This window comes from Methylobacterium sp. 142-1Y (genome assembly GCF_057747795.1).
Genome location: NZ_CM173224.1, coordinates 4,856,648 through 5,304,736 on the forward strand (window position 1 = coordinate 4,856,648; position 448,089 = coordinate 5,304,736).

The 448,089-nt window shown below is 69.7% G+C and carries 416 protein-coding genes, 4 tRNA genes and 4 pseudogenes (2 of these 424 only partly in view); 219 read left to right on the forward strand and 205 right to left on the reverse strand.

Annotated features, from left to right (window positions below; translation table 11 throughout):
• The 5 genes from AC3AOF_RS22265 to AC3AOF_RS22285 all read right to left on the reverse strand — a co-directional run.
• Positions 1–481: the 5' portion of a peptide ABC transporter substrate-binding protein gene (locus AC3AOF_RS22265; RefSeq protein ID WP_488346519.1), read on the reverse strand. It extends 1,109 nt beyond the left edge of the window; 481 of the gene's 1,590 nt are visible here — the first part of the coding sequence; it begins with the start codon at positions 479–481; its stop codon lies beyond the left edge, outside the window.
• Between the two features lie 9 nt (positions 482–490).
• Positions 491–925 (reverse strand): GlcG/HbpS family heme-binding protein, encoded by a 435-nt coding sequence (locus AC3AOF_RS22270; RefSeq protein ID WP_236988822.1) that lies wholly within the window; start codon positions 923–925, stop codon positions 491–493.
• 108 nt (positions 926–1,033) lie between these two features.
• Positions 1,034–1,897, reverse strand: coding sequence for a formyltetrahydrofolate deformylase (gene purU / locus AC3AOF_RS22275; protein ID WP_236988821.1), 864 nt, complete (start codon positions 1,895–1,897; stop codon positions 1,034–1,036).
• 67 nt (positions 1,898–1,964) lie between these two features.
• Positions 1,965–2,585, reverse strand: coding sequence for a class I SAM-dependent methyltransferase (locus AC3AOF_RS22280; RefSeq protein ID WP_236988820.1), 621 nt, complete (start codon positions 2,583–2,585; stop codon positions 1,965–1,967).
• Positions 2,582–4,450 carry an ABC-F family ATP-binding cassette domain-containing protein gene (locus AC3AOF_RS22285; protein ID WP_488346520.1) on the reverse strand — a complete coding sequence of 623 codons (1,869 nt, stop codon included), beginning with the start codon at positions 4,448–4,450 and terminating at the stop codon, positions 2,582–2,584. Before AC3AOF_RS22285 ends, AC3AOF_RS22280 begins: the two co-directional genes overlap by 4 nt.
• A 215-nt stretch (positions 4,451–4,665) precedes the next feature.
• Between AC3AOF_RS22285 and AC3AOF_RS22290 the strand changes: the two genes are divergently transcribed.
• A complete protein-coding gene (locus AC3AOF_RS22290) occupies positions 4,666–5,988 on the forward strand; it encodes an N-6 DNA methylase (RefSeq protein ID WP_488346521.1) in 1,323 nt (440 codons plus the stop codon).
• On the opposite strand, the gene tnpC (AC3AOF_RS22295) is transcribed toward AC3AOF_RS22290, so the two are convergent.
• Together tnpC (AC3AOF_RS22295) and AC3AOF_RS22300 are read right to left on the reverse strand one after the other, a co-directional pair.
• Positions 5,871–7,154, reverse strand: coding sequence for an IS66 family transposase (tnpC, locus tag AC3AOF_RS22295; protein WP_236993540.1), 1,284 nt, complete (start codon positions 7,152–7,154; stop codon positions 5,871–5,873). The two genes, AC3AOF_RS22290 and tnpC (AC3AOF_RS22295), sit on opposite strands and share 118 nt — an antisense overlap.
• Before the next feature lie 24 nt (positions 7,155–7,178).
• The gene (locus tag AC3AOF_RS22300) at positions 7,179–7,433 is read right to left on the reverse strand and encodes a hypothetical protein (protein WP_488346522.1); all 255 of its coding nucleotides are present in this window, start codon (positions 7,431–7,433) and stop codon (positions 7,179–7,181) included.
• Positions 7,434–7,478: 45 nt separating this feature from the next.
• Between AC3AOF_RS22300 and AC3AOF_RS22305 the strand changes: the two genes are divergently transcribed.
• The 4 genes from AC3AOF_RS22305 to AC3AOF_RS22320 all read left to right on the forward strand — a co-directional run bounded on the left by AC3AOF_RS22305 (position 7,479) and on the right by AC3AOF_RS22320 (position 12,027).
• Positions 7,479–9,443, forward strand: coding sequence for a type ISP restriction/modification enzyme (locus AC3AOF_RS22305; protein ID WP_488346523.1), 1,965 nt, complete (start codon positions 7,479–7,481; stop codon positions 9,441–9,443).
• Positions 9,444–9,500: 57 nt separating this feature from the next.
• Entirely contained in the window at positions 9,501–9,809 is a 309-nt protein-coding gene (locus tag AC3AOF_RS22310; RefSeq protein ID WP_488346524.1) for a hypothetical protein, read from the forward strand.
• 70 nt (positions 9,810–9,879) lie between these two features.
• Complete coding sequence (locus AC3AOF_RS22315; RefSeq protein ID WP_488346525.1) at positions 9,880–11,211, forward strand: nucleotide sugar dehydrogenase; 1,332 nt, start codon at positions 9,880–9,882, stop codon at positions 11,209–11,211.
• Positions 11,212–11,340: 129 nt separating this feature from the next.
• Complete coding sequence (locus AC3AOF_RS22320) at positions 11,341–12,027, forward strand: Crp/Fnr family transcriptional regulator (RefSeq protein WP_048464215.1); 687 nt, start codon at positions 11,341–11,343, stop codon at positions 12,025–12,027.
• 43 nt (positions 12,028–12,070) lie between these two features.
• Here the strand turns inward: AC3AOF_RS22320 and AC3AOF_RS22325 are convergent, their stop codons facing one another.
• Genes AC3AOF_RS22325 through AC3AOF_RS22335 form a run of 3 tightly spaced genes read right to left on the reverse strand, consistent with a single transcriptional unit; the run spans position 12,071 to position 15,569 of the window.
• Positions 12,071–13,288, reverse strand: a complete 1,218-nt coding sequence (locus AC3AOF_RS22325) for a Zn-dependent hydrolase (protein WP_236988817.1) — start codon at positions 13,286–13,288, stop codon at positions 12,071–12,073.
• Positions 13,289–13,296: 8 nt separating this feature from the next.
• On the reverse strand, positions 13,297–14,457 hold the full coding sequence (locus tag AC3AOF_RS22330; protein ID WP_236988816.1) for an amidohydrolase: 1,161 nt from the start codon (positions 14,455–14,457) through the stop codon (positions 13,297–13,299).
• Positions 14,454–15,569, reverse strand: coding sequence for a pyridoxal-phosphate dependent enzyme (locus AC3AOF_RS22335; RefSeq protein ID WP_236988815.1), 1,116 nt, complete (start codon positions 15,567–15,569; stop codon positions 14,454–14,456). The genes AC3AOF_RS22330 and AC3AOF_RS22335 overlap by 4 nt, the downstream gene beginning before the upstream one ends.
• An 83-nt stretch (positions 15,570–15,652) precedes the next feature.
• On the opposite strand from AC3AOF_RS22335, the gene AC3AOF_RS22340 reads away from it, so the two are divergent.
• Entirely contained in the window at positions 15,653–16,108 is a 456-nt protein-coding gene (locus AC3AOF_RS22340; RefSeq protein WP_236988814.1) for an Lrp/AsnC family transcriptional regulator, read from the forward strand.
• A 74-nt stretch (positions 16,109–16,182) separates the two neighbouring features.
• Here AC3AOF_RS22340 and AC3AOF_RS22345 read toward each other — a convergent pair whose 3' ends face one another.
• Positions 16,183–17,445, reverse strand: a complete 1,263-nt coding sequence (locus AC3AOF_RS22345; protein WP_236988813.1) for an alpha/beta hydrolase — start codon at positions 17,443–17,445, stop codon at positions 16,183–16,185.
• A gap of 222 nt (positions 17,446–17,667) precedes the next feature.
• Between AC3AOF_RS22345 and AC3AOF_RS22350 the strand changes: the two genes are divergently transcribed.
• Positions 17,668–18,678, forward strand: coding sequence for an NAD-dependent epimerase/dehydratase family protein (locus tag AC3AOF_RS22350; protein WP_236988812.1), 1,011 nt, complete (start codon positions 17,668–17,670; stop codon positions 18,676–18,678).
• Here AC3AOF_RS22350 and AC3AOF_RS22355 read toward each other — a convergent pair.
• On the reverse strand, positions 18,618–19,250 hold the full coding sequence (locus AC3AOF_RS22355) for a TetR/AcrR family transcriptional regulator (RefSeq protein ID WP_236988811.1): 633 nt from the start codon (positions 19,248–19,250) through the stop codon (positions 18,618–18,620). The two genes, AC3AOF_RS22350 and AC3AOF_RS22355, sit on opposite strands and share 61 nt — an antisense overlap.
• Before the next feature lie 199 nt (positions 19,251–19,449).
• On the opposite strand from AC3AOF_RS22355, the gene AC3AOF_RS22360 reads away from it, so the two are divergent.
• The 10 genes from AC3AOF_RS22360 (at position 19,450) to AC3AOF_RS22405 (ending at position 29,183) form a co-directional block, all read left to right on the forward strand.
• Positions 19,450–20,697: an HlyD family secretion protein gene (locus tag AC3AOF_RS22360; RefSeq protein WP_488346526.1), complete on the forward strand. Its 1,248-nt coding sequence runs from the start codon at positions 19,450–19,452 to the stop codon at positions 20,695–20,697.
• Positions 20,698–20,947: 250 nt separating this feature from the next.
• Positions 20,948–22,510, forward strand: coding sequence for a DHA2 family efflux MFS transporter permease subunit (locus AC3AOF_RS22365; RefSeq protein WP_488346527.1), 1,563 nt, complete (start codon positions 20,948–20,950; stop codon positions 22,508–22,510).
• A gap of 541 nt (positions 22,511–23,051) precedes the next feature.
• Complete coding sequence (locus AC3AOF_RS22370; RefSeq protein WP_488346528.1) at positions 23,052–24,146, forward strand: ABC transporter ATP-binding protein; 1,095 nt, start codon at positions 23,052–23,054, stop codon at positions 24,144–24,146.
• The gene (locus AC3AOF_RS22375) at positions 24,143–25,054 is read left to right on the forward strand and encodes an ABC transporter permease (protein WP_488346529.1); all 912 of its coding nucleotides are present in this window, start codon (positions 24,143–24,145) and stop codon (positions 25,052–25,054) included. The genes AC3AOF_RS22370 and AC3AOF_RS22375 overlap by 4 nt, the downstream gene beginning before the upstream one ends.
• 1 nt (position 25,055) lies before the next feature.
• Complete coding sequence (locus tag AC3AOF_RS22380) at positions 25,056–25,835, forward strand: ABC transporter permease (protein WP_236988806.1); 780 nt, start codon at positions 25,056–25,058, stop codon at positions 25,833–25,835.
• 143 nt (positions 25,836–25,978) lie between these two features.
• Positions 25,979–26,236, forward strand: coding sequence for a type II toxin-antitoxin system Phd/YefM family antitoxin (locus AC3AOF_RS22385; protein WP_236992694.1), 258 nt, complete (start codon positions 25,979–25,981; stop codon positions 26,234–26,236).
• The gene (locus AC3AOF_RS22390) at positions 26,233–26,625 is read left to right on the forward strand and encodes a type II toxin-antitoxin system VapC family toxin (protein ID WP_488346530.1); all 393 of its coding nucleotides are present in this window, start codon (positions 26,233–26,235) and stop codon (positions 26,623–26,625) included. The genes AC3AOF_RS22385 and AC3AOF_RS22390 overlap by 4 nt, the downstream gene beginning before the upstream one ends.
• Positions 26,626–26,697: 72 nt before the next feature.
• Positions 26,698–27,780, forward strand: coding sequence for a pyrimidine utilization protein A (gene rutA / locus AC3AOF_RS22395; protein WP_488346531.1), 1,083 nt, complete (start codon positions 26,698–26,700; stop codon positions 27,778–27,780).
• Entirely contained in the window at positions 27,777–28,214 is a 438-nt protein-coding gene (locus tag AC3AOF_RS22400) for a hypothetical protein (protein WP_488346532.1), read from the forward strand. Before rutA ends, AC3AOF_RS22400 begins: the two co-directional genes overlap by 4 nt.
• Before the next feature lie 156 nt (positions 28,215–28,370).
• A complete protein-coding gene (locus AC3AOF_RS22405; protein WP_488346533.1) occupies positions 28,371–29,183 on the forward strand; it encodes a DUF3102 domain-containing protein in 813 nt (270 codons plus the stop codon).
• A gap of 352 nt (positions 29,184–29,535) precedes the next feature.
• Here the strand turns inward: AC3AOF_RS22405 and AC3AOF_RS22410 are convergent, their stop codons facing one another.
• Both AC3AOF_RS22410 and AC3AOF_RS22415 read right to left on the reverse strand, forming a co-directional pair.
• Positions 29,536–29,757 carry a hypothetical protein gene (locus tag AC3AOF_RS22410; RefSeq protein WP_488346534.1) on the reverse strand — a complete coding sequence of 74 codons (222 nt, stop codon included), beginning with the start codon at positions 29,755–29,757 and terminating at the stop codon, positions 29,536–29,538.
• A 30-nt stretch (positions 29,758–29,787) separates the two neighbouring features.
• A complete protein-coding gene (locus AC3AOF_RS22415) occupies positions 29,788–30,045 on the reverse strand; it encodes a hypothetical protein (RefSeq protein ID WP_488346535.1) in 258 nt (85 codons plus the stop codon).
• 153 nt (positions 30,046–30,198) lie between these two features.
• Here AC3AOF_RS22415 and AC3AOF_RS22420 point away from each other — a divergent pair, with 153 nt between their 5' ends.
• The 4 genes from AC3AOF_RS22420 (at position 30,199) to AC3AOF_RS22435 (ending at position 32,308) form a co-directional block, all read left to right on the forward strand.
• Positions 30,199–30,432 (forward strand): helix-turn-helix transcriptional regulator, encoded by a 234-nt coding sequence (locus AC3AOF_RS22420; protein ID WP_488346536.1) that lies wholly within the window; start codon positions 30,199–30,201, stop codon positions 30,430–30,432.
• 136 nt (positions 30,433–30,568) lie between these two features.
• Positions 30,569–30,856 carry a hypothetical protein gene (locus tag AC3AOF_RS22425; RefSeq protein WP_488346537.1) on the forward strand — a complete coding sequence of 96 codons (288 nt, stop codon included), beginning with the start codon at positions 30,569–30,571 and terminating at the stop codon, positions 30,854–30,856.
• Positions 30,857–30,931: 75 nt separating this feature from the next.
• Positions 30,932–31,528, forward strand: coding sequence for a hypothetical protein (locus AC3AOF_RS22430; RefSeq protein ID WP_488346538.1), 597 nt, complete (start codon positions 30,932–30,934; stop codon positions 31,526–31,528).
• An 84-nt stretch (positions 31,529–31,612) separates the two neighbouring features.
• Positions 31,613–32,308 (forward strand): hypothetical protein, encoded by a 696-nt coding sequence (locus AC3AOF_RS22435; RefSeq protein WP_488346539.1) that lies wholly within the window; start codon positions 31,613–31,615, stop codon positions 32,306–32,308.
• A 102-nt stretch (positions 32,309–32,410) separates the two neighbouring features.
• Here AC3AOF_RS22435 and AC3AOF_RS22440 read toward each other — a convergent pair whose 3' ends face one another.
• Both AC3AOF_RS22440 and AC3AOF_RS22445 read right to left on the reverse strand, forming a co-directional pair.
• On the reverse strand, positions 32,411–33,046 hold the full coding sequence (locus AC3AOF_RS22440; protein WP_488346540.1) for a recombinase family protein: 636 nt from the start codon (positions 33,044–33,046) through the stop codon (positions 32,411–32,413).
• Between the two features lie 188 nt (positions 33,047–33,234).
• Positions 33,235–33,477 (reverse strand): hypothetical protein, encoded by a 243-nt coding sequence (locus AC3AOF_RS22445; protein ID WP_488346541.1) that lies wholly within the window; start codon positions 33,475–33,477, stop codon positions 33,235–33,237.
• Positions 33,478–33,653: 176 nt separating this feature from the next.
• Here AC3AOF_RS22445 and AC3AOF_RS22450 point away from each other — a divergent pair, with 176 nt between their 5' ends.
• From AC3AOF_RS22450 to AC3AOF_RS22470, 5 genes are all read left to right on the forward strand, one after another.
• Positions 33,654–33,962 carry a hypothetical protein gene (locus AC3AOF_RS22450; protein WP_488346542.1) on the forward strand — a complete coding sequence of 103 codons (309 nt, stop codon included), beginning with the start codon at positions 33,654–33,656 and terminating at the stop codon, positions 33,960–33,962.
• A 317-nt stretch (positions 33,963–34,279) separates the two neighbouring features.
• The gene (locus AC3AOF_RS22455) at positions 34,280–34,690 is read left to right on the forward strand and encodes a hypothetical protein (protein ID WP_488346543.1); all 411 of its coding nucleotides are present in this window, start codon (positions 34,280–34,282) and stop codon (positions 34,688–34,690) included.
• A complete protein-coding gene (locus tag AC3AOF_RS22460) occupies positions 34,687–35,397 on the forward strand; it encodes a hypothetical protein (RefSeq protein WP_488346544.1) in 711 nt (236 codons plus the stop codon). Before AC3AOF_RS22455 ends, AC3AOF_RS22460 begins: the two co-directional genes overlap by 4 nt.
• Positions 35,398–35,824: 427 nt before the next feature.
• Entirely contained in the window at positions 35,825–39,706 is a 3,882-nt protein-coding gene (locus AC3AOF_RS22465; protein ID WP_488346545.1) for a phage tail tape measure protein, read from the forward strand.
• Positions 39,707–39,939: 233 nt separating this feature from the next.
• The gene (locus AC3AOF_RS22470; protein ID WP_488346546.1) at positions 39,940–41,043 is read left to right on the forward strand and encodes a hypothetical protein; all 1,104 of its coding nucleotides are present in this window, start codon (positions 39,940–39,942) and stop codon (positions 41,041–41,043) included.
• Positions 41,044–43,054: 2,011 nt separating this feature from the next.
• Here AC3AOF_RS22470 and AC3AOF_RS22475 read toward each other — a convergent pair.
• Positions 43,055–44,488, reverse strand: coding sequence for a phage integrase (locus AC3AOF_RS22475; RefSeq protein WP_488346547.1), 1,434 nt, complete (start codon positions 44,486–44,488; stop codon positions 43,055–43,057).
• A gap of 418 nt (positions 44,489–44,906) precedes the next feature.
• Between AC3AOF_RS22475 and AC3AOF_RS22480 the strand changes: the two genes are divergently transcribed.
• On the forward strand, positions 44,907–46,034 hold the full coding sequence (locus tag AC3AOF_RS22480; RefSeq protein WP_488346548.1) for an amidase: 1,128 nt from the start codon (positions 44,907–44,909) through the stop codon (positions 46,032–46,034).
• Positions 46,035–46,038: 4 nt separating this feature from the next.
• On the opposite strand, the gene AC3AOF_RS22485 is transcribed toward AC3AOF_RS22480, so the two are convergent.
• The gene (locus tag AC3AOF_RS22485; protein ID WP_488346549.1) at positions 46,039–46,935 is read right to left on the reverse strand and encodes a LysR family transcriptional regulator; all 897 of its coding nucleotides are present in this window, start codon (positions 46,933–46,935) and stop codon (positions 46,039–46,041) included.
• Positions 46,936–47,151: 216 nt separating this feature from the next.
• On the opposite strand from AC3AOF_RS22485, the gene AC3AOF_RS22490 reads away from it, so the two are divergent.
• Complete coding sequence (locus AC3AOF_RS22490) at positions 47,152–48,561, forward strand: MFS transporter (protein ID WP_488346550.1); 1,410 nt, start codon at positions 47,152–47,154, stop codon at positions 48,559–48,561.
• A gap of 30 nt (positions 48,562–48,591) precedes the next feature.
• On the opposite strand, the gene AC3AOF_RS22495 is transcribed toward AC3AOF_RS22490, so the two are convergent.
• Positions 48,592–52,899, reverse strand: a complete 4,308-nt coding sequence (locus AC3AOF_RS22495) for a translocation/assembly module TamB domain-containing protein (RefSeq protein ID WP_488346551.1) — start codon at positions 52,897–52,899, stop codon at positions 48,592–48,594.
• An 8-nt stretch (positions 52,900–52,907) separates the two neighbouring features.
• Complete coding sequence (locus AC3AOF_RS22500) at positions 52,908–54,911, reverse strand: autotransporter assembly complex protein TamA (RefSeq protein WP_488346552.1); 2,004 nt, start codon at positions 54,909–54,911, stop codon at positions 52,908–52,910.
• Positions 54,912–55,341: 430 nt separating this feature from the next.
• Between AC3AOF_RS22500 and AC3AOF_RS22505 the strand changes: the two genes are divergently transcribed.
• Both AC3AOF_RS22505 and AC3AOF_RS22510 read left to right on the forward strand, forming a co-directional pair.
• Positions 55,342–56,238 (forward strand): histone deacetylase family protein, encoded by an 897-nt coding sequence (locus tag AC3AOF_RS22505; RefSeq protein ID WP_488346553.1) that lies wholly within the window; start codon positions 55,342–55,344, stop codon positions 56,236–56,238.
• A 77-nt stretch (positions 56,239–56,315) separates the two neighbouring features.
• Positions 56,316–56,462, forward strand: coding sequence for a TFIIS helical bundle-like domain containing protein (locus AC3AOF_RS22510; RefSeq protein ID WP_236988797.1), 147 nt, complete (start codon positions 56,316–56,318; stop codon positions 56,460–56,462).
• Positions 56,463–57,001: 539 nt separating this feature from the next.
• On the opposite strand, the gene AC3AOF_RS22515 is transcribed toward AC3AOF_RS22510, so the two are convergent.
• Positions 57,002–57,919 (reverse strand): DUF6925 family protein, encoded by a 918-nt coding sequence (locus AC3AOF_RS22515; protein WP_488346554.1) that lies wholly within the window; start codon positions 57,917–57,919, stop codon positions 57,002–57,004.
• Between the two features lie 152 nt (positions 57,920–58,071).
• Between AC3AOF_RS22515 and AC3AOF_RS22520 the strand changes: the two genes are divergently transcribed.
• From AC3AOF_RS22520 to AC3AOF_RS22530, 3 genes are all read left to right on the forward strand, one after another.
• A complete protein-coding gene (locus tag AC3AOF_RS22520; RefSeq protein ID WP_488346555.1) occupies positions 58,072–58,836 on the forward strand; it encodes a DUF502 domain-containing protein in 765 nt (254 codons plus the stop codon).
• 312 nt (positions 58,837–59,148) lie between these two features.
• Entirely contained in the window at positions 59,149–60,231 is a 1,083-nt protein-coding gene (locus AC3AOF_RS22525; protein ID WP_236988794.1) for a fatty acid desaturase, read from the forward strand.
• Between the two features lie 127 nt (positions 60,232–60,358).
• Entirely contained in the window at positions 60,359–60,856 is a 498-nt protein-coding gene (locus tag AC3AOF_RS22530; protein ID WP_488346556.1) for a DUF3617 domain-containing protein, read from the forward strand.
• A 221-nt stretch (positions 60,857–61,077) separates the two neighbouring features.
• Here the strand turns inward: AC3AOF_RS22530 and AC3AOF_RS22535 are convergent, their stop codons facing one another.
• The 3 genes from AC3AOF_RS22535 to AC3AOF_RS22545 form a co-directional block, all read right to left on the reverse strand.
• Positions 61,078–61,329, reverse strand: coding sequence for a hypothetical protein (locus tag AC3AOF_RS22535; RefSeq protein ID WP_488346557.1), 252 nt, complete (start codon positions 61,327–61,329; stop codon positions 61,078–61,080).
• A gap of 112 nt (positions 61,330–61,441) precedes the next feature.
• Positions 61,442–65,056 (reverse strand): transcription-repair coupling factor, encoded by a 3,615-nt coding sequence (gene mfd / locus AC3AOF_RS22540; RefSeq protein ID WP_488346558.1) that lies wholly within the window; start codon positions 65,054–65,056, stop codon positions 61,442–61,444.
• Positions 65,057–65,359: 303 nt separating this feature from the next.
• Complete coding sequence (locus AC3AOF_RS22545) at positions 65,360–65,656, reverse strand: FAD assembly factor SdhE (protein ID WP_048435331.1); 297 nt, start codon at positions 65,654–65,656, stop codon at positions 65,360–65,362.
• A gap of 166 nt (positions 65,657–65,822) precedes the next feature.
• Here AC3AOF_RS22545 and recG point away from each other — a divergent pair, with 166 nt between their 5' ends.
• From recG to AC3AOF_RS22560, 3 genes are all read left to right on the forward strand, one after another.
• Positions 65,823–67,937: an ATP-dependent DNA helicase RecG gene (gene recG, locus AC3AOF_RS22550; RefSeq protein ID WP_488346559.1), complete on the forward strand. Its 2,115-nt coding sequence runs from the start codon at positions 65,823–65,825 to the stop codon at positions 67,935–67,937.
• Positions 67,938–68,487: 550 nt separating this feature from the next.
• Positions 68,488–68,964 (forward strand): hypothetical protein, encoded by a 477-nt coding sequence (locus AC3AOF_RS22555; protein ID WP_236988789.1) that lies wholly within the window; start codon positions 68,488–68,490, stop codon positions 68,962–68,964.
• A 162-nt stretch (positions 68,965–69,126) separates the two neighbouring features.
• Positions 69,127–69,852 (forward strand): alpha/beta fold hydrolase, encoded by a 726-nt coding sequence (locus tag AC3AOF_RS22560; RefSeq protein WP_488346560.1) that lies wholly within the window; start codon positions 69,127–69,129, stop codon positions 69,850–69,852.
• Positions 69,853–69,855: 3 nt separating this feature from the next.
• On the opposite strand, the gene AC3AOF_RS22565 is transcribed toward AC3AOF_RS22560, so the two are convergent.
• Together AC3AOF_RS22565 and AC3AOF_RS22570 are read right to left on the reverse strand one after the other, a co-directional pair.
• Positions 69,856–70,140, reverse strand: a complete 285-nt coding sequence (locus AC3AOF_RS22565) for a hypothetical protein (RefSeq protein WP_488346561.1) — start codon at positions 70,138–70,140, stop codon at positions 69,856–69,858.
• A 97-nt stretch (positions 70,141–70,237) separates the two neighbouring features.
• Complete coding sequence (locus tag AC3AOF_RS22570; RefSeq protein ID WP_236988786.1) at positions 70,238–70,549, reverse strand: hypothetical protein; 312 nt, start codon at positions 70,547–70,549, stop codon at positions 70,238–70,240.
• Positions 70,550–70,816: 267 nt separating this feature from the next.
• Here AC3AOF_RS22570 and AC3AOF_RS22575 point away from each other — a divergent pair, with 267 nt between their 5' ends.
• On the forward strand, positions 70,817–71,566 hold the full coding sequence (locus AC3AOF_RS22575) for a gamma-glutamylcyclotransferase (RefSeq protein WP_236988785.1): 750 nt from the start codon (positions 70,817–70,819) through the stop codon (positions 71,564–71,566).
• Here AC3AOF_RS22575 and AC3AOF_RS22580 read toward each other — a convergent pair.
• Positions 71,521–71,835 (reverse strand): hypothetical protein, encoded by a 315-nt coding sequence (locus tag AC3AOF_RS22580; protein ID WP_488346562.1) that lies wholly within the window; start codon positions 71,833–71,835, stop codon positions 71,521–71,523. The genes AC3AOF_RS22575 and AC3AOF_RS22580 overlap by 46 nt on opposite strands.
• Before the next feature lie 168 nt (positions 71,836–72,003).
• Here AC3AOF_RS22580 and AC3AOF_RS22585 point away from each other — a divergent pair, with 168 nt between their 5' ends.
• Positions 72,004–72,597: a pyridoxamine 5'-phosphate oxidase family protein gene (locus tag AC3AOF_RS22585; RefSeq protein ID WP_236988783.1), complete on the forward strand. Its 594-nt coding sequence runs from the start codon at positions 72,004–72,006 to the stop codon at positions 72,595–72,597.
• 9 nt (positions 72,598–72,606) lie between these two features.
• Here AC3AOF_RS22585 and AC3AOF_RS22590 read toward each other — a convergent pair whose 3' ends face one another.
• Positions 72,607–74,004, reverse strand: coding sequence for a cytochrome P450 (locus tag AC3AOF_RS22590; RefSeq protein ID WP_236988782.1), 1,398 nt, complete (start codon positions 74,002–74,004; stop codon positions 72,607–72,609).
• Between the two features lie 132 nt (positions 74,005–74,136).
• Between AC3AOF_RS22590 and AC3AOF_RS22595 the strand changes: the two genes are divergently transcribed.
• Positions 74,137–74,565: an RNA polymerase sigma factor region1.1 domain-containing protein gene (locus AC3AOF_RS22595; protein ID WP_236988781.1), complete on the forward strand. Its 429-nt coding sequence runs from the start codon at positions 74,137–74,139 to the stop codon at positions 74,563–74,565.
• Positions 74,566–74,845: 280 nt separating this feature from the next.
• Positions 74,846–75,973, forward strand: a complete 1,128-nt coding sequence (locus AC3AOF_RS22600) for a carboxylate-amine ligase (protein WP_488346563.1) — start codon at positions 74,846–74,848, stop codon at positions 75,971–75,973.
• A 7-nt stretch (positions 75,974–75,980) separates the two neighbouring features.
• Here the strand turns inward: AC3AOF_RS22600 and AC3AOF_RS22605 are convergent, their stop codons facing one another.
• Positions 75,981–76,862: a hypothetical protein gene (locus tag AC3AOF_RS22605; protein WP_488346564.1), complete on the reverse strand. Its 882-nt coding sequence runs from the start codon at positions 76,860–76,862 to the stop codon at positions 75,981–75,983.
• Positions 76,863–77,086: 224 nt separating this feature from the next.
• Here AC3AOF_RS22605 and AC3AOF_RS22610 point away from each other — a divergent pair, with 224 nt between their 5' ends.
• Positions 77,087–77,671, forward strand: a complete 585-nt coding sequence (locus AC3AOF_RS22610; protein ID WP_236988778.1) for a helix-turn-helix domain-containing protein — start codon at positions 77,087–77,089, stop codon at positions 77,669–77,671.
• 55 nt (positions 77,672–77,726) lie between these two features.
• Here the strand turns inward: AC3AOF_RS22610 and AC3AOF_RS22615 are convergent, their stop codons facing one another.
• On the reverse strand, positions 77,727–78,023 hold the full coding sequence (locus AC3AOF_RS22615; RefSeq protein ID WP_488346565.1) for a hypothetical protein: 297 nt from the start codon (positions 78,021–78,023) through the stop codon (positions 77,727–77,729).
• Positions 78,024–78,404: 381 nt separating this feature from the next.
• Between AC3AOF_RS22615 and AC3AOF_RS22620 the strand changes: the two genes are divergently transcribed.
• Positions 78,405–78,689: a hypothetical protein gene (locus AC3AOF_RS22620; RefSeq protein ID WP_236988776.1), complete on the forward strand. Its 285-nt coding sequence runs from the start codon at positions 78,405–78,407 to the stop codon at positions 78,687–78,689.
• 228 nt (positions 78,690–78,917) lie between these two features.
• On the opposite strand, the gene AC3AOF_RS22625 is transcribed toward AC3AOF_RS22620, so the two are convergent.
• Positions 78,918–79,931: an IS110 family RNA-guided transposase gene (locus AC3AOF_RS22625; RefSeq protein WP_488346458.1), complete on the reverse strand. Its 1,014-nt coding sequence runs from the start codon at positions 79,929–79,931 to the stop codon at positions 78,918–78,920.
• Positions 79,932–80,500: 569 nt separating this feature from the next.
• Between AC3AOF_RS22625 and AC3AOF_RS22630 the strand changes: the two genes are divergently transcribed.
• Together AC3AOF_RS22630 and AC3AOF_RS22635 are read left to right on the forward strand one after the other, a co-directional pair.
• The gene (locus tag AC3AOF_RS22630; RefSeq protein ID WP_488346566.1) at positions 80,501–80,794 is read left to right on the forward strand and encodes a hypothetical protein; all 294 of its coding nucleotides are present in this window, start codon (positions 80,501–80,503) and stop codon (positions 80,792–80,794) included.
• Positions 80,795–80,988: 194 nt separating this feature from the next.
• A complete protein-coding gene (locus AC3AOF_RS22635; RefSeq protein WP_236988774.1) occupies positions 80,989–81,189 on the forward strand; it encodes a hypothetical protein in 201 nt (66 codons plus the stop codon).
• Here the strand turns inward: AC3AOF_RS22635 and AC3AOF_RS22640 are convergent.
• The 10 genes from AC3AOF_RS22640 to AC3AOF_RS22685 all read right to left on the reverse strand — a co-directional run bounded on the left by AC3AOF_RS22640 (position 81,165) and on the right by AC3AOF_RS22685 (position 90,749).
• Positions 81,165–81,860 carry a response regulator transcription factor gene (locus tag AC3AOF_RS22640; RefSeq protein ID WP_236988773.1) on the reverse strand — a complete coding sequence of 232 codons (696 nt, stop codon included), beginning with the start codon at positions 81,858–81,860 and terminating at the stop codon, positions 81,165–81,167. The genes AC3AOF_RS22635 and AC3AOF_RS22640 overlap by 25 nt on opposite strands.
• A 139-nt stretch (positions 81,861–81,999) precedes the next feature.
• Complete coding sequence (locus AC3AOF_RS22645) at positions 82,000–84,732, reverse strand: sensor histidine kinase (protein ID WP_236988772.1); 2,733 nt, start codon at positions 84,730–84,732, stop codon at positions 82,000–82,002.
• Positions 84,729–85,352, reverse strand: coding sequence for a K(+)-transporting ATPase subunit C (locus AC3AOF_RS22650; protein ID WP_236988771.1), 624 nt, complete (start codon positions 85,350–85,352; stop codon positions 84,729–84,731). The genes AC3AOF_RS22645 and AC3AOF_RS22650 overlap by 4 nt, the downstream gene beginning before the upstream one ends.
• Positions 85,353–85,366: 14 nt before the next feature.
• On the reverse strand, positions 85,367–87,481 hold the full coding sequence (gene kdpB, locus AC3AOF_RS22655; protein WP_488346567.1) for a potassium-transporting ATPase subunit KdpB: 2,115 nt from the start codon (positions 87,479–87,481) through the stop codon (positions 85,367–85,369).
• A 321-nt stretch (positions 87,482–87,802) separates the two neighbouring features.
• Positions 87,803–87,988, reverse strand: coding sequence for a hypothetical protein (locus tag AC3AOF_RS22660; protein ID WP_236988769.1), 186 nt, complete (start codon positions 87,986–87,988; stop codon positions 87,803–87,805).
• A 3-nt stretch (positions 87,989–87,991) separates the two neighbouring features.
• A complete protein-coding gene (gene kdpA / locus AC3AOF_RS22665) occupies positions 87,992–89,710 on the reverse strand; it encodes a potassium-transporting ATPase subunit KdpA (RefSeq protein ID WP_488346568.1) in 1,719 nt (572 codons plus the stop codon).
• A gap of 10 nt (positions 89,711–89,720) precedes the next feature.
• On the reverse strand, positions 89,721–89,810 hold the full coding sequence (locus tag AC3AOF_RS22670; protein ID WP_099905332.1) for a K(+)-transporting ATPase subunit F: 90 nt from the start codon (positions 89,808–89,810) through the stop codon (positions 89,721–89,723).
• 11 nt (positions 89,811–89,821) lie between these two features.
• Complete coding sequence (locus tag AC3AOF_RS22675) at positions 89,822–89,971, reverse strand: hypothetical protein (RefSeq protein ID WP_236988767.1); 150 nt, start codon at positions 89,969–89,971, stop codon at positions 89,822–89,824.
• 106 nt (positions 89,972–90,077) lie between these two features.
• Positions 90,078–90,332 (reverse strand): hypothetical protein, encoded by a 255-nt coding sequence (locus AC3AOF_RS22680; protein WP_236988766.1) that lies wholly within the window; start codon positions 90,330–90,332, stop codon positions 90,078–90,080.
• A 105-nt stretch (positions 90,333–90,437) separates the two neighbouring features.
• The gene (locus tag AC3AOF_RS22685; protein ID WP_236988765.1) at positions 90,438–90,749 is read right to left on the reverse strand and encodes a polyhydroxyalkanoic acid system family protein; all 312 of its coding nucleotides are present in this window, start codon (positions 90,747–90,749) and stop codon (positions 90,438–90,440) included.
• Between the two features lie 383 nt (positions 90,750–91,132).
• Between AC3AOF_RS22685 and AC3AOF_RS22690 the strand changes: the two genes are divergently transcribed.
• Positions 91,133–91,309 carry a hypothetical protein gene (locus AC3AOF_RS22690; RefSeq protein ID WP_236988764.1) on the forward strand — a complete coding sequence of 59 codons (177 nt, stop codon included), beginning with the start codon at positions 91,133–91,135 and terminating at the stop codon, positions 91,307–91,309.
• A gap of 105 nt (positions 91,310–91,414) precedes the next feature.
• On the opposite strand, the gene AC3AOF_RS22695 is transcribed toward AC3AOF_RS22690, so the two are convergent.
• The gene (locus AC3AOF_RS22695; RefSeq protein ID WP_488346569.1) at positions 91,415–92,683 is read right to left on the reverse strand and encodes an O-antigen ligase family protein; all 1,269 of its coding nucleotides are present in this window, start codon (positions 92,681–92,683) and stop codon (positions 91,415–91,417) included.
• A gap of 205 nt (positions 92,684–92,888) precedes the next feature.
• Between AC3AOF_RS22695 and AC3AOF_RS22700 the strand changes: the two genes are divergently transcribed.
• Positions 92,889–93,263 (forward strand): hypothetical protein, encoded by a 375-nt coding sequence (locus AC3AOF_RS22700; RefSeq protein WP_488346570.1) that lies wholly within the window; start codon positions 92,889–92,891, stop codon positions 93,261–93,263.
• A gap of 28 nt (positions 93,264–93,291) precedes the next feature.
• On the opposite strand, the gene AC3AOF_RS22705 is transcribed toward AC3AOF_RS22700, so the two are convergent.
• The 5 genes from AC3AOF_RS22705 to AC3AOF_RS22725 form a co-directional block, all read right to left on the reverse strand.
• Positions 93,292–94,503 carry an ABC transporter permease gene (locus AC3AOF_RS22705; RefSeq protein ID WP_488346571.1) on the reverse strand — a complete coding sequence of 404 codons (1,212 nt, stop codon included), beginning with the start codon at positions 94,501–94,503 and terminating at the stop codon, positions 93,292–93,294.
• The gene (locus AC3AOF_RS22710; protein WP_488346572.1) at positions 94,500–95,468 is read right to left on the reverse strand and encodes an ABC transporter ATP-binding protein; all 969 of its coding nucleotides are present in this window, start codon (positions 95,466–95,468) and stop codon (positions 94,500–94,502) included. Before AC3AOF_RS22710 ends, AC3AOF_RS22705 begins: the two co-directional genes overlap by 4 nt.
• Positions 95,469–95,530: 62 nt before the next feature.
• Entirely contained in the window at positions 95,531–95,971 is a 441-nt protein-coding gene (locus tag AC3AOF_RS22715; RefSeq protein WP_488346573.1) for a DUF2141 domain-containing protein, read from the reverse strand.
• The gene (locus AC3AOF_RS22720) at positions 95,968–97,536 is read right to left on the reverse strand and encodes a phytoene desaturase family protein (RefSeq protein WP_236988759.1); all 1,569 of its coding nucleotides are present in this window, start codon (positions 97,534–97,536) and stop codon (positions 95,968–95,970) included. The genes AC3AOF_RS22715 and AC3AOF_RS22720 overlap by 4 nt, the downstream gene beginning before the upstream one ends.
• Positions 97,537–97,749: 213 nt before the next feature.
• Complete coding sequence (locus tag AC3AOF_RS22725; protein WP_236988758.1) at positions 97,750–98,832, reverse strand: ABC transporter ATP-binding protein; 1,083 nt, start codon at positions 98,830–98,832, stop codon at positions 97,750–97,752.
• A gap of 217 nt (positions 98,833–99,049) precedes the next feature.
• On the opposite strand from AC3AOF_RS22725, the gene AC3AOF_RS22730 reads away from it, so the two are divergent.
• The 4 genes from AC3AOF_RS22730 to AC3AOF_RS22745 all read left to right on the forward strand — a co-directional run bounded on the left by AC3AOF_RS22730 (position 99,050) and on the right by AC3AOF_RS22745 (position 102,487).
• Positions 99,050–99,478, forward strand: coding sequence for a hypothetical protein (locus AC3AOF_RS22730; RefSeq protein ID WP_236988757.1), 429 nt, complete (start codon positions 99,050–99,052; stop codon positions 99,476–99,478).
• 138 nt (positions 99,479–99,616) lie between these two features.
• The gene (locus tag AC3AOF_RS22735) at positions 99,617–101,347 is read left to right on the forward strand and encodes an ArnT family glycosyltransferase (RefSeq protein ID WP_488346574.1); all 1,731 of its coding nucleotides are present in this window, start codon (positions 99,617–99,619) and stop codon (positions 101,345–101,347) included.
• Between the two features lie 29 nt (positions 101,348–101,376).
• Positions 101,377–102,156 (forward strand): glycosyltransferase family 2 protein, encoded by a 780-nt coding sequence (locus AC3AOF_RS22740; RefSeq protein WP_488346575.1) that lies wholly within the window; start codon positions 101,377–101,379, stop codon positions 102,154–102,156.
• 4 nt (positions 102,157–102,160) lie between these two features.
• Positions 102,161–102,487: a lipid-A-disaccharide synthase N-terminal domain-containing protein gene (locus AC3AOF_RS22745; RefSeq protein ID WP_488346576.1), complete on the forward strand. Its 327-nt coding sequence runs from the start codon at positions 102,161–102,163 to the stop codon at positions 102,485–102,487.
• Positions 102,488–102,521: 34 nt separating this feature from the next.
• Here the strand turns inward: AC3AOF_RS22745 and AC3AOF_RS22750 are convergent, their stop codons facing one another.
• A complete protein-coding gene (locus tag AC3AOF_RS22750) occupies positions 102,522–102,953 on the reverse strand; it encodes a PRC-barrel domain-containing protein (RefSeq protein ID WP_236988755.1) in 432 nt (143 codons plus the stop codon).
• A 192-nt stretch (positions 102,954–103,145) separates the two neighbouring features.
• Here AC3AOF_RS22750 and AC3AOF_RS22755 point away from each other — a divergent pair, with 192 nt between their 5' ends.
• The 10 genes from AC3AOF_RS22755 to AC3AOF_RS22800 all read left to right on the forward strand — a co-directional run bounded on the left by AC3AOF_RS22755 (position 103,146) and on the right by AC3AOF_RS22800 (position 110,359).
• Positions 103,146–103,433: a GlsB/YeaQ/YmgE family stress response membrane protein gene (locus AC3AOF_RS22755; RefSeq protein ID WP_236988754.1), complete on the forward strand. Its 288-nt coding sequence runs from the start codon at positions 103,146–103,148 to the stop codon at positions 103,431–103,433.
• A gap of 228 nt (positions 103,434–103,661) precedes the next feature.
• Positions 103,662–104,624, forward strand: coding sequence for a lipoyl synthase (lipA, locus tag AC3AOF_RS22760; protein WP_488346577.1), 963 nt, complete (start codon positions 103,662–103,664; stop codon positions 104,622–104,624).
• A gap of 4 nt (positions 104,625–104,628) precedes the next feature.
• Entirely contained in the window at positions 104,629–105,084 is a 456-nt protein-coding gene (locus AC3AOF_RS22765; RefSeq protein WP_048462018.1) for a type II toxin-antitoxin system RatA family toxin, read from the forward strand.
• 467 nt (positions 105,085–105,551) lie between these two features.
• Positions 105,552–106,817, forward strand: coding sequence for a tyrosine-type recombinase/integrase (locus AC3AOF_RS22770; protein WP_488346578.1), 1,266 nt, complete (start codon positions 105,552–105,554; stop codon positions 106,815–106,817).
• A 1-nt stretch (position 106,818) separates the two neighbouring features.
• Positions 106,819–107,520 (forward strand): hypothetical protein, encoded by a 702-nt coding sequence (locus AC3AOF_RS22775; RefSeq protein ID WP_488346579.1) that lies wholly within the window; start codon positions 106,819–106,821, stop codon positions 107,518–107,520.
• A gap of 90 nt (positions 107,521–107,610) precedes the next feature.
• The gene (locus AC3AOF_RS22780; RefSeq protein WP_488346580.1) at positions 107,611–107,817 is read left to right on the forward strand and encodes a helix-turn-helix transcriptional regulator; all 207 of its coding nucleotides are present in this window, start codon (positions 107,611–107,613) and stop codon (positions 107,815–107,817) included.
• Positions 107,818–107,827: 10 nt separating this feature from the next.
• The gene (locus AC3AOF_RS22785) at positions 107,828–108,142 is read left to right on the forward strand and encodes a hypothetical protein (protein WP_488346581.1); all 315 of its coding nucleotides are present in this window, start codon (positions 107,828–107,830) and stop codon (positions 108,140–108,142) included.
• Positions 108,142–108,609: a hypothetical protein gene (locus AC3AOF_RS22790; RefSeq protein ID WP_488346582.1), complete on the forward strand. Its 468-nt coding sequence runs from the start codon at positions 108,142–108,144 to the stop codon at positions 108,607–108,609. Before AC3AOF_RS22785 ends, AC3AOF_RS22790 begins: the two co-directional genes overlap by 1 nt.
• Positions 108,606–109,052, forward strand: a complete 447-nt coding sequence (locus AC3AOF_RS22795) for a DUF6074 family protein (protein ID WP_488346583.1) — start codon at positions 108,606–108,608, stop codon at positions 109,050–109,052. The genes AC3AOF_RS22790 and AC3AOF_RS22795 overlap by 4 nt, the downstream gene beginning before the upstream one ends.
• Complete coding sequence (locus AC3AOF_RS22800; RefSeq protein ID WP_488346584.1) at positions 109,049–110,359, forward strand: AAA family ATPase; 1,311 nt, start codon at positions 109,049–109,051, stop codon at positions 110,357–110,359. Before AC3AOF_RS22795 ends, AC3AOF_RS22800 begins: the two co-directional genes overlap by 4 nt.
• Before the next feature lie 416 nt (positions 110,360–110,775).
• On the opposite strand, the gene AC3AOF_RS22805 is transcribed toward AC3AOF_RS22800, so the two are convergent.
• A complete protein-coding gene (locus AC3AOF_RS22805) occupies positions 110,776–111,135 on the reverse strand; it encodes a hypothetical protein (protein WP_488346585.1) in 360 nt (119 codons plus the stop codon).
• Between the two features lie 318 nt (positions 111,136–111,453).
• On the opposite strand from AC3AOF_RS22805, the gene AC3AOF_RS22810 reads away from it, so the two are divergent.
• The 7 genes from AC3AOF_RS22810 to AC3AOF_RS22840 all read left to right on the forward strand — a co-directional run bounded on the left by AC3AOF_RS22810 (position 111,454) and on the right by AC3AOF_RS22840 (position 119,124).
• Positions 111,454–111,885, forward strand: coding sequence for a helix-turn-helix domain-containing protein (locus AC3AOF_RS22810; protein WP_488346586.1), 432 nt, complete (start codon positions 111,454–111,456; stop codon positions 111,883–111,885).
• A 79-nt stretch (positions 111,886–111,964) separates the two neighbouring features.
• Positions 111,965–112,384 carry a hypothetical protein gene (locus tag AC3AOF_RS22815; RefSeq protein ID WP_488346587.1) on the forward strand — a complete coding sequence of 140 codons (420 nt, stop codon included), beginning with the start codon at positions 111,965–111,967 and terminating at the stop codon, positions 112,382–112,384.
• Positions 112,381–113,805, forward strand: a complete 1,425-nt coding sequence (locus tag AC3AOF_RS22820; protein ID WP_488346588.1) for a S49 family peptidase — start codon at positions 112,381–112,383, stop codon at positions 113,803–113,805. Before AC3AOF_RS22815 ends, AC3AOF_RS22820 begins: the two co-directional genes overlap by 4 nt.
• Positions 113,805–114,797: a hypothetical protein gene (locus tag AC3AOF_RS22825; RefSeq protein WP_488346589.1), complete on the forward strand. Its 993-nt coding sequence runs from the start codon at positions 113,805–113,807 to the stop codon at positions 114,795–114,797. Before AC3AOF_RS22820 ends, AC3AOF_RS22825 begins: the two co-directional genes overlap by 1 nt.
• Positions 114,798–114,910: 113 nt before the next feature.
• Positions 114,911–115,285, forward strand: coding sequence for a hypothetical protein (locus tag AC3AOF_RS22830; protein WP_488346590.1), 375 nt, complete (start codon positions 114,911–114,913; stop codon positions 115,283–115,285).
• A gap of 2 nt (positions 115,286–115,287) precedes the next feature.
• Positions 115,288–118,698, forward strand: a complete 3,411-nt coding sequence (locus AC3AOF_RS22835) for a hypothetical protein (protein WP_488346591.1) — start codon at positions 115,288–115,290, stop codon at positions 118,696–118,698.
• A gap of 195 nt (positions 118,699–118,893) precedes the next feature.
• A complete protein-coding gene (locus AC3AOF_RS22840) occupies positions 118,894–119,124 on the forward strand; it encodes a hypothetical protein (RefSeq protein WP_488346592.1) in 231 nt (76 codons plus the stop codon).
• Positions 119,125–119,140: 16 nt separating this feature from the next.
• On the opposite strand, the gene AC3AOF_RS22845 is transcribed toward AC3AOF_RS22840, so the two are convergent.
• The 4 genes from AC3AOF_RS22845 to AC3AOF_RS22860 form a co-directional block, all read right to left on the reverse strand.
• Positions 119,141–119,668, reverse strand: coding sequence for a hypothetical protein (locus AC3AOF_RS22845; RefSeq protein WP_488346593.1), 528 nt, complete (start codon positions 119,666–119,668; stop codon positions 119,141–119,143).
• Positions 119,665–119,997, reverse strand: coding sequence for a hypothetical protein (locus tag AC3AOF_RS22850; protein ID WP_488346594.1), 333 nt, complete (start codon positions 119,995–119,997; stop codon positions 119,665–119,667). Before AC3AOF_RS22850 ends, AC3AOF_RS22845 begins: the two co-directional genes overlap by 4 nt.
• A 287-nt stretch (positions 119,998–120,284) precedes the next feature.
• A complete protein-coding gene (locus AC3AOF_RS22855) occupies positions 120,285–120,446 on the reverse strand; it encodes a hypothetical protein (RefSeq protein WP_488346595.1) in 162 nt (53 codons plus the stop codon).
• Between the two features lie 92 nt (positions 120,447–120,538).
• Positions 120,539–120,730: a hypothetical protein gene (locus AC3AOF_RS22860; protein WP_488346596.1), complete on the reverse strand. Its 192-nt coding sequence runs from the start codon at positions 120,728–120,730 to the stop codon at positions 120,539–120,541.
• Positions 120,731–121,514: 784 nt separating this feature from the next.
• Here AC3AOF_RS22860 and AC3AOF_RS22865 point away from each other — a divergent pair.
• The 8 genes from AC3AOF_RS22865 to AC3AOF_RS22900 all read left to right on the forward strand — a co-directional run bounded on the left by AC3AOF_RS22865 (position 121,515) and on the right by AC3AOF_RS22900 (position 125,441).
• The gene (locus tag AC3AOF_RS22865) at positions 121,515–122,009 is read left to right on the forward strand and encodes a hypothetical protein (protein WP_488346597.1); all 495 of its coding nucleotides are present in this window, start codon (positions 121,515–121,517) and stop codon (positions 122,007–122,009) included.
• The gene (locus AC3AOF_RS22870) at positions 122,006–122,284 is read left to right on the forward strand and encodes a hypothetical protein (protein ID WP_488346598.1); all 279 of its coding nucleotides are present in this window, start codon (positions 122,006–122,008) and stop codon (positions 122,282–122,284) included. Before AC3AOF_RS22865 ends, AC3AOF_RS22870 begins: the two co-directional genes overlap by 4 nt.
• Positions 122,284–122,547 (forward strand): hypothetical protein, encoded by a 264-nt coding sequence (locus AC3AOF_RS22875; protein ID WP_488346599.1) that lies wholly within the window; start codon positions 122,284–122,286, stop codon positions 122,545–122,547. Before AC3AOF_RS22870 ends, AC3AOF_RS22875 begins: the two co-directional genes overlap by 1 nt.
• Positions 122,544–122,678, forward strand: a complete 135-nt coding sequence (locus tag AC3AOF_RS22880; RefSeq protein WP_488346600.1) for a hypothetical protein — start codon at positions 122,544–122,546, stop codon at positions 122,676–122,678. Before AC3AOF_RS22875 ends, AC3AOF_RS22880 begins: the two co-directional genes overlap by 4 nt.
• 116 nt (positions 122,679–122,794) lie before the next feature.
• Positions 122,795–123,352, forward strand: a complete 558-nt coding sequence (locus AC3AOF_RS22885; protein WP_488346601.1) for an ATP-binding protein — start codon at positions 122,795–122,797, stop codon at positions 123,350–123,352.
• Positions 123,353–123,508: 156 nt separating this feature from the next.
• Entirely contained in the window at positions 123,509–124,564 is a 1,056-nt protein-coding gene (locus AC3AOF_RS22890; protein ID WP_488346602.1) for a GNAT family N-acetyltransferase, read from the forward strand.
• Positions 124,565–124,745: 181 nt separating this feature from the next.
• Complete coding sequence (locus tag AC3AOF_RS22895) at positions 124,746–125,192, forward strand: hypothetical protein (RefSeq protein WP_488346603.1); 447 nt, start codon at positions 124,746–124,748, stop codon at positions 125,190–125,192.
• A 66-nt stretch (positions 125,193–125,258) separates the two neighbouring features.
• A complete protein-coding gene (locus AC3AOF_RS22900; protein ID WP_488346604.1) occupies positions 125,259–125,441 on the forward strand; it encodes a hypothetical protein in 183 nt (60 codons plus the stop codon).
• Positions 125,442–125,490: 49 nt separating this feature from the next.
• On the opposite strand, the gene AC3AOF_RS22905 is transcribed toward AC3AOF_RS22900, so the two are convergent.
• The 9 genes from AC3AOF_RS22905 to AC3AOF_RS22945 form a co-directional block, all read right to left on the reverse strand.
• The gene (locus tag AC3AOF_RS22905; RefSeq protein WP_488346605.1) at positions 125,491–125,787 is read right to left on the reverse strand and encodes a hypothetical protein; all 297 of its coding nucleotides are present in this window, start codon (positions 125,785–125,787) and stop codon (positions 125,491–125,493) included.
• A 68-nt stretch (positions 125,788–125,855) separates the two neighbouring features.
• Positions 125,856–126,194 carry a hypothetical protein gene (locus tag AC3AOF_RS22910; RefSeq protein WP_488346606.1) on the reverse strand — a complete coding sequence of 113 codons (339 nt, stop codon included), beginning with the start codon at positions 126,192–126,194 and terminating at the stop codon, positions 125,856–125,858.
• Positions 126,195–126,604: 410 nt separating this feature from the next.
• Positions 126,605–126,682: transfer RNA gene (locus tag AC3AOF_RS22915), tRNA-Pro, on the reverse strand.
• A gap of 72 nt (positions 126,683–126,754) precedes the next feature.
• A complete protein-coding gene (locus AC3AOF_RS22920) occupies positions 126,755–127,084 on the reverse strand; it encodes a DUF1330 domain-containing protein (RefSeq protein ID WP_236988734.1) in 330 nt (109 codons plus the stop codon).
• Positions 127,081–127,908, reverse strand: coding sequence for a helix-turn-helix domain-containing protein (locus tag AC3AOF_RS22925; RefSeq protein WP_488349036.1), 828 nt, complete (start codon positions 127,906–127,908; stop codon positions 127,081–127,083). The genes AC3AOF_RS22920 and AC3AOF_RS22925 overlap by 4 nt, the downstream gene beginning before the upstream one ends.
• Before the next feature lie 21 nt (positions 127,909–127,929).
• A complete protein-coding gene (locus AC3AOF_RS22930; RefSeq protein WP_236988733.1) occupies positions 127,930–128,289 on the reverse strand; it encodes a nuclear transport factor 2 family protein in 360 nt (119 codons plus the stop codon).
• A gap of 91 nt (positions 128,290–128,380) precedes the next feature.
• On the reverse strand, positions 128,381–129,022 hold the full coding sequence (locus tag AC3AOF_RS22935) for a hypothetical protein (RefSeq protein WP_236988732.1): 642 nt from the start codon (positions 129,020–129,022) through the stop codon (positions 128,381–128,383).
• Positions 129,022–129,795 (reverse strand): TPM domain-containing protein, encoded by a 774-nt coding sequence (locus AC3AOF_RS22940; protein WP_236988731.1) that lies wholly within the window; start codon positions 129,793–129,795, stop codon positions 129,022–129,024. The genes AC3AOF_RS22935 and AC3AOF_RS22940 overlap by 1 nt, the downstream gene beginning before the upstream one ends.
• Positions 129,796–129,799: 4 nt before the next feature.
• Entirely contained in the window at positions 129,800–130,405 is a 606-nt protein-coding gene (locus AC3AOF_RS22945; protein WP_236988730.1) for a LemA family protein, read from the reverse strand.
• A gap of 204 nt (positions 130,406–130,609) precedes the next feature.
• Between AC3AOF_RS22945 and AC3AOF_RS22950 the strand changes: the two genes are divergently transcribed.
• Positions 130,610–131,590, forward strand: coding sequence for a hypothetical protein (locus tag AC3AOF_RS22950; protein ID WP_236988729.1), 981 nt, complete (start codon positions 130,610–130,612; stop codon positions 131,588–131,590).
• A 69-nt stretch (positions 131,591–131,659) separates the two neighbouring features.
• Positions 131,660–132,432 (forward strand): annotated as a pseudogene (locus AC3AOF_RS22955) (IS5 family transposase).
• 225 nt (positions 132,433–132,657) lie between these two features.
• Here AC3AOF_RS22955 and AC3AOF_RS22960 read toward each other — a convergent pair.
• The 3 genes from AC3AOF_RS22960 to AC3AOF_RS22970 all read right to left on the reverse strand — a co-directional run bounded on the left by AC3AOF_RS22960 (position 132,658) and on the right by AC3AOF_RS22970 (position 133,802).
• The gene (locus AC3AOF_RS22960) at positions 132,658–132,954 is read right to left on the reverse strand and encodes a hypothetical protein (protein ID WP_488346607.1); all 297 of its coding nucleotides are present in this window, start codon (positions 132,952–132,954) and stop codon (positions 132,658–132,660) included.
• A gap of 165 nt (positions 132,955–133,119) precedes the next feature.
• On the reverse strand, positions 133,120–133,617 hold the full coding sequence (locus AC3AOF_RS22965; RefSeq protein WP_236988727.1) for a peptide deformylase: 498 nt from the start codon (positions 133,615–133,617) through the stop codon (positions 133,120–133,122).
• A 14-nt stretch (positions 133,618–133,631) separates the two neighbouring features.
• Positions 133,632–133,802 carry a hypothetical protein gene (locus AC3AOF_RS22970; RefSeq protein ID WP_236988726.1) on the reverse strand — a complete coding sequence of 57 codons (171 nt, stop codon included), beginning with the start codon at positions 133,800–133,802 and terminating at the stop codon, positions 133,632–133,634.
• A 190-nt stretch (positions 133,803–133,992) separates the two neighbouring features.
• On the opposite strand from AC3AOF_RS22970, the gene AC3AOF_RS22975 reads away from it, so the two are divergent.
• The 6 genes from AC3AOF_RS22975 to AC3AOF_RS23000 all read left to right on the forward strand — a co-directional run bounded on the left by AC3AOF_RS22975 (position 133,993) and on the right by AC3AOF_RS23000 (position 138,095).
• Positions 133,993–135,543: a Do family serine endopeptidase gene (locus AC3AOF_RS22975; protein WP_236988725.1), complete on the forward strand. Its 1,551-nt coding sequence runs from the start codon at positions 133,993–133,995 to the stop codon at positions 135,541–135,543.
• A gap of 229 nt (positions 135,544–135,772) precedes the next feature.
• Entirely contained in the window at positions 135,773–136,021 is a 249-nt protein-coding gene (locus tag AC3AOF_RS22980; RefSeq protein ID WP_236988724.1) for a DUF433 domain-containing protein, read from the forward strand.
• Positions 136,018–136,422, forward strand: coding sequence for a hypothetical protein (locus AC3AOF_RS22985; RefSeq protein ID WP_488346608.1), 405 nt, complete (start codon positions 136,018–136,020; stop codon positions 136,420–136,422). The genes AC3AOF_RS22980 and AC3AOF_RS22985 overlap by 4 nt, the downstream gene beginning before the upstream one ends.
• Positions 136,423–136,714: 292 nt before the next feature.
• Positions 136,715–137,227: a hypothetical protein gene (locus AC3AOF_RS22990; protein WP_488346609.1), complete on the forward strand. Its 513-nt coding sequence runs from the start codon at positions 136,715–136,717 to the stop codon at positions 137,225–137,227.
• Between the two features lie 273 nt (positions 137,228–137,500).
• Positions 137,501–137,719, forward strand: coding sequence for a hypothetical protein (locus AC3AOF_RS22995; RefSeq protein ID WP_488346610.1), 219 nt, complete (start codon positions 137,501–137,503; stop codon positions 137,717–137,719).
• Entirely contained in the window at positions 137,709–138,095 is a 387-nt protein-coding gene (locus tag AC3AOF_RS23000; protein WP_236988720.1) for a cupin domain-containing protein, read from the forward strand. The genes AC3AOF_RS22995 and AC3AOF_RS23000 overlap by 11 nt, the downstream gene beginning before the upstream one ends.
• Here AC3AOF_RS23000 and AC3AOF_RS23005 read toward each other — a convergent pair.
• The 5 genes from AC3AOF_RS23005 to AC3AOF_RS23025 form a co-directional block, all read right to left on the reverse strand.
• Positions 138,062–138,871 (reverse strand): MBL fold metallo-hydrolase, encoded by an 810-nt coding sequence (locus tag AC3AOF_RS23005; protein WP_236988719.1) that lies wholly within the window; start codon positions 138,869–138,871, stop codon positions 138,062–138,064. The genes AC3AOF_RS23000 and AC3AOF_RS23005 overlap by 34 nt on opposite strands.
• Before the next feature lie 4 nt (positions 138,872–138,875).
• Positions 138,876–139,670 (reverse strand): TatD family hydrolase, encoded by a 795-nt coding sequence (locus AC3AOF_RS23010; RefSeq protein WP_488346611.1) that lies wholly within the window; start codon positions 139,668–139,670, stop codon positions 138,876–138,878.
• Entirely contained in the window at positions 139,667–141,214 is a 1,548-nt protein-coding gene (gene metG, locus AC3AOF_RS23015; protein ID WP_488346612.1) for a methionine--tRNA ligase, read from the reverse strand. Before metG ends, AC3AOF_RS23010 begins: the two co-directional genes overlap by 4 nt.
• Positions 141,215–141,350: 136 nt before the next feature.
• Positions 141,351–143,228: a glycoside hydrolase family 15 protein gene (locus AC3AOF_RS23020; protein ID WP_488346613.1), complete on the reverse strand. Its 1,878-nt coding sequence runs from the start codon at positions 143,226–143,228 to the stop codon at positions 141,351–141,353.
• A 147-nt stretch (positions 143,229–143,375) separates the two neighbouring features.
• Positions 143,376–143,612, reverse strand: coding sequence for a DUF6894 family protein (locus AC3AOF_RS23025; protein WP_236988715.1), 237 nt, complete (start codon positions 143,610–143,612; stop codon positions 143,376–143,378).
• A gap of 511 nt (positions 143,613–144,123) precedes the next feature.
• Here AC3AOF_RS23025 and AC3AOF_RS23030 point away from each other — a divergent pair.
• Positions 144,124–144,528: an RrF2 family transcriptional regulator gene (locus AC3AOF_RS23030; RefSeq protein ID WP_488346614.1), complete on the forward strand. Its 405-nt coding sequence runs from the start codon at positions 144,124–144,126 to the stop codon at positions 144,526–144,528.
• A 71-nt stretch (positions 144,529–144,599) separates the two neighbouring features.
• Here AC3AOF_RS23030 and AC3AOF_RS23035 read toward each other — a convergent pair whose 3' ends face one another.
• Both AC3AOF_RS23035 and AC3AOF_RS23040 read right to left on the reverse strand, forming a co-directional pair.
• Complete coding sequence (locus tag AC3AOF_RS23035) at positions 144,600–145,073, reverse strand: VOC family protein (protein ID WP_488346615.1); 474 nt, start codon at positions 145,071–145,073, stop codon at positions 144,600–144,602.
• A gap of 271 nt (positions 145,074–145,344) precedes the next feature.
• Positions 145,345–145,965: a cation efflux transmembrane domain-containing protein gene (locus tag AC3AOF_RS23040; protein ID WP_236988712.1), complete on the reverse strand. Its 621-nt coding sequence runs from the start codon at positions 145,963–145,965 to the stop codon at positions 145,345–145,347.
• A gap of 256 nt (positions 145,966–146,221) precedes the next feature.
• Here AC3AOF_RS23040 and AC3AOF_RS23045 point away from each other — a divergent pair, with 256 nt between their 5' ends.
• On the forward strand, positions 146,222–147,298 hold the full coding sequence (locus AC3AOF_RS23045) for an alpha/beta hydrolase (protein WP_488346616.1): 1,077 nt from the start codon (positions 146,222–146,224) through the stop codon (positions 147,296–147,298).
• 87 nt (positions 147,299–147,385) lie between these two features.
• Here the strand turns inward: AC3AOF_RS23045 and AC3AOF_RS23050 are convergent, their stop codons facing one another.
• The gene (locus AC3AOF_RS23050; RefSeq protein WP_488346617.1) at positions 147,386–149,056 is read right to left on the reverse strand and encodes a methyl-accepting chemotaxis protein; all 1,671 of its coding nucleotides are present in this window, start codon (positions 149,054–149,056) and stop codon (positions 147,386–147,388) included.
• Positions 149,057–149,505: 449 nt separating this feature from the next.
• Here AC3AOF_RS23050 and croR point away from each other — a divergent pair, with 449 nt between their 5' ends.
• The 4 genes from croR (at position 149,506) to AC3AOF_RS23070 (ending at position 154,304) form a co-directional block, all read left to right on the forward strand.
• Entirely contained in the window at positions 149,506–149,967 is a 462-nt protein-coding gene (gene croR, locus AC3AOF_RS23055) for a 3-hydroxybutyryl-CoA dehydratase (RefSeq protein WP_488346618.1), read from the forward strand.
• A 16-nt stretch (positions 149,968–149,983) separates the two neighbouring features.
• On the forward strand, positions 149,984–150,787 hold the full coding sequence (locus AC3AOF_RS23060) for a TrmH family RNA methyltransferase (RefSeq protein ID WP_488346619.1): 804 nt from the start codon (positions 149,984–149,986) through the stop codon (positions 150,785–150,787).
• A gap of 436 nt (positions 150,788–151,223) precedes the next feature.
• Positions 151,224–152,255, forward strand: a complete 1,032-nt coding sequence (locus tag AC3AOF_RS23065; protein ID WP_488349037.1) for an extracellular solute-binding protein — start codon at positions 151,224–151,226, stop codon at positions 152,253–152,255.
• A gap of 393 nt (positions 152,256–152,648) precedes the next feature.
• The gene (locus tag AC3AOF_RS23070; protein ID WP_488349038.1) at positions 152,649–154,304 is read left to right on the forward strand and encodes an ABC transporter permease; all 1,656 of its coding nucleotides are present in this window, start codon (positions 152,649–152,651) and stop codon (positions 154,302–154,304) included.
• A 4-nt stretch (positions 154,305–154,308) separates the two neighbouring features.
• Here the strand turns inward: AC3AOF_RS23070 and AC3AOF_RS23075 are convergent, their stop codons facing one another.
• Together AC3AOF_RS23075 and AC3AOF_RS23080 are read right to left on the reverse strand one after the other, a co-directional pair.
• Complete coding sequence (locus tag AC3AOF_RS23075; protein ID WP_488346620.1) at positions 154,309–155,685, reverse strand: extracellular catalytic domain type 1 short-chain-length polyhydroxyalkanoate depolymerase; 1,377 nt, start codon at positions 155,683–155,685, stop codon at positions 154,309–154,311.
• Between the two features lie 27 nt (positions 155,686–155,712).
• Complete coding sequence (locus AC3AOF_RS23080; RefSeq protein WP_236988705.1) at positions 155,713–156,147, reverse strand: CopG family transcriptional regulator; 435 nt, start codon at positions 156,145–156,147, stop codon at positions 155,713–155,715.
• A 214-nt stretch (positions 156,148–156,361) separates the two neighbouring features.
• Between AC3AOF_RS23080 and AC3AOF_RS23085 the strand changes: the two genes are divergently transcribed.
• The 11 genes and pseudogenes from AC3AOF_RS23085 to AC3AOF_RS23135 all read left to right on the forward strand — a co-directional run bounded on the left by AC3AOF_RS23085 (position 156,362) and on the right by AC3AOF_RS23135 (position 168,135).
• Entirely contained in the window at positions 156,362–157,684 is a 1,323-nt protein-coding gene (locus tag AC3AOF_RS23085; protein ID WP_488346621.1) for an adenylate/guanylate cyclase domain-containing protein, read from the forward strand.
• A 46-nt stretch (positions 157,685–157,730) separates the two neighbouring features.
• Positions 157,731–158,663, forward strand: coding sequence for an amidoligase family protein (locus AC3AOF_RS23090; RefSeq protein WP_488346622.1), 933 nt, complete (start codon positions 157,731–157,733; stop codon positions 158,661–158,663).
• Between the two features lie 198 nt (positions 158,664–158,861).
• Positions 158,862–159,866 carry a tryptophan--tRNA ligase gene (gene trpS / locus AC3AOF_RS23095; protein WP_236988702.1) on the forward strand — a complete coding sequence of 335 codons (1,005 nt, stop codon included), beginning with the start codon at positions 158,862–158,864 and terminating at the stop codon, positions 159,864–159,866.
• 80 nt (positions 159,867–159,946) lie between these two features.
• Positions 159,947–160,972 carry an LLM class flavin-dependent oxidoreductase gene (locus AC3AOF_RS23100; RefSeq protein WP_488346623.1) on the forward strand — a complete coding sequence of 342 codons (1,026 nt, stop codon included), beginning with the start codon at positions 159,947–159,949 and terminating at the stop codon, positions 160,970–160,972.
• 115 nt (positions 160,973–161,087) lie between these two features.
• Positions 161,088–162,224 carry a metallophosphoesterase gene (locus tag AC3AOF_RS23105; RefSeq protein ID WP_488349039.1) on the forward strand — a complete coding sequence of 379 codons (1,137 nt, stop codon included), beginning with the start codon at positions 161,088–161,090 and terminating at the stop codon, positions 162,222–162,224.
• 154 nt (positions 162,225–162,378) lie between these two features.
• A complete protein-coding gene (locus tag AC3AOF_RS23110; RefSeq protein WP_488346624.1) occupies positions 162,379–163,134 on the forward strand; it encodes an SDR family NAD(P)-dependent oxidoreductase in 756 nt (251 codons plus the stop codon).
• Positions 163,135–163,449: 315 nt separating this feature from the next.
• Positions 163,450–164,511: pseudogene (locus AC3AOF_RS23115) on the forward strand (matrixin family metalloprotease); the annotation flags it as partial.
• A 198-nt stretch (positions 164,512–164,709) separates the two neighbouring features.
• Positions 164,710–165,351, forward strand: a pseudogene (locus AC3AOF_RS23120) (Hint domain-containing protein); the annotation flags it as partial.
• A 25-nt stretch (positions 165,352–165,376) separates the two neighbouring features.
• Entirely contained in the window at positions 165,377–166,270 is an 894-nt protein-coding gene (locus tag AC3AOF_RS23125; protein ID WP_236988698.1) for a class I SAM-dependent methyltransferase, read from the forward strand.
• A 102-nt stretch (positions 166,271–166,372) separates the two neighbouring features.
• Positions 166,373–166,648, forward strand: a complete 276-nt coding sequence (locus tag AC3AOF_RS23130) for a hypothetical protein (RefSeq protein WP_236988697.1) — start codon at positions 166,373–166,375, stop codon at positions 166,646–166,648.
• Between the two features lie 140 nt (positions 166,649–166,788).
• Positions 166,789–168,135, forward strand: coding sequence for a leucine-rich repeat-containing protein kinase family protein (locus AC3AOF_RS23135; RefSeq protein ID WP_488346625.1), 1,347 nt, complete (start codon positions 166,789–166,791; stop codon positions 168,133–168,135).
• Positions 168,136–168,153: 18 nt separating this feature from the next.
• Here the strand turns inward: AC3AOF_RS23135 and AC3AOF_RS23140 are convergent, their stop codons facing one another.
• Entirely contained in the window at positions 168,154–169,068 is a 915-nt protein-coding gene (locus AC3AOF_RS23140; RefSeq protein ID WP_488346626.1) for a manganese catalase family protein, read from the reverse strand.
• Between the two features lie 297 nt (positions 169,069–169,365).
• On the opposite strand from AC3AOF_RS23140, the gene AC3AOF_RS23145 reads away from it, so the two are divergent.
• On the forward strand, positions 169,366–169,851 hold the full coding sequence (locus tag AC3AOF_RS23145; protein WP_488346627.1) for a hypothetical protein: 486 nt from the start codon (positions 169,366–169,368) through the stop codon (positions 169,849–169,851).
• 131 nt (positions 169,852–169,982) lie between these two features.
• Positions 169,983–173,867 carry a CHAT domain-containing protein gene (locus AC3AOF_RS23150; RefSeq protein WP_488346628.1) on the forward strand — a complete coding sequence of 1,295 codons (3,885 nt, stop codon included), beginning with the start codon at positions 169,983–169,985 and terminating at the stop codon, positions 173,865–173,867.
• A 6-nt stretch (positions 173,868–173,873) separates the two neighbouring features.
• Here AC3AOF_RS23150 and AC3AOF_RS23155 read toward each other — a convergent pair whose 3' ends face one another.
• The gene (locus AC3AOF_RS23155) at positions 173,874–175,298 is read right to left on the reverse strand and encodes an MFS transporter (protein ID WP_488349040.1); all 1,425 of its coding nucleotides are present in this window, start codon (positions 175,296–175,298) and stop codon (positions 173,874–173,876) included.
• A gap of 140 nt (positions 175,299–175,438) precedes the next feature.
• Between AC3AOF_RS23155 and AC3AOF_RS23160 the strand changes: the two genes are divergently transcribed.
• Positions 175,439–176,029, forward strand: a complete 591-nt coding sequence (locus AC3AOF_RS23160; RefSeq protein ID WP_488346629.1) for an ABC transporter ATP-binding protein — start codon at positions 175,439–175,441, stop codon at positions 176,027–176,029.
• Complete coding sequence (locus AC3AOF_RS23165; RefSeq protein ID WP_488346630.1) at positions 176,026–176,811, forward strand: ABC transporter permease; 786 nt, start codon at positions 176,026–176,028, stop codon at positions 176,809–176,811. Before AC3AOF_RS23160 ends, AC3AOF_RS23165 begins: the two co-directional genes overlap by 4 nt.
• A 6-nt stretch (positions 176,812–176,817) precedes the next feature.
• On the opposite strand, the gene AC3AOF_RS23170 is transcribed toward AC3AOF_RS23165, so the two are convergent.
• Together AC3AOF_RS23170 and AC3AOF_RS23175 are read right to left on the reverse strand one after the other, a co-directional pair.
• On the reverse strand, positions 176,818–177,534 hold the full coding sequence (locus tag AC3AOF_RS23170) for a cell wall hydrolase (protein WP_236988690.1): 717 nt from the start codon (positions 177,532–177,534) through the stop codon (positions 176,818–176,820).
• 222 nt (positions 177,535–177,756) lie between these two features.
• Entirely contained in the window at positions 177,757–178,002 is a 246-nt protein-coding gene (locus tag AC3AOF_RS23175) for a YjiS-like domain-containing protein (RefSeq protein ID WP_236988689.1), read from the reverse strand.
• 321 nt (positions 178,003–178,323) lie between these two features.
• On the opposite strand from AC3AOF_RS23175, the gene AC3AOF_RS23180 reads away from it, so the two are divergent.
• Both AC3AOF_RS23180 and AC3AOF_RS23185 read left to right on the forward strand, forming a co-directional pair.
• Positions 178,324–179,055 carry an ArsR/SmtB family transcription factor gene (locus AC3AOF_RS23180; RefSeq protein ID WP_488346631.1) on the forward strand — a complete coding sequence of 244 codons (732 nt, stop codon included), beginning with the start codon at positions 178,324–178,326 and terminating at the stop codon, positions 179,053–179,055.
• Between the two features lie 129 nt (positions 179,056–179,184).
• Positions 179,185–179,661, forward strand: coding sequence for a hypothetical protein (locus tag AC3AOF_RS23185; RefSeq protein WP_236988687.1), 477 nt, complete (start codon positions 179,185–179,187; stop codon positions 179,659–179,661).
• Positions 179,662–179,719: 58 nt separating this feature from the next.
• Here the strand turns inward: AC3AOF_RS23185 and AC3AOF_RS23190 are convergent, their stop codons facing one another.
• On the reverse strand, positions 179,720–180,448 hold the full coding sequence (locus AC3AOF_RS23190) for a substrate-binding domain-containing protein (RefSeq protein ID WP_488346632.1): 729 nt from the start codon (positions 180,446–180,448) through the stop codon (positions 179,720–179,722).
• 187 nt (positions 180,449–180,635) lie between these two features.
• Between AC3AOF_RS23190 and AC3AOF_RS23195 the strand changes: the two genes are divergently transcribed.
• The 3 genes from AC3AOF_RS23195 to AC3AOF_RS23205 all read left to right on the forward strand — a co-directional run bounded on the left by AC3AOF_RS23195 (position 180,636) and on the right by AC3AOF_RS23205 (position 184,126).
• The gene (locus AC3AOF_RS23195; RefSeq protein ID WP_488346633.1) at positions 180,636–181,934 is read left to right on the forward strand and encodes a solute carrier family 23 protein; all 1,299 of its coding nucleotides are present in this window, start codon (positions 180,636–180,638) and stop codon (positions 181,932–181,934) included.
• 318 nt (positions 181,935–182,252) lie between these two features.
• Positions 182,253–182,456, forward strand: a complete 204-nt coding sequence (locus AC3AOF_RS23200) for a hypothetical protein (protein WP_488346634.1) — start codon at positions 182,253–182,255, stop codon at positions 182,454–182,456.
• 287 nt (positions 182,457–182,743) lie between these two features.
• Positions 182,744–184,126, forward strand: a complete 1,383-nt coding sequence (locus AC3AOF_RS23205; RefSeq protein WP_488346635.1) for an adenylate/guanylate cyclase domain-containing protein — start codon at positions 182,744–182,746, stop codon at positions 184,124–184,126.
• A gap of 278 nt (positions 184,127–184,404) precedes the next feature.
• Here the strand turns inward: AC3AOF_RS23205 and AC3AOF_RS23210 are convergent, their stop codons facing one another.
• Positions 184,405–184,635 carry a hypothetical protein gene (locus AC3AOF_RS23210; protein ID WP_236988682.1) on the reverse strand — a complete coding sequence of 77 codons (231 nt, stop codon included), beginning with the start codon at positions 184,633–184,635 and terminating at the stop codon, positions 184,405–184,407.
• Positions 184,636–185,280: 645 nt separating this feature from the next.
• Here AC3AOF_RS23210 and AC3AOF_RS23215 point away from each other — a divergent pair.
• The gene (locus tag AC3AOF_RS23215) at positions 185,281–185,562 is read left to right on the forward strand and encodes a hypothetical protein (RefSeq protein ID WP_236988681.1); all 282 of its coding nucleotides are present in this window, start codon (positions 185,281–185,283) and stop codon (positions 185,560–185,562) included.
• 38 nt (positions 185,563–185,600) lie between these two features.
• On the opposite strand, the gene AC3AOF_RS23220 is transcribed toward AC3AOF_RS23215, so the two are convergent.
• From AC3AOF_RS23220 to AC3AOF_RS23245, 6 genes are all read right to left on the reverse strand, one after another.
• Positions 185,601–186,425, reverse strand: coding sequence for a hypothetical protein (locus tag AC3AOF_RS23220; RefSeq protein WP_488346636.1), 825 nt, complete (start codon positions 186,423–186,425; stop codon positions 185,601–185,603).
• Complete coding sequence (dapA, locus tag AC3AOF_RS23225; protein WP_488346637.1) at positions 186,422–187,333, reverse strand: 4-hydroxy-tetrahydrodipicolinate synthase; 912 nt, start codon at positions 187,331–187,333, stop codon at positions 186,422–186,424. The genes AC3AOF_RS23220 and dapA overlap by 4 nt, the downstream gene beginning before the upstream one ends.
• Positions 187,330–187,560 (reverse strand): hypothetical protein, encoded by a 231-nt coding sequence (locus AC3AOF_RS23230; protein ID WP_236988678.1) that lies wholly within the window; start codon positions 187,558–187,560, stop codon positions 187,330–187,332. Before AC3AOF_RS23230 ends, dapA begins: the two co-directional genes overlap by 4 nt.
• Before the next feature lie 227 nt (positions 187,561–187,787).
• Positions 187,788–189,113 (reverse strand): MFS transporter, encoded by a 1,326-nt coding sequence (locus tag AC3AOF_RS23235; RefSeq protein WP_236988677.1) that lies wholly within the window; start codon positions 189,111–189,113, stop codon positions 187,788–187,790.
• Positions 189,114–189,339: 226 nt separating this feature from the next.
• Positions 189,340–189,840: a winged helix-turn-helix domain-containing protein gene (locus tag AC3AOF_RS23240; RefSeq protein WP_236988676.1), complete on the reverse strand. Its 501-nt coding sequence runs from the start codon at positions 189,838–189,840 to the stop codon at positions 189,340–189,342.
• Between the two features lie 534 nt (positions 189,841–190,374).
• On the reverse strand, positions 190,375–191,472 hold the full coding sequence (locus AC3AOF_RS23245; RefSeq protein WP_488346638.1) for a replication protein RepA: 1,098 nt from the start codon (positions 191,470–191,472) through the stop codon (positions 190,375–190,377).
• A gap of 930 nt (positions 191,473–192,402) precedes the next feature.
• Here AC3AOF_RS23245 and mazG point away from each other — a divergent pair.
• The 5 genes from mazG (at position 192,403) to AC3AOF_RS23270 (ending at position 197,320) form a co-directional block, all read left to right on the forward strand.
• Positions 192,403–193,212, forward strand: a complete 810-nt coding sequence (gene mazG / locus AC3AOF_RS23250; RefSeq protein WP_488346639.1) for a nucleoside triphosphate pyrophosphohydrolase — start codon at positions 192,403–192,405, stop codon at positions 193,210–193,212.
• A gap of 302 nt (positions 193,213–193,514) precedes the next feature.
• Entirely contained in the window at positions 193,515–194,111 is a 597-nt protein-coding gene (locus tag AC3AOF_RS23255; RefSeq protein WP_488346640.1) for a helix-turn-helix domain-containing protein, read from the forward strand.
• A gap of 8 nt (positions 194,112–194,119) precedes the next feature.
• Positions 194,120–194,635: a GNAT family N-acetyltransferase gene (locus AC3AOF_RS23260; protein ID WP_488346641.1), complete on the forward strand. Its 516-nt coding sequence runs from the start codon at positions 194,120–194,122 to the stop codon at positions 194,633–194,635.
• A gap of 130 nt (positions 194,636–194,765) precedes the next feature.
• On the forward strand, positions 194,766–195,755 hold the full coding sequence (locus tag AC3AOF_RS23265) for a catalase family peroxidase (protein ID WP_236988671.1): 990 nt from the start codon (positions 194,766–194,768) through the stop codon (positions 195,753–195,755).
• Positions 195,756–196,102: 347 nt separating this feature from the next.
• Positions 196,103–197,320 (forward strand): MFS transporter, encoded by a 1,218-nt coding sequence (locus AC3AOF_RS23270; RefSeq protein WP_488346642.1) that lies wholly within the window; start codon positions 196,103–196,105, stop codon positions 197,318–197,320.
• 9 nt (positions 197,321–197,329) lie between these two features.
• On the opposite strand, the gene AC3AOF_RS23275 is transcribed toward AC3AOF_RS23270, so the two are convergent.
• The 9 genes from AC3AOF_RS23275 to dusB form a co-directional block, all read right to left on the reverse strand.
• A complete protein-coding gene (locus tag AC3AOF_RS23275; RefSeq protein ID WP_488346643.1) occupies positions 197,330–198,490 on the reverse strand; it encodes an AAA family ATPase in 1,161 nt (386 codons plus the stop codon).
• An 86-nt stretch (positions 198,491–198,576) separates the two neighbouring features.
• A complete protein-coding gene (gene hflX / locus AC3AOF_RS23280) occupies positions 198,577–199,956 on the reverse strand; it encodes a GTPase HflX (RefSeq protein ID WP_488346644.1) in 1,380 nt (459 codons plus the stop codon).
• Between the two features lie 276 nt (positions 199,957–200,232).
• A complete protein-coding gene (gene hfq / locus AC3AOF_RS23285; protein ID WP_048429571.1) occupies positions 200,233–200,487 on the reverse strand; it encodes an RNA chaperone Hfq in 255 nt (84 codons plus the stop codon).
• A 284-nt stretch (positions 200,488–200,771) separates the two neighbouring features.
• Entirely contained in the window at positions 200,772–202,142 is a 1,371-nt protein-coding gene (ntrX, locus tag AC3AOF_RS23290) for a nitrogen assimilation response regulator NtrX (protein WP_236988667.1), read from the reverse strand.
• 128 nt (positions 202,143–202,270) lie between these two features.
• Complete coding sequence (locus AC3AOF_RS23295; protein ID WP_488346645.1) at positions 202,271–204,580, reverse strand: sensor histidine kinase; 2,310 nt, start codon at positions 204,578–204,580, stop codon at positions 202,271–202,273.
• Positions 204,581–204,685: 105 nt separating this feature from the next.
• Positions 204,686–205,123 (reverse strand): Ros/MucR family transcriptional regulator, encoded by a 438-nt coding sequence (locus AC3AOF_RS23300; RefSeq protein ID WP_236988665.1) that lies wholly within the window; start codon positions 205,121–205,123, stop codon positions 204,686–204,688.
• A gap of 789 nt (positions 205,124–205,912) precedes the next feature.
• Positions 205,913–207,367: a nitrogen regulation protein NR(I) gene (gene ntrC / locus AC3AOF_RS23305; RefSeq protein ID WP_236988664.1), complete on the reverse strand. Its 1,455-nt coding sequence runs from the start codon at positions 207,365–207,367 to the stop codon at positions 205,913–205,915.
• 5 nt (positions 207,368–207,372) lie between these two features.
• Positions 207,373–208,533, reverse strand: a complete 1,161-nt coding sequence (locus AC3AOF_RS23310; RefSeq protein ID WP_442919236.1) for a two-component system sensor histidine kinase NtrB — start codon at positions 208,531–208,533, stop codon at positions 207,373–207,375.
• Positions 208,530–209,603, reverse strand: coding sequence for a tRNA dihydrouridine synthase DusB (gene dusB / locus AC3AOF_RS23315; protein WP_488346646.1), 1,074 nt, complete (start codon positions 209,601–209,603; stop codon positions 208,530–208,532). The genes AC3AOF_RS23310 and dusB overlap by 4 nt, the downstream gene beginning before the upstream one ends.
• Before the next feature lie 687 nt (positions 209,604–210,290).
• On the opposite strand from dusB, the gene AC3AOF_RS23320 reads away from it, so the two are divergent.
• Together AC3AOF_RS23320 and AC3AOF_RS23325 are read left to right on the forward strand one after the other, a co-directional pair.
• Complete coding sequence (locus AC3AOF_RS23320; protein ID WP_442919235.1) at positions 210,291–211,514, forward strand: bifunctional 2-C-methyl-D-erythritol 4-phosphate cytidylyltransferase/2-C-methyl-D-erythritol 2,4-cyclodiphosphate synthase; 1,224 nt, start codon at positions 210,291–210,293, stop codon at positions 211,512–211,514.
• Entirely contained in the window at positions 211,511–212,011 is a 501-nt protein-coding gene (locus tag AC3AOF_RS23325) for a CinA family protein (protein ID WP_236988661.1), read from the forward strand. Before AC3AOF_RS23320 ends, AC3AOF_RS23325 begins: the two co-directional genes overlap by 4 nt.
• Positions 212,012–212,265: 254 nt before the next feature.
• Here AC3AOF_RS23325 and AC3AOF_RS23330 read toward each other — a convergent pair whose 3' ends face one another.
• From AC3AOF_RS23330 to AC3AOF_RS23355, 6 genes are all read right to left on the reverse strand, one after another.
• Positions 212,266–213,216 (reverse strand): bifunctional helix-turn-helix transcriptional regulator/GNAT family N-acetyltransferase, encoded by a 951-nt coding sequence (locus AC3AOF_RS23330; RefSeq protein ID WP_488346647.1) that lies wholly within the window; start codon positions 213,214–213,216, stop codon positions 212,266–212,268.
• A 50-nt stretch (positions 213,217–213,266) separates the two neighbouring features.
• Entirely contained in the window at positions 213,267–213,641 is a 375-nt protein-coding gene (locus AC3AOF_RS23335; protein WP_488346648.1) for a response regulator, read from the reverse strand.
• 4 nt (positions 213,642–213,645) lie between these two features.
• The gene (locus tag AC3AOF_RS23340; protein ID WP_236988658.1) at positions 213,646–215,157 is read right to left on the reverse strand and encodes an RAD55 family ATPase; all 1,512 of its coding nucleotides are present in this window, start codon (positions 215,155–215,157) and stop codon (positions 213,646–213,648) included.
• A gap of 67 nt (positions 215,158–215,224) precedes the next feature.
• A complete protein-coding gene (locus tag AC3AOF_RS23345; RefSeq protein ID WP_488346649.1) occupies positions 215,225–216,013 on the reverse strand; it encodes a sensor histidine kinase in 789 nt (262 codons plus the stop codon).
• Positions 216,014–216,243: 230 nt separating this feature from the next.
• Complete coding sequence (locus AC3AOF_RS23350; protein ID WP_236988656.1) at positions 216,244–216,708, reverse strand: hypothetical protein; 465 nt, start codon at positions 216,706–216,708, stop codon at positions 216,244–216,246.
• A 166-nt stretch (positions 216,709–216,874) separates the two neighbouring features.
• The gene (locus AC3AOF_RS23355; RefSeq protein ID WP_236988655.1) at positions 216,875–217,414 is read right to left on the reverse strand and encodes a hypothetical protein; all 540 of its coding nucleotides are present in this window, start codon (positions 217,412–217,414) and stop codon (positions 216,875–216,877) included.
• A 699-nt stretch (positions 217,415–218,113) separates the two neighbouring features.
• On the opposite strand from AC3AOF_RS23355, the gene AC3AOF_RS23360 reads away from it, so the two are divergent.
• Entirely contained in the window at positions 218,114–219,766 is a 1,653-nt protein-coding gene (locus AC3AOF_RS23360; RefSeq protein WP_488349041.1) for an MFS transporter, read from the forward strand.
• Between the two features lie 266 nt (positions 219,767–220,032).
• Here the strand turns inward: AC3AOF_RS23360 and AC3AOF_RS23365 are convergent, their stop codons facing one another.
• The 7 genes from AC3AOF_RS23365 to AC3AOF_RS23395 all read right to left on the reverse strand — a co-directional run bounded on the left by AC3AOF_RS23365 (position 220,033) and on the right by AC3AOF_RS23395 (position 225,169).
• Positions 220,033–220,299 carry a hypothetical protein gene (locus AC3AOF_RS23365; RefSeq protein WP_488346650.1) on the reverse strand — a complete coding sequence of 89 codons (267 nt, stop codon included), beginning with the start codon at positions 220,297–220,299 and terminating at the stop codon, positions 220,033–220,035.
• 325 nt (positions 220,300–220,624) lie between these two features.
• Positions 220,625–221,839 (reverse strand): MFS transporter, encoded by a 1,215-nt coding sequence (locus AC3AOF_RS23370; RefSeq protein WP_488349042.1) that lies wholly within the window; start codon positions 221,837–221,839, stop codon positions 220,625–220,627.
• A 153-nt stretch (positions 221,840–221,992) separates the two neighbouring features.
• Positions 221,993–222,334 carry a DUF6883 domain-containing protein gene (locus AC3AOF_RS23375; protein ID WP_488346651.1) on the reverse strand — a complete coding sequence of 114 codons (342 nt, stop codon included), beginning with the start codon at positions 222,332–222,334 and terminating at the stop codon, positions 221,993–221,995.
• Positions 222,335–222,586, reverse strand: a complete 252-nt coding sequence (locus tag AC3AOF_RS23380; RefSeq protein ID WP_236988653.1) for a DUF4926 domain-containing protein — start codon at positions 222,584–222,586, stop codon at positions 222,335–222,337.
• Between the two features lie 74 nt (positions 222,587–222,660).
• Positions 222,661–223,419, reverse strand: a complete 759-nt coding sequence (locus AC3AOF_RS23385) for an ATP-binding cassette domain-containing protein (RefSeq protein WP_488346652.1) — start codon at positions 223,417–223,419, stop codon at positions 222,661–222,663.
• A gap of 1 nt (position 223,420) precedes the next feature.
• The gene (locus AC3AOF_RS23390) at positions 223,421–224,155 is read right to left on the reverse strand and encodes an ABC transporter permease (protein ID WP_236988651.1); all 735 of its coding nucleotides are present in this window, start codon (positions 224,153–224,155) and stop codon (positions 223,421–223,423) included.
• Between the two features lie 15 nt (positions 224,156–224,170).
• A complete protein-coding gene (locus AC3AOF_RS23395; RefSeq protein ID WP_488349043.1) occupies positions 224,171–225,169 on the reverse strand; it encodes an ABC transporter substrate-binding protein in 999 nt (332 codons plus the stop codon).
• 184 nt (positions 225,170–225,353) lie between these two features.
• Between AC3AOF_RS23395 and AC3AOF_RS23400 the strand changes: the two genes are divergently transcribed.
• Positions 225,354–225,722: a 4a-hydroxytetrahydrobiopterin dehydratase gene (locus AC3AOF_RS23400; RefSeq protein WP_236988650.1), complete on the forward strand. Its 369-nt coding sequence runs from the start codon at positions 225,354–225,356 to the stop codon at positions 225,720–225,722.
• 7 nt (positions 225,723–225,729) lie between these two features.
• Here the strand turns inward: AC3AOF_RS23400 and AC3AOF_RS23405 are convergent, their stop codons facing one another.
• The 7 genes from AC3AOF_RS23405 to AC3AOF_RS23435 form a co-directional block, all read right to left on the reverse strand.
• Complete coding sequence (locus AC3AOF_RS23405) at positions 225,730–227,187, reverse strand: GGDEF domain-containing protein (protein ID WP_236988649.1); 1,458 nt, start codon at positions 227,185–227,187, stop codon at positions 225,730–225,732.
• 244 nt (positions 227,188–227,431) lie between these two features.
• Positions 227,432–227,653: a hypothetical protein gene (locus AC3AOF_RS23410; RefSeq protein WP_236988648.1), complete on the reverse strand. Its 222-nt coding sequence runs from the start codon at positions 227,651–227,653 to the stop codon at positions 227,432–227,434.
• Between the two features lie 87 nt (positions 227,654–227,740).
• Complete coding sequence (locus tag AC3AOF_RS23415) at positions 227,741–228,592, reverse strand: metallophosphoesterase (RefSeq protein WP_488346653.1); 852 nt, start codon at positions 228,590–228,592, stop codon at positions 227,741–227,743.
• A gap of 6 nt (positions 228,593–228,598) precedes the next feature.
• Complete coding sequence (locus AC3AOF_RS23420) at positions 228,599–229,654, reverse strand: DNA polymerase III subunit delta' (protein WP_488346654.1); 1,056 nt, start codon at positions 229,652–229,654, stop codon at positions 228,599–228,601.
• A complete protein-coding gene (gene tmk, locus AC3AOF_RS23425) occupies positions 229,644–230,345 on the reverse strand; it encodes a dTMP kinase (RefSeq protein ID WP_236988645.1) in 702 nt (233 codons plus the stop codon). Before tmk ends, AC3AOF_RS23420 begins: the two co-directional genes overlap by 11 nt.
• On the reverse strand, positions 230,342–231,583 hold the full coding sequence (locus AC3AOF_RS23430; RefSeq protein WP_236988644.1) for a D-alanyl-D-alanine carboxypeptidase family protein: 1,242 nt from the start codon (positions 231,581–231,583) through the stop codon (positions 230,342–230,344). The genes tmk and AC3AOF_RS23430 overlap by 4 nt, the downstream gene beginning before the upstream one ends.
• Positions 231,584–232,010: 427 nt before the next feature.
• On the reverse strand, positions 232,011–233,303 hold the full coding sequence (locus tag AC3AOF_RS23435) for a septal ring lytic transglycosylase RlpA family protein (RefSeq protein WP_488346655.1): 1,293 nt from the start codon (positions 233,301–233,303) through the stop codon (positions 232,011–232,013).
• A 711-nt stretch (positions 233,304–234,014) separates the two neighbouring features.
• On the opposite strand from AC3AOF_RS23435, the gene AC3AOF_RS23440 reads away from it, so the two are divergent.
• Both AC3AOF_RS23440 and AC3AOF_RS23445 read left to right on the forward strand, forming a co-directional pair.
• Positions 234,015–234,827 carry a helix-turn-helix transcriptional regulator gene (locus tag AC3AOF_RS23440; RefSeq protein WP_236988642.1) on the forward strand — a complete coding sequence of 271 codons (813 nt, stop codon included), beginning with the start codon at positions 234,015–234,017 and terminating at the stop codon, positions 234,825–234,827.
• A gap of 174 nt (positions 234,828–235,001) precedes the next feature.
• Entirely contained in the window at positions 235,002–236,480 is a 1,479-nt protein-coding gene (locus AC3AOF_RS23445) for a methyl-accepting chemotaxis protein (RefSeq protein ID WP_488346656.1), read from the forward strand.
• 138 nt (positions 236,481–236,618) lie between these two features.
• Here the strand turns inward: AC3AOF_RS23445 and AC3AOF_RS23450 are convergent, their stop codons facing one another.
• The gene (locus AC3AOF_RS23450; RefSeq protein WP_488346657.1) at positions 236,619–239,780 is read right to left on the reverse strand and encodes an efflux RND transporter permease subunit; all 3,162 of its coding nucleotides are present in this window, start codon (positions 239,778–239,780) and stop codon (positions 236,619–236,621) included.
• Between the two features lie 242 nt (positions 239,781–240,022).
• Here AC3AOF_RS23450 and AC3AOF_RS23455 point away from each other — a divergent pair, with 242 nt between their 5' ends.
• A complete protein-coding gene (locus AC3AOF_RS23455; RefSeq protein WP_236988639.1) occupies positions 240,023–241,306 on the forward strand; it encodes an efflux RND transporter periplasmic adaptor subunit in 1,284 nt (427 codons plus the stop codon).
• An 89-nt stretch (positions 241,307–241,395) separates the two neighbouring features.
• Positions 241,396–241,920, forward strand: coding sequence for a hypothetical protein (locus AC3AOF_RS23460; protein WP_488346658.1), 525 nt, complete (start codon positions 241,396–241,398; stop codon positions 241,918–241,920).
• Positions 241,921–241,979: 59 nt separating this feature from the next.
• On the opposite strand, the gene AC3AOF_RS23465 is transcribed toward AC3AOF_RS23460, so the two are convergent.
• The 8 genes from AC3AOF_RS23465 to AC3AOF_RS23500 all read right to left on the reverse strand — a co-directional run bounded on the left by AC3AOF_RS23465 (position 241,980) and on the right by AC3AOF_RS23500 (position 252,268).
• Positions 241,980–244,226 carry a calcium-binding protein gene (locus AC3AOF_RS23465; protein WP_488346659.1) on the reverse strand — a complete coding sequence of 749 codons (2,247 nt, stop codon included), beginning with the start codon at positions 244,224–244,226 and terminating at the stop codon, positions 241,980–241,982.
• Positions 244,227–244,525: 299 nt separating this feature from the next.
• Positions 244,526–245,365 (reverse strand): DUF2459 domain-containing protein, encoded by an 840-nt coding sequence (locus AC3AOF_RS23470; protein ID WP_488346660.1) that lies wholly within the window; start codon positions 245,363–245,365, stop codon positions 244,526–244,528.
• A gap of 5 nt (positions 245,366–245,370) precedes the next feature.
• Positions 245,371–245,604 carry a DUF2283 domain-containing protein gene (locus AC3AOF_RS23475; RefSeq protein ID WP_236988636.1) on the reverse strand — a complete coding sequence of 78 codons (234 nt, stop codon included), beginning with the start codon at positions 245,602–245,604 and terminating at the stop codon, positions 245,371–245,373.
• Between the two features lie 188 nt (positions 245,605–245,792).
• Positions 245,793–248,504 (reverse strand): valine--tRNA ligase, encoded by a 2,712-nt coding sequence (locus AC3AOF_RS23480; protein ID WP_236988635.1) that lies wholly within the window; start codon positions 248,502–248,504, stop codon positions 245,793–245,795.
• A 170-nt stretch (positions 248,505–248,674) separates the two neighbouring features.
• Positions 248,675–249,310: a PopZ family protein gene (locus tag AC3AOF_RS23485; protein WP_488346661.1), complete on the reverse strand. Its 636-nt coding sequence runs from the start codon at positions 249,308–249,310 to the stop codon at positions 248,675–248,677.
• 131 nt (positions 249,311–249,441) lie between these two features.
• Positions 249,442–250,797: a TolC family outer membrane protein gene (locus tag AC3AOF_RS23490; RefSeq protein WP_236992681.1), complete on the reverse strand. Its 1,356-nt coding sequence runs from the start codon at positions 250,795–250,797 to the stop codon at positions 249,442–249,444.
• A 583-nt stretch (positions 250,798–251,380) separates the two neighbouring features.
• Positions 251,381–252,034 (reverse strand): protein-L-isoaspartate O-methyltransferase family protein, encoded by a 654-nt coding sequence (locus tag AC3AOF_RS23495; protein ID WP_236988634.1) that lies wholly within the window; start codon positions 252,032–252,034, stop codon positions 251,381–251,383.
• A gap of 160 nt (positions 252,035–252,194) precedes the next feature.
• Positions 252,195–252,268: transfer RNA gene (locus tag AC3AOF_RS23500), tRNA-Cys, on the reverse strand.
• Between the two features lie 265 nt (positions 252,269–252,533).
• On the opposite strand from AC3AOF_RS23500, the gene AC3AOF_RS23505 reads away from it, so the two are divergent.
• Both AC3AOF_RS23505 and AC3AOF_RS23510 read left to right on the forward strand, forming a co-directional pair.
• A tRNA-Asn gene (locus AC3AOF_RS23505) sits at positions 252,534–252,609 on the forward strand.
• 216 nt (positions 252,610–252,825) lie between these two features.
• Positions 252,826–253,002 carry a DUF1328 domain-containing protein gene (locus AC3AOF_RS23510; RefSeq protein WP_048431004.1) on the forward strand — a complete coding sequence of 59 codons (177 nt, stop codon included), beginning with the start codon at positions 252,826–252,828 and terminating at the stop codon, positions 253,000–253,002.
• A 137-nt stretch (positions 253,003–253,139) separates the two neighbouring features.
• On the opposite strand, the gene AC3AOF_RS23515 is transcribed toward AC3AOF_RS23510, so the two are convergent.
• Positions 253,140–253,376 carry a hypothetical protein gene (locus AC3AOF_RS23515; protein ID WP_236988633.1) on the reverse strand — a complete coding sequence of 79 codons (237 nt, stop codon included), beginning with the start codon at positions 253,374–253,376 and terminating at the stop codon, positions 253,140–253,142.
• A 711-nt stretch (positions 253,377–254,087) separates the two neighbouring features.
• On the opposite strand from AC3AOF_RS23515, the gene sseA reads away from it, so the two are divergent.
• Positions 254,088–254,930, forward strand: a complete 843-nt coding sequence (sseA, locus tag AC3AOF_RS23520; RefSeq protein ID WP_488346662.1) for a 3-mercaptopyruvate sulfurtransferase — start codon at positions 254,088–254,090, stop codon at positions 254,928–254,930.
• A gap of 49 nt (positions 254,931–254,979) precedes the next feature.
• On the opposite strand, the gene AC3AOF_RS23525 is transcribed toward sseA, so the two are convergent.
• The 4 genes from AC3AOF_RS23525 to AC3AOF_RS23540 all read right to left on the reverse strand — a co-directional run bounded on the left by AC3AOF_RS23525 (position 254,980) and on the right by AC3AOF_RS23540 (position 259,280).
• Positions 254,980–255,810, reverse strand: a complete 831-nt coding sequence (locus AC3AOF_RS23525) for an amino acid ABC transporter ATP-binding protein (protein WP_236988631.1) — start codon at positions 255,808–255,810, stop codon at positions 254,980–254,982.
• Positions 255,811–255,818: 8 nt separating this feature from the next.
• Complete coding sequence (locus AC3AOF_RS23530) at positions 255,819–256,970, reverse strand: amino acid ABC transporter permease (RefSeq protein WP_236988630.1); 1,152 nt, start codon at positions 256,968–256,970, stop codon at positions 255,819–255,821.
• Between the two features lie 7 nt (positions 256,971–256,977).
• On the reverse strand, positions 256,978–258,189 hold the full coding sequence (locus AC3AOF_RS23535) for an amino acid ABC transporter permease (RefSeq protein ID WP_488346663.1): 1,212 nt from the start codon (positions 258,187–258,189) through the stop codon (positions 256,978–256,980).
• Positions 258,190–258,257: 68 nt separating this feature from the next.
• The gene (locus tag AC3AOF_RS23540; RefSeq protein ID WP_236988628.1) at positions 258,258–259,280 is read right to left on the reverse strand and encodes an amino acid ABC transporter substrate-binding protein; all 1,023 of its coding nucleotides are present in this window, start codon (positions 259,278–259,280) and stop codon (positions 258,258–258,260) included.
• A 278-nt stretch (positions 259,281–259,558) separates the two neighbouring features.
• Here AC3AOF_RS23540 and metC point away from each other — a divergent pair, with 278 nt between their 5' ends.
• The 5 genes from metC to AC3AOF_RS23565 all read left to right on the forward strand — a co-directional run bounded on the left by metC (position 259,559) and on the right by AC3AOF_RS23565 (position 264,869).
• A complete protein-coding gene (gene metC / locus AC3AOF_RS23545) occupies positions 259,559–260,746 on the forward strand; it encodes a cystathionine beta-lyase (protein ID WP_488346664.1) in 1,188 nt (395 codons plus the stop codon).
• A gap of 468 nt (positions 260,747–261,214) precedes the next feature.
• Positions 261,215–262,387, forward strand: a complete 1,173-nt coding sequence (locus AC3AOF_RS23550; RefSeq protein ID WP_488346665.1) for a tyrosine-type recombinase/integrase — start codon at positions 261,215–261,217, stop codon at positions 262,385–262,387.
• A 41-nt stretch (positions 262,388–262,428) separates the two neighbouring features.
• On the forward strand, positions 262,429–263,550 hold the full coding sequence (locus AC3AOF_RS23555) for a hypothetical protein (RefSeq protein WP_488346666.1): 1,122 nt from the start codon (positions 262,429–262,431) through the stop codon (positions 263,548–263,550).
• 559 nt (positions 263,551–264,109) lie between these two features.
• Complete coding sequence (locus AC3AOF_RS23560; protein ID WP_236988568.1) at positions 264,110–264,343, forward strand: helix-turn-helix transcriptional regulator; 234 nt, start codon at positions 264,110–264,112, stop codon at positions 264,341–264,343.
• 100 nt (positions 264,344–264,443) lie between these two features.
• Positions 264,444–264,869, forward strand: a complete 426-nt coding sequence (locus AC3AOF_RS23565) for a hypothetical protein (RefSeq protein ID WP_488346667.1) — start codon at positions 264,444–264,446, stop codon at positions 264,867–264,869.
• On the opposite strand, the gene AC3AOF_RS23570 is transcribed toward AC3AOF_RS23565, so the two are convergent.
• A protein-coding gene (locus tag AC3AOF_RS23570) for an IS5 family transposase (protein ID WP_442919232.1) occupies positions 264,841–265,682 on the reverse strand; the annotation gives its coding sequence in 2 pieces (ribosomal slippage) (positions 264,841–265,292 and positions 265,292–265,682; 843 coding nt in all). The genes AC3AOF_RS23565 and AC3AOF_RS23570 overlap by 29 nt on opposite strands.
• A 147-nt stretch (positions 265,683–265,829) precedes the next feature.
• Between AC3AOF_RS23570 and AC3AOF_RS23575 the strand changes: the two genes are divergently transcribed.
• The 5 genes from AC3AOF_RS23575 to AC3AOF_RS23595 all read left to right on the forward strand — a co-directional run bounded on the left by AC3AOF_RS23575 (position 265,830) and on the right by AC3AOF_RS23595 (position 270,196).
• The gene (locus AC3AOF_RS23575) at positions 265,830–266,153 is read left to right on the forward strand and encodes a hypothetical protein (RefSeq protein ID WP_488346668.1); all 324 of its coding nucleotides are present in this window, start codon (positions 265,830–265,832) and stop codon (positions 266,151–266,153) included.
• Between the two features lie 182 nt (positions 266,154–266,335).
• Complete coding sequence (locus AC3AOF_RS23580) at positions 266,336–267,166, forward strand: hypothetical protein (protein WP_236988566.1); 831 nt, start codon at positions 266,336–266,338, stop codon at positions 267,164–267,166.
• Between the two features lie 89 nt (positions 267,167–267,255).
• A protein-coding gene (locus tag AC3AOF_RS23585; protein ID WP_442919232.1) for an IS5 family transposase occupies positions 267,256–268,097 on the forward strand; the annotation gives its coding sequence in 2 pieces (ribosomal slippage) (positions 267,256–267,646 and positions 267,646–268,097; 843 coding nt in all).
• A 903-nt stretch (positions 268,098–269,000) separates the two neighbouring features.
• Positions 269,001–269,711, forward strand: a complete 711-nt coding sequence (locus tag AC3AOF_RS23590; RefSeq protein ID WP_236988565.1) for a hypothetical protein — start codon at positions 269,001–269,003, stop codon at positions 269,709–269,711.
• 86 nt (positions 269,712–269,797) lie between these two features.
• A complete protein-coding gene (locus AC3AOF_RS23595; protein ID WP_236988564.1) occupies positions 269,798–270,196 on the forward strand; it encodes a hypothetical protein in 399 nt (132 codons plus the stop codon).
• Between the two features lie 542 nt (positions 270,197–270,738).
• On the opposite strand, the gene AC3AOF_RS23600 is transcribed toward AC3AOF_RS23595, so the two are convergent.
• Positions 270,739–271,014: a hypothetical protein gene (locus tag AC3AOF_RS23600; protein WP_167858511.1), complete on the reverse strand. Its 276-nt coding sequence runs from the start codon at positions 271,012–271,014 to the stop codon at positions 270,739–270,741.
• A gap of 283 nt (positions 271,015–271,297) precedes the next feature.
• Here AC3AOF_RS23600 and AC3AOF_RS23605 point away from each other — a divergent pair, with 283 nt between their 5' ends.
• Both AC3AOF_RS23605 and AC3AOF_RS23610 read left to right on the forward strand, forming a co-directional pair.
• Positions 271,298–273,532 (forward strand): CHASE3 domain-containing protein, encoded by a 2,235-nt coding sequence (locus AC3AOF_RS23605; RefSeq protein ID WP_135414713.1) that lies wholly within the window; start codon positions 271,298–271,300, stop codon positions 273,530–273,532.
• Between the two features lie 282 nt (positions 273,533–273,814).
• Positions 273,815–276,229 carry a hybrid sensor histidine kinase/response regulator gene (locus AC3AOF_RS23610; RefSeq protein WP_272913249.1) on the forward strand — a complete coding sequence of 805 codons (2,415 nt, stop codon included), beginning with the start codon at positions 273,815–273,817 and terminating at the stop codon, positions 276,227–276,229.
• 123 nt (positions 276,230–276,352) lie between these two features.
• Here the strand turns inward: AC3AOF_RS23610 and AC3AOF_RS23615 are convergent, their stop codons facing one another.
• Both AC3AOF_RS23615 and AC3AOF_RS23620 read right to left on the reverse strand, forming a co-directional pair.
• Positions 276,353–278,407 carry an ATP-binding protein gene (locus tag AC3AOF_RS23615; RefSeq protein ID WP_488346669.1) on the reverse strand — a complete coding sequence of 685 codons (2,055 nt, stop codon included), beginning with the start codon at positions 278,405–278,407 and terminating at the stop codon, positions 276,353–276,355.
• A 3-nt stretch (positions 278,408–278,410) separates the two neighbouring features.
• Positions 278,411–278,620, reverse strand: a complete 210-nt coding sequence (locus AC3AOF_RS23620; RefSeq protein ID WP_135414716.1) for a ribbon-helix-helix domain-containing protein — start codon at positions 278,618–278,620, stop codon at positions 278,411–278,413.
• Between the two features lie 393 nt (positions 278,621–279,013).
• Here AC3AOF_RS23620 and AC3AOF_RS23625 point away from each other — a divergent pair, with 393 nt between their 5' ends.
• A complete protein-coding gene (locus tag AC3AOF_RS23625) occupies positions 279,014–280,870 on the forward strand; it encodes a PAS domain-containing sensor histidine kinase (RefSeq protein ID WP_488346670.1) in 1,857 nt (618 codons plus the stop codon).
• A gap of 16 nt (positions 280,871–280,886) precedes the next feature.
• Entirely contained in the window at positions 280,887–281,276 is a 390-nt protein-coding gene (locus AC3AOF_RS23630; protein ID WP_488346671.1) for a response regulator, read from the forward strand.
• 325 nt (positions 281,277–281,601) lie between these two features.
• Here AC3AOF_RS23630 and AC3AOF_RS23635 read toward each other — a convergent pair whose 3' ends face one another.
• Positions 281,602–283,053 carry a sensor domain-containing diguanylate cyclase gene (locus AC3AOF_RS23635; protein WP_488346672.1) on the reverse strand — a complete coding sequence of 484 codons (1,452 nt, stop codon included), beginning with the start codon at positions 283,051–283,053 and terminating at the stop codon, positions 281,602–281,604.
• Positions 283,054–284,094: 1,041 nt separating this feature from the next.
• On the opposite strand from AC3AOF_RS23635, the gene AC3AOF_RS23640 reads away from it, so the two are divergent.
• Positions 284,095–284,346, forward strand: a complete 252-nt coding sequence (locus AC3AOF_RS23640) for a hypothetical protein (RefSeq protein ID WP_488346673.1) — start codon at positions 284,095–284,097, stop codon at positions 284,344–284,346.
• An 875-nt stretch (positions 284,347–285,221) separates the two neighbouring features.
• On the opposite strand, the gene AC3AOF_RS23645 is transcribed toward AC3AOF_RS23640, so the two are convergent.
• Positions 285,222–285,470, reverse strand: a complete 249-nt coding sequence (locus AC3AOF_RS23645; protein ID WP_236988557.1) for a hypothetical protein — start codon at positions 285,468–285,470, stop codon at positions 285,222–285,224.
• Positions 285,471–285,753: 283 nt separating this feature from the next.
• On the opposite strand from AC3AOF_RS23645, the gene AC3AOF_RS23650 reads away from it, so the two are divergent.
• The 4 genes from AC3AOF_RS23650 (at position 285,754) to AC3AOF_RS23665 (ending at position 287,748) form a co-directional block, all read left to right on the forward strand.
• On the forward strand, positions 285,754–285,996 hold the full coding sequence (locus AC3AOF_RS23650) for a DUF6894 family protein (RefSeq protein ID WP_135414723.1): 243 nt from the start codon (positions 285,754–285,756) through the stop codon (positions 285,994–285,996).
• Positions 285,997–286,510: 514 nt separating this feature from the next.
• Positions 286,511–286,969, forward strand: coding sequence for a hypothetical protein (locus AC3AOF_RS23655; RefSeq protein WP_488346674.1), 459 nt, complete (start codon positions 286,511–286,513; stop codon positions 286,967–286,969).
• Between the two features lie 2 nt (positions 286,970–286,971).
• Positions 286,972–287,238, forward strand: coding sequence for a hypothetical protein (locus AC3AOF_RS23660; protein WP_488346675.1), 267 nt, complete (start codon positions 286,972–286,974; stop codon positions 287,236–287,238).
• A gap of 177 nt (positions 287,239–287,415) precedes the next feature.
• Entirely contained in the window at positions 287,416–287,748 is a 333-nt protein-coding gene (locus AC3AOF_RS23665; protein ID WP_488346676.1) for a hypothetical protein, read from the forward strand.
• Positions 287,749–288,253: 505 nt separating this feature from the next.
• On the opposite strand, the gene AC3AOF_RS23670 is transcribed toward AC3AOF_RS23665, so the two are convergent.
• Both AC3AOF_RS23670 and AC3AOF_RS23675 read right to left on the reverse strand, forming a co-directional pair.
• The gene (locus tag AC3AOF_RS23670; RefSeq protein ID WP_135414727.1) at positions 288,254–288,598 is read right to left on the reverse strand and encodes a hypothetical protein; all 345 of its coding nucleotides are present in this window, start codon (positions 288,596–288,598) and stop codon (positions 288,254–288,256) included.
• 27 nt (positions 288,599–288,625) lie between these two features.
• A complete protein-coding gene (locus tag AC3AOF_RS23675; RefSeq protein WP_135414728.1) occupies positions 288,626–288,844 on the reverse strand; it encodes a hypothetical protein in 219 nt (72 codons plus the stop codon).
• Between the two features lie 100 nt (positions 288,845–288,944).
• On the opposite strand from AC3AOF_RS23675, the gene AC3AOF_RS23680 reads away from it, so the two are divergent.
• The 11 genes from AC3AOF_RS23680 (at position 288,945) to AC3AOF_RS23730 (ending at position 301,474) form a co-directional block, all read left to right on the forward strand.
• The gene (locus AC3AOF_RS23680) at positions 288,945–289,763 is read left to right on the forward strand and encodes a transglutaminase-like domain-containing protein (protein WP_488346677.1); all 819 of its coding nucleotides are present in this window, start codon (positions 288,945–288,947) and stop codon (positions 289,761–289,763) included.
• 154 nt (positions 289,764–289,917) lie between these two features.
• Entirely contained in the window at positions 289,918–290,166 is a 249-nt protein-coding gene (locus AC3AOF_RS23685; protein ID WP_488346678.1) for a hypothetical protein, read from the forward strand.
• 561 nt (positions 290,167–290,727) lie between these two features.
• Entirely contained in the window at positions 290,728–292,248 is a 1,521-nt protein-coding gene (locus AC3AOF_RS23690) for an ATPase domain-containing protein (protein WP_488346679.1), read from the forward strand.
• A gap of 2 nt (positions 292,249–292,250) precedes the next feature.
• The gene (locus AC3AOF_RS23695; RefSeq protein WP_488346680.1) at positions 292,251–294,293 is read left to right on the forward strand and encodes an ATP-binding protein; all 2,043 of its coding nucleotides are present in this window, start codon (positions 292,251–292,253) and stop codon (positions 294,291–294,293) included.
• 738 nt (positions 294,294–295,031) lie between these two features.
• Positions 295,032–295,241, forward strand: coding sequence for a cold-shock protein (locus AC3AOF_RS23700; RefSeq protein WP_135414733.1), 210 nt, complete (start codon positions 295,032–295,034; stop codon positions 295,239–295,241).
• Positions 295,242–295,550: 309 nt separating this feature from the next.
• Positions 295,551–295,748, forward strand: a complete 198-nt coding sequence (locus tag AC3AOF_RS23705; RefSeq protein ID WP_355291264.1) for a DUF6481 family protein — start codon at positions 295,551–295,553, stop codon at positions 295,746–295,748.
• Between the two features lie 45 nt (positions 295,749–295,793).
• Positions 295,794–295,970: a hypothetical protein gene (locus AC3AOF_RS23710; RefSeq protein ID WP_167858512.1), complete on the forward strand. Its 177-nt coding sequence runs from the start codon at positions 295,794–295,796 to the stop codon at positions 295,968–295,970.
• Positions 295,971–296,527: 557 nt separating this feature from the next.
• Complete coding sequence (locus AC3AOF_RS23715; protein ID WP_488346681.1) at positions 296,528–297,964, forward strand: ATPase domain-containing protein; 1,437 nt, start codon at positions 296,528–296,530, stop codon at positions 297,962–297,964.
• Positions 297,965–298,082: 118 nt separating this feature from the next.
• Positions 298,083–299,366: an IS66 family transposase gene (gene tnpC, locus AC3AOF_RS23720; protein ID WP_236993540.1), complete on the forward strand. Its 1,284-nt coding sequence runs from the start codon at positions 298,083–298,085 to the stop codon at positions 299,364–299,366.
• 517 nt (positions 299,367–299,883) lie between these two features.
• Positions 299,884–301,158, forward strand: a complete 1,275-nt coding sequence (locus AC3AOF_RS23725; protein WP_488349044.1) for a flavin monoamine oxidase family protein — start codon at positions 299,884–299,886, stop codon at positions 301,156–301,158.
• A 61-nt stretch (positions 301,159–301,219) separates the two neighbouring features.
• Positions 301,220–301,474, forward strand: coding sequence for a hypothetical protein (locus AC3AOF_RS23730; protein WP_236988548.1), 255 nt, complete (start codon positions 301,220–301,222; stop codon positions 301,472–301,474).
• On the opposite strand, the gene AC3AOF_RS23735 is transcribed toward AC3AOF_RS23730, so the two are convergent.
• From AC3AOF_RS23735 to AC3AOF_RS23745, 3 genes are all read right to left on the reverse strand, one after another.
• Entirely contained in the window at positions 301,471–301,974 is a 504-nt protein-coding gene (locus AC3AOF_RS23735) for a hypothetical protein (protein WP_236988547.1), read from the reverse strand. The genes AC3AOF_RS23730 and AC3AOF_RS23735 overlap by 4 nt on opposite strands.
• A 200-nt stretch (positions 301,975–302,174) precedes the next feature.
• Positions 302,175–302,633, reverse strand: a complete 459-nt coding sequence (locus AC3AOF_RS23740) for a hypothetical protein (RefSeq protein ID WP_488346682.1) — start codon at positions 302,631–302,633, stop codon at positions 302,175–302,177.
• Positions 302,634–302,675: 42 nt separating this feature from the next.
• On the reverse strand, positions 302,676–303,050 hold the full coding sequence (locus AC3AOF_RS23745; RefSeq protein WP_488346683.1) for a hypothetical protein: 375 nt from the start codon (positions 303,048–303,050) through the stop codon (positions 302,676–302,678).
• A 972-nt stretch (positions 303,051–304,022) separates the two neighbouring features.
• Between AC3AOF_RS23745 and AC3AOF_RS23750 the strand changes: the two genes are divergently transcribed.
• On the forward strand, positions 304,023–304,670 hold the full coding sequence (locus tag AC3AOF_RS23750) for a hypothetical protein (RefSeq protein ID WP_236988545.1): 648 nt from the start codon (positions 304,023–304,025) through the stop codon (positions 304,668–304,670).
• A gap of 210 nt (positions 304,671–304,880) precedes the next feature.
• On the opposite strand, the pseudogene AC3AOF_RS23755 reads toward AC3AOF_RS23750, so the two are convergent.
• From AC3AOF_RS23755 to AC3AOF_RS23775, 5 genes and pseudogenes are all read right to left on the reverse strand, one after another.
• Positions 304,881–304,997, reverse strand: a pseudogene (locus AC3AOF_RS23755) (DUF1236 domain-containing protein); the annotation flags it as partial.
• Positions 304,998–305,092: 95 nt separating this feature from the next.
• Complete coding sequence (locus tag AC3AOF_RS23760) at positions 305,093–306,268, reverse strand: hypothetical protein (protein WP_488346684.1); 1,176 nt, start codon at positions 306,266–306,268, stop codon at positions 305,093–305,095.
• Positions 306,269–306,283: 15 nt separating this feature from the next.
• A complete protein-coding gene (locus tag AC3AOF_RS23765; RefSeq protein ID WP_236993125.1) occupies positions 306,284–306,874 on the reverse strand; it encodes an IS630 family transposase in 591 nt (196 codons plus the stop codon).
• Positions 306,787–307,359: a helix-turn-helix domain-containing protein gene (locus AC3AOF_RS23770; protein WP_236990882.1), complete on the reverse strand. Its 573-nt coding sequence runs from the start codon at positions 307,357–307,359 to the stop codon at positions 306,787–306,789. The genes AC3AOF_RS23765 and AC3AOF_RS23770 overlap by 88 nt, the downstream gene beginning before the upstream one ends.
• Positions 307,360–307,410: 51 nt before the next feature.
• Positions 307,411–308,241 (reverse strand): hypothetical protein, encoded by an 831-nt coding sequence (locus tag AC3AOF_RS23775; protein WP_488346685.1) that lies wholly within the window; start codon positions 308,239–308,241, stop codon positions 307,411–307,413.
• A 111-nt stretch (positions 308,242–308,352) separates the two neighbouring features.
• Between AC3AOF_RS23775 and AC3AOF_RS23780 the strand changes: the two genes are divergently transcribed.
• Positions 308,353–308,619: a helix-turn-helix domain-containing protein gene (locus AC3AOF_RS23780; protein ID WP_091887011.1), complete on the forward strand. Its 267-nt coding sequence runs from the start codon at positions 308,353–308,355 to the stop codon at positions 308,617–308,619.
• 50 nt (positions 308,620–308,669) lie between these two features.
• Here the strand turns inward: AC3AOF_RS23780 and AC3AOF_RS23785 are convergent, their stop codons facing one another.
• The 5 genes from AC3AOF_RS23785 to AC3AOF_RS23805 all read right to left on the reverse strand — a co-directional run bounded on the left by AC3AOF_RS23785 (position 308,670) and on the right by AC3AOF_RS23805 (position 311,578).
• The gene (locus AC3AOF_RS23785; protein ID WP_236988543.1) at positions 308,670–309,059 is read right to left on the reverse strand and encodes a hypothetical protein; all 390 of its coding nucleotides are present in this window, start codon (positions 309,057–309,059) and stop codon (positions 308,670–308,672) included.
• A 1-nt stretch (position 309,060) separates the two neighbouring features.
• Positions 309,061–309,396, reverse strand: coding sequence for a DUF3768 domain-containing protein (locus tag AC3AOF_RS23790; protein WP_488349045.1), 336 nt, complete (start codon positions 309,394–309,396; stop codon positions 309,061–309,063).
• A 104-nt stretch (positions 309,397–309,500) separates the two neighbouring features.
• Complete coding sequence (locus tag AC3AOF_RS23795) at positions 309,501–310,154, reverse strand: hypothetical protein (RefSeq protein WP_236988542.1); 654 nt, start codon at positions 310,152–310,154, stop codon at positions 309,501–309,503.
• A gap of 458 nt (positions 310,155–310,612) precedes the next feature.
• Positions 310,613–310,984 (reverse strand): hypothetical protein, encoded by a 372-nt coding sequence (locus AC3AOF_RS23800; RefSeq protein WP_236988541.1) that lies wholly within the window; start codon positions 310,982–310,984, stop codon positions 310,613–310,615.
• Positions 310,985–311,338: 354 nt separating this feature from the next.
• Positions 311,339–311,578, reverse strand: a complete 240-nt coding sequence (locus tag AC3AOF_RS23805; RefSeq protein WP_236988540.1) for a hypothetical protein — start codon at positions 311,576–311,578, stop codon at positions 311,339–311,341.
• A gap of 155 nt (positions 311,579–311,733) precedes the next feature.
• Between AC3AOF_RS23805 and AC3AOF_RS23810 the strand changes: the two genes are divergently transcribed.
• Together AC3AOF_RS23810 and AC3AOF_RS23815 are read left to right on the forward strand one after the other, a co-directional pair.
• Positions 311,734–311,946 (forward strand): hypothetical protein, encoded by a 213-nt coding sequence (locus tag AC3AOF_RS23810; RefSeq protein ID WP_236988539.1) that lies wholly within the window; start codon positions 311,734–311,736, stop codon positions 311,944–311,946.
• 2 nt (positions 311,947–311,948) lie between these two features.
• A complete protein-coding gene (locus AC3AOF_RS23815; RefSeq protein WP_236988538.1) occupies positions 311,949–312,125 on the forward strand; it encodes a hypothetical protein in 177 nt (58 codons plus the stop codon).
• Between the two features lie 264 nt (positions 312,126–312,389).
• On the opposite strand, the gene AC3AOF_RS23820 is transcribed toward AC3AOF_RS23815, so the two are convergent.
• Positions 312,390–312,479 (reverse strand) — tRNA-Ser (locus tag AC3AOF_RS23820).
• Positions 312,480–312,656: 177 nt separating this feature from the next.
• Between AC3AOF_RS23820 and AC3AOF_RS23825 the strand changes: the two genes are divergently transcribed.
• Entirely contained in the window at positions 312,657–313,034 is a 378-nt protein-coding gene (locus AC3AOF_RS23825) for a VOC family protein (RefSeq protein WP_236988515.1), read from the forward strand.
• Positions 313,035–313,064: 30 nt separating this feature from the next.
• Here AC3AOF_RS23825 and AC3AOF_RS23830 read toward each other — a convergent pair whose 3' ends face one another.
• From AC3AOF_RS23830 to AC3AOF_RS23855, 6 genes are all read right to left on the reverse strand, one after another.
• On the reverse strand, positions 313,065–314,528 hold the full coding sequence (locus tag AC3AOF_RS23830; RefSeq protein ID WP_488346686.1) for an adenylate/guanylate cyclase domain-containing protein: 1,464 nt from the start codon (positions 314,526–314,528) through the stop codon (positions 313,065–313,067).
• Positions 314,529–314,628: 100 nt separating this feature from the next.
• A complete protein-coding gene (locus tag AC3AOF_RS23835) occupies positions 314,629–315,633 on the reverse strand; it encodes a peptide ABC transporter ATP-binding protein (protein WP_488346687.1) in 1,005 nt (334 codons plus the stop codon).
• Entirely contained in the window at positions 315,630–316,652 is a 1,023-nt protein-coding gene (locus AC3AOF_RS23840; protein WP_488346688.1) for an ABC transporter ATP-binding protein, read from the reverse strand. The genes AC3AOF_RS23835 and AC3AOF_RS23840 overlap by 4 nt, the downstream gene beginning before the upstream one ends.
• Positions 316,653–316,660: 8 nt before the next feature.
• Positions 316,661–317,572 (reverse strand): ABC transporter permease subunit, encoded by a 912-nt coding sequence (locus tag AC3AOF_RS23845; RefSeq protein ID WP_236988511.1) that lies wholly within the window; start codon positions 317,570–317,572, stop codon positions 316,661–316,663.
• Positions 317,569–318,579 (reverse strand): ABC transporter permease subunit, encoded by a 1,011-nt coding sequence (locus AC3AOF_RS23850; protein ID WP_236988510.1) that lies wholly within the window; start codon positions 318,577–318,579, stop codon positions 317,569–317,571. Before AC3AOF_RS23850 ends, AC3AOF_RS23845 begins: the two co-directional genes overlap by 4 nt.
• Before the next feature lie 10 nt (positions 318,580–318,589).
• On the reverse strand, positions 318,590–320,185 hold the full coding sequence (locus AC3AOF_RS23855; RefSeq protein WP_488346689.1) for an ABC transporter substrate-binding protein: 1,596 nt from the start codon (positions 320,183–320,185) through the stop codon (positions 318,590–318,592).
• 216 nt (positions 320,186–320,401) lie between these two features.
• Here AC3AOF_RS23855 and AC3AOF_RS23860 point away from each other — a divergent pair.
• Together AC3AOF_RS23860 and AC3AOF_RS23865 are read left to right on the forward strand one after the other, a co-directional pair.
• Positions 320,402–321,243 (forward strand): IS5 family transposase gene (locus AC3AOF_RS23860; RefSeq protein ID WP_442919232.1). Its coding sequence is split into 2 segments (ribosomal slippage): positions 320,402–320,792 and positions 320,792–321,243, totalling 843 coding nucleotides; the frame shifts between segments, so codons are not numbered across the junction.
• Between the two features lie 74 nt (positions 321,244–321,317).
• Entirely contained in the window at positions 321,318–321,545 is a 228-nt protein-coding gene (locus AC3AOF_RS23865) for a hypothetical protein (RefSeq protein WP_236988508.1), read from the forward strand.
• A 414-nt stretch (positions 321,546–321,959) separates the two neighbouring features.
• Here AC3AOF_RS23865 and AC3AOF_RS23870 read toward each other — a convergent pair whose 3' ends face one another.
• The 3 genes from AC3AOF_RS23870 to pabB are packed head-to-tail and all read right to left on the reverse strand — an operon-like array spanning position 321,960 to position 324,791.
• Entirely contained in the window at positions 321,960–322,805 is an 846-nt protein-coding gene (locus AC3AOF_RS23870; RefSeq protein WP_236988507.1) for an aminotransferase class IV, read from the reverse strand.
• Complete coding sequence (locus AC3AOF_RS23875; RefSeq protein ID WP_488346690.1) at positions 322,792–323,403, reverse strand: anthranilate synthase component II; 612 nt, start codon at positions 323,401–323,403, stop codon at positions 322,792–322,794. The genes AC3AOF_RS23870 and AC3AOF_RS23875 overlap by 14 nt, the downstream gene beginning before the upstream one ends.
• A complete protein-coding gene (pabB, locus tag AC3AOF_RS23880) occupies positions 323,400–324,791 on the reverse strand; it encodes an aminodeoxychorismate synthase component I (RefSeq protein WP_488346691.1) in 1,392 nt (463 codons plus the stop codon). The genes AC3AOF_RS23875 and pabB overlap by 4 nt, the downstream gene beginning before the upstream one ends.
• A gap of 231 nt (positions 324,792–325,022) precedes the next feature.
• Between pabB and rimO the strand changes: the two genes are divergently transcribed.
• Together rimO and AC3AOF_RS23890 are read left to right on the forward strand one after the other, a co-directional pair.
• Complete coding sequence (gene rimO, locus AC3AOF_RS23885; RefSeq protein ID WP_488346692.1) at positions 325,023–326,339, forward strand: 30S ribosomal protein S12 methylthiotransferase RimO; 1,317 nt, start codon at positions 325,023–325,025, stop codon at positions 326,337–326,339.
• Between the two features lie 259 nt (positions 326,340–326,598).
• Positions 326,599–328,668, forward strand: coding sequence for a calcium-binding protein (locus AC3AOF_RS23890; protein WP_488346693.1), 2,070 nt, complete (start codon positions 326,599–326,601; stop codon positions 328,666–328,668).
• A 127-nt stretch (positions 328,669–328,795) separates the two neighbouring features.
• Here AC3AOF_RS23890 and pncA read toward each other — a convergent pair whose 3' ends face one another.
• A complete protein-coding gene (pncA, locus tag AC3AOF_RS23895; RefSeq protein WP_236988502.1) occupies positions 328,796–329,440 on the reverse strand; it encodes a bifunctional nicotinamidase/pyrazinamidase in 645 nt (214 codons plus the stop codon).
• A 58-nt stretch (positions 329,441–329,498) separates the two neighbouring features.
• On the reverse strand, positions 329,499–330,473 hold the full coding sequence (locus AC3AOF_RS23900; RefSeq protein ID WP_236988501.1) for a quinone oxidoreductase family protein: 975 nt from the start codon (positions 330,471–330,473) through the stop codon (positions 329,499–329,501).
• Between the two features lie 161 nt (positions 330,474–330,634).
• On the opposite strand from AC3AOF_RS23900, the gene AC3AOF_RS23905 reads away from it, so the two are divergent.
• The gene (locus AC3AOF_RS23905) at positions 330,635–331,849 is read left to right on the forward strand and encodes a UbiH/UbiF family hydroxylase (protein ID WP_488346694.1); all 1,215 of its coding nucleotides are present in this window, start codon (positions 330,635–330,637) and stop codon (positions 331,847–331,849) included.
• Between the two features lie 119 nt (positions 331,850–331,968).
• Here AC3AOF_RS23905 and AC3AOF_RS23910 read toward each other — a convergent pair whose 3' ends face one another.
• Positions 331,969–333,192: a patatin-like phospholipase family protein gene (locus tag AC3AOF_RS23910; RefSeq protein ID WP_488346695.1), complete on the reverse strand. Its 1,224-nt coding sequence runs from the start codon at positions 333,190–333,192 to the stop codon at positions 331,969–331,971.
• A gap of 482 nt (positions 333,193–333,674) precedes the next feature.
• Between AC3AOF_RS23910 and AC3AOF_RS23915 the strand changes: the two genes are divergently transcribed.
• From AC3AOF_RS23915 to AC3AOF_RS23925, 3 genes are all read left to right on the forward strand, one after another.
• Positions 333,675–334,730, forward strand: coding sequence for an HpcH/HpaI aldolase/citrate lyase family protein (locus AC3AOF_RS23915; protein ID WP_236988498.1), 1,056 nt, complete (start codon positions 333,675–333,677; stop codon positions 334,728–334,730).
• A 209-nt stretch (positions 334,731–334,939) separates the two neighbouring features.
• Positions 334,940–335,308: a heat shock protein HspQ gene (gene hspQ / locus AC3AOF_RS23920; protein WP_236992676.1), complete on the forward strand. Its 369-nt coding sequence runs from the start codon at positions 334,940–334,942 to the stop codon at positions 335,306–335,308.
• A gap of 573 nt (positions 335,309–335,881) precedes the next feature.
• Complete coding sequence (locus AC3AOF_RS23925; RefSeq protein ID WP_236988497.1) at positions 335,882–336,691, forward strand: class I SAM-dependent methyltransferase; 810 nt, start codon at positions 335,882–335,884, stop codon at positions 336,689–336,691.
• Positions 336,692–336,799: 108 nt separating this feature from the next.
• Here AC3AOF_RS23925 and AC3AOF_RS23930 read toward each other — a convergent pair whose 3' ends face one another.
• Positions 336,800–337,546 (reverse strand): invasion associated locus B family protein, encoded by a 747-nt coding sequence (locus AC3AOF_RS23930; protein ID WP_236988496.1) that lies wholly within the window; start codon positions 337,544–337,546, stop codon positions 336,800–336,802.
• 301 nt (positions 337,547–337,847) lie between these two features.
• Between AC3AOF_RS23930 and AC3AOF_RS23935 the strand changes: the two genes are divergently transcribed.
• Together AC3AOF_RS23935 and AC3AOF_RS23940 are read left to right on the forward strand one after the other, a co-directional pair.
• Positions 337,848–339,236, forward strand: coding sequence for an AMP-binding protein (locus AC3AOF_RS23935; protein ID WP_488346696.1), 1,389 nt, complete (start codon positions 337,848–337,850; stop codon positions 339,234–339,236).
• Between the two features lie 194 nt (positions 339,237–339,430).
• A complete protein-coding gene (locus AC3AOF_RS23940; RefSeq protein ID WP_099954725.1) occupies positions 339,431–339,775 on the forward strand; it encodes a hypothetical protein in 345 nt (114 codons plus the stop codon).
• A 70-nt stretch (positions 339,776–339,845) separates the two neighbouring features.
• On the opposite strand, the gene AC3AOF_RS23945 is transcribed toward AC3AOF_RS23940, so the two are convergent.
• Entirely contained in the window at positions 339,846–340,244 is a 399-nt protein-coding gene (locus AC3AOF_RS23945) for a TfoX/Sxy family protein (protein ID WP_236988495.1), read from the reverse strand.
• A gap of 449 nt (positions 340,245–340,693) precedes the next feature.
• Between AC3AOF_RS23945 and AC3AOF_RS23950 the strand changes: the two genes are divergently transcribed.
• The 4 genes from AC3AOF_RS23950 (at position 340,694) to AC3AOF_RS23965 (ending at position 344,634) form a co-directional block, all read left to right on the forward strand.
• Complete coding sequence (locus AC3AOF_RS23950) at positions 340,694–341,539, forward strand: carbohydrate ABC transporter permease (RefSeq protein ID WP_236992675.1); 846 nt, start codon at positions 340,694–340,696, stop codon at positions 341,537–341,539.
• On the forward strand, positions 341,536–342,384 hold the full coding sequence (locus AC3AOF_RS23955) for a carbohydrate ABC transporter permease (RefSeq protein WP_488346697.1): 849 nt from the start codon (positions 341,536–341,538) through the stop codon (positions 342,382–342,384). The genes AC3AOF_RS23950 and AC3AOF_RS23955 overlap by 4 nt, the downstream gene beginning before the upstream one ends.
• A gap of 13 nt (positions 342,385–342,397) precedes the next feature.
• Positions 342,398–343,726: an ABC transporter substrate-binding protein gene (locus tag AC3AOF_RS23960; RefSeq protein WP_488346698.1), complete on the forward strand. Its 1,329-nt coding sequence runs from the start codon at positions 342,398–342,400 to the stop codon at positions 343,724–343,726.
• An 80-nt stretch (positions 343,727–343,806) separates the two neighbouring features.
• Complete coding sequence (locus tag AC3AOF_RS23965) at positions 343,807–344,634, forward strand: phosphodiesterase (protein WP_236988492.1); 828 nt, start codon at positions 343,807–343,809, stop codon at positions 344,632–344,634.
• Positions 344,635–344,736: 102 nt separating this feature from the next.
• Here AC3AOF_RS23965 and AC3AOF_RS23970 read toward each other — a convergent pair whose 3' ends face one another.
• Both AC3AOF_RS23970 and AC3AOF_RS23975 read right to left on the reverse strand, forming a co-directional pair.
• A complete protein-coding gene (locus AC3AOF_RS23970; RefSeq protein ID WP_236988491.1) occupies positions 344,737–345,402 on the reverse strand; it encodes a 3-oxoacid CoA-transferase subunit B in 666 nt (221 codons plus the stop codon).
• Positions 345,403–345,425: 23 nt separating this feature from the next.
• A complete protein-coding gene (locus AC3AOF_RS23975) occupies positions 345,426–346,181 on the reverse strand; it encodes a CoA transferase subunit A (protein ID WP_488346699.1) in 756 nt (251 codons plus the stop codon).
• Positions 346,182–346,486: 305 nt separating this feature from the next.
• On the opposite strand from AC3AOF_RS23975, the gene AC3AOF_RS23980 reads away from it, so the two are divergent.
• On the forward strand, positions 346,487–348,346 hold the full coding sequence (locus tag AC3AOF_RS23980) for an AsmA family protein (protein ID WP_488346700.1): 1,860 nt from the start codon (positions 346,487–346,489) through the stop codon (positions 348,344–348,346).
• Positions 348,347–348,359: 13 nt separating this feature from the next.
• On the opposite strand, the gene AC3AOF_RS23985 is transcribed toward AC3AOF_RS23980, so the two are convergent.
• Positions 348,360–348,845 (reverse strand): hypothetical protein, encoded by a 486-nt coding sequence (locus AC3AOF_RS23985; RefSeq protein WP_236988488.1) that lies wholly within the window; start codon positions 348,843–348,845, stop codon positions 348,360–348,362.
• 260 nt (positions 348,846–349,105) lie between these two features.
• Entirely contained in the window at positions 349,106–349,825 is a 720-nt protein-coding gene (locus AC3AOF_RS23990; protein WP_488346701.1) for an NAD-dependent deacylase, read from the reverse strand.
• 238 nt (positions 349,826–350,063) lie between these two features.
• Here AC3AOF_RS23990 and AC3AOF_RS23995 point away from each other — a divergent pair, with 238 nt between their 5' ends.
• Positions 350,064–350,906, forward strand: a complete 843-nt coding sequence (locus tag AC3AOF_RS23995; protein WP_236988486.1) for a hypothetical protein — start codon at positions 350,064–350,066, stop codon at positions 350,904–350,906.
• A complete protein-coding gene (locus tag AC3AOF_RS24000; protein ID WP_236988485.1) occupies positions 350,897–351,589 on the forward strand; it encodes an HAD hydrolase-like protein in 693 nt (230 codons plus the stop codon). The genes AC3AOF_RS23995 and AC3AOF_RS24000 overlap by 10 nt, the downstream gene beginning before the upstream one ends.
• A 250-nt stretch (positions 351,590–351,839) precedes the next feature.
• Here the strand turns inward: AC3AOF_RS24000 and AC3AOF_RS24005 are convergent, their stop codons facing one another.
• Complete coding sequence (locus tag AC3AOF_RS24005) at positions 351,840–352,880, reverse strand: sensor histidine kinase (protein ID WP_236988484.1); 1,041 nt, start codon at positions 352,878–352,880, stop codon at positions 351,840–351,842.
• A complete protein-coding gene (locus tag AC3AOF_RS24010; protein WP_236988483.1) occupies positions 352,877–354,418 on the reverse strand; it encodes an ATPase domain-containing protein in 1,542 nt (513 codons plus the stop codon). The genes AC3AOF_RS24005 and AC3AOF_RS24010 overlap by 4 nt, the downstream gene beginning before the upstream one ends.
• Before the next feature lie 411 nt (positions 354,419–354,829).
• On the opposite strand from AC3AOF_RS24010, the gene AC3AOF_RS24015 reads away from it, so the two are divergent.
• On the forward strand, positions 354,830–355,036 hold the full coding sequence (locus AC3AOF_RS24015; protein ID WP_236988482.1) for a hypothetical protein: 207 nt from the start codon (positions 354,830–354,832) through the stop codon (positions 355,034–355,036).
• A gap of 45 nt (positions 355,037–355,081) precedes the next feature.
• On the opposite strand, the gene AC3AOF_RS24020 is transcribed toward AC3AOF_RS24015, so the two are convergent.
• Positions 355,082–355,531, reverse strand: coding sequence for a DMT family transporter (locus AC3AOF_RS24020; protein ID WP_236988481.1), 450 nt, complete (start codon positions 355,529–355,531; stop codon positions 355,082–355,084).
• 572 nt (positions 355,532–356,103) lie between these two features.
• Between AC3AOF_RS24020 and kdsA the strand changes: the two genes are divergently transcribed.
• The 3 genes from kdsA to AC3AOF_RS24035 all read left to right on the forward strand — a co-directional run bounded on the left by kdsA (position 356,104) and on the right by AC3AOF_RS24035 (position 358,738).
• Positions 356,104–356,985 carry a 3-deoxy-8-phosphooctulonate synthase gene (kdsA, locus tag AC3AOF_RS24025; RefSeq protein ID WP_488346702.1) on the forward strand — a complete coding sequence of 294 codons (882 nt, stop codon included), beginning with the start codon at positions 356,104–356,106 and terminating at the stop codon, positions 356,983–356,985.
• Between the two features lie 13 nt (positions 356,986–356,998).
• Positions 356,999–358,201 (forward strand): MFS transporter, encoded by a 1,203-nt coding sequence (locus tag AC3AOF_RS24030; protein ID WP_488346703.1) that lies wholly within the window; start codon positions 356,999–357,001, stop codon positions 358,199–358,201.
• A gap of 204 nt (positions 358,202–358,405) precedes the next feature.
• Entirely contained in the window at positions 358,406–358,738 is a 333-nt protein-coding gene (locus AC3AOF_RS24035; protein ID WP_236988478.1) for a hypothetical protein, read from the forward strand.
• 64 nt (positions 358,739–358,802) lie between these two features.
• Here the strand turns inward: AC3AOF_RS24035 and queF are convergent, their stop codons facing one another.
• Positions 358,803–359,255, reverse strand: coding sequence for a preQ(1) synthase (gene queF / locus AC3AOF_RS24040; RefSeq protein WP_236988477.1), 453 nt, complete (start codon positions 359,253–359,255; stop codon positions 358,803–358,805).
• Positions 359,256–359,449: 194 nt separating this feature from the next.
• Here queF and eno point away from each other — a divergent pair, with 194 nt between their 5' ends.
• Positions 359,450–360,730 (forward strand): phosphopyruvate hydratase, encoded by a 1,281-nt coding sequence (eno, locus tag AC3AOF_RS24045; protein ID WP_236988476.1) that lies wholly within the window; start codon positions 359,450–359,452, stop codon positions 360,728–360,730.
• Positions 360,731–360,780: 50 nt separating this feature from the next.
• On the opposite strand, the gene AC3AOF_RS24050 is transcribed toward eno, so the two are convergent.
• Positions 360,781–361,698, reverse strand: a complete 918-nt coding sequence (locus AC3AOF_RS24050; protein ID WP_236988475.1) for a DMT family transporter — start codon at positions 361,696–361,698, stop codon at positions 360,781–360,783.
• 188 nt (positions 361,699–361,886) lie between these two features.
• On the opposite strand from AC3AOF_RS24050, the gene AC3AOF_RS24055 reads away from it, so the two are divergent.
• Entirely contained in the window at positions 361,887–362,747 is an 861-nt protein-coding gene (locus AC3AOF_RS24055) for a helix-turn-helix transcriptional regulator (protein WP_488346704.1), read from the forward strand.
• A gap of 23 nt (positions 362,748–362,770) precedes the next feature.
• Here AC3AOF_RS24055 and AC3AOF_RS24060 read toward each other — a convergent pair whose 3' ends face one another.
• Both AC3AOF_RS24060 and AC3AOF_RS24065 read right to left on the reverse strand, forming a co-directional pair.
• Entirely contained in the window at positions 362,771–363,070 is a 300-nt protein-coding gene (locus tag AC3AOF_RS24060; RefSeq protein ID WP_236988473.1) for an addiction module antidote protein, read from the reverse strand.
• 2 nt (positions 363,071–363,072) lie between these two features.
• A complete protein-coding gene (locus tag AC3AOF_RS24065) occupies positions 363,073–363,363 on the reverse strand; it encodes a type II toxin-antitoxin system RelE/ParE family toxin (RefSeq protein WP_236988472.1) in 291 nt (96 codons plus the stop codon).
• Positions 363,364–363,476: 113 nt separating this feature from the next.
• Here AC3AOF_RS24065 and AC3AOF_RS24070 point away from each other — a divergent pair, with 113 nt between their 5' ends.
• The 12 genes from AC3AOF_RS24070 (at position 363,477) to AC3AOF_RS24125 (ending at position 374,787) form a co-directional block, all read left to right on the forward strand.
• A complete protein-coding gene (locus tag AC3AOF_RS24070) occupies positions 363,477–363,788 on the forward strand; it encodes an FtsB family cell division protein (protein ID WP_236988471.1) in 312 nt (103 codons plus the stop codon).
• A gap of 122 nt (positions 363,789–363,910) precedes the next feature.
• A complete protein-coding gene (gene pdhA, locus AC3AOF_RS24075) occupies positions 363,911–364,954 on the forward strand; it encodes a pyruvate dehydrogenase (acetyl-transferring) E1 component subunit alpha (protein ID WP_488346705.1) in 1,044 nt (347 codons plus the stop codon).
• 98 nt (positions 364,955–365,052) lie between these two features.
• Positions 365,053–366,504 carry a pyruvate dehydrogenase complex E1 component subunit beta gene (locus tag AC3AOF_RS24080; RefSeq protein ID WP_236988470.1) on the forward strand — a complete coding sequence of 484 codons (1,452 nt, stop codon included), beginning with the start codon at positions 365,053–365,055 and terminating at the stop codon, positions 366,502–366,504.
• 5 nt (positions 366,505–366,509) lie between these two features.
• Complete coding sequence (locus AC3AOF_RS24085) at positions 366,510–366,794, forward strand: DUF5076 domain-containing protein (RefSeq protein WP_064504246.1); 285 nt, start codon at positions 366,510–366,512, stop codon at positions 366,792–366,794.
• Between the two features lie 8 nt (positions 366,795–366,802).
• Positions 366,803–367,411 (forward strand): Uma2 family endonuclease, encoded by a 609-nt coding sequence (locus AC3AOF_RS24090; RefSeq protein WP_236988469.1) that lies wholly within the window; start codon positions 366,803–366,805, stop codon positions 367,409–367,411.
• 4 nt (positions 367,412–367,415) lie between these two features.
• On the forward strand, positions 367,416–368,873 hold the full coding sequence (locus AC3AOF_RS24095) for a pyruvate dehydrogenase complex dihydrolipoamide acetyltransferase (protein ID WP_488346706.1): 1,458 nt from the start codon (positions 367,416–367,418) through the stop codon (positions 368,871–368,873).
• 156 nt (positions 368,874–369,029) lie between these two features.
• Complete coding sequence (locus AC3AOF_RS24100) at positions 369,030–369,425, forward strand: endonuclease domain-containing protein (protein ID WP_488346707.1); 396 nt, start codon at positions 369,030–369,032, stop codon at positions 369,423–369,425.
• The gene (lpdA, locus tag AC3AOF_RS24105; RefSeq protein WP_488346708.1) at positions 369,426–370,862 is read left to right on the forward strand and encodes a dihydrolipoyl dehydrogenase; all 1,437 of its coding nucleotides are present in this window, start codon (positions 369,426–369,428) and stop codon (positions 370,860–370,862) included.
• A gap of 1,329 nt (positions 370,863–372,191) precedes the next feature.
• Positions 372,192–372,470, forward strand: coding sequence for a hypothetical protein (locus AC3AOF_RS24110; RefSeq protein WP_488346709.1), 279 nt, complete (start codon positions 372,192–372,194; stop codon positions 372,468–372,470).
• A gap of 135 nt (positions 372,471–372,605) precedes the next feature.
• Positions 372,606–373,082 (forward strand): nuclear transport factor 2 family protein, encoded by a 477-nt coding sequence (locus AC3AOF_RS24115; protein ID WP_236988463.1) that lies wholly within the window; start codon positions 372,606–372,608, stop codon positions 373,080–373,082.
• A 105-nt stretch (positions 373,083–373,187) separates the two neighbouring features.
• Positions 373,188–373,496, forward strand: a complete 309-nt coding sequence (locus tag AC3AOF_RS24120) for a phage holin family protein (protein ID WP_236988462.1) — start codon at positions 373,188–373,190, stop codon at positions 373,494–373,496.
• 550 nt (positions 373,497–374,046) lie between these two features.
• Entirely contained in the window at positions 374,047–374,787 is a 741-nt protein-coding gene (locus AC3AOF_RS24125; RefSeq protein WP_236988461.1) for a phosphorylase, read from the forward strand.
• On the opposite strand, the gene hpnH is transcribed toward AC3AOF_RS24125, so the two are convergent.
• Positions 374,710–375,864 carry an adenosyl-hopene transferase HpnH gene (gene hpnH / locus AC3AOF_RS24130; protein ID WP_236988460.1) on the reverse strand — a complete coding sequence of 385 codons (1,155 nt, stop codon included), beginning with the start codon at positions 375,862–375,864 and terminating at the stop codon, positions 374,710–374,712. The genes AC3AOF_RS24125 and hpnH overlap by 78 nt on opposite strands.
• Positions 375,865–375,986: 122 nt before the next feature.
• Entirely contained in the window at positions 375,987–376,937 is a 951-nt protein-coding gene (ispH, locus tag AC3AOF_RS24135; RefSeq protein ID WP_236988459.1) for a 4-hydroxy-3-methylbut-2-enyl diphosphate reductase, read from the reverse strand.
• Positions 376,938–377,350: 413 nt separating this feature from the next.
• On the opposite strand from ispH, the gene AC3AOF_RS24140 reads away from it, so the two are divergent.
• Both AC3AOF_RS24140 and AC3AOF_RS24145 read left to right on the forward strand, forming a co-directional pair.
• Positions 377,351–380,014, forward strand: coding sequence for an MMPL family transporter (locus AC3AOF_RS24140; RefSeq protein WP_236988458.1), 2,664 nt, complete (start codon positions 377,351–377,353; stop codon positions 380,012–380,014).
• Between the two features lie 547 nt (positions 380,015–380,561).
• Positions 380,562–382,037, forward strand: coding sequence for a SulP family inorganic anion transporter (locus AC3AOF_RS24145; protein WP_236988457.1), 1,476 nt, complete (start codon positions 380,562–380,564; stop codon positions 382,035–382,037).
• A gap of 251 nt (positions 382,038–382,288) precedes the next feature.
• Here the strand turns inward: AC3AOF_RS24145 and AC3AOF_RS24150 are convergent, their stop codons facing one another.
• From AC3AOF_RS24150 to AC3AOF_RS24185, 8 genes are all read right to left on the reverse strand, one after another.
• Complete coding sequence (locus tag AC3AOF_RS24150) at positions 382,289–382,927, reverse strand: TetR/AcrR family transcriptional regulator (protein WP_236988456.1); 639 nt, start codon at positions 382,925–382,927, stop codon at positions 382,289–382,291.
• A gap of 79 nt (positions 382,928–383,006) precedes the next feature.
• A complete protein-coding gene (locus tag AC3AOF_RS24155) occupies positions 383,007–384,395 on the reverse strand; it encodes a cytochrome P450 (RefSeq protein ID WP_488346710.1) in 1,389 nt (462 codons plus the stop codon).
• Between the two features lie 35 nt (positions 384,396–384,430).
• Positions 384,431–385,669 carry a phosphopentomutase gene (locus AC3AOF_RS24160; protein ID WP_488346711.1) on the reverse strand — a complete coding sequence of 413 codons (1,239 nt, stop codon included), beginning with the start codon at positions 385,667–385,669 and terminating at the stop codon, positions 384,431–384,433.
• Entirely contained in the window at positions 385,666–387,285 is a 1,620-nt protein-coding gene (locus AC3AOF_RS24165; protein ID WP_236988453.1) for an ABC transporter ATP-binding protein, read from the reverse strand. The genes AC3AOF_RS24160 and AC3AOF_RS24165 overlap by 4 nt, the downstream gene beginning before the upstream one ends.
• 350 nt (positions 387,286–387,635) lie before the next feature.
• Complete coding sequence (locus AC3AOF_RS24170) at positions 387,636–389,072, reverse strand: efflux transporter outer membrane subunit (protein WP_488346712.1); 1,437 nt, start codon at positions 389,070–389,072, stop codon at positions 387,636–387,638.
• A 263-nt stretch (positions 389,073–389,335) separates the two neighbouring features.
• On the reverse strand, positions 389,336–392,620 hold the full coding sequence (locus AC3AOF_RS24175; RefSeq protein ID WP_488346713.1) for an efflux RND transporter permease subunit: 3,285 nt from the start codon (positions 392,618–392,620) through the stop codon (positions 389,336–389,338).
• Between the two features lie 271 nt (positions 392,621–392,891).
• Entirely contained in the window at positions 392,892–396,011 is a 3,120-nt protein-coding gene (locus AC3AOF_RS24180; RefSeq protein ID WP_488346714.1) for an MdtB/MuxB family multidrug efflux RND transporter permease subunit, read from the reverse strand.
• Between the two features lie 370 nt (positions 396,012–396,381).
• Complete coding sequence (locus tag AC3AOF_RS24185; protein ID WP_488346715.1) at positions 396,382–397,752, reverse strand: MdtA/MuxA family multidrug efflux RND transporter periplasmic adaptor subunit; 1,371 nt, start codon at positions 397,750–397,752, stop codon at positions 396,382–396,384.
• 305 nt (positions 397,753–398,057) lie between these two features.
• Between AC3AOF_RS24185 and AC3AOF_RS24190 the strand changes: the two genes are divergently transcribed.
• The 3 genes from AC3AOF_RS24190 (at position 398,058) to recD2 (ending at position 402,144) form a co-directional block, all read left to right on the forward strand.
• Positions 398,058–398,699: a DedA family protein gene (locus AC3AOF_RS24190; RefSeq protein ID WP_236988448.1), complete on the forward strand. Its 642-nt coding sequence runs from the start codon at positions 398,058–398,060 to the stop codon at positions 398,697–398,699.
• Positions 398,700–398,823: 124 nt separating this feature from the next.
• Positions 398,824–399,657, forward strand: a complete 834-nt coding sequence (locus AC3AOF_RS24195; RefSeq protein ID WP_488346716.1) for an FkbM family methyltransferase — start codon at positions 398,824–398,826, stop codon at positions 399,655–399,657.
• Positions 399,658–399,948: 291 nt separating this feature from the next.
• Positions 399,949–402,144: an SF1B family DNA helicase RecD2 gene (recD2, locus tag AC3AOF_RS24200; protein WP_488346717.1), complete on the forward strand. Its 2,196-nt coding sequence runs from the start codon at positions 399,949–399,951 to the stop codon at positions 402,142–402,144.
• Between the two features lie 145 nt (positions 402,145–402,289).
• Here the strand turns inward: recD2 and AC3AOF_RS24205 are convergent, their stop codons facing one another.
• A complete protein-coding gene (locus AC3AOF_RS24205) occupies positions 402,290–402,826 on the reverse strand; it encodes a DUF2244 domain-containing protein (protein ID WP_236992673.1) in 537 nt (178 codons plus the stop codon).
• A 20-nt stretch (positions 402,827–402,846) separates the two neighbouring features.
• Between AC3AOF_RS24205 and nth the strand changes: the two genes are divergently transcribed.
• Positions 402,847–403,587 carry an endonuclease III gene (nth, locus tag AC3AOF_RS24210; RefSeq protein WP_236988446.1) on the forward strand — a complete coding sequence of 247 codons (741 nt, stop codon included), beginning with the start codon at positions 402,847–402,849 and terminating at the stop codon, positions 403,585–403,587.
• A gap of 155 nt (positions 403,588–403,742) precedes the next feature.
• On the opposite strand, the gene AC3AOF_RS24215 is transcribed toward nth, so the two are convergent.
• Positions 403,743–404,984 (reverse strand): IS110 family RNA-guided transposase, encoded by a 1,242-nt coding sequence (locus tag AC3AOF_RS24215; protein ID WP_236987753.1) that lies wholly within the window; start codon positions 404,982–404,984, stop codon positions 403,743–403,745.
• Positions 404,985–405,435: 451 nt separating this feature from the next.
• On the opposite strand from AC3AOF_RS24215, the gene AC3AOF_RS24220 reads away from it, so the two are divergent.
• The 5 genes from AC3AOF_RS24220 to AC3AOF_RS24240 all read left to right on the forward strand — a co-directional run bounded on the left by AC3AOF_RS24220 (position 405,436) and on the right by AC3AOF_RS24240 (position 412,688).
• Positions 405,436–406,449 (forward strand): IS110 family RNA-guided transposase, encoded by a 1,014-nt coding sequence (locus tag AC3AOF_RS24220; protein WP_488346718.1) that lies wholly within the window; start codon positions 405,436–405,438, stop codon positions 406,447–406,449.
• A gap of 424 nt (positions 406,450–406,873) precedes the next feature.
• The gene (locus AC3AOF_RS24225; RefSeq protein WP_236988445.1) at positions 406,874–407,299 is read left to right on the forward strand and encodes a hypothetical protein; all 426 of its coding nucleotides are present in this window, start codon (positions 406,874–406,876) and stop codon (positions 407,297–407,299) included.
• Between the two features lie 90 nt (positions 407,300–407,389).
• Positions 407,390–409,129 (forward strand): efflux RND transporter periplasmic adaptor subunit, encoded by a 1,740-nt coding sequence (locus AC3AOF_RS24230; RefSeq protein ID WP_488346719.1) that lies wholly within the window; start codon positions 407,390–407,392, stop codon positions 409,127–409,129.
• A gap of 14 nt (positions 409,130–409,143) precedes the next feature.
• A complete protein-coding gene (locus AC3AOF_RS24235) occupies positions 409,144–412,281 on the forward strand; it encodes an efflux RND transporter permease subunit (protein ID WP_236988443.1) in 3,138 nt (1,045 codons plus the stop codon).
• A gap of 29 nt (positions 412,282–412,310) precedes the next feature.
• A complete protein-coding gene (locus AC3AOF_RS24240; RefSeq protein WP_488346720.1) occupies positions 412,311–412,688 on the forward strand; it encodes a hypothetical protein in 378 nt (125 codons plus the stop codon).
• A 401-nt stretch (positions 412,689–413,089) separates the two neighbouring features.
• Here AC3AOF_RS24240 and AC3AOF_RS24245 read toward each other — a convergent pair whose 3' ends face one another.
• Positions 413,090–413,344 (reverse strand): acyl carrier protein, encoded by a 255-nt coding sequence (locus tag AC3AOF_RS24245; protein ID WP_236988441.1) that lies wholly within the window; start codon positions 413,342–413,344, stop codon positions 413,090–413,092.
• Positions 413,345–413,619: 275 nt separating this feature from the next.
• Between AC3AOF_RS24245 and AC3AOF_RS24250 the strand changes: the two genes are divergently transcribed.
• The 10 genes from AC3AOF_RS24250 to bcsN all read left to right on the forward strand — a co-directional run bounded on the left by AC3AOF_RS24250 (position 413,620) and on the right by bcsN (position 431,721).
• Entirely contained in the window at positions 413,620–414,804 is a 1,185-nt protein-coding gene (locus tag AC3AOF_RS24250) for an acyltransferase family protein (protein WP_488346721.1), read from the forward strand.
• A 238-nt stretch (positions 414,805–415,042) separates the two neighbouring features.
• Positions 415,043–417,040 carry a GumC family protein gene (locus tag AC3AOF_RS24255; protein WP_236988439.1) on the forward strand — a complete coding sequence of 666 codons (1,998 nt, stop codon included), beginning with the start codon at positions 415,043–415,045 and terminating at the stop codon, positions 417,038–417,040.
• On the forward strand, positions 417,037–418,278 hold the full coding sequence (locus AC3AOF_RS24260; RefSeq protein WP_488346722.1) for a UDP-phosphate alpha N-acetylglucosaminyltransferase: 1,242 nt from the start codon (positions 417,037–417,039) through the stop codon (positions 418,276–418,278). The genes AC3AOF_RS24255 and AC3AOF_RS24260 overlap by 4 nt, the downstream gene beginning before the upstream one ends.
• 87 nt (positions 418,279–418,365) lie before the next feature.
• Positions 418,366–420,891, forward strand: a complete 2,526-nt coding sequence (locus AC3AOF_RS24265; RefSeq protein WP_488346723.1) for a response regulator — start codon at positions 418,366–418,368, stop codon at positions 420,889–420,891.
• 201 nt (positions 420,892–421,092) lie between these two features.
• Positions 421,093–421,830, forward strand: a complete 738-nt coding sequence (gene bcsS / locus AC3AOF_RS24270) for a cellulose biosynthesis protein BcsS (protein WP_236992672.1) — start codon at positions 421,093–421,095, stop codon at positions 421,828–421,830.
• Positions 421,831–422,300: 470 nt separating this feature from the next.
• Positions 422,301–424,736 carry a UDP-forming cellulose synthase catalytic subunit gene (gene bcsA / locus AC3AOF_RS24275; RefSeq protein ID WP_488349046.1) on the forward strand — a complete coding sequence of 812 codons (2,436 nt, stop codon included), beginning with the start codon at positions 422,301–422,303 and terminating at the stop codon, positions 424,734–424,736.
• A 226-nt stretch (positions 424,737–424,962) separates the two neighbouring features.
• Positions 424,963–427,530, forward strand: a complete 2,568-nt coding sequence (locus AC3AOF_RS24280) for a cellulose biosynthesis cyclic di-GMP-binding regulatory protein BcsB (protein WP_488346724.1) — start codon at positions 424,963–424,965, stop codon at positions 427,528–427,530.
• A complete protein-coding gene (locus AC3AOF_RS24285; protein ID WP_488346725.1) occupies positions 427,527–428,753 on the forward strand; it encodes a family 8 glycosyl hydrolase in 1,227 nt (408 codons plus the stop codon). The genes AC3AOF_RS24280 and AC3AOF_RS24285 overlap by 4 nt, the downstream gene beginning before the upstream one ends.
• Positions 428,750–430,675 carry a hypothetical protein gene (locus AC3AOF_RS24290; protein ID WP_236988433.1) on the forward strand — a complete coding sequence of 642 codons (1,926 nt, stop codon included), beginning with the start codon at positions 428,750–428,752 and terminating at the stop codon, positions 430,673–430,675. Before AC3AOF_RS24285 ends, AC3AOF_RS24290 begins: the two co-directional genes overlap by 4 nt.
• Positions 430,672–431,721 carry a cellulose biosynthesis protein BcsN gene (gene bcsN / locus AC3AOF_RS24295; protein ID WP_488346726.1) on the forward strand — a complete coding sequence of 350 codons (1,050 nt, stop codon included), beginning with the start codon at positions 430,672–430,674 and terminating at the stop codon, positions 431,719–431,721. The genes AC3AOF_RS24290 and bcsN overlap by 4 nt, the downstream gene beginning before the upstream one ends.
• 274 nt (positions 431,722–431,995) lie before the next feature.
• On the opposite strand, the gene mmsB is transcribed toward bcsN, so the two are convergent.
• The 3 genes from mmsB to AC3AOF_RS24310 form a co-directional block, all read right to left on the reverse strand.
• Positions 431,996–432,883 (reverse strand): 3-hydroxyisobutyrate dehydrogenase, encoded by an 888-nt coding sequence (gene mmsB / locus AC3AOF_RS24300; protein ID WP_236988431.1) that lies wholly within the window; start codon positions 432,881–432,883, stop codon positions 431,996–431,998.
• Between the two features lie 78 nt (positions 432,884–432,961).
• Positions 432,962–434,104: an acyl-CoA dehydrogenase family protein gene (locus tag AC3AOF_RS24305; RefSeq protein ID WP_488346727.1), complete on the reverse strand. Its 1,143-nt coding sequence runs from the start codon at positions 434,102–434,104 to the stop codon at positions 432,962–432,964.
• Between the two features lie 145 nt (positions 434,105–434,249).
• Entirely contained in the window at positions 434,250–435,749 is a 1,500-nt protein-coding gene (locus tag AC3AOF_RS24310) for a CoA-acylating methylmalonate-semialdehyde dehydrogenase (protein WP_488346728.1), read from the reverse strand.
• Positions 435,750–435,843: 94 nt separating this feature from the next.
• On the opposite strand from AC3AOF_RS24310, the gene AC3AOF_RS24315 reads away from it, so the two are divergent.
• A complete protein-coding gene (locus AC3AOF_RS24315; protein ID WP_488346729.1) occupies positions 435,844–436,779 on the forward strand; it encodes a LysR family transcriptional regulator in 936 nt (311 codons plus the stop codon).
• Between the two features lie 46 nt (positions 436,780–436,825).
• Here AC3AOF_RS24315 and AC3AOF_RS24320 read toward each other — a convergent pair whose 3' ends face one another.
• On the reverse strand, positions 436,826–437,158 hold the full coding sequence (locus tag AC3AOF_RS24320) for a BrnA antitoxin family protein (RefSeq protein WP_488346730.1): 333 nt from the start codon (positions 437,156–437,158) through the stop codon (positions 436,826–436,828).
• Complete coding sequence (locus AC3AOF_RS24325) at positions 437,148–437,363, reverse strand: BrnT family toxin (protein ID WP_236992671.1); 216 nt, start codon at positions 437,361–437,363, stop codon at positions 437,148–437,150. Before AC3AOF_RS24325 ends, AC3AOF_RS24320 begins: the two co-directional genes overlap by 11 nt.
• Positions 437,364–437,735: 372 nt before the next feature.
• Here AC3AOF_RS24325 and AC3AOF_RS24330 point away from each other — a divergent pair, with 372 nt between their 5' ends.
• Positions 437,736–438,158, forward strand: a complete 423-nt coding sequence (locus AC3AOF_RS24330) for a GNAT family acetyltransferase (RefSeq protein WP_488346731.1) — start codon at positions 437,736–437,738, stop codon at positions 438,156–438,158.
• Between the two features lie 19 nt (positions 438,159–438,177).
• On the opposite strand, the gene AC3AOF_RS24335 is transcribed toward AC3AOF_RS24330, so the two are convergent.
• From AC3AOF_RS24335 to tsaB, 10 genes are all read right to left on the reverse strand, one after another.
• Positions 438,178–439,395, reverse strand: a complete 1,218-nt coding sequence (locus AC3AOF_RS24335; RefSeq protein WP_236988425.1) for an MFS transporter — start codon at positions 439,393–439,395, stop codon at positions 438,178–438,180.
• Between the two features lie 167 nt (positions 439,396–439,562).
• Complete coding sequence (locus AC3AOF_RS24340) at positions 439,563–439,997, reverse strand: helix-turn-helix domain-containing protein (protein ID WP_236988424.1); 435 nt, start codon at positions 439,995–439,997, stop codon at positions 439,563–439,565.
• Positions 439,994–441,694: an apolipoprotein N-acyltransferase gene (gene lnt, locus AC3AOF_RS24345; protein ID WP_488346732.1), complete on the reverse strand. Its 1,701-nt coding sequence runs from the start codon at positions 441,692–441,694 to the stop codon at positions 439,994–439,996. Before lnt ends, AC3AOF_RS24340 begins: the two co-directional genes overlap by 4 nt.
• A 157-nt stretch (positions 441,695–441,851) precedes the next feature.
• Complete coding sequence (locus AC3AOF_RS24350; protein WP_236988422.1) at positions 441,852–442,892, reverse strand: hemolysin family protein; 1,041 nt, start codon at positions 442,890–442,892, stop codon at positions 441,852–441,854.
• Positions 442,893–442,925: 33 nt separating this feature from the next.
• Positions 442,926–443,426, reverse strand: coding sequence for an rRNA maturation RNase YbeY (gene ybeY / locus AC3AOF_RS24355; protein ID WP_236988421.1), 501 nt, complete (start codon positions 443,424–443,426; stop codon positions 442,926–442,928).
• Positions 443,423–444,550: a PhoH family protein gene (locus tag AC3AOF_RS24360; protein ID WP_236988420.1), complete on the reverse strand. Its 1,128-nt coding sequence runs from the start codon at positions 444,548–444,550 to the stop codon at positions 443,423–443,425. The genes ybeY and AC3AOF_RS24360 overlap by 4 nt, the downstream gene beginning before the upstream one ends.
• A 17-nt stretch (positions 444,551–444,567) precedes the next feature.
• The gene (gene miaB, locus AC3AOF_RS24365) at positions 444,568–445,938 is read right to left on the reverse strand and encodes a tRNA (N6-isopentenyl adenosine(37)-C2)-methylthiotransferase MiaB (RefSeq protein ID WP_488346733.1); all 1,371 of its coding nucleotides are present in this window, start codon (positions 445,936–445,938) and stop codon (positions 444,568–444,570) included.
• Between the two features lie 68 nt (positions 445,939–446,006).
• Positions 446,007–446,876, reverse strand: coding sequence for a lysophospholipid acyltransferase family protein (locus AC3AOF_RS24370; RefSeq protein ID WP_236988418.1), 870 nt, complete (start codon positions 446,874–446,876; stop codon positions 446,007–446,009).
• Positions 446,877–447,319: 443 nt separating this feature from the next.
• A complete protein-coding gene (locus AC3AOF_RS24375; RefSeq protein ID WP_236988417.1) occupies positions 447,320–447,802 on the reverse strand; it encodes a GNAT family N-acetyltransferase in 483 nt (160 codons plus the stop codon).
• Between the two features lie 11 nt (positions 447,803–447,813).
• Positions 447,814–448,089 carry the 3' end of a tRNA (adenosine(37)-N6)-threonylcarbamoyltransferase complex dimerization subunit type 1 TsaB gene (gene tsaB / locus AC3AOF_RS24380; protein ID WP_236988416.1) on the reverse strand. It continues 423 nt past the right edge of the window, so 276 of the gene's 699 nt are visible here — the last part of the coding sequence; its start codon lies beyond the right edge, outside the window — the gene reads right to left on this strand; its stop codon occupies positions 447,814–447,816.

Consider the following 448,089-nt stretch of genomic DNA (forward strand, 5'->3'; position numbering starts at 1 on the left):
GCCGGATCACCACCGTGCCGGGATTCGGGGCGGCGACCCCGACGGCGTCCACCGGCATCGCCCCGCGATTGACCGCTTCGGCATTGAGGATCGGCGCGAGCACGCTGGCGTATTTCGCCCCCGTGCCTGGGTCGAGCATGCGCCGGAAGCCGTGGACGAAGTCGTCGGCCACGACGGAATCGCCGTTCGACCAGCGCCCGTCGGGGCGTAACGAGAAGGCCCAGGTCAGGCCGTCGGCGGAGGTGGTCCAGCCGGATGCCGCCCCGGGCACCAGGGTGCCGTCGGGGCCGTAGGCGCTCAGGCCCTCGTAGAGGTCGAGGAGGATCGTCGCCTCGGCGACCGTCGAGGTCTTGTGCGGGTCGAGGGTCTCGGGATCGGCGCCGTTGCCGCGCCGGTAGGCGGAAGGGCCGGCGGCCCGGGCGGGGGCCGCCGGTCCCAGGGATGCGGCGCTCAAGCCTGCAAGAAAGTCCCGGCGCCGCATGGCGAAGGCTCAGGCGCCGGTCTCGGCCTGGAGCCCGGCGGCGGCGATGCCGGCGAGCGCGGCCTTCTCGTCGTTGTCGGAGGTGTCGCCCGAGATGCCGACGGCGCCGACGAGTTGGCCGTCGCGCTTGATCAGCACGCCGCCCGGGACCGGGATCAGGCCGGCCGGCCCCGCCACATGGGTCACTGCGGCAACGAAATAGGCCTGCTCCTCTGCGCGCTTCGCGATGGCCCGCGAGCCGATGCCGAGCGCCAGCGCCCCGTTGGCCTTGCCGGTGGCGATCTCGGCGCGCTTGAGGCTGGTGCCGTCCTCCACGCAAGCCGCCTTGAGGGCGCCGCGGGTATCCAGCACCACCACCGCCAGGGGCTTGAGCCCGAGCTCGCGGCCGGCCTTGAGGGCGGCGGTCACGATGGTCGAGGCGGCGTCGAGGGTGAGGTCGGACATGGTCGCGGAACTCCGGATCAGGGCACGAGCGGCTCCCCGCTCGGGTCGTGACCCGGGCTTACCCGCCGGCGCGGGCGGCGCCAAGCGCGGCGACCTCGCCCGATGCCCTCAATCGGTGAACACCACCGTCTTGCGGCCGTTGGCGATCACCCGGTCCTCCAGCACGTAGCGCACGGCGCGGGCGAGCACCCGGCGCTCGATGTCGCGGCCCTTGCGCACGAGATCCTCGGGGGTGTCGCGGTGCGAGATGCGTTCGACGTCCTGCTCGATGATCGGCCCCTCGTCGAGGTCGCCGGTGACGAGGTGCGAGGTGGCGCCGATCAGCTTCACGCCGCGCTCGTGGGCCTGGTGGTAGGGCTTGGCGCCCTTGAAGCCGGGCAGGAACGAGTGGTGGATGTTGATGCAGCGGCCCGACAGCTTGTGCGAGAGGTCATCCGACAGGATCTGCATGTAGCGGGCGAGGACGACGAGCTCGGCGCCGGTCTCCTCGACGAGGCGCCACAGGGCGGCCTCCTGCTGCGGCTTGGTGTCCGGCGTGATCGGCAGGTGGTGGAACGGGATTCCGGCGAGATCCGCCGCGCCGTAGATCTCCCGCGGGTAGTTCGAGACCACCGCGCAGACCTCCATCGGCAATTCGCCGATGCGCCAGCGGTAGAGGAGGTCGTTGAGGCAATGGTCGAAGCGGGAGACGAGCAGCATCACGCGCCGCCGCTCGGCCCGGTCGCGCAAGGTCCAGTCCATCCCGAACCGCGCCGCCACCGCCTCGAAGCCCGCGGCCAGCGCGTCCCGGCCCGGCCCGGCCCCGACCGGGTTGAACACGATCCGCATGAAGAAGCGGCCGGTCTCGACGTCGTCGAATTGCTGCGCGTCGAGGATGTTGCAGCCGGCCTCGAACAGGTAGGCCGAGACGCCGGCGACGATCCCCGGGACGTTGGTGCAGGAGAGGGAGAGGACGTAGGAGGGGGTGGTCATGGGGGTCCGGGCCGGAAACGAGAATCGGCCCACGCCCTAGGCGATCGCCTCGGGCGCGTGAAGCCCCCTACGCCTCGTCCCGGACGAAGGCGACCCGGTCCCAGGTCACGCCGGGGCGCCCGAGCTGGGCATCCTCGTCGGTCCGGCACAGGAGGCAGCGCAGGCCGTATCCCCGAGCGAGGTCGATCGTCTCGGCGGCCGACACGTCGAACATCCGGCGCCCCGGCGGCACCGGGCCGTGGCGCAGCGACAGCGCCATCACGCCGCCCACCCGCACCAGGGCGGCGAGGCGCGGCATGGCGCGGTGGCGCTCGGCCTCGTCGAGATGCATCCAGACGGCGGTGAGCATCACGACGTCGAAGGCCTCGCGACGACCGGAGAGGGCGGCGAGGTCCGGCAGGCCGTCATCCAGCCAGTCGATCGACGGGGAGGGGTGCAGGGCCACCGCCTGCCGGCGCAGCTCGGCCGTCGGTTCGACGGCGGTCACCCGGTAGCCGAGGGCGGCGAAGCCCGCGGCATCCCGCCCGGTCCCGGCGCCGATGTCGAGGATATGGGCCGGCGGCGCGGGGAGCAGCGGCAGGATCGCCGCGTGGATCTCCGAAAAGGCGATGCTCTCGTATTGCGAGACCAGCCGCTCGGCCTCGGCGGCGTAGCCGGCCGTACCCCGGGGAGCGCTGCCGTCCGTCACGCCTCCGCCTCCAGTTCGCCGCTCACCTCCAGCCACTCCTCCTCGGCGCTGCCCAAGGCCGCGGCGGCCTCGGCCCGCATGCGGGCGAGCTCGCCGGCCTTGGCGGCGTCGGTGCGGAAGGCGGTGCCGTCGGCGAGCGCCGCGTCGATCTTGGCGATGGCGGCGGAGAGCTTGGCCATCCGCGCCTCCACCGCCTCGAGCTTGCGGCGCAACGGGGCGAGCGCCGCCCGGCGCTCGGCGTTGGAGCGGCGCTCGACCGCCTTGGCGCCGCCGGTCGAGTCCGGCGTCTTCGCGGTCTCCGTCTCCGGGCCGGCGAGAACCAGGCGACGGTAATCGTCCATGTCGCCGTCGAAGGGCTTCACGGTGCCGTTGCGCACCAGCCACAGCCTGTCGGCGCAGGCCTCGACCAGGAAGCGATCGTGGCTCACCAGGATCACCGCGCCCTCGTAGTCGTTGATCGCCTCGACCAGCGCCTGGCGGCTCTCGATGTCGAGGTGGTTGGTCGGCTCGTCGAGGATCAGGAGATGCGGGCCGTTGAAGGCGGCCAAACCCATCAGCAGCCGCGCCTTCTCGCCGCCGGAGAGCTGCGAGACCGGGGTGTCGGCCTTGTGGCCGGGAAATCCCAGGCGCGCCGCCGCGGCGCGCGCACGCGCTTCCGGCACGTCCGGCATCAGGTCGCGGACATGGGCATAGGCGCTCTCGGCCGGGCGCAATTCGTCGAGCTGGTGCTGGGCGAAGTAGGCGACGTTCATCTTGCCCCAGCGCCGCACCTCGCCCGAGAGCGGGTCGAGCCGGCCGCCGATGAGCTTGCAGAAGGTCGACTTGCCGTTGCCGTTGGCCCCGAGCAAGGCCACCCGGTCGTCGGGGGCGAGCGTCAGGTTGAGGCCGGTCAGCACCGTGCGGTCGGGATAGCCGGCCTGGACCCGCTCCATCGCGACGAGCGGCGGCGACAGGGCGCGCTCCGGGCTCGGCAGGTGGATCACCGGCACGTCGTCCTCGATCAAGGCCGCGATCGGCTCCATCTTGGCGAGCCGCTTCATCCGCGACTGGGCCTGGCGCGCCTTGGTGGCCTTCGCCTTGAAGCGGTCGACGAAGCTCTGGAGATGGGCGCGCTCCGCCTCCTGCTTCACCCGGGCCTTGGCCTGGAGCATGCGCTTCTCGGCGAGCTGGCGGGCGAACGAGGTGTAGCCGCCGCGATAGAGCGTGAGCTTGCCGCGATCGAGGTGGAGGATGTGGTCGACGGAGGTATCGAGCAGGTCCCGGTCGTGGCTGATGATCAGCGCGGTGCGGGGATAGCGCTCGAGGTAGTCGTAGAGCCAGAGCGTGCCCTCGATGTCGAGGTAGTTGGTCGGCTCGTCGAGGAGCAGCAGGTCCGGCTCGGAGAACAGCACGGCGGCGAGCGCCACCCGCATCCGCCAGCCGCCAGAGAAGTCGGAGCAGGGCCGGGCCTGCGCCTCGGCGTCGAAGCCGAGGCCGTGGAGGATCGCGGCGGCCCGGGCCGGGGCCGAATGGGCGTCGATGTCGACGAGCCGCGTCTCGATCTCGGCCCGGCGCAAGCCGTCGGCGGTCTCGGCCTCCTGCATGAGGCGCGTGCGCTCGGTATCGGCGGCGAGCACCACCGCGTGCAGGGTCTCGGGGCCGGCCGGCGCCTCCTGCGCGACACCGCCGATCCGGGTGCCCTTCGGCAGGCCGATCGCGCCGCCTTCCGTGGGGATCTCGCCCTGGATGATCCGGAACAGGGTGGTCTTGCCGGCGCCGTTGCGCCCGACGATCCCGACCCGCGCCCGCTCGGGCAGGGCGAAGCTGGCATGGTCGAGGATCAGGCGGTCGCCGATCCGGTAGGTGAGGTCGTTCACGCGGAGCATGGCGGCGTTGTGGGGGCGGCGGGCGCGGGAGGCAAGGGGCGGGCGGCGTCGGCAGTGCCATGTCGCGAACGCGAGCCACGCTGCGGCGGCCATGAGTTTTCCACAGCACAACCACGAAGTGCCGCCGTGCGAGCGATCTGGAAGTCCTTTTCTGCTGACGCAAACGTCACTGGCCGCCTATCAAGGCTTGGCCAGAGAGCCGAGAGGGTTGCCGCTTGCCGACCGTCACACTTGAAGCTGCCGTTTCCACTTACGGGGCGAGCGTCAAGCCGAAACTCAACAATCCGGCCATCTCGGGAGCGCCGGAAAGCCAGTTGCGTGGTCCGCTCGAAATCCTGATCGCAGATCTTGCCGAGTGCGCAGGTCTGCCGCGCGACGCGGTCGGCTTCATCGGCGAGACCTTGCTCGACGAACTCCAGACGCGCCCCGACTACGCCGTCACGGTCCACGGCGCGCTGGTCGGCTTCATCGAGATCAAGGCACCTCGCAAAGGGGCCAATCCGAAGCGATTCACCCATCCGCACGACAAGAAGCAGTGGGCGAAGCTGCAAGCCCTGCCCAATCTCCTCTACACGGACGGCCAGTCCTTCAGCCTCTGGCACGACGGCGAGCCCGACGGATCGGTCGTCTCGCTCATCGGCGACATCGAGACGGCCGGCACCGCCCTGCAAGCGCCCCCGACGCTCCTGACGCTGGCCGGGGCCTTCCTGACCTGGAGCCCGACGCCGCCGCGCACGGCGCGTCGCCTCGCCGAGGTCGCGGCCCGCCTCTGCCGCCTGCTGCGGGACGAGGTGACCGAGCAGATGGCCCACAACAACCGCAGCCTGACCGACCTCGCGACCGACTGGCGCAAGCTGCTCTTCCCGGAGGCGACGGACGAGACGTTCGCCGACGGCTACGCCCAGGCCGTGACCTTCGGCCTCCTGGTCGCGCGGGCCCGCGGCATCTCGCTCGCCCACGGCATCGATCCGGCGGCGAACGAGTTGCGCAAGACCAGTTCGCTGATCGGCACCGCCCTGCGCCTGCTGACCGACGACGCGGAGAACCAGAAGGCGCTGTCGACCTCGTTGAGGACGCTGACCCGGGTGCTGGAGGCCGTCGATTGGGCGACGGTCACCAAGGAGAAGCCCGAGGCCTGGCTCTATTTCTACGAAGATTTTCTTGAAGCTTACGACAATACACGCAGAAAAAAGACGGGTTCCTATTACACGCCGCCGAAAGTCGTCGAGGCGATGGTAAAACTCGTCGACGAATGCCTGCGCGGGCCGCTGTTCGCGCAGCCGGCCGGTCTCGCAACTCCCGAGGTCACGGTCGCCGATCCGGCGGTCGGAACTGGCACCTTTCTCCGTAATTACCCAGGGGGTATTTTTCGGCACGCGCGTTTTCCGCCCCCCCCTCTTTCACTTGGAGGGGGGGTTGCTCAGGCGGTGATGGTCGCGAGCAGGGTGGTGAAGGGCGTGGCCTTGGTCCGGAGGGCGGCGGTGGCGACGACGGTGCGCACGTCTGCCTCGCCTTTGGCCGCCCACATCGCCCGATAGCCGTTTGTCACCTTGCGCTGGACCACGGCCGGCCGGAGGTCGCGCTCGCAGGCGTTGTTGGTCACGTCGACCTTCCCCGGGAAGGCCACGAAGGTCAGGAGCTGGTCGCGCGCCCGCTGCATCCGGGTCTGGAGCGCTCGGGTGAGGTCGCAGGTGGCGGGCACCTTCAGGAGGGCGTCGAGATCCCCCTCCAACTCGCGCCGTTTGCGCGCCAGGGTCGAGGCGGCCAACGCGGTCAGCCGGCGGGCGAGCCCGAAGGCGTTGTCGAGCCACCACTTGAACCGCAGGGCGAGCAGGTCGTCGCTGGCTTCGGCTGCATAGGCCACGTCGCGGGCGAGGTGCGCCAGGCAGGTCTGCTGGCGCTCGCCGTGTCCCTGCTGGGCCGAGTACCGGTCCGAGAGCCACACCAAAGGCCGGTGCCCGGCCATCACCTCGCCGACGACAGCAGCAGACCGGCTCGGGGCGGCGTGATGCACCACCGCCTCCTCGCAGCGGAACACCCAGTGCCAGCTGTTGGTGCCCTCGATCCGCACCCCGGTCTCGTCCGAGGCCACCACCGGCGCCTGCCGCAGACGCGCCAGCGCCGCGTCCCGGCCCCCGGCAAAGCAGCCTTGGGCGCGCCGCAGCACGTTCATCAGCCCGCCCTGGCTGAGCTTCAGCCCGAACAGGTCCGACAACGCCGCCTGCAACCGTTCGTAGGACAGCGCCTGGAAGGTCTTCAGGTAGGTCGCCACCGCGTGCAGCCGCGACCCGAAGGGTGTCGCGTCGGCTCCCGCCGGGCGTCGGGCGGCGACCCGGGTCCGGCAGGCCGGGCAGGTCACGCACAGGCGCCGGTGCTGCTCCACCACCGGGCGAACCAGCGGCAGGTCGATCCGCTCGTGCACGCTGACGACCTCGGCCGGAAGGTCGGCCGGCAGTGGTTCGCCGCACGACGAGCAGGCGCAGGGCCGATGCTCCACCACCTGATCCGGATCCGGGGTCAGCGCCCGCTTGTGGCCCTCATGCCCGGGCTTGGCCCCGCCGGGACGGGACTTCTCCCGCCTCTCCTTGCGATCCGTGGCCGGCGGCTTGGACGAGGTGCGCGAGGTCTTCTCCGGCCGGTGCAGCTTCAGCACCAGCTCGATCAGTTCCTCCTTGCTCAGGCGCTCCAAATCGCTGCGGCTCATCCCGACAGGGAATCAGCCAAACCATCAGACGGCAAGGGGGGGCGACATGACACCTAAGCCGCGACCGAGCCGCCCGTCACGGCACCCCCCTGGGTAATTACCTTTCTCCTCGGCGTCCTCCGACGCATTGCCGAGATCGTCGCGGACGATCAAGGTGCCGGCGCGGTCAAGGAAGCAATACGGGCCTCTGCCCAGAATCTTTACGGCTTCGAACTGCAATTCGGCCCGTTCGCGGTGGCGCAATTGCGCCTCATCGCAGAGATGCAGAGGTTGATGCATACGAAGCGGGATCCGAACCCAAAGGTCCCGGACCTGAATCTTTACGTGAGCGACACCCTCGGCAATCCTTATGTTGAGGAAGAGGGCCTGCTTCAGTCGGGCCCCATCGCTGCCTCGCGACGAGCGGCGAACGTCGTCAAACGCAGCAAGCGCATCACTGTCGTGATCGGCAATCCGCCCTACAAGATCAACGCAGGCGGGCAGGGCGGCTGGATCGAAACGGGAAGCAATAGCCGCCCTTCCGCCTTGAAGATGTGGATACCGCCCGACGCGAGCCGCAGCGCCAATCACCTCCGCAATTTGTACGTATATTTCTGGCGTTGGGCGACCTGGAAAGTCTTCGGCTCTGATCACTACGAGGTGACGGGCGTCCCTTCGGATGACCGCGCTGGGCTGGTCTGCTTCATCACGGCAGCCGGTTTCCTGAACGGACCGGGTTTTCAGAAGATGCGCGAGAGCCTGCGGCGTGACTGCTCCGACATCTGGGTCATCGACTGCTCACCGGAAGGCCATCAGCCAGACATATCAACGAGAATTTTTAGCGGTGTTCAGCAGCCCATCTGCATTACACTGGCGGCACGCGGGCACGGCAAGGCTCGTGATGAACCGGCGCGTGTTCACTTCCTGGCTCTTCCGAAAGGGTCGCGCGATCAAAAAATCGAATTTCTCTCGTCTTTACATCTCCATGCTGAATATTGGCTTGAAGCACCTTCGGGTTGGCGCGAGCCCTTCCTGCCGATCCATTCGAAAAACTGGCAATCTTTCCTGCCATTACCCGATCTTTTTGATTGGTCCGGACCAGGAGTCAAGACGCATCGGACTTGGGTGATCGCACCAGATGTGAAGAGCCTGGAACTTCGATGGTCGGCCTTACAGAATGAACCTCAGCCTGAGCGCAGGTCGGACCTCTTTCATCCAGACCGCGATAGGACACTTGAGCGGATTGTTAAGGTAGACCTTGGCGAGCATCAAACCCGCACCGTGACGGTCGGTCAGGACCAAGATTCGCTTACGCCCCCAGTCAGGTACGCTTTCCGCTCTTTTGATCGTCAATGGCTCCCTCCCGACCACCGACTACTCAGCCAAGGGCGCCCCAGGCTTTGGGGCATTCATTCCACAAAGCAGGTTCACCTGACCGCTCTCGATGCCCATTCCCCGACATCGGGCCCCGCAATCACGTTCTGCGCCGATATTCCGGACAACCACCATTATAAAGGATCGTTCGCCGGAATGGTCTATCCCCTCTGGCGCGACCGCACCGCCACGCTGCCGAACGTCCGACCCGAACTGCTCGGCCACCTCTCGGTCTTCTACGGCCGCGCGGTCTCTCCCGAGGACGTGATGGCCTACCTCGCCGCCGTGATGGCGCATCCGGCCTTCACGGCCCGGTTCCGATCCGACCTCGTCCGGCCCGGCCTGCGGGTGCCGCTCACGGCGAGCGCCGATCTGTTCGCGGAAGCCACCGCGCTCGGGCGCGAGGTGATCTGGCTGCATTGCTACGGCGAACGCTTCGCCGATCCGGCCGCCGGGCGCCCCTCCGCACCGCCGCGCCTGCCCGCCGAGCGGCGCCCGACGATCCCGGCCGACGGGGAGATCCCGGGCGCGCCCGAGCCGCTGCCCGACGTGATGCGCTACGATCCCGACCGGCAGCGGCTGCATGTCGGGGGCGGCTATGTCGAGAATGTCGGCCCGGCGGTCTGGGCCTACGAGATCTCGGGCAAGCAGGTCCTGCCGCAATGGTTCAGCTATCGTCGGCGCGACCGCAGCCGGCCGCTCATCGGCGACAAGCGTCCGCCGTCCGACCTGGAGAAGATCATCCCGGACCACTGGCCGGCGAGCTACACGAGCGACCTGCTCGACCTCCTCAACGTACTCGGCCGGCTGGTGGAACTGGAGCCGCGGCAGGCCGACCTGCTCGACCGCCTCCTGGTCGCGGAGCTGATCCACAGCGACGACCTGCGCGAGGCCGGCGCTCTGAGGATCCGGCAGGGGAGCGCGGCAACGCCGTAGTGGACAAGCCGCGCCCGGGCGCTCGCCGCGAGCGCGCGACTGGGTCATCATCCTCGCATGAGTCGCGTATCCGCCCCGTCGCAGTCCGACCTGTTCGGGCTCCCGCAACCAGACCTGTTCGCGGACGGGCCGGACCCGATCCGGCCCGCTCCCTGCTACGCCCCGGATCCGGACCAGGTCCGGGGCCACCTGGATCACATTCTAACGCAGGCGCGCACGGCCTCGGCCCTGCCCTGGGACGCTCGCAAGACCGGCTTCTACAAGCAGGTCGTGCCGCAGATGACCCGGTGGCTGCCGGAGGATGAGGCCGCCCGCTGGCGCGGCGACTTCGCCCGCGAGATCGAGCGCCTCGAAGCCCTGTCCTGACCCGATTTGACAGCCGCCCGCCGACACGCCCAAGAGCGTGGCCTTGAGCGTGGGCCCGGAAGAGGCGGACATGAACGCGAACGAAGCCCGGACCGGGGCGCTCCTCGCCGAGCGCCGCGCCCTGATCGGCATCGTCGGCCTCGGCTATGTCGGGCTGCCGCTGGCGCTCGCCGCGCTCCGGGCCGGCTTCTCCGTGCTCGGCTTCGACGTCGATCCGGGCCGCGTCGCGGCCCTCAACCGGGGCGAGGGGGCGTTCCACCACATCCCGGGCGACGCGCTCGGACCGGCGCTGGCCGCCGGCACCTTCGCGGCTACCGGCGACATGGCGCGGCTCGACGAGCCCGACGCGGTGCTGATCTGCGTGCCGACGCCGCTCACCCGCCACCGCGAGCCGGACCTCTCCTACGTCGAGGCCACCGCCCGGGCCATCGCCGCGCGCTTACGCCCGGGCCAGCTCGTGGTGCTCGAATCGACCACCTATCCGGGCACCACCGAGGAGGTGATGCGGCCGATCCTGGAGGCGGGGGGCCTGCGCTCGGGCACCGACTTCTTCCTCGCCTATTCGCCGGAGCGCGAGGATCCGGGCAACGGCGAGTTCGACACCGCCCGCATCCCCAAGGTGGTGGGGGCGGACGACGATGCCGCCCGGACCCTGGCGGAGGCGCTCTACGGCGCACTGGTGGTGCGCACCGTGCCGGTCTCCTCGGCCGCGGCGGCGGAAGCCGTGAAGCTCACGGAGAACATCTTCCGCTCGGTCAACATCGCCCTCGTGAACGAATTGAAGCTCGTCTACGACGCGATGGGGATCGATGTCTGGGAGGTGATCCAGGCCGCGGCCACCAAGCCCTTCGGCTTCATGCCGTTCCAGCCCGGACCGGGTCTCGGGGGCCACTGCATCCCGATCGACCCGTTCTACCTCGCCTGGAAGGCGCGGGAATTCGACGTGCCGGCCCGGTTCGTGGAACTGGCCGGGGAGGTCAACACGCGCATGCCCTACCATGTGGTCGAGCGCCTGGCGGCCGCCGTCGACCGCACGGGCCGAGCCTTCTCGGGCGCGACGGTGCTGGTCCTCGGGCTCGCCTACAAGCGCAACGTCGAGGATACCCGCGAGAGCCCGGCCCTGAAGCTGATCCGGCTGATCGAGGGGCGGGGGGCCACAGCGCTCTACCACGATCCCCTGGTGCCGGTGCTGCCGGCGACCCGCGAGCACCCGGAGCTCGCCGGGCGGGTCTCGCAGCCCCTCGACCCCGGGACCCTGCGGGCGGTCGACGCGGTGCTGATCGCCACCGACCATGACGGCGTCGATTACGGGCTGGTGGCGCGCGAAGCCCGCCTCGTCGTCGACACCCGCAACGTCATGGCGCGCCATGGTCTCACAGGCGCGACGATCGTGAAGGCGTAATGTTGGGAAAACCCCCGGGCGTCACCGGCACATGACCCCGGCGGGAGCCCTCCGGACCCTGGCGAGCGGGGCCGCGCCGGGCTAAGACCGTCGGGGCAACAGCCGCATGCGCGGGGTCGAGGGCAACAGATGGGTCGGCTCGCAGGGTTTCCCTTCTTCAAGGATGCGGGCGTCGACCTGACCTCCTACGAATCGCGCTGCATCTGGCGCCGGTTCGACGCCAACGAGATCCTGGTCGACTTCGACGACGCCTCGACCGACGTCTACCTCCTGGCCTCCGGCGAGGTGCGGATCCTCAACCGGACGCAATCCGGCAAGGAGGTGATCCTGGGCGAGATGCGGGCCGGCGAGTTCTTCGGCGAGCTCGCCGCCATCGACGGGGTCAGCCGCTCGGCCAACGTCACGGCGCTCACCCGCGGCGAGCTCTGCGTGGTGCCGGCCGCGGTGTTCCGCGAGATCGTCTTCGCCGCGCCCCCGATCGCCGACCGGCTGCTGCGGCTCCTCGCCAAGCGGGTGCGGATGCTCAACGCCCGGCTGATGGAGCACGCGGTCCTCGACCTGCGCCACCGCCTCTACGCGGAGTTGCTGCGCCTCTCGACACCCCGGCCCGGCACCGACGGCGAGCGTGCGGTGAGCCCGCCGCCGTACCACCACGTGCTCGCCGCCCGCATCGGCTGCCGCCGCGAGCAGGTGACGCGGGAATTCACCGTGATGGCCCAGGAAGGCCTCGTCGACCGCACCCGCGGCGCGCTGATCCTGCGCCGGCCGGACATCCTGGAGGCGCGGGTGGCGGAGGCGTTGCGGGAAGACTCGTAAGCGGCGTCCTGCGGACGGCACGACGCGCCGGATCAGGCGCCGCTCACAGGCCCCGCACCACGTCGAGCAGCACCTCGGCCCCGGCGACGAGATCGGCATCCGCGGTGCGCTCGGCCGGGTTGTGGCTGATGCCTCCGACGCTCGGCACGAAGATCATCGCGGCGGGGCAGAGCCGGGCCATCATCTGGGCGTCGTGGCCGGCCCCCGAGGTCATGCGGCGGACCGAGAGACCGCGGACCCGCGCCGCCGCCTCGATCGCCCGGACGATGCCGGCATCGAAGCTCACCGGGTCGAACCGGGCGAGGCGGCGGACCGTGACCGTCACGTCCTCCTCCCGCGCGAGAGCCTCGAGCCGCGCCGCCAGGTCGGCCTCGAAACCGGCAAGGCGCACCGCATCCGGATCGCGCAGGTCGATGGTGAGGATCGCGCGGGCTGGGATCACGTTGATCGCGTCCGGCTCCAGGCGCAGGCGCCCGACGGTGGCGACGCTGCGGCCGTTGCCGGCGCGCGCCCGCGCCCTCAGCCAGGCCACCAGCAGGGCCGCCGCGACGCCGGCATCCCGGCGTAAGCACATCGGGGTGGTGCCGGCGTGGTTGGCCGCGCCCTCGATCGTGACCTCCTGCCAGGAGATGCCCTGCAGGTCCTCGACCGCGCCGATCGCCAGCCCCTCCCGCTCCAGCACCGGCCCCTGCTCGACGTGCAGCTCGACGTAAGCATGGGGATGCAGAAAGCCCGGCGCCTCGGGCCCGGCATAGCCGATGCGGGCCAGCTCCTCGCCGAGCACCGTGCCATCGGTGCCGACCGTGGCGAGCGCCGCCTCGACGGGCAAGCCTCCGGCATAGACCAGCGAGCCCATCATGTCGGGGGCGTAGCGCACGCCCTCCTCGTTGGTGAAGGCCGCGAGCGCGAGCGGCCGCTTCGGGATCCGCCCGGCCTCGCGCAGGGCCTCGATGACTGAGAGGCCGGCCAGCACCCCGGTGCAGCCGTCATAGGCTCCGGCATCGATCACCGTGTCGATATGCGAGCCCATCATCACCGGCCGCGCGCCGGTGCCGGCCGGATCCCACAGCCCGATCAGGTTGCCGATCCCGTCGACCCGCACCGCCAATCCGGCCTCGCGCATCCAGCCGGCGACCAGGTCGCGCCCGGCCCGGTCGGCCTCCGAGGCCGCGAGCCGGGTCAGCCGGCCCTGCCCGTCACGACCGACCTGCGCGAGGGCGGAGAGGCGGCCGAGGAAGCGGGCGGCGTCGATCGCGGGCATCCGGGACCTCATGACGAGACGGGCAGGCGGCGGCGGACCAGGGCGACGTGATACGCGACGCCGAAGGGCAGGGCGGCATCGTTGAAATCGAAGGTCGGGTTGTGGAGCGGCGCCGACTCCTCGCCGTTGCCGAGGAAGACGAAGCAGCCCGGCACATGCGCGAGGAAGCGGGCGAAATCCTCCGATCCGGTCATCGGCGCCCGCGCGACGGCGGCGTTGTGCGGCCCGAGCGCGTCCGCGGCGGCGGCGAGCGCCTGCTGCGTCAGGGCGGGATCGTTGAGGAGCGGGATGAATTCGCGGGCGTACCCGACCTCGGCCGTAACGCCGTAGGCCCGGGCCGTTCCCTCGGCGATCAGGCGCATCTGCCGCTCGATCTCGGCGCTGATCTCGGGGCGGACGCTGCGCGCATCGCCGAGGATCCGCGCCCGGCCGGGCAGGGCGTTGCGGGTGCCGTCGGTGATCAGCTCCGTCACCGAGACGACCCCGATCTCGGCCGGATCGAGGCGGCGCGACACGATCGTCTGCAACGACATGACCGTGGCGCAAGCCGCGACCAGGACCTCGCTGCCGGTCTGCGGCCGGGCGGCGTGGCCGCCGACGCCCGCGAGCACGATCTCGAAATTGTCCTCCGCCGCCATGATCGGCCCGGGGCGGGTCTCGAGGCGGCCGATGCCCAGACCGGGCATATTGTGGAGACCGTGGATCTCGTCGAAGGGGAACCGCTCCATCAGGCCGTCGCCGAGCATGGCCAGGGCGCCGCGGCCCCATTCCTCGGCGGGCTGGAACACGAACCGCACCGCCCCGTCGAAGCCGCCCTCGGTGGCGAGGAGCCGGGCGGCGCCGAGCAGCATCGCCGTGTGGCCGTCATGGCCGCAGGCATGCATGGTGCCGTCGACCCGCGAGCGGTGGGGATGCGTGCCCTGCTCCTGGATGCGCAGGGCGTCCATGTCGGCGCGCAGAGCGATGACCCGGGTGCCGCTGCCGCGCCGGAGCGTGCCGACCACGCCGGTGCCGCCGATCCCCTCGGCGACGTCGAGGCCGAACTCCCGCAGGCGCGCCGCCACGAAGGCGGCGGTGCGCCGCTCCTCGAACCCGAATTCGGGATGGGCGTGGAGGTCGCGGCGCCAGGCGACCATGTCTTGCGCGAGGGCGGGGTCGATCACCGTCATGCCTCCTCCACGGACTCTCGCACGGCCTCTCGCACGGCCTCTTGCACGACCTCTTGCAGAGCCGCTTCGGTGACGAGGACGAGCACGCGGCTCTCCCGGTCGAGGCGGAACTCCGCCGCCCGGGCCGGATCGGCCAGCGCGGCCACGAGGCCGGCGAGGCCCGCCGCGCCGGACGGCGTCGTCGCGGGGCCGCCCGCCTCGGCGAGGATCTTTGGGGCCTGCATCAGTTCGGCCTCGGTGACGGTCGCGGCCTTGGTGCCGTGGCGCCGCAGGAGCGTGAGCGCCGGTGCGCTCGCCTCGCCGCAGGACAGCATCTCGGCCGTCGTGTGGAGATCGCCCGGCACCCGGACCGGATGGCCGGCGGCGAGCGCCGGGGCGAGGCAGGCCGCCTGCTCGGGCTCCACCGCCACGACGAGGCCCGGGGGGCCGAGCCAGCCGGCCAGGCCCTCGGCCATCGCGGCGGCCAGCCCCCCGACGCCGGCCTGGACGAAGAGGTGGGTCGGGCGGTCGCCCCCGGCCTGGTCGCGGATCTCCGCCGCCATCACGCCGTAGCCGGCCATGACGTCCCGGACGGTCGGGTCGGAGGGATCGTCGGTGGTGTCGGCGACGAGGAGGCCGGCCCCCATGCGGGACGCCATGGCCGCCGCCTCGACCGCATCGTCGTAGGTTCCGGCGACCCGGACGATCTCGGCGCCCTCGTCGCGGATGCGCCGCGCCCGCCACGGCGGCACGCCCGCATGCAGGAAGACCCGGGCCGGGGCCCCGGCGAACCGCGCCGCCGCGGCGACCGCGAGGCCGTGATTGCCGTCGCTGGCGCAGATCAGCGCCGGCTGCCCGGCGGGCCGCGCGGCCAGGAGATCGGCCGGGCTCGTCCCGGCGGCGCGGGCGAGCGCCATGAGGCCGGCATAGGTGCCCCCCAGCGACTTGAAGCTGCCGAGCGTCCGGACGCTCTCGTCCTTGGCGAGGACCTGTGCCACGCCGAGTGTGCGGGCGAGCGCCGGCAGGGTGCGCAGCGGCGTCGGCGCGTAGGCCGGATCGAGCCCGCGCAGGAAGGCGGCGATGGCATCGGGCGAGGAGGCCGGGCGAGGGCGGGAGGAAGCGGTGTCGGTCATGTCCCGATCATGCCGCGGACCGGTGCCGTTTGGCGCCGAAACGGTGCTAGCCTGCGGCGGTTTTCGCCGTTATCGGGCGCGTCATGCCGGAAACCGTCACCCTCGACCGCTTCGACCGCGCCTTGCTCGCCGAGGTCCAGGCCGACACCCTGACCCCGGCGCGGATCCTGGCCGAGCGGGTCGGCCTGTCCGAGAGCGCGGTGCTGCGCCGCCTGCGGCGGCTGCGCCAGGCGGGCGTCATCGTCGCCGACGTGGCGGTGGTGCATCCCGCGGTGCTCGGCACGCCGCTCTGCCTGCACGTGCTGGTCTCGCTGGAGCGCGAGACCTCCGACCGGCTCGACGCCTTCGTGCGCATCTTGCGCGCGCGGCCCGAGGTGCGGGCGGCGTGGTACGTGACCGGCGAGGCCGATTTCGTGCTCGAGCTGCGCCTGCCCGGCATGGCCGAGTACGAGGCCTTCACCCGCGCGGTGTTCCACGACGACCCGAACGTGCGGGCGTTCCGCACGCTGGTGGCGATGCGGCAGGTGATCGGGGTTTGACGATCGGGGTCCGACGATCTCGATGACGGTGGCCCGCGACCGTTCCCGGCCGGAATGGAGGACCACGCGAGACGTCAGCGGGGCGAGGGTGTCCCGAGGCCGTCGAGGTAGCGCCCGACGGGCTCCTGCCACAGGTCGCGATACCAGCCGACCGCGTGGCCGACCCGGCCCGGCACGTCGAAGGTCAGGAACTCGCCGGTGCCGCCGGCGGCGCGAAACGCATCGAAGCTTCGGCGGCTGTGGGCGATGGAAAAATAGGCGTCGTGACGGCCGTAGAGCCAGAGGGTCGGGCCCGGGAAGGCGGCGCCGCTGCGCAGCAGGGTCGCGTTGACCTCGGCGGCGCTGGCGCAGGCCTCGCCGAGCCAGCCGCCGACGAAGTTCAGGACGCCGCGGACGAGGTCCGGGTGCCGTCCCGCGAAGGCGATTGCCAGGGCGCCGCCCCGCGACTGGCCACCGATCAGGATCGGCCCCGGGGCGACGTCGTCCCGACGCCGCAGGGCCGCCGCAGCGGCCTCGACATCGGCCAGCGCCCGCTCCGCGCCTGCAAGCGCGATCGGCGCATCGCAGGTATAGCCCTTGCTCCGGTCGGGATCGAACCCCTCGTCGTAGAGGCCACCCGACCGGCCGCGCCCGCGCCGCTGCGGAAATGCCACCATCCACCCCCGGCGGACCAGATCGTCGGCGAGGGGAAAGGCGACGTAGGTCCGGGTGAAGCTGGCGGGATCGCGCCCCAGGCCGGTCGAGCCGTGGTTGAAGACCAGGAGGGGAAACGGGCCCGGGCCGGGCGGCCGGAACACCGCAACCTCGAGTCGCGTGGGCGCGCCGTTCTCGACCGGGCCTTCGACGAAGGTCGTCTGCGGCTCCGACCAATCGAGGCCCTGCGCCGCGTCGGTCAGGTCGCTCAGGGCAACTCGGCGCATGCGGGCGTAATCCCGCACGGTATCGCGACGGTACGTCGCCTCCAGGGTATCCCCGTCGAGGATGTAGGTCGCCGGGGCGGAGCCTTCGAGCGTCAGCGTGTGGCCGGAGATCGTCGCCCGGCCGCGGCGCCACTGGCGCTCGATCCGAAACTCCGGGGCGGCGGCGAGGGCATAGACGACCTGGGCGCCCTGGCCGTCCGGATCGACGCGCTCGACGATCAGCACATGCGGGATGAGGCCGCTCCAAGTTCCAATCCAGGCGCCCAGAAAGGAGCTGGCCGGTCGCGGAACGGCATCCGGGACCGTGACGACCGATACGTCGTCCGGAAGCGGCACGCCGCGGATCTCGCCGGCCTGCGCGAAAGTTCCTCCCATGCACAGCCCCAGCAGGACGATGATGACCAATCGCCCGGACATGCGATCGCGGCTCCCGTGCCGAAATGCGAATGCGGCCTCTCGTATCTGGCGACATCTGGCGATCGGCGATTTCGGTCGTCGATTTTACATAAAGGCATGCATGCCGCAAGGTATGCGGGACTTCATCGTGCGGCGAGCCGCGCTTTGCTGCGGCGTATCCGAACGATCTCCGTCGCGTCGGCGGCGGATGGCACCGATCCAGCGACAAACCGGGAGCGGACCATGCGGTTGCTGGTGCTCGGCGGCACGCAATTCCTCGGGCGGACGATCGCGGCGCAGGCCGCCGCCCTCGGCCATGCCGTCACCTGTGCCGCGCGAGGCCTCTCGGGCACTGCTCCGCCGGGCACCCGCTTCGTCGCGATCGACCGCGACCGGCCGGACGGACTGGCGATCCTCGGGCGCGAGACCTTCGACGCGGCCGTGGACGTGGCGCGCGTGCCCAGCCAGGTCCGGCGGGCACTGGCAGCGCTTGGCGGCCGGATCGGGCACTGGACCTTCGTCTCCACGACGAGCGTCTATGCCGATACGCAGACGCGGGGGCAGCGCGCGGAGACGGCCCCGCTCCTCGCGCCGGCAGAAAACGGACCCTACGGCCCCGCCAAGGTCGCCTGCGAGCGGGCCTTCGACGAGACGGCCCTGATCTGCCGGGCGGGCCTGATCGTCGGGCCGGGCGACCCGACCGGACGCTTCGCCTACTGGATCGCCCGGCTCGCTCGGGGCGGGGAGGTGCTGGCGCCGTCAGCCCCCGAGGATCCGGTGCAGCTCATCGACGGGCGCGACCTCGCGGCCTGGATCGTCCGCGCGGCGGAACGCGGCCTCGCCGGACCATTCGACGCCGTCGCCCCATCCTGCACCCGCCGGACCGTCCTCGATCGATGCGCCGATGCCCTCGGCGCGACCTGCACCTATGCGTGGGTGGATCAGGCTTTCCTCGACCGCCACGGCGTCGGGCGCGAGTCGGGCCCGTTCTCCCTGCCGCTCCCGCTGCCGGACACGATCGGCGATGCCTCCCGCGACGTGTCAGCGACGCTCGCGGCAGGCTTGACGCCGCGCAGCCTGGAGGACACCGCCCGCGACACCCTACAGTGGCTGAAGGCCGGGAACGGCCCGGTCACGGGCCTGACGGCGGACGAGGAAGCCGCGCTCCTCGCCGCCTGGCACGCGGAGAAGCGCTACCGCCCCTCCGGCCCATACCCCGCCAGAAAAACCCGCACCGCCTCCGCCACCCAGTAGGTCGTCTCGGCCTCGGTCGGCGGGTCGCCGACGGAAAAGAGCAGGCGGCGCATCGTGGTGGCGGCGCAGAGGTCGAAGAAGTGGCGGGCGGCGAGGTCGGTGTCCATCGCGCGCAGGCGGCCGGCGGCGACCTGGGCGTCGAGATAGGCGCGCAGGCGGGTGCGGCCGAGCAGCGGTCCCGCCTCGTAGAACGCCCGGCCGAAGCGCGGGAATTTTTCCGCCGCGCCGATCACCATCCGCACCGAGGCGATGTGGTCGGGCCGCACCATCGCCTCCATCAGGCTGATGCCGAGGCGGCGCAAGACGGCGGCGATGTCGGGGTCGTCGTGGTCGAGGCGGCAGATGTTCTCCGCGAGCGTCCGCTTCTCCTCGACCGTCAGCGCCTCGAACAGGGCCTCCTTGCTCTCGAAATAGACGTAGAGCGTCCCCTTCGAGACGCCCGCCGCCTTGGCGATCGCCCCCATGCTGGCGCCGTCGAAGCCGCTGGCGAGAAAGACCTCGCGAGCCCCGTCCAGGATCTGGCGGCGCTTGTCGGTCTCGGCGGGGGGAGGGCTTAACGGAGCGTCGCTCATCGGAGTGCCATGGGGGCCTGCAGCCCAATGTGGGGGGTGAAGCGGCGGCGATCAATCGGGCTTGCGATCGGGCTTGTGCGGCGCACAGAGGATCGATTGACCGAACGGTTCGGTCAACGTAGTATCGCGACCGTTCGAGAGCCGTCAACCGATTCGGTCGATGGCGGAGGGGAGCTTCCCCGAGGACGGGTGACCGACGATGGCGTTCCGAGACGATTACGCGCAGGGCCGGCCCGCCGGCGAAGCGGCTGCCAAGGCCGCGCCGGCGAATGAGAAGGCCGCCCCCCAGGCGCCGGCCGCCGCGGCTCCGCCCGCGAAGCGCAAGCGCCCCTTGCGCCGCCTGGTCCTGCTCGCGCTGCTCCTCGGCGGCGGCACCTACGGGGCCATGGCGGGCCATGAGTGGTGGACCACCGGCCGCTTCTTCGTCACGACCGACGACGCCTACGTCCAGGCCGACATCTCGACGCTCGCCGCCAAGGTCTCGGGCTACCTCGAGGCGGTGCCGGTGGTGAACGGCCAGGCGGTCAAGGCCGGCGACGTCATCGCACGGATCGAGGACGGCGATTACCGCCTGGCGCTCAAGGCCGCCGAGGACAAGCTGGCGACGCAGGGCAGCGTCATCGCCCGCATCGGCCGCCAGGCCGAGGCCGCCCGCGCCCAGGTACTCCAGGGCCAGGCCCAGATCGACGCCGCCAAGGCCGACCAGGTCCGGGCCGCCGCCGATTACCAGCGCCAGCAGCAGCTCGCGCAATCCGAATTCGCCGCAAAGTCGCGCCTGGAGCAGTCGCGGGCCGACCGCGACCGGTCGGACGCCACCGTGAAGGGCGCCGAGGCCAACCTGATCGCGCTCAAGGCCAACGTCGCGGTGCTGGAGGCGCAGACCAAGGAGGCCGAGAACCTGGCCGCCGAGTTGCGCACCGCGGTCGACCGGGCCCGGCGCGACCTGTCCTTCACGGTTTTGCGCGCGCCCTTCGACGGGGTGATCGGCAACAAGGCGACGGAGGCCGGCGCCTATGTCGGGCCGGGCTCGCGCATCGCCGCGCTCGTGCCGCTCCAGAGCGCCCGAGTCGATGCCAACTTCAAGGAGACCCAGCTCGGCCGGGTCCGGGTCGGCCAGCCGGTCCATCTCCGGGTCGATGCCTGGCCCGACCGCGACATCCTCGGCACCGTCGAGAGCCTGTCGCCGGCCTCCGGCTCGGTGTTCAGCCTGCTGCCGCCCGACAACGCGACCGGCAACTTCACCAAGATCGTCCAGCGCCTGCCCGTCCGGGTGCGGGTGCCCGAGGAGGTCGCCCGCGAGGGCCTGCTGCGGCCGGGCCTCTCGGTGGTGGTGCGGGTCGATACCCGCGGCCTCGACGAGACCAAGCCTCCGGCCCCGATCGCGCCGCACCAGGCGGTGTCGGAGGGGAAGGGTGCAGGCTCGTCGGTTCGGACGGCGGGCCGGTGAGCCAAGAAAGACAATCTTAGAGCGCGGGATCCCCTCTCCCGTTTGGGAGAGGGGTAGGGGTGAGGGTGGCGCGCTTCCGAACAAAGCTCATGCCGTCGTGCTGGCAGCGGGACGCTTTAGACTTCATGCGGAACCGTAGCACCCTCACCCCCAGCCCCTCTCCCACACGGGAGAGGGGAGGTGCGCCTTGACATCTTCAGGACGAGTCAAGCGGACTCGTTACTCTCTAAAATCAAGCAGGCTTTCCGACATGGCCGCGACCCCCGCGCCCGCCGACGCGCCGATCGACCGCCGCCGCATGGTGGCGTTCATCTGCATGGTGTTCGGGATGTTCATGGCGATCCTGGACATCCAGATCGTCTCGGCCTCGCTGGCCGAGATCCAGGCCGGCCTCTCGGCCTCGGCCGACGAGATCCCGTGGGTGCAGACGAGCTACCTCATCGCCGAGGTGATCTCGATCCCGCTGTCGGGCACCCTGTCGCGGGTGCTCTCGACCCGCTGGATGTTCGTGATCTCGGCCGGCGGCTTCACCCTGATGAGCCTGATGTGCGCCACCTCGTCGACGATCGGCGAGATGATCCTGTGGCGCGCCCTGCAGGGCTTCATCGGCGGCGGCATGATCCCGACGGTGTTCGCCTCCGCCTTCACGATCTTCCCGGCCTCGAAGCGCAGCATCGTCTCACCGATGATCGGGCTCGTCGCGACGCTCGCCCCCACCATCGGCCCGACCGTCGGCGGCTACCTCACCGACCTGTTCGACTGGCACTGGCTGTTTCTCGTCAACATCGTGCCGGGCATCTTCGTCACCATCTCGACCTACTTCCTGGTCGATTTCGACAAGCCGAACCTCGACCTGCTCAAGCGCTTCGACTGGGCCGGCCTCGGCCTGATGGCGGCGTTCCTCGGCTGCCTCGAATACGTGCTGGAGGAGGGACCGACCCACGACTGGTTCCAGGAGGAGGCGATCTTCGCCGCGGCACTCGTCTGCGGCATCGCCTGCATCGGCTTCTTCTGGCGCGCGCTCACCGCCGAGCAGCCGATCGTGGATCTCCGCGCCTTCTCCGACCGCAACTTCGCCGCCGGCTGCCTGTTCAGCTTCGTCATGGGCATCGGCCTCTACGGCCTGACCTACCTGTATCCGGTCTATCTCGGCCGGGTGCGCGGCTACTCGGCGCTCCAGATCGGCGAGACGATGTTCGTCTCAGGGCTGTGCATGTTCGCCACCGCGCCGATCGCCGGGCGGCTCTCGGCCAAGGTCGATCCGCGGATCATGATGGCGATCGGGTTCTCAGGCTTCGCCGCCGGCACCTGGATCGTCACCGGCATCACCAAGGACTGGGACTTTTACGAATTGCTGTGGCCGCAGATCCTGCGCGGCTGCTCGCTGATGCTGTGCATGATCCCGATCAACAACATCGCGCTCGGCACCCTGCCGCCGGCCCGGATGAAGAACGCGTCGGGCCTCTACAACCTCACCCGCAACCTCGGCGGCGCCGTCGGCCTCGCGCTGATCAACACCGCGCTCAACGACCGCTGGGACCTGCACCTCGCCCGCCTGCACGAGCGCTTCACCTGGACCAACCCGATGGTGCTGGAGCGCCTCGACAGCATGGCCAAGGGCTTTGCAGGGCTCGCCGGCAACCCGGACGCCATGGCGCTGAAGGCGATGATGAACACGGTCAGGATGCAGGGGCTCCTGATGAGCTTCTCCGACGTGTTCCTGATCCTGACCGCGCTGTTCGTGCTGATGGCCTGCGCCACGCCGATGATCCGCCGGCCGCGGCCCGGCGGGGCGGGGGCTGACGCGCATTAGAGCATGTTCCGACGAAGCGGATGCCGGTTCGTCGGAGAAAATGCGGCAAAATCAAGGATCTGGAGAGACTCGCGATTGCAACGCGATCGTGAGCTGCTCCAGGCGCGGGACCCGCACGAGAAAAGGCACCCCTGCCCGGATCGGGTAGGGGTGCCAAGTCCATGACACGTCTCGGGAGGAGATGCGGAGGCCACCCGGGTCGAAGGACGCATCGGGCGGAATCAACGCGTGTCGCCGGGAAAATTACACCTCCTGCTCGGGTTCCGACAAGTCTCCGCGACCCTCGACCTTGGTCCGGGGCGGGTGAACCGGGGTTACATTTGCGTCACCTGCGCCGTCCCCGCAGGTCAACGCCCCCGTCGCGCCATCGCCCGGCGAGGCACCAAACTCTTGATATTTTTTCTGTTTCGGCCGCGGACCAGGAGCCGCCCGGACGATCGTCGCCGGCGCCGGCCTTCCGGACGCGACCGACGGTCCTTCCCAGTCGGGCCCGACCCGCGATAAGTGTCGGTCTCCCGCCCGCCCGCGCCGCCCGGACGACGTGACGACGCCTCATCCCTCCACGACCTCGCCCGCTCCCGGCCGCCTCCGCTTCGAGGCGGTCTCGAAGCGCTTCGGCACCCATCTCGCCGTCGACGGCGTCGACCTCGACCTCGCCCCGGGCCGGGTCTTCTGCCTGCTCGGGCCGTCCGGCTGCGGCAAGTCCACGCTGCTGCGCCTGGTGGCCGGCTTCGAGGAGCCGAGTTCCGGCACGATCCGTCTCGACGGGCAGGATCTCGCCGGGGTGCCGCCGCACCGACGGCCGGTCAACATGATGTTCCAGTCCTACGCCCTGTTTCCGCACAAGGACGTGGCGGGGAACGTCGCCTACGGGCTGGAGCGGGAAGCCTTGGGCAAGGCGGAGGTCGCCGCCCGGGTCGCCGAGATGCTGCGCCTGGTCCAGCTCGATCCTTTGAGCGCCCGCCGGCCCGACCAGCTCTCCGGCGGCCAGCGCCAGCGGGTGGCACTCGCCCGGGCGCTGGCCAAGAGACCCCGTGTGCTGCTCCTCGACGAGCCCCTCGGCGCCCTCGACCGCGCCCTGCGGGAGGAGACGCAAGGGGAGCTGCGGGCCTTGCAGCGCCGGCTCGGCACCACCTTCGTGGTCGTCACCCACGACCCCGCCGAGGCGATGGTGCTCGCCGACCGCATCGGCGTGATGGCGGCGGGCCGGCTGGTCCAGGTGGGATCGGCGGCCGAGCTCTACGAGCGCCCGGCCACCCGCTACGTCGCGGGATTGCTCGGCGACGTGAACCTGATCGAGGGCCGGCTCGGGGAGGGCGGGGCGGGGGGCCTGCGCGATCTCGACACGCCCTATGGCCGCCTGATGGCGTTCGACCATCACGGCGCCGGGCCTGCCGGGGCGCCCGGCCTCCTGGCCCTGCGGCCCGAGCGGCTTCGGCTGGCCGGCGAAGGTTTGGCCGGCACGCTCCTCGACGCGACCTATCTCGGCGAAAAAATCCTCTACCGGGTCGGCCTCGCCGACGGGCGGAGCTTACGCGCCTCGGGGCCTCCCGGGACAGGCCCGCGAGTCGGGACTCCGGTGCACCTCGCCTTCGCGCCCGAGGCCGCCTCGCTGCTGCCGGCGGAGGCGGCATGAGGGCGTCCTTGCGCGAGGCCCTGCGGCGCTTCGGCCTGCCGGCGGTTCCGCTCCTCTGGCTCACGGCCTTCTTCGGCCTACCGTTCCTCGTCGTCGTCAAGATCAGCCTGTCGGACCCGGCAACCGCCCTGCCGCCCTATACCCCGGTGCTCGACTGGGATGCCGGGCTCGCCGGGTGGGCCGACCTGCTCGCAGCCCTCGACTTCGAGAATTACCGCACGCTGATCGCCGACCCGCTCTATCTCGCGGCGGGTCTGACCTCGCTGACGGTGGCACTCCGTGCCACGCTGCTCCTGATCCTCGTCGGGTACCCGATCGCCTACGCGATGGCGCGGGCGCCGAAGGCCTGGCAGCCGCTCCTCGTCGCCCTGATGGTGATCCCGTTCTGGACCAGCTTCCTGATCCGGGTCTATGCCTGGATCGCGATCCTGAAGGCCGACGGGTTGCTCAACCAGGCGCTGATGGCGCTCGGCCTGACGCACAGGCCGATCGAGATCCTCAATACCCCGGCGGCGGTGATGATCGGGGTGGTCTATGCCTACCTGCCGTTCATGGTGCTGCCGCTCTACGCGGTGCTCGAACGGCTCGACCGCGGCCTCGTCGAGGCCGCCCGCGACCTCGGGGCGAGCCGGCTTGCCGCCTTCCGCACGGTGACCCTGCCGCTGTCGTGGCCCGGCCTCGTCGCCGGCGCTCTCCTGTGCTTCATCCCGATCACCGGCGAGTTCATCATCCCGGACCTGCTCGGCGGGCCGGACACGCTGATGCTCGGGCGGGTCTTGTGGAGCGAGTTCTTCTCCAATCGCGACTGGCCGCTCGCCTCGGCGATCGCGGTGGTGCTGCTCGCGATCGTCGCCGGTCCGGTGGTGCTGTTCCGCGAGGCCGAGTCGCGCCGGCTGGAGCGGCCATAAGATGCACCGCGCCCATCCGCTCGCCTGGGCCGCCCTGGGTCTGGGCCTCGCCTTCCTGTACGGGCCGATCCTGCTGCTCGTCGTCTACTCGTTCAACGCCTCGCGCCTCGTCACGGTCTGGGCCGGGTTCTCGACGCGATGGTATGCCGGGCTCCTCGATAACGGCCCGCTGGTCGAATCCGCCCTCGTCACCCTCAAGGTCGCCCTCGCTTCGGCGAGCCTCGCGACCGTGCTCGGCACGCTGGCGGCCCTGGCGCTGGACGGGCGCCGGCGCTTCCCCGGCCGGCCGCTCCTCACCGGGCTCGTCTACGCCCCGATGGTCATGCCGGAGGTGATCACCGGCCTGTCCCTGCTGCTGCTCTTCGTGGGCTTGGGCGTTCCGCGCGGCGTCTGGACCATCGTGGTGGCGCATACGACCTTCACGCTCTGCTTCGTCGCCGTCGTGGTCCAGGCCCGCCTGCGCCATCTCGACCGCTCGCTGCTGGAGGCCGCGGCCGATCTCGGCGCCGCGCCCGTCACGGTATTCCGCACCGTGACCCTGCCGCTGATCGCCCCGGCGGTCGTCGCCGGCTTCCTCCTGGCCTTCACCCTGTCGATGGACGACCTCGTGATCGCGAGCTTCGTCTCTGGCCCGGGCGCCACCACCCTGCCGATGCGCCTCTACAGCCAGGTCCGCCTCGGCGTGACCCCGGAGATCAACGCGATCTCGACGCTGCTGATCGGGGCGGTGAGCCTGGCGGTGCTGGGGGCGTCCGTGCTGACGGCGCGGCGGGGGCGTTAGCCAGAGACGATCGATGCAGGTGGCGATACGATCCGCGGCGGCCTCGGTCGTCACCCGACCGGATCCGGATCGTGGCGGCAGGCCTGTTGAACGAGACTTTGGCGAGACATACCCTCTTACCCGAATCGAACTGGAATGATGTCATGAAGGTCTCCGTTGCGGAAGCGGAAGGGCAATTGGCCGACCTCGTGCGGCGTGCGGAAACCGGAGACGAGGTGATTCTCACCCGTCAGGGCCGCGCCGCCGTGCGGCTGGTGCCGGTGACGGCACCGCAATCCGTGGCGGAGCGGGAGCGGATCCTCATGGCAGCCCGAGAGGCCGGTCGTGCCAAGGTAACGCCCGGGCCTTGCGCTGCTCGAAGCCAAGATTTTCTGTACGACGATGACGGCCTGCCCGGATGATCGTCGTCGACACGTCGGCCCTTATGGCGATCGTTCAGGGAGAAATGCAGGCTGCAGCCTGCATGGCCGTTCTTGCCACCGAGTTCGACGTTCTCATCTCGGCGGGGACTTTGGCCGAAGCCCTGATCGTCGCGGAGCGGCGGAATGTCGGTGACACCGTGAGAGCCTTGGTCGATGATCTCGCCTTCGACGTCGTCCCCGTCACGGCAGCCGTGGCGCATGATTGCGCGGCGGCTTACGCCCAATGGGGCAAGGGCGTGCATCCGGCCGGCCTGAACCTGGGCGATTGCTTCGCCTACGCGCTGGCCAAGGCGCGCCGATGCCCTCTGCTCTTCGTCGGCGACGATTTCGCCCGCACCGACATCGCGAATGCACTGAACCCGGCCTGAAAACGGCCCCGATCCTGCAAAGCCCCGCCCGGACGGCTCTTCCGCCGCCCACCGGAACCCGGAGCTTCGCGCATGGATATCGGCGTGTTCATCCCGATCGGCAACAACGGCTGGCTGATCTCGGAGGCGGCCCCGCAATACAAGCCGAGCTTTGCCCTCAACAAGGCGATCGTGCAGAAGGCGGAAGGCTACGGGCTCGATTTCGCCCTCTCGATGATCAAGCTGCACGGCTTCGGCGGCAAGACCGAGTTCTGGGACTACAACCTCGAATCCTTCACCCTGATGGCGGGCCTCGCGGCGGTGACCGAGCGGATCAGGCTCTTCGCCTCGACCGCGGTGCTGACCCTGCCGCCGGCGCTGGTCGCCCGGATGGCGACCACGATCGATTCGATCGCCCCCGGCCGCTTCGGGGTGAACATCGTCTCGGGCTGGCAGAAGGCGGAGTATGCCCAGATGGGCCTGTGGCCCGGCGACGATTATTTCGGCTACCGCTACGACTACTCCACCGAATACGTCCGGGTGATGAAGGAGCTGTGGGAGACCGGCCATTCCGACTTCCAGGGCGAGCATTTCCGGATGGAGGGCTGCATGATGAAACCCGTGCCGTCGGGCCCGATCCCGATCGTCGCCGCCGGTCAGAGCGGGCGGGGCATGGAATTCGCGGCCCGCTACGCCGATTACAACTTCGTGCTGGGCACCGGTTTCAACACCCCGACCGCCTGCGCGCCGACCTGCGCCCGGCTGATCGAGGCAACGGCGAAAACCGGGCGCGACGTGGGCTCGACCGTCCTGATGATGGTGATCGCCGACGAGACCGACGCGGCGGCGGAGGCGCGCTGGATGGCCTACCGCCAGGGCGCCGACGTGGCGGCGCTCGCCTGGATGCTCGACCAGAGCACGCAGGACAAGAATGCGAGCGCCGATTCGACCGCGACCTGGATGAACCTGCCGGAGGGGGCGGTGAACTTCAACATGGGCACGCTGGTCGGCTCCTATGCCCGTGTGGCGCGGATGCTCGACGAGGCGGCCACCGTGCCGGGGGTGAAGGGCATCATGCTGACCTTCGACGATTTCCTGGCCGGCCTCGACGCCTTCGGCACGCGGATCCAGCCGCTGATGGCCTGCCGCCAGGATCGTCGGGAGATCGCCGCGTGAGCGTCTCCGACGCGCTCATCGCCCGCACCATCCTGGCCGGCACGGTGGCGGAGACCGCGCCGGCCCGGGACCTGCCCTCGGCCTGGGAGCGGACTGCGCCCGAGCCGGCCTGGGCCGAGCGGCGCCTGCGGGAGGCAGCAGACACGACCGGGGAGGCGGTGCCCATCCCACCACCCCTGCCGCCGGTCGAGGGCGGCCCGCTCCACACCCTCGGGATCGGCGCCCTCCAGGCCGCCTTCGCGGCGGGGGTGACCGACCCGGTGGCTGTCCTCGCCGCCTTGACGGACCGGATCGCCCGCCACCCCTCCGGCCGCGACGCGGTCCTGGCCCCGGTGCCGGGGGCGCAAGCGGCGGCGGAGGAGAGCGCCCGGCGGATCCGGATGGGTGAGGCCCGCCCCCTCGAAGGCGTGCCCTTCGGCATCAAGGACAGCTAATCACGTAAGTCATTGATTTCATTGGCGCTGATCGGCCACCGCAGGCGCATTTGTATCACGGTTTGGTATCGCGGCGCCAGCTTGCATGATCGGGGCCCCGGGGCGATGTGACTGCCACCCAAGCAGCCAACGTCACGGGAAAGTAAGATGTCCACTATGCCCCTCTTTCAGAAGTTGAGCGACCCGCCCACCGCGAGCGGAGCGCCCGATGACACCGTCTCGTTCGATTACACGCAGCTTCCTGATGATGTCGCCGCTGAGGCTCGTCAGATTGCGGAGCGCGTGCGCCGTCGGGAACGCGCCCAACGCGAGCACATCGTAGAGATAGGCCGCGACCTTTTACGGATGAAAGAGAGGCTTGGTCGTGGGGCCTTCGGCCCGTGGATCACGGCGGAGTTCAGCATGACCGACCGGACGGCGCAGAACTATATGCGGGCGGCGGAGGAGTTTGCCTCGAAACCCGAAATCGTTTCGGCTTTGCCGCCAACCACCGTCTACTTGCTTGCAGCGAAGTCCACCCCCGATGATATCCGCACCGATGTCATAGCCAAGTTTGAAGCGGGGCATCAGCTTGACCCTCGCGAGATCGATGCGCGGATCATTGAGGCCCGTCGCACGAAGAAGGAGGAGGAAGCGAGAGCTGTCCGCATGCGGAAACGGGCGAAGCTGTCGCCGGAGGAGCAAGCAAAATTCGACAGGGCAGAGGAGCGGAAGGCCAAGATACAAGAGGCGGAGGAGACTGAGCGCCGCCGTCGCCATGAGGAGCGCAAGCGCGCGGCGGAGGATGCTGCGCAGCTTATTGCTGATCGCTTTGAGGCTGGCGATCAAGCTCGGCTAATGGAACTGCTTAGGACAGCGCACCTACACGAGATCGTTGACGCGCTGAAGACGCTCAACGTGCCGAACGACGACGTTGTTGACGTGGCTGATGCGCCCATTGAGTACGTGCCGAAGCAGCAAGTTCATTGATGCCTCACCGCAATCGGTTCGCCAGCCATGCGGTGCGGCCTTGATTACGATCGTGGGTGCGTGGTGAGTGAGCCCCTGGCTCGCTTGCCCGCTTCCATGCTGAAGCAGGGCATTCCGCACATACTTACGCCGTGACGTACTTACGGAGGTACGTCACGGCGCAACCGGGTGGGTGAGTGGATGCGTACTGATGTGATCGAGCGAGCACGCGGTGATGTACGCGCTACAGTGTTGCGCTACTTAAGCAATTGATTTATAAAGTAATTCACCAAGGCGTGACGCCGATGCCCCCTTGGCTACGTCCCCGCCGGGTTGAGCGCTCCGCCTCTGCGCTCCCCGGCGGCCCTACCAGTCAGGCGGTAGCCTCATCAACGATCACGGGAGCAAAGAACTCCTCGAACGCCTCCAGAGCGTCGCTCTCAACATCGTATCTCTCAATGACGATCTTCGCCGCGGAAATGGCCGCGTTCGCGAAGACGATGACCCGGGCCGGATCGGACTTCGCCAGCACCTCGATTTGGTCTTGAAAGTGCAGAACGGCCTTACGCGCGGCTCGATGGGCGGACTTGGACATGACGTTCTCCTTCCTGGTGGGTAAGGGGGATTAGTGGGTGGCGGCTCCCCGGGCGGCATGTGCGGCAGCCCATGCGGTCTTGAGGCCGTGAGCCATGGCGGTGCGCCAGCATCCCCGGGCGAGGCAGCCGTTGAGGACGGCGCGGGCAGACTGGATCGCGTGGGCCATGATGCGGCGACGATCGAAGCCGCCTGCTACGGTCCAGAGCCCGGCCTTGGTGCCACTGGCGGCCTGTAGAGCCTCCGTCCTGGCGGCTTGGACGCTCGCCAGATGGGCGCGACGGGCCACAGCCGGCTGACGATCGGCGGCAAGCTCGTGCATGGCCTGAGTCCAGGAGAGTGAGCGGCGGGCTGCCATGGGAGCTTTGCTTTTCATCAACATTTTATGTTGATATAGGTAGGCGCGGCCGATGGGGCCGTCAACAGAAAATGTTGATAAGCGATGAATGCCGCTCAGTGCCGGGCCGCCAGGGCCCTTCTCAACTGGACACAGCCGCAGCTTGCGGAAGCCGCTGGCGTCGGTCTCTCAACGGTGGTCGATTTCGAGAAGGAGCGTCGCGCCGTATCTGCCGAAGCGGTGGGGAAGCTTGCGGCAGCTCTCCAGGGAGCCGGAGTGGAGTTGATCCCTCATGGCGGGACTAGCGCTGACGGTGGCGCCGGGGTGCGGATGCGGTAGCCGATATCCAAGCGGTCTTGACGGAACTCAAAGGCGGACTAAATTATCCAGCGTCGCCGCTAGAAATTGTCCATTAGGTTGGACCAGAGCACGACTGATACCCATAGGCGACCTCCCTCTAACCAGCGAGGTCACCATGTGCACGAATGAGAAACTGCGCTGCCCCTTCGTCTACAGCACGGGCAAGCGTTGCGACGGTCATATTGTTCGGGTGAAGGCCTACGGCCCTAAGCGCGACGGTAAGACCGACATCAGGAAGCTACGTGTCTGGTGTGCTCCCAAGTGGGATCATGCCGGTACCGTTTCTTCATACGTGAGCAAAGATAGGATGGAGTTCTATCCTGATCAGCTCCCGTCCGATGTGCGCGATGATATCATGTCGCTGTTTGATAAAGGGCGCCACGGCATCTCAGTCGAGGCTTAAAAAGAGGGCATAGCGCGCAATCGCTATGCCCTTTTGCTGTTCTATGTAGCATCGTTGGCATGTAGGGGAACAGCATTGTCAGCAATTGCCTGGATCGGACTTGTTGCGGCGCTCATTGCAGGCACACAAGCCTGGATTGCTCATCGCAAACTCCGGCTAGATTTATTTGATAAGCGCTTTCAAGTCTATGAGGATATGAACGAAGCGATAAACGATCGCTACGCGGATATTTCCAGAAATGATAGGATGGAAAAGCCAGAAATTGATATCGACGTTTTGAAACGATTTTGGAAGAATCAACGAAAAATGAAGCTATTGTTTCCGCATGAAGTTGCAAAGGCTGTTGATCGCATAGAAGAACTTCTGCGAATCTGTGATTCGGTGCATATAAATCTTAGATACAGTAATTTCGACAAATCCCGTTCAGGAACTGACGAATTTGCGACTCGATATGACGTGTGGCTAGAAAGTCAAAAAGAACTCAACAAAGCTCAGAATCAACTCGCAGAAGTTGTTCATCTTTATGTTTATCAATATGGATGGGATGAGGCTTTGATAGCCTTTATTACAAAAAACATTATCAAAAACAGAAATGAAATAGATAGATGGATCGAAAGTTTCAAGCGTTTACTGAAAGAAATATCACGTTATTTAAAAAAGAGCATTAATTGATTAAAGTATATTTAATTCTATGTTTCTTGATCCGTGAGTCGCAAAAAATAAATCACAGCTCGCATTAACCGCGACGGAGCAGATATGGATTGGGGATCATTGGTCGGCCCAGCCGTGGTCGCGGCTGCGGTGTCAGGCGTCGTCACGACAATTGGTTTCTTCGTGAGCAGGTCGACCACGCTCTCTACGCATCGCGAGAAGCTTCACGAAGATCGTTTGCTTGCCGAGCGTAAAGTAGAGGCTGACATTGCGCTTGCTGAGAGAAAACTGCAGCTTGATCGGGAGCTTGCGGATTGGAAGCGGCGCACGGAGCTGGCAGAGCAGGTATTGTCCGACTTCTACAAGGCTCGGGATATTATCCTATCAGCACGTGCTCCGTTCGCCTTTGCCGGAGAGGGTGAGAGCCGCCCGCGCCATGCAAATGAAACGGAGGACGAAGCCCGCAGCCGTGACGCACTCTATGCGCCTTTTGAAAGACTTAGTCGTGAGAGGGATTTCTTAAGCGATCTCCATGCCCGAAGATTTCGTCTGATGGCATTATTCGGAGACGACGCGGGCGTACCGTTCATGGCTTTCGTTAGAGCGTACAATCAAATTGGTAACGCGACACGAGTTCTAATCAATGATCAGCATCGCATCAGCGATGAGGTTCGAACGAGATTCGAGACATTTATTGGCTGGACCTCTGAAGATGAGGACCCTATAAAACAGGAGCTGGATCGCGCGGTAGCTGACATGGAAGCGCTATGCCGCCCTATTCTGGTAGTTCGACCGGTATGAGCCAGCTCATTGCCCTTTTGGCCGTCCCCACCGCTGCTACAAGGGCTAGGGCGGGCGACCGTGTCGCCTACCTCATCCTTGTAGTCTATACAGTGCAGAACCTCACGCAGCCCACCGCGCCAGGATCGCCTCTGCCTCAGCCGGGTCCTCTTGGATGCGGTAAACGCTCTGCCTCGACAGGCCGGTATCGCGGGAGATGGCCGAGATGCTGGCACCCTGGGCGAGCATCGCAGTCACCATGTCGAGCTGCCCGCGAGTGTAGCTCGGCTTCCTGCCACGGTAGGCGGCTTCCCGGGTCCTGGCATGGGCGATCCCCGCCCGCTGCGCCTCGCGGGTTGCCTCTGTCTGCGCTTGCGCCGTCGCAGCCATGAAGCCGATCAGAGCATCCCGCACGGCTTGGCTCATCGGGTCCTGAGTGGCGCCGTCGAAGGTCATGCCGTGGATGATCGTCCGGACGACCACACCGCGCTTCATCAGTTCGCGGATCACCTCGCACACGTCGCCATAGTCGCGGCCGAGCCGATCCACCCACCTCACAATCAACACGTCACCCCGGCGCAACAGATCGAACAAGCGCCTGCCCTGCGGCCGATCCACGAGGCGGGTGCTGACGCCAGACACGCCTTCATCCGCCACAACCGCATCAATCGTGAAGCCCGCGGCTTCTGCCTGCGTCACCTGATGGGAGGTGGTCTGGTCCGTGGTGCTTACGCGGGCGTAGAGGATGACCTGAGACATGTGGCGAAAACGTCCGCTGAGATAGCGTCCGTATAAAGACATGTCCGCAAGATGAAAGCAACCCTAGCGGACAAGGCTTTGGACGGTCGCGCCCTTGTCCGCTGCGGTATACCCATGCGGACGGCATCGGCCGCGCATAGCTCGCGTGGAAGGATCAGTGGCGAGCCATGCGCGGCCTAGAATGCCGATCAGACCGGCGGCTGTCTGATGTCGAGGTCAAGCGCGTCGGCGCGTGCATGGACGCGGGCGAGCTTGCGCCGGTTCGCCTCAAGGATGCCGCGGCGGGTATGACCAGGGCCGGGATAGTAGTGGCCCGACAGGATGTGCCGGCGCTCTTCGTGGGCCGCGTGGGCGATCCGCTGCAAGGTCCAGAACTGGTCTTGCGGCGACATGAGCGAAAGCGAGCGGATGGTAGGGAGGCGTTCGGACACGATTAGCTCCAGGCATAGCTGTGGCGGGGGTTGCCAACCCGCGATGCGGAGCTTTGGACGGTCGAACCGGCGCCCGGTGGCGCGGCGCACGGTTGAAGTCGCAGCCTCAGCGGCCATGCCGGCGCGCGTCATCGACTACTGCCCATAGATGTGGGCACGCTGCCTGACTTCGCTTAGTGCGACAAAACGGCATCGACCCAGATTTCGCTGACGAGCTGATCGCCGAGAAAGACCCGGATCGGTTGGTGATCGACGTCGAGCGGGAGTTCAAGAGCCGGAGGGAGGCGGCTGTTGCCACGATGGAGATGGCGGCTCCGATGATGAAGCATGGGGGTGATCGGACGGTGAGGGAGCAAGGTTCGGTCCGAACCTTGAAGCGTGGCGAAAATCCTGAATATCTCGCCGCCCGCATCAAGCGCGACCGCCCAGACATAGCCGCCGACGTCGCCGCCGGCAAGTACGGCGTAGCGCGATTAGATCACTAACCCATTGCAGATACTTGACATTTCGCCTGGATTGGGGTATGCTCACGGCATCCTGGAATTCTTCACCCCGAAGGCGCCCCGCATTACCCGCGGTCGGCGCCTTTCTCATTTTCAAGGACAATCCAAAGTGAACACAAAGTCTCCGGCCTCGAGTCGGAACGTCGCACTGCGCGTGCCGACTGCGTTGCATGATGCTCTGAGGCATGCGGCCAACATCAACGGCCTTACACTAAACGGCTACATCAAGCTCATCGCCGCACGTGCTGTGCGTGAAGAGACGAAACAGGTCGAAGTGGCCTGATATAAGGACAAAAACCATGACAACTGAAAACAAGGCCGCGATGGCGCTCGCCTCGCGCATTGTTGCGGGCGCGGTCGCGAACGCTGGCCCCCTCGACGAGGTGAAGGACATCATCGAGCACCAAGTGCGGAACCGCATCCGCGTGGATGATGACGGCAACCTCAGTGTTGTTGATGATAACGGCTTCCCGCGTGTCTCGATGCGGCCCGGTTGCCCCACGATGACGCTCGAGGAATACATGGACGAACTCAAGGCGTCGCGCCCTACTCTCTTTCGCAGCCCAGGAAACAGCCCGACCTCTACAGCTTCGGTCACGTCCGAGCCGAACCCATTTGCGGCTAAGACCTTCAATATCTCAAAGCAAATGATCATGATGCGGCAGGACCCGGCCAAGGCCGCGCGCCTTGAAGCGGAGGCTAAACAGTGACTTTCTACAATCATGCGGCCAAGAAGCCGACAAGGTTCAACAACCTTTCAGATGCAACGGCCTGGAACCAGGCGCGGACCGAGGAAAGGCGTGCTCAGCGAAAGCTTGAGCGCGAGGCTGATCCGGAATGGGCGGAGGTCCGGCGCATCCGGCAGGAGATCGCGGACAGGGAACAGGCCGAGAAGGCTGCAAAGGCGGCCGAAGCTGCCAAGCACGCGATGATTGGATGGCCGGGTGGGCTCAGCGCGCACATTGATCGCGGCGCCGCACGGACGAAGGCGAGCTTCGCGCCATACCTCGCGAGGGCTGTAGAGGATTACGAGCGCGACCACCCGGACCAAGCGCCGGCTCCTACAGCGACTGACATCGCCGATGAGATCACCCATGCACGGGAGCAGGAGTCCCGGGCTCGCGCACGTCGCCTGCTAGAAGATGGTGTGTCGGTCGTCGAGAAGGCGAAGATGCTTGAGACTCGTCACCCCTACATGGGCGATGAGGAAACGATGGCGCGGACGGTTGCTCGGCAGCAACTACGGGAGGCGGCCGATCCCCTCGAGGGTGAGAACCCCATTGGAGGGGAGACATCGCCCACACCGTCACCTGCCACAGCTCATGACGCTGAGCCGGTTAAGAGAGGCCGTGGGCGCCCACCCAAGTTCATGCAGCGCGTCGAGGTGACAGAGGACGGCGCGATCATCGAGGATTAATGACCGACTGGTCATTATCAGGCAACCCGTCGATCCGCCCGAGGTGACCTACAAAAGAATGATTTGATTTTCCGATCTCGCAGGCACCCGACAGGTACCTATCGGGACCCTGCCTCCCCTCTGCAAACACCTGTTTCAGAACCCAAAACACAGGGTCGGCAAAAATCAAAATAACCGGGCTTTAAATCCAAACAAATACCTGGAAACCCCCGGGGGTGGTCTTTTTGTGGTGACTAGAACGGGTACCATGACTAAACCCGCGAGTTACGAAATCTCCAAGACTCTCTAATTACCAATCCTCACCCGGGGTGATCGCGGCCGAAATCATCTTTTTCGATTTCGCAGAACGCCTTGGGTGATTCAACCTCCAGAATTCCCGAATAAGGTTCCGGTGGGGACGCCCATTCGGACGAAAACGCATGCGTGTATGATGACCAACGAAGAAAAAATCAAAATTGGTGTCGATATTGGGGGAAATGCTCAAGTCGTACTTGATGCCCTCCGAAAATCCCTCAAGGGCTTCGAGAACGACCTTAAGCGCCTTCGAGGCATCGGCGCGACCGGGGGTGGTCGTGGTGCCAGTAGCAGCGGCAAGAGTGACGGCGTCGCCGATCAGCTCGCCCTAGACCGAGCCTCGATAAAGGGCCTGCGCCAGAGGATGGCGTTCCAGGGCCGGATGGCCGCACAGCGCCTCCGAGAGGATCGAGTCGCGGTCCGGGTCAAGCAAGCGGCAGCGGCCGAGACCATGCGCGCGGCCCGGGTCGAAGCCCAGGTGACGCGGCGGGCCGGAGCAATCGCAATGCGAGACTTGCGCTCGCGCCTGAGCTTCCAGGCCCGGATGAGCAGGCAGAAAACTGCCGAAGAGGATGCCGCAACCCGCGTCGAAGCGAGGCGTGTTCGAGATCAAATCAGGCATCATCGATACCTGCTCGGCCTGCGGTTGCGCCACGAGCGAGAGGTTGCAGCTGAACGACGGCGGACGATCGGGAGCGTCTATAGCGGCTTTTCAGGCATGCGTTCGAGCGCATCGCAGCTCAGACAGGCGGCATCAGCTCCAGCAAGGGCCGCTGCCGCCGGGGGCCTTGTAGCCGCTGGCGCAGTCCGCACCGGCATCGGCGCCAGGATGACGACTGATACGGCCGAGACGAACCTTCGCATGTTCGGCGGCGATGGCATCGCAATGATGAGCCAAGCCCAGGTCAAGGCTGTCCGGGAAGGCTGGCTCGACAAGGAGGCGTTGCGCAACGGCATGAACGTGCCGGCGGCGCTGAACGCCTATACTGAAGTTTTGAAAGCCGGCATCGAGAAGAGCCAGGCAGCCGATGTCACGCGGGAAATCCTACAGGCCACGGCCGGGATGGACCTCAACGTGCCGGAGACGACTAAGCTCGTTGGGCGCTTGGCGCAGCTCACGAAGGGCGGCCCGGCCGAGATCGGCGGCATGCTCAACTCGATGGGGATAGTTGCGGCTCAGACTGCCGCCGACTCTGACGAGTTGGTCTCTTCCCTGCGGCGCGGCGCGGGTGCGCTCTCCAACAAGAACTTCAAGGTGTCCGATCTCACCGCCTTCACGGGTGTCGGCATCTCGGCCGGTATCCAGGAAGGCATGGCCGGCACCTTCATCGAGCACCAGCAGCGCGACCTGCTGAACGCGAAGTATGCCCGCGGCCAGGAAGCCAAGGACCTGAACAAGGCCTTCGGCATGCTCGGCATGGGCTCGCGCGGCGCGGTCTCGGCGGCGACCGCCAAGGACCCGGCCGGCACGCTCGAGAAACTCTACACCAAGCTCGGCGAGATCGCCGAGAAGGACCCGGTCAAGGCCAACCTGATCGCCTCGCTCATCGGCAAAGACGAGTGGGGCGGCAAGATGCTGATGATGGCCCAATCATCGGGAAAAATCCGTTCGACGCGCCAGGCCGCCAACGATCCGAATAACAAGGACTTCCTCGCGACCCTAAAAGGCGAGCGCCTTGGATCATGGGCCGGCATGTGGAACACCACCAAGGCCACCTTTCAGCTCTTTTGGGAAAAGTTCGGTCTCGGCTTCGATGGCATCCTGAGAGACGTGACAACCTACTTCGCCGATCTAGGCCAGAAGTTCGACTGGAACAAGGTTACCTTGCACGTTCAGTCGTTTCTGGATGGCCTTAAGGAAGGCTTCGGTGTCCGCACCTGGCGCGAGCTGATCGATGGCATCGTGGGTGACGGTCCTGGTGACCTTACGCGCAAGCTGAAGGATTTCGGCCGGGGCATCGCTCAGGGCATCACCTCGTTTGTCGACGTGGTAAAGACCATTGGCAGCAGCATCGGCGTCGACGGCAAGCAATCCGCCCAGGACATCGGTAAGCTTGTTGCGCAAATCACGCTACTCTCGGCATCGCTGATCGTTCTCGCGCCCGTGGTTTCAGTGCTCAGTCTCCTGGCTGGCGGGATTAACTTGCTCGTGAACGCTTTGACCGCGGCCCGCGGGCTCCTGGCGCTTCTCGGCATTAGCACCGGGGCTGGTAGCGCGGTTGCGGCTGGCGGTGCGGCTGGCGCTGTTGCAGCCGGTGGCGTTGGCACCCTCGCCTACCTGATTGGAAAGTATTTCACGAGCAACCTTCCTAACTTCGATAGGAAGGGCTCCGAAGGAGTCCGTGAAGATCAGTCCAAGGGATGGATGGGGAAGAGCTGGAACTGGATGATGGGCCGTGACGCCAAAGTTCAGAAACAGAGCTACCAGGAACCTAATCTGAAATCGATGATCCAAACGGCCTCGCTGTCGGGGATGAACGACAACGTGGCGCGCCTGGGCGGCTTGATCCAGCTCGCCAGCCTTGGCGGCAACACCGGCTCGGCGCTCGGATCGTTCTCGGGTGGCGGCTCCGGTAGCTCCGGCGGCGGCAGCGTCAGCGACTCCCTCGGGGGCGGCGGCTCGGGAGCACTCCTGAGCGGCCAGACGCCTGGAGGAGCACTCGGCAACGTCGGCATGGGCTATCGCGGCATCATCGGTGGCGGCGGAAAGGCACCGGGCGGCAACGCCGGGGCGACCTTCGCAGCCAAGGCCCCCGGCATCATGAAGAACCTGATGTCGGATTTCGGTCTGACCAAGGCGCAAGCGGCTGGCGTCGTCGCCAACCTCGGCCACGAGTCCGCGGGCTTCACCGCATACCAGGAGGGCAAGCCCCTCGGTGGGGGTCGTGGCGGCGCAGGCTGGGCTCAGTGGACCGGACCGCGGCGTCGCGCCTTCGAGGCCTGGGCTGCGTCCAAGGGGCTCGACCCCCGCTCCGATGCGGCGAACTACGGCTTCCTCAAGCACGAGCTTCAGACCACCCACGCCGGGTCCCTGGCCGCGGTCAAGCGCGAGAGCACGGCCCAAGGCTCCATGGTGGCGTTCGAGAATAACTTTGAACGTGCCGGGGTCAAGAACTGGTCCAGCCGCCAGGGCTACTTGAACCGTGCCCTCTCGATGGGTGAGGGCGGCACTGACACGGTCTCGGCCATGAAGGCGTCGGCTTCGGGCAGTGCCGTGGACATCGCTAAGACCTTCGAGGGCGCCCACGAAATTCGCGACAACGCGCGGCTCACTGCCTTCATGGGCAGAGAAATCCGCGGTGCGCAGAATGCTTGGTGCTCAAGCTTCGTGAACTCATCGCTCAAAGCGGTGGGGATGAAGGGCACCGGATCGGCGGTGGCCAACTCATTCCTCGGGTGGGGCAAGGGCGTGAGCGCCAACGACGCGATGCGGGGCGACGTGCTTGTTGAGCATCGCGGCAAGGGCCTCAACGGCATGGGCGGTCATGTCGGCTTCGCGACTGGCGGCAAGCGGACCAACCCCAAGACCGGAGAGCTTGAGCTTGAGATGATCTCCGGCAACTCGGTCGACTCGGTGAGGACGGAATGGGAGCGTGCCTCGAAGCTCGCCGTGCGTCGTTCGACCGAAGTAGCCCAGGCCGCAGCGGCTGCCGTCGATCCCGACCGCTACAAGGATTTCGGTTCCAAGGCCGACATGACATCGAGCGGCTGGAAGCCTGGTGCCGGCGGCAACGCCAAGGCCATCGAGAGTGCGAGCAGGGCTCCCCTGCCGTCCGCCCGGATGAACCCGGACGAGGCCACCCGCAACGTGCCGCTCGAGCCGTCGCGCACCGATCCCGCCATGGGACGGCGTGCCGAGGCCGGTGGCGGTGGCGGCGGCAGTGGTGGGGGCTCGCCTCAGGTCATCATCAACGGCTTCAATGGCGATCCCGAGGCCCTGGCGAACGCCGTGCAGCGACGCCTGCGCGATCGGATGGAGCGTCGCACGCACGAGGTAAATCATCAGTGGGGTTGATAGTCTATGCCTATCGAAAGAGGCTCATCGATGCAAAAAACGCATTGATGAGTCTTCCGGCCCCGATGCTCGGTTAAAATTTTGTTTGATCCGAGTCGAGCCGGGCTCTCGATTTTGGGTTTGACTGGTTTCGTGATACATCAAACACGAAAAAGCCCGCAGTTGGCGCTGCGGGCTTTTCAAACACTCCGATCGCCGGCCCTCCAGAGCCACCGACCACTCTTTTCGCTTTCATGACGATGTTTAACACCCCCGACGAGTTCGATCAATACGAAAACGCCACCTTGGCTCTCGATTGGTTCATTTGCCATGTCGAGAACGACAGCCGCCGCAAGCGTGTTGACCGCTTCTATAGTGAGCTTTTCAAGCCGGGATCGGTCCGGAAGAAGCTCTGGCAGCTCACCGACGATCCGAAGCTACAAAAGCTCTGGCGGAAATCTCTGCCCAAGCCAGCTCTAGGCTTTGTCAACGCTCGCCTTGATGACCTGGCGTCCCTTCTGGTCGACGCACACAACGGCCCATGCGACACTGATGATGGCGAGATTTGGTTCGATGCCGCCCTACCGCACTTGATCGAGAAGGCCATCGTTTCCGGCGACAGCTTCGATGTGGTGACCGGGACGCACTGCCGGTCGCAGGCGCTTTCCTGGGCTTGCATGTGCGTGCCCCGACTCGTCGCTGAGAAGGGCGAGGCATGGGTGAGTGATCGCGAGCGCGAGGCGTTCGACCGTTGGGAGGACATGCGGGCTGAGCAGGAATGGCGTCGGCTGCCGTATGTCGAAGGCTACTGCCCGACTTCGGAAGCCATGGCGCAACAGCTCATGATGACGACCGCCACGAAGGATCGCCTTGGCCTGAAGACCATCGGCGTGGTCGATCGCACCCCTGAGCAGGTGGAGGCGGATCGGCGGAAGCGGAATGCGGCCCGCATGGTCACCACTCGCGCCAAGGCCGGGGCAAAGTCTCACGCGACCTCAGCAGAACGGCTGAAGCCCTGGGAGACGGAGGGTAAGAGCCGCAGCACCTACTACCGGGACAAGGCAAAGGCCAAGGTGGATGGTGACGTTCCGGGTGAGGCGGGGCGTGACACTAATTCGTGCGCGCCAATATATAAACAAGAGATAGGGATGCACGAATCAGTGCCACCGATCCAAAGCCCTTCCTGCCAGGGAGGAAACAGGGCCGGGACAGCAGACACCAACTCATCGATGGTGCCGGCACCCTTGCAGGTGACCAGCCACGATCTCAAGAACCTTCACCTTCTGGCTGGTCCTACAGCGGCGCCTCAGACCTGGCCCATGTGGGTACGTCTGGAGTCGCTCGCCCTCGCAGCCTGATCCTGCCCCGGCGGTGGTGCAGCACCGTCGCGGTGTCCGGCCATGTAGGTGAACCGGGCGCGATCGTAGACGCCTACTTCTCGATGGTGCCGGCACCCACGCCCTGATCGGCCACGACCTCAAGGCCGCCCACCACCTGGTAGGCCAAGGGTCCGAAGACCCTGATGCAATCTTGACCAGGCTCAAGACCAACGCGGCGGAGGCGGCGGCCGAGCTAGAGGGTCTTGACGAGGTCTCCCTCGGGATACGCCTTGAGGAATGGCACCCCGTCGCCATGTCGGCCTGACCCGGCACCCGGCGCGCGGCTGGAACGTCGAGGATGCTTGCCAGGACATGAACCGGGGGACGGTCGGGGACATACCTCCCCGGTCGGGTGCCGGCACCATCGAGCAGGCCTTCTTGACGACGCCGCGCACGGACAAGGGGGGACGGGGTGGTCCCAGGGGGGTTCCGCTCCAAAAATCCGCATAACCCCCTCCCTGGCTGGTGCCTCGAGTGCCGCCGGGCTCGCCCTCGGCCGAGGGTGCCGGTCCTCATCCTCTCGGCCGGGCAGCTCTCAGGCGAACCGCTACCAGCCATTTAGATGCGACTGGATCAAGTTTCCGAGCAGAAGCATGAATTTGGGGCTAATCCACTGGCCTAATCCTTGGACAAACCCACGGACAAAAGCGGCGATTAGGCTCTTGATGCCAGGCGTCATGCATTCTCCTTCATGACGGACGCCGCGGAGTGGCGGGTCCTGTTTCATGTAGGAAGGATGACGCCTCGCTCTCCTGATGCAGGACCGTGCCGCACGTAGGCGGCCCGTGACCTTGACCCCAACGCCCGTCTAGCCGGCCATCCGAGGGCGCCAAGCGCGACGCGGCGGGAACTGGGCCACGTCGGCTTCCAGATGCCTCAAAATCCACGCAGCAGTGATTTTTTTTGAAGCCGCTCGCACTCTCGAAAAGCGATCAGGATGGCCGCAGGCGGCCATTTGGCTTCGGGGCACCGGAACCTTTCCCGGTATCGAAAAACGATACAGGCGGGGCTCCCAGTGGCTTCTAGGGGGGCATTGTACATGAAACATGTACACGACGCGGACGCGCAATGCATAACCCGGCCGTCTAGTCAAGCGACGATTGATCGATAGGCCCGTTGGGCCTACACTCATGAGTGAGGGCCGCGGTGGCAGCCGCGACCCTCGTTGGCGGTTTCCCTAGGCCGTTACAAGAACCCGACCGTGATGGTAACCGACCATCCGGTCGGGTTTTTTGCGATGGTGACGCTGATTACTGGGAATCCATTCACATCTATCACCTCCCTTCCAGCCCTATCTCCTTTGCCCCAGAGGGCTCCGCCGGCAGCCGGCAAGCTCTGCCGTAAGCGCCGATTGCCACGAGACTTTCGGGACAAACGGGGCCTTGGTCCAACCTACCGCTTAGAGGCCGGCCTGTCTGTATGAGGGGCGCGGCCCTCCACCGGACTCGTCCACAAGCTCTCCACAAAAACTCGTTCTTATCCCCGCTATCCACGGGCGCATGGACTTGCGTTTCTGCGTAGAAGGTTGCAGCCGCCGGCCCTCTGCCCAATGGGGGCTTCTGTGCCGGCGCCTTCGTGAGTCTACTTATGCGTAGCGGCAATCCCAATATGGCTTGCCACCAAAACCGCCGGGGTGGGTCCGATTTCAGACCGGTCTCCCTCGCGCATCAGAGAGCGCACCTCTGCAATTAACTGCACCCCGAACGGCGGGTCTCGGCCCGGGACAGGCGCCAAAACGGCACGTCCACCCCCTGTTTACCACCGGTCGGTCTCGTTTCGCTTAACGCCAACGGCTGCTTGCGAGAGCTGGTCGGGTGTCACCGCCTGGCTGCGACTCGGGGGCGGGAAGGCAAGTGGGGCTTCACACTCCATCTCGCCTTCCCTCTGATTTGGTAACGGCACTTTAGGACCAAGGCCGGTGGGTAGCGCCACCGGTCGGGCGTAATGAAATTAGGTCCGACCGCTCTTGCTGTCGAGGGGAGCTTGCCCCTTACGCATTGTTCAAGGGCAGGGCCGTCTCTGAGCGATCATCAAGGAGCGGAACACGAATTTTTGCTATTGCCTCCGCCATCGTCTTGATATCAATGTGTCGATAGACAGACGCCGCCCTTCCATCTTTATGTCCTTGGATAGCGTCAACTATCGAATCTTGAATTCCGAGGCGCGACGCCACTGATTTGAACCAATGGCGAGTGGCATGCAAAGGAGACTTACGCGTGTCTGTAAAGCCGTTGCCACGAATCCATCTCCCTAGCCTCGCGGTAATGTGCTTTGACTTATGGCGCTTATCATCACCGACTCGCGACAGTCGGTCGTAAAACAGAGGCCGCCCCTCTCTACTCGCCACAAAATCTAATAATCCAGCTTCGATCAATGCCGGATGGATGGGAACGTAGCGCTCAGCAGAGTGCTTGATCGTCCCACCGTCATCTGTTTCTTGGATAGAAATTACATGAATGCCATCGATCATGCGGACATGCGTTTCCCAAAGCTGGCAAATCTCTCCCGCACGAGCACCCGTCAATATAAGCAGCCAAGGCACCCACCTGCGAATTGGCAATGTTTCCCTTCTAGATAGATCGAGAAGTTTCGCAATCTCTTGGTCTTCATATGCCAACTTCGCGTCGCTGGCTCGATTTCCGCCACCAGCCCTTACACCTTTAGCAGGATTGTCGTCATGGAGTGAGTTTGTGATTGCAAAATTATAAAGCGCTCTAAGGCAAGAAAGATATGATTGGTTGAGTGTCTTAGGTTTAACACCGTTTGCAATACGATTATCTTTCCAATTTATTATATCTTGTTTGCTGATTTTCGTAATATCATCATGTCCAACATATTTAGTAAGTTGCTTTGCTACATTATGCCAAGTATCGCGAGTAGATGCAGCAGGATTAACCTCGCGCGCCCATCTTTCTAATAATTCATTAAAAGATATTCCAGCCACAGCAGACGATGGCTCACGCAATTTTTCGCCAGGATCGATCTTTGGAAACCTGCCTTCGGCCGGATCATCGGACCAGTCAAAGTTTGCCGCGCGCTTCATGCGCCATGACGCATTGAGAATGGCTACGCCAACACGCTCCAGAATTGTCGAACGAGAACCCTCATCTATCTCAAGTCCGTTAATGCCCAGAACCCAATCAACGTAAGCACCAAACCTCTGCTCGAGAGCTGAGGTATGCACGCCGGGCGGGAGAGAATCGATGACATCAGTCATCGTCTCGCCGAACAACTCGCGAGCAAGCTGCACCTCGTCAACCGGATCAAAATCGCATGGCAGTCTTGGCGCGCTAGCTATGCGGCCTTCCAGCGCTGCGCGAGTGAAGGCTTTGACTGCCGCCCATGCGTCGGGGGTGCCAGGAGATTCTAGGAACCGGCGGCTGATGTGTTCGTAAACTTGGCGGGCCAGAGCTTCGATGCGCATCGGCGTCAACCGGGCCGACCCGCTTCGGGCAGCCTCGTACACACGCTCAAGGTGGGCTTGCACAGCAGCGCAGCGGGCGTGACTAAGCGCGTGGTCGCGCGTGTGGAGTGAGACGCGAGCGAACTGACCGAGCGTGAAACTGACCAGCCGCGAATCGCCGCTTGCAGCCGCAGGGAGTTCGATGAAGACCTCGCGTCCCCTCAGCTTCGCCACAAGATCGGTCGGAACTCGTTTCTCGTACCGGTGCGGCGCGTCGCCGCGGATGACGGGTTTCGACATGTATCGGGCCATCTGCCGTGTCTCACGGTTTTGTATCACGGTTCCGGCCGATTTCGTCAACGATCTCAATAACTCAGGCACTTAGCCTCGATTTCCATCCTTCGGCATCAAGGACATCATCGACTGCGCCGGGGCGCCGGTGACCTGCGGCTCGCGCCTCACCGGCGACCGGGTGGCGGACACCGACGCGACGGTGGTGGCGCGTCTCAAGGCCGCCGGGGCGATCCCGCTCGCCATGCTGGCGACCACCGAATTCGCCTGCGGCTCGGCCCACAACCCGCGTTACGGCGCGGTCGCCAATCCGTGGAACCGGGCGCGCTGGACCGGCGGCTCCTCGACCGGCTCGGGGGCTGCGCTCGCCGCCCGGCTGCTGCCGCTGGCGCTCGGCACCGATACCGGCGGCTCGATCCGGGTACCCGCGGCCTGGTGCGGCATCACCGGGCTTAAAGCCACCCGCGGGCTGGTGCCGCGCACCGGCGTCGCGCCCCTGTCCTGGACCCTCGACCATGTCGGCCCGATGGCCCGCTCGGCCGAGGATCTGGCCCGGGTGATGCCCTGGATCGCCGGCCCCGACGGCGCCGACCCGCACGCCGCCGGCCGCTACGACGCCTCGCGGGCACGCGGGGTGTCGGGCCTGAGGATCGGCGTGCCGGACGGCTGGTTCACGCAGATGCAGGACGGTGCGGTGCTGGCCGCCTGGCAGGCGATGCTGCGCGTTCTGGAGCGGCAGGGCGCGCGCCTCGTGCCGGTCGATCTCGGTCCGGTCGCGACCGCGCACCAGGACGGCTACACGATCGTGATGGCGGAACTGGCCGCGCTCCAGGAGCCCGACCTCGACCGCGCCGCGGCGCTGGATCCCGGCACCCGCGCCCGGATGGATCAGGGCCGGCTGTTCTCCGCCACCGACTACCTGCGCGCCCTGCGCCGCCGGCCCCTGGTGCTGGCGCAGGTTCTCGACGCCTTGGAGGGCGTCGACGTGCTGGTCACCCCGGGCCTCGGGGGCGAGGCGGCGGCGCTCGACAGCCTCACGGTCGAGGTGAACGGCGAATCCCACCCGCTCCAGGCGGTGCTGCCGCGCAACACGATGCTGTTCGACACTACGGGACTTCCGGCCCTGATGCTGCCGACCGGTCTCGGGCGGACCGGGCTGCCGGTCGCCGCGCAGGTGGTGGGGAAGCCGTATGACGATGCCCTGTGCTTAGGCGTGGGGGCGGCGTTTCAGCGGGAGACGGGGCATCATCTTGGGGTGCCGCCGGAGGCCGGGTGATCCGTCATCGTCCGAGGGTCGAGTGCGCGGCCGCCACGAGCCACGCCGCCATCGCGGGCGCAATCTCGGCGGCCCGGTCGCTCCACCGCGCCACCTGAACCTTCGAGGAAGGCCGCATCTCGGTCCGCCGCACCAGGCGGGACAGACGGCGCCGGTGGAGCGCGTCGGCGACGAGGAGCGAGCGTGCGAGGACGATGCCGTTGCCGTCCTGCGCCGATCGCAGGGCCCCGCCGATGTCGCGGAAGCGCATCGCGGGCGGGCGCCGCCCGTCGTCGCCGAGCCAGGTGACCCAGGACCATTCGTTGCCGAGGCCGTCGGCGGCCTGCCCCTTCGCGAGCAGCGGCAGCCGGCGCCAATCGCCATCCTCACGGGAGCGACGGAGCAGAGGGGCGGCGACCGGAAAGACGGTCTCGGCCGGGAACGGTACCTCGCATCGGCTGCCGCCCTGCGCCTCACGGGGGATCCAGTGCAGCGCCAGATCGGTCTCGCCCGGTTCGGCTCCGGGCCTGCCATCCCACGTCGTCACCTCGATCGTGACAGCCGGAAACGCCGCCGCCAGGTCTGGAAGACGCGGTGAGAGCCACCAAGCCAGCACGGCCCCACCGACGCCGATCCGGAACGGCCGCGAGGCCCGCTCGCCCGCGACCCGCTCCCGCAATCCCGCCAGCGTCTCGAGCAGCGGGGCAACGTCCCGCGCGAGGCGCTCGCCCGCCGGCGTCGGCCGCAGGCCCGGATTCAGCCGCTCCAGCAGCGGGGCGCCGAAATGCTCCTCGAGGCCGCGCAAGCGGTGGCTGACGGCACTCTGGGTGAGGCCGAGCGCGGCGGCGGCCCGCGTCACGCTCCCGTGCCGCAGCACGGCATCGAACGCGACGAGACCGGGGAAGGGGGGCAAGCGGCGCATTGGACTCATCCTGAGCCCATGAAACGGGTTCATGCGCGCCGTTTCATAACAATGGCCCGAGATGCTGATGCATCGGGCCATTGGTCCATCTCGAATTTTCGATTTCAAGCCAGAGGCTTGGCGAAAATTCGAGAGCGGAACCAAAGGTCGTTTCCAACGACCGTTGGTATCAACTCTCATTTGCTTCGATCGCGGTGGGTCATGCTGATCGCGGCCATGACCAGCCCACACAATCCCTCCGTCACCTTGCCCTCCGTCACCTTGCCCTCCGTCACCTCGCCCGCCGCTATCTGGGATCGGCACGCGCGTCTCACCGCCTGCGTGCTCGGCTTGGGCGCCTTCCTGACGCAGTTCGACGTGACCGCCCTGGTCGTCGTCATGCCGAAGATCGGCCGCGACCTCGGCCTCGGCATGCCGGGCCTCGCCTGGGTCGTCGATGCCTACAGCCTCGCCTTCACGGCTGCCCTGCTGGCGGCAGGGGCCCTGGCGGATCGCCACGGACGGCGCCGCGTCCTGCTGCTCGGCAACGCCCTGTTCGCCGCCGCGTCCGTCGCCTGCGCGCTGGCCGGGACCGCCCCCGCCCTGTGCATCGCCCGCGCCGCGCAGGGCATCGGCGCGGCCTTCCTGATCACCGGGGCCATCGCGTCGATCGCCGGCGCCTTCCCGGATCCCGCCCTGCGGGCCCGCGCCCTCGCCCTGACCGGGATCCTGTCGGGCGTCGCGATGGCGCTGGGCCCGACGCTGGGCGGCCTGCTCGCCGCCTGGCTCGGATGGCCGGCGATCTTCCTCGCCAACATCCTGCCCTGCGGGCTGATCGCGCTCGCCATTCCCCGCTTCGTCCAAGAGGCGCGGAGGGAGGTCAGGCATCCGGTCGACTGGCCGGGATTGCTAGTCCTGACCGGCGCGCTCGGTCTCGCGGTCGAGGGCGTCCTGCAGGCGCACAGCGCCCCGCTGGCGGGCCTGTCCGGCATTGCGGCCAGCCTCGCGCTCGCGGTCGCCTTCCTACACCGGCAGCGGCGACGGGAGCATCCGCTGATCGATCCGGCCCTCGCGTCGGATCGCGGCGTCTGCGCCGTGGTCGTCCTGCTGCTGACCGTCTCGGCCGGCTACTGGGCCGTGCTGGTCTCCCTGCCGGCCTTCCTGATGGCGGCCTACGGGATGGGCGCGCAGGAGGCCGGGGTCGCACTGCTCGCGGCAACCCTGCCGATGCTGGTGCTGCCCCCGGTGGGAAGCCGCATGATCCGGCGATTCGGCTGGAGGCACACATTCGGGAGCGCGCTCGCGCTGATCGCCTTCGGGAATGCGGGCTTGGCGGGGGCGGCGGGCGCCTCCGCCAAGCCCGGCGCGCTCGTCGGCATGGCGGCGATCGGCGCCGGGGTGGCCCTCGCGCATTCTCAGCTCACCGGCGCCGTCGTGGCCCTCGCACCGCGCGGGGCGGCGGGTATGGCCTCGGCCGTCACGATGGTGGCGCGTCAGGGCGGGTTCGCGCTCGGCGTGGCGGCGCTCGGGGTACTCGCGCCGTCGACGCCGGGCGGCACCGGCTACGCGGTCGTGTTCGCAGCCGCCGCAATCGCCGGCCTGGTCGGGCTCGGCGCCTGCACCGCATTGCCGGATCGGCCGCGGTGAGGCTTCAGGCCAGGTGCGGGCGTGATCGCCTCAATACTCCCACTCCGCCCCCACCCCCACGGCCGTCCGCCCATCCGCCCCGGCCTCGCCCTGGACCTTGATCCGCCCGGTCACGTCGTAGGTGATGGTGGCCGCGCTGTCCTCCGGACGCGCCCCGGCGCGCACGCCGACATTCACCCGCTCGCCGATCGCCCGCGACAGGCCGACCGCCGCACCGCCCTTCGATCCGGCCTGGATGTCGAGGCTGTCGAGGCCCAGCCCCTTGCGGGCGCTCTCGAACACGTCGGGCCCGCCCGATCCGCCGGAGAGCTGGGCGACGGCCTGCGCCAGTTGCAGCGCCTGGAACGGGGAGAGCCCGCCCGAGGCCTTCTTGAACAGGAGCCGCGACAGGACCTCGTCCTGCGGCAGCGGCGGCTCGGAGGAGAGCGCGAAGTCGGGCTGGTTGGCCGGGCCGGTGACGGCGATCTTGGCGGTGACGTCGCCGGCCTGGGACTGGGCCTGGAAGTCGAGGTCGGGCGCGGTCAGGTCGCCCGCGAAGGTCAGGCGGCCGCGGGTGAAGTCGAGGCGCTGGCCGACGATCTGGATCCGGCCGCGGCGCATCGCGAAGGCGCCGTTCGCCACCGGCGCCGCCGAGGTGCCGGTGAGGCGCAGCGAGCCGCCGAGTTCGGCGTCGATGCCGCGCCCGCGCACGGTGATGCGGCCGGGCGCGTTCACCGCGAGGTCGAGGGTGGCGAGGAAGGGCGGGGCCTTGCGGCCGCGCCGGGCCGCCGCCTCGCGCCTGGCCCGCGCCGCGAGGCGGGCGCGCATCTGCGGCGGGGTGTTGACGTGGCGGATGCCGGGCAGCGGCTGCACCGTGGCGGGCAGGCGGTCGGGCACCGACACGTCGAGGGAGACGACGTCGACCTGGCCGGAGACCCGCGGGGTGCGGGCGAGCGGCCCGGTGAGCGACAGGTTGAGGCCGGTGATCAGCGTCATCAGCTGGCTCGAGACCAGCTCGGCCCGGTCGGCCCGGATGGTCAGGTTGCCGGGAAAACCCGCCGCCGGCTCGACGGCGACGCGGCCCTGGACCTGGAGCGTGCCGCCGTTGCGGGTGGCAGCGGTCAGGCGCTCGATCACGAGCGTGTCGCCGCGCCCGGCAACCCGGCCCTGGATGTCGGTGAGGCTGACGCCGTTCAGCGGATCGGTGAAGCTGCCGCCGGTGAGCACCGCCGAACCGTCGATCTTCAGGGCCTGGAGCGTGCCGCCGATCCCGGCATCGAGCGCGACCCGGCCGGTCAGGCGCTGGCCGCCCGCCGCCAGCAGGGTGTTGGCGAGCGCCGCATCGACGGTGCCGCGGGTGCGCAAGGCGAGCGTGCCGCCGGCCTCGACGGGGATCGAACCGGACAGGGCGATCTGCACCCCGCGCCCCGCATTCACCGTCCCGTCGAGGCCGGCGCGGCCGTCCTCGATCCGGCCGGAGGCCTTGGCGTCGATCGGCGGCAGGCCGGCGGAGCGGGTCTCGGGCGTCACAAGGCGCGAAACGCTCAAGGAATAGCGTCCCTCCGGGCTCGCGGCCGGACCGGTCAGCGCCGCCTCGCCGTCGAGAATGCCCGACAGATTCAGGCTCGGCGAGGCGATGCGGGCCATGGCGAGCGGCAGGCTCTTGAGACCGAGCCGCAGGTCGAGGGTCTTGCCGATCGTGCCGTCGAGATGGGCCCGGCCGGAGCCGGCGGCGATGGCGAGGCCCGCCACCGTCACGCCCTCGTCCTTGACGGTCACGGTCGCGGGACCCGCGAGCGTCAGCCGGTCGGCCCCGCGCACGGCGCTGAAGCGCGACAGGTCGAGGCGGGGATGGGCGGCCGGGACCAGCCGGGCGGCGCCGTCGAGGGCAAAGCCCCGGGCCCGGGCCTGAAGCACGAGGTCGCTGCCGTCGGGCGCGGGCTTGGCGTCGAGGCGGATCGCCTCGATCGTCTCGGAGCCGGCCACGAGCCGGTCGGCGTTGAGCCGGCCGGAGACCCGGGGGCTGGTCCAGAGGTCGGTACCGGCGAGATCCGCGTCGAGGCGCGAGAGCGCCACGCCGGCCGCCCGCACGCCCTCGCCGGTCGCCCGCACCGTCGCGTCCTGCTTTCCGCCAGTGCGGCTCAGCGCGACCGCGGCGTCGAGGCGCCCCTGGAGCCGGGTGAGCGCCAGGGCCGAGAGGTCGTCGAGGTTGCCGGCCTTGAGCGACACCGCACCCTCGGCGAGGCGGGAGGCCGGATCGACGGCGGCGCGGCCGGTGAGCGCCACCGAGCCGAGGGTCAGGCCGAGCCGGTCGAGCACCCAGTCGGCGCCGCGCCTGGCGAGGTGGAGGTCGCCGGAGAGCGGCTTGCCGTCGACCCGGCCGGACAGGGCCACGGTGCCGTCGAGGGCGCCGGTGGCGTCGGTCACGTTCGCCTTGGCCGCGAGGTCGCGGATCGGCCGGCCCATCGCCCGGGCCTCGGGGGCCGAGACGGTCAGGGCGACGTCCGGGTGCTCCAGCGATCCGGTGAGACGCGCCTCTAACCCCGCCTTCCCGGCGAGTTCGGGATCGAGGGTCGCGAGGTCGGCGAGGTCGACCCGGCCGGTCATGTCGGCCTTGGCCTCGGTGGCGCGGCCGTCGACCGTCGCGGTCACCGCCGTGCCGCTCAGGCGCGCGGCCTGGACGGCGTAGCCGTCGGGCAGGCGGGTGAGGCGGCCGGCGAATCGCGGCTCGCGGCCGAGAGTCCGATCGAGGGCGGGGGTGCCGAGGAACAGCTTTTCGGTGCTCGCCTCGACATCGGCGGTCACGCCGGCCCGGCCGGGATCGCCGGAGAGCAGCGCCTTCACGGCGACGCGGCCGCCGAGCGGCCGGCCGGCGGCGAGCGAAAAGGCGGCGAGGTCGGGCAATTCCGCCTGGAGCGTGCCCGCCACCACGTCGCGGCCGATACGGCCGGCATAGCGGGCCTTGGCGGTCGGCGCCTCGATGGTGACCGCGTCGAGATCGGCGACGCCGTTCGGGTCGATGCGGCCGGTGAGGTTAAAGGACGCCTTCGGGCCGATCGCCCGCCGCATGGCCGGATCGGCGAGGTGGAGGCCGTCCACCTCGGCCTTCGCGTCGAGGCGGAAGGACTGGCCGTCCGGTGTGCGCGGCAGCGGCTCGGCGACGAGGTCGGCGCTCGCCCGGCCGAGCCGGCTGCCCGCCGCCGAGAGGCCGGCGGCGCGCAGGGTCCCGCGCACGGCGGGGGCGGCGAGGGGGCCTTTCAGGCTCGCATCCAGCACCAGGGCTTCGAGGGTCGAGTCGCCGGCCTTGGTCACGCCGCCCTCGGTCGGCAGGGCGCGCGCCTGGAGGGTCAGGTCGGCGTTGCGCGCGGCGTCGACCCCGCCGTTCAGCGCCAGCCGCGCGGTGCGGGAGGTCAGCTCGAACCGGTCGACCTGCACCGCGCCGGAATCGGCGAAGCGCAGCGACCCGTCGAGCCGGGTGGTGCCGGAGAACACGGCGGCAAGCGGCCCGGGCATCAGGCCTTCGACCCGCGAGGCGAGGTCGAGCACCATCCGGCGCTCAGCCCCGACCCGGTCGATGCGGGCCTTGCCGTCGGCGCCGATGCCCTCGCCGGCCTTGAAGGCGAGAGCCGCGTTCCAGGCGTCCAGCGTGCCGTTGCCGTCGAGGTCGAGGCTGACCGGCGGCAAGCCGGGCAGGTTCATCAGCCGTGCCGCGAGGCCGCCTTCCGGCTCGTCCTGGGCGAGCTTCACCTCCAGGCGGCTCGTCTCCGGCACGTAGACGAGCTTGAGGGTCACGGTGCCGGGCTTGTCGAGCCGGCGCAGGCCGAATCCGAGATCGAGGCCCTCGCGCGGGTCGCCGAGGGTGGCTTGGCCCGCCCCGCCGATGCGGGCGGCCTCGCCGAGCACCGGCTCGCCGAGCACGAGGTCGGAGAGCGCGAAGGCCTTGACCACCACCTTGACCGGCAGGTCGGGCAGCAGGGCCTCCTTGTCCTGCGACGGCGGGGTGGCGGAGGGCAGGGGGCGGCGCAAGACCTCGAGCCGCCCGATCTCCAGCCGGTCGATCTCCAGGCGCCGCGACAGCAGCGCGGTGCGGCGCCAGATCAGCCGCGCCTTGTCGAGGCGCAGCCAGACGCCGTCGCGGTCGGCGATGGCGACGTCGCGGATCGTGGCGTCGGAGGAGAGCGCCCCGTCGACGGCGCCGATCGAGACCCGCGAGGCCGGGGTCGAGAGGGCCCGCGACAGCAGGTCGCCGAGGATCGTGGTCTCGCCCTCCGCCGCCTCGCCGGTGGCGGCGTGGCCGAGCCAGGCGAGGGCCAGGAGGCTGACGGCGATGGCGGCGGTGAGGAGGCGCGAGGCCCGCATCTGCATCATCAGAAGGCCTGACCGAGGCTGATGTAGAGGGCGACCGGCGGCTGCTTGAGCTGCTTGTCGGGGTTCAGCGGCACCGCGAGATCGACCCGGATCGGGCCGATGCCGGTGTAGTAGCGCAGGCCCAAGCCCGCCGCGACGCGGATGCGCTCGTCGAAATCCGGTAGGGTGCCGGCAAACGCCGTGCCGGCATCGACGAAGGGCACGATGCCGATCGTGTCGGTGATCTTGATCCGGCCCTCGATCGAGCCCTCGAGCAGCGAGCGCCCGCCGATCGGCAGCTGGTAGGGGCCGATCGGCCCGACGGTGCGGTAGGAATAGCCGCGGATCGAGCCGCCGCCGCCGGCAAAGAAGCGCAAGGACGCCGGCACGTCGGCAAGGCTCGCGCCGCTGACCGAGCCGAAGCCGAGGCGGGCGGCCAGGATGTAGCGGCCCTCGTCGTCGAACGCATAATAGGTCGAGCCTTGCGCCTTGGCGATGAGGAGGTCCGGGCTGTTGCCGAGACCCGCATAGGGGGTGAGCGAGGCGGTGACGCGAAAGCCTCGGGTCGGGTCGAGCAGGCTGTCGGTGGAATCGTAGGTGACGCCGGCATTCAGGCCGAGGAGGGCGTAATCGACCTTGCCGAGCGCGTCGCGATCCGAGCCGAACCGGCCGTCGAGGCCGACCTGCGCCGAGAAGGCGTCGGCGAAGCGGCGGCGCACCGCCACCGTGAAGCCGGTGGCGTCGCTGAGATAGGATTGCTGCACCTCGCGGCCGATGAAGGCGCTGGCGAGGAGGTCGTTGCGGGTGCCGAACAGGGCGGGCTTGACGAAGGTCGCGGCGAGCCGGCCGCCGAGCCCGTTGGTCTCGATGCCGGCGAGCTTGCGGCGGCGGGCGTAGTAGTCGGTGCCGAGGCCGAGATAGGACAGGTCGGCGTCGATCCGCAGGGTCTCGCCGCCGCCGAACAGGTTGCGGTCGGCCCAGTAGGCGCGCACCCCCGGCCCGTCGACGGTGGAGTAGCGGGCCGACACCCCGACGATGTGCGGCGAGCGCTCGGTGACGTCGACGAAGACCGGCAGGGTGCCGTCGGGGTCGAGCGCCGTGCCCTCGCGCACCCGCACGCCGCCGAGCGCCTCGATCCGCGAGACCGAGCGGCGGATGTCGGACAAAGCCTGCGGCGAGTAGGGATCGCCCGGCTCGGCATAGATGAAGGAGCGCACCACCGCCGGATCGAGGTTTTGCGTGCCCCGCACCGTGACGGTGCCGAGCCGCGCCTTCGGCCCGGGATCGACCACGAAGGTCACGTCCATGACGTGGGCGGTGTCGTCCACCACCGGCTGGCGCCGCAGCACCTTGGCGAAGGGGTAGCCGTCGCGGCGAAACGCATCGATCAGCGCCGCCTCGCGGGCGAGCACGGTCGCCGAGCGGGCCGGCACCTCGCCGTCGAGGCGGGTGAGGCGGGCCGGCACGACCTCCGGGGGGAAGGGCTGGCCTTCGGGATCGAGCACCGTGAGGGTGCGCAAGTGATAGAGCGGGCCCTGGTCGACGGAGATCCGCACAGCCACGAGGCTGCGGTTGCGGGCGGCCTCGGCGGCGCGCACGGCGGCCAAAGCCGCGGCATCGCCGCCGAGCACCACGTCCTCGATGCGGAAGGTCACCCGGCCGGCATAGTAGCCGAATCCCGAGAGCGCATCGACGAGGCGGGGCGCGTCGGCCTCGGCCCGGCGCAGCAGGCCCTCGCCGTCCGGTGGCGCGTCGTTGCGCAGGCGGTAGAGGCTCGACGTGTCCTGGAGGGCGCGGAGCAGGTCCTCGTCCTCGACGCCCTGGAAGCGGACCGCGTAGGGCAGGGCGGCCGGGCTCGGCGCCGGCGGCGCCTCCTCGGACCCGAACAGGCCGAACAGGTCGAAGGCCCGCGCCGGCTCCGCCGCCCCGAGACCCAGGACGAGCCCGAGCCCGAGCGTCGTCGCCACTCCCGCACCCGACGGACGCGCCCTGTTCGCGCCGCGATGATCGACCCGCTCCCGCATGCCCCCCGGCCGTGCTTGCCGGCTCCGCCCCCCGAGGCGAGCCTTGAAAAAAATTCTTTCACGCCGACGGCGTGCCCGATGCCCGCCATCGTCGCGGACCGTGATCGATGGCGAGCCTTCCCGTCCCCCGCCGCATCGCGCCCGACACGATGGCGATCGAGACACATCTGCCCTAAGGGTCGGGGGAATTCGTGTTCAAACCGTGACCGTTGTCCCGCCCGATCCCGGACCAAGCTAGAGCATAAGCCGGCGGAAGGGGAGCCGCAGACGGGAAAATGGGCCGGCTGGACGGGTCCAGGGCCCTGCGCCAACCCTGTTGATCCCGCGGGACGATCGTCCGATGCCCGCGGCGCGCGGTCGCGCCTGCTGCGAGCCGGGCCGGCGCGTTGAGCGTATCCGTGTCATCCCCGCTGTCCACAGGGTCTCGTCCATGGTTCCGGTCGTGTTCCACCCGGCCTACGAGGCCGCGCTGCCGGAGGGCCACCGCTTCCCGATGGGCAAGTACGGGCAGCTCGCCGCCACGATCACGGCCCGCGGCCTGGTGCCCGACGGCTTCGTGATCCCTGAGCCCGCGAGCCCGGACCTGATCCGCTTCGCCCATGACGCGGTCTATGTCGAGCAGGTCGTCACCGGGACGGTGCCCCGCGCGGTCGAGCGGGCGATCGGCCTGCCGGTCGATGCCGGGGTGGCGCGGCGCTCGCTCGCCTCGGCCGGCGGCACGCTGCTCGCCGCGCGGCTGGCGCTCCGGGGCGGCCTTGCCGGCAGTACCGCGGGCGGCAGCCACCACGGCAGGCGCGACGGGGGGCGGGGGTTCTGCGTCTTCAACGACGTCGCGGTGGCGGCGCTCGCCTTGAAGCGCGAGGGCACGATCCGCCGGGCGCTGGTCATCGACCTCGACGTGCACCAGGGCGACGGCACCGCCGATTGCCTGCGCGGCGAACCCGACCTGTTCACCTTCTCGATGCATGCCGAGAAGAACTACCCGACCGACAAGGTGCCGGGGGACCTCGATATCGGCCTGCCCGACGGGCTGACCGACGACGATTACCTGGCGGCGCTGAGCCAGCACGTGCCGCGCCTCCTCGACGGGCAGCGCCCGGATCTCGTCTTCTACAATGCCGGCGTCGATCCCCACCGCGACGACCGGCTCGGCCGCCTGGCGCTCTCCGACGACGGCCTGCGCCGGCGCGAGGCCTACGTGATCGGCGAGGCGCATCGGCGTGGCATCCCCCTCGCCGCGGTGATCGGCGGCGGCTACGCGACCGACATCGCGGCGCTGGCGGCCCGCCACGCCCTGGTCTTCGAGGCGATGGCGGAGCGGGCGTGACGCAGGCATCGGAACGGCTCAGGCTGTTCGGCCGTTCTATCCCGGAAGACCTCACGCCAGCGCACTCGGAGGATACGATGAGCCTCATCGGCCGGATCGTCACCAAGATCCTGGGGAACGACGACCCCCGCACCCGCCCCGACGGCCGCTACGACGACCGGGTCCCCTACACCGATTCCGGCAACCTCGTCGGCCGCCTCGTCACCAAGATCCTGCGTCGCTGACACCCCGATCCCGCATGACCGACACGACGCCCCCGCCGGCTCCCCGGCGGGGGCGTCGCCGTTTTCGAGGCGGGCGCGATCGTTTGGGAGAAAATCCACTCGCGGTGCGCTTTCGCACTTGCGAACACGCCTCAGGGGCTTATCTTCGGCACTGCACGGTCGCGATGGCGTCGCGGCCCTGCAGCCCTCTTTGGGCGTTTCCTCCCTAGACTTCGGGCCGCTCGCAAGAGCGGCCTTTTTTCTTGGGCGCTGGGAGTCGTTCTCCGCGCGAGCGGCGTTGATGCCGCCCCCATCCCATCTGCGACCTCATCCTGAGGTGTCATACGCTTTCCGATTGATCGCTTCGCGATGCGGAAAGCGGCTTCGCTCAGGCGCCGCGTGGGCTGGTGATATGGAATCCGGACGTGATCTTCCGGATTCCATATCAATCGATTGAAGATTGACTGACCTCGAAGGCGGGCTCCAGTGAGACGCAGAGGTTTCTGGGGCCCTCCTTCGAGGCTCCCTTCGGTCGAATGCGATCTTCGATCGCCGGCACCTCAGGATGAGGTCGTGGGTGGGACGGACGGAGAGACCGATTCATCCGCATCCTCATCGATCGAACCGGCGGCGCGCGCCTGGGCCAGAGACCGCCGTTGCGCCCGCGCCACCCGCGCCACGCCCCGCGCCGCCCGCGTGTCCGGCACCGTGACCGCCTCCCCGGCGAGGATGCGGTCTTTCAGCGCCACGAGCGCCGGATCGCCCCAGCGGGCCAGCCAGTCCTGGAACACGGCATGCCGGCCGAGATCGTAGCCGCTCGCCGTCAGCGGGTGCGACGGATGCAGGTGGATGACCGGGGCGAGGCCGGCCGGGATCGGGGCCGTGGCGGCGTGCAGGCGGCCCTGGCGCAGGAGCTTGTCGAACCAGAGGGCGCGCGGCCCCGGATGGGCGTCGGGCAGCACGACCTCGATACGGTCGCGGCCGTGGACCGCCACCAGCACCGCCCCGAGCCCGGGCAGGCGCTGCCAGAGGGCGGCGTCGGCGGGGCGCCCGCAGGCGGCGCGGAGCGCCCGGACGGCGTCGCCCCGCACCCGGGCGAAGAGCCGGGCCTGGCGCAGCGGCAGGCCGAGGCCGAACAGCACCCCGTCCCGGTCCCCGGGCCGCGCGGCTTGCGTGTCGGGGCCGCGTTCGCACACGGCGGTGGCGACGCAAGGCGGCAGGTGGGCGAGCGGCCGGCACAGGGCGAGAGCCTGGCTCCCGGCCTCGCCGCCGAGCGCCGTCTCGTAGGCCACCGGCACCAGGGTGTCGGCCCCGCCCAGCACCAGGGCGCCGCGGGGGGTGACGAGGCCGGGGCGCCCGCCGCCGGGCCTCGCCGCCGGCTCGCCGGGATCGCGCCGGAAGGTGGCGCCCGCCCCGTAGCCGCCGAGGCTCCAGGTCACGTCGGGATCGGCCAGGGCGCGACGCAGGACCGCCCTCAATGCGACGCGGTCCGGTCTCGGTCGGACTGACAAAGGGTCTCTCAAAGGGCCTCGGGGTACTCCAAAGGGCCTCGCCCGCCTTGAGCGCAGCGCAGCAAACCGCTACCTCTTCGGGGGCAGGGGGCGCCTGCCGGGATCGAGTATCGCCAATCGTGTCGGAACCCTCGCCGCTGATCCCCGATCCGGACCCGCCGGTCACCCGCAAGCGGGTCAGCGTCCGCGGCCGGCTGCGCAACTACTTCTTCACCGGCGTGATCGTCGCCGGCCCGCTGGCGATCACGATCTACATCACCTGGTGGTGCATCAGCCTGATCGACGGCTGGGTCAAGCCGCTGGTGCCCTCGGCCTACCTGCCCGACCATTACCTGCCGTTCAGCGTGCCGGGCTTAGGCCTCGTCATCGCCTTCGTGGCGCTCACCACGCTGGGCGCGCTCACCGCCAACCTCGTCGGCCGCTCGGTGGTGGAGTTCGGCGAGGTGCTGCTCGCCCGCACGCCGGTGATCTCGGGGCTCTATCGCGGCCTGCGCCAGGTCTTCGAGACGCTGTTCTCCACCAGCGGCACCTCGTTCCGCACCGTCGGCCTGGTCGAGTTCCCAGTGAAGGGCACGTGGTCGATCGTGTTCCTGTCGGCCCCGGCGGGGCCCGACGTGCAGACCGCGCTCGGGACCGGAAACGACCATGTCGGCGTGTTCCTGCCCTGCGCGCCGAACCCGACCACCGGCTTCTTCTTCTACCTGCCCCGCTCCGAGGTGATCGAATTGTCGATTAGCGTCGACGACGCGGCAAAGCTGGTGATGTCGGCCGGGGTGATCCAGCCCGAGGACCCGCAGAACCGCCTTCAGGCGATGGCGGCGGGCCTGCGCGCCGCCCAGGTCGGGCCGATCGACGTGCCGGAGCGGACCCGCCTGGACGCGTGATACGAATTCCGGAAGGTTCCTTCCGGAATTCGTACCACAAGCCCGCGCGGTGAAGCCGTAGGCTTCACACGTTTGAGCGAAGCCGACTTCCGCCTTGCGAAGCAGTCAATCGGAAGTCGTATGAGGCCGCCGGCCTCCCGCGGGGACGATCGTGCCGCGGGCGCGCCTCCTTTCAGCCGGCGCGAAGAATGCTACTGGGACGCGCGCAGCCGGGAATCGCGCCGGCCGGCGCCGGCGGATCTCCATCCGCGGCCGCTCCACCCGAGCCCCCCCCCCCCGCGACCGCCCGACAGACAGGATCGCCCTTCCCCCGTGACCGACGATACACAGAACCCCGCCGCGCTCGGCCGAGCCGGCGACGGGACCGTGCGGCCCGACCTCGCGGCGCTGGCGCGCGAGGTGGCGCGCCATTGCGCGGCCTACCGGGATCCCGTCCCGAGGCTCGCGCTCCGGCAGGTCGCCAACACCCTGCTGCCCTATCTCGCCCTCTGCGGATTCATGCTCTGGGCGGCGGCGCAGGGTTACGAACCCTGGGTGCTGCCGCTCGCCGTGCCGGCCGGCGGGCTGCTGGTGCGGCTGTTCATCATCCAGCACGATTGCGGGCACGGCTCGTTCCTGCCCTCCCGCGCCGCCAACGACCGGCTCGGCCGGGTCTTGAGCCTCCTGACAGTGACCCCCTACGACACCTGGAAGCGGGCGCACGCCCTGCACCACGCCTCCACCGGCGACCTCAGCCGCCGCGGCACGGGCGACATCCACACGCTGACCGTGCGCGAATACCTCGCCCTGTCGCAATGGCACCGGCTGCGCTACCGCCTCTACCGCAACCCGTTCATCCTCATCGTGCTCGGCTCGCCGCTCAACTTCCTGGTCCTGCAGCGGTTGCCGTTCGGCGGCGGCCTGCCGTGGCGCACGGCGTGGCGGGACGTGCTCGCCCTCGACCTCGCGCTGGTCGCAGGCACGGCGCTGCTCGCCGCGGCGGCCGGCGGCATCGGGCCGGTGCTGTGGGTGCTCCTGCCGGTCGTCAGCGTCGCCGCCTGGATCGGCGGCTGGCTGTTCTACGTCCAGCACCAGTACGAGGAGACCGTGTGGGAGGGGCCCGAGGCCTGGGACTTCCACCGGGCGGCGCTCGGCGGCAGCTCGTACTACGTCCTGCCGCGGGTGCTGCAATGGTTCACCGGCAATGTCGGCCTGCACCACATCCATCACCTCAACAGCCGCATCCCGAACTACCGCCTCCAGGAATGCCTGGACGGTCACGCGACGCTGGGCGAGGTCGGCCGCCTGACCCTGCGCGACAGCCTGCGCTGCCTCGGGCTCGCTTTGTGGGACGAGGAGGCCCGCAAGCTGATCGGGTTCTCGGGCTTGCGGGCCGCGGCCGGGCAGGCGGCGTGACCGGGGAGGGGCGGGGTGTGCTCCACCCCGGCCGGCCTTGAGTACCTAAGCCTTGAGTACCTAAGCCTCTTGGGCTAGTTCTCCGCGCCGCAGCGGCCGGGGAGCCGCGTGAATCCAGGGAGGCTCCATGCCCTTGCGTCTGATCGGTGGCGGACTCGTCGGTCTCACCCTCATGGCGGCGAGCACGCTGGCGGCCGCCGACACCCTGCCGGCGCGCAAGGCCGGCCTGTGGGAGAGCAAGACCGTCTCGGCGGAGGGCAACACGACCGCCCGCCAATGCATCGACGAGAAGACCGACCAGATGGCGCAAGGCGCGCTCGGCGCCGGGCAGTGCTCGAAGCGCGATTTCGTCAAGACGAGCACCGGCTACAAGGGCGAGACCGAGTGCAAGATCGGCCCGATCTCGGCCAGCGGCACCAGCGTGATCACCGGCGACTTCGCCAGCAAGGTCCACATGGACGTGGACACGACGCTGACCGGCATCCCCAACACGAAGGAGCCGGTCCGGCGCAAGATGGTGATCGACGCCACCTATCTCGGGCCGTGCGAGGCGGGGCAGAGCCCCGGGGACATCATCCTGCCGGATGGGAAGATCGTGAAGATGCCGCAGGGGGTGGGGCGGTAGGGGTCGGGCGACGGGCGTTCGAGTCGCCGCGGGAGGGGCGGTGCTGGCGGGCTAGACCGGTTCAAAGTCAATCCGCACCATCCCATTCCGTGACCGTACATTTCCACCACCACACCAGCGGGCTGCACCTCGGCGCCTACGCTGGTGAGATGGCTTGGCGCAAGGATCATCGACGTAAGAGCATGTCCGAGATCGAACGCGATCGTCTCGAAGCTGCTCATTCAGGCTTGCGCGAACGACTTGTCGACGATCGAGAGAATTTCCGGCCTGCCATCGGTCGAGAGCCTGCGCCACAGCACCCGCTTGCTGCCGAGGCGGGAGACGAACCGACCATCGTCGGTCGGCCTGGTTGTCACCGGATTCTCGATCTCGCCGCTCGCGAACAGACGCCGCAGAGCCGATTTCTCGGCCGGTGCGAGCGAGGCGAGCTGGGCGGCGGCCGAGTAGCTGACGTCGAACTTGACCGCGCTCATCATGCCGTCCTCACAGCACGGATTGGGGTCCGTCGCGGACGCCAGTCTACGGAGTCGCCGCGCCCCGCGACAACCCCGACCGGATACGGGAGACGGCCTTCCGGCCGCCCCCTCACGCCGCCTTCTTGCGCGTGATCAGCTTCACCAGATCCCGCAAAATCCCCGTCGTCTCCTTCAACCGCTCCGCCACCGTGGCGAGATCGCGGATGAAGACCACGCTCATGTCCGGCCGCACCTTGGCGAAGGAGCGCTGGTCGGCGATGTAGCCGGCGAGCTTGGCCGGGTTGGCGAAGGAGCGGTCGCGGAAGTGCATGACGATGCCCTTCGGGCCGGCCTCGACCTTCTCGACGTTGGTCTCGCGGCACAGGATCTTGATCGTCACGATCTTCAGGAGCTCTTCCACCTCCGGCGGCATCGGGCCGAAGCGGTCGATCAGCTCGGCGCCGAAGCTCTCCAGTTCCCGGTCGTTCTCGAGCGTCGCGAGGCGGCGGTAGAGGCCGAGCCGCACCGAGAGGTCCGCGACGTAGTGCTCGGGCATGGTGACCGGCGCACCGAGCGCGATGGTCGGCGACCATTGCTCGTCGGTCGGCAGCGCGTTGCCGGACTTGAGCGCCGCGACCGCGCTCTCCAGCATCTGCTGGTAGAGCTCGTAGCCGACCTCCTTGACGTGGCCGGACTGCTCGTCGCCGAGCAGGTTGCCGGCGCCGCGGATGTCGAGGTCGTGGCTGGCGAGCTGGAAGCCGGCCCCGAGCGTGTCGAGGGATTGCAGGACGCCGAGGCGCCGTTCCGCCTGCACCGTCAGGGTCTTGCCCTCGGGCGTGGTGAAGAGCGCGTAGGCCCGGGCCTTGGAGCGGCCGACGCGGCCGCGCAGCTGGTAGAGCTGGGCAAGGCCGAACATGTCGGCGCGGTGGACGATCAAGGTGTTGGCGGTCGGGATGTCGAGGCCCGATTCGACGATCGTGGTGGCGAGCAGGATGTCGTACTGGCCCTCGTAGAAGGCCGTCATCACGTCCTCGAGCTGGCCCGCCGCCATCTGGCCGTGGGCCACCGCCACCTTGGCCTCGGGCACCTCGCGGTCGAGGAAGCGCTTGACCTCCTCCAGGTGCTCGATGCGCGGCACGACGTAGAAGGCCTGGCCGCCGCGATAGCGCTCACGCAGGAGCGCCTCGCGGATCGAGAGCGGATCGAACGGCATCACGAAGGTCCGCACCGCCAAGCGATCGACCGGCGGCGTCGCGATGATCGAGAGCTCGCGCACCCCCGTCATGGCGAGCTGGAGCGTGCGCGGGATCGGCGTCGCCGAGAGCGTCAGGACGTGGACCTCCGACTTCAGCGCCTTAAGCCGTTCCTTGTGGGCGACGCCGAAATGCTGCTCCTCGTCGATGATGATGAGGCCGAGATCCTTGAACACGATATTTTTCGCCAGGAGCGCGTGGGTGCCGACGACGATGTCGACCGAGCCGTCGGCCAGCCCCTCCCGGACCTTCTTCAGGTCGGCATTGCCGACGAAGCGGGAGGCCTGCGCGACGTTCACCGGCAGGCCCTTGAACCGGGCCTCGAAGGTGCGGGCGTGCTGGCGCGCGAGAAGCGTGGTCGGCACCACCACCGCGACCTGCTTGCCGGAGAGCGCGGTGACGAAGGCGGCGCGGAGCGCCACCTCGGTCTTGCCGAAGCCGACATCGCCGCAGACCAGCCGGTCCATCGGCCGGCCGGAGGTGAGGTCGCCCAGCGTCGCGGCGATCGCCGCCTCCTGGTCCTCGGTCTCCTCGTAGAGGAAGCGGGCGGCGAACTCGCCGTAGGTGCCCTCGGGCGGGGCCATCTTCGGCGCCGACTTCAGGAAGCGCTCGGCCGCGACCTTGATGAGGGCGCCGGCCATCTCCATGATCCGGCGCTTGAGCTTGGCCTTGCGCGCCTGCCAGGCCCCGCCGCCGAGCTTGTCGAGGGCGACGTCGGCATCCTCCGAGCCGTAGCGGGTCAGGAGTTCGATGTTCTCGACCGGTAAAAGCAGCAGGCCGCCGCTATACTGGATCTCCAGGCAATCGTGGGGCGCGCCGGCCGCCGTCACGGTCTTGAGGCCGACGAACCGCCCGATGCCGTGATCGGCATGGACCACGAGGTCGCCGGGGGCCAGCGCCTGCACCTCCAGGATCACGTCCTGGGGGCGCTTGGCCTTGCGCTTGGGCCGCACCAGCCGGTCGCCGAGGATGTCGCCCTCGGCCACCACGGCGAGTTGTCCGGCGGAGAACCCGCCCTCCAGGCCCCAGACCGCGACGCCGAGATCCTGGCCGCGCTTCATCGCCAGGATGTCGGAGAGCCGGGTGATGGTCTTGGGCTTCGGCAATCCGTGCTCGGTCAGCACGCCGCAGAGCCGGTCGCGCGAGCCTTCCGACCACGCCGCCAGGACGACGTGATGGCCCGACGCCTGGAGATCGCGCACGTGGCCCACCGCCGCGTCGAAGACGTTGACGCCCTCCTGCGCCCGCTCCGGCGCGAAGCTGCGGCCGGGCGCGCCCTCGCAATCGATGAGGCGACGCCCGGACACCTCCGGCACGTCGAAGGGGGCAAGCCGAGCGACGGTGGCGCCGTCGATCCGCTTCGCCCACTCGTTCGGCGACAGGTAGAGCGCGTCGGGTTTGAGCGGCTTGTAGGGGGCGGTGCCGCTCTGGCGCTCCTTCAAGGCCTCGCAGCGGGCGTCGTAATAGTCCTGGACCTGGGCCAGGCGCTCGGCCACCGCGTCGTCGGCCTGGTGATCGAGGATGAGGGGCACGCCGGCGACGTAGTCGAACAGCGTGTCGAGCTTATCGTAGAACAGCGGCATCCAGTGCTCGAGGCCGGCATAGCGCCGGCCCTCGCTGATCGTCTCGTAGAGCCGGTCGTCGCGGGTCGCGGCGCCGAAGGTCGTGACGTAGCCCTGGCGGAAGCGCCGGATCGTCTCGGTGGTGAGCTGCACCTCGCTCATCGGCACGAGATCGAGGGAGCGGAGCTGCCCGATGGTGCGCTGGGTCTCGGGATCGAAGGCGCGGATCGATTCGAGGGTGTCGCCGAAGAAGTCGAGGCGGACCGGGTTCGGCAGCCCCGGCGGCGACAGGTCGATGATGCCGCCGCGCACCGCGTATTCGCCGGTATCGCGCACGGTGCCGGTGCGCAGGAAGCCGTTGGCCTCGAGCCAGGCGACGATCTGGTCGGTGTCGAGCGCGTTGCCCGGCGCGGCGGAGAAGGTCTCGACGGCGATGCGGGATTTGGGCGGCACCCTTTGCACCAGGGCGTTGACCGTGGTGGTGAGGATGCGCGGCTTCTCGGCCGAGGAGCGGGTGCGGGCAAGCCGCGACAGGGCCGTCATCCGCTGCGCGGCGATGGCGGCGTTCGGCGAGATCCGGTCGTAGGGCTGGCAGTCCCAGGCCGGGACGCTCATCACCTCGATCTCGGGCGCCACGAAGGACAGCGCGCTGGCGAAGGCCGCCGAGCGGGTGCCGTCGCGGGCGACGTGGACCAGGACCGCCGGCCCCTCGGAGACCTGCGACAGGGCCCGGGCGAGATCGGCCACCACCAGGGCGTCGAACCCGTCCGGCACGCGGGCCAGCGTCGCGCTGTCGCCGGCCTTCAGCGCCTCCACCGCCTTGGTCAGCGCCGCGGATTTCGGCAGGGCGAAGCGGGCGGCCGCGGGCTTTTTCGCAGGCGCGGGCGGGGCAGGGGGCTGGGAGGAGCCTTTGGGGGTGGGCTTGGCCATCGGGTCTGAGCGGGTCTTTTCAGGCGGGCGGGGGTCGTAAACAGTGGTTCGTTGGCACGATCAACGCATCAGGACGAGGCGCAGGCCTTGAACCCTCCCCCCTCTGCGGGGGAGGGTGCCCCACGGAGTGGGGCGGGAGAGGGGGCGCCGCTTCCGGAGAGGTCGCGACCGTGGTGGCGGGCACCCTCTAGATCAGCGTCGCGCTGCCCCTCTCCCGGCTCACTGCGTTCGCCACCCTCCCCCGCAGAGGGGGGAGGGTTGACCCGCGCCACACCATGAGAACTCGCGCTCGTCAGCACCGCCTCACAGATCCACCGGCGCCCCGTGCTGGTGGAACGCTTTCATCCGGCGATAGACCGCGGTGTCGTAGTTCGACGGAACCTCGGCCTCGTCGGTGATCCAGCGGAAGAGATCGCGGTCCGGCACCTCGATCAGGAGCTCGAAATCGTCGAGTTCCTCCTCCGTGAGGGTTCCGATCTCGGCATCCGCGAAGCGGCCCATGATCAGGTCCATCTCGCGGGTGCCCCGGTGCCAGGAGCGGTAGAGCGTGCGGCGGCGGCGCGGATCGAGGTCGGCGCTGGTGCGGGTGGTGCCGGTCATCGCGAGATCAAATCCTCGGGCTGGTCCGGAGCGGCTTTACCGCCCGGGGCGCGGGTGCGAAACCCTGCGACTGATATGGGGTTCGTCGCAGCCTGCGACACCCGCAAGGCCGCAATCGCGGCCGTGTGGTGTATAGAGCCCCCGGTTTCCCTCCGCGCCCGCCCCGATGTCGCTGCGTCCCTCCCTGCTCGATCCCCTGTTTGCTCCCGCGACCGTGCTGCCGGGGGCCGGTCCCAAGGTCGCCGTGCTGATCGACAAGCTCGTCGGCACGCCGGAGCGCCCGGCCCGGGTGGTCGACCTGCTGTTCCACCTGCCCCAGCGCGGCATCGCCCGGCAGCTGCGCGGCTCGATCGCCGAGGCGCCGCCCGGCGAGCCGGTGACGCTGGGCGTCACGGTGGCGGCCCACCGCCCGCCGCAGATGGGGGGCGGGCGAAAACCCTTCCGGGTGCTGGTCGAGGACCAGACCGGCGACATCACCCTGGTGTTCTTCAACCTGCCCCGCGCCCGCATCGAGAAGATGCTGCCGCTCGGCAGCCACCGCTACGTCTCCGGCCGGATCGAGCTGTGGGACGGCTTTCGCCAGATGGTGCATCCCTCGCGCATCCTCGACGAGAAGGGCCTGGCCGACCTGCCGGCGGTGGAGCCGATCTACGGCGCCACCGAAGGCCTGACCTCGCGGGCGATCGGCAAGCTCGCGCTCTCCGCCCTCGACCGTCTCCCCATCCTGCCCGAATGGCAGGACCGCTCCTTCCTCGACCGCCAGGGCTGGCCGGCCTTCGCCGAGGCGCTCCGCACCGAGCACCGCCCGGCGGAGGCCGCCGAGACCGAGGAGGATCTGAAGACCCCGGCCCGGCGGCGGCTCGCCTACGACGAATTGCTCGCCTCGCAGCTGGCGCTGGCTCTCGTGCGCAGCCGGATGCACCGCCCGCCCGGCCGCACCAATGTCGGCGACGGCGTCCTGTCGCGGCGAATCGAGGCGGGCCTGCCGTTCGGACTCACCGGCGCGCAGACCCGGGCGCTTGCCGAGATCCGCGGCGACATGGGCTCCGAGCGGCGCATGCTGCGGCTGCTCCAGGGCGATGTCGGCTCGGGCAAGACCGCGGTGGCGCTCCTCGCCATGGCCTCCGCGATCGAGGCCGGCCGGCAGGCGGCGATGATGGCGCCGACCGAGATCCTGGCCCGTCAGCATGCCGAGCGCCTGCGGCCGATGGTGGAGGCAGTGGGGTTGAGGCTCGCGCTGCTCACCGGCCGCGACCGGGTGGCGGAGCGCCGGGCGACGCTCGCGGGCCTCGCCGACGGCTCGATCCACATCGTCGTCGGCACCCACGCGCTGTTCCAGGACGACGTGGCGTTCCACGATCTCGGCCTCGCGGTGGTGGACGAGCAGCACCGCTTCGGCGTGCACCAGCGCCTGGCGCTCGGGGGGAAGGGGGAGGCGGTCGACATCCTGGTGATGACCGCGACGCCGATCCCCCGCACGCTCGCGCTCACCTATTTCGGCGACATGGAGGTCTCGGTCCTCGACGAGAAGCCGGCCGGCCGCCAGCCGATCAAGACGGTGCTGGTCTCGACCGACCGGATCGAGGAGGTGACGCTGGGCCTGGAGCGGGCGCTCGCCAAGGGCGACCGGGTCTACTGGATCTGCCCGCTCGTCGCCGAATCCGAATATGTCGACCTCGCCGCCGCCGAGGAGCGGTTTTCCGCGTTGCGCGAGCGCTTCGGCGCGGATGTCGGCCTCGTCCACGGCAAGATGCCGGGCAAGGACAAGGACGAGGCGATGGAGCGCTTCGCCGCCGGCGACACCAAGATCCTGGTCTCGACCACCGTGGTGGAGGTCGGCGTGGACGTGCCGCAGGCCACCGTGATGGTGATCGAGCATGCCGAGCGCTTCGGCCTGGCGCAATTGCACCAGCTGCGCGGCCGGGTCGGGCGCGGCTCGGGCGCCTCGACCTGCCTTCTCCTGTTCAAGGGGCCGCTCGGCCAGGTCTCCCGGGCCCGGCTCGAGATGATGCGCGAGACCGAGGACGGCTTTCGCATCGCCGAGGAGGATCTTCGCCTGCGCGGCGAGGGCGAGGTCCTGGGCACACGGCAATCGGGATTGGCCAATTTCCGCCTTGCCCGGCCAGAGGCCGACGGCGACCTGATCGTGGCGGCGCGGGACGATGCCCGGCTGATCGTCGAGCGCGATCCGGGCTTGAAGTCGGAGCGCGGCGACGCGTTGCGGGCGCTGCTCTACCTGTTCGAGCGCGACGCGGCGGTGAAGCTGCTCCAGGCGGGGTAGGCGACGATCCCTGCCGATGCAGGGGCTGCCCGGGGAAAAGAAAAGGCGCGGGTTCTCTCCTCTCCCCGCGGGCGGGGAGAGGGCCGAGCCCCCGTCCAGGGGGCTCGGCAAGCGGAGGCGAAAGCCGGAGCGAGGGTGAGGGGGTCTCGACGGATGAGGCTCCTCCGGAGACACCCCCTCACCCTCGCCCTGCGGGGCTCGCTTCATCCCCGACAAGGGGGATGAAGCCCTCTCCCCGCCCGCGGGGAGAGGGGAAACCCGCGCCATTCTTGTCCCGGACCGCTCTGCTGCCCGGTGGCAGGCCGGATGGTCAAAAATCATCCGCTCCCGCCCCCGGAATGTGCGCTGGAACACGCCGGCCTCGGGGGGCTGGGCCTAACCTCCGCCCACCTCGCGAGGTCCCGATGCCGCCGCAAGATCGTTCGGCGATCGGCCGCGGCTTTTCGTCCTGCCGCGACCCTCCCTAGCCGACCCGACCCTTTCGCGATGCGGCGCGTTTCGCTGCCCCTGCGAGGCCCCGGAGTCCCACCCTGCCCGAAGGGGGTGCTCGATGACCCATCCATGGCCCCATCACCACACCGACGGTTCGGTGCACTACACCCATTGCCGGCCCGAGACGGTGGAGGCGCTGCCGGCCACCGAGCAGGCCCGACCCGATTGGCGCCGGCGCCTGCGCGGCGCCGCCGGCATGATCGGCGCCTCCGGCCTCGCCGCCGGGGCGATCTGGTTCGCCATGCTGTGCGACCCCACCGTCTCCCGCGCCGCCCTGCCGCCCTCGGCCGATGTCTGCACCAATGCCGGCCACGCCGTGCGGGTCTGGTTCGACGCCGAGACCGCCCGGCGCGCCCGCGTCGCCGCCTCGCCCCACCAGCACGCCTTCAACAGCATGCTGCTGTGGTACCGCTCGGCCGAGGGCAAATGCGCCGCCGGCCGGACCCAGGAGGCGGTCAAAAGCTTCCAGGCCCTGGAGCGGATGATCGCCGGGTTCGAGGCGAACCGCGAGGACCGGGACGAGGCGGGGCTCTGACGGCCTTGCGCGCCGGGCCCGTTCGCGCTTGGCTGCCTCCGAGCATGCTCCGACGACGTGGATACCGGTTCGTCGTAGACAATGCGGCAAGATCAAACGCGGAGAGCAGTGCCCGATCGCACCGCGATCGGGCACTGCTCTCGCGATGACGGGAGGGGCGGGATGGCGGATGGTCTGACCTTCGTGCTGGTGCACGGCGCCTGGCACGGCGGCTGGTGCTGGGTGCGCGTCGCCGACATCCTGCGGCGCGAAGGCCACCGGGTCTTCACCCCGACCTGCACCGGGCTGGGCGAGCGGGCGCACCTCCTCTCGAAAGACATCACCCTCGACACCTTCGTGCGCGACGTCGCCGGGACGATCGCGGCCGAGGAGCTGACGCAGGTCGTGCTGGTCGGGCATTCCTTCGGGGGTCTCGCGATCAGCGGCGTGGCGGAGGCCATGCCGGAGCGGCTGCGCCACCTCGTCTATCTCGATGCGCTGATCGTGCAGCCGGGCCGGGCGCCCTTCGACGGCCTGCCGCCCGAGGTGGCGGCGGCCCGCCGCCGCGCCGCCGCGGAATCGAGCGGGGGCTTGAGCCTGCCGCCGCCGCCGGCCGCTTCCTTCGGGGTGCTCGATCCGGCGGATGCGGCCTGGGTCGAGCGGCGCCTGACCCCGCACCCGCTCGGCACCTACGAGAGCACGCTGCCGATCCGCGGCCCGGTCGGCAACGGGCTGCCGCGCACCTATGTCGATTGCACCGCGCCGTCCTACGCCACCCTGGACGGGGTCAAGGACTGGGTGCGGCGCCAGCCCGGCTGGGGCTGGCGTGAGATGGCCACCGGCCACGACGCCATGGTGAGCGCCCCCGGCGCGCTCGCGCGGTTGCTGGTGGAACTCGGCGGCGGTTGACCGTCACCCCATCGTGACGACCGTGCGCCCGGGATCGATCTCGATCAGCCGCAGGCCGAAGCTGCGGCCCTCCTGCGCCTCCCAGTCGGCGAGCACGGCATTGACCCGCTCGGGGCCGTTCTCGGCGAGGGTGCGGGTGCCCACCGGCTCCGCGATGGCGTGCATGACCTCGCCCATCAGCCGGGCGCGAGCCGGCGCCCCGGCGGGCTCGGCGGCGTCGCAATAGGTCGTGACGATCTGCTCCGACAGGGCCTCGATCACGGACTGGTTCACGGAGGTCATGCCCATGCTGCGCTCTCCTGGTCGGCGGGGCCATCCGCCCCTTCGGACCGGAACAACGCGGCCGGGCGCGAGCGGTGCCGGGCGCCGGCCCCGCCCCTCCCGATCACCCCGCCTGCTGCTGGCCGGCGGCGCGGTGGGCGGCGAGCGTCACCACCTCGGCGGTGGGGGCCTCCTTCTGACCCTGGCCCATCATGAAGATCACCGGGTTGCGCGGCATGTAGCCGGGGTTGCGGCGCAGGTTGAGCAATTGCTGCAACTCCACCGCGGTCAGGTCCTTCGGCGTGGCGTCGCGCCAGACATGGCCGGGCGAGGCGGCGCGGGCGAAGGGCCACCAGGAGCGGCGCTCCATCTCGACCTGCAGGACGAGCTTGCCGGTGAGGGTCTTGCGGAAATTGAAGCGACCCGTGATGGCCATGACGCGTCCTCCATTCCGGGACATCGAGAGCATTTTCCGACGAAGCGGATACCGGTTCGTCGCAGAAAATGCGGCAAAATCAAAGACCTGGAGCAGCGTCCGATTGCAAGGCGATCGGGCGCGGCTCTAGTCCAGATCATCTGGACCCGTGCAGCTTAGCACGGCACTAACATGGGGCGGCGACGCTTCTCGGAACACCCGCTGGCTTTGCGGAAAAACCGAGGGAGCCACTGCCGCGCTGCCGCACCCCCTCACTTAACGGTTGCGATGCAAAAACGCTCCCTCACGCTCGACGCCGCATCGATCGCCCGGGCCCATCCGCACAAGGTCGCCGCCGACGAGCGCGGGCCCGGCTGCGGCATGGCGCTGATGGACGAGACCGAGGCCGATGCGCGCCTGGAGGCGGCCCTGGCCGAGCGGCCGGGCGATCCCGGCACCCTGTGGCTCTTCGCCTACGGCGCCCTGATGTGGCGGCCGGAATTCCCGTTCTCGGAACGCCGCGAAGCGCGGGTGCGGGGCTGGCACCGCCGGTTCTGCCTGTGGCAGCGGGGTTTTCGCGGCACGCCGGAGCGCCCCGGCGTGATGCTCGCCCTCGACCGGGGCGGGCAGTGCCGCGGCCTCGCCTATCGGCTGGCCGGCGACGACCTGCGGGCGGCCGTGCGGCCGGTCTGGCGGCGGGAGATGCGCGGGCGCGGCTACCAGGCCCGCTGGCTTACCGCCGAGACCGCCGAAGGACCGGTACCGACGCTCGCCTTCGTGGCCGACCGGGCGGGCGGGCGCTATGCCGGGCGGCTCACCGATGCGGAGATCGCCGACCGGATCGCCGCGGCCTGCGGCCCCATCGGCCCGAGCGCCGAATACCTGCTCAACACGGTGGCGGCCTGCGAGGCGATGGGCATCCGCGACCGCCACCTCTTCGCCATGCAGGCAATGGTCGCGGAACGGCTCGCCGCCTGCGACGAGTCCGCGGCTCAGAACAGCCCGACGCCGATGCCGGGCTGGGGCCGCGGCGGGTAGCCGTAGGGGCCGGTCGAGACGCCGTAATAGGGCAGGACCGGCGCGTAGCCGAAGCCGAGGAGCGGCCGGGGCGGCGGCGCGACCACGACGACGTCGGCCTCGACCGCGACGGGGGGCGGGGGCAGCGGCGGGGGCGGCGCCCGCCAGCCGGCGGAGACCTCCGCCCCCCCGCGCGCGCCGTAGCCGGCGGGCATGTCGGCCGCCATCGCCGGCAGGGCCGTGAGGGCGGCCGCCAGGGGCAGCCAGGCCAGCGTCGTGCGGAGCGTCATGGTGAAACAACCTCGGGAAGGGGCGTGCGGACAAGCTTCGCTGGAACAAGCTTCGCCATGACAAGCTTCACCGGGGCATCCCGGTTCCCCGGACTCTGCCCTAGATTGGTGAACGAACCGGAGCCGATGCCGCGCGAGAGATCGAGCGCCGCCCGAGACCGAGGTGCCATGACCGAGCCGCCTGCGTTCTACGACGACCTCCCGGGCTGCCTCGCCGAGGCCTGGCGCCGGCTGGAAGAGGGGGCGGCACACCGGAGCGGCTTCCACGCGCCGGCGCTGGCCACGATCGGCCGCGACGGTGCCCCGCGCCTGCGCACGGTGGTGTTGCGCGGGGTCGACCGGGACAGCCGCACCTTGCGCATCCATTGCGACGCCCGCTCCGACAAGGCGGCCGAGATCGCCGCCGATCCCCGGGTGGCGCTCCACGCCTACGACCCGGCGGCGAAGATCCAGGTGCGGATCGAGGGAGAGGCCCGCCTGCACGGGCAGGACGCCGTGGCCCGCGCCGCCTGGGCGGCGTCGCGGCCGATGAGCCGGGTCTGCTACGGGACCGCACCGGGCCCCGGGACCCCGTTGCCGGCGGGCGGAGCCTACGCCCTGCCGGAAGACGAGGCGGCCGTGGACGCGGGCTTTTCGGAGTTCCGCGTCATCGTCCTGACGGCGGCCCGGCTCGACTTCCTGTACCTCGCCCGCCGGGGCCACCGGCGGGCGCTGTTTACCTGGGACGGGGAGGAACCGGCGGCGACGTGGCTGGCGCCGTGATTCGGTCTCTCAGCGCAAGGTCACCCGCATCGGCATCCCCTCCGCCGGGCGCAAGGTGATGCGCTGCTTGAGCACCGGCTCGTAGCCGGGCCGCAGCGAGAACCGGAGCGAGCGGACCAGCACCGCCAGGATCGCGACGGCTTCCGAGAGCGCGAAGCCCATGCCGATGCAGATCCGGGGACCTGCCGCGAAGGGCAGGTAGGCGTAGCGGTCGCGGGCCTTCACCGCCTCGGGGGAAAAGCGCGCGGGGTCGAAACGCTCGGGGTCGTCCCACAGGCCGGCGTGGCGGTGCACGGCGTAGATCGGGATGGTGATCGGCGTGCCGGACTTCACCGGGACCCCGTCGAGGTCGACGTCGCGGATCGCCGCCCGCACCACCACCGGCACCGGCGGATAGAGCCGCATCGCCTCGAGGATCACCTGGCGGGTATAGGGCAGGGCATCGACGTGCTCGGGACGCAGCGGACCGCCCCCGGTCGTCGCCTCGACCTCGGCGGCGATCAGCGCCTCGCTCTCCGGATGGTGGGAGAGGAGGTAGAACGCCCAGGTCAGGGCGAGCGCCGTGGTCTCGTGGCCCGCGGTCACGAAGGTGAGCAGGTTGTCGGCGACGTCGCGGTCGTCCATCGCCTGGCCGGTCTCCGGGTCGCGGGCGGCGAGCAGCAGGCTCATCAGGTCGTTGCGCCCCTCGGTGCCGGTGCGGCGGCCTTCCGCGGCGAGGCGCACCAGTTCGTCGCGCAGGTACATCTTGGCCCGCTCGGCGCGGGCCCGGCCCGGGAACGGCATCCAGGCCGGCGCCCGCAGGAGCGTGAGGGCGATGACCCAGCTGGTCGATTCGAGGTAGTCGGTGATGCCGCGCTCGACCCGGGCGGCGTCGATGCCGCCGGGCCCCGAGAGCATCGTCTCGACGATGATCTCGAAGGTGGTGCGCATCATCGTGCGGGCGATGTCGATCTCGGTCCCGGGCGCGGCGGCGAGCGCGTCGCGGGTGCGCTCGGCGGCGGCGATCATCGCCGGCACGAAGCTGCGGATGCGCTCGGCCCGGAAGATCGGCGCCGCCGCCCGGCGCTGCCAGCGCCAGCGCGCCCCGTCGGCGGTCAGGATCGCGTCGCCGAGGGCCGGCGAGAGGGCGCGGCGCAGGACCTCGGATTTCTCGAAGGCGTCGGCCTCGTCCACCATCACCCGGCGGATCAGGTTCGGGGCCATGACGAACAGGCTGGAATTGCCGAGGAACTCGGAGACGTAGTGCGGCTCGCGGTAGATCGTCTCGGGCCAGGCCTCGAGCGGGTTGCGCAGGACGGTGCGCAGGAAGCGCCACGGCCCGAGCGGCCGGGCCGGCGGCGTGATCCGGGCGAGGACCGGCCGCGGCCCCTCGGGCGCCGGACGGACATGGGACGGATGCGCGGTCATGGCTCGCCTGGGTTCGGGGGTCCCGACGGACACCGGGAGCCCGCCTCTTCTCCTACCCCATCTGGGCGCGACCGTGACGGGGAAACGCGAGGCGCCCGGTGCGCGTTGGCACCGACACCGACGGAGCCCCCGATGCAGGCCGCCTTCGACCGCACGACCCTCGACCGCCTGGTCGCCCTCGGCCGGAGCCGGGGCGGGCTGACTCCCGACGACCTGCGCCGGGCCCTGCCGGTGGACCGGATGAGCGCCGAGGACATCGCCCTGGTGCTGATCGAGCTGGAGGAGGCCGGGATTTCGGTCGATCCGGACGAGGCCCTGCTGCAACCCGGCCGTCCGCTGCCGCCCGCCGGCACGGTCCGGCTGCCGGAGCCGGGGGCGCCCGAGGCGGCCGCGCCCGCCGCCGAACCGACGAAAGCCGCGACGGCCGCAAGCGCGCCGGAGACCCGCGCCGCAACGCCCCCGAAGCCCCAGGGCGGCGCGCATCGGGCGGTGGTGTGGGCGGGCGTGGCGGCGCTCGTCCTCGTGCTCCTCATTCTGGCTGTGTGGGCGGGGCGGGGCTGAGTGACCGTCCCCTCAACCGTCCCACCCGCGACCTCATCCTGAGGTGTCAGTTCATCGCAGATGGACTGCCCCCGAAGGAGGGCTCCAGGGATCGCCCAGGATTCTGGAGCTCTCCTTCGAGGCTCCCTACGGTCGCATCTCAGGATGAGGTCGCGGGTTGGGAGAGCCGATCCCTCGGCGTCCCGAGTTCCTGTCGTCCGCCGTCATGCGAGCAACACCCGAATCGTGGCCGGCGACCGGCCGGCTCCTATATCCGTCGGCTCTCGGAGAACCCCCATCCATGACCGGCCCCGCCTACCGCTTCGGCATCGAGGAGGAGTTCTTCCTGGCGGATGCCGCGACCCGCGGGACGCCCCGCTCCGGCGTGCGCGGCTTCCACGCCGCCGCGAAGTCCCTGCTGCCGGCGGCCGAGCGCGAATTGCTCCAGAGCCAGATCGAGATCGCGACGCCGCCGGCGACGGCCCTGGAGGAGGCGAGGGCCGGGCTCGCCTCCTTGCGCCGGGGGCTCGCCGAGATCGGTCGGGCGCACGGGATCCTGGTCCTTGCCGCCGGCACCCATCCGGGCGCCGCCTGGGACGCGCAACGCCCGACCGACGGCGCGCGCTACCACGGCATCCTCGACGAGGTGCGGATGATCGGCCGGCGCATGCTGGTGAGCGGCATGCACGTCCATGTCGAGGTGGCCCGGCCCGACGACAGGGTCGACCTGATGAACCGGCTGCTGCCGGTCCTGCCGGTGCTGCTTGCCCTCTCGGTCTCCTCGCCGTTCTGGCAGGGGCGGGATACGGGTCTCGCCGGCTACCGCCTCAGCGTGTTCGGCGAGATGCCGCGCACCGGCCTGCCCGACCTGTTCTCCTCGAATGCCGAGTTCGAGCGCTACGTCGCCGTGATGGTGCAGGCGGGGGCGATCCAGGATGCGAGTTTCCTGTGGTGGCACCTGCGGCCCTCGATCCGTTACCCGACCCTGGAACTGCGCATCGCCGACAGCTGCACCCGGGTCGAGGACGCGGTGGCCATCGCCGGGCTCTACCGCTGCCTCGTGCGCGCCGCCGAGCGCCGGCCCGACCTGAATGCCCGCCTTGACGGGGTCGCCCGGGCGGTGATCCGCGAGAACCTGTGGCGGGCCCAGCGCGACGGCGTGCAGGCCGCCCTGATCGATCCGGAGGCCGGCCGCGCGGTGCCCTACGGCGAGGCCCTGGAGACGGTGCTGGCGCTGGTCGCCGAGGATGCCGAGGCCCTGGCCTGCGGGCCGGCCCTCGACGGGGCCCGCCGCATCGCCCGCGAGGGCACCAGCGCCGACCGCCAGCGCGCGGCCTACGAATCCGCGCGGGGCCAGGATGGCGAGGACGCGGCCGGCATCGCCGCGGTGGTGGATGCGCTCGCGCGGGAGACCGAGGGACGGGCGTGAGCCACCCTCACACCCGGCACAGCCGGGCGAGGCGCCGGCCGGACACCCGGCCGCGGGGCGTGCCGTCGCTCTGCAGCCCCTCGCCGGCGAGCGCGACCCGGGTCGGGTTCTCGATCAGGGTGTAGCGGGTACGCCAGGCCGGCAGGCCGAACTGCACCGCCCAGAGCCGCAGGGCGGCGCAGAAGCCCCGCAGGGTATCGGGCCCGAACCGCAGCGGATCGAGCACCGGCGCGACCTCGGCGGCGCCGTAGGGCAGGGCGCGAAAGCCGGCGAGCCGGTTCGGGCGGTCCTCCGCCAGGGTGAAAGCGGCGGTCGATTCGACGCCGAGCGCCCCGGCGCGGTCGGGCGGGACGGTGGTCGTCGCGATGGTGAGGGGCTGCTCGGCCACCAGCACCACGGCGCGGTCGGGCGCGCCGGCGAGGTCGAGCGCGAACGGCCGGTAGCCGGCGCCCGGCTCCCGCGGCGCGGTGAAGACGAGGCCGATCAGGTCGAGGGCGGCGGCGGAGCCCGAGACCCGGTCGGGATGGGCGGTCCAGCCGATCAGCCGCTCGCGCTGGGCGGTGCGCTCGGCCGCCACGTCGGGGATCTGGATGTCCGGATCCGGGAGCGTGCCCCGGATCGGCGCCACGGCCTCGGCGCCGGCCGCCGTGCAGACCGGGCAGGCGGGGGCCGGCCGGGTCTCGGCGAAGTCCGGGGTGGGCGGGCGGGAAGGAGCCCGAGCCGCCTCCTGGGCGAGGGAGGGCTGGGGACGGGACGGCACCGTCTCCACGGCCGGGCGCGGGCGCAGCAGGCCGATGCGCGGATCGAGGGCCGCGATCACCGCGAACGGAATGGCGACGGCCCCGAGCGCCGCAAGACCCAGCCGCCAATGCCCGCTTCCGTTCCGCACGCTCCACCGCCCCGCTTGCGCGCAACCCGTGGCGCGATCGGTCGAGTATGTATCCGATTTCGAGGAAAATGCGTCCGCGACAAAGACTTAGATAAAAATCCTGGGGATGGCACGGCCTGCCGCTTGCCTCCTGTCCTTGCGTGATGGGCAGGAGGCATCCGAAAAGCCGGGACGGGTGCCCGGCCGACCCGGATGCCCTATGCTGCCACCATGACGATGCCCTCATGACGATGCCCGCGCCCGACCCCACGGACGGCCTCGCCCGACGGCTGCGGCTGGAGCGCGAGGCGCGGGGCTGGTCGCTCGGCGACCTGGCGGCCCGCTCCGGCGTCTCGAAGGCGATGATCAGCAAGGTCGAGCGGGCCGAGGCGAGCCCGACCGCCGTTCTGCTCGGCCGGCTCTCGGGCGCCTTCGGGCTCACCCTCTCGACCCTGCTGGCCCGGGCGGAGGGGGAGACGGGCCAGGTCAGGCGCGAAGCGGCGCAGCCGGTCTGGATCGATCCGGCGACCGGCTACCGCCGCCGGCAAATCTCGCCGCAGGCCTCGGCCCTGGCGGCCGAGCATCCCCTCGACCTGACGGAGGTGGAGTTGCCGGCCGGCGCCGAGGTCTCGTATCCGGCGGCCTCCTACGCCTTCCTGCGCCAGATGATCTGGATGCTGGACGGCACCCTGACCTTCCGGGAGGGCGAGGCCACCCACGTGCTCGAGGCCGGCGATTGCCTGGCGCTCGGCGCCCCGGTCGATTGCACCTTCGCCAACCGGAGCGACCACCCCTGCCGCTACCTCGTCGCCGTGGTGCGGCAGCGCTGAAAGCTTCGGCAGCGCTGAAAGCTTCGGCAGCGCTGAAAGCTGGGGCAGCGCCGATTCAGGCCGCGCGACGGGCGAGAAAGCCGCGGGCCTCGGCGCCGCCGCGCAGGAAGCCGTAGACCAGCACCGGCCAGCAGAACAGCAGCACCGCCATCGGCACCGACATCTGCCAGCCGACGATCGCCCCGACGATGCCCGCCGCCGAGCCGACGAAGCGGAAGTAGAACACCGGCACCGCAACCACGAGGGCGATGGCGACCGGCACGCCCAGGACCGCGGTCAGTCCGGCCTGCACCGCCAGGAGGTTGGTCACGCCCATGGCCAGGAATACCAGGAAGGCGGCGATCTGCATCATCGGGTTTCGCTCTCGGGCGTCAGTGACAGGAGGCCATACAGACAGGCGAGCATGGCTTTTTGTGGGGCGCCGCCTTCGGTGGGCGCTCCGCGTCTCTCTCCTGCACGGAAGAGAACCGCCCCTGCCGCGTCCCGTCCCGCACGACAGGATGCAAGGATAGCCGGCAATAGAATATTTTTACGCTTTTTAGCAAAAAAGAAGGCAAAAATTACCGATTTCACCTGAAAACAGAGTCGGCAAACAGATATTAATCCCCAAATTTCGATCATATTCCGCCAGAATGTGCGCAACCGCACAGTGATGTCGCCGATCGCGACTTAGATGCCTCGCATCCGGCGCCGCGATATCGACGGCGCCCGCGACACATCAACGAGATCGACGATGACGAAGACGACCCTGCTTCTCGCCGGTGCGGCGCTTCTCGCCGCCACTGCGGCTCCCGTTCAGCCGGCCCAGGCCCAGTCGGTGCGGGAGAACTACACCTACAAGGCCCCCTCCGGCATGTTCAGCGAGGGCACCACGAAGTGGGACATGTACCGCTTCATGGCGATCGACCATGAGGAGCACGAGAAGCAGGAAGCGGCGGCCAGGGCCGTAGACCAAACCGCCGTAGATCAAACCGCCGCGGTGCCGACCGCCCATACCCGGCTGCATCGCGCCCACTGATACGGAATCCGGAAGATTCCTTCCGGCGACTGTATTGCCGGTCAAGGGCCAATCGGCAGTGCCGCGCTTGGTTTTAGCCGTATGGGGGTCAGATCGTTCACCGGCGCGAGCGCGTCAAGGCGGGCGCTGCGCGCCCTCGCGCTTCGCGCGACAAGGCCTTGACCCGCTCCCACCGGCGAACGCCAAGCTCGGCGAGAGGAGCGATGAAGACATCGCTCCTCTCGCTCGTCACGGATCGGATCCCGCAGGGGACGCGGCGTTCTCCTCCCCCCGACCGGCCTCTCCCTGCTGCAACTTGCTCGCCTCGAACGTCGTGTCGTCGCGCACCAGGGCGTTGGCCAGCACCACCAGGCGTCGGCCCGACGCCACGATCGCCACCTTGGCCGGCTTACCCGCCGTTCGCATCGCCCGGTACGGCTCGCGGAAGGCCGAACAGCTGCGCGCCGCCACCATCCCGGCCATGTAGAAGGCCGTGCGCAGGCAGGGACGCCCACCGGCAATCGCGTGGCGGCCCGGGTGAGCCCCGCTCTGGGTCGGATGAGGCGCCATCCCGGCCAGACTGGCCGCCGCCTTGCGGTCGAGCGTGCCGAGTTCGGGCATGTCGGTGATCACCACGCTGGCGATGCGCGAACCGATCCCGGGGATCGAGGTCAGGATCGCGCGCTTGCGCGCCAGGCCAGGCTCGGCGGCGATGCGTGCCTCGAGAGCGGCCTCGACCTCGGTGCAGGCAGCCGTCAGGGCCTTGATCACCGCCCTGTGGCTGTCGGCGATGGCCGGGTCGAGGGCCTGGGCCAGGCGGGTCTTCTCCATGGCGATCAGCTCGGTGAGCTGGCGGCGCCGGGTCGAGAGAGCCTTGAGGGTGATCTGGTCGGGGGTCGGGGCGGGGCGCAGGTGCTCGCTCATGCGCTGAGCAAAGCGGGCGATGAGGGCGGCGTCCAGCCGGTCTGTCTTGGCGATCAGCCCTTCGGCGGAGCGGAACGCCTTGACCTGGCGCGGATCGGCCAGGGCGACGTCGAGCTCAGCTTTACGCAGGGCGGCGATGAGGGGATAGGCGTAGGGGCCGATCGCCTCCAGGGCGACCGTGCGGATCCCGCGCTGCTTGAGCGTCGAGATCAGCTTGGCGATGCCGGTCTCCGTATTGTCCTGACGCACCGGCTTGGCCGCCGGGAAGAAGCCGAGATCGAGGAAGTGCTTGCCGACATCGATGCCGGCCACGGTGGGGATGGTGGCGCTGTGTGACATGGGTGATCCTGTCCTGTACGCGGACGCCTGCACGAGGCAGGGCCCGATCGACTGTCCGGAGCAGCCATCAGGACATCCGGGATCAGGCCGGAAGGCGATCGTGCGGCCATCGCCGTTGAGCGACAGGGGACGCAGACCGGGAAACCGTGAGACCGCCGGATGCCCTCGCCGTAGCAGCCTACGGCCACACATCAGGTACAGGATTCCGTATCATCAGCCCGCGCGGCGCCTGAGCGAAGCCGCTTTCCGCATCGCGAAGCGATCAATCGGAAAGCGTATGACGCTTGCACGTCCACCGACCGTGGCACGCCCGCCGATCCTTGAGGAAGCGGCGTGGATGCGCCCCCGCCACACCCGGCGGGGGCATCGTTTCATCTAACCGTCATGTCTCTCGCCAGACGTTTCGACTTCGCTACAGTTTTATCCAATGCGGTCGGCATCAGATCCGCGAATGCTGCAATGCGAGGGACATTGCGGAAAACATGGCGGGGGACGGGATGGACGTACGGGGGCGGCTCACCCAAGTTCAGTCCGACATCGGGGCGACGTGCGACCGGGCGACCCGGCAGATGTCATTGATCGAGGCACGTGAACGGAGCGGTTTGTCGACCGATCACGAGCGGAACATCCTGCGCGGCATGCGCGTCTCCTTGGGATTCACGTATCACCAGGAGAATCTTCTACTAGCGACCCTGTCCCGCCAGGCCGAGCACGACCATCGCCCGATCCCGGCCCGGCGCCGGTGCCACCGCGGCGCCGGGGAGGATTGCCCGCTGCCGATCCGCTGCTGCGCGACCCTGGCGGCGACGGTCCGGCTCTCGCCGGAAGCGACCTGGTCGCACGCAGCGATCGCGCCGCGCTGATTCGCCGGACGCACCCCGTCTTTTCGCCCCGCGCCGGTGCGGCAAGGCCGCCACAGCCACCCTCCATCACCCGCATCGACCGGTCCCGCTCCCCTCGGGCGGTCGCCCCGTCCCGGGGCGCTGTGGCGCCGGAGCACTGGCGGCCGGCCCGGGCCCGGCGGTCTTCTGGTGCGCGAGATCAGGGAGTCAGCCCTTTGCCCACCCCGTTGCCCGCCCTTTCGGATGCGCCGCTCTTCCTCCACATCGCCGGGTCGCTGGTCTTCGTGGCCGCTGCCGGCCGCGGCATCGGCTGGGCCCTCGATGCCTGGGTGCGCCGCGCGCCCGACGGCGCGAAGCCCGCCGAGGCGGAGACCCCGGCCGAACCCCCGCCTCAATCCGGCGCCCGCATCCGGTAGCCGATTCCGGTCTCGGTCAGGATGTAGCGCGGGCGCTCGGGCTCGGGCTCGAGCTTCTGGCGCAGCTGGCGCACGTAGACCCGCAAGTATTGCGGATCGGCGGCCGTACCCCAGACCTCGCGCAGCAGGTGGGCATGGGTGAGTACCTTGCCGGCATGGTGCACCAAGAGGCGCAGGACGTCGTATTCCTTCGGCGACAGCTTCACCTCGCGCTCGCCCACCCGGACGATCCGGCGCACGAGATCGACCGTGAGGTCGCCGGCCCGGAAGACCGGGCGCTCGCCGCCGACCGCGAGCTGGTGGCGGAGCGCGTTGCGCATCCGGGCCAGGAGCTCGTTCATGCCGAAGGGCTTGGTGACGTAGTCGTCAGCCCCGAGATCGAGCGCCTCGACCTTGCCGGCCTCGTCGTCGCGGCTCGACAGCACGATCACCGGCAGGTCGGGCCGCCTCGCGCGGATCTGCGCCAGGAGCGCGTGGCCGGCGATGTCCGGCAGGCCGAGATCGAGGATGGCGAGCGCGAAGGCCTCCCGCTCCAGGAGATCGAGGGCGGTACGGCCGCTCGGAGCCTCCGCCACCGCGTAGCCCTGGCTGCCGAGGCCCACCCGCAGGAGCTTGCGGATCGGCGGCTCGTCGTCGATCACCAGGATGCGCAGGGCATTCGTCACGCGCATGTCCTTCTGCCTGGCCCTCGACGCGTCCAGGGCCAGGCGTCCGGCGCATCGGCGCCTGGCGCCTGTCGGCGCAGACCCGTTCGGGCTTGCCTTGCGCTTCCGAACTTGTCCGTCCGGCATCGCTGCGGGATCAGGTCCTTCAAGCGGCGTCCTCCAGGGCGGCGCGGGGCACCGGCAGGGTCAGGGTGAAGGCCGCACCGGTCCGGTCCGGGCGGTTGCGGGCGGCGACCCGCCCGCCCATCGCCTCGACGAAGCCGCGGGAGATGGCAAGGCCCAGCCCCGTCCCGGCCCGGACCCGGTCGCGCTTGCGCACCCGGTAGAAGGTGTCGAAGATCCGCTCCTCGTCGCCCTCCGGGAGACCCTCGCCTTCGTCGAGGATCGTCAAGAACACCTTGTCCCCCTCGCGCCACCCCTCGATCCGCACCAGGCTGCCTTCGGGAGCGTATTTGGCGGCGTTGTCGAGGAGGTTGAACAGCACCTGCTCCATCAGCACCGCGTCGAGGCTCAAGGTGGGTAGGCCTGGCCTCAGCGCCAGGTCGACGCGGTGGCGGGAGAGGATCTTGGCCGCGCGCTCGAGTGCCGTCCCGACGATCTCGGCGAGGTCGTGGGGGGCGACGTTCGGGGCGAGCGCGCCGGATTCGAGCTTCGTCATGTCGAGGAGGTTGGCGATGAAGCGGTTCAGGCGCTCGGCCTCGTCGATCATCGTCGAGAGCAGTTCCCCTTGCGCCTCCGGGTCGAGGGCGTCCCTCAGGTCGCGGAGCGTCGTGGCCGCGCCGAGCACGGCGGCGAGCGGGGTCTTCAGGTCGTGCGAGAGCGACGACAGCAGCGCCTGGCGCAGGCGGTCGGTCTCGGCCGAGCGCCGGGCGCGGTCGAGGTCCTCGACGAGGTGGACCCGCTCGATGGCGAGCGCCCCCTGGTCGGCCAGCGCATCGAGGAGCCGGCGCTGGTCGGGGGTGAGGAGCGGGCCCGGCTTGTCGCCGTCGAGCCCCACCACCCCGACCATGCCGCGGCCGGTGCGCAGGGGCAGGAACAGGCGCTTGGCGCCCGGCAGGGTGTCGGCGCCCCGCCCTGCCGGGCGGCCGTGGTCGAAGGTCCACTTGGCCGCCGCGAGGTCGGCCTCGTCGAGGAAATCCTCCGGCGGATAGCCGGCCATCACGGTGACGGTGCCCTCGTGGGGCAGGAGCAGCACCACCCGCAGCCGCAGCATCAGGGCGATCTGGTAGGCGGTGGCCCACAGGACGTCGTCGAGGGTGCCGCAGCTCGCGAGCTTGCGCGAGAAGCCGTAGAGCGCCTCCGTCGCCCGCGAGCGCGCCCCCGACATCGTCGCCTCGGCCCGCACGCGGCCGGCGAGGTTCGAGACCACCACCGCCACCAGGGTGAAGAAGAACAACGCGACGACGTTGGTCGGATCGGCGATGGTGAAGGTGTAGAGCGGCGGCAGGAAGAAGAAGTTGTAGGCGAGCGACGACGCGAGCACCGCGGCGAGCGACGGGTACAGCCCGAAGCGCACCGCCACCGCCACCACGGCGGTGAGGAAGACGAGGTCGGTGCTCTCGTGGCCGAGATACGATTGCAGCACGAGGCCGATGCCCAGCGCCCCCCCGACCGTGGCGATTGCCGCGACGTAGGGCAGGGGGCCGGGCCGCGGCGGGGCTGCGGTGCGCACGCCCTTGTGGGCGGCCGGCGCGCCGGCCGCCTCCTCGCCCGCCCATTCCTGGCCCGCCACGACGTGGACGCTGATCGGGCCGGAGCGGCGCAGGAGGTCGTGCACCACCGAGCCGTTGACGAGTTCGAACCAGCGCGAGCGGGTCGACTTGCCGATCACCACATGGGTGACGTTGTGCTCGCGGGCGAAGGCCACCACGTCGTCGGCGATCCGCCCCTGGCTCGGCAGGGTCGCGGTCTCGGCCCCCAGGCGCTCGGCGAGCCGCAGGGTGTCGGCGATGCGGTCGCGCTCGGCCTCGCTCAGAGACGCGCTGCGCCGGCTCTCGATGGTGAGTGCCGTGAACGGCGCACGCAGCCGGTCGGCCAGGCGCTTGGCGTAGCGCACGAGGCCGCTCGATCGCGGATCCTCGCTGACGCAGACCAGCACCCGCTCCCCCGCCGCCCAGGGGCCGGGAATCGCGTGGGCCCGCATGTGGGTGACGAGCTGGTCGTCGACCTGCTGGGCGGTGCGGCGCAGCGCGAGTTCGCGGAGCGCCGTCAGGTTGCCGGGGGAAAAGTAGTGCTTGAGCGCCCGCTCGGCCTGGCGCGGCAGGTAGACCTTGCCCTCCCGGAGGCGCTGGATCAGGTCGCCGGGGGAGAGATCGATCACCTCGATGTCGTCGGCCCGGTCGAGGATCGAATCCGGCACGGTCTCGCGCACCCGGATCCGGGTGATCTGCGCCACCACGTCGTTCAGGCTCTCGACATGCTGGATGTTGAGGGTGGTGTGGACGTCGATGCCGGCCTGGAGCAGTTCCTCGACGTCGAGATAGCGCTTCGGGTGGCGCGAGCCCGGGGCGTTGGTATGGGCGAGCTCGTCGACCAGTGCCAGCTGCGGCTTGCGGGCCAAGAGCCCGTCGAGGTCCATCTCGTCGAACGTGCCGCCGCCATACGCGACCATGCGGCGCGCCAGCACCTCGAGCCCGGCGACCAGGGCTTCTGTCTCGGGCCGGCCGTGGGTCTCGACCACGCCCACCACCACGTCGACGCCCTCGCGCAAGCGCGCATGGGCGGTGGTCAGCATCTCGTAGGTCTTGCCGACCCCCGGCGCGGCCCCGAGGAAGATTTTCAGGCGCCCGCGCCCGGGCGCCTCCCGGCGCGCCTGCGCCAGGAGCGCGTCGGGCGAGGGCCGCAGGCCCTCGCGCAGGGGCCGTGACGTATCCCTCATCGTCCCGTTTGCGCCGGCACCGAACCGAGATCCAGGGCGCGGTTGAGGGCGAGCACGTTGACCCGCCGCTCGCCGAGGAATCCGAGGCTCGGCTCCTGGATCTGGCCGGCGACGAGGGCGCGCAAGGAATCCTCGGAGACGCCGCGGGCCTTCGCCACCCGGGGCACCTGGAACAGGGCGCCCTCGGGCGAGACGTCCGGATCGAGACCCGAGCCCGAGGTGGTGACGAGGTCCTGCGGCACCGGGTCTGCCGGGTTCTCGGCCTTGAGCGTCGCGAGGTCGGCCTTCACCCGGTCGATGAGCGCCGGATTGGTGGGCCCCAGATTGGCGCCGCCGGAATTGGCGGCGTTGTAGGGCGCGGCCACCGTCTTCGAGGCATCGGCCGGGTCGGGCGCCACGGTCGCCGAGGGGCGGCCGTGGAAGTAGCGCGGACTGGTGAAGGACTGGCCGATCAGCGCGGAGCCGACGAGCGTGCCGTCGGGCCCGCGGATCAGGCTGCCTTGCGCCTGGACCGGGAAGAGCCGCTCGGCGATCCCCGTCATGGCGAGCGGATAGGCGAGGCCGGTGACGAGGGTCAGGCCGGTGAGGAGCACGAGGGCGGGGCGGAGGTGCCGGAGCATGGCGGTGGTCTCGTTCAAGCCAGATGGAGGGCGCTCACGGCGAGATCGATCACCTTGATGCCGACGAACGGCACCAGGATCCCGCCGAGACCATAGATCAGGAGATTGCGCCGCAGCAACGCGGCGGCGCCGACGGCGCGGTAGCTGACGCCGCGGAGTGCCAGCGGGATCAGCGCCACGATGATCAGCGCGTTGAAGATGATCGCCGACAGGATCGCGCTCTGGGGCGAAGCGAGCCCCATCACGTTGAGGGCGTGGAGCTGCGGGTAGAGCCCGACGAACATCGCCGGGATGATGGCGAAGTACTTCGCCACGTCGTTGGCGATCGAGAAGGTGGTGAGGGCGCCGCGGGTCATCAGCAGCTGCTTGCCGATCTCGACGATCTCGATGAGCTTGGTCGGGTCGGAATCGAGGTCGACCATGTTGCCGGCCTCGCGGGCCGCCACCGTGCCGGTATTCATCGCCACGCCGACATCGGCCTGGGCCAAAGCCGGTGCGTCGTTGGTGCCGTCGCCGCACATCGCCACGAGCTTGCCTTGCGCCTGCTCCTTGCGGATCAGCGCCAGCTTGTCCTCCGGCGTGGCCTGGGCCAGGAAATCGTCGACGCCGGCTTCCGCGGCGATGGCGGCGGCGGTCATCGGGTTGTCGCCGGTGATCATCACCGTGCGGATGCCCATCCGGCGCAGCTCCGCGAAGCGCTCGGCGATGCCGCCCTTGACGATGTCCTTGAGGTGGACGACGCCGAGGAGCTTGCCGTCGCGGGCCACCGCCAGCGGCGTGCCGCCGGCCTTGGCGATCTCCTCGGCGATGGCCCGCACCTCCTGGGCCGCCGTCGCATCGAGGCGGGGTTGCAGCACCCGGGCGGCGGCGCCGGCTCCGACCAGGGCCGGGGCGGATTCGAGGCTCGCGATCACCGCCTCGACCGCCCCTTTGCGGATTGAGGAGCCGTCGAGGTCGATACCCGACATCCGCGACTGCGCGGTGAACGGCACGAAGGTGGCATTCAGGCTCGCCATATCGCGAGCACGGATGCCGTGCGCCTCCTTGGCGAGCACCACGATCGAGCGGCCCTCCGGGGTCTCGTCGGCGAGCGAGGCGAGCTGGGCCGCATCCGCCAGGGTGCCGGGGGTGACGCCGCGCACCGGGCGGAACTCGGTCGCCTGGCGGTTGCCGAGCGTGATCGTGCCGGTCTTGTCGAGGAGCAGGGTGTCGACGTCGCCCGCCGCCTCGACGGCGCGGCCCGACATGGCGAGCACGTTGAACCGCACCAGCCGGTCCATGCCAGCGATGCCGATCGCCGAGAGCAAAGCCCCGATCGTGGTCGGGATCAGGGTGACGAAGAGCGCCACCAGCACGGCGAGGGGAATCGCGCCGCCGGCATACGAGGCGAAGCTCGGGATCGAGCCGACCGCGAACACGAACACGATGGTGAGGCCGGAAAGCAGGATGTTCAGCGCGATCTCGTTGGGGGTCTTCTGCCGGGAGGCGCCCTCGACCAGCGCGATCATCCGGTCGATGAAGGTCGAGCCTGCGGCGGCGGTGATCCGCACCCGGATCCAGTCGGAGAGCACCTGCGTGCCGCCGGTCACCGCCGAGCGGTCGCCGCCGGATTCGCGGATCACGGGGGCGGATTCGCCGGTGATCGCCGCCTCGTTGACCGAGGCGATGCCCTCGATCACTTCGCCGTCCGACGGGATCACGTCGCCGGCCTCGACCAGCACCACGTCGCCGACCTTGAGCCCGGCGCCCGGCACGGTCTCGTACGTCGTCCGCGGGCCGCCGGGCGTGGCGGCGGCGCCGGCCAGGAGCTTCGCCGTGGTCTCGGTGCGGGTGCGGCGCAAGGAATCGGCCTGCGCCTTGCCGCGCCCTTCCGCCACCGCCTCGGCGAAGTTGGCAAACAGCACGGTGAACCACAGCCAGAGGATGATCTGGCCGGTGAAGGCGAGATTCTGCCCGCCGGTGACGAGGTCGCGGACGAACAGCAGGGTGGTGAAGGCCGCCACGACCTCGACCACGAACATCACGGGGTTCTTCACCATCTGGCGCGGGTCGAGCTTGGTGACCGCGCCGAGGCAGGCCGGGCCGATCAGGCCGGCATTCAAGAGGGAGGATTTTTGGGACTGGGCCATGATCCTGGGATCCGGATGAAGGCGGGAAGAGTGGGGCAGGCGGTTGCAGCCGCAGCACCCAGGAAGTGACGTGTCGGTTTTCGAGCGGAGAGGATCGTTTTTCCGAGATCAGACGGATCGCCAGTGGACCCGCCATCTCTCATCAGCGACCTCATCCTGAGGTGTTGGCGATCACAGATCGCACGCGATCGAAGATCGACTCACCTCGAAGGAGGGCTCCAGGAATCGCATGGACCTCTGGAGCCCTGCTTCGAGGCTCACTCCGTTCGCACCTCAGCATGAGGTCGTGAATGGGATGAGCCCTGTTCGCTCGGCCGGGCTTCACGGCGCGAGCGCCGCGGCCCCGAGCATGACCGCCGCCCAGATCGCGCCGGAGCCGAGCAGCGCGAGGCCGGTGAGCGCCAGGACGATGTCGCAGGGCCGCAAGGTGGAGCGGTCGGGAAGCGGGCCGGAGCGGGGCCGGTGCCGGGACAGGCCCCGGCGCAGGCGGTCGGCGTGGGTGGTCATGGCTCAGTTCCCCGCCGCCGCGAAGGTCTGGCCGGCGGCCCCCGCCAGGTGCTCGACGATGGGTCCGAGAGCCAGCGACGGGAAGAAGGTCAGGCCGCCGACGATCAGGATCACCCCGACCAGGAGACCGACGAACAGGCCGCCATGGGTCGGGAAGGTTCCGGCGGAAGCCGGGACCGTCTTCTTCGCCGCGAGCGAGCCGGCGATGGCGAGCGCCGGGATGATCACGAAGAACCGCCCGACCAGCATCCCGGCGCCCAGCGTCAGGTTGTAGAACGGGGTGTTGCCGGACAGTCCCGCGAAGGCCGAGCCGTTATTGGCCGCCGCCGAGGTGAATGCGTAGAGGATCTCCGAGAAGCCGTGGGGACCCGCATTGGCCGGCCCGGCAAGGCCCGCCGGCAGCACCGTGGCGAGCGCGGTGAGGCCGAGCATCATCAAGGGCAGGCAGAGGATGGCGAGCATCGCCATCTTGACCTCCCGGGCCTCGATCTTCTTGCCGAGATATTCGGGAGTACGCCCGACCATCAGCCCGGCGACGAAGATCGCCACCACCACGAAGACCAGCATGCCGTAGAGGCCGGCGCCGACGCCGCCGACGATGATCTCGCCGAGCTGCATGTTGACGAGCGGGATCATGCCGCCGAGCGCCGTGAAGGCGTCGTGCATGGCGTTGACCGCGCCGCAGGAAGCGGCGGTGGTCACCACCGCGAACAAGGCCGAGCCGGGGATGCCGAAGCGGACCTCCTTGCCCTCGAGGTTGCCGCCCTGGAGCCCCAGCGCATGAAGGAGCGGGTTGCCGGCGCCCTCGGCCCCGTAGGTGACGACGGTGCCGGCGAGGAACAGCACGCCCATCGCGGCGAGGATCGCCCAGCCCTGGCGCTCGTCCCCGACCATGCGGCCGAACACGTTGGTGAGGGCGGCCCCGAGCGCGAAGATCGACACCATCTGGATCAGGTTCGACAACGCGGTCGGGTTCTCGAACGGGTGGGCGGCGTTGGCATTGAAGAAGCCGCCGCCATTGGTGCCGAGCATCTTGATCGCCACCTGGCTCGCCACGGGCCCGAGGGCGATGGTCTGCTTTCCGCCTTCCAGGGTGGTGGCCTCGGCGTAGGGAGCCAGCGTCTGCGGGATGCCCTGCCAGACCAGGAACAGGGTGTAGACGATGCAGAGCGGCAGCAGCACGTAGAGCGTGCAGCGGGTGAGATCGACCCAGAACGAGCCCACCGTGCGGGCGGAGGCCCGGGCGAAGCCCCGGATCAGCGCCACGGCGAGCGCGATGCCGGTCGCCGCCGAGAGGAAGTTCTGGTGCGTCAGCCCCAGCATCTGGGAGAGGTAGGAGAGGGTGCTCTCGCCGCCGTAATTCTGCCAGTTGGTGTTGGTGACGAAGCTCGCCGACGTGTTGAAGGCGAGGTCCGGCGCCACCGCCGACTGGTCGGCGGGGTTGAGCGGGAGAACCGCTTGCAGCCGCAGGATGCCGTAGAGCAGCACGAAGCCGGCGGCGTGGAAGATCAGCATGGCGCCCGCGTAAGCGAGCCAGTGCTGCTCGTGGCGCTCGTCGATGCCGGCGAGGCGGTAGAGGCCGCGCTCGATCGGGCGCAGCACGGGGGAGAGGGGGGTGGAGGCGCCGGTGAAGACCCGGGTCATGTAGAGACCGAGCGGCTTCACCAGGGCGAGGACGATCACGCAGAACAGCGCGATCTGGATCCAGCCGGCGAGAGTCATGGGGCGCTCCTCAGAACCGCTCGGGCCGCACGAGGGCGTAGGCGAGATAGGCGAGCAGCCCGAGGGTCATCAGGCCGCCGAGCCCGTAATCGAGGGTCATCGCGGGCCTCCTCACAGGCGTTCGCACACGGCGACGTAGCCGAGCGACAGGGCGAAGAAGCCGAGGCCCACCGCCAGCATCAGGACATCGAACATGGGGCATCCCCGTCGGGCGGCGCCGGGATGAAGGGCGCCGCCGCATCGAACCGGACCGTGAGCCACGGTCCCGATCCCGGACATCCTCCCGATCGCGTAGGGATTCGAGAGGGGGGCGGGGGCCGCGATATCAAGGCGGCATAAAGATGGACGGCCGTGCCGGGTCTCGCCGTCAGGGGCGCCGCGCCGCCCGCACCGCCTCCCGCAGGCCGGCACAGGCGTGCTCCCCGCCGCAGGCGGCCGCGCGGCAAGAGGATTGCAGCGCCCGGCCGTCGACCTGGAGCACGCAGGCGCCGCCGTTCAGGAAGCCCCGGACCGTGAAGCCGCAGAGCCGGCAGGCGGCGCGCACGGGAGCCAGGGCCGGGCCGCGGCGGGCCCCTCCGGTGATGGCCGCGGGCGCGAGCGCGCCGTGATCCCCATCCCTCATCGCACCGATCCCGATCCTCACCGGGGGGTCTTGCGATCGGAGGCCGGGGGAAAACGATGCGGCCGGCCGGGCCGCTTTATCAGGATTCCATCAATGTCGGGGCGTTCAGGCCGCCAGCAGCTCGCCGCCCTTCTCGGCGATGACCTGCCGCACCGTGCCGGCGAACATCCCGAGCAGCAGCGGCAGCCGGACCTCGACGCGGGCGGCCTCGTCCTCGACCGCGATGGTGCCGCTGACCGTCTGGCCCATGGCGCCGACCACGAAGGCGAGGATGTCGCCGTCCCAGACCGGGTCCTGCATCGTGAGCCCGGCCTTCTGCACGAGGTCCCGGCCCTGTCCGAGGCGGGCGTCGATGCGCCGGCGCGCCTCCGTCCGGCCGATCTGGTGGGGAATCACGACGACCAGGGGCTTCGCCATCACCGTCTCCGCGGCCCGCCGCACCCCCTACGGGCCGACTTCCGGGCACCGTGACCCGGCCGCGCCGAATCATCTCTGGTTGAAATCCACCATGCGACCGGGGAATTCAATCCGCGCCGAGCGCGGAGGGAGCGCCGGCAAGATCGAACATCGGAATCGGCGAGACGACCGTTGCAAAGCTGCGTCACGCCCGGCGGGTGCCGGCCAGACCCCCGGCGGGCATGTCCAAGCCCCCGGCGGGCATGTCCAAGCCCCCGGCGGGCATGTCCAAGCCCCCGGCGGGCATGTCCAAGCCACGCGGCTTGGCGCAGAGGGACCTTTGGCGTAGGGGACCGGTGGGCAGAGGGACGGGGCGCGTCGCGCCCGACGAGCGGAGGCGGGTCTTGAGCGCGATCGAGAAGGGCATCCTCGGCGCCGTCGCCGTGTGCATCGCGGCCACGGCCGCCCTGTGGTGGCTGGCGATGCCGGACGAGCCGGTACGGGCGCTGCAGGACGGCCTCGGCGCCGCGGCGCTCGCCACCATCATCGCGGGCGCGGCGGTCCGGCGCTCGGCCGAGTGAGGGGCCGGTGACGCCCACCGCCTCGCGCCTGGCGCGCCTTGCCGCCGCCGGTCTCGTCGCGGTCGCGGTGCTGTGGATCGCCTTCCACCTGCGCTGAGGCCGCCTTCAGGCCGGCAACGCCACCGGGTGCCGCCGGACCGCCCGATGCCGCCCCAGCACCGCGCAGGCGCCGCCGAGGACGAACCACATGTACCAGGTCGGCACCAAGTAATAGAGCATGTTGTCGGAATAGGCCATCGACAGGTATCCGGCCGTCATCGCCATGATCATCCAGGCCCAGCTTTGGCCGCGGGCGATCAGCCGACCCATCATGACGAGGACCCGCGCGTAGAGCCAGAGATAGGCGACCAGGCCGATCACGCCGGTCTCGAACAGGAACTGCACGTAGACGCTGTGCGAATCGATCGTGTCGTTCTCGAGCGGCAGCGGGAAGAACTGCGCCACGTAGTGCCCGAAGCTCGACAGGCCCCACCCGAAGAGCGGGCGCTCCCAGAACCAGGTCATGGCACCCTGCCACAGCAGGATCCGGAAGGCGTAGGAGTTCAGCTTCTCGTAGGCATCCGCGGTGTTGCCCTGCTGGAGGTCGGCGAGGCGCTCGGCGAATTCCGGCACGGCCAGCAACGCCACCGGTAGCCCCAGGAAGTAGAGCAGGGTGCGCCGGTCGAAGAGGATCCCGTGGGTGACGAGGATCAGGCCGGCCCCGGCCCAGGCGCTGCGGGTCTTGGTGAGCAGGATCAGCGCGAGCAGGACCGGCACGTAGAGAGCCAGCACCCGGCGCAGCCGCGGGCCCATCCCGAAATTCTTGCCCGCGAGCAGCGTCAGGACGACCGCCAGGATCGTCATCAGGTAGAAGGCGTAGATATTGGGGTGCGGGAAGCTGCTGAAGACCCGGGTGCCGTCGTCCCCGAACTCCGCCCAACCCAGGGCGAGTTGCAGGCCCGCATAGAGGGTCGGCGCGATCGAGCCGGCGACGATGAGAAGCAGGAAGCGGCGCAGGTCGGCGAGGTCGCGGACGACATGGAAGGCCAGCAGGCAGAAGGCGGCATGGGTCGCCAGCAGCATCATGAGCCGGATCGCGGCGCCGGGATCGGGCGCCACTTGCGACGAGACGAGGCAGACCAGGAGGAGCGGCCCCCACAGGACGAGGGTCGGGCCCGGGCTCACCCGCGGCCGGGTCGCCACGCAGGCGGCGGCCACCACCAGCACCGCGAGGTTCACCGCCGCGCCGACCCCCATATCCTCGAGGCCGCCGACCTTGGTCAGGTTGAACACCGGATCGAGGGCCGAGCGCGTCAGCAGCACCGCCTCGACGAAGCGCCGCGGCCCGGCGAACCAGGCGAAGAGGATCAACAGGGCGCTCGCGGCGATCAGCATCGGCCTTCCCCTCGGGCTGCCTTCCGGCCGTTCTGCTTAGCCGCCCCGGCGCTTCAGCGGAGCGCCGCAAATGGGAGAGGCCTCCTCCGCAAGGCGTAGGCCGGAGCGGGCGCGCGCCCGAGGCGGATGTCGCTGCGTCACAGGTCGCCCTCGAGCGGCGTTGCTGCTAGGCTGGCGCCCCCGGAATCCGGACACCCGATCGACGATGCGCCTCTCCCTCGCTTCCCTGCTCCTCCTCGGCGCGCTCGCCGCCCCGGCCCACGCCCAGACGACCGCGCCGGCCCCGAACCCGTTCGGCCCCGGCGCGGCGAAGCCGAACCCGGCGCCGCCGAACCCGCCCGCGATTCCCGGCAAGCCCGCGGCCCCCGCAGCCCAAGCCCCCGCAGCCGGCACCGCGATCTACCCCACGGCGGTCGCGCCGAAATACGCCAAGGAACCGGCCGGCAGCGCCCGCCAGCACACCTGCCTCGACCAGTACAACGCCAACAAGGCGGCCGGCGGCGCGGGCAACGGCGGCATGAACTGGATCGCGAAGGGCGGCGGGTATTATTCGGAGTGCAACAAGCGGCTGAAGGGCTGACGCGCGCGGGGAGGCATCGACCTCCCCCTCACGCCCGCGCCGGCCCGGGCGACGGCCGCACCGTGAGGGCCAAGGCCACGCCCAAACCCGCCACGGCCAGCCCCGCCAGCACGCCCCAAGCCGGCCACGCCGCGCCCGCACCCTCGGACAGGGCCGCCTGGTAGGCCTCGATCGCCCAGGCATTGGGGGTGAGCCAGCCGAGGCTCTGGAGCCAGGGCGGCATCAGGAAGCGCGGCACCATGCTGCCGCCGACCGCCGAGAGCAGCAGCACCCCGAAGGTCGAGACGAGATGGGCCTGCTGGCGGGTGCGCGCCGCCGCGCAGGCGGCCAGGCCCAGGCCCGCCGCCATGGCGGCGACCAGAACCCCGGTGACGAGCCAGGGCACGGCGTGCGGCCCGACCGAGACGCCGTAGAACAGGGCGGCGGCGCCGAAGATCAGCGCGCCTTGCGCGGTGCCCTGGAGTACCAGGAACAGGAATTTTCCGAGCACCACCACCGGCAGGCCGCCGGGTGCGGCGGCGAGGCGGTCGGCGATGCCGGACTGGCGCTCCTCGACGAGGGAGAGGGCGCCCTGCATGGCGGCGAACAGCAGGAACACCGCGGCGATGGCGCCGGCATAATAGGCGACGCGGGCATTGCCCCCGGCCTGGCCGTCTCCGCCCTCCGCCGTCGAGGTCCGGGCGATCAGGGCGGCGAAGGAGAAGGCCTCGCGCTTCTCGCGGCTCTCCGCGAAGGCACGATCGAGGAAGGCGCGCTCGTCCGGCCCGATCTTGCCGGTGCGCTCGACATCGGCGACGACCCGCGACAGCACCACGTCGGGCAGGGCCTCGTTGAGCACCCGCTGCACCTGTCCGAGGGCGATCGGGGTGGCCAAGGCGCGAGCCGGGCTCTCGACGACGAGGATCGGCGCGTCGGTCACGCTGCTGCCGGCGGCAAGATCGCCGCGCAACACGAGCGCCACGTCGACCTCGCCCCGGCGCACCGCCGACACGGGATCGCCGTCGAGGAGCGTGGTGCGCAGGGCCGGATCGGCCTGGAGCGCGGTCACGAGGCGCGCCGTGGTGGCGGTGCGGGCCTGGTCGAGGAGCCCGACCTGGATGCGGATCCGCTCGCCGACGGCGCCGGAAAAGATCGCCGCGAAGACGCAGAAGATCACGGTGGGCAGCACGAAGGCCATCACCAGGGCGGCGCGGTCGCGCCACAGGGTGAGCAGCATCACCCGGAACGCGGCGACGATCATGCCGGCACTCCGAAGGGCGCCCGGACGGGATCGGCCGGGGGCGCCTGCGTCACGTCGCGGTAGAGCCCGTCGAGGCCCGGCTCGCGCACCCGGATCTCCCGCACCGGGACGCCCTGGCGGCGCAGGTGCGCCAGCAGGGCGGCGCCGTCGCGCCCGCCCGCGACAGTGCTCCCGGTTCGCCAGGTCAACGGCGAGGCCGGGTGGAAGCCGGCCTGGCGCAGGGCGGCGGCCGCCGCCGGATCGGCGGCCTCCGACAGGGCGACCTCGTGCTCAGGGGGACCGGCCCGCATGCCGGCGAGCAGGTCGGCGAGGCGCCCGTCGAGGCGAAGAGCACCGTCCTGGAGCACCAGGACCCGGTCGGCCAGGCGCTCGGCCTCGGCGAAGTCGTGGGTGGCGATCAGCACCGCCGCCCCGGCCCGGGGCAGGCGCTCGAGCACCGCGTGGATCGCCGCTCGCGCCGCCTGGTCGACGCCTTGCGTCGGCTCGTCGAGGAGGACGAGGGCGGGCTCGGCGAGCAAGGCCGCCGCGATGTTGGCCCGGCGCTGGTAGCCGCCGGAGAGCACGCCGACGAGGCGGCCCGCCACCTCCTCGAGCCCCGTGCGGGCCAGCGCCCGCACCACCGCCGGCGCCCGCGCCGCCCGGGGCAGGCCCATGAGGCGGGAAAACACCTCCAGGTTCTCCCGCACGGTGAGCCGCGGGTAGAGGGCGATCTCCTGCGGCACCCAGGCGATGGCGCGCCGTACCCCGGCCTCGCGCCCCGGATCACGCCCCAGGACCCGCACGCAGCCGCGGCTCGGGACGAGGCGCCCGGCGAGCAGCCGCATCAGCGAGGTCTTGCCCGCCCCGTTGGGGCCGAGCAAAGCCACGGTCTCGCCCCGCGCGAGCGCGAGGTCGACGGAGACGAGAACCCGGTGGTTCCGGTACGAGAAGGCGAGGTCGCGGATCTCCGCCGCGGGATCGGGCATCATCCCGTCACTACAGCAGCGCTTTGCGGCATTCCGAGGGAGTGCCGCCACCGCGCTTCGAGTCACCGGGCCGGCAGGGCGCGGGTGAGCCGCACCCGCAAGGCGGTGCCCGCCTCGGGCAGCCGGAAGGCGGCGGCGGCAAAATCCGGGCGGCCGCGGCGGCCGGCGCCGTTCGAGAAGCCGTAGGGCTCGGTCGGCAGGCCTAAGCCCGTGCGGCCGAGGCGCCCGTCGCCGTCGAGGTCCTGGAACGCCGCCACCGCGTAGGTGCCCGGCGGCACCTCGGTGAAGCCGAAGCGCAGGCTTTGGGCCGCGGCCGGCCCGCTCTGGCCGATGCGGCAGGATTCCTCGGCGAGCGACCCGGTGCAGAGCGCGACGAAGATCCGGCCTGCGCCGGGCTCGACCCCGTCGACCTCGACCGAGAGGTCGGCCGCGGCGGCCGCGGCGGTCAGCCCGCCGGCCAAGACGGCGGCGGCCAGGGCGGCGGCAAGCGGCGCGCGCCTCACGAGGCCTCCCCGAGGCTCGGGGCGGCGAGCGGCATCCCGCGGGCGGGGGCCGGCTCCAGGGCCAGATCCTCGGCCATCAGCCGCGCGGTGATGCGCGCGCCCTCGTAGATCACCGGCAGGCCGGAGCCCGGATGGGTGCCGCCGCCGACGAGGTAGAGCCCGGGCCCGAAGCGGTTGTGGGGCCGGAAATACAGCATCTGCCCGAGATCGTGCGACAGGTTGAAGGTCGCGCCCTCGTGCACCGCGAACTCGTCGCGCCACTGGGTCGGGTCGACGACGCGCTCGTAGCGGATGCGCGATTCGATGTCGGTGAGCCCGAGCTTCTCCAGCCGCTTGAGCACCAGCGCCCGGTAGGACGGGCCGACCGCCGCCCAGTCGATCCCGGCGCGCAGGTTCGGCACCGGCACCAGCACGTAGAGGCTGGTCTGGCCGGGAGGGGCCATGCCGCCGTCGGTGTAGCCGGCATGCTGGACGTAGATCGAGGGCTGCATCGGCAGCACCCCGTCGGAGACCTCGCGGATGTTGCGGGCGTAATCCTCGGACAGCAGGATGGTGTGGTGGCCGAGGCTCTCCGGCATCGGGCCGTCGATGCCGAGATAGAGCATGTAGGTCGAGCAGGAGAGGCGGGCCTTCGCCACCTTGGCGTCGCGCCAGCGCGGCCGGCGAACTTCCGGCACCAGTTCGGGCACGACCTTGGCGAAGTCGCCGTTGATGACGACCGCATCGGCGGCGATGCGCTCCCCCCCGGCCTCGACGCCAACGGCGCGCTTGCCCTCGAACAGCACCCGGTCGACGGAGGTGCCGAGCTTGATCTCGACGCCGAGGCGGCGGGCAAGCCCCGCCATCGCTTCCGAGACCGCGCCGCAGCCGCCCACCGGGTGATAGACCCCGTGCTCGTATTCGAGGAAGCTCAGGATGGTGAACAGGCTCGGGCACCGGAACGGCGACATCCCGAGATATTTGGTCTGGAACGAGAAGGCGAGGCGGACCCGCGGGTCCTTGAAGTAGCGCGTCAGGTCGCGGTCGACGGTGGCGTGCGGGCGCAGGAGCGGCAGGGCCGCCAGCATCGCCGGCGAGGCGAAGCTGCGGATCGAGTCGCAGGCCTGCTGCAGGACCGGGATGAAGGCCGCGAGCTTGCGGCGGTTGTCGTTCAGGAAGCGGCGCACGTTCTTCGCGTCGTCGGGCGCGATGCGGGCGATCTCGGCCTCGAGCCGCTCGACGTCCGGCGTCGCCTTGATCTCGCCGCCGCCCTCGAAGACGAGGTGGTACTGGGGATCGAGCCGCTCGAGGGTGAGGTGGTCCTCCAGCCGCTCGCCGCAGGATTCGAAGATGTCGGCCAGGATGCGGGGATAGAGGAAGAAGGTCGGCCCGATGTCGAACTTGTAGCCGCCCGGCGCCGTGACCGTGCGGGTGCGCCCGCCGACGCTCTCCTCCTTCTCGATCACCGTCACCTGCACGCCGTCGCGAGCGAGCATCAGCGCCACCGCGAGGCCCCCCGGCCCCGCCCCGACCACCACCGCCCGCCGCCCCGACAGGGTGCGGTACCCATCCCGCGGCTGCAACAACGCTCCACCTCCTGCCAGACCGAAACGGTCGCCCGTGCTTATGGCCTAGTTGTGGCGCGCGGCGGTAAGCCGGCAATGGCTGCGCATTGTCGCGGTGGGGACGGGAGTGAATTTTTTCTCCGGTGTCGTGCGCGAGTGCGGCCGGAGGCGCAGCGGTCGGGGTCGGCGCCGACGATGGGTCGGGGCCCGTTCGAAGCGGCCCCGTATCGCGTCTCAGCCGTCCTCGTCGTCGGGCAGGACCAGGATTGCCTCCGGCACCAGCATCACCCCGACAGCGTCGCCCGGTCCGTAGAGGCCGGGCCCAGGCAGGCGGGCGCGCAGCGGGATCGGGAGGCCCGGCACCCCGAGATGCAGCACGCTCGCCGCCCCCAGGAAGGTGCGGCGCACGACCTGCGCGGGTATGCCTTCGCCGGGCCTCGCGACCCGCAGGGCCTCGGGCCGCAGGCAGACCCGGACCATGGCCCCTTCCGGCAGGTGCGAGGCCGGCACGACGCCCAAGGGTGTCCCGGCCCGGCCGGCCTCGACCCGAGCCGGGATCTCGGCCGCATCGGCGAGGAAGCGGGCGGCGAACAGGCTCTCGGGGCGGCGATACAGCGCCTCCCCGGTGGCGACCTGGACGATGCGGCCGCGGCGCATGAGCGCGATGCGGGTCGCCACCGCGAGCGCCTCCTCGGGGTCGTGCGTGACCATGAGCGCCGTGGTGCCGGTGCGGCGCAGGAGCGCCACGGTGTCCTCCCGCACCCGGTCGCGCATGCGCCGGTCGAGGTTGGAGAACGGCTCGTCGAGGAGCAGCAGCCGCGGCCCCGGCGCGAGCGCCCGCACGAGGGCCACGCGCTGCTGCTCGCCCCCCGACAGGGTCTGGGGATAGGAGCCGGCATGGCCCGCGAGGCCGACCTGCTCCAGCAGCTCGTCGGCGGCCTCGCGGGCGGCGGGGGGCTGGCCCTTCAGGCCGAAGCGGATGTTCTCGCGCACCGTCAGATGGGGGAACAGAGCGTAGTCCTGGAACATCAGGCCGACGCCGCGCTCCTCCGGCGGCACGCGCGCGCCGTCGCCGGCGACGAGGCGCCCGTCGAGCCGCACCGTGCCGGAATCCGGCACCTCGAGCCCGGCCACCACCCGCAGCAGGGTGCTCTTGCCGCAGCCCGAATCGCCGAGCAGCGCCATCACCTCGCCCGGTCGCACGGTGAGCGAGACCCCCGCGAGGGCCTGCACCCGGCCGAAGCGGCAGGCCAGGTCCTCCACCGCCAGGGCGGGCGCCAAGGCAGGCGCCGGGCGGGAGGGGGCCGGTTCGGTCATGCGGCGTTTCCTTCGGGGTCTTCCACGCGGGCGTCGCGCTCATACACGCGCCGGCAGGAAGGGGCGAGGGCGCCGAGCCGGGCACGTCGGCCTGCACCGATCCGGCACGGGACGCAGCCTGTCAGGGTCAATCGGGCGTTAAGCCGATTCATCGAATCCTGCACATCGCCGCGGCCCCTTTGGAGGCGGCGGATGTGTCGCGAAGGGTATCGGGCGTATGCGTAACCTGTCGGGTGAGAGGAGCCATGCCGAGGGCGGCACCGTGGTGGCGTTCCGGCGCAAGGAGCGGGCGGCGCCAGCGAGCCACGACTTGAGCCACGGCCTCGACCACGATTTCGCCCCCAGCCCCCGGATCGCCGCCGCGCGGCGCGACCAGCGCAGCCTGATGGACACGGTCTACGAGGCCGGCACCCTGCCGGTGGCGGCGGGCGACCGCGACACCAAGCTGCTGGCCTCGCGCCTGCTCGTCTACGGCTTCCTCACCATCGACGAGGTCGGCGAGGACGGCGCCACCCGCCGCCTTCGTCCCTCCGAGGCGATCCGCGCCGGCCGCGAGCGCCCCTGGCGCCTGTCGCGGGCCTCCCGCGGGGTGAGCCTGTCGGTGCCGATTCCCGCCCGGGACGGGTTCCTGTTCGAGATGGCGTGAGGGCGCGCGGCCGCCCGCGCCGACGCCGGCACGCCGCTCCTCCGAGCAAAAATTGACTTTCCGGACCGGATCACCGACACGGGCGCCCGCCGCGACCGGCGCCGTTCGCGTCGGTTTCTCCCGGGTCGGAGCTGTGCATTGACGAGCCTTGCCGCCGGGCGCCGCCCCGGCCGCGCCGCCTCCGTGGGTCGTCTCGCGGAGCGCCTCCTCGATCTCGGGGCGCGCAGCCACGGGCGGGCTTGCGCGCTGCTCGTCGTCCTGTCGCTGGTCTGCTTCCTGCCGGGATTCGCCTCGCTCCAGCCGATGGACCGGGACGAGCCGCGCTTCGCCCAGGCCTCGAAGCAGATGCTGGAATCGGGCGAGTTCGTCGATATCCGCTTCCAGGGCGAGGCCCGGCACAAGAAGCCGGTCGGCATCTACTGGGCCCAGAGCGCAGTCGTCGCCGCCGGCGAGGCCTTGGGCGTGCCGGGCGCCCGTACCGCCATCTGGCTCTACCGCATTCCCTCGCTGATCGGTGCGCTCGCCACGGTGCTGCTCAGCTACTGGGCCGCGCTCGCCTTCCTGCCGCGGCGCCAGGCCGTCCTCGCCGCCGCCCTGGTGGGCGCCAGCGTGATGCTGTCGGCCGAGGCGCGGCTCGCCAAGACCGATGCGCTGCTGACGGCCTGTGCGGTCGCCGCCATGGGGGGGCTGGCCCGGGCCTGGCTGACCCGCGCCACAGCCTTGCGGCTGCCGCAAGCCCCGCTCCCCATGCCGACGGTGCTGACCTTCTGGCTCGCGGTGGCGCTCGGCATCCTCGTCAAGGGACCGATGGTGCCGATGTTCGCCGGCCTCGCGGCGCTCTGCCTCTCGGTCTCCGTGCGCTCCGGCGCCTGGCTCAAGCGGCTGCGGCCGGGCCTCGGCCTGATCCTCGTGCTGGTCCTGGTGGCGCCGTGGTTCGTCGCCATCACGCTGAAGAGCGGCGCCGCCTTCTACGGCGAGGCGGTCGGCCACGACATGCTGGGCAAGGTCGGCACCGCCCAGACCCAGCATTGGGCCCCGCCCGGCACCTACCTGCTGGTCATCTTCGCCACCTTCTGGCCCGCCGCCGCCTTCGCGGCGATGGCGCTGCCCTTCGCCTGGGCCAACCGTCGGGAGGATGGGGTCGCCTTCCTGATCGCCTGGGTGCTGCCGTCCTGGCTGGTCTTCGAGGCGGTGCCGACCAAGCTGCCGCATTACGTGCTGCCGCTCTGCTCGGCGCTGGCGATCCTCGCCGTCACGGCGGTCGCCCGGGGCGCGGTCCACCGCGACCGGCCGGGCGCGCGCTGGGTGGCGCTCCTGGTGCCGTTCATCCCGGCCGGCCTCACGGTGGGCCTGTGCCTCGCCGCCTGGCGCCTCGACGTGGTGATCCCGTGGGCGGGGCTGCCGCTGCTCCTCGCCGCGAGCGCGGTGGCGTTCCTCGCCTGGCGCGCCTTCGTGGACGGGTTCCCGGAGCGCGCCTTCGCGGTCTCGGTGCTAGCCGGCGCGCTGCTGGGGCCCGCGGTGTTCGGGCTCACCCAGCCGGCGCTCGCCGCCCTCAAGGTCTCGCCGCGGCTCGCCGCGATCCGCGACGCGCTGCCGTGCCAAAACCCGAAGGTCGGCACCCTCGGCTACCGCGAGCCGAGCCTGGTCTTCCTCATCGGCACCGACCTCGCGATGCTCGATTCCGGCGAGGAGGCCGCCGCCTTCCTGCGTCAGGGCGGCTGCCGCCTCGTCTATGTCGAGGATCGCTTCGCCAAGGCCTTCGCGGATGCGGAAGGCGCGACCCCGCCCCGGCCGGTCGGCCGCGTGACGGGCTTCAACATCAATGGCGGCAAGCCGGTCGGCCTGTCGGCCTATGCGGTGACGCCGTGATCCAGACCCTGCCAGAAAGCACCCACGCCATGTCCGATCGGGAGGCGATCCGCCTCAGCGTCGTGGTGCCGGTGAAGAACGAGGCCGGCAACATCGCCCCCCTCGTCGCCGAGATCGCGGCGGCCTGCACCCCGTTGCGCCCGTTCGAGATCATCTACGTCGATGACGGCTCGACCGACGCTACCCCGGCGGCGCTGTCGGAATCGCAGTCCCGCCATCCGGAATTGCGGGTGCTGCGCCACCGCGAGAGCTGCGGCCAGAGCGCGGCGGTGCGCACCGGGGTGCTGGCGGCGCGCGGCGACCTGGTGGCGACCCTCGACGGCGACGGCCAGAACGACCCGGCCTTCATTCCGGCGCTCGTCGCGGCGCTGACCGCGGCGGGCCCCGGGGCGGGTCTGGCGCAAGGCCAGCGGGTCGGCCGCAAGGACGGGCGGCGGAAGATGATCCAGTCGCGCATCGCCAACGGGGTGCGCGGCCGCATCCTCAAGGACGCGACCCGGGACACCGGCTGCGGCCTCAAGGTCTTCCGCCGGGCGGTCTACCTGCGCCTGCCGTATTTCGACGCGCTGCACCGCTTCATGCCGGCCCTCGTCGCCCGCGAGGGGTTTTCCGTCGTCCATGGCGACGTGGTCGACCGGCCGCGCTTCACCGGGCGCTCGAATTACGGCCTGTTCGACCGGCTCTGGGTCGGCATCCTCGATCTCGCCGGGGTGTGGTGGCTGATCCGCCGCCGGCGCCGGGTGCCGCAGGTCGAGCAGGGCGGGCAAGTCGTGCAGGGCAAGCAAGTCGTGCAGGGCAAGGCGGAGTAGCCCGATGGTCGCCGACATCATGCACGGGCTCAGCGCCTATTTCTGGTCGCTGTTCACCGGCCCGGTCGATCTCGTGCTGCTGATCGGCCTGGTGGGGCAGGGGCTGTTCACCGCCCGCTTCCTGGTCCAGTGGATCGCCAGCGAGCGGGCCGGGCGCAGCGTGATCCCGCTCTCGTTCTGGTTCCTGTCGCTCGGCGGCTCGGCGGTGCTGCTCGGCTACGCGCTCTACCGGCGCGACCCGGTCTTCATCCTCGGCCAGAGCCTCGGCACGGTGATCTACCTGCGCAACCTCGCCCTGGTGTTCCGCGAGCGGCGCGGCACGGGCGTGTGAGGGGCGCCCCGGGCAGGCCCGGGGCGCGGGCGCGTCAGCCCTTCTTCTTGTAGTCGAAGGCCGGAGCCTTGTTCAGGTCGTCCTTGGTGGCGTTCACGCTCGCCTTCCAGGTGTCGCCGTCCCGGGTCAGGGTCACGCTGTCGGGGCTGACCGCGACGTAGCGCTCGCCGATGCCGAGGAAGCCGCCGACGCCGAGGATCACAGCCTGTACGGTCTTACCGTCGACGATCACGAGATCGGCGATGTCGCCGATCGACTCGTTCTGGGCGTTGGTGACCTTGGTGCCGAGGATGCGCGAGGTCACCGCGGCCGTCGGCTGGAGGGTGACGAACTGCACCGTGGCGGTCTTGACCTGCTGGGTCGTCATGCCGCCGGTGGTCGCCTCCGGCTGCGTCGCGGTCTGGGCCTGGGCCTGGCCGACGGCGAGCAGGAGGGCGGCCGTCGCGAGGGCGGTCTTCAGCGTCATGGGAACGAACTCTCTTCAGCGGGGCCCGCGCCCGTGGGGTGGCGCGGGTCCTGCGCAGAACGACCGTGCGCCGGCAGGGTTCCCCATCGTCATGTTTTACGGTGATCGCGGCGGGCGGCCCGGTGCAACACGGCCACGCCGCCCCCATCTAGAGGCCTTCGGCCGCGTGAGGCGGCGAGACAGGGGAACAGCATGGACGGTCACGTGTACGGAGCGCTCGGGCAGCCGGGCGTCGGCCTCCTGATGGCCATCGTCATCGGGGCGCTGGCCGGCTGGCTGGCCGAGCGCTTCATGAATTCCAGCATGGGCCTTCTGGGCAACATCGTGCTCGGCATCATCGGCGGCGTGGTCGGCAACTTCCTGGCGGCGCAGTTCCACATCCCGATCTTCGGGTTCTGGCGCAACCTGTTCTCCGCCACCATCGGGGCGGTCATCATCATCGCGGTGGTGCGGGCGGTCCGGGGCGAGCGGCGTTACTGACCGGGATCGACCGAAGCGCCTTGGCGCGACGGCCCAGCCCGACCGGGCGCCGGCACGCCTCGTGCCGGACGCCTTCGCGGACCTTGCGAAGGCCACCATCGATGCCGCGCCGCGCGGCGGCGCGTCACGCCCCATTTGCTCCGGCGGCCCGGACATCCTAAGTCAGGTTCGCGCCGCGAGGGGTTCGCGGGCGCAGTCGTCCCCAAACCCCTTGCCGCCCCGGATCCCATGGCCGTCGTCCTCGACCTCCTGCGCAACGACCAGCGCCCCCGCCACCCGGAGAAGGCGCACCGGCCCGACCAGCCGATCCTGCGCAAGCCGGACTGGATCCGCGTCAAGGCGCCGGGCTCGCCGAAATGGGCCGAGACCCAGGCCATCGTGCGCGAGAACAAGCTCGTGACGGTGTGCGAGGAGGCGGGCTGCCCGAACATCGGCGAGTGCTGGGAGAAGAAGCACGCCACCTTCATGATCATGGGGGATACCTGCACCCGGGCCTGCGCGTTCTGCAACGTGCGCACGGGCATGCCGGACGCCCTCGATGCGGCCGAGCCCGAGCGGGTGGCGGAGGCCGTGGCCAAGCTCGGCCTGCACCACGTCGTCATCACCTCGGTCGACCGCGACGACCTGCGTGACGGCGGTGCCGCCCATTTCGCGGCCGTCATCGCGGCGATCCGGCGCCTGAGCCCCGCGACCACCGTCGAGATCCTGACCCCCGACTTCCTGCGCAAGGACGGCGCCCTGGAGATCGTGGTGGCGGCGCGCCCCGACGTGTTCAACCACAACCTCGAGACCGTGCCGTCGAAGTACCTGACAGTGCGTCCCGGCGCCCGCTACTTCCACTCGATCCGCCTGTTGCAGCGGGTGAAGGAGCTCGACGCCACCATCTTCACCAAGTCGGGGATCATGGTGGGACTGGGCGAGGAGCGCAACGAGGTGCTCCAGCTGATGGACGACCTGCGCTCGGCCGAGGTCGACTTCCTGACCATCGGGCAATACCTGCAGCCGACGAAGAAGCACCACCCGGTCCTGTCCTTCGTGACGCCGGATGCGTTCAAGGCCTACGAGACCACGGCCTACGCCAAGGGTTTTTTGCTCGTCTCGGCGACGCCGCTCACCCGCTCCTCCCACCACGCCGGCGAGGATTTCGCCCGGCTCAAGCAGGCCCGGCTCGGCCGGCTGGGAACCGTCTGACCCGATGCCGAGCTTCCGCACCACCCGCACCGTCCGCCACAGCCCGACGGAGATGTTCGACCTCGTCGCCGACGTAGAGCGCTACCCCGAATTCCTGCCGCTCTGCGAGTCCCTGAGGGTGCTGCGCCGGCAGGAGGGCGAGGACGGCACCGAAACCCTCGTGGCCGACATGGGCGTCGGCTACAAGGCGATCTCCGAGCACTTCACCACCCGGGTCCGCCTCGACCGCCCGAACCTGAAGATCCTGGCTGAGTACATCGACGGCCCGTTCCGGCACTTGGAGAACCGCTGGACCTTCCGCGAGGCGCCGAACGGCGGCTGCACGGTCGAGTTCTTCATCACCTACGAGTTCAAGAGCCTGGCGCTGGGGCTCCTGATGGGCAAGATGTTCGACCGGGCGTTCCGGAAATTCACGGATGCGTTCGAGAGCCGGGCGGATCGGTTGTATGCAAGGGCGTGAGGGATGACGTGGGGTGGGGCCGGGTATCGGCCCCGAACCAGAATATCATTAGACTGGAATGTGAGATTTCGTCTCGAGATGGAACCCGGTGAGGTATGGCACTCACCTGATGGTGTTCGACCCGACAGGAAATGCACAGCAGAGCGGCACGATAGATGGTCCTGCGGTAGCCTAGACAACGATCCCCGGGCCCATAAACGACGAAGGCGGCCCGAAGGCCGCCTGTCGTCAATCTCTGTCTCACCAGAGTTTATAATGGTCGGAGCGAGAGGATTCGAACCTCCGACCCCTAGTCCCCCAGCCGCTCAGAAGGCCGTTTCATGGGGATTCAGGTAGTCTCACAAGCTCTTGCATCCCACTGGCATTAAACGTCATTCTGCGTCGGGAGCTTTCGTCGGGGTTCAGGCCATCTCGCAATTCTGAACCCCACGAGAACCCCAGGTCCGCGCGGAGACTAGTGCGCCAGAATGCCGATCGTCGCCCTGACACACAGCTACGTCGCCGGACTGCAAGCGAAGCCCCCGGAGGCGCGAACCGAGGTCTGGGACGAGCGCACGCCCGGATTGTGCCTCAGGATCGGCCCGACCGCCAACGGCACCTGGTCGTTCCGGTACCGGCCCAAGGCGGGGCAGGGGTACCAGCGGATCACGCTCGGCCGGCTTGCCGATCTCACCCTTGCTGAGGCCAGGGAGCGGGCCGCCCGGCACCGCGTCGCGGTCGCCGACGGCGGCGACCCCCAGCGGGAAATGAAGGCCCGGAAGTCTGCGGCCGCCACCATCCTGACCTTTGACGAGCTCGCTCAGCGCTACCTCGACGAGTACGCCAAGCCCCGCAAGGTGAGCTGGCAGAACGACGAGGGGTACCTCAAGCGGCCGCGGGCCGCCTGGGGCAAGCGCGCCGCGTCGAGCATCACCCGGCGCGACGCCATCAACCTCCTCGACGGGATCAAGAAGACCGCGCCGACGAGCGCGAACCGCACGCAGACGGTGCTGGTCACGCTGTTCAACTTCGCAGTCGAGGATCAGCACCTCGAGGTGAACCCGATCGCCGGTCTCAAGAAGCGGGCACGCGAGACCGCGAAGGACCGGGTGCTCACCGATTCCGAGGTGCGCGTCTTGTGGCGCGCACTCGAAGGGGAGGGTGTCACCCAGGACGTCGGCGATGCCCTGCGGTTCCTGCTCCTGGTCGGGCAGCGCCCGGGGGAGGTGGCCGGCCTTGTGCGGACCGAGCTGCACGACCTGGACCGGCCCGAAGAGGCGCGGTGGGAGATCCCGGCCGCGCGCATGAAAGCCCGCCGCCCGCAGATCGTTCCTCTCGCTCCCGCCGCAGTCGAAATCTTGCAGGCTGCCATCGTGCGCCGGGAGGCCGATGGGGACGGCCAGCGTGTGTTCGCGAGCCGCTTCGTCGCTCGCGACACCCTCGCCCGCCACAGCCTCAGCCAGGCCGTCCGGCGGGTCATCGCCGCGCTCGAGATCGAAGGGCCAGACCGAGAGGCTGCTGCCTCGCTCCAGGATCAGCCGCCGACGCCGCACGACTTCCGGCGCACCGTGGCGACCGGCCTCGCACGGCTTGGGATCCCACGCGAGGATCGCAAGGCCGTGCTCGCCCACGTCGAGGATGACGTGCACGCCCGGCACTACGACAAATACGAACGCCTGAAGGAAAAGCGAGCGGCGCTCGAAGCTTGGGCTGTTCACGTCCTTGCGGTCATGGGAGGGCGTATTGAGCACTGAGATGTCCGAACGAGATGCAAGGCTGTTGTGCGAAACAGCCCTAACAAGACGCCTCACCAATCCACAAGGAAAATACTGGAACCGCATTGTGGACATTCTCGAAAATGTGCATGACATCAGGCAATTAAAGATTGATCTGGAGCATTTAAGTCGTTCTTATTTCAGGGATATAAATAATGGATTATACAACATAACAAGGAAGAGGAAACTAAGTAATATTTCTAAAATAGCAGAACAACTTATGGATTCTATTGAATCTGAGAAAGAATGGCTGCAAGCAAATCTTGATTTTTTAGACGTCGAACACTTTGGTGCGGAGGATCTGCTCAAGGATGACGAAATAAGTCCACTGCTTTCATTTAGAGTATTGCTACTGCGCGCGATGAATGATGCCTCTCAAAAGAGTGGAATAGAGACGCTACATGCGCGGCGGCGCGCATGGATTTACGCAACGCAGATATATGAAGAAAGTCGAGAGCGTAGAGCTGCTGTATCTAAAGACAAAGATGGGCAAATTTTTGGTCCCTTTGTTGATTTTATAATGTCAGTATCAAAGCCAATCATGTACATGGAAAAATTAAGTCCGAACATGATTGATCAATTCATAGACTGGTACCGTGATCCTGCCAGCCTCTCCGACCGAGAGGAGGTGGCGGAACGTCGGACATACTGGCTTGCGTGGCAGGCGCCCAGACAGGGGTAATTCGTCCGCGAAAAGAAAATCGGTTACCCCCGTCACAGCACGAAGCCGCGTGTCTAATCAGGAAGCCGCCCAGAATTTCAGGAGGCGGCTTTGAGCGTCAAGTACATCACCCAGCGCGAGGTTGAGGCGAAGACAGGCCTCTCCGGCGCAACCCTCCATCGACTGCGCCGGAAGAGCAGATTTCCCGATCCCATCCGCATCGGCGAGCGCCGGATCGCGTGGCCCGAGGCCGAGATCGACGAGTGGCTCGCGAACCGCGAGCGCTCCCGCCTGTGCTCCTCCGCTACCGCTGCGTGAGGGGGCGGCCATGAGTGACGTCCGCAAACAGGTGATGGCACGGATCATCAGCGTCATGGCTGAGGCTGAAGCGCGGGGCGATAACAAGTTCGCAGCAGCTCGCCAAGCCTTTCCGGGGACGCCTGAGAGCGTTCTGATTGAAGCCAGCGTCGAGGTAGAAGACGCTCGCACCGAGGCATGGTGGCAGACCATTGAGCGCACCATCGACGGCGAGGTGATCCGTAAGGCCATCGCCGGGCCGGCTTCCGAACCGGTCCCGGCTGGCCCCCGGGACGCCGAACTCGACGCTAGCCTCGACGCCCTCTTCTCGGCGGGGGAGATCTGATGAGCAATCTGGATAATCTCTCCTACGATGTGCTCCGTGAAGGATTAGGACTCACCCACAGATGCTTTGCACTCCTCCAGGCGGTAGCACCTGGAGGAGGGTTAGAGGATCTCGTGCAGAGCCTCCGGTCTGGATCTAAGCCGGAATGGTCGCGCATTTGCACAGAGCACGCGATCAAGCGCGCGGAAGAAATTCTTGCATGGCATAAGGACGGAGATCTCTATTATCGCACCGGATCATATTTTTGGGCGTGGTATCACCCAGAGTTCTACGATGCCCTCAGAGCTATTGGATGCCGACGGTTTCGCGGAGTTCTAGATGAAGCGGAACCGGCCTTCGTTGCCACCATCGAACAAGGTCGGATGCGGCGGCTCGGACCTCCCGAAGCGCGCCACCTGATTGATATCAACAAGCTGGAGAGCAGCCCAACGCTCGGCGACCTCGTTGACGAGGAGGCCGCGCGATGAAGGCGCCTCCCGATGTCGGCGACCTCCCCCTGTTCGCCGGCCTTCTCTGCCCGGAGCCGGCGCGGCCGAAGTGCCCGCCGGAGGCGGTGTCCCGGCCGGATCCCGCCCCAGCGCAGGCTCCCCGCCTCGCCGGGGCCGCACCAGCGGCCCCGCGGCCGCGGCCCAAGGCAGAGATGATCCCGTTCCCCCTCTGCCGCCGCGTGGATCTCACCGAGGACCTGGCGAACGAGTTCATGGCGTTGCGATCGCATCACGGCAGGCGCAGCCGGACCATGCTCGTGGAGCGGCGGTTCAAGCCCATCCGCGCCAAGCTGAGGCGTCTCGGCGTCCCGGCCGACGTCATTCGACAGGAGATTTCGTGTCTCGAACGGGAGGTAGCGCGGCTGGTCTGGCTGCGTGACGGAGGCGACCAGTCCGGTTCCGACGGGGGGACCGCCGCATGACGCGAACAACGGCACAGCGCACCCAGAAGCGGGCGCCCCAGGTTGGTGAGCCGGCAGACCTGGCGCATCTCAGCACCCGCGACGGGGTCCGCCTGGCGGGCGAGGCCCGCGTCGTGGGTAATCCGAGCGCCCTGACGAAAGCCGACGAGCCGACAGCAGGTACTTCCCGCCGGGGTCGCTCCAGCATCAAGTTCCATCGCCTCGACCGCCGACCGGCACGGCCGCCTCGCGCCGAGATCATCGCCGGCCTCGTCGCTGCTGGCGAGATCGCCGCCCTCGTCGGAGCCCCTGGTTGCGGCAAGTCCACGCTGGCCGCCCTGACGACGGTCTGCGTCGCCGAAGGGCTCCCCTTCCTCGGCCGCGCCGTGCGGCCGGGCGCGGTGTGCTACGTGGCTGCGGAGCGTGCAGCCGAGATCGAACGGCGGCTCGATGCCGCCGCCTCACCTGGTGCTCCACTCTATGTCACGCCCGCCCGCCCGCAGTTCGCAGACCCTAGGAGCGTCGACGAGCTCCTCGCAGGAATCGCCGAGGTGGTCGCCGGTGAGCGTCAACCCCTCGTCCTCGTCGTGGTCGACACGGCAGCCCGGTGCTTCCGTGGCATCGACGAGAACTCGAGCCGGGACATCGGGCTCGCTGCCGAGGGCCTGACCCGGATCGTTGAGGCGCATCCCTCGGCCGCGGTGCTCCTGCTGCACCACCTCGACAAGTCCGGGGGCGGCATGCGGGGGTCCGGCGCTCTCCTCGGCGCCGTAGACGTGGAGATGACGATCCGGGGCAGTGGACCGGTCCGTCGGCTCACCGTGACCAAGGCGAACGCCGTGGCCGAGGGCCAGACCCTGACGTTCCGGCTGGAGCCCATCGAGATCGGCTCAGGCGAGACGGTGGTCACGGCCGTGCCAGCGGGCAATGAGGGCGGCGTGGGCGGCCCTAAGGCCGCCACGCGCCTCCCGCCGGACGCCCGGATGGCCCTCAACGTGCTCAGCACGATCAGCAGCCTCGGCAGCGTGATCTCGCTCGACGCTTGGCGCGATGCGACCTTCACCGCCTTCGGCGAGCGGCCGCAGAAGAACAAGCGGCAGGCCTGGTCCAAGGTCCATCGCCTCCTCCTCGACCGTGGAGACGTGAGCCTCGACGCCCAAGGTGTCAGCATCAGCAAGGCGTCAGCGGAGCATCAGCAAGACACCAGCGATGACGGGGGCAAAGCGTCAGCGGAAGGCGTCAGCGCACCCCCCTCTATAAGAGGGGGTGCTGACGTTGCTGACGCCCCTCGTCGCTCCACCCGGAAGGTTGGAGCGTCAGCGGCATGAACGGGATCATGTTCGTGGGACGTTCCGGGAGCGTCCGGCGGTCGGCGCGCCCACGGCGCGATCGATCCGCCCGGCGCGCCTCGTCCTGGCACGGCACCGCGGCCGCGTGGTCTCTGATCCTGGTGAGCCTCAGAGCCCTGGAGCACCGAAGCTCGTGCGCACCCATCGTCGAGGGTGACGGCGCGGCCGCTCGCGGCCCCTCGAAGGGGCACGCGACCACGCCTCTCCACAACATCAGCTTCTCGATGCCCCTCGCCGAGTCCGAGCATCACGGCCGCGGGCGACGATCACGTGGGATGTCACGCTCACGCGCTCATCTCGTCACGCTCACCACCTTCACTTGTCACGCGCAAGACCTCCGCCGTCACGCGAGGTCACAGCAGATCACGCCCTTGTCACGGCGACAGGCTCACGCATCAGCCCAGGTTCTGGGGCTCGGGAAGGTGGTCGGCTCGGGCTACATCCATGCGGACGATGGGGGCGCCGTCGCGGACTACCAGCACATGGGAGTAGCGGCGGGTCGGGCTGACCTTCCTGAACCGAATGGTACGCATCTCCACGCCCAGGATGGGGCTACCGTCACCGACACCCTTGAGGTTGAGCAGCAGAGTGCCGGGTTCAACGTCGCCGGAGACGATCTCACAGAGGAATGGCTCTGCGCCGTCCTCGGCAACCTCAACATCGCCATAGATCTTGAGACAGGGTACGCAGCCGGCTCGTCCAGAGATGATCTCTTGGGCGCACCAGTTCATGGTGCGAAGCGCTGGCTTGGACATGACGATCTCGGGCTGACCTCACTCTTGTTCATGGTCAGATGTGGGGATGAGCCACCGTCACCCACGTGCGCGGACGCACCCGAGGCGGGCGGCCTCCGGGCCGCCCCCGCCCACCGTCTGGGCAGAGATGCGCCCCTGCACCCCCTATGCCCCCTTGCTGCACCCCTGCCACACTGTTGCATTTCTGCACTTTAGGGACCGTGGACCGGGGGAAGGTCATGCGGCGCTACGTGGCGCGGACTTCGCGCGTTTTTGCATTTTCCATTTTGCGGTTTCGTTTCGCTCCCGCGGCCGCTCGAGCCCAGGAAAATCAATGACATGACCTCTTCAAACCCCTCTTCGAAGCACCAGCGAGACCTCTCGCCGCCTCGACCGGCAGAGGGGCCGCACTGCGCTGCGCCTGACGCTCGTCAGGAGGCAGCCGCCGACCTGTCCAGGCGCGACCAACTCGTCGCTGCCATCGGCCGCCTGATGCCGGCCCTGCACCGTCGCCGTGCTGAACTCGCCGCCGATGAGGCGGCGGTCACTGCCATGATCGACGAGCTCGTGGCGATCGAGAGCGCCGCGGCTCCGGCCGTGGGCGTTCGTCAGCACCTCACGCTCGACGAGGCGGCGGGCCTCGCCGGCTGCACCCGGGCGACGATCAGGAAGCACGCACTCAAGCACGGGTTCGGATGGAAATCCGGCGGGCGGTGGCGGTTCAGCCGGGAGGGAGTGACGGCTTTCCTGTCGAATTCGCAGGGTCATTGATCATTTTTGACTATATAAACAGGCTAATTGCCCATTTTTGACCGATGATAAGCGCGGCGATTGCTGCGAGATTCTGCGCATGAACGCGCAGACCCCCATGCCCATCGATCCGCTCGACATCGCCTGGCCGCCCGATCTCCGCGAACAGATGCTCGCGGAGGCTATTGCCGAGGCACGATCCGTCGCCGCGCAGACCATCGCGGCTCTGCCGCCGATGAGCGCGGCCGAAGAGGCGAAGATGGTCGAGGACACCATCACGTTCTGGACGCGCCAGCACGACGCCAAGGTGGAGCGGGTGGCCGAGATCGTCCGCTCGCCCGAGGCCGCCAAGAACCCGATTCTCTCGCTCCACCTGGCGCTGAAGACCGAGCACAGTCCGGCGTTCGCTATCGAAATGATGCGGCTATGGGGCGATCGCGTCCGCACGATGCCGACCGGCGCGGCGCGCTCGACCCGCCTCCGCGCCATCCGTGCCCGCGAAGCGAAGGAGGAAGTATGACCGTCCCCCACCGCACCGCATCGCGGTTCTTCGGCCGACCCTTGCTGCTGACGCCGTCGAGCGCCGAGACGATCTCCGCCTTCCTGCTTTCCCGCCTGTCCGGCCCGGCCGCTGCCGGCGGCCTAGCTGGCATCGAGCACGACGCTGGCGAGAGCCAGCAGGTCTTCCCGAGCCAGGTCAGCGGCGATGGGACGGCGGAGGTCCATACCCCGCGGGCGAGCCGATTCTACGGGGATTATCCCCTTTCCGAGGACGGGAATCGGCGCCCGCTGCCGTTCCGACGCACCACGGGCGGGACCGCCATTATCACGCTGGTCGGCGAGTGGGTGAACCGCGGCGGGTGGATCGGGGCGTCGTCCGGCCTGATCTCCTACGAGGGGTTCAAGGCGCAGCTCGCCGCCGCGGTGCGGGATCCGCGCACGAAGGCGATCCTCCTCGATCTGGAGAGCCCTGGCGGCGAGGCGGTCGGCGCCTTCGAGGCGGCCGACGCCGTCCGGCAGGCCGCCAGGACCAAGCCGGTGATCGCCGTGGTCAACGGCATGGCCGCGTCCGCCGCCTACGCGATCGCCTCGGCGGCCAACCGCATCGTCACCCTCCAGACAGGCGTGTCCGGCTCCATCGGCGTGGTGCTCATGCACCTCGATATCTCGGCCTACCTGAAGGCCGAGGGCATGAAGCCGACCCTGATCCATGCCGGCGCAAAGAAGGTCGACGGGAACCCGTTCGAGCCGCTTCCTAAGAGCGTGCGCGCCGACCTTCAGGCCGAGATCGACGAATTCTACTCCCTCTTCCTGCGGACCGTCGCCGCTGGCCGGCCCGGTCTCACCGAAGGCGCCATCCGGAGCACCGAGGCTGCGACCTTCATGGGCGAGCAGGCCGTCCGAATCGGCCTCGCCGATGCCGTCGGCACGTTCGAGGAAGTCCTGGCCGACCTCGACGCCGGCAAGCCTCTCCCGTCCCAGACCCGGCCCGCACCGGGTCGCCCGTCCGCCTCGACCGAGGCCACCACCCCAAGGAGCCCAAACATGTCCGACGATACCACCCAGCGCGCCCGCGCCGAGGAGCGCAACCGCCTCAACTCGATCCTCAACGGCCCGGAGGCGAAGGGCAGGCAGGAACTGGCGATGAAGCTCGCCACGACCACGGACCTGCCGGTCGGAACGGTCGAGGACATCCTCCGCTCCTCAGCGCGGTCGTCGGGCCTCGACGCCCGCATGGCCGGCCGGACCGAGCTCAATCTCGATGCCGACGCGCCTCCGGCTGGCGCCGGGCAGGCCAGTGCCGTGCAAGAGGGCGCGGACTCTTGGGATGCCGTCATCGACGATCTCAACGCCCGCGCCGGCCTGAAGCGGGGGGCGAACATCCGCCCGGTGCAGGGCGTGGTAGCCGGCACGAACGCCCTCGTGCCCGTGACCCGCTGATGGCCCGGCGCCCTTCTCAGATCGTGTCCGCGGTGGTCGGTCTGCTGACCGGCAACAGCCCGCGCCCGAGCGCGGTGGTCGCCGATGCTCTCGACGCCGCCCGCGAGACGCTGGCGACGGCCGAGGCCGATCTCGCGGCCGCGCAGGCCGAATACGACGTCGCCCTCGATCAGGGCCGCGCCGCAGCGCTCGCCGCGAAGCAGGCGGTGGGCGAGTGCGAACTCGACCGCGACATGGCTGCCAAGGCAGTCAGCAAGCTGGTCGCCGAAGCCGAACAGGCTCGGGAGGTCGAGCGTCGAGCCGAGACCGACCGACTGGTGGCAGAGGCCGACGCCGCAGGGGAGCGCTACCGTGCGGCCGCCGTCGAGGACTGGCCAGCAGTCATCGGCGTCATCCGCGGGATCCTCCGTCTGAGGGCAGAGGCTGAGATCGCGAACAACGCAGCGAGAGCGGCCATCGCCGCCGACCCCGAGCCGGGGCGGCACGCGCTGCGCCAAGGTGTCGACCACTTCCGGACCCGCCCGGGCCGCCCCCGTGAGGTGATCGGTGAGCCGCGGGATATCGAGCTCTGGACGAATGGCCGAGGCGAACCGCTCGGCGACGACGCTCAGGTGCGGATGAAGGTGAAGCCAGACGGCTCCGGCCTGCTGCGGTCCGAGCACACCTCGATGCACTTCCAGCACAAGCGGCTGTTCAAGCAGGTCAGGTACCTCCCGGCCGAGATGTCGGACGTGCCCGACGACTTGGTGAGGAGCGTCGCGATCCCAGGCCTGGTGGCAGGCGACCCTCCCGGGTGGACCCCGGTCGACAAGGACGCGGCGACCATCCTGCGGCTCCTCGACGAGCTGGAGGCCGCGACGCCGGTCGAGGGCAGGACTGACACGCGCCAGCCCCGCACCGACCTGGAGCCGATCGGCAGCCACTACGACGTCGTCCGCCGGAATAGCGGGGCCCGGCCCGCCGGCCGGCCTCACGACGACGAGGCGGCCTGACAGAGATCCGACCCGCGCGACAGCCCTCGTGCGGGCCGGTGGGATGGGACCTCCGAAAAGCCGGGCGGCGCACGCGCCGCCCGGCGCCCTTCCAGATAGGAGACACGGTGGTGATGGCCGGGTTCGTGGTCACGGTAGGCATCGGCGAGACACCCATCTTCGTTTCGGACGACAGCGGGCGCCTTCTCGCGCCTGGCACGTCCGCCGAGCGCGCGGCCGTCGCCGCGGCGCTCGCGGCCGCAGCGGCGCAACTCGCCGCCCTGCCGGCGCCCGCACCCTTCGCGGAACTCGCCGCCCGGCTGATTCCTGCGCTGGCCGAGCTCGGCACCGACGAGTCCGCAGCCGCGATGGACCTCGTCGCCGAGCGCGCCGACGCCGCCACGAAGGCAGTGCTCGCCGCGGACGCCCTGCTCACGCGGCACGCCCTCGCCGACGCAGACCGGCAGATCGCCCAAGCCGAGCGACTTCTCGGCGTCACGGAGCACTAAAGATGTCTAGGGGCGTCATTGAGAGCAAGTTCGTCCTTTCGGCCGAGGACAAAGCATCCGCGTCAATTGCTCAGGTTGTGAAGGCGATCAAGCAAATATCCGAGGCCGAGAAGGTCTCCAGCCAGGTCGACAAGCTCGCCCGCTCGCTGCTGGAAACCGAGAAGGCGCAGAAAGCGGTCACCGCGGCGATGGCCGCGCAGGGCGGCTACCGCCAGGCTCAAGCCAATCTCGCGGCGGCCGGGCTCCAGGCCTCGAAGCTCGCCGGCGAATTGGACAAGGCGCGCAAGGCGGCGGACACGAAGGCGATTCGGGAGCTCGGCGCCCAGCACCGGCGGGCCGAGGCCGAGGTGCGCAAGGCGACCGCCGCCGTCGTGGCCCAGAGCGCGACGCTGCGCAACGCCGAAGCCGCGGTGCGGCACTACGGCGGCGACCTGATGGGCCTCGGTGGTCAGCAGCGCCGGCTCCAGTCGACCATTGAGAGCACGACTCGCGCCCTTCGCCAGCAGGTCGATGCGGAGGAGCGCGCCGCCCGGGCGGCGGCGCACCATCGCCGGGAGATGCAGGAATACGACCGGCACATGCGCCGGCACGGGGCGGTAGGAGCCGCGGTCTCGGCCGCGTCCGGCGCCATCGGATTGCACGGCACCATTCGCGCGGTCGAGCACACGGCGAAGGCCGGTGCGGAGGTCCAGAGCGTCCGGGTCGACATGGCGAAGGCCGGCATCCCGGTCCGCGAGCGCGCCGCACTCGAAGACGACGCGCTGAAGCTCTCCGCCAAATACAAGAACGTGACGCAGGCCGCCGTCATGGAGTTGGCGAAAGAAATCCGGTCGGTGCTGACCCATCCGGAGGAGGTGCCCCACGTCCTCCCGGATCTGGTCAGGGCAAAGTCGCTGCTGGACGCCAAGGACGCAACCGGCAATGCCAGCCGTGATCTGGGACTGCTGGTCAAGGGCGCCGAATCGATCGGCGCCGCCAAGGACCCGCATCGATTCGTCGGACTGCTGGATGGCTACGTGAAGGCCATGCAGGTGATGGGTAAGACCGTCACGCCCGAAGGCATCTATGAGATGCAGAAATATTCGAAGGTCTCGGGTGCCAGGTGGTCGGATCGATTTACGATGACCACGGCCTTGTCGCTCGCCCAGGAGATGGGCGGCTCGACGGCCGGCAACTCGATCCAGATGGCACAGAAGCAGATCGTCGGGGGGATGCAAAACCTCCACTCAAAGGCGAAGGCTTTCGCGGAGATCGGCCTCATTGATCCGAAGAACCTCGACCGATTGAAGAACGGCGAGGTCAAGGGCGTCAAGGCCAACGTCAAGCATGCGGTCAAGGGCGATGACATCGCCGCGAGCGATCTCGACCAGTGGGTCTTCGGCTATCTCGTTCCGCACCTGGATAACTACAAGGACAAGAAGACGGGGAAATACGCCTACCGAGGACTGGGCGATAAGCTGGGGTGGATCCAGAAGAACTTCACCGGAACGGCCGGCGACGTCATCGCGAAGATCCTGACGCAGCGCGAGAGCTTCGAGGCCCACGCCCGCATGTACGGCGAGGCGAAGGGGCTGGAAGGCGTCGACCTGAACAAGGACGACCCGACGGCCGCCCTTGGGGGTCTCACGAAGTCCATGGAGACCTTCGCCGGCGTGCTCGCCTCGCCGGTGATGAAGGATGCCGCGAACATCCTCGACGGGGTCTCGACCAAGATCGGCGAGCTTTCGGTCTCGCTCGACAGGTGGAACAAGGCCCATCCGGACGCGGCCAAGGCGGAGTTGCCGGTCGCGGCGGCGACTGCCATCGCCGGCACCGGCTGGACAACCTACAAGCTCGCACAGTGGGCGCGCAGCTACTTCGGCGGGGGTGGCACCGAGGTTGCGACGAAGGGCGGTTCGTCCTGGCTGGGACGCCTCGTCGAGGGCGTCCCCGGCCTCGGGGTGGCCGCGAGGCTCGGCGGCGCCATCGCCACGCCGCTGGGCATCCTGCGCGATCTCGGCGAAGCCCACCGGCCTATGACGCCACTGGGCGCGCCCTACCGGAACGATCAGGCGATCGACGCCGGCACCTGGGAGCGGGCGCAACGCGGCGCGATGGAGTTCAAGCTCGACCCTGAGGGCAAGCGTGGGCGCGAGATGATGCGCCGGCCGGGCCTTCTGCCGCAGTCGTCCGGAGCCACGATCGGGACGACTGTCGACGACGCCATCCTGGAGCGCGCCCGCCGGAAGGCGGCGGAGCGCATGGCCGATCCCGAGGGCTATCGCGGGAACGAGATCATGCGCCGCAACGCCGCCGAGGCTTGGGGCAAGGAGACCGGCGAGGCGACCGGCGACGGCATCGTGAAGGGCATCCGGGACAAGGCGGACGCGATCCTGCAGCAGGGCCGCGAAATCCTCGAGCGGCTGGGCAAGGAGTTCTCGCCTGGCATCAGGGTTCCGATCCATTTCGTGCCGGGCGAGGGCTTCGGCAGCGGTGGTAGTGCGGGAGGCGGTGGCCTGATCCAGCGCGCTTCGTTCGGCGGCGGGTCCGGTCCCGCCGTGCCGGGCACCCCGGGCACCGCAGGGTTCCGCACCATCCGGGCCGGTGGCCGGTTCGGAGGCCTGGCTGTCGCGGGCGGTGGCGGCCCCTTGGGAGCCGGCACGATGAACTCGAGTGGCGCGAGCCCGGAGGTCGTCGCCTACATCCGGCAGCGTGCCGCAGCGCTCGGGATCGACCCCGACACGGCTGTGGCGGTGGCGAACACCGAGGGTCTGCGTGGCTACCAGCTCGACGGCCGGCGGGACGGCGGCGGCGACAACGGCCGGTCGTTCGGCCCCTACCAGTTATTCTACGGCGGCGGGCTCGGGAACGAGTTCACCCGGCGCACCGGCCTGCATGCCAGCGACAAGAGCACCTACAAGCAGCAGATCGATTTCGCGCTCGGCCACGCCGCCAAGAACGGCTGGAGTTCTTGGTACGGCGCCCGGAACAACGGCATCGGCAACTGGCAGGGCATCGGGCGCGGGCGGGCCGCTGGCGGTTTGCCCGGCATGCCCGCCCGCGGCCCCGGTTACATGGTTCCACTGCACAAGGGCGGAACCGGGCTCTCGCGCTACAGCGACGAGCAGTTGCGCGAGATCGCAGCGGCCGACGGCGAGCGTAAGCGCCAGGAGATGGAACGGCAGATGCGACGTGTTCCGGAGGGCGCCTCGCTCAGGGGCGGCGGCTTCGGCGGTGGTGCCGCGGATCGGATGGAAGCCGCCGCCGCCCGCATCGAATCCGCCTCGCTCCGGACACACCACACCGTCGAGGTGATGGCCTCGCCTGGGCTCCAGGCCCGCACCCGGGGGATGAGCGCCACCGGCCGCGGCCCAATCAAGGCCAACGTCGGGGTGTCGATGCCGGGCGCGCGGGTCGACAACGATTGGGTCTGAGCAGGGCCGGCCCCTTGCTTCCCCTCCCTCTTGCGGGGAGGGGCTGCCCCGCACGCACGCGGGCGCGATCTTGGTAGGAGATGCGCGCAAAAATGCGCGCATGGCTGCCCCACATGCGCGGGGGCGCGATCCTCCGGCGCAATCGATCTGCGCTCACCCCTGGCGGCACGCCGCCCTCACACAGGATCGACACATATGCCCGATCAGCCGGACCGCCTTGTCGGGCGGTTCTCCGCGATCCTCCCGGCCGGGCCCGGGCCGGCTCCCGAGCGGCCGGAGGAGGCCCCGCGCAAGAAGCGGGAGCCGCGGACGCGCTTCTCGTGCCTGCTACCCCTGCCGAAGGAAGGCGACGTGACCCCGGTGTTCGGCAAGGACACAGGCCGGAGGCGCAAGGCCGCCGCACCGGCTGACCTACCGCACCACTGAAGTGCACTGCAGGCGACTAGGCCGCCTGCAGTAATGCACCGATGGGTGCGATTTCGCGCTGAACGGATGCTGTGAACGAACCGACGCGTCGCGGATTGGCCGCTAGCAGGTCGGCAATTTGGCTGCGGATTAGCGGGCCGAAAAAGCGACTACGATAGCTGATTGCCAGAAGGGCGAAGGTGCACGCTTCATTGAAAGCCTTTGCCATAGTAGGCTTTGCCTTATTAAAAGCGAGAACCTCGTCACTCTCTGCATCTTCTACAGCGCGATGGATGAATTGGTCGCGGCGAAGTAGCACGCGCCAAACCTCCCGAGGGGCAGAACGCCTTTCCATGGCGCTGAGAAGGAACGCAAGCAGCCACCGCCGCTCATCTGGCAGCGCCTCGTCGGCGAGCAGAAATCGCGCTGACTTGAAGAACTTGCGGGCATAGAGATCGAGGTGCTCGACACGAGCCCGATCCCAGCGCGCGAGGCGTCCCAGCACGAAGAGCGATCCGAACGCCACCACGCACGCGAGGACGATTGTCGTCAAAACCGTCGTCATGGCCGCCGCTCCTTCCTCGCTCTGCCCACCTTCGGGGTTGTTATCGTAGAAGCCTTGCCTGAAGGCTTCGTTGCCTCGTCCGTGAGTGATTTCACCTCACGCTTGATCATGGCGGACGTCGCTCGAGTTTTCGCGCGATAGCCCAGAAGATCCTTCCATGCCCCCCGCAGTTCCCTGGCGATCGTCCCCCCGTGGATGGTGAGCATCACACCGAAGAAGACCGCCAGGATGAGAATGACCGCATTCCAAACCCCAAGGTCTCTGGCGAGGTTCCCCGCCTCGTGTACGACCTCCTTCAGGTCGATGCTCGCACCCGCCGGCCCCGCCATCCGTGACGCCCCATATCCTTGCCATGGAGCGACTCGGTGTCACCAGTCCTCCTTGCTGTCCCGAAGCCAGCGAAGAGTGGCCGGAATGCGAAAGCTCAGCGTTTGGGTTGTAGGATTCGAGTGGCGGCTTGACAATCGGCCGAATGACCGCTGCGGTCCAATCCACTTAAGAAGCGCATTGGACGACCGCCGATGCTGTGCGCAAGGTCACCAACCCTCGCTGTCATCCCCCATATGGGTTTGCGCCGTGTTGCATCCAAGTGACACTTTACCACGCTATTAGGGGGCTAGCGCGCCACTGACGCGCTGCTCGCCGTCTGGACCACGGCCCCGGAATGCAGGGCGCGCTCTAAGTGCGCCTGTGCTCCTCGCTCGGCGACGCCGGCCAGGGCAAGGGCGATCAGACCGATGCCGAGGGCGGTAAGGAACGCGGCGCGCAGGTTCTGCATGGGTAGGGCCCTGGATCCATCGAAGCGCAGCTATGGCCGGGCAGGGTGGCCGCCGTATGGTCCGCTTCGGGCGTCTTTGGGCCCGGCCGGTGTCAGTCGTATTCGAGACCGATCGTTCGCTCGAACGCCGCCCCGCTCTGCTGCTGCCCCTTCGGATCGGCAACCGAGATGTCGCGGAAGCCGCGCGACATCAGCTCCCGGACCTTGTCGAGCGCCTGCAAGTCCGTGCCGCAGGCGAACACGAGCGCGCGGCCGGTCGGGTCTGTTCCTGTCACCTTGTACAAGCTCGATCTCCTGATCGGCGCCGAGCTTACGGTAGCCCGTGGCTGCCCGAGAGCGAGCACGAAGCACGACGACCCCGCTGCCTTGCCGGGCGCGGGGTTGTTGTGTCATTAATTTCTGTGGAGCCTCGAAACTCCCGTGACGGTCCCTTGCCGGGGATAGCGTCACAGCCACAGACGGAAGCCCATCACCTTGCCGGGTGTTCGGCCCCGTAACGAACGTGCTCACCTCCCGGTGAGCGCGAACGGCCTCACTTTGCCGGGAGTGCCGCAGCACCGTCAAGAGCAATCTTGGCGGCGATACAACAACCCCTCGGGGTGAAGGCTGCGGCGCACGTTCTCTGTGGCGTGTTTCGAGACTCCCGGCGCCAGTGCCGTTCGCTGGCATGGATGCGAGCCCCTCGAAAGGTGAGCGTCCCCGGCCCTCGAAAGCCGGCTCACACAGAGAGCCAACCCCTATGGGTTCTGTCCACATCGCTGCCCAGGGCAGCGCCATGCGCCGCGTCATCCGCGCGGAACGCACCCCCGCACCCTCCGGCCTGACGCCGGAACAGGCGCTCGACAACCTCCGCGCCGGCCTCGACTTCTTCTTCGCCGAGACCAGACCGGCGGAGATCGCGGCCGAGATGGCCGCGGATCGCCACCGGGTCCAGGCGCTGCGCCGGTCGATCGCCGACCGCATCGAGGCGGACCTCGCGATCCTCGACGCGCTAGCGCCCGACGTCGACCTTGAGGACGGGCACGACGTCGAGGACGTCGCCCTCCCGATGCGAGGGGGGTGCGCGGCATGCCCCTCTACGAAGCCAAGGCGCGGGCCCGCGCCCCGGAGGACACCCGCGATGCCACCGAGGAGGCGATCGACCTCGTCGGCGCGCTCTCCGCGATTTTCGCCTACGGGGAGGAGGTTGGCCAACTCGACAGCCCGTCTTGCACCGGCGGCGCGGCGGTGGCGCGCGCACTCCACCACCACCTCTGCCTCATCCTGGCGGACCTGAACGCGGCCGCGATGCCGGTGGGCAGCGCCTCGAGTTCCGCTCCCCGGCAGGCCGAGCCGGTCACCGAGCGCGACCCGCCCGACATCGAGGAAGACGCCAAGCACGTCGCTGGCCTGCTCCGCGTCCTGCGCGACGCTCTGCGGACCGGCGAGCGCAACGGCGGCCTCGACATCGAGGCGACGGAAGGTGCGATCGAGCTCGTCAACGATGCCCTCGACACGGCCGGGCGCCTGCGGGGCGACGCGGCCGACCTGCGGGCTCACGCGACGGCGGGAGGTGCCCGATGAACCGGCGCACGCAGCACGAGGTCCCCAACGGGCCCGACCGCAGCCGCAAGAGGCTGCTCATGGACATGGAGGACACTCTCTCTCGCGTCGAGGATCTCGCCAGCGTGGTCTGGATGGCCTTCCACTCGGGTGCCGAGTCCGGCGAGCTGTCCATCAGGCGCTGCCACGGCGGGATGCAGGTGGCGACGCAGCTCGAGGAACGCATCACGGAGGTGACCCGGCTGTTCGAGGCCATCCGGGACACGTGGCCCGCCGAAGAACGGGGAGGCGCATGATGGCCGTGCCTGCCGGCGTCGAACCGTCCCACGCGAACGTCTCGCGCACCCTCAACTCCGCCTCGCTGCTCCTGACCGTGCTGCGCAACCTCCTCGATGGTCCGGACCGCGACCTACCCGAGGAACTGCGCATCGCAGCTGGTGAGGTGGTGCGCCAGACCGAAAGGCTGGTGCTGGACGCGCAGGAGGAGACCGACACGCTGGACAGCCGGGGCAGTACCGAGCGCTGCGGCGCGGTGAGCCCCGGGGCGGGGCGGGCATGAGCGCCCTCGCCATCCTCCACGCCTGGCCCCTGCGCCGCATCCGCCGGGCCATGCGGGAGTTCCGCGAGAACGTGGAGGCGTATGAAGCCGCCTACGGTCGACCGCCCTTCACGCCGGCTGATCGGGCCTAACGACGAGAGCCCCGGCCTGCCTTCGGGCGGCCGGAACTTTCGCCTCGCCCACGGTGGTTACGGAGACAAACTGCATTATGTGAAACCGAATAAAAAGTCTGGTCGCGAGCGTTTGCATGTCTACAACTCCGCGTGTCATTCTCGTGTTCGGGTTGTCTGGGGTAGGCAAGTCGTGGCTTTGCTCAAGATATGCAGCTCAAACAGGAACTTTGCGCGTTACAGCAAGCACTCTTTTGCGACGCGCAAAAGAGGCCGCGTCTGGCAGGCCGGTTGATTCCGAGGCTCTTCGAACTGGGGCCGTGCTCGACAATCAACAAATCCTAGTCACAGAATTTAGGCACCTGAGAGAGTCAGCTTCGCAAAATATAATCTTTGATGGACATAACGTAATCGATACCGGTGAGGGCCTCGTCTTCATACCTCATACGGTCATTAGAGATTTGAGTCCCAGCGCAATCATCTTTGTATCTGGAGATCCAGAGATGATCTGCGCCAGACGCGAGCAAGATACTTCGCGAGTAAGACCAGTTCGTACAATTGAAGTTATTTCTGACCATCAAAATGCTGCCATTAGGTCCGCAAAAGAGTCTGCTTCTGGACTACAAATTTCGTTTTTTGTTGTGGAAGCGGGAAAAGAATCCGACTTCTCGGATGCTATCAAAAGCGTATCTTAGAAATCTCAACCCTCGCGGACTCTGCAACGTCCATCCAACCGGTTCGAGATACATTCAAATCAAACAGAAAAAATCTGCCGGAGACCCTTGCTACAAGTGAGGATCGCCCCACACTTTAGGTGTCAGTAGAACTATCGTACTCTAGGGGTCAAGGAAATGGCCGGCAGCCTCCAACTTACAAAGTTCAAAGATGTTGCACTGGAAGATCCTTTCTTCGATAGTTTGAAAGCTCAATATAAAGAATTTCCAATTTGGTTCGCCAAAAAATCGGAAGATTCAGTATATATTGTTAAGGACGATCGTGACAAACTAAGAGGTTTTGTATATCTAAAAATCGAAGAGGGAGCTATCGACGATGTCGATCCGCCCCTTCCGCCCGCAAAACGAATCAAAGTTGGAACTTTAAAAATTAATGCACATGGGACCAAGCTTGGAGAGCGGGTAATTAAGAAAATATTCGACCACGCTTTCGCAGAGGACGCGCAAGAGATTTATGTAACAGTATTTGATACCCATGCCTCTCTCATAAAACTATTTAAAAAATATGGCTTCGAACAGAAGGGTTCAAAAATTACTGCAAATGGTGAAGAAATTGTTCTTGTAAGATCGCTTTCTGAAATGCAAGAAGATATAATAAAGGACTATCCATACATACATACTTATGGAGTAAATGTTTTTTTGTTAGCCATATATCCAAAATTTCATACAGATCTTTTTCCGGACTCAATGCTGAAGACTGAGAAAGGACATATAGTTGAGGACTTATCTCACACAAACACAATTCACAAGGTTTATGTCGCGAAACTCACTTTAACCCAAATGAAAAAGGGGGATGTTGTTGTAATCTATAGAGCCACCGATATAAAAGGTCGCGCCAGGTTCAGATCTGTTGCGACATCAATATGCGTTGTAGAAGAAACAAAATCGCGTCGAGATTTTGCAGATGAAGATGATTTTGTAAAATATACGGCCCCTCATAGCGTATTTCCTGAAGAAGAGCTAAGAGACTGGTATAAAGATAAAAAAAGACGCCTTTTTGTGATAAAAATGACTTACAATGCGGCGCTTCCTAAGCGCCCGATACGAGATATTCTCATGGGCGATGTTGGTATTCCAGAGCAACCTCGATGGGACATAAAAAGGCTTACTCATGACCATCTTGATAGAATCGTTGAATTGGCAGAGCTAAATGGGCGCCTCATAGTCGAGTGACTTATTGGATGGCGGCGGAGGCGCTTGGTTAACATGAATCACCAAATCGCCTCTGCTTATTAATAGCTCGATCCACAGCCCATCAACACTGCTGCTGTGAAGTCTGTGGAGCTTGAATATTAAGAGTTGCAGACAAATATGACTCATGCGATACTTTTGGTACGTAAAAAGAGTGGTTATTATGCTTTTGACACGCGAGCGTGCCATATCCGTCGTCCACTTCGACGCGATAGAACCGACAACAATCCGGGAACAGCTAAAAAACTGTTTTCCAGATTTAGAGGTCGTTCCTCGTGCAAAGTTCAAGTTGGACTGTCAGTTTACGGCAGCTGTCAAAGCCCATGAAAAGCGCACAACCATCCGCTACACACGCAACGGTGTCGAATATCCTGAGCATGACAAACTTCCACTGCTCGAAGTCGCCTCGTCTTGCCCTGAAAAGGTGAAACATATTGGAGATATGCGCATTGTAGGAATTTGTTACAAGCAATTTGGTCAGCTTGATGACAACGATGCTAAGCGCGATGGCTTTTCATCATCGAGAGAACTCAAGAATAAGCTTTGCGAATTTTATGGTAAAATAAACAATTCAGAATTTGTTACTGTTTTCTCAGTAGAAATGACTTGACGAGCGTGAGGTCATTTCTGCTAATTTTTATTCAGAGACATTGCTCAAATTAGCCAAGCGGGCCTCGTGGACCTGCTTGCGGGGCAGGCCAAGATCGGTGACGGTGGAAATGTTCCGGGCGGGAACATTTGCATCGTACTGATTAGCCCCACTCCCGCCGCGGCCTGCTACTTCGCCCCGCGCCTGCGCCGCGTCGTAGTCGTCGGCAAGCCGGCGCTTGGCGAGCGCCTCGGTCTCGACGGCATCTGACGGGGCCAGGTTCCTGGCATGAGCCGATCACGGGGTGATCTCGCGGTCATCAGATCGCGAGGTCCTCGGCCGTGAACGGGCGTTGCTCGGCGGCGAGAAGCAACAGGTGCAGGGCATCGATGCTGAGGTCGCCGTCCGGATCGCCCCAGCCGACGGCGGTGCCGTAGGCGATGATCTGAGGCTGGCTGAACAGCGCGGGATCCCGCAGCGGGGCGAGCACGGGGCTCGCCCGCGCGATCCAGCCAGCGAGCTCGATGACGTCCTCGCCACCGTCCTTCCAGGCGACGCGCAAGGCGGTGTCGCTCTCGGCCGACACCGCGGCGATGCGGGGCATGTCCGTGCTCATGGTGGTTCCTCAGGCGATGGGGAATCGGGGAGTGATGCGCCTCCCTGATCCCGCTGTCACGGTTAGCGTCAGCTTGGCGCCTGACGCTTCGAGCTCGGCGAGCCAGCCGCCAGGACGTTCGCGAGCAACGCCTTCAGCTCTTGTTCTGAGGGACTGCCGGACGTCCTTGCCGTCCTTCTGGAAGCGGCCCTAATACGCTTGCCCACGACGGTAGGTGTCGGCTGCTCGGGCGCGGTCTTCAAGGTCGATTCCCACCACTGTCGCACGGCGGTCAGGTCGAACACCCAGCTTGATCTTGGCCCGAACGGCTGTCGAGCGCCCGGCACCCGGCCGGCGGCCGCCATGCGGATCCAGTGCCGCTCGGTGAACCCGAACTCCTCCACGAGACGGGCTGCGCTGACGTTCATGCTCCCTGCCTCCGTCATAAGCGCCAGGCGCGCCCCGGGACCGCCCGCAGGCGGCCCGGGGGCGGGTCCCGCCCTCATGCGATGGGCATGGCCGGTTGGATGCGGCTCGCCTGGGTCGCCTCTCGCCCCGCGGCAGTGACGCTGGCACCCGACCAACCGAGCGCGGCCGCGTCCGCAGCCTCGGGCCAGAGCGGCGTGTCGTCGGTGATCTCGTCTCGGGACGGAACGCGGTGGGGCATGTCTCTCACCTCGTGCGGCTCAACGCGCCAGGGCCGGCGCAGCAAGACGGTGCGACAGATCGGCCCAAGCTGGCTCGCGGAGTTGAACCCCCGCTGAACTCCGGACCCCAGAAACGACGAAGGCGGCCCGGAGGCCGCCTGTCGTAAGTCTCTGCCGGTACAGAGGTTTTTTGGTCGGAGCGAGAGGATTCGAACCTCCGACCCCTAGTCCCCCAGACTAGTGCGCTAACCGGGCTGCGCTACGCTCCGACGCCCCCGAGAGGGCGAGCGGGGTATTAGCGCCGCGCTCGCGTCCGCGCAAGCCCCTTCGTGCCGGCGGCGTCAGCCGGCGAGGACGTCGGGGGCGCGGTGGTCGGCGGGGACGCCGTCGATCAGGAAGGCGACGCCGTCGGAATGGGTCGTGCGCAGGGGCAGGATCGCCTGGTAGGCCGGGGACTCGTACCAGGCGCGGGCCCGGGCGCGGTCCGGGAAGGCGATGACGACGAGGTCGCCGGAGAAGTCGCCCTCGAGCGGCTCGGGGCGGGCGCCGTGGATGAGGAAGCGGCCACCGAACGGCGCCAGGGTGGCGTCGATGCGCGCGAGATAGGTGGCGATCGCCGGGCCGAGGGTGACGCGGCGCAGATGGGCGACGGCGTAGGCGGGGCGCGTCATGGGGGCGTCTCTCCTGGTTCTGTTCGAGCCTGCTTGCGCGGCGGGGCGAGGCGGTGGAGCAGGGCGGCGGTCTCGGGATCGGCGGGGAAGAAGGCCTCGACGGCGAGCTCCGCCAGCGTGATGTCGACGGGCGTGCCGAACACCGTGATGGTCGACAGGAACGAGAGGCGGCCCGCCGGGACGGCGAGGACGAGGGGGACCGCCACCCCGGCGCCGTCGCCCGGACCATCCGGGGCTTCGGGCGCGGGGTAGGCGGAGAGCTCGTCCAGGAGCCGGGCGAGGCCGGGGTCGCCGCTCGCCGTGCCCTGCCGGTGCAGGCGGTCGAGGAGGTGGGCGCGCCATTCGCCCAGGTTGAGGATGCGCGGCGCCAGGCCGCCGGGATGCAGGCTGAGCCGCAGCACGTTCACCGGCGGGGCGAGGAGGGCGGGATCGACCCCGTCGAGGAGCGGGGCGAGGGCGGCGTTGGCGGCGAGCAGGGTCCAGTGGCGGTCGATGGCGAGGGCCGGGTAGGGGGCGTGGCCGTCGAGGATCCGCGCCACCGCCCGGCGGGCCGGGGCCAAAGCCGGATCGTCGAGGGCGCGCTCGGCGAAGACCGGGGCGTAGCCGGCGGCGAGCAGCAGGGCGTTGCGCTCGCGTAAGGGGATCCCCAAGCGCTCGGCGAGATGGAGCAGCATCGCCCGGCTCGCCCGGGCGCGGCCGCTCTCGAGGCAGCTCAGGTGGCGCTGGGAGATCTCCGCCTCCAGCGCCAGGGCGAGCTGGCTCAGGTGCCGGCGCCGGCGCCAGGCCCGCAGGATGTCGCCCGGCGGGCCGGCGGTGCCGAGGATCACGGGGGGCGCTCCCGCGCGTCAGGCCGGCACCCGGTCGAGGAAGCCGGTCACCTCGGCGAGGCGACCGCCCTCCAGGGTGGCGAAGTCGGTGCCCTCGACCACGCCCTCGCCGCCCTCGGGCGCCAGCGCCCAGGAGAACCGCAGGCGGTCGCCGTAGCCGTCGGGCCGGCCGGCGAGGCGAAAGCGCAGGCCGGGGAAGCGGGCCTGCACGGCGCCGATCAGGGCGTCGAGCCCGTCATGGCCCTCGCCGGCCATCAGCGGGTCGCGATAGCGCGCGCCCTCGGTGAAGGTCTCGGCGAGGAGGGCGCGGCGGCGGGCGGGGTCGGTCTCGTTCCAGGTGTCGAGGTAGCGGGCGGCGAGGGCGGCGGGGTCGGTCATCGGTTCGTCCTTCCTCCAGGGAGCGAGAGGAGAATGGACGGGGGAGCGGGCGCCCGTCGATGACCTCGCAGGTCATCGCGTGACGGCTCGCCTACTCGGTCACGATCACCCGGTTCGGCAACTCGTCGGTGTCGCCGGGCTGCGGCGGGGCGGCCTCGGCCAGGATCGCGCCGGCCGCCGCCACCGCCCGCACCAGGCCTTCCGCCAGGGCGTCGCGGCGCAAGGCCGCCACGAGGTCGTCCAGCACCGGCCGCCAGGAATCGGGGACGGCGCCGACCCCGATATCGGTCACCACGTCGGCGTAGCGCTCGGCGAGCGCGACGTAGATCAGCACGCCGGTGCGGCCGCGCGTGCGGGCAAGGCCCCGCGCGTGGAACTCGTGCTGGGCGGCGGCCCGGGCGCGGGCGCGGCGGAGGAAGCGGGGCAGGGCGCGGGGTAGGCGGGCGAGGGCGGGGGCCGCCGCGAGGCTCAGCAACAACGCCAGGGCGACGACGAGCTGGACCAGGAAGATCCGGGTGGCGGAGAGCCCGGTCAGCAGGATCAGCGGCCAGGGCACGATGAGGGCGCCGGCCAGCGCCAGGGCCGGCGGCAGGCTGCGATAGGCGCCGGAGCGGGCCGCCACCATCACGACGATCTCGCCCGCCGTGCCGCGCTCGGCCGCCGCGATCGCCGCGGCGATGCGGGTGCGCTCCGCCTCGCTCAGGGTCGTCATCGGGTTCCCCAATTCGGGCATCACCAGTCTCCCGAGGCGCCGCCGCCGCCGGACGAGCCGCCGCCGCCCGAGAAGCCGCCACCTCCGCCGAAGCTCCCGCCAAAGCCTCCGCCGAAACCGCCGCTCGGCGGGCCGGGCACGACGATCCAGTTGCCGCCGCTGCGGCGATGCGGCCGCCCCGGGCCGCCACCGCCTCCGGTGAGGAGCCGGACGAGCACGAAGCCGATCACCACGAGCAGGATCAGCACCAGGACCGGATCGAGGCCGCCGCCGGAATCCTCCCGCACCTCGGCGCGGCGCTGCCACTCGGCGGCGTCGCCGGAGAGGATGCCGAGGATCCCGTCGATGCCGGCCCGGATGCCGCCGGGAAAATCCCCGGCCTTGAACTTCGGCGCCACCGCGCTCGCGATGATCACCTTGGTCAGGGCGTCGGTGAGCGCCCCTTCGAGGCCGTAGCCGACCTCGATCCGCACCTTGCGCTCGGTGGGGGCGATGAGGAACAGGACGCCGTTGTTGCGCGCCTTGGTGCCGAGGCCCCAGGCGCGAAACAGGCGGTTGGCAAAATCCTCGACCGAGGTGCCCTGGAGCGACGGCACGGTGGCGACCACGACCTGGTCGGTGGTCTTGTCCTCGTGCGCCTTGAGCGTCTCGGCGAGCGCCGCCTTGTCCTCCGGGCGCAGCAGCCCGGCATTGTCGACCACCCGGCCGGTGAGCGGCGGCAGGTCGAGGGCGCACGCCGCCCCGGTCCAGAGGATCAGCAGGAGGGCGAGGACCGCGCCCGCAGGGCTGCGCATCGCCCTAGAACTTCACGTTCGGCGGGCGGCTGGCATCGGGGGTGGCGGTGAAGGCCTCCATCGGCTTGGCATCGGGATAGAGGGTGGAGGCGATCCAGCGGCCGGGAATGGTGCGGATCTCGGTGTTGTAGGCCTGCACCGCCTGGATGTAGTCGCGCCGCGCCACCGCGATGCGGTTCTCGGTGCCCTCGAGCTGCGATTGCAGGGCGAGGAAATTGGCGTTCGACTTCAGGTCGGGATAGCGCTCGACGGTGACGAGGAGCCGGCCGAGCGCCCCGGAGAGCTGGTTCTGGGCGTCCTGGAACTCGCGGAACTTCTGCGGATCGCTCACCGTCGAGGCGTCGACCTTGACCGAACTCGCCTTGGCGCGGGCCTCGGTGACCTGCACCAGCACGTCCTTCTCCTGCTGGGCGTAGCCCTTCACGGTCTCGACGAGGTTGGGGATCAGGTCGGCGCGGCGCTGGTACTGGTTCTGCACCTCGCCCCAGCGCGACTTCGCCGCCTCCTCCAGGGTCGGCACCCGGTTGACCGCGTCGCAGGCCGTGAGGGTGGTGGCGAGGCTGAGCGCCACGAGGGCGAGGCGCAGGCGGCCGAGGAGAGAGGCGGTCATGGTGGCGGCGAAGCTCCTGGGGCGATGCACGGTTGGGCGGCGCCTGCCGGCGCCGCGAGCGTTGCCGTGGTCACATAGGCGGCATTCCGCCGCGGACCAGCGTCGGGAGCCCCGGGATCGGCCCGTACGACGCGCGGGATTTTGTGCGGCGACGCTTCGGCGTTATGCCCTGGCCGTGGCCGGTGCGGCCGATTCGGGACCGGCATGGCGAAGCGAGCGGCCACAACGACCCAGGCCAAGGCGAAACCGGCCAAGGAGAAGCCGGCCAAGGCGAAACCAGCGAAGACGCCCAAGCCGACCCTCGCGGACCGGCTGCCGGCGCTGGCGGCGCCGGCGGACGGCCCGGCGGACCAGCCGCCCTCGGCGGCCTCGCTGTGGCGCGAGGCGCGCAACGCCGCCGCCCGGGCGCGGCTGGAAAAGTCCCTGCCGGCGGTGTTCCCGCTCCCGGTGCTGCGCCACGCCCTGTCGCGGCCCCTGGTGCCGCCGACGCCGCGGCTCGCCGTCGAGAGCTACTGGCGCCACCACATCCTGCGGGCCGACCGGCTGGCGCGGGCGCTCGCCGCCGCCTCCGGCCAGCCGGAGGGCTGGACCTGGCGCCTCGGCACCTGGAACCCGGAGGAACGGCGCCTCGACAAAAGGCGCCGCGGCAAGGCCGTGGAGGGCCTGTCCGAGACGGCGCTCGCCGAGAAGGGGCTGGCCTTCAGCTTCCGGATGCCGCCGGCGCCGTTCCGCGAGGCGCCCCATGCCCGGGGCAAGGGGCATTGCTGCATCTGCGGCCAGCCGGTCTACCGCTTCGGCTGGCACCGCGACCTGTGGGGGACGGGGACGCCCAACCGCAACGCCGCGTGGCACGCGGCCTGCGTCACCGCCTGGAAGTTCTGGATCGCGCCGGCCGACCATGTGAAGGAGCTGAAGCGCCGCCAGGGCCATCGCTGCGCCCAGTCCGGCAAGCGCCTCCTGAAGACGGCCGAGGTCGACCACCGGGTGCCGCTCTACCGGATCTGGCGCGAGGAGCGGGCGCGGCCCTGGCCCGAACTCCTGGGTTACTGGGGCCTGCCGAACCTCCAGGTGGTCAACCGGGCGATCCACGCCGACAAATGCGCGGCGGAGGCCGGCGAGCGGGCGAGCGTGCGGCGGAGGGCGAGCGAGCCGGAGGCGGGCGACCCCGCTGCCGGCGCGGACTAGGCGGTGTGGACTCTTGGGGTTCCCCTGAGCGGTGAAGAGTGATTCAAGGCTGCTTTTTGGAGGGGCGCCTTGGGAGTTCTGGACCGTCTTGTTCTCGCCGATGCCCAGTGGGAGCGGCTGGCTCCTCTGATCATCGGCCGGCCGGATCAACGCGGCTCGACCGGGCGTGACAACCGGATGTTCGTGGAGGGCGTGCTCTGGATTGTGCGCACCGGCGCGCCGTGGCGCGACCTGCCCGAGGTGTTCGGCGACTGGAACAGCGTGTTCCGCCGCTTCAGTCGCTGGAGCCAGAAAGGCGTGTGGTGGCGCATCTTCGAGGCGATGGCCGATGATCCTGACTTCGAGTACCTGATCGTCGACTCCACGATCGTGCGCGCTCACCAACATGCGGCGGGCGCGAAAAAAGGGGGTCTGATGATCCACCCGATCAGGCGCTGGGCCGGTCCCGCGGCGGCCTGAGCACCAAGATCCACCTCGTCGTACGCGGCCTTGGCTGTCCGGTCCGGTTTGCCCTCACGGCGGGCCAGAAGGGCGATGCGCCCCAGGCCGAGGCGCTGCTGGCGGATCTCCCCGCTGCGGTGGTCCTGGCTGATGCGGCCTACGACAGTAATCGGCTGCGCGAGGCGATTGCCGGCAAGGGCGCGACGGCCGTGATCCCGAACAATCCCTCACGCGCCAAGAAGTACGAACTCGACACGGCACTCTATACCGAGAGGCACCTGATTGAATGCTGCTTCTCCAAGCTCAAACAGTTCCGGCGTGTCGCCACACGCTACGAGAAGACAGCTCGCAACTACGCCGCCGTGGTCACTATCGCCGCTATCGTACTATGGCTCAGGTAACTGTCCACACCGCCTAGGGCCCCGAGCAGGTTTCAGCGGTGGCCGGTTCTGCGACGAAAATCTGCGACGGTCACCGTCCGTCCTCCCCGCGGACCTCATCCTGAGATGCGCGCAAGGCGATCTTCGATCGACCGACACCTCAGGATGAGGTCGAAGGTGGCAAGGACCGGAGCCGCGCGGCAACGGTCCTGTTGTGTCGCGTGTGGCCGGCCACCGGGATTCCGTTCAACGCGGGACGATGTGCAGCCCGTCATCCGGCAGCAGGTTGCGGGCCGGGCCGCCGGTCTGCTGGCCGCCGCCCTGCTGGTAGGCGGGCAGTTCGGGGCGGCGGTCGTTGTCGCCGCCGGTATCGTAGACCCAGGGCGCGGACCAGGGCGCGCGGCCGCCGACGGTGCCGGTGGCGTCGATGTCGCGCGGGCCGTAGCGGTAGGCCGGGCCGGGCTGGGCGGAGGCCGCAAGGGGGGCGACGAGCGTCGTCGCCAGCAGGGCGGCGGGGATCAGGAGGGTCCGGAGGGGGCGCATCGGCATCCTTTCCGAGGGGCTTTTCGTCCGAGGGGTTTCGGGCCGGGGACGGCCCGATTGCCGGGTTAACGGCCAGGCTGGGTCCGCCGTTCCGGTGCGGCAGGGATGCGCCACCCTGCGGCCGGCCCGGTTAAGGCTTCGGTCGCGGCGTCCCGGCAGGCGGCGTCAGCCGCGCCGCAGCTTGGCGTAGCGCTTGAGCACCCGCTCGCGCTTGAGGCGCGACAGGCGCTCGATCCAGAACAGGCCGTCGAGCTGGTCGATCTCGTGCTGCAGGCAGGCGGCGGCGAAACCCTCTTCCTCGGCCTCGTGCGCCGTGCCGTCGAGGTCGTGGAAGCGGACCCGCACCCGGGCCGGGCGCTCGACCTCCTCGTCGACGCCCGGCATCGAGACGCTGCCCTCGCGGTGGCGGGCGGTCTCGGGCGAGGCCCAGACCAGTTCCGGGTTGACGTAAGTCCGCGGCGCGAAGTCGAGCGTCGCCCGGATGACGGTCACCCGCACCGGCGCGCCGACATGCGGGCCGGTGAGGCCGAGCGCCGAGACCGACCGCAGCGTGTCGAGCAGGTCGCCCGCGACGGCCCGCAAGGCCTCGTCGAAGACCGTAACCGGGGGCGGGGCCAGGCGCAGGCGCGGGTCCGGGTAGAGCACCAGGGGGAGGGCGGTCATCGGGGGTCCGTCTTTCAGCGGGTGTGGAACGAGTCGGGCCACAGGCCGGCCCGCTCGATGCCGACGACCAGCACCACCACGGCGAGCGCCACCGCGAGGGCGACCAGCAGGTTGCGGCCCGGCACGCCCCGGGCGATCAGCACGAGCACCAGCAATAGGGAGATGACCGAGACGGCGATGTCCATGGGAATCCTTGGGGTGCGGGGGCTGATGGGGTGCGAGGGGCCGGGGCGCGGCCCCTTCGGCCCGGCCGGGCGTCCGGTGCCTGACCAAACCGTAATCTACGGGCCACGGCGCAGTCAGGCCCGCCGACCATAATGGCCCCATCGAACGGCAGCGAGCGCCGCCTTCGCCACACGGAGCCTCAAGAAACCGATGTCCCAGACCACCGAGACTTCCCGCGAGACCCGCCGCGAGCCCAGCCGCTTCCACCGCAAGGCCCTCGCCTCCGTGGCCGCCGTCACCCTCGTCGCCACCGGGGCGCTCGGCACCGCCATCCTGCCCTCCAGCACCCCGGCCTACGCCCAGGCCCTGCCGCAGACCCCGATCACCACGACCGAGCACCCGCCGGGCAGCTTCGCGCCGATCGTCAACCGGGTGAAGCCGGGCGTGGTCTCGGTGAAGGTGAAGCTGAAGGACGACGCCTCGGACGACGAGGAGGGCGGCGGCCAGCCGAACCTCCAGAACGTCCCGCCGCAGCTGCGCGACTTCTTCCGCCGCTTCGGCGAGGGCGGGCCCGGCGGCATGCAGCGCCCGCAGCGCCACGGTGGCGGCGCGGCGCAGGGCTCCGGCTTCTTCATCTCGGCCGACGGCTACGTGGTGACCAACAACCACGTGGTGAACAACGCCAAGTCGGTCGAAGTGACCCTCGACGACGGCCGCACCCTGCCGGCCAAGATCATCGGCACCGACCCGAAGACCGATCTGGCGCTGCTCAAGGTCACCGACGGCGCACCATTCCCCTACGTGAAGCTGTCGCACGGCGCGCCGCAGGTCGGCGACTGGGTGGTGGCGATCGGCAATCCCTTCGGCTTGGGGGGCACGGTCACCGCCGGCATCGTCTCGGCCCGCGGCCGCGACATCGGCGCCGGCCCCTACGACGACTTCCTGCAGATCGACGCGCCGATCAACAAGGGCAATTCCGGCGGGCCGACCTTCGACGTCAAGGGCGAGGTGGTGGGCGTGAACACCGCGATCGCCTCGCCGTCGGGTGGCAATGTGGGCCTCGCCTTCGCGATTCCCTCGGAGACGGTGCAGGCGGTGGTCGACCAGCTGCGCGCCGACGGCAAGGTCGCCCGCGGCTATCTCGGCCTCCAGATCCAGCCGGTGACGAAGGACATCGCCGACAGCCTCGGCCTCGACAAGGCCAAGGGCGCGCTGGTGAACAGCGCCCAGGACGGCACGCCCGCCGCCAAGGCCGGGCTCAAGGCCGGCGACGTGGTGCAGGCGGTGAACGGCGAGCCGGTGACCGATGCCCGCGAGCTGTCGCGCAAGATCGCCTCGCTGAAGCCCGGCACCAAGGTGGACCTCACCTATGTCCGGAGCGGAAAGACCGAGACCGCCCAGGTGACCCTCGGCACGCTGCCGAACGACACCAAGGTGGCGAGCGCCAACGACAATGGCGGCAGCCGCGGCGACAGCCAGCCGCGGCTGGGCCTCAGCCTCGCCCCGGCGGCCCAGGTCGGCGCCGGCCAGGAGGGCGTCGCGGTGGTCGGCGTCGATCCGGACGGCCCGGCGGCGGCCAAGGGCATCCAGGAGGGCGATGTCATCCTCGATGTCGGCGGCCAGCCGGTCTCGACCCTGTCCGACGTCGCCGGTCGCATCCGCGCCGCGGAGAGCGACGGCCGCAAGGCGGTGCTGATGCGGATCAAGAACGACAAGGGCACCCGCTTCGTGGCGATCGGCCTGCAGACCAAGAACGGCTGATCCCGGCTTTCGGTCACGAAAGCGAGCGCCGGCCCCGCGAGGGGCCGGCGTTCTCGTGTCTCGGGCCATTCGTTGCGCGCTGCGCCCGTGAAGGCGTCCCGACGACGCGCATCAGGTAGTGCGGTAAAACCGAAGCGCCGGGGGCGGGGGCCTGACGCAGGTACCGGAAGGGGTTATCCTGCACCTCAGGAGCAGCACCTCCCGCATGCGACACGGCAGGAGCCGTACGATGACGCCCCCCCGATCGCCTGGCACGCCCCAGTCACTGGACGACATCGTGGTCTCGAACCCGGCCATCCTCGCGGGCCGCCGGGTCTTTCGCGGCACGCGCGTGCCGGTCGAGGTCGTGTTCGAGAACCTGGCCGACGGCCTGTCTCTGGACGAGATCCTGGATACCTACGAGGCCTTGAACCGGGACGACGTCGTGGCCGTGCTCGAATTCGCCGCGCAGGCGGTCGCCGGCCCGAGGGCGGCGTGAAGACGGTCGTCGACGAGGGCGTTCCACGCCAGCTCGTCCAGGCCTTGCGCGATCACGGGATCGACGCCGACCGCTTTCCCCGACCATGGGCAGCGCTCGGCAACGGCGCATTGCTCAAGACGATCGAGGAGGCCGGCTTCTCGGTGCTCGTCACCAACGACAAGAACATGGCCTATCAGCAGAGCCTCCAGGGCCGCTCCATCGCGGTCGTGGCCCTGCCATACAACAAGCGACGCCTGATCCTGGAGCGGGTCGAGGCCATCGCGGACACGATCACGCACGCGAAGCCGGGCGAGCATGTCGTCATCGGCCTGGATGGGCGACGTATCATCCACTCCGTCATCAATGGCATGCCTGTCTCGCGCGAATTGCCGGCCGTCGCACCATTCAAAGCGCGCTGAAAGAAGATGCGCCTCGTCGAGCGGACGACTCTTCGTCCGGATATTCTTGGCGTCCGGATACCTTTTGGTCAGACCATCTCGCGCACATTGGCAGCCGGTAGGCTGTTCACGATGCGCCGCGCCGGGCGCGACGCCCGAAATCGACACTTAATCCCGGATTTTCGGCCTCTGCGTCACGATCAAGCACCGCGGAACCACGCTTTCTCCCTGGGCTTCCCCTGCACGAGGACGGGGTGCGCCCAACGAGCCGCGCCCCGGACTGCCCCCGCCCACGCATCGACGGAGCAGCCCTGTGACCATCTCGAGCCGCCAGGAAGCCCGCCTGCTGACCGCCGACGAGGCCGAGCTCGTCGGCCGGTCGCATCATCCCCGCATCCAGGATATCGCCGACCGCGACCTCGACGACCTGATCCACCGCCTGCGCGAGCGCCGGGACCGGGCGCGCGGGATCGCCCACCGTCAGCGCCGCGAGATCCGCGGACGGGCGGCGCCCTCGGGCGCGCGGCCGGCCTCGGACGACACCGCCTCGCGGCAGAAGGCGGGGCTGCTCGCCTCGGCCGTCAAGCGCGCCAACAAGGAGCGGGAGCGCCGCCGCACCGCCGAGGCCCGCGGCAGCCTGGTCTCCCATGCCCGGCGCGCCCTGGCGCTGCGGCAGGAGGCCGGCGATCCGGCCGCCGACCAGCCGGAATCGCGCACCGCGCACGAGGGCATGACCCCGATCCCGAACGAGAGCCTGGCCCCGTCCGGCGCGCTCCAGCAGGAGGGACAGGAGATCGCCATGCGCCGGGGCGGTGGACCGCGCTGAACCGTCCAGGCGACGCGGCTTTGGGGGCGACACGGTTTTCGGGGCGTTCCGTCCCGAAGGCCGAGTCGCGTCCATCGTCGCCGGGCGAGGGGCCGGTCCGCTCGCCCGATCCCCCCGCACGGAGCCATGATTCACAATTCGCATAAGGAATCTTATGGAACCAGAATGCCGAGTGGGGCCTGACGGGAGTATTCTCCGGGCGTGTCCGAGGCCCGTCGGCCCGTGCTTCGGATATCCTTCTGTCCGACGCGAATCAGGTGCAGGATGCCGGTTATGACCGACCTTCTCGAAGAAGCCGTCGCGCGCGTCCGCTCGCAAGCGCAGGACGATGTCGCTCGTGCCATGCTGGCCGTCCTCGACGATGAGCGGAGCCTCGTCGTTCTCAGCCCCGAGGAGAAGGCGTCGTTCGCCACGTCCCTCGCGCAGGCCGAGCGGGGCGAGTTCGCCAGCGACGAGGAGGTCGCAGCGATCTGGGCGAAACATGACCTCTGAACCGGTGTACCCACCGACCGCCAACCTCTTTTCCGGCCTGCCCGCCACGCCTCAGCCCGATGAACGGGTCGACCTCCTGGCCCAAACCCCGCACGCTCGCATCGAGCGGATCGTCTCGACCGGCCAGGCCAGCCCGCCGGGCTTCTGGTACGACCAGCCCTGGGACGAATGGGTCGTGCTGCTCTCAGGGAGCGCCGGCCTGCACCTGCACGGCGAGACGGCGCCCCGGCGGCTTAGCCCCGGCGACCACCTGCTGATCCCGGCGCGGCTGCGCCACCGGGTCGAGTGGACCAGCCCCGACGAACCGACGCTCTGGCTCGCGGTCCATCTCCGGCCGGCGGATCAGCCGTCGACCGTCACCGACAGCCCGTCATAGGCCGGCACCACCCCGGGCGGCAGGCGCCGGCGCAAGGTCTCGTAATCGAGGTCGGTGTGGAGGTTGGTCAGGATGGCGCGGCGCGGCGCCACCTCCTCGATCAGCGCCAGGGCGTCGGACACCGAGAAATGGGTCGGATGGGGCGAGTCGCGCAGCGCATCGACGATCAGGAGGTCGAGGTTGCGCAAACGGGCCTTGGCCGCGTCGGGCATGGTGCTGACGTCGGGCGCGTAGGCCGCATCGGCGAAGCGGAAGCCCAACGCCTTCTCCTCGGGCCCGTGCTCCATCGTGAAGGCGGTCGCCGTCACCGTCCCGCCCGGGCCCGCGACGGTCACCGGCGTGCCGGTCTCGAGCGCGTGCAGGTCGAGGATCGGCGGGTAGAGGCTGCCTTCCCGCGAGGTGAAGCAATAGGCGAAGCGGGCGCGCAGCAAAGCCGAGGTGTCCGCATCGGCATGGACCGGGATGCGCCGGCGCATGTGGATCACCAGCGGGCGCACGTCGTCGATGCCGTGGGTGTGGTCGGCGTGGGAATGGGTGAACAGGATGCCGTCGAGGCGCTGCACCCCGGCGTCGAGGAGCTGCTCGCGCAGGTCCGGCGAGGTGTCGACGAGAACGGTGGTCGCCTGGTCTTCCGCGTCCCGGCGCTCGACCAGGAGCGAGCAGCGCCGGCGCCGGTTGCGCGAATCGGCCGGGTCGCAGGCGCCCCAGCCATAGCCGACCCGCGGCACGCCGCCCGAGGAGCCGCAGCCCAGGATGCGAAGGGTCAGGGTCGGCATGCGGTCAGAGCCCTCGGCTGTGCGCGGCGGCCTTGTCGAACAGGCGGTCGAAATTGGCGGTGGTGAGGCTCGCCAGCGCGTCGGGGGCAAGCCCCACGGTCTCGGCCAGCACCCGGGCGGTGTCGGCGACGAAGGCCGGCTCGTTCGGCCGGCCCCGATGCGGCACCGGCGCCAGATAGGGCGCGTCGGTCTCGACCAGAAGGCGCTCGTGCGGGACGCTTTTCGCGATCGACCGGATCTCGTCCGAGTTGCGGAAGGTGACGATGCCGGAGAACGACACGAACAGGCCGAGCTCGACCCCGATCTCGGCCAGCCGCCGCCCCGACGAGAAGCAGTGCAGCACCGCCTTGAACGGCCCGCGCGCCATCTCCTCGGTGAGGATGCGGCCGACGTCCTCGTCCGCCTCGCGGGCGTGGATGACGAGCGGCAGCCCGCTCTCGCGCGCGGCCGCGATGTGGGTGCGAAAGACCTTCTGCTGAACGTCCCGGGGCGCGGTGTCGTAATGGTAGTCGAGCCCCGCCTCGCCGATGCCGATGCAGCGCGGATGGCGCGACAGAGCGACGATCTCGCTCGCCGGCACGTCCGGCTCCTCGCCCGCCTGATGCGGGTGGGTGCCGATCGTGAAGAAAACCTCCGGGTGGGCCTCGCTCAGGGCCCGGTAGGTCTCGAACCGGGCGACACGGGTCGAGATCGTCACCATCCGGTCGATCCCGGCGGCCTTGGCGCGGGCCAGCACCTCGGGCAGCCGCTCGGCGAGGCCGGGCGAGTCGAGGTGGCAATGGCTGTCGACCAGGCTCACGCCTCGGGCTCCACGTAGCGCGGGAAGATCGGGCTCGGCGCCGGCAGGCTCGTGCCGGGCACGAGGCGATGCTCCGGCCCGACATCGGCGAGCTTGCGCGCGTCCGGCGCCACCGCCAGCAGGTCGAGGAGCCGCGCGGCGGCGTTCGGGATGAAGGGCTGGACCAGGATGCCGACCGCCCGCAGCACCTCGGCGGTGGTGTAGAGCACTGCTTCCATCCGGGCCGGGTCGGTCTTGCGCAGGGCCCACGGCTCCTGGCCGGCGAAGTAGCGGTTGGCCTCGGCCACCACGGCCCAGATCTCGGCCAGCACCGCGTGCAGGGCGAGGTCCTGCATCAGCCCCCTCGCCTTCTCCGGCAGCGCGTCGGCGAGCGCGATGAGCGCCCGATCGGCCGAGGACGGCTCGCCGGCTTGCGGCACCTGCCCCCCGCAATTGCGGGCGATCATGGTCAGCGAGCGCTGGGCGAGGTTGCCGAGGTCGTTGGCGAGGTCGGCATTGAGCCGGTTGACGATCGCCTCGTGCGAGTAGCTGCCGTCCTGGCCGAACGGCACCTCGCGCAGCACGAAGTAGCGCAGGGGATCGACGCCGTAGATGTCGGCCAGCCCCACCGGGTCGACGACGTTGCCGACCGACTTCGACATCTTCTCTCCCTTGTTGAGGAGGAAGCCGTGACCGAAGACGCGCTTGGGCACCGGGAGACCGGCCGACATCAGGAAGGCCGGCCAGTAGACCGCGTGGAAACGGATGATGTCCTTGCCGATGACGTGGAGGTCGGCCGGCCAGTGGCGCCAGCGCGGGTCGCCCTCGTCGGGAAAGCCGCAGGAGGTGATGTAGTTGGTCAGCGCGTCGACCCAGACATACATCACGTGGGCCGGGTTGCCCGGCACCGGGACGCCCCAGTCGAAGGTGGTGCGGCTGACGGATAAATCCTGGAGGCCGGAGCGGACGAAGCTCGTCACCTCGTTGCGGCGCGAATCGGGGCCGATGAAGTCCGGGTTCGCCTCGTAGAGGGCGAGCAGGCGCTCGCCATAGGCCGAGAGCCGGAAGAAATAGCTCTCCTCCTCGACCCACTCGACCGGCGTGCCGGTCTTCTCGGCCCGGCGGCTGCCGTCGGCTGAGGTGACGAGCTCGGATTCGTCGTAATAGGCCTCGTCGCGGACCGAGTACCAGCCGGCATACTTGGCGAGGTAGATGTCGCCGTTCTCCTCCATCCGGCGCCACAGCGCTTGAGCGGAGGCGATGTGGTCGGCATCGGTGGTGCGGATGAAGCGGTCGAACGAGCAGTCGAGCCGCTCGGCCATGGCGCGGAAGCGCGGCGCCATATCGTCGACGAAGGCGCGCGGGCTGATCCCGGCCTTGGCGGCGGTCTGCTGGATCTTGAGGCCGTGCTCGTCGGTGCCGGTGGTGAAGAACACGTCGTAACCGTCGAGGCGCTTGAAGCGCGCGATGGCATCGGCGGCGATCACCTCGTAGGCATGCCCGATATGCGGCACCCCGTTGGGGTACGAGATGGCGGTGGTGATGAAGTACGGCTCGCCCGCCACGACTTGGGTTCCCGGATAGGAGGCTTCGGATCGGTCGGGGCGCCCGCGGGGCGCCCATCCGAGCCTTAGAGCAAATTCGGGCGGCGGTGCCCACCCCCCGGGACGGCTCTTCCTCCGCCGCCGCTCACTCCGGCGCTCAGGCGCCCACCGCCCACCGGCACGGCTCGTCCGTCATCGTCCCGCGGGCCTGCGCCTCGGCGTGCCGCGCCGCCCGGTCGAGGCGGACCGCGTGGTTGATGATCGCCATGTGGGTGAACCCTTGCGGGACGTTGCCGCGCTGCTCGCCCGTCCCGGCGTCGATCTCCTCGGCGAACAGCCCGAGGTCGTTGCCCCGCGCCAGCAGCCGCGCGAAGAGCGGCTCGGCCTCCTCCGTGCGCCCGGCGAGCGCCAGGCAGCCGACGCGCCAGAAGGCGCAGGCCGCGAAGGTCGCCTCCGGGTGCGCGAACCCGTCGGCGTTGCGGTAGCGGTAGATCAGGTCGCCGTCGCCGAGGCCTTCGCTCACCGCACGAAGCGTCGCGGCGACCCGGGGCGACCCGGCGTCGAAGGCGCCGAACAGCACCGTGCGCAAAACCGCCGCGTCGAGGTCGTCGGAGCCGTAAGACTGGGTGTAGGCCCCGACGTGGGCGTTCCAGCCCTTCTCGTGGTACTCGGCCCGGATCTCGGCGGCGGCCCTTCGCCATTCCTCGACCCGCTCGGGCGCCGCCACGTCGAGGCGTCCGGCGATCTGCACCGCCCGGTCGAGGGCGACCCAGAGCATGCCCTTGGTGTGCAGGATCTGGCGCGTCTCGTCGCGCAACTCCCAGATGCCGTGATCGGCGGCGTGGCGGCAGCGGATGACGTGATCGGTGAGGTGCCCGAGCACCTCGGGCAGATGGTCGTTGACCTTCACCGGCGGGTCGTAGTCGACGGCGTCGAGGAAGGCGTGGAGCGCCACCAGGAACTCGCCGTAGATGTCGTACTGGTGCTGGCCCGAGGCCGCGTTGCCGATCCGCACCGGGGCGCAGCCGCGCCAGCCGCGCAGGTGGTCGAGGATCTCCTCCTCCGGTACGCGCCCGTTGATGCCGTACATCAGTTCCAGGTCGCGGCCGCGGGTCCCGTCGGCGTCGCGCAGGAAGCGCAGGAACTCCGCCGCCTCGCGCAGGTAGCCGAGATTGACGAAGGCCGTGACGGTGAAGCTCGCATCCCGCATCCAGACGTAGCGGTAATCGAAGTTGCGGGTGCCCGGCACCGCCTCCGGCAGGCTGGTGGTGGCGGCCGCGATGATCCCGCCGGAGGGGGCGTGGGTCAGGAGCTTGAGCACGAGTGCGCTGCGCACGACGTCGTCGCGGTGCGGCCCGTCATAGGTGCAGCGGCCGGACCATTCCTGCCAGTAGCGTTCCGTCGCCGACAGGCTCGCGGCGACCTGCCCGATATCGCCGTCGTCGTCCTCGCGGTGGGAGAGGACCAGCGTCGCCCCCTCCCCGGCCGCCAAGGAGAATGCCGCCTCGACCCGGTCGCCGGCGATCGTCAGCGGCACCGTGGCGGCGACGCGCACGCCCTCGGGCTTCGAGAGCCGCCGGCACAGGACCATCCCGCCCGCTTCCGCGTCGAGGACGGCGCCGTCGCGGGCGTAGTCGAAGGTCGGGCGGACCCGGAAGCGGCCGGTCACCGTGCCGGCCTCGCAGGTGGCGAGGCGCAGGATCCGGCCGTGGGGCGCGCCGTCCGGGCCCTCGTCCGGGACCGCGTCGAGGGGATGCAGCGGCATGAGATCGGTGAGCGTCAGGCGGCCGGTCGCGGTGACGAAGGTGGTCTCCAGGATGGTGGTGCCGGGGCGGTAGCGCCGATGCGTCTCGCGCAACCCCTCGAGCAGGATCTCGCAGGCCCCGCCCTTCTCCTCGTCGAGGAGGCGCAGGAAGACGGCCGGGCTGTCGTGGCAGGGCCAGCACAGCCAGTCGATCGACCCGTCCCGGGCGACGAGCGCCGTCGTGCAGGTATCGCCGATGATGGCGTAGTCCTCGATCGGCCGGTCCGTCACGTCGCCTCGCTGCCAACATGGGTTAAAGCGCGGGGGTAACGGTCCGCCGGGAGGGCGGTTTCGGGGCGCGACGGTATGTGCCGGGCCGCGAGGGACCATCGGCCGATCCGATGGGGCTCGATCCAGTCAGACTCAATCCAGCCAGGGTCAATCCAGCCAGGTGCAGGCGACGGCCAGGGACGCGATGGCGAGGACGGTGCGACGCTCGTCGCGGATGGTCACGAACAGGTGGAGCCGGTCCTGGCGGCGGGCCTCGTCGCGGGCGATGTCGGCCAGGATCCGCATGGCATGGGCCTGGGCGGCCTCGCGGCTCGGCCAGTCGCTGCCCTCGTCGTCGCGATGCGACAGGTCGTGGTCGTTGATGTCGAAGAAGTAGTGCGGCACGGGTTGCCCCAATGTGTGAGGGGGCCTCCGGACCGAATCTCCGAAGCCCACCGGCCGGCCCTGCCGATCGGGGCCCGGTGACGATTGACTAGGCCGACCCGACAATCCCCGCCCTCGCAAATGTTTATCGAACGCGATTTTCCCTCTCGCTTCAAACAAGTATGAAAATTACCAGATTATGCCACCATCGACTGGCGCCCGCTTGCGTCAGCGCATGCCGGCGGCGGGTCCTCCGCTGCGGCCTGGTCGCGAGGTTGCATCCGCTCGGCCACGATACAACCGTGCCCGTGGCTTTCTCGGCCGGCCCGACATACGATAGGCTGGCGCCCCGCGACGGCCGCGCTTCGGCCGGGAGCGACCGCGCGGTCCCGACGGCCCGGGGGCGGGCAGCGGGGCGGCATCCGCCAAGGACGGCCGCGAAGGCACGGACGGCCGCGAAGGAAGGACGGCACCCCTGCGGCTCTCGCTCTACACCGACCTGTCGCTGCGCCTGCTGCTCTACCTCGCGGCGGTGGAGGCCGGCGCCTGGACGACGACGCCGGCCGTCGCCCGCGCCTTCGGGGTGTCGCTGCACCATCTCCAGAAGGTGGCGCGGGGGCTCGCCGGCGCCGGCTACATCGTGGCGCGGCAGGGCCGCGCCGGCGGCGTGCGCCTGGCCCTGCCGCCGGAGGCGGTGCGGCTCGGCGCCGTAGTGGCGGAACTCGAAGGTCTCGGCTGCCTCGTCGAATGCGCCCGCGGCCCCTGCCCGCTCGCCGGCCGCTGCCTGCTCAAGCACGCCCTCGACGCGGCCGAGCGGAGCTTCATCCGCGAACTCGACCGCTTCACCCTGGCCGACGTCCTCGCCGGGCCGACCGGGGCGGCCCTGCGGGAGATGATCGGGCGGGAGGCCGACGGGGCGGCGGAGCCGGGTTCGTAGGGCCGCTCCTTGGTTGGGCTGGCCGTATGAAGGACCGCTGGAGGTGGGAAGCGGACCCTCGCCCAGCGGGATCAGTGATCCTGGGCGGTCGCTGGCGGCTGCATGAATTCGATCGTCGCGCCGTCAGGACCGACAGCGTAGATCACCCGCGTTCCAGCCCGCGCACCGCTCGCGATCGGCTGCGGCGTACCTTGCGCCTTCCAGCCGTGGGCGGCGATCCGCACCAGGAGCGCGTCGATGTCATCGACCACAAGGGCCAGATGCGCGAAGCCTGGGTCGAACGGCTTGGCTGGCACGCTTGGTCGGTCCGGACCCTGATACTCCAGGAGTTCGATGGTCTGATCCGCCAGCGAAACGATCGCTAGGCGCACCTTCGCCCCATGCGCTCCGGTGACCTGACCGAGGAACTCGCCCTCCATCTCGCCCGTCCGCACGAGGCGTGCGCCGAGCCCATCGATCCAGAACCGAAGTGCCTCGTCGAGGGAGCCGACCGCGAAGCCGACATGATCGGCGCGCTGCACATGGATGCTCGTGTGGTCCGTCATACGGGACGCTCTACCGGCAAAGGGGCTGCTCGTCTGCAACGGGTCGAGGCTGCGTGAAACCGCAGGGTTTGCAGAAGAATTTCCCCCCGCGCACGCTGGGCAACCCGGCAGGGGCATCCTGTCGGCACCTCGGCGGCCACCCAGGATGCTCGGATGGCTGCAGCGAGGAAGATTGTTCCGTAAGTTCAGGGCGTGTCCGAGTTTTCACACAGGCTCGGTCGCGAGCAGTCCTCTCGTCGTCGTGTGAATCGAGCCCCGATCCCCGCCCATCTCACCCCCCCTCGCGCGCCGCCCGGCGCTCGGCCGCGGCGGCCTGCCAGATCTCCCGGGCGGCCTCCGCGTTCATCACCGCGATGCCGAGGCCGACCACCAGGTCGGGCCAGGGCGCGAAGCCGGGCCATCGCGACAGGGTGGCGGCGGTGACGAGCCCGGCCGCCACGATGGCGACGTTGGCCACCGCATCGTTGCGGGCCGACAGGAAGGCCGCCCGGGTCAGGCTGCCGCGCCCCTCGCGGTGGCGGGCCAGCATCGCCGCGCAGGCGAGGTTGACCGCGAGCGCACCGAGACCCGTCAGGGTCAGCGGCAAAGGCGCCGGGGCCGTGAAGGCGCCGATCTTCTGCCAGGCGGTCCAGGCGGCCGCCAGCCCCGGGAGCAGCAGGATGCCGGCCATCGCCGCACCGAGCCGCGCCCGCGCGGCGGGCCGCCAGCCGAGGCCGGCGACGATCAGGAGGTTGAGCGCCGCATCCTCCAGGAAATCGACGCTGTCGGCCACCAGGGCGACGGAGCCGATCGCCAGAGCCACCGCCGCCTCGACCCCGAAATAGCCGAGATTGAGCAGGGCGACGGAGGCCACGGTCTCGCGCAGGCCGGGATCGGTGTCGGAGGAGGTCACGGGGAGCGGGCTCGCACGGCAGCGGCAGGACGCGGCGTCTATGCCCCGATCGGGCGGCATGAGCCAGGGGGCTGGGCCAAAGTGGGCTGGACCAGAGGGGCTTGCGCCAGAGGGGGCCGCATCCGCGCCATGCCCCACCGGCGGTTGTGCCGACGGGCGGCGCCGGCTTGACTGGGGCTACCCGCCGACGACAGGCGGGAGGGAGGAACACGCCATGCCGCGTTCATCACGGTCAACCGCATCCGGGCCGGGGCGGGTGCCCCGCCGGCTCGTCCTCGCCGGCCTCGGCGCCCTCGCGGCGATCCCGCAGGCCGCGGCAGCCCCCGACTCCGCGCCGCAGGCCTCGCCGGACCGGCCGGCGCTCCACACGGAAGAGTTCCGCCTGCCTGGCCCGGAGGACGGCGTCTCGATCTACGTGCGCAACAAGCGCCCGGCCGGAACGGAGCGTTTCGCGGCCGACCGCATCCTGCTCTACGTCCACGGCGCGACCTACCCGGCCTCGACCGCCTTCGACCTGCCGCTCGCCGGCCTGTCGATGATGGAGTACCTGGCGGGCCTCGGCTTCGACGTCTACCTCGTCGACCTGCCGGGCTACGGGCTCTCGGGCCGTCCGGCGGCGATGAGCCGCCCGGCCGCCGACGGACAGCCCTTCATGCGGACGAAGGACGCCGCCGCGATCGTCGGCCAGGTCGTCGACTTCATCCGCCAGCGGCGCGGCGTCGACAAGATCGACCTGATGGGCTGGTCCTGGGGCACCTCGACGATGGGGCTCTACACCAGCACCCACAACGACAAGGTCAACCGCCTCGTCCTCTACGCGCCGCAATGGCTCTCGCGCACGCCCTCGCTCATCGGCGCCGGCGGCGGCGCGCTCGGGGCCTACCGGAGCGTGAGCCGGGACAGCGCGAAGGCGCGCTGGCTCAAGGGCGTGCCGGAGGACAAGCAGGCGGCGCTGATCCCGCCCGGCTGGTTCGAGCAATGGGCCGACGCCACCTTCGCGACCGACAAAGCCGGCGCCGCGCAAGCGCCGCCGGTGTTGCGCGCGCCGAACGGCGTCGTGGCGGATGCGCAGGATTACTGGCAGGCCGGCAAGCCGCTCTACGATCCCGGCGAGATCCGGGTGCCGACGCTGGTCATCCACGCCGAGTGGGACGCCGACCTGCCGAGCTACCAGGCGCAGGAATACTTCGCCCGGCTCACCCGCGCGCCCTACCGACGCTTCGTCGAACTCGGCGAGGGCACCCACACGGTCATGATGGAGAAGAACCGGATGCAGTTCTTCCGCGAGGTCGCCGCCTTCCTGACCGAGGCCGACCCGCAGGCGCTGAACTGACCGGGGCCGAAACGGCGAGCGCCGCCCCGGTGGTCCAGGGCGGCGCGACCGACGAATTGGTTCGAGAATCGGCTGGAACCTGGCGGCTCAGGCCGCCCGCACCGTATCGAGGAAGCGCGCCACCTCGGCCGAGAGGTGCTCGGACTGGCGCGACAGCTCGCTCGCCGCCCCCAGCACCTGGCTCGCCGCCGCGCCGGTCTCGTCCGCGGCCCGGGCGACGCCGGCGATGGTCGTCGTCACCTCGCCGGTGCCGGACGCGGCCTCGGAGACGTTGCGGACGATCTCCTGGGTCGCCGCGCCCTGCTCCTCCACGGCGGCCGCGATCGAGGTGGCCACGGTCGAGATCTCCGAGATCCGGGCGGTGATCGCCCCGATCGCGCCGACCGCCTGGCCGGTCGAGGCCTGGATCGCCGCGATCTGGCCGGTGATCTCCTCGGTGGCCTTCGCGGTCTGGCCGGCGAGTTCCTTGACTTCCGCCGCCACCACCGCGAAGCCGCGGCCCGCCGCGCCGGCCCGGGCCGCCTCGATCGTGGCGTTGAGCGCGAGCAGGTTGGTCTGGGCGGCGATCGACGAGATCAGCCCGACCACGTCGCCGATGCGGGCGGTCGCCTCGGTCAGCGCCCGGACCTGGGCCGCGCTCTCGCCGGCCTCCCGGACGGCGGCGCCGGCGAGCCGCGCCGAGCCGTCGACCTGGCGGCCGATCTCCTGAACCGAGGCCCCCAGTTCCTCGGCCGCCGCCGCGACGGTGCCGACATTCGCGGCGGCCTGCGCGGCGGCCGCGGCGACGCCGCTCGACTGGCCGGCGGTCTCCTGCGCGGTGGCGGTCATGGTCTGGGCGGTGGCCTGCAGCTCGGTCGCCGCGGCGGTGACGGCGCCGACGATGCCGCCGACCGCCCGTTCGAAGGCGTCGGCCATCTCGCGCATCGCCTGCCGGCGCTGCGCCTCGGCCCCGGCCCGGGCGAGCGCGGTCTCCTCCTCCAGGCGGCGGGTGCGGATCAGGTTGTCGCGGAACACCGCCAGCGCCCCTGCCATCGCTCCGAGCTCGTCCCGGCGGGCGGCGCCGGGGATCGCGGTCCCGGCCTCGCCCTCGGCGAGGCGGCGCATCGCCCCGGTCATGCGGCCGAGCGGCCGGACGACGCCGAGCAGGCAGAACAGCACCGCCGCCAGGGTGACGAGGACGGAGACGGAGAACATCGCCACGGTGGTGCGGGTGGCCTCCACCCGCTCGGCCCGGGCCGCCTCGCCCGCCGCCTTGCCGGCGGCGACGTTGAGGCCGACGAGCTTCGTCGTCGTGTCGATCATCGCCCGGTAGGTCTTGTTCATCGGCCCACGGAAGAAGGCGTCGATCTCGGCCTGGCTCGGGAGCGCCTTGAGGCGGGCCCAGTCGGCCCGGAACGCCGCGAGCTTGTCCGTGACGTCATCGAAGATCTCCCGCTCGGCGGCGGAGCTGATCAGCCTGCGGTACTGCGCCATGCCGGCGTCGAGCGCGGCGTCCATCTCGGCGAAGCTCTTGGCCGAGAGCGCCTTCTCGGCCTCGCCCTCCGCCGTGATGAAGCGGAACTGCCAGAGCCGGGCGCGCATCACCAGGGTGTTGAGGGCATGCGCCTCGGTGATCGACGGCATCGCGTCGTCGGCGAGGGTGGCGATGCGGCTCTCGATCGCGTCGAGCTTCCACAGGGAGACGGCGCCCTGCGACAGGGACAGCAACAGGAGGATCCCGAACAGGCCGCTCAGGCTGCTCTTCAGGGACATGCGCATGACGGGGACCGCTGGTGATCGCTTCGGAAGACCTCACATCCTTCCTCCAGATATCGCTAAAATTTAATTAAAACGCCCGCCTCCTCCAATCCTGGCGTCATAAAGATAAGTCCAAGTCATGACCGCAGAAGATCGCCAGACGGGACGGATTGACAGGCGACGACGTTGCGGAAGGAGAAAGTTCAGAAGACGGTCTCGGCGAGCCGACGGAACGCGCACGGCACCGGGCGCTCGACGGTCCGATCCATCGCGGCGCCCCGGGGCCGGCGCGTGAACCCGGTCCACGGCGCCTCGTCCCGCGGCGTCTCCTCCTTTGGGCTGTCCGACCTTTCGCCACTGGATTTCCGCCCCCCTCCCGTGCGACCCCCGGGAACCCGGGCCGGGATTGCGGCGCCGCGCGCGCGCGGCCGCCTCGGCCGCGGCACGAGAATCGACCGGGAGCGACGCCGATGATGCCCGAACTGCGCGTGCTGTACTTCGAGGACCTGAGCGTCGGCCTGTCCGAGACGCTGTCGAAGACCATCGCGGCCTCCGACGTGGTCGGCTTCGCGGAGATCACCGGCGACCGCAACCCGATCCACCTCTCGGAGCACTTCGCCGCCCGCACGCCGTTCGGCACCCGCATCGCCCACGGCCTCTACACCGCCGGGCTGATCTCGGCGGTGCTCGGCACCCGCCTGCCCGGGCCGGGCGCGATCTACATCAGCCAGAGCCTCAATTTCCGCGCGCCGGTGCGCATCGGCGACACGGTCGACGTCACGGTGTCGGTGGCCGAGCTGATGCCCGACCGCCGCCGCGCCCGGCTGACCTGCATCTGCGCGGTCAACGGCGAGACGGTGCTCGACGGCGAGGCCCTGGTGAAGGTGCCGACCAGGGCCGAATCCGATCCGCTGGCCGCCCGCAAGGGGTGATGCTATCCGGGGCGCGATGACGCCCCTCCCGATCGACGATCCCGACGACCCGCGCCTTGCCGCCTATACGCGGATGCGCGAGCGCGACCTCGTCGGGCGCGAGCGCCGGTTCATCGCCGAGGGCGAGGTGGTGCTCCGCGTGCTGCTCTCTGGACACGCCCGGTTCCGGATCGAATCGGTGCTGCTCGCGCCCGAGCGCTGGCCGGGGCTGGCGCCGGCTTTGGCCGGCCTCGACGCCCCGGTCTACCTCGCCGCCAAGGGCGTGATGGGGGCGGTGGCGGGCTTTCCGATCCATCGCGGCGTGCTGGCGGTGGGCCTGCGCGGCGAGGAGCCGCCGCCCGACGCCCTGGTGCCGCCGGGCCCGGCCCTGCTCGTCGGCCTCGTGGGGCTGGCCAACCACGACAATGTCGGGGGGATCTTCCGCAACGCCGCCGCCTTCGGCGCCGACGCGGTGCTCCTCGACGCCGGGACCTGCGATCCGCTCTACCGCAAGGCGATCCGGGTCTCGGCCGGGACGAGCCTCACCGTTCCCTTCGGCCGGCTCCCCACCGGCGACGACCTGCTGGATCTCTGCGCGCGCCATGCGCTGACGCCCGTCGCCCTCTCGCCCCGAGGCGAGGACATCGCGACCCTGCCGCCCCTGCCCCGCTCACTCCTGCTGCTCGGCACCGAGGGCCCCGGCCTGCCCGAGGCGCTGATGGCCCGCGCCCAAAGGGTCGCGATCCCGATGGCGCCGGGGGTCGATTCGCTCAACGTCGCGGTGGCGGGGGCGGTGGCGCTGCACCGGCTCGGCGGGGGGCGGCTGGCGCCCGCAGGGTGATCGTCGAGCCCGAGAGCCTGTTCGCGCGCGAGCCTGTTCGCGGTGGCGGGCGGACTTGACACCCTCGATGTCATCCGAAATCCGATTGATCGCTTCGCGATGCGGATTTCGGCTTCGCTCAAGCGTGTGAAGCCTACGGCTTCACCGCGCGGGCTTGCGATACCATCTCCGGAAGGAATCTTCCGGACATGGTATCATCCCGGGTTCTCGTCTTCGACGAGCCCGGAGATGACAGGGAGAGATGTCGGCCCGTGGGCAGATCGACCGGCCTTTGCAGCCACCGATGACCCAGCGCAGCCCCGGCGTCACGAGCGGCCGCAGGATCGCCGACACTGGATCTCGATCTTACATTGAAACAACTAAAATCTAACGCGCTTGCTTTTGTTTCGTGATTGCTTCTCAAGGGAGCGCCTTTCTCGGGAGACGCCCCTTGTCCCTGTCACGCACCGCGTTCGCGCTCCTCGGTCTCGTCGCCCTCGCAGGCCCCGCCCGGGCCCAAGGCGCCCCCGAGGGCGCCCGTGAGGTGAACCTCTACACCACCCGCGAGCCCGGCCTGATCCGTCCGCTCCTCGACGCCTTCACGAAGGCGAGCGGCGTCAAGGTCAACACGGTGTTCGTCGACAAGGGCCTGACCGAGCGCGTCGCCGCCGAGGGCGCCCGCTCCGCCGCCGACGTGGTGATGACGGTCGATATCGGCAACCTGATCGAGCTGGTCGACCGCGACCTCGCCCAGCCGGTGCGCTCGGCCGCCCTGGAGGCGGCGGTTCCCGCCAGCTTGCGCGATCCCGAGGGGCGCTGGTTCGCCCTCTCGACCCGGGCCCGGGTCGCCTATGCCGATCCGGATCTCCGCGACCTCGCCGGGCTGACCTACGAGGACCTGGCCGACCCGAAATGGAAGGGCAAGGTCTGCCTGCGGGCGGGCCAGCACCCCTACAACACCGCGCTGATCGCCGCCTACCTGGTCAAGCACGGCGAGGCGAAGACCGAGGCCTGGCTGCGCGGCGTGAAGGACAACCTCGCCCGCAAGGCCGGCGGCGGCGACCGCGACGTGGCCCGCGACATCGTCGCCGACCTCTGCGACATCGGCCTGGGCAATTCCTACTATGTCGGCCTGATGCGCAGCGGCCGGGGCGGCCCGGAACAGAAGAAATGGGGCGAGGGCATCCAGGTGGTGCTGCCGACGTTCCAGGGCGGCGGCACGCACGTCAACGTCTCGGGCGCGGTGGTGGCGAAGAACGCCCCGAACCGCGACAACGCCGTCAAGCTGCTCGAATACCTCACCTCCGACGACGCGCAAGGCCTCTACGCCAAGGCCGATTACGAGTACCCGGTGAAGCCTGGCGTCGCCGCGGACCCGCTGCTCACGGCGCTCGGCCCGCTCACGGTCGACACCACCCCGCTCGTCGAGATCGCCCGCAACCGCAAGGCGGCGAGCCTGCTCGTCGACAAGGTCGGGTTCGACCGGTGAGGCCGGAGGCCGTGTGATCTGGTCCGATGGCCGATGATGGCGCGGGTTTACTCCTCTCCCCGCGGGCGGGGAGAGGGCCGCTGACCCCTTGTCGGGTCAGCGGCAAGCGGAGGCGCAGCCGAAGCGAGGGTGAGGGGGTCTCGACGAGTGAGGCTCCTCCGGAAACACCCCCTCACCCTCGGCTGCCGCCTCGCTGCGTTCCCTGAACGGGAACACAGCCCTCTCCCCGCCCGCGGGGAGAGGAGAGAGCTCGCGCTTGATCTTGTTCGGGACGGATCAGGTGGAAATCACGACCCATTCTGAAGCGGACGGGAGCCGGCGACCAACGTGGAGGGAAGAGCTTTCGTGCCGCCGCGCCCATCGGCGGCCGCGCGCCGGGCGGCAAGGCCGCTCCTGCCTCGTTCCACCTCCGGCGGAGGGTCTCCCTGGCTTCTGGCCTGGACGCTCGCCGCCGGCCTCACCGCCCTCCTGGTCCTGGCCCCGGTCGCGGCGCTGGGGCTCGAGGCGTTGCAGGGCTCCGGCGGGCTCTGGCCGCATCTCCTCGCCCATGTCCTGCCGCCCGCCCTCGTCGAGACCGGACTGCTGCTCGCCGGGGTCGGGATCGTGGTCGTCGTGGTCGGCACCGGGGCGGCCTGGCTCGTCGCGGCCTACGAGTTCCCGGGGAGGCGCCTGCTCGACTGGGCGCTGCTCTTGCCGCTCGCCGTCCCCACCTACATCGGGGCCTACGCCTATCTCGACCTGCTGCACCCGGTCGGCCCGGTGCAGGGCGCGATCCGCGCCCTCCTCGGCTATGCCCGCCCGCGCGACCTGATCCTGCCGGACCTGCGCTCGCTGCCGGGCTGCATCCTGCTGCTCGGCTTCGTGCTCTACCCCTACGTCTACCTGCCGACCCGGGCGCTGTTCCTGATGCAGTCGGCGAACCTGGTCGAGGCCGGGCGCAGCCTCGGGGCCGGGCCGGGGGCGGTGTTCCTCCGGGTCGCCCTGCCGCTCGCCCGCCCGGCCATCGCGCTCGGCGCCAGCCTGGCGCTGCTGGAAGCGCTCAACGACATCGGGGCGGCGGAATTTCTGGGCGTTCGCACCCTCACGGTCGCGATCTACGACACCTGGATCAACCGCTCGGACCTGCCCGGCGCCGCCGGCCTGGCGCTGGTGATGCTCGCCGCCTGCCTCGGCCTGATCGCGGTCGAGCGCCGGGCCCGGCGCGGGCGCGGCTATGCCGGGGCGGCGCAGCGCCCGCGGCGGATGAGCCGCACGCGGCTCGCCGGCCCGGCGGCTTTCATGGCGCTCGGTCTCGGCCTCGTGCCGGTCGCAATCGGCTTCCTGGCACCGGCAGGCTACCTCGCGGTCGAGGCGGGGAAGCGCCTGCACTTCGCCGGCCTGTCCGGGGCGATCCTGTCGGAGAGCCTGAACACCCTGTTCTATGCCGGCCTCGCGACCGTGGTGGCCACCACCCTCGGCCTCGTGATGGCGGCAGGCTCAGCTGTGCTCGGCGGGCGCTGGCACGGGGTGCTCCTGCGCTGCGCCACCTTCGGCTACGCGGTGCCCGGCGCCATCCTGGCGATCGGCCTCCTGCCGCCGCTCTCCGCCCTCGACGGCCTGCTCGACGGCCTGAGCCGGGCGTTGACCGGGGTTCCGCTCGCTGCGATGGGCCTCGGCACGGGAGCGGCGCTCGTCTACGCCTACGTGGTGCGCTTCCTCGCCGTGACCGCCGGCAGCAGCGAGGCGGGCCTCGCCCGGGTGCCGCGCTCGCTCGGCGATGCCGCCCGGGTGCTCGGCCGGGGTCCGGCCGGCGCCCTGGCGCAGGTCCACCTGCCGCTGACCTGGCCGGCGCTCCTCGGCGGCGCCCTCCTGGTCTTCGTCGATTGCGTCAAGGAACTGCCTGCGACGCTGATCCTGCGTCCGCTCAACGTCGAGACCCTGGCGACCCACCTCTACGGCGAGGCCGCCCGCGGCACCTACGAGGACGGCGCGGTCGCCGCCCTCCTGATCGTCGCGGTCGGGCTCCTGCCGGTCGCGCTGCTGCTGCGGGTCTCGACCCCGAAGGCGTGAATCCTCAAGCCACGCGGGCATGCTCGAGGAAGAACCGCAGCATCTCGGTGCTGGCATCGGGCCCGCGCGGCTCGGTGTAGGAGCCGTCCGGGCTGCCGCCGGACCAGGCGTGGCCCGCCCCGTGCAGCACCCAGGCTTCCACCTGTCCCTTCCCCGCCGCATCCGCGTGGATCGTGCGGGTATAGGCGATCCCGCCCGGTGCCTCGCCCCGGGTCACGGTCTCCCGCAGCGGCGCCCCCGGCATCGCCTGGGCGGCCACCCGCTCGCCGTTGAGCGGATGCACCGTCCTGTCGCCGTCGCCGTGGAAGACGATGGTCGGCACGGCCGGGCCCGGCCGCGTCGGGGCGGCTCCCCCCTGGCTCATCGCCGCGAAGGCCGAGGGCATGTCCCGGGCCGCGCCGCAGGCGAGGCCCGAATGGATGCCGGCCGCCGCGAACACGTCCGGATAGGTCGCCGCCAGGATCGCCGCCGCCGCGCCGCCGGCCGAGAGCCCGGCGACGTAGACCCGGGTCGGATCGGCCCCGAACTCCGCCACCACGGCCCGCGCGATCCCGGCGATCAGCGCCGGCTCGCCCGCGCCGCGGCCCTGGTCGCCGGGCTGGAACCAGTTCCAGCATTTCTGCGCGTTGGCGGAGCGCTCCTGGCGCGGATAGACGACGATCGCGCCTTGCGCCTCGGCGAGCGCGTTCATCCGCGTGCCGAGGGCGAAGTCGTCGGGGTCCTGGGTGCAGCCATGCAGCATCACCACGACCGGCAGCCTTTGGCCCTCTCGGCCACTCGGGACGTAGACCTTGTAGGTCCGGCGGCCCGCAGCATCGGAAAAGCTCCGTTCCTCGAACCGCGCCCCCTCCGGCACCGGCACGGGCCGGCGAGGCTTCAGGCCCTCGCCGAGACCGCCGGGCAAATGGCTTGCCAAGTTACCCGCCAAGTTGCCCGCCAAGCCATCCAACGCTCCCTCGCGCAGCAGGTCGGCCAGCCCGCCCGGCGGGCGAAAGGCCTTCAGGGCCTCCGGCATCCCCAGCAGGGTCTCCTGCAAGCCCTTCGGCGCATCGGGCATCGCCCGCAGCGCCTCGGACGCGTCCGGCGCACCGGCCTGTCCCGGGATCGTCCAGGCGCCGCCCGGCTCGGTCGGGGCCTCGAGGTCGATGGCGGGTTCGGTGCCTCGCCCGGTTCCTGAGCCGGTTCCTGGGCCGGCCCCTCGCCCGGTCGCCGTCGGCGCCGCCGGGCGGGCGGGTTCGGCCGGCACCGCGTGGCCCTGGATCAGGGCCACGGCCTCGGTCAGCCGGCCGGCGCGGGTGAGGCGGGTCACCTCGGCCATGTCGACATTGGCACCAAGGCCGCCGAGGGGCCCGCCCGGGGGAAAGTTCCTGAATGCGCTCATGAGCGTGGTCCTGTGCGAGAAGGGGTTCTAGGCGATGCGGTCGGCGAGCGCGGCCTTGACGGCGGCGCTGGCATGGAAGGCGCCGAGCACGTGGATCGACGCGATGGCCGCCCGGGCGAGCTCCGGCGTGACGTCGTCGGCGATGCTGGCGAGCCCGAGGACCTGGATGCTGAGGGGCGTGCCGGAATCCCGCGCCGCCTCCAGCTCGGCCCTCGTGATGTACGTGAGGCCGAGGCTGAGCTGCCGGCGTGCCACCGACTGGCGCAACGCCTCCTCCTGACGGTCGAGCTGGTTGCGGACCGCCGTGCGGATGAAGTCGGCCCGGTTGGCGTAGAACCCGTCCCGCACCATCAGGTCGACGCGGCCGAGATCGACGAAGCCGAGATTGACCGTGACCTTCTCGCTCTCCGGCAGCTTGGGTCCGGGCCCCTTGGGCCTCAACTCGTGCACGCTCTCCGTCATCGCCATCTCCAGACCATCCATTTGGATGGTCTGGAGATGGCGAGCGGCATCCCTTTCCGCAAGGGGCCGATCCGGCGGAACGATGCGCCGTCCGGCCCGTTCGGCTCTCCGGCACCGGCGTCGTCGCGACCCGGACCAATCGGGGGCCTTCGCCGGCGGCCGGTGAACGACCATCTTGCCTCGATGCATCCCCGTGCCCCGCGATAAGGCCCGCATGAGCAGACGACATCCGACCCCGCCGGACCGGGGCCCGGCGCCCCGCCCTGCCGGGGACGAGCACACCCTGGCCGCCGGCCTCGCCGCGGGCACCGCCACGCGCGTCCTGGCGATGCGGCTGGTGATGCTGGGGGTGCTGGCGGTCTCGGCCCATCTCAGCGACGGCGTGCTGCATGCCGGCAGCCACTGGTTCATCCTCGGCGGCTACGCGGCCTCCTCGCTCTGGCTCGCCGTCACGGCGCGGCGACGCGACAGCGAGCGCCTGGCCTGGATCGCGACGCTGCTCGACGCCGCGCTCGCGGCCTATATCGTGCTCGAATACATGATGGCGGCGGCGGAGGCCGCCGACGAGCCCGGCACCCTGGCGAGCCGCCTGCCGGCCTTCCTGCTGCTGCTCGAATCCGGCCTGACCCTGCGGCCGCGCCACACCGCGGTCTTCGCCGCCCTGGTGGCGGGGGTGTGGTCCGGGGCGCTCGGCCTCGGCCTCCTCCAGCCCGGCCTCGGCCTGCCGCCGGCGGGGCCGAACGTCTTCGGGCTCCTCTCCTTCCTGGTGGCGGCCGCCTTCGTGATCGAGGGGTCGCTGCGCCTGCGCCGGGGCTTTGCCGCGATGCTGCGTCTGGAGCACGAGCGGGCGACCCTGGCGCGCTTCGTGCCGGCGGGAATCGACCTCGTGCGGCATGACGGGCCGACGGCGCTCCAGCCGCGGCACGCCTGCCTGCTCGCCCTCGACATCAGGGGTTTCTCGGCCCTGACCCGGCGCTGGGGCGAGGCCCGGGTGCTCGACTGGCTGCTGGCGTTCCGGGCACTCGCCCACGGCGCGGTCACCGCGCAGGGCGGCCTCGTCGACAAGTATGTCGGCGACGGGGTGCTGGCCCAGTTCCTCGACGGCGCACCGGCGGAGCAGGCGGCGGCAGCGCTCGCCTGCGTACGGGAGATCGAGGCGCGGGTGCGGCGGATGAACGAGACCCGGGGGCGGCAGGACCTGCCGCCGCTCGCCTTCACCGCCTCGCTCCATGCCGGCGAGGTGCTGGTGGGGGTGCTCGACGACGGGGCACGGGCCGAGTTCACGGTGCTCGGCCCGGCGATGAACGCGCTCGCCCGGGTCGAGGCCCGGGCCAAGCGCGAGAACCTGCCGGTCGCGGTCTCGAAGCGGGTGATGCGGCTCCTCGGCCCCGCCGCGCCGCCGGCCCGCCGCCTGCCGCGCCGCCCGGGCGAGGAGGATTGCCCGGACCTGTTCGGCCTCGATCCCGCCGCCGCGCCGGCCCCCTCGCAGACACCCTCGCCGCAGACGCCTTCACCCCTGCCGGCGGTGGCGTCGTGAGCAGCGGCCCCGTGAGCCCCCCATGAGCGCCCCCACGAGCGCCCCTATGACAGAGCGTCCCATGCCCGAGACCCGCACGGCCGAGTTCCGCTCGCCGCCCCGGCCCCTGCGGAGCGACGGGACCCCGCGCCGGGTCGGCGTCGAGATCGAGTTCATGGGGCCTTCGGCCAGGGCCGCCGCCGGGGCGCTCGCCGCCGGGCTCGGCGGGCGCCTCGCCGAGGAGGACCCGCACGCCTTCCGGCTCGAGGGCACGGCGCTCGGCGACCTCCGGGTCGAACTCGACCTGCGCGCCGCCCATCCGCAGCGCCGGATGCCGGAACACGGTGCCGGTCCGGGACTGCCGGTCCGCGCCGCCGGACGTTCTCTCGCTGCCCTCCTCGGCCCGGTGGTGCCGCGCGAGGTGATCACCGGCCCCCTCGCCTTCGACCGCCTGCCCGAGACCGACCGCCTCGCCGCCCTGCTGCACGGGGCCGGCGGGCGGGGGCGCGGGGCGGTGCTGCTCGGCTCGCTGGGCCTCCACTTCAACGTCGAGCCGCCGGACCTCGAGGCCGCCACCCTCACCGGCCTGCTGCGGGCCTATCTCCGGTCCGAGCCGGACCTGCGCCGGGCCACCGCGGCGGGCGGGTTCCTGGCCGCCCGCGGCCTGCCGCCGCCCTTCCCCGCGGCTTACGTCGCCCGGGTGCTCGATCCCGGCTACCGGCCCGACCTCGACGGCCTCGCCCGCGACTACCTCGCCGCCAACCCGACCCGCCACCGCGGCCTCGATCTCCTGCCGCTCTTCGCCCATCGCGACGAGGAGGGCGTCCGGGCGGCCCTGCCGCCGGACGAGAAGGTGAGCCCTCGGCCCGTGCTGCATTACCGGATGCCGCAGGCGCATGTGGGCTTGGCGGGCTGGAGCCTGGCGCCGGCCTGGAACCTGTGGGTGGGGGTGGAGGAGATGGCGGAGGCGGACCGCCTCGAGGCGGCGCGACCGGCTTGAGCGGGCGCTGAATCCCGCTTACCCTGTCCCCGATGATCGAGAGCCGCTCCCCCTGCGCGACCACCTGGTGGCGCTTCCGTTAAGGAAGCGGCCCGTCGTCATTCTCGTCACGACCGATGCCGCCGTCCGGTGGGCACGGTCGTTCTTCGGTTCCGGCACCCTTCGGCGCGGCGGCTTTCCTCCGGAAAGAGCCCCCCGATGCCGCCCAAACCCGTCATCCTCACCGGCGACCGCACCACCGGTCCCCTGCATCTCGGCCACTACGCCGGCTCGCTGCGCAACCGCGTGGCGTTGCAGCACAGCCACCGCCAATACCTGCTGCTCGCCGACGCGCAGGCGCTGACCGACAACGCCCACGACCCGGCCCGCATCGCCCGCAACGTGATCGAGGTCGCGACCGACTACCTCGCGGTCGGCATCGATCCGGCGGTCACCACGATCTGCGTGCAATCGGCCCTTCCGGCGCTCGCCGAACTGACCCTGCTCTACCTCAACTTCGTCACGGTGGCCCGGCTGGAACGCAACCCGACGATCAAGGACGAGATCCAGGCCCGCGGCTTCGGCCGCGACATCCCGGCGGGCTTCCTGTGCTACCCCGCCGCCCAGGCCGCCGACATCACGGCGTTCCGGGCCACCCTGGTGCCGGTGGGCGAGGACCAGGCGCCCCTGATCGAGCAGACCAACGAGATCGTCCGCCGCCTCAACCGGCAGGTGGGCCACGACCTCCTGCCCGAGGCTCGGTCGCTGATCCCGGAGATCGGGCGGCTGCCGGGTGTCGACGGACGGGCGAAGATGAGCAAGTCGGGCGGCAACGCCCTGCCGCTCTCGGCCTCCGACTCCGAGATCGCCGCTTTTGTGCAGCGGATGTACACCGATCCCGGCCACTTGCGCGCCTCCGATCCGGGCCGGGTCGAGGGCAACGTGGTCTTCACCTATCTCGACGCCTTCGACCCCGACCGGCAAGCGGTCGCGGACCTGAAGGCCCATTACCGGCGCGGCGGCCTCGGCGATTCCGTGCTCAAGGACCGCCTCACGGCAATCCTGCGCGACCTCCTCGGGCCGATCCGCGAGCGGCGGGCCGGGATCGCCCGCGATCCGGATCATGTCATGGACGTGCTGCGCACCGGCACGGCGCGGGCAAGGGAGCTCACTGCAGAGACCCGGGACGCGGTGCAGGACGCCCTCGGCTTGTTCCGTCTCTGAGCGCCGCATGCACGCCTGCAAGCCCGTCCTTGCAGTTCCGCGCATTTCAAACCCGCCCCCGCGCGTCCATCTTGGCCTCCATGACACAGACCCTGCAATTCGGCCTCGACACGTTCGGGGATGTCACCGCCCGGAACGGTGAGCTCCTGCCTCACGGCCAGGTGATCCGCGACGTCGTCGCGCAAGGCATCCTGGCCGATGAAGTCGGCCTCGACTTCTTCGGCATCGGCGAGCACCACCGGGAGGACTTTTCCGTCTCCTCGCCCGAGATGGTCCTGGCGGCGATCGCGGCGCGCACCGAGCGCATCCGCCTCGGCTCGGCCGTGACGGTGCTCAGCTCGGACGATCCGGTCCGGGTCTACCAGCGCTTCTCGACCCTGCAGGGGCTGTCGCACGGCCGCGCCGAGGTGATCCTCGGCCGCGGCTCGTTCACCGAATCGTTCCCGCTCTTCGGCTACCCCCTCGACCAGTACGAGACCCTGTTCGAGGAGAAGCTGGAGCTGTTCGCCGCGCTTCTCGCCGGCGGGAAGGTGACCTGGCAGGGCACCACCCGGGCGCCGCTCGACAACCAGTCGGTCTTCCCGACCCCGGAGACGCCGCCTACCACCTGGATCGGCGTCGGCGGCAGCCCGAACTCGGTGGTGCGGGCGGTCCATCACGACCTGCCCTTGATGCTCGCCATCATCGGCGGCGAGCCGCAGCGCTTCCGGCCTTACGTCGATCTCTACCAGCGGGCCTGCGCCCAGCTCGGCCGGACGGTGCGGCCGATCGGCGTCCATTCCCCGGGCTATGTCGGCGAGACCGACGCGGGCGCACGGGAGGAGTTCTTCGCCGATTACAAGCGCATGCGCGACCGCATCGGCGCCGAGCGCGGCTGGCCGCCGATGACGCGCCAGGAATTCGACCGCGAGGCCGATCACGGCTCGCTCTACATCGGCGGGCCGGAGACGGTGGCGCGGAAGATCGCCGCGACGGTGAAGGGGCTCGGCCTCGGCCGGTTCCAGCTCAAGTACAGCGCCGGCCCGCTGCCGCACGAGCGGCTGATGCGCTCGATCGAGCTCTACGGCACCAAGGTGGCGCCGATGGTGCGGGAGATGCTGGGATAGTTTTTCGGGGTCGCGGGGCGGGGCGGGCGTCGGCACGTGTCCCATGGCACGTGCCAAGGCTCACGTGTCATGGGACACGTGGGCATCCGGCGCGACGGACGACAGGAGACCCGCCATCTTCCACCTCATCTTCGCGGCGCCGTGCGCTTACGTGATCGCCCGCTGGCTGACGCCCCTCGGGCTGCCGCTTCCCGCCAAGGGCGTCATCGCCCTGCTGCTGCTCCTCGCCTCGCAGTTCCACCTCTGGAACCGGCTCTCCTCCGGCTCGGTCTTCGCGCCCGAATTCCCCCGCGGGATCGTGCTGCTCTTCAACTGGGCCTTCGGGGCGATCCTGCTGCTCGCCGTGCTCCAGATCGCGCTCGATCTCGGCGCCCTGGCGGTCGCAGCGTTGCACCGGAGCTTCGTGGCCATCCCGGACGGGGTGCGGTTCGGGGCGGCCGGGCTCGCAGGCCTGCTGGCCGCAATCGGCGTCGCCCAGGCCGTGCGGGTGCCGCCGGTCCGGGACGTCGAGGTGGCGATCCCCGGCCTGGCGCCCGCCTTCGACGGTTACCGGCTGCTCCAGCTCACCGACCTGCATCTCGGCCGCCTCTTCCCGGCCCCCTGGGCCCGGGCCGTGGCGGCACGCGCCAACGGGGCGGGCGCCGACCTGATCGTGGTCACCGGCGACTTCATCGACGGCTCGGTGGCGATGCGCCGCGACGACGTGGCGCCGCTCGCCGGCCTGCGGGCGCCGGACGGGACTTTCGCGATCCCCGGCAACCACGAATACTTCTTCGATTACCCGGCCTGGATGCGCCACCTCGCCGGCCTCGGTCTCACGATGCTGCCGAACGCCCATACCGTGCTGACCCGCGGCGAGGCCCGCCTGGTGCTCGCCGGCGTCACCGATTCCTCGGCCCCCGCCGCCGGCGAGGCCGGCCCCGACCTCGCGGCGGCGCTCGAGGGCGCTCCCCACGGCGCGCCGATCCTGCTCCTCGACCACCAGCCGCGGGCCGCGAAGCGGGCGGCGGCCCGGGGCGTCGCGCTCCAGCTCTCCGGCCACACCCATGGCGGCATGATCCTCGGCCTCGACCGGCTGGTGGCGCGGGGCAACAACGGCTTCGTGTCGGGCCGCTACGAGGTCGCCGGCATGGTTCTCTACGTCGGCAACGGCACCGGGATCTGGCCGGGCTTCGCCCTCCGGCTCGGCCGGCCCTCCGAGATGACCCGTTTCACCCTGCGGGCCGCGCCCCGGGCCGACGACCGGGGCTGAGCGCCGGCGAAACGGAGCGTCCGGCCGGCCCCGGCCTGCTCCCGCGGAACCGGTGCGGGCGGCGCGCGGTTCCCGCACGGCCCGGCCCCCCCGTCCGGGCTCACCCGGATGCCAGCATGCGCCGTTCCCAAGCCCCCCGTGAGCGATGCTCCGCATGACGAGCGCGGTCGTCGTCGGCGCCTCGGGCGGGATCGGCCGCGCCCTCGTCGCGGCGCTCGCCGCGGGCGGGGCGCACGAAACCGTGTTCGCCCTGTCGCGCTCGGCCGCGCCGCACCCCGGTCTCGTGCGGCCCAGTCTCGTGCAGCCCAGTCTCGTGCAGCCCTTGCCCGTCAAATCCCTGCCCGTCGACGTCACGGACGAGGAGTCCATCGCGGCGGCGGCGCAGGCCATCGAGGCGGCCGGGCCGGTGGGGCTCGTCCTCGTCGCCAGCGGCATCCTGCACGGGCCGGGCGTCTCGCCCGAGAAGGCGCTCAAGGCCCTGGACCCGGCCGCGATGGCCGCCGTGATGGCCGTCAACGCGATCGGTCCGGCCCTGGTGGCCAAGCACCTCCTCCCCCTGATGCCGCGCCGCGGGCGGAGCGTCTTCGCCGCCCTCTCGGCCCGGGTCGGCTCGATCGGCGACAACCGCCTGGGGGGATGGTACGCCTACCGGGCCTCGAAGGCGGCGCTGAACCAGGTCCTGCGCACGCTGGCGGTCGAGACCGCGCGCACTCATCCGGAGCTGATCGTGGCGGGGCTTCATCCCGGCACCGTGCAGACGGCCCTGTCGCGGCCGTTCCGCCCCGATCCGGGGCCCGGCCTGTTCCCGCCGCAGGAGAGCGCGGCCCATCTCCTGCGCGTCCTGGACGGGCTGCGGAGCCGGGATTCCGGGGGCGTGTTCGCCTGGGACGGGCAGCCGATCCCGCCCTGATTCCTGCCGTTCCCCACCGGGCGCGTCGCGCGGAGCGCCCGTGGCCGCGCGGCCGAGGCCGGTGCCTGTGGCGGACGGACCACATGCAGGATCCGATTGCGCGAAACCCCGGGGCCTGAGACCGAAACGCCGGTTTTTGAGACGCGCGCCCTCAACGATTTTTTCGGCCGTGTGATAGCAGAAATGAAATGGAAGCCAGAGTACGGCTTCCGGCGACACAGCGGATCACGCGCTTCGCTGCAATGCACACATCGATCTAAGCCGATCTAAGCCGAAAAGTCCAAGAGGGGGCAAGTGATGGCGAACGCCACGGGGATGACGCGGGAGCAGGAAGTCACGTACCTGTCGGGCGTCAATGCGGACGGGACCCTCGCAAATCCCTCCTTTGCGACGTATGACGGCAAAACCCCGGATAATTACGGGACATCGTCGAGCTCGATCCACTGGGGCCCGAACAACGCAGCCGGGACGGCCGGCGGCACCCTGACTTACGCCTTCGATCCGGATTCCAAGTGGACCCCGGTCGAGCAGGCCGCCCTGGCCTCCAGCCTGGACATGTGGTCCGCCGTCGCGAACATCTCCTTCAAGCTGACGACCTCGGGCGACAACGCCAATATCGGGTTCATGCGGAACAACAAAGGCGACGCCTTAGAGTACCATAATTCTACGCCGCACCCGGTCGGCAGCAGCGTGATCACCCCGCCCTCCGACGGCAATGCTCTGATCTCGCTGGATACCGGCGAGGTCGAGCCGGCGACCTCCAAGCACGGATTTCTCAACGATTTCACGAACGGCGGTAGCGGCTACGGCGCCATGACGGCGGTGCACGAGGCGGGGCACGCGCTCGGGCTCGGCCATGGCGGTCCCTATAACGGGGAGAAGGTCCCCAGCCAGCAATTGGGGCCTTACGACAACAGGATCTCGACGATCATGTCGTACTTCAACCCAGGCCAAGAGCTGGCGTACCAGAGCCCCATCACCGGGACCAACTGGAGGACCACGGACGGGGTCGATCATGTTCCGACTACCTGGATGCCGGTCGATATCGACGCGATCCAGCGCCTCTACGGTGCCCAGACCAGCGGCCCGCTGAACCAGGCCCAGACCTTCGGCTACAACACCACGATCACCGGCAGCCTGAAGCCGTATTTCGACTTCACCGTCAACACCAAGCCGGTCCTGACCCTCTACGACACCGCCGCGAGCGGCAACGCCCTCGACCTCTCGCAGAGCAGCGACACCGCGATCGTCAACCTCAATGCCGGCACCTACAGCAGTGCCTTCGGGATGACCAACAACATCGCGATCTACGACAAGACCTACATCCAGCGGCTCGTCTGCGGCTCGGGCAACGACGTCTGCACGGTCAACCTGGCCAAGGACAACACGATCGACGGCGGGGCCGGCACCAACACCGCGGTCTTCTCCGGCAACCGGGCCGACTACACCATCGCCCAGGCGAACGGCGCGACGATCGTCACGCGCACGCTGAGCGCGAACCTCGCCGCGCGGCCGACCGGGGTCACCGACACCCTGACCAACTTCCAGGCCCTGCGCTTCGACGACCAGGCCGTCGCCGTCTGCTTCACGACGGGCACCCGCCTGCGCACCGCGCGCGGCGAGGTGGCGGTCGAGGATCTGCGGGTCGGCGACCGGGCGGCGACCGCCTCCGGCGCCCTGCGGCCCGTCACCTGGATCGGGCATCGCGACCTCGACGGACGCGGCCGGCCCCTGCCGGCATCCCAGCAGCCGGTCCGCATCCGCGCCGGTGCCTTCGGGCCGGGGCTGCCGGCCCGGGATCTCCGCCTCTCTCCCGGCCATCCGGTCCTCGTCGGCGCCGGTACGGACGGTGCGGGCGGCCACCTCGTGCCGGTCATGTGCCTCATCAACGGCACCAGCATCCTGCGCGAGCCGGCAGCGTCGGTGACCTACTGGCACGTCGAGCTCGACGCCCACGACATCCTGCTCGCCGAGGGTCTTGCCGCCGAGAGCTACCTCGACTGGGGCGACCGCCCGTTCTTCACCGAAGCCTCCGACCACGCGCTCCACAACCCCGACTTCGTCGTGCCGGGTCTCGCCGCCCGCTGCCGGCCGGTGGCGGTCGACGGTCCGGTGGTCGAGGCCGAGCGGGCGCGCCTGTCCGGCGTGTTCGCCGAAAGCCTCGGCGCCGCTTGCGCCTGGGACGCGGCCGGGTGCTTCGACTGGCTCGCCGCGTGAGGGCGATCGTGCGACAAGCCGGGTCATGAGACCCGGCTCCCTCTCCCTCGACGCCTTCCTGGCCCGCCGCGCCGCCGACCGGCGGCTGGCGCGGCTGACCCACGACATGACGCTGCCGGAGGCGCGCGGGCTGGAATTCGGGCCCGGGGACAACCCCGTCCCCCTGCCCGCGGGCGTGCAGGTCGCTTATGTCGACCACGCCCTCGACGCGAGCGCCGGGCTGCCCGGCGCCGCGCCGATCGACCATGCCTGGGCGGGATCCGGCTCCCTCGCGGCGATCGTCGGGCCGGAGCCCTACGACGTCGCCATCGCCGCGCAGGTGGCCCAATACGTGCCGAACCTCCTCGGCTGGCTCAAGGGCATCCACGGGGTGCTGCGGGCCGGGGGCGTGCTCAACCTGTCGCTGCCGGACAAGCGCTTCATGTTCGACGCCGCGCGGCCGGTGAGCACCCTGGCCGAGCTGGTCGAGGCGGACCTCGTCGGCTTGACGCGGCCGAGCCCGCGCCAGGTCTTCGCCCATGCGAGCGAGGCGCGGGCGGTGGCGCCGGCGCAGATCTGGGCCGGCGAGGACCCGGCGGCCGCGCCGCGCCTCGCCGGCGGCACGGCCCTGGCGCACGCCCATGCGGAGGCCTCCGCGGCGCTCGCCGAAAACCGTTACGTGCCGTGTCATTGCTGGGTGTTCACCCCGGAGGCGTTCCTGGACCTGGTGGCGGGAGCGACGCGGCTCGGGCTGTTCCCGTTCGTGCTGAACCGGATCGGCGCGACGGAGGTGGGCGGGTTCGAGTTCTACGTCTCGATGCGGCGCGACGGGGAAGAGGAGCCCGGCGCCTTACGCCGGCTGCAGGAGGGGGCGATCGACCATCTCGGCCGCGTCCTGGCGCAGCAGCGCCGGACCGCGACGCTGCTGGCCGGCGGTTGACGGTCCGGGCGGCGGGTGCCGAAAGGCCGCGCCGCCCGCGCCGGAACCCCGGCCGGCCGGTTGCCGTTCCCAGGCTCTCGCCCCTCAACCAGGAGGCCTTCCATGCGTGCTCTCACGGTCCGGGTCTCCGTCGCGGCCGCCCTCGTCCTCGGGACGGCGGGCGCGGCGCTCGCCCGCAACGGCGGCGATGCCGGCAGCGGGCTCTCGCCCTACGCGGCGCTCAGCGGCAACGACCGCTCGGCCGGCGTCAACAACGGCAATTACCGGCAGCCGCGCTACGACCCCTACCTGCGCACCTACGGCCGCCCACCGGCCGGCTATGGCTATGGCTACGACCGCCCGGCGCCCCCGCCCGGCTATTACGGCTATCCGTACTGAGGCCGCCGCGGGACCCTTGCGCCGCCCCCTTGATCCGGCCGCCTTTCCCGGCGACCAGCACCCGGCGGCCCCGATGCGCCGCCGGGAGACGACCATGCCGACACACTTTCGCGCGGGCCCGCGGGCATGAACTCTTGGGCATGACCCTGCCGCCCGCGACAGCGGCACGCCTCGAAGCCCTGCGCCGGGGCGACCTCGCCGGAATCCGGGAGCTGCGGCTTCCCGGCGGGCCGGAGGGTCGCCTCTCCGAGATGCCGCCCGAGATCCTCGGTCTCGCCGACACGCTCGAACTGCTCGATCTCGGCCAGAACGACCTGACCGCGCTGCCTGCCGATCTCGGCCGCCTGCGCCGGCTCCGGGTGCTGTTCTGCTCCGGCAACCGCTTCGACCGGCTGCCGCCGGTGCTGGGCGATTGTACGGCTTTGAGCCAGGTGGGGTTTCGCGGCTCCGGCATCGCCGAGGTGCCGGCGGAATCCCTGTCCCCGGCTCTGCGCTGGCTCACCCTCACCGACAACCGCATCGCCGCCCTGCCCGCTTCCCTGGGCGACCGGCCGCTGCTGCAGAAGCTGATGCTGGCGGGCAACCGCCTGCGCGCCCTGCCGGAGAGCTTGAGGGACGCGCAGAACCTCGAACTCCTGCGCATCGCCGCCAACGGATTCGAGGCGCTGCCCGCCTGCCTCACCGCCCTGCCGCGCCTCGCCTGGCTGTCCTGGGCCGGCAACCCGTTCGAGGATCGGGCGGCGCCGTCCGCGGTGGCGGCGATACCGGTCGCCTGGCGCGATCTCACAATCGGCCCTCTCCTCGGCGAGGGCGCCTCCGGGCGGGTGATGCGGGCGGCATGGCGGCCAGAGGGAACCGGTGAGGCACGACCCGTCGCCCTCAAGCTGTTCAAGGGCGCGATGACCAGCGACGGCCTGCCGGAGCGCGAGATGGCGGCCTGCCTGGCGGCAGGCGCGCATCCGCACCTCACCGGCGGCCTCGGCCGCCTCGCCGACCATCCGGACGGGACGCAAGGGCTTTTGATGCCGCTCCTGCCGGAGGGCTGGCGGGTGCTCGCCGGGCCGCCGAGCCTGGAGAGCTGCAGCCGCGACGTCTACGAGCCCGGCCTCCGGCTCACGCAAGCGGCGTCCTTACGCCTCGCCCGCGGGGTGGCATCGGGCGCCGTCCACTTGCACGCCAGCGGCTTCGGCCACGGCGACCTCTATGCCCACAACGTCCTGTGGGACGGAACGCACGGCGAGGCGGTGCTGAGCGATCTCGGCGCGGCCTCCGCCCTGCCCTCGGGGCCCGAGGGCGAGGTCCTGCAACGGCTCGACGTGCGGGCCTTCGGGCTGCTCCTCGAGGAATTGCGGACCATCGCTCCCCTCGCCCACCCGGCCGCCGAGGCCCTGGCGCAGGCCTGCACCGGGGAGCCTGCTGCGCGCCCCGGCATGGCCGAGGTGCTGGGTGCCCTCGACAGGCTCATCAGGGAATCGGGGCCGGCCTGACCGGCCCCGATCCTCGTCTCAGCGGCTCTTCTTGTAGAGCTTGCTCGCGATCTCGAAGATCTCCTCCGGCTTGTAGTTCGGCGCGAAGGCGCCGTAATTGCCGTCGAGCTCCGGGATCTTGCCGCCCTCGGGCGCGCCGTCGACCACCTCCAGCTTGCCCGGCGGATCGCCCGGCAGGGCCACCTCGTCGTTCGACCACACCCCGGCCGCTTCCGGATAATCCGGCGAGTTGAACCGGTAGAGCCGGCGGTGGCTGCCCTCCTGCAGGTATTTCTGGCATTCGGGGATGCGGTCGAGGTTGATGTTGGGCGTCGGCAGCATCTGCTCAATGGCGACACCCGTGAGCTTCTTCAGCGCGAGCGCATAGGCGTGGGCGTGCACGGAGCCGCGCACCAGCAGGTAGCCGCAGACCTCGCGCCCGGTCGGGTCCTTCAGCGTCTCGTAGACCCTGAGCTTGTGGATGCGCGCGCCGCATTCGAGGTGAAAGTTGTGCAGGAGGTCGATGATGATGTTCCCGGTCGTGGTGACCATGTCCATGTTCCACGACGCGGCGTTGGAGTTCATCGGCATCGCGCCGCCGCCGTTGCTGAGGAAGCTGCCGGCCAGCCGCACGTCCTGCATGTCGTGGAACGGCGCCTTCGACACGTCGACATCCGGCGTCGGGTCGCCGGGGCCGTTGTTGAGCATCGCCACGCCGGTCGAGACCAATTCGACATGGCCGAGCTCCTCCATGAAGATGCTCGAGACCAGGCTGTAGAACGGCCGCAGCTTGGACTTGTCGCGAAAATTGAAGCTCTGGAACATGTAGTTGCCGAGCGTCGACATCTCGCCGTACTTGCCGCCGAGCAGCTCCTGCAGGGCGGCGGCGGCATTCGGGTCGGGCCTCTTGGGCTGCGGCAGCTCGGCCTGCAGGCGATCGATCCTCATGAACATGGGCACGGCCCCTTCTTCGGCGGGATACTCCCCCGGTCCATCCGGGATAGTCCCGGGGGGCATCGGTTCGAGCCATGATGGGTTCCCGTGCGCCCGAGCGTACGGGCGCATCGGTCGCAGGGGTGGATCGGGCACGGAAGGCTCGGCCTGGGGCATCCGCGCCGCATCGCGCGGTAAAGTACGGGGAGCCGTGGGAAGCGGAGCAATGGCGCTTGACCGCGAGGGGTCGGCAGGTCCCCCTTGGGGAATCGCCGCCCGGATCCCGGGTTTTCGGCGGATCCCGACGATACGGACCCGATGGCCACCCCGTTCGACACCGGCACCATCCTGAACCTGCTGCGCCGCGCGACCGAGACGGTGCGCGCCACGACTGCCCGCGCTGTCGCGGCCGAGGCCCGGGCCGACCGGCTCGGCCGCGAGGTCGGCGCCCTGCTCGGCCGGGTCGAGGAGGCGCTGCGGGCCTCCGCTGCCGAAGCCGCCGAGGCGAGACAGGCCGCCGCCGAGGCCCATGAGGCCGCCGCCGAGGCCCGACACGCCGCAGAGGAGGCGCAGGCCCAGGCCGGCGCGGCCGAGGCCAAGGTGTCCGCCGAGCGGGCACGGGTGCGCCGGCTGGAGGAGCGCCTGGCCGAGGTGATGGCCGACACCCACGCCGCCCGCGAGGCCGCCGCCGCGGCAGAGGCCGGCCGCGAGGCGGCGGAAGCCCGCCTGACCCGCATCCGCGCGGCGCTCATCGACGAGGCGGCGATGCCGCCCGAGACGGAACGGCCGGCGGCCCTGCACTGACAGTCCATCCGCCCACTCCGGATCGTCTCCCTTAAGACGAAGGCTGCAGACCACCGCGTCCATCGCCCCTGGCGGTCGTCCTTCCCCCATGCGATCCTGGTTGAGTCGCACAGGGTGATGGGCGGTCGTCGATGGCGGTACTGTGGTGCAGGGACGGCCAGATCATCCTCGACGGCGCGCGCGAGGAACGCCGCCCGTTCGAGGCCGCCGACGCGGATTTCCTCAATGACCAGAGTGCCGCCTATACCAGGGCGCTGACGCTTCCGAAGCCGGCCGGGACGCTTCTGGCGATGGGCAAGGCCCTGCACGATTGGCTCGACCGCAAGGATCTGCTGGCCCAGATCGTCGGTGAAAGCGGGCCGGTCTCCCTCGACCTGGCGGTGGCGGTTCGGCCCGACGCGAAGGCCCGCGCCTTCGTGGCGGCGCCCTGGGAACTCCTGACCGACGCGACCGACCTCCACCTCGCCTTCGACGCCACCCGCGCCTACAGCCCGGCCCGGCGCTTCGGCGCCCCCGGCACGCCGTGGGAACCGGCCCACCGCGACCTCTCGGTGCTGTTCATGGCGGCGGCGCCGGAGGGTGTGTCGGACCTCGATTACGAGCGCGAGGAGGCGCTGATCCTCGACGCGGTCGAGCGCCTGCCGGTGCAGCTCGCCGTGGAGGAGAGCGGCGCGCTCGGGCCCCTGGCCGACCGCCTCGCCCTGGAAGGCCCGTTCGAGGTGCTGCACCTCACCTGCCACGGCGACCTCGACGACGGGCGCGGCGTGCTCGCCCTGGAGGACGACAAGGGCGGGCTCGACCCCGTCACCGCCGGTCGGCTCTGCGAGGCGATGGGGAGCCACCGGCCGCCGCTGGCCATGGTCTCGGCCTGCCGCAGCGCCGAGCAGGCCGGCGCCGCCGTGCCGCTGGCGCTTGCCCTGATGGAAGCCGGCCTGCCGCAGGTGATCGGCTGGGCCGGCTCGGTCTACGATTCGGATGCCATCGTGTTCGCCCGCGCGCTCTATGAAGCACTCGGCCGACGCGAGACCGTGCCGGCCGCGGCTGCCATCGCCCGGCGGGCGCTGGTCGAGGCGCTGCAACGGGACCCGGAGGGCACCGGGCAGCACTGGCACCTCGCCCGGGTCCATCTCGGGCCGAACGGGGGCGGGCCGCTCTGCGCCAACGGCAAGCCGCCGCGGCCGCGGCCGCTGGGCGACAAGCCGTTCCTCGACCGCAAGCGACAGGTGCCGGTGGCGGCCCCCGCCCTCTATGTCGGGAGGCGGCGGGAGGCGCAGGCGGTGTTGCGGGCCTTCTCAGGCCTCGACGGGCCGGCCGGCGTGCTGGTCCGCGGCATGGGCCGGCTCGGCAAGTCGAGCCTCGCCGCCCGCATCGCCCGGCGCCGGCCCGATCTGCGCAGCGCCGTGGTGTTCGGCCGCTACGACGCCCGGGCGATCTTCGACGAACTGATCGAGGCCATCGATGCCCGCCACCGCGCCGCCCTGCGCACAGCCTGGCTCGACGCGATCGCCCGCGATCCGCAGGCCCTGAAGGACGCGATCGAGGCGATCCTGACCGGCCCGGCCGCCGCGCCTGACAAGGCGACTGGACACCAGCCGATCCTCCTCGTCATCGACGACCTCGAGCAAGTCCTGGAGCCGCCGCGGCCCGGCGAGACCCGCACCCTCGTGAAGGCCGAGGCGCGGGCGCCGCTCAAGGCGGTGATCGAGGCCTTCGCGGCGGCCCGGACCATGACCGACTCTCGTCTGATTCTCACCAGCCGCTACACGTTCAGCCTGTCCACCTCCCGGGGCGACGCCGCCGACGCCCTGCTCGACCTGCAACTGCCGCCCCTGACCGAGGGCCAGCGCCGCAAGCTCGCCTGGGCCGAATTGAGCCGCGGCCGCCCGGATGCCGTGGTGAGCGAGGAGGCAGAGGCTCTGGCGGGGCGGGCGCTCGCGGCGGCGGCGGGCAATCCGGGACTTCAGGCCCTTCTCACCCGGGCGATCCCGACAGACTCGAGCACCGCCGAGGCCGCCATCACCGCCGTCGAGGCTTATCAAGCGAGCGGCGCATTGCCGGAGGGCGATGTCGGGCAGTTCTTCAGCGAACTGGCGCTCACGGCCTATCGCGACGCCCTAACGGCGGACGAGGCCTGCGCCATACGGGCGGCCCGTGCCTTCACGCTGCCGGTGCCGCGGGCGGTGGTGGAGACAGCGGCGGACGTGCTCGGGGTTCCGGAACCTGCACGCGCGCTCAACCGGTTGATCGGCCTCGGCTGCCTCGACGTGTTCCGCGATGGCGAGACGACGGACATCGCCGTCAACGCGCTGGCGGCGCCGCTCTTCATGGAGCCTGCGACGGAAGAACTGGTGCGGGTCGCGCGTGCCGTCGTGCCTGCTCTCGCGGCGGGATGGCGGAGCAAAGAGGGTAGCCTGCGGGAAGGGCCCGAAGCCTTGGAACTTCTCAGGCTCGCCGAATCAGCGGCCGACATGCCGGCGGTCCTCGTCGAGGCCGCGAAGGCTGCTGCTGCCTGGGCATGGTTCACCCATAGAGATGCCCGCACCGGGCTCGGTCTTGTCCAACAGTCTCTCGCGGAGGGTGACCGGACGGGGATCAAGCCGACATTCCTTCTGCTTCAGACCGGCCTTGAGTGCGCCGCACGGCTCGGCGAGGGCGAGTTCCAAGACGACCTCATCGAACGGGGTATGAACCTCACCGATGATCCAGATCGCTCAGCCCGGGCTCGCTTCCTGGGACGCCGCGGCGATCGCCTCCGGCAAAAGGGGCAGGTCGCAGAAGCCGAACAGGAGTATCGCGTTGCAAGTGAGTTGTTTGCCGAAGCAGGCGACATTCGCTCGTACGCCGTGACCCTCGGCCAAGTGGCCGAGGTGCTGTTTGCGCGGGGCGAACTGGACAAAGCGTTGCGCATCTACCGCGAGGAGCAGTTGCCGGTCTTCGAGCGGCTGGGCGACGTTCGCGCGCGCGCTAGGACCCTTGGCGACGTGGCCGATGTGCTGTTTGTGCAGGGCGAACTTGATGAAGTGCTGCGCATCCACCGCGAGGAGCAACTGCCAGTCTTCGAGCTGCTGGGCGACGTGCGCGAACGCGCCGTGGCCCTCGACAAGGTAGCGGAGGTGCTGTTTGCGCGGGGCGAGCTGGACGAAGCGTTGCGCATCCGGCGCGAGGAGCAACTGCCGGTCTTCGAGCGGGTGGGTGACGTGCGCGAGCGCGCCGTGACCCTCGGCAAAATGGCCGACGTGCTATTTGCGCAGGGCGAGCTGGACGAAGCGCTCCGCATCCGGCGTGAGGAAGTACTGCCGATCTATGAGCGGATGGGCGACGTGCGTTTGCGCGCTGTAGCCCTCGGCCGGGTGGCCGACGTGCTGTTTGCGCAGGGTAATCTGGACGAAGCCCTACGCATCTGGCGCGAGGAGCAGTTGCCGGTCTTCGAGCAGGTGGGCGACGTGCGCTCGCGTGCCGGGACCCTCGGCCAGATGGCGGAGGTGCTGTTTGCGCGGGGCGAGTTGGACGAAGCCCTGCGCATCCGGCGCGATGAGCAACTACCGATCTATGAGCGGCTGGGTGACGTTCACTCGCGCGCCGTAGCCCTCGGCCGGGTGGCCGACGTGCTGTTTGCGCTGGGTAATCTGGACGAAGCCCTGCGCATCTGGCGCGAGGAGCAATTGCCGCTCTGGGAGCGGCTGGGCGACCTCGCAGGACTGTGCAACGTGCGCTTCCGCTTCGCGAAAATCCGCCTTGCTCGAGGCATAGCCGATCAGGAGAGCGCTCGTGCCGTCATGGAAGATCTCGCCGAGGCTTACCGTCTCGCCGAGCATCTGGGTCGCGCCGACGCGATCGCAGCCATCGGTCTGTTATTCGGGCAAGGGTTGATCTGGGCTGGGGCAAAACCTGAAGGTGCAACCGTCCTGCAGCGCGCCGCCTGGGCCAACCGCAAGCTCGGCCGCGAAGACAAAGCGGCAGAGATCGACGCCCTGATCGCCACCCTCCCCCAACCCCCGGCCGAGCCCACCCCCTGAGCCCCCTCACCCCGCCTTCGACAACGGATCCGCGATACTCTCCAGCGACTTGCCCTCCGCATCGACTCCCAGCTTCCACTCCGTCACCGCGGCGACCACGAGCAGCAGGGCCGCCCCTGCATAGCCCCCGGCGAGCGCCCAATGCTGGCCGGATTCGATCAGGTGGGTGAAGAGCCACGGCGCCATCACGCCGCCGGCACCGGTGCCGAGCGCGTAGAACACCGCGATGGCGAGCGCCCGGGTCTCGAGCGGGAAGATCTCGCTCGCCGTCAGGTAGGCGGAGCTTGCAGCCGCCGAGGCGACGAAGAAGATCGCGATCCAGGCGAAGGTCTGGGTCCAGGCGGTGAACAGGTCGAGGCCGAACACCACCGCGGTCGCCATGAGTAGCACGCCGCTCAACGCGAAGGTCCCGGCGATCATCCGGCGCCGGCCGATCGTGTCGAAGAAGTGGCCGAGCAGCAGCGGCCCCAGGAAGTTGCCGATGGCGAGCGGCACCAGGAACACGCCGGCCTTGTTCTCCGGCACGCCGTAGAACTTCGCCAGAACCAGCCCGTAGGTGAAGAACACCGCGTTGAACAGGAAGGCCTGGGCGATCATCAGCACCAGGGCCAGGATGCTGCGGCCGCGGTGCTTGTGGACCATCGACGAAAAAATCTCGCCGAAGCCGAAGCTCTTTTTCGGATGCACCTCCAGGATACCCTCCGCCTTCGGGAGCTTTTGTCCCGTCTCGGCCTCGACCGTGCGCTCGATCTCCGCCACCGTGCGCTCGGCCTCGTCCTCGCGGCCATGGGTGACGAGCCAGCGCGGGCTCTCGGGCACGTAGCGGCGCAGAAAGAGGATGCCGAGGCCGAGCACGCCGCCGATGCCGAAGCCGAGGCGCCAGCCGAAATCCGGATCGAAGAGGTTGGGATCGAGGAGCAGCAGCGCGGCCCCCGCGCCGGCCGCGGCGCCGATCCAGAAGCTGCCATTGACGATGAGATCGACCCGGCCGCGATACTTGGCGGGGATCAGCTCGTCGATGGCCGAGTTGATCGCCGCGTATTCGCCGCCGATGCCGAGCCCGGTGACGAGGCGGAACAGCGCGAAGCTCCAGAAATCCCAAGCGAGCGCGCTGGCGATGACGCCGCCGACATAGATCATCAGCGTGGCGTAGAAGACGAGGCGGCGCCCGAACCGGTCGGTGAGCCAGCCGAAGACCAGGGCGCCGACCACCGCGCCGACGACGTAGAACGAGGCCGCGCCGCCGATCTGCTGGAGGGTGAGGCCGAGCGCCCGCTTGTCCTGGAGCACCGGGCCGATCGCCCCGACGATGGTGACTTCGAGCCCGTCGAGCACCCAGGTGATGCCGAGCGCGACGACGAGGAGCAGGTGGAAGCGGCTCCAAGGCAGCCGGTCCATCCGGGCCGGCACGTCGCTGCGCACCACGCCCATGCCGGCGTCCCGCGCTGGTCCCGCTGCTGCCGCCACGTCGCAACCTCCCGATTCATCCGTGGCAGGGAGAACAGCAGCGCGGCGGTTGCGTTCCGCCCCCTCCTCCCGCACACCGGACGGGAATTTCCCAGTCCCCGCCCATGCTCCGCATCGACGCCCTCCGCCGCGACCGTTTCGGGCCCTTCGACCTCGCGCTGGCGCCGGGCGAGGCCTGCGCGGTCACGGGGCCGTCGGGGGCGGGCAAGAGCGTCTTCCTGCGCATGATCGCCGATCTCGACCCGTCCGAGGGCCGGGTTCGCCTCGACGGGATCGACCGGGAGGCGGTGCCGGCGCCGACCTGGCGGCGCTGGGTGACCTATCTCGCGGCGGAGGCCGGCTGGTGGGCCGAGACCGTGGCCGAGCATTTTTCCGCCGACGCCGCTGCCCGCCTCGCCCCCGAGCGGGAGGCCCTGCGCCTGCCGCCGGAGGTGTTCGGCTGGCCGGTGGCGCGGCTCTCCACCGGCGAGCGCCAGCGCCTCGCCCTGTTGCGGGCGCTCGCCGGTGGTCCCCGCGTGCTGCTCCTCGACGAGCCGACCGCCTCCCTCGATCCCGACAGCGTGCGGGGCGCCGAAGCCGTGATCGAGGGCCGCCGCGCCGCCGGGCTGATCGTCCTCCTCGTCTCGCACGATCCGGCCCAGGTGGCGCGCCTGACGACCCGACGGCTCGCGGTGGCGGGCGGGCGTCCCGCATGATCCCGTCACCCGGCCCGCTCGATCTCGCCCTCGGAGCGGGTTTCGTCCTCGCCCATGCCGGCCTGTCGGCGATGCTGAGCCTCGGGCTCGCCCGCACGATCCTGGTCGCGGCCTGCCGGCTCACGGCGCAGCTCACCCTGGTCGGGCTGGTGTTGCGCACGGTGTTCGGCCTCGGGGCGCCGGGGCCGGTGGTGGGAGTGGTCGCCGTGATGGCGCTCGCCGCGGCTTACGAGATCGGCGCCCGGCAGGAGCGGCCCCTGCGGGGGGCGTGGCGCTACGGGCTCGGCGGCCTCGTCACCGCGGGGGCGACCGTCATCGCCGTCGCGGTCGGCCTCGCGGCGTTGCGCCCGCAGCCCTGGTGGGACCCGCACGCGCTGATCCCGCTTTCCGGCATCGTGCTGGGCTCGGTGATGAGCGGGATCGCGATCGGGCTCAACGGCTTCACGGGCGCCGTGCGGCGCGAGCGGGCGGGGATCGAGGCGCGGCTGGCGCTCGGCGCCACCCGGGACGAGGCCCTGGCGCCGCTCGTGCGCAGCGCGATCCGGGCCGGGCTGATCCCGGTGCTCAACCAGATGGCGGCGGCGGGGCTGATCACCCTGCCGGGGATGATGACCGGCCAGATCCTCGCGGGCCAAGACCCGCAGGGCGCGGCCGCGTCACAGATCCTGATCCTGTTCCTGCTGGCGGGGGCGAGCGGCCTCGGGGTGACGGCCGCGGTCCTCGCGGCGTCGCGCCGGCTCACCGATGCGCGCCACCGCCTGCGGCTCGATCGGCTGGCGTAATACCGATCAGCCCGGGCTGCGGCCGGTCTCGGCGGCGGCGACGCGGCAGACGTTGCGGGCGGGCCCCAACTCGGCGAGCGGGGTCTGCTGGGTGTTGCGGGCGACCCGGACCGGGTGCGAGGTCCAGCGGGCGCTGCCGGCCGAGCCGGACTGGAGTTGGGCGAGCTGCGTCGCGGCGGCGGGGGCCCGGCGCGGGGTCGCGCCCTCGCGGTCGTACCACGGGCGCTTCTCGTAGAAGGCGTTGCCGCCGGCCAAAGCCACGTAGTGCATGTTGCGGTAGGAGAAGGTGTAGCCGGCGGTGTGGAAGAACATCGCGCCGCCGACCTTCTCGTGGCGCTCGCCGGCCAGGATCGCGTCGGCGACCTGCTGGGCCTTCTCGCGTTCCTTGTCGCGCATCGGCTTGTGCAGCACGCCGGCGGCGAACTGGCGCTTCTGGCCGACGACGCCGCAGATCGAGTTCGGGTAGGCCGGCGCCTCGAGCCGGTTCATCACCACGGTGCCGACCGCGAGCAGGCCTTCCTCGCTCGAGCGGTTGGACTCGAAATACATCGCGCGGGCGAGGCAGTCCCGGTCGGCGCTGGTGACGGCGGCGAGCTGCTTGCGGTCCGGAAGGCTTCCCGTCGTGTCGACCCCGGCGGGCATCAGGCTGCAGGCGCCGAGATGCGGCGCCGTGGCAAGAACCGCGAGGGCGGCGGTGATGGGGAAAGTCCGGTTCCGCGTCATGCAGGCCCCTGTCGTGCATTGCCGGGCACGGCCGATATGGCCGCGCTCGAGGTCAAGCTTGGGGCGGAATGTGGCGAAGACGGGGCACGGACACGGTTCGTAAACCAATCCTCGAACCGGGACGTCGGATCCAAGCGACGTGATGCAAACGGGAAACACCGCCGGCGCCCGGCCGGCGCGGTGTCCCACGGGCCTCGGCACGACGGCACGATGACGGCCCGATCATGGCCGGTCGAGGGCAGCGCGGCCGTGGCGAGGCGAGGCCGCGGGCCCGGTCTCGTCATGGCGCAGGGTACCCGGCAACGGTTTCGCAGGTCTTATCCGCGCGCCCGGATCGGCGGAGGACAGGGGCACGATGTCGAGGCCGGCCGGCGAGACCTCGCGCCGCAGGCCCATGTCGCGCAGCAACCGGTCGTCGAGCCCGGCCAACCGCGTGCGGTCGCGGCGCCGACGCAGGTGTCGCGCCAAGCCGCCTTCCCCGGGTGGGCCGCCTTCCCCGGGTGGGCCGTCCCCGGGGGCGCTCGCGCGGCCGAGGGCGAGGAGGCGGCGAATCAGCGACGGCATGACGGGTCCTTCCGGTTGGGACTTGCCCATCGGACTCACCCCTCGGACTTGCCGGTTGGGACTCGCCGGTTGGGACTTGCCGATCCTCGCCCGCCCGCCGGGCGCGGTGCTTCGGCCCGGGCCGAAGAGTCCGGCGCCACGGTTCGTCCGCGACCGAAGCGTCCGGCCCCGCCGCGCGCTACAAGGGGCGATCCGCGAGGAGCCCGTCCGAGGAGCGAGCCCGCCATGGTGACCGTCGCCGCCTTCGCCCGCACCGCCGCCCTGCTGGGCGATCCCGCCCGGGCCGCCATGCTGTCGGTGCTGATGGACGGTCGCGCGCTCACCGCGGCGGAGCTCGCCCGCGCCGCCGGCGTCACGCCGCAGACCGCGAGCGGCCACCTCGCGCAGCTCGCCGAGGCCGGGCTGCTCACGGTCGCGCGCCAGGGCCGCCACCGCTACCATCGCCTTGCCTCCCCGGGCGTCGCCCGGATGCTGGAGGGCGTGATGGCGGTGGCCGGCGCCGCGACGCCGGCCCCGCCCTCGATCCGGCCTCCCGGTCCCCGGGACTCGGCCTTGCGCGAGGCCCGGACCTGCTACGACCACCTCGCCGGCCGCCTCGCCGTCGCGATGGCGGAGTCCCTGGCGGCGCGCGGCGCGGTCGAGCTCGGCGAGGATGGCGGCGCCCTCACGCCTTCGGGCGAGGTTTTTTTGCGAGACCTCGGGGTCGACCTCGACGCGGCCCGGCCGGCGGGTCGTCCCCGCCAGCGGGTGTTCTGCCGCCCCTGCCTCGACTGGAGCGAGCGCCGGCCCCACATCGCCGGCGCCCTCGGGGCCGCCCTGCTGACGACCTGCCTCGACCGGGGCTGGGTGCGCCGGAGCGAGGGCAGCCGCGCCGTCACGGTGACGCCGGGCGGGCAGGTCGCCCTGCGACAGGCCTTCGGCTACGGGCCGCGTTGCGCCTGCGACGATGCGGCCTGACCGCTCGCCGACGTCACGAGCGGGGGCTCCTCATCGTCGGGGCTCAAGGCCGGCGACGCCCTTGAAACGCCGGCAGCGTCCCTCCATCTGCCGGTCGCGCCTGCGGTTGGGCGCTCTTCGGAGAAGATCATGCCGCACCACGACACCACCGCCCTCTCGGGCACGATCCAGCACGTCTTCGCGCACCGCTTCACCCTGGAGGCGGACGGCGCGGTCCATCTCGCCGATCTCGGACCCAAGGGGGCGCAGGCCTTCCCCCTCGCCGCCGGCCTGCAGGTGACCCTCGAGGGCGAACGCCGCCCCTCGGAGATCAAGGTCTCGTGGATCGCCGCCGCGGGCCGCGAACCGGTCGAGATCCACCACAAGACGCCGAGCCACCCGGGCAAGCCGCGCTTGGACGCGCCGGTCGATCCCGCTTCCGCACTCGCCGCCATCGTCGCGGCGGGCTGGACGCCGACGGGCGAGCCGCGGCGCAAGCCGAAGCACGTCGAGGTGCTGGCGCGCCGGGGCGAGGGCCCCTGGACCGAACTCCACGTCGACGCCGCCGGAACGATCTACCGGGAAAAGACCCCCGACGCCGACAAGTGGGGCGCGGCCCTCGCCTGATCTCGTCCGGGAGTGCTGCCGGGGGCCGCGGATCGCGCGGCCCCTCACCCTTGCGCGCTCACCCTCCGGCGACCGGCTCCATGCCGGTCCGCCGGATCGCCGCCGCGACCCGGTCCGAGACCAGATGGGCGATCAGCCGCCGGGCCAGTGCGAGGGCAAGTGAATCCGCGAGAATCGCCGCCGTGAAGGTCTGGACGAGCTGGACCGCGTCGGGCAGCGCGCCCACCACCTCGACTCCCGGCACGTCGACGAGCTCGCTCACCGGCCCGAGGGCGAGGTCGGCCTCGCCCGCCGCCAGGGCGGCGGCGGAGTCGGTGCCCCGTGGGAACACCCGCTTGCGCACCGTGTCGGCGATGCCGAGCCGCGGCAGCACGGTCTCCTGGATGAACAGCCCGCTGGTGCTGCCCGGCATCACGACGAGGCGGGCTTGCGCGAGGGTGCGGGCGAGCGCCGCGACGGTGTCGATCGCCGGATGCGGCGTCCCCGCCCGCACCGCGGCACCGAGCGGCGCGGTGGCGAGTGCCATTGCCGATCCGGCGAGGATCCGGCCCTCCTGCGTCAGCTCGTGCAGGCCCTCGTTGGAGAGGATCACCACGTCGACGCGCGCGCCGTGCGCGAGCTGGTGCCGGATGGTCCGCGGCCCCTGCCCCTGCGACGCCCCGGACAGGGTCCGGACCTTCAGCCCCGTCTCGCGCTCGAAATCCGGCAGCACGGCCGCATAGGCGAGGGCGAAGCCGCCCGAGATCATGACGGTGAGGTCGGCGGTGGTCTCGTCGGACGACGTCATCGGGGGCTGCCGGTGCATGGGATCGGGATGGATCCTTCGCGCAAGACCGCGTCCCCGCGCAACGCCTCCTGCCCATGATCCTCTGCCCATGATCGTCTGCCCACGGTCCTGCCCGCACGGCTATTCCCGGACCCGCGCCAAATCCTCTAAGGCCCTCCCCGGACACACGATCAGGGGGGGAGAGAGCATGGAACCGGAGACAGGCACGGACGAGCGGGGCTTTCCGCGCTGGCGGCTCGCACGGGGCCCGGTGGTGCTGCCGGACGAGCGCCCGCCGGGGGGCCAGGTGGTGGTGCTGGCGCTCCAGCACGTCGTGGCGATGTTCGGCTCCACGGCGCTCGCCCCGCTGCTGATGGGGTTCGACCCGAACCTGGCGATCCTGTTCTCCGGCATCGCCACGCTCTTGTTCTTCGTCGTGGTCGGTGGGCGGGTGCCGAGCTATCTCGGCTCCAGCTTCGCCTTCATCGCCGTGGTGATCGCCGCCACCGGCTACGGCGGCAGCGGGCCGAACCCGAACCTCGCGGTGGCGCTCGGCGGCATCATCGCGGCGGGTGCGGTCTACGCGCTGATCGGCATCGCGGTGATGCGGGCGGGCGATGCCTGGATCGGCCGGCTGATGCCGCCGGCGGTGACCGGGGCGATCGTCGGGGCGATCGCCCTCAACCTCGCGCCGATCGGCGTGAAGGGCATCTCGGGCTCCGGGCTCGATGTCGGGGTCGGGCTGTTCACGATCCTGTCGGTCGGCCTGGCGGCCTCCTACCTGCCCGGCGCGGCGCGGCGCCTGCCGCTCCTCATCGGGGCGGCGGCCTCGACCCTGCTCTACGGCGTGCTGGCGAACGGCTTCGGGCTCGCCAAGCCCCTCGATCTCGGGCGCATTGCCGAGGCCCCGTGGTTCGGCTGGCCGCACGTCACCATGCCGGTCTTCGAGCCTTCCGCGATCTGGCTCATCGCCCCGGTCGCCCTGGTGCTGGTCGCCGAGAATCTCGGCCACGTGAAGGCGATCGGCGCGATGACCGGGCGCAACCTCGACCCCTGGCTCGGCCGGGCGTTCCTCGGCGACGGGCTCGCCACGATGCTGTCGGGCTTCTTCGGCGGCACCGGCGTGACCACCTACGCCGAGAACATGGGCGTGATGGCGGTGACCCGGATCTACTCGACCCTGGTCTTCGCCGTCGCCGGGCTCGTGGCGATCCTGTTCGGGCTGTCGCCGAAATTCGGCGCCGCGATCCTGGTGATCCCCGGCCCGGTGATCGGCGGCCTGTCGGTGGTGGTGTTCGGGCTGATCGCCGCGGCGGCGGGGCGGATCTTCGTCGAGAACCGGGTCGATTTCTCCCGCACCCGGGTCCTGCTCACCGTGGGCACCGCGCTCGTGCTCGGCGCCGGCGACTTCACGCTCGGCCTCGGCAGCTTCAAGCTCGGCGGCATCGGAACGGCCACGGCGGCGGCGATCCTGCTCTACCACCTCTTGCGCGACGATCCGGCCTGACGCGGGCGCGAGACTCTGACACGGCAAGGCTCCGAACTCAAAATCGAGCAGCGTCCGATCGCAGGACGACCGGGCGCTGCCTCTGTTCTTTCGGATTTCGAGACCACCGGAACTGGCCGGCTCGTCTGCAACCACGCCCGACGATGTTTCCATGTCATGTTAGCCCATGATCGGTGATGCGGCGAGAAAAGACACCTTGACCCGCAGCATACATCAAATATCTCGTCGATCATCGTCCTATATCGACCGATAGATTCATGATATATTAACGCCACCCGCCCATCGTTACGGGACTGCACTCGGCTGGAGGTCCGGACCATGGCGACGATGACGGCAGCGCAGAGGATGGCCGTGGGGCGATCCGCGACATCGTCGAAGAATCGGGCCATCGGCCAGGCCGTGTCCAAGGGAAAGGTCGCGGCGAAATCCGGCCCGCGCTCGACCTCCAAGCTGGGAGCCGCCGCAAACGTCAATCTCAGCGCCGCCGCCAGGGTGCGGCTAGCCGAACAGGTTACCCGTTGAGCCCGGCACCGCATCGCTCGACGATCGGGCGAAGACCCGTCGCGGAGGTGCGCGTGTCGCGGCGGAAAGGCAGAGGCCTCACGCGCGACGGCCGGCCCCTTCCGCGAGCCGTCCCCGGTGGCCATTCCGACGCTCGATCGGATCGGGACGGACCTCGCTGCCCGCCCATGACAGATTCGGGAAAGCTCGCGCCCCGGGTGGACCAGATCACCACCAGTAGCCGCCCGGTCACCGCCATGCTCTAATCAGGCCATTCTCCGCCCTGTCCAGGGCGACGGGAGGCCGGCATGCAGCCAGGATTGCGCGTGCAGCAGAATCCGCGGCACGAGGCCGCCGCAGGAGACCTTTTCGCCAATCCCCTGGCCGCCCCCCTCGCGGGCGACCTCGTCGCCGGGCTGATGCGCCGCCACGAGGTCGCGGCCGAGCGGCTGATCGGCTGGCTGCGGGTGGGGATCGGGGCCTGCATCTTCGTCACGGTGATCGCGGCGAACCACCTGCTGCAGGAACTGGCCGGCCTGTCGCTCGGGATCTTCCAGCGCAACGCCTGGCTCGCCGCGCTCGGCTTCCTCGCTGTCGGCGCCGCCAGCATCGTGCTCGCGGTGCCGCAGCGCTGGCGGCATCCCTACGCCTACCTGTTCATGGCGCTGGATGTCGGGCTGGTGCTCGCCATCACGGTGCTGGCCCTCGGCGAGCGCGGCCTGCCCGGCAACGCCGTGCCCTCGGCGCCGATCGTCTGGGCGATTCCCCTGGTCCTGGCGGTGGGGGCGCTCCGCTACGACGTGAAGGTCCAGCTCGCGGCGGTCGCGCTCCTCGCTCTCGGCCTCGTCGGCATCGCGGCCGGGCTCGAGCATCCCCTGGTCCTCGATCCGGCCGCCGCCGGCCGTCCGGCCTGGACCCAATTGTTCTCGATGCCCGTCAACGTGATGCGGCTCACGCTGCTGCTGCTCGCCGGGGCGGCGACGGCCTTCGGCATCGTGCGCTCGCGGCGGCTGCTCGCCTCCGCGGTCCGCGACGCGGTCGGGCGCGCCAGCCTGTCGCGCTTCCTGCCGGCCGAGATCGCGCCCCGGCTCGCGGCGGGCGACGCCGCCTTGCGCCGCGGCCGCCGCCAGCGGGCGGTGATCGCCTTCGTGGACATCCGCGATTCGACCGGGATGGCCGAGGGCATGGACCCGGAGGGCCTGTCGCGGTTCTTCACCGCCTTCCGCACCCGGATCCTCGCCTGCGTGCGCCGGCATCACGGCTTCGTCGACAAGTTCATCGGCGACGGCGCCCTGATCCTGTTCGGGGTGCCGGACGAGGGCGGCGACGACGCGGCCCGGGCGCTGGCCTTCGCGCAGGACCTCGTCGGCATCGTCGCGGCCTGGAACGAGACGCGGGAGCCGCCCCGGGCCGTGCGGATCGGCATCGGCATCCATGTCGGCGAGGTCTTTTGCGGCATCGTCGGCGACGAGGAGCGGATGGAGTTCACCGTGCTGGGCGATGCGGTGAACGTCGCCGCGCGCCTCGAACAGGCGACCAAGCGCTACGGCGCGGTGGTGCTCGCCTCCGAGGCCGCCATCGCCGGCTCGTCGGACCCGGCCGCCTGGCGCGAGGTCGGCCGCGAACCCCTCGCCGGCCGCAAGGAGGCCATCACGATCTTCGCCCCCGTCCTCCCGCCCGGAGACGGATGAGGGCCCCGAACGAAGAAGGCCCCGCTTCCGGCGGGGCCTTCTTCTCTCTCGGATTCGGTGACGCGGCCTGGGATCTAAGCAGACTTGCGTTGGCAGGCCAACGCTTCATCCGCTTAGATCCTTGTTTTATCGCAGATTTTTTCCGCAAAACCGGCGGCCACTTTTGCGAAATCTGCTTAGAGCACAGCCCGATCGCGTTGCGATCGAACCCTGCTCTAGGTCTTTGTTTTTGCCGCATTTTCTACGACGAACCGGTATCCACGTCGTCGGAAGATGCTCTAGTCCGGCGGGGAGGCCGGCCGCAGCCGCACCGCCTGGGCCAGGCGGATCAGCTCGCGGGCGGTCAGGCCGCGGCTGTCCTGCTGCGACCAGATCTCCCCGACCGGGCGTGCCCCGCCGGACCCAAGGCCGGACCCGAGCCGGGTCTCGCCGCTTCGCGTCCCGCAGGATCGATCGGACCGGCGGGGCTCTGCGCCCGCGACCCGGTAGGCTCTCGCTGCCGTTCTCATGCGTGCTCCCATGCGAGCCCTCCTGGCGAGCTCTTCAGGCGAACCGGCGGCATGGTTAGCGAAGCGTGGCTGTTTGCGAAATTCTTGAACTTGCGCGGCGGCGCGCTACCCCGCTTCGAGGCAGGGCGAATGTGTGGGCCATCAGCCGGCGACGCGGTTCCTGTTCCCCGCTGCGCCGACCCTCCCGCAACCACCCGGCCCACTGAGCCTCACAGGCTGGCGGGGAGAACTGGTCCACCGCCAACTCGTCGTCACGAGCTCCCTCACGGTCCAGCCTGTCGGCGGAGCCGGAGCGCCACAGGGTACGTCCACGAGGGAGACGTGTCGTCTGACAGGTCACGCTCAGGGGGGCAAGGGGCGGTTTGACGCCCTCTTCGACGCCCCTTGCAGCGACCCGTCCCGCCGTCATGCGCCGCGAGCATGGCGGTCGCGCGGTGAAAACGATTGCAGGGTGCAGTGCAACATGAGACAACGACGTCGCACCGCAGCGATGGCGTCGCGGCGGTGCAGCCCTCTTTGGGCGTTTCCTCCCTAGACTTCGGGCCGCCTCGCAAGGGCGGCCTTTTTTCTGTCCCGCCTGCCCTATCTGCGATGACACCGCCCGGAAACGGGCCGTGATCTTAGGCATGCGGAGAGGTTTTGGAGATGGAGCGCCCGCGGAGCATCGGCCTCGCCTGGTACGAGCCGGGCGATTATCCCCGGATCCGGGAGGCTGCGCCTGAATCCGGCCTGCCCGAGAGCTACGCCGCCTGGCAGATGTCGGCGCTCCAGATCGAGCGCGAGGTGGCGCGCAGCGGGGTGGCGGTGGTCCGCATCCGGATCGAGCCGGAGGCCTTCCTGGCCTGGTGCCGCGCGCGCGGCACCGCACCCGACGCGAAGGCGCGGGCCGCCTTCGTGCGCGAGACGCACGAGGCGGGCGGGAGCTGAGCGTCCCCCCTCGGGTGCCGGATGGAATCGCCGACATCCTACGCGATGTCGAGGCCGACCCGCCCGAGGGGCCCGAAATCCCCCTCGACCCGCTGGCCCGGCCTGACGCGGATCAGCCCGGTGCAGCTCCCGGTGGCGATGGTGTCGCCGGCCTCGAAGCCGCGATCGGCCCGGGCCAGTTCCCCGGCGAGCCAGGCCAGGGCGGCGAGCGGATCGGCGTCCAGGATCTCGGCCAGGACCTCGGCCAGGATCTCGGCCAGGATCTCGGCCCCGCTCCCCTGCGCCACCGCGTGGCCGTCGAGCCGCAGGATCACAGGGGCGGCGGCGAGGTCGGCCGCGCGCCAGGCGGGAATCGCGGCCCCGCGCAGCTGCGCCGCGTCGAGCGCGAGGTCCGCCGTCGCGGCCCAGGGGCCGAGGGGCACGGAGTCGGGCAGGCGCCGGCCCAGTACCTGCAGGCCGATGCGGCAGGACAGGACGGCGCCGGCGAGCGCCGCGCGGTCGCCCGGATCCTCGCGCTCCTGCGGGAAGGGGCGCCCGAGCACGAACAGGTACTGCGCGCCCACGCCGAGCACGCCCCGGGAACTCCGGACGGCGGCGCCGTCGACGAGGAGCGAGCCGGCCAGGAGCGGCGCGACGACCGGTCCCGGACAGGCGAGCGGGCGCGCGGTGCGCGCGGCGGTGGCGGCGAGCGTGAAGCCCCGCAGGGCCTCGCCGGCGGCGAGCACCGCCTCGGCCTGCACCGCCTCGGCAGCCGTCCGGTCGCGGATCGGCGGGACGGGACCGGCGACCGCCGTGCCGGTGCGCCGCGCCGCCGCCAGGGCACGGCCGAGGTCGCACAGCGCGTCGTCGGCGGGATCGGTCACGCGGCCTCCCCCGGGCGGGCGAGGTCGAGCGCGGCCAGAGCCGCGGCCAGCGCGGCCTCCGTCCCGGGACCGGGCCGCACCAGGGGCAGGCGCAGGTCGGGGGCGAAGCCCGGGCGCAGGAGCGCCAGGGCGAGCTTGACCGGACCCGGATCGGTCTCGCGCGACAGCGCCGCGACCAGCGGCATCAGCCCGGCCTGGATCGCCCGGGCGCGGGCGTGGTCGCCCGCCCGGGCGGCCCGCTGCAGCGCGGCGCAAGGTCCCGGCATCAGGTTGGCGACCACCGAGACGCAGCCCCGCCCGCCCATCATCGCGTGGGCGGCGGCGGTGGCGTCGTCGCCGGAGAACGAGAGGAAGCCCGGACCGGCCCCCGCGACGGAGGCGAGCCGGGCGAGATCGCCGGTGGAATCGACCAGCCCGGCGAGGCCCGGCAGGGCGGCGAGGCGCGCCAGGGTCTCGGGCCGCAGGTCGATCCCGGTGCGGGCTGGGACCGCCTGGACGAGGAGCGGCCGGCCGGCCGCCGCGGCGATCGCCGCGTAATGCCGGACGAGCCCCTCCTGGGTCGGGCGGTTGTAGAAGGGCGTGACCGCCAGGGTGGCGGCGGCCCCGGCGGTCTCCGCCGCCCGGGTCCGGGCGACAGCCGTCCGGGTGCAGGGGCTCTCGGTGGCGGCGATCACCGGCACGCGGCCCCCGGCCGCCTCGAGGACGACGCGCAAGGTCCGGTCGCGCTCCGCTTCCGTGAGGGTCGGGCCTTCGCCCGTGGGGCCGCCGACCACCAGGCCCTCGGTGCCTTGCGCGATCTGCCAGGCGACGAGATCGCCGAGCGCCCGCTCGTCGATCCGGCTCCCGCCCGCCGAAAAGGGCGTGACGAGGGCGGTGAGGGCGCCGCCGAGCCCGTGCGCGGGGCTCACGGGGCGAGGGCCAGGGTGGTGTCGGCGAGGCGCACCGCATCGGGCCGGCGGCCGGTCTCGGCGGCGGCGTAATGCAGCGCGTCCCGGCAGGTGCGGAAGATGCCGCCGCCGAGGCCGTGCGTCTCGACGGCGAGCCAGTGGCCCTCGGCGCTGCGGCCGACGAGGAAGGCGAGGGGGAGACGGGCCGGCGCGGTGGTCGGCGTGTTGGCGTCCACGGATCGGGGCATCGGGGGGTTCGGGGTTCGCGCGGCCGTCGTTGCGGCCGCCCCCTCAAGGTGGCCCGGTCGCCGTCAAGGATCGAGGCGGACGGACGGGTCCCGGCATCAAGATCCCATAGGGTTTTGCCGTCGGGACACGGGCGCTCGCCCAGACGGCGATACCCCCGCGGAGGACCGCGAGGGCGAGGATCGCGCCGACGAGGAGGCGGATCAGGCCCCTGCCCCGCATGATGGCGCTACGGCCGCAGCTCGACCCGGCGGATCTCGCCGACCACCACGAGGTAGCACAGGCCCGCCACCAGGGCGTTGAGGCCGACGAAGACCAGGGCGCCGTCGAACGAGCCGGTCCGCTGGACGATGGCGCCGATGACGATCGGCGTGGTGATGCCCGCAAGGTTGCCGAAGGTGTTGAACAGGCCGCCGCTCAGGCCCCCGGATTCCTTCGGCGAGGTGTCCGACACCACCGCCCAGCCGAGCGCGCCGATGCCCTTGCCGAAGAAGGCGAGCGCCATCAGGCCGACCACCAGGGCGTCGGCCTGGACATAGTTGCAGCCGATGATCGCCATCGAGAGCAGCATGCCCGACACGATCGGGATCTTGCGCGCGGCGGTGAGGGAGTAGCCGCGGCGCAGGAGCTGGTCCGAGATCACGCCGCCGAGGATGCCGCCGAGAAAGCCGCACAGGGCCGGCAGGGTCGCGGCGAAACCCGCCTGCAGGATCGACAGGCCGCGCTCCTTCACCAGGTAGACCGGGAACCAGGTGAGGAAGAAATAGGTCAGCGTGTTGATGCAGTACTGGCCGACATAGATGCCGAGCAGCATCCGGTTGACCAGCAGCCGGCGCAGGGTGCGGCCCGCCCGGGTCGCGGTCTCGGCCTTGCGCCCGTCCATGTCCATCATGGCGCCGCCGGCCTCGAGATAGTCGCGCTCGGCCGGGTTGACGGCGGGATGCTCGTGCGGGCCGTGCACCACCCGGGTCCAGAGCAGCGCGAAGGCGATGCCGAGCGCGCCCATCACCGTGAAGACGTGGTGCCAGCCGAAGGCGTGGACGATCCAGCCCATGAGCGGGGCGAACAGCACGGTGGCGAAGTACTGCGCCGAGTTGAAGAAGGCCGAGGCCATGCCGCGCTCGTTCGCCGGGAACCAGGCCGCGGTGATGCGGGCATTGGCCGGGAAGACCGGCGCCTCGGCCAGGCCCACGGCGAGGCGAAGGGAGAACAGCACCGCGACGGCGGCGAAGCCGGAGAGGAAGCCGATCGCCCCCTGCATCAGCGTGAAGGCCGACCACAGGAAGATCGCCGCGGCGTAGACCCATTTCACGCCGTAGCGGTCGAGCAGCCAGCCGCCGGGGAGCTGGGCGAGGACGTAGGACCAGGCGAAGGCCGAGAACACGAAGCCCATGGTCACGGCGTCGAAGCCGAGATCCTTGGCCATGGCCGGGCCGGCGATGGCGATCGTCGCCCGGTCGGCGTAGTTGATGGCGGTGGCGGCAAACAGCATCGCCAGGATGACGAGGCGGATGCGGCTCCGCTTCGCGGCCGAAAGGCCGAGGACTGCACTCATGGTTCTCCTCCCGGGCGGCGGGGAACCATGATCGCGTCGTCACGATCGTGTCCCGGGAGCCGCCGCGGCGTCTGTTCGCGCCCCGTCATTCGTCGCAAGGGGCGTTCCGGGACGGGAGACTAGGGGCGGGTCCGGGGCGAGGTCCAAGTCAAAGGGTGAATGGGTCGATGCGCGATCGGCATCGGCCGGGGCCCGACAGCCGATCCCGTCGCATCGATGCCGGGCTTCAGGAGGCGAGCCCGTAGACCGCGTCGCCGAGGCGGCGGAAGACGGTGCCGGCTTTCGCGCGCTTCCACAGCCGGGTGTTGAGGGCCGCCACCGGATCGTGGCCCGGCAAGGTCAGGCCGCGGGCCGCGAGCCGCTCCCAGATCTCGGCGGCATGCATCGGCCGCCCGGCCTCCGCCAGGATGCCTTCCGCCGCCTCCATCAGCCGGCGCCCCTCCTGGCGCCCCGCCGCGCCGGCGAGAGCCGGAGGGTCGGCCGGCGGCCGGGCGGGCGCGACCATGGACTCCGTCCGCGGCGGCTCGGCCGCGGCGCGCGGGGCCGGAGGCTCCGCGGAGGCCGGAGCGGGCGCGGCCCGAGCCGGCTCGACGGCGGCCCCCGGCCGGGCGAGCCGGCGGCCGAGATCGAGATAGAGTTCGTGCTCGGCGATGGCCCGGTCGAGGGCGGCGCGCTGGCGCCGCAGGTCGTCCAGCCGGGCCTCCGTTTCCGCTTCCGACAGGAACATGTCGCCCTCTTGGAATATTCCATATTCCAAACTGATGCCGTTAGGATCGTCAGGAATGCCCAGAGTAGGAATATTCCGTCGAAGTGCAAGCTCATTGCCGGATCGCTCTCGCGCGATCCACCGCGGAATGGCCGCCTCGCGCCCCGATCGCCCTCCTCCGCGCGAGGCTGGGCGGGACAGGGCACGGCGCGAGACGAATCGAACGCTCACACGGCAACGGCGCTTTACGAATGAATGCGAAACATTCCATCTGTTTAGAATGGAATACGACGTCTCGCGACAGAGCCCATTTCCTTCGTCGCCATCACCGGACCGCGCAGAGGGTGTGGAATTCACGAGCGCCCACGACGCCGATGGAGCGGAACGCTCGCCGTCCTATCCTGATGCGTCAGCGGTTATGGATCCCGGGTTCTCGCCTGCGGCGAGCCCCAGGATGACGCATAGATATGGAGGCGTATGTGCCAGCTCACTGGCCTGATGAAGCAAGCAGGCTCTCGGCGTCTGCCCCGCATCCCGGAACGCTGCCCCCTCCCCTCAGGCGGCCCCGGCCCGCGCGGCCGCGGCCTTGCGGCGGGCGGGCTTCGGCGGCACCAGGAGGGAGCCGGGATCGGTCGGCATCAGCTGCAGGCCGGCCTCGTCGAGGCTGATCGGCAGCTTCGGGAAGACTTCCTTGACGTGGGCCAGGTCGGCCTTGAACGCCTGGCGGAAGCTCCTCAGCGAGGCGTTGTCGGCGCCGAACTGCTTGTGGACGAGGTCCCAGCTCAGGCGCAGCGGCCGCTGGAGGCTGCGCAGGCGGTAGCCGATCCAGAACAGGAGATCGAGCTTGCGCGCCGAGCCCGAGAAGGCGCGGGCGGCGCGGATGTCGACCGGCAGGGCGTGCTGGATCAGGTTGTCGTAGAAGTCCTGGTGGAACTGCACCGTCTTCGACCAGGCGATGCCGTCCTGGCCGCTCGAGCGCCAGAGGTCGAGCTGGCGGAAGGGCGGCATGGTGATGGTCGAGGAGCGCGACTGCCCGTCCCACAGGCCGATCTGCATCGTGCAGGCGGCCAGGCGATGCAGCTGCTCCTTGAACTGCCGGATCGTGCCGCGCTCGCCGCCAGTGACGGCAAAGCCCATCTCGCGCATGAAGCCCGACAGGCTGTCGGCGACCTCCACCGTCGGGCTGCGCTGGCGCACCGCCTCGGTGCAGAGATGCAGCAGCACCAGCCGGGCCTTCGGGCCGTAGGGCAAGCCTTGCAGCTCCATCTGGCCGGTCGTCGGGTTCTTCAGGCGGCCGGCGAGGATGCTGAGCGTGTTGCGGCCGTATTCCCGGAAGAACTCCCGTTCCTCGCCGGGGTCGCGGTAGGGCAGGCCGCAGAGCGCCAGGACGGAATGGATGTGCTGGATCGTGTCCGGGGTGACGGGCTCGGCCTCGATCACCATCCGGACCGCGTCGCGCCGGCGCTGGTCGCGCCCCATCGCGGCGCGGGCGTCCTGCTGGCGGCCGGTCTCCGCCCGCTCGGCGTCGCGCAGGGCCTGGCGGTGGGCGATGTGCTCGACGATGACCGCGAACAGGAACCCGCCCCGGGCCGCTTCCAGCTCGGCCAGGAGGTCCTCGTCGTGGATCGCCGCGATCTTGGCCTCGATGCTCATGCTGCCGAAACTTGCCTGACGCTGGACGGCGCTCCCCGCCGGTGATGGGCCAAACCTTCATGCACGATTCCGATCCCGGGATTCCGGGGGTGGGGGCGGGTTATCCCAAGATTCCCACGACTCGTCCCCGTTATCCCGCGCGGATTCCGGCGGCCCGCCCGCCGCGCGGTCCCTCCGACCCTCCGGGAGGCCCGAGGGACCTCCACCGGGAGCCGCCGGCCGGGTTTCCCGGTGGCGCTGCCCCGTGCCCCCTTCCCCTTGCCCCCTGCCCCCTGCCCCCTTCCCCTTAGCCACTCCCGCGCCCTGTGGGCGGCCTGTGCACGGCCCTGTGGGCCCGGCCGGGACGGGGTTGTGGCCGCGCCTGGGGCAAGCCGGTGGATGGGCGGTGGGCGGGCCCGCGCAGAGTTCGATACGGGGCCGGATCCGGAGACCGCCGCTCGCGCAGAGTTCGATACGCGAGACCACCGCGAAACCGGCCGGTTTCCGAGGGCTCGGAGAGCGCCCGACGCCGAATCCGATGCGCAGCCACGCCGAATCCAATGCGCGAACCCCCGGAATCCCCGCAGAGTCCGATGCGCCACCACGCAGAGTCCGATGCGTCCTTGCGCAGAGCCGTATGCGCAACCACCCCGCAAGCCCTTGTCGGAGCATCAGAATTCGTCCCTCCATATAATCCACATAACTGACTCTCTGAGAATCCATGACTGATAAGTCACCTATAGGCCCGAGACAGGGTTCGTTTTGAAGAACGCCATGACGCGCCTTCGGCGCGGATTGGATACAATCCCGCGAGAGGTGGAATTTACGGAATAAGCGAGGAATATCAGGCCCCTGCCCTGCCCGTCGGCGGCTTCCCCGGGCGCGTCGGGACCCCTATGAGCAGGCTGACGGCGCCGCCGGATGCGGCGCGGGCGGATGGCGTGAGCGACGATGAGCACCACCCCGATCGCACGGCTCCTCGGGATCATGGCCGCTTTGCGCGACCCGGAGGGCGGCTGTCCCTGGGACCTGGCGCAGACCCATGCCAGCATCGTCCCCTACACGATCGAGGAGGCCTACGAGGTCGCCGAGGCGGTGGAGAGCGGAGATCCGGAGGAGTTGCGCGACGAGCTCGGCGACCTCCTGTTCCAGGTCGTGTTCCAGTCCCGGATCGCCGAGGAGGCCGGCATCTTCGCCTTCGACGACGTGGCCACCGCCATCGCCGACAAGATGGTGCGCCGCCACCCCCACATCTTCGGCGAGGTCCGCGGTCTCGATCAGGCCGCGGTGAACGCCCAATGGGCGGCGATCAAGGCCGAAGAACAAGCGGCGAAGCAGCAGGCGGCGAAGGGGAGCCCGGCTCCGCAGGGGACGCTCTCCGGCGTGCCCCTGGCGCTGCCCGCCCTCGCCCGGGCCGAGAAGATCTCGCGCAAGGCCGCCGCCGTCGGCTTCGACTGGCCGGACGCCGCCGAGGTCGTCGCCAAGGTGCGCGAGGAGACCGACGAGGTCGTGCAGGCGCTGGCCGGGGAAGGCCCGGAGGCGGTGGCCGAGGAGATCGGCGATTTGCTGTTCTCGGTCGCCAACCTCGCCCGCCATGCCGGCGTCGATCCGGAAGAGGCTTTGCGGCGGGCCAACCTGAAATTCCAGCGCCGCTTTTCCGCCATGGAGGCGGAGGTGACGAAGGACGGCCGCCCCCTGAAAGACGCCGGCCTTGCCGCGATGGAGGAGGCCTGGGTGGCGGTGAAGCGGCGGGAGCGCTGAGCGCACCCGATATATGAAGTGAGGCGGCCACGCCGGACCGTCGGACATCACGCCCTCCGCGTCATCCTGGGGCCCGCCGCAGGCAGGAACCCGGAATCCATGACCGCTGACGATTCCGGACGAGGCGGTCGGCGTTCCGCCTCATCCCGCACCGTCGGCGTTCATGGATCCCGGGTTCCGCTGCGCGGCCCCGGGATGACGAAGTGGGTTCGAGGAGCGTCGGTGCGACGGGCGGAAGACCCCCGACGGAGAGACGGCCGCCGGGCTTGACCGTCGTTCGAATGTGAGAGAATTTCTCATTCATGAGAGATGATCTCGTGCCCGATTCCTTGCCCGACCCCCAGGCCTCGGACATCGACCTGCGCCTCGCCGCCCGGCTCGCTGCCTTACGCCAGGAGCACGGCCTGTCCCTCGACACCCTCGCGGCGACGAGCGGCATCAGCCGGGCGACCCTGTCGCGGCTGGAGCGCGCCGAGACCAGCCCGACCGCCTCGCTGCTCGGCCGGCTCTGCACCGTCTATGGCCGGCCGATGTCGCGGCTGCTCGCCGAGATCGAGGCCGACCCGGCTCGGGTCGTGCGCCACGCCGAGCAAAGCGTCTGGGTCGATCCCGAGACGGGGTTTCGCCGCCGCCTCGTCTCGCCCCCGGCGCGTGGCTTCTCGGCGGAGCTCGTCCTCGGCACCCTGCCGGAGGGGGCGACGATTGCCTATGCCGCGCCGCCGGTCGGCGGCCTGGAGCATCACCTCTGGATGCTGGAGGGCCGGCTCGACCTCACCCTCGACGGCGTGACCCACGCCCTCTCGCCGGGGGATTGCCTGCGCTACCAGCTCGCCGGCGCCTCCCGCTTCACCTGCCCGGGCCCGGAGGCCCGCTACCTCATCGCGATCTGCCGGCCGTGAGACCCACCATGACGACGATCGACACCCTCTCCCCCGAGGAAGCGGAAGCCGCCCTGCCCGAGCTGGCCGCCCTGCTCCTGGCTTGCGTCCTCGACGGGGCCAGCATCGGCTTCGTGCTCCCCTTCACCCTGTCCGAGGCGCAAGACTTCTGGCGCGACGGGCTACCGGCCCTGCGGAGCGGGGCGCGCCGGCTGCTGGTGGCCCGCCACGACGGGCGCATCCTCGGCTGCACCCAGGTCGGCCTCGCCTCGCCGCCGAACGGCCGCCACCGGGCCGAGATCACCAAGGTGCTGGTCCATCCGGAGGCGCGCCGCCGCGGCCTCGGCCGGGCACTGATGCGGGAAGCGGAAGCCGTCGCCGCCGCCGAGGGGCGCTCGCTCCTGATCCTCGACACCCGGGCCGGTGATGCCGGCGAGGCGCTCTACCGCGCGCTGGGCTACGCCGTCACCGGCACGGTGCCGGACTACGCCTGCTCGCCGACGGGCGAGCGGGAGCCCTGCACCTTCATGCACAAGCGGCTGTGATCCGCATGCCAGTCCGGAACCTGCCAGTCCGGAACCTGACGAATTTTTGATCGGCAATCGCTTGCGCGCAATCGAATCGTCGGGTCATGTCGCGCCGGGCCGACTCGGCCCTGTGCAGGGATGACCGACCATGACCCACGCCACCCTCCGGCGCACGCTGCTCGGTGCCGCGCTGATCCTCGCCGCCGCGCCTGCTCTCGCTCAGGATGCCTCGTCCACCGCCGAGCAGACCATCGCGGCGATGACCAAGATCTTCGGCGACCATCCTGGCAAGCGCTCGAACCACGCCAAGGGCGTGGTGGTGGAGGGCAGCTTCACCCCGTCGAAGGACGCCAGGACCCTGAGCAAGGCGGGCGTGTTCTCCGGCGCCGCCGTGCCGGTGACCGTGCGCTTCTCCGACGCGACCGGCCTGCCGGAGATCCCCGACGGCGCGCCCCAGGCCAACCCGCACGGCCTGTCGATCAAGTTCAAGCCCGCCGACGGCTCCGAGATGGACGTCGTCACCAACTCGCTGAAGTTCTTCCCCGTCGCGACCGGCGAGGAGTTCCGCGATCTCCTGGTGGCGATCACCAGGAGCGGCCCCGACGCACCGAAGCCGACCCCGGTCGAGCAGTTCATGGCGGCGCATCCGGCCGCCCCGAAGGCGCTCGCCAGCGCCCGGACCCCGTCGAGCTTCGGCCGCCAGGTCTATAACGGCGTCAACGCCTTCGTGCTGGTCGACGCCGCCGGCAAGCGCACCCCCTTCCGCTACCGCATCGTGCCGGTGGCCGGCGAGGAGATCCTGAGCGCCGACGAGGCCAAGGCCAAGGGCCCGAACTACCTCGTCGAGGAGATGCCGGCCCACCTCGCCAAGGCGCCGGTCGCCTTCCGGATCGAGGCGCAGATCGCCCAACCCGGCGATTCGACCAAGGACGCGACGGTGCCCTGGCCGGAGGACCGCCGCTTCGTCGATCTCGGCACCCTGACGCTGACCAAGGCGGTGCCCGACAGCCAGACCGCCGAGAAGGCGCTGCTGTTCATGCCCAACAACCTGCCGGACGGCGTCGAGGTCTCGGACGACCCGCTGATCGACGCCCGGGTCCAGGCCTACGCGATCTCGTTCGGTCGTCGTTCGCAGTGAGAGATGGGCGCGCGGCCCGGGGATGGCCCGGGCCGCGCGCCGCGTTTCCGGCCTGTCCGGTCGATCGCCGCCGACATGTTTGAAACCGACCATGTCATTCCGGGGCCGCGCCAGCGGAGCCCGGAATCCAGACACTCAGGTGGAATAGAACTAAGCGGAACGCTGGCCGCTTCTTTCTGGATCACCCGCGGTTCTGGATTCCGGGCTCCGCTGGCGCGGCCCCGGAATGACACGGAGAGGCGGAGAAGAATGCGCTGATTCTGCACTGTCGACAGAGTCGCATAGTCTGTCGTCCTTCCGGGAGATCGTCGTTGCCGCGGTCCCGCCCCTCCGCTACCTCCCACCCCATGCCCCCCTTCCTCACGGCCAACCTGCGCTGGCTCGCGGCCGGGTTCCTGCTCCTGTTCTGCGGCTGCTTCGGCCAGACCTTCGTGGTTGCCTTGTCGAGCGGGGCGATCCGGCGGGAGTTCGGGCTGTCGGACGGGGCGTTCGGGGCGCTCCATGCCGGCGTCACCCTGGCCTCGGCCCTGGCGCTCGCCGGTCTCGGCGGGCTCATCGACCGCTGGCCGGCGACGCGGGTGGTAAGCCTCGCAGGCAGCCTCCTGGCCATGGGCGCCGCCGGCCTCGGCCTGTCGCCGAACCTGGGCGTGCTGGCCTCGAGCCTGTTCCTGCTCCGCCTCGCCGGCCAGGGGCTGATGCTCCAGACCGCCTACACGCTGCTCGGACGCTGGTTCTCGGCGGAGCGCGGCCGGGCGGTGTCGCTCGCGGCGCTCGGGCTCAATGCCGGCCAGGCCTGCCTGCCCCTCGGCTTCGTCGCGGCAGCCGGTGTCCTCGGCTGGCGCGGCGCCTGGCTCGGCATCGCCGGGCTCCTGGTCCTCGTCGCCCTGCCGCTGGCCCGCCATCTCGTGGCGCGCGAGCGGGTGCCGGAGGAGACGACCCGCGCCGGCCCGGCCGAGGGGGCGACCCGGGCGCAAGCCCTCGCCGACCCGTTCCTGTACCTGTTGCTGCTGGCGATGCTGCCGCCCTCCTTCATCAGCAACACCATCTTCTTCCACCAAGTGCATCTGGCCGAGAGCCGGGGCTGGCCGCCGGAGTTGCTCGCCGCCGCCTTCCCGCCCTATGCGGCCGCGACCTTCGTCGTCCTGCTCGTGGCCGGCCGCCTCGTCGACCGGTTCTCCGCCCTGGCTTTGCTGCCCCTCTACCTGGTGCCGTTCGGCCTCGCCTGCCTGATCCTCGGCGGGGTCTCGGCTCGTTCAGCCGCCTTCGCCTTCATGCTGCTCTACGGCGTCACCGACGGGATCTCGCTCACCCTGTTCGGCGCCCTCTGGCCGGAGGTCTACGGCACCCGCCATCTCGGGGCGATCCGCGGTACCATCGTGGCGATCATGGTGCTCGGCACGGCGCTCGGCCCGTTCCTGTCGGGCCTGCTCATCGATGCCGGGGTGCCGTTCGCCGGCATCGTCACCGGGATGGGGGTCTATTGCCTCGCCGTCTCCGGCGCCCTGCTCCTGGTCCGGCGCCGCTTCATCGGGCATCTGCGCGGGCGCCGCTTCGCCGCGGCATGACCCGGGCGTCTATCGTTTCGGCCAGGTCCAGGATGGCGGGTCGTGGTCCGGCGCCAGGGTCTCGCCGAGACGCTTGTCCAGGGTGATGCGGGCCGCGCCCTGCCGCTCCAGGGCCGCCACCAGGGCGGCGGCGTGCGACACCACCAGGACCTGCGTGGCTTGCGCCGCCCGCGCGATCAGCGCGGCCAGCGGCGCCAGCAGGTCGGCATGCAGGCTGGTCTCGGGTTCGTTGAGCACCATCAGCTCGGGCGGGCGCGGCGACAGGAGGGCTGCGGCGAGCAGGATGTAGCGCAGGGTCCCGTCCGAGAGCTCGGGCCCGCGCAAGGGGCGCAGCAGCCCGTGCTGGCCGAGTTCGAGCGAGAACTGGCCCTCGCTCGCCGCCACCGACACCGTCGCCCCCGGGAACGCCTCGGCGATGGTGGCGTCGAGGGCGTCCCGGTCGCCGATCTCGATGATCGTCCGGATCGCCGCCGCGACGTCGGCGCCGTCGGCGGCCAGCACCGGCGTGCGGGTGCCGATCTGCGGCCGGCGGGCCGGCGCGTCCCGGTCGGTGCGGACATGGTCGTAGAAGCGCCAGGCCCGCATCCGCTCGCGGAGCATCAGCACGTCGAGGGCGTCGCGAGGGTCGGCGCCGTGGGTCATCAGGCTGTCGAAGGCGGGCAGATCGCGCAGGGCCTCGGTCCAGCTGCCGGACCCGTCGCGCAGGCGCACCAGCGGCCCGCGCCGCTCGGCGAAGACGTTCGCCCGACCGACGATCGGCCCGGTCCAGACGCTCTCGGCCTTGATCTCCGGGTCCTGGGAAAAGAACGTGCCCGAAAAGCTCGTGGCCGGCAGGCCGAGGGCGATGGCGTAGCCGACATCGGCGTCGGAGAAGCCGAGCTTCAGCTCGACCGGATGGCGCCGCACCGTGCCCTCGACCCGCCGCGCCCCGGACAGGACCTGGCGCCCGAACGTCTCCGGCCCGGCCCACAGCGCCGAGGCGAAGCCCCCCTCCCGGGCGAGGGACGGGATCGCCCGCCCTTGCGCGACCTCGGCGAGGAGGCGAAGGGCACGGTAGAGGCTCGACTTGCCGCTGCCATTGGCCCCCGTCACCACGGTCAGCCGGTCGAGGCCGAGCACGATGTCGCGCAAGGAGCGGTAGCCGGAGATGGCGAGGCGGTGGATCGGCATGGGCGCGAAGGTTTCGCCGCACTCGACTTGTCGTTATTATTGCGGATCAAAATCAATGTATTCGTGCGGCGATGCCCAAGGGCGCCTCACCCACTCCCCTTCAACCGCCGCGCCGCCCCGAACCGGTTGAGGAACCGCGGCTCCTTCTCCGGCGCGACCCGGACGACGAGATGCATCGCGCCCTCGGCATCCTCGCGGCGGTCGAGCACCTCGGCATTCTCGTAGAGCCAGTGCAGCTCCGCGCCTTGCGCCGGCTCCAGGATCACCGCGAAGCTCGTGCGGGCCGCCGCGATCCGGGCCTCGATCCGGCTCATCAGGCGGTCGATGCCCTCGCCGGTCAGCGCCGAGAGCAGGACCGGCCCGGAGCCCTTGGCGCCGTTCGGCCGGCTCAGGTTCATCAGGCGCTCGCGCTCCGCCTCGTCGAGGAGGTCGGCCTTGTTCCAGACCTCGATGATGCGGTCGGCATCGGGCTCGATGCCGAGTTCGGCGAGCACCTGCGCCACGTCGGCGCCTTGCGCCTCCGCATCCTCGTGGGCGATGTCGCGGACGTGGAGCAGGATGTCGGCCTCGATCACGTCCTCCAAAGTCGCCCGGAAGGCGGCGATCAGCATGGTCGGCAGGTCGGAGATGAAGCCGACGGTGTCGGACAGGATCGCGGTCTCGCCGTGCGGCAGCTTGATGGCGCGCGCCGTCGGGTCGAGGGTGGCGAACAGCATGTTCTCCGCCAGCACCTCGGCCCGGGTCAGGCGGTTGAACAGGGTCGACTTGCCGGCATTGGTATAGCCGACCAGCGCCACGATCGGGTAAGGCACCCGGCGCCGGGAGCGGCGGTGCAGGCCGCGGGTGCGGGTGACGGTTTCCAGATCGCGCTCGATCCGGGTCATCCGCTCCTGGATCATCCGCCGGTCGGCCTCGATCTGGGTCTCGCCCGGGCCGCCGAGGAAGCCGAAGCCGCCGCGCTGGCGCTCGAGGTGGGTCCAGGACCGAACGAGGCGGCTGCGCTGGTAGGCGAGATGCGCATGCTCGACCTGGAGCGTGCCCTCGCGGGTCGAGGCGCGCCGCCCGAAGATCTCCAGGATCAGGCCGGTCCGGTCGATGACCTTGACGCCCCAGGCCTTTTCCAGGTTGCGCTGCTGCACCGGCGAGAGCGCGCAATCCATCACCACGAGGCGGATGCCCTCGGCCTCGATGCGCCCGCCGATCTCCTCCACCCTTCCCTTGCCGAGATAGGTCGAGGGCCGGATCTGCTGGATCGTGACGAGGAGCTTGTCGGCCACGTCGAGCTCGATCGCGGCGGCCAGCCCCACCGCCTCGTCGAGGCGGGCGAGAGCCGGGCGCGGCTCACCGTGGGCGTCGCGCCTCGTCGGGTAGGGGCCGATCACCAGCGTGCGGGTCTCGGCCGCGATCGCGGCCTCCGGCTCGGCCTGGCCTTGCAGGCGGATCTCGCCCGGTATCCGCGGTTCCATCGTGTCTCCGGTCGCTCCCGCGTCGGTCGGGAGTCCATCGGATAGAGGTTGGATGAGGGGCCGCGAGAATCAAGCGGCAGGGCGTCTCCGCGGCCCGGGATCCGCGGACTTCTTGCAGGGAGGGTCCGTCTGACAAAAAACAGGCCGCACGATGCGGCCTGGACACTGGCATGGACGCGTCTTGCGGGGCCCTCGGGAGCCGCGCCGCTCGCGCCTTTTCCTCGGAATGGGATCAGGCCTTCAGGGGATCGGGCCTGGGAGACCAGGCCTGGGGTATTAGGCCTTCTCGGCCCCCTCCTCGCCCTGCTCGAACAGCTGCACCGGATGGCCGGGCATGATCGTCGAGATCGCGTGCTTGTAGACCAGCTGCGAGTGGCCGTCGCGCCGCAGCAGCACGCAGAAGTTGTCGAACCAAGTCACGACACCCTGCAACTTCACACCGTTGACCAAAAAGATCGTCAGCGGAATCTTGTTCTTGCGAACGTGGTTGAGGAAGGTGTCCTGCAGATTCTGAGCGCGTTCGCCCGCCATTCTTCTTGTCCTTTGAACCCGCTGCCAGTCCTGTCGACGGGTCGGTCCGTGTTGTCGTTATGCGGGAGGCGCGGCGCGCCGCCCCGGGAGCCGGCCGCTCCATTACACGGTGAAGCTCGTCCGGGCGCAAGTGCAGACTGGCCGCAGGGGAAGTCCCCGGCCACCGAACCTGCCGCATCCGGCTCGTGCTCGCGATCCTGTCGCGCCCCGGCCACAGGCCGCCCTAGCAGAAGGACCCGAGCTTGGCACTCACAAATGTGGGATCGAGCGGGTCGTCATCCTCGTCAGGCACCGATGCCCAGCGACTTGAGCTTCCGGTGCAGGGCCGAGCGCTCCATGCCGATGAACTCGGCGGTGCGGGAGATGTTGCCGGAGAAGCGGGCGATCTGGGCCACCAGGTATTCGCGCTCGAAGATCTCGCGGGCCTCGCGGAGCGCCAGGCTCATCAGCTTCTCGCCGCCGGCGCCGCTCGGGGTAGTGGGTACGAGCGCGCCGACCTCGCTCGGCAGCATCTCGGTCGTCACCTCGGTCTCGGGGTCTCCTTGCGTCAGGATCATCAGCCGCTCGACGTTGTTGCGCAGCTGGCGCACGTTGCCGGGCCAGTCGTGCGATTGCAGCACCGCCATGGCGTCGGCGGCGATGCGCCGTTGCGGCAGGCCGGTGGCGCCCGAGATCTGCTCCATGAAGAACGTGATCAGCTCCGGCACGTCCTCGCGCCGCTCGGCGAGCGAGGGCACCCGGATCGGTACCACGCTCAGGCGATGGAACAGGTCCTCGCGGAAGCGCCCGCCGGCGATTTCCTCCGCGAGATCGCGCGACGACGACGAGATGATCCGCACGTCGACATGGACCCGGGTGGTGCCGCCGACGCGCTGGAAGTTCTGGTCGACGAGGACCCGCAGGATGCGGTTCTGGGTCTCGCGGGGCATGTCCGCGACCTCGTCGATGTAGAGGCTGCCGCCATGGGCTTCTTCCAGCGCGCCGACCCGGCGCGGCTTGCCGTCGGCCGCCTCGACGCCGAACAGCTCGGCCTCCATCGTGTCGGGGGTGATCGTCGCGGCGTTGATCACCACGAAGGGCCCGTTGGCTCGCGACGAGGCGGCGTGGATGGTGCGGGCCGAGAGTTCCTTGCCCGAGCCCGGCGCGCCCGAGATCATCACCCGGGCGTTGGTGGGCGCGACGCGCTCGACGGTCTGGCGCAGCTGGTTGGCCGCCACCGAGGCGCCGACGATGCGGCTCGCCTGGCCCGACCGCGCCTTGAGGTCGCGCACCTCGCGCTTGAGGCGCGAGGCCTCCAGCGCCCGCTCGGCAACCAGGATCAGCCGGTCGGCCTTGAACGGCTTCTCGATGAAGTCGTAGGCGCCCGCCTTGATCGCCGAGACCGCGGTCTCGATGTTGCCGTGGCCCGAGATCATCACCACCGGCAGGTCCGGGGCCTGGGCCTTGATCACGTCGAGCACCTGGAGCCCGTCGAGGCGCGAGCCCTGGAGCCAGATGTCGAGGAAGACGAGGTGCGGGCGGCGCGCCTCGATCGCCGCCAGCGCCTCGTCGGAGGAGCCGGCGGTGCGGGTGCGGTGGCCCTCGTCGTCGAGGATGCCGGCGACGAGCTCGCGGATGTCGGCCTCGTCATCGACGATCAGAATGTCGGCGCTCATGGCTCAGGGCCTCCCCGCGGCGTGGGCGGCGGTCCTGACGGCCCCGCGGCACCCCGTGCTGTATCGAAAATGGCTGTGATGAAGACGGCAATTCGAAGGGCGCCGCTCCCGGCAAGGGCGGGCCCGCGTCACGCAGCGGGCTCCGGCGACGTCTCCGGAGACCGCGCGGGCCGGGCCGGGGTCCCGCCGCCTGCCGGCGGCTCGTCGCGCCGCATCTCGCGCAGGACCCGCATCCGCACCTGCCCGCCGCGCCCGCGCGGGTTGTCGTTCAGCTCGATGCCGCCGCCGTGCTCTTCCAAGACCTTGCTCACGATCGCCAATCCGAGGCCCGTGCCCCCCTCGCGGGTGGTCATATAGGGTTCGAGCAGCCGCTGGCGCCCTTCCTGCGGGAATCCCTTGCCGGTATCGGTGATCTCGATCACCGCGGCCTCGCCCTCCTCGTAGAGGCGGACCGCGACCAGGCTCTCGCCCCGGGTCTCTTCCGGCACCGCCTGCACCGCCTCGACGGCGTTCTTGAGGATGTTGGTGATCGCCTGCGACAGGAGCCTGGTGTCGAAGGCGGCGCTGACCCGGGCCTCGCCCTCCTCCAGCGTGAAGGTCACGTCGGGATGGGCCACCCGCATCATGAACAGGTTCTGCTTGACGATCTCGGTCAGGTCGTTGCGGGCGATCGCGGGCTTCGGCATCCGGGCGAAGGACGAGAACTCGTCCACCATCCGCTTGATGTCGTCGACCTGGCGCACGATCGTGGCGACGCACTGTTCGAAGATTTCCTTGTCGGCGGTGATCGCCTTCCCGTACTTGCGCCGGATGCGCTCGGCCGAGAGCTGGATCGGGGTCAGCGGGTTCTTGATCTCGTGGGCGATGCGGCGGGCGACGTCGGCCCAGGCCGAGGTGCGCTGCGCCGTGACGAGGTCGGTGATGTCGTCCAGCGTGACGACGTAGCCCCGGTCGCCGTCCTGCGACTGCTCGCTGGTGGTCCGCACGTCGATGGTGCGCTCGCGGCCGTTGCGGGCGATCTGGATCTGCTGCTGGGTCGGGCGGGCGCGGGAATCCCCCGGCAGGCCGCCGAGCTCCGGCATCACCACTTCCAGGGGCTGGCCGACGAGGTCGGCGACGGAGCGCCCGAGCATGCGTTCCACCGACGGATTGGCGATGGTGATGATCCCGCGTCCGTCGACGCCGATGACGCCGGCCGGCACCCCGGCCAGCACCGCCTCGGTGAAGCGGCGGCGGCTGTCGATCTGCTCGCTCTGCTCGATCAGGGTGGTGCGCTGGCGGCTCAGCTCCTGGGTCATCTTGTTGAAGCTCTCGCCCAGGTGCTGCAGGTCGCCCTCCGTCTTCCGGAACGGGACCTGGGCGTAGTAGTTGCCGGACGCGACCTGGTCGGCGGCGTTGATCAGCCGGCGGATCGGCGCCACGAAGCGATTGGCGAAGTTGAGCCCGAACCACACCGCCGAGAGGAGCGCGATGAGCGCGATCAGCGCGAACATCGTCGCAAAGGCGATCTGCACGCTGCGCCGCCCGGCATCGATGGTCAGGAACTCGGTCGCGGCGGCCCGCGACACGCCCGGGAACTCGACCGCGAGCCGCGTCACCTCGCGCTCGACCAGCAGGAAGGCGTCGTCGTAGGCCGGCAGCCGCATCAGCGTGCCGAAGACCCGCCCCTCCCGCGGCAGCAGGCAGGTGGCGTCGGCGGATTTCGACGCTTCCTCGAAGTCGCTGGCCGAGGGCAGCGGCGGGTCCTTGAGGATGTCGATATTGGCCCGCGCCACGGTCTCGGTCGGCGAGCGCATGATCCGGGCGATCGGCAGGCCGAGCGAGGCGGCCCGCGCCGTGAGGAAGCTCTCGAACCAGGCCCGCTCGACGTCGAAGGCGGGGCGCGCCCGGGTGAGGTCGTCGGAGAGGATGCGGGCCTCGCGGGCGAGGCTCTGGCACTGGTTGGTCAGGTAGGCGTCGGCCACGTCGACCGACATCAGCACGACGTTGCGCATCCGGTCGGAGAACCAGGGCGACAGGCCGCGCTCGAGCGTGATCGACGCCACCACGGCGAGCAGCACCGTCGGCAGGGTCGCGATCAGGCTGAACAGGCCGACGATGCGGGTGTGGAGCCGGGCGGCGGCGGCGTTGGTCTGCCGGGCGCGCAGGAAGACCCGCGCCTCCCAGGCGATCACCACGACGAGCAGCAGCACCAGGGCGACGTTGCTGAGCAGCAAGGCCACCACCACCGTGTGGGTCGGCGCGATCGCGGTGGCGCCGACCAGGATCAGGAAGGTGGCGAGCGCCAGCGCCAGGGCGACAATGACCGCGAGCGCACCGAACCAGCCCGGACCCCGCGGCGCGGCGTCCTGAATCGACCCGGGCGGGAGCGCCCGGGCGGTGTGGCCGGCCGCGCCGGAGGGGGGCGCTGGAGCCCGGGGGCGACGTGTGAACAGCATCCGTGGTGCAAGGCCACTACAGTGTGGCGAAATTAATACGGATGCCGGCGCGGCGACAATCGGAGCCGGCGGCCGCGCCGTCCGGCCCGTGGCCGATGGCGCGCGTCAGGCGGCCCGGTCCGGTCGTGGGCGGCGGACCACCGGCTTCTGGCCCAGCCCGATGCTCTTGGCGAGCTCCGAGCGTTGCGCGGCGTAGTTGGCGGCGACCATCGGGTAGTCCGGCGGCAGGCCCCACTTCTGGCGGTAGGCCTCCGGAGTGAGACCGCGGCCGGCGAGGTGGCGCTTCAGCGTCCGGTACCGGCGCCCGTCCTCCAGGCTGATCAGGTAGTCGGGCGTGACGGTCTTCTTGATCGGCACCGGCGGGGTCAGCCGCTCGGGCTCCGCCGGGGCGGCCGAGCCGAGCCGGGCCATCGCCTCGTGGACGCTGCGGATCAGGCTCGACAGCTCGCCCACCGGCACGCTGTTGTTCGACACGTAGGCCGAGACAATGTCGGACACCAGGCCGATCATCTGAGGCGTTTCGTCGTGGTCAACTGAACTCATTGCGGTCCTCGAGAAGTGCGGGCCCCCGTCCGAGGTGATGGATGTTACGCCAGTCTCCGTCAACTGCAAGGTGTCGCGATCAACACAAGAGACGGCACTGGATTATCTCTGCCGCTTTTCCAAAGGTCAGACGACCTGACCGGCGCCGCCGACCGCGCCGCGCCGCGGAGCACCGCTGGAAGACGACCATGGCGGAAAAGTCCTTTTCCGCCATGGGTTTGCCGGGACAATCGAGGGTGTGGGGCAAAGCAGTCGACGGATGTGCGGGCCGGTCCGTCTTTCACTTAAGAATTGATAAAAACAACGATCCGATACGTTGCGGGATCGTCGAGCCACCCCAGAAAGTCCAATCCGGGCCCGAATCCATCGGCCGCCGCGGCGGGGCCGGACCTGTCGAAACCGCGAGGGGGCGCCACGATGTCTGTCGCACCTATTCTGTCCCGCGATGCCGTGATGTCTTCGCCAGACGATGCGAAGTGTTCCGGCGACGAAGACAGGTTATTCGACTTAAGGTTGTGCGGTCGTTTCGCCGCGACGACGCGGCTTCACGGCGCGGCGTCGAAACGAGATCATGGTCAGGCCCGCGCCGACGGTGTCGCAGCGCGAATTCGCAGTGCGCCGGGATCGGACGGGGGTGAAGCCAAAAACGGGCCAAATCAGGTCCCCGCCGCTCCGGTTTTGCCGGATTATCCCGTCCCGGCGGTGCGGAGGAGAGGCGATGCGCCCGGATGCGTCGAAACGCCGCGTAAATTCCACGGTGGAAGGGCCGGCCGCCGACCGGCCCGATCCTCACCGCGGGGTGCGGAAGACCTGCAGGTCGAGGTCGCGCACCTTCTTGCGCAGGGTGTTGCGGTTCACGCCGAGCAGCTCGGCGGCGCGGATCTGGTTGCCGCGGGTCGCCGCGAGCGCCGCGCCGATCAGCGGTCCCTCGATCTCGCGCAGCACGCGGTGGTAGAGGCCGGGCGGCGGCAGCGTGTCCCGGTAATTGGAGAAATACTCCGACAGGTGCCGCTCCACCGCCGCCGACAGGCCCTCGGCTTCCGCCCCGCCCTTGCGGCTCCCGGCTTGCGCGGGGGCGGCGAGCGGCAGGGTGTCGAGCTCGGCCTCGATCACCGGGCCGGTGATCGTCTCCTGCGGGTAGAGCGCCGCGAGGCGCCGCACCAGGTTCTCGAGCTCGCGCACGTTGCCGGGCCAGCGGTAGCGCTTGAGCTTCTCCATCGCGTCGCCGTCGAGCTGCTTGCGCGTCAGGCCCTCGCGCTCGACCAGCACGAAGAAGTGGCGCACCAGGTCCGGCACGTCCTCGGAGCGCTCGCGCAGGGCCGGCAGGCGCAACGGCACGACGTTGAGGCGGAAGAACAGGTCCTCGCGAAAGATCCCCTGCTGGATCGAGACCCGCAGGTCCTTGTTGGTCGCCGCGATGATGCGGACGTTGGTCTTGATCGGCACCCGGCCGCCGACGGTGGTGTACTCGCCCTGCTGGAGCACCCGCAGCAGCCGGGTCTGGGCCTCCATCGGCATGTCGCCGATCTCGTCGAGGAAGAGCGTCCCGCCCTCGGCCTGCTCGAACCGGCCGGCCGAGCGCGCGGTGGCGCCCGTGAACGCCCCCTTCTCGTGGCCGAACAACTCGGATTCGATGAGGTCGCGGGGGATCGCCGCCATGTTGACCGGCACGAACGGGCCCGAGCGGCGCCGGCCGTAATCGTGGAGAGCCCGCGCCACCAGTTCCTTGCCGGTGCCGGATTCGCCGGTGATCATCACCGTGAGGTCGGTCGGCATGAGGCGGGCCAGCGAGCGGTAGATCTCCTGCATCGCCGGCGAGCGGCCGACGAGCGGGATGTCCTCGTTCTCCGGCGGGGCGCCCGGGGAAGCGGCGCCGCGCGGGCGCGACAGGGCGCGGCCGACGATCGCCGTCAGCTCCTTCAGGTCGAAGGGCTTGGGGAGATACTCGTAGGCGCCGCGCTCGGAGGCGCGGATCGCCGTCATGAAGGTGTTCTGCGCGCTCATCACGATGATCGGCAGGTCCGGCCGCACCCGCTTGATCCGCGGCAGCAGGTCGAAGGCGTTCTCGTCGGGCATCACCACGTCGGTGATGACGAGGTCGCCCTCCCCTTGCGCCACCCAGCGCCACAGGGTGGCGGCGTTGCCGGTCGAGCGGACCTCGTAGCCGGCGCGCGACAGCGCCTGGTTGAGCACGGTGCGGATGGCGGCGTCGTCGTCCGCCACGATGATGTGTCCGTTCGGCATGGCGCTCACTCGGTCTCGGCGGAGGATTCGCGCCCGTCGCGGGCATGCGACATCGGCAGGAGGACGCGGAAGGTGGTGCGGCGGGGGGCGGGGTCGCACTCGACGATGCCGCCATGGTCGCCGACGATCTTGGCCACCAGCGCGAGGCCGAGGCCGGACCCCTGCGCCTTGGTGGTGACGAAGGGGTCGAACAGGTCCGGCAGGAGCTCGGCGGTGACGCCGGGTCCGTTGTCGCGCACCGCCACCTCGATCGGCAGGCTGACCCGCTCGCGCGAGCCCGGCACCTGGAGGCGAAGCCCCGTCCTGAAGGCGGTCGACAGGATGATCTCGCCGTCGACCGCGTCGGCGCCGATCGCTTCCGCCGCGTTCTTGACGAGGTTGAGGATGACCTGGATCAGCTGGTCGCGATTGCCGAGCACCGGCGGCAGCGAGGGATCGTAATTCTCGACGAAGCGGATGTGGCGAGCAAAGCCCGACTGGGCCGAGCGCTTCACCTGGTCGAGGACGCCGTGGACGTTGACCGGGCCGCGCTCGACCGGGCGCTCGTCGCCGAAGAGTTCCATCCGCTCGACGATGCGCACGATCCGGTCGGATTCGTCGCAGATCAGCCGGGTCAGGAGGCGATCGTCCTCGGCGGCCGATTGTTCGAGGAGCTGGGCCGCGCCGCGGATGCCGGCGAGCGGGTTCTTGATCTCGTGGGCGAGCATCGCGCCGAGCGCCACCATCGAGCGGGCGGCGCCGCGATGGGTGAGCTGGCGGTTCATCTTGTCGGCGATGGTGCGCTCCTGGAGCATCAGCACCACGAGGTCGTCGTCGAGATGGGTCGCGAACACGTCGACGCTGCGCTCGACGCCGGTGCGCGGCGAGGCCAGTTCCACCCGGTATTCGCTGACGCTGGCCCGGCGGCGGCGCACCTCGTTCACCAGCGCGATGATCGGCGAGGAGAACGGGATGATGTCGCGCAGGCGCTGGCGCTGCATCATCCGGCGCGAATAGTCGAAGAAGTGCTCCGCCGCCATGTTGACCTGCATGATCCGCTCGTCCGGGCCGATGGTCAGGACGGGCAGCGGCAGGGCGTTGATGATCATCTCGCTCGTCGGGTCGCTCATGAACGAGGCCTTCCGGGTGCGGGCGGCAAGGGGGGCTGGCGCATCGCTCATCCTCATGCGGCCTGATGCTCAGGCCGTGCGGCCCGCGATGCGAACCGTGCGGCCGGTGCGTCGAAGGCGCGCCGCAGCAGCCGCGCGGCCTCGTCCGGGTCGGTGGTGGTGACGAGCCGGGTCCGCTCGGGTGCTTCGAGCCCGCCGGCATGGTCGGCATAGGCCGCGAGGTGCTTGCGAGCGTGGCGCACGCCCATCCGGGCGCCGTAGAGCGCGAGCAGCCCCTCGTAATGCTCGGCGGCGAGCTCCGCCTTTGCCGCGGCGTCGGGCTCGGCGACCGTCTCGCCGGTGAGCCCCGCCGCGATGGCCGCGACGAGCCAGGGCCGCCCGACCGCCGCCCGGCCGATCATCACCGCGTCGGCGCCCGACGCGGCCAGGCAGGCCCGGGCATCGGCGAGGCTCGCGACGTCGCCGTTGGCGACGACCGGGATCGCCACCGCGTCGCGGACCGCACGGATCGCCGCCCAGTCGGCCCGGCCGGTATAGAATTGCTGCCGGGTGCGGCCATGCACCGTGACGGCGGCGTAGCCGAGCCGTTCGGCCCGGCGCGCCAGGTCCGGGGCGTTGCGGGTGGCGTCATCCCAGCCGAGCCGCATCTTGACGGTGACCGGCACCGACACCGCCTCGCGCACCGCCGCGAGCAGGCGCTCGGCATGGTCGAGGTCGCGCATCAGGGCCGAGCCGGCCTGGCCGCCGGTCACGGCTTTCGCCGGGCAGCCCATGTTGACGTCGATCACGTCGGCGCCGTTCGCCTCGGCAAGCCGCGCGCCCTCCGCCATCCAGCCCGGGTCGCAGCCGGCGAGCTGGACGATGTGGGGAAGCACGCCCTCGCCCTCGGCCCGCAGGCGCGCCTCCTCGGTGCCGCGGGCGAAATCCTCCGCCGCCACCATCTCGGACACGGTCGCGGTGGCCCCCAACCGGCGGGCGATGCGGCGCATGTGCAGGTCGGTCACGCCGGACAGGGGTGCCAGCAGCGCCCCGCGCGCGCGCGTTGCCCCTGCGGACAGGGGTCCTCTTGGCAGCGCTGCCGGCCCGGCCCCCGGGGCCCATGCGCTCAAATAATGGTCAGTCGTCATTGTGCACAGCAAATAGCCAAAACCTGGTCGTACGCAAGCGCGTTCGGGCTTCGATCCCCGAATTGCCTGCGAAATGGGTGGTGAGTGACCCCGGCCTTGAGCCGCCGGTCCGTGCGCGGTGGCGTTCCGCGGCGGCTCGCGCCTGTGCCGGGCAGGATAAGGGGGCATCACGGCGGAATGGAAGCGGCGGCGCCCGGACTTTGCTGCGTTGCGGGATGGCGGCCGGACCCGAGCCGGTCCCGCACCGTGCGCAATCCCGGATTCTGACCGTCGCAAGGCGGTCCGGAAACAAGAATGGCGCGGGACCCCCCCTCTCCCCGCGGGCGGGGAGAGGGCCGTGCCGCCGTTCAGGGGGCGCGGCGAGCCCGAAGGGCGAGGGTGAGGGGGGTTCGACGAGTGAGGCTCCTCCGGAAACACCCCCTCACCCTCGCTCCGGCTTGCGCCTCCGCTTGCCATGTCTCCTGAACGGAGACACGGCCCTCTCCCCGCCCGCGGGGAGAGGGGGAAACCCGCGCCTTCTCCTCCTCCCGGACAGCCCTGCGACCAACGTGGGAGCAACGACCGGATCGCTCCGAAAGAACCCGCCCGGATCCGGTTTTCTTCCGACGCGGCACTCCCCTTCCCCTGGTGCATTTGCCTCGACGGACCGCCCCGGCTAATGAGCGGGCAATCCCGGGAGCGACCTCTTTGACATTTCCCCAGATCGCCGCGGTGGTCGTCGCCGCGGGGCGCGGCATCCGCGTCGGCGGCGACACGCCCAAGCAATATCGCCGCGTCGGCGGCCAGGCGGTCCTGACCCGGACCCTGGCGGCGCTCGCCGCCCATCCGGGCCTCGCGCGGATCCAGGTGGTGATCGCCCCGGATGCCGCCGCCTTCTACGACGAGTGTGTGGGCGACCTTCCCCTGGCGGCCCAGGCCAAGCTCGCGCGGCCGACCGAGGGCGGCGCCACCCGGCAGGCCTCCGTGCGGGCCGGGCTCGCGGCGCTCGCCCGGGAGGGTGCCCCCGACCTGGTGCTGGTGCACGACGCGGCCCGTCCCTTCGTCGATGCAGGCCTGATCGACCGGGCGATCGCGGCGGCCGAGAGCCACGGCGCCGCCGTGCCGGGCGTACCGGTGAGCGACACGATCAAGGTGGTCGAGCCGGACGGCCGGGTGCGCGAGACGCCGAAGCGCGAGGATTTGCGCGCGGTGCAGACCCCGCAGGCGTTCCGGTTCGCCCTTCTCCACGAGGCACATGGGCGCGCGGCGGCGGAGGGGCTCGACGGCTTCACCGATGACGGCGCGCTCGCCGAATGGGCCGGCCTGCCGGTGGCGGTCTTCCCCGGAGACCTGCGCAACCGCAAGATCACCCAGGCCGCCGACCTCGTCGAGGCCGACCGCGCCTTCACGTCTCCCTCCGAGAGCGATCCCGCCATGACCCTCCTGACCCGCCTCGGCACCGGCTTCGACGTGCACGCCTTCACGGAGGGCGACCATGTGTGGCTCGGCGGCGTGCGCATCCCGGCCGATCGCGGCGTGCTCGCCCATTCCGACGGCGACGTGGTGCTGCACGCGCTGACCGACGCGATCCTCGGCGCGCTCGCCGACGGCGATATCGGCGTGCATTTCCCGCCGAGCGACCCGCGCTGGCGCGGCGCCTCCTCCGACCAGTTCCTCGCCGATGCGGTGCGGCGGGTGACCGAGCGCGGCGGGGTGATCGACCACCTCGACATCACGGTGCTCGCCGAGGCGCCACGGATCGGCGCCCATCGCGAGGCGATCCGCACCCGGATCGCCGAGATCGCAGGCGTGCCGCTCTCGGCGGTCTCGATCAAGGCGACGACGACGGAAAAGCTCGGCTTCGTCGGCCGGGCCGAGGGCCTGGCGGCCCAGGCCGCCGCGACCATCCGCCTGCCGGAGGCGCGCGCGTGATGTTCGATGCCGCCCTCGTCACCCGGGCGAGCGTGCTGATCGCCGCCTATCGCGAGCGCCAGGCCCGCCTCGTCACCGCCGAATCCTGCACCGGCGGCCTCGTCGCCGCCCTGCTCACCGAGGTGGCGGGCTCCTCCCTGGTGGTGGAGCGCGGCTTCGTCACCTATTCCAACGAAGCCAAGGCCGAGATCCTCGGCGTCGACTTCAACCTGATCTCGGCCCACGGCGCGGTGAGCGAGCCCGTGGCGCGGGCGATGGCCGAAGGGGCGCTCGCCCATTCCCGTGCCGACGTGGCGCTCGCCATCACGGGCATCGCCGGTCCGAGTGGTTCCACACCGACGAAGCCCGTGGGTCTCGTCCATTTCGGCCTCGTCGCCGCCGGCCGGGCGACCCGGCACATCGAGCGCCGCTACGGCGATCTCGGCCGCTCCGAGGTCCGGCGCTGCGCCGTCGAGGACGCGCTGGGCTTCCTGGAGATGGCACTGGAGAAGGTGTGAGGCAGCACCCCCATACGATGTCCGCTTGATCCATTCGAAGAAAGATAAAGCGCATCTCCCCTCTCCCGTGTGGGAGAGGGACCGGGGGGTGAGGGTGGCTCGGGTTCCGCAATGATCCTGAAGTGTCGAGCTGAGCAGCTTGACGCTCTCAGCTTTACACGGAAGCGCGCCACCCTCACCCCTACCCCTCTCCCACACGGGAGAGGGGATTCGGCGCTTTATTTGTCTTGGAGCGGATCGGGCGGGAAACTGTACTACAGGTCCAGCATCCAGGTCTCGCCGACCAGATCCTGCCCGAACGACCGATGCGGCGCGCTCTCCACCAGCCGGAAGCCCGCCTCGGCGTAGATCCGCCTCGCCGCACCCAGCACGTCGTTGGTCCACAACGTGAGCTGCCGGTAGCCGCGCTCCCGGGCGCCCGCGATGCAGGCCGCGGTGAGGCGCCGGCCGAGGCCCTGGCCGCGGGCGGAGGGCTCGACGTAGAGCAGGCGCAGCTTGCCCACCGTCTCGGAAGCGGGCCCCGCGCCCGCGGAGGCGGGCGCCAGGAAGACGCTGCCCGTCACCTCTCCCGCTTGCTCGGCGATCCAGGCCCCGGCCCGCGCGGGATCGAAGTCGCGCACGAACGCCGCCAGGATCTCGGCCACCAGGGCCTCGAAGGTCAGGTCGAAGCCGTATTCGGTGGCGTAGAGCAGGCCCTGGCGGTGGGCGATCCAGCCGATGTCGCCGGGCCGCAGGTCTCTCAAGATGGCCGGGCGCTCCGGCGGATCGCCGAGGAGCCGGCGCACCCGCGCCATGGCGCCGACGAGGGCCGCCCGGTCGGCGCAGGGCAGCCGCGCCAGCAGCGCCTCGACCTCCGCCCGCGAGGCCTCGTTCAGCGGCGCGAAGGCGGCCTGTCCCTCCGGCGTCAGGGCCAGGACCTGGCGCCGCCCGTCATCGGCGGCGGCCCGGCGGGTCAGGAGGCCCTGTTCCTCGAAGCGCTTGAGCAGGCGGCTGAGATAGCCGGCATCGAGGCCGAGATCCTGGCCGAGGACCGAGGCGGTCAGGCCATCGCGGTGGGCGAGCTCGTAGAGCACCCGCGCCTCGGTGAGCGAGAAGGCGCTGCGGTGCAGCCCCTCCTCCAGGAGGCCGATCTGCCTCGTGTAGAACCGGCCGAAGGCCCGCATATCCGCGACCATCGCCGCCTCGACCTCACCCTCGCGCATCATCGATCCGCCTCCCGTCCAGGGCGGCAGGGTCGCCGACATGATTGACTGAGTCAACTATCTTTGGAGGGTCCCGGCAGCAAGGCCGCCACGAGGTCGTGGACCTGGCGGATCCGGAACGGCTTGCGCAGGCAGACGGCGTGGCCCGACGCGCGCTCGCGCACGGTGGCTTCCGGCATCGAGCTCATCAGCACGACCGGGATCCCCCGCGTCTGCGGATCGTCGCGCAAGGCCGCCAGCATCGCCGGCCCGTCCATCACCGGCATCATGAAGTCGAGGAAGATCAGGTCGGGCCGGGCTGCGGCGACGCGGGCGAGGCCCTGTCGTCCATTGGCGGCGGTGACCACCGTATGACCGTCGTCGGAAAGGACGGCATCCAGCAATTCGGCGATGCCGAACTCGTCGTCCACGATGAGCACCGTCGCCACGGGCCTACTCCCCGCCGTGGCTCGATGCGTCGCGGTCGGCCAGGATCGCCTCGGCCCGCTCGGGGCCGTCGTCGATTGCCAGGCCGCCGGGGCGGATGTCGAAGATCCGCAACCGGGGATCGATCCGGGCGTCCCGGGCCTTGGCGACGGCGACCAGGCGGTGGACGCCGGAGCGCAGGACACAGGAGCGCATCAGCACCACGTTCTCGGCGACGCTGGAGGTCTGCCGCAGGGAGGGAGCGCCGGAGGGAGCATCCAGGAAGGTGCCGCGCAGGTCGGTCTCTCGGGTGTACATCGCCGTCACGCCCAGCGCCCTGAACTCCGCCGTGAGGGCGGCGAAGATGCGGACGATGCGGTCCTGATCTCCGGCGATCCGACACATCGCGTCCAGACCGTCGATGAACACGCGCCGGACCCCCCGGTTCCGGATCGTCCCCAGCAGATCGGTGCAGATCTCGTCGATCAGCCCCTCGGTGGCGGGCTGCCACATCACCCCGACCCGGCCGTCCCCGATCAGGCCGGCCACCGGCAGGTCGAGGGCCCGCGCCTTGGCGAGGATCGCGGCCTCGCTCTCGTAGAAGCCGCAGAGCAGCCCCGGCGCCCCCGGATCGGCGCCGAGGAACTGCAGGCCGAGCGTGGTCTTGCCGATACCGGAGGGGCCGCCGACGAGGGTGGTGGAATGGTGCGGCAGGCCGCCGCCCAGCATCGCGTCGAGGGAGGGCGACCCGGTGGTGAGGGGGGCTCCCTCGACGTGGTCGCGCCGGCTCGGCAGCCGCAACCGCGCCTCGATGCGCGGAAACACCCGGATCCCGTCATCGGTGATGCGGACGCTGTGGCGCCCGCGCAGGAAGCCGCTGCCGCGGAACTTGCGCACCTCCAGTTCGCGCTCCGCCCGCCAGCCGCTGAACCGGCTCGACAGGGCGATGAGCCCGTCCACCATCGTGTGCTCGGCCGCCACCATGTCGGCCCCGGCCGAGGCGCTGGTGAGGAGGAGCGCGGTGGCGCCGGTGGCGGCGGCCTGGGTCTGCAATTCGTGGATGAAGGTCTTGAACTCGAGGGTCGAGGCGGCGCTCTCCTCCGCCGCCACCAGGCCGTCGAGGACGAGGAGGCTCGCCTCGCGGATCGCGATCTCCCGGCGCAGCAGGGTCAGGAGGCCGGCCAGCCCCTCGTCCTGGAGGGTGCGGAAGGCGCTCAGGTACGTGATCCGGTCGGGGATCAGGCCGGCCCGGAAGAAGCCGAGCGGCGCGATGTGGCCGAGCATCCGCGAATGGCTCTCGGCGAGCAGCGTGACGTAGAGCGCCCGGTGCTCCGGCGAGGCGCCCGCATGCGAGCCGGCAGGCGAGGCGCCTGCATGCGTATAGCAGGCCTGGTTGCCGAAGATGGTCTTGCCTGAGCCCGGCGTGCCCTGGACGATGTAGACGCCGCCGCGAAACAGCCCGCCGCCGAGGATGTCGTCGAGCCCGGCGATTCCGGTCGGAACCCGCTCGAGTTCCCCGTAGGCACCGGCCTGTCCCATGCTGGGTTCCGCCCCCGTCATGTCGTACTCTCTCGCCGGCTCTCGGCTGTTCGCGATCGTGGATCGCCTACGCGTGGAGGGGAAGCGTTACCGTGAAGGTCGCGCCTTCGCCAGGGCGACTGTCGAGCGAGACGCCGCCGCCCATCGCCTCGGCGAGGCGGCGCACCAGCCACAGGCCGACCCCGAAGCCGGCCGGCGCCAGGCTGGGATCGCCCACCGCCCGCTCGAAGCGCTCGAAGATCCGGGCCTGGTCGGCTTGCCGGATGCCGATGCCGCGGTCGCTCACCCGGATCCGCGCCACGGCGCCGTCCCGCAGACCTGAGACCGTGATCGCGCTGCCGTCGCCGTACTTGATCGCGTTGGTGACCAGGTTGTCGAGGATCTGGTCGAGGGCGAGGCGCTCGCAGGACAGCACCAGGTCGTCCGGCACCGAGACCGTGACCGCGCTGCCGGCATGGGCCGCCATCGGGCTCAAGGACGCCATCACCTCCGCCGCCACCTCGGCCAGCGGCACGGGGGCGGCGAGCAGCGCCAGCTGCCCGGCCTGGACCCGGGACACGTCGAGGAGGGTCGTCGCCCGGCGGACGTAGCGCTCGACGAGCCAGCGCAGCTGCGCCAGCCCCTGCGCCACCCGCCCCTCCGGCGCCTCGCGCTCCGAGGTCGCCAGCAGCCGCTCGACCTGGCCGAGGATCGGGGTCATCGGGTTGCGCAATTCGTGCGCCACGCCGGCCAGGAAGGCGTCGCGCTCGGCCAAGGCCCGGCGCAAGGTCTCGACCTCCCGCCGCAGGGCGGCAGCCTCGTCCGGGGCCGGCAAGGCGGCCTCGGCCGGATCGGACATGTCGGCGCGCAGCCTCATCGGCTCGTGCGAGGGCGCGGACGCCTGGTGCGAGCGGGAATCCGGCTCTGCGGCGGCGGCGCGGGGGCTTGGGTCGGCATCACCCGTCCGCCATAACAAATCGCGGCCGCACAGGCGAGCGCCCGCGGCCGCTATACCGGTTCTTGCATCCTACCGCCGCGGTATGCCCGTAACCGGCACGACGGGTCCGCTACCGCCGCGGCCGGTTTCCTACCGCCGCGGCCGGTTTCCTACCGCCGCGGCGCCTGGACGGAGATCACCCGGGCGCCGCCGACCTGGCGCTCGCCGCCGTTGATGACGTAGAGGACCGGATCGGCCTTCGGCTGGGGCGGGATGCCGGCGACGGTCGGGATGCCGTAGGTGCCCTCGCCCCAGGCGGAGGGAACGAGTTCGCTCGGCCGCGGCAGCTTGAAGTACGGCTCGGCGACGAGGCCGGGCTCCAGCACGCCGTTCGCACCGTAGACGCCGAGGGGCGCGGCGAAGGTGGTGCCGCCATAGGCGGCGAAGCGCCGTCCATGAAAAGCACCGCCCCGGCCGTGCCGCCCGCGGACGTCGTAGATCGCGGCGCGGCCGCCTTGCACGGGCGCGAAATGAGGACGCGCGCTCGGGCCCCCGGGGCCGCGCAGCGGCTGCGCCTCGGCGCCGGCGCCCACCAGGGTGGCGGCGAGGGTGAGGACGATCAGGTCGCGACGCATGATGTGTCTTCCCGGCTCCCGGCACTGGCTCGAGGATCAATGCCGGGGTGCCATCCTCGTTCCCACGGGGGAGCTGCGCCAGCCGTGGCAGAGTGCGGATGCCCGGGGGCCGGGGTCTGCAACCCGACCGGATCGATCATGCGGATAGCCGCCGGGGCGGCGGCGGTCATTGCGTGGCCTGCGCTGTCGCGCGGACCGTGAACTTGTAAGCACCCACCAGCGCGAGCACCGTCGCGAGGATGTCGATGCGCCGGGGGATCTCCGGCACGGAGACCATCGCCGCATCGGCCAGGACGAGCACCGCGAACGCGGCCGCCCAGACGAGGGTGATGGTGCGGTTGACCTGCCGGAATGGCGCGGTACCCCAGACCTCCGGCGGCGTCGTCTCCCGCGCATACTGGAGCGTGAACGGCTGCCCGATCGCCAGCGACGCGAGCACGATGAGGAGCAGACCCGCATCGACGACGAGGCGCACCGCCGGGATCGTCCATGATTGCCCCGTGACCCGCGTGTAGACCGCCAGGCCGGCGAACAGGACGAGCGTGCCGACCTCCAGGATCTTGAAGGATCGATGGCGGACCAGGCGGTCCCGCAGGAGGAGGGCGGCGGCGACGGCCGCTCCCGCCCACAAGGCCGCCGCGACGTGATCGAGATGGATGAGGATCGCGAAGGCGAAGAAGGGTGCGAAGCTCGCGAGCAGATTCATGATGGCACCACGCGTCGCGGTCCGTCGCCGTAAGTGCCGCGATATTCGGCGATACAGAATTCTGCTGGATCGTGAAATTGCACCCTTCGAAGGATTGCTTCGGGGCGCGAGCGGAGCCGCCTGCCGTCGAGCCGACGGGTCTTTTGGCTCCAGGTCACGGCTCGACCCTGCGGAGCGCCGCTCGCGGCCTCCGGCACAAGGCCCCGATCCGTTCACGAGAGGTCGTGCAGGGCCTTGCCCGTGGGGGGACGAATCGCGAAATCCGAGAAGGCGATGCGCCGGAACGCCGGACACCATCGGGCATGAGGCCCGTTTGGCAATGCCCGCCTTCCGTCTGCGCCCCGCGTCATGCAACCCGTCATCGTGCAACCACGCCTCTTGGAGGCGAGCCGATCGCGGTTCGGGCCCCCGACGGAAGTCTCACGACCTAAGTCTCACGACGAATTGTCGGATGGGCCGCGACGCACGGCTGGCTTAACGATTCGTGTCGGCGGCGGATCACGCGCGAGCGGGCGGTTCCCATCCCCCCGCCCGGCGCAAAAGGCGCCGCCACCCGGTTCACCTGAAACGCGACGACCTCGACGCGGCGAAGATTCGCGCGGGCGACGCGTGCCGTCCCTTACGGAAACGCCCTCACAGGAGGAACACCCCATGGCAAGCTCAGCCGCCCTCGGGCAAAGCGGCGATGCCGCGCGCCCGATGACGCGGGAGGAGAAGAAGGTCATCCTGGCCTCCTCCCTCGGCACCGTGTTCGAGTGGTACGACTTCTACCTCTACGGCTCGCTCGCCGGCATCATCGGCGCGCAATTCTTCTCGTCCTACCCGCCGGCGACCCGGGACATCTTCGCGCTGCTCGCCTTCGCGGCGGGCTTCCTGGTGCGGCCGTTCGGCGCCCTGGTGTTCGGGCGCGTCGGCGACATCGTCGGGCGCAAATACACCTTCCTCGTCACCATCCTGATCATGGGCCTGTCGACCTTCATCGTCGGCATCCTGCCCAATGCCGCGCAGATCGGCATCGCGGCGCCGATCATCCTGATCGTGCTGCGCCTCGCGCAAGGGCTGGCGCTCGGCGGCGAGTATGGCGGGGCGGCGACCTACGTCGCCGAGCACGCCCCGCAGGGACGGCGCGGCTTCTATACCAGCTGGATCCAGACTACGGCGACGCTCGGCCTGTTCCTGTCGCTGATCGTGATCCTGGCGGTGCGCTCCTTCACCGGCGAGGCCGCCTTCGCCGAATGGGGCTGGCGCATCCCGTTCCTGGTCTCGGTGCTGCTGCTCGGCATCTCGCTCTGGATCCGTCTCCAGCTCAGCGAATCGCCCGCCTTCCAGCGCATGAAGGACGAGGGCAAGACCTCCAAGGCCCCGCTGACCGAGGCCTTCGGCCAGTGGCGCAACGCCAAGATCGCGCTGATCGCGCTGCTCGGCCTCGTCGCCGGCCAGGGCGTGGTCTGGTACACCGGCCAGTTCTACGCCCTGTTCTTCCTGCAATCGATCCTGAAGGTCGACGGCTACACCGCCAACCTCCTGATCGCCTGGGCGCTGCTGCTCGGCACCGGCTTCTTCGTGGTGTTCGGCTGGCTCTCGGACAAGATCGGCCGCAAGCCGATCATCCTGGCCGGCTGCCTGATCGCGGCGCTCAGCTTCTTCCCGGTGTTCAAGCAGATCACCACGCTGGCCAACCCCGCCCTCGAGAAGGCGATCGAAAACGTCAAGGTCACGGTCGTCGCCGATCCGGCCCAGTGCGGCAGCCTGTTCAACCCCGTCGGCACACGGGTGTTCTCGGCGCCCTGCGATCTGGCCCGCGACTACCTCGCCAAGTCCTCGGTGCGCTACTCCACCGAGGCCGCCCCGGCCGGCCAGCCGACGGTCGTGCGGATCAACGGTACCGAGGTCCCGTTCGCGGCGGGCGCTCCGGCGGCGGAGTTCAACAAGGCGGCGGCGGGCGCGCTCCAGGCGGCGGGCTACCCGAAGGCGGGCGACGCGCAGGTCGTCAAGATGGCGAACCCGTTCGACATCTTCCGGCCGCAGGTGGCCGGCGTGATCGGGCTGCTGTTCGTCCTCGTGCTCTTCGTCACGATGGTCTACGGCCCGATCGCCGCGGCCCTGGTCGAACTGTTCCCGACCCGGATCCGCTACACCTCGATGTCCCTGCCCTACCATATCGGCAACGGCTGGTTCGGCGGCCTGCTCCCCGCCACCGCCTTCGCCATGGTGGCCCAGACCGGCGACATCTATTACGGCCTCTGGTACCCAATCGTCATCGCGCTGATGACCTTCGTGCTTGGCCTGCTGCTGGTGCCCGAGACCAAGGACCGGGACATCTTCGACGAGCGGGACACCGCCGCGCACTGAAGTCGAGGATGATGGACTAAAGAGGGGCGCCCGCGGCGAAGGCTGCGGGCGCCCCTCTCGTTTTCCGGGCATCCCCGCAGGGGGAAACGCCGCTCTCGTCCTCGACGTCATCCCGGGGCCCGGCGCAGCCCGGAACCCGGGATGACTCGGAGGGGTTCAGGACCGTCGCGCAAAGTCGGGACCAGCGATGGCAAGGAAACGGCCCATCCACGAAAAAAGGCCCGCCTCACCGAGACGGGCCCCGAACACCGTTCAGGCGCGTGCGGTCACCGGCAGGTCGTCACCCGCCGCACGATCCAGCCCTCTCCGTCGACGAACAGCTTCTTGCGCGAGGTCGAGCACTGGGCGTCGTCGGCCTCCGTGGCGGGCGTGGCGACGCTCGATGTCGCGGCGACGTCGCGGGTGGTGCCCGATGCGGCCTTCGGCGCCTTGTCGACCGCGGGCGCGGCGCTCGCAGAGAGCGGGGCGCCGGCCGTGACAACGGCGGCCAGAAGGGTGAGCAAGGGCAGTCGGGCGCAGGAACGCGCACGCATGATCGGTGATCCCATCGGTTGAAGGCCGTGCGGCACGTCCGGCGACGTCGCTCCGGGGCCGCTGTCTCTCTTGCCATGGATAAGTCGCCAGGGCTCGAAGAGTTGCGTGATCGAAGCGTGTCGGTTGCGAAAACGGTAAACACGGGCATGCGACGCCGCGGTGACATTTCGCACCACGGCGCTGATTGGCTGGAGTGACCGCATCGCTTGATTGATGCCGGATCGTGGTGGAACTGCAATGGACTTCGAACGGCCGAAATCCCGGCGGGTTCCTGCCGCAGTGTCGCCCAGTCGAACCGGGCCTCGACTGGGGCCGCCCCTGGCGTCAGGCGAGCGCCTGCCGCCCCTGCCCCGCCCGGCGCTGCACCAGCCAGAGCGAGATGGCGACGTTGAGCAGGTTCCAGCCGATCCCGTTGGCGAAGGCCGCCGCGTAGGAGCCGCTGAGATCGAAGATCACGCCCGAGAGCCAGCCGCCGAGCGCCATGCCGAACAGGGTCGCCATCAGGACCACCCCGACCCGGCCCCCGGCCTCGCTCGCCGGAAACAGCTCGCGCACGATGATCGCGTAGGCCGGCACGATGCCGCCCTGGAACAGGCCGAACAGGGCCGAGATCACGTAGAGCGAGGTCAGCCCGTCGAAGGCGAGGTAGAGCAGCAGCGCCACGCCCTGGAGCACCGAGCCGACCAGCAGCGTCGGCAAGCCACCGATCCGGTCGGCGAGGAAGCCGGAGGCGACCCGGCTGACGATGCCGAATCCGAGCATCAGGGACAGCATCTCGGCGCCCCGGGCGACGCCGTAGCCGAGATCGCCGCAATAGGCGACGATGTGGACCTGCGGCATCGACATGGCGACGCAGCAGGCCAGCCCCGCCACCACCAGCAGGCCCTGGAGGACGGAGGGCGGCAGGCCGAGCGTGCCGCCCGCCCCCGCGATCCTGCCCCGTTCGACGCTCGCCACCGGCGGACGCCGGCGCAGCAGCAGGGCGAGCGGCAGCATGGTGGCGAGGCAGAACAGGCCGATGCCGGCTTGCGTGGCGCGCCAGCCATGGGCCGACACCGCGTGCTGGACGAGCGGCGGCCAGATCGTGCCGGCGAGGTAGTTGCCCGCGGCGCAGATCGAGACCGCGATGCCGCGCCGGCGCGCGAACCACAGCGAGATGTCGGCCATCAGCGGCCCGAAGGCGGCCGACGAGCCCAAGAGCCCGATCAGGATCCCGTGCGCGAGCGCGAACTGCCACAGGCTCGTCGAGAGCGCGGTGGCGCCGTAGCCGAGGAACAGGCACACCCCGCCGAGCACCAGCGGCGCCAGGATGCCGAACCGGTCGGCGAGCCGCCCCATCAGCACGCCGCCGAAGGCGAAGCCGACCATCGTGAGGGTGTAGGGCAAGGCGGCGGCCCCCCGGGCGGCGCCGAATTCCGCCTGCACCGCGGGCAGCACCACCACCACCGACCACATGCCGACGCCGCCGATGGTGGAGAGCAGCACGGCGACGACGAGGCGGCGCCAGGCGGCGGCGGAATCGAGCCCGTCGGCGGGCATCGCAGGGGTCGGCACGGGCGCGTCCTCGAATCGCTTATGGCTTTGCCGGTGCTGTAGCAGCCGGGTGGGCCGGCGAGGAGCGTTTCCGGCGCAACCCCTGCCCGCTTCACGGCGTGACGGTCCCGGGCCGGCGGGCCTGCCGGCTGCATCCATTCAGGACGGGGACGCGGTCACGAATCTGGCGATGTGCCGTGGATTGTCGGCAGGGACGTGCCAGACCGACAGGATGGAGGGCCTGATTCCACGCGGCGTCGAGATCGGGCCCTCGAAGACGAGGTTCAGCCCCAGGGGTACGACTCGCGCCGGCCTGGAATGCTCCGGCTTGGCGTGTCGCCACAGGGCGTGCGCCAGTTCAATCGGTGCATTCCGATGGAAACCGTGCTTTATGAAGAACTTCGCCTTCGCCGGAGCCGCCCCTTCCCCGTGCAGGAGATAATGGGTGAGCTTCGGAAAGGGGATGACGAAGTCCAGCGGCTCGCAGGGGCCGGGGAACACCTACCCGGCCCGCCGGACCGAGCCGATCTGATGCGGATAGACCGTCGCGAGCGCGTGGATGGGAGTTTCGAACTCGACCCCGAACGCCACCGCATCGCCGTAGACCGCGACGATCGTTCCCGTCGCGCCAGCCGGCACCGTCTCCCCGTCATCGCTCGTGGCGGGAGTCTTCAATGTCACCACGTCGAGTTCCGCCGGGCTGACGAGCGCCCGATCCTCGGCGGCGAAACGATTGAGGGCGGGTGCGGGCATGGCGGCTTCGAGGGACTGCGCAAGATGAAGATAATCGATTCGCCCTGCCTCTCAAGGCCGGGCTCTTCGCACGGTCATCCCTCCGCGACCGTTCCGGGATACTTTGCCGAGAGGTCCCGCCGTATCGCCTCCATCCAGTCGCGGCCGCGCTCGGCCTTGGGCATCCGGATCGGCACCTCCGCCGCCAGGCTCGCCGGCCGGCCGGAGAGCAGCAGCAGCCGGTCGGCCACGGCGAGCGCCTCCGGCACGTTGTGGGTCACCATCAGCACCGCCGCGCCGCGCGAGCCTGCGCTGCCGAACACCGCCGCGCGCAACGAGGCCGCCGCCGCGTCGTCGAGGGAGACGAAGGGCTCGTCGAGGACGAGGAGACCGGGCGCCAAGGCGAGGGCGCGAGCGAGCGCGACCCGCCGGGCCATGCCGAGCGACAGCGCCCGGGGATAGCGCCCGCGCCAGGGGCCGAGGCCCAGTTCCTCGAACAAGGCGTCGAGGGGCTGCCCGCGCTCGGACCGCGGCAGGGACAGGCGCACGTTCTCCTCGACACTGCGCCAGGGCAGGAGCCGCGGTTCCTGGAACACCATGCCGATGCGCAAGTCGGGGCGCGTGACGAGGCTGCCCTCGAAGTCGCGGTCGAGGCCGAGCAGGATGCGCAAGGTGGTGGTCTTGCCCGCCCCCGACGGGCCGATCAGGCACAGGGTCTCGCCGGGCCCGATCGTGACGGCGAGGTCGCGCACCGCCTCGACCGGCTCGGCACCGGCCGGGCGGTAGACCTTGCGGCGGATTGTCAGGGCGAGGAGCGCGTCGGTGGCGGGCATTCTATCGCCAGCGGCGGACATCTTATCGCCAGCGGCGGGCATGGGCGTCCAGGGGCTGGAGCAGCAGGGCGTCGACCGCCAGCATCACGGCGCTGAACACGAGGCTGTAGCCGATCAGCGCCGCGACGTCGAAGAGCTGGAAATAGTACGAGATGGCGTAGCCGACGCCGTTCGGCCGGCCGAGCAGCTCGACCACCAGCACGATCTTCCAGGCGAGCGACACGCCGGAGCGGGCCGCCGCCACCGCGAAGGGCACGAGCTGGGGCAGGAGCACGTGGCGGATCCAGGTGCGGCGGTCGTAGCGGAAGGCCTGGGCCATCTCCTCGAGGCCGGGATCGAGGCCGCGGGCGCCCTCGCGCAGGATCACCGCGACGTTCGGCATCTTGTTCAGCGCCACCGCCAGGATCGCCGCGGTCTCGGTCAGGCCGAGCCAGATATAAGCCAGCACCGTGATGACGAGCGCCGGGGTGTTGAGCAGCACGAGGAGCGGCGTGTCGAGGAGCCTGTCGGCGGTTCGTGAGCGGCCGAGCGCGATGCCGAGCACCGCCCCCGTCGCCATGGCGAGGCAGAACGAGGCCGCGACCCGCCACAGCGTGATGCCGATGTTGCGCAGAAGGTCGCCGGAGGCCGCCTCCCGCACCACGAAACCCGCCACCGCCTCCGGCGACGGCAGGGTGCGGGGATCGGTGGTGCGGCTCAGGAGCCACCAGCCGGCCAGCAGCAGGACGAGGGATCCGAGACGGGCGAGGAAGGCCATCAGGAAATGGGCCGCTCAGCCATTCGGCCCGCCATCCCAGTACAGCCCCTCCGGCAGGGTCGTGGCCGCCCCGACCAGGCGCTCGCCGCCGAGCCGCGCCAACACCGCGTAGAGCCGCTCGGCGTCCTGGCGCTCGGCGGCGGCCGGCCGGCGCGGGATGCCCTCCAGGAAGGCGTGCTTGAGCGTGGCGTAGGTCGCCTCGTCCTCCGCCGCCATCAGCGGGCGCACGGCCGCCCAGGCCGCCTCATTGGCGGCGAGCGCCTGCTTGGCCCTGGCCGAGGCCCGGGCGAAGCCCGCGATCGTGCGGGGCTCGCGCTGCAGCAGCGCCTCGTCGAAGACGTAGCCGAGGAGCGCGATCGGGCCCGTCACCCCGAAGGCCTCGGCGATGCCGTCGGCGCCGATCAGGCGGCGGAAACCCCGCGCCTCGAGCCGCGCGCAGAAGGTCCAGTACAGGAGCGCGGCGTCGAGCTCGCCCGATTCGAGCTTGCGCATCAGCAGCGGCGGCGCGCCGAAGACCGGTTGCGCCGCGCGCTCCAGGTCGAGCCCATCCTTCTCGCGGGCGCGGGCCCGCAGGAGCAGCCAGTTCTTGTCGAGCGGGCCCCCCGCCACGCCGATGCGCTTGCCGGCGAGGCCGGCGACCGTCGTCAGGGAACTTCCCCCCGGCACCATCAGGGCGCCCTCGGTGGAGGAATAGGGCAGGAACTTCACCGCCCGCCCCTCCGCCCGCAGGCGCGCGGCCCAGAGCAGGTCGGAGACGATGGTATCGACCTGGCCGCCCTGGAAGGCGATGCGGGCGGCGTCGCTCCCGGCCAGACGCACGCCCTCGAGGCTCAGGCCCTCGGCCGCGTCGATCCCCTCCGCCTTGATCACCGCCGCCTCCCACGAGACGGTGCCGAAGGGCAGGAGGCCGACCTTGAGGGGCGTGGCCTGCGGGGGGGCCGGCTGCGCCCCGGCCGCACGGAGTGCGAGCGGCCACAGCCCGGCCGCCGCCATCAATCCGCGCCGTGAGAGCATGGGCGCCCCTCCCTGTTGCCCGGCCTTGTATCCGGCCGTGTCGCCGGCCGCCGCCCAGAGGTAGGCGGCGCGGCCGGGATCGTCCACCGCTTGCGCGCGGGGATGCGAGGCCGCACCCTGGGCGGGCCCGGTCCCGCGGTCACTTGTACTATCGTCGGGCGGGTTGTTCAGGGAGATGGACGCCATGCCGAGGGACGAAGTCCTCAGCCCCGACGTGATTGCCGCGCGCCTCGCCGACCTGCCGGCCTGGAAAGAGGCCGACGGCTGGATCAGCCGCACCTACCGGACGAACAGCTGGAAGGGCACGCTGATGGTGATCAACACCGTCGGGCACCTCGCCGAGGCCGCCTGGCACCACCCGGACCTCACCGCCTCCTATGCCTGGGTCGAGGTGCGGCTCACCACCCACTCGGCCAAGGGCCTGACCGAGAAGGATTTTGCTTTGGCGAAGAAGATCGAGGAGGTGGTCGGCTGGCAGCCGGGGCTGGAGGGCGGCGCGCTGGAGGGCACGCCCACGGACCCGCGCTTCGCCTACATCAAGCACGACCGGTAGAGACGACTCACGCCGTTCTTGCCGAGGTAGGCCGCCCGGTGCGCTTGGCGCGGTAGAGCGCCATGTCGGCGGCGTGCACGACGTCCTCGAAGCGCAGTCCCGGCGCATGCAGCGCGGTGCCGCAGGACATCGACAGCAGCAGGGTCGTGCCGTCGTCGAGGGTCAGCGGCGCGCGGCGCAAGGCCTCCCGCAGGCGTGCCGCGACGAGGCCCGCCTGGTCGAGGTCCGTCCCCGGAAGCAGGACCAGGAACTCGTCGCCGCCGACGCGCCCGATCGTGTCGGATTCGCGCAGGCTGGCGCGCAGCACCGAGACCAGGTGGACGAGCGCCCGGTCCCCCGCCCCGTGGCCGTGCCGGTCGTTGACCTCCTTGAAGACGTCGAGGTCGAGGGCGATCAGGCCCGAAGGCGCGCGGCTCCCGTCCCGCATCGCCGCCTCGGCCGCGTCGCGGAAGCCTGCGCGGTTGAGGGTCCCGGTCAGGGGGTCGGTGGCGGCGAGGCGGGCGAGCTCGGCCTCCCGCACCCGCAGGGCCTCGGCGCGCCGCGACAGGGAGGCGAAGCGCGCGCCCCGGGCGGCGAGCGCCGCCGCCACCGGCAGGCAGGTGAGCAGGAGGATGGCGAGGAAGCCCTGGAACAGGGCGGCCTGCTCGTGGGAATCCGGCGTGATGGTGGCGATCGGCCCCTGGCCGCGCAGGGTCGCGATCGTGCCGATCACCGCGACGACCGTGACGGCGGCCTTGGTGCCGAGCCGCCCGACCCGGAACGTCACCAGCATCACGGGGCCGAACAGCGCGAACAGCAGCGGCCGCGCGGCGACGAAGAACACCCCGTAGGCGGCGGCCGCGGTCAGGGCCTGGAGCCCGACCGCCTCCGCGCGCTCCCGCCAGTCCTTGCTCGCGAAGCACCGCCGGTAGTCGCCGCGCAGGAGGGCGAAGAAGAACGGGGTGAAGATCAGGAGGCCGAGCCCGTCGCTCAGGACCCAGGTGACGAACGCCGCCCTCAGGTCCTGCCCGAACAGCAGCCGGGCGATGGCCGCGCCCCCGAGCCCGCTGAGCACCGGGGCGACCAGGCCGCAGACCACGATGAAGCGGCCGACGACGGCGGGCGCCGCCAGGAGGTCGTCGCCCGAGCTTGCCTGATCCTTGGCCTGATCCTTGCGCCTACCCTCGAGCGCGGGCCGGAGCAGGCTCGCCGCGACGTAGACCTCGAGGAGGTTGCACGCGCCGAAGAGCAGCGGGCCCGCACCGAAGCCGCGCGTCACCGCGTTCGCCGCCACGCCGGCCAGGTAGCCGGCGCCGAGCGGGCCCGCCCACGCCGCGGGGCGGCGGTCGAGCAGGGCGGCGAGGACGACGGCGTTGGCCGGCCACACGGTGGCGATGTCGCGGCCGTCGCTCGTGAGGTGGATCGTGCCCGCCGCCAGCAGGAAGGACAGGAAGCCGACGATGCACGCAGTCCGTCCGTCCGTCATCGCACGCTTCCTGGCACCAAATCCGGGTCGTGCCCGATGGCGCTGACGACCTCTGAAGCGCAAGATGATAGCGTACCCGTTGACGGTCATCTAACGACGCAGAGGTCCCTCCCGCGCTCTAGGCTGGATGGCATAGCAACGTAACGGTAAAATCATGGATGGTGGCAGTCTCGCCCTGCCTGCAACCATTGATCTATACGACGAAATGCTGAGTCCCATTGGCGTAAGGGCGATCCGGCGTAACTCAGCCGCCCGTCTTCACCCGCCGGCACTGCGTCTTCAGGTAGGCGGTCTGCCCGATGCCGTCGCGGACCTGCGATCGGGCGATGATCTCCTGCCAGCCGGTGGCGCAGCCGATCTCGCTCGCGACCCGGGTCTTGAACACGTCGGTGGCGTTCGCCTCCTCGCAATCCTGCACCGGGATCGCCTGGGCGCAGATCAGCACCACCGCCAGAAAGCCGTTCATGACCCGCCTCCTTCACCGAGACCGGTCATGATGGAGCGCGGCGGCGCGACTCCAACCCGTCCCAAAAGTCCGATCCGGACCCCGGTCTCAGGCCGGAACCTCCACCACGCGCTCAGGCGCGAAGGTGCGGCCTTCGACGGGGTTGGCGAGGCAGCGCGTGCCGTGAAGCGCGAGGTCGTGGGCGGCGTGGAAGTGGCCGGAGACCCAGAGGGCCGGCCGGTCGGCATCGGCCAGGTCGGCGAGCAGCGTGGTGGCGTAGAAGGCCGGCACCCACCAGGGCACGCCGGGGGCATCGCGAAACCGGTCGGCGGCCTCCGCGATCGGCGGGTGGTGGGTGACCGCGACGGTCGGGCCCGGATGCGGCCGGGCGAGCGCGGCCATCATGGCGGCCTTGTCGGCCGTATGGGCGTCCATCGCGGCTTGCGGCGTCCAGGGCGTGCCGTCGCCCTGGCGGATCGCCCGGTACTCCCGCGAGCCGGTCGCCGGATCGGTCATGCGGGCGGCGGCATAGGCGACCGGGTCGGCGGGCCGGTCGGGGGTATCGGGGCTGAGCCAGCGCCCGGCGAGCCGCCAATCGCTCCACAGGGTGGCGCCGACGAAGCGCACGCCGTCGATGATGCGGGTCTCGCCGCCTTCGAGCAGCACCACCCGCTCGCGGGAGGCCTCCCGGTTGATCGCCTCCACCCCGGCCCGGAGCGCCGCCAGCAGCTCGGGGGCGGTGCGGGGATCGCCGGCGGGGGCGTAACGCTCGTGGTTGCCCGGCACCAGAACGATCGGCCGCTCGCCGGAGAGCTGCAGCAGCGCGGCGAGGCCTCGTTCCGGCTCGCCCTCCCAGACGTCGCCGGCGCAGACCATCACGTCGAAGGGGTGGGTCGGGGCCGTGACCGCTGCCAGCGGCCGGCGCTCGAGATGCAGGTCGGAGAGCGGGAAAAGGCGCATCTGGCGTCAGGCGCCGAACAGCGACAGCACCACCGGCCGCCGGTCGAGGTTGTAGACCTGCGCCTCCCGGGCGGCCTTGGCGGCGCGCTCGGCGGCGTCGGCGAGCGCCGCGAGGCGGGACGGCGGCTCGCCCTGGCGGTGCGCGATCTCGGCGGCGAGCCGCCGCTGCACCGTGTCGAGGGCGGTGGCGTAGAGCCCGTCGGCGTCGCGGCCGGCGAGTCGCTCGGCGAGCTTCAGGGCCCGGCGCCAATCCGGCCGGTCGCCCTGGTCCAGGAGCGCCTCGACCTCGTCGACCACCCCGATCGTGTCGGGATCGAGGAGGTCGATGGCGCGGGCGACCGAGCCCTCGCTCAAGGACGCCGCCCGCTCGATCAGCTCCGGCGACATGACGGCCTGCGGCAGCTTGCCGGCCTGCGCGGGCCCGAGGCTGCGGAGCACCCGGGCCACCTCCCCGGTCGGCAGCGGCTTGAGGGCGAGGCGGCGGCAGCGCGAGCGGATGGTGGGAAGCAGCCGGCCGGGGGCGTGGCTGACGATCAGGAACAGCGAGCGCGGCGGCGGCTCCTCGATCACCTTCAGGAGCGCGTTGGCGCTGGCGAGGTTCAGTTCGTCGGCGCAATCGACGATGCAGATCCGGTAGCCGGCATCCGCCGAGGTCGCCGAGAAGAGGTGGAGGGCGCGCCGCGCCGCATCGACGCCGATCTGGGTCGGCACGGTCTTGGCTCCCGGCGCCTTCTGGCGGCGCAACAGGACGAGGTTGGGGTGCGACAGGCCGGCGACCTGGCGCGCCACCGTGTGGCCGGGCGGCAGCGCCAGGCTGTCGGGCACGCCCGCGCCGTCGCCGCGGGCGAGCAGGTGGCGGGCGACCCGGAAGGCGAGCGTCGCCTTGCCGATGCCCTTCGGCCCGCCGATGAGCCAGGCATGGTGCAGCCGCCCGGCGCCGATCGCCTCGCGGAAGGCCCGCTCGGCCGCCTCCTGGCCGAGGAGATCGGTCTGCTCGCGCGGGCGCGGCACGCCCGGGATCTCGCCCGGTTCGAGCTCGTCGTCACCCTTCTCAGGCGGCATCGGAGGTTCCCCGGACGAGGTGGGGCAGCCGCGAAGCGACCGCCGCGCGGATCGCCTGCGCGACGGCGTCGGGCGTCCTTTGCGCGTCGATGACCGCGCAACGCGCCGGCTCGGCCGCCGCGATGGCGAGGAAGGCCGCCCGCAGGCGCTGGTGAAACCCCAAGGTCTCGGCCTCGAACCGGTCGGGCCCGCTCGCCGCGGCGCGGTCGCGCTGGCGCGCCCGGGCCAGGCCGGTCTCGGGCGGCAGATCGAGGATCAGGGTCAGGTCGGGCCGGGTCGCCCCCACCACTACCCGCTCCAGGGCGGCGAGCGTCTCGGCCTCGACCCCGCCGGCGGCGCCCTGATAGGCCCGCGTCGAATCGCTGAAGCGGTCGCACAGCACGATCGCGCCGCGGGCGAGGCTCGGGCGGATCAGGGTCGCGAGGTGGTCGAGGCGGGCTGCGGCGAACATCAGCGCCTCGGCGAAGGGGCCGTAGGGCTTGGCGACGCCCGACAGCACCGCTGCGCGGATCCGCTCGGCCCGGGGCGAGCCGCCGGGCTCGCGGGTGGTCACCACTTCGCGGGGGGCTTCCGCGCCGGTGCGCAGCCAGGCCGCGAGCGTCGCGATCTGGGTCGACTTGCCGGCGCCCTCGCCGCCCTCGAAGGTGATGAAGCAGCCGGGATGTCCGGTCGCGATCGGCGCGTCGCTCACGACTTGCTGGTGATCCGGCTGAGGGCCTGGCGGAACCAGCCGGTCCCGACCTCGAGCGCCGCGTCGAGGGCGCGCTGGGTCATGGTGCCGGCGGGCACCGATTCGGCAGTGTAGAGCGGCATGTCGAGCACCACCTGATCGCCGCGGGTGACCTTGAGCCGGCCGACCTCGCGGCCTGCCTCCACCGGGGCGGTCAGCGGGCCCTGGTAGGTGGCCCGCGCCACCAGCCGGTCGCCGTTGCCCCGCGGCAGCATCAGCCGCACCGGCTTCTTCGTCACGAGGGGCACCCGGCCCTTCTCGCCCCCGAAGGTCTCGGCCTCCGCCACGGTCTCGCCCGCATTGAAGACCTGGCGCGCCTCGAACGCGCGAAAACCCCACTCGATCAGCTTGCGCGATTCCGCGGCGCGGTCGCGGGCGGTCTTGAGGCCGCTCACCACCAGGACCAGGCGCTGGCCGTTCTGCACCGCCGAGCCGGTCAGGCCGTAGCCGGATTCCTCGAGGTAGCCGGTCTTCAGCCCGTCGGCGCCGATGTCGAGGGTGAGCAGCGGGTTGCGGTTCTGCTGGCGGATCTTGTTCCAGGTGAATTCGCGCTCGGCAAAGAGCTTGTAGTTTTCCGGATAGGTCTCGATCAGGTGGATGGCGAGCTTCGCAAGGTCGCGGGCCGTCACCTTCTGGTCCGGCGCCGAGTAGCCGGTGGCGTTGCGGAAGGTCGAGCGCTCGAGCCCGATCTCACCCGCGTGCCGGTTCATGATCTGGGCGAAGTTGTCCTCGGTACCGGCGACGCCCTCGGCCGCGGCGATCGCCGCGTCGTTGCCGGATTGCACGATGATGCCGCGCAGGAGGTCGGGCAGCTTCACCTTGCTGTTGAGCTGGGCGAACATCGACGATCCGCCGCCGCCTGCGCCGCCGCGGCGCCAGGCATTCTCGCTGATGGTGAACTCGGTGTCGGGGCCGAGCTTGCCCTTGCGCATCTCGTCGAACAGCACCTCGACGGTCATCAGCTTGGCCATGCTGGCGGGCGAGAACGGCTCGTCGGCGCCCTTCTCGAACAGGACCGCACCGGTATCGGCGTCGATCAGGATCGCGTGCGGCGCCAGCGTCTGGAAGGCGGGAGTCTGGGTGGCTTGCGCCCGCGCGTCGGAGACCGCCAGCGAGGCCCCAAGGAGGGCCGCCAGGGCCAAGGCGGCGGCACGGCGCGTAAGCGCCCTGCCCGCTCCGGTGGTCGCTGTCACACGCATGAACCTGCCGCCTTGCCGCTACCGCTCGAAACCCAGGCCGATCGGGCCATCCGCCGACCGGGACATTTGCCGCACTGTGCCGTTCCGCTCGGGCACGCGCAACCGCGCCTGTGCCGCAGTGCGGGATGGGGAACCGTTTCGGATGTGGACTCCGGTGAGACGACCATGTGATGTCGCGACGTCGCCGAGACTGGCAAAATCGAGCCGTCCGACCATCTCCATCGATCCATCCCACCCACGACCTCATCCCGAGGTGTCGGTCGATTGACGATCGACCGACCTCGAAGGAGAGATCCGGAAGTCTCCGAGATCCCTGGAGCCCTCCTTCGAGGTTAGTCCATCAAGGATGGACTGACATCTCAGGATGAGGCTGTGGGTGGGATACCGGTGACCTCCGCCATCCCACGGCCGAAGGCCGCCCCGGCCCTCAATACATGCCCGCCACCTTCGACCGCGGCGGTGCGCCGGGCTTGTGGCCGGTCGACTTGGCGTCCTCCCTGTCGCCCTTCTGGGCGCCGGCGAGGCGCAAAGGCGGTGCGATCGGCAGCGGGCCGCTCTTCGCGATGACGGTCGTCTGTGCAGGCCTGCCCTTGGTCGTCGGCGCAGCGGCGGCGTGCATCGCCTGGGCGAGCGAGGCGCGGTCCGGAGCCGGATGGCCCGCATAGCCCAGGACCTGGCTCGGCGGGGCCGGCCGGCGGGACAGGGTGGCGGGGGCCTGCGCCGCGGCGGCGGGCTTGGCGGCACGGGGCGCGGCGAGGCCGGGATTCAGGCCTTCGATGGCGGCCATGCGCAGGGGCGCCGCGGCGGGGGCCGCATGGGGTTTGACCGGCGCCGCAAGAGCCCTGGCCGGCGCCTCGGCCACCCGGACCGGCGCAGGCTGGCGCACCGGCCGGCGGATCTCCGGCTCGGCCTCGGCGACCTGCACGGGCGCGACGACCCGCGGCTTCTCGACGATCGGCCGCACCGGCTCCGGCTCGGGCTGGCGGAACGCGAACGGCTTTGCGTCGTCGCCCGCATCCGCCACCATGATGTTGGCGCCGAAGGGCGAGCCGGCCGGCGTCCCGTCGGTGCGCAAGGTGGCCATCAGCTTGCGGTCGTCGCTGCCGCCGACAGAGGCCTTGCCGACATACTCGACCCGGACCTTGGTGGTGCCGCGGCGGCGGAAATCGAGGGCCTCGGCCACCGCCTGGGACACGTCCATCAGCCGGTCGGCGTGGTAGGGCCCGCGGTCGTTGACCCGCACCACCATCGAGTGGCCGTTCTGGAGGTTGGTGACCCGGGCGTAGCTCGGCAGCGGCAGGGTCGGATGCGCCGCCGCGACCGAGAATCGGTCGAAGATCTCGCCGTTGGCGGTCTGGCGGCCGTGAAAGGCGGTGCCGTACCAGGAGGCCAGGCCTTCGCGCACGTAGCCGCGGGCATCCTGGCGCGGCACGTAGGTGCGGCCGCCGACGACGTAGGGCTTGCCGGTCATCTGCCGGCCGCCGCCCTTGGGGATCTTGTCGTTCTCGCCGTAGAGGCGCGGGCTCGCGGCGACCCCGTATTTCGGATCGATCTCGCGGCCGCCGCTGCGCACCGCCAGGTTCTTGGGCGTCGGCCCGGCGCAATTGGCCGCCGCGAGCGCGATCCCCGCCACCGCGGCCCACTTGACGACCGGCACAGGCCGGAGGGCCCCCCGCTCCGTCTCCGGACGCGGAGAACCGCTCTTCGAAGATCCCGCCATCGACCCCTCGGATCCCCGTGCCGCCCCGAGCGCCGCCCCCGCCGAAAGGGCTGGAGAGGCGGGCGCTCGAGACTGCAACAGGGTTACGCTGCACTTGTCGAGGACCCTGACGGGCCTGCGTAAATGAAAGCTCAACGGTGGTTTTCGCGCGAGTCCCGTCCACCGTCATCCACAGGCCGTCGGTCCGGCCGGGGACAGGGGGCGTGGACCGACATCCTTCCAGGCCGCTCACCGTCGACGATCGACCCTCGCGCCGCGGTCCGGCCCGGTCGTCGATGCAGGACCGGCACCCGGCATCGAGGGGGGAGCCCGCCGGGCACTCAGTCCGGCCCTGCCCGATCCCTTGACGCAGGTCGCCTTCTGCTGTTGCCTCACGGCTCAAGTCGTCGTCCGCTGACACGAAATCCGGAAGAGCACTTCCGGATTTCGTGTCACGAGCCCGCGACGGTGAAGCTTCGCTTCACACGCCTGAGCGAAGCCGATTTCCGCATCGCGAAGCGATCAGCCGGAAATCGTATGACTGGATGTCTCCGAATGTCGGAAACGGGAAGTAGGTCCATTCCCTGGCGTCCGCAATCCTTCTTCTCCCATCAACTCCACAGCGAGCGGGCCTTCGATCTGCTGAACGAGCATGGCGGCATCGCGGTCGATTTCCATGCACTGCGCAGGACCGGTCCGCATCTGTCGGTCGAGGGCGGCCAGAGCCGGACGATGAGCCTCTGGCTCACGCAGTCCACCACGGGCTTCCTGACCGTGCCGAAACTCGAGGCGGACCTGTTCACGATCCGCTTCGTGACCCGCGGCTGGATGATGCGCCGCAACCGGACCGGCGAGCATCTCGGCCATCCGGGTTACGCGATGTTCGTGGCCTTCGAGGACATGCGCAGCGAGGAGGCCTCGGCCCGTTTCGCCGCGATCAGCGGAACGATCACCCGGGCCGCCCTGCTGGCCAGCCACCGGGCGCTCGACGACGCGGACGACGGGTCCTGTCCCGAATTCGAGCCGGTCACGCCGGTCGAGACGCTGCCGATGCGCGCGTTCCTGTCGTGCTTCCAGCGGCTCCATCGGCGCCTGCGGCAGGTCGACCCGGCGCAGGACCTGTTCTTCCCCCTGTTCGAGGAGATCGTCAGCTACCAGCTCCTCTCCTGCTGGCCGCGCCGTCCGGGCGCGCCCAGGCGTGACCGTGCGGCGGTCTCCTCGCCGGGCCTGCGCGCGGCGATGGACTACATCGATGCGCATCTCGGCGAGGCCCTGAGGCTCGTCGACGTCGCGGCCGCCGCGGGCGTCGGCGTGCGCACGCTCCAGCAGGCCTTCAAGCGCGAGCTGGGCACGACGCCCCTGGGCTTCATCGTCGAGCGGCGCATGCAGCGGGTCCACGCGGATCTCGCCTCCCCGGACAACGCGGACCGATCGGTCGCCGACGTGGCGCGCCGCTGGGGCTTCGTGCACATGAGCGACTTCGCGCAGCGCTACCGCCGGCGCTTCGGCTGCACGCCGACCGAGACGCGTCGGCAGGCCCGGTGATGCCGAAGCGGTGAACGCTCATGGGCGTATCACGATCGCGCATGGCGCTGTCATCTTTGCGACGATGAATCTTCAATCAATTCGATAACATTCGAGCCGATTTCTGTGTCTCGTCCTCTCGTGCCAAGGTCCCAGAGCCTTCTGCGCCGATCGATGAGGATGGGAGATGGTATGATGTTCAAGTTCGACGGCTTCATGGCGCGTTCCACGCTGCGCGCGCTCGATCGATCGCACGCCATGATCACCTTCGGCCCGGACGGAACCATCCTGTCGGCGAACGAGACCTTCCTCGCCATGATGGGCTACGCGTCCTCCGACCTGCAGGGCCGGCATCACCGCATGCTCCTGCCCGTCGCCGAGCGGGACGGCGATGCCGGCCGGGCCTTCTGGGACGACCTTGTGCGCGGCACGCCGCGCGAGGGCGAGGGCCTGCGGCTCGCGAAGGGCGGCCGCGAGGTCTGGCTCTGGGCGAGCTACAATCCCGTGCCCGGGCGCGACGGGCGCATCGTCCGGATCGTCACGGTCGCGGCCGACATCACCGACGCCAAGCGGCGCGGCCTCGATGCCGAGGGACGGCTGACCGCCCTCGACCGCTCGCAGGCGGTGGTCACCTTCACGCCCGACGGCACGATCGAGGAGGCCAACGAGAACTTCCTCGACGCCCTCGGCTACCGGCTCCACGAGATCCGCGGCCGTCACCACTCCCTGTTCGTCGATCCCGCCGAGCGGGACACGGAGGCCTATCGGGCGTTCTGGCCGTCCCTGCAGGCCGGCGAGTTCCAGGCGGCGGAGTACAGGCGCCTCGGCAAGGACGGGCGCGAGGTCTGGATCCAGGGAACCTACAACCCGATCCTCGACGCGCGGGGACGGGTCCTGCGCGTGGTGAAGTTCGCCACCGACGTCACCGCGCAGGTGCGCGACCGGCAACGCCGGGCCGAGGCGGGCCGCATGATCGCCGGCGACCTCGCGGTCATCGGCGACGCGGTGAGCGACGTCACCGACCGGAGCGGCCAGGCGGCCAGGGCGGTCGAGCGGGTCTCGGGCGACATCCAGGCCGTGGCGGCGGGAGCGGAAGAGCTCGCCGCCTCCGTGGCCGAGATCGGCCAGCAGGTCGCGCACGCCTCCACGATCTCCCGGGCGGCGGTGGCGCAGGCGCAGGGGACCGGCACGATCGTGGCCGGGTTGAGCGGGCAGGCCGAGCGGATCGGCGCGGTGGTCGGCCTGATCCAGTCCATCGCCGAGCAGACCAACCTGCTGGCGCTCAACGCGACCATCGAGGCGGCCCGGGCGGGCGCGGCGGGCCGCGGCTTCTCCGTCGTCGCCGCCGAGGTGAAGGCGCTGGCCGGCCAGACGGCCCGGGCCATCGACGAGATCCGGGCCCGGATCGACGCGACGCGCGCCGCCACCCACGAGGCCGTTGCCGCCATCGGCACGATCCAGGCGACGATCCGGGACCTGGACGCGGTCTCGGGCGCGATCGCCGCCGCGGTCGAGGAGCAGGCCGTGGTGACGCGCGAGATGTCGGGCTCGATGCAGGCCGCCTCCCAGGGCGCCGGGCAGATCGCCGCGGGCGTCGGCGCGATCGCCGGGGCCGTCGCGCAGGTCGACCGCGCGACCCGGCAGGTGCGGGAGGTCTCCCGGGCCATCGCGTGACGCGGGCGGGCGCCGCCATGAACGGATTCTCGGGACCGGATCATGGGGACCGGATCATGGGGACCGATCCTTGGGACCGGATCACGGGGACCGGATCCGGGAGCCGGGCCGCCCCGACCGGCAGGGCGATGGGCGCCCCTATTCGGCCGGCTGCGGCGCGGGGCCGGGCTCCCGGTCGTTCCGGCCCGGCTCCCCCTTCCGTCCCCGCCCCTCCACCAGCCGCTCGGCCGCGACGTAGAAGACCGGGGTGACGAACAGGGTGAGCAGGGTCGCGACGAGAAGTCCCCCGATCACCACCGTGCCCATCGAGATCCGGGCATTGGCGCTCGCTCCGCTGGCGATGGCGAGCGGCAGCGAGCCGAGGATGAAGGCGAACGAGGTCATCAGGATCGGCCGCATCCGCAGGCGCACCGCGCCTTTCGCGGCCGTGACCGGATCCTCGCCCTTCGCCCGCAGGTCGCGGGCGAAGGAGACGAGCAGGATCGCGTTCTTGGCCGCGAGACCGACGAGCAGCAGGAGTCCGATCTGCCCGAAGATGTCGAGCGGCAGGTCGCGCAGCGCCAGGGCGCCGACGGCCCCGAACAGGGCGAGCGGCGTCGCCAGGATCACCACGAAGGGCAGAAGCAGGCTCTCGTACTGGCCGGCGAGCAACAGCACGATCATCACCACGCCGAGCCCGAAGATCAGCGGCGCCCAGCCGCCGGCGATCTTTTCCTGGTAGGCGACCTCGGTCCATTCCACGGCGGTGTCGGTCGGGAGCGCCGTGCCGGCCAGGCGCTCCACCGCCGCGATGGCCGCGCCCGAACTCGCGGTCTCGGCGGTGTCGAGCGCGATCTCGATCGCCGGATAGGTGTTGTAGGACAACACCGCGGTCGGCCCGCTGACGAAATGCGGCGTCACGAGCGCGCCGATCTGCACCGGCTCGCCGCGGTTGTTCGGGACGGTGAGACGCGCCAGGTCTTGATACGTCCGCCGCCCTTGCGATTCGCTCTGGACGTAGACCTGGTAGACGAAGCCGAACTTGTTGAAGAGGTTGACGAAGGACGAGCCGACATAGGTGCCGAGCGCATCGAACAAGGATTGCAGGCTGACGCCCAGCTGCTCGGCCTTGGCCCGGTCGATGTCGAGGCGCAGCTGCGGCACGCCGTAGCTCGTGGTGGCGGTGGCGCCGCCGATCTCCGGCAGTTTCTTGAGTTGCGCGATGAAGCCCTCGGCGGTCCGGGCGAGCTTCAGCCCGCCCTCGCCGCTACGGTCCTGCAATTCGAGCGTCAGGCCGCCGCGGGAGCCCAGCCCCGGCAGCGGCGACGGGTCGACGATGCGCAAGATCCCGTCCGGGTGGTTCTTGAACTGTGTCCTCAATCGCCCGATCACCTCGATGACCGTCTCCTCGCGCTCGTCCCAGGCTTTGAGGGTCGGGATCTGGAAGCCGTAGAACGGCGCCGTGACGTCGGCCAGGATGCCGCGCCCGGCGACCCCGATCGTGCCGGCGGCGGAGGGCTGGTCGAGGACCGCGCGCCCCACCTCCTCCACCATCGCGGCGGTGCGGCCGACCGCGGCGCCCTTCGGCATCGCGATGTCGGCGAAGAAGTAGCCCTGGTCCTCCTGCGGCACGAAGGCGCTCGGGCGGCTCGCGACCATCCAGGCGGTCAGGCCGCCGAAGACGACGAAGACGAGGCCCGTGGCGACGAGGTGGCGCGACAGCCGTCCCGCCGAGCCGACCGCGACACCGGTCGCCCGGTCGAGGCCGGCATTGAACCAGCGCAGGGGCGCCCGCCAGCGGCTCCGATGCGCCGCCTTGTCGTGGGGCCTCAGGAGCAGGGCGCAGAGCGCCGGGGTCAGGGTGAGCGAGACCAAAGCCGAGATCAGCACCGAGATCGCGATGGTGAGGGCGAACTGGTTGTAGAGCTGGCCTGTCAGCCCCGGGATGAAGGCGACCGGCACGAACAGGGCGGCGAGCACCAGGGTGGTGGCGATGACCGGCCCGGCGACCTCGTTCACCGCCTCGGCCGCGGCTTGGCGGGGTTCCTGCCCCTCCTCCATCAGCCGCTCGGTGTTCTCGACCACGATGATCGCGTCGTCGACGACCAGCCCCACCGCCAGGACGAGGCCGAGCAGGCTCAAGGTGTTGAACGAGAAGCCGAGCGCCGCCATCGGCCCGAAGGTGCCGATCAAGGCCACCGGCACGGCGATGGCCGGGATCAGGGTCGCGCGCCAGCTCTGGAGGAAGAGGTAGGTGATGACGACGACCAGCACGATCGCCTCGATCAGGGTCTTGATGACCTCGTGGATCGAGGCGGTGACGAACTCGGTGCGGTCGAGGGCGATCCTGTATTGCAAGCCCGGCGGGAAGCGTTTTCCCAGGTCCGCCATGGTGGCGCGCACGCCCTTCATCACCTCGACGGCGTTGGCCTCCGGGTTCTGGAACAGCCCGAGCGAGGCGGCGGGCTTGTTGTCGTAGGTCGAGCGGCTGCCATACTGCTCCGCGCCGAGCTCGACCCGGCCGACATCGCGGATGCGCACCACCGAGCCGTCGGGATTGGCCCGGATCACGATGTCGGCGAATTCTGTCGGCTCGGTCAGGCGGCCCTTGGTGACGATCTGGAGCTCGAAGGCGGTGGCGTCGCGCACAGGCTCCTTGCCGAGCGAGCCGACCGTGATCTGGGCGTTCTGCTGCTCGACCGCCTGGACGATCTGGCTCGGCCCGATGCCGAGCGATTCCATCCGGGCCGGATCGAGCCAGATCCGCATCGCGTAGCGCTGGTTGGAGAAGTTGACGATGCGGCCCATGCCGGCGACCCGGCGCAGGGGCTTGATCACCTGGGTCTCGGCCCAGTTCGACAGGAACAGCTCGTCGTAGCGGTTGTCGTCGCTGTAGAGCACCACGTTGCCGAGGCGCTGGCGCGAGGACTTCACGATCTCGAGGCCCTGGTCGCGCACCGCCTGCGGCAGGCGCGATTCGGCGCGCTGGGCCCGGGTCAGCACGTCGGCGGCGGCCGCGTTGAGGTCGGAGCCGACCTCGAAGGTGGCGTCCAGGTTGACGCTGCCGTCGGCGTTGCTGGTCGAACTGATGTAGATGAGGTCCTGCGCGCCGTTGATCTCCTGCTCGAGCGGGATCGCGATCGCCTCGTAGGCCTGCTGCGCCGTGGCGCCCGGATAGGTCGCCTGGATGTTGATGATCGGCGGCGCGATCTCGGGGAACTGGGCGATCGGCAGGGAGAACCCCGCCACCGCCCCGATCAGCGTGACGAGCACCGAGATCACGCCCGCCAGGACGGGCCGGTCGACGAAGGTGGCGAACATCCGGCGTCCCGGTGAGCCGCCCGCGAGACGCCGTTGCGCCCACCGCGGGCCGGAGGCCTTCGGGACGGGCCGCGGGTCCTGCGACGGTATGGTGATGGCTCTCGTGCAACGTGATCGCGCCCGAGGGAGTTCCTTTGCGGGACCGCGCAACCGGAGCGGGCAGTTCGGAGGCGCGTCGCCTCGTCCCGGGAGTGGAACTGCGGCGGTGGGTCGCCGCTTCCGGCACGGACGCCCCCGTCGCGATGCGGGGTCCGCCCGCCGAGAGCGCGGGCACCCGCCAGGAGGAGATCGGCATCGTGCGCGGAAGGATTCGCTACGGCCTCGTCGGTCTCGCCGCGCTCGCGGCCGGGGGCGGCCTCTGGTGGGGCGTCGGCCATCCGCTGCCGCCGGGCGCCGCCCGTCTCCTGCCCGGCCCGATGGCGCGACTCCTGGCGCCTCCGCCCGTCCCGAAGACGGAGCCCGAGGCGCCCGAATTCGATGTCGCGGTGGCGCGGGCCGCCTCCGAGACCGTGCCGGTCGCCTTCTCGTATACCGGCACGGTGATCTCGCCGAAGGACGCCGCGCTCCAGCCCCGGGTCACCGGCGTGGTGGTGGAGCGGCCCTTCGAGCCGGGCGGCCACGTCAAGCAGGGCCAGGTCCTGTTCCGCATCGATCCGCGGCCCTTCGAGGTGGCGTTGCGCACGGCGGAGGCCCAGCGCGCGCAGGCGGCGGCGCAACTCGCCTTCGCGGATGCCGAGGTCGACCGCACCCAGCCGCTGGCCGACAAGGGCTACGCCTCCGAGCAGCGCTTCCAGCAGCTCGAGAGCAACCGCCAGGTCGCCCGCAGCCGGGTGCAGGAGGCCGAGGCCGCCATCGCGCGTGAAAAGCTCAACCTCGACTACGCGGTGATCCGCGCCCCCTTCGACGGGCGCTCCAGCCTCTCGGACGTCAATGTCGGCGACCACGTCAACGCGAATGCGACCCAGCTCGTCAGCGTGGTCCAGGTCGACCCGATCGAGGTGCAGGTGGCGCTCTCGGCCGAGGATTCGGAGGCGGTGCGCGCGGCCCTGAGGGAGAGCCGTGCCTTCATCCGGACCCTCGATGCTCAGGGCAGGCCGGAGCGCAAGGCCACCATCTCCAAGCTCGACAACCGCTTCGACCCCCGCACCGCCCGCCGCCTGATCCGGGCCTGGCTGCCCAATGCCGACGAGCGCTACCTGCCGGGCGAGTTCGTGCGCACGCAGGTACAGGTGGGGACCGAGGAGCGCCTGCTGGTGCCGACCGTCGCGCTCTCGGCCCAGCTCGACCAGCGCATCGTCTGGCGGGTCGGCGACGACGGCACGGTGGCGATGGTCCCGGTCGAGACCGGCGCGGAATTCGGCGACCGGACGGCGATCCTCAAGGGTCTCAAGGCCGGCGAGCGGATCGCCACCGACCACCTCCAGCTCCTGCGCCAGGACCAGCGGGTCGGGGTCGAGCAGGAGGCCGAGGCGGCGCGGCAGGCGGCCAACGAGCCGACCGACACCCAAGGCGGCACGGTGCGCTGACGCACAGCGTCAGCGCTTGCCCCCGCGAAAGTCCGGACGCTACGGTTGGTGGGACGTCCCCGCCACGGCCCGCGAGTGACCGGCCCCGCATGACCTCTTCCGAGACCGCAAGTCCCGAGGCCGCAAGTCCCGACCCCTCCGTTCCCGAGACCTCTCGGGACGATGTTTCCCTTGCCGCGACCGCGGCGTCCCCGCCCGCCGCCACCCCGCGCTTCTCGGTCGTGACCGCCGGGCCGGACGAGGTCGAGCTCGTGGTGGCGTTCGGGCCGCGGGACTACGCGGTGCGTCTCTCGCCTGCGGAGGCCGCCGAGCTCGGCGTGGCGCTGCTGGCCACCGCCTCGGTGGCGGCGGATGCGGCGCAGGACGTGCCGGCGGGCACGCGAGTGGAGAACTGCTTCTTCCCGGTCCTCGGCTGGACGGCCGGCGAGGTCGGCCCCGGGGTGCCGGCCCTCGCCCTGCGGCTCGCCGAGGGCACCGAGATCGCCGTCCAGTTCGACCGCGCCGCCGCCCGGGCCTGCGGCCGCGACCTCGCCCGCAGCGGCCGGGTGCCGTGGCGGGAACGCCTCCGGCGCGTCTTCCGACGGCGCCCGACCGGGGCCGGGCTCCGGCCCTGAGGACGCGCGAGGCGCGGACCCGCCGCGTCACCGGCCCGAACGCGACCGCGCGGGCCGGCTCAGCCCTGGTTGCCGTAGCCGAGGGTGAGATCCGCGAAGGTGCCGCGGCCCTCGTAGAGCCCGTATTGCAGGTAGTGCTGCATCGGGTTCAGGCCCGCCTGCGCCACGTCGCCATAGGCCGCGAGGTAGTTCGACGTGTCGAAGCCCCGCGACGGGTCGCGGCCCTCCTTCCAGCCGTACTGATCGTAGTGCGTGAGCGGGTTGATGTTTGCCGCCTGCACGTCCCGATAGGCGATCAAGTACTCGGCGGTGTTGAACACCGCGTTCGGGTTGCGCCGCTCGCGCCAGCCATACTGCTCGAAATGCTGCGCCGCGTAGGCGAAGCTGTCCCCGCCCGCGGCGATCGCGGCGCGGGCCACGTCGGGATTCGCGAGGAGATAGTACTCGGCGTCGAAGGCGCCGCCCGCGAGATCGGCGGTGCGGCCGACCGCGTCGGTGATCTGCCGGCCCTCGGCCTGGCCGTATTCGAGGAAGTGCTTGAGCGGGTCGATGCCGGCCGCCTTCACGTCCGGGTTGCGGGCGAGATAGGCCTCGTTGTCGAACCCGGCGGAGGGGTCGCGGCCTTCCTTCCAGCCGGTCTGGTCGTAATGCTCGAGCGGGTTCTGGCCCGAGGCGCGCACGCCCGGATTGGCGGCGAGGTAGCCGGTGGTGGAGAACAGCGCGTTCGGGTCGCGGCCCTCCTTCCAGCCATAGGCGGCGTAGTGGGTGTCGGCGTCCTGGCCGGCCTGGAACACGTCCCGGTAGTTGGTCAGGTAGAACAGGTCGTCGACCAGGGGCTGGCCGTCGCCGGTCATCACCGTCGCGTCGGTGAACTGGAAACGCTCGATGCCGGTGTAGGTGTCCCGGACGTTGAGCACCATGGAGGAGCCGCTGCGCCGGACGGTCGCGTCGGTGAGCGGCGAGGTGAGCACCAGGGTGTCGGTGCCTCTGCCGCCCAGGTAGGTGTCGTTGCCCGGGCCGTCGATGAAGGTGTCGTCGCCGTCGCCGCCGCCGACGAGATCATCGCCGCTGCCGCCGACCAGGACGTCGTCGCCGCTGCCGCCGGTGATCGTGTCGTTGCCCTGGCCGCCATTGATGTAGTGCGGCTGCGACGTGCGGCCCTGGACCGGCCCGAGCACGTCGTTGAGGCTGCTGCCGAGGACGACCACCCCGAACCGGTCGCCGCGCGGGGTGCCGGAGACGAGGTCGCGCACGTCGAAGGTGAGGCCGTCCATCGCCGCCGCGAAGGTGATGCCCTCGTCGTCGAAGCGGCTGACCGGGCCGGTCAGGGTGTCGCCGGGCCCTTCCGCCTGCAGGCGCACGGCGAGGCCGCCATCCTGGTTGGCAGAGCCGCCGAGGTCCACCGGGCGGCCGTCGCCGACCTCCGAGGACGTGAAGGTCAGGCGGATCTGGCCGGGGGCGTCGGCCGAGACGTCGACCCGGTCGAGGCCGCTTTCGAGATCGGTGCGGTCGGCGCCGTCGGTGGTGACGTTGAACAGCGCAACGTCGTTGCCGCTGCCGCCGAAGATCGTGTCATCGCCGGTGCCTCCCCGGATCACGTCGTTGCCCAAGGCGCCGATCAGGACATCGTGACCGCTGCCGCCGGTGATCGTGTCGTTGCTCTCGCCGCCATTGATGTAGTGCTGTTGCGATTCGCGCCCCGGGACCGGCCCGAGGACGTCGTTGAAGGCGGTACCGAGGACGACCGCCCGGAACTGGTCACCGCGCGACGTGCCGAAGCCGAGATCGCGCACGTCGAAGGTGAGGCCGTCCACCGCCGCGACGAAGGCGATGCCCTCATCGTCGAAGCGGCCGACCGGACCGGTCAGAACGTCGCCGGAGCCCGCCGCCTGCAGGCTCACGGCGAGAGTGCCGATATTGTTGGGGAGTTCGCCGGGATCGTTGGGGTTGCCGTTGCCGACCCCCGACAAGGCGAAGCTCAGGCGGACCCGGCCGGGAGCATCGGCCGAGACGTCGACCCGGTCGGCGCCGGTACCGAGCTGGGCGCGGTCGGCGCCGTCGATCCTGGGGTCGAACGGGACGAAATCGTTGCCGGGGCCGCCGATGATCAGATCGTCGCCGGTGCCGCCCCGGATCGTATCGTCGCCGTCGTTGCCGTACAGGATGTCGTCGCCACCGCGTCCGTCGATCACGTCGTTGCCGGCGAGCGCGTCGATGATGTCGGTGCCATTGGACCCGATCAGGGTATCGTCGCGGCTCGTACCGAAGCTCTGCTCGACCGTGTTGCTCGGCATGATGACCGCCATGGCGCCCTACTCCCTCGTCGTTCGTCGGCAGGATTCCCGGCCGCGGCTGATGACCCACGCTCGAACGCGGATGATCGCACCCGGCGATCTTAGACGACGAACCGAGAATTGTAACGGCTTCGTTTCCGCGGGTCGGCCGCGGATGCGGACAAGACGATCCGATGAGAGGGTTGCGTCATGCCGAAGACGGTAAGGTCGCCTTGACCTGGCGCAGGGTCGGCCCGTTCTGCGACAGGGAGATGGGACGATCGTCTCATCAGATGCATGTCAGGTCCGGCCGTCGACAGAGTCCCGGGCGATTACGATGCGTCGCAGCATCCTGGGCCGATGGTATCGACCCGCGCCGATCCTGGACAAGACGATCCTGGACCGGCCGAAAGGCCGCGCGGCGAGACCGGCTCCCGCGACGGTCCCGCCTGCGCGGTCGCCGCGCGCCATGCCAGGTCGAGGACGAGCCCCTGCGGCAGGGTGTCGAGGAGCGGCGTCACCGGGATGCCCGCGTCGTTGAGGAGGCCGGCGCTCCAGTGGTTGCAGACGGTCAGCAGGCTGAAGCGCCCTTCTGCCGCGTAGAACAGGCTCGGGCCGTAGAGGCCGGGCCCCAGGATCTCCGGGTGGCCGCCGCGCCGCGCGAAGGCGCGGCCGAGCGCGGCCGCGAGCCGGTGAAAGCCTGCCCGCGACAGCCGGAGCGTCACGATCTCGGCCTCCGGAAAGGCGGTCTCGGGCTCGGCCGCGACCCCGACCACGTGCAGGACCGCCGGGCGGCCGCCCGGCGTGAACAGGGCCCGAAGCGCCAGGCGCCAGTCGAGGGCCTGGAGCGTCGGCACGGTGCGGTAGAAGCCGGCATCGCCCCAGCCGATCTCCAGCGCCGGGCTGGCGCGAAAGCGCTCGGTCACCTCCAGGAGCACCCCGTCCCCGGCCTCCGCCGCCGCCCGGGCGAGGGCGTCGCGCGGCAGCAGCAGGCCGGAATGCCAGGTCCGGGCGACGAGCCGCACCGTCACCGCCGCCTCGCCCGGGGCCGGCGGATAGAGGCGCGGGTCGCCTGGCCGGGCGGTGAGCCAGGCCGCCGCCGAGAGGGCGAAAGTGACGGCGACGATGACGGTGAGGGCGAGGAACGCCGCCTGCCGGGCGAGGCGGCGCATGGCGGTCAGGCGGCCACGGCGAGGCGCCGCAGGTCCTGATCCGCCGTCAGCCGCTCCGCGGAGGCGTCGCGGATGTCGAGGCCCACGATGGCCCCGGCCGCGTCATAGGCGGCGACGAGGCCCGGCCGGACCTCCCGGCTCTCCACCGCCTCGGCCGCGCTGAAGCGGACGGAGAGCACGTCGGTCTCGGTGTCGTAGCGGCCCGTCACGGCGCGGGACGATGGGGGATTGGGGCTCATGCCTGTGCGGATATCCGGGCAAAGGTTGACGGATCGCCTCTTCGCCGCGGCCTCCCGATCCCATGGGGGACCAGGAGGCCGCACGAGCGTCTCTCCCATGTCTCGTTGTCGTCCGATGTCCTGTCGTTCGTTCGGCGGCTTTGCGGTGCCGGGGCTTGCCCGCACCGCAAAGCCGCCGCGTCGCGGCGTCAGCCCTGGAGCCGCGCCAGCGCGTCCCGCACCTTCTCGCGGCGGGCGATGGCGGCGTCGCGGCGCTCGCGCTGCTCCTCGACCACCTCCTCGGGGGCGCGGGCGAGGAAGTCGGCATTGCCGAGCTTGGCGTCGATCTTGGCGATCTCGCCGTCGAGCTTGGCATCCTCCTTCTTCAGCCGCGCCACCTCGGCGGCGAGGTCGACCACGCCTTCGAGCGGCAGGGCCGCGACTTCGCCGCGCACGATCAGCTGCACGGCGTTGCGCGGACTGCCTTCCGCGATCTCGATCGAGGCGATGCGGCCGAGCCGCCGCACGGTGTCGCCCCAATGCGAAAGGCGCTCGCGCACCGCCGCGCTCGGGGCCACCAGAACCAGGGGGATCTGGGCGCCGGCCGGCACGCTGGTCTCCGAGCGGGCCGAGCGGATCTCCGACACGAGGTCGACCACCCAGCCGATCTCGGCCTCGGCCTCGGGACGCGCCAGCGCGCCGAGATCCGGCCAGGCGGCGAGCGCGAGCAGCGGACGCGTGATGCCCGCCTCGCGGGCCTTCGTCGCCCACAATTCCTCGGTGAGGAACGGCATGAACGGGTGCAGCAGCACGCAGATCTGGTCGATGAGGTAGGCGATCGTCCGCTGCGTCTCCTCCTTCGCCGGCCCGTCCTCGCCCTGGAGCACGGGCTTGGCCAGTTCCAGGTACCAGTCGCAGAAGACGTTCCAGACGAAGCGGTAGGCGGCATTGGCGGCGTCGTTGAAGCGGTAGGCCTCGATGGAAGCCGTCACCTCGGCCACCGCGCGCGCGGCCTCGCCGAGCGCCCAGGCGTTGAGGGTCTGGGTCACGCCGGCCGGCGCGAAGGCGGGATCGAGCCGGCAGCCGTTCATCTCGGCGAAGCGGGCGGCGTTCCAGAGCTTCGTGGCGAAGTTCCGATAGCCTTCAACGCGTTGCACGGAGAGCTTGATGTCGCGTCCCTGCGCCGCCATGGCCGCGAGGGTGAAGCGCAGGGCATCGGCGCCGTAGCGGTCGACGAGGTCGAGGGGATCGACCACGTTGCCCTTCGACTTCGACATCTTGGCGCCCTTCTCGTCGCGGACGAGGGCGTGGATGTAGACGGTCCGGAACGGCACTTCGTCCAGTGCGTGAAGGCCGAGCATCATCATCCTGGCAACCCAGAAGAAAATGATGTCGAAGCCCGTCACCAGCGCGCTGGTCGGGTAGTAGCGGGCGAGCTCGGGCGTGCCTTCCGGCCAGCCCAGCGTCGAGAACGGCCACAGGCCGGACGAGAACCAGGTGTCGAGCACGTCCTCGTCGCGGCGCAAGGTCACCGGGCGGCCGTGCTTCGCGGCGGCCTGGGCCAGGGCCTCTTCCTCGGTGTGGGCGACGAAGCAGTGGCCGTCCGGGTCGTACCAGGCCGGGATCTGGTGGCCCCACCAGAGCTGACGCGAGATGCACCACGGCTCGATGTTCTCGAGCCACTGGAAGTAGGTCTTCTCGTAGGTCTCGGGCACGAAGCGGGTGCGCCCGTCGCGCACCGCCTGCAGGGCCCGCTCGGCCAGCGGCTTGACGTTCACGTACCACTGGTCGGTGAGATACGGCTCGATCACCACGCCCGAACGGTCGCCGTGCGGGACCGCATGGGTGTTGGGCTCGATCGTGACGAGGCGGCCGCGCTCCTCCATGAGCGCGACGACCGTCTCGCGGGCCTTGAAGCGGTCGAGGCCGTGCAGCGCCAGGGCCTCGGGCTCGGGCGCCGATCCGTCGAGGAATTCCGCGTTGCCCTCTAAGCTTATGCGGGCTTCCTCATCCAGGACGTTGATCTGGGCGAGCCCGTGCCGGCGGCCGACCTCGAAGTCATTGAAGTCGTGCGCCGGGGTGATCTTGACCGCGCCGGTGCCCTTCTCGGGGTCCGAGTACGCGTCGGCCACGATCGGGATCAGCCGGCCGACCAGCGGCAGGCGAAGCCGCTTGCCGACGAGCGCCCGGTAGCGCTCGTCCTCCGGATGCACCGCGACCGCGGTGTCGCCCAGCATGGTCTCGGGCCGGGTGGTCGCCACCGTGATGGTCTCGGCCGTTTCGTTGCCGGCTTCGTCCACCACCGGATAGGCGAAGTGCCAGAGATGGCCCTTCACCTCGACCTGCTGCACCTCGAGGTCGGAGATCGCGGTCTGGAACTTCGGGTCCCAGTTCACCAGGCGCTTGTCGCGGTAGATCAGGCCCTGCGCGTGCAGGTCGACGAAGACCTTCAGGACGGCCTTCGACAGGCCCTCGTCCATGGTGAAGCGCTCCCGCGACCAGTCGCAGGAGGCGCCCAGGCGCTTGAGCTGGTTGACGATGGTGCCGCCCGATTCCGCCTTCCACTCCCAGACCCGGCGGACGAATTCCGTCCGGCCCAAGCTGCGGCGGTCGGGCTGCTGCTGCTCGGCGAGGCGGCGCTCCACCACCATCTGGGTGGCGATGCCGGCGTGGTCGGTGCCGGGCTGCCACAGCACGTCCTTGCCGCGCAGGCGCTCGAAGCGGGCGAGCACGTCCTGGAGCGTGTTGTTGAGGGCGTGGCCCATATGCAGCGAGCCCGTCACGTTCGGCGGCGGGATCATGATGCTGTAGGGCTCGGCGCCGGCCCGGTCCGGGCGCCCGGCCCGGAAGGCCTGCGCCTCCTCCCATTCGGCGGCGATGCGCGCCTCGACGGCGGCGGGATCGAAGGTCTTGTCCATCATCGCGGGAAGCAGCCACTCGCACGCCGCCCGAGGCGCGTCCCGTCCGGCGGGACGCGCGCCCCGCGGGCGCCGTCAGAAACGAAAAAGGCCGGCCGCGCGAGCGGCCGGCCCCCGAGACCGCTTTCAAGCGGACCCGCGCCGTTCCGTCAACTGGCCCGCCCCGGCGGGCGTCAGCGCCCGCGCGCGACGCGCTCGATCTCGGCGCGGACCAGGCGCTCGACCATCACCGGCAGGTTATCGTCGAGCCAGGCCTTCAGCATCGGCCGCAGCATGTCCTGCACCAGGTCCTCGAGGGTGCGGGCGTTGCGGGTCAGCACCGTGTTGGCGAGGAGATCGAAGGCGTGGCCGACGGTGGCGTCGGTCGCCTGGGACAGGAGCCTGTCCTCCATCGCCGGGGCCGGCTCCGGCGCGACGGCCTTCGGGGGTTCCGGCGGCGGGGGCGCGGGCTCCGGCTCGATCTCGATCGCGTCGAAATCCATCGGCTCGTCGCGGAACGCGATCTCCTCGATGTCGTCGAAGCTCGGCTCGGGGGGCTTCGGCGGCGCCTTGGCGACCGGCTCCGGCTTCGGCGCCGGCTTGGGTTCGGGCGGTTTGGGTTCGGGCGGTTTGGGCGCGGGCTTGGCCACCATCGCGAGGTCGAGCACGTCGTCCTCGTCCGGTTCGAGGTCCGGCACCGCCATCGGCCGCGACCCGGCGGCGGGCGGTTCGGCCGGCTTCTGGTCGTCGGCGATGATGCGGCGGATGGAGGCCAGGATCTCCTCCATCGAGGGTTCCTGCGACTGCGTCTTGGGGCTCGCGGCGCTCATCCGGCTCAACGCTCGAGTACAGGGGATCGGGGGTCTTGAGGTACGCAGTATTCCACAGGGCCGGCCACGCACAAGCGACGCGGCCCGCCGAACTCACAGGAAGGCGCGGGGTCTCCCCGCACCCGCCGCATTCAGCGGCCGTCCGGCGTGCGCACGCCGTACCACAAATCCTTGACCTGGTCGTAATGCTGCTTGGCGCTGTACTGCGCCACCGGGACGGCGATGAAGCGGGTGGTGAGGCGGCCGACGGTCTGCACCACCTGGTAGGAACCCACCACCCGGTCGCGCTGGGCGGCGATCAGGCTGACGCGGGCGCTCAGGAGCTCCTGCTGGGCGTTCAGCACGTCGAGGGTGGTGCGCTGGCCGACCCGGGCCTCCTCGCGCACGCCGTTCAGCGCCACCTCGTTGGCCTGGACCTGGGCCTGCGAGGCGATGACGCGGGCCTTGGCGGCCTCCAGCGCCCCCCAGGCGGTGACGATGCCGGCGCGGACCTGGTCGCGGGTCAGTTCGGCCTGGAGCCGGGCCTGGCCGACCTGCTCCTTGGCCTGGCGGATCTGCGCGTATTCGGCGCCGCCCTGGTAGAGCGGGACCGTGAGCTGGCCGACGATCGAGCCCTGGAAGTAGCGGGTATTGGCGATCTGCTGGTCGAAGACCTGGGCGGCGTTTCCGCTCAAGCTGACCGTCGGATAGAGGGACGATTCGGCGATCTTGACCTGCGCCTCGGCCGCGTCGACCGAGTGGAGGGCGGAGAGGATCGCCGGGTGCTCCATCAGGCCGATCTCGACCGCCGCCGTCAGCGTGCCGGGCACGAAGCGGTCGATCGGGCGGCCGGGGGCGAGCTGGCGCGGCTCGACGCCGATCACCTGCCGGTAGGTCGCGATGCTGGTGCGCAGGTTGGCCTCGGCCAGGCTGACCTGGGCCCGGGCGCCGGCGAGCCGCGCCTCGGCCTGGGCGACGTCGGTGCGGGTCACCTCGCCGACGTTGAAGCGGTCGCGGGTCTGGCGGAGCTGCTCCTCCAGCACCTCGACATTGTTGCGGTTGAGCTCCAGCGTGGCGGTGTCCGCCAGCACGTTCATGTAGGCCTGCGCCGCCGAGAACAGCGTCGTCATCTCGGTGTTGCGCAGGGTCTCGCGGCCGCCCAGCACCTGCGACTCGGCCTGCCGGGTCTGGTTGTCGGTGCGAAAGCCGTTGAACAGCGTCTGCGTGACGGAGACGCCGGCCGAGCCCGGGATCAGGGTCTGCGAGGCGTCGCCGCCGCCGAGTTCCCCGCGCGCGACGCCGAGGCGCCCCGAGACGTTGCTGACGCCGACGCTGGCCTGCGCGCTCACGGTCGGGCGGTAGCCCGCCAGCGCCCGCGGCACGTTCTCGTCGTTGGCGCGCTGGCCGGCGCGCTGCGCGTTGAGCGTCGGGTTGCCCGCATAGGCCCGCGCGAGCGCGCTATCCAGGGTTTCCGCGGCCGCGCCCTGGCCCGCCAGGGCGAGGGCCATGGCGGCGAAGCCGCCCAGCCGAAGCCCGCGGAACGCCCGAGTTCCTGTGTCAGTCACGCCTGTCTACCCTGTGCGGCTAGCTCACAATCGACCGGTTCTTCACCGCGGGCGGCGGAGCCGGCTCGTCATATCGCTGTGCCCACCTCGAGCGTGACATTAGCCGAGGGTTCCGCCGGGAGCACGGCCCCCGCGCTGTGGATCACCGAGTTTGACCGGCGGTGCCGCATAAAAGCGACAGGTGTCGCAGGGGCAATCGCGGGCGGCGGGCCGGCGATTCGCGGCTTTCCCGTTCGGGACGGGGGCGGTGCGTGCGCACCCTGCAAATGATTGGTAAACGAAGTACTTTCGCGCGCCGCCGGGCCCGCGGGCGGTGCCTCGGCCAGCCGGCCTAACCCGCGGATCGGGCGCAGGATCCGGGTCGGCGGGGCGGACGGGACGGCCTGCCCGGATGGGGCAGCAAGAAAAATCCGCGTCCGGGACCCCGGCCGGAGCCGCCGGCGGGCGCCTCCGATCGGCGGATGCGCCACCCTCTTCCGGCGGTGGCATCGCGAGGCGGGCGCGGGACCGGCCCGCGCCCGGGTGCTCAGAACGCGAAGCCGGCCTCGGCCGCGAAGGCGCGGAGCGGCGGCAGGGTGGCGTCGAAGAGCGGGCGCGAGCCGAAGGCGTCGCCGGAGCGCACCCACAGGGTGGCCTTGGCCGGACGGCCCTGGCCCTGGACGCAGGCGAGGCGCCCGCCATCGGCGAGCTGGTCCAGCAGGCCTTGCGGGCGCTGCTCGACCTGGCCCTCGACCAGGATCGCGTCGTAGGGGGCGTGGCCGGGCGCGCCCTTGTCGAGCGGGCCGACCTCGACGGTCACGCCGTCGCCCAGCCGCTCGCGCGCCGAAGCGGCGAGGCCGGGGAGCGATTCGAGGGCGACGACCTCGACGCCGAGGCGGCGCAGGAGGGCGGCGGCGTAGCCCAGCCCGGTGCCGACCTCGAGGACGCGCTGGCCGGGCTTGAGGGCGAGCGCCTGGATCAGGCGCGCCAGCACCATCGGGGCCGGCATGAAGCGGGTCTCGCCCTCCTCCGTGCCGACCGCCTGGGGCTGGTCGATATAGGCGAAGGCTTCCCGGTCCGCCGGCATGAACCGCTCGCGCGGGACGGCGTCGAACGCGTCGAGGAGCGCGATGTCGGTCACGTCGAACGTCCGGAGCTGGCAATCGACCATGAGGCGGCGCGCTTGCGCGTAGTCGAGCATGAACGTCTCTGGAGAGCTTGAGCGACGGCCAAGCCGCGACGGTCAAGCCGCCGGGCGACGCGGTTGTGGTGGATCGCCGGCCAAAAGGCAAGGATACGAAAAAGCCCGGTCTCGCAGGCGAGCGCCGGGCCGATCTGCATCGCAATCAGGAGAAGAAGGGTGGAGGCCTCGCCCGGAATCGAACCGGGGTGCAAGGATTTGCAGTCCTCTGCGTAACCACTCCGCCACGAGGCCATCCGGGCCGGCTCACAGCCGGCGATCGGGCGGGCCGGGCTTCTGGAAAGCACCGGCTGCGCCGTCTCCCCGGCGTCGGGCGGACAACCCGGGGACGAGGGGGTCATTAGCAGAGCCCGCCCCGGCTCCGCAACAGGGTTCGGACGGCAAAACCGCGCTCGAGGGGGGTGAAATGAGCCGGCTCGCGAAAATCCCGCCCGCACGGAAAATCCCACCGAAAATCCCTTGCGCACCCTCCCCGCCTTGGGTAGAGGTCCCGCCGCGATCCCCGATAGCTCAGTTGGTAGAGCAGGCGACTGTTAATCGCCTTGTCGCAGGTTCGAGTCCTGCTCGGGGAGCCACTCCCTTCCGCACAGCGTTGCACCCGTACGCCCGCCGCCCGTCCCGGGCCGGCGCGGCTTCCGCGTTGGTGGGTCCCACGGCTGGCCACCGTCTTTCATCCGAAAAAATCGACGGAACCTGTCGCCCGGTCCGGTGGTTTCTCGTTCAACTTGCTGCAACGCTTCTCTGCACGACGCTGTGAAGCAATCCAGCAGCCTTCGATACGGGAGTTTCCAATGATCGGCTGGGCTATCACCTTCCTCGTCGTCGCCCTCGTCGCGGCTCTGCTGGGTTTCGGCGGCATCGCCGGCACCGCCATGGAGGCGGCCAAGATCGTGTTCTTCGTGGCGATCGTGCTGTTCGCCGTCTCGGCGATCTTCGGCCTGATGCGCGGCCGCTCGCCCCGAATCTGACGTGAGCCGGTCAGGCGGGCCGAGGAGGCCCGCCTGACCGGACCAGGGCGGCCCCGCGGGGGCCGCCTTTTTTCTTGGGCGCATGATTTTTCTTGGCCGCATGGTCTGCCGGCCCGCGTCCGCGAACCTCCCGGGGCTCAGCCCTCGGCCGCGCGCCGCATCCCCTCGGACGGCGCCGAGGCCATCCGTGCCCGGCGCGGCACCAGCCGGTGCACCGTCGCCAAGGGCAGGGGTGCGGCAGGCGCGGGGCGCGAGGCCGCTGCGCGGGCGGCGCGCAGATCGGCGAGGAGGATCGCCGCGGCGAGATAGCCGAGCGAGGACACCTCGATCCTGTCGGGACGGATCGGCCATTCGAAGCGGGCCGTGGCGGTCATGCGCACCCTCCCTGTCATGCTTGTGCTCGCAGCCGAGGCGGCCGCCCCATGGCGTCCGGACGGGTCCGCGCACGGCCCCGATCGGTCCCCCGCCGCGGGCGGGCGGGCCAGGCAGCCCTCGGAGTCTCACCGCCTGGCCCGTCGACCACGCCCGGCCGTGCAAGGGAGAGTGGACACGGCGGGTGCAGTGAGGAATATCCTGCAAACGCCGTGCCAGAGCGGATGCGAACGCGTCGCAGGAGGCGGGATGCGCGGGTGAGCATCGGGATCCGGCTTCTCCCAGGTTCAAGACGCCCTCGTTCTAGGCAGGCCGTGCCGCCGGCTCGATAGCATTTGCTAAGCAGATTTCGCAAAAGTGGCTGCCGGCTTTGCGGAAAAAATCTGCGATAAAACAAGGATCTAAGCGGACGAAGCGTTGGCCTGCCAACGCAAGTCTGCTCAAGGATGGGCATCTCATCCGGTATCCGACCGATCGCTACGCCACGTGGTTCGCCAGGCGGAGGGCGGCTTGTGCCCGGGCGTGGGCAGCCCTCGGCTCCACCGCGCGGGGTCGTGGCATGCGTTCCGGATGGCACCGCCCGGAACGCATGTCGGCCCGGGGGATCGCGCCCTGGCGAGAATCGCCGCCGGACGGGTGGCGGCGGCGCCCGGAAATCGGGCACAATGCCCGCGACGGGCCATCGTGCCCCCTTTTTTCGGAGACGGACAGGCATGTCGATCGGCCCCTTCGTGACGGCGGACTGGCTCGCAGAGCGGCTCGCGGCGCCCGACATCGTCGTGGTCGACGGGTCCTGGTACCTGCCGGCGATGGGCCGGGACGCCGAGGCCGAGTTCCGCGCCGGCCACATTCCGGGGGCTTTGCGCTTCGACATCGACGGGGTGCGCGACGAGGCGAGCGCCCTGCCCCACATGCTGCCGTCGCCGGAAGCCTTCGCCTCGCGGATGCGCCAGATGGGCATCGGCGACGGCATGACGGTGGTGGTCTATGACGGCATGGGCCTGTTCTCGGCCCCGCGGGTGCGCTGGACCCTGAAGGCATTCGGCGCCCGCGACGTCGCGGTCCTGGAAGGCGGCTACCCGGCCTGGATCGCCGGCGGGTATCCGGTCGAGGAGGGCGAGGCCCGTCCGCGCGACCGGCGCCACTTCACCGCCCGCCTCGACCACTCGGCGGTCGCCAACGTGGGCGACGTGCAGCGGGCCCTCGCCGGCCAGGCCCAGGTGGTCGATGCGCGCTCCGCTGCCCGCTTTGCCGGCGAGGAGCCCGAGCCCCGCCCCGGCGTGCGCCCCGGCCACATGCCCGGCGCCCTGAACCTGCATTACGCCGCGCTCCAGGAGAACGGCCGGCTCAAGGACGAGGCGCGTTTGCGCGAGGCGGTGGCGCAGGCGGGTATCGCCCTCGATCGCCCGGTCGTCGCCACCTGCGGCTCCGGCGTCACCGCGGCGATCGTCGGCATCGCCCTCGAGAGCCTCGGCCGCCCGCCCCGCGCCCTCTACGACGGATCGTGGTCGGAATGGGGCGCGCGGGAGGATCTGCCGGTCGCGACCGGGCGGTAGGCTCGGCGGCAATCCCGCTCTCGCCCGGCCCGCAGGCCGGGCGGCACGCTCAATGCAGGATCTGGCTCAGGAACAGCCGGGTCCGCTCGTGCTCGGGCGCGCGGAAGAACGCCTCGGGGGTGTTCGATTCGACGATCTGGCCCTCGTCCATGAAGATCACCCGGTCGGCGACCTGGCGGGCAAAGCCCATCTCGTGGGTGACGCAGAGCATCGTCATGCCCTCGTCGGCCAGGCCCACCATCGTGTCGAGCACCTCCTTGACCATCTCGGGGTCGAGCGCCGAGGTCGGCTCGTCGAACAGCATGATCTTGGGCGCCATGCACAAGGAGCGGGCGATCGCCACCCGCTGCTGCTGGCCGCCGGAGAGCTGGCCCGGATATTTGTGCGCCTGATTGGGGATCTTCACCCGGGTCAGGTACTTCATCGCGACCGCCTCGGCCTCGGCCTTCGGCATCTTCTTCACCCAGATCGGCGCCAGCGTGCAGTTCTCCAGCACGGTCAGGTGCGGGAACAGGTTGAAGTGCTGGAACACCATGCCGACCTCGCGGCGGATCTCGTCGATCTTCTTGAGGTCGTTGGTCAGCTCGATCCCGTCGACGACGATGCGGCCGGCCTGGTGCTCCTCCAGGCGGTTGATGCAGCGGATCATCGTCGACTTGCCGGAGCCCGAGGGGCCGCAGATCACGATCCGCTCGCCCTTGCGCACGCTGAGGTCGATGTCGCGCAGGACGTGGAAGGCGCCGTACCATTTGTTGACCCGCTCCAGCGACACCGCGGTCGGCGCGCTGGCCAGCCGCGTCGCCGAGGTGTTGCGGGGGCTGAGATCCGGGTCGGTCCCGGGCAAGGAAACGGGGGCTGTCGGGACGGGGGAGGAAGCCATCGGAAATCTCACCGTGTCTGGCCGGCCGCGAGCCGCCGTTCCATGAAGCGGGCGTAGCGCGACATGCCGAAGCAGAAGACGAAGTAGAACAGGGCCGCGAAGGCGTAGCCGGTCATCACCACCGTCGGCGCCGCCCAGGCGGGATCGACCCGGGCCGACTCGATCGTGCGGATGAAGTCGAAGATGCCGACGATCGAGACGAGGCTCGTGTCCTTGAACAGCGCGATGAAGCTGTTGACGATGCCCGGGATCACGATGCGCAGGGCCTGGGGCAGGATGATCAGGCGCATCCGGTGCCAGGGGCTCAGGCCCAGCGACATCGCCCCCTCGGTCTGGCCGCGGGGAATGGCCTGAAGGCCGCCGCGCACCGTCTCGGCCATGTAGGCGGCGGAGAACAGCGCGATGCCGACCAGCGGCCGCACCAGCCGGTCCACCGTCACGTCGCCGGGCAGGAACAGCGGCAGCATCACGTTGGCCATGAACAGCACGGTGATGAGCGGCACGCCGCGCCAGAACTCGATGAAGACGACGCAGAACAGCCGTACGATCGGCAGCCGCGAGCGCCGCCCGAGCGCCAGCAGGATCCCGAGCGGCAGCGAGGCGACGATGCCGACGAGCGACACGATCAAGGTCACCAGCATGCCGCCCCACAAGGCCGTCGGCACCGACGCCAGCCCCAGGCTCGGCACCCCGGCGAGGAGCGCGTAGGAGACTACGGGGAAGATCACGAAGAAGTAGAGCGCCCCCCATGCCCGCTTGGGCGCGTCGAGCCACAGCATCCACGCGACGCCGAACGCCATCAGGGCGAAGAAGACGTTGGGCCGCCAGCGCTCCTCGATCGGGTACGAGCCGTAGATGAAGTAGTTGATCTTGCTCGCGACGAAGGCCCAGCAGGCGCCGACCGGGCGGCCCAGCACCTCCGGCCGGCAGGCGTCGCGGTTCTCCCCGGTCCAGACCGCGTCGATCACGAGGAAGCGCAGGAGCGGCGGGACCACGAGCGCGATGACGGCCAAAGCCGCCAGCGTCATCACGGCGTTGGCCGGGCTCGAAAAAAGGTTCTGGCGCAGCCAGGCGAGCGGCCCGGCGACCAGGGCGGGCGGGGCGGAGGGAGGAATCGCCTCGCGGCGGACGAAGGTGAGGGTTGGGGATCCGGCGCTCATCGGGGGCTCACCGCTCGATCAGCGCGACGCGCCGGTTGTAGAGGTTCATCACGAAGGCCGTGACGAGGCTGATCGTCAGGTAGACCGCCATGGTGATCGCCACCACTTCCACTGCCTGTCCGGTCTGGTTCAGCACCGTGCCCATGAAGACCTGGACGAGGTCCGGATAGCCGATGGCCACCGCCAGCGACGAGTTCTTGGTGAGGTTGAGGTACTGGCTGGTCAGCGGCGGCACGATCACCCGCATCGCCTGCGGGATCACCACCAGCCGCATCGTCGGGCCGGGCTGCAGGCCGAGCGCCCGGGCGGCCTCGGTCTGGCCCTTGTTGACCGCCTGGATGCCGGCCCGCACCACCTCGGCGATGAAGGCGGCGGTGTAGACCGTGAGCCCGAGGACGAGCGCGACGAATTCGGGATAGAGCTGCATCCCGCCGCGCAGGTTGAAGGTGCCCTTCACCGGAAAATCGAGCGCCACCGGCGCGACGCCGATCAGCGCCAGCACCCCGTAGGTGAGGAGCGGCAGGCCGAGGATCAGCCCCGAGCCCACCGCCAGCACCGGCAGGCGCCGGCCGGTCCGCGCCTGCTCGCGCTTGGCGCGGGCCCGGAACACCAGGGTGCCGACGATTCCGACGACGAGGGCGATCGGCAGCGCCCAGGCATCGGCCGCGAGCAACGGCTTGGGCAGGAACAGGCCGCGCTGGTTGAGGAAGATGGAGGTGCCGAGCGCGTAGGAATCGCGAGCAGCCGGCAGGCTTGCCAGCACCGCGACGTACCAGAACAGCAATTGCAGCAGCAGCGGGATGTTGCGCAGGACCTCGACATAGACGGTCGCCAGCGTCCGCACGATCCAGTTCGGCGACAGCCGCGCCACGCCGACCGTGAAGCCGAGGATCGTCGCCAGCACGATGCCGATCGCCGCCACCATCAGGGTGTTGGTGAGTCCGACCAGGAACGCGGTGCCGTAGGTGGACGTCGCGGCGGCGAAGGGGATCATCGTCTGGTTGACGTCGAACCCGGCGGTGTTGTTGAGGAAGCCGAAGCCCGAGGCGACGCGGGCGTTGCGCAGGTTCTCGGCGGCGTTGCCGATCGCGATCCAGGCCACCCCCCCGACCGCGACGAGCAGCAGGATCTGGTAGGCCGCCGCGCGGACGCGCGGATCGTAGAGGGGCGAGACCCGGGGTGGAGCGGACGGCGCATCGGCCGGAAGCTGCGTCGGCAAGGGCGTTGTGCTCGCGTCTATGCTTCGGGGGACGGCGCCCGGGCTCCCGGGCGCCGCACGTCACGATGTCAGCGGATCGGCGGGCCGTATTGCAGGCCGCCCTTCGACCACAGGGCGTTGAGGCCGCGCTGGATCTTCAAGGGCGAACCCTGGCCGACATTGCGCTCGAACACCTCGCCGTAATTGCCGACGAGCTTGATGATCCGGTAGGCCCAGTCGTTGGTCAGCCCGAGATCGGCGCCGTACTTGCCCTCGGTGCCGAGGATGCGCTTGATGTCCGGGTTGTCGGTGGACTTCGCCATCTGGTCGACGTTGCCTTGCGTGATGCCGGCCTCCTCGGCGTTCAGCATGGCGTAATGGGTCCAGCGGACGATGTCGGCCCATTGGGCGTCGCCCTGGCGGACCGCCGGGGCGAGCGGCTCCTTCGAGATGATCTCCGGAAGCACGATGTTGTCGTCGGGGGCCGAGGCGCGCAGGCGCTCGGCGTAGAGGCCCGAGGCGTCGGTGGTGAAGGCGTCGCAGCGGCCGGAATCGTAGGCCTTGAAGGTCTCGTCGGCGCTGGCGAAGGCCACCACCTCGTACTTCATCTTGTTGGCGCGGAAGTAGTCGGCCAGGTTCAGCTCGGTGGTGGTGCCCTGCTGGGTGCAGACCGAGGCGCCGTCGAGCTGCTTGGCCGAGGTGACGCCGAGCTTCTTCTTCACCATGAAGCCCTGGCCGTCGTAGAAGTTGACGGCCGGGAAGTCGAGGCCGAGCGCCGTATCGCGCGACATCGACCAGGTGGTGTTGCGCGACAGGACGTCGACCTCGCCCGACTGGAGCGCCGTGAAGCGGTCCTTGGCCGAGAGCGGGATGAAGCGGACCTTCGTGACGTCGTTGAAGATCGCCGCGGACAAGGCCCGGCAGAAATCGACGTCGAGTCCGGTCCAGCGGCCCTGCGCGTCCGGCACGCCGAAGCCGGCCAGGCCCGGGTTGGAGCCGCAGGAGATGTAGCCCTTCTGCTTGATGCTGTTCAGCGTCCCTTGGGCCTGGGCGGCGCCCGCCAGCAGGGTGGCGCCGAGCCCGAAGGCCAGGGCGGCGACGATTTTCTTCATGCGGTGTGCGTCTCCCGTTCCGGTTGCGACCCCGCGGCCGCCGCCCGTCTGCTCAAGCATGGACCCTGCCTAAGCAAGAGGCATTCCAAGCGAAGCGGGCTGCCCGGTCAAGGGGTTGGCTCGTGCGACGAACAGATGAGACGGGGCGGTCTGCAGGGTTGTTGCAGCTGCAAGCTCTCACGGTCGAGGCTTGACGGCGGGCGGCGGCCCGGGATGTGCTCCACTCAGGTTTCCCGGCCCGTTTCCGGACCGCCCGATCCCGCCACGCCAGAGGCCCGATGAGCATCACCCCGCCCCGCGACAAGAGCCGCCTCGGCACCCGCACCCGCCTGGTCCATGCCGGCCGCGACCCGTCGCAGCAGCACGGCTTCGTCAACACCCCGATCTATCGCGGCTCGACCGTGCTCTTTCCGAGCTACGACGCACTCCAGAACCGGCGGGCGGAGTACACCTACGGCACCGCCGGCACGCCGACGATCCGCGCCCTCGAGACCGCCTGGACCGAACTCGCCGGGGCCGCCGGCACGGTGCTGACGCCCTCGGGCCTCGCCGCCGTCACGGTCGGGCTCCTGTCCTGCCTCAAGGCCGGCGATCACCTGCTGGTGACCGATTCCGCCTATCGGCCGACCCGGGCCTTCTGCGACGGTTTCCTCAAGCGCTTCGGTGTCGAGACCACCTATTACGAGCCGACGATCGGCGCCGGCATCGCCGCGCTGATGCGCGAGAACACGGCGGCGGTGCTCACCGAGGCGCCGGGCTCGCAGAGCTTCGAGATGCAGGACATCCCGGCCATCGCCGAAGTGGCGCATGCGCGGGGCGCCTGCGTGCTGATGGACAACACCTGGGCGACGCCGCTGCTGTTCCCGCCGCACGAGCGCGGGGTCGACATCGCCATCGAGGCCGGCACCAAGTACCTGTCGGGCGGCTCGGACCTGCTGCTCGGCCTCACCTCGGCCAACGCGCGATACTGGCCGGCCCTGCGGCGGACCTTCGATCTGTTCTCGATGTGCGCCGGGGCCGAGGACGTCTTCCTGGCCCTGCGCGGCCTGCGTACCCTGCCCTTGCGCCTGCGCGAGCACGGCGAGCAGGCGCTCAGACTCGCGCGCTGGTTCCAGGGCCGGCCCGAGGTCGCCCGGGTGCTCCACCCGGCCCTGCCGGAGGATCCCGGCCACGCGATCTGGTCGCGCGACTTCCTCGGATCCTCGGGCCTGTTCTCGATCATCCTGAAGCCCTGTCCCGAGGCCGCGGTGGCGGCGATGCTCGACGGGCTGGAGCTGTTCGGGATGGGATTCTCCTGGGGCGGCTTCGAGAGCCTGGTGATCCCGTTCGACTGCGCCCCCTACCGCACCGCCACGCCGTGGGCCCCGGGCGGGCCGGGCCTGCGGTTCCAGGTCGGTCTGGAGGATCTCGACGACCTGACGCGGGACCTGGAGGCGGGCTTCGCCCGGCTGCGGGCGGCGTCGTGAGTGGGGTGGCGCTCGGTTGAGCGGGTCTCTGCTGCGTTCCCGGGCAGGGTTCGGCGGCGTGATGCCGGGCGGGCCTTGCCTCCGCGTCTCGCCGCCTTCGCGCCATCCTCGGCCGCCGGGCGGCCTTCACGATGCGATCCACGCGTCCCGTGACCGGGCGTCGTCACGAGGCGATGGCGAAGCCGGGCACGAACCTGGCCGAGTTCCCAGGGCTCGCGCTGAAAGTTTAGTGCTGAGCACTTGAGATCGTTGGCGGAAGGGGTGACCGCCCATTCGACGTCCGGCAGTGTCCAAAATCATGTAGATCGTGTTTCACATCAGTGATTTAAGAGAAAGTGATAGTCCGGAAGGAGCCTGCAAAATCTGGCTACATCCGAGCCGATATGTGGTATGGAATGTGGGGTAGCTGAGTTCGGCGGAGGATCCATGAAAGGTAGGGGCAGGCATCCTGATGAAGCACTCACCGCCATGCAGGTGCGGCAGCTCAGACAGCCTGGCCGATATGCTGACGGGAATGGTCTCTATCTCGTCGTTGATCCTAGCGGCGCCAAACGTTGGCTTCTCAGGCTTGTTGTACAAGGTCGCCGCCGCGATATCGGCTTGGGTGGGGCTGGTCTCGTAACGCTTGCTGAAGCTCGTGAGCGAGCACTCGCCTACCGCAAGACGGCCCGGGAGGGTGGCGACCCGCTGGCTGAGCGCCGCAAAGCGCAAGACGTCGTCCCGACCTTTGCCGAAGCCGTCGACCGCGTCCATGGCGAACACAAGGCCTCATGGGCCAACGCGAAGCACGCTCAGCAATGGCGTAATACCCTGCAGCAATATGCCTGCCCTCATCTTGGGGAGCGCCGCGTCGATCAGATCGATACTCCCGACGTTTTGCGAGTGCTCGCGCCGATCTGGCTGACCAAACCGGAGACCGCACGGCGGGTGCGCCAGCGTATCGGCACGGTGCTCGACTGGGCCAAGGCCGCCGGTCATCGCAGTGGTGAAAACCCGATCGAGGGCGTCGCTAAAGGCCTGCCGAAGCAGGGGGGCCGTGACGAGCACCACGCGGCCCTGCCATATGCCCAAGTCCCACTTTTCATCGTCCGACTGCGAGAGTCGGACGCGAGCGAAGGCAGCCGGCTTGCCTTCGAGTTTCTAGTGCTGACCGCCGCGCGCACGAGCGAGGTGCTCGGCGCGCGCTGGGACGAAATCAGTGTGACGGAGCGGCTGTGGACCGTGCCCGCAGTGCGCATGAAGGCCAAGCGCGAGCACCGAGTGCCGCTCAGCGAGCGAAGCCTGACGCTTCTTACGCGAGCGCGAGAACTCGCCGCGGGCAGTAGCTTCGTGTTCCCCGGTCGCTCGGGGGAAAGGCCGCTGTCGAACATGGTGTTCCTGATGTTGTTGCGGAGGATGAACCTCAGCATCACCGCTCACGGTTTCCGTTCTTCGTTCCGCGATTGGGCTGGGGAGCGCACCAGCTTGCCGCGGGAGGTCGCCGAGATGGCGCTAGCGCACGCGGTTGAGAATCGGACGGAGGCTGCCTACGCACGCAGCGACTTGCTGGAGCGCCGACGCGAGCTGATGGAGCAGTGGACTGCGCATGTTATGAGCGAACCCACATCCGGTAGCGTCGTACGCAACACGTCTGTATCGTAACACGCGCATATATCCGGCGGTGACCTCGGGAGCGAACTTCAGTGACGGATGGTGGGCCGTGCCGAGAGGCACAGAAAGCCGAAACTCCGCGTCGCCGGCGCCTGCGCGCGAATTGGAAAGCGACGGAGCAGGCGACCCCCCTGCGCCCGTTCATTGATTATGCCTGGGAGAATTTCGATCCACGAGCGATCGCAAGTTATCTTCTCGACTCTGGCCCCAGCCATTTCCATCGACACAAAGCAATCTTACACGCCGGCTTCTGCGCTTGGGTAATCTGCCCCGGCTTTCGCAAGCTACGCGAGGACGCAATGGTCTACAGCGTAGCCAGAGCTATTGAAGCGGCCGAAGCTCCCTGGCGCGAGAAGGCCAGCGGATTCAATAGGCTGGTCGGTGATGTGGTCGGGTTAACGCTTGGAACCGATCGACGCTTCAACGATGAGGTCTTCTATCCTATCGGAGGCGCTCCCCGCATTCTGCGAGCGATGTCACGCCCAACGTTTAAGCGCACCCTGCTGTCACACGCCACCGAGATGTTGGAAGCGGTGCATTTAGTAGCTCTACACCATTATCATCTTACGCATCTGCCCGATAAAAAAACTTACCACATTCCAAGTAAGGATGCCGGAGCGGCGTTGGTCAAAACCGCATTCGGCGCACCGAGTAGCCGATTATTCGTGGAGGAGCTACGAGTAAAAGTCAAAGCTGGCCCTGCCATCAAGCCCGAAAAAGATGGAAAATTGCCTGCACAATACAAGCTACGGGCTGAAACAAACATTGTCAAATCATGGAATGCCTCGCGGGCGTCCATCGCCTATGCCTATGCTGCAGCCTCTCTGCCAACGGAGCCCGGCCGAACGCTGCTGCACGAGATTGTTGCCTGCCGATCCACGTACACAAAGCATCGCGATCTGATGCTAGAATGGTGCGGGCGGGCGCGCTTCGTGGTGGAGGGAATCCTAGACCAATGCCACCCAGAGCAGAAACCGTACGACTATGGAGCTGATATTTTCAGCGTTGCCCCTGTACCGTTCGAATTACCCAAGGTATTTTCGTTTTCTCCTGAAATCATTGCCGATGGTTATAAAAACGCGCGTGCGGATCTACAAGAAAAACAAATAAAACAGAATATTGATCTGATAAATAGATATTCATCTCCATCCTAGTGTATCTAAAAAACATGCTTTATTTACTAAAAACCACAAATATTATATTTTTATATTGCATATCTTCTGAGCTGGGTCTGCGATTTCTGTGGGTCCGCTTCATATATCCATCGCTTCAATCCGCAGCAGCTGAGTTTTGAGGGGCCGCTGGCATCTACGCCCCGTCGGTCGGTAGTAGATCGAAAATATCGCGGTTTCGGAACGGTGAACGGCGCGCGCGGCAGATGCGTAGAATTCTGCGTTGGGTACCCGCCACACGCACATACCAGTCACGGCTGCGACAGTCAGCAGTGCGGCGGTCGCCCCAACACAAAACGGCGACTGGGCGCCTAGCCGGGATCTGGCGAACGGCCTTCACGTATGTACAGGCCCTTCCCCTTTGACGCTGACAAGCCGGCCCGCCGCATCACTCGTCCGTCCGACGGGGCTGAATCCGAGGCGACCCGGCAAATTCGCAGCAACATAAGTATCCTCAAAATTTTCTGACGAGTTCCGCGTGCGGATCGGTGTGTAGTAAATCTCTCTTTGCCGGACGGCGCCCCGTAACGGAGATTATCAGATGACTGAGAAAAACAATGTTAAAAACTTGGGTGAGGTAGCGATTGACGCAGATGGCTTGCCCAAGATCGGCTTCGTGCGCCTCGGTACCGTCTTGGACCTGATCCCCGTCTCCCGCTCGACTTGGTTCGCCCACCGTGGCAGCCGCTTCCCGCTGCCGGTCAGCCTCGGCCCGCGTATCCGCGTCTACCGTGTTGAGGATATCCGGCGCTTGCTCGCGGAGGGTGTCGAGTAGTCCCCATTGCCGCGGCGGAGTGGCGACGAGGCACTCCGCCGCGACGATCGAACTCAATGAATTTCGTATCGAAAATCCCTCTAATACGCAGGACGCAAACATGTCGAACGGTTTTGACGTGAACGATTTCGACAGCGGGCGGCGCGATCCGCGCCGCTACATGCGCGATCTTAAGCAAGAGATCCGCCATGGTGAGCGGGGTTACCATGCTGCTCTCCGAGGCCGGACCGCCGGACTGCTGGCTATGGTGTACGCCGGGCGCGACGATTACGATCTCTTCTGCGAGTGGCGGCAGGCAAAGTGCTTTGAGGGCGACAACAAGCTCTTGTCGCTCACGGAAGAGAACTTCCGGTCGTATGTCGCCCGCTGCGTGGTCAAGCTGGGCTGTTCTGGCAGTGACATCCTGCCCAGCACGCTGTCCAAGACTGTGACCCTTATCAAGTTCCTTGTTAAAGAGGAGGTGAGTCCGGAAGAGTGCGCTGAGTGTCTGTCCGGGATCATGCTGATTGTTGGCAGAGTTTTCTGAGCATGATGCGGATGGAAGCAAGGCGCAGGAAAGCCAGCGCCTTGCGGGTGCGGCACTCCCAATCCTTCGCCAGCCGCCGGCAGCGATTGAGCCAACCAATCGTCCGCTCCACGATCCAGCGCTTGGGCAGGACCTCGAACCCGACCGCCTGATCCGACCGCTTGACGATTTCCACCGTCACAGACCGGCAGACCCGTTCCAACGCCTCCCGGAACACCGGCCCCTGGTAGCCGCCATCTGCATACAGCTTCAGCAGGAACGGGTAGAGACTAAACAGCGTCGCCATGACCCATACGCCGCCATCACGATCCTGCACGTCGGCCGGATGCACCAGAGCATGCATCAGCAGACCTTGCGTATCGACGAGGAGATGGCGCTTCTTGCCTTTGATCTTCTTGCCCGCATCATAGCCGGACGGGTCGATCGTGCGCCCCCTTTTTCCGCGCTCTTGACGCTCTGGCTGTCAATGATCGCTGCCGTTGGGCTGGCCTCACGTCCTGCCTGTTCGCGGCAGAGAACGTAGAGGGTGTGATGGATGCGCAGGAGAGTTCCGTCGTAATCCCATAGATCGAAGTAGCCATGCACCGTCGAGCGAGGCGGTAGATCTTTTGGGATAGCGCGCCATTGGCACCCCGTTCCAAGGACATACATCAAGCCGTTGACCACCTCGCGCAGATCAACCGTTCGTTTGTTTCCCCCGCGTCGAGCCGGTGGGAGAAGGGGAGCAACAAGCGCCCATTCCTCATCCGTCAAATCAGTGGGATAGCGAAGCTTGCTGCGGTCGTACCGCTGGCGGTTCTCAGGCGTCCACATCGCTCAAGCATACGCCTGTCAGCGCGAACCGCAACGCGCTCCGAAAAAACAAATTCTTCCCGGACAGACTCTGAGTTTATCAAGGCCGAGAATGGTTTCGAGAACGCCTACCAAAAGGCAAAGGAGGAGCGCGCCCGTCAGAAGAAGGTGAAGACGACCTCAACGCGGTCATCGCAGGATGAGGCGCTCGGCGCTACCAAGAACAAGGCGACTTCCAAGGCGGCTGGCAAGCCGAAGGAGCGCCGCGAAGCGGGCAGCGCGCGAGTCGCAAACGATGGTCCCCACACTGTCCAGCTCCAAATCAATCTGTGGAAGAAGGAATGGGACGACTTTGAGGGCGAACCGGAGGATGGTGAGATTCGCCTTGTGAAAATCTGCTGGGGCAAGCGTGGCCCGACCAGTCCGATGTCCTGGAGCCTTGTGGAGTACGAGGTTCTCCCCGGCGAAGCCTCTGACGACGAAAGCGAATAGTACCGCCAATCTACGGCATCTGATTAAACGATGGGTGGGACCGGACGGCTATGCCGTCCGGTCCTCCGCATTTTCAAAGGCGAGTATTTTGAACGCGGTGTGCGAACGCTTGTATATACGACTAATACGATGAAAGTGAGCATTGTTGATGCTTGGTAAAGTACTGATATGTCTATGTCGGTATGGTGTTCATCATGATGCAACGCTCAGCATTTGCTCGCTTTTCCGTGCGCGAGCACGCCCAAGCCGCCCGCCTCATAGAGGGACTGCGGGGCTACCATCAGCAGGTCTACGACCGGCCCGAACGCGAAGTACGTCGCCTTGGCCGCCGCCAGGCTGGCAAGCTTGGCACACAGAACCCCTACGCCCGTGAGTATTGGATGCGCTCGCTGGGCGCGGGTTTGTGCCGTCACGTCGGTGCCCGTGCTCCCAACTGGGAGCCGCGCATTCCCGTTTTCTTCGTCACCCTGATCGACGAGGAGCAAATCGCCTATCCTACCGGCAGCGAGCGGGGCTGGCGTCCCGCGCTCACGATTGATAGCGTTCGCCGCCGCTACCGTAGCGCGCTGCGGGGCCTAGACTACCTCGGGATGCTCGACCCTGCCTTCTACGTCTCTGCGCAGAGGGTTGAGCACGTTCCGCGTTTCATCCTCTGGCACGCTCATGTCATTGTCTGGAATACGTCAGCGCGCGAACTCGACGAGTGGGCGATGAATGTTCGTCCGACGATGAGTGCTTACCTGCCTTATGCCACTGCAGTAGATTGGCGGCAGATCCGACCGCCGGATCTTCGCCAAATCATTTGGTACACTGGCAAAACACCTTACAAGCAATATCAGGTTTGGCGGCGCGAAACAGGTTCTCTCGCTCAACAAAAACGCGTCATAAACGGAATCAATTCCGTTCGTCTCTATAAAGAGATGCGCAACTTGACACTGCCGGATCTTACGCTGGCCGGAGGTGAGGCCCGACCAATTCTGAAGCAGGCGCTTGCATCTGCTTTGACGTGGTAAGCGCGTCTCGGCTTCTGAGAGTCTGTCCGGGAAGAATTTGTTTTTTCGGAGCGCGTTGCGGTTCGCGCCGACAGGCGTATGCTTGAGCGATGTGGACGCCTGAGAACCGCCAGCGGTACGACCGCAGCAAGCTTCGCTATCCCACTGATTTGACGGATGAGGAATGGGCGCTTGTTGCTCCCCTTCTCCCGCCGGCTCGACGCGGGGGAAACAAACGAACGGTTGATCTGCGCGAGGTGGTCAACGGCTTGATGTATGTCCTTGGAACGGGGTGCCAATGGCGCGCTATCCCAAAAGATCTACCGCCTCGCTCGACGGTGCATGGCTACTTCGATCTATGGGATTACGACGGAACTCTCCTGCGCATCCATCACACCCTCTACGTTCTCTGCCGCGAACAGGCAGGACGTGAGGCCAGCCCAACGGCAGCGATCATTGACAGCCAGAGCGTCAAGAGCGCGGAAAAAGGGGGCGCACGATCGACCCGTCCGGCTATGATGCGGGCAAGAAGATCAAAGGCAAGAAGCGCCATCTCCTCGTCGATACACAAGGTCTGCTGATGCATGCTCTGGTGCATCCGGCCGACGTGCAGGATCGTGATGGCGGCGTGTGGGTCATGGCGACGCTGTTTAGTCTCTACCCGTTCCTGCTGAAGCTGTATGCAGATGGCGGCTACCAGGGGCCGGTGTTCCGGGAGGCATTGGAACGGGTCTGCCGGTCTGTGACGGTGGAAATCGTCAAGCGGTCGGATCAGGCGGTCGGGTTCGAGGTCCTGCCCAAGCGCTGGATCGTGGAGCGGACGATTGGTTGGCTCAATCGCTGCCGGCGGCTGGCGAAGGATTGGGAGTGCCGCACCCGCAAGGCGCTGGCTTTCCTGCGCCTTGCTTCCATCCGCATCATGCTCAGAAAACTCTGCCAACAATCAGCATGATCCCGGACAGACACTGAGTTCGTGCCGAAGTTCTATTCGGTAAATACCTCTCGCTGACGACGTTGTCGGTAGTGAGGGCAATGCGATGAAGCAAAAATATGCGGGTTCTTACAAGCGGCTGGAAAAAATTGTCAGAGATTGCGGCATATTCGGAGAGTGGCGCCCGCTTGAATCGGCAGGCTGCCATCAATTCCGTTCATCCTCTGGCGAGATCATGAACTGGTGTTCGAGCACTGGTACGGTCTGCTTTCAGGGGCGGCCCGGCCCACTACAGCGTCGCTTCACTGCAGTCTTCGCGCGCGGATCGTGAACGCCTAACTGCCGTATGTGCATCGGATATCCGCGAGCCCGCGGGGCAGAGTGAGCAGGGGCTGGGAGGGGGCTGCCCCCTCCCAGCTTTTTCGTATCGAAAATTCGCGCACGTTCCCCTGTGGAGTTCGTAGTTTGTTCCGCTACCTCAAAGCCGTGTTTCATCGTGTGGCCTTGAAGGTAGCATGATTTTCAGACGTCGGACGTTGGGGATCTTATTCGCCAGCGCTAAACTCTGCCACACGCAACTTACCTGATCGACACCGAGCAAACGGTACTGTCATTGCAATTGCCCACCATCTTCCGGATAAGCCGTCCTGGCGCTGGGTGTTACGCGGTGCTGAACGCGATCCTATAGGTGCTGCAGAATACGCTGCCTAACGCTCGAAGCCTCGCGATTTAGACAGTGCGCCGCTGGTTCGGGCGCTTGACGAACACAGGGTCGTGCCACCGGTAGCTTCGATCACTAGCGTGATAGGCTATTCGGTAAAATCAAAATAAGAGCGCTCATCCTGTGGCGCCTCTTGGGTAAAGTGTTATTGATCCGGCGCAATCGGGATCCGTCAGCGTTTTAACTTTGATACGGAGGCTAGCATGTTCTCGGCGCAATTCACGGGGCAAATACAAGATCTGCTTAACATCGCGCACTTCTGCAAGCTCCGCGGTCAGTGGTATTTTTCCGAAAAGCACAGCACCTACGTGCTCTCGACTACTGAGAGCAAACTAACTTGGAGAATGGCCAGCGGTGCGGTCGGCGGTATCGCGCATACCCTCGAGCGAACAATGCTCTTCTACGACGTGCTCACGATGTTCGAGCTGCAGAAGGTCCAGAAGCACCCGTTGCCCTTTCTCAAACCGTCAAAAAAGGTCGAGATCCTGCCGCTGCCTACGAAGCATCCCCTAAGACACGCCTATATCCTGCTGCGCGCTTTCAACAACCGGCCGGGCGGGACGCACCCGAGGCCCCTGGTCAATGGCGGTGTTGCAGACAGTGCGGCCACTACGGCAGGCGCATCTCGGCTGGCGTCCACCATGATTGCACGGGTTGCTAAGCCGACGACTCCGGCCCAGGAGAAGTTGTGCGACGCGTTCAGCCACCACCTCAATCGAGCCGAGAACGCGAGCGTGGGGCCCGAAACCTTCGAAGACTGGATTGGGCGGGACATCCTCAACGCATGGAGCAAAGCGGCCAAGCAGATCGGGATGTATAGCGAGAACGAGGGCGCGCTGCACTTCCACGACTTCCTTTCGGACGAGGACAACGCTGACATAAGCGCGTACCTCGCCCGTTCGGCACTTCATTAGGAGTCACGACGGTGGTCTCGTCGCCCCTGGCGGCGGTCGGACGACCGTCGACCGTATCCACCCGCCGTATTTGTTAGGAGACCCGCATGACCAAGGCACCCAGGCGCATCGCCCGCAAGCGCCAGCAGATCGCTAACCCTGCGACCAGCAAGGCACCTTGCACCAGCGTTCCTGCCCGGCGCACCCGCAAGACTCACCCCCCTGAAGGACCGGGGGCGTTCGGACGGCCCACTCGGGCCACCGTAGCGGCGCGCGCTGACCTGAGAGGCTGGCTGGCCGACGGCACGCTGCAACGGGTGGATGCGCTGATGATGGCCAGCCTGCTGCTGGCCGCCGCGGTGCGGGAGGCGCGTGCGTTCCTGGATCCGATGTCGCTGACGATGGCGCTCGCTGCGATTGGCACGGTGCCAGAGAGGGTGACTGGAGAAAATCTCGATGCCAAAGTCCAGAGCATCCTGATGGGTGTGGCCGAGTCCGAGCTGTAGGGCCGAGGTCACGCACCCCGGGGCTCTCTGGCCGCCTCAACGCGGTGACGGTCAACGATAGCCCGTAGGCCCGGCGCTGGTGCCTTGGCTGACGACCGCTACGTCGAGGTTGCAGTTGCCCACGAGCTGGAGCGCCTGCAACTGGCCGCGTCGGCTCAGTCGTCTGCGTTGAAGGCCCCCTGCCAAGCCGCGTGAGCAGCACGCGGTTCGAGGCACCCGTGCCGCGTTCAGTGCGCCTGCCAGTAACGTCCCATCGTAGGCTGCCTAAAGGACGTGGTGAGCGAACAGGGCCTACGCCACAACACCGAGAGCGTGACGACGAAGCAGTTGTTGAAGCTCGGCGTGATCAAGGTGACGGTAAGCGTCCAACCCGACTCGCAGCTCTGCGAGTACGCCCTGACCAGGGCGGGGCGCCAGTCCCTCGCGCGGCGAGTGACCGGGGACGTCTGCAGTGCGCCATTAGCGGACCTTCAGCTACAATTACTTGAATATCCGCTATCCGACCGCAAGCTGCCTCTGCACGGAGTGGTCGGGACGGGAGGCTACAAGATCCTTATGCCGGGAACGACGCGCTGGACGCCCGGTCCAAAGCCGATTAGGCCGAGGACGTCCGCGTCCAGGCTTAGCTCGCCAAGGTCGAGATCCAGCTCGACCGCTTCTGCGCCGAGGAGTTCTCGGACCGCATCATAAAGGAAATAGCCGAGCTTCTCGTAGAGCGGGGTTCCCCCTGACGCCGTCAGAGAGTCTGCCGGGCCACGGGCCCTGATATCCGCGGCGCCGCGCTGCAACGATGAACCCACCACACCGGTCATGCTCAAGGCGTAGATGGACGTCCGGGTCTCGTTCGGGCGTTATTTCGAACCGTGGAACGAGGGCCGGTATGCCCGCTGGGCCGGCTGAGAGCAGGAAACTCAGTGCGTCCGCGGAGGGATGCGTCCCACGATCCCGGTTCGCGGCGCCCGTAAAAGGCCCGCATCGCGGCGCATGGGCTGACCTTGGACGCACGAGTGGGCATTGCCTCAAGGTCTCACTAGCGACCAATATGGCACCGCGCTCGCTGACGTGAACCAAATAGTAAGCTGCGGCCGCAACTAGGATACCATGACCCAGTACCTCGTCAGGCGCGCTAACGTCCTCGTCCTCGGCGTGCTGATCGCCATCCTCGCCCTGGTCGGTGCGGCGACCTGGGAGCGGCTGAACGCCTCGCGCGACGCTCGCACCTGGTCGCGGCACAGCTATCAGGTGCTCGACACCACCAAGGACCTCGCCATCGCCTTGCGCGACGCCGAGCGCGGCCAGCGCGGCTACGTCCTCACCGGCAGGGCCGAGTACCTCGGCCCCTACGACGTCGCGCGCGACCGCCTCGGCCTTCTCCAGGGCGAGCTCCAGAAGCTGACCGCCGACAACCCCGCGCAGCAGGAGCGCATCCGGGCGCTGGCCCCGGCCATCCAGCACAAGCTGGAGGAACTCGCCCAGACGCTTCAGGCGCGCCGCGACGGTGGCCTGGAGGCGGCGCTGCGCATCATCAACGGCGACGCCGGCCGCAACCACATGCGCGAGGCCGAAACCATTCTTGCGACCATGCTCGCCGACGAGCAGCGGCTCCTCGACGAGCGCCTCGTGCAGAACGACGCCCGTGCGACCTGGGTGCGCTGGATGGTCATCGCCGGTTCCGTGCTGGCGGTCCTCACCCTGCTCTGGGCGGCCCGCCTCCTGAACCAGGCGTGGTCGCGTTCCTACAGGACCGAGACCGAACAGCGGGCTGTGGCCCTGCGCCTGCGCACCACCCTCGACAGCCTCAGCCAGGGCGTCGCGGTGTTCGGGCCCGACCGCAAGCTCGCGAACTGGAACGAGTGCTTCCAAGTGCTACTCGACCTGCCGAAGGCGATGGTCCGACGGGGCACGACCTACGGCGCCTTCGTCGAGCACACCGGCGAACCCGGGCGTCCCGCTCTGGAGACCGAGGACCAGGTCCGACACGGCAGCCGGAATCCCCGCGAGGCCGTCACCTACGAGCGGGAGAACGCGGAGGGGCACCACCTGGAGATCCGCCGGACGCCGATGCCCGACGGCGGCTTCGTGCTGACCATCTCGGACATGACCAAGCGCGCCCAGGCCGAGGGCGTGCTGCGCGAGGCTCAGAAGATGCAGGCCATCGGCCAGCTCACCGGCGGCATCGCGCACGATTTCAACAACTTGCTTCAGGTCATCCTCGGAAACCTGGAATTCATCCGGGCGAAACTCGACGGCGACGCCAGGCTCCAGACGCGGATAGAGCGGGCATCCTGGGCTGCCCAGCGCGGGGCGACGCTCACCGGCCAGCTCCTCGCCTTCGCCCGCAAGCAGCCGCTCGCGCCGTCGGCCATCGACCTCGCCGCGACGATGCCGGACCTGATACCCTTGCTGCGGCGGACCCTCGGCGAGACCATCGATGTCCGTTACGTCGAGACCGTCGGGCTGTGGCCCGCGATGGCCGACGCGGCGCAGTTGGAGAGCGCGGTCCTGAACCTCGCGCTCAACGCCCGCGACGCGATGCCGGGCGGCGGCCGCCTCACCATCGAGCTCGGCAACAAGGTCCTCGACGACGATTATGTCCGCCGGCACGCCGAAACCGTGCCCGGCGACTACGCCATGGTGGCGGTCTCCGACACCGGCCATGGCATGACCCCCGACATCGTCAAGCGGGTGTTCGAGCCGTTCTTCACGACCAAGCCCGACGGCAAGGGTACGGGGCTCGGCCTCGCCATGGTGTTCGGGTTCGTCAAGCAGTCCGGCGGACACGTGAAAATCTATTCCGAGCCCGGCGAGGGCACGACGGTGAAGCTCTACCTGCCGCGTGCGGTCGGGGCCGCGGCGGCGACGGGCCAGCGGTCCGGCAGTCCGGTCGATCTGCCACGCGGATCGGGAACGATCCTGGTCGTGGAGGACGAGGCGGCGGTTCGCGAAATCGCCTGCGCGATCCTGGCCGATCTCGGCTACCGCGTCCTGGAAGCCGGCGACGGCGAGGAAGGGCTGAGGGTCTTTGCCGCCAACGTCGCGACCATCGACTTGCTGCTCACCGACGTGATCCTGCCTGGCAAGGTGCGGGGTCGCGAACTCGCCGAGAGGGTACAGGCCCTGCGGCCCGAGGTCCGGATCGTGTTCATGTCCGGCTACACCGAGAACTCCATCATTCATCATGGCCGGGTCGACGACGGGGTGCATCTCATCTCCAAGCCGTTCAAGCGCGAGCAACTCGCCAGAAAGGTCGCCGAGGTGCTCGGACCCGCCGGAGCGGAGATGCCCGAGGCCGCGAACGTGGTGGCCTTGCGCCCGGTCAAGGGTACAGGGCTGTGACGTCGACGTCCGGGGCCTAGCGCCGATTGATCGGGCCAGGAGGCTGGGGTGCTAGGGCCTCGCCTGGCGGGCCGGTTCGGCGGCGGGTCGCCTCCCGGCCATGGCGTATCCGATTGCATGCCGTCCTTCCCTCAGGCGCCCCCGGGTTAGGGCAAACGCCAACGGACGACGCCGTCGAACGTCGCACTCTACGCCTCGCCACCCGGACGCCGCTGTCGCGTTATCCGACCCGGACCGTTGTCCCGCGCCGGTGCGGAAGGTACTCACGCCAAGGGAGGGGCCATGGACCCAGAGATCGAGAGGCTGCGGCGGCGCGAGCGCGAACTCGAGGACCGCGTCGCGAGGCTTGAAGCCCAACTGGGTGACGGCCTGCGCCGGCCGGACCGTGGGCAGCGAACCTCGGCGGCATCGACCGACCTGCTATTCACGGCGGCGGAGAAGACTCGCATGCCGCAGATCATCACCGACCCCAACCAGCCAGACAATCCCATCGTCTTCGCCAACCGGGCCTTCCAGAACCTGTGCGGCTACGACGCTGCCGAGGTGATCGGGCGGAACTGCCGTTTCCTCCAGGGCCCGGACACGGACCCCGCCGACGTGGCAAAGGTCCGTGACGCCATCGTGGCCCGGCGCGACGTCGTGGTCGAGATCTTGAACTACCACCGCGACGGCACACCCTTCCGCAACGAGCTCTACGTGAGCCCCGTCTTCGACGCTGAGGGACAACTCCGCTACTTCTTCGCCAGCCAGCTCGACGTCACCCGATTCCGGACCACGGAGGGCGTACTCGCCGAGAGCGAAGCCCGGTACCGGGCGTTGTTCGACGCCGTCGACAGCGGCTTCTGCGTCATCGAGATGCGCTTCGACGCGGACGACCGCGCGGTCGATTACCGCTTCGTCGAGGTAAACCCCGCCTTCGCGGCGCAGACGGGCCTGCACGATGCGGCTGGACGCTGGGCGAGCGAGCTCGTGCCCCGGCTCGAACGCTCCTGGTTCGACACCTACGGCGCGGTCGCGCGGACCGGCCAGCCGGTGAGGTTCGAGAGCGGGTCCATTGCGATGGGACGCTGGTACGACGTGCACGCCCTGAGGGTGGGCGACCCCGAGCAGCACCGGGTCGCCATCCTGTTCAACGACATCACCGACCGGCGCCGCTTTGAAAACCACTTGGAGGCCACCGCCCAGGAGCAGGCCAACGAGCGCGACATGGTCTGGCGAGCCAGCCGCGACCTCTTCGTGGTCTGCGGACGCGACGGCTTCTTCCGCAAGGCGAACGCCGCCTGGACCGAGATGCTGGGGTGGGAGGAGACCGACGTCGTCGGCGCCCGCTTCGACGCCTTCGTCCATCCCGACGACCGGGCGGAGGCGGCTGCGGCCTTCGAGCGGGTCACGGGCGGGCTGGCGCTGCACGACGTCGACGTGCGCGTCCGCGCCAGAGACGGCGGTCATCGCTGGATCTCCTGGAACGCCATTCCCCGGGGGGACCACTTCTACGCCGCCGGTCGCAACGTCACGGAACGGCGGGCGCTCGAGGAGCAGCTGCGCCAATCGCAGAAGCTCGAGGCCGTGGGGCAACTGACCGGGGGCGTGGCCCATGACTTCAACAACCTGCTCACGGTCATCAAGTCCTCGACCGACCTGCTGAAGCGGCCCGGCCTCGCCGAGGAGCGCCGGCTCCGCTATGTCGGCGCGATCTCCGACACGGTCGACCGGGCCGCCAAGCTCACCGGTCAGCTCCTCGCCTTCGCCCGCCGACAGGCCCTGCGGCCGGAGACCTTCGCGGCCGACCGCGCCGTGGCGGCGCTCGCCGACATGGTCGGCACGCTCACCGGATCACGCATCCGGGTCGAGTTCGGCATGCCCGACGGGGAACAGGACGACCTTCACGTCAACGCGGACCCGAGCCAGTTCGACACGGCGTTGGTAAACCTCGTGGTGAATGCCAGGGACGCGATGGACGGCGAGGGCCGCCTGCGCATCGGGCTCCGCCGTGCATCCCGTATCCCCGCTGTCCGGGCGCATCCGCCGCGGCGCGGCGACTTCGTCGCGGTCACGATCTCGGACACCGGTGCGGGCATCGCCCGCGAGAACCTGGAGCGCATCTTCGAGCCGTTCTTCACCACCAAGACCGTGGGCCAGGGCACGGGACTGGGGCTGAGCCAGGTGTTCGGGTTCGCCAAGCAATCCGGCGGCGAAATCACCGTCGAGAGCGCGCTCGGCGAGGGCACGACCTTCACCCTCTATCTCCCGCGGGTCGGCCCGTCACGCGCCGCCGGGCCGGTGGAGGAGCCGGAGGCGCTGGCCGAAGGGCACGGGACCCGGGTCCTCGTCGTCGAGGACAACCTCGATGTCGGCGCCTTCGCCGAGCAGGCCTTGCGCGAGCTCGGCTACGTCACCGTCTGGGCCAAGGATGCGCATCAGGCACTCGCCGAGATCGAGCGCGACTCCTCGCAATTCGAGGTGGTGTTTTCGGACGTGGTGATGCCAGGCATGAACGGCGTCGAGCTCGCGGGCGAGATACGCCGGCGCCGGCCGGACATCCCGGTCGTGCTGACCTCCGGCTACAGCGACGTGCTCGCCGCCGAGGGCACGCACGGCTTCGACCTGCTGCGCAAGCCCTACTCGGTCGCCGATCTGTCGCGCATCCTCCGCCGTGCCGTCCAGGACGCCTGCGTCGGGCTTAGGGGCGGGGCCTGACACCGTGCGGGCTGCCGCGGACACCGGTCTCGACACGATCAGCTTGACCGTGCGAGGGGCCACCGTGGGCGAAGGACTGCTCGGAGTGGACAGTCGAAATGGGCTGCAGCTTGTTGCCGGACGCTACTCGTCGCCGATGCGATTGGGGTGGTCGAGCCTGGCGACCGCCTGCAAGGTGCGCGAGAGCTGTTCGACCGAGTAGGGTTTCTGCAGAAGTTCGAACCCGCCGGTGCCGGTCTGGGCCAGAACGTGGCTGTAGCCGGAGGTCAGGATGACGGGCAAACCGGGATGACGACGCCGGATCTCACGGGCGAGATCAACGCCGTTCATGCCGGGCATCATCACGTCCGTGAACACCACGTCGAACCGACCCGCGTCGTCGGCCAGCTCCGCCAGAGCTTCCCCGGCATCGGCCGCCCAGACCGTGGCAAAGCCAAGTTCGGCCAGAGCCTGCGTGGCGAACGTGCCCACCTCCACGTTGTCCTCGACCACAAGCACGCAGGTGCCATGGCCATCCACCACGGGCGTCGGCTCGCCCCGTTCCGGGGCCTGGATCGCGCCACCCACGCGGGGAAGATAGAGTGTGAAGGTCGTACCTTGCCCGACCACGCTCTCCACCACGACCTCGCCCTGTGACTGCTTGGCGAAGCCGAACACCTGGCTGAGCCCAAGGCCGGTGCCCTGCCCGACCGCCTTGGTGGTGAAGAACGGCTCGAAGATCCGTCCCAGCGTCTCCGGTGTCATGCCGACGCCGGTATCGCTGATCGACACCGCCACGAACGGTCCATCCATCGCAGGGTGGGCGCGCACGGGTGGCATCCGTTCGACGGCCCGCACGCGAACGGTGAGTTGCCCCTCGCCCTCCATCGCGTCGCGCGCATTCACGGCCATGTTCACCAGCGCCGTGTCGAACTGGTTCGGGTCAGCGTTCACGAAGCAGTCGTTCTCCGGCAGCTCGGTCACGACCCTGATGCGCGAGCCGGTGAGCGTGCCTAGCATTTCGGAGAGTACCCGCACGCTGTCGCAGGCTGCGAACACCTTGGGTTGGAGTGTCTGCCGCCGTGCGAAGGCGAGGAGCTGGCCGGTCAGCTTCGCGGCGCGATCCACCGTGTCGGAGATCGCCTCGATGTAGCGGCCGCGCCGTGCCTCTGCGAGATCCGGGCGCTTCAGGAGGTCGGTGGAGGACTTGATGACCGTAAGCAGGTTGTTGAAGTCGTGCGCCACGCCGCCGGTGAGCTGGCCGATAACCTCCAGCTTCTGCGACTGGCGCAACACGTCCTGCGCATCCTGAAGCTCAGCTTCCGCCCTGAGCCGCGCGCTGATGTCGTGAGCTTGGTGGAAGGCGCCGAAGACCTTGCCCGCCGCATCGCGCAGGGGCGTGTAGGTGATCTCCCAGCATGGCTGGCCGAACTCGGCCCGGCCGAAGACCGCTTCGACCTTGTACGCTTCACCGGCCAGCGCCCGGGCCATGTTGGCGCGCATCACGGCGGCTTGCTCGGGGATGAACAGGTCGGGGAAGATGTCGCCGACCTTCGTGGTGAAGCCGTTGACGCGGAAAAACTCGTCGTTGTGGGCCTTGTTGAAGGCGATCAGCCGATACTCCGTGTCGAAGACGCAGATCGGCGCGGTGTCGGACTGGACGATGTTCTCGTACAGGTCGCGCTCGGCGGTACGCGAGGCGAGGCTCTGGTTGGCATCGAGGTGGAAGCCGATCAGGTCGGCAAACATCTTGAACATGCCAACGATGGCGGGCGTGTTCAGCTTGGCGGGCTTGGGGTCGATGGCGCAGAGCGTGCCGAAGAACGTGCCGTCGGGCAGCACGATGGGCATGGAGATGTAGCTCTGGAATCCGTAGCGGGCGGGCGTGTGGTGGCCGCAGAAGGCCGGGTCCTCGGCCACGTGGTCGATCACGACCGCGGTTCCGCTCTGCCGGATCTCGTGGCAGATGGTCGTCTCGAGGCTCAACTCACCGCCAGGCTCGAGGCCGAAGGCGATGTCATCCTTGACGGCGCAGGCGACCCAGCGGTCATCGGTGACGCGCGCGATGGCAGCGAACCCCATTCCGGTGGTTTGGCACACCACGTCGAGGATCGTGGGCACGGCCGCGATGCTCTCGACCGCGACGACGTCGGTGAGGAAGCCTTGAAGGAGCGTCGAGGCAGGTCGAGGGTCGGCCATCGATCAGCGACCCGGACGATGGTCTGCACGGGCCGCTTCGTGGGCTGCCGGGCGCCCATCCGTGGTCGGAGCATGGTCACCCTCGATGAGAAGGCGCAGTCCGGCTCGCGCCACCTCGTTCGCGTTCGAGTGGTCACCCGATGCGACCTGAGCGTTGATGAAGGTGGTCAACTCGGTCGCCAGGGAGACGTTGCGGGTCGGCGTGTTCGGCATGCCAACGGTCTGTCACGCTCGGGTGAGACCGTCAAAGGTTGCCAACCGGACACCCCGGACCCGGAAGGAGGAATGCGGCGGGATGGCCGCGAAGCGGGCACCCCAAAAGCCCGAACGGTCGGGAGTAGACCCTCTTACAGTCAAGCGAGTTGGGTTTTGACCTTGGGCGGCCTTCCTGTGCCGCATCGCGTCCGAGACCTTGTCGCGCCGGCAGGGATTCTCGAAGCCCTTCTCCGGGAGATCGCCGGGGCATGGAAGCGTTGGCGTGTCGCCGAGTCCGGGCAGCCCGCCTCACGAAGAGGTGGGCGCACCTCCCTTCCTGGCGCGCCGGTGACCGTCTAGAGATGGTGCAGGCGGGTCGCTCGCCGAACGGGGTATCTCGCGAGACGAGGCATGATGCGACACGCCAAGCTTGGCACGGATGCTGGACGGACCGGTTCACTGCGGATGGCGGACCTTTTCCGTCTTTACGACTGGGCGTCGACGCCTTTGGGGAAGCGGGAGACCTGGCCCGCGGTTTTGCGTACCACGGTCGACCTGATGCTCGCGTCGCTGCACCCGATGTGCGTCATGTGGGGACCTGAGCGCATCTTCCTCTACAACGACGGCTATGCCGAGATTCTGGGAGCGCGCCACCCCAGCGCCCTGGGCCTCCGGACCGAGGACGTATGGCCGGAACTGTGGGACGACCTCGTCCCCCTGATCGACCGAACCTTCCGAGGGGAAAGCTGCGCCTTCCGCGACCAGCCCCTCACGATGATGCGCAACGGCTTCGAGGAGCAGGTCTGGTACGACTTCGCCTATTCGCCCGTTGGCGACGAGCGAAGCGAAGTCGTCGGCCTGCTCAACGTGACATCCGACTGCACGGCCCGGGTCGTCGCGCAGCGGGAGCGCGACGCGGCCGTTGAACGGTTGCGCGCGAGCGAGAAGCGGTTGGCGGCGCTGGTCGAGGCGAGTTCGGATAGCCTGTACTCGATGAGCCCGGATTGGCAGGAGATGCGCACCTTGCAGGGTCGCGGCTTCATCACCGATGCCGACGCGCCGAGCGTGCGCTGGATGGACGAATACCTGCTCCCGGAGGACCGGACCGACGTCAGCGACAGGATCGCGACGGCGGTCGCGCGGACCGAGCCCTTCGAGATGGAGCACCGGGTGCGCCTCGCCGACGGGAGCACGGGCTGGATCTTCTCACGCGCGGTCCCCGTGAGAGACAGCGAGGGCCGCGTCACGGAATGGTTCGGCATGGCCGCCGACGCGACCGCGAGGCATCGCGCCTTGGAGCAGTTGCGCGAGAGCGAATCCTTCATGCGCGGGGTGCTCGCCGCCTCCAGCGACTGTATCAAGGTGCTCGACCTCGACGCCAGGCTCACCTACATGAGCGAGGGCGGCAAGCGCGTCATGGATGTCTCTGACTTCAACGCCGTCGCCGGGTGTCCCTGGCCGAGCTTCTGGGAAGGCGAGGGCAACCTCGCCGCCAAGGAAGCCATTGCCGCGGCCAGGGCGGGCGTTGCGTCCGGATTCCAGGGCTACGCCGACACGATGAAGGGCAACCGCCGGTATTGGGACGTGCAGGTCTCCCCGATCGTGGGAGCGGATGGGAAGCCCGAGCGCATCCTGTCGATCTCGCGCGACATCACCGACCTGAAGGTGGCGGAGGAGGCGCGCGCAGTGCTGGCTCAGGAACTGGCCCATCGCATGAAGAACTCGCTCGCCATGGTGCAGGCCATCGTCACCCAGACGCTGCGCCAAGCGAAGTCGATGGAAGAGGCCCGCGCGGCGGTGGGACAGCGCCTGTCCGCCCTCGGCCGGGCGCAGGACATCCTCATCCGATCAAACTTCACAGAGGCCGACATCCATGACGTCGTCGCGGCCGCCATCGACCCGTACCGAGTCGTCGGGGATCGCATCTCCTGGTCCGGCCCGCCCCTGATCCTCACCTCGCAGCGGGCGCTCGGCCTCTCGCTCGCGGTCCACGAGTTGGCAACCAACGCGGTCAAGTACGGCGCCCTGTCGAACGAGGCCGGCCGCGTCGCGATGTCGTGGCGGTTCGAGGATGGCGCGTTCGCCTTCGATTGGGTCGAGACCGGCGGGCCTCCCGTCGTCCCGCCCGGGAGCCGGGGCTTCGGCTCCAAGTTAATCGAACGGATCGTGGCAGCCTATTTCGAGGGGGAGGGCCACCTGGATTTCGACCCGGCAGGCATCAGGTTCAGGCTGACGGGCGTGCCCGGCAGCATCGCGGTCGAGGCATGATGGTTCGGGTTGCATAATGGGACAGTCCTTCAATCCGGCCGACGTCGCCGTCCTCGTCGTCGAGGACGACGCCCTGCTTCGGGCCGAGGCCGTCGACCTCTGCATCGAGGCGGGCTTCACGACCTATGAGGCACGGAACGCCGACCAGGCCATCCGACTCCTCGAACGCCATTCCGAGATCCGCGTCCTGTTCACCGACATCGAGATGGAGGGCTCGATGGACGGCTTGAAGCTGGCCCACGCCGTGCGGGAGCGCTGGCCCCCGGTCGCCATCATGGTCACGTCGGGGCGGCGCAAGATGACCAAGGAGGATTTGCCCGACAATGGCTTGTTCTTCGCCAAGCCATACCCGCCGGACGATATCGTCAAGGCCCTCAACGGCATCGCCGCACAGGTCATGGGCTAGCCCCGGCCCCGGGGCGAACCGATGCCCCGACGAAACCGACGAGGGCGGCGTCCGGGGCCACCGCCCAGGACGCCTCTGACCTGCTCAGGGAATGGAGACGAACCGGGACCTGTGATGCTATGCGCGCCGGTAGGAGAGACGACATCCTCCCCTCCTCTGCCCGGCCGGACGGTGATGCACCGACTTTCGGACCTCTGATCAAGGTCGTATGATCGGTCGCACAGTTCCTGATCTCCACCGAGACCGACGGCAGTTCATCGGACGGCGTGTCATCAGCGCTGAAAGTGCGGATGAACCCCGTTTGGATACCGTTTGACGCCCTTGTTCAGCCGGCGGTGCGGCGATCTGATGCCCCCGAATAGGTGCAGGCGGTACCCTTGCACGTGCGCTTGGCCTCGTAGAGAGCCGTATCTGCGTTACGAAGGAGTTCTGTTCGGCTCCGCGCTTCCCCACCAGACCAAGCAACCCCGATCGTCCCCGTGACGCTCGCAATTTGCCCAGGCCCATCCGCCACGATGCGGAGGCTGTGAAGCAGCCTTTGGACCAGGGCCTCAATGGCTACTCGACCCACCGTCGGCGGGACCAGAACGGCGAACTCGTCGCCTCCAAGCCGTGCCGGAATACATGAACTCAGGTACTCGGCACGGAGTTGGTCCGCCACGCGGCGCAGCACTTCGTCGCCTGCGGCGTGCCCCAAAGCGTCGTTCACGTCCTTGAAGCCATCGAGATCGATCAACAGCACCGCAAATTCCGTATTCCTGGCGTCGGCTTCCCGCAGGCGGCTGTCCAAAACCCGGTTGAACTCCGCCCGGTTGGATAGCTGAGTAAGATCGTCGGTGCGAGCGGTCTGTCGTAGCTTTTGCTCCATATGATACTGCTCGGTGATATCCTGAAGCAGGCCCATCAGCGCGACAGGCCTTCCCTTCGACACCTCGATCTCCGCGAGGCAGCGAACTCGTCGGCGGTTGCCCTTTGCCGTCATCAAGTCAGCATCCAGCTCGAAGGGCAGACCCGTGTTGAGCGTGCGCATCACCGCGGCAAGAAACGCGCTTCTATCCGGCTCCGGAAAGAAGCTCATAATCTCGTCATTCGGCACACCGCCGCTCACGGGCAGCTCATGGATCGCGAAGATGCCGTCTGACCAGGTCGCGGCGCGGAGTCCGAGATCGTAGCGCCAGGAGCCCATCACGGCCATGCGCTCCGCCTGTTTGAACTGCCGCCGCTCGCGCTCGAGGTGCTCGACGGTCAGGCGTCTATCCTCGGCCGCTTCGGCCGCATGTAACGCGGCCATTCTCGCCTCAAGAAGCGCTTCGGCCATGCAGGCCAGTTCCGAGAGAACCTCCACATCAGAGGCGCAGGGTTCACGAGGCTTATCGTCCAGCACGCAGAGGGTGCCGACGACGACCGCATCACCGCCGGTCTGCATGACCCGGACGGGCACCCCGGCATAGTAGCAGATGTTAGGGGCGCCAATGACAAACGGACTCGACGCGAAGCGTGGATCGAGTCGAGCATCGGCCACGGTCAAAGGTGCTTCGGTCTCGAAGACAACCGGGCAAAATGCTCCGGCACGAGGCGTCTCGGACGCCAAGGGACCGCATCGCGCCTTGAACCATTGCCGTTCAGGGTCGATGAGCGTGATCGAGGACATGCGGGTGCCGAGCATGCGCTGAGCGAGCTTCGCCAGAGCGTCGAACTCGCGTTCCGGGGCCGTGTCGAGCAGCGCGATCTCAGCGAGCGCCTTCTGGCGCACCGCTTCTCGTTGGCTGTCTGACATGTTCCCTCGCCACGTTCCTCCGCCATAGCTACCTTGGCACTGATGAATGTCCCGTTCCTAACGTTTTGACCAGGAGCCGCCACCGGAGTGATCGAGTCGGCTCGGCCGAGTTGAGGCAAGTCGGTAGCGTCCCTGTACATGTCACCCATGGCTTTGCGCCGAAACAGAGTGAGCCAGTGGCAGCTCTGATGCTTATCGCGATTGCGCAACATGTGACAGCGCTGGCAGCGCGCCGCCAGGTTGGTATCCTGAATATTGGCCGTGTCGTGGTTGCGGCGGGCTACCGTCGGCACCATCAATGCGACGAAACGCGGGCGAGCAAGTCCTCATCACGCGGCCGCTGCCGGAACCGGTGATCCTCGCGATCGAGACAAGTCGAGTTTGCAGCGTATTACCACCAATCATTGCCGAGGCGGGAAACTCTCTGCAGGTGCGGGTGGTCACATATCACGCACCGGACCTGCGTCCTGCGGGAAAATCTAGCTTGTCCAGAATTGAACACGACTTAGGCAGAACGCCGACCGCGCGGCGGACCGGGAGCGTTTTCCCCGTTACGGAGACCCGGCCCGCCGGTGACGCCAGCCGAGCGGCCATGAGGCGGCAGGCTGGTGTGACTGCGGGGTCAATGTTCGGGTGCTAGTCCGGTTCCGGCAGCACAAAGGCCGCCAGAGATTTAGAATCTTGGCGGTCTCCGTTCTGAGTGGGCTGCGATTGCCCATCGCACCACGCAACACCTGCTCGATAGATTTGCTCCAGCTTGATGACAGGCGTGTCGAGCTCACCTGTATTGTGCTCGAAGAGGGGTTCAACAGCGAGATTTACGACCATCGCAAGTGTAGTTTTGGAAAATAATATATCGACATTCGTAAGTAAAAAATTTGATCCTAAATGACATTAGTTCGATTCCTTGCCCTCTGTTTGATGGCGAATATCGGCGATCGAGGGTGCGGCATAAGGGTGTGATTGCAGGAAGGTAGCATTTTTTATTTGACTGCGGGCCTGCGGTGGAGCAGCAGTGTCTGCCGCCTCCGGAACGAGCGCATGCAACGCGAATGGAAAACGTGGCCGCAGATCGCGATCATGGTGCTACAACAGATCAAGAATTTTCCTTGCGGTCACAATCTGCTTTGGATTGAGTTCAAAGATATTGATGATGATAACAGCATGGCTAGTTTTGTAATGGATACAGAAGAAACATCTGATGTAGAAGATACAATGCTTGCTGATTATGTAATTATGATATTAAAAAAACTAAGAATGAAATACAAAATATCGTCTGCTAGCATTCATTAGATAACAAGCAAATGTGCAAAAGAGAAAATCTTCTTGAACGCGGCGCGGGGATGTAAGAGCGCCAAGCCATTCCAACGAAGCGCTTGCACCTCATCATTAATGTGCGCGGCAATGAGGTCGTGAGCTCGATCGTAGACAAAGCGGATTATCCTTGAGGGTCACCGATCTCTTTTGAGCGAGTTTTCTCGAGCCACGCGTCCAAGATAAGTTCGCATGCGCGTCTGGGCTATGGCCGGAGCGGCGCAGTTTGACAGTACTGGCTCAGCGGGAGGATGGAGTACCGACTTGCTTTCTCATCCAGCCCCCTCGCCGCCTGCCTCGATCGCGCCGCTAGTGCTGGAAGGGCGGAAGGTGATGTGGAAGACAAGCGTCTGATTGACGAAGTTCGAGATGCGTTCGCTGCATGTCGTAGAACCGTTGAACAAGATGCCAACGGCACTCAATTTCCTGATCTTGTTACAAACAATCTGTGCCATTTCACTTGAATAACCCGCAGTGAAGGCGCAGGATGCCGCCATCGCCAGCCGTTTTAACCTGTAGGCGTTGGTGGCCGAGAGAGACGTGCGCTCCCGCCTGCATCGCGAGGAGCGCTGTCATGGCAATGTCATCTCACAAGAGCTTCACAGCTTCGGAATACGATACCTGGCTAATCGAATCATCCCGTGAAAGCATAGCAAGATCTCACGACCTACTAGAGCGAACTAGGCCACTTATTGCAATTTATAGTTTTGGACCCTTCGTGCCTGATATTTGCAAATGTGAAAAAGTGAATCTCAAATAGATCAATTGCTGAATTTTTTCAAAAATAAACTTCATCGAAATTATAATAATGCTTAGATGACATATAGGCAGCAAGATTATATATATACTTATTTTCATTGTGTTGTAGTGTAGAGCGCGATCTGCTCCAGGGCCTCCTGGAAATCAACATACATGCCTTCCTGAGGAACATGCAGACCCTGCTCCCATCGTTCGACAGTGAACCACTCGCCAGTCAACTCGCCAGGATCTTCTGCCTTCCAGGATCGCACTCGGCCGAGCCGCTTCCCATCGCGATAAACCTGCCTCACGCTCGAATGTTTGTCGGAGCCGGGTTTCCATTCTTCGTCGTATGTGATGGGCATCGTTTTTCGTCTCCCACGCTGAACGCTACGCCCACTGTCACTCACGGCAGGTGGGTTCGCTTAACGCAACGCGCTTAGTGAGCTAAAACGACCATAGTCGGGCAGAAATTTTCACGCATTGGTCTTGTGAGAGGCGGGGCGGCGGCTGCGATCCGCTTGGTTTGCTTTATGTTAATGCACCTCGATGTCTTTCGAGATAAGGGCACATCATCGCCAACACCTGTTTTGCCCCTTGGCGGCTGTGAGACATGCGCGCTCCCGGGTTACACGAGCGGAGCATGCGATGCCGCGTTTCTTTTTCGACATCCAAGACGGCCAACTGATCCCCGACGACGTGGGAACCGAGTTTCCTAACGCTCATGCTGCCCGCGATGCCGCGATCCGTATTCTGCCAGATATCGCGCGTGAGGAAATGAGTCTGGGTAAAAGCCGGCAGGTTGCGGTGCTGATGCGCGACGAAACAGGGCAGGCATTATTCGCAGCCTCTCTCATTCTTAGCGCGGAATGGTTGATTGACACAGCCTGAGATTTTAACGTAGAGCAGCGTTACCTAACACGAGATGGCCAAATCTGCTGCTTCGAGTCCTTGCTGAATTATTGTCTGCATCGCGACTTTATTCAATAGGAAAAATCTATAGCATTTTTGTTAAAATAATTAATCGATCATGATGAGTTGGCGACTTGCGACGCCTTAGGAGCTGTATGCCATTTCCTTGCGAACGCAGCGGAGTTCGTTCGCATCGTCGCCGCCCTTGAGCGATCTCATGCCCATTGGCACGGCGGCGAGCGGAGTCCGCTCGAACGCGCTTTGCGCGTCGATAGCGTCCCGGGCTCGCTGGAGAAGCGCGATCGTCGACGTCCATATTGCTCAGCTTCGATGACCAGCAGCCGTGGGGTAAGAAAAATTCTCATGGCCTACAACTTCATTGGCCGCGCGGTGATTTTTTGAGTATTTTCGTATTTGAGTTGCTATCCGCTCACTGCACACCATATACGTACTGGTGTCGTGGCGATGGGCCAGGACTGCACCGGAGGGCGCCATGCCCACCGACTTTCCTTCTCGCCGGCAGCGTTCCCCAGATTACGGTCGATCGACCCTGCGTGCCGTCATCGTCAACCTGCGGCTCCGTTTGCTCGGCTGGCGCATCGAACAGGCGCTTGAGGAACGCGATCACATCAGGCTCCTGCGCCACCTGGATGCCTGGGCCGAACTGCATCGTCGCACGTCAGAAGGATCAGGTCCGGGAGCACTGCCGAGTGCGAACGGAACAACCACAGTCGAATCCAAGGACGTGTTTTGCGATCGCGCACGCGACATCTTGTCGAGGATTGCACGCGAGGAGCGGCGTCTCGACAGGACCGTCGGCCGGCTGAAACTGGCACGCATGCAGGGAAACCGTCGCGGTTATGATCGCTCTCATGCTGTCGGCCAAATATCCTATGATCGCACGGTGCGCCTTTGGCAGCAGATCTCACTATCGTTTCATTCTAGGAGATAGTCGTGCCCTACGGTGCTGAGGTTATCGAACAAATCGAGCGGGATCACAGACGGATCGGCCGCCTGCTTCAAGCCATCGACAATGGTCGCTGGTGGAGTGCCGACGAGCCTGGACGAGCCAGCCTCGAGACGATCAGAGGCGCGGCAATGCAGATCCATGAATCGACGATGCTGATTGAGCGCTTGCTCAGCGGTATCGGCACGAGCTCCACGCGTGACCCGAATTCTTTGGCGTCGTTACCGGCAGCCATGACCACTCCTGGTCCCTGAACCTCGTTCGCGCAAGGAACGTACGTGCGTGGGTCCAGTGCCCCGCATATCAAGGTGTCGAGGCCATGACCCCCTTCCGCCGGCTCCGTCGGCGGCGGTCCGAGAGGGTCCCTCGGAGCACCCGCGTTCGCATCCCGGCGGCGAAGAGCCAGCAACGCAGCACAGAGGGTTGGCTGGATGACGGATCGTCCGATCGAGCTTGACGAACGGCGCGGCATGGCCGCCCAGAAGGCGACGAAGGTACGCCGCAGGCGAGCTGCGGTGAAAGCGCAACGTGCGGGCCTCGTCGCGCGCCAGCACGACCTGGAAGCCCACCTGTTCGCGGCCGAGGCGACGACATGGCCGGAGGCCGCCGACAAGGCGAAGTATCTGCTCGAAAGGTTTGCCGCGACGCTCTCCTGCGATGATCCTCGCTTGCAGAGCATGGTCGCCGCCGTATTGTCCGACTTCGTGCGTCTGTCGGGGCCGACCGAGCCCGAGGCGCAAGACTCGCAGGCTCCCAACATCTGACCGGAGAAGTCCAGATGACTAGCGATCGAACTCGTGGAAACCGTGAAGCCAAGAAGCCGAAGAAGGAAACCCCGAAAGTCATTGCGGCTGCACCGAGTACGAAGGGCCAGGTCGTGACGAACGGCAAGCCCGGCGTGAAACGGTAGCCCGCCCGGGTTCGCACGACCGGCTGAGTGCCTCGCCGTCCCGGAGCGGCGACAGGCGGCCGATACCCGATAGCCGGCTTTCGAGCCGGAGGTGGGCGTGGCCGTCACGCTGCCATCCGGGCTGCGACATCGAACCCATGCAGCGATGGTCCGACGATCGCCTCGGTCTCACGAAGTGGCGCGTCGGCGAGCGGGGACATCCCGCTCCTCGATCGCGATACAGGCTTGGCACCCGATCTCGCCCAAGCGGCTACGGACCATCGGTGCCGATCCATCGCGCGAAGCCAATGGCGTGTCGTCATGGTTTCCGCGCGCCTCTCGTCCAGCTGCGCACATCATGACGAACTCCTGTCGACTATTCAGCGCCTTTGCGGTTTCGATCTGCCGTTGATGCTCAGATCGCCTCCGCTTGGGTCAAAGGGAACGACGGGACCGCCGCAGCCCGTGCAGATCGAGGCACCGAGCTTGTTCATGCGCTCGTCGCGCCTGCGGTCGGCCTCCCTTCTTTTTCTCGCGCGGTCTTCGATTTTCGCGGGATCCAATTTGACCTTGGAAGCGGCTTCATCGACGGATCGCTCGGTGGAGTGCCCAGAACCGGTCCCGGCACCGGGCGGGCGCGCTCCGGCGCTCGACCAGGTGCTGGAGAGGACAGCCGCGCAGATCAGCGTGGCCAGAAACACCACTGCATTATTTTGACGGTTCATCGAGGGACCTTCTAAAAACCCACTCTATCATGTTTTGACATGAAAGGGTGCCGGCTGGATTCCGACGCCGTCGCGGGTTTCGGCCCATGGGGACCACGACGCCCAAATGCCTGCCACCACCGCGAATGCCGCGATGGGAGAGAGCGACCGACCGCTGCCCTGCCGGGGGCCGGTTGTGGCTTCGATGATCACGTTCCGGTCCGGCGAACGGAAAAGCTCTTCGTTCGTGCTGTACAGATCGCCCATTCGTGTCATGGATCGTTCGAGTGCAGCCACGTGAACCGGAGACGCGAGCCGACCCGCGTTCAGGGAGAGCGCGACCCTGCCGTCCCCCCGGAGACACGCGATGCGCATCCACGTCGGCTGTGAAATGACCTACGACTTCGTGCAGGACACGCCGGTCGTCACGATGCTCAACGTCCACGCGTCGCGGTTCTCCGATCTTGAGCGACCGGATTATCTGCTGACGGTGCCGGCCGTGCCCCTGGAAGGCTATCGGGACACGTTCGGGAACTGGTGCAACCGGCTCGTCGCGCCGGCCGGGCGTTTCACGCTCAAGACCGACACGGTCGTCCGCGACCACGGCAACGGGGACATGACCGACACGGTCGCACGGCAGGAGGAGGTGCGCAGCCTGCCCGTCGACACGTTGCTCTACCTGCTCGGGAGCCGGTACTGCGAGACCGATCGCCTGTCGCAGACCGCCTGGGACCTGTTCGACGCCATGGCGCCGGGATGGGCGCGGGTGCAGGCGATCTGCGACTACGTTCACGATCGCATCGCCTTCGGCTACGAGCATTCCCGGCCCACCCGGACGGCGCTGGAGGCTTTCGAGGAACGTCGCGGCGTCTGTCGCGACTACGCCCATCTCGCGATCGCGTTCTGCCGCTGCCTCAACATCCCGGCTCGCTACTGCACCGGTTACGTCAGCGACATCGGTCTGCCGTTGCCGCATGCTCCGGGAGATTTCGCGGCCTGGATGGAGGTCTTCCTGGGCGGCCGCTGGCACACCTTCGATCCGCGCAACAACAGCTCGCGAATCGGCAGGATCCTGATCGCCTACGGACGCGACGCCGCCGACGTGCCTCTGACGCTCACGTTCGGGCCGAACACCCTCGTGGATTTCCGGGTGACGACCGAGGAGGCGACGCCGCTCACGGCATGAGACGATCCGGCCCGGCCCGTCGGCTCGCGGGCTCGCGCGGGTTGCCCCTGGTCACGGGGCGGCTTGCAGGGCTGCGCTGCGTTTCGGGGCCGGATCAATCCTCCATCGCGGCGGGTTGACGCCGTGCCGCATCTGCCGCGGTGCGGAGCGAGACATGATCAACCTGTTGCTGTCCTCGATGATGCTCGCGATCGAAGCCCAGAAGGTCGTCGAGCTGCGAATGGTCCGGCTGGCCTGGGGCGGTCCCGAGGGGTGGGCCGAGGCTCAGTCCATGGTGACGGAGAAAGTCTCGGCGGCCGGCGAGGCGATGGTGACGCTCTCGTCCGGCGGGTCGCCCGAGACGGTGGTCGCCCGCTACCGCGAGCACGTGGCGGCGAACACCAAGCGGCTCGCGGCGCCATGACCGCCTCGGGAGTGTCCGCCTCAGGAGTGACCGCAACGAGCGTCGCGATGAACGCGCAGCGCCTGGTGGAGACCGAGCACCGACTGGCCCTCGCCGATCGCGCGTGGCGGGCCGAGGTGCAGCGGCTCCATGGGCCCGACGGCGTCCTGCTCCACGGCTACGGCCCCCTCGGCAGGGGTGAGCCAGGGACGCCGCAGCGTATGGCGTACGAGGCCCGACGAGCGGCCGTAGCGGCTTGGCGACAGGTCAGGACCCGCGGGATCTCCGCGGCATGATCGCCGGACGAACTCGTACGCTCGCCCTTCCTCCGGTATCGGTCGCCGTGCGAACGAGCCGGGGAAGGTCACCTAGGGACCGGCGGACGGCCGGACCTCGGGTAGCTGACGGCCGGACGGTCGTCCGTGGAATCTCCAGGGATGTATCCTGACACCCTCTCTCGGCGTATGCCGCGTTCTCCGGTACTCCCGACATACCGTTCGCGAGCACCCACGAGAGACCGGAAGACCGTTGCCGTGCCGGGCGGCGGTCTTCACCGGCCCCAAGGAACCTGGACCCTCCGCGATGACCGAACCCGCAACGCGCCGGACGCCCGGCAAGGAGCCCCGGATCTCGACCGGCGTGCCCGGTCTCGACGACGTTCTCTGCGGCGGCCTGACCCCGAGCCGGCTCTATCTGCTGGAGGGCACCCCGGGCACAGGCAAGACCACCATCGCGCTCCAGTTCCTCCGCGAGGGGGCGGCCCGCGGTGAACGGGCGCTCTACGTCACCTTGTCCGAGACCTCGGACGAACTCCGCGCCGCCGCCGCCACGCACGGATGGTCGCTCGACGGCATCGACGTCTACGAGCTCGTCGACGAGATGGGCCTCGATCCCGACAGCGAGCAATCGATCCTGCATCCCTCCGAACTCGAACTCGGCGAGACCGTCAAGGACGTCATTGCCCGCGTCGGCGAGACGAAGCCCGACCGGGTCGTGTTCGACAGTCTCTCGGAGCTGCGCCTGCTCGCTCAGAACCCGCTGCGCTACCGGCGTCAGATCCTGGCGCTCAAGCGGTTCTTCGCCAAGCGCGCCTGCACGGTGCTGCTGCTCGACGACAAGACCTCGGAGACGGGGGATGTCCAGCTGCACAGCATCGCGCACGGCGTGATCTCCCTGGACCAGATGGCGCGCGAATACGGGTCCGAGCGACGACGGCTGCGCATCGTGAAGATGCGCGGCATCAAGTTCAGCGGCGGTCACCACGATTTCGCCCTGGAGACCGGCGGCATCCGGGTGTTCCCGCGCCTGATCGCGTCCGAGCACCACGCTGCCTTCGACCCGGTGACCAAGTCCACCGGATCGGCCGAGCTCGACCTGCTGCTCGGTGGCGGCCTCGTACCCGGAACCAACATGCTCCTGCTCGGGCCCTCCGGCGTCGGCAAGACCACGACCGCGGTCCGGTGCATGAAGGCGGCGCTGGAGCGCGGCGAGACGGCGACCTACTACCTGTTCGACGAGGGACTCGCGACCCTGATGACCCGGGCGGCCACGCTCGGCATGGATCTCAGACCGCATGTCGAATCCGGGCGGCTGACCATCACCCAGATCGACCCCGCCGAGGTTTCGCCGGGCGAGTTCGCCGCCATGGCCAGGGAGGCGGTCGAGAAGCGCGGGTCGTCGGTCGTCGTCATCGACAGCCTCAACGCCTACCTGCACGCGATGCCGGGCGAGGAATTCCTGGTCCTGCAGATGCACGAGTTGCTGAGCTACTTCAACCAGCAGGGCATCACCACTCTGCTGGTCCTCGGCCAGCACGGCGTCGTCGGCGAAGTCCGAACGGATGTCGACCTGAGCTATCTCAGCGACGGCATCCTGCTGTTCCGGTTCTTCGAGGCTCAGGGCATGGTTCGCACCGCCCTCTCGGTGATGAAGAGCCGGGTCAACGCGCATGAGCGCACCATCCGCGAGCTGAAGCTATCCGAGGGCGGCCTCGAGGTCGGCCAGGCGCTCGAGGACTTCGAAGGCGTGCTCACGGGCTTGCCGGCCTACCGGGGCAAGGTGGCGATGCTGACGGGCCAGGCTCCGGCGGGTGGCGAGGCGTGATTATGCCGGTCGCGCACGAGGAGCGCATCCTGATCCTGGCCCCGCGGGGGCGCGATGCCGCAGTGATCGGGCAGGTGCTCGCCGGGACCGGCACGCCCGCACAAGCCTGTCCCGACCTGAGGGGCTGGCTCGACGGCCTGCGGGCCGGCGCTGGTGCTGCCCTCGTCACCGAGGAGGCGCTGGAAGGTGACCTCACCGACCTCTTTGCGTGGCTCGATGCGCAACCGGCCTGGTCGGATTTCCCCTTCATCGTGCTGGCGACCCGCCAGGCCGCCCGCCGCTCCGAGCGTGCGTCGCAGCGGCTCGCCCGGCTCGCCAATGTCGTGCTGCTCGAGCGCCCGGTGAATGCCGAGACGCTCGTCAGCGCCGCGGCCTCCGCCCTTCGGGCGCGCCGCCGCCAGTACCAGGCTCGTGAGCATCTCCTGGAGCGCGAGCGGGCTCAAGCGCAGCTCCGGCTCGCCAACGAGGATCTCGAGCGGCGCGTGGCCGAGCGCACGCGGGAGGTCGAGACCGCTCACGAGACCCTCGCCTTCGCCCTCGACGCCGCCGGCATGGCGTCCTGGGACCTCGATGACCGCACCGGCGCGGCGCGGCGCTCGCCCCGCTTCGACGCCGTCTTCGGGTACGGCGAGGCGGGCCCGCACTGGGACAGAGAGAGCCTGATCGCGCACGTCGTCGAGGAGGACCGCGACATCGCCGAGCGCGCTTTCGCGGCGACCCGCGAGACCGGCACGCTCGACCTCGAATGCCGCATCCGGCGCGCCGACGGACAGGTGCGCTGGATCGCGCTCAGGGGCCGAGTCCGCGACGAGGGCGATACGGCGACGCGGATCGCCGGCATCCTGATGGACCGCACCGACCAGCGCTCCACCGAGGAGGCTCTGCGCCAAGCCCAGAAAATGGAAGCGATCGGGCAGCTCACCGGCGGCGTGGCGCACGACTTCAACAACCTGCTCACCGTCATCGTCGGCGGGCTCGACATGATGCTGCGTCGGCCCGAGCAGGTCGAGCGCGTGAAGCGCCTGGCCGAGGCGGCCATGGGCGCGGCGAGGCGCGGCGAGCAGCTGACCCAGCAGCTTCTCGCCTTCTCCCGGCGCCAGATGCTGCGGCCGCAGACGCTCAACCCGAACCGGCTGCTCCTGGACTTCAAGCCACTCGCCGAGCGGGCGGCCGGCGGAGCCGTCGCGCTGGCCTTCGACCTCGATCCCGCGATCGATCCGATCCGCATCGATCCGGCCCAATTCGAAGCGGCGGTGCTCAACCTCGTCGTCAACGCGCGAGATGCGATGGAGGGACGGGACGGCCCCGCCCGCATCGCCGTGACGAGCCGGAACATCCACCTCGGTACCTCGGCCGTCGCCGACAAGGGGGTGCCGCCCGGTCCCTACGTGACGGTGTCGGTCACGGACACCGGCAGCGGCATCCCGTCCGACGCGCTCCCGCGCGTGTTCGAGCCCTTCTTCACCACGAAGGAGGTCGGCAAGGGAACGGGGTTGGGCTTGAGCCAGGTCTACGGCTTCACGCGCAGTGCCAACGGCTTCGCACGCATCGAGTCCGAGGTCGGGCGGGGCACGACGGTCAGCCTGTGTTTCCCACGCTCGACCGATCCAGCCGGCGAGGAGCCTGGGACCGGGCCGGTCAGCCCCATTCCACTCCGCCGAGCCGGCGCGGGCGAGACGGTGCTGCTCGTGGAGGACGACGAGCCGGTGCTCGCCATGGCTGTCGAGAGCCTGGAGGAACTGCGGTACCGGGTGGTCGTTGCACGCAACGCCGCGGAGGCGCTGGAGCACCTCAGGGGGGTGGAGCGCATCGACATCCTGTTCTCGGACGTGGTGATGCCAGGCGGCATGAACGGCTCTCAGCTCGCCGTCGAGGCGCAAAGGCTCCGTCCCGGCATTAAGGTTCTGCTCACTTCGGGCTATGTCGCTAATCTCGACGAGGGGCAGGTCATCGGGCGCGGCGAGCTGCCGGTGCTGAGCAAGCCCTATCGCCGCGACGAACTCGCCCGCTCGCTCCGGCTGGTGCTTGGCGGCGAAAGACGCTGAAGGCGTCACCAATGACGATCCGGTGCCAGCCTTCGGAGATGCCTCCACGATCGTCATCCAATTATTTTCCGATGTATTATATTTTTATATGAAAGACCGTAAAATAATCAAACTATCGGATGAAGCTATGGCTCATCGGTAAATCCGCACTTAGACAGCGCAACAAAAAATAGTCAAATATGTCTGAAAAAAGATCAGCCTGATCTCATCGCCGGCGTCTTCTTGATCAAAAATGAGATACAGCCTCGACATATCGATCGGCATATGATCGTCAATGCTCCGTGATCGAGCCAGGATAGGTAGTAAAATTTGGGCTAATCCTTATCAATGACGTTACAGCGCAATTCAACGCAGCCCTTTTCTTTCGATAGGCTACCGAGCTCGTATGACGACACCGATCGGCGGGGAGATCGGCCTCGGCGCGAAGAGGCCCGACGAGGCAGAGGGTACAATCCTGACATCTTATGTCGAAGCGGACAGCTGCGCGATGAGGCCACCTTTGCAAGATTTCGTATTACAAACCGAACGCGCAAAAAGTTTTTTCTCTGCGCCCTTGCTAATTCGCCTGATCCGAACCATATGAGACGAGTTGATCATTGGCCGGATTGCCGGGCTTTTCGTTCCGCTTACCCCGGGCGTCCGCTCTGTTATTCTCTCCAGATCTGTCGATAGTTGGAGCTGTAGCGACGCTATGGCGCGCTGAGTTCATGCATGCACCTGGGAGATATGGAGATGACGATGAGCATCGGCACCGTGAAATGGTTCAACGTGCAAAAGGGTTTCGGCTTCATTCAGCCGGATGATGGCACCAAGGATGTCTTTGTCCACATCTCAGCAGTCGAGCGGGCTGGCATGCAGACCCTTACCGATGGACAGAAACTCTCCTACGAAATGGAAACCGATCGCCGCAGCGGCAAGCAGTCTGCCGGCAATCTGCAGTCGGCATAAAATTCACTACATTGGGGTGAGGACATATCTGTCCTCACTTTCATTGCTTAAATTTAAGGTGTCGGTAGCTTTTTAAGCGAAAAAGCGGCGTAAACTTTGAGAAAATCTATAATTTGTTCTTTGCGTTGTAGCAATCAAGCTGTCGCCGCTTCTCGGCAATCGATACTCGCAATAGGTTGGCGACCAGCGTCGCGGCGTCAACTATCCGATCGCACCTACTGCGATCACTCGGTCCACGAACCGCACTGACACGCCTCAAACCGGTTTTTGTCCCCAATCCGATCCCTCGTCAGGAACCGAGCCTGAGCCATGGGCAAATGCAATGAAGCGCCTCTGGGTGAAAGGCTGGGTTCCGCCTCCGCGGCACGCCAGACCTTGCAAGCCTGGTTTCAGGCGGGGGGCGCCAAGAACGACCTGGCCTCTGCGGACAGGCAAGCCGAACGGCGGGCTATCTTCGCAGCGAGAGCTATTCGTCTGACCGAGCGAGAGACAGAACGAGCTGCTTGAAAAGTAACTCGGATTATCCAGTAGGCTAGAGCAGAAGCCCAGCAAGTGCGTGAGCGCGAGCTTGCGGCGCCTGAGGAAATGCTGCGTGCTGCCGATGCCGCAGTCGCTAAAGTTAAGCTGTGTGCCAAGCAGCAGGCCGCGCGAGATGCCCGCAAGGCGCAAGCTCAGATGTGGTTGCAATGCATTTTGGCGGAACTAGCAGATCTTCCCGATCATGAATAAAGGATCAAGCCACGTGTCCCATAAATTCAAACTGCGCCAACAAGTCCGCATGGTTCAAGGCGGCTTCTCCGACAGGTTGACGAGCAGCGGAGATACTTTCGAAATTGTGCAGCTCATGCCAGAGGATCGGAGTGGGGAGGCGTCGTACCGTATCCGATCTCGTATGGGAGATCGCGCTGTCAGAGAAAGTGAGATTGCCTCTATTTTCTAGTGAATCAAGCCGGCGATGCGGTAGATCATAGCGTTTATAATATATAACTTATCGGGAGAAAATTTTCATGGCAAAGAATTTCATCACTGGTTCAGCGCGCAGTCCTTCCAATGAAGAATTTCGTCGGCGCATTGAAAAATTAACGGAAATGCCCTCATACGCTGGGCTTCCGACAAATAAGCATAGGCAAAAATCCTGGAAAAAGCCATTTGCATGGCAGCCGCGGGAGCGTCCTTTGGACGGCACCGGATAAGCAATTTAACATATCCTGAAAAATAGATGGCATATTTGTCCTTCTACCCTGCAAGCGCCGTGGTGAAGCTCACCATGCTCTGAAAGTATTCCCATGCCCACTCAGCGCGTCGATGCCTCCCCTGTCGCAACAGGGGCACTCGGCCTCGACACCATTCTGGGGGGCGGCTTCGCGGCCAACCGTGCCCACCTGGTCGAGGGGCGGCCGGGCTCAGGCAAGACCACGCTCGCGCTGCAATTCCTCCGCGACGGGGCGCGGCTCGGCGAGCGCTGCCTCTACATCACCCTCTCGGAGAGCCGGCGCGAGCTCGCCTCCGTCGCCTCCCGCCACGGCTGGTCGCTCGACGGCATCGAGATCTTCGAGCTGGTGCCGCCCGAGCTCAGCCTCGACCCGCGCCAGCAGCAGAGCCTCGTCCATTCCTCCGACCTCGAGCTCGGCGAGACCGTGCGGCTCGCCATCGCGGAGATCGACCGGATCAAGCCGCAACGGGTGGTGTTCGACAGCCTGTCGGAGATCCGCCTGCTCTCGCAGAGCTCCCTACGCTACCGCCGCCAAGTGCTGGCTTTGCGCAGCTATCTCCTCATCCACGACACCACCGCGCTCCTCCTCGACGACCTCACCGTCGACCAGGACGACCTCAACTTGCACAATCTCTGCCACGCGGTGATCCAGCTCGAACAGCTTGTCCCCCTCTATGGCGGCGAGCGCCGGCGCCTGCGGGTGATCAAGATGCGCGGTACGCATATCCGCGGCGGCTACCACGACTTCGTCATCCGTCGCGGCGGCCTCTCGGTGTTCCCGCGCTTGGTCGCGGCCGAGCACGGTCATCCCTATGAGGTCGACCGCCTCAGCAGCGGTAATGGCGCCCTCGACGCGCTGCTCGGCGGCGGCCTCGACCGGGGCACCAGCACGATGCTTCTCGGCCCCTCCGGCGTCGGCAAGTCCTCGACCGCGCTCGCCTACGTAACGGTGGCGCTGGCGCGCGGCGAGCGCGGGCTGATCCTGAGCTTCGACGAGCCGACCGGGATCCTGATGCGCCGGGCTGCCGGTCTCGGTATGGATATCACGGCGGCGGTCGCGGAGGGGCGCCTGCGGGTCGAGCAGATCGACCCGGCGGAGGTTTCGCCGGGCGAGCTCGCCGCCATGGTGAGCGACGCTGTCGAGCGCGAGGGCGTGCGGCTCGTGCTGATCGACTCGCTCACCGGCTATCAGAACGCGATGCCGGGCGAGCAGTACCTACTGCCTCAGATGCACGAAATCCTGACCTATCTGAACCAGCAGATGGTGACGACGCTACTCGTGTTGGTCCAGCACGGCTTGGTGGGACAGATTTCGGCCGCGATTGATCCTACCTACCTTGCTGACACCCTACTTTTGTTTCGGTTCTTCGAGGCGGATGGGCACTTGCGCCGGGCGGTGTCGGTGATCAAGAAGAGGATCGGACCGCACGACGACACCATCCGGGAATTCTGGATTGATGCTGATGGACTTCACGTCGGCAGACAACTCGTAGATGCATTGTGGCAGTGAGCGTATGTTCGTTGTCGGTAATTACCCAGGGGGGTGCCGTGACGGGCGGCTCGGTCGCGGCTTAGGTGTCATGTCGCCCCCCCTTGCCGTCTGATGGTTTGGCTGATTCCCTGTCGGGATGAGCCGCAGCGATTTGGAGCGCCTGAGCAAGGAGGAACTGATCGAGCTGGTGCTGAAGCTGCACCGGCCGGAGAAGACCTCGCGCACCTCGTCCAAGCCGCCGGCCACGGATCGCAAGGAGAGGCGGGAGAAGTCCCGTCCCGGCGGGGCCAAGCCCGGGCATGAGGGCCACAAGCGGGCGCTGACCCCGGATCCGGATCAGGTGGTGGAGCATCGGCCCTGCGCCTGCTCGTCGTGCGGCGAACCACTGCCGGCCGACCTTCCGGCCGAGGTCGTCAGCGTGCACGAGCGGATCGACCTGCCGCTGGTTCGCCCGGTGGTGGAGCAGCACCGGCGCCTGTGCGTGACCTGCCCGGCCTGCCGGACCCGGGTCGCCGCCCGACGCCCGGCGGGAGCCGACGCGACACCCTTCGGGTCGCGGCTGCACGCGGTGGCGACCTACCTGAAGACCTTCCAGGCGCTGTCCTACGAACGGTTGCAGGCGGCGTTGTCGGACCTGTTCGGGCTGAAGCTCAGCCAGGGCGGGCTGATGAACGTGCTGCGGCGCGCCCAAGGCTGCTTTGCCGGGGGCCGGGACGCGGCGCTGGCGCGTCTGCGGCAGGCGCCGGTGGTGGCCTCGGACGAGACCGGGGTGCGGATCGAGGGCACCAACAGCTGGCACTGGGTGTTCCGCTGCGAGGAGGCGGTGGTGCATCACGCCGCCCCGAGCCGGTCTGCTGCTGTCGTCGGCGAGGTGATGGCCGGGCACCGGCCTTTGGTGTGGCTCTCGGACCGGTACTCGGCCCAGCAGGGACACGGCGAGCGCCAGCAGACCTGCCTGGCGCACCTCGCCCGCGACGTGGCCTATGCAGCCGAAGCCAGCGACGACCTGCTCGCCCTGCGGTTCAAGTGGTGGCTCGACAACGCCTTCGGGCTCGCCCGCCGGCTGACCGCGTTGGCCGCCTCGACCCTGGCGCGCAAACGGCGCGAGTTGGAGGGGGATCTCGACGCCCTCCTGAAGGTGCCCGCCACCTGCGACCTCACCCGAGCGCTCCAGACCCGGATGCAGCGGGCGCGCGACCAGCTCCTGACCTTCGTGGCCTTCCCGGGGAAGGTCGACGTGACCAACAACGCCTGCGAGCGCGACCTCCGGCCGGCCGTGGTCCAGCGCAAGGTGACAAACGGCTATCGGGCGATGTGGGCGGCCAAAGGCGAGGCAGACGTGCGCACCGTCGTCGCCACCGCCGCCCTCCGGACCAAGGCCACGCCCTTCACCACCCTGCTCGCGACCATCACCGCCTGAGCAACCCCCCCTCCAAGTGAAAGAGGGGGGGGCGGAAAACGCGCGTGCCGAAAAATACCCCCTGGGTAATTACCGTTGTCGCTTCTATAGACTCTTATTATCAGTATAAAAATATATATTGCTTCGAACATAATTTAAGATATCGAAATCATACAACTGATACGTGGCGCTAATATATCGTATAATGATCCTATTAAATTGATTTTATCTGCCAAATCTGTTTGAAATATACATAATTCTTTCATTGAATATTTTTATGCGCAAATGAATGTCTGGTAAAAATGAACACCGGACGTTCCCAATCTGAAAGCGAATGTCCGCAAGGGGTCACCAGTTCGCCTGCCGCTTTCTCATCTGTCGGCGGACCGCGCGACCACGAAGGCAGGCATCGTGGCCTTCCCGGAGGTGCTGGCGGAGCGGCAGTTGCCGATATGGCCGGTGCCCGCCCCGGCTAGGGACGACGCCCGAAGACCGCCGACGCTTGCCCCAATTGCCGGCCGACCTCACCTACGGCCCCATGGGCAGCGAGTTTGACGTCATCATCGTAGGAGGAGGCGCTGCCGGCATCGGCGCCGCGCGGCGGCTGGCCGCGAAGGGTAAGGCGGTGCTGCTACTTGAGGCGTCGGTTCGCCTTGGCGGTCGCGCCTTTACGCAGGATCTCGGCGGGTATCCGCTCGACCTCGGCTGCGAGTGGCTCCATTCGGGCGACCGCAACGCCTGGGTCGGTATCGCCGAGGCGTCCGGCTTCCCGGTCGACCGAAGCGACCCGCCATGGGCGAAGGCGCATCCTGGCATCGCCTGGGGCCAGGACGACGAAGAGGTGGCCCAGAAGGCGTTCGGCGATTGGGAGGAGCGGCTCCGGGTGATCGCGCAGGGCAGCGACCGCGCGAGCGATGCCCTGGAGCCCGAGGGTGAGTGGGACGCTTACGTGCGGACTATCGCCGGCTTCATGAGCGGGGTCGCGCCCGAGAGGATCTCGGCCACCGACTACATCGCCTACGACGATGCTTCCACGGGTCGGAACTGGAACCTGCCACTCGGCTACGGTACCCTGGTCGCTGCCAGCCTCCCGCCCTCGGTGACGCTGCGCCTGGCGACCCCCGTTGAGCGGGTCGACCTGATGGCGGACGGCGTCGCCGTCTTGACGCGCGCCGGTACCGTCCGCGCCAGGGCCGCCATCCTCACAGTCTCGATCGCGGTTCTGGCCGGCGATGCCATCCGCCTGCCCGCGGGAACCGAGCCCTGGCGCGAGGCGGCCGCCGCCCTGCCGCTCGGCCGCAACGAGAAGGTCTTCCTGGAGATCAGGCGCGACGCCGCGTTCGAGCCGGTCTCGCACGCCTATGGCAACCTGCGCGACGCCCGGTCAGCCGCCTACTCGATCCGGCCCAACGGCTGGCCGGTCATCGAGGCGTTCCTCGGCAGCGAAGGGGCCCGCATTCTGGAGGAGGAAGGTCCGGCCGCCGGCTTCGCCCACGCCTCGGCCGAACTGGTCGCCCTGTTCGGGAGCGACGTGGCCTCGGCCATCCGCCCGCTCGCGGCCACGGCTTGGAGCCGGACGGCGTCCATCGGCGGTGCCTACAGTTGCGCCCTGCCGGGGCAATCCCAAGCGCGGGCGCGGCTGGCCCGCCCCTTCGAGGACCGGCTGTTCTTCGCAGGCGAGGCGACACACCCCTTCGACTTCACGACCGCTCACGGGGCCCACGATAGCGGGCAACGGGCCGCCAACGAGGCCATGGCGGTGCTCCGGGACGGGCAGCCGCTCGGGCGGCGCGGGTCTCTCCCGGCTGCTTGAGCGCCAGCGGCTTGGTAGCGGTCTCAGTCCCGGTGGCGCAGGGCCTCGACCAGCACCTCGAATGCCGCCGGTTGCCGGCGCCGGCTCGGATAGTAGAGGTGGTACACGAGGAGGGAGCGCGGCCATCAACGGTGCCTTCCTGAAGGCGGGCCTGATCGACGAGATCAGCGTGCTCATCCACCCGGCTGTCGATGGCCTCACCGGCGTCGAGAGCTTCTTCTGTTACCAGGGCGATGCGGACGAGCGGCCGGGCGTAGGTCAAGCGCTCCGGCATTTCGCGACCGAAACCCCAGAGGGGCGGTATGGTTTGGCTTAGCTACCGGGTTGAGGAAGCGCCGAAGACCAAAAACGGAGCCGGGGAGCGTTCCGCCGGAACCACGAACGACAAGCCGTCAGCCCCTTCGACTGGCCGCGACCTGCGATGAATATGCTCACGTGCTGCTTGACCGCCGAGATCGAGATCGCCCCAGGGCCTGCCGCGTCGGCCACCTCCCAAAGCGGGTGGACGAGGGTCACGGCCCGCAGCGGCCCGGGCTGGGCGCGCACCAGCAGGTCGGCCTGCGGGATCAGCGCGGCGCGCAGTCGCGCTTGGGCTTCGTGGCAACCGTCGCGGCAGCGGCGTGGGCCACAGGTGTCGGGGTTGCACCGGCCGAGCTCACGGATCAAGCCGCGTGGGGCATTGGTGCGGGCCAGAGCCCGGACCATCGCCTGCTGGCGCTGAGCGACCGCGGCTGCGGTCTCGAAGTTATCGAGCCCGAGCGCGGCTAGTTGCTCACGGGCGGCATCGGGGGGATCGGTCGCTTGGTTGGGGGGCACGGGCGGCCTCGCTGCTGTGGGCGAAGCCGTTCCATTTACCGGGTTGTCTATGGGCTAATAGCCGCGCTGGGCCAATCTCCGCTGCGATTACCTGCGCGGATTTATGTGGCTGCTATCATTGCGCTTTCCAGCAATCGGAGCGGAATCTTCCTGCGCTGCGTGGGCTGGATATCCGGGTGGTCGCTCGCATCTCACCGGCCTCACGGTCCCGCCGAACCTGCAAACAGCGCCGCTATGTGGTCGGATAAGTCGCCGCGGTGCTGTGTGAACCGCTCTTTCTGAGCCTTCGTCCGGCGGCCCGCTTTCGCTTTGCGCGGCGCCCACACCAGCTTCTTGAACTGTCGTTCGCTCACATCACGGCCATGCCGCTGCGCTACGCTGGTCACCAGATCCAAAGCTTCGTCACGAGTAATGCCGTAATCGTGCGCACGCTCGTGTGCGCGGATGAGCTCGCCCGCCTGGTGCAACATGGCCTCGCTCGCAGTCTTCCCCCCTTCCTTCCGGCGGGCGTCCATCCAGCGTTCGAAGGCGGCCCTCTCGATCACCACGTCGGCGAGCTGGTCCGGCAGCCCGGGTTCGCGGATCACGGTGCGGCCAGTGTAGAAGATCGGCCGGGCTTGCTTCAGCCAAACCCCTGGAGCCAGCATCGGGCTGCGCACGCCCGTAGCGTGATGCACAGCGTGCGCGGCGAGCCGGCCCGTCTAGAAAGCCTCGCGCAGTGTCGTGCGCACCGCCTTGTACAAACGCGTGCAAACCCGCCGTTCGGCTTGCGTGAGTGCGAGGTCGACGGGAATACGTCGAAGCCTGGCTCGAATGCCCATCAATCGCAAATCGTGGCGGACATGCCGTCGCTCCTTGCGAGACCATCGGAACGGCATGGCCGCCCAGCCGGGCATGTATCCCCAAAGGCCCGGGTGATCATGATGGCCGAGCGTGTTGAGGGCGTCCTCCAGCGGCAGCCAACCATGGAGCGTGGTGGCCGGCGTGCCGGAGAGGCGCAACGGCGTGATGATCGTGCCAAGACTAGACTCTGCGGAACTCATTGCCGACTCCTCGACCTGCACGATGTCTCTCATGATCGCACGCCCGTTGGGAAGGAAACGGTCCACGGGTCGATGGAATTCATACGCCCGCGACGGCGCACTTGACCGACGTCGCTGCCAACACGAGGACGGAACACGCCTACCGCGGTCGGATCCGGAGCTTCCACCGAAACTCCAGATCGCAGGGCATCCCGACGTATCCTGCGCATCGCCGAATGGTGACCCCGTAACCGTCGAAGCCCAAGTCGTGGCGGATCAAGCCCTCGATTCTGGCCAAGTTTTCCTCGTCCCAGCAGAGCCAACGAGGACTTTCTGTCAGCACTCCAAATTCCACCGTCAACTGACTCGCATTGTGCTGAAGCATCAGGGTGTCGCTTAGATCCAGCCGTCGGTTGGTAAAGCTCCCGAGAGCGGCCCCACGCCGGTAGAACGACAGCGTACACTTCGGCGGCCAAAGATACTTGTCCTGCACAGCCGTTGCCCGCCGCCGCTTCTTTAACTCCACGAATCAATCAGAACCACGAGGGGAGGAGAATGACAAGAGCAGCGATAAGCGAGTGGTCACACATCGGGCTGCCGCCGTAACCCGCGATACCGCCAGCCCCTGAAATAATCAGCAGCACCATCGGCGAACGCAATGCAAATTGGAGTATCATGTTCGACGTCGGACCGCCGGTAAAGCTGTTGGCTATACGCACAGAGCCCGCTGCGCCGACGCTAAAATCGATGCGCGAAGATCGGCGATGCGGGTATTTCGGACCCTTCGGGCGGCCTACTCTGACCGAGGTCGTCTTCAAGGGCGTCGCCGGAGCGAGCGCGCATGGTGATGACCAGAACTTGATCAGGCCCCGCATAACTCGAATGGCTGGTCTGCTGTCGGTCGATGCCAACCTGCTTCGGCTTAGCTGAATATCTGCCATTCGAAATTAAAGAGGTGAAGACGTGAAAAATACAAAATATACCGGAGATATATCAACGCTGGCGGGTATTGCCCGGAGCCAGAAGATGCTCGGCGCCTGCTATCACTGCGAGAAGCACAAGGTCTATGAGTTGGTGTCGGCGCGTGGGCAGCTAACTTGGCACGTCGCCAACGGCGAGCTCGAAGTTATCGGAAACAGCCTCGAAGCCATCTCACGCGTCTGCCGGATGGTGGAGAACTTCGAGCGGGCAAAGGCGCGAGGCGGATGCGCTGACCTGCCCAAACTGCGCGAGGAGCTCAAGATCGTCCCGATGCCGACGGTGCACACGGTAACCAGCGCCTATAACCTGCTCTACGGCTTCTACGGCAAGGCCGGGGCGCAACGTGGAGCATCGTCCAAGGTCAAGCCGGCCAGCGATGGCGTGCGACCCCCGAGCGGGGTCTTGGTGGTGGCCCACATGCAGCTCGCGCGCAATGCCAAGCCGGTTACCGCGGTGCAGGACAACCTCTGCTGGGACTACAGCGTCTATCTGGAGAGGGCCGAGAACGAGCGCGTGCACCCGGACGACTTCGAGGGGTGGATCGGCAAGGAGGTCCTCAACGGCTGGACGGTGGCAGCCAAGAAGCTGCAGATGCACAGTGAGACGGCAATCGACTGGCACTACCGCAACTACCTCTCGGATCGTGAGGAGGCCGAGATTCAGGCGATGATGGCGCGTTCGGCCCTGCACTGAGAAAGTCTGGTTCACTCGGTAAGCTAGAACATCCGGCCGCATGGATGGACACTATCGCCCCTCCCCATCTTTGGGGAGGGGAGGCTCGCCGCGGACGGTCCCACATCACGCGCCAACGATACTTGCATGAACCATTCGGCAAACCGCCGAAGCGTCGCCTCCATTTTCCGTCGGTCGAACGGCTTGCCGAGCACGATGAGCACCACCTCACGCAGATCCGACTAGCCTTGCCGCTCCGACTGCACCGCCGACGATTGCCCCAAGCGAGCCAGCTACTGCGCCGCCTTCCGCTGCCCCTTCCTGAGCCCCGCGCACGAGCCCTTCGGCGTCATAGCCCTGCGTCCTTGACGGAGCGCAGGGCTAACATGTTCGTTGGCTCCGACACTTTACATCAGCTGTTCCGGGTACTCTGGCGACCTTATTCACGGACGCACCTCGATCAGGTCGTCACCGAATGAGTTCTTGCGCACCGTGATCGTCACCAGCCCACGCTGGCCCGAGGACCACTCGGCCTCGAACACGCACGAACGTACTGCATCAGGCTGCCCAGAATTCGTAAGCCCACGCGTCAAATCGAGCAGCTTGCGCTCCCCGAAGCGTGCGCGGTCCGTGGCATTGGCGGCCTCCATCAACTGCCGGCGCACTTCGACCCGGTTGCACGGATCACGCGCCAGCGCCGATTCCTCCTCGCGCCGGAGGCGGGCCAAGGTCTCGGCGGCTGCTCGTTCCCGCTCCTCCCGGTTGACGGCGCGCTGAGCTGCGTCGCGTTGCCGTTGGGCCGCAGCCTCCGCCGCCTGCCGCTCGGCTTGCGCCCGAGCCCCAGCCTGCCGTTCCGCCTCGATCCGGGTAGCCTGCTCACGCTCGGCCGCAGCTTCCGCGTCACGCTCGCGGTTCTGACGTTGCAGGCCCGCCAGTTCGTCCTCTTGCTGCTGGGCCCGCGCCTCTCGCGCCGGGCGATCCCGCTCCCAGGCTTCGGCTTCGGCCGCTCGGGCTGCCCGTAGACGCGCGTCGATCTGCGCTCGTGCCGCCGCAACCTGCGCGGCGTCGGCGGGGGCGAGCTTCAGCCCCGCCGCGAGAGCATCGACGGCTTTGAGCTTGCCAGCGATGTCGTCGGCCGAGGTTGAGCTTTCGGCCTCGGCGGCCCGGCTTAGAATGCCGGCAAGCCGTGCTGCGCCCGCGGCCTCCTCCTGCTGCGCCTGCCGGATCGCAGCAGCATTCCCGGTCTCCTGCTGGGAGACGATGACGCGCATCCAGCTCTCGTCGGCTTCGACCGGCGAGCCGGACCGCTTGCCGCAGGCCAGCACGCGGTTCTCGAAGGCGCGCCAGACCTCGTAGCGCCATGCCGCCAGTGGCACCGAAAACGGTGCGGCCGCCGATGCGTCGGGCGGGCCGCCGCGCGTCCACGCGTTGACCGTCGCCTCGGTGAAGCGGTCGCAGGACACGATCTCGAAAGCGCGCGTGTAGTCCGGCTCGCCCAGGCGGGGCCGAGACCCGCTCTGTCGGCCCATCGGCTCGCCGAACCGGTTCACGTAGCCGGTGTAGGCCTTAAGGGTCGCGACGCTGCTCTCGACGGCAGTTGCCCAATCGCGCAGTGTCATACGCTTTCCGGTTGATTAGGCCAGCTTGGGCTTTGGCTTTGCGGTTTTGGGCAGCCAGTGGAAGCTTGTGCGTGAGCTGATGAGGCCGGGCTGCTCGCTTAAGGTCGCGCACCGCTGCTCGACCACGCGTTCCAACTCATCCAGGTTGGCGATGTACCGATTGACCACCGGCTCATCGACCAGCGGCCACAACGTCTCGGCCGGCTGCAGTTCGGGCGTATAGGGCGGCAGGTAGACGAGCCGCACACCCTCGGGCACGCTTAGATTGGGCTGCGTGTGCCAGCCGGCATTGTCGAGCATCACCACCGCCCGGCAGCGCGTGCCGGCTCCGACCTCGCGCGCGAAGTCGGCCAAGAGTCGCTCGAAGAACGGCTTGGACAGGCCGTTGGAGAGGTACCACACCGTCTCGCCCATGGCCGGCGCCACGAAGGCGGTGACGTGCAGCCACTTGAAGCGATGCTGGCCCAGCGCCACCGGCCGCTCTCCCGCCGGCGCCCAGACCCGTCGCGTGACCGGCTTCAGGCCGAGGCGGTGCTCGTCCATCGCGTAGACGACGACCGGCAGGCGCGGCTCACGGGCCTCCTCCTCGTCGACGGCCTGCGCCAACTTTTTTTAAAAGCCTGCGCAGCCTCGGGCGTGGCCGCGCGCGGGTTGCGCGGGCGCGGCCGTTGCAGCGACCAGCCCAGCGCCTTGAGCGCCTCCCAGCCGCGCTGCACCGCCACCTGCTCGCGCCCCAGGTCCTGGGCCAGGACGTCCGCCACCGTGCGGCTCGTCCACACGCCCCCGTCCGGCGGCGGCTCGGCCAGGCGCTGACGCAATCGCTCGAGGACATCTGGCGTCAGGAGGCTGGCCGCGGCCCCGTTGTGGCGGCGCCGATCACCCAGCGCCTCGACCCCCTCAGCGTTGTAGCGCTCGCACAAACGGCGCACCCAGCGTTCGCTGAAGGCGGTCGCCGCGGCGGCTTCTGCGAAACTGTGGCCCTTGGCCAGAAGCCAGATCGCCTGGGTCTGGCGGGCGGTGCGCGCGTCACGGCAGGCCGTGAAGCGCTCCGCCAACTCCGACACGCTCAGGTGGGCTACCGGGCCAGCCATCGCCGCCTCCTTCGACAAACAGCATGACCGACCAATGCGCCAGCACACCCGTCAGTTCACAGCTAAGCTGATCGAATCATACGGAAATCGTATCATATCCTGGCGGAAGCCCGGAAGCGTGCGCTTGCAGTCGAGCAGGAAGGCCCGATAGCGGCCGTACTCTGCGTCACCCCACCGGTAGACCGACAGGCCGAACAGATCGGACAGCTGCTCCCGCGTGCCGCCACGAGGGCGTTCGCGATCGTAGGTCTCGCAGCTCGGCAGCGTCATCCCGGTCGCGCCGGGTTGGGCGCTCGCCGGGCCAGCACCGGTCACTGCGGCGGCCAGAACGGCTACTCCAACGACGATGCCAGCCACCGAGGACGTGCGCGCCCGCCGCGCGCTGGCCGAGGCGATGAGGCGCGCCGTGCGGAGGTCACCGGTCTGACGCTCCCCGACGTGATAACGCCCCGCTGCGTCCCGCAGCACCGCAACCCCGTCCTGGGTTTCGACGTGCACCAGACCCGCGGCCATGTAGCCCGACCATCGCGCCTCAATGGCCGAAACCATCGCCGGCAACGCCCCTTTATCGGGGACCGCCGCCCAGGCCCGCCGCAGTTCATCGAGGGCAGGCGCGCCGTAGGGAGCGAGCTGCGCCGCGGCCGCCTTGATGTCGGGATCGTAGGCAAGGAGGGCCTGCCAAGTCTCGTCCGGAACACCACTCGACCGCTCCAGCCTCTGTCGTGAGGGTACGAACGGCAAAATCGCTGCAGGGACGAGCAACAACAGCGAGGCCCACGCCCAGCCGACGGCGTTGAGGCCCTTTCGATGAGCCACGACATAGCTCACCGCGGCGGCGATCAAGGCGACGAGGAAATAGGCTCCGGAGGCGGACAGCAGCATGACAGAGGTTCCATGGAACGGGCCGACGGCCTGCGGCCGAGCCCTTTGATAGAAGGAATGTGGGACTGTTGGTCCGTCGATTGTCAAGCCGCGGACTGGCTCTCTCGCGCCATGGAGGTGCGAGCACTCATCGGCTGGAATCTGCGGCGGCTGCGCGTCGCCAAGGGCCTCTCGCAGGAGCGGTTGGCGCTCGCGGCCGGCATCGACCGTGCCTATGTCGGGCGGGTCGAGCGCGGCTCGGAGAACGTGACGATCTCGACGCTGGAGGCGATGGCGGTCGCCCTCGCCGTGCCGGTTGCAGCTCTGTTCATCGAACCCGAAGCCGGGGCCGAGCCACCGATGCCGTTGCGGGCGGGGCGGCGCGCGAAGTCCGGGTGAACCTCGACACCGGGTTGGGGAGGCTGGTTGCGCCGGGCGCGTCGGACGCCTCACGCGCCGATCTCCAGCTGCGGGGCGACTCGGATGAGGAGGGCCCAAGCTGCGTCGATCGCCGTGCGGGTCCGGGCGTCGAGGTCGCGCGATCGGAGTGCCGGCGCGGTGAGCAGCGCGAGTAGCCGTTCCGCGAGGTCTGGGGCGGCGGCCAGGAGCTGAGCGTCGGCGAGCCGCTGAATGCCGGTGGCGATGTGCAGCGGGCAGCCACCGGGCTCGACGGGTGCATCCCGCCGAATGAAGTAGGGCCAGCCACCCGTGCGATCCTCGGCCGCTGGCTCGACCCCGAGCATAGTTTGCGCGGGCGATGCTCCCGGTTCGGCCTCGCCGCGCGCCAGCCACGGCCCGGGGGTGGGGATGATTGAGGCCGCCAGTCTGCGTCCGGCCACGTCAGTACTCCCCGGCGAGCATGACGGTCAGCATTCGCGTCGTGATGCTGCTGTCGGCCGGATCCGGGGAGTGCCCCGTCATCGCGCGGTCGTAGTAGTCGATCTTGAAGAACACTCGCTCGCCCGCGACCTCGAGTGCACCGAAGTCGTGTTCGCCGCGGGGATCGTTGTCGGGCGTGAAGTCGTTGTAGGCGGCGATGGCGTCGAGAATGATCTGCTGGCGCTCGCGGCCGAGGGCGATGACGCCAGCGGTCAGCATCAGTAAGCCGCCCGAGAGGGAGCGGCGGAGGATGTCGTTGAGCGCGCGGGTGCGATCCACGTCGAGGACGGTGGTCAGCATGAGAGCCTCGAATATCGAAAGGGAGGTAGGCGGCGGCACGATGCGGCCTGCCACTGGGCGCCCGAGCCAGCCTTTGTGGCTCGGGCGGGGGCGCGGAACCGCTAAGCTTTGCCGGGCGGCAGCAGCGCGAGTTCGTCGGCGCGGCGCAGGATGGTGGGCTCGGTCGGGTAGTCGCGCCAGCGCAGCGAGTGGACGGTGCCGTTGATCCCGATCACCTCCGCCTCCCACCAGCCCTCGTCGGCCCCCTCATGAGCGAGCACGATGCTGCCCAGCCCGATCTCATCCCGGTCGCGGGGCAGCTTGTGCCCGACGAAGGGTCCGGGCGAAGCGGGCGGCAGAGGGGCTGCCGTCGTCGTGCGGGGCAGCGTTCCCCTCCCCGGCTCTTGCGTTGCCGCGGGCGGGCCATCCTCGGCGGCAGGGGCCTGGTCCGTGCCGTCTGGATCCACCTGAACGCCGGCGAGTTCGAGGAGGCGGGGGAAGAGCTCGCGCCGGATGTAGGGGATGAAGGCGCGGCCGCTGCCGAACAGCCGGCCATGGGTGAGCTGATCGGCGAAGGCGCGCTGCTCGTCGTCGGCGAGCTGTACCACCCGGAGGTTCATCACCTCGGCCGCTTGCGCCGCGAGCTTGGCTTCGCTGGCATCGAACCAGGCGGCGCGGGGCCGGCCGGCGTCATCACGCCCGAACAGGACGAGCGCCGGTGTCATGGGCCGCAGCGGCACTTCGGCGACGAGTTGCAGAGCAGCTTTGCCACTCATCAGCGTGCTCCTGAAACGAAGAAGGCCCCCGGAGCGGGGGCCTTGGCGAAGATGCTGACGTGGAGGGCGGGCTGGCCGGGCGGCGGCGATTGACGCCGGGCGGAGAAAGAGGGTCGCTGGTGCATCGCAGATCTCCTTGGCTAACATCGATCAGCGCCAGTGCGTTGCACTGAACAGCTTTCTATAACAGCAATATTGCACAAAAATGTAGAAAAATCAATGTAGATAATTTTGTTATTATTCGTCGATAAAATTTCTACTTAAAATGCGCCTGCATGCTGTAGAACGTCATTGGCATTAGGTTTCAACAACGGGACGGCAATTAACTGCCCCTTCGCGGCACGGCGATGCGGCACGGCCGAGAGGAGGCGCTCCTTTACATGCGCGGCAGCGTGTTCTTCCTTGAAAAAGGCGTCCCAGTCGACTATAATCAAAAATTCCGATGACCTAATCGGTATTCAATCGTCTAGCTGAATGCGCCACATTCCTACTCTACCGTCTTCGTGCCACCAGCCTTCTAGAAACTGATCATTCGGAAAGCGGTGAAGCGTAGCCCGACCTTTGTGAGTCTGTGCTGTTAATTTATAGTGCCCGTCGGTTTGCTCCACCCCTACAAACGAATAACGATTTTTTCCATTCATATATTCGATTATAATCGAGCTGCCTTCGATCTTTACGACGCATTGCTCCTCAATCAAGCCATCATCATAGTAGGAACTCATTGTGCAATTGTTCCACACAGGCATGTCATGCTCCAACCGGCAGAACGGGCATCGGAAAAACAAATCAACCTTACAATGGCGAATGCCGGGTGTCTCGCCTTCGTTCATATGGGCAATCCCTAGAGCTTCAAGAGCAGCTCTCATTCCCGCTGAACCGTTCGAGATCGGAGCGCGACGACCATTTTTTCTTGGGCCCCGTTCGGTGGGCTTTGAAGCGGAGGCGGCCGTGGCTAAGCACAGCCGCTACGATCGCCGTCCTACGCACCGCTTTTGCCCGCGAGAGCTTCGCCCAGCTGCTGCTGTTCGAGGAGCTCGCGCCGGCCGCGGCGACGCGGCTTGCACACCAGGACGTCACCCGGCAGGGCGGCGACGCAAGACGGCGCTGGGCGTTAGCCTGAGAGCCTGGTCCGCCAGGACACGCACTCCCCTGCCCGGGGCGGCGCGCCGGTGCAGTTTGTCGGATCATTCAGGCTTCGCGCCCGGGCGGGCTAGCCGTGCCAGCCAGGCCGGATCGACCATGGTGCTGGCGGTCATCTGCAGGACGCTGGACTTGGCGATCAGGCGGAGCCGTTTCTCTTCGGCGTTCATGCGGGCGAAGTCGAGATCGGCGGCCCGGCCATCGAGCTCGTCGCTCACATAGCTGGCCAGCCTATTGCCGGTCGCACCATGGGGTTCGGTCACAGATCTACTGCGCTCGACCACCCTGCCTCCTGCCGGCTGCCCCAAAAGGCCGCCTGGTCTGGACACTCTGACGTTTTGTCCGGGAAAGACCTTAAAACAGCATGAATTCGGCGGTTCTCAACCAGAGTTCGAGATCAACCACGCATAGTATCACTCATATTGACGCGAGATCGTCGATGCAGACGGCTGTTTCAGGGGGCGAACAACGGACCAGGGTCGCGAACCGCTATGCGGAACTCGCGCGCAGCATCTTCATCATTCGCGGCTATGCCGAGCCCGGCAACGCCAGGCTGGGCCAGATCGTGACGGAAGCCATGGCCGGAGCGAGCGCCGAAGAGCTGCGCAGCCCGGACACCATCGGCGTCTCGGCCACTCGCTCAAGACGGTGACGGTGATCCTCGATCGCTACCTGGCACGCACCCGGGCGCTGGCCGATCCGGCCATTGCAAACTGGGAAAAGTCGCCGCAGACGCAGTTTGCAAACCGGCTGCAAACCAGAGCGCAGGCCGCCAGCCCGCGGCAGGAAAAGACCAGTGCTGCGAGGAAGTTGAGTGGCGCGCCCGAATAGATTCGAACCTCTGACCCCCGGATCCGTAGTCTGGTGCCCTGAAGCTAAGTGGCCCTGCGTGACACTTCAGATCGTGTCGCGATGGCCTACACAGGCCGCCGAGACGGTGCGGATTGTTGTGGCATCCGGGTGACTGCAGCAGCTTGTCCGATCACATCCACTGAGGGCCAGTACAAGCCGAGACCGAATGTGGGCTGCTATGAGGGGTGACAATACCTTCTCTGCCAGAAAAACCATGCAGGACAATGGCTTATCGGAGGCATTTGGCGGAAGGGGTGGGATTCGAACCCACGGTGGAGTCGCCCCCACGGCGGTTTTCAAGACCGCTGCCTTAAACCACTCGGCCACCCTTCCGAACCGGCCGCAGGCGCTTGCGAACCGGCCGCGGGCGCCATGGCCCGGGTTCCCTTCTGTAGGGCGCGGCGCGGGATTGCGTCAACCGCGGCCGGGTCGCCTATCGCGCGGTGCCCGGGCGACGTACCGTGCGGCCGGGACGAGCGGCGCGACGGGACGCGCCGGAAGGAGACCCGCATGGGCTACGTGTACGACCATCTCCACCTGCGCAGCCGGGACGCGGTGGCGGCGGCGCGGTTCTACGGCGAGGTGCTGGGCGCGCGGGAGATCGGGCGCGAGGGCGGCGAGAATCCGAGCCGGATCATCCTCGATCTCGGCGGGATGCGGATGTTCATCGAGCAGGCGCCCGAGGGCACCGGGCCGGCCGCGGTGCCGCCGCATCGCGGCATCGAGCATATCGGCCTGCGGGTCGAGGACATCGAGGCCACGGTGGCGGACCTCGCCGCCCGCGGCATCCCCCTGGTCTCGGGCATCACCGACGTGAAGCCGGGCCTGCGGATCGCCTTCTTCGAGGGGCCGGACGGCGTGCGCATCGAGGTTCTGCAGCGCGGCTGACCCCTCCTCCGCACAAGCCGATCTCAGGCCCTACTCCGCCACATGCACCACGATCGGCTGGGTGCGGCCGCGCAGGGTGAGCGGAAGCGAGCGGGTGAAGCGGCCCGCCGCCTCCGGGCCGGCGGCCGCCAGGCAGCATTCCGAGGCGAGGATGCGGCCGCCGACCTCGCGGGTGGCGGCCTGGAGGCGGCTCGCGACGTTGACGACGTCGCCGATCACCGTGAACTCGACCCGCTGGTCGGCGCCGATATTGCCGATCACCACCGGGCCGCAATGGACGCCGACCGCGACCCGGATCGGCGCCGCCCCGCGGGCCTCGCGCTTGGCGGTCCAGGCGTCGATCTCGCGCTGGAGGTCGAGGGCGCAGGCGATCGCCCGGGCGGCGCCGTCGCCGCGCCCGTCGAGGCCGCCGAAGGTCGCCATGAAGCCGTCGCCGAGGAACTTGTCGAGGGTGCCGGCATGGCGGAAGACCACCTTGCAGCTGCGCTCGCGAAAGCCGCGCAGGAGCGCGAAGGCGCGCTCCGGCTCCAGTTCCTCGCTCATGCCGGTGAAGCCGACCACGTCGGCGAACAGAACCGCCACCACCCGGGTCTGCGGCGCGCCGAAGCCCGCATGGGCCCGGGCCGCCAGGGCGTCGGCGACGTCGGGCGAGACGTAGCGGGCGAGGTCGGCCCGCACCACCTCGGCGCGCACCTGCGCCAGCATCGTGCCGCGTCCCCGCCACACCGCGATGGCGAGCAGCAGCGTGAACAGGCCGGTGACGATGGCTTGCGTCCAGAGCGGGGTCAGGCCGACATAGGCCGGGTCGAGGAAGACCCGCAACGCCGCCTCGGCGCTCAAGCGCCCGTCATGGACGGTGTCGGCGAAGCGCACGGTGTCGGCGCGGCCATAGACCAGCCAGACGCCGAAGGACCAGATCGCCACGATCCAGGTGCCGGTCCACAGCACCGCGACCGGCCAGTAGGTCAGCGCCGCCTCGCCCAGCAGCAGCAGCACGTAGAGGAATTCCGGGGTGCGCAGCCGGGTCTGGATCGGCCAGTCGACCCCGAGCCCGGCCGGCGGCGGCATGATGATCGCCGTGGTCATCAGCGCGATGTCGAGCACCGTGAAGGCGAGCTTGATCGGCCCGGCCCATCGGTGGTGCCGCAGCCGGTAGGGCACGTAGCCGAGGAGGAAGAATAGGCCGGCGACGGCGAGGTAGTAGAGGTCGCGCGGCCAGGGCACGAGGACGAGGAGCCACAGCGACACCACCACGATCGCGACGGCGCGGGCCCGGAACGCGAAGGCGAGGCCGGCGAGTTCGGCCGCCCGCACGTTCCCGGCCAGCCGCCCGCGGGCCCGGGGCGGCAGTCGTCCGGCGAGCCAGTGGCGCAGGCGCGCGACCCGCAGGCTGGTGCGGAAGGCGAGCATGCGGGCGAGGCTCGTTCGGGCGAAGCCCGAGGCCTTCGGCTGGGACAGAGGCGGCGGTTCGGCCGCCGCGATGGGCTCACTCACGGATCAGGTCGCCGGGCTCCCGCTCTCTCCGTGATGGTAGGGCATGCGGCGGCGCAGCGAAGCCCCCGGGTGTTGAATTGACCGTGATGCGGTGGCCCCCTCAGCCCGCGAGCGCGCGTCCGTCTGCCGGGGCTCCCTCCAGGAAATCCTCGGCATAGTGGCAGGCCACCGCCCGGTCCGCCAAGGGCCGCGGCTGCGGGCGCTCCTCCCGGCAGCGGGCGGTGGCGTGGGGGCAGCGGGTCGAGAATACGCAGCCCTGCGGCGGGTTCAGCGGCGAGGGCAATTCGCCCCGCAGCACGATCCGCTCGCGGGTGCGGGGCCCGACGCCCGGCGTCGCCGCCATCAGGGCCCGGGTGTAGGGGTGGAGCGGATTGGCGAAGATCGCGTCCTTCGGACCCTGCTCCATGGCGAGCCCGAGATACATCACCAGCACGTCGTGGGCGATGTGGCGCACCACGCCGAGGTCGTGCGAGATGAACAGGTAGGCCAGCCCCAGTTCCGCCTGGAGGTCGGCCAGCAGGTTCAGCACCTGGGCCTGGATCGACACGTCGAGGGCCGAGACCGGCTCGTCGGCGACGACGAGCTTGGGCGACAGCATCAAGGCGCGGGCGATGGCGATGCGCTGGCGCTGGCCGCCGGAGAACATGTGCGGATAGCGCGCGTCGTGCTCGGGGCGCAGGCCCACCTTGGCCATCATCGCCCGCACCCGCTCGCGGCGCTCCGCGCCAGACAGACCGGTATTGATCGCGAGCGGCTGCTCCAGGATCGCCCCGATGCGTTTGCGCGGGTTGAGCGAGCCGTAGGGGTTCTGGAACACCAGTTGCACGGTGCGGCGCAGGCGGCGGCGCTCGGCCGCCGGCGTATCGACGGCGTCGATCCCGTCGAGGATGAGGTCGCCGTCGGTCGGCGGCTCGATCAGCGTCACCATGCGGGCGAGGGTCGACTTGCCGCAGCCGGATTCGCCGACCACCGCCAGCGTCCGGCCGGGCTCGATCGAAAACGAGATGCCACCGACCGCCTGGAGCCGGGCGGGCGCGCGAAACAGGCCGCGGCGGATCTCGTAGGTCTGGCGGAGGTTGTCGGCGACGACGACGGGGGCGCTCACGAGGTCGCCTCCACGCTCGCGCCGACGGGGTGGTCCTGGCGGATGCGGGCGTCGCGCGAGGGATCGCCCAAGGGATAGTGGCAGCGCACGAAACCGTCCTGCCAGGGGCGCAGGGCCGGCCGCTGCTCGCGGGAATGGTCGGTGGCGTAGGTGCAGCGCGGCGCGAACAGGCAGCCGCGTGGCCGGTCGTAGAGCCCCGGCACCACGCCCGGGATGGTGGCGAGCCGTCCGCCCTCGCTGCGCTCCGGGAGCGCCGCCAGCAGGGCCGCCGTGTAGGGATGCTGGGGGCTCGCGAACAGGGCCTCGGCGCGCTGCTCCTCCATCACCTGGCCGGCATACATCACCATCATCCGGTCGGCGGTCTCGGCGACCACGCCCATGTTGTGGGTGATGAGCACCAGTGCCATGCCGCGCTCGCGCTGGAGCGAGAGCAGCAGGTCGAGGATCTGGGCCTGGATGGTGACGTCGAGCGCCGTGGTCGGCTCGTCGGCGATGAGGAGCTTCGGATTGCAGGCGATCGCCATGGCGATCATCACCCGCTGGTTCATGCCCCCCGACAGCTGGTGCGGATAGGCCGAGAGCCGGCTCTCGGCCGCCGGGATGCCGACCTGCTCCAGCAACTCGATCGCCCGGCGCTTGGCTGCCTTCCGGTCGAGGCCGAGATGCTGGCGCAAGGACTCGGTGATCTGGAAGCCGATCGTGAAGCAGGGATTGAGGCTGGTGGTCGGCTCCTGGAAGATCATCGCCACGTCGCGGCCGGTGAGGCGGCGGCGCTCGCGGGCCGGCATCCCCATCAGGTCGCGGCCGGCAAAGGCGAGGCGGTCGGCGGAGACCCGGCCCGGATAGGCGACGAGGCCCATCAGCGCCATCATGGTCACGCTCTTGCCCGAGCCCGATTCGCCGACGACGCCGAGCACCTCCCCCTCCTCGAGGGTCAGGCTGACGCCGTCGACGGCGCGCAAGGTCCCGCCGGCGGACGGGAATGCGACGGAGAGGTTCTGGATGTCGAGGAGCGGCATGGGTCGCCTCACCGCTTCAGCTTGGGGTCGAGGGCATCGCGAAGGCCGTCGCCGACGAGGTTGAAGGCGAGCACGGTGATCAGGATGATGAGGCCCGGAAAAGTCACCACCCACCAGGCGCGGAGCACGAATTCGCGGGCATCCGCCAGCATCGTGCCCCATTCCGGCGCGGGTGGCTGGGCGCCCAACCCTAAGAAGCCGAGGGCCGCCGCGTCGAGGATCGCCGTCGAGACGCCGAGCGAGGCCTGGACGATCAGGGGAGCGGCGCAGTTCGGCAGCACCTCCCCCACCATCAGCCGCAAGGGGCCGGCGCCGCTGACCCGAGCCGCCGTGACGTAGTCCTTCGATTTCTCGGCGATCACCGCCGCGCGGGCGATGCGGACGTAATGCGGCAGCACCACCACGGCGACCGCCAGCATCGCGTTCATCAGCCCCGGACCGAGGATCGCCACGATGACGATGGCGAGCAGCAGCGACGGCAGGGTCAGGATGATGTCCATCACCCGCATGATGACGATGCCGGTGGCGCCGCCGATGAAGCCCGCGACCAGCCCCAGCATCGTGCCGACGAGGATCGACACCGCCACGACCGCGACGCCGATCGACAGCGACAGCCGGGCGCCGTGGATCAGGCGCGAGAGGATGTCGCGGCCGATCGCGTCGGTGCCGAGCGGATAGGTGAGCGAGCCGCCCTCCTGCCAGAACGGGGGCTTGAGGAAGGCGGCGTCGTTGGTGAGGTTCGGCGGGTGCGGCGCGACGACATCGGCGAAGACCGCCATCAGCAGCACCGCGACGATGATGGCGAGCCCGATCACCGCGCCTTGATTAGCGCGAAAGCTCGTCCAGAACTCGGCGAGCGGGTGCGGCGGGCCGGCGGGGGCCGCCGAGGCGGCGGGCGTGTCGAGAAGTTCGGCGCTCATCGTGCGTGCCGGATGCGGGGGTTGACGAGGCCGTAGGCGAGGTCGACGAGGAGGTTCACCGCCATCACCACCGCGCCGATCAAGAGAATGCCGCCCTGGAGGACGGGGTAGTCGCGCCGGCCGATCGCTTCGATCAGCCACTTGCCGATGCCGGGCCAGGAGAAGATCGTCTCGGTCAGGATCGCGCCGGTGAACAGCACGCCGACCTGCAGCCCGATCACCGTGACGACCGGGATGAGCGCATTGCGCAGGGCATGCAGCCCGACGATGCGCCAGGAAGGCAGGCCCTTGGCCCGGGCGGTGCGCATGTAATCCTCGCCGAGCACCTCGAGCATCGCCGAGCGGGTCATGCGGGCGATGACCGCGAGCGGCACCGTGCCGAGCACCACCGCCGGCAGGATCAGGTGAGACAGGGCCGAGGCGAAGGCGCCGGATTCGTCGGAGAGCAGCGTGTCGATCAGCAGGAAGCCGGTCACCGGCTCGATGAAGTACTGCACGTCGATCCGGCCCGAGACGGGAGTCCAGCCGAGCTGCACCGAGAACAGCAGGATCAGGAGCAGGCCCCACCAGAAGATCGGCATCGAGTAGCCGGTGAGCGACAGCCCCATCACCCCGTGATCGAAGACCGAGTTGCGGCGGAGCGCCGCCAGGATGCCGGCCGGCAGGCCGATGAGGAGCGCGAACAGGATCGCGCAGATTCCGAGTTCGATCGTCGCCGGAAACAGGCTGGCGAATTCGGAGATCACCGGTTCCTTGGTGCTGATCGAGCGGCCGAGATCGCCATGCGCCAGCCGCTCGAGATAGATGCCGTATTGCACGAGCAGCGGCTTGTCGAAGCCGTACTCGGCGCGGAGCGCCGCGTGCCGCGCGGGATCGATGCCCCGCTCCCCCGCCATCGTCTCGATCGGGTCGCCGGGCACCAGGCGGATCAGGAAGAACGCCACCAGGGTGATCCCGAGGAAGGTCGGGATCACCAGGGACGCGCGGGTCAGGAGGAAGCGGAGCACGCGGGCGCCCTTACTTGAGGCTCACGCCGTAGAAGGTGTGGCGGCCGAACGGCGACAGCTTGAAGTCCACCACCTCCTTGCGGACCGGCTTCAGCTGCACCGCATGCGCGATGGTGAACCACGGCGCCTGCTGCTTGAACACGACCTGCGCCTGCTCGTAGAGCTTGGTGCGCTCGGCCTTGTCGGTGATGGTCTTGGCCTTGGTGACGAGGTCGTCATAGGTCTTGTCGCACCACTTGGCGGCGTTGCCGCCGCCCTTCTGCGCCGCGGCGCAGCCGAGCAGGGTGTGGAGGAAGTTGTCGGGATCGCCGTTGTCGCCGGTCCAGCCGAACATCGCGGTCTGGTGCTCGCCGTCCTGGATGCGCTTCCTGTACTCGCCCCACTCGTAGGACTTGATCTCGGCCTTCACGCCGATCTTGGCGAGGTCGGCCTGCATCAGTTCGGCGATGCGGCGGGCATTCGGGTTGTAGGGCCGCTGCACCGGCATCGCCCAGAGATCCATCGCGAAGCCGTCGCCGAGGCCGGCCTCGGCGAGCAGCTTCTTCGCCGCGTCCGGATCGTAGGGGTCGTCCTTGATCGCGTCGTTGTAGGACCACAGGGTCGGCGGGATCGGATTCTTGGCGGCGACGCCGGTCGAGAGATAGACCGCGTCGATGATCGCCTTCTTGTTGATCGCCATGTTCAACGCCTTGCGCACGCGCACGTCGTCGAACGGCTTCTTCTGGGTGTTGTAGGCGAGGTAGCCGATGTTGAGGCCGGGCTGCTCCAGCACCTGGACGTTTGCGTCCTTGCGCATCGCGTCGACGTCGGCCGGGTTCGGGTAGGGCATGACGTGGCACTCGCCCTTCTGGAGCTTGGCCCAGCGCACCGAGGCATCCGGCGTGATCGCGAAGACGAGATCGTCGAGGGCGGCCTTGCCGGCATAGTATTGCGGGAAGGCGCGGTAGCGGACGATCGCGTCCTTTTGATATTGCAGCAGATAGAACGGCCCGGTGCCGATCGGCTCCTGGTCGAGCTTGTCCGGCGTGCCGGCCTTCAGCATCGCGTCGGCGTATTCCTTCGACTGGATCGCCGCGAAGGGCATGGCCAGATCGGCGAGGAACGGCGCCTCGGGCCCGGTCAGGGTGAAGCGGACCGTGTAGTCGTCGACCTTGTCGAGCGACGTGAGGAGCTTCGGCAGCCCCATGTCGTTGAAATAGGTGTGGTTGGCGCTGGTCACCCGGAAGAACGGGTTGCTCTCCTTCCACTGCCGCTCGAACGAGAAGATCACGTCGTCGGCGTTGAAGTCACGGGTCGGCTTGAAGATCTTGTTGGAATGCCACTTCACGCCCTTGCGCAGATGGAAGGTATAGGTCTTGCCGTCCTCGGACACGTCCCATGTCTCGGCGAGGTCCGGCACCACGTTGGTGGTGCCGCGCTCGAAATTGACGACGTTGGAATAGATCTGGGAGCCGGCATCGAACGAGGTGCCGGTGGTGTTCACCGCCGGATAGAAATTCTCCGGGCTGCCCTCGGAGCAGTAGACCAGCGTCTTGGCGCCGGCCGGCAGGCTTGCCGCCAGGGCGGTCGCGGCACCGAGAACCACCGCCAGGGACGCGCGTGTCATGCTCTGCTCTCCGATCCTTGTGGGCCTCTCGGCCCGGCTTTCGCCACTTCTGGCGGGTTTCCGATCTTTTTCGCAAGGCCCCGGCGGATGGGACGCACAGTCGCGTAACCCCCGGCCGATTGTGTTTGCGCCTCGATCCGTGTCAGAGTCTGTCCGGGAAGAATTTGTTTTTTCGGAGCGCGTTGCGGTTCGCACCGACAGGCGTATGCTTGAGCGATGTGGACGCCTGAGAACCGCCAGCGGTACGACCGCAGCAAGCTTCGCTATCCCACTGATTTGACGGATGAGGAATGGGCGCTTGTTGCTCCCCTTCTCCCGCCGGCTCGACGCGGGGGAAACAAACGAACGGTTGATCTGCGCGAGGTGGTCAACGGCTTGATGTATGTCCTTGGAACGGGGTGCCAATGGCGCGCTATCCCAAAAGATCTACCGCCTCGCTCGACGGTGCATGGCTACTTCGATCTATGGGATTACGACGGAACTCTCCTGCGCATCCATCACACCCTCTACGTTCTCTGCCGCGAACAGGCAGGACGCGAGGCAAGCCCAACGGCAGCGATCATTGACAGCCAGAGCGTCAAGAGCGCGGAAAAAGGGGGCGCACGATCGACCCGTCCGGCTATGATGCGGGCAAGAAGATCAAAGGCAAGAAGCGCCATCTCCTCGTCGATACGCAAGGTCTGCTGATGCATGCTCTGGTGCATCCGGCCGACGTGCAGGATCGTGATGGCGGCGTATGGGTCATGGCGACGCTGTTTAGTCTCTACCCGTTCCTGCTGAAGCTGTATGCAGATGGCGGCTACCAGGGGCCGGTGTTCCGGGAGGCGTTGGAACGGGTCTGCCGGTCTGTGACGGTGGAAATCGTCAAGCGGTCGGATCAGGCGGTCGGGTTCGAGGTCCTGCCCAAGCGCTGGATCGTGGAGCGGACGATTGGTTGGCTCAATCGCTGCCGGCGGCTGGCGAAGGATTGGGAGTGCCGCACCCGCAAGGCGCTGGCTTTCCTGCGCCTTGCTTCCATCCGCATCATGCTCAGAAAACTCTGCCAACAATCAGCATGATCCCGGACAGACACTCAGGTTTCGGACAGATCGTCGGTGCGGAACACCGTCGTGATGGTCGGTTCGGAGGCTGCGTGGCACCTGAATCCTCACCCGCGGCGGAGCACCGGACGGTCGCGCAGGCCTGTCGCGGCATCGCCCGGCAGCTCGCCGTGCTCGACGAGCGCCGGCGCCGTGGCCTGCCGACCGAGCGCGCGGAGGAGGCCCTGCGCGTCCTGCGGGTCGAGCTCGGCCTCGCCTATGCCCGCGAGTCGGTCGGGGTGGCGGAGCTGCGCCATCGGATGGCGGGGCAGGCGGAGTGAGCGCGGGCTTCGGTCCCGACGCGGATCGCTCGTAGACCGGCGCGAGGCACCCGCAGAAGCAGGGCTGCCGATGAAAAGACGAAGCGCGGGTTCCCCCCTCTCCCCGACAGATCCCGGGCTCGCCCGGGATCTGCAAGCGAGGAACGAAGTCGGGCAAGCCCGACTTCGTTGCGGGGAGAGGCTTTCGCCCCCCTTGTCGGGGGCGAAAGGAGCAGCGAACTGCAGGTTCGCTGCGAGGGTGAGGGGGTGTGTCCGGAGGAGCCTCATTCGTCGAGACCCCCTCACCCTCGCCCTGCGGGCTCACTTCATCGACAACAAGGTCGATGAAGTCCTCTCCCCGCCCGCGGGGAGAGGGGATTTTCCGTGCCTCGCCTTTCCGGGACGGCCCCGTCATGGCGGCAGGGTCGGGCGCCGTCAGCCCTCCACCGCCATCCCGCAGGCCTGCCCGATCTCCCGCGACAGGGCCTCGCGCAGGGCCAGCACCGCCGGATGCCCGGCGCTGGCGTAAGCCCGCTCCCCGATCCGCCGCACCGGCGCGATCAGTCGCAGGGAATTGGTGAGGATCACCGCCTCGGCGCCCGCCAGGTCCGCGGGCGTCATCGATCGCTCGGCCGGCACGAGGCCGAGGCCGGGGGCCAGGGCGAGCACCTGGGCGCGTACGATCCCGGCGAGCACCCCGTCCTCGAGGGGCGGCGTGACGACCTCGCGCCCGAACACCGCGAACACATTGCCGATGCCGGCGCAGGCCACCCGTCCCTGCAGGTTGAGGAACAGGGCCTCGTCGTGGCCTTGGGGCCCGGCGGCCTCGGCGGCGAGCACCGCGTCGAGGTAGCCGAGCGTCTTGTGGCGGGAGGTCGGCGAGGTCTCGTTGCGGCGGATCGCGCTCCAGCCGAGGGACATTTCCGAAAAGGCCATGCCGGGCCGCAACGGTGCGGCGCTGGACCACAGGACAGGGCGGGCTCCGGCCGGCGGGCGCAGGCCTCGCGGGCCGGGCCCACGGGTCACGGTGGTGCGGATCGCCGCCCGCTCGTATCCGGCGGCCACGGCTCGCATCGCCGTACGGGCCTCCGCCTCGTCGAGCGCGAAGCCGAGGGCGGCGGCGGCGCGGCCGAGCCGCGTCAGGTGCGCCTCTTCCGCCGCCACCCGGCCGCCCAGCGCCATGGCGGTGTCGAACACCCCGTCGCCGAGCAGCAGGCCGCGATCGGCGAGGTCGAAGGGGGCGACCGTTCCCTCCTGCAACCGCCCGTCACGCCACAGCACGATGCGTCCCTCCCTCCGCGTGCCAGCGCCGGGCCAATCCTAAAAAATTGCCGAACAGCGCGTGGCCGTGCTCGGTCAGCACCGATTCCGGGTGGAACTGCACCCCGTAGGTCGGGTGGCGGCGATGCGAGAGCGCCATCACCTCGCCTTCGGGCGAGACCGCATCGACGGTCAGGTGCTCCGCCATGCCCGGCACCGGCTCGACGATCAGCGAGTGGTAGCGCCCGACCGTGAGCGGCGCCGGCAGGCCGCGAAACAGGCCCTGCCCGCCATGGTCGATCGGCGTGGCGTGGCCGTGGAGCGGCTGCCGGGCCCGCGCGACCCGGCCGCCGAAGGCCGCGCCGATGCATTGATGCCCGAGGCAGACCCCGAGCAAGGGCACCTCTCCCGACAGATCGCGGATCGCCGCGAGCGACACCCCGGCCTCCGCCGGGCTGCAGGGCCCTGGCGAGATCACCACCGCCTCCGGGTCCAGGGCCCGGAGGCCCGCCACGTCGAGGGCGTCGTTGCGCGCGACCCGGACCGGGGCGCCCAATTCCTCAAGGTAGCGCACCACGTTGAAGACGAAGGAATCGTAATTGTCGATGACGAGGATCATGCACCCTCCCCGGTCGCGAAGGCCGCAAACACCCGCTCGGCCTTGGTCAGGGTCTCGCGGTACTCGGCCTGCGGGTCCGAGAGCAGCGTGACCCCGCCCCCGACCTGGAGCACCGCGCGGGCCTCGTCGAGCAGCACCGTGCGGATGGCGATGCTGGTGTCGAGGCTTCCGGTAAACCCGATCCAGCCGATCGCGCCGCAATAGGCCTCGCGGGCATCGCCCTCGATCTCCGTGATGATGTCCATGGCGCGCAGCTTCGGCGCCCCGGTGATCGAGCCGCCCGGGAAGGTGGCGGCGAGCAGGTCGAGCCCGTCCGCCCCTTGCTTGAGCGTGCCGGTCACCGCCGAGACGAGGTGGTGGACGCCCGCATAGGTCTCGAGCCCGCACAGGATGGGCACCGCGACGCTGTGGGGCGCGCAGATCCGCGACAGGTCGTTGCGCAGGAGATCGACGATCATGACGTTCTCGGCCCGCTCCTTGGCGTCGGCGACCAGCGCCTCGGCCCGGGCCCGGTCCTCGGCCGGGTCGGCGGAGCGCGGCGCCGTGCCCTTGATCGGCCGGGTCTCGACCGCCCGGCCGTCGAGGCGCAGGAAGCGCTCGGGCGAGGAGGAGGCAATGGTCAGGCCATCGACCTCGAGATAGGCCGCGAACGGGGCCGGATTGCGCGCCCGCAGGCGCCGGTAGAACGCGAAGGCGTCGAAGCCGGGCGGCAGCCCCGCCTCGAAGCGCTGGGAAATGTTGGCCTGGTAGATGTCGCCGGCGCGGATGTAGTCCCGCACCCGCTCGACCGCCCCGGCATAGGTCTCCCCGGTGAAGTTCGAGCGCCAGGCGAGGGGGGCGACCGGGGCAGCCGCGCTCGCCGGCTCGGGGCCTTCCAGCGCCGCCTCCAGGGCGTCGAGATCGGCGGCGGCTTTGAGCGCCCGGGCGTCAGGGTCGGTCTCGGGGAAGCCGGTGGCGATCAACAGGCAGGTGCCGGCCCGGTGGTCGAAGGCCACCACCGAGGCGTAGAGGTTGAGCGCGAGATCGTCGGTGAGGCCGGCCCGGCGAAGGGGCGGCGTCACCCGCTCCAGGCTGGCGCCGAAATCATAGGCGAGATAGCCGATCGCCCCGCCCTGGAACGGCGGCAGGCCGGGATCCGGTTCGATGCGGTACGGCGCCAGCACGGCGCGGAGGGCGTCGAGGGGAGCGCCGGGCATCGGGGCGCCGTTCCAGGATGCTTGGCCGCCGCGCACCCGGAAGCGCCCGAACGGGTCGGCGGCGAGGTAGGAGTGGCGCCCGAGGGTGTCGTGCCGCATCGCGCTGTCGAGGAGCGCGAGGCCGGGCCATCGCCCGCGCAGGCGGGCGGCGGCGGCGGCGGGATCGAGGGGTGTGACGAGGCGGCTCCACATCGCGCCGTGATAGCGGAGGCGGGGGCCGCAGCGGAAGCCGGCCGTCGGGCCAAGATACCGGACGCGATCGCGATATCAGCCACGATGCGGGGGCAGGGCCCGCCCCGTGACGCCCGCCCTCCCCCGTGCTATGGCCTGCCCCAGCACCCTTCCCTAAATCCTTGATCCCGCTCGCGCCGGCTTGGCCGTGGGCCGGCGCGGCATCCCCTCACTGTCATTCCTCACGCTGCCATGAACGCACCCGCCCCCAAGATCTCCTTCGTGTCGCTCGGCTGTCCCAAGGCCCTGGTCGATTCCGAGCGCATCCTCACCCACCTGCGGGCCGAGGGCTACGAGCTCGCCCGCAAGCACGACGGCGCCGACGTGGTGATCGTCAATACCTGCGGCTTCCTCGATTCGGCCAAGGCGGAGTCGCTCCAGGCGATCGGCGACGCCATGGCGGAGAACGGCCGGGTGATCGTCACCGGCTGCATGGGCGCGCAGCCCGAGGAAATCCGCGAAAAGTACCCGAACCTGCTCGCGGTCACCGGGCCGCAGGCCTACGAATCGGTGGTGGCGGCGGTCCACGAGGCGGTGCCCCCGGCGCACGATCCGTTCCTCGATCTCGTCCCGCCGCAGGGCGTCAAGCTGACGCCGCGGCATTACGCCTATCTGAAGATCTCGGAAGGCTGCAACAACCGCTGCACGTTCTGCATCATCCCGCAGCTGCGCGGCGACCTCGTCAGCCGCCCGGCGGCGGATGTCCTGCGCGAGGCCGAGAAGCTGGTGAAGGCCGGCGTCAAGGAATTGCTCGTCGTCTCGCAGGATACCAGCGCCTACGGCATCGACACCCGCTACGCCACGAGCCCCTGGCGCGACCGCGAGGTGCGGGCCCGGTTCTACGACCTCGCCAAGGAGTTGGGCGAGCTCGGTGCCTGGGTGCGCCTGCACTACGTCTACCCCTACCCGCATGTCGACGAGGTCATCCCGCTGATGGCCGAGGGCAAGGTGCTCCCCTACCTCGACATGCCGCTCCAGCACGCGAGCCCCACGGTGTTGAAGCGCATGCGCCGCCCCGGCAACCAGGAGAAGATGCTGGAGCGCATCCGCTCCTGGCGCACCACCTGCCCGGATCTCGCCATCCGCTCGACCTTCATCGTCGGCTTCCCCGGGGAGACCGAGGAGGAGTTCGAGGAGCTGCTGGCCTGGCTCAAGGAGGCCAAGCTCGAGCGCGTCGGCTGCTTCCAATACGAGCCGGTCCGCGGCGCCCCCGCCAACGCGATCGCGGAAGCCGTGCCGGACGCGGTCAAGGCCGAGCGCCAGCGCCGGTTCATGGAGACGCAGCAGGCCGTGTCGCTGCGGTTGCAGAAGGCCAAGGTCGGCAAGCGCCTGCCGGTCATCATCGACGCCGCCGGCCCCACCGTCGCCAAGGGCCGCTCGAAGTATGACGCACCCGAGATCGACGGCAACGTCCACGTCGCCTTCCGCCGCCCGGTCCGGGTCGGGGACATCGTGACGGTGAAGATCGAGTCGGCGGATGCGTATGATCTGCACGGGGTGGCGGTGTGAGGAATCGGTCTGGCCGTCGATCACTCGGGTACGAGTGGTTCGTCGGCCTGACAGAGCAATCCAATTCATCAAGTCATGCTATTGATCTGCGATCATAGAAAATAGGAATTTTTACTTAAAAAGCTTTGTCGCTGTTAGTATTTGGTGGCGCGCGGGGGCGATGTGATTGTAATATCACACTGTCCTTGTTCTTAACCAAAGGGTTGTGATCTCGCTGCGTTCGCTTGTATGACTGGCGGCCGGCATCAACGTGACCGGCATGACAGCGGTCTGGATCACAATGGCAGCGCTTGACAACTCTAAGCCGTTATTGAAGTCGCTCACGATGCCGAAGTCGGTCGATTTGTCGGGCGGCAGCAAGGCGGTGTCCATCACCGTTGGCGCGACCGATCAAGGGCTCGGCGTGGATTTCGTCGCATTCACGTTCGACAAGAGCTATCAGTCGTCCTACGGGCGGAGTTCGTCTTTCTCGTTCTACGACAGCCAGGATTCCTTCTCGGACGGGGTGTCGTCGTCGTCGCAGATCTTCACCAAGGATACGGCGTCCGGAACTTACACGATCTCCGGTCTGTCGGTGTATGACAAGGCCGGCAACTACACCTACTACACCACCGCCGACCTCGTCGCCGCCGGCTTACAAACGACGATCGACGTCACGGGGGGAGCGCCCGCTGCCGATACCGTCAAGCCTCGTCTGACATCGCTCACGATGCCGAAGTCGCTCGATTTGTCGGGCGGCAGCAAGGCGGTGTCCATCACCGTCGGCGCGACCGATCAAGGGCTCGGCGTGGATTTCGTCGCATTCTCGTTCGACAACATCTACCAGTCGTCCTATGGGCGGAGTTCGTCTTTCTCGTTCTACGACAGCCAGGATTCCTTCTCGGACGGAGTGTCGTCGTCGTCGCAGATCTTCACCAAGGATACGGCGTCCGGAACTTACACGATCTCCGGTCTGTCGGTGTATGACAAGGCCGGCAACTACACCTACTACACCACCGCCGACCTCGTCGCCGCCGGATTCCAGACGACGATCGACGTCACGGGAGTATCCGTTGCCGATACCTTCAAGCCCCGTCTGACATCGCTCAAGATGCCGAAATCGGTCGATTTGTCGGGCGGCAGCAAGGCGGTGTCCGTCACCGTCGGGGCGACCGATCAAGGGCTCGGCGTGGATTTCGTCGCATTCACGTTCGACAAGAGCTATCAGTCGTCCTACGGGCGGAGTTCGTCTTTCTCGTTCTACGACAGCCAGGATTCCTTCTCGGACGGAGTGTCGTCGTCGTCGCAGATCTTCACCAAGGATACGGCGTCCGGAACTTACACGATCTCCGGTCTGTCGGTGTATGACAAGGCCGGCAACTACACCTACTACACCACCGCCGACCTCGTCGCCGCCGGCTTCCAGACGACGATCGACGTCACTGATGCGCCGGGCGGAAGCCTCTCTCTCATCGGAACGGCGTTGGGCGACGCGATTGTCGGCGGTCCCGGCGACGATCTGATTTCGGGGCGGGACGGTGACGATACGATTTCAGGTGGAGACGGCCGCGACACCCTCTTCGGTGATGCCGGTGCGGATCTGATCCTCGGCGGTGCCGGCAACGACGAGCTGCGCGGTTATATTGGCAACGATACGCTCTTCGGCGACGACGGCGACGACCGGATCTACGGTGAGCAGGGCGACGACTTCATCGGCGCAGGAGCCGGCAACGATCTGGTTTTCGGCGGAGACGGCGCCGACGCCCTGATCGGCGAAGGCGGGAACGACACGCTGTTCGGCGAGGCCGGCAACGACATCCTGGACGGCCGCGACGGCGACGACTTCATCGGTGCAGGCGCGGGCGACGATCGTCTCTTCGGCGGCGCCGGCAACGATGCCCTCGTGGGGGAACTCGGGAACGATACCCTGTTCGGAGAACTCGGAAACGACTGGCTCGAAGGACGTGAAGGCGCCGACTTCATGGGCGGTGGTGCGGGCGACGACAGCCTCTTTGGCGGCGCCGATAACGACGATCTCTATGGCGAGGACGGCAACGACCTGCTGTTCGGCAATGCCGGCGACGATGGGCTGACGGGCGGGCGCGGACGCGACACCTTCGCGTTCGGCCACGGCGACGGGCGTGACGTGATCCGCGACTTCGTCGTATCGGGTGACGAGCGCGACCAGATTTCGTTCAACGGAGGGGTGTTCGCCTCGTTCGATCAACTGCTGTCGTCCAGTCAGCAGATGGGATCGGATGTCGTCGTCAACCTCGACACCACGACGAGCATCACGATCAGGAACGTCGCCCTGTCGAGCCTGACATCCGACAACTTCGCCTTCGGCTGACGCCCGGTGGTCGGGGCGCCTTTCCGGCGGAGGCCCCCCTTCCTCGACGGCGGCGGTCACCCCGTCGCCGACCTCTCACCAACCTCGTGCCCGATCGCGATCCGCGAGGGATCGTCCGGAAACCGCATCACCCCCCGATCGCCCCGCTCTCCTCCCGCTCGACCCCCGCCGCCGCCATGTCGCCCCAGGCCCGTTCCAGCGAGCCGTCGAGGTCGATCGCCCGGCAGGCATCCTCGACCACCACCGCCTGGAACCCCGCCTCCCGCGCGTCGACGGCGCTCCAGCCGACGCAGTAATCGGTGGCGACGCCGCACAGGAACACCCGGGTGAAGCCGCGCTCGCGCAGGTAGCCGGCAAGCCCGGTCGGGGTGGTGCGGTCGGCCTCGCGGAAGGCCGAGTAGCTGTCGATTCCCGCCCGGTAGCCCTTGCGGATGATCAGCTCGGCATGGGGCAGCTCCAGCTTCGGCGACACCTCCGCCCCGGGCGTGCCCTGGATGCAGTGCTCCGGCCACAGGACCTGCTCGCCGTAAGCCAGCACCGTGGTCTCGAAGGGCTGCTTGCCCGGATGGCTCGTGGCGAAGGAGGCGTGCCCGGCCGGGTGCCAGTCCTGGGTCAGGACGACGTGCCGGAACAGGCGCCCGAGCGCGTTGATCGGCGCGATCACCGCGTCCCCGTCCGGCACCGCGAGCGCACCGCCGGGCAGGAAGTCGGGCTGGACGTCGATGACGAGGAGGCAATCGGTCTCGGTCGCGTGCAGGGCGTAGGAGGTCATCGCATCGGGTCTCCGCCCATACCGGGCGAATCGCCCCGTATGCCGCACCGTCACGCTATCAGGGATGCATCACCGTCGCACCCGTCGTCCGGCGCCCGGCGAGGTCGGCATGGACCTTCGGGGCGTCGGCGAGCTTCGCCCGCGTATGGACCGGGATCGTCACCGCGCCGCTTTGCACCACCGCGAACAGGTCGGCGGCCATCTCGTCCAGGGCCGCGCGGTCGGCGGTGTGGGTGAACACGGTCGGCCGGGTGGCGAAGAGCGAGCCCTTCTGGCCCAGGATGCTGATGTCGAAGGCCGCGATCGGGCCCGAGGCGCTGCCGAAATTCACGAAGTAGCCGAAGGGCCTCAGGCAATCGAGCGAGGCCGGGAAGGTCGCCTGGCCGACGCCGTCGTAGACGACCTGGCAGCCCTTGCCGCCGGTGATCTCCTTGACCCGGGCGGCGAAGTCCTCGTTCCGGTACAGAATGACGTGGTCGCAGCCATGCTCGCGGGCGAGCGCGACCTTGTCCTGCGAGCCGACGGTGCCGATCACCGTGGCGCCGAGGTGCTTGGCCCATTGCGTCGCGATCAGCCCGACGCCGCCGGCGGCGGCGTGGAACAGGATCGTGTCGCCGGGCTGGACCTTGTAGGTACGGCGCAGCAGGTACTGGGCGGTGAGGCCCTTCAGCATCATCGCGGCCGCGGTGTCGTCGTCGATGCCGTCGGGCACGCGCACCACCGTCCGCGCCTCGATCACCACGTCCTGCGCATAGGTGCCGGCGGCCGAGCCGTAGGCGACCCGGTCGCCGGGCGAGAAGCCGGTCACGCCCTCGCCGACCGCCACCACCTGGCCCGCGCCCTCGTTGCCGGGGGTGAAGGGCAGCTGGGGCGCCTTGTACAGGCCGGAGCGGAAGTAGATGTCGATGTAGTTGACGCCGATTGCGCTCTGGCGCACCCGGATCTGGCCCGGCCCGGGATCGCCGACCGCGACGTCCTCGTAGCGCATGACCTCGGGGCCGCCGTATTCGTGAATCCGAATCGCCTTGGGCATCGTCCGCTCCCACCTTGCTCTTGCTTGCTGCGCGGGATCATAGGAACCGGTCTCCTTTCGGCAATGACCGGGATGGCGGAGCGGCCCTGCACGCCCCAGATCTCCCGCAAGATCTCCATCTCCCGCAAGATCTCCCGCATGCGTGTTCGAGGACCCGTTTCGTGAGCCAGACAGCCGAGCCGAATTCCGAGGCCTTTCCCCTCTACGACGTGGCGGTGGTCGGTGCCGGCGCGGTCGGCCTGGCTGCGGCCCTGGCGCTCGCCCGCGACGGCCTGCGCACCGCGCTCGTCGGTCGCCACGCCCCCGTGGCCGATGGGCGCACCGTGGCGCTCCTCGACGGCTCGGTGCGGCTGCTGCGGGCGCTCGGCGCCTGGGAGGGGCTGGAGCCCCAGGCGGCGCCGCTCGCCGAGATGCACCTGATCGACGACACCGGCAGCCTGTTCCGTCCGCCGCCGGCCCGCTTCGTCGCCCGCGAGATCGGCCTCGACGCCTTCGGCTGGAACATCGAGAACCGGCGCCTGGTCGAGGGCCTGCGCGACCGTGCCCGCGAGATCCCGGAACTGACGCTGGTCGAGCAGGATTCCGCCGGTTGCACCGTGGCCGAGGAACGGGCGGTGCTGGCGCTGGAGGGGGGCGGGAGCGTCGCGGCCCGCCTTGTCGTCGCGGCCGATGGCGGTGGCTCGCCCTTGCGCGAGGCGGCGGGGCTGACGGCGCGGCGCTGGACCTACCCGCAGAAGGCGCTCACCACCATCCTCGCCCATACGCGCGACCACCGCGAGGTCTCGACCGAGTTCCACACCCGCGAGGGGCCCTTCACCCTGGTGCCGCTGCCGGGCGGGCGCCGCTCGAGCCTGGTCTGGGTCTCGGCCGAGGCGCGGGCGGAGGCCTTGAGCGCGCTTGACGACGACGCCCTCGCTCGGGCGATCGAGCGGCAGGCGCAGTCGATGCTGGGGCAGATGCGGATCGACGGGCCGCGGGGCCTGGTGCCGATGCGCGGCCTGTCGGTGCCGCGTCCGGTCGGGCCGCGGCTGGCGCTCGTCGGCGAGGCGGCCCACGTCTTTCCGCCGATCGGCGCGCAGGGCCTGAATCTCGGCCTTCGCGATGCCGCCGCCCTCCGCGACGCGGTGGCGGGCGCGCGCGATGCCGGGGCGGAATCCGTGCTGGCGGGGTTTGCCCGCGGCCGGGCCCTGGACGCCCGGTTGCGCACCGGCGCGGTCGATGCCCTCAACCGCAGCCTGCTCACCGCCTTCCTGCCGAGCGACCTCGCCCGCGGCGCGGGGCTCCTGGCCCTCTCGACCATCGCGCCGTTGCGCCGCCTGGTGATGCGCGAGGGCGTGACCCCGCGCCTGGGGACGCCGACACTGATGCGGGGGTGACGGGGCCGCTCGACGAGTCTCACAGGCTCCGTGTCGTTCCGTGCTCCGCTTTCGCGGTCCCGGAACGACACGGAGGTTTTCGGGTCCTCGAGCCAATGAACGGCTCTTGCCTTGAACGCTTACGGGGCGTTGCTGGCGCTGCGCCCCGTCGCGCTGGTGGTGAGGGTGTCGGGCGACCAGTCGAAGGCGGTGCCGGTTTTGCCGAGCCGCTCGCCATGGGCGAACAAAGCCCGCATGTAGCCCTGCTCGAACGGGGCCTGCGAGGTCTGGGAGAAGCGCTGGTCGATGGTGGCGATGTGGATCGGCGTTCCCGTACGGGCCGCGAAAGCCTTCGTCACCGCGATGGCGCCGGCGGTCTGGGCCTTGATCATCGCCGAGAGCGAGCGGCCGAGGATGCTCAGCATCGACCGCTGCGCGACCTGGAAGTCCGGCGCCAGCGAGGTGTTGACGACGACGTAGATTGCGGGCGCCGGCACCCTGTCCTCCGCGGGGGCTCCGCCCTCCACCTGATCCAGCAGAGCGCGGCCGGGGGCGACGAAGAACGGCGACGTGGCGCCGCCATCGGCGTGCATCTCCTGGAAGCGCTTCGCCCCCGGGCCGGTCGAATCGATCATCACCGGCGGGAAGATGCCGGGGATCGCCGCCGAGGCCAGCATCACTTCCCGAAAGAGCTTGAGCCCGGCGGGCCCGCCGGCCGCCGCGATGGCGCCCATGTCCCACAGGGTCGGTCGCAGGGAATCGAGCTCGGTGGTGACGACGAGGAGACGCCGTCCCTTGCGGTGCTCCGCCGCCACCGCCGCCAGGAGCGCGGGCGTGACGCTGCGCTCGATGCCGCGCTTGAGCGGCCAGGTATCGGTGAGGCTCTCCTGGCCGCCGCCGAACTCGAACACGTCCGCCGCGGAGGTCTCGGTATAGGCCTTCTCCAGGGCCGCATCCTGCGAGGCGCCGACGAAGGCGAAGGGGGCGATGAGCGCTCCCGTCGAGACGCCCGTGACGACGCCGAAATCCGGCCGGTTGCCGGCCCGGGTCCAGCCCTTCAGCAGGCCGGCCGCGAAGGCGCCGTTCTCGCCGCCGCCGGACAGGGCGAGCCAGGGCGCACGGGAGGCCATCGGCGCACCGTCGAGGAAGGCCCGGAACGCCGCCGGATCGTCGCCCGGCAGCCGCACGGAAGCGGGCAGTCCCTCGGGCCGTGCCGCCGCGAGATCCCCCGCCGTGAAACTCGCCCGCACGGTCGAGCGCTGCCGGTCCGCCACCGTGCCGGCCTCGGCCGGAAGCGCGAGGCTCAAGGCGAGCAGCGTCATCGCGGCGCCGGCAAATCCGCGCCGATTCAACTCTCGGGACATGATCGTCTGTCCTCCGCCGCCCGCCTCGCCCGGTGAACGCTACGGTGAGGCTCGCGTTCCCTGCCGCATGTGCGAAAGAACACGTGCGCGCAGGTGTGTCGGGCTCAATCCGTCAGATCACCAGGCGAGAGGTCCGGTTCGCGGCCAATCCGGACACTGCCTTGCCCGGATTATGCTGCTCCCGTCCCGATCCCACAATGATAATCCGCAATGCACGGCCCACAAGTCGACATGAAACGACTTGCGACGGCGCCTTGAAGACAGGGTCCGGCACGCATCCGGGGGGGTCCGGTCGGATCGTCCCCCGAAAGCATGAGGCCGACGCCCACTGACGGCGGCGGGCGGGCGACCGGCCCCGGCACGACCATCTGCCGAGAAGAGCCCCCTTTACGGCCGCGCCGCCCCTGCACTACCCCTCCGTCACGCCGGGGATTTTTCGCGATGCGGGAGACCGGTCGCGCCGGAAGGTCGGAGATACGCCCATGAAACTGCCGCGCCGCTTCTTCCAGCCCCTGGCCTCCGGGGCCCCGGCCCCGTTCCGCGAGCTGCCGGTGCGCCTGGAGCGCATGATCCACTTCGTGCCGCCGCACAACGACAAGGTCCGGGCCCGGGTGCCGGAACTGGCGGCCCAAGTCGACGTGGTTCTGGGCAACCTCGAGGATGCGGTCCCGGCCGACCAGAAGCTGAATGCCCGAAAAGGCTTCATCGCCATGGCGCGGGACACCGACTTTTCCGCCCACGGCACCGGCTTGTGGACCCGCGTCAACGCCCTCAACAGCCCGTGGCTGCTCGACGACCTGATCGAGATCGTCGGTGAGGTCGGCAACAAGCTCGACGTCGTGATGGTGCCCAAGGTCGAGGGGCCGTGGGACATCCACTACGTCGACCAGCTGCTGGCCCAGCTCGAGGCCCGGGCCGGGGTAAGTAAGCCGATCCTCGTCCACGCCATCCTGGAGACGGCGGAGGGCGTGGCCAACGTCGACGCCATCGCCTGCGCCTCGCCGCGCATGCACGGCATGAGCCTCGGCCCCGCGGATCTGGCGGCGTCGCGCGGCATGAAGACCACCCGGGTCGGCGGCGGCCACCCGGACTACAAGGTCATCGCCGATCCCACCCCCGGCTCCTCGGAGCGGGCGAGCGTGCAGCAGGACCTCTGGCACTACACCATCGCCCGGATGGTCGATGCCTGCCAGGCCAACGGCATCAAGGCGTTCTACGGCCCGTTCGGCGATTTCTCGGACGCCGCCGCCTGCGAGGTGCAGTTCCGCAACGCCTTCCTGATGGGCTGCGCCGGGGCCTGGACCCTGCATCCGAGCCAGGTCGCCATCGCCAAGAGCGTGTTCGCGCCCGATCCCTCCGAGGTCGCCTTCGCCAAGCGCATCCTGGAGGCGATGCCCGACGGCACCGGCGCGGTGATGCTCGACGGCAAGATGCAGGACGACGCCACCTGGAAGCAGGCCAGCGTGATCGTGAACCTCGCCCGGCTCGTCGCCGCCAAGGATCCCGACCTCGCCCGTGCCTACGGCCTGGACGCGTAAGTGTCCCTCACAAAACTCCCGCCGAACCGGTGCCGCCACGGCGGCCGACGACAGCGACCGGGAGTTTCGCGCGACGACACCAAGCCGCTCCCGGTATCGTGAGCCTCCAGGGGGCGAGCCCTGCCCTGCGTGCAGGCCCCACGCCGGTGCAAACCCGCCCCCGTCCTCCTATGTTGACGCCCATGCCCCTCGGACAGACCCTCTCCGCCATGCCCGCCCCGCAGCCCGACGCCGCCGCGCCGTCCGGCGCGGTCATCCGCCTCGCCAAGTTCAACATCGGCGACGTCGTGCGCCACCGGATCTACCCGTTCCGCGGCGTCATCTTCGACGTCGACCCGGTCTTCGCCAACACCGAGGAATGGTGGCAGGCGATCCCCGAGGAGGTGCGGCCCTCCAAGGACCAGCCGTTCTACCACCTGCTCGCCGAGAACCAGGAGACCGAGTACGTCGCCTACGTCTCGGAGCAGAACCTGGTGCCGGACCGCTCCGGCGAGCCCCTGCGGCATGCCCGCATCGCCGAGATGTTCGAGCGCGACGCCGAGGGCGGCTACCGCATGCGGATCGACGCGGCGAATTGAGCGAAAGCGCTCCCTCGATACCCTTCCTCTCTCACACGGCTGTCCGGTGAAAAGAAAGGCGCGGGCTTTCCCCTCTCCCCGACAGATCCCGGGCTTGCCCGGGATCTGCAAGCGACGGACGAAGTCGGGCAGGCCCGACCTCGTTGCGGGGAGAGGGCTGTATTCCCGTTCAGGGCACGCAGCGAGGCGTCAGCCGAGGGTGAGGGGGTGTTCCCGGAGGAGTCTCATCCGGAGATACCCCCTCACCCTCGCTCCGGCTTCGCCTGCGCTTGCTTCATCGACGGCAAGGTCGATGAAGCCCTCTCCCCGCCCGCGGGGAGAGGAGAAATCCGCGCCGTTTCTTTTCCCCGGACAGCTGTGTTTTCCCTGGACAACCTTGCTTCGCGCCGGTCGGTAGCGATGTCCGGTCGGTGCCGCGTTTCGCGCCAGGCGGAGAGACGCGCAACTTATGTAAACGAATGTTGCCGCCTTTGTCATAGACTGCGACCCGACTTGCAGGATGCTCCGTCCTGCCGTCATCCGACTGTCCGTCACGCGACGCGGCGATGCGTCCCTGCGCGAACGGGAGGGGGCATGAGCAACGGGATCCAGCCTCACAACGCCAGGCCGGCCGGCATCTGGAATTCCGGCGGCGGCCGCTACGACGAGATCAGCCGGGGCATCGCCGACAGCATCGCCCATTGCGTGCTGCGCCTGGATCCGCGGCCGGGCGAGCGGATCCTCGACCTCGCCACCGGGACCGGCTGGACCTCGCGCCTGGTCGCCCGGAGCGGCGCCGAGGTCGTGGGCGTCGATCTCGGCGCCGACCTGATCGCCTTCGCGGCCGGGCGGGCCCAGGCCGAGGGGCTCGCCATCACCTACCGGGTCGGCGATGCCGAGAGCCTCCCCTTCGCGGACGGCGCCTTCGACGCGGTGATCTCGACCTGCGGGGTGATGTTCGCCAGCAAGCCGGAGGCGGCCGCAACGGAGCTGGCGCGGGTCTGCCGCCGGGGCGGGCGCATCGCGCTGACCACCTGGGCGCCCGACGGCGCGGTGTTCGAGATGTTCCGGGTGATGAAGGCCTACATGCCGCCGCCGCCCGCGCCGGCCCCGCCCTCGCCCTTCGAGTGGGGCCGCCCCGAGCGGATCGCGGAGCTGCTGGGCCGGGACTTCGACCTCGCCTTCGAGGACGGCGTCTCGTTCTACCGCGAGCCGAGCCCGGAAGCGGCCTGGGAGACCTTCTCCACCGGCTACGGGCCGACCAAGGCCCTGGCCGCGAGCCTGGACGAGGAACGCCGCGCCGCCCTGCGCCGCGACTTCATCGCTTTTCACGCCCGGTTCCCGACCCCGCTCGGCATCTGCGTGCCGCGCGAGTATCGGGTGACCCGCGGCCTGCGGCGGTAGGGGACTGGCCAAACGGAACGCCCCGGCATCGCGGCGTCGATGCCGGGGCGTCCGGGTCTCTCAGCCCCCGCGCCGCCGGTCGGGGCGCGAGGCCATGTCTTGCTTGTCTTACTTGGCCGGAGCCGCCGCCGGGGCCGCGCCGCCCTTCTGCTCGAGCTGCTTGCGCATCTCCTCGGAGCGCTTCTCGAGCTCGGCCTGGAGCTTCTTCTGCTGCTCCTCGAGCACCTTCGGGTCGATCGGAGCGCCGTCGAAGGCCTTGCCGAAGCCGGCCAGCGGCACCGCGAAGGTGACCTCGCGCTGCATCTGGTTCTGCACGCTGACGTGAAGGGTGGTGCCCTTCTTCATCGCGGCGACGACCTCGTCCTTCAGGCCCGGGGCCTCGGCAAAGCAGCCGTTCGGGAAGCAGACGGCGTAGCGGCCGGGGGTCGGCTGGCCGTTATCGACCGTGAAGCGGATGCCGGGCTGCAGCAGCAGGCCGAGCGGCATCAGGAAGCGCACGACCTTGGTGCCCTGCGGGCCCTTCATGTCGTAGACCGCCACGGCCAGCACCGCCTGGCCCTGGTCGGAGACGAAGTCGCGGGTGGTGTAGCAGACCTCGTTGCCGCTGCCCTGGTCCTTGCCGCAGACCTTGGTCCAGTCGGCCTGGGACGGCTCGGGCTTCACCTGCACGACCATCGGGCCGGTCTGCTGGGCCTGCGCGGCCGGGGCGGCCTGCTGGGCCGGGGCCGGCGCCGGAGCGGCGGGCTTCTTGGGCTGGGCGAGCGCCGGGGCGGCCGCGAGACCGAGCCCGAGGCCGGCCAGGGCGAAGGCAATGGCGGCCTGGTTCGGGCGCGCGGGACGATTCGCGAAGAACATCAGGAGTGGACCCCTCAAACGGCAGGACGTCGGTGGCCTTATGCGCGCGAAGCCCGCTGGATGCGGGTCGCCGGCAGCAAGCGGAGCGCGGCCGAAGGGCTCCGCCCGGCCTCCGGGGCGCCTGCTTTCCCCCGGATTGAGGCGAAGGCAAGGCCTCGGCCGCCGACCGTCAGGGGGCCTTAGCCGATCCCAACGCGGATCGCGAGGGGGCCCGCAGGCTTAAAACGGCATTAACCATGCGTGGGCAGGATGGCGGGCGCGGCATGCGGACGGGGTGACGGTGGTGGCGGCTCAGGCGACGATGAGACGAGACGACGCGTCGTCCCTGCCGGATCCCGCGATCCTGCCGGCACTCCCGGCCGGTGCCGGGCGGCCCGCCGCCACGGGTTCGGCCACGGGTTCGGCCATGGGTTTGGGCGCCCTCCTCGCCGCGATCGCCGACCGGCATCCCGCCCGCATCGCCCTCGTCGACCAGGCGAGCAAGCCCGCCTGGTGCGGCCGCCCCGCCATCGCCTGGACCTACGCCGCCGCCCGCGAGATCGTCGCGCGCCTCGCCGAGGGCCTGCAGCAATGGCGGCTGCCGCCCGGGAGCCCCATCGGCCTGTGCATGGCCGGCATGGCCGAGGCGCATCTCGCCTTCCTGGCGATCGAGCAGGCCGGCCACGTCCCCTGCCCGCTTCCGGTGACCTGGGACGAGGACCGCCTACTCCAGGCCGTCGAGGCGGCGCAGGTCCTCGCCATCCTGACCCAGGGAGTCCTCGGGGCCGAGCGGCCGGCGGACAAGGTCTGCCGGGTCGCGATGCGCTACTTCCCCTTGCGCTTCGTCGCCGCCTTCGGGCCGCACGTGCCGGACGGGGTGATCAGCCTCGACCAGGTCGTGCTCGACCATCGCGGCGATGCCGCCGCCCTCGGCACCGGGCCGGCCGCCGGCCTCATCACCTTCGCGCTTCCGGGTACCCTGTCGGGAGCCGTGCCGGCCCACCCCGGCCCCCAGCCCGAACCCGAGGGCGCGCCCCTGCCGGTGCGGCGCGAGGCCGAGGCGCTGACGGCCGCCGCCGCCGGCTGCCTGGTGCCCCTGCGGATCGAGCCGGGCGAGCGGATCCTCAGCCTCCTGCCATCGACCGACCTGAAGGGCCTCGCCACCGGGCTCGCCGCCGCCTTGCTCGCCGGCGCCACCCTCGAATGCCATCCGGTCTTCGATGCCGGCGCCCTCTCGGCCGCCCTCGACCAGCCGGTGCCGACCCATCTCGTCGCGCCCGCCTGGATGGAGGCGGGGTTCTCCCGCACCACCGTGCCGGGCCGCCTGCGCACCCTCGCCTACGTCCACCGGGCGCCCTGCCGCCTCAGCGCCCGCCTGCCCGGCCGCTCCGGCGTGGTCGACATCGTGGCCTTCGACGAGGTCGCCCTGCTCTGCGGCCGGCGTGATGCCCAGGATGTCGGCCTCGTCCTGGCGGCCCCCGAGCGGGCCGCGTCGGCCCCCGAGCGGGCCGCCCCCGGCGGGGATCGAGGCGGCCTGATCCAGCTGCGCCGCGATCCGGATGGGCGCCTGAGCTTCCGCGGTCCGGCCTGCCAAGCCGTCATGTTGCGCCGCGGCATCACCGAGAACGAAAATCCGGACGGATGGATGGATTCGCGCTTCCGAGCCTCTCTCTTCGCCGGCGTCGCCACCGCGGTCGCAGAAATGCCATAGCGCGCGGGCAACCTGTCCGGATCGGCTTCCATCTCAAAAATGCTTGTCGTTCCAGTCGTTTGACGGCTCATCACCGGGTCCCGCCCGGGATCGCCCGGCGGTCCCGGCCTTGCCGGGGAATGAACCTTCGTCGGCTCACGGCGTTACTGCCCCGGTGCCTTCACGAGAGGCACGCGATCGGCTAACGCTTGAACATGGGTGCGCTGCAAAAAGTTCTCGTCGTCGACGATGGCCACCGCGCCGTCGACCGGGCCCTCTCCGCGGAGCTGGCCGAGCTGGGCTATGCCAGCGTCACCGCCTCCCTGGAGGCGGCGGACGATGTTCTGGCGATGATGCCGCGCCCGGCGGCGGTTCTGCTCCACGTTCCGCCCCGTGACACCGGCGGCGCCTTCCGGATGATGTCGGAGCGCCTGCGCGAGCAGATGCGCGGCGCCGGCATCCCGGTGATCGAGGTCGATGCCGCCGGCCAGCAGACCGGTGCGCCGATCGACCTCCAGAGCCGGATCGGCACCCGGGTGCTGAACGAGCCGGAATTCTAAGAGAGCACGCGTTCAGAGCCTTGCCTCCGCATCGTGCGGCAAGGCTCCGAGCGCGTTCGATCGCGCCGGCTCACGATACACGAGAGAAGGGTTCATCGGCGGCACCGGCCGATGACCGGCTGCCGGATGACCCTTTCGCCTGCGCCCGCTCCGCCGCCGTGCAGGCCCGCCGCGCCCAGGCCACGAATTCCTCCGGATCGTCGCCGAGCCGGTCCGGCGCACGCCAGTAGCTGGCGATGACGGTCACCCGGCCGCCTTTCCCGGCATAGGAGAACGGTGCGCCGCCCTCGGCCGCGAAGGACGCGGTCTCGTCGGGCGTGACCTTCAGGTAGAGCACGTCGCGCACGACCAGCCCGAACATCAGGGAATCGCGAAACAGCCCGAGCCCGCCGAACATCCGGCGGATCGAGACGCCGCCGAGGGGCGCCAGCATCTCCTCCAGGAAGGCGCGGTAACCGTGGTCCGTCATGATTCGCTCCGGGGCCTCTCCGAGAGAGCGTCCCGCCCCGGCGGCGTGCCGGCAAGCCCGGCCGTGCGTGATCGTCACCATCGTTCCGGTTTCGCGGCGGAGTGTGGGCGATTCGGCAATATCCGTCATGATCCGTCATGATCCGACTTAGGCCATGCCGTCATGGCTCGCTGTCGAGCTAAGCTGGTCTGCCGCGCAGGACTGATCGATCGGCGATCGAATAGGCAGGGGGTCGGGACGACGACCGCCGAAATCGGGTCGGCCATGTCGGGAGCGCGGCCGTAAGCGAAGCCGATTTCATCCGCCTGTCACGAAACCGCCCGATGACGCGCCGGTCCCGACACCCCCGGCGGATACACGTGACCCACGCCCTCGACCTGATTCCGGCGGCCCGAAAGGCCCCTGCCGCCGCGCCCGATGCGACGCGCCGGCCCTGGGCCGGCCTTGCCCTGCCGCTCGCCCTGCTCAGCCCCTCCCTCGTCTTCCTCGTCCTGTTCACCTACTGGCCGGTGGTCGAGGTGTTGTGGGATGCCACCCACGAGGTGTCGCGGCGCGGCACCCGCTTCGTGGGACTGGCCAACTTCTCGGCCCTCTTCGCCGACCCGACCTTCCAGCGCGCGCTCCTCAACAACGCGCTCTACGCGGTCGGCACGGTGGTGCCGAGCCTGGTCCTGGCGCTCGCCTTCGCCCTGGCGCTCAACGGCGCCGGCCGGGTGCGGGCTTTGATGCGGGCGGTGTTCTTCCTGCCGGTGATGATCCCGCTGGTGGCCGCCGCCGCGCTCTTCCTGTTCCTGTTCCTGCCCGGCATCGGGCTGATCGACCACCACCTCGCCCGGCTCGGATTCGCCGGCGCCAACTGGCTCGGCGACCCGGATCTCGCGCTCGCCGCCATCACGGTGCTCACCGTGTGGAAGAATGCCGGCTACTACATGCTGTTCATCCTGGCCGGGCTGCAGGCGATCCCCGACGAGGCGAAGGAGGCCGCGCTCCTCGACGGCGCCGGTCCCTGGCAGCGCCTGCGCTACGTCACCCTGCCGGCGCTCCGCCCGACCTTCGCCTTCGTCGGGGTGATCGCGCTCCTGAACGCCGTGACGCAGGTCGACCACGTCTTCGTGCTGACCAAGGGCGGGCCCTCGGACGCGACGAAGCTCCTGCTGTTCTACATCTACGAGCAGGCCGCCGAGCGCTACGATGCCGGCCGCGCCGCCGCCGCGACCGTGGTGACCCTGGGCCTGCTCGCTGCGCTGACCGCCCTGTCGCTCACCCGCAGCCAGGGCCCGGAGGCGGCCCGATGAGCGCCTCCCCCGTATCGGGCCCGGTGACCCGCGAGGTCACGCCTCACATCGCCCGCTGGGTCGTCATCGGCCTCGCGCTGATCTGGGCGGTGCCGTTCTGGTGGATGCTGGTGGCGGCGTTCCGGCCGGCGGGATCGGGGGCGGATGCCTCGCTCCTGCCCTCCCTGACGCCGACGCTCGCCAACTTCGCCGAGGCCTGGGCCTCGGCCGACTTCCCGCTCTACTTCCTCAACTCGGCCGTCATCTGCGCCGGCATCCTGGCGGTGCAGCTCGTCACCGCCTCGCTCGCCGGCTACGTCTTCGCGCGCCTCGAATTCCCCGGCCGCGGCATCCTATTCGCCCTGTTCCTGGTCCAGCTGATGCTGGTGCCGGTGGTGCTGCTGGTGCCGAACCTGAAGACGATCGCGGCTCTCGGCCTCTACGACACCCTGCCGGGCGTGATGGCGCCCTATTGCGCCACCGCCTTCGGCACCTTCCTGATGCGCCAGAGCTTTCGCGAGGTGCCGCGCGAGCTGGAAGACGCCGCGATGATCGACGGCGCCGGCTGGTGGGCGCGCATCCGCCTGATCTACCTGCCGCTGACGAAGCCGGCTTTGGTCGCATTCTCGATCGTCTCGGTCACCAGCCACTGGAACGAGTTCCTGTGGCCGCTGATGGTCATCAACTCCCCCGACAGGCGGCCCCTGACCCTGGGTCTCGCGAGCTTCACGCTCAGCGCCGAGGGCATGCAGGCCTGGGGGCTGATCGCGGCCGGCACCTTCCTGGTCAGCCTGCCGCTGCTCGCCGCCTTCCTGATCTTCCAGCGCCGGTTCGTGAACAGCTTTCTCGCCTCCGGCATCAAGTAGAGGACAAACACAGATGATTTCCTGGTGGAAGGGCGCCGCCCTTGCCCTCGTGGCGGCGGCCGGCCTCGCCGCGCCGCGCCCCGCGCTCGCGACCGACATCGAATTGTTCTTCCCGGTCCCGGTGGACGGGGCGCTCGCCCGCAACATGTCGGGGCTGATCAAGGAGTTCAACGACTCCCACCCCGACATCAAGGCGGTTCCGGTCTTCACCGGCTCCTACGACGACACGCTCCTGAAGACCCGCGCGGCGATCAAGGCCGGCAAGCCGCCGGCGGCGGTCATCATGTCGGCGAACTTCCTCACCGATCTGGCGATCGAGCACGAGATCGCGCCGATGGACGACCTGATCGCCAAGGACGGCAAGAGCCAGGACGCCTTCACCGGCCAGTTCTTCCCGGCGCTCCTTCCCAATTCCGTCATCGACCGCAAGGTCTACGGCGTGCCGTTCCACAACTCGACGCCTCTGCTCTACATCAACGCCGACCACTTCAAGGAAGCGGGTCTCGACCCCGACAAGCCGCCGCGGACCTGGGCCGAGCTGTATGACGCCGCCCGCAAGCTGACGAAGCGCGAGGGCGACCGCACCACCCGCTGGGGCCTGATGATGCCCTCGAACTACGATTACGGCGGCTGGATCCTCGAAGCCCTGACGATGTCCAATGGCGGGCAATACTACAACCGCGATTACGGCGGCGAGGTCTATTACGACACCCCGACGATGCTCGGCGCCCTCACCTTCTGGTCGGACCTCGTCCACAAGGCCAAGGTGCATCCGTCCGGCGAGCAGAAGGGCCCGGCGGTGACCGGCGCGTTCCTGGCCGGCCAGGCCTCGATGATGATCATCTCGACCGGCTCGCTCACCTTTATCCGCGACACCGCCAAGTTCCCGTTCAAGGTCGCCTTCGTGCCGATGAACGTGCGCCAGGCGGTGCCGATCGGCGGCGCCTCGCTGGTGCAGCCGACCGGCCTCTCGCCCGAGAAGCGCGCCGCCGGCTGGACCCTGATCCAGTGGCTGACCTCGCCCCAGAAGTCGGGCTGGTGGAGCCGCGCCACGGGCTACTTCGCCCCCAACAAGGCGGCCTACGACTTAGCTGAGATGAAGGCCTTCCTGGAGAAGAACCCCGACGCCAGGATCGCGGTGGACCAACTCGCCAACGCCCAGCCGTGGTTCGCCACCTACCGCACCGTGCCGGTGCGCAAGGCGATCGAGGACGAGCTGCAGGCCGTGCTCGCGGGCAAGCGCCAGCCGAAGGAGGCGCTCACCGCCGCCCAGAAGGCCGCCGATGCCCTGATGCGCCCCTACGTCGAGGACACTGCGCTCCGCCTGCCGGGCGCCGAGTGACCGCCTCGCGCTGACGCGCCTCCCCGTCCTGGACGACGCCCGGGACGGGGCCCATTGCCCCCGAGTGCCGGACGAATTCCATGCTCATCGCCCAGATCACCGACCTGCACGTGCGCCCCCGCGGGCTGCCGGCCTACCGGGTCTCCGAGACCAACCGGATGGTCGCCCGCGCGGTGGCCCACCTCATCGCCCTCGATCCCCGGCCCGACCTGGTGCTGATCTCCGGCGATCTCACCGATTGCGGGCTTGCGGAAGAATACGAGGAGCTGCGCGGCCTGCTCGCGCGCCTGCCGATGCCGATCTACGTCATCCCCGGCAACCACGACCGGCGCGAGACCCTGCGCGAGGTCCTGCCGGCGGCCTGGATGCCCGGCGCGACGGACGGCTTCATCCAGTACACCGTCGAGGATCACCCGGTCCGCCTGATCGCCCTCGACACGCTGGTGGCGGGCGCGAGCCACGGCGCGCTCTGCACCGAGCGCCTCGGCTTCCTCGAACGGGCGCTCGCCGGCGGCGACGGCCGCCCGACCCTGGTCTTCATGCACCACCCGCCCTTCGAGTGCGGGCTCGTCCACATGGACGAGATCCGGCTCCTCGACGGCGAGGCGCCGTTCCGGCGGCTGATCGCCGGTGAGACCTGCATCGAGCGGATCCTGTGCGGCCACCACCACCGGCCGATCGTCACCCGCTACGCCGGCACGATCGCGCAGATCGCCCCGAGCGTGACTCACCAGGTCGCCTTCGATCTCACACCGGAGCACGACGGCGCCCTGGTCTTCGAGCCGCCGGCCTACCTGCTCCACCGCTACACGCCGGAGACGGGAATCGTGAGCCACATGGTCTATGTCGAGGCGTTCGACGGGCCGTATCCGTTTGTGCTGGATGCGGCGTATCCGGGGCAGCACTAATTATCGATCAATATTCGAGAATATAGCGTGGGATCCCCTCTCCCACACGGGAGAGGGGGAAGAGCTTTACTTCGAGCTCTCAATCCCGATGTAGTATGGTGATCAGCTGTTCTTCAGCGCCACCCGATACTGACCCTGCGTCTTCGCCCGCACCTCGTCCTCGGTCACCCCGTCGGCGAGCTCCACCAGGCTCATGCCGCCGTCACCCTTCTTGTCGATGGTGAAGACGCCGAGATCGGTGATCACCATGTCGACGACGTGGGTGCCGGTGAGCGGCAGGTCGCAGGCCTCGAGCAGCTTCGGGGATTCCGAGCCGTCCTTGGCCTTGGCGACGTGCTCCATCACCACGACGACCTTCTTGACGCCGGCGACGAGATCCATCGCGCCGCCCATCCCCTTCACCATCTTGCCGGGGATCATCCAGTTGGCCAGATCGCCGTTCTGGGCCACCTGCATGGCCCCTAAGATCGACAGGTCGATATGGCCGCCGCGGATCATCCCGAAGGAATCCGACGACGAGAAGTAGCTCGTGGTCGGCAGCTCGGTGATGGTCTGCTTGCCGGCGTTGATGAGGTCGGGATCCTCCTCGCCCTCGTAGGGGAACGGGCCCATGCCCAGCATCCCGTTCTCGGACTGGAGCTGCACCGACATCCCCTCGGGGATGTAGTTCGACACCAGCGTCGGGATGCCGATGCCGAGATTGACGTAGAAGCCGTCCTGAAGCTCGCGGGCGGCGCGGGCCGCCATCTGGTCGCGGGTCCAAGCCATGGTGGTCTCCTGTCTCGCTCGTTTTAGATGGCGCCGCCGCCCGTCGGGGCGGGCGCGGGCTCGGCGTTCGGCGCGGCTTCACTGCGCTTGCGGGTCGTGCGCTGCTCGATGCGCTTCTGCGCGTTCGGGACGTGGATCATCCGCTTCACGAACACGCCGGGGGTGATGATGTGGTCCGGGTCGATCTCGCCCGGGCGCACCAGGTGCTCGACCTGCGCGATGGTCATGCGCGAGGCGGTGGCCATCATCGGGTTGAAGTTGCGGGCGGTCTTCCGGTAGACGAGGTTGCCCTCGTGGTCGCCCTTCCAGGCATGGACCAGCGAGACGTCGGCGAACAGGCCGCGCTCCATTACGTAGGTCTCGCCGTCGAACTCCCGGGTCTCCTTGCCCTCGGCGATCAGGGTGCCGACGCCGGTCTTGGTGAAGAAGGCCGGGACGCCGGCGCCGCCGGCGCGGATGCGCTCGGCCAGCGTGCCCTGCGGGTTGAACTCGATCTCGAGCTCGCCGGCGAGGTACTGCTTGGCGAAGGTCTTGTTCTCGCCGACATAGGACGAGATCATCTTCTTGATCTGGCGCGTCTCGAGCAAGACGCCGAGGCCGACGCCGTCGATGCCGGCATTGTTCGAGATGACCGTGAGGTCCTTGGCGCCGCTCTCGCGCACAGCGTCGATGAGGACGTCGGGAATGCCGCAGAGGCCGAAGCCGCCGGCCATGATCGTCATGCCGTCCCGCAGGACGCCCGCCAGGGCGGCGGTGGCGTCGGGGTATACCTTCTTCATCCCTCGTTTCCTCAAATTTCCGGCACCGCCGGGGCTGAAGCGCCCTCGGTCCCGCACGGATGCGGCGCCTCGCCGCCCTGTTTAGCATCGTTGCGCCGCCGCACCACCGGGCGGGGAGAGGAAAATGTCCCGCTGCCGGAGCGGTGCACGCCACGCGGCAAACCATGCCGGGGAGACAAGCCGTGCGCGAGGGATTATAGGGGACACGGGAAGGCGGATGCCGCCGGCAGGCTCTCGAAGAGGCCGCCGGGACGGCGGCCCGGGGGGGCGCACGAGTTCTCGTCCACGCCGGCTGCCGGAGAGCGATGTCGCGCCGAACCACCCTGGCCCTCAGCGGCGCCGTCGTCACGGCGCTCGCGGTCGCGGCCGCCTCCCTGTCCTGGACGATCGCGGCCCCGCAGGCGGCCGCCTTCGCGGAGCGGGACCTGGCGCGGCGCTACGGCCTCGGCCTGGCGGTCGCCGGCCCCGCCACCCTGACGCTGCTGCCGGCCCCGCGCCTGACCTTCTCCGAGGTGCGGCTCAGCCGCGCCGGCCACGACCTCGTCGCGAGCGACGGCCTGCAGGTGCAGCTCGGCCTCGCCGGGCTCCTCGCCGGCCGGGCCGAGATCACCGGCCTCGTCCTCGAACGGGCCCGGATCGCCCTGCCGCCGCACGCATGGAGCGACTGGGCCGAGCCGGCGGCGCGGCTCGCCGCGCGGGTCGCCGCCGGGAGGGGCCGCCACCTGCGCCGCCTCGTCCTCGTCGACGCGACCGTGACCGGGCGCGATCCGCGCTCCGGTGCCCCTGAGACGGTCACCGGCCTCAACCTGGTGGCGAACTGGCCGCGCCCGACCGCCGGCCTCGACCTGTCGGCCGCCTTCACCTGGCGCGGCGTGCCGGCGACCCTGGCCCTGTCGGGACTGCGCCCGCGCGAACTCGCGGCCGGCGCCGAGACCCCGGTCACCGCCGCCCTCACCTGGAACGGGGCGAGCGCGGGGACCGATCGGCCCGCCGAGGGCAGCGCCGAGATCGAGGGCAGCCTGGTCTGGGCCGAGGAGCCGGCCAAGGAGCAGGCCGAGGGCACGGCCAGGGCCGCGTCGACGGAGACCTCCGGCACGGGCCCGCGCCTGTCCGGCCAGGGCCGCTTCGTCACCTCCACCCTGCCCGGCACCCTGGCCTGGCTCGGGATCGTCCCCGGCCCCGCCGCGCTCGCCGGCCCGGTGAGCCTCGACGGGCGCTTCCTCGCCCGCCCGGGCGCCGTCGAATGGCCCGAGATCCGGGTGCAGGTCGGCGACAACCGGCTCGAGGGCGCGGGCGCTGCGTCCGTGGTGCGGGGGCGGCTCAGCCTCACCGGCACCCTGGCGGCCGAGCGGCTCGACCTCTCGGGCCTGATGCCCGAGGCACTGTCCGACGGTCCCTGGAGCCGGGCGCCGCTCGCCCTCGACGGGTTGACGGACGGCGACCTCGACCTGCGCCTCTCCGCGGCCTCGGCCCGCCTCGGCCCGGTGGAGGCGCAGGACGTCGCCGCCGGCCTGCTGGTGCGCGACGGCACCGTGGAGGCGACGCTGGGGCGCGCCACCGTGCAGGGCGGCACCGTCAAGGGGCGGGCGGCGCTCGCCGCCCTGCCGGCGGGCCTCGATGCCCGCCTCCAGGGCAGCGCCGACCGGATCGACCTCGGCGGCCTCTTCGCCGATCTCGGCTGGCCGCGCTGGATCCTCGGCCGGGCGCAAGCCTCGGTCGCCCTCGACGGGGCCGGATCGAGCCTCGCCGACCTCGTCCGGCGCCTCTCGGGCCGCGCCGCCGCCACGGTCGAGAGCGGGGAGATCTTAGGCGTGAACCTCGCCGACCTCGCCCAGCGCCCCGACTCCGCCACCACCGCCCTGCGCCGGGGCGGCCGCACCCATTTCGAGCGTGCCCGGGTCAGCCTGACGGTGAGCGACGGCGTCGCCGAGATCGGCCAGGGCCAGATCCGCGCGGCGGCGCTCGCCGCGAGCCTCGGCGGCCGGATCTTCCTGTCCGAGCGGCGGCTCGGCGCCGAGGCGAGGATCGAGCCCGGGCCCGACGGGCGGGCGGGCGGGAGCTTCGCCATCGAGGGGCCGTGGCTGCGCCCGAGCCTGCGGCCGCTCGCCGCCCGCGCGCTGCCGCCCTCGACCCTGCCGAAGGCCGCCAGCGCCTACGCGCCCTGAGCGGAGCTTTGCGTCACTGGCGATAGGCGGCGGCCTTGAACGTCCAGCGCCAGCGTTTCGCCGGCACCTTGCAGCGGACCTGGACCGTGTTCTCGCAGGTGCCGTCCGGCGGCGACCGGTCGAGGGCGACGACGACCCGACGGTCGTCCTTGCGGTAGCCCTGCACCGTCGATTCCGGGCCGTCGGCCGAGATCTCGGCGATCTGGTCCCAGCCCTCCACGATCGTCTCCAGCCGGCCGAGGGCGTCGGCGTAGGAATGCCCGAGTCCCGTGGCCCGGCCCGAGAAGGTGCAGGCCGTGCCGGCGGGCGCGCTGTCGCTGACGGTCTTCGGCGACTGGGTGCCCGAAGCGAGCGGGAAGCCGAGGGCGGCGGCGAAGGCCGTCCGAAGGGCGCTGCAGACATCCGGCGGCAGGGGCCGGGCCACCGGTTCGGCCGGTGCCGCCCGCGCCGCGACAAGGCCGGCGAACGACAGGAACAGGGCCAGGGCGATCCGAGACATCCGTCAAGTCCTCGAGCGGGCGACCGCCGAACCGCCCGACGTCATCGCCGGCGGCGATGGATGCGCGGTCGCGCGTGAGTTTCCGTGCGCCGTGACTATGACAAGACCATGCGGGCCGATATGGCCCGGCGGCAACGAACGCGTGGCCCGGCGCGATGTGAGACGCCCCGCCCGATGTTTGGAACGGAGGGCGCAGGTCGGCCGCGCGGACGGTCGCGGGCCCGACGACGATCGTCGGAGATGCGGCCCCGGTCGCGGCGTCACGGTGCGGCTCCGTCGATCCCCCGCAGGAGCCCGTCGACGAAGTCCGGCACCGCCTGCGTGGCCGGGCCGTAGGTGGCCTCCATGAACAGGCCGGCGGTGTCGGAGGGGGCGAGGTTGATCTCGCGGGTCGGGATCCCGGCCGCCCGCGCCCGCGCCACGAACCCCGCCGCCGGGTAGACCGCCCCGGACGTGCCGATGGCGACGAACAGGTCGGATTCGTCGAGGGCCTCCGCGATGGCATCGAGGTGGAGCGGTACCTCGCCGAACCAGACCACGTCCGGGCGCATCCCGCCGCTTTGCCCGCAGGACGGGCAGGCCGTCCCGACCGACAGGTCCCCGGGCCAGGGGCGGCCCTCGCCGCAGGCGGTGCAGCGCGCCCGCATCACCTCGCCGTGCATGTGGGTGACCACTTGGGTGCCGGCGCGCTCGTGTAGGTCGTCGACGTTCTGGGTGCAGAGGAAGAGCGTTCCGCCGCGTGCCGCGAGACCCGCCTCCAGGCGCGCGAGCGCCGCGTGGGCGGCGTTGGGCGCGGCCTCCCGCACGCCCTGCCGGCGCAGGTTGTAGAAGGCGTGGACCTCCTCCGGCTCGGCGGCGAAGGCCTCCGGCGTGGCGAGCCGCATCGGATCGAACCGCCGCCACAGCCCGCCCGGATCCCGGAAGGTGCCGAGCCCGCTCTCGGCCGAGATGCCGGCTCCGGTGAGAACGAAGAGGGTCACGCGCGGCCCTCCCGCGGGGGCGGCGATTCGGCCGACGACTGGGACACGATTGTGTCAAAGCTCGCACGCTGCAGAACAATGCCGGTGCGAGACCATCGCGATGCCGTCACTGAGACCTCCGTTGAGACTTTATCAATTCTTGGCATGGACAATCCCTGTCACCCATCCTAAGTGAGGATCGTGCCCGCGCGCATGGCCGCGGGCTGCTGATTCCGAACAGATCGCTTCAGGACATTCAATGACGCGCCACCGCGCGAGACCGTCATTCACGGTCGAGATCAAGCGCAGCCGCACCTCCCCCCTGCCCGACGGCGAGCGGCCCCAGAGCGAGCGCCCCGCCGGCAAGCCCTCGATGGGCTTCTCGAATCCGGCGGAGGCGCTCTTCAAGCCCCCCGGCGCCGCCAAGCCCTCGGCCGCCGCGAAGCCGGCGGCGAGCGCGCCCGCCCCGAGCGAGCCCGAGGCCCGGCCCGCCTCCCCCGGCCGCAATCTCTGGGCCGGCACCGGCCTCTTCGAGGAAACCGCCGCCGCCACCCAGTCCGGCCGCTTCGACCCGCCGGACCTCCCGGTCTTCAGCAAGTCTTCCGCCGAGAAGCCTGCCGACCAGGTCTTTTCCGCCAAGGATGCGGCGTCTGCCAAGGATGCCGCCCCCGCCAAGACCGCAGCCCCCGCCAAGACCGCTGCTCCCGCGAAGCGGGTCCTGCCGAGCCTGATCGCCCCGCCGGAGCCCGAGCCCGAGCCGGAGGTCGCCCCCGAGCCCGAGACCAAGCTGCCCCGCGTCCGCCGCTACCGCACCGCCGAGTCGGCGCCCCGCCGCACACCCGGCCCGCGCCCGGCCTTCGTGTGGCCCGAGGACTGGCCCGACGAGGCCCCGATCCAGACGCCCGCGCCGATCACCGTCCCGGCCGCGGCCCGGCGCCAGGACAGGATTCAAGAGCGGATCGAATTGCCGAAGACCGAGGCGCCGCCGCAGCAGGCCTCCGAGGACGCCGAGATTCGCCCGCGGGTAAAGCGCCGCACCGGCGACGAGGACCTGCGCATCGGTCAGCGCTGGAAGCGCCGCCTGCCCCGCGTGTGCTGGTAACGCACCGGGCCGGCAGCCTCCCTTCGGGTGCGGACCGTCCCGGTCCGCCCTACCGGGTCGTCATCCTCGATTTCGACGGCACCCTCGCCGACACCTTCCCGTGGTTCTCCCGGGTGCTCCCCGGCGTCGCTGACCGCTACGGCTTCCGCCGGCCGGCCGCGCACGAGGTCGAGACCCTGCGGGCCCTGGAGGCGCGGGCGGTGCTGCGGCATCTGCACGTGCCGGCCTGGAAGCTGCCGCTGATCGCCCGCCACATGCGCCGCCTCGTCGCCCGCGACGCCGGCGACCTGTCGCTCTTCCCCGGCATTCCCGGCCTGCTCGCCCGGCTTCGATCCGGCGGGCTCGACCTGGCCCTCGTCAGTTCGAACCGCGAGGACGTGGTGCGCCGGGTGCTCGGCCCGGAATGTACCGGCCTGATCGGCCGCTACGCCTGCGGCGCGGCCCTGTTCGGCAAGGCGCGGCGGTTCCGGGCCGTGGTGCGTGACATCGGCGTCTCCCCCGCCACCGTGCTGTGCCTCGGCGACGAGCTGCGCGACCACCACGCCGCGACGCAGGCGGGCCTCGCCTTCGGGGCGGTGACCTGGGGCTATACACGGGCGCAGGCGCTCGCCGCCGCGGGGCCGGCCCACCTGTTCGCGACGCCCGAGGCGGTGGCGGCGGTGCTCCTGCCCGGGACGGGGTGATCGTCAGAGAGCCTGTCTGTCTGGCTTCTACAGTTCTCGAACCCCCCATCGTCATCCCGGGGCCGCGACAGCGGAACTCGGGATCCCATAACCGCTGATGGTTCAGGACGAAGCGGAACGCTGGTCGCTGTTTCCTGAAACGTCCGCGGTTAAGGATCCCGGGTTCTCGACTTCGTCGAGCCCCGGGATGACGTAGAGATGCGTCGACGCCTGCGACAATGATGGAGTGGCGCTACGAGCCGAGCACGCTTCAATAATGCGGCACCGTCCGGTGCTCGACCAGCGGCGCCTCCATGCGGAAATGCAGGCCGGTCGGCTTGAAGTCGAAGCGGATGTCGGCGCCGCACTGCATGGTGAGCACCCGCTGCAGCAGGGTCGAGCCGAAACCCTTGCGGGTCGGCTCCGCGGTGCGCGGGCCGCCGCGCTCGGTCCAGTCGAGGCGCAGGCGCCGGCCGGTCTCGCCCTGGTCGACGGCCCAGGTCACGGCGATGCGCCCCTCGGGTAGCGAGAGGGCGCCGTGCTTGGCGGCGTTGGTGGTCAGTTCGTGGATCGCCATGCCGGTCGGCACCGCGAGGTCGGCGGTGAGCTCGACCAGGGGGCCTTTCAGCGTGATGCGCTTGCCGGCCTCGTCGTTGTAGGGGCCGAGCTCGTTCTCCAGCATCTCCTGGAGCGAGGCCATCTGCCAGTAATCCTCCGTCAGGAGGTTGTGGGTCTTGGCGAGCGAGATCACCCGGGCCGAGAAGCCCTGGTAGAACTCGTCGACGCTGGTGGCGCCCCGCGCCGAGGCGCCGAGCAGCGCCTGCACGGTGGCGAGCGTGTTCTTCACCCGGTGGTGCAGCTCGCGGATCAGCAGGGCCTGGCGCTCGGAGGTCTGCTGGCGCTCGTGCAGGAAGGCCGCCGCCTCGCGCTGGCGCCGCCGCGCCCGCACGGCGAAGCGCGCCGCGGTGACCAGGGTGGCGGGGTGGAACGGCCGTTCCAGCAGGGTGACGTTGCCCAGCGACTCCATCAGCCGGGCATCCGGCGGGGTGCCCCGCAGGGTGAGCAGCACGAAGGGATAATCCGACCACGGCTCCTGCCCGGCGAGATAGGCGGCGAGCCCGTGCCGGTCGGAGGCGCGCAGGGCCTCCTCGGTGAGGACGGCGCAACTGCCCTCGGCGAGCCGGGCGACCAGATCCGGCAGGTCGGCGCAGACCTCCGCCCGCAGGCCGGCCTCGTCCAGGATGCTGGCCGCCACCGCGGCGTCGCGCCCGGCGGGGGCGAGGATCAGGACCGGGGGATCACTCTCTCTCATCGCTGTCCCGGCCCGGCCGATCCCGAAGGGGAAGTCTCGCTCTCGGCCAGCAGGCGGCCGAGCGCCCCGTGGTAGCTCGGCACGCCCGTCAGGACGCCCCGGAAGCCCGCCAGCGGCTCGCCGACCCGCAAACCGTCGCCGTCGATCCGAAGTTCCCGGATGGTGTCCTCGTGCGGCCCCACCCTCTTCTTGACGACGGAGACCGCCCGGCGCAAGTGCCCGTCCGCCTCGAAGAACCGGAACAGCACCACGGTGTCGCTGAGATAGGTGAGATCGACCGTCGACGACATCTGCCCGACGAGCCCGTGCTGGGCCAGCACGAGCAGCGTCGTCACGCCCTGCTGGTTCAGGTAGGTCAGGATCTCGTGCATCTGCAGCAGCAGGTACTGCTCGCCCGGCATCGCGCTCTGGTAGCCGGTGAGCGAGTCGATCAGGACGAGGCGCACGCCCTCGCGCTCGACGGCGTCGCGCACCATCGCGGCGAGCTCGCCCGGCGAGACCTCCGCCGGGTCGATCTGCTCGACCGTGAGGCTCCCCTGCGCGACCGCCTCCGTCAGGTCCATGCCGAGGCCGGCGGCCCGGCGCATCAGGATCCCGGTCGGCTCGTCGAAGCTCAGGATCAGCCCGCGCTCGCCGCGCGCCAAAGCCGCCGTCAGGTAGGCGAGCGCGGTCGAGGACTTGCCGACCCCCGAGGGCCCGAGCAGCATCGTGCTGGTGCCGCGGTCGAGCCCGCCGCCGAGGAGCGCGTCGAGGCCCGGATTGCCGCTGCCGAGGCGGTCGATGGCGTAGGGGTGGCCGTGCTCGGCCGCGATCAGCCGCGGAAAGACCACGAGGCCGCCGCGGCGGATGACGAAATCGTGGTAGCCGCCGCGGAAATGCGTACCCCGCATCTTGATCACCCGCAGGCGCCGGCGCTCGCCGCCATAGAGCGGGGCGAGCTGCTCGAGCCGGATCACCGCGTGGCAGAGGCTGTGTAGGTTGAGGTCGTCCTGCTCGGCGGTGAGGTCGTCGAGGAGGAGCGCGGTGGTGTCGTGGATCAGCAGGTAGCTGCGGAGCGCCAGCACCTGGCGGCGGTAGCGCAGCGAGCCCTGGGACAACAGACGGATCTCCGACAGGCTGTCGAACACCACCCGCTGCGGCTTGACCCGGTCGATCTCCGCGACGGCGAGCCGCACGGTCTCGCCGAGCTCGAGATCGGAGGAATGGACGAGGCTCTGCTGCTGGCGCGGATCGAGGCTCAGCTCGGGCGGGACCAGCTCGAAGATCTCGATCCCGTCGAGCGACCAGCCGTGGCGGGCGGCGACCGAGGCCAGCTCGCGCCGGCTCTCCGACAGGGTGATGTAGAGGCAGCGCTCGCCGAGCCGCGCCCCGTCGCGGAGGAATTGCAGCGCCAGCGTGGTCTTACCGGAGCCCGGACGCCCCTCGACCAGGTGGGCGCGGTTGGCCGCGTATCCCCCCTCCAGGATGCTGTCGAGGCCCGGCACGCCGGTCGGGACCGGGGCCGCGTCGTCGGTGGGGGAAGGCACGGGATCGGGCATGGAGGGCGGGCTGGTCTTTTCGGGTTCGGTGCCGGCATCGCGGCACGAGGTGGGGGGATCGTCCGGCTTGTGACAAACAAATGCGGCGAGGACAAAGGGTTCAATCGTCCCGTGCGGCCGGCGCCCCGGGACCGCGCACGCCTTGCGCCCGGCGTGACCCTGCCTCCACGGTGGGGGAAAACCGCGCCCTGCCCCTTGACGCGGCGGGGGTTCGCACGCATGTGGCCCTCGTCCGTGGGCGGCCGACGACTCGGCCGTGCGCGGCATCACCGGAATCCTTCATCCCCCATGCCCAGCGACAGTAGTCGACGGACCGCGCCGCCTCGGTACCGCCTCGCGTGACACGCGCCTGATCGCTGATCGGGCTCGCCCGCGACCGGCGCCGATGCGGCCGGTCGAACGAGGTGAGCCATGACCCTGATGACGACGGGCGCCCGCTCCGGCGCCGCCGCCACCCGCGACCGCAGCGTCGTGGTTGTCCTTCTTCTCATGCTGGCCCTGGTCTTCGGACCCGCCATCGGCCTCCACGTGGCCGTCAACCTGCTCGGCCCGGGGGCTGCGCCGGACGGCCTCGTCTCGGCCGTCTCCGCCGAGGCGCCCCGGGGCGGCCGGGGCTGACGCGAGGGGGGATCCCCCCTCTTTCATTCAGGCCGACCCACTCTCTCAGGCCGACCCCCGCCCCCGCAGGATCAGGACCGCGCCGGCGACCAGCAGCGCCGCCCCGATCCACGTCTCCGGACCGAGGCCGCCCTTGCGGCCGGTGAGCCCCATCGCGTCGCCGGCGATCCCCGCCGTGAGCTGCCCCGCCACCACCAGCGCCACCGTGACGGTCGCGCCCTGCTGCCGGTAGCCGTAGAGGCTCGCGGCCACGACCAGCGTGCCGAGCAGCCCCGGCACCAGGAACCACGGCTCCGCCCGTTCCGCCAGCCGCAGCGGGAAGGCCGGCCCGCTGCGCCAGACCTCGACCAGCCCGAGCAGCGACAGCCCGACCAGCGAGTTGCACAGAAGCGCCCCGGTCAGCCCGGTGCCCCGTGCCACGATCGCCCCCATCAGGGCGTTCTGCACCACCAGGGCCGCCCCGGCGACGAGACAGAGGAGAGCCGCGCCGGTCATCGGGCTGCTCCCGGGGATGGGAGGTCGGGTCGGGATGGCATGGCGGGGCTCCTGTCCGGGTGCGATTTTCTCCTATGATGGACGTTTGTCAAATACCGGAAACGAGGCCATGCGCTGGCCGGAGCCGCTTTCGGGGTGACTTCTCGCGTGATGGGAAATCCGCTCCGTCTGTCCCGGACCGGTTTCGACGGGCTCTGTGGCTTGCCGAGAACGGAGCGGAAACGTCGGTGCGCTCTTCGACGTCGTAAAACGTGAGGTGGATCGACAGCTTCCAGAAGACGTGTTCCCCGCAGGCACAGGACTGTCCGGGAAGCCTTCGAGACGAGAATAGCGCGGGTCCTCTCTCTCCCCGCGGGCGGGGAGAGAGAGGACCCGCGCCATTTCCTTTCGCCGGCGAGCCCCGCCGTAGGCGCGGTGGTGAACCGGAATGATCACGCTGAGATGAGCCAGCACGATCGAAGACCCGGCGGCGCCGCCATCGCGTTCGACAAAGCACCCCTCCCGCAGACGCAGGCGCGACTCCACATCACCACCTTCCCGCGCCCGCCGAAACCCGCTACGCCTCACCCATCATGCCGACCGCATCCCCCTCGCCCGCCGCCTCGCCCGTCACCGTCGCCGCCGGCTCCGTCCGGTTCGGCAACCATCTGCCGCTGAGCCTGATCGCCGGGCCCTGCGCCCTGGAGAGCCGGGACCACGCCCTCGAGGTCGCGAGCGCCCTCAAGGAGATGACGGCGCAACTCGGCATCGGCCTCGTCTTCAAGTCCTCGTTCGACAAGGCCAACCGCACCTCGGCCGGATCGAGCCGCGGCCTCGGCCTCGAACAGGCGCTGCCGATCTTCGCCGAGATCCGCGAGACCCTGGGGCTGCCGGTCGTCACCGACGTGCACGAGCCCGGCCACTGCGCAGCCGCGGCCGAGGCGGTCGACATCCTGCAGATCCCGGCCTTCCTGTGCCGGCAGACCGACCTGCTCCTGGCCGCCGCGGCCACCGGCCGGGTGGTCAACGTCAAGAAGGGGCAGTTCCTCGCCCCCTGGGACATGGCCCATGTCGCGGCCAAGATCACCGGGGCCGGCAACCCCAACGTGCTGCTGACCGAGCGCGGCGCCTCCTTCGGCTACAACACCCTGGTCTCGGACATGCGCGCCCTGCCGATCATGGCGGGGGTGAGCGGCGGCCTGCCGGTGGTGTTCGATGCCACCCACTCGGTGCAGCAGCCCGGCGGCCAGGGTGCCACCTCGGGCGGTCAGCGGGAATTCGTGCCGGTGCTGGCCCGGGCCGCGGTGGCGGTGGGGGTCGCGGGCGTGTTCATCGAGACCCATCCCGATCCCGACCGGGCCCCCTCCGACGGGCCCAACATGGTGCCGTTGCGCCAGATGCCGGCGCTGCTGGCCGAGCTCCGGGCCTTCGACCGGTTGGCCAAAGCGCGGGGATCGGAAGGGGTCGGCGGCTGACGGGGCGGCGGCGATGCAGGCCGCAGAGACGCCCAGGGCCGGGGCGTCGCAGCCCGATTCGCCCTCCCGCCTGATCGCGGTCCTGGCCGCCGGGGGCTTCGCCAGCACCTTCGCCGGACGGGTGGTCGAGCCGCTGGTCGGCGTTCTGGCGCGCGACCTCGCGAGCCCGCCCGCCACCGTGGCGCTCCTCTCCACCGCCTTCGCCCTGCCCTACGCGCTGATCCAGCCGGTGCTCGGGCCGGTCGGCGACGCGCTCGGCAAGGAGCGGGTGGTGGTGGCCTGCCTGTTCGTGCTGACCCTGGCGCTGGCGGCCTGCATCGTCGCTCACGACATCGGCACCCTGTTCGGCCTGCGCATGCTCGCCGGGGCGGCGGCCGGCGGGGTGATCCCGCTCTCGCTCGCCATGATGGGCGACCGCATCCCGATGGCGCAGCGCCAGGTGGCGATCGGCCGCTTCCTCGTCGCGGTGATCCTCGGCCAGCTGTCGGGCTCCACCATCGCCGGGCTGATCGAGGGCGCGATCGGCTGGCGCGGGGTGTTCGGCCTCGCCGCCGGGGTCGGGGCCCTGGGTCTTCTCGGCGTCGCCCTCGGCTTCGCCCGGCGCCTGCGCGCGCCCGGGGGCCGGTTCGCCCTCGCGCCCGCCCTCACGCGCTATCGCGCCATCCTGCGCAATCCCCGCGCCCGGGTGCTGTTCTCCGCCGTCTTCGTCGAGGCGATCGCGGTGTTCGGCATCTTCCCGCACCTCGCCCACCTGATCGAGGCGCGCGGCGAGGGCGGGCCGAAGGAGGCAGGCCTGGTGCTCGCGGGCTTTGCCGCCGGGGGGCTCGCCTACTCGCTCACCGTCGGGCTGCTGCTGCGCTTCCTCGGCCAGACCCGGATGCTGATGGCGGGCGGTGCGGTTTCCGGCGGCGCGCTTCTCGTCGTCGGCCTCGCCGGCTCCTGGCAGGCCGATGCGGCGGCGCTCACGGCGCTCGGCCTCGGCTTCTACATGCTGCACAACACCTTCCAGGTGCAGGTGACCGAGGTGGCGCCGGAGGCCCGGGCCTCGGCGGTGGCGCTCCACGCCTTCTCGTTCTTCTGCGGCCAGGCGCTCGGCGTCGCCGTGATGGGACTCGGCCTCGACGCCCTCGGCCAGTTGCCGGCGCTGAGCCTCTGCGCCGTCGCGATCCTGGTCCTCGGGCTCGCCACCGCCCGGCGCCTCGCCCGCGCCGGCTGACGATCCGGCCGGGCGTCAAGTTCAGCCCGAGTTCAGGCGTCGCCCGGCAGGATCAGCGACAGTCACGTCCCCCCGTTGCGGGCGCCGAATCTCCGGTCCGCCGCAGCGCAGGCGGGCGGCCCCGGGTAGCACGATTACGGGAACCCTTCCCATCCGCGCTCGTTATCGGGGTCATATGGCTTGAACGAAAGCAGGAGATCAACGATGCGCAAGCTGGCGATCATTCCGGCCCTCGCCGTCGCCCTCGGCGCCGTGTCCACCGTCGCGCCCTCGCCGGCGCAGGCTCAAGGGTGGCGCGGTCACGGCTACGGCCATCACCACGGCTACGGCTATGGCCGCGGCTATGCCGGCCGGCCCTACGCCTATGGTGGGCGCCGCCGCGGCATCTCGCCGGGCGCCGCGGTCGGCCTCGGCATCGCCGGTGCCGCCGTGGGGGCGATCGGCGCCGCGGCTGCGGCCGATGCGGCCCGCCGCAACGGCTACGGGTATGGCTACGGTGCCCCGGCCCCGGCCTACGGATATGGCTACGGCTACTGAAGCCTGACGCGACAATGAGTTGATAGAGGGCGGCCGGGGTGACCCGGCCGCCCTTCTTGTTGTGTCAGCCGCGGGCCCGGTAGGGCGGCACGCCCTGGTCGGGCAGCCAGACCGAGGCCGGCGGGGTGCCGGTCTGCCAGAACACGTCGATCGGGATGCCGCCGCGCGGGTACCAGTAGCCGCCGATGCGGAGATACCGCGGCTCCAGGAGCGCGGTCAGCCGGCGGCCGATCCCGACGGTGCAATCCTCGTGGAAGGCGCCGTGATCGCGGAAGCTGTGCAGGTACAGCTTCAGCGACTTCGACTCGACCAGCCACTGGTCCGGCACGTAGTCGATCACCAGGATGGCGAAGTCGGGCTGGCCGGTCACCGGGCAGAGCGAGGTGAATTCCGGCGCGGTGAAGCGGGCGCAGTAATCGGTGTCCGGGTGCGGGTTCGGCACGCGGTCGAGCTGGGCCTCGTCGGGCGAGCGCGGCTGGGCGCTGAGCTGCCCGAGTTGGCGGGCGTGTTGCGACATGTCTTGGGTCATGGCCGCCGTATAGACCCGCGCGGGCCCGTGCGAAACCGCGCGCGGATCACCCCGGGCTTCGCTTCCGCCTGCATGCCCCATGGGCACGATGCCGCTTCCCCACCCATGGACGGCTTGCCGCAGGCGGCGTCTTGGCCGATAAGCCGCGCGAACGCCGTAGAGCCTGCCCGAGAGATCCTCTCATGACCGCGATCACCAACATCGCCGCCCGCCAGATCCTCGACAGCCGGGGCAACCCCACCGTCGAGGTCGACGTCCTCCTGGAGGACGGCTCGTTCGGCCGCGCCGCCGTCCCCTCCGGCGCCTCGACCGGCGCCCACGAGGCGGTGGAGCTGCGCGACGGCGACAAGTCCCGCTACGGCGGCAAGGGCGTGCTGAAGGCCCTCGAATCGGTCAACGGCGAGATCCTGGACGCCATCGGCGGCATGGATGCCGAGGAGCAGGCCGCCATCGACGAGGCGATGATCGAGCTCGACGGCACCCCGAACAAGGCGCGTCTCGGCGCCAACGCGATCCTGGGCGTCTCGCTCGCCGTCGCCAAGGCCGCCGCCGAGGCCTCCGGCCTGCCGCTCTACCGCTATGTCGGCGGCACCCAGGCGCGGATCCTGCCGGTGCCGATGATGAACATCATCAACGGCGGCGCGCATGCCGACAACCCGATCGACTTCCAGGAATTCATGATCATGCCGGTGGGCGCCGACTCGCTCGCCGAGGCGGTGCGCTGGGGCGCCGAGGTGTTCCACACCCTCAAGGGCGCCCTGAAGAAGGCCGGCCACAACACCAACGTGGGTGACGAGGGGGGCTTTGCCCCCAACCTCCCCTCGGCGGAAGCCGCGCTCGACTTCGTGATGGATTCGATCCGCGCCGCCGGCTTCGAGCCGGGCCGCGACATCGTGCTGGCGCTCGACTGCGCCGCCACCGAGTTCTTCAAGAACGGTGCTTACGTCTACGAGGGCGAGGGCCAGACCCGCGACCCGGAGGCCCAGGCGAGCTACCTGGCGAAGCTCGTCGATTCCTACCCGATCCTGTCGATCGAGGACGGCATGTCCGAGGACGACTGGGCCGGCTGGAAGGCGCTCACCGACAAGGTCGGCGACCGCTGCCAGCTCGTCGGCGACGACCTGTTCGTGACCAACGTCACCCGCCTGTCGGAGGGCATCGCCAAGGGCACGGCGAACTCGATCCTGGTGAAGGTCAATCAGATCGGCTCGCTCACCGAGACGCTCGCCGCCGTCGACATGGCCCACCGCGCCGGCTACACCGCGGTGATGTCGCACCGCTCGGGCGAGACCGAGGACGCGACCATCGCCGACCTCGCCGTCGCGACCAATTGCGGGCAGATCAAGACCGGCTCGCTCGCCCGCTCGGACAGACTGGCGAAGTACAACCAGCTCATCCGCATCGAGGAAGGCCTCGGTACCCAGGCCCGCTATCTCGGCCGCGGCGCGCTGAAGATCGGCTGAGCTTTTCTCAGGGGAGGGGCGTCGAAGGCCCCTCCCCGCTCATGACAGCGTCATGCCTTGCAGGCCGCCTCCGGGCGGCCTTTTCGTTGCGCGCGCAGGGCCTGAAGGGGCACGAACACCGCGACGTTGCCGGCGAGCACCAGGGCGAAGCCGAGGGCGGCGAGCGGCGTCACCCGGTAGCCTTCGGCAAAGACCGAGATCGTCAGCGCCACGACCGGAAACAGCACGGTCATGTAGGCGGCCCTCTCGGGGCCGATCCGGTGCACCACCGTCAGATAGGCGGTAAAGCCGATCACCGAGCCGGGGATGGCGAGGTAGAGGAGCGCCCCGATGTAAGCGGGCGACGGATCGAAGCCGAACGGTACGCCGCGCAACGCCGCGACGATCGCCACGAGCGCGGCGCCGGTGAGCATCCCGTAGGCATTCACCGTGGCGACGGGGAGCCCGTGGCGCTGGTTGCGGGCCGAGACGAGGTTGCCGGCCGAGAAGAACCAGGTGCCGAGAAGCGCCAGGCCGAGCCCGATCGCGGTGTCCCGGTCGAGGGCGGTGCTCACCAGCGTGTCCCGGAACAGGCAGGCGATGCCGACAAGCCCGATCACCGCTCCGGCGAGCACCCGCGGCGCCGGGCGGCGGCGGTGGAAGACATAGGCGTTGGCGACGTTGAAGATGGTGGCGGCGGAAAACACCACCGAGACGATCCCGCTCGGGACCGAGCGCGTGGCAAGGTAGAAGCAGGCGAAGTTGCACGAGAACAGGCAGAGCGCCTGCAGCAGCACGAAGGGCTGGTGCCGCCACGGGATGGGCTTGAGCCGCCCGGTAAGGGCCAGGGCACAGGCCAGCACCGCGCCGGCCAGCGCGAAGCGATAGGCGATCGACGCCTCGAAGGCGACGGCGCCGAGCTGGTGCTTGATGGCGATCCAGGTCGTGCCCCAGATGAGGATGGTCAGGGCGTAGAGGAAGGCGGTCACGGCGTGTCGGGTCCCGGTGGGCTGGAGCGCCCGGCATAGGCCGGCCGCGATCCCGCGGGCTTCCCGGTTCCGGCGGCTGCGTTGTCCATTCTTGGGGTTTTCGGCCCCGTCACGGCTGCGGACCCGGTTGCCGGACCTCCCGGGCGCCCCCTACGGTCTCGCTGCGAGCTTCCTCCTGGCCCATTCAAGTGACCGAGCCGAATCCCGACGTCCACGACGCCCTGTCCCGCACCGGCGCGGCGCTCCTGCGCAAGGCCGAGATCGGGCGCGGGCTGTCGCTCGCCGAGTGGCACAACCGCGACAACCGCGCCCGCTACGACCGGCCGGACCACCACACCCTGAGCCTCTATCTCGAAGGCGGCGAGGGCGTGGTGCGGGAGGACGGCGCGGTCTCGGGCGGCGGGCCGGACAAGCTCTGCCTGCTGCCGGCCGGCCACGAGAGCCGGTGGCTGATCGGCGGTCGCTTACGGATGCTCCACCTCTACGTCGCGCCCGAGATCCTGGCCTACCAGGCGGTGAGCGCGCTGGACGTCGATCCCCGCACGATCGCCTTGCGCGAGCTGACCTTCGCCGAGGATCCCGCCACCGCGATGCTGATGCGCGGCGCCGTCTTGCCCCTCGACTGGGGGGCGGGCGCCGACCGGATGGCGCTCGGGAGCGCCTGCCACCTTCTCCACGCCCTGCTGCGGCGCCATGCCGGCCGCGGTGCGCGGGCGGTGACGGGCGGCCTCGCGCCCGCCACCCGGCGCCAGATCGCGGAACTGATCGAGGCGCGCCTCGTCGAGGCCTTGACCCTCGAGGTGCTGGCCGACGAGGCGGGTCTCAGCACCTTCCACTTCGCCAAGATGTTCAAGGCGAGCTTCGGCGTGCCGCCGCACCGCTACGTGACCGAGCGGCGGATCGCCAGGGCCAAGGCGCTGCTGGCGGAAGGACGCATGAGCCTCGCCGAGATCGCGCTGACCTGCGGCTTCGCCTCGCAGAGCCACTTCACCCGCCGCTTCGCCCAGGCGACCGGCCTCACGCCGGCGGCGTGGCGGGGAGCTGCGTGAGCCCCTGCGGGTGATGTCTCGCGTTACGCCGCCGGCTTGTCGGCTCGCTTCACGCTGAGCTGGAGGCCCAGCGCCTGCAACACCGCCCTCACCGTCTCGAAGCTCGGATTGCCGGACTGCGAGAGCGCCTTGTACAGGCTCTCGCGGCTCAGGCCCGCCTCGCGGGCGATCTGGCTCATCCCGCGGGCCCGGGCGACGATCCCGATGGCATCGCGGATCAGCGCCGGGTCGCCGTCCTCAAGGACAGCCTCGATGTACAGGGCGACGTCCTCGTCGGTTCTCAGATGCTCCGCCGTATCGTGCGGAAGGGTCTCCAGCGGCATCGTCACACCTCCTTCGCGAGGGACTTGGCAGTCCGGATATCTCGCTCCTGGCTGCTCTTGGTCCCGCCGCACAACAGGATGACCAAGGTCGTCCCGCGCTGGACGAAGTAGACCCGGTATCCAGGGCCGTAGTCGATCCTCATCTCCGAGACGCCCTCGCCCACGGGCTTCACATCCCCCGGATTGCCCAGGCGCATCCGGTTGATGCGGGCCTCGATCCTCACAGCCGCCCGCCGATCATGCAGGCCGTCGATCCAGGCAGCGTAGGTGGCGGTTCGGCGGATCTCGACCATGCGTCATCGTATCCTACAGGATACAGATTCGCCAGTTTCCGCATTCCCTGTCAAGGCAGGTCGCCGGTCCCACTTTACGCCTTCCTTAACCCTCCCGCCCCATCCTCTCCCGCATGGTAGTCCGTCGTCGCGCCCGTGCCGTCCTGTTGCCGCTCGGCCTCTACGCCGTGTCGATCCTCGTGGTCGGCTACTTTCTGCACGAGGCCGAGAGCGGAAATCGCGGCCTCGAAGCCAAGCGGGCCTTGAAGATCCAGGCCTACGGCCTCCAGCAGGATCTCGACGCCACCAAGGCCGACCGGGCCGAGTGGGAGCGGCGCGTCGCCCTGCTGCGCAGCGACCAGATCGATCGCGACCTCCTGGAGGAGCGGGCCCGGGTCGTGCTCGGCCGCGTCCACCCCAACGACGTCGTCATCATCAACCCCTGAAAGCCGCCAAGAGACACGAACAAGACGCCCGAAGCCGGCGGCTTTCCGTCCCGAACCGCTCGATTTGCGCGGCCACCTGCCCTAGAAACGGTCCCAACAGGGATGCAGCCGGGAGGGTGCCGATGGATGCCGCGAAAGAGGCGCGCCGCGGGAGCGACAAGACCCGCGAGAAGGCGGCCCCGCCGCCCACGGCCTCGAACGTGCCGGCCTTCAGCCGCGACGAGGACCTGCACGCCTATCGCGAGATGCTGCTGATCCGCCGCTTCGAGGAGAAGGCCGGCCAGCTCTACGGGATGGGCCTGATCGGCGGCTTCTGCCACCTCTATATCGGCCAGGAAGCCGTGGTGATCGGGGTCCAGATGGCCTCGAAGGACGGCGACCAGGTCATCACCGGCTACCGCGACCACGGCCACATGCTGGCCTGCGGCATGGAGCCGAAGGGCGTGATGGCCGAGCTGACCGGCCGCCGGGGGGGCTATTCCCGCGGCAAGGGCGGCTCGATGCACATGTTCTCCCGCGAGAAGAACTTCTATGGCGGCCACGGCATCGTCGGCGCGCAAGTGTCGCTCGGCACCGGCATCGGCTTTGCCAACAAGTACCGCGGCGACGGCGCCGTGAGCCTGACCTACATGGGCGACGGCGCGGCCAACCAGGGCCAGGTCTACGAGAGCTTCAACATGGCGCAGCTGTGGAAGCTGCCCGTGGTCTACGTGATCGAGAACAACCGCTACGCCATGGGCACCTCGGTCTCGCGGGCCTCGGCCCAGACCGATTTTTCCAAGCGCGGCGTCTCCTTCGGCATCCCGGGCGAGCAGGTCGACGGCATGGACGTGCGCGCCGTGCGCGAGGCGGCGACCCGGGCCATCGCCCATGCCCGCGACGGCGAAGGCCCCTACATCCTCGAGATGCAGACCTACCGCTACCGCGGCCACTCGATGTCCGACCCGGCCAAGTACCGGACCAAGGACGAGGTTGCCCGCATGCGCGAGGAATCCGACCCGATCGAACAGGTCCGCAAGCGCCTGCTCGGAGCCCACAAGGTGGCGGAGGACGAGATCAAGGCGGTCGACGCCAAGGTGCGGGAGATCGTGAACGAATCGGCGGACTTCGCCACCAGCGATCCCGAGCCGGATCCGTCCGAGCTCTGGACCGACATCCTGCTCTAGCGCTGCTGCCGCTCTGGCCGTCCGCGGCGACGCGGATGGCTCTCCCGCCCCTGGCCGGCGCCCGGGCGCGCCCCTCTCCCGGATCGACAGAGTCCCCCATGCCGACCGACATCCTGATGCCCGCCCTCTCGCCGACGATGGAGCAGGGCAAGCTCGCGAAGTGGCTCAAGAAGGAGGGTGACCCGGTCAAGGCCGGCGACATCCTGGCCGAGATCGAGACCGACAAGGCGACCATGGAGGTCGAGGCGGTCGACGAGGGCGTGCTCGCCAAGATCCTGGTCGCCGACGGCACCGACAACGTCGCGGTCAACACCCCGATCGCGGTGCTCGCCGAGGAGGGCGAGGACCCCAAGGGCGTGCAGGCGGGCGGAGCAAAGCCGAACGGCAAGGACAAGCAGGAGGGCCAGAAGGCCCCGGCCCCCGACATGCACGCCGAGGGCCAGGCCGAGCGCCCCGCCCCCGCCGCCAAGACCGAGGACGACAAGCCGGTCGAGACGCCGGCCTCCCCGGCGGTGATCACCAATCGCGGCCAGGATCCGGCGATGGCCGAGATCCCCGAGGGCACCGAGATGGTGACCCAGACCGTCCGCGAGGCCCTGCGCGACGCGATGGCCGAGGAGATGCGCCGCGACGACAAGGTCTTCGTGATGGGCGAGGAGGTCGCCGAGTACCAGGGCGCCTACAAGATCACGCAAGGGCTGTTGCAGGAATTCGGCGCGAAGCGCGTCGTCGACACGCCGATCACCGAGCATGGATTTGCCGGCGTCGGCGTCGGCGCTGCGTTCACCGGCCTGCGGCCGATCGTCGAGTTCATGACCTTCAACTTCGCCATGCAGGCGATCGACCAGATCATCAACTCGGCGGCGAAGACCCTCTACATGTCCGGCGGCCAGCTCGGCTGCCCGATCGTGTTCCGCGGCCCCAACGGCGCCGCGGCCCGGGTCGGCGCCCAGCACAGCCACGACTACGCCGCCTGGTACTCCAACGTGCCGGGCCTGAAGGTGGTGATGCCCTACACTGCCTCCGACGCGAAGGGTTTGCTCAAGAGCGCCATCCGCGATCCGAACCCGGTGGTCTTCCTCGAGAACGAGATCCTGTACGGCCAGTCCTTCCCGGTACCGAAGCTCGACGACTTCACGGTGCCGATCGGCAAGGCCAAGGTGCATCGCGAAGGCAAGGACGTGACGATCGTCTCGTTCGGCATCGGCATGACCTATGCCCTCAAGGCCGCCCACGAACTCGCCGAGGCGGGAATCGAGGCCGAGGTGATCGACCTGCGCACCATCCGGCCGATGGATTCCGAGACTGTGGTGGCCTCGGTGAAGAAGACCGGCCGCTGCATCACCGTGGAGGAAGGCTTCCCGCAATCCGGAATCGGCGCCGAGATCGCCGCGCGCCTGATGGTCGATGCCTTCGACTACCTCGACGCCCCGGTCCTGCGCATCACCGGCAAGGACGTGCCGATGCCCTACGCGGCGAACCTCGAAAAGCTCGCCCTGCCGAACGTCGCCGAGGTGATCGAGGCGGCCAAGGCCGTCTGCTACCGGTGACCCCGATGACCGACGACGCGCCCCGCTTCGAGGCCCTCGACATCCCGCCCGACGCCCTGGAGCAGGGCGGCATCGAGGTCCTGCGCGCCGCCGTGGTCGACGGCGCGGTGAGCATCGCGCTGCGCCGCTCCTTCGACGACCCGGCGACCTGGGGGCGCCTGTTCATCGACCTCGCCCGGCAGGCGGCCGTGGTCTATGCCCGCGAGACCGAGATGTCCGAGGAGGAGGCCTTCGCGCGCATCCGCGCCGGGATGGAGGCCGAGAGCCTCGATCCCGAGAGCTTCAACTGAGGCTCCTCATGGCCGAGGCCGCGCCGCGTTGGGCCACCTATGCCGACCTCGAGGCGGTGCCGGACCACCTCGTGGCCGAGATCGTCGATGGGGTGCTGGAGACCCATCCGCGGCCGCGGCCGCTGCACAGCATCGCGTCGGCGCGGCTCTCGGGTGAACTGGATCGCCCATTCTCCCGCGGGCGCGGCGGCCCGGGCGGCTGGATTTTCATGATCGAGCCCGAGCTTCATCTCGGGCCGCACGTGGTCGTGCCCGACCTCGCCGGCTGGCGCCTCGAACGCCTGCCGGTGATCCCGAAGACCGCCTTCATCGAAACTTCGCCCGACTGGGTCTGCGAGATCCTGTCACCGTCGACCACTCGGCTCGACCGCGGGCCGAAACGGCGGATTTATGCCGAGTTCGGCGTCGGTCACCTCTGGCTGCTCGATCCCGCCAACGGCGTACTCGAAGGCTTTGCGCTTGTGGGTGACCACTGGCTGCTCCTCGGCACCGTGGAGCGCGGCGGCGACGTGGTCCTGCCGCCCTTCGAGGCCGCCCCGTTCCCGCTCGACGATCTCTTCCCTATTGAGGCTTCGCCTCCCGACGATCCGGCCGCCCCTCCTCCCGCCGAGACCTGAATCCATGCCGATCAACGTCCTGATGCCCGCCCTCTCGCCGACCATGGAGAAGGGCAACCTCGCCAAGTGGCTCAAGAAGGAGGGCGACACCGTCAAGTCGGGCGACATCCTGGCCGAGATCGAGACCGACAAGGCGACGATGGAGGTCGAGGCGGTCGACGAGGGTGTGCTCGCCAAGATCGTGGTGCCGGAGGGCACCGCCGACGTGCCGGTCAACGACCTGATCGCCCTCATCGCCGAGGAGGGCGAGGATCCGGGTAGCGTGACGGCCGGGGGCAACGGGCAGGACAAGACGGCGAAGGCCGGGACGTCGCCGGCCGGCAAGGCGGAGGGTGGCAAGGCCGAGGGCGGGAAGCCCCAGGCGCCCGCCGGCAACGAGACGCCGGGCGGCGGTACGATGGCGTATGAGCGGGTCGACACCGCGCCGGAGGGCGCGCGACCGGCGTCGGCCGGCAAGCAGGAGGGCGGACGCCTGTTCGCCTCGCCGCTCGCCCGCCGCATCGCCAAGCAGGAAGGCCTCGACCTCGGTGCGGTGACGGGCTCGGGCCCGCACGGCCGGATCATCGAGCGCGACGTGCGCGCCGCCCTCGAACGCGGGACCGCCAAGGGAACGGCCAAGCCCGCACCGCAAGCCGCCGCCAAGGAGGCCCCCGCCTCCGCCGCGAAGCCCGAGCCTGCCCCAGCTCCGAAGCCCGCCGCGGCCGCCGCCCCGCCCTCCGGCCTCACGGCCAAGCAGGTGATGGGGATGTTCGAGCCGGGCTCCTACGAGGAAGTGCCCCTCGACGGGATGCGCAAGACCATCGCCAAGCGCCTGGTCGAGTCGAAGCAGACCGTCCCGCATTTCTACCTCTCCCTCGACGTCGAGCTCGACGCGCTCCTGAGCTTGCGCGAGCAGGTCAATGCGGGAGCCGCGAAGGACAAGGACGGCAAGCCGGCCTTCAAGCTCTCGGTCAACGACTTCGTCATCAAGGCGCTGGCGCTGGCGCTCCAGCGGGTGCCGGCGGCGAATTCCGTCTGGGCCGAGGACCGGATCCTGCGGTTCCGTCACTCGGATGTCGGCGTCGCGGTAGCGATCGACGGCGGGCTGTTCACCCCGGTGATCCGCAAGGCCGAGCAGAAGACCCTCTCGACCATCTCGGCCGAGATGAAGGATCTGGCGGCTCGCGCCCGCACCAAGAAGCTGAAGCCCGAGGAGTATCAGGGCGGCACCACGGCGGTGTCGAATCTCGGCATGTTCGGCATCAAGTCGTTCGGCGCGGTCATCAACCCGCCCCACGGCACCATCCTGGCGGTCGGCGCCGGCGAGGCCCGGGTGGTGGCGAAGAACGGCGCGCCCGCGGTGGTCCAGGCGATGACGGTGACGCTCTCCTGCGACCACCGGGTGGTCGACGGGGCGCTCGGCGCCGAATTGCTCGCGGCCTTCAAGGGCTTGATCGAGAGCCCGATGGGCATGCTGGTGTAGCATTTTCCCCTCCCCCTTGTGGGGAGGGGTCAGGGGTGGGGGATGGTGCAGGAGGCACCGCTTAGCTTTATCCGGCACCACCCCCACCCCTAGCCCCTCCCCACAAGGGGGAGGGGAACGCGCCTTATTCGTTCCCAGTCGGTTAAGGGGGTACCGATGCCCTGGAACGGATCGCCCGAGCAATCGGCTTCACCGCGGGCAAAAGCGAACGCCAAGACTATGTGGCACGCTCTCACACCCGCAGAGAAGCGGCTGTGGTGGCATCTGCGCCACCGGCTACCGGTCGAAGGGTCCCATTTTCGCAGGCAGGTCGCCATAGGCTCCTACGTTGCCGATTTCTGCTGTCTCGGAGCCCGGCTGATCGTCGAAGTCGATGGCGGCCAGCACGGTTTTGACGACCAGCAAGCCTACGACGCCGCGCGCACGGCCGCCCTCGAAGCGCGCGGCTTCCGGGTCCTGCGCGTCTCCAACGCGGATGTCATTCGCGCGATCGACAGTACGCTCGACACGATTATCGCGGCCCTGGCCGCCCCGCCCTCCCCGGAGACCTGAATGTCCGACACCTACGACGTCCTCATCATCGGCGCCGGTCCCGGCGGCTACGTGGCGGCGATCCGGGCGGCCCAGCTCGGCTTCAAGACGGCGGTGGTGGACCGCGAGCACCTGGGCGGCATCTGCCTCAACTGGGGCTGCATCCCCACCAAGGCGCTGCTGCGCTCGGCCGAGATCTACCACTACATGCAGCACGCCAAGGATTACGGCCTGACGGCGGAGAATGTCGGGTTCGACACCGCCGCCATCGTCAAGCGCTCGCGCGGCGTGTCGAGCCGGCTCAACGGCGGCGTCGGCATGCTGCTCAAGAAGAACAAGGTCGACGTGATCTGGGGCGAGGCGGCGATCGAGGCGGCGCCGAAAGGCAACGAACCCGGCCGGGTCGTGGTCAAGGAGACGACGCGCGCCGACGCCCCGAAGGGCGCCAAGGCCGCGGGCACCTACCGGGCCAAGCACATCGTCGTGGCGACCGGCGCCCGGCCGCGGGCGATTCCCGGCATCGAGCCGGACAGACGCCAGATCTGGACCTATTACGAGGCCATGGTCCCGGAGAAGATGCCCAAGAGCCTGCTGGTGATGGGCTCGGGCGCGATCGGCATCGAGTTCGCTTCGTTCTACCGCACCATGGGCGCCGAGGTGACGGTGGTGGAATTGCTGCCGCAGATCCTGCCGGTGGAGGACCACGAGATCGCGGCGCACGCCCGCAAGCGCTTCGAGAAGCAGGGCATCAGGATCCTCACCGGCGCCAAGGTGACCAAGGTCACGAAGGGCGAGGCGGTCACCGCCACGGTCGAGACCGAGGGCGGCAAGACGCAAGAGATCACCGCCGAGATCCTGATCTCGGCGGTCGGCGTCGTCGGCAACATCGAGAATCTCGGCCTGGAGACGCTCGGGGTGAAGATCGAGCGCGGCATCGTCGCCACCGACGGGCTCGGGCGCACCAGCGTGCCGGGCATCTACGCCATCGGCGACGTCGCCGGCCCGCCGATGCTCGCCCACAAGGCCGAGCACGAGGGCGTGATCTGCGTCGAGACCATCAAGGGCCTGCACACCCACCCGATGGACAAGGGCAAGATCCCGGGCTGCACCTATTGCCAGCCGCAAGTCGCCTCGGTCGGCCTCACCGAGGCCAAGGCCAAGGAGCAGGGTTTCGATGTCCGGGTCGGCCGCTTCCCGTTCGCGGGCAACGGCAAGGCGATCGCGCTGGGCGAACCCGACGGCCTGGTGAAGACGATCTTCGACCGCAGGACCGGCCAGCTGCTCGGCGCCCACATGGTCGGGGCCGAGGTGACCGAGCTGATCCAGGGCTACGTCGTGGCGATGACCCTCGAGACCACCGAGGAAGAGCTGATGCACACGGTCTTCCCGCACCCGACCCTCAGCGAGATGATGCACGAGAGCGTGCTCGACGCCTATGGGCGGGTGATCCACACCTAGGGACGCTGGAGCGCGAGACGCTCTTTCGAAACGACGGGTCGACATCCGAAGGCCAGGCGCGCTCCGCCTTCGCGGTCACGCTCTCGGAAAGGGTGATCATGGGCCGAGCCGGCGGCGCGATGCTGCCGGCAGCGGGGTCCCTCGACCCTCCTGCGTCCCGTCGCTGTCAGCCGCCGCCGGTGGAGCCGTCACGCTCCGCCAGCCCGGCATGGGCTGGTACGTCGGGCGCCATGGTCGATCGAGATCGGGGATTGCCGCCCGGTCCCGACGAGATCGTCTCACCGGCGCCACCCCGGTACATGCGCCTCTTGGGCTCAGCCGATGTGCTTAAAAATATTTCAGGACTGACTTTATCGTTATTCCATGCGCAACCTAATGCCCAGTTGAGCGTGTAAATCGGAATCGTCTAAATAATACTTGTGAGGCGCAGCAGGAAAAAACCCATGAAAAACGCAATATTCTGGATCGCGATCGTGACGTGCGCGGCATGTCACGCCAGATCGGCTGAGGCGGGCGCGCCCAGATATAAGGCGGATGCCTCGAGCGGAAAAATTATATCTCTCTCAAATTTATCAGACAAAGAAGATTGCTTTCCATCGACATTAAAAGGAAAGATCGTCAAGCGGGAATTTGACAGATCTGGATTCAATATAGAGAGTATTATCTTGGAAAAAGCGGACGGAACAAGAACGTTTGTAAACGCAGGAGATAATCGCGGCGATGATGCCGTAACGGTCGGTAACGTCAAGCGTGGTCTCGAAACGATGTTGAAGGAAGGCCGAAACGTCGTCCTTGGCGTTTGGGCCTGCGGAGCCGCCGGCCGGGTCCTCAGGATCCACTCGGTTCGAGCTGCGAACTAGAGAGCTTCACGATCGCGTTGCAATCGCGAAGTTCTCTATGTCTTTAATTTTTTTGCGTTTTCTACGACGAGCCGGTATCCGATTCGTCGGAAAATGCTCTGGCCTCCGCGCAAGGAAAACTCGCTGGACTGGCAGCCGTTCACCCCGCGAGCCTGTCGAGGCAGGCGCTCCAGTCGGGGCGTGTTGAAGGGCCTCTTGCGGCCCGCGTGAGGCGGTCGCACAGGCCGCTCAATCCTCTCTCCCCTCGCTTGTCGGTCCCGATCGAGATCACCGGGGACGACCCGATGCACGGGGCCATCCCGCACCCGACCCTCAGCGAGAAGACGATGAGAATGGGCTCGACACCTGTGGGCGGGTGATCCCCACCTGCCCCGCTCTGCCCTGCCCTTCCGGCAACGCAAACCAGCTTTGCCGCGAACCGGAAGGCCTGGCTCGGTGTTGACCCGCCGGAGAGAGCCGGAGAGGTGGAATGTCGATGCCGTTGACCCGCGCCGTCGCCCTGGCGGGAGCCGTCCTGCTCCTCGCGCCTGCTGGCGCGAGCGCTCAAGGGACCGAGCGGCAGCGCATGGCCTGCATGACGGACGCCATGACGCTGTGCGCCGCCGACGTTCCCAACACGCGGCGCATCGAGCGCTGCCTGCGCCGCAACTATGCCAGCGTCAGCCCGCCCTGCCAGGGCGAGCTGGATGCCGCCAGCGCCGCCGCTTCGGGCCGGGACGCGGCCGGGCCCCCGCGGCAGGGTGACTGACCGAGCGCTCCCATTTCCCGGGCCAAGCCCGACTGTGATGGCGCGGTGGCCTGAAGCGGGGCTCCGCGCTAAGCTCGGGGCGTGCGGCGCGGCCGGGATCAACCCGTCGGTGACCGCACGGACGGGAGGAAGTCCATGGAACGGACAGAGAGCTGCTCGCGGCGCGTCCTGCTGGCGGGCATGACGATGGGGGTGATGGCGGCCCCGATGCTCGGATCGGGCGCGGCCCTGGCCGCGGACGGGAACGAGGCGGTGGCCGGGAAGCTCGAGGCCCTGCGGGTCGCGATCGTGGAGGGCGACGCCAAGGCGCTCGACGCCCTCACCCATCCGCAGCTCAGCTACGGCCATTCGAGCGGGCGCAAGATCGAGACCAAGCCCCAGTTCATCGCCAGCCTCGCCGGCAAGACCAACTACAAGTCGCTGACCTTCTCGGAGCCGTGGTTCCAGATCGTCGGCGATACCGCCATGGTCCGGCACGTCTGGGACGGCGCCGATATCCTGCCCAACGGCGAGACCGGCCGCTCCTACATCGCGGTGATGCAGGTCTGGCTGAAAGATGGCGGCGACTGGCGGCTGCTGGCCCGCCAGAGCTGTCCGCTCAAGCCCGCCTGACGGGCACGACCCGGGAACGACGGCCAAGCTCGGGCGTTTTCGCTCGCCGTACCGATGCCCGGTCGCGGCGAGGCGGGAGCGCGAGCTTTGCGGGCCGACCGGCAGGTGAGCACGATCAGGCTGGTCGTCGAGGCGGTACGCCTCGCGAGCAGCCTGGCCGTCAAGGAGATCACGCTGTTCTCCGACGAGGTCGACCGGATCGCCCGCGTCGTCTCGGGCTGGGCCCTGTGGGGCGGCGCGATCCTGCTGCTCGCCTGCGTCAGCGGTTTCCTGCTGCTGATGGCCCTGGTGAAGGGTCTCGGGGGGCTGATCGGGTCGGAGCCGATCGCGGCCGTGATCGGGGCGGCGCCCTTCACCGTCGCGGCCGCCATGCTGGCATTCTGGGGCCTGCGGAAGATGGACATCCGGCGCTAGCCGGATCGTCCCCGCATCGCAAAGGCCACCCATGTGCTTCGAGCATGGCCGTTGTGCGCTGCAATCGATTGCTTTGTGCGATGCAGCATGAGATAACCGCGTCGTACCGCAGCGATGGCGTCGCGGCGGTGCAGCCCTCTTTGGGCGTTTCCTCCCTAGACTTCGGGCCGCCTCGCAAGGGCGGCCTTTTTTCTGTCCGAGCGGGGTCATAGCCGAGGCGGGCCGGGGCCTACAAGCACAATCGTGCCCCGTCCGCCGCCGGATGGCACGATCCTGCGTTCAGCCGGGCAGGCTGACCGATCGCCCGACGGCATCACGCCGTCCGCCGCTCCGCTTACCCATCGATGGCGATCACCCGATCCACCGGCGGCAGCCTGCCGGGATTGTCTGCGGGCATTTCTGTGCCGTCGTTCATGGGTGGTCATTCACGGCACCGGCCGGAGCCCCGCCCGTGTCACCGGCGCCACAGGACCGCCTCCTCCGCTCTGGTATGAGGGGTGCTTGTCGCCTGCCCCCAATGCCTGCCCCCATTGAAAGCTCAGGACTCCGCATGATCGTCGTCGAGGACACCACCGGTCCGAACGGGCCTCATCCCGTCCTGGCCGTGACCGGCCTGGCCCGCGAGGCGCGGCTCGCCGCCGGGCCGGGCGTGGCGACGGTGGGGGCCGGGGGCAATCCGGAGCGGTTGCGGGATCTTTTGAAGGGGCGCAGCGGCCCGGGCTGCCGGGCGGTGATGAGCATCGGCATTGCCGGCGGGCTCGATCCGGCCTTGGTGCCGGGCGACGTCGTGGTGGCGACCGGGGTCGTCTCGGCCGGGCGGCGCTTCCAGGCGCATCCGGAGGTGGTCGCGGCTCTCGCCCGCCGGTTGGCGGATGCGCCGGGGCGGGTGATCCAGGCCGATGTCGCGGGGGTGGAGGCGGCGGTGCTGTCTCCGCACGCCAAGGCGGTCCTGCATGCCGAGACCGGCACTGCTGCGGTCGACATGGAATCGCAGGTCGCGGCGGCCTTCGCGGAGGTCCACGGCCTGCCGTTCTGCGCCGTCCGGGTGGTGTGCGACCCGGCCGACCGCGCCCTGCCGGCGGCGATCGCCAAGGCCCTCAAGCCGGACGGCGAGCCCGATATCCTCGCCGTCCTGTCGGCTCTGGCCCGCCGCTCGGCGAGCGTGGGCGGGCTGGTGCGCCTCGCCCGCGACTCGTCGGCGGCCTTCGCCTCGTTAGGCCGCTGTCGCGCGCTTCTTGGCGTCGGCCTTGGCGTCCCGGATCTCGGAGAGCTTCTGCGCGACGTTGCGTGAGAACACGAACTCGGCCGGGCGCTGGTTCTCGAGGGAGATCTCGGGAGCCATCTCGCCCTCGGTCTTGATCCCGCGGAGAGCGTAGATCACCGGCTTCCACGGCTTCTTGACCGAGTCGACCACCGACGAGGCCTCGTAGCCGGAATGCACCATGCAGTCGGCGCACTTCTCGTAGTTGCCGGTGCCGTAGGAATCCCAGTCCGTGGTCTCCATCAGCTCCTTGAAGGTCTTGGCGTAGCCTTCGCCGAGCAGGTAGCACGGCTTCTGCCAGCCGAAGACCGTCCGGGTCGGGTTGCCCCACGGCGTGCAGTGGTAGGTCTGGTTGCCGGCCAGGAAGTCGAGGAACAGGCCTGATTGCTGGAAGGTCCACTTCTCGCGGCCCTTCTCCTTGCCGAGACGGAACACGCCGCGGAACAGGTCCTTGGTCGCCCGGCGGTTGAGGAAGTGCTGCTGGTCGGGGGCGCGCTCGTAGGCGTAGCCGGGGGAGACGGTGATGCCGTCGATGCCCATCCGGGTCACGCTGTCGAAGAAGTCGGCGATCTTGTCCGCCGAGGAGTTGTTGAAGAAGGTGCAGTTGATCGTGACCCGGAAGCCCATCTCCTTGGCCTTCTGGATCGCCGCCACCGCCTTGTCGTAGACGCCGCGCTGGCACACCGACTGGTCGTGCATGTCCTTGTCGCCATCGAGATGGATCGACCAGGTGAAATACGGGCTCGGCTTGTATTGCGCGATCTTCTTCTCGAGGAGAAGTGCGTTGGTGCAGACGATCGCGAACTTCTTCTGGGCGATGATGCCCTCGACGATCTGCGGCAGGTCCTTGTGCAGGAGCGGCTCGCCGCCGGCGATGACCACCACGGGTGCACCGCACTCGCGGACCGACTCGAGAGCTTCGTCGACCGGCAGGCGCTTGTTGAGGATCTCGTCCGGATAGTCGATCTTGCCGCAGCCCGCGCAGGCAAGATTGCACCGGAACAACGGCTCCATCATCATGACAAGCGGGTAGCGCTTGCGGCCGGTGAGGTGCTGCTTGAGGATGTAGCCGCCGATCTTCGCGACGTACCGGAGAGGAATGCCCAAGACCAAGGCTCCTTGTGTCGTGGTTCGTGTCGAGTGCTGTGCCAAGCGGGCTGATTAGCCCGAAAAGTGGCGGATTTCCAGCAAGCTAGGTTCGAAAGAGTCCAGGCTGGGTGCGTATCGGCCTAACTGTGGCCCAAACTCGACGGGAGCGGGAAGCTTGCGCTCTCGACCACGCCCGGAAGCGTGGAAATCCGCAGGGGGGTGCGACGCTGCAGCGCAGCAATCACCTCGGCGATCACCACCTCGGGGGTCGACGCGCCGGCGGTCAGCCCGAGGGTCCGCACGCCGTCGAGGGCGATTCGGCGCAAGTCCTCCGCGCCTTCGACGAGATGGCTCGGCCGGCCGGCCTCGGCGGCGACCTCGCGCAGGCGGTTGCAGTTCGAGGAATTCTTCGCGCCGACCACCAGGATCAGGTCGGCGACCTCGGCGAGCGCCCGCACGGCGGCCTGGCGGTTCTGGGTCGCGTAGCAGATGTCCCTGGTCTCGGGCCCGACGAGATCGGGGAAGCGTCTGTGCAGGACCGCGATGATCGCCCGCGTGTCGTCGACGCTGAGCGTCGTCTGGGTGACGTAGGCGAGCCGCGTCTCGGCGGGCAGGTCGAGGGTCTCGGCCTCCGCCACGCTGCCGACGAGATGGACCGCCCCGTCGATCCGGCCGAGCGTCCCCTCGACCTCGGCGTGGCCGGCATGACCCACCAGGATCACCGTGCGGCCTTGCGCGGCATAAAGCTGCCCTTGCTTGTGCACCTTGGCGACCAGCGGGCAGGTGGCGTCGATCACGGGCAGGCTCCGTCGCGCGGCCTCCGCCTCGACCGCCCGCGACACGCCGTGGGCCGAGAAGATCGTGGTGGCCCCAATAGGCACCGCGTCGAGGCTCTCGACGAAGTGGGCGCCCTTGGCCTTCAGGTCGGCGACGACGCGGCCGTTATGGACGATCTCGTGGCGAACATAGACCGCGCGATCGCCCCGGGCGAGCACCCGCTCGACGATGTCGACCGCCCGCACCACCCCGGCGCAGAAGCCCCGCGGCTGGGCCAGCACGAGGTCGATCCCGTTCTCCTGCTCTGCCGCCACCGGACCTCCGTCTCGTCTCGCCGCGACTCGGCTCCTGTCGGGCAAAGCCCTCTCGTCCTGCCGGGCAAAGCCCTCTCGGGCCGAAGGTTTAGGGCGAGGCCGGCGGAGGCGTAAAGCCGAGCCGGGCCGAAGGACCTGCGCGGCGAAGTCCGGTCGGATCGGGGATCCGTTTTGCGCCAACGCGTTGCAATCGGGCCTGCGGGTCATTACCTAGCGCGCCACGGACGCTCCCTGGAGCGTTGCCGTGACACCGATGCACCTCGCGACCATGGGCGCCGCCGCCCCGCGCGCTATGTTGGTCCCGGCTAGCGCGCGTCTTGCACGGGACATCGCCGTGGCAGGGCCGTCGGGCCGATCGTCAGGATTCCACCGGGCCGCCGCATGGCCCGCGAGCTAGAGGCAGGCTTCGCATCGTGATCGAACGGCTCGTGGCGTTTTCCGTACACCGGCGCTGGCTCGTCCTCGTGGCCGCGCTGCTGCTCACCGTCGCGAGCGCCGTCACGGCGGCGCATCTCTTCCGCATCAACACCGACGTCGAGCGCCTCATCACCCCGGACGTGCCCTGGCGCCAGGACGAGATCCAGTTCGAGAAGATTTTTCCGCAGCGCAGCAACCTCCTCGTCACGGTGATCGACGGGCAGACCCCGGAACAGGCCGAGGAGGCGGCGACCCGCCTGACCCAGGCCCTCGCGACCCACAAGGACCTGCTGCCGATCGTCTACCGCCCCGATGGCGGGCCGTTCTTCGACAAGAACGGCCTCCTGCTGATGCCCCAGAAGGAACTGGACCAGACCACGGAGCGGCTGATCCAGCAGCAGGGCCTGCTCGGGCCGCTCGCCGCCGACCCGTCCCTGCGCGGCATCATGCAGGCTATGGTGATGGGCGCTCAAGGGGTGAAGGCGGGCCAGGCCAAGCCCGAGGACCTCGTCGGCCCGATGGGCCAGATGAAGGAGGTCTTTGATCGCGTCCTGAAGGGCGAGCGGGCGCAGCTCTCGTGGCAATTGCTGCTCTCGGGCGGCAAGGCCGAGCCGAGCGACCTGCGCCGCTTCGTCATCGCCCAGCCGGTGCTCGACTACGACGCCCTGCAGCCCGGCGAGAAGGCGACCCAGCTGATCCGCGAGACCGCCCGCAACCTCGGCCTGACCGAGGCCAACGGGGTGCGGGTGCGCCTCACCGGCCAGGTCGCGGTGGCGGACGACGAGTTCGCGACCCTCGCCGACGATGCCGGGCTGAACTACTCGGTCACCGGCGGCGCCATCGTGCTGTTCCTGTGGCTGGCGCTCCGCTCGGGCAGCCTCGTCGTCGCGGTGCTCGTCACCACCTTCGCGGGTCTCATCGTCACGGCCGCCCTCGGTCTCCTGATGGTCGGCGAGCTGAACCCGATCTCGGTCGCCTTCGCGGCCCTGTTCGTCGGCCTGGGCATCGATTTCGGCATCCAGTTCGCCGTGCGCTATCGCGCCGACCGCTTCGCCGAGGGAGACCTGGAGCGGGCGATCCGCTCGGCCGCCCGGGGCGTCGGCTGGTCGCTGACGCTGGCGGCGGTGTCGCTGCTGGCCGGCTTCTTCTCCTTCCTGCCGACCGACTTCCGCGGCGTGTCCGAGCTCGGCCTGATCGCCGGCGTCGGCATGATCGTCGCCTACCTGTTCTCGCTCACCATGCTGCCGGCGCTGATCGCCGTGCTGCGGCCGCCGGGCGAGAAGCAGGAGGTCGGCACCGCCAGCATGGCCTCGGTCGATCACTGGATCCTCGAGCACCGCAAGCTGGTCCTGGCGCTGACCGGCCTCGTCACCGTGGCGGGCCTGCCGCTGCTCTACTGGCTGCCGTTCGATTCGAACCCGATGCACCTGCGCAGCGCGAAGGTGGAATCGGTCGCGACCTATCTCGATCTCGCCAAGGACCCGAAGACCAGCCCGAACTCGATCGACGTGGTGGTGCCGGACCGCGACGCCATCGACCCGATGGTCAGGAAGCTGATGGCCCTGCCGGGTGTCGCCGGGGTGATCGACATCAACACCTTCGTGCCCGCCGACCAGGACCAGAAGCTCGCGACCATCGAGGACGCGGCGCAGGTGCTCGGGCCCGTGCTCAACCCGCCCCGCGTCGCGCCCCCGCCGACCGACCGCGAGGTGGTGACGGCGATCCGCAACGCCGTGACGGCGCTCCGCGGGATCGCGCAGGGTGCCAAGGAGCAGGGTGGCAAGGAGCAGGGCGCCGCCGCTTCCGGCCCGCTCGCCACCATCCAGGGCTTCACCGACACCCTCGACCGCCTGGCTTCCGCCGAGCCGTCCGTCCGCGAGGCCGCCGCCGCCGCGGTGGTGCCGAACCTCAAGGTCCTGCTCACCCGCCTGCGCAGCCTGCTCGCGCCGGAGAAGATCACCCTCGAGAACCTGCCCAAGCAGATCCGCTCCGACTGGATCGCCGCCGACGGCAAGGCCCGGATCGAGGTGCAGCCGAAGGGCAACTCGAACGACAACCTGGTGCAGCGGCGCTTCGCCAAGGAAGTCCTGAGCGTCGCTCCCCACGCCACCGGCGCGCCGGTCGCCACCACCCTGTCGAGCCACACCATCCTGGGCGCCTTCATCGAGGCGGGCCTGCTGGCGCTGCTCTCGATCTTCATCATCCTGTCGGTGGCCCTGCGCCGGCCCTGGGACGTCGCCATGGCGCTCGGACCGCTGGTGCTCGCCACCCTGTGGACGCTGGAGGCGCTCTACCTCATCGGCATGCCGCTCAACTTCGCCAACATCATCGCGCTGCCCTTGATGCTGGCGGTGGGCGTGGCCTTCCACATCTACTACGTGATCGCCTGGCGGGCCGGCGTCGCCGACATGCTCGCCTCCAGCCTGACCCGGGCGATCTTCTTCTCGGCGCTGACCACCGGCACCGCCTTCGGCTCGCTGGTCCTGTCGAGCCACCCGGGCACCGCCAGCATGGGCAAGCTGCTCGCCCTGTCGCTGTTCTTCACCCTGGTCGCCGCCTTCTTCATCGTCCCGGCCTTCCTCGGGCCGCCGCCGAAGCAGAAGGCCAAGGACGGGGTGCCGGAGAATGCGGCGCGGCGGGATCCGCTGATCCCGGCCTAGGGCTGGGGTACGCTCCGTAACGACAAGGCCCGCCCCTCCGCCGAGGGGCGGGCTTTTTTCTCGAAGGGCGCGGGGAATCTCCTCTCCCCGCGGGCGGGGAGAGGGCTGCGTCTCCGTTCAGGAGATGCAGCAAGCCCGAAGGGCGAGGGTGAGGGGGTGTTTCCGGAAGAGTCTCACCCGTAGAGACCCCCTCACCCTCGCTACGGCTACGCCTGCGCTCCTTTCGCCCCCGACGAGAGGGGCGAAAGCCTCTCCCCGCCCGCGGGGAGAGGGGAAACCCGCGCCAATCTCGTTTTGGTTGGTTCCCGATAACCCTGCGCCCAGCCGTTGCGACTTTGATCCCCTCGCCCCGTTGCGCCGCAGCAAAGACCCGTGTACGCACGGACCCATGATGCAGGATCGAGCCATATTGGTCTCGCGGCCCACGCCGCCGTAGCGCTCCGCTCTCCCGCGTCCTCTCTCCACGCCTGTCCTCCGTACCCGTCCGCCCCGCGCGGTGGACCGTCCTCGCGCGCCTCGTCGCGCCCGTTCCGAAAGCTCAGACTCCATGAACCTCGTCCGCCTGCGGCGCGAATGGGCGCCCGACGTCACGCGCGAGATCCTGGCCGGCACCGTCGTGGCGCTTGCCCTCATCCCCGAATCGCTCGCCTTCTCGGTCATCGCCGGGGTCGACCCGAGGGTCGCGCTCTATGCCTCGTTCTGCATCGCGGTCGTCACCGCCATCGCGGGCGGGCGCCCGGCGATGATCTCGGCGGCCACCGGGGCGACCGCCCTGCTGATGACGTCGCTGGTCAAGGATCACGGCCTCGGCCATCTCCTCGCCGCCACCATCCTCACCGGCCTGATCCAGATCGCCGCCGGGGCCTTCAAGCTCGGCGACCTGATGCGCTTCGTCTCGCGCTCGGTCGTCACCGGCTTCGTCAACGCGCTCGCCATCCTGATCTTCATGGCCCAGCTGCCGGAGCTGATCGGCCGCGGGCCGGTCGTCTACGCGATGACCGCCGCCGGCATCGCGCTGATCTACGGCCTGCCGTACCTGACGAAGGCCGTGCCCCCGGCGCTGGTGGCGATCGTGCTGTGCACCGCCCTGTCGATGAGCCTCGGCCTCGACATCCGCACCGTCGGCGACATGGGAGCGCTGCCGAGCGAATTGCCGAGCTTTGCCCTGCCGCAGGTGCCCTTCACCCTGGAGACCCTGCGGATCATCCTGCCCTATTCGCTGACGATCGCCATGGTCGGCCTGCTCGAGAGCCTGATGACCGCGGCGATCATCGACGAGCGCACCGACACCACCTCGAACAAGAACCGCGAATGCACCGGCCAGGGGCTGGCCAACGTCACCGCCGGCCTGTTCGGCGGCATGGCCGGCTGCGCGATGATCGGCCAGTCGATGATCAACGTCTCGTCGGGGGGCCGCGGCCGGCTCTCGACCCTGTGGTCCGGCGCCTTCCTGCTGTTCCTGATCGTGGTGCTCGGGCGCTACGTGGCGCAGATCCCGATGGCGGCGCTCGTCGCGGTGATGATCGTGGTCTCGGTCGACACCTTCCAGTGGCGCTCGATCCGCACCCTGGTCACCCACCCGACCACGTCGAGCATCGTGATGCTCGGCACCGTCGCGGTCGTGCTCGTCACCCACGACCTCGCCAAGGGCGTCCTGTTCGGCGTGATCCTGAGCGGGCTGTTCTTCGCCCACAAGGTCACCCGGTTCTTCGCCGTCGCCTCGAACCGCGAGGGCCGGACCTGCACCTACCGGGTGACGGGCCAGATCTTCTTCGCCACCGCGGAGGCCTTCCATGCCGGCTTCGACTTCCGCGAGGAGGAACTGGAGCGCGTGGTGATCGACCTGACGCAGGCCCATTTCTGGGACCTCACCGCCGTCAACGCCCTCGACCGGGTCGTGCTGAAGTTCCGCCACCACGGGGTACCGGTGGAGATCGTCGGCCTCAACGCGGCCTCGGCGACGTTGGTCGAGAAGCTCGGCACCCACGACAAGCCGGGGTCGGCCGTGGCTTCGGGGCATTGAGCCATCGAGCGCATCGGAACGGCCGGGATGCGGGCGATTGATCGTCTTCCCAATCGCGACCTCATCCTGAGGTGTCGGTCGATCGAAGATCGACTGACCTCGAAGGAGGGCTCCAGGGATCGCAGTGGTCTCTGGGGGCCTCCTTCGAGGCTCCCTTCGGTCGAATGCGATCTTCGATCGCCAGCACCTCAGGATCAGGTCATGGGTGGGATGGAAGGCCGGATCGACGGAAAAGCGTCGCGCCCACGCCCCTACCCCGTCCTGACCGTCGCCCCGTGCACCATCGCCAGCACCCCGGCCCGCAAGAGGTCGTACTTGGTCGGAAGGCCCGGCCCGGTCGGCAGCCGGCCGGCTGCGGCGAGCGTCGCGATGCCGTGGGACAAGGCCCAGACTTCGAGGGCGACGAAGCGTGGATCGACGCCGGGCGCGAATCCGTCCGGGAAGGTCGAGCGTAGGGCCTCGACCAGCAATTCGAAGGCATTGCGGTCCCGCGGGGCCTGAACCGGCTTGCAGTCGTCGGGTCCGACGGGCCGGGCCTCGAAGATCGCCGCGTAGTAGCCCGGCTCCTCCTCGGCGAAGGTCAGGTAGGCCTCGCCCATGCGGGTGAAGCGCTCCAGCGGCGTGCCGGGGCCGCGCAGCGCCCGGGCCAGCCGCGCGGCGAGTTCCGTGAAGCCGCGCTCGGCCACCTCCTCCAAGAGGGCCTCGCGGCCGCGGAAGTGGCGGTAGAGCGCCGCCGGCGAGACGCCGACGAGGCGCGCCGCATCGACCAGGGTGAAGCCGCCGATCCCGCGCTCCGCGATGAAGCGGCGCGCGGCCTCGATCAGGGCCTCCTTGAGGTTGCCGTGATGGTAGCCGCGCCGGTCGGACGGGCCGCTGCGCCAGGGTCGCACCGTGTCTTCAATCTCTTCGCGGGGCCGGGCCGGCCGCTTCCCGCACAGCCCATAGAGCATTTTCGCGCGCGCGGCAGGCTCAACCGGCGCGGCGTTCGAGATGGAAGCGCGGCACGTGGTCCGGCCGCAAAGTCGTGGTCGCCACCGGCAGCACCGGGCGGTCGCCGTCGAGGGAGAGGCGGAAGTCGCGCATCAGGCGCGCCAGGACCAGGATCGCCTCGGCGAGCGCCAGCTGCGCCCCGATGCAGATCCGCGGGCCGGCACCGAACGGCAGGTAGACGAAGCGGTCCGGCTCCGGCCCGTCGAGGAAGCGGCGCGGGTCGAAGACCTCCGGCCGGTCCCACCACAGCGGGTTGCGGTGGAGCACCCAGGTCGGGATCATCACGATGCTGCCGGCCGGGATCGCCGTGCCCTCGACCACGCTCGCCCGGGCGGCGCGGCGGGGGATGACGTAGACCGGCGGATAGAGCCGCAGGGTCTCCTGCGCCACCGACCGGGCGAGCCGCAGATGGGCCAGGGACGTGGCCGCGCCCGCCTCCGACAGGTCGAGGCCGGCGGCTTCCGCCGCGAGCGCGTCCTGCACGGCGGGTTCCCGGGCGAGGAGCGTGCAGGCCCAGAACAGGGTCGAGGCGGTGGTCTCGTGGCCGGCGACGATCAGGGTGCCGACCTCGTCGGCGAGCAAGCCTCCGGGCGCGTCGCCATGCGCCTCGACGAGGAGGTCGAACAGGTCCCGCGCCTCGCCTGCCGCCCCCTGTGCCCGCCGCGCCGCCAGCACCGCCCGCACGGTCCCGAGCCAGCGGCGGCGAAACAGCGCCCGGCGCGGGCTCGACGGGGTCGGCCAGCCCGGCGGCAGCAGGAAATCGGCGATCGTCGGCCGGCCGAGCCGGTCGAGATAGCCGGAGACCAGCCTCCTTATCTCGGTGCCCAGCGCCCCGGTCTCCAGCGAGAACATCGACGTGGTGGCGATGTCGAGGGCGACGCGCTGCATCTCTGAGCGCAGGTCGGCCGGGGCGCCGAGGCCGGATTTCAGCCGGCGGCAGGATTCCTCCGCGGCACGGGCGACGAAGCGCAGCATCAAGGGCAGGGTGCGGGGCGTGAAGGCCGGGGCCAGCACCCGGCGCTGATGGCGCCAGGCCTCGCCGTCGGCGAGCACCAGGCCGTTCCCGGCGATCGGCCCGATCGCCCGCCGCCCGGCAGGCAGGCGCAGGAAATCCTCGGTGGCCGAGAGCAGGACGTGGCGGGCGCCGGCCGGCGTGCACAGCAGCACGATCCGGCCGCCCCCGGGCAGCGGCACCGTCACCGCCGGTTCGTCGAGGCAGGCGCGGGGCAGCGCCTCCAGGGTGTTGCGCCGGAACGCGCCGAGGAGCTTGAGCCAGCCGACCCGCTCGGCGAGGGCCGGCACCGGCGGCGCGTAGGCTCCGGGCTCGTGCGCCGCGACGGGGAGCGGACCGGAAGCCGTGATGGACAAGGCGAAAACGTCTCCGCTGGCGCACCGTCCCTGCTTTACGCGAGCGGTCCGGGCTCCCTCAAGCTGTGATCGGCCAAGCTGTGATCGGTCAAGCCGAGATGATCCGCGACCCTCCGGCCGATCGCCGAAAAGCCGAGCCGCCCGAGGGGGCCGGGTGCCACATCCGGCCCGAAGGCCAGGATCGGCACCTGCTCGCGGGTATGGTCGGTGCCGGGGGAGGTCGGGTCGTTGCCGTGATCGGCGGTGACGAGGCAGAGGTCGCCGGGCTTGAGCGCCGCCCGGATCTCCGGGATCCTGGCGTCGAAGCGTTCGAGCGCGGCGGCGTAGCCCGGCACGTCGCGGCGGTGGCCGTATTCGGTGTCGAACTCGACGAGGTTGGCGAAGACGAAGCCGCCCTCGGGCAGGTCGGCCAGCGCCGCGAGGGCGGCGGTGAGGCAGGCCTCGTTGCCGCCGGGCTTGACCTCACGGCCGGTCGCCCGATGGGCGAAGATGTCGCCGATCTTGCCGACGCTCACCACCGTCCGGCCGGCGGCGGTCAGGCGGTCGAGCAGCGTGTCGGCCGGCGGCGGCACCGCGTAGTCGCGCCGGTGGGCGGTGCGGGTGAAGCCGGTGGTCGCATCACCGATGAAGGGCCGGGCGATGACCCGGCCGATGCGGTAGGGGTCGCAGAGCCGGCGGGCGATGGTGCAGAGCCGATAGAGCCGGTCGAGCCCGAACGTCTCCTCGTGGGCGGCGATCTGGAACACGCTGTCGACGGAGGTGTAGCAGATCGGCTTGCCCGTCCGGACGTGCTCCGCTCCGAGTTCCTCGATGATCGCGGTGCCGGAGGCGTGGCAATCGCCGAGGATGCCCGGCAGCCCGGCCTCCTCGACCAGGGCCTCGATCAGCTCCGGCGGGAAGGCTGGCCGCGTCGCCGGGAAATGGCCCCAGGCGAAATCCACCGGCACCCCGGCGATCTCCCAGTGGCCGGACACCGTGTCCTTGCCCTGCGCGCCCTCGACCGCGTGGCCGAAGGCGCCTGCGATCGGCCCGGGCGGGGCGAGGCCGGGCGGGATCCGGCCGCTCGCACCTTGGGCCGCGAGCCCGAGGCCGAGGCCGGCGAGGTGCGGCAGGTGCAGCGGGCCGCTCCGCAGGCCCGCCCGGTCGCCGCGGCCTTGGGCGCAGGCCTCGGCGATGTGGCCGAGCGTGTCGGCGCCCGCGTCGCCGAAAGCCGCGGCATCCGGCGCGCCGCCGATGCCGACGGAATCGAGCACGATGAGGAGCGCCCGGCTCATTCGCTCACCGCCCCGGTCGGGGCCGCCGCGAGGTCGAAGGCGGCGGCAAATAGCGCGCGGGTGTAGTCGGTGCGGGGCCGGGAGAAGATGTCCTCCGCCGCGCCCTCCTCCACCACCTGTCCGCCCTGCATCACCATCACCCGGTTGGCGAGCGCCCGGACCACCTTGAGGTCGTGGCTGATGAACAGGTAGCCGAGGCCGCGGCGGGCCTGCAGGTCGCGCAGCAACTCGACGATCTGCGCCTGGACCGACATGTCCAGCGCCGAGGTCGGCTCGTCGAGGACGACGAAGCGCGGATCGAGCGCCATGGCGCGGGCGATCGCGATGCGCTGGCGCTGGCCGCCGGAGAATTCGTGCGGGTAGCGGTCCATCGCCGCCGGATCGAGCCCGACATCGGTCAGCGCCCGGGCGACGATCTCCCGGCGCTCGGCCTCGGTGCGGCCCTTGCCCTGCACCTCGAGCCCCTCGGCGACGATCTCGGCCACCGACATCCGGGGCGAGAGCGAGCCGTAGGGATCCTGGAACACCACCTGCATCTCTCGCCGCAGGGGCCGCATGGCGTTCGCCGACAGCCCGTCGATGCGCCGGCCGAGATAGACCACCGGCCCCTGCGAGGCGATGAGGCGCAGGATGGCGAGGCCCAGCGTGGTCTTGCCTGAGCCCGATTCGCCCACCACCCCGACGGTCTCGCCCTCGCGCACGCTCAAGGCCACCCCGTCCACCGCCTTGACGTGGCCGGTGGTGCGGCGGAGCAAGCCCGTCTTGATCGGGAAGTGGACCTTGATCGGCCCGGCCTCGACCAGGATCGGCGCCCCGTCCGGCACCGGGTTGCCGCGGCCCCGCGGCTCGGCGGCGAGCAGGCGCTTGGTGTAGTCGTGCTGCGGATCGGCAAAGACCTCGGCGACCGGGCCGGTCTCGACGATGCGGCCCTGCAGCATGACGCAGACCCGGTCGGCGACCCGGCGCACGATGCCGAGATCGTGGGTGATGAACAGCATCGCCATGCCGAGCCGCGATTTCAGGTCGGCCAGCAGCGACAGGATCTGGGCCTGCACGGTGACGTCGAGCGCCGTGGTCGGCTCGTCCGCCACCAGCAGGTCGGGCTCGCAGGCCAGCGCCATGGCGATCATCACCCGCTGGCGCTGCCCGCCGGACAATTCGTGCGGATAGGCGCCGAGCCGCCGCTCCGCGTCGCGGATGCCGACGAGGTTCAGGAGTTCGAGGGTGCGGGCGCGGGCCGCCTCCCCGCTCATCCCCTTATGCAGCCGCAAGACCTCGCCGACCTGCTCGGCGATGCGGTGCAGCGGGTTGAGCGAGGTCATCGGCTCCTGGAACACCATGGTGATGTCGGCGCCGCGGATCCCGCGCATCTCGGGCTCGGAGAGGGTCAGCAGGTCGCGGCCCTTGAACCGGATATGGCCCTCCGGCACGGCGCCATCGACGAGGCGCAGGATCGAGAGCGCGGTCACCGACTTGCCGGAGCCCGATTCGCCGACGAGGGCCACGGTCTCCCCCGGCGCGATGGCGAAGGAGACGCGATCGACGGCACGGGTCTCGCGCCCGCCCTGGCGGAAGGCGACGGAGAGGTCCTGGACGGAGAGGAGCGGGTCGGTCATCGGCTCATGGGTCGGGCGGCGGCGCGCCGGTGGACCGGTGTAGGGCATTGGCGGGCGGGCGGGAACCGGGGCGGTGGAGCGGTCCGGAAAAGGTAAATCGCCGGAAACCCCTCTCCCCGCGGGCGGGGAGAGGACTTCATCGACCTTGTCGTCGATGAAGTGAGCGGAGGCGCAGCCGAAGCGAGGGTGAGGGGGTGTCTCAGGATGAGGCTCCTCCGGCAACACCCGTCACCCTCGCCCTTCGGGCTTCCTTCACCCCCGACGAGGGGGGCGAAGGCCTCTCCCCGCCCGCGGGAGGAGGAGAGAACCCGAGCTTTATTGATCTCGACACAGATCGGGCGGACACCGCCTCACTCGTCCACCCGCGGCGCCTGGCCGCGGTCGATCGGCAGCGGCGTGAACTGCTTCAAGGCTTCGCCGCTCGGCAGGCTGCTGGTGTCCCAGCCGCCGCCGATCGCGCCGATCAGCGACACCGCGTTGGTGAAGCGGTTGAGCCGGACCTGGAGCGCCGTGACCTCGTTGTTCAGTTCCAGCGCCTGGGCGGTGACGACGGTGGTGTAGTTCTGGGTGCCGGCGCGGTACTCGTTGAGCGCGATCTCGACCGCCCGGCGCGAGGATTGCACCGCCAGCTCCTGCGCCCCCTGCTGGCGGGCGAGGATGCGCTGGCCGGCCAAGCCGTTCTCGACCTGCTGGAAGGCGGTGAGCACGGTCTGGCGGTAATTGGCGACCGCCCCGTCATAGGCCGCCTCGACGGCCTGGAGGGCGGCGGTGCGGGCGCCGCCGTCGAACAGCACCTGAGACCCCGAGGCCGCCACCGACCAGAAGGTGTTGGCGGCCGAGAAGAAGGTGCGGGCCGGATCGCCCGCGATCCCGCCGCTCGCCGACAGGGTGACGGTCGGGTAGAACGCCGCCACCGCGACGCCGATCTGGGCGCTCTGGGATTGCACGGTGCGCTCGGCGAGCGCGATGTCGGGCCGGCGCTCCAGCAGGTCGGAGGGCAGCTTGACCGGCACGGCGGGCGGGCTCGCCGGCAGGCTGCCGCGGGCCAGCGACACCTCGGAGGGCGGGCGGCCGATCAGCGTCGCGATGGCGTGTTCGAGGTTCGCCCGCTGCAGCCCGACCGCGATGGCGCTGGCCTGGGTGGTCTGGAGCTGGGTCTGGGCGGTGATGACGTCGGAGCGGGCGGCGACGCCGGCATTGTACTGGTTCTGGGTGATCTCGAGCGAGCGCTGGTAGGCCCGCACCGTGCGCTCCAAGAGGCTCTGGAGCGATTCCTGGTAGCGCAGCTGGTAGTAGGCGATCGCGAGTTGGGTCTGGAGCGCGAGGCGCACCGAGGCGATGTCGGCGGCGCTGGCCTGCGCGGCGGCGACGTCGCTCTCGATCGTGCGGCGGATGCGGCCGAACAGGTCGGGCTCCCAGGTCGCCGAGCCCTGCAGCGTCACGGTGGTGCGCTCGATCCCGCCGGTGCTGGCGCGGCTGATCGAGGGGGCGCCGAGCACGGTCGGGAACAGCTGGGCGCGGGCCTCCTGCACCAGGGCGCGGGCCTGCCGGTAGGCGGCGACCTGGGCGCGCAGGTTCTGGTTGTCGACGTCGATCAGGCGGATCAGCCGGTCGAGGGTGGAATCGCGGAAGACCCGCCACCAGTCGCCGCGCTCGGCCTCGTCGAGGGGCCGCACCGGCCGCCAGTTGCGCGGCGGCATCGGCCGGGCGCCGCCCTCCTTGAAGGCGGGGGGCGTCTCGACGGTGGGGCGGGTGTAATCGGGGCCGACGAGGCAGCCGGCGAGCATGAGCGGGAGCAGGGTCGCTGCCGCCAGATGCGGAGCGCGCCCCCCAACCCTCCCCCCTCTGCGGGGGAGGGTGGCCCGGCCGTGAGGCCGGGTCGGGAGAGGGGACGCCGTTTCCGGAGAGGTCGCGCGCGCGATGAAGGGCGCCACCTGGATCGGCGTCGCGGTCCCCTCTCCCGGCCTGCTCCGCAGGCCACCCTCCCCCGCGGAGGGGGGAGGGTTCACGGGCGCGCGGTCGTTCAAGTCAATGAAATCGGTGGACAAGGTCATTCGGCCGGCAGCGCCCGCGTGGCGGAGCCCCGGCGGCGACCGACCCAGAGCCGGAACCGGTCGAGGTACAGGTAGACGACGGGGGTGGTGTAGAGGGTCAGGACCTGGCTCACGATGAGGCCGCCCACGATGGCGATGCCGAGGGGACGGCGCAGCTCGGAGCCCTCGCCGCCGTCGAGAATCAGCGGCAGCGCGCCGAGAAGCGCGGCCAGGGTTGTCATCATGATCGGGCGGAAGCGCAAGAGGCAGGCCTCGCGGATCGACTCCCGCGGGCTCAAGGACCGCGTGCGCTCGGCGTCGAGCGCGAAGTCGATCATCATGATGGCGTTCTTCTTCACGATGCCGATCAGCAGGATCACGGCGATGAGCGCGATCACCCCGAATTCCTCGCCCGCCAGCATCAGGGCCAGGATCGCCCCGATGCCCGCCGACGGCAGGGTGGAGAGGATGGTGAGCGGGTGGACCCAGCTCTCGTAGAGGATGCCGAGCACGGCGTAGACGGCGAGCAGGGCCGCCAGGATCAGGAGCGGCTGGCGCGTGGACGAGGACTGGAAGCTCTTCGCCGCACCGGCGAATTCCCCGTGGACGGTGGCGGGCAGGCGCAGGTCGCGCATGTGGCCGTCGATCGCCGCGGTGGCGTCGCTCAGGCTCTTGCCGGGGGCGAGGTTGAACGACAGCGTCGTGGCGACGAACAGGCCCTGGTGGCTGACCTGGACCGGGGTCGAGCCGGTCTCGAAGCTGGCAAACGCCGAGAGCGGCACCATCGTCTCCTTGGCGCTGCTGATCGCCGCGCTCGACGAGGCGCTGGAGCGGCCGGCCGCCGCGATGGAGTTGGTGGCGGCGTTGCGGGCCGAATCGGTCGCGACCGCGGCGGCCGCGCTCGTCGCGTCGGTCGGGGCGGTCGCGGCGCTCGCCACCGTGCCGGCGACCGCGTTGGTGGTGGCCGAGCCGCGGGCCCGCGCGCCGGAGGTCGAGACGTAGATCAGCTTCAGCGTCTCGGGATTGTCGAGGTAGCGCGGCGCGATCTCCATCACGACGTGGTACTGGTTCAGCGGGTTGTAGATCGTCGAGACCTGGCGCTGGCCGAAGGCGTCGTAGAGGGTGTTGTCGATCTGGTCCGGGGTCAGGCCGTAGCGGAAGGCGGTCGGCCGGTCGATGACGAGGCGCGTCTCCAGGCCGCCCTGCTGCTGGTCGGAGGTGACGTCGGTGAAGGTCGGGTCCTTCTGCATCGCCTCAAGCAGCTTCGGGGTCCAGGTGTAGAGCTCCTCGCTGGTGTCGCCCTGGAGCGTGTACTGGTACTGCGAGAAGCTCTGGCGCCCGCCCATGGAAAAATCCTGGCGCGGGAACAGGTAGAGCCGGGCGCCGGGAATCGCGGCGAGCTTCGGCCGCAGGCGGGTCATCACGTCGGAGATCGGGTCGCGCTGGCCGAGGGGTTTGAGGCCGACGAAGACGTTGGCCGAGTTGGTGCCGCGCCCGCCGGTGAAGCCGACCACGCTCTCCACCGCCGGGTCGGCCTGGACGATGGCGGTGGCGCGCCGGAGCTTGGCGCTCATCGCCTGGAACGAGATGCGCTGGTCGGCCTGGATGCCGCCGATCATCTGGCCGGTATCCTGCTGGGGAAAGAACCCCTTCGGCACGATGACGTAGAGGTAGACGTTGAGGACCACCGCCGCGAGCAGCACCAGCATCACGGTGACGCCGTGGCGGAGCGCCCAGTCGAGGGTGACGCGATAGCCCGACAGGAGGCCCGCGAAGGCGCCCTCCAGCCCCCGCGCCACCGGGCCCGGGCGCACGCCATGAGCTTCCGGCTTGAGCAACCGGGCGCACATCATCGGCGTGGTGGTGAGCGAGACGACCAGCGAGATCAGGATCGCCAGGGACAGGACGACGGCGAATTCCTGGAAGAACCGCCCGACGATGCCGCCTGCCAGCAGGATCGGCAGGAACACCGCGATCAGCGACAGGCTCATCGACAGGACCGTAAACCCGACCTCGCGGGCGCCGAGCAACGCCGCCTCGACCCGGGAGCGCCCGTCCTCGATGTGGCGCTGGATGTTCTCCAGCACCACGATCGCGTCGTCGACGACGAACCCGGCCGCGATGATGAGGGCCATCAGCGAGATGTTGTCGAGGCTGTAGTCGCACAGCCACATGGCGGCGAAGGTGCCCACCAGCGAGATCGGCACGGCGACGGCCGGGATCAGGGTCGCGCGGGCGGAGCGCAGGAAGCCGAACACCACCAGGATCACCAGCCCGACCGAGATGATCAGCGTGCGCTCGGCCTCCGCCAGCGACGCCCGGATGGTGAGCGAGCGGTCGCCGGTGACGATCAGCTCGGTGTCGCCCGGGAGCGCCGCCTTGAGCTGCGGCAGGGCACCTTTAAGCCGGTCGATCGTCTCGACCACGTTGCCGCCGGGCTGCTTGTAGACGATCAGGAGCACGCCGCGACGGCCGTTGACGAGGCCGAGGTTGCGCCGGTCCTCGACGCCGTCCACCACCTGGCCGACGTCGCGAAGCCGCACGCCCGCGCCGTTGCGGTAGGCCACCACGATGTCCCGGTAGTCGGCGGCCTTGCGGCCCTGGTCGTTGGCGTAGAGCTGGTAGCGCCGTTCGCCGGCCTCGATCGCGCCTTTCGGCGAGTTGGCGTTGGCGCTGGCGAGCGCGGCGCGGATGCCCTCGAGCCCGATTCCGTAATGGAACAGGGCGTTGGGATCGAGCTCGACCCGCACCGCCGGCAGCGACGAGCCGCCGATATCGACGTTGCCGATCCCTTCGAGCTGCGACAGCTTCTGGGCGAGCACCGTCGCGGCGGAATCGTAGAGCGCGCCGGGGCTCAGCGTCTTCGAGGTCAGGCCGAGGATCAGGATCGGCGCGTCGGCCGGGTTGAACTTGCGGTAGGTCGGGTTGGTGCGGAGCGCGGTCGGCAGGTCGGCCCGGGCGGCGTTGATCGCCGCCTGCACGTCGCGGGCGGCGCCGTTGATGTCGCGGTCGAGCCCGAATTGCAGCACGATCCGGGTCTGCCCGACGGAACTCGTCGAGGTCATCTGGTCGACATCGGCGATCTGGCCCAGCCGCCGTTCGAGCGGCGCGGCTACGGTCGTCGCCATGGTGTCGGGGCTGGCGCCGGGCATCGAGGCCTGGACCAGGATGGTCGGAAAATCGATCTGGGGCAGCGGCGCCACCGGCAGCCGCACGAAGGCGAACAAGCCGGCGAGCAGCACGCCCAGCGTGAGGAGCGTAGTGGCGACCGGGCGCAGGATGAAGGGGGCGGAGAGGTTCACCGGCGGGCCCCGGGGGCTCGACGCAGGCTTTCCCCTCTCCCCGCGGGCGGGGAGAGGACTTCACCCCCCTCGTCGGGGGTGAAGTGAGCGCAGGCGAAGCCGGAGCGAGGGTGAGGGGGTGGTGCCGGAAGAGTCTCATCCGGAGACACCCCCTCACCTTCGGCTACCGCCTCGCTGCTGACCCGACAAGGGGTCAGCAGCCCTCTCCCCGCCCGCGGGGAGAGGGGATGCGCGCGACCGAAAGTGGAAATTTGTTCGGCCGTCGCGCCCCTCACGGCACCGCCTCCCCGGGCGCGAGCCCGCTGCTCCGCCGCCCGGAGAGGCGCCGGCCGAGCCGGTCGAAGGCGAGGTAGATCACCGGCGTGGTGTAGAGCGTCAGGATCTGGCTCACGATCAGGCCGCCGGCGATCGAGATGCCGAGCGGCTGGCGCAGCTCCGAGCCGGTCCCCGTCCCGAGGATCAGCGGGATCGCCGCGAACAGGGCCGCGAAGGTCGTCATCAGGATCGGGCGGAAGCGCAGGATGCAGGCCTCGTAGATCGCGTCCCGCGGGGTCATGCCCTCCTCGCGCTCGGCCTGGAGCGCGAAGTCGATCATCATGATGGCGTTCTTCTTCACGATGCCGATCAGGAGCACGATGCCGATGATGCCGATGATGTCGAGGTCGTGGTTGAACAGCATCAGCCCGGCGAGCGCCCCGATGCCGGCCGAGGGCAGGGTCGACAGGATCGTGATCGGGTGGACGAAGCTCTCGTACAGAACGCCGAGCACGATGTAGACCGTGACGATCGCCGCGAGCACCAGGAACAGGGTGTTGTCGAGCGAGGCCTGGAAGGCGAGCGCCGAGCCCTGGAAGATCAGCCGGAAGCTGTCGGGCATGCCGAGCTCCGCCTCCGCCGCCCGGATCGCCGCCACCGCCGGCCCGAGCGAGGCACCCGGCGCGAGGTTGAACGAGATGGTGGTGGCCGGGAACTGGCCGAGATGGCTGATGAGGAGGGGGGCGCGGCGCTCGCTCACCTGGGCGATGGCGGTGAGCGGCACCTGGCCGTTGGTGGCGGTGGAGGACGGCAGGTAGATCCGCTGCAGCGAGTCCAGCGTCCGGTGCAGCTCCGGATCGGCCTCGAGGATCACCCGGTACTGGTTCGACTGGGTGAAGATGGTCGAGATGATGCGCTGGCCGAAGGCGTCGTAGAGGGCGTTGTCGACGGAAGCCGGGGTGATGCCGTAGCGGCCGGCCGTGGCGCGGTCGATGGTGATGTAGGCCGAGAGCCCGCTCGCCTGCCGGTCGCTCGCCACGTCGGCCAGATCCGGGATCTGCTTCAGGCGGTCGACGAGGCGCGGGACCCAGGTGTCGAAGGCGCCGAGATCCGGGTTCTCCAGGATGAACTGGTACTGGGTGGCGCTCACCGCCGTGTCGATGGTGAGGTCCTGCACCGGCTGCATGAACAGCGCGATCCCCGGCACGTCGCCGACCCGGGCGGAGATCCGCCGGATGATCGCGCTGGCATTCTCCGCCCGCTCCTCGCGCGGGCGCAGGTTGATGAGGAAGCGGCCGGAATTCAGCGTCACGTTCTGGCCGTCGACGCCGATGAACGACGACAGGCTGACCACGTCCGGATCCTTCAGGATCGCTTCGGCCAGGCGCTGCTGGCGCTCGGCCATGGCGGCGTAGGACACGGTCTGGTCGGCCTGGGTGATGCCCTGGATCAGGCCGGTATCCTGGACCGGGAAGAAGCCCTTCGGGATCACGACGTAGAGGTAGACGGTGAGCACGAGGGTGCCGACCGCCACCAGCAGCGTCAGCCATTGATGGGCGAGGACGCCCCGCAAGGTGCGGCCGTAGAAGGCGATGCCGCCCTCCATCAGCCGGCGCCCGGCATTGGACAGGCGCCCGGCGGCGCGGGCCTGCGGGGCCTCGTGGCGCAGCAGCCGCGCGCACAGCATCGGCACCAGGGTCAGCGAGACGATCCCCGAGATCACGATGGTGGCAGCCAGCGTGATGGCGAATTCGTGGAACAGGCGCCCCACCACCTCGCCCATGAACAGGAGCGGGATCAGCACCGCGAGCAGCGAGACGGTGAGCGAGATGATGGTGAAGCCGATCTCGCGCGAGCCCTTGAGGGCCGCCTCCATCGGGCTGTCGCCCTCCTCGACGTGGCGGGCGATGTTCTCGATGACGACGATCGCGTCATCGACCACGAAGCCGGTCGCGATGGTGAGCGCCATCAAGGACAGGTTGTCGAGGGAGAAGCCCCACAGGTCCATCACCGACAGCGCCCCGACGAGCGAGAGCGGCACCGACAGGCTCGGGATCAGGGTGGCGGGCAGCGAGCGCAGGAACAGGAAGATCACCAGCACCACCAGGGCGATGGCCAGCAGCAATTCGAACTGCACGTCCTCCACCGAGGCGCGGATCGTCACCGTGCGGTCGGTGAGCGGGGTGACCTGGATCGCCGCCGGCAGCGTCGCCTGGAGCTGCGGCAGCAGCGCCTTGATCCGGTCGACCACCGCGATGACGTTGGCGCCGGGCTGGCGCTGGATGTTGAGGATCACCGCGGGCGTGGTGTCCATCCAGGCGCCGAGCTGGGTGTTCTCAGCCCCCTCCACCACCTCGGCCACCGCCGAGAGCCGCACCGGCGCGCCGTTGCGATAGGCGATCACCGCGTCGCGATAGGCGTTCGCGTCGCGGATCTGGTCGTTGGCGTTGATGGTGAAGGACTGGGTCGGCCCGTCGATCGAGCCCTTCGGGGTGTTGACGTTGAGGTTGTTGATGGTGGTGCGCAAATCGTCGATGTTGAGGCCGTAGGCGGCGAGCGCCGATGCGTTGAACCGCACCCGCACCGCCGGCCGCATCCCACCCGCCATCGAGACGAGGCCGACGCCCGAGACCTGGCTGATTTTTTGCGCCAGCCGCGTCTCGGCGAGGTCGCGGACCTGGGTCAGCGCCAGGGTCTTCGAGGTGAGCGCCAGCGTCAGGATCGGCGCGTCGGCCGGGTTGACCTTGGCGTAGACCGGCGGGGCCGGCAGGTCGCCCGGCAGCAGGTTGCCGGCGGCGTTGATCGCGGCCTGAACCTCTTGGGTGGCGATGTCGATGCCGAGATCGAGGTTGAACTGGAGCGTGATGACCGAGGCGCCGGCGGAGGACTGCGACGTCATCTGGTTGAGGTTGGCGAGCTGGCCGAATTGCCGCTCCAGCGGCGCCGTCACCGCCGAGGTCATCACCTCGGGGCTGGCGCCGGGATAGAAGGTCTGGACCTGGATCGTCGGGTAATCGACCGAGGGCAGGGCCGAGAGCGGCAGGTTGAAGTAGGAGATCATGCCGACGAGCAGGATCGCCAGCATCAGGAGCGTGGTCGCGACCGGGCGCAGGATGAACAGGCGGGAGGGGTTCATCGGGCGATTCCGATGAGGCGCGCTGCCTCAACCCTGCCCCCTACGCGCAGGGCTGTCCGGGAAAAGGAAAAGGCGCGGGTTTCCCCTCTCCCCGCGGGCGGGGAGAGGCTTTCGTCCCCCTTGCCGGGGACGAAAGAAGCGGAGGCGCAGCCGAAGCGAGGGTGAGGGGGTCTCGACGAGTGAGGCGCTCCCGGAAAAACCCCCTCACCCTCGCGGCGAACCTGCGGTTCGCTGCGCGGGCTCGCTGCGAACCCGACAAGGGGTTCGCAGCCCTCTCCCCGCCCGCGGGGAGAGGAGGATTCCCGCGCCATTTTTCCCCCCGGATAGTCCCCCGCAGAGGGGGGAGGGTTCATAGCGGCGTGCCACGTCATCACGGGTTCTGGCTCTGCTGGCGACGGCGATGCGGGCGCTCGCCCTCGGGACGCTGGCCGTCCTGGCGCTGCCCCTCCGGCTTCGGCTGGGCCGCAGCGCCCTCCCCGCCCTCCGGCTTCGCCGCCTCCGGCCCGGCCGTCGTCTCGGGCCGCCCGCCGGTGACGCGCACCGCCGCCCCGTCCTTCAGCCGGTCGGTCCCGTCGACCACCACCCGGTCGCCGACCGCGAGCCCCTTGGTGACGACGGTCCGCACCCCGTCGCTCTCGCCGATCTCGATCGTCCGCACCGCGACCTTGTCCTCAGCCGTGAGGAGATAGACGTAGGTGCCGGGCGTGCCGCGCAAAACGGCCGCGGCCGGCACCAGCGCCGCGTCGCGCACGGTGTCGACGTCGAGGCGGGCATTGACGAACTGGTTGGGAAACAGCCGGTCGTCCGTGTTGGGAAACAGCGCCCGCAGCTTCACCGTGCCGGTCGTCACGTCGATCTGGTTGTCGACGGTGTCGAGGTTGCCCCGCGCGATCTCGGTGGTGTCCGAGCGGTCGAAGACCCGCACCGGCAGGGTGGCGCCGGCCCGCAGGCGGTCCATCACCCGCGACAGCACGGTCTCCGGCAGGGTGAACAGCACCGAGATCGGATGCAGCTGGGTGACCACGACGATGCCGGTCGAGGCGGCGGTGACGTAGTTGCCCTGGTCGATCTGGCGCAGGCCGACCCGGCCCTCGACCGGCGAGGTGATGCGGCCGTAACTGATGTTGAGCTTCTGCTGGTCGATCTGGGCCTGGTCGGAGGCGACGATGCCCTCGTACTGCTTGACCGTCGCGGCTTGCGTGTCGACGTTCTGCTTCGAGATCGAATCCTGCCGGTTCAGGGTCTGGTAGCGGGTCAGGTCCAGGCGGGCATTCTGCAACAGGGCCTGGTCGCGCAGGAGCTGGCCCTGGTACTGCGCCAGCAGCGCCTCGTAGGGCCGCACGTCGATCTGGGCCAGGAAGTCGCCGGCCTTGACGGTCTGGCCTTCGCGAAAGCCGATCCGGGTGAGGTAGCCGCTCACCTGCGAGCGCACCGTGACGGTGGCGAGCGGCGTCACCGTGCCCAGCCCCGACAGCACCACCGGCATGTCGCCCCGCTGCACCGCGGCGATGCCGACCGCCTGCGGCCCCTCCCCGCCCGCGCCGCGGCGCCCGCCGCGCCGTCCGGACCCGGCCTGCTGCGTCTCGGGCTTCCGGAACCCATCCGGCAGATAGGTGCGGTAGGCCCAGTACCCGCCCCCGGCGAGCGCCAGCAGCACGATCAGCCACACGAGCCCACGGCCGCGCCGACGCGGCCGCTGCTCGACCGCGTCATCGGTCCGGATGGGAGACAACTCGTTCATCGCTCTGGACAACCCGGACCTGAAGCCACCAACCTTGGAAACACCGACCTTGCCCCCGCGACACCTCTCATGTCGTGCGGGCGGCGCAGCCCTGCGCCTGCGTCACGTTCGCCTGACGGGCATCTCGTCGCCGATCCGCACGGCCATTCCGCATGGCAATGCGTCGCCAGTACGACGACGATGTTGCGTCACGATTGCTGAACGCCGCCCGAGCGTTGCCCTGGAAGAGCCACGATCGAATCCCTTATTTCAGCCGATCGGGCGCGACACGGCGCCGCCCTGCATCGTGCGTCAGCGGGACCAGAATGCACTTCCTCCACGACCTCCCGGTCGCCGACCTGATCTCCCATTACGGCTACTGGGCGATCTTCCTGATCGTCACCCTCGAGAGCGCCGGCGTGCCGATGCCGGGCGAGACGGCGCTGATCTCGGCCTCCGTCTATGCCGGCTCCACCGGCAACCTGCGCATCGGCCTCGTGGTGCTGGCGGCCGCCGCCGCCGCGATCATCGGCGACAATCTCGGCTACTGGGTCGGCCGGCGCTGGGGCATGCCGCTGCTCCTCAGGCACGGGAGCAAGATCGCCCTCGACCACCGCCGCCTCAAGCTCGGCCAGTATCTCTTCCGCCGCCACGGCGGCAAGATCGTGTTCTTCGGCCGCTTCACCGCGATGCTGCGCGCCTATGCGGCGCTGCTTGCCGGGGTGAACCAGTTCGACGCCCGCCGCTTCTTCCTGTTCAACGCCGCCGGCGGCATCGCCTGGGCCTCGCTGATGGGCTTCGGCGCCTATTGGGGCGGCCGCTCGATCGAGCACGTCGCCGGCCCGGTCGGGCTGGGGCTCCTCGCCATCGTGGTGTTCGGCGGCATCGCCCTGTGGCTGTTCGTGCGCCGGCACGAGGCGCGGCTGACGCAGGAGGCCGAGCAGGCGATCCCGGGCCCCCTCGCCTGATCCCCCGCGCCGCCGGTCATTGCCGGCCGCCCGCCGGGGTGGCATGACGCGCCCCACGATACTCCCACCCGCCTCCGCGTCCGCGCGGGGCGGCCGCGGCCCGCCGCGGCCTCGAACCGGCATGATGACACAGACCCTCCATCCCTTCGGCACCTACGCGCCCGCCGGGCTCGTGCGCTGGATCCTGTCCCGCACCGAGCGCCTGCCCGACGAGAGCTGGGGGGCGCGGCGCCTCGCCCTGCTCCTGCGCCGCTGCGCCATCCGGTTGCTGCGCGGCCGGCCCCTCGACGTCGAGCGCTACGGCGCGCGCATGCGGCTGCATCCCTACAACAACAACTGCGAGAAGAAGGTGCTCTTCACCCCGCAGTTCTTCGATCCGCTGGAGCGGACGATCCTGCGGGAGCGGGTGAAGCCGGACTGCGTCTTTCTCGACATCGGGGCGAATGTCGGCGCCTACGCGCTGTTCGTGGCCGCCGCCGCCGGCCCCGGCGCGCGGGTCCTGGCGGTGGAGCCGCAGCCGGACATCTTCGACAAGCTCACCTACAACATCGCCCAGAACCCGTTCGGCAGCGTCAAGGCGGTGGCCTGCGCGGTGGCCGACAAGGCCGGCGAGATGACCCTGTTCGTCGATCCCCGCAACCGCGGCGAATCGAGCCTGAAGGTGGTGGGCACCAACGAGGGCGCGGCGATCCGGGTGCCGGCGGTCTCCCTCCTCGACCTCGTGCGCGGCGAGGGCCTGACCCGGATCGACGCGGTCAAGCTCGACGTCGAGGGCGCCGAGGACCTGATCCTCGAACCGTTCCTGCGCCAGGCACCGCCCGCCCTGCACCCGCGCCTCCTCATCGTCGAGGACGGCACGGATCTGTGGCAGACCGACCTCTCCGCCCTCCTCACCCGCCACGGCTACCGCCGCATCGCCAAGACCCGGCTGAACCTGGTCTTCGAGCGGGAGGGGTAGAGGACGCGCTTCGAAATTGTTTTGACGTCCGCCGACTCGGCAATCCTATCCTCGACCTCATCCTGAGGTGTCAGTTCATCGCAGATGGACTGACCTCGAAGGAGGGCTCCAGAAGTCTCGGCGATCTCTGGAGGTCTCCTTCGAGGTCAGCCGATTTTCAATCGGCTAACACCTCAGGATGAGGTCGAGGGAGGGAGGAGGATGTGAGCGGCCCGGAGCCGTGACGACGACACACGCCCCCACCATCGCACTTGCAGCCTTCCCGCCCCCTTCCGATCTTCACGGGCGCCGATGGCCGCCTTCGCTCCCCCGCCCTCCCGCTCGCCCGACGCCCTCGCCGGGTCGATCGAGCGCGTCACCTTCCACAATGCCGAGAGCGGGTTCTGCGTCCTGAAGGTCAAGGCGCGGGGCCGGCGCGACCTCGTGGCGGTGATCGGCCACGCTCCCGCCGTGGCGGCGGGCGAATGGGTGACCGCCACCGGCGCCTGGGTCAGCGACCGCGAGCACGGCCTGCAATTCCGCGCCGACACCCTGGCGGCGACCCCTCCCACGGGCGTCGAGGGCATCAGTCGCTATCTCGCCTCGGGCCAGATGCGCGGCATCGGCCCGGAAATGGCCAAGCGCATCGTCAAGGCCTTCGGGGCCGACACCTTCGCGGTGATCGAGGCTCAGCCGGAGCGCCTGACCGAGGTATCGGGCATCGGCCCGACGCGCGCCGCCCGGATCACCGCGGCCTTTGCCGAGCACAAGGCGGTGCGGGAGATCATGGTGTTCCTGCACGCCCACGGCGTCGGCACCGCCCGGGCGGTCAGGATCTTCAGGACCTACGGCACCGACTCGGTCCAGGTGATGACCGAGGATCCCTATCGGCTGGCCCGCGACGTACGCGGCATCGGCTTTCGCACGGCGGATGCCATCGCGGGCAAGCTCGGCCTGGCGCCGACCGCGCCCGAGCGCCTGCGCGCCGGCCTCGCCTACGCGCTCCAGGCGGCGATGGATGACGGCCATTGCGCCCTGCCGGTGCCGGACCTCATCACCCGCGCCGCCACGCTGCTGGCGGTGGAGGCGGGCCTGCTCCGCACCGCCCTCGTCGAGGAGATCGGTGGCGAGTCGGTGGTGATGGACACGATCCAGGACGTGCCGCACCTGTTCCTGCGCGGCCTGCACGCGGCGGAACGGACGATCGCCGAGCGGCTGGTCGCCCTCGACGACGCGCCCCTGCCTTGGGACGAGATCGATGCGCAGGCCGCGCTCGCCAAGGTCGAGGGCGAGACCGGCCGGCCGCTCTCGCCGTCGCAACGAGCCGCCGCCGCGACGCTGCTGAACGCCAAGGTCGCGGTGATGACCGGCGGGCCGGGCGTCGGCAAGACCAGCACGCTGGACGCGCTCCTGCGGATGCTCGACGGGGCGGGGGCCGCGGTGCTGCTCGCCGCGCCCACGGGACGGGCCGCCAAGCGGATGAGCGAGCAGACCGGCCGCGAGGCCAGGACCATCCACCGCCTGCTCGAGATCGACCCGCGCCACGGCGGCTTCCAGCGCAACGAGCACGCTCCTCTGTCCTGCGACCTCCTGGTGCTGGACGAGGCCTCGATGATCGACGTGCCGCTGATGAACGCGCTGACCCGGGCCCTGCCGCGCCACGCCGCGCTGTGGCTCGTCGGCGATGTCGACCAGCTGCCCTCGGTCGGGCCGGGCCGGGTGCTCGCCGACGTGATCGATGCGGGCCGCTTAGCGGTCGCCCGCCTCACCGAGGTGTTCCGCCAGGCCGCCGAGAGCCGGATCGTCACGGGCGCCCACCGGATCAATGCCGGGCGGATGCCGCAAGGCGCCGACACGCCGGACGGCGACTTCTTCGTGGTCGGGATCGACGATCCCGAGGCCGGGGCCGAGAAGCTGGTCGAGATCGTCACCCGCCGCATCCCGCGCCGCTTCGGCCTCGACCCGGTCCGGGACGTGCAGGTGCTCTGCCCGATGACCCGCGGCGCCTTGGGAAGCCGCCACCTCAACCAGGCGCTCCAGCGGGTGCTCAACCCGAACCCGGCCGTCTCGGTCGAGCGCTTCGGCTGGGTCTTCGCCCCCGGCGACCGGGTGATGGTGGGGCAGAACGACTACGACCGCGAGGTCTTCAACGGCGATCTCGGCGTGGTGCTGCGGGTCGATCCCGAGGAGGGATCGCTGGTGGCGGGCTTCGATGGGCGCGAGGTGACCTGGCCGTTCGAGGAGCTGGACGCCTTGAGCCCCGCCTACGCCATCACGATCCACAAATCGCAAGGCTCGGAATACCCCGCCGTGGTGATCCCGGTGGCACTCCAGCACTATACGATGCTCGCCCGCAACCTGCTCTATACGGGCGTGACCCGGGGCAAGCGGCTGGTGGTGCTGGTGGCCCAGACCCGCGCGGTGGCGATCGCGGTGCGGGGTGGGGTGAAGCCGCGGTATACCAAGCTGGCGGAGTGGTTGCGGCAGCCGGCGAGGAAGAGAAAATAAGATCAGTCCGAAATATCAAAATGGCTGGGAGCCCGGTTGGCTTGCGACGAGAAATTCGAGAGGGGAATTTCCATCCCACCCGCACCTCAGGATGATGTCGCGGGTGGGATTGAGTGGCTGGATCAAGTCGAACAGGCTCAATCCCTCAATACCCCTTCTTCACCTCCGCCAAGGCCCGCGTCAGCCCGTCGGCCACCGCCTGCCGTTCCGTCGGCGAGGCATCCCGCGCGACCAGCACCCGTTGCCCGCGCGACACGAAGGACAGCGACAGGAGCCCGAATTCCTCGTCCTCGACCTTGTGCAGCCGGGTCCAGAGCGGGTTGAAGCGCCACTCGGCCCGCTCGCCGCGATGGCTGACGCGGGCGACCAGCACCTCGATCTGGCTGATCACCACCTGCTCGAAGGAGCGGCCGCGGCGGGCATTGAGGGTGAGCGCCAGCCAGAGCGCCGCGATGTCGAGGCCGAAGAAGCCGGTGACCGGCCACATCCCCATCTGCAGGAAGGCGATCCCCGTCACCAGGGCGACGCCGCCGCAGGCCACCATCACGACCCGGAAGCCGAGGCGCGACAGCGAGCAATGCGGCCGGATGGTCGCCGAGAAGACCGGGCGCTCGATCGCGTCCGGGTCGCGCCCGTAGGGGTGCCGCGTGCTTGCGTCGTCGGATGCCTTGCCGCTCGCCATGCGCCCCATATAAGGCACCCATGACTCGCCGGAAGCAGGCCGCCCCCGACAAAATCACCGCACCTGCCAAGGCAGGGCTGGTGAAGCCCCTCACCGCCCGGGCTACGACCCCGGAGCCGGTCGATGCCGCGACGCTGCGGGAGATCTTCGCCCGGCTCAGCGCCGCCAATCCGGAGCCGCGCTCCGATCTCGAATACGTGAACCCCTATACGCTCCTCGTCGCGGTGGTGCTCTCGGCGCAAGCCACCGACAAGAGCGTGAACATCGCTACCGCGCCGCTGTTTGCCCGCGCCGACAACCCGGCGGCGATGCTGGAACTCGGCGAGGAGGTGGTGCGCCACCACATCCGCACGATCGGGCTGTTCAACACCAAGGCCAAGAACGTCATCGCGCTCTCGCGCATCCTGGTCGAGGAGCATGGCGGCGCGGTGCCGCGGGAGCGCGAGCACCTGGAGGTGCTGCCCGGCGTCGGCAAGAAGACCGCGAGCGTCGTGCTCAACGTCGCCTTCGGCGAGCCGACCATCGCGGTCGACACCCACATCTTCCGGGTCTCGAACCGCATCCCGCTCGCGCCGGGCTCGACCACCGACAAGGTCCAGGCGGGGCTGGAGGCGATCGTGCCCGAGCCCTACCGCCTCGACGCCCATCACTGGCTGATCCTGCACGGGCGCTACACCTGCAAGGCGAGGAAGCCCGAATGCTGGCGCTGCGCCATCGCCGACCTGTGCCGCTATCCGGACAAGACGTCGGGGCCGGGCTGAGAGCCTGCTTGAGTCGAGAGATCGGCATCGCGAGGGATTTTCATCCCACCCGCGACCTCATCCTGAGGTGTGACTGAAAGGAGCCTCGAAGGATGGCTCCAGATACCGTTGCGATCCCTGGAACCCTCCTTCGAGGTCACCCGATTTTCAATCGGCTAAATAGAAACTGGCTCTACGGGTTTGATTTCGCACGCAAATCCAAGGCGCTCGATCTGCCGCACGAGCGCCTTGGCGCGGATGGTCGGGGCCGCCTTGCGGCCGTGATCAGGCCCGGGATCGACGTAAGCCGTGCCGGCCTTGAGCATGTGATAGATCGCGGTCAACATCGAAGCGGCGACCGCGCAGATCGCCTTCTTGGGGCCGCGCCGGCCGCGCAAGCGCTGGAACTGCGCCCTGATGTAGCTCGCCTTCTTGCGCACTCCGGCCCAGGCGGCCTGCACCAAGGCCGTCTTGAGCCAGGGCGCGCCCTTGCGCAGCCGCGTCGAGCGCCGCTTGCCCGCGCTCTCGTCGTTCCTCGGGCACAGCCCGGCCCAGGAGATCAGATGGCCGGCGGTCGGGAAGCGGCTCATGTCGGGGCCGATCTCGGAGAGGATCACCTGCGCGGTGAGGTCACTGATGCCCGGGATCGTCACCAGCAGCTTCACCGCTTCCCGGAAAGGGCCGAGGTCGCGCTCCACCTGCGCGTCGATCTCCGCGATCGCTCGCCCCAACCCGTCGTACTGGCGTAGATGCACACCGAGCAGGAAACGGTGGTGATCCCCGATCCGGCCCGTGAGCGCGGCCCGGATCGCCTCGGGCGCCGCCTTCACCCGTGGGCTGACCAGCGCCTGCAGCCCAGCCGGATCGCGCTCGCCCTTGACCAGCGCGTCGAGCACGGCGCGACCGGACTGGCCCATGATGTCGGTGAGCACCGAGGCGAGCTTGAGGTTGGCCTCCTCGAGGGTCTTCTGGATGCGCTGGACGTGGCTGGCCTGCTCGCGGACCAGTTGCTTGCGGGTGCGCAGCAGGTCGCGCATCGCCTGGGTCTGGGCCTCGGGCACGAAGCTGGCGCGGATCAGGCCGTGGGCGAGCAGGTCGGAGAGCCAAACCGCGTCGGCGACGTCGGTCTTGCGGCCGGGCACGTTCTTGACATGGGCGGCATTGGCCAGGATCAGGGTGCGGCTGTCGGCGTCGAGGACCTGCCAGACCGGGCGCCAGTAGATGCCGGTCGCCTCCATGGCGACATGGGTGCAGGCGTGCTCGTCGAGCCAGGCGGAGAGGTCGAGCAGAGCGGGCGTGGTGGTGGCAAACGTACGCACCTCACGCTGAACCTCGCTGCTCTCGGCCAGACGGATGGCTGCGACGACGGTGTCCTTGTGAACATCGAGGGCGGCGCAGCGGGGGTAGAGGACCTCCATCACGATCTCCTTGCCGTCAGGCCGCCGGCGCAGGCTCCCGTGAGATCAAATCTAAATGACGCGCTCCGGGGCTGGCCCGAGGACCGGCCCGTGACGCAAGCGAGGGGACTGAAGAGGAGCCCGGATCCAACTGATACGCGGGGTCTGGCACACCAAAGACGAACCGATCTCTCCGCCGACGGCAAGTCCACTCTGCCATATGTTTCATCCGCAAGGGACCGCGAAGCCGGTGACGAACTGATACGGAATCCTGTACCTGATGTGTGGCCGTAGGCTGCTACGGCGAGGGCATCCGGCGGTCTCACGGTTTCCCGGTCTGCGTCCCCTGTCGCTCAACGGCGACGGCCGCACGATCGCCTTCCGGCCTGATCCCGGATGTCCTGATGGCTGCTCCGGACAGTCGATCGGGCCCTGCCTCGTGCAGGCGCCCGCGTACAGGACAGGATCACCCATGTCACACAGCGCCACCATCCCCACCGTGGCCGGCATCGATGTCGGCAAGCACTTCCTCGATCTCGGCTTCTTCCCGGCGGCCAAGCCGGTGCGTCAGGACAATACGGAGACCGGCATCGCCAAGCTGATCTCGACGCTCAAGCAGCGCGGGATCCGCACGGTCGCCCTGGAGGCGATCGGCCCCTACGCCTATCCCCTCATCGCCGCCCTGCGTAAAGCTGAGCTCGATGTCGCCCTGGCCGATCCGCGCCAGGTCAAGGCGTTCCGCTCCGCCGAAGGGCTGATCGCCAAGACAGACCGGCTGGACGCCGCCCTCATCGCCCGCTTTGCTCAGCGCATGAGCGAGCACCTGCGCCCCGCCCCGACCCCCGACCAGATCACCCTCAAGGCTCTCTCGACCCGGCGCCGCCAGCTCACCGAGCTGATCGCCATGGAGAAGACCCGCCTGGCCCAGGCCCTCGACCCGGCCATCGCCGACAGCCACAGGGCGGTGATCAAGGCCCTGACGGCTGCCTGCACCGAGGTCGAGGCCGCTCTCGAGGCACGCATCGCCGCCGAGCCTGGCCTGGCGCGCAAGCGCGCGATCCTGACCTCGATCCCCGGGATCGGTTCGCGCATCGCCAGCGTGGTGATCACCGACATGCCCGAACTCGGCACGCTCGACCGCAAGGCGGCGGCCAGTCTGGCCGGGATGGCGCCTCATCCGACCCAGAGCGGGGCTCACCCGGGCCGCCACGCGATTGCCGGTGGGCGTCCCTGCCTGCGCACGGCCTTCTACATGGCCGGGATGGTGGCGGCGCGCAGCTGTCCGGCCTTCCGCGAGCCGTACCGGGCGATGCGAACGGCGGGTAAGCCGGCCAAGGTGGCGATCGTGGCGTCGGGCCGACGCCTGGTGGTGCTGGCCAACGCCCTGGTGCGCGACGACACGACGTTCGAGGCGAGCAAGTTGCAGAAGGGAGAGGCCGGTCGGGGGGAGGAGAACGCCGCGTCCCCTGCGGGATCCGATCCGTGACGAGCGAGAGGAGCGATGTCTTCATCGCTCCTCTCGCCGAGCTTGGCGTTCGCCGGTGGGAGCGGGTCAAGGCCTTGTCGCGCGAAGCGCGAGGGCGCGCAGCGCCCGCCTTGACGCGCTCGCGCCGGTGAACGATCTGACCCCCATACGGCCAAAACCAAGCGCGGCACTGCCGATTGGCCCTTGACCGGCAATACAGTCGCCGGAAGATCACTTCCGGATTCCGTATCATCAGCCCGCGCGGCGCCTGAGCGAAGCCGCTTTCCGCATCGCGAAGCGATCAACCGGAAAGCGTATGACACCTCAGGACGAGGTCGCGGATGGGAGAGGGTCCGTCGAACAGCCAAACAGGCTTCGAGACCATGCTGGGCCGAAGCCCGACGCTCCCGCTTCCTTCCGGGCCCGAATCTGGTATCCTGATGGCATGACCCTGCCCCGTCCCCTCGCACGGCTCTTCGCCGTGGTGATCGTTCTGATCGCCGCGTGCGTCGGCTCGTCGGTGGTCGGGGTGTCGTCGGCGCAGGCGCATCAGGGGCACTCGCATCAGGCTCGCGCCCATGTCGAGGGACCTGCCCCCGCCGCGGCGGCGCTGACGCTGGCCGAGGCGCGCTCCGTCGCGCAAGGCCCGCGCCTGACCGCCATCGACCCGGACGCGGCGCCCGCTGCCCGGCCCTGCAACGGTCTGTGCTGCCTGATGGGCGCCTCCTGCTGCGTGCCCGGCCTGCTTCCCGACGGCCTGGCGGCGTTCCCGGCCCTCACTCCGGCCCGCCGCCTGAAGGCCGCCGAGGACGCGGTGCCCGCCGGCATCGCGCCGGACTCGCCCGCCCGGCCGCCACGATCCTTCGCCTGACGCCCGCGTCCCGCGCCGGCGCGCCGCCTGAGACGGGCGGATACTGCCGCGGGCGCTCCTCGACGTCCGCTCGCGAAGGTCCAATTCCTGATGTTCCCGTTCCGGTCGACGGCAGCGCCGCGTGCGCTGGCCGTGGCGCTTGCTCTTCTGGCGCTGCCGTTTCTCTCCGCCCATGCCCATGAGGGCCACGACCACGGTGCCCCGCAACCGCCGGTCTCGAAGACCATTGCGCCGCGAGGCGAGGCGTCCTCCGCCGCGTTCGAGCTGGTGGCGATCCCCCGGGGCGATGCCCTGGTGCTCTTTCTCGACCGATTCGCGACGGCTGAACCGATCACCGATGCCACCCTGGAGGTCGAGACGCCGACAGGTCCCGCCACCGCCGAACCCGCCCCGGACGGCAGCTACCGCCTCCCCGCGCCCTGGCTCGCGACCCGCGATCCCAAGGCCGATCACCTCGACCTCGTCGTCACGGTGACCGCCGGCGCCGACGTGGACGTGCTGCCGCTGAGCGTCGCGATGCCGAAGCCCGCCGAGCCTGCTCCTACCGGGCACGAAGCCGCGCATGATGCCGGGCATGAGGGCGAGGGCTGGCTGCACCGGCTCACCGAGGGCCTGACCGACCGGATCGCCGCCCGCGATCCAGGCGCCGGCCTCGCCGCCGCCGGGGGCTTCGCCCTGGGGCTCGCCGCCATGGGGCTGATGCGGGCTGGACGCCGGGCGCCCGTCCTCGCCGTTCTGGTGCTGGCCGCGACCCTGGTGCTCGGTGCCACCGCCTTCGCGCATGAGGGAGACCACCCGGAGACCGGCGCGGCCTTCGTGCCCCCGCCCACCGACCTCGCCCAGCGCCTCGGCGACGGGGCGGTGTTCGTGCCCAAACCCGCCCAGCGCCTGCTCTCCCTGCGCACGCAGGTCGCGGCCGAGGGCGCCTTCCGCCGTACCGTGTCCCTGCCCGGCCGCATCATCCCGGACCCGAATGCCAGCGGCGTGGTGCAATCCTCGGTCGGCGGGCGCCTGGCGCCGCCGCCCTCCGGCACCTTCCCGCGGCTCGGCACCAAGGTTCGCGCCGGGGAGGCGCTGGCCCTGGTCACCCCGCCGGTGCAGCGGGTCGATCTCTCCGACATGCGCCAGCGCCAGGGCGAGCTCGATCAGCAGATCGCCATCGTGCAGCGCCGGGTCGACCGCTACCTCAAGCTCAGCCCGAGCGGCGCCGTCTCGCAGGTCCAGCTCGACGAGGCGCAGGACGAATTGAAGGGCCTCAAGGACCGCCGCACCGCCCTCGACCGCATCCGCCAGGAGCCGGAGGTGCTGACCGCCCCGGTCGGCGGCGTGATCGCGGAAGCCGCGGCGGTCGCCGGACAGATGGCCGCTCCCGGCCAGATGGTGTTCCAGATCGTCGATCCGGCCAAACTCTGGGTCGAGGCCCTGAGCTTCGATGCTTTGACGCCCGCATCCGACGCCACCGCGCGGCTCGCCGACGGCCGGACCCTGGCGCTCGCCTACCAGGGCGCGGGGCTGGCCGACCGCAACCAGGCGATTCCCGTGCAGTTCGCGATCCAAGGGGGCTCGGAGGGCCTGCGGGTCGGCCAGTTCGTCACCGTGCTCGCCGCCACCGATGCCGAGCAGCACGGCCTCGCCCTGCCGCGGGCGAGCGTGGTCCGCACCGCCAACGGCCAGGATGTGGTCTATGCCCACACGAGCGCCGAGCGCTACGAGGCCAGACCCGTGCGGGTCGCGCCCCTCGACGGCACGCGGGTGCTGGTCGAGGCCGGGGTGACGCCGGGCATCCGCGTGGTGGTCCAGGGCGCCGAGCTCCTGGACCAGGTCCGGTAGGGAGACACCAAAAGATGTTCTCCTTCCTGGTCACGCAGTCGCTGCGCAACCGCCTGCTCGTCCTGGCCCTGGCCCTGGTGCTGGTGCTCTACGGCGCGTTCAGCCTCACCCGGCTCCCGGTCGACGTCTTTCCCGACCTCAACCGCCCGACCGTCACCATCATGACCGAGGCCGAGGGCTACGCGCCTCCGGAGGTCGAGCAGATGGTGACCTATCCGATCGAGACCCGCCTCAACGGCCTGCCCGGGGTGACCCGGCTGCGCTCGGTCTCCGGCGTCGGCCTGTCGGTGGTCTATGTCGAGTTCGCCTGGGGCACCGACATCTACCGCAACCGCCAGCAGGTCGCCGAGCGCCTGAGCCTGGTCCAGGACCAATTGCCCCGCGGGGTCACGCCCCAGATGGGCCCGGTCTCCTCGATCATGGGCCAGGTGCTGCTGATCGCCGTCACCGGCGAGTCCGTCAGCCCGATGGAGCTGCGCGAGACCGCCGACTTCGTGCTCCGGCCGCGGCTTCTCACGGTGCCGGGGGTGGCGCAGGTGATCCCGATCGGCGGCGAGGTGCGCCAGTTCCGGGTCGCCCCGAACCCGGCGGCGATGCGCGCACTCGGCGTCACCAACGCCCAGCTCGACGCCGCCTTGCAGCAATTCGGCACCAATGCCGGCGGCGGCTTCACCGACCAGTATTCGCGCGAATACCTGATCCGGAACATCGGCCGCACGATGAGCCTGGAGGATCTGCGCGACCTCGTGGTCGGCGCCAGCGGCAACGCCCCGGTGCGGCTGCGGCAGGTCGCCGAGGTCTCCTTCGCGGCGAAAGCCAAGCGCGGCGAGGGCGGCTACCAGGGCAAGCCCGCGGTGATCGTCTCGGTCGAGAAGCAGCCCGACGTCGATACCGTGGCGCTGACCCGCAACATCGAGGCTGCGCTCAAGGATCTCGCGCCCTCGCTGCCGGCCGGCATCTCCGCCGACAAGATCCTGTTCCGGCAGGCCGACTTCATCGAGACCTCGATCGGCAATGTCGAGCGGGTGCTGGTCGAGGCGATCGCCGTGGTCGCGCTCGTGCTGTTCCTGTTCCTGCTGAACGTCCGCACCACCCTGATCTCGCTGACCGCGATTCCGGTCTCGATCCTGACGACGGCCTTGGTGTTCCACCTCCTCGGGCTGTCGATCAACACCATGACGCTCGGGGGCCTCGCCATTGCGATCGGCGAACTCGTCGACGACGCGGTGGTCGACGTCGAGAACATCTTTCGGAGACTGCGCGAGAACCGCGCCGCCGGCAATCCGCGCTCGGTCTTCGAGGTGGTGGTGGCGGCCTCGAACGAGGTGCGCTCGGGCATTGTCTATGCCACGGCGATCATCGTCCTGGTCTTCGTGCCGCTCTTCGCCCTGTCGGGCATCGAGGGGCGGCTCTTCGCGCCGCTCGGCCAGGCCTATATCGTGTCGATCCTGGCGAGCCTCGTCGTCTCGATCACGCTCACGCCGGTCCTCGCCTCCTGGCTGCTGCCGGGCCTCAAGAGCCTGGAGGAGCACGAGAGCCGGTTCATCCGCGGGCTCAAGCACCTCAACGCCGCCGCCTTGGCGGTGGTGTTCCGCCACCAGCGCCTTCTCGTCGGCACCGTCGTCACCCTGGTGGCCGGCGCCGGAATCGCCGCGTCGCAACTGCCGCGGGCCTTCCTGCCGCCGTTCAACGAGGGCTCGTTCACCGTCACCATGGCCTTCACCCCGGGCATCTCGCTCACCGAGAGCAGCCGGGTGGGCGCCATCGCCGAGCGGCTGCTGATGGAGATCCCGGAAGTGGCCGCGGTCGGTCGGCGCACCGGCCGGGCCGAGCTCGACGAGCATGCCGAGGGCGTCCATTCCTCCGACCTCGAAGTGGCGCTCAAAGGCGGCGGGCGGCCGAAGGCGGAGCTGGTGGCGGAGATCCGTCGGCGCCTCGCGGTCCTGCCGGTCTCGGTCAATGTCGGCCAGCCGATCTCGCACCGGCTCGACCACATGCTGTCCGGCGTCCGGGCCGAGATCGCCCTGAAGATCTTCGGCGAGGATCTGGATGCGTTGCGCCGGGTGGCGGCCTCGCTGCAGGAGCGGATGCGGGTCATTCCCGGCCTCGCCGACCTCCAGATCGAGAAGCAGACCCGGATCCCGCAGCTCGAGATCCGGGTCGATTACGGCCGGGCGGCGCTCTACGGGGTGCAGCCGGCGATGGTGGTCGAGCAGATCAGCCGGCTCTCCAACGGGCGCCTGGTCTCGACGGTGGTCGACGGCTACCGCCGCTTCGACGTGGTCCTGCGGCTCCCCGAGACGCAACGCACCACCGCGACCTTGAGCGACCTCCTGATCGAGACGCCGTCGGGCTGGGTGCCGGCGCGCCAGGTCGCCGACATCCGCGAGACCGACGGGCCGAACCAGATCCTGCGCGAGAACGGGAGACGCCGCCTCGTCGTGATGGCGAACACCACCGCCGGATCCGACATGGCGGAGATCATCGCGGCGATCCGCAAGACGGTCGCCGCCGAGACCCTGCCGCCGGGCACCTTCGCCAGCCTCGAAGGCACCTTTCAGGCGCAGGAGGAGGCGAGCCGCACCATCGGGGCCCTGTCGCTGGTCTCGCTGGGGCTGATCTTCGCGCTGCTCACCAGCCGCTACCGGTCGGCCGCGCTGGCGCTGATCATCCTCGGCAGCGTGCCGCTGGCGCTGGTCGGCTCGGTGGCGGCCCTGTGGCTCGCCGGCCAGCCGCTCTCGGTCGCCTCGATGATCGGGTTCATCACGCTCACCGGCATCGCGGCCCGCAACGGCATCCTCAAGGTCAGCCACACCCTGAACCTCGCCCTGCACGAGGGCGTGCCGTTCGGGCCGGACCTCGTGGTGCGCGCGAGCCTGGAGCGGCTGACCCCGGTGCTGATGACCGCGCTCTCGGCCGGAATCGCCCTGGTGCCGCTGCTCCACGACGCCGCGAGCCCCGGCAAGGAGATCCTGCACCCGGTGGCGGTGACGATCTTCGGCGGGCTCGTCAGCGCCACCCTCCTCGACGCGCTGCTGACGCCGGTGCTGATCCTGCGCTGCGGCCGCCGTCCCCTGGAGCGCCTGATGGCGGCGCGGGCAGCCGTGCCGGCGCATACACCGGCGGGCGCCGCGCCGGCCGACCTCTACTGATCCCCCTCACCCTAAGAGTGACCGACACGATGCCGCTTCGCAGAATTGTCACCGCCGGCACCCTGGCCCTCGCCCTGCCGCTCTGCGCCCACCGCGCCTGCGCCCACGAGGGAGCCGGCCACAATGGCGGGCGCATCGCCGATGCCGGGCCCTACCACATCGAACTCGTGACCCGGGACCGGACCGTCGAGGTCACGATCTACGATGCCAAGGAGAAGGCCGTGTCCCCGGCCGGGTTCAAGGGCACGGCGATCCTGGTCGTCGGCGGCAAGCCCGCCCGCGTGATCCTGACACCGGCCGCCGCCCGGCTCACCGGCGAGGCCGAAGTGGCGCTCGGCGCGAACCCGAAGGGCGTGGTGCAGATCACCGGGCCGGACGGCGCGGCGGCGAGCGGCAAGTTCAACTGAGCGCTGCTCGCCTCCTCATCCCGGGTTCGTGTACACGGCTCCGGGATGGACATGGAGGGATGTGAAGCGGTCGGTCCCCGGTACAAGATACAGCAGGGAGCGCAGGTCGGGGAGCAGGGGCCGCCGCCCCGTCAACCCTCCCCCCTTTGCCCCGGACAGCCCTGCGCCCGCGGGGAGAGGGGATCACGCGCTTGATTTTTAAACGGATTTTCCCCGGATAGCCCTGCCTGGAGGGGGAGGGTTCCGGCGTGGTGGCCACCGGTCCGATCCCGACCTGATCGGGAATGCCGTCCGACCCATCGCGGCCGGGCCGGCACACGCGAAAAAGATCGTCTCGACGCCGCCGCGCGGGTTCGAGACCATCGGGACTGTCGTGCTGCCGTTGCGCGGGTCGAGCCGGCTCACGCCGCCTTGCGCAGCACCTGTCCCGAGACGAAGCTCCGAATATTGCCGACGGTCGAGAAGATCTCGCGGCTGAGCAGGTGTTCCGGAAACTCGAGTCCGAAATGCTCTTCCAGGTCCATCATCACCTGGACCGCGCCGAACGAGTCGAGTCCGTTGTCGAACAGGCAATCGTCGTCCGAGAGACGGTCGAGAGTGCGGGCGAGGTTGCCGTGGCGTGCCAGAATCGTACGGATTTCCTGGTTGGACGCCATCGTTCGACCTCGTTCTCTGCTGTTTTATGCATAGACAGATACACGGCAGAAATCAAACGCAATCTGCGCGGCTGGTGAATCGACCAATACCAACCAGCATCGCCGCCCGGGCTGACCATGGATGGTCCCTCGGCAAGTCCGCCACAGCAAGTCCCCCACAGCAAGTCCCGCCTTCGGGGTCTCGCCCGGCATCGATCCTGCGGCGGCGAGGACGATTTCCCGTGCGGCATCCCCGGACGGGACGGGATTGTTCGAGAACGGCACGGGTGGCGGCCATGCGCGGACGGGTTGGGTCGGAACGGTTCGAGGCGCTTGATGCGGGCCGGGGCGTCTGCGCGCTCGCCGTGGCGTTCTTCCACATGCCGCTCGCCCATCCGCTGCAGCAGCAGCCCTGGTTCCCGAACCTTCAATTCTGCGTCGACGTCTTCTTCGTGCTGTCGGGCTTCGTGCTGCTGCACGCCTATGGCGACCGGCTGGCGAGCGGCCGGCAGGTCCTGCGCTTCGTGCTGATGCGCTTCGGTCGGCTCTGGCCGCTCCACGCCCTCACCCTGGGGCTTCTGGTCCTGATCGAGACGGTGCGGTTCCTCTATCTCTCGCACCATCCCGACGCGCCGGTCGCGACGCCCCCCTTCGGCGCGGCGCACCGGCCGGTCGAGATCGTCACGAACCTGCTGTTCCTGCAGAACTTCCGCACCTTCGGCGATTACAGCTGGAACTTCCCGTCCTGGAGCATCGCGGTCGAGTTCTGGGCCTCGATCGTGCTGGCCGCGACCGTGTTGGCCGCAGGGCCACGGGCCCGCCTCGCCTTCGCCGGGCTCGCAACGGCGAGTGCGCTGGCCCTGTGGTGGGTGAGCCCACGCACGCTGTTCGTGATCCAGAACTGGGGCATCGTGCGCTGCCTGTTCGACCTGTTCCTCGGCTGCCTCGCCTACGGCCTGCGCGATGCGGTCCGCCTGCCCCGCCCCGCCGCGACCCGGGCCGAGATCCTGGCGGTCCTGGCGCTGCCGGCCCTGGTGCTGATGCTGCCCCAGGGGCCGCTGGGCTACGGCGCGAGCCTGGTCTTCGCCGCCGCGATCGCGCTGTTCTCGCACCAGCGCGGCGCCGTGTCGGGGCTCGCCCGGGCTCAGGCGCCCCAGTGCCTCGGCCGGTGGTCGTTCTCGATCTATCTCCTGCACCTGCCGGTGATCCAGGTCTTCACGACCGCGATGCACTACGTCGAGCAGCGCACCGGGCTGCCGCACACGGTGATCCTCGGGCACGACCGCTACCTCGATTTCGGATCCGGCCTCGCCAACCTCGCGGTCGCCGCCGCCCTGGTGGCGGCCACGGTGCCGCTCGCCGCCCTCACCTACCGCTTCGTCGAGCGCCCGTCCCTCGCCTGGTTCCGGCGCAACGACGCCCGCCTCGCCGCGCCCGCCGCACGGGCCCCAGCAGGCTCTGCTGCGCTCGTCTCCCGCTAGAGCGCCCGATCTGTCTCAGTTTGGCATGGCCCGGCGGCGGAAACGGCAGCGGGATCGGTAACCGACCTGCGACTAAGTTCCTGCCCGTGCCCTGCCGGATCAGGGATGGTCGAAGCCTGGGTTCCGCCGAAGGACGATTGTCGACGGGGCCCATCATCGACCGGCACGACAGATGAGCGGAGTTGATGTCCGCATCGCCGGATCGTCAATCGGAACTCGCATGAGGCAGGGGCACGAGATGTCGACGGCAGATCCCGCCGCGGCCACCACCCGCAGAACCGGCGGCACGCTGGCCGATCTGTGGGGATCGGCGCGCCGACGCGCGGTCTGGATCGTCGCCAGCGCCGGCGTGATGGCATCCTTGGGGGGGCTCTACGCGCTGCGCCAGGTGCCGACCTACCGCGCCACGGTCGAGCTCCTGATCGATCCGCAGGCGCTGCAGATCGTCGGGCGCGGCCTGTCGCGCCAGGACGCGCCGGCCCCGCTCGATTTCGCCAATCTGGAGAGTCAGGGGCTGATCCTGCTCTCGGCCAAGCTCCTCGACCCGGTGATCGCGAAGCTCGGCCTCGCCGAGGACCCTGTGCTGATGAAGGGCGCGCCGCCCGGCGCCGATCCGGCGGTGGTGGCGCTCGAGGCCCTGCGCAAGCGCATCGTGGTGCGCCGGGTCGAGAACTCGTTCAACTTCCAGCTCACCGTCGCCTATCCGGATGCGCGGCGCGCGGCGGAGATCGCCAATACCGTCGCGGCGCAGTTCTTCGAGACCGGCGCCCGCGACCGGGTCTCGGCGGTGCGCCGGGCGAACGAAGCGCTCCTGACCCAGGCCGGAGACCTGCGCGCCCAGCTCAACCGGGCCGACGTGGCGGTGGAGCGCTACCGGGCCGAGAAGGGTCTGATCGGCTCGGGCGATGCCGGGCTCCTGGTGTCGCAGCAGCTCAAGGACCTCTACACCCAGATCACCGCCGCCGAGACCAACCTGTCCCGGCTCTCGGCCCGGCGCGAGGTGGTGCGCCAGCTTCGCGTGCCGGACGGCCAGGTCCAGGCGGTGCCGGAGGCCGACACCTCCGCGGTGATGGTCTCGCTGCGCACCCAGTACGCCCAGACGCTCCAGGAGATCGCGACGCAGTCGCGCAGCCTCGGGCCGAGCCACCCGCAGATGATCGCGCTCGCCGCCCAGCGCGCCGCGACCGCCCGGCTGATCGCCGCGGAGGCCGACCGGATCCGCCGCACCATCGACGAGGACCAGCGCCGGGCCGAGGAATCCTTGCGCCAGCTGCGCGCCCGCGCCGAGCGGCTGATCCAGAACCAGACCAGCAGCAACCAGGAGGGCATCCGCCTGCGCCAGCTCGAGAGCGAGGCGGAGGCGATCCGGCGCACCTACAACCTCGTCCTCGACCGGACCAAGGACCTGGAGCAGCAGCTCTCGATCAACCCGAGCAACTCGCAGATCGTCTCGCGCGCCACCCCGCCGCTCAAGCCCTCGGACACCCCGGCGCCGATCGTGGTGGTGGCCGCCGGCCTGTTCGGCGCCGTGCTCGGGCTGATCCTCGGCTTCCTCTACGACGTCTGGCGCGGCAACATCACCACGGTGGCCGGCTTCGGCGCCGCCGCGCCGGTCTGGGCCCGCCTGCAGCGGCCGCGCCGGGCCGGGCGCGGCACCAGCGCCGAGGAGGCCCTGGTCACAGCGGCGCGCGAGTTGCGCCACCGCTTCGCCGGCCGCGGCCAGTCGGTGGTGGTCACCGTGGCGTCCGACGGACTCGCGCCCGAGCGCCTGCACGCGGCGGAAATCCTCACCGACCTGCTGATCCGCCTCGGCGAGCCGGCCCTGCTGGTGCCCGAGCAGGCCCATGCCCGCCTCGGCTTCGGCGACGGCCCGCGCAGCGACGCGCCGGTGCGCGGCCAGCTCGCGGTCCGCGATCCCGTCCGCGGGCCGGAGCGGATGACCCGGCCCGAGATCATCGTGGCGGAGCGGGATCTGTCCCGCGGCGACGGCTGGCTGTCGATCCCCGAGACCTCGGACGCGATCCTCCTCGTCGTCGCCCCCGGCCGGATGACCCGCACCCGCCTGGAGCGCCTGCTCGAGACCCTCGACGGCGCCGGCCGCTTCCGGGCGCAGGGGCTCTTCGGCCTCGTCACGGTCGAGGGGCGGCGGGTCTCGCGCTTCCGCCGGCCGGCACCGGCGCGGCCGGTGGCCGGCCAAGGGGCTGGCCAAGGGGCCGGCCAGGTGCGGGCGGCGTGAGCCCCGCCGCCGCCGGATCCGCCGTCGGGTCCGCCGCCGACTGGCGCGCGCCCTACCAGGGGCGGGCGGCCCTCGCCGTGCTGATCGGCGCGCTGGTCTTCAACGCCGCCCTGTGCTTCCTCAACACCGCCGGCTTCCCGGTCTCCGGCGGCACCGTCATGGGGGCCGAGGTGGCGATCATCGCGCTCACCCTCGGCTTTGCCCTCGACGAGCGGCCCGGGCCCTGGCTGATCCTCGCCGGGCTCGTCACCTACGGGCTGCTGCTGGTGGCCCTGCGCGGCTCACCCGACGTCAAGGGCATCCGCGACTTCCTGATCCCGGTGGTGTTCTACAATCTCGGGGTCCGCTCGCCCGACCTGCGCAGCGCCGACCGGGCGGTGCTGGCGAGCGGCGTCATCGTGGTGGTGATGGGCCTGTTCGAGTATTGCCTGTTCGACGCCTACCAGCAATACTTCAACATCGTGCGCTACTACGTGGCCCGCGGCAGCATGTCTCCTTCCGAGATCAACGAGATGACCGGCTCGCTGTTCACCAGCGGCATCCGGCCGGATTCGCGCACCATCCTGCCCTTCCTCGGGCCGCACCGGGTCTCGTCGGTCTTCCTCGAGCCGGTCTCGGCCGGCAATTTCGGCGCCGTGCTGTTCTCCTGGGCGCTTTACCGCCGCACCATGCGGGGCCGGGCCTGGCTGTTCCTCTGCGCGGCGCTGACCATCATCCTGGCCGATGCCCGCTTCGGTGCTTACGTCTGCGTCGCGATCGCCGGGGCGATGCTGGTGGCCTACCGGCTGCCGCGCCTGCTCTGGTTCGCCCTGCCCTTCACGATCCTGCTCGGCCTCACGGTCTACGGCTTCGAGAGCATGCAGGTGACCTGGCAGAACGACATGGCCGGCCGCCTGCTCTGGGCCGCCCTGCTCGTCACCTCGCTGCCGCCGGAAGGCGTGTGGGGCATCCTGCCCGACAAGCTGTTCCTGTCGGATTCCGGCTACGCCTACGCCCTGACCCAGATCGGGGTGGCGGGCGCGCTGGTGGCCTGGGGCCTGTTCGTTCTGATGCCGGCCCGCAACCCGGACGGCTGGCGCCTGCGCTGCGCCATGGCGGTCTATCTCTGCCTGCTCCTCGTCATCAGCGACTCGCCGTTCTCGATCAAGACCGCGGCCCTGGTCTGGTTCATGCTGGGGGCGGCGGACGGGGGCGGAGCCGGAGGCGTAGACCAGCCGTTCCCCGACCGGCCTCGTTAACTCCGTCTTAAGCACAAATCGTCCCAGGTTGCAGGGCGCCCGTGCCGATTCCGAGCCGGCCCGCGCGGGGCGCCGTGGAACCCGTTCATGCTGGACTCGGTCCGGATCTCGCTCAAGGTGCTGAACGCGGCCCAGCTCGCCTCGGTGGCGGCCGCCGCCTTCGGGCTGGCCTGGTTCGGCGGCGCACTCTCCGGGACCTCGCGCCACGCCGCGACCGAGCGGCCCGCCATCGCGCAGAATCTCGTCCAGGCGGCGCGCGCCTATGCCGACGCGCTCGACGAGGAGCTCAGCGCCTCGATCAACGACGCCCGCAACGCCGCCCTGCTCCTGCGCCTCGACGAATCCACCCTGTCCGATGCCTGGCGCTCCGGCCGGTTGCAGGACTGGCTCGCCCTCAATCCGCGCTACCGGGCCGCCGCGCTCGTCGCCCCCGACGGGACCCTGCGCGCCGCCGGCGGTCCCGGCGGGATGCAGGGAGACCGCGCGCTCGCCCGCAACGCCCAGGTGGCGGTGGCGGCCGGCCCCATCGACGCGCCCTTCGCCCTGACCCTGGCGCTCGGTCTCCCCGGCCGGTCGGACCGGATCGTGCTCCGGGCCGCGCCGGGCTATTTCGACGAGATCGGCGAGCGGGTCCGCCGGGCGCTGGCGGCGGGCGACGGGATCCGCTTCGCGGTGGCGGGCGCCGACGGGCGGGCGCTGGTCGGCGCGCTGCCGGCCGCGGACGATCCCCGGCCGCACGAGGCGGCGCCCACCCGCGGCAGCCGCGACATCGCCAGTCCCGGCTGGCTCGTCACCGCCTCCGCCCCCGGGCTTCCGCTCACGCCCGCGGCCGGCCCGGACCCGCGCCTGATCGCCCTCGGCCTCGCCCTGGTGATCGGCGCCGGCATCCTCGGCTACGCTCTCGGCGGGCGCGTCTCGACGCGGCTGCGCCGCCTCGCCGAGGGGACCGACCCGGCCGGCGACGCGGACGAGGCGCCGGTCTCGCGGGTGCGCGAGATCGCGGCGATCGCCGGCAGCGTCCGCGACCGGGCCCAGAGCGTCGACGCCCGGCTCGCCGGGGCCGGGACCGGCCTCGACCGCGTCCGGGGCCGGCTGCACACCTTCGAGACGATGTCGGGCTGGACCTGCTGGGAGATCGACCCCGAGACCCGGCAGGTCGTCTGGTCCGATCCTGACGGGGCCGGTGCCCTGGCGGGGGCCGACCGCGTCGCGACGCTCACCGACCTCGCCGCCCGGTTCGAGGCGATCGACCGCCCCCTCCTCGACCTCGCGCTCGCGGCGGCGCTCGGGGCCGACGGGCCCCACGACGTGGTCATGCGGATGCGCGGGCCGGTGCCGGACTCCGACGGCCGCCTGCTGCTGCGGTTCCTGCGCGGCCGCGACGATGCCGGCCGCACCCGCATCCACGCCCTCAGCCGGACGATCCGCGCGGGCGAGGCCGCCGACACCCCGGCCGGCGCCAACGAGCGGCGGCGCAACCTCGTCCTGCGCCGGGTCACCGACGGCATCGTCCACGACTTCAACGACGTGCTCACGGTGGTGCTGATCAATCTCGGGGTCTTGCGGCGCCAGACCGGCCTCGATCCGCGGCAGGCCGCCCTGACCGACGCGGCGCTCGCGGGCGCCCAGCGCGGGGCGGCGCTGACCCGGCGCCTGCTCGGCCTGGTGCGCGGCGGCGAACTGGCCGCGGATCAGCCCCCGGCGGAACTGGCCTCGTCCGACCTCGCCGCGACCGTGGCCGCCTTCCTGCCCTTCCTCCAGGCCAACGTCCTGCGCGACGCGCCGGTGGTCACCCGCATCCCCGGTGGCCTGCCGCCGGCGGCTTGCGGCGAGCGTCTGGTCGAGCTGGTGCTCCTCAACCTCGCCTTCCACGTCCGAGACCTCGGCCTGCACGGCTTCGCGATCGGGGCGGCCGAGCACCCGGCCGATGCGCCGCCGGTACCCGGCATGCCGGAGGGGCCGGCCCTGCGGGTGCTGTTCGCCAGTGGGCGCCGGCCGGCCGATGCCGCGGCGCGGCCGGCAGGTCGGTCGTCTCAGATCCAGGCCCTCGAGACCGTGGGGCGGTTGCTGCGCGCGAGCGGCTGCGGCTGGCGCGTCATGAGCGACGGAAGCGGCGAGGAGGCGTTCCTCGCCGAGGCGTGGCTACGCGCTGAAGAGCGTCCCGCGCAAGACCGTCCCTTGCAAGACCGTCCCTCGCAAGAGCGCCCCGCGGGAGCGCGCACCGCCGCCTCCCCGCTGGATGCCATTGCCGGTCCGCCGCCGCAGGCCGCCTTGCGCATCCTGCTCGTCGAGAGCGACAGCCTGGTGCGCGCCAGCCTCGTCGAGGCCCTGGCCGAGCTCGGCCACGACGTGGTCCAGGCGGCCTCCGGCGAGCACGCCCTCGAACTCCTGGGCCGCGACGCCGCCTTCGACGCGATGATCGCCGACCAGGCGATGCCGGCGATGACCGGCCTCCAGCTCGCCGCCACCGTCGTCGAGCGCCATCCGGATCTCCGCGTCATCCTGGCGAGCCCGCACGGCCAGCTGCCCGCCGCCGCCCGCCGCTTCCTCCAGCTCGACAAGCCGTTTCGCCGCGAGGACCTCGCCGCCGTGCTCGCCGCCCGCGCCGCCTGATCTCCCGGCGGCCCGGGGGCTGACGGAGCGTCTGCCCGATCGGTAAAATTTGCCGATACGATGATCGGCGTAGGCAAGCGAAATTTAACCGTCATCCCGCATAAAACAGTGCACAGAGTATCTGTGTCATGTGTGGAGGCGGCGTTGATTGCCTCGAGTCAGTATCGAACACTCTATCTCGTCGGTGGCGCCGGCCTCGCCGTGCTCGCCGCGTCCGGTCCCGTCCGGGCGGCGGATCTCCGGGCGCCGGGCGCGGATGCCGATTGGTATACCGGCGCGCAGGCCCAGGCGGTCGACGACAGCTGGGCGGTCGCCGTCGACGGCTCGACCAGCGTCACCTCCAACAGCTCGGCCTTCGGCTCGATCACCGTGACGGCGCCGCTCGCCGGCTCGCCGAGCCAGAGCGGCCCGCGGGTGCGGGTCGAGGCCATCGCCGGCACCTATTCCTATCCGGGCCAGGCCGTCGCCACGCGGGTGACGGGCTACCAGCAGGAAGGCTCGGCGATGGCCGGCTACGAGTGGGTGTGGCGCGACGCGGCGCTCGCCGGCTTCATCGGCTTCAACGTGCGCAGCAACCAGCTCTCGGTCGTCGATCCCGGCAACCCGGTGGTCGGCACCGGCATCGGCCTGCGGGTCGCCGCCAACTTCTACGCCAACCCCACCGACCGTACCATGGTGTCGGCCTACGGCTCCTACTCGACCAAGTTCAACGCCTATTACTCCCGCCTGCGCGTCGGCTACATGGTCGCCGACGGCGTCTATATCGGCCCCGAGGCACTTTTTCTCGGCGACGACTTCTTCCGCCAGTACCGGATCGGCGCCCACCTCTCCGGCGTGAAGTTCGGGCCGGTGCAGATGTCGCTGGCGGCGGGGTACGTCCAGGACCGGGTCCAGGGCTCCGGCTATTATTCGAGCATCGAGGCGCGGGCGAATTTCTGAGCCCCGGTCCTGTCGCGGAGCGGGGTGCCCGGTGGCTGCGGCGATCGGGGATGACGTCGAGGGAAGCCGGCTCCTCGCCGGCCCCGCCAGTCCTCGGCCGCGTGATGACGCAAGGCGGCGGACGGCCTGGGCCATGTCATGACCCTGCAGAGGTGCGAAGAACTCTGGCTCTGGCCGATCGCATCGCGGGCAGGACTGCCGAAAGACTGATCGTTTCGGCATGGAATGACAAAAATATTCCTAGGAAAATCATTGCATTTCGCAACGAGAGATTGCGCGATCCGGCGCCGTTGCGGGCGGCTTTGCGATCAAGTGTGGCATTTTGCGCCGGCACCATGCCGTGTTCAGCTTGTGCGGCGCGGAAAAAACAGCTTCGTGCAACGACAAACGGACATAATCTGATGGCGTAGGGGTTCTTCGGCGATTCTGGAGCGGTGGGCGTGGTGCGTGCGTTGCGATGGCTGGCCTGGATGGGGACGACGGCCGCCGGCCTCGCCCTCTTGAGCCAGCCCGTCGGCACCCAGAACCAGCTCGCGATGAGCCTCGCCGCCATGGCGGCGATGGCCGTGCTCTGGCTCGCCCTCGACGGGCCGCGGACGCGCTTCGTCTTCCTGGCGATGGGCAGCCTGGTGGTGCTCCGCTACATCTTGTGGCGGGTGACCGATACGCTGCCCTCGCCGGGCGATCCGGTCAGCTTCGGCTTCGGCCTGCTGCTGCTGCTGTGCGAACTCTACTGCGTCTTCATCCTGTTCGTCAGCCTGATCATCAACGCCGAGCCCCTGCGTCGCCGCCCGCCCGCCGCCGTGCCGGCGTCCGACCTGCCGTTCGTCGACGTCTTCGTGCCGAGCTACAACGAGGATGCCGAGATCCTGGCGATGACGCTGGCCGCCGCACGCCAGATGAACTACCCGCCCGAGAAGCTGACCGTCTGGCTCCTCGACGACGGCGGCACCGACCAGAAATGCGCCGACCCGGACCTCGAGAAGGCCGCGGCCGCGAAGGCCCGGCGGTCCGAATTGCAGGCGCTCTGCCGTGACCTCGACGCGCGCTACCTGACGCGGGCCCGCAACGAGCACGCCAAGGCCGGCAACCTCAACAACGGTCTGGCCTCCGCCACCGGCGATCTGGTGCTGGTGCTCGACGCCGACCACGTGCCGTTCCGCTCGCTGCTGGCCGAGACCGTCGGCTACTTTGCCGAGGACCCGAAGCTCTTCCTGGTCCAGACCCCGCACGCCTTCCTGAATCCCGATCCGATCGAGCGGAACCTCAAGACCTTCGAGCGGATGCCGTCCGAGAACGAGATGTTCTACGCGGTGACCCAGGCCGGGCTCGACAAGTGGAACGGCTCGTTCTTCTGCGGCTCGGCGGCGCTCCTGCGCCGGCAAGCCCTCGACGAGGCCGGGGGATTTGCCGGCATCACCATCACGGAGGATTGCGAGACCGCCTTCGAGCTGCATTCCCGCGGCTGGACCAGCGCCTATGTCGACAAGCCGCTGATCGCCGGCCTCCAGCCCGACACGCTCGCCGACTTCATCGGCCAGCGCTCGCGCTGGTGCCAGGGCATGTTCCAGATCCTGCTCCTCAAGAATCCGGCGCTGCAGCGCGGCCTCAAGCCGATCCAGAAGCTCGCCTACCTGTCGAGCATGACGTTCTGGTTCTTTCCCGTGCCGCGGCTCGTCTTCATGTTCGCGCCGCTGCTCCATATCTTCTTCGATCTGAAGATCTTCGTCGCCAGCGTCGACGAGTCGATCGCCTACACGGCGACCTACATCGTCATCAACCTGATGATGCAGAACTACGTCTACGGCAAGTTCCGCTGGCCGTTCGTCTCCGAATTGTACGAATACGTCCAGGGCTTGTACCTGTCGAAGGCGATCGTCTCGGTGATCTGGTCGCCGCGCAAGCCCACCTTCAACGTCACCAGCAAGGGCGCGACCCTCGACCACGACCACCTGTCGGCGTTGTCGCTGCCGTTCTTCGCCGTCTACGGCCTGCTGCTCACCGGCTGCCTCGTCGCGGCCTGGCGCTACGCCTTCGAGCCCGGCGTGACCAACCTGATGCTGGTCGTCGGCCTGTGGAACCTGTTCAACCTGCTCACCGCCGGGGCGGCGCTCGGGGTCTGCGCCGAGCGCCGCCAGCTCGAGCGCACGCCCTCGCTCGCGATCGCCCGCCGCGGCCAGCTCACCCTCGCGGGCCGGGCCGTCGACGTGGCGATCGAGCGGGTCTCGGCGGAGGCCTGCACGGTGCGGATGCCGGCGGCGTTCCTCGCCCCGGGCGCCGGCCACCGCCCGGTCCCCGGCACGCTCACGGTGGTGCCGGTGGCGGGTGCGCGTCCCGCCGGAGCGCTGCCGGTGGTGCTCGGCCCGGTGACCCGGTCGGGCGCCGACGCGGTGGGTCGCCTCGCCTTCGGGACCCTGCGCCCCCAGGATTACGTCGCGCTCGCCGGCCTGATGTATGGCGATGCCGAGGCGATGCGCCGGTTCCAGCTGCGCCGGCGCCGCCACAAGGATTTGTTCACCGGCACGCTGCAATTCGTCTGGTGGGGCCTCGCCGAGCCGGTCCGCGCCCTGCGCACCGCCTTCGCCGGCGAGGCTCCGCGGCCCGTCCGTGTCGAGGCGCCGGAGACCGCCCCGGTCTACGACGAGCCTGCCCCCTTCGCTCCCCCATCGCCGCCGGTCGACCTGCCACTCGCGCCGCGGACGCGGCCGACGCTTCCGGTGCGTCCCCGAATCCAGGCCGACGTCCAGCCCCAGCCACACGTGGCCCCGCAGCCGCATGTCCAGGCCGAGGCCCGGACCGTGCCCCAAGCCGAGCCGGAGGCCGAGGGCGACTGGGTCCGCCTGATGCTCGATTTCGAGAACGACCGCGCGCTCGCCGCCCGCGGCCGGCGCACCGATGCGGCGTGAGGCCGGGATGATGCTGCGCCGCTTGGTCGCTCTCCAACGTCTTGGGATGCTTGGCACCTTCCCCTCCCCCTTGTGGGGAGGGGTCAGGGGTGGGGGTGGTGCCGAAAGAGGCTCAGCGGTGCCTTCTGCACCACCCCCACCTCCGGCTCCTCCCCACAGGCTCGACCGATCTCGGGCAAGCCCGAGATCGGCTGGGGAGGAGAGGCGCGCGACCTGCAAGCGTGTCGTGGCGGCATTCCTCCTGTGTTTCTCTGCCACCCCCGTCCTCGCCCAGAGCTTCCTCGGCACCGGGCCGGCCGAGCGCCTGACCCTGCCGCCCGGCGGCGAGCCCATGCGCGCGCCGCCGCGGCCGCAAGGCCAAGCACCGCAAGGCCAAGCCCCCCAGAGCCCCGCACCCGACGTCGACCCGGCCCGCCGCACCATGCCGGTCATCGGGACGGTCGCGGCGGCGCGGCGGTTTCCCGCCGGCTTCCGCGGCTATCGCCTGGCCGGCGAGGAGGATGGGCTGACCTTTCCCGTCTACCTGACCGAGGCGCAGGCCAGGGGGACGGCGAAGCTGCGCGTCTCCTACCTCTCGGCGATCTCGGTGGCGCCGGAGGCCTCCGAACTCTCGGGCAGCGTCAACGGCACCAGGGTCGGCTGGACCCGGATCCAGGCCCCCGGCGCCGTGAAGGTGGTGGAGTTCCCGATCCCCGAGGGCCTGCTGAAGCCCGGCACCAACGCCGTGGCGCTCACGGCGAGCCAGCGCCACCGGGTCGATTGCTCGACCGAGGCCACCTACGAGCTGTGGACCCAGATCGACCCGTCGCGCTCCGGCCTCGTCGTGGCCCAGGCCGGCGACCTCGACCTCAAGACCCTGGCGGCGATCGAGCCCGACGAGAGCGGGGCGCTGCCGGTCGGCGTGCTGCTCACCGAGCGGCCGAGCCTGGAGCGGCTGGAACGGATGATCGGCGCCGTGCAGGCTTTGGCCCTGGTCGGGCGCCTCGCCGGGCCGGCGGTGAGCTTCGGGCCGGCCCTCACCGGCCGGGCCGGCGTCACCCTCGTCGTCGGCACCGCCGCCGAGATCCGCGGCACCGAGGGGCTGGAGGAACTGGGCCCGATCACCGGCCCGCGGGTCGCCCTGCTGGCGCCCCGGGCCAACCGCGCCCCGACCCTCGTCGTCACCGGCGCGAGTGCGGCGGACGTGCGCCGGGCCATCGCCACCCTGGCCTCGCCCGGCGACGACACCGGCACGCCGGCGGGCTTGCGCCTCGCCGAACTGGCGCGGGGCTTTCCCGTCCGGGGCGGCGAGAGCCTGACCCTGGAGCAACTCGGGGTGACGAGCCGCGAGTTCAACGGCCGGCTCCTGCGGGTCGGCTTCGCGGTGCGCTTCCCGGCCGATTTCGTCCCGGCCGATTACGGCAAGGTGATGCTGCACCTCGCCGGCGGCTACGCGGCCGGCCTCGATCCGAGCGCCCGGATCGTCGTCGACATCAACGGCCGCAACGCCGCCAGCGTGCCGCTGCCCTACAGCCGCGGCGAGGTGTTTTCCGACAGCGCGATCCCGCTGCCCCTGAGCCTGTGGCGGCCGGGGCTGAACCGGGTCGAGATCAGCGCCCAGCTCCCCACGACCGCCGACCGGGCCTGCGACACCCTTGCTCCGGGGGCCAAGCGCGCCCGCTTCCTGTTCCTCGACCGCACCCGGATCGACGTCCCGGCGCTCGCCCGGGCCGTGCGCAGCCCCGACCTCGCCGCGGTCAAGGCCGGGGCGGTGCCGTTCCTGGCCCCCGGCCTGGCGGCTTCCGGCCCCCGCCCGCGTCTGGTCCTGCCGACCCCCGACCGCGATTCGGCCTCCGCCGCCGCGACCCTGGCGGCGCGCCTGGCCATCGCGGCCGGCCGGGTGATCGACTTCGAGGTCGCGAGCGACGAGCGCGAGGCGGGCGGCGGCGCCCATCTCGTCGTCGCGCCGGTCCGGGCGCTGACCCCCGCCGCCCTCGAGGCGGTCGGGCTCGATCCGGGCCAGGTGCGGGGCATCTGGGAGGGCCGGGCCGAGACCGTGGCCACCCCCGGCCCGTTCGGGGCCGAGGGCGTCGTCACCCTCGACCGCCTGCGCCGCAACCTGCCGATGCGCTGCGCCCTGCCGTCCTTCACCACGCCCCTGCGCACCGCGGCGGCGCCGGTCCAAGGGCCGGTCCAAGGGCTAGTCCAAGTGCAGCCGGCCTCCGTGCAGGCCGCATCGCCGGCGCCCGGGCCCGATCCCGCCGACGGTCCCGCCGACAGCGAGGCGGATCTGGTGGCGCGCTGGGACGAGTCGGCACGCGGCTTCAGCGTCCCGGCGGTGCTCGCCAATGCCTGGACGGGCCTGGTCCAGCGGGCGGCGGAGGCCCGCGACCTCGTGCTGCGGCTTGCCGGCGGGCCGGCGCCGGAGGCGGTGCCGCTCAATCCCCGCGCCTCGCTGATCATCGCGCAAGGGTCCGGGGGTCGGGTCGCGGACGGGACCGTGGTGGTGACCGCCCCGAACGCCTCGATGCTCAAGGCCTCGGTCTCCTGCCTCGTCGATCCGGCGGTGTGGACCGGCCTGTCCGGCCAGGCCGCCTTCCTGGACGCCTCCGACGGAAGCCTCGGCACCGTGCAGCCCAGGCGCGTCGGGCTGATCGAGACGCAGAGACGGAGCCTGGCGAACCTGCGGCTGGTCTCGGCCGCCTGGCTCTCCCTCAATCCCGGTGCCTATGTGGCGATGACGCTGGTCATGGCGCTCTGCCTCGGGCTCGCCACGACGAGCCTGGTGCGCCAGCTCGGCCGGAGGAACCGATGAGCCGCCTCCCCGCCCTCGCCTGCGCGGCGGCCCTGCTGCTGACGACGGTGCCCGGACGGGCGCAGGCCCCTCAGGTGCCGCAATCCGTCCAGGCGCCCGACGGCGCACAGGATCAGGTCGCGCAGGGACAGGAGCCGACCCCCGTGCCCCCCGCCACCGCCGTGCCGAGCCTGCCCCAGCCCGCCCCCGCGGGCGACGCGCCCGGCCGCGCCGGGCCGGCCCCCTCCCTTGCCGGCAGCCTCGGGGATGATCCCGGCTGGCGCGCCTACCGGGCCCGGTTCGTCACCGAGAAAGGCCGCATCGTCGACACCGCCAACGGCTTCATCAGCCACAGCGAGGGCCAGGGCTACGGCCTGCTGCTGGCCGTGGCGGCCAATGACCGGCCGACCTTCGAGCGGATCTGGGGCTGGACCCGCGCCAACCTGATGGTGCGCTCCGACGAGTTGCTGGCCTGGCGCTGGGCGCCGGACCACCGCCCGGCGGTCGCCGACATGAACAACGCCACCGACGGCGACATCCTGGTCGCCTGGGCGCTGACCGAGGCGGCGGAGGCCTGGGGCGAGCCGTCCTACCGCACGGCGGCGCGGCGCATCGCCGTCGAGTTCGGCCGCAAGACGATCCTGTTCCGCGCCGCCCCCGGGCCGCTGTTGCTGCCGGCGGTGGCGGGATTCGCCGCCCGCGACCGGGCCGACGGGCCGCTGGTCAACCTCTCCTACTGGGTCTTCCCGGCCTTCCAGCGTCTCGGCATCGTGGCGCCGGAATACGACTGGGCCTCGGTGATCCGCAGCGGCATCGAGATCCTGCGCCGCTCGCGCTTCGGCCCGAGCGCGCTGCCGACCGAGTGGATCTCCGCCAAGGACGAGAGTTTACGCCCCGCCGACGGCTTCCCGCCGCTCTTCTCCTACAACGCCATCCGCATCCCGCTCTACCTCGCCTGGGCGGGGGTCGGCCGGCCGGAGGATTACGCGCCGTTCCGGACCCTGTGGGGCGGGATCGACCGCGAGCGCCTGCCGATCGTCGATACCCGCGACGGCCGCCCGGTCGAGTGGCTGACCGAGCCGGGCTACACCGCGCTCCCGGCCCTCGTCGCCTGCGCGCAGGACGGCACGCCCTTTCCGGAAAGCTTGCGCAGCGTGCAGGACGGGCAGAACTACTACCCGACGACGCTCCACCTCCTCGCCCTGGTCGCGGCCCGGATGCGCTATCCCCAATGCCTCAAATGAGCCGCACCCCGCTCCTCGCCGGGGCCCTCCTCCTGGTCGCCCCTGCGCTGGCCCAGGCGCCCGAGACCGCGGTGCCGCGGGTCGTCTACGGCGACGGCGTGCGCGCGCCCGCCATCATGGTCGACCCCGAGACCTCCCGCACCCCCGGCATGGTCGACGAGAGCGCGCTGCGCTACTACGCCTCGCAGAAGCAGACCGCCCGGATGAAGGCGGAGATCGCGCGCCTCAAGCGGCTCTATCCGGGCTGGACCGAGCCGCAGGACCTCGACAGCCTGCAGCCGAGCCCGCCCGAGGAGGCGCCGCTCTGGGATCTGTTCACCGCCGGCCGCCTGCAGGACCTGCGCGCCGCCATCAATGCGCGCCGCTCGGTCGAGCCGTCCTGGCAGCCCTCCGAGGAACTGGCGCGCAAGCTGCGCCGGGCCGAGTTCCGCTCCAGCATCGCGGCCGCCGCGGGCAAGAACCCGGACGGGGTCGTGGCGCTCTACCGCAACGACCCGAGCGCGCTGGACCCCTCCGACATCGAGAGCATCTGGACCATCGCCGACGACCTCGCCGCCACGGGAGCGGGCGAGGACGCGTTCACCCTCTACAAGTCGGTGCTGGACGGCAACGCGGATGCCGGCGCGCGGCTCGCCACGATCCAGAAGGCGATGGCCCACATCAAGATGGAGCAGGCCGAGCGGCTCATCGCGATGGGCCGCCAGGACCCGTCCGGCGCTTCCGAATTCGACCCGATCCGCCTCGACATCACCCGGGCGCGGATCGCCGCCTTCCTGCACGACGAGCCGGCCCAGACCCCGACGCTGGCCGACCTCACCGCCTTCCAGGCCTATGCCCGCAAGACCGCCGAGCCGAGCCAGACCGGCTTGCTCGGCTGGTACGCCTACAAGAGGCGCCAGTTCCGCGAGGCGCTGGAATGGTTCAAGCTGGCGATCGCCCGGGGCGGCGACGCCATGGTGGCGCACGGCCTCGCCCATACCCTGCGCGAACTCAACATGATGCGCGAGGCCGAGGAGGTGGCCTATGCCTGGCGCGACCGCTTCGTCGGCAACGAACTCCTGTTCATCGACCTCCTGGAGCGCAAATTGACGCTCGCGAGCCCGCCCTATATCGAGCCGGCCCGGATCGAGCGCTACGCCCGCGTCGTCAACGCCACCGCGTCGGGCGAGGGCGCACAGGGGCTGGCCTGGTACGCCTACAATTCCTGCCAGTTCGACGCCGCCCTGGAGTGGTTCCAGCGCGCGGTCGCCTGGATGCCGAGCGAGAGCACGGTGTTCGGCTACGCCCTGACCCTCCAGCGTCAGCGGCGCCAGCGCCCCTATCTCGAAGTCGTCAACCGCTACGACGGGCTGTTCCCGAAGGTGGTCGACCTGCTGTTCCGCGAGGGCCAGGGCGGACCGCCGCTGCCTTGCGCGGTGCAGACCGCCTCCGGTGGTAGGGCCGCCCCCGCGGCCGCCAATGCGACGCGCCCGGAAGCCCCGCCCTCCTACGGCCGCGTGCCACGGCCGGACGCGCCCGGCGCCGGCGGCCGGGCCGAGGCGGTGCCGCTCGCGGTCCAGCGCGGCGAGTTCCCCCTGGGCGTCCCCCTCGACAATCCCTTGCGCTATCCGTCCGCCGGGGCCGGCCAGGGTGCCGCCCCGGGCTTTTATGCCCGCGAGCCCGTGGTGCCGGCCCCGCCGCTGGTCGCCCGCCGGGTGCCCGGCGCCGGGGCGATGCCCTACGAGCGCTACGGCTACACGCTGCTGCCGGGCTATAACGGCCTCGACAAGCCGGAGGGCCTGAGCGCCCCGCCGCCCGGTACCCTGTGGCAGGACCAGCAGGGCGAGCGCAACCGCTCGGCCGCGCCGGAGAGCGTCCGCTTCTCGGTCCCGGCCCGCACCACCTCGGAGCGCACGGTGCCTCCCGAGAAAGGCTATCCGTGAACCTTCGCCTGACCGTCTGTCTTCTCGGGCTGATCGGGAGCGTCCCCGAGAGTGCCCTGGCGCAGCCTGCCCCGGCCCTGCGGCTGCCCGGCGCCGGCCGGGTCGCCGCGGTGATCGAGACGCGCCAGCGCGACGGCTTCGACCAGCGCATCGCTTACGAAGGTGGCGACGGGCGCAACCACGCCGAGATCGCGTTGCGCAACGAGACCGGCGACCTGCTCCTCGCCTTCCCGCCCCGGCTCGCCAAGCCGAGCGAGTTCGGCATCAGTGGCGAGATCGCCGTGCGCTTCCCCGGCGAGCCGATGCGGATCCAGGTGCCGCGCCGCAACGCCTACGGCCCGATCGGCCTGGCGCTGGGGGCCGATTGTCTCTACGCGTGGCAATGGTTCGAGCGGCCGCGGCGGCGCGCGCGCGAGGCGTCCCGCGACGGGGTCTTCGGTGTCACCGACCCGTCGGCCCCGCGCCGCGCCCTGTCGCTGCGGATCCGGCTCTGCCGCACCGCGCAGGCGAGCCTCGACGACCTCGTGGCGGCGGTCCAGCACCTGACGATCGCCCTGCCGGGCGACGGTGCGGTCCAGGCGCCCGCCGCGCGCCCGGTTCCGCGACGGCGCCCGCCGAAGCCCGTGCCCCGCCCCGCCCCGGCGGAGCCCAGGCCGGACGGGAATCCGGAGCAGAGGCGGGAGGAGACACGGGAGGACAGGCCCTCGGCCCGCCCGGTGCGCCCCCCGCCGGAGCGTCCGCCGCCCCCGGCGGAACCGGCCCGCCCGGCCGTCCCGGTGCCCCCGCCGGCCCCGGCCGAGAGCGGGCGCCGCTACCTCGCACCCCGGGCGCCGGAGTCCCGCCCGCCCGAGACCCCGCCGGCCCCCGAGGCCGCGCCCCGGAGCGGGTCGCAGCGCTACATCACCGACGGCCCCCAGCCGGCCGAGCCCCCCGGCGCCACCCCGACGCCGAGCCCGGTGCCGGGCCGCGGCACCGGCGAGACCCTGTCGCGCGACCTGCCCCCCGAAGCCTACCGCCCGCCGCCGGATCGCGGTCCGGGGCGGTGAGGGGGGCGCGGCTCCACCCTCCCCAGAGGACACGACGATGCCTGTGGCATGCCCAGGTTCAGGCTTTTCCACTCCACGACCTCATCCTGAGGTGCGGGCGATCGCAGATCGCTGAGCCTCGAAGGAGGGTTCCAGGGATCGCAGTGGTATCTGGAGTCCTCCTTCGAGGTCAGTCGATCTTCGATCGACCAACACCTCAGGATGAGGTCGCGGGTGGGGAAAGAATCCACCGTCGGCGTCATGCGATGGTCGTGGACCGTGCGTGCAGCTCCGCTCAGTCCCGCCCCGCCTCGCGCAGGTGGCGGACGATGCCGGAGAAGTCGGTGCCGCCCTGCCCCGCCGCTTCGAAGGCCGTGTAGATCGCCTCGGCGTGTGCGCCGAGCGGCGTCGCGGCGCCGGCACCCGCGGCGGCTTCCTGGGCCAGGCGCAGGTCCTTCAGCATCAGGGCGGCGGCGAAGCCCGGCTTGTAGTCGGTGTTGGCCGGTGAGGTCGGCACCGGGCCCGGGACCGGGCAATAGGTGGTGAGCGACCAGCATTGGCCCGACGAGGTCGAGGCGACGTCGAACAGGGCCTGGTGCGACAGGCCGAGCTTTTCCGCCAGCACGAAGGCCTCGGCGACGCCGATCATCGAGATGCCGAGGATCATGTTGTTGCAGATCTTGGCCGCCTGGCCGGCACCGGCCTCGCCGCAATGCACGACCTTGCGGCCCATCTTGGCGAGGATCGGCTCGGCCCGGGCGAAGGCGTCCGGCGAGCCCCCGGCCATGAAGGTCAGGGTCGCCGCCTTGGCGCCGCCGACCCCGCCGGAGACCGGGGCGTCGAGGCTCGCGAGCCCGCGTCCCGTCGCCTTGTCGTGGGCGCTCCGCGCGCTGGCGACGTCGATCGTCGAGCAGTCGATCATCAGGGCGCCGTCCGCCACGTGCGGCAGCACCGCGTCGTAGACCGCCAGCACGTGACGCCCCGCCGGCAGCATGGTGACGACGATCTCGGCTCCCGCCACCGCGGCCTCGGCGCTGTCCGCCACCGTGATCCCGGCCGCGCGGGCGGCCTCGAGGGCGTCGGGCACCAGGTCGAAGCCCGTCACCGCGTGGCCCGCCGCGACGAGGTTGGCGGCCATCGGCCCGCCCATGTTGCCGAGGCCCAGGAAGGCGATCTGCGTCATGGCTCAGCGTGTCCTCTGCTGGTTTCTGGTTCTGTAATGACGACGGTCCAAGTCGTGCCGTATCCGGCGGTGCCGTGTTCAGCCCGCGACGAGGCCCCGCGCCACGATCACCCGCATGATCTCGTTGGTGCCCTCCAGGATCTGGTGCACCCGCAGGTCACGGACGATCTTCTCCACCCCGTATTCCGACAGGTAGCCGTAGCCGCCATGGAGCTGGAGCGCCTCGTTGGCGACCCGGAAGCCGGTATCGGTGGCGAAGCGCTTGGCCATGGCGGAGCGCTGGGTGGCGTCGGGATCCTTCCGGTCGAGGGCGGCCGCCGCGCCGTAGAGGAGCGCGCGGGCGGCTTCCAGCTCGGTCGCCATGTCGGCGAGCCGGAACTGGAGCGCCTGGAATTCGTCGATGCGCTTTCCGAAGGCCTTGCGCTCGGCCATGTAGGCGATGCTCTTGTCGAGGGCGGCTTGCGCGCCGCCGAGCGAGCAGGCACCGATGTTGAGCCGGCCGCCATCGAGCCCCGCCATGGCGATGCGAAACCCGATCCCCTCCTCGCCGAGGCGGTTCTCGACCGGGACCCGGCATTCCTCGAAGATCACCGCCCGGGTCGGCTGGGCGTTCCAGCCCATCTTGCGCTCGTTCGGCCCGAAGGACAGGCCGGGCGCGTCGGCGGGCACCACCAGGGTCGAGATGCCCTTCGGCCCCGCCTCGCCGGTGCGCACCATCGTCACGTAGAGATCGGCCGCGCCGGCGCCCGAGATGAACTGCTTGGCGCCGTTGAGGACGTAAACATCGCCCTCGCGCCGGGCGCTGGTGCGGAGCGAGGCGGCGTCCGAGCCCGAACCCGGCTCGGTCAGGCAATAGGCGGCGACCTGGTCCATCCGGCACAGACCCGGCAGGAAGCGCTCGCGCTGGGTCTCCGAGCCGAACCGGTCGATCATCCAGGCGGCCATGTTGTGGATCGACAGGAACGCCGCCACCGTCGGGCAGCCGAGGCTCAAGGCCTCGAAGATCAGGGCGGCGTCGAGCCGGGTCAGGCCGGAGCCGCCATGCTCCTCGGACACGTAGATGCCGCCCATGCCGAGGGAGGCCGCTTCCCGCAGCACGTCGAGGGGGAAATGCTTGCGCTCGTCCCAGGCGAGGGCGTGCGGCGCGATCCGCTCGGCCGCGAAGCTGCGCGCCATGTCGCGGATGGCGATCTGGTCCTCGGGGAGGGTGAACAGGGTCATGCGGCGGTTCCTCCTGTTCCGTGTCGATTATTGTCCGTACCCGGCCTCGGACTGGCGCGGGTTTCTCCTCTCCCCGCCCGCGGGGAGAGGGGAAACCCGTGCCACTCGCGGAAAGCCCGGATGGCTCCCGCACGCCTGACAGGCGTTACTGCATCACCGGCATCGAGAACTGCGCGCCTTCCTTTACCCCCGACGGCCAGCGCTGGGTGACCGTCTTGGTCTTGGTGTAGAAGCGCACGGCATCCGGCCCGTGCTGGTTGAGGTCGCCGAAGCCCGAGCGCTTCCAGCCGCCGAAGGTGTAGTAGGCCAGCGGCACCGGGATCGGCACGTTGATGCCGACCATGCCGACCTGGACCTTGGCGGCGAAGTCGCGCGCCGCGTCGCCGTCGCGGGTGAAGATCGCGACGCCGTTGCCGTATTCGTGCTCGTTGGGAAGCCGCAGGGCCTCGGCGTAGTCCTTGGCGCGCACCACCGAGAGCACGGGGCCAAAAATCTCTTCCTTGTAGATCCGCATCTCCGGCGTCACGTGGTCGAACAGGCAGCCGCCCATGTAGAAGCCGTTCTCGTAGCCCTGCATCTTGAAGGCCCGGCCGTCGACCGCGAGCTTGGCACCTTCCTGGACGCCGATCTCCACGTAGTTGCGCACCCGCTCGAGCGCCGCCTTGGTCACCAGCGGGCCGTAATCGGCGCTCGGATCGGTCGACGGGCCGATCTTCAGGCTCTCGACCCGCGGGATCAGCTTGCTCATCAGGGCGTCGGCGGTCTTCTCGCCGACCGGCACCGCCACCGAGACCGCCATGCAGCGCTCGCCGGCCGAGCCGAAGCCGGCGCCCATCAGGGCATCGACCGCCTGGTCCATGTCGGCGTCCGGCATGATGATCATGTGGTTCTTGGCGCCGCCGAAGCACTGGGCGCGCTTGCCCGTCGCGGTCGCCCGCGCATAGACGTACTGGGCGATGTCGGAGGAGCCGACGAAGCCGACCGCCTGGATGATGTCGTCGTCGAGGATCGCATCCACGGCCTCCTTGTCGCCGTTGACGACGTTGAGGATGCCGGCAGGCAAGCCCGCCTCGATCATCAGCTCGGCGAGCCGCATCGGCACGCCCGGATCGCGCTCCGAGGGCTTGAGGATGAAGGCGTTGCCGCAGGCGATGGCGGGCGCGAACTTCCACATCGGGATCATGGCGGGGAAGTTGAACGGCGTGATGCCGGCGACCACCCCGAGCGGCTGGCGCATCGAGTAGATGTCGATGCCCGGGCCCGCCCCTTCCGTGTACTCGCCCTTCTGCAGGTGCGGGATCCCGCAGGCGAACTCCACCACCTCGACGCCGCGCTGGATGTCGCCCTTGGCGTCGGGAATGGTCTTGCCGTGCTCGCGGGCGAGCAGGTCGGCGAGGCTGTCCATCTCGCGGGCGATCAGATCGAGGAAGCGCATCATCACCCGCGCCCGGCGCTGCGGGTTGGTGGCGGCCCAGGCGACCTGCGCCTTGGCGGAATTCTCGATGGCCGCGCGCATCTCGGCCCGGCTCGCCAGCGCCAGGCGCCCGATCACCTCGCCGGTCATCGGCTGGTAGATGTCGGAGGTGCGGCCCGAGCGGCCGGGAACGTGCTCGCCGCCGATGAAGTGCCCGACTTCGCGCGCCATGATGGGATCCTCCCTGGATTGATCGTGTTCGGGCCACCTTGCCCTGGCGGTCCCCATACAGGAAGGGGCGTGGGAGCGGAACGGGTGTGCGCGGATGCGGGAACCGGCGGATGGGGCGAAAGGCGATGCCAAAGGCGACATGTGGGACGATTACCGCTTCGTGCTGGCGGTGCACCGGGCCGGGACGGTCTCGGCGGCATCGCGCCGGCTCGGGGTCGACCATGCCACGGTGATCCGGCGGATCGACCGGCTGGAGCGGCGCCTCGGCGAGAAGCTCTTCCACCGCCGGGCCTCCGGCTACACCGCGACGCAAGCCGGCCTGGCGCTGGTGGCGACGGCGGACGCGGTCGAATCGGCGATCATCCACGGCGAGGCGGCGGTCGGCCGGGCAGCGTCGGGGCTCGTCGGCACGGTGCGGATCGGCGCGCCGGACGGCTTCGGCAGTTCCTTCCTGGCGCCCCGCCTGACCCCGCTGATCGAGCGCCACCCGGATCTCGACATCGAACTCGTGGCGACCGCCCGGCTGTTCAGCCTGTCGAAGCGCGAGGCCGACATCGCCATCGGGTTGAGCCTGCCGCCGGAGGGCCGCATCGTCGGGCGCAAGCTCACCGATTACGCGCTCAAGCTCTACGCCGCCCCTGCCTACCTGGCCGGCCGCCCGCCGATCCGGGCGCGGCGCGACCTCCAGGGCCACCGCTTCATCGGCTATATCGACGAACTGCTCTACTCGCCGGAACTCGACTACCTGCACCAGGTCGCGCCTGGGGCGAGCGCGCGCCTGCGCAGCGCCAACCTCACCGCCCAGCTCCAGGCGACGGTGGCAGGGTTGGGACTCGCGGTGCTGCCCTGCTTCATGGCCGCATGGCGCCCGGACCTGATCTGCGTGCTGCCGAACGAGGTGACGCTGATCCGCAGCTTCTGGCTGATGATGCACGCCGACAGCCGCGACCTCGCCCGCATCCGCGCGGTGGCCGAGCACATCTACGCGACGGTCGAGGCGGAGCGGGCCTTGTTCGCGCCCGAGGGGTGAGCCCGGGGATCGCGGAGCCGGGCGTGGGGCCTCCGGACTGCCCGTGTCAAGCCGGGGGCAGCGCGTCGGCGGCCCGGCGCAGGGCCTCGCTCATTCGCGCTTCCCAGCCCGGACCGGTCGCCTTGAACCGGGCGACGACGTCCGCGTCGAGCGTCATCGAAATCCCGACCTTGCGCCCGGCCGCGACCGCCTCGCGGTCCTCCATCAGGCTCGCGTAGAGATCCGGGAAGGCATCCCTGAATGGCACGGCCCGGCGAAAATCCTCATCGGTCGATTCCAGATCGTCGCAGACCTCGTCCCAATCGTCTTGCGTATATTCGGGATTGGGAACGTAGCCGGGCGCGTGATCGGGTTTCTTTGCGTCTGAGTTATTCGACATGAACACGCTCCTTCAGATTGGCAGGGCGCATGCTGATGACGGAGAGGGCTTCCGTGCCGAGCGGGGAAGCCACCACCACCACGACCAGATGGTTCTCGAACCACCCGATCAGCTTGAACCGTCTCCGTCCCGTTCGGCTTGGCCTGGTCTCCAATCGAACCGCAGTCGCGAAATCGAACTTCGCCGTGACATCGGCAAAATCCAGGCCATGCTTCTGGAGATTGGCCTGGCGCTTCGGCTCGTCCTATTCGATCCGCACGATATATCGTGTCTCTGCCGCGGCTGGTCAACGATATGCCGTAGCGTCACCCTGTTCCAGTCCCCTGGGATCGCCCCTGCCCGACCGGCAGGTCCCCGGGCTCGATGCCCCGAAACACATCGGCGACCATCGGGGCTGAGGCGTCGTCGTCGATCGAGGGGACGGCCGGGTGCCGGTAGGCGGGGTTCGCCGGGACGTCGTTCGCGGTCGCGATGCCGACCGGTCGGGGCATTCCGGAGGCGTCCGCTATGGTGTAGCGCCTCTCCCTCGCCCCGCCGGCTCGGCCGGGCGCACCGGCATCGAGACGGGAGCCCGACCATGACGCCGATCATCCGCACGATCGAGGATGCCGACGTGCCGGCTTTGATCGCCCTGTGGCACGAGGCCGGGGTGGCGCGGCCGTGGAACGACCCGGCTACCGACATCGCCTTCGCCCGGCGCGGGCCCCACGGCACCGTGCTGGTGGCGGAGATCGAGGGCCGGGTCGTCGCGAGCGCGATGGCCGGCGAGGACGGGCACCGGGGCTGGCTCTACTACGTCGCGGTGGCGCCCGGCCAGCAGGGTACTGGGCTCGGGCGGCGCATGGTCGAGGCGGGGGAGGCCTGGCTCGCGGCGCGCGGCGTATGGAAGGTGCAGCTCTTGGTGCGCCGGGAGAACGAGGGCGTCCTCGGCTTCTACGACCACCTCGGCTACCGCGACACCAACGCGGTCTGCCTGCAGAAGGTGATCGCGCAGGGGTGAGCGAGCGGGCTCCCGCGGCTCAGATCCGCACCGTCCGGTCCCGCGCGGCCAGCCACCCGAAGCTCGCCGCCGTCAGGCACACACCGGCATAGAGTGCCGCCGGCAGGCCCCAGCCGCCGCTGAGGTCGTGCGCGATGCCGACCAGGAACGGCCCGAGCGCCGCGCCGCAATAGCCGACGCCCTGCGCCATGGCGGAGAGCTCGGCGGCGGCGCGCGGATCGCCGGCCCGCAGCACGATCAGCGTCAGGGCGAGGCCGAAGCAGCCGCCGAGGCCTAGGCCCAGCAGCAGCGCGAAGCCCCAGGCGAAGGCCAGCGGCCCGACGAGCAGCCCGGTGAAGCCGACGAGCGGCAGGCTGATGACGAGGATCACCCAGGGGCGCTGGTCCGGCCGGCGCGCGGCGAGCGTCGGCACCAGAAGCGCCAGCACACCCTGCGCCAGCGCCGAGACCGAGGCGACGAGGCCGGCCGCCACGATGTCGAAGCCCCGGTCGACCAGGGCGGCGGGCAGCCAGCCGAACACGATGTAGGCGAGCGACGATTGCAGGCCCATGAAGGCGGTGACCTGCCAGGCCAGGGGATCGCGCCAGAGCCGGCCGGACGGGCGCGGGCCTGCCGCCGCCATCGGCCGGCCGCGCACGAAGGGCAGCCACAAGGCGGCGGCCACGAGGGCGGGGGCGGCCCACAGCGTCAGGGCCCCCTCCCAGCCGAGGCCGAGCGCGTGGCGCGCCGGCACGGTGAAGCCGGCCCCGGCGGCGGCGCCGAGGCAGAGGAGCGCGGTGTAGAGGCCGGTCATCAGGCCGGCCTGGTCGGGAAAGTCGCGCTTGACGATGCCGGGCAGGATCACTCCGACGATCCCGATCGCCGCCGCGGCGACCACCGAGCCGAGGAACAGCAGCGGCAGGCCCCCGAGACCGCGCAGGGTCAGCCCCAGAGCCAGCACGACCAGGGCCGCCAGCACCCCGGCATCCGGCCCGATGCGCCGCACCAGCACCGGCGCGAGGCGGCCGAACACGCCGAGGCACAGGACCGGCAGGGTGACGAGGGCTCCCGCCAGGGCGCCGGAGAGGCCGGTCTCGGCCCGGATGCCCGGCAGGAGCGGGCCGATGCTCGACAGGGCGGGCCGGAGGTTGAAGGCCACCAGCATCAGCCCGAGGCCGATCAGGACCGGATGGAAGCCGGCTTGCGCCCTCCCCGGCCGCGCGGTCCCGGCGCCGGGCTCCCGTTCGATGGTCCGCACGATCGTCCTCCCTGTCGCGCTCGCGCGCGTGTCGGTCGCGCCTGCGCACGCCGTGGTGGCGCGGTCGCGTTCGGGAGGGTCATACCGTCATGGCGGCCGGGTGAGCACCGAAACCTTTGCAACCCCGGTCACCGACGGATCGTCGGGGGGATCGTCACGCGGGATCGTCACGCTTGTGCGTCGGGCCCGGCCGAGGGCGTGGCGGAACCGGTACCGATCGCCTCGACCAGGCTGATGATCCGGCGGCGCAGCTGGTTGTCGCCGATGCGCTGGAAGGCGCGCACCAGCTGCAGGTCCTGGCTGGTCCAGAACACGTCGTGGGCGGCGGTCTCGGCGCCGGGCTCCGCGGCGGCGTCGCTGCGCGTGCCGTCCTGGCGCGGCGCTCCCTCGTAGAAGAAGCTGACCGGCACGCCCAGCATGTCGGCGATCTGGCGCAGCCGGCTGGCGCTGATCCGGTTGGTGCCCTTCTCGTATTTCTGGATCTGCTGGAACGTCACGCCGAGCGCGTCGCCCAGCTTCTCCTGGCTCACGCCGACCAGAAGCCGCCTGACGCGGACGCGATGCCCGACATGACGATCGACCGGATCCGGTGCCTTTTTCACATCGACGCTCCGCGGGGCGGTGACGGCGCGCGACGACGGCGCGCCACGAGGGCCAACAGCCCACACCCTAGAAGCATGATGGTGAAAAAAACATCGCCGAAACGTACGTATGCCGGACTTTCCCTAAGGTTTCTCGGAAGGTTGCGGTCGAGGACGCCTTCGGTGCCGACCGACAACATCCCGGTCACCCTTCCGTAAGGATCGACCACGGCGCTGATCCCGGTGTTGGCGGCACGCACGAGAGGAATCCCTTCCTCTACGGCGCGCAGGCGGGCCTGGGCGAAATGCTGGCGCGGGCCGGGCGTATCGCCGAACCAGCCGTCGTTGGTGACGTTGAGGAGCAGACCGGGACGCTCCCGGTGCGAGGCGACGGCGCCGGGGAAGATCGCCTCGTAGCAGATCGAGGGCGCCACCGGCGGCAGGCCCGGCACCGCGAGCGGCGGCCGCTCATGCGCCTCGCCCGCGGTGAAGCCCCCCGGCACCGCCACGAACTGCTTGAGGCCGAGCGTGCGCAGCAGGCTGTCGACCGGTCCCGGCAGGTATTCGCCGAAGGGCACGAGGTGGAGCTTGTCGTAGCGGCCGCCCGTGAGGCCGTCCTGCTCGATCATCAGGATCGAATTGTAGAAGTGCAGCCGCTCGCCGGGCAGAGGTTCGTCGGCCCGCGCCGCGCCGGTGACCAAGAGCGTGCCGGGCGGCAGCGCATTGCCGATCCGGCGCAGGGCTTGCGGGTCGCGCTGGATCAGGAACGGGAACGAGGATTCCGGCCAGATCAGGTGGGTCACGTCGCGCAATCCCTGCCGGTCCGGTGCGGTGGCGCTGTCGCTCAGGCCCAGGTAGCGCTCGAGGATGCCCTCGCGGTTGCGCGGGTTGAAGCGGGCATCCTGCGGGATATTGGCCTGGACGAGGCGCAGGCGCACGCCGGGCACCTCCGGCATCGGCCCGGAGGGCAGCCGCAGCGCTCCGCCGGCGGCGAGGCCGGCGAGCAGCAGGACAGCGGCGGCGGGCGGTCCGAGCCGCCGCGAGGTACCGCCCGCATCGGCGAGGGTGGCGGGCGCCGCGCAGGCCAGCACTGCCAGGACGGTCAGCCCGTAGAGGCCGACGACCGAGGCCGCCTGCATCAGCCAGAGGTTCTGGCCGAGCGCCATCCCGAGGGTGTTCCAGGGAAAGCCGGTGAACAGGTGCCCGCGCAGCCACTCGGCGGCGCCGATTCCGAAGGCAAGGGCGGCGATGCGGCCGGGGCCCGGCGACCAGATCAGCCGCGCCGCGGCGAAGCCCGCGCCGTAGAACAGGCCGAGCGCCGCCGGCAGGCCGAGCACGCCGAGCGGCATCAGGTAGGCGAACTGGTCGGCCTCGACCAGGAAGGCGGCCCCTAACCACCACAGGCCGGCGGTGAGGTAACCGAAGCCCCAGGCCCAGCCGATCAGGCCGGCGGAGAGCGCCGTGCCGGCGCGCCGACCGAGGCGCGACGAGGCGGTGGCCGCCCCGTCGAGCAGCCAGACCGCCGGCACCAGGGCGACGCAGAGGGCGGGCAGGAACCCGAATGGCGGCATTGCCAGGGCCCCGCAGGCGCCGGCGAGCCAGGCGAGCGCCAGACGCGTCCAGCCGGAGGTCAGGGCGATGCGGTGGGCGAGGGTTGCGAGGCCGAAGGGCGCCGCCGGGGCGGCGAGCGCCGTCCCGTTCGTGTCGATGTCGTGCATGGGCGGGCTCGCGGGGCGGCGCTCGGGCGGAGACGCGTCGTGCGTCTCCGCTCGTCATTCCTGTCGTAGCATCATTCCGCGTGCCGGACCGGCCGCCGCTGCGGCACCGGTCGCAAGGCAGCCGGTGGCAGGATGCATGGGGGGGCCGCGGGACGGATCAGGCGGCGGTCTCTGTCCGCAGGCGGGCCTCGCCCACGGGTGGCGGCAGGGCCAGCGGCGTCTCGGGTCCTACGAGCCGGGCGAGTCCGCGATGCATGCGCAGGCGCTTGATCCGCCGCGGATCGGCGTCCAGCACCTCGACCTCGAAGTCGCCCGGCACGGCGATGACCTCGCCCCGGGACGGAACGCGGCCGACGAGGGTGACGATCAGGCCGCCGAGGGTGTCGACCTCCTCGGCCGCCTCCCCCACCGCCGCCGCGAGATCGACCCCGGTCGCCTCGGCGACGTCGTCGAGGCTGGCGCGGGCATCGGCGACGAAGATCTCGCTCTCGCCGTCGACCTTGAGGACCCGGTGGGTCTCGGCGACGTCGTGCTCGTCCTCGATGTCGCCGACCACGACCTCGATCAGGTCCTCGATCGAGATCAGCCCGTCGGTGCCGCCATACTCGTCGATGACCAGCGCCATGTGGGTGCGGCTCGCCTGCATCCGGGCGAGCAGGTCGATCGCCGGCATCGAGGGCGGCACGAACAGCACCGGCCGCAGGATGCGGGTGGTGGCGAGCGTCGCCGCGAGGTCGACCCCGGCGAGGTCGGGCAGGCGGTCGCCGTGGGCTTCCGCCCGGCTCGCCATGTAGTCGACGAAGTCGCGGATGTGGACCATGCCGCGGGGGTCGTCCAGGCTCTCGCCGTAGACCGGCAGGCGGGAATGGCCGGCCGAGCGGAAGACCTTGAGCAGGGTGCCGAGGGCGGTGTCGATCGAGACCGCCACGACGTCGGCCCGGGGGATCATCACGTCGTCGACCCGCACCCGGTGGAGGCTCAGGACGTTCTTGAGCATCGCCTGCTCGACCGCGGAGACCGGGTGGTCGCCGTTCTGCACCTCGGCGAGGGCGTCCGAGAGGCCGTCGCGCTGGGCGTCGCGCGTCTTCAGGTGGAAGATGCTGAGGAGGCGGTCATACCAGGGTTCGCGCCCCGGACTGTCGTCCTCCGGAATCGCCTGCGCGGTCGCGGCGGCGCTGCGACTTCGATCGTTGCTCATGTCTCTCGCGTCTGGGGTGAGGGCGTCCGCGGTTCAACCGGCCACGTCGCCATACGGGTCCGGCACGCCGAGGCGCCGCAGGGCCGCGACCTCCAACGCCTCCATGGCGTCGGCCTCGGCGTCGCCGAGCTCGTGGTCGTGACCGAGGAGGTGCAGCGTGCCATGGACCACGAGATGGGCGAGGTGGTGATCGAGGGGCTTGGACTGCTCCCCACTCTCGCGCAGCATTGTGTCATACGCAAGAACCACGTCGCCCAGGAGGCGCGGGCCCCCGCCATGCGGCTGCTCGTTGGGGAAGGACAGCACGTTGGTCGGCTTGTCCTTGCCCCGCCAGGTGCGGTTCAGCTCCTGCACCGCGGGGTCGTCGGTCAGCACGATGCTGATCTCGATCGGGCCGTCCGGCGGCACGATGGCGAGCGCCGCCTCGACCGCGCGGGCGACGAAGCCTTCGAGGTCGGGCGCGACGCCCTCCCAGCGCTCGTCCTCGACCGCGACGTCGATCTCGTTCTCACCGGTGTCGTCGTGCCCGCTCACGGCAGCGGCCCCCGGCGCGAGGGAATCGGCCGCTGGGGCACGACCTCCGGGTTTTCCCGGGCATCGGTCTCGTAGGCCGTGACGATCCGGCGCACCAGGTCGTGGCGCACCACGTCGACGTCCCGGAACGTGACCCGCCCGACGCCCTCGACGCCGTCGAGGATCCGCACCGCCTCGACGAGGCCGGATTTCTGGCCCGGCGGCAGGTCGATCTGGCTCGGATCGCCGGTGACGATCATCCGGGAATTCTCGCCGAGCCGGGTCAGGAACATCTTCATCTGCATCGAGGTGGTGTTCTGCGCCTCGTCGAGGAGCACCACCGCGTTGGTGAGCGTGCGCCCGCGCATGAAGGCGAGCGGCGCGATCTCGATCATGCCGGTCTGCAAGCCGCGATCGACGTGACGCGCCTCCATGAAATCGTAGAGGGCGTCGTAGATCGGCCGGAGATACGGATCGACCTTCTCGCGCATGTCGCCGGGCAGGAAGCCTAAGCGCTCGCCGGCCTCGACCGCCGGGCGGGAAAGAATCAGCCGTTCGGCATGGCCCTGCTCCAGCAGCGAGACGGCGTAGCCGACCGCGAGCCAGGTCTTGCCGGTGCCGGCGGGGCCTTCCGCGAAGACCAGCTCGTGGGCGCGCAACGCCTTGATGTAGGCGTCCTGCGCCGCGTTGCGGGCCCGCACGCCACCGCGGCGGCGCGTGGCGATCTGGTCGAAGGACGGGCGCTCGCCGTTGGCCGGCGCCTCGGCCGGCGAGAACAGGTTGCCCTGGAGCGAGGATTCCTGGATCACCCCGTCGACGTCGCCCAGCGTCAGCGGCACCCCGCCCCCGTCGCTGACGCGGGCATAGAGCAGTTCGAGCACGCGCCGCGCCCGCTCGGTCGAATCGGGCGGGCCCTTGACCACGACGTGGTTGCCGAGCGCGGTGGCCACCACGCCGAGGCGCCGCTCCAGATGGGCGACGTTCTGGTCGTACTGGCCGAAGACCAGGCTCGCCAGGCGGTTGTCGTCGAAGGTGAGCGCGATCTCGGCCGCCTCGCTCAGGCCCGCCACCGCCCGCGGGGCGAGTTCCCGCTCGCGCGCGGGCTCACGCCCTCTCGGACCGCGCCCGCCCTCTCCCATCGCCATCCTGTCGTTCCCGTTCCTCACGCGGCGGCCGTGTCGGCCGCTTGGGCCGTCGTCGCGGCCGGGGTCGCGGTCAACGCTTCACCAAACAGGCTGTTCGAGCCGGCCCGGGTGATCCGCACAGGAATTTCCGTGCCGACCGCCGCGACGTCGCCCTCGATCTGCACCGCCTGGAGATAGGGCGACTTGCCGGCGACCTGGCCCGGATGCCGCCCGGGCTTCTCGAGCAGCACCGGCACGACCTTGCCCACGGTGGCGTGGTTGAAGTCCTGGCGCTGACGCTCCAGCAGTTCCTGCAACTCGGCGAGCCGCGTGCTCTTCACCGCCTCCGGCACCGCGTCGGCACTCTCCGCCGCCGGCGTGCCGGGGCGCGGGCTGTACTTGAACGAGAAGGCGCTGGCGAATCCGACATCGGCGATCAGCCGCATCGTCTCGGCGTGGTCGGCATCGGTCTCGCCGGGGAAGCCGACGATGAAGTCGGAGGAGAGCGCGATGTCGGGCCGCGCCGCCCGCACCCGGTCGATCAGCCGGCGATAGGTGTCGGCATCATGCTTGCGGTTCATGGCATGCAGGATCCGGTCCGAGCCCGACTGCACCGGCAGGTGCAGGTAGGGCATCAGGGCCGGCAGGTCGCGATGGGCCGCGATCAGGGCCTCGTCCATGTCGCGCGGGTGGCTGGTGGTGTAGCGCAAGCGCACAACGCCGGGGATCGCCGCGACGCGGTGGAGCAGTTCCCCGAGCGTCCAGTCGCGCCCGTCGGGTCCTTGCCCATGGAAGGCGTTGACGTTCTGGCCGATCAGGGTCAGCTCGCGGGCGCCGGCCGCCGCCAGCCGCTCGGCCTCGGCCACGATTTTTTCCACCGAGCGCGAGACCTCGGCGCCGCGGGTATAGGGCACGACGCAGAAGGCGCAGAACTTGTCGCAGCCTTCCTGCACGGTGAGGAAGGCGGAGACACCCAGGGTGCGACGCGCCGGCAGGTGATCGAACTTGTCCTCGACCGGGAATTCGGTGTCGACGACCCGGCCGGACTTCGCGGCGGCGAGCAGCTGCGGCAGGCGGTGGTAGCTCTGCGGGCCGACCACCACGTCGACGCCCGGGGCGCGGTTCAGGATCTCGCGCCCTTCGGCCTGCGCGACGCAGCCCGCGACAACGACTTTGGTGTCGTGGCCGGCCTCCGCCCGCTCGCCCTTCAGCACCCGCAGGCGACCGAGCTCGGAATAGACCTTCTCCGCCGCCTTCTCGCGGATATGGCAGGTGTTGAGGACGACGACGTCGGCCTCCTCGACGGCGCCGGTCTCGACGAAGCCCTCGCGGCCGAGCAGGTCGACCATGCGGGAGGCGTCGTAGACGTTCATCTGGCAGCCGTAGGATTTGACGAACGCTTTCTTCAACGAACCGGCCCTGAGCGGAGATGATCGGAGGTGGCGGGGGCGGCCCGTCGCGGACCGCTTCCCGTCATTTAAGCCGTCGCGGCCGGAATGAGAATAGGCGGCGCCCCGTGCACGGGCCGTGGAACGGGCGCCGGCTCGGGGGCCGGCGGCCGGCCGGTCACCGCCTCCTGGAGCGCGCGGCGCACCGAGGCCTCGGCGAGCGCCGTCGCGGCCTTGCGGTCGGTGCCGGCCGCGAACGCCACCGGCTCGCCCCAGGTCACCTGGACGTCGATCGGCCCGCGCTCGAAGAACAGCTTGACGCTCGGACCCAGCTCCATGTCGCCGTACCAGGCGATGTCCGGGCGCTCGGACCGGGTCAGCGGCAGGCCGTGGCGGCGCGTATAGGCGATGCAGAGCGGCTGGAGACGCACCCGGTCGAGCCCGCCTTCGGTGATCGCCGCCCGCGCCGCGCCGACGAGCGAGGTGCGGAACGGCAGCAGCCGGGTGCCGTCGCCGGTGGTGCCTTCGGCAAACAGCACGATTAGGTCGCCCTCGCGCAGGCGCCGGCTCATCTCGGTGTTGACCACCGCGGTGTGGCGCTTGCGGGCGCGATCGATGAACACCGTGCGCTGGAGTCGGGCGAGCGTGCCGACCACCGGCCAGCCGGCGATCTCGGACTTCGCCACGAAGGAGAGCGGCCGCACGCTCCCCAGCACCGGGATGTCGAGCCAGGAGATGTGGTTGGCGATGACGAGCGCCGCCTCGCCCGGGGCCGGCGGCGTGCCGGTCACGGTGATGCGCAACTGGAACAGCCGGACGAAGACCCGGTGCAGCCAGACCGGCGCGTGCCCGGCGAACCGGCCCTTCCTGAGCTTCAGGGCGAGCCAGTGGGGTCCTGCGAGGAGCGCGAAGGTCAGGGCATAGGCGAGGAGCCGCAGGCCGGCGACGAGATACGTCATGGTTCGGGCGGCGCGGTGCTCGGCTCGAGGAGGTTTTCTGGCGGGCCGCGCGGTCGGGGTCGCGCGTCTTGCGCCGCATACCAAGTCCGGCCGGGGGCGTCCACCGCACCGGATCTTCCTGCCACTCGCAAGGCTGTTTGGGGAAGGACTGGGCGTGGGTATCCTCCTCCCCGCTTGCGGCTATCGCGTTCACACAACTCGGTTTGAGCGCTTCTCCCTTTGAAAGTAGCGCACCTCCCCTCCCCCTTGTGGGGAGGGGTATGGGGGTGGGGGTGGTACAGGAGGCACCGCACAGCTCTACGCGGCACCACCCCCACCCCTAACCCCTCCCCACAAGGGGGAGGGGAAAGCGCGCACATTTACAGAGGGTTAGCTCTCGGGGAAGAAGCGTGAATCCGCTAGCGCAGAACGGGGAGGGTTCGGGCGCATCGCCCCGTAGTCCCCTACCCCAGCGCCGCCTGCATCATGATCGCATTCGCCCGGCTGCCGTCGGGCCGGGCGTAGTAGCTCGCCCGCCGGCCGGTCTCGGCGAAGCGGTGGCGGTGGTAGAGGGCGAGCGCCGGGGCGTTGCCGTCGTCGACCTCGAGATGGACCCGGCGCACGCCCGCATCCTCCAGGGCGACGAGATGCGCCCGAAGCAGTTGGCGGCTCAGGCCCGCGCCGCGGGAGGCCGGGCCGAGCACGATGGTGAGGATCTCGGCCTCGTCGAGCACCTGGCGCGAGAGCACGAAGCCGCCGATCACCGTGCCGAGCATCAGCGCGTGGGCGATGTGGCCGCGCTCGCACAGCATGCGCTCGAACTCGTCCGCCTCCCAGGGCCGCGCGAAGGCGGTGGCGTGGAGCGCCGCGAGCTCTCCGGCCCGGTCGGCCGAGGTCAGGGGCGCGACATGGGCGGTCGGGGGAGAGCGGAACGGCATCCACTTCATCGGGGTCTCCGTCAGCGGCGGGCGAGGCGGGCATGGTCCTGCGGCTGGGCGTCCGGCCCGCGCAGATACAACGGACGGGGGAGCGCCTGGGCCGGGTCGGCGACGAGGCCCAGCGACGCCACCCAGGCGATCTGCGGGGCGATGTGGCCTTCCGGCACCACGGCGCGGTTGCCCTGCGCGGCCGCGGCGGCGGCGAGCGCCGGGGCGGCGGAGCCGGCAAGCGCCGCGGGGCCGTGCCCGAGGAGCCGCACGGCTTCCGGGAGCGGCAGCAGGCTCGGCGGCACGGC

What these genes read in the sequence shown, in the direction of transcription:
- ntrC (WP_236988664.1), bottom strand. Translation starts at nt 207,367, where the DNA reads ATGCCGAACGGACACATCATCGTGGCGGACGACGACGCCGCCATCCGC.
- AC3AOF_RS23965 (WP_236988492.1), top strand. Translation starts at nt 343,807, where the DNA reads ATGCTCATCGCCCAGATCACCGACCTGCACGTGCGCCCCCGCGGGCTG.
- AC3AOF_RS22560 (WP_488346560.1), top strand. Translation starts at nt 69,127, where the DNA reads ATGGCGGATGGTCTGACCTTCGTGCTGGTGCACGGCGCCTGGCACGGC.
- AC3AOF_RS23385 (WP_488346652.1), bottom strand. Translation starts at nt 223,419, where the DNA reads ATGTCCGCCGCTGGCGATAGAATGCCCGCCACCGACGCGCTCCTCGCC.
- AC3AOF_RS22300 (WP_488346522.1), bottom strand. Translation starts at nt 7,433, where the DNA reads ATGCATCAACCTCTGCATCTCTGCGATGAGGCGCAATTGCGCCACCGC.
- pabB (WP_488346691.1), bottom strand. Translation starts at nt 324,791, where the DNA reads ATGTGGAGCCGCCTCGTCACACCCCTCGATCCCGCCGCCGCCGCCGCC.
- AC3AOF_RS23715 (WP_488346681.1), top strand. Translation starts at nt 296,528, where the DNA reads ATGCCCACTCAGCGCGTCGATGCCTCCCCTGTCGCAACAGGGGCACTC.
- AC3AOF_RS22920 (WP_236988734.1), bottom strand. Translation starts at nt 127,084, where the DNA reads ATGACGCGCCCCGCCTACGCCGTCGCCCATCTGCGCCGCGTCACCCTC.
- AC3AOF_RS23515 (WP_236988633.1), bottom strand. Translation starts at nt 253,376, where the DNA reads ATGACCGCCACGGCCCGCTTCGAATGGCCGATCCGTCCCGACAGGATC.
- AC3AOF_RS23390 (WP_236988651.1), bottom strand. Translation starts at nt 224,155, where the DNA reads ATGGCCTTCCTCGCCCGTCTCGGATCCCTCGTCCTGCTGCTGGCCGGC.
- AC3AOF_RS22440 (WP_488346540.1), bottom strand. Translation starts at nt 33,046, where the DNA reads ATGTCTCAGGTCATCCTCTACGCCCGCGTAAGCACCACGGACCAGACC.
- AC3AOF_RS22965 (WP_236988727.1), bottom strand. Translation starts at nt 133,617, where the DNA reads ATGACCGCCCTCCCCCTGGTGCTCTACCCGGACCCGCGCCTGCGCCTG.
- AC3AOF_RS22980 (WP_236988724.1), top strand. Translation starts at nt 135,773, where the DNA reads ATGACGCCCCCCCGATCGCCTGGCACGCCCCAGTCACTGGACGACATC.
- AC3AOF_RS22410 (WP_488346534.1), bottom strand. Translation starts at nt 29,757, where the DNA reads ATGTCCAAGTCCGCCCATCGAGCCGCGCGTAAGGCCGTTCTGCACTTT.
- AC3AOF_RS23605 (WP_135414713.1), top strand. Translation starts at nt 271,298, where the DNA reads ATGACCCAGTACCTCGTCAGGCGCGCTAACGTCCTCGTCCTCGGCGTG.
- AC3AOF_RS23470 (WP_488346660.1), bottom strand. Translation starts at nt 245,365, where the DNA reads ATGCGCCGCCTCGCCCGGCAGGCGGCGTTCCTCGCCCTCACCGTCATC.
- AC3AOF_RS24030 (WP_488346703.1), top strand. Translation starts at nt 356,999, where the DNA reads ATGCAGGCCGCAGAGACGCCCAGGGCCGGGGCGTCGCAGCCCGATTCG.
- AC3AOF_RS23475 (WP_236988636.1), bottom strand. Translation starts at nt 245,604, where the DNA reads ATGAGCCCCAATCCCCCATCGTCCCGCGCCGTGACGGGCCGCTACGAC.
- AC3AOF_RS23590 (WP_236988565.1), top strand. Translation starts at nt 269,001, where the DNA reads ATGTTCTCGGCGCAATTCACGGGGCAAATACAAGATCTGCTTAACATC.
- AC3AOF_RS24320 (WP_488346730.1), bottom strand. Translation starts at nt 437,158, where the DNA reads ATGTCGAATAACTCAGACGCAAAGAAACCCGATCACGCGCCCGGCTAC.
- AC3AOF_RS24375 (WP_236988417.1), bottom strand. Translation starts at nt 447,802, where the DNA reads ATGAAGTGGATGCCGTTCCGCTCTCCCCCGACCGCCCATGTCGCGCCC.
- AC3AOF_RS23160 (WP_488346629.1), top strand. Translation starts at nt 175,439, where the DNA reads ATGCTCCGCATCGACGCCCTCCGCCGCGACCGTTTCGGGCCCTTCGAC.
- AC3AOF_RS23780 (WP_091887011.1), top strand. Translation starts at nt 308,353, where the DNA reads ATGGAGGTGCGAGCACTCATCGGCTGGAATCTGCGGCGGCTGCGCGTC.
- AC3AOF_RS22725 (WP_236988758.1), bottom strand. Translation starts at nt 98,832, where the DNA reads ATGACCGAACCGGCCCCCTCCCGCCCGGCGCCTGCCTTGGCGCCCGCC.
- AC3AOF_RS22385 (WP_236992694.1), top strand. Translation starts at nt 25,979, where the DNA reads ATGAAGGTCTCCGTTGCGGAAGCGGAAGGGCAATTGGCCGACCTCGTG.
- AC3AOF_RS24250 (WP_488346721.1), top strand. Translation starts at nt 413,620, where the DNA reads ATGCGCGGACGGGTTGGGTCGGAACGGTTCGAGGCGCTTGATGCGGGC.
- AC3AOF_RS23395 (WP_488349043.1), bottom strand. Translation starts at nt 225,169, where the DNA reads ATGCTCTCACGGCGCGGATTGATGGCGGCGGCCGGGCTGTGGCCGCTC.
- AC3AOF_RS24065 (WP_236988472.1), bottom strand. Translation starts at nt 363,363, where the DNA reads ATGGTCGAGATCCGCCGAACCGCCACCTACGCTGCCTGGATCGACGGC.
- AC3AOF_RS23125 (WP_236988698.1), top strand. Translation starts at nt 165,377, where the DNA reads ATGAGACCCGGCTCCCTCTCCCTCGACGCCTTCCTGGCCCGCCGCGCC.
- AC3AOF_RS23995 (WP_236988486.1), top strand. Translation starts at nt 350,064, where the DNA reads ATGACGCGCCACCGCGCGAGACCGTCATTCACGGTCGAGATCAAGCGC.
- AC3AOF_RS24310 (WP_488346728.1), bottom strand. Translation starts at nt 435,749, where the DNA reads ATGGCGCGCGAAGTCGGGCACTTCATCGGCGGCGAGCACGTTCCCGGC.
- AC3AOF_RS24085 (WP_064504246.1), top strand. Translation starts at nt 366,510, where the DNA reads ATGACCGACGACGCGCCCCGCTTCGAGGCCCTCGACATCCCGCCCGAC.
- AC3AOF_RS23985 (WP_236988488.1), bottom strand. Translation starts at nt 348,845, where the DNA reads ATGTCTCGGATCGCCCTGGCCCTGTTCCTGTCGTTCGCCGGCCTTGTC.
- AC3AOF_RS23645 (WP_236988557.1), bottom strand. Translation starts at nt 285,470, where the DNA reads ATGCCCATCACATACGACGAAGAATGGAAACCCGGCTCCGACAAACAT.
- AC3AOF_RS23960 (WP_488346698.1), top strand. Translation starts at nt 342,398, where the DNA reads ATGATTTCCTGGTGGAAGGGCGCCGCCCTTGCCCTCGTGGCGGCGGCC.
- pdhA (WP_488346705.1), top strand. Translation starts at nt 363,911, where the DNA reads ATGGATGCCGCGAAAGAGGCGCGCCGCGGGAGCGACAAGACCCGCGAG.
- AC3AOF_RS23690 (WP_488346679.1), top strand. Translation starts at nt 290,728, where the DNA reads ATGACCGAACCCGCAACGCGCCGGACGCCCGGCAAGGAGCCCCGGATC.
- AC3AOF_RS24160 (WP_488346711.1), bottom strand. Translation starts at nt 385,669, where the DNA reads ATGAGCCGGGCGCTCCTCATCGTGCTCGATTCCGTCGGCATCGGCGGC.
- AC3AOF_RS23080 (WP_236988705.1), bottom strand. Translation starts at nt 156,147, where the DNA reads ATGACGGAGAGCGTGCACGAGTTGAGGCCCAAGGGGCCCGGACCCAAG.
- AC3AOF_RS23595 (WP_236988564.1), top strand. Translation starts at nt 269,798, where the DNA reads ATGACCAAGGCACCCAGGCGCATCGCCCGCAAGCGCCAGCAGATCGCT.
- AC3AOF_RS23340 (WP_236988658.1), bottom strand. Translation starts at nt 215,157, where the DNA reads ATGGGACAGGCCGGTGCCTACGGGGAACTCGAGCGGGTTCCGACCGGA.
- AC3AOF_RS23705 (WP_355291264.1), top strand. Translation starts at nt 295,551, where the DNA reads ATGGGCAAATGCAATGAAGCGCCTCTGGGTGAAAGGCTGGGTTCCGCC.
- AC3AOF_RS23825 (WP_236988515.1), top strand. Translation starts at nt 312,657, where the DNA reads ATGGGCTACGTGTACGACCATCTCCACCTGCGCAGCCGGGACGCGGTG.
- AC3AOF_RS23455 (WP_236988639.1), top strand. Translation starts at nt 240,023, where the DNA reads ATGCGGGGTCCGCCCGCCGAGAGCGCGGGCACCCGCCAGGAGGAGATC.
- kdpB (WP_488346567.1), bottom strand. Translation starts at nt 87,481, where the DNA reads ATGGCCCAGTCCCAAAAATCCTCCCTCTTGAATGCCGGCCTGATCGGC.
- AC3AOF_RS22390 (WP_488346530.1), top strand. Translation starts at nt 26,233, where the DNA reads ATGATCGTCGTCGACACGTCGGCCCTTATGGCGATCGTTCAGGGAGAA.
- AC3AOF_RS22420 (WP_488346536.1), top strand. Translation starts at nt 30,199, where the DNA reads ATGAATGCCGCTCAGTGCCGGGCCGCCAGGGCCCTTCTCAACTGGACA.
- AC3AOF_RS22770 (WP_488346578.1), top strand. Translation starts at nt 105,552, where the DNA reads ATGCCGATCGTCGCCCTGACACACAGCTACGTCGCCGGACTGCAAGCG.
- AC3AOF_RS22730 (WP_236988757.1), top strand. Translation starts at nt 99,050, where the DNA reads ATGCGTAACCTGTCGGGTGAGAGGAGCCATGCCGAGGGCGGCACCGTG.
- AC3AOF_RS23845 (WP_236988511.1), bottom strand. Translation starts at nt 317,572, where the DNA reads ATGAGCGCCGAACTTCTCGACACGCCCGCCGCCTCGGCGGCCCCCGCC.
- AC3AOF_RS23110 (WP_488346624.1), top strand. Translation starts at nt 162,379, where the DNA reads ATGACGAGCGCGGTCGTCGTCGGCGCCTCGGGCGGGATCGGCCGCGCC.
- AC3AOF_RS22505 (WP_488346553.1), top strand. Translation starts at nt 55,342, where the DNA reads ATGGTTCCGGTCGTGTTCCACCCGGCCTACGAGGCCGCGCTGCCGGAG.
- AC3AOF_RS23725 (WP_488349044.1), top strand. Translation starts at nt 299,884, where the DNA reads ATGGGCAGCGAGTTTGACGTCATCATCGTAGGAGGAGGCGCTGCCGGC.
- AC3AOF_RS22335 (WP_236988815.1), bottom strand. Translation starts at nt 15,569, where the DNA reads ATGACCGACACCGCTTCCTCCCGCCCTCGCCCGGCCTCCTCGCCCGAT.
- AC3AOF_RS24265 (WP_488346723.1), top strand. Translation starts at nt 418,366, where the DNA reads ATGCTGGACTCGGTCCGGATCTCGCTCAAGGTGCTGAACGCGGCCCAG.
- AC3AOF_RS23900 (WP_236988501.1), bottom strand. Translation starts at nt 330,473, where the DNA reads ATGCCCAAGGCGATTCGGATTCACGAATACGGCGGCCCCGAGGTCATG.
- AC3AOF_RS23090 (WP_488346622.1), top strand. Translation starts at nt 157,731, where the DNA reads ATGACAGAGCGTCCCATGCCCGAGACCCGCACGGCCGAGTTCCGCTCG.
- AC3AOF_RS23265 (WP_236988671.1), top strand. Translation starts at nt 194,766, where the DNA reads ATGACCCACGCCACCCTCCGGCGCACGCTGCTCGGTGCCGCGCTGATC.
- AC3AOF_RS22535 (WP_488346557.1), bottom strand. Translation starts at nt 61,329, where the DNA reads ATGAGCGCGGTCAAGTTCGACGTCAGCTACTCGGCCGCCGCCCAGCTC.
- AC3AOF_RS23210 (WP_236988682.1), bottom strand. Translation starts at nt 184,635, where the DNA reads ATGAGAACGGCAGCGAGAGCCTACCGGGTCGCGGGCGCAGAGCCCCGC.
- AC3AOF_RS22600 (WP_488346563.1), top strand. Translation starts at nt 74,846, where the DNA reads ATGACCGGCCCCGCCTACCGCTTCGGCATCGAGGAGGAGTTCTTCCTG.
- AC3AOF_RS22630 (WP_488346566.1), top strand. Translation starts at nt 80,501, where the DNA reads ATGTCATTGATCGAGGCACGTGAACGGAGCGGTTTGTCGACCGATCAC.
- AC3AOF_RS24100 (WP_488346707.1), top strand. Translation starts at nt 369,030, where the DNA reads ATGCCCTGGAACGGATCGCCCGAGCAATCGGCTTCACCGCGGGCAAAA.
- AC3AOF_RS23255 (WP_488346640.1), top strand. Translation starts at nt 193,515, where the DNA reads ATGAGAGATGATCTCGTGCCCGATTCCTTGCCCGACCCCCAGGCCTCG.
- tnpC (WP_236993540.1), bottom strand. Translation starts at nt 7,154, where the DNA reads ATGAGCCGCAGCGATTTGGAGCGCCTGAGCAAGGAGGAACTGATCGAG.
- AC3AOF_RS24020 (WP_236988481.1), bottom strand. Translation starts at nt 355,531, where the DNA reads ATGACCGGCGCGGCTCTCCTCTGTCTCGTCGCCGGGGCGGCCCTGGTG.
- AC3AOF_RS23145 (WP_488346627.1), top strand. Translation starts at nt 169,366, where the DNA reads ATGGCCACCCCGTTCGACACCGGCACCATCCTGAACCTGCTGCGCCGC.
- AC3AOF_RS23855 (WP_488346689.1), bottom strand. Translation starts at nt 320,185, where the DNA reads ATGACACGCGCGTCCCTGGCGGTGGTTCTCGGTGCCGCGACCGCCCTG.
- AC3AOF_RS23130 (WP_236988697.1), top strand. Translation starts at nt 166,373, where the DNA reads ATGCGTGCTCTCACGGTCCGGGTCTCCGTCGCGGCCGCCCTCGTCCTC.
- AC3AOF_RS23625 (WP_488346670.1), top strand. Translation starts at nt 279,014, where the DNA reads ATGATGCGACACGCCAAGCTTGGCACGGATGCTGGACGGACCGGTTCA.
- AC3AOF_RS23945 (WP_236988495.1), bottom strand. Translation starts at nt 340,244, where the DNA reads ATGACGGACCACGGTTACCGCGCCTTCCTGGAGGAGATGCTGGCGCCC.
- ntrX (WP_236988667.1), bottom strand. Translation starts at nt 202,142, where the DNA reads ATGAGCGCCGACATTCTGATCGTCGATGACGAGGCCGACATCCGCGAG.
- AC3AOF_RS24005 (WP_236988484.1), bottom strand. Translation starts at nt 352,880, where the DNA reads ATGAGAGAGAGTGATCCCCCGGTCCTGATCCTCGCCCCCGCCGGGCGC.
- AC3AOF_RS23565 (WP_488346667.1), top strand. Translation starts at nt 264,444, where the DNA reads ATGTCGAACGGTTTTGACGTGAACGATTTCGACAGCGGGCGGCGCGAT.
- AC3AOF_RS22530 (WP_488346556.1), top strand. Translation starts at nt 60,359, where the DNA reads ATGCCCTTGCGTCTGATCGGTGGCGGACTCGTCGGTCTCACCCTCATG.
- AC3AOF_RS23215 (WP_236988681.1), top strand. Translation starts at nt 185,281, where the DNA reads ATGGAGCGCCCGCGGAGCATCGGCCTCGCCTGGTACGAGCCGGGCGAT.
- AC3AOF_RS22785 (WP_488346581.1), top strand. Translation starts at nt 107,828, where the DNA reads ATGAGTGACGTCCGCAAACAGGTGATGGCACGGATCATCAGCGTCATG.
- AC3AOF_RS22870 (WP_488346598.1), top strand. Translation starts at nt 122,006, where the DNA reads ATGAACCGGCGCACGCAGCACGAGGTCCCCAACGGGCCCGACCGCAGC.
- AC3AOF_RS22875 (WP_488346599.1), top strand. Translation starts at nt 122,284, where the DNA reads ATGGCCGTGCCTGCCGGCGTCGAACCGTCCCACGCGAACGTCTCGCGC.
- AC3AOF_RS23970 (WP_236988491.1), bottom strand. Translation starts at nt 345,402, where the DNA reads ATGGCTTGGACCCGCGACCAGATGGCGGCCCGCGCCGCCCGCGAGCTT.
- AC3AOF_RS24290 (WP_236988433.1), top strand. Translation starts at nt 428,750, where the DNA reads ATGAGCCGCACCCCGCTCCTCGCCGGGGCCCTCCTCCTGGTCGCCCCT.
- AC3AOF_RS23700 (WP_135414733.1), top strand. Translation starts at nt 295,032, where the DNA reads ATGAGCATCGGCACCGTGAAATGGTTCAACGTGCAAAAGGGTTTCGGC.
- AC3AOF_RS23490 (WP_236992681.1), bottom strand. Translation starts at nt 250,797, where the DNA reads ATGGCCCTCGCCCTGGCGGGCCAGGGCGCGGCCGCGGAAACCCTGGAT.
- AC3AOF_RS22320 (WP_048464215.1), top strand. Translation starts at nt 11,341, where the DNA reads ATGGGTCGGCTCGCAGGGTTTCCCTTCTTCAAGGATGCGGGCGTCGAC.
- AC3AOF_RS23075 (WP_488346620.1), bottom strand. Translation starts at nt 155,685, where the DNA reads ATGAGCGCATTCAGGAACTTTCCCCCGGGCGGGCCCCTCGGCGGCCTT.
- AC3AOF_RS23635 (WP_488346672.1), bottom strand. Translation starts at nt 283,053, where the DNA reads ATGTCAGACAGCCAACGAGAAGCGGTGCGCCAGAAGGCGCTCGCTGAG.
- lpdA (WP_488346708.1), top strand. Translation starts at nt 369,426, where the DNA reads ATGTCCGACACCTACGACGTCCTCATCATCGGCGCCGGTCCCGGCGGC.
- AC3AOF_RS22895 (WP_488346603.1), top strand. Translation starts at nt 124,746, where the DNA reads ATGCTTTTGACACGCGAGCGTGCCATATCCGTCGTCCACTTCGACGCG.
- AC3AOF_RS23205 (WP_488346635.1), top strand. Translation starts at nt 182,744, where the DNA reads ATGCAGCCAGGATTGCGCGTGCAGCAGAATCCGCGGCACGAGGCCGCC.
- AC3AOF_RS22610 (WP_236988778.1), top strand. Translation starts at nt 77,087, where the DNA reads ATGACGATGCCCGCGCCCGACCCCACGGACGGCCTCGCCCGACGGCTG.
- AC3AOF_RS22495 (WP_488346551.1), bottom strand. Translation starts at nt 52,899, where the DNA reads ATGCGGGCCTCGCGCCTCCTCACCGCCGCCATCGCCGTCAGCCTCCTG.
- AC3AOF_RS24305 (WP_488346727.1), bottom strand. Translation starts at nt 434,104, where the DNA reads ATGACCCTGTTCACCCTCCCCGAGGACCAGATCGCCATCCGCGACATG.
- AC3AOF_RS23400 (WP_236988650.1), top strand. Translation starts at nt 225,354, where the DNA reads ATGCCGAGGGACGAAGTCCTCAGCCCCGACGTGATTGCCGCGCGCCTC.
- AC3AOF_RS23445 (WP_488346656.1), top strand. Translation starts at nt 235,002, where the DNA reads ATGTTCAAGTTCGACGGCTTCATGGCGCGTTCCACGCTGCGCGCGCTC.
- AC3AOF_RS23620 (WP_135414716.1), bottom strand. Translation starts at nt 278,620, where the DNA reads ATGCCGAACACGCCGACCCGCAACGTCTCCCTGGCGACCGAGTTGACC.
- bcsA (WP_488349046.1), top strand. Translation starts at nt 422,301, where the DNA reads ATGGGGACGACGGCCGCCGGCCTCGCCCTCTTGAGCCAGCCCGTCGGC.
- AC3AOF_RS23260 (WP_488346641.1), top strand. Translation starts at nt 194,120, where the DNA reads ATGACGACGATCGACACCCTCTCCCCCGAGGAAGCGGAAGCCGCCCTG.
- rimO (WP_488346692.1), top strand. Translation starts at nt 325,023, where the DNA reads ATGAACGCACCCGCCCCCAAGATCTCCTTCGTGTCGCTCGGCTGTCCC.
- AC3AOF_RS23005 (WP_236988719.1), bottom strand. Translation starts at nt 138,871, where the DNA reads ATGCCGACCCTGACCCTTCGCATCCTGGGCTGCGGCTCCTCGGGCGGC.
- AC3AOF_RS24240 (WP_488346720.1), top strand. Translation starts at nt 412,311, where the DNA reads ATGCCGCTTCGCAGAATTGTCACCGCCGGCACCCTGGCCCTCGCCCTG.
- AC3AOF_RS23060 (WP_488346619.1), top strand. Translation starts at nt 149,984, where the DNA reads ATGACGCCCCTCCCGATCGACGATCCCGACGACCCGCGCCTTGCCGCC.
- AC3AOF_RS22700 (WP_488346570.1), top strand. Translation starts at nt 92,889, where the DNA reads ATGCGCCTCTCCCTCGCTTCCCTGCTCCTCCTCGGCGCGCTCGCCGCC.
- AC3AOF_RS22775 (WP_488346579.1), top strand. Translation starts at nt 106,819, where the DNA reads ATGTCCGAACGAGATGCAAGGCTGTTGTGCGAAACAGCCCTAACAAGA.
- AC3AOF_RS22830 (WP_488346590.1), top strand. Translation starts at nt 114,911, where the DNA reads ATGGCCGGGTTCGTGGTCACGGTAGGCATCGGCGAGACACCCATCTTC.
- AC3AOF_RS22930 (WP_236988733.1), bottom strand. Translation starts at nt 128,289, where the DNA reads ATGACCGACCCCGCCGCCCTCGCCGCCCGCTACCTCGACACCTGGAAC.
- kdsA (WP_488346702.1), top strand. Translation starts at nt 356,104, where the DNA reads ATGCCGACCGCATCCCCCTCGCCCGCCGCCTCGCCCGTCACCGTCGCC.
- AC3AOF_RS22815 (WP_488346587.1), top strand. Translation starts at nt 111,965, where the DNA reads ATGAACGCGCAGACCCCCATGCCCATCGATCCGCTCGACATCGCCTGG.
- AC3AOF_RS24190 (WP_236988448.1), top strand. Translation starts at nt 398,058, where the DNA reads ATGCACTTCCTCCACGACCTCCCGGTCGCCGACCTGATCTCCCATTAC.
- AC3AOF_RS23450 (WP_488346657.1), bottom strand. Translation starts at nt 239,780, where the DNA reads ATGTTCGCCACCTTCGTCGACCGGCCCGTCCTGGCGGGCGTGATCTCG.
- AC3AOF_RS22585 (WP_236988783.1), top strand. Translation starts at nt 72,004, where the DNA reads ATGACCGAGCCGCCTGCGTTCTACGACGACCTCCCGGGCTGCCTCGCC.
- AC3AOF_RS23330 (WP_488346647.1), bottom strand. Translation starts at nt 213,216, where the DNA reads ATGATGCGCGAGGGTGAGGTCGAGGCGGCGATGGTCGCGGATATGCGG.
- AC3AOF_RS22330 (WP_236988816.1), bottom strand. Translation starts at nt 14,457, where the DNA reads ATGACGGTGATCGACCCCGCCCTCGCGCAAGACATGGTCGCCTGGCGC.
- AC3AOF_RS23195 (WP_488346633.1), top strand. Translation starts at nt 180,636, where the DNA reads ATGGAACCGGAGACAGGCACGGACGAGCGGGGCTTTCCGCGCTGGCGG.
- AC3AOF_RS22490 (WP_488346550.1), top strand. Translation starts at nt 47,152, where the DNA reads ATGACCAGCCCACACAATCCCTCCGTCACCTTGCCCTCCGTCACCTTG.
- AC3AOF_RS22960 (WP_488346607.1), bottom strand. Translation starts at nt 132,954, where the DNA reads ATGCGCCCCCTCCGGACCCTCCTGATCCCCGCCGCCCTGCTGGCGACG.
- AC3AOF_RS22285 (WP_488346520.1), bottom strand. Translation starts at nt 4,450, where the DNA reads ATGCTCCGCGTGAACGACCTCACCTACCGGATCGGCGACCGCCTGATC.
- AC3AOF_RS23240 (WP_236988676.1), bottom strand. Translation starts at nt 189,840, where the DNA reads ATGTTCCTGTCGGAAGCGGAAACGGAGGCCCGGCTGGACGACCTGCGG.
- AC3AOF_RS22365 (WP_488346527.1), top strand. Translation starts at nt 20,948, where the DNA reads ATGGCCGCGACCCCCGCGCCCGCCGACGCGCCGATCGACCGCCGCCGC.
- AC3AOF_RS23185 (WP_236988687.1), top strand. Translation starts at nt 179,185, where the DNA reads ATGCCGCACCACGACACCACCGCCCTCTCGGGCACGATCCAGCACGTC.
- AC3AOF_RS22570 (WP_236988786.1), bottom strand. Translation starts at nt 70,549, where the DNA reads ATGGCCATCACGGGTCGCTTCAATTTCCGCAAGACCCTCACCGGCAAG.
- AC3AOF_RS22865 (WP_488346597.1), top strand. Translation starts at nt 121,515, where the DNA reads ATGCCCCTCTACGAAGCCAAGGCGCGGGCCCGCGCCCCGGAGGACACC.
- AC3AOF_RS22580 (WP_488346562.1), bottom strand. Translation starts at nt 71,835, where the DNA reads ATGACGCTCCGCACGACGCTGGCCTGGCTGCCCCTGGCGGCCGCCCTC.
- AC3AOF_RS22355 (WP_236988811.1), bottom strand. Translation starts at nt 19,250, where the DNA reads ATGAGCGACGCTCCGTTAAGCCCTCCCCCCGCCGAGACCGACAAGCGC.
- AC3AOF_RS24360 (WP_236988420.1), bottom strand. Translation starts at nt 444,550, where the DNA reads ATGGCGATGGGAGAGGGCGGGCGCGGTCCGAGAGGGCGTGAGCCCGCG.
- nth (WP_236988446.1), top strand. Translation starts at nt 402,847, where the DNA reads ATGACTCGCCGGAAGCAGGCCGCCCCCGACAAAATCACCGCACCTGCC.
- AC3AOF_RS22880 (WP_488346600.1), top strand. Translation starts at nt 122,544, where the DNA reads ATGAGCGCCCTCGCCATCCTCCACGCCTGGCCCCTGCGCCGCATCCGC.
- AC3AOF_RS23180 (WP_488346631.1), top strand. Translation starts at nt 178,324, where the DNA reads ATGGTGACCGTCGCCGCCTTCGCCCGCACCGCCGCCCTGCTGGGCGAT.
- AC3AOF_RS22405 (WP_488346533.1), top strand. Translation starts at nt 28,371, where the DNA reads ATGCCCCTCTTTCAGAAGTTGAGCGACCCGCCCACCGCGAGCGGAGCG.
- AC3AOF_RS23310 (WP_442919236.1), bottom strand. Translation starts at nt 208,533, where the DNA reads ATGAGGATGAGCGATGCGCCAGCCCCCCTTGCCGCCCGCACCCGGAAG.
- dusB (WP_488346646.1), bottom strand. Translation starts at nt 209,603, where the DNA reads ATGACGACTGACCATTATTTGAGCGCATGGGCCCCGGGGGCCGGGCCG.
- AC3AOF_RS22835 (WP_488346591.1), top strand. Translation starts at nt 115,288, where the DNA reads ATGTCTAGGGGCGTCATTGAGAGCAAGTTCGTCCTTTCGGCCGAGGAC.
- AC3AOF_RS22375 (WP_488346529.1), top strand. Translation starts at nt 24,143, where the DNA reads ATGAGGGCGTCCTTGCGCGAGGCCCTGCGGCGCTTCGGCCTGCCGGCG.
- AC3AOF_RS24255 (WP_236988439.1), top strand. Translation starts at nt 415,043, where the DNA reads ATGTCGACGGCAGATCCCGCCGCGGCCACCACCCGCAGAACCGGCGGC.
- AC3AOF_RS22640 (WP_236988773.1), bottom strand. Translation starts at nt 81,860, where the DNA reads ATGCGCGTGACGAATGCCCTGCGCATCCTGGTGATCGACGACGAGCCG.
- AC3AOF_RS24235 (WP_236988443.1), top strand. Translation starts at nt 409,144, where the DNA reads ATGTTCTCCTTCCTGGTCACGCAGTCGCTGCGCAACCGCCTGCTCGTC.
- AC3AOF_RS24330 (WP_488346731.1), top strand. Translation starts at nt 437,736, where the DNA reads ATGACGCCGATCATCCGCACGATCGAGGATGCCGACGTGCCGGCTTTG.
- AC3AOF_RS24205 (WP_236992673.1), bottom strand. Translation starts at nt 402,826, where the DNA reads ATGGCGAGCGGCAAGGCATCCGACGACGCAAGCACGCGGCACCCCTAC.
- AC3AOF_RS22800 (WP_488346584.1), top strand. Translation starts at nt 109,049, where the DNA reads ATGACGCGAACAACGGCACAGCGCACCCAGAAGCGGGCGCCCCAGGTT.
- AC3AOF_RS22325 (WP_236988817.1), bottom strand. Translation starts at nt 13,288, where the DNA reads ATGCCCGCGATCGACGCCGCCCGCTTCCTCGGCCGCCTCTCCGCCCTC.
- AC3AOF_RS22565 (WP_488346561.1), bottom strand. Translation starts at nt 70,140, where the DNA reads ATGGGCATGACCTCCGTGAACCAGTCCGTGATCGAGGCCCTGTCGGAG.
- AC3AOF_RS22645 (WP_236988772.1), bottom strand. Translation starts at nt 84,732, where the DNA reads ATGAGGGATACGTCACGGCCCCTGCGCGAGGGCCTGCGGCCCTCGCCC.
- lnt (WP_488346732.1), bottom strand. Translation starts at nt 441,694, where the DNA reads ATGCACGACATCGACACGAACGGGACGGCGCTCGCCGCCCCGGCGGCG.
- mmsB (WP_236988431.1), bottom strand. Translation starts at nt 432,883, where the DNA reads ATGACGCAGATCGCCTTCCTGGGCCTCGGCAACATGGGCGGGCCGATG.
- AC3AOF_RS22545 (WP_048435331.1), bottom strand. Translation starts at nt 65,656, where the DNA reads ATGACCGGCACCACCCGCACCAGCGCCGACCTCGATCCGCGCCGCCGC.
- trpS (WP_236988702.1), top strand. Translation starts at nt 158,862, where the DNA reads ATGCCGCCCAAACCCGTCATCCTCACCGGCGACCGCACCACCGGTCCC.
- AC3AOF_RS22820 (WP_488346588.1), top strand. Translation starts at nt 112,381, where the DNA reads ATGACCGTCCCCCACCGCACCGCATCGCGGTTCTTCGGCCGACCCTTG.
- AC3AOF_RS23525 (WP_236988631.1), bottom strand. Translation starts at nt 255,810, where the DNA reads ATGGCTTCCTCCCCCGTCCCGACAGCCCCCGTTTCCTTGCCCGGGACC.
- lipA (WP_488346577.1), top strand. Translation starts at nt 103,662, where the DNA reads ATGGCCGTCGTCCTCGACCTCCTGCGCAACGACCAGCGCCCCCGCCAC.
- AC3AOF_RS22485 (WP_488346549.1), bottom strand. Translation starts at nt 46,935, where the DNA reads ATGCGCCGCTTGCCCCCCTTCCCCGGTCTCGTCGCGTTCGATGCCGTG.
- AC3AOF_RS22825 (WP_488346589.1), top strand. Translation starts at nt 113,805, where the DNA reads ATGGCCCGGCGCCCTTCTCAGATCGTGTCCGCGGTGGTCGGTCTGCTG.
- AC3AOF_RS24225 (WP_236988445.1), top strand. Translation starts at nt 406,874, where the DNA reads ATGACCCTGCCCCGTCCCCTCGCACGGCTCTTCGCCGTGGTGATCGTT.
- AC3AOF_RS23050 (WP_488346617.1), bottom strand. Translation starts at nt 149,056, where the DNA reads ATGCGCATGTCCCTGAAGAGCAGCCTGAGCGGCCTGTTCGGGATCCTC.
- AC3AOF_RS22840 (WP_488346592.1), top strand. Translation starts at nt 118,894, where the DNA reads ATGCCCGATCAGCCGGACCGCCTTGTCGGGCGGTTCTCCGCGATCCTC.
- AC3AOF_RS23530 (WP_236988630.1), bottom strand. Translation starts at nt 256,970, where the DNA reads ATGAGCGCCGGATCCCCAACCCTCACCTTCGTCCGCCGCGAGGCGATT.
- AC3AOF_RS24215 (WP_236987753.1), bottom strand. Translation starts at nt 404,984, where the DNA reads ATGGAGGTCCTCTACCCCCGCTGCGCCGCCCTCGATGTTCACAAGGAC.
- AC3AOF_RS22755 (WP_236988754.1), top strand. Translation starts at nt 103,146, where the DNA reads ATGGACGGTCACGTGTACGGAGCGCTCGGGCAGCCGGGCGTCGGCCTC.
- AC3AOF_RS22650 (WP_236988771.1), bottom strand. Translation starts at nt 85,352, where the DNA reads ATGCTCCGGCACCTCCGCCCCGCCCTCGTGCTCCTCACCGGCCTGACC.
- AC3AOF_RS22680 (WP_236988766.1), bottom strand. Translation starts at nt 90,332, where the DNA reads ATGAGGGATGGGGATCACGGCGCGCTCGCGCCCGCGGCCATCACCGGA.
- AC3AOF_RS23430 (WP_236988644.1), bottom strand. Translation starts at nt 231,583, where the DNA reads ATGCGTGTGACAGCGACCACCGGAGCGGGCAGGGCGCTTACGCGCCGT.
- AC3AOF_RS23460 (WP_488346658.1), top strand. Translation starts at nt 241,396, where the DNA reads ATGACCTCTTCCGAGACCGCAAGTCCCGAGGCCGCAAGTCCCGACCCC.
- AC3AOF_RS23810 (WP_236988539.1), top strand. Translation starts at nt 311,734, where the DNA reads ATGCAGACGGCTGTTTCAGGGGGCGAACAACGGACCAGGGTCGCGAAC.
- AC3AOF_RS22945 (WP_236988730.1), bottom strand. Translation starts at nt 130,405, where the DNA reads ATGACCGCCTCTCTCCTCGGCCGCCTGCGCCTCGCCCTCGTGGCGCTC.
- AC3AOF_RS22790 (WP_488346582.1), top strand. Translation starts at nt 108,142, where the DNA reads ATGAGCAATCTGGATAATCTCTCCTACGATGTGCTCCGTGAAGGATTA.
- hspQ (WP_236992676.1), top strand. Translation starts at nt 334,940, where the DNA reads ATGCCCGCCCCGCAGCCCGACGCCGCCGCGCCGTCCGGCGCGGTCATC.
- AC3AOF_RS24180 (WP_488346714.1), bottom strand. Translation starts at nt 396,011, where the DNA reads ATGAACCCCTCCCGCCTGTTCATCCTGCGCCCGGTCGCGACCACGCTC.
- AC3AOF_RS23875 (WP_488346690.1), bottom strand. Translation starts at nt 323,403, where the DNA reads ATGATCCTCGTCATCGACAATTACGATTCCTTCGTCTTCAACGTGGTG.
- AC3AOF_RS22340 (WP_236988814.1), top strand. Translation starts at nt 15,653, where the DNA reads ATGCCGGAAACCGTCACCCTCGACCGCTTCGACCGCGCCTTGCTCGCC.
- AC3AOF_RS23155 (WP_488349040.1), bottom strand. Translation starts at nt 175,298, where the DNA reads ATGGGCGTGGTGCGCAGCGACGTGCCGGCCCGGATGGACCGGCTGCCT.
- AC3AOF_RS24035 (WP_236988478.1), top strand. Translation starts at nt 358,406, where the DNA reads ATGCGCAAGCTGGCGATCATTCCGGCCCTCGCCGTCGCCCTCGGCGCC.
- AC3AOF_RS23485 (WP_488346661.1), bottom strand. Translation starts at nt 249,310, where the DNA reads ATGAGCGCCGCGAGCCCCAAGACGCAGTCGCAGGAACCCTCGATGGAG.
- AC3AOF_RS23405 (WP_236988649.1), bottom strand. Translation starts at nt 227,187, where the DNA reads ATGACGGACGGACGGACTGCGTGCATCGTCGGCTTCCTGTCCTTCCTG.
- AC3AOF_RS22500 (WP_488346552.1), bottom strand. Translation starts at nt 54,911, where the DNA reads ATGCGGGAGCGGGTCGATCATCGCGGCGCGAACAGGGCGCGTCCGTCG.
- AC3AOF_RS23355 (WP_236988655.1), bottom strand. Translation starts at nt 217,414, where the DNA reads ATGAATCTGCTCGCGAGCTTCGCACCCTTCTTCGCCTTCGCGATCCTC.
- AC3AOF_RS24195 (WP_488346716.1), top strand. Translation starts at nt 398,824, where the DNA reads ATGACACAGACCCTCCATCCCTTCGGCACCTACGCGCCCGCCGGGCTC.
- AC3AOF_RS22695 (WP_488346569.1), bottom strand. Translation starts at nt 92,683, where the DNA reads ATGCTGATCGCCGCGAGCGCCCTGTTGATCCTCTTCGCCTGGTTCGCC.
- AC3AOF_RS22975 (WP_236988725.1), top strand. Translation starts at nt 133,993, where the DNA reads ATGTCCCAGACCACCGAGACTTCCCGCGAGACCCGCCGCGAGCCCAGC.
- AC3AOF_RS23170 (WP_236988690.1), bottom strand. Translation starts at nt 177,534, where the DNA reads ATGACGCGGAACCGGACTTTCCCCATCACCGCCGCCCTCGCGGTTCTT.
- AC3AOF_RS23910 (WP_488346695.1), bottom strand. Translation starts at nt 333,192, where the DNA reads ATGTCCCGAGAGTTGAATCGGCGCGGATTTGCCGGCGCCGCGATGACG.
- queF (WP_236988477.1), bottom strand. Translation starts at nt 359,255, where the DNA reads ATGTCGCAACACGCCCGCCAACTCGGGCAGCTCAGCGCCCAGCCGCGC.
- AC3AOF_RS23935 (WP_488346696.1), top strand. Translation starts at nt 337,848, where the DNA reads ATGAGACGAGACGACGCGTCGTCCCTGCCGGATCCCGCGATCCTGCCG.
- AC3AOF_RS23365 (WP_488346650.1), bottom strand. Translation starts at nt 220,299, where the DNA reads ATGCGTGCGCGTTCCTGCGCCCGACTGCCCTTGCTCACCCTTCTGGCC.
- AC3AOF_RS23930 (WP_236988496.1), bottom strand. Translation starts at nt 337,546, where the DNA reads ATGTTCTTCGCGAATCGTCCCGCGCGCCCGAACCAGGCCGCCATTGCC.
- AC3AOF_RS22765 (WP_048462018.1), top strand. Translation starts at nt 104,629, where the DNA reads ATGCCGAGCTTCCGCACCACCCGCACCGTCCGCCACAGCCCGACGGAG.
- AC3AOF_RS24350 (WP_236988422.1), bottom strand. Translation starts at nt 442,892, where the DNA reads ATGAGCAACGATCGAAGTCGCAGCGCCGCCGCGACCGCGCAGGCGATT.
- AC3AOF_RS23640 (WP_488346673.1), top strand. Translation starts at nt 284,095, where the DNA reads ATGCAACGCGAATGGAAAACGTGGCCGCAGATCGCGATCATGGTGCTA.
- AC3AOF_RS24110 (WP_488346709.1), top strand. Translation starts at nt 372,192, where the DNA reads ATGTCGATGCCGTTGACCCGCGCCGTCGCCCTGGCGGGAGCCGTCCTG.
- AC3AOF_RS22620 (WP_236988776.1), top strand. Translation starts at nt 78,405, where the DNA reads ATGACGAAGACGACCCTGCTTCTCGCCGGTGCGGCGCTTCTCGCCGCC.
- AC3AOF_RS22810 (WP_488346586.1), top strand. Translation starts at nt 111,454, where the DNA reads ATGACCTCTTCAAACCCCTCTTCGAAGCACCAGCGAGACCTCTCGCCG.
- AC3AOF_RS22380 (WP_236988806.1), top strand. Translation starts at nt 25,056, where the DNA reads ATGCACCGCGCCCATCCGCTCGCCTGGGCCGCCCTGGGTCTGGGCCTC.
- AC3AOF_RS23940 (WP_099954725.1), top strand. Translation starts at nt 339,431, where the DNA reads ATGGGTGCGCTGCAAAAAGTTCTCGTCGTCGACGATGGCCACCGCGCC.
- AC3AOF_RS24230 (WP_488346719.1), top strand. Translation starts at nt 407,390, where the DNA reads ATGTTCCCGTTCCGGTCGACGGCAGCGCCGCGTGCGCTGGCCGTGGCG.
- AC3AOF_RS24010 (WP_236988483.1), bottom strand. Translation starts at nt 354,418, where the DNA reads ATGCCCGATCCCGTGCCTTCCCCCACCGACGACGCGGCCCCGGTCCCG.
- AC3AOF_RS24090 (WP_236988469.1), top strand. Translation starts at nt 366,803, where the DNA reads ATGGCCGAGGCCGCGCCGCGTTGGGCCACCTATGCCGACCTCGAGGCG.
- AC3AOF_RS23670 (WP_135414727.1), bottom strand. Translation starts at nt 288,598, where the DNA reads ATGAACCGTCAAAATAATGCAGTGGTGTTTCTGGCCACGCTGATCTGC.
- AC3AOF_RS23560 (WP_236988568.1), top strand. Translation starts at nt 264,110, where the DNA reads ATGACTGAGAAAAACAATGTTAAAAACTTGGGTGAGGTAGCGATTGAC.
- AC3AOF_RS24015 (WP_236988482.1), top strand. Translation starts at nt 354,830, where the DNA reads ATGACCCTGATGACGACGGGCGCCCGCTCCGGCGCCGCCGCCACCCGC.
- AC3AOF_RS23100 (WP_488346623.1), top strand. Translation starts at nt 159,947, where the DNA reads ATGACACAGACCCTGCAATTCGGCCTCGACACGTTCGGGGATGTCACC.
- AC3AOF_RS22750 (WP_236988755.1), bottom strand. Translation starts at nt 102,953, where the DNA reads ATGACGCTGAAGACCGCCCTCGCGACGGCCGCCCTCCTGCTCGCCGTC.
- AC3AOF_RS24145 (WP_236988457.1), top strand. Translation starts at nt 380,562, where the DNA reads ATGAACCTCGTCCGCCTGCGGCGCGAATGGGCGCCCGACGTCACGCGC.
- AC3AOF_RS23675 (WP_135414728.1), bottom strand. Translation starts at nt 288,844, where the DNA reads ATGGGCGATCTGTACAGCACGAACGAAGAGCTTTTCCGTTCGCCGGAC.
- AC3AOF_RS24285 (WP_488346725.1), top strand. Translation starts at nt 427,527, where the DNA reads ATGAGCCGCCTCCCCGCCCTCGCCTGCGCGGCGGCCCTGCTGCTGACG.
- AC3AOF_RS23415 (WP_488346653.1), bottom strand. Translation starts at nt 228,592, where the DNA reads ATGCGCCTTTTCCCGCTCTCCGACCTGCATCTCGAGCGCCGGCCGCTG.
- mfd (WP_488346558.1), bottom strand. Translation starts at nt 65,056, where the DNA reads ATGGCCAAGCCCACCCCCAAAGGCTCCTCCCAGCCCCCTGCCCCGCCC.
- AC3AOF_RS22425 (WP_488346537.1), top strand. Translation starts at nt 30,569, where the DNA reads ATGTGCACGAATGAGAAACTGCGCTGCCCCTTCGTCTACAGCACGGGC.
- AC3AOF_RS22950 (WP_236988729.1), top strand. Translation starts at nt 130,610, where the DNA reads ATGGCGAAGCGAGCGGCCACAACGACCCAGGCCAAGGCGAAACCGGCC.
- AC3AOF_RS23150 (WP_488346628.1), top strand. Translation starts at nt 169,983, where the DNA reads ATGGCGGTACTGTGGTGCAGGGACGGCCAGATCATCCTCGACGGCGCG.
- AC3AOF_RS22855 (WP_488346595.1), bottom strand. Translation starts at nt 120,446, where the DNA reads ATGCAGAACCTGCGCGCCGCGTTCCTTACCGCCCTCGGCATCGGTCTG.
- AC3AOF_RS23615 (WP_488346669.1), bottom strand. Translation starts at nt 278,407, where the DNA reads ATGGCCGACCCTCGACCTGCCTCGACGCTCCTTCAAGGCTTCCTCACC.
- AC3AOF_RS23890 (WP_488346693.1), top strand. Translation starts at nt 326,599, where the DNA reads ATGACAGCGGTCTGGATCACAATGGCAGCGCTTGACAACTCTAAGCCG.
- AC3AOF_RS23035 (WP_488346615.1), bottom strand. Translation starts at nt 145,073, where the DNA reads ATGACGGACCACACGAGCATCCATGTGCAGCGCGCCGATCATGTCGGC.
- AC3AOF_RS22710 (WP_488346572.1), bottom strand. Translation starts at nt 95,468, where the DNA reads ATGCCCGATCCCGCGGCGGAGATCCGCGACCTCGCCTTCTCGTACCGG.
- AC3AOF_RS23135 (WP_488346625.1), top strand. Translation starts at nt 166,789, where the DNA reads ATGACCCTGCCGCCCGCGACAGCGGCACGCCTCGAAGCCCTGCGCCGG.
- AC3AOF_RS23630 (WP_488346671.1), top strand. Translation starts at nt 280,887, where the DNA reads ATGGGACAGTCCTTCAATCCGGCCGACGTCGCCGTCCTCGTCGTCGAG.
- AC3AOF_RS23680 (WP_488346677.1), top strand. Translation starts at nt 288,945, where the DNA reads ATGCGCATCCACGTCGGCTGTGAAATGACCTACGACTTCGTGCAGGAC.
- AC3AOF_RS22995 (WP_488346610.1), top strand. Translation starts at nt 137,501, where the DNA reads ATGACCGACCTTCTCGAAGAAGCCGTCGCGCGCGTCCGCTCGCAAGCG.
- AC3AOF_RS23440 (WP_236988642.1), top strand. Translation starts at nt 234,015, where the DNA reads ATGAGCCTCTGGCTCACGCAGTCCACCACGGGCTTCCTGACCGTGCCG.
- AC3AOF_RS23955 (WP_488346697.1), top strand. Translation starts at nt 341,536, where the DNA reads ATGAGCGCCTCCCCCGTATCGGGCCCGGTGACCCGCGAGGTCACGCCT.
- tnpC (WP_236993540.1), top strand. Translation starts at nt 298,083, where the DNA reads ATGAGCCGCAGCGATTTGGAGCGCCTGAGCAAGGAGGAACTGATCGAG.
- AC3AOF_RS22660 (WP_236988769.1), bottom strand. Translation starts at nt 87,988, where the DNA reads ATGACCACCCACGCCGACCGCCTGCGCCGGGGCCTGTCCCGGCACCGG.
- AC3AOF_RS23190 (WP_488346632.1), bottom strand. Translation starts at nt 180,448, where the DNA reads ATGACGTCGTCCGACGAGACCACCGCCGACCTCACCGTCATGATCTCG.
- AC3AOF_RS22360 (WP_488346526.1), top strand. Translation starts at nt 19,450, where the DNA reads ATGGCGTTCCGAGACGATTACGCGCAGGGCCGGCCCGCCGGCGAAGCG.
- hfq (WP_048429571.1), bottom strand. Translation starts at nt 200,487, where the DNA reads ATGGCGGGCGAACGCGCTCAGAATCTGCAGGACACCTTCCTCAACCAC.
- AC3AOF_RS23420 (WP_488346654.1), bottom strand. Translation starts at nt 229,654, where the DNA reads ATGCCGCCTGAGAAGGGTGACGACGAGCTCGAACCGGGCGAGATCCCG.
- AC3AOF_RS23410 (WP_236988648.1), bottom strand. Translation starts at nt 227,653, where the DNA reads ATGAACGGCTTTCTGGCGGTGGTGCTGATCTGCGCCCAGGCGATCCCG.
- AC3AOF_RS22745 (WP_488346576.1), top strand. Translation starts at nt 102,161, where the DNA reads ATGGTCGCCGACATCATGCACGGGCTCAGCGCCTATTTCTGGTCGCTG.
- kdpA (WP_488346568.1), bottom strand. Translation starts at nt 89,710, where the DNA reads ATGACTCTCGCCGGCTGGATCCAGATCGCGCTGTTCTGCGTGATCGTC.
- AC3AOF_RS23795 (WP_236988542.1), bottom strand. Translation starts at nt 310,154, where the DNA reads ATGAGTGGCAAAGCTGCTCTGCAACTCGTCGCCGAAGTGCCGCTGCGG.
- AC3AOF_RS23550 (WP_488346665.1), top strand. Translation starts at nt 261,215, where the DNA reads ATGCAGGTGCGGCAGCTCAGACAGCCTGGCCGATATGCTGACGGGAAT.
- sseA (WP_488346662.1), top strand. Translation starts at nt 254,088, where the DNA reads ATGTCGATCGGCCCCTTCGTGACGGCGGACTGGCTCGCAGAGCGGCTC.
- AC3AOF_RS22935 (WP_236988732.1), bottom strand. Translation starts at nt 129,022, where the DNA reads ATGCCCGAATTGGGGAACCCGATGACGACCCTGAGCGAGGCGGAGCGC.
- AC3AOF_RS23685 (WP_488346678.1), top strand. Translation starts at nt 289,918, where the DNA reads ATGATCAACCTGTTGCTGTCCTCGATGATGCTCGCGATCGAAGCCCAG.
- AC3AOF_RS22850 (WP_488346594.1), bottom strand. Translation starts at nt 119,997, where the DNA reads ATGGCGGGGCCGGCGGGTGCGAGCATCGACCTGAAGGAGGTCGTACAC.
- AC3AOF_RS23775 (WP_488346685.1), bottom strand. Translation starts at nt 308,241, where the DNA reads ATGCTGCTGTCCGCCTCCGGAGCCTATTTCCTCGTCGCCTTGATCGCC.
- AC3AOF_RS23270 (WP_488346642.1), top strand. Translation starts at nt 196,103, where the DNA reads ATGCCCCCCTTCCTCACGGCCAACCTGCGCTGGCTCGCGGCCGGGTTC.
- AC3AOF_RS23140 (WP_488346626.1), bottom strand. Translation starts at nt 169,068, where the DNA reads ATGTTCATGAGGATCGATCGCCTGCAGGCCGAGCTGCCGCAGCCCAAG.
- AC3AOF_RS23650 (WP_135414723.1), top strand. Translation starts at nt 285,754, where the DNA reads ATGCCGCGTTTCTTTTTCGACATCCAAGACGGCCAACTGATCCCCGAC.
- recG (WP_488346559.1), top strand. Translation starts at nt 65,823, where the DNA reads ATGTCGCTGCGTCCCTCCCTGCTCGATCCCCTGTTTGCTCCCGCGACC.
- AC3AOF_RS24315 (WP_488346729.1), top strand. Translation starts at nt 435,844, where the DNA reads ATGCGGGAACCGGCGGATGGGGCGAAAGGCGATGCCAAAGGCGACATG.
- AC3AOF_RS24125 (WP_236988461.1), top strand. Translation starts at nt 374,047, where the DNA reads ATGATCGTCGTCGAGGACACCACCGGTCCGAACGGGCCTCATCCCGTC.
- AC3AOF_RS23000 (WP_236988720.1), top strand. Translation starts at nt 137,709, where the DNA reads ATGACCTCTGAACCGGTGTACCCACCGACCGCCAACCTCTTTTCCGGC.
- AC3AOF_RS22470 (WP_488346546.1), top strand. Translation starts at nt 39,940, where the DNA reads ATGACGATGTTTAACACCCCCGACGAGTTCGATCAATACGAAAACGCC.
- AC3AOF_RS22590 (WP_236988782.1), bottom strand. Translation starts at nt 74,004, where the DNA reads ATGACCGCGCATCCGTCCCATGTCCGTCCGGCGCCCGAGGGGCCGCGG.
- AC3AOF_RS23925 (WP_236988497.1), top strand. Translation starts at nt 335,882, where the DNA reads ATGAGCAACGGGATCCAGCCTCACAACGCCAGGCCGGCCGGCATCTGG.
- AC3AOF_RS23665 (WP_488346676.1), top strand. Translation starts at nt 287,416, where the DNA reads ATGACGGATCGTCCGATCGAGCTTGACGAACGGCGCGGCATGGCCGCC.
- AC3AOF_RS23980 (WP_488346700.1), top strand. Translation starts at nt 346,487, where the DNA reads ATGTCGCGCCGAACCACCCTGGCCCTCAGCGGCGCCGTCGTCACGGCG.
- AC3AOF_RS22885 (WP_488346601.1), top strand. Translation starts at nt 122,795, where the DNA reads ATGTCTACAACTCCGCGTGTCATTCTCGTGTTCGGGTTGTCTGGGGTA.
- AC3AOF_RS23370 (WP_488349042.1), bottom strand. Translation starts at nt 221,839, where the DNA reads ATGCCCGCCGACGGGCTCGATTCCGCCGCCGCCTGGCGCCGCCTCGTC.
- AC3AOF_RS24095 (WP_488346706.1), top strand. Translation starts at nt 367,416, where the DNA reads ATGCCGATCAACGTCCTGATGCCCGCCCTCTCGCCGACCATGGAGAAG.
- AC3AOF_RS22575 (WP_236988785.1), top strand. Translation starts at nt 70,817, where the DNA reads ATGCAAAAACGCTCCCTCACGCTCGACGCCGCATCGATCGCCCGGGCC.
- AC3AOF_RS24370 (WP_236988418.1), bottom strand. Translation starts at nt 446,876, where the DNA reads ATGACGTATCTCGTCGCCGGCCTGCGGCTCCTCGCCTATGCCCTGACC.
- AC3AOF_RS23275 (WP_488346643.1), bottom strand. Translation starts at nt 198,490, where the DNA reads ATGCCGATCCACCGCCTCGCCATCTCCGGCTACCGCTCCTTGCGCGAC.
- AC3AOF_RS24245 (WP_236988441.1), bottom strand. Translation starts at nt 413,344, where the DNA reads ATGGCGTCCAACCAGGAAATCCGTACGATTCTGGCACGCCACGGCAAC.
- AC3AOF_RS24070 (WP_236988471.1), top strand. Translation starts at nt 363,477, where the DNA reads ATGGTAGTCCGTCGTCGCGCCCGTGCCGTCCTGTTGCCGCTCGGCCTC.
- AC3AOF_RS23760 (WP_488346684.1), bottom strand. Translation starts at nt 306,268, where the DNA reads ATGACACTGCGCGATTGGGCAACTGCCGTCGAGAGCAGCGTCGCGACC.
- AC3AOF_RS22270 (WP_236988822.1), bottom strand. Translation starts at nt 925, where the DNA reads ATGTCCGACCTCACCCTCGACGCCGCCTCGACCATCGTGACCGCCGCC.
- AC3AOF_RS23770 (WP_236990882.1), bottom strand. Translation starts at nt 307,359, where the DNA reads ATGGCTGGCCCGGTAGCCCACCTGAGCGTGTCGGAGTTGGCGGAGCGC.
- AC3AOF_RS23730 (WP_236988548.1), top strand. Translation starts at nt 301,220, where the DNA reads ATGCCGCCGGTTGCCGGCGCCGGCTCGGATAGTAGAGGTGGTACACGA.
- AC3AOF_RS22510 (WP_236988797.1), top strand. Translation starts at nt 56,316, where the DNA reads ATGAGCCTCATCGGCCGGATCGTCACCAAGATCCTGGGGAACGACGAC.
- AC3AOF_RS22625 (WP_488346458.1), bottom strand. Translation starts at nt 79,931, where the DNA reads ATGTCACACAGCGCCACCATCCCCACCGTGGCCGGCATCGATGTCGGC.
- AC3AOF_RS23350 (WP_236988656.1), bottom strand. Translation starts at nt 216,708, where the DNA reads ATGCGTCGCGACCTGATCGTCCTCACCCTCGCCGCCACCCTGGTGGGC.
- AC3AOF_RS22315 (WP_488346525.1), top strand. Translation starts at nt 9,880, where the DNA reads ATGAACGCGAACGAAGCCCGGACCGGGGCGCTCCTCGCCGAGCGCCGC.
- AC3AOF_RS23165 (WP_488346630.1), top strand. Translation starts at nt 176,026, where the DNA reads ATGATCCCGTCACCCGGCCCGCTCGATCTCGCCCTCGGAGCGGGTTTC.
- croR (WP_488346618.1), top strand. Translation starts at nt 149,506, where the DNA reads ATGATGCCCGAACTGCGCGTGCTGTACTTCGAGGACCTGAGCGTCGGC.
- AC3AOF_RS23085 (WP_488346621.1), top strand. Translation starts at nt 156,362, where the DNA reads ATGAGCAGACGACATCCGACCCCGCCGGACCGGGGCCCGGCGCCCCGC.
- recD2 (WP_488346717.1), top strand. Translation starts at nt 399,949, where the DNA reads ATGGCCGCCTTCGCTCCCCCGCCCTCCCGCTCGCCCGACGCCCTCGCC.
- AC3AOF_RS24165 (WP_236988453.1), bottom strand. Translation starts at nt 387,285, where the DNA reads ATGACCGACCCGCTCCTCTCCGTCCAGGACCTCTCCGTCGCCTTCCGC.
- AC3AOF_RS22705 (WP_488346571.1), bottom strand. Translation starts at nt 94,503, where the DNA reads ATGATCGTCGCCGCGTTCCGGGTGATGCTGCTCACCCTGTGGCGCGAC.
- AC3AOF_RS22740 (WP_488346575.1), top strand. Translation starts at nt 101,377, where the DNA reads ATGTCCGATCGGGAGGCGATCCGCCTCAGCGTCGTGGTGCCGGTGAAG.
- AC3AOF_RS23300 (WP_236988665.1), bottom strand. Translation starts at nt 205,123, where the DNA reads ATGAGTTCAGTTGACCACGACGAAACGCCTCAGATGATCGGCCTGGTG.
- AC3AOF_RS22910 (WP_488346606.1), bottom strand. Translation starts at nt 126,194, where the DNA reads ATGAACGTCAGCGCAGCCCGTCTCGTGGAGGAGTTCGGGTTCACCGAG.
- AC3AOF_RS23295 (WP_488346645.1), bottom strand. Translation starts at nt 204,580, where the DNA reads ATGCTGTTCACACGTCGCCCCCGGGCTCCAGCGCCCCCCTCCGGCGCG.
- AC3AOF_RS23695 (WP_488346680.1), top strand. Translation starts at nt 292,251, where the DNA reads ATGCCGGTCGCGCACGAGGAGCGCATCCTGATCCTGGCCCCGCGGGGG.
- AC3AOF_RS23435 (WP_488346655.1), bottom strand. Translation starts at nt 233,303, where the DNA reads ATGGCGGGATCTTCGAAGAGCGGTTCTCCGCGTCCGGAGACGGAGCGG.
- AC3AOF_RS22970 (WP_236988726.1), bottom strand. Translation starts at nt 133,802, where the DNA reads ATGGACATCGCCGTCTCGGTCATCTCCCTATTGCTGGTGCTCGTGCTG.
- AC3AOF_RS22555 (WP_236988789.1), top strand. Translation starts at nt 68,488, where the DNA reads ATGACCCATCCATGGCCCCATCACCACACCGACGGTTCGGTGCACTAC.
- AC3AOF_RS22845 (WP_488346593.1), bottom strand. Translation starts at nt 119,668, where the DNA reads ATGACGACGGTTTTGACGACAATCGTCCTCGCGTGCGTGGTGGCGTTC.
- rutA (WP_488346531.1), top strand. Translation starts at nt 26,698, where the DNA reads ATGGATATCGGCGTGTTCATCCCGATCGGCAACAACGGCTGGCTGATC.
- AC3AOF_RS23745 (WP_488346683.1), bottom strand. Translation starts at nt 303,050, where the DNA reads ATGAGAGACATCGTGCAGGTCGAGGAGTCGGCAATGAGTTCCGCAGAG.
- AC3AOF_RS23540 (WP_236988628.1), bottom strand. Translation starts at nt 259,280, where the DNA reads ATGAAGAAAATCGTCGCCGCCCTGGCCTTCGGGCTCGGCGCCACCCTG.
- AC3AOF_RS24080 (WP_236988470.1), top strand. Translation starts at nt 365,053, where the DNA reads ATGCCGACCGACATCCTGATGCCCGCCCTCTCGCCGACGATGGAGCAG.
- AC3AOF_RS22595 (WP_236988781.1), top strand. Translation starts at nt 74,137, where the DNA reads ATGCAGGCCGCCTTCGACCGCACGACCCTCGACCGCCTGGTCGCCCTC.
- mazG (WP_488346639.1), top strand. Translation starts at nt 192,403, where the DNA reads ATGAGCACCACCCCGATCGCACGGCTCCTCGGGATCATGGCCGCTTTG.
- AC3AOF_RS23915 (WP_236988498.1), top strand. Translation starts at nt 333,675, where the DNA reads ATGAAACTGCCGCGCCGCTTCTTCCAGCCCCTGGCCTCCGGGGCCCCG.
- AC3AOF_RS22310 (WP_488346524.1), top strand. Translation starts at nt 9,501, where the DNA reads ATGAGTCGCGTATCCGCCCCGTCGCAGTCCGACCTGTTCGGGCTCCCG.
- AC3AOF_RS24170 (WP_488346712.1), bottom strand. Translation starts at nt 389,072, where the DNA reads ATGCTCGCCGGCTGCCTCGTCGGCCCCGATTACACCCGCCCCACCGTC.
- AC3AOF_RS22615 (WP_488346565.1), bottom strand. Translation starts at nt 78,023, where the DNA reads ATGATGCAGATCGCCGCCTTCCTGGTATTCCTGGCCATGGGCGTGACC.
- purU (WP_236988821.1), bottom strand. Translation starts at nt 1,897, where the DNA reads ATGACCACCCCCTCCTACGTCCTCTCCCTCTCCTGCACCAACGTCCCG.
- AC3AOF_RS22345 (WP_236988813.1), bottom strand. Translation starts at nt 17,445, where the DNA reads ATGTCCGGGCGATTGGTCATCATCGTCCTGCTGGGGCTGTGCATGGGA.
- metC (WP_488346664.1), top strand. Translation starts at nt 259,559, where the DNA reads ATGAGCATCACCCCGCCCCGCGACAAGAGCCGCCTCGGCACCCGCACC.
- AC3AOF_RS23380 (WP_236988653.1), bottom strand. Translation starts at nt 222,586, where the DNA reads ATGCCCGCACCCGCCCTCAATCGTTTCGCCGCCGAGGATCGGGCGCTC.
- AC3AOF_RS24115 (WP_236988463.1), top strand. Translation starts at nt 372,606, where the DNA reads ATGGAACGGACAGAGAGCTGCTCGCGGCGCGTCCTGCTGGCGGGCATG.
- AC3AOF_RS22455 (WP_488346543.1), top strand. Translation starts at nt 34,280, where the DNA reads ATGACAACTGAAAACAAGGCCGCGATGGCGCTCGCCTCGCGCATTGTT.
- AC3AOF_RS24060 (WP_236988473.1), bottom strand. Translation starts at nt 363,070, where the DNA reads ATGCCGCTGGAGACCCTTCCGCACGATACGGCGGAGCATCTGAGAACC.
- AC3AOF_RS23840 (WP_488346688.1), bottom strand. Translation starts at nt 316,652, where the DNA reads ATGCCGCTCCTCGACATCCAGAACCTCTCCGTCGCATTCCCGTCCGCC.
- AC3AOF_RS23360 (WP_488349041.1), top strand. Translation starts at nt 218,114, where the DNA reads ATGACGCGGGAGGAGAAGAAGGTCATCCTGGCCTCCTCCCTCGGCACC.
- AC3AOF_RS22805 (WP_488346585.1), bottom strand. Translation starts at nt 111,135, where the DNA reads ATGTCCAAGCCAGCGCTTCGCACCATGAACTGGTGCGCCCAAGAGATC.
- eno (WP_236988476.1), top strand. Translation starts at nt 359,450, where the DNA reads ATGACCGCGATCACCAACATCGCCGCCCGCCAGATCCTCGACAGCCGG.
- AC3AOF_RS23800 (WP_236988541.1), bottom strand. Translation starts at nt 310,984, where the DNA reads ATGAACGAAGGCGAGACACCCGGCATTCGCCATTGTAAGGTTGATTTG.
- AC3AOF_RS23245 (WP_488346638.1), bottom strand. Translation starts at nt 191,472, where the DNA reads ATGAGCATCGAGGCCAAGATCGCGGCGATCCACGACGAGGACCTCCTG.
- AC3AOF_RS23655 (WP_488346674.1), top strand. Translation starts at nt 286,511, where the DNA reads ATGCCCACCGACTTTCCTTCTCGCCGGCAGCGTTCCCCAGATTACGGT.
- AC3AOF_RS23495 (WP_236988634.1), bottom strand. Translation starts at nt 252,034, where the DNA reads ATGCTCGACTACGCGCAAGCGCGCCGCCTCATGGTCGATTGCCAGCTC.
- AC3AOF_RS22905 (WP_488346605.1), bottom strand. Translation starts at nt 125,787, where the DNA reads ATGAGCACGGACATGCCCCGCATCGCCGCGGTGTCGGCCGAGAGCGAC.
- AC3AOF_RS22350 (WP_236988812.1), top strand. Translation starts at nt 17,668, where the DNA reads ATGCGGTTGCTGGTGCTCGGCGGCACGCAATTCCTCGGGCGGACGATC.
- AC3AOF_RS23345 (WP_488346649.1), bottom strand. Translation starts at nt 216,013, where the DNA reads ATGAGGCTGCGCGCCGACATGTCCGATCCGGCCGAGGCCGCCTTGCCG.
- AC3AOF_RS24220 (WP_488346718.1), top strand. Translation starts at nt 405,436, where the DNA reads ATGTCACACAGCGCCACCATCCCCACCGTGGCCGGCATCGATGTCGGC.
- AC3AOF_RS23510 (WP_048431004.1), top strand. Translation starts at nt 252,826, where the DNA reads ATGATCGGCTGGGCTATCACCTTCCTCGTCGTCGCCCTCGTCGCGGCT.
- AC3AOF_RS22890 (WP_488346602.1), top strand. Translation starts at nt 123,509, where the DNA reads ATGGCCGGCAGCCTCCAACTTACAAAGTTCAAAGATGTTGCACTGGAA.
- AC3AOF_RS23200 (WP_488346634.1), top strand. Translation starts at nt 182,253, where the DNA reads ATGGCGACGATGACGGCAGCGCAGAGGATGGCCGTGGGGCGATCCGCG.
- AC3AOF_RS22685 (WP_236988765.1), bottom strand. Translation starts at nt 90,749, where the DNA reads ATGGCGAAGCCCCTGGTCGTCGTGATTCCCCACCAGATCGGCCGGACG.
- AC3AOF_RS22940 (WP_236988731.1), bottom strand. Translation starts at nt 129,795, where the DNA reads ATGCGCAGCCCTGCGGGCGCGGTCCTCGCCCTCCTGCTGATCCTCTGG.
- AC3AOF_RS23230 (WP_236988678.1), bottom strand. Translation starts at nt 187,560, where the DNA reads ATGCCCCGATCCGTGGACGCCAACACGCCGACCACCGCGCCGGCCCGT.
- AC3AOF_RS23750 (WP_236988545.1), top strand. Translation starts at nt 304,023, where the DNA reads ATGCTCGGCGCCTGCTATCACTGCGAGAAGCACAAGGTCTATGAGTTG.
- AC3AOF_RS24185 (WP_488346715.1), bottom strand. Translation starts at nt 397,752, where the DNA reads ATGAACGAGTTGTCTCCCATCCGGACCGATGACGCGGTCGAGCAGCGG.
- AC3AOF_RS22435 (WP_488346539.1), top strand. Translation starts at nt 31,613, where the DNA reads ATGGATTGGGGATCATTGGTCGGCCCAGCCGTGGTCGCGGCTGCGGTG.
- AC3AOF_RS23465 (WP_488346659.1), bottom strand. Translation starts at nt 244,226, where the DNA reads ATGGCGGTCATCATGCCGAGCAACACGGTCGAGCAGAGCTTCGGTACG.
- AC3AOF_RS22795 (WP_488346583.1), top strand. Translation starts at nt 108,606, where the DNA reads ATGAAGGCGCCTCCCGATGTCGGCGACCTCCCCCTGTTCGCCGGCCTT.
- AC3AOF_RS23610 (WP_272913249.1), top strand. Translation starts at nt 273,815, where the DNA reads ATGGACCCAGAGATCGAGAGGCTGCGGCGGCGCGAGCGCGAACTCGAG.
- AC3AOF_RS23235 (WP_236988677.1), bottom strand. Translation starts at nt 189,113, where the DNA reads ATGAGTGCAGTCCTCGGCCTTTCGGCCGCGAAGCGGAGCCGCATCCGC.
- AC3AOF_RS23480 (WP_236988635.1), bottom strand. Translation starts at nt 248,504, where the DNA reads ATGATGGACAAGACCTTCGATCCCGCCGCCGTCGAGGCGCGCATCGCC.
- AC3AOF_RS23580 (WP_236988566.1), top strand. Translation starts at nt 266,336, where the DNA reads ATGGTGTTCATCATGATGCAACGCTCAGCATTTGCTCGCTTTTCCGTG.
- AC3AOF_RS22465 (WP_488346545.1), top strand. Translation starts at nt 35,825, where the DNA reads ATGATGACCAACGAAGAAAAAATCAAAATTGGTGTCGATATTGGGGGA.
- AC3AOF_RS22670 (WP_099905332.1), bottom strand. Translation starts at nt 89,810, where the DNA reads ATGACCCTCGATTACGGGCTCGGCGGCCTGATGACCCTCGGGCTGCTC.
- AC3AOF_RS22475 (WP_488346547.1), bottom strand. Translation starts at nt 44,488, where the DNA reads ATGCGCATCGAAGCTCTGGCCCGCCAAGTTTACGAACACATCAGCCGC.
- pncA (WP_236988502.1), bottom strand. Translation starts at nt 329,440, where the DNA reads ATGACCTCCTACGCCCTGCACGCGACCGAGACCGATTGCCTCCTCGTC.
- hflX (WP_488346644.1), bottom strand. Translation starts at nt 199,956, where the DNA reads ATGGAACCGCGGATACCGGGCGAGATCCGCCTGCAAGGCCAGGCCGAG.
- AC3AOF_RS23975 (WP_488346699.1), bottom strand. Translation starts at nt 346,181, where the DNA reads ATGAAGAAGGTATACCCCGACGCCACCGCCGCCCTGGCGGGCGTCCTG.